Origin of the sequence: Promicromonospora sp. NPDC090134 (genome assembly GCF_044746965.1) — a bacterium.
In the GTDB taxonomy this organism is placed as follows: domain Bacteria; phylum Actinomycetota; class Actinomycetes; order Actinomycetales; family Cellulomonadaceae; genus Promicromonospora.
In genome coordinates, this window is sequence record NZ_JBIVCZ010000001.1 from 455,220 (window position 1) to 833,492 (window position 378,273).

At 73.0% G+C, this 378,273-nt stretch carries 320 protein-coding genes, 5 tRNA genes and 1 riboswitch (1 of these 326 cut by a window edge); of the genes, 188 read left to right on the plus strand and 137 right to left on the minus strand.

Annotation, left to right across the window (positions count from 1 at the left end; translation table 11 throughout):
• Positions 1 to 704: the 3' portion of a sirohydrochlorin chelatase gene (locus ACIPN7_RS01990; protein ID WP_400537460.1), read on the plus strand. The gene continues 58 nt to the left of window position 1, outside the view; the window shows 704 of its 762 coding nt (coding positions 59–762); the start codon falls outside the window, past its left edge; the stop codon is at positions 702 to 704.
• On the opposite strand, the gene ACIPN7_RS01995 is transcribed toward ACIPN7_RS01990, so the two are convergent.
• Complete coding sequence (locus ACIPN7_RS01995) at positions 705 to 1,637, minus strand: 5'-3' exonuclease H3TH domain-containing protein (RefSeq protein ID WP_400537462.1); 933 nt, start codon at positions 1,635 to 1,637, stop codon at positions 705 to 707.
• A gap of 119 nt (positions 1,638 to 1,756) precedes the next feature.
• Between ACIPN7_RS01995 and ACIPN7_RS02000 the strand changes: the two genes are divergently transcribed.
• Positions 1,757 to 2,170 (plus strand): hypothetical protein, encoded by a 414-nt coding sequence (locus ACIPN7_RS02000; RefSeq protein ID WP_400537464.1) that lies wholly within the window; start codon positions 1,757 to 1,759, stop codon positions 2,168 to 2,170.
• Here the strand turns inward: ACIPN7_RS02000 and ACIPN7_RS02005 are convergent.
• The 7 genes from ACIPN7_RS02005 to ACIPN7_RS02035 all read right to left on the minus strand — a co-directional run bounded on the left by ACIPN7_RS02005 (position 2,160) and on the right by ACIPN7_RS02035 (position 10,280).
• Positions 2,160 to 2,558, minus strand: coding sequence for a fluoride efflux transporter FluC (locus ACIPN7_RS02005; protein WP_400537466.1), 399 nt, complete (start codon positions 2,556 to 2,558; stop codon positions 2,160 to 2,162). The genes ACIPN7_RS02000 and ACIPN7_RS02005 overlap by 11 nt on opposite strands.
• A 5-nt stretch (positions 2,559 to 2,563) precedes the next feature.
• Positions 2,564 to 3,031: a fluoride efflux transporter FluC gene (locus tag ACIPN7_RS02010; RefSeq protein WP_400537468.1), complete on the minus strand. Its 468-nt coding sequence runs from the start codon at positions 3,029 to 3,031 to the stop codon at positions 2,564 to 2,566.
• Between the two features lie 50 nt (positions 3,032 to 3,081).
• Positions 3,082 to 3,543, minus strand: a complete 462-nt coding sequence (locus tag ACIPN7_RS02015) for a universal stress protein (RefSeq protein ID WP_377231197.1) — start codon at positions 3,541 to 3,543, stop codon at positions 3,082 to 3,084.
• 24 nt (positions 3,544 to 3,567) lie between these two features.
• Entirely contained in the window at positions 3,568 to 4,593 is a 1,026-nt protein-coding gene (locus ACIPN7_RS02020; protein WP_400537470.1) for a sigma-70 family RNA polymerase sigma factor, read from the minus strand.
• Between the two features lie 72 nt (positions 4,594 to 4,665).
• Complete coding sequence (locus tag ACIPN7_RS02025; protein WP_400537472.1) at positions 4,666 to 6,864, minus strand: SpoIIE family protein phosphatase; 2,199 nt, start codon at positions 6,862 to 6,864, stop codon at positions 4,666 to 4,668.
• Between the two features lie 90 nt (positions 6,865 to 6,954).
• Positions 6,955 to 9,975 carry an AAA family ATPase gene (locus ACIPN7_RS02030; RefSeq protein ID WP_400537474.1) on the minus strand — a complete coding sequence of 1,007 codons (3,021 nt, stop codon included), beginning with the start codon at positions 9,973 to 9,975 and terminating at the stop codon, positions 6,955 to 6,957.
• Between the two features lie 95 nt (positions 9,976 to 10,070).
• Complete coding sequence (locus tag ACIPN7_RS02035) at positions 10,071 to 10,280, minus strand: hypothetical protein (RefSeq protein WP_400537476.1); 210 nt, start codon at positions 10,278 to 10,280, stop codon at positions 10,071 to 10,073.
• Positions 10,281 to 10,626: 346 nt separating this feature from the next.
• On the opposite strand from ACIPN7_RS02035, the gene ACIPN7_RS02040 reads away from it, so the two are divergent.
• The 5 genes from ACIPN7_RS02040 (at position 10,627) to ACIPN7_RS02060 (ending at position 15,690) form a co-directional block, all read left to right on the plus strand.
• Positions 10,627 to 11,334, plus strand: a complete 708-nt coding sequence (locus tag ACIPN7_RS02040; protein WP_400537478.1) for a hypothetical protein — start codon at positions 10,627 to 10,629, stop codon at positions 11,332 to 11,334.
• A gap of 187 nt (positions 11,335 to 11,521) precedes the next feature.
• A complete protein-coding gene (locus ACIPN7_RS02045) occupies positions 11,522 to 11,893 on the plus strand; it encodes a YciI family protein (RefSeq protein ID WP_400537480.1) in 372 nt (123 codons plus the stop codon).
• Positions 11,881 to 13,146, plus strand: a complete 1,266-nt coding sequence (locus ACIPN7_RS02050) for an RNA polymerase sigma factor (RefSeq protein WP_400537482.1) — start codon at positions 11,881 to 11,883, stop codon at positions 13,144 to 13,146. Before ACIPN7_RS02045 ends, ACIPN7_RS02050 begins: the two co-directional genes overlap by 13 nt.
• 133 nt (positions 13,147 to 13,279) lie before the next feature.
• Complete coding sequence (locus tag ACIPN7_RS02055; RefSeq protein ID WP_400537484.1) at positions 13,280 to 13,465, plus strand: hypothetical protein; 186 nt, start codon at positions 13,280 to 13,282, stop codon at positions 13,463 to 13,465.
• A gap of 179 nt (positions 13,466 to 13,644) precedes the next feature.
• Complete coding sequence (locus ACIPN7_RS02060; RefSeq protein WP_400537486.1) at positions 13,645 to 15,690, plus strand: penicillin-binding transpeptidase domain-containing protein; 2,046 nt, start codon at positions 13,645 to 13,647, stop codon at positions 15,688 to 15,690.
• 108 nt (positions 15,691 to 15,798) lie between these two features.
• On the opposite strand, the gene ACIPN7_RS02065 is transcribed toward ACIPN7_RS02060, so the two are convergent.
• From ACIPN7_RS02065 to ACIPN7_RS02085, 5 genes are all read right to left on the minus strand, one after another.
• Positions 15,799 to 16,266, minus strand: coding sequence for a hypothetical protein (locus tag ACIPN7_RS02065; RefSeq protein ID WP_400537488.1), 468 nt, complete (start codon positions 16,264 to 16,266; stop codon positions 15,799 to 15,801).
• Between the two features lie 166 nt (positions 16,267 to 16,432).
• Complete coding sequence (locus ACIPN7_RS02070) at positions 16,433 to 16,831, minus strand: SHOCT domain-containing protein (protein ID WP_400537490.1); 399 nt, start codon at positions 16,829 to 16,831, stop codon at positions 16,433 to 16,435.
• 97 nt (positions 16,832 to 16,928) lie between these two features.
• Positions 16,929 to 17,609, minus strand: coding sequence for a response regulator (locus ACIPN7_RS02075; RefSeq protein ID WP_400537492.1), 681 nt, complete (start codon positions 17,607 to 17,609; stop codon positions 16,929 to 16,931).
• On the minus strand, positions 17,606 to 19,099 hold the full coding sequence (locus tag ACIPN7_RS02080; protein ID WP_400537494.1) for a sensor histidine kinase: 1,494 nt from the start codon (positions 19,097 to 19,099) through the stop codon (positions 17,606 to 17,608). The genes ACIPN7_RS02075 and ACIPN7_RS02080 overlap by 4 nt, the downstream gene beginning before the upstream one ends.
• Positions 19,100 to 19,293: 194 nt before the next feature.
• A complete protein-coding gene (locus ACIPN7_RS02085; RefSeq protein ID WP_400537496.1) occupies positions 19,294 to 20,529 on the minus strand; it encodes an amidohydrolase in 1,236 nt (411 codons plus the stop codon).
• 133 nt (positions 20,530 to 20,662) lie between these two features.
• Here ACIPN7_RS02085 and ACIPN7_RS02090 point away from each other — a divergent pair, with 133 nt between their 5' ends.
• Together ACIPN7_RS02090 and ACIPN7_RS02095 are read left to right on the plus strand one after the other, a co-directional pair.
• The gene (locus ACIPN7_RS02090; RefSeq protein WP_400537498.1) at positions 20,663 to 21,025 is read left to right on the plus strand and encodes a type II toxin-antitoxin system RelE/ParE family toxin; all 363 of its coding nucleotides are present in this window, start codon (positions 20,663 to 20,665) and stop codon (positions 21,023 to 21,025) included.
• Positions 21,022 to 21,339, plus strand: coding sequence for a helix-turn-helix domain-containing protein (locus ACIPN7_RS02095; RefSeq protein WP_182620158.1), 318 nt, complete (start codon positions 21,022 to 21,024; stop codon positions 21,337 to 21,339). Before ACIPN7_RS02090 ends, ACIPN7_RS02095 begins: the two co-directional genes overlap by 4 nt.
• Positions 21,340 to 21,391: 52 nt before the next feature.
• Here the strand turns inward: ACIPN7_RS02095 and ACIPN7_RS02100 are convergent, their stop codons facing one another.
• From ACIPN7_RS02100 to ACIPN7_RS02110, 3 genes are all read right to left on the minus strand, one after another.
• Positions 21,392 to 21,688: a DUF4287 domain-containing protein gene (locus tag ACIPN7_RS02100; RefSeq protein WP_400537501.1), complete on the minus strand. Its 297-nt coding sequence runs from the start codon at positions 21,686 to 21,688 to the stop codon at positions 21,392 to 21,394.
• 108 nt (positions 21,689 to 21,796) lie between these two features.
• Positions 21,797 to 22,228 carry an HIT family protein gene (locus tag ACIPN7_RS02105; RefSeq protein WP_400537503.1) on the minus strand — a complete coding sequence of 144 codons (432 nt, stop codon included), beginning with the start codon at positions 22,226 to 22,228 and terminating at the stop codon, positions 21,797 to 21,799.
• 40 nt (positions 22,229 to 22,268) lie between these two features.
• On the minus strand, positions 22,269 to 22,532 hold the full coding sequence (locus tag ACIPN7_RS02110; RefSeq protein WP_400537505.1) for a hypothetical protein: 264 nt from the start codon (positions 22,530 to 22,532) through the stop codon (positions 22,269 to 22,271).
• A 20-nt stretch (positions 22,533 to 22,552) separates the two neighbouring features.
• On the opposite strand from ACIPN7_RS02110, the gene ACIPN7_RS02115 reads away from it, so the two are divergent.
• Positions 22,553 to 24,625 (plus strand): NAD(+) synthase, encoded by a 2,073-nt coding sequence (locus tag ACIPN7_RS02115; RefSeq protein ID WP_400537507.1) that lies wholly within the window; start codon positions 22,553 to 22,555, stop codon positions 24,623 to 24,625.
• A gap of 68 nt (positions 24,626 to 24,693) precedes the next feature.
• A complete protein-coding gene (locus ACIPN7_RS02120; protein ID WP_400537509.1) occupies positions 24,694 to 25,425 on the plus strand; it encodes a copper resistance protein CopC in 732 nt (243 codons plus the stop codon).
• A 17-nt stretch (positions 25,426 to 25,442) separates the two neighbouring features.
• Here the strand turns inward: ACIPN7_RS02120 and ACIPN7_RS02125 are convergent, their stop codons facing one another.
• Complete coding sequence (locus ACIPN7_RS02125; RefSeq protein WP_400537511.1) at positions 25,443 to 26,816, minus strand: MFS transporter; 1,374 nt, start codon at positions 26,814 to 26,816, stop codon at positions 25,443 to 25,445.
• Positions 26,817 to 27,090: 274 nt separating this feature from the next.
• Between ACIPN7_RS02125 and ACIPN7_RS02130 the strand changes: the two genes are divergently transcribed.
• The gene (locus ACIPN7_RS02130; RefSeq protein WP_020015632.1) at positions 27,091 to 27,372 is read left to right on the plus strand and encodes an HU family DNA-binding protein; all 282 of its coding nucleotides are present in this window, start codon (positions 27,091 to 27,093) and stop codon (positions 27,370 to 27,372) included.
• A 74-nt stretch (positions 27,373 to 27,446) separates the two neighbouring features.
• Here the strand turns inward: ACIPN7_RS02130 and ACIPN7_RS02135 are convergent, their stop codons facing one another.
• From ACIPN7_RS02135 to ACIPN7_RS02145, 3 genes are all read right to left on the minus strand, one after another.
• Complete coding sequence (locus ACIPN7_RS02135) at positions 27,447 to 30,011, minus strand: flippase-like domain-containing protein (RefSeq protein WP_400537514.1); 2,565 nt, start codon at positions 30,009 to 30,011, stop codon at positions 27,447 to 27,449.
• Between the two features lie 106 nt (positions 30,012 to 30,117).
• Complete coding sequence (locus tag ACIPN7_RS02140) at positions 30,118 to 30,915, minus strand: CPBP family intramembrane glutamic endopeptidase (protein ID WP_400537516.1); 798 nt, start codon at positions 30,913 to 30,915, stop codon at positions 30,118 to 30,120.
• A 53-nt stretch (positions 30,916 to 30,968) separates the two neighbouring features.
• Positions 30,969 to 32,471 carry a S10 family peptidase gene (locus ACIPN7_RS02145; protein ID WP_400537518.1) on the minus strand — a complete coding sequence of 501 codons (1,503 nt, stop codon included), beginning with the start codon at positions 32,469 to 32,471 and terminating at the stop codon, positions 30,969 to 30,971.
• A gap of 197 nt (positions 32,472 to 32,668) precedes the next feature.
• Between ACIPN7_RS02145 and ACIPN7_RS02150 the strand changes: the two genes are divergently transcribed.
• From ACIPN7_RS02150 to ACIPN7_RS02165, 4 genes are read left to right on the plus strand one after another with little or no spacing between them, the layout of a single operon-like run.
• Positions 32,669 to 33,394: a hypothetical protein gene (locus tag ACIPN7_RS02150; RefSeq protein WP_400537520.1), complete on the plus strand. Its 726-nt coding sequence runs from the start codon at positions 32,669 to 32,671 to the stop codon at positions 33,392 to 33,394.
• Positions 33,387 to 33,689 (plus strand): transcriptional regulator, encoded by a 303-nt coding sequence (locus ACIPN7_RS02155; RefSeq protein WP_400537522.1) that lies wholly within the window; start codon positions 33,387 to 33,389, stop codon positions 33,687 to 33,689. Before ACIPN7_RS02150 ends, ACIPN7_RS02155 begins: the two co-directional genes overlap by 8 nt.
• Positions 33,686 to 34,567 carry an ABC transporter ATP-binding protein gene (locus tag ACIPN7_RS02160; protein ID WP_400537524.1) on the plus strand — a complete coding sequence of 294 codons (882 nt, stop codon included), beginning with the start codon at positions 33,686 to 33,688 and terminating at the stop codon, positions 34,565 to 34,567. Before ACIPN7_RS02155 ends, ACIPN7_RS02160 begins: the two co-directional genes overlap by 4 nt.
• Positions 34,564 to 35,382, plus strand: coding sequence for an ABC transporter permease (locus ACIPN7_RS02165; RefSeq protein ID WP_400537526.1), 819 nt, complete (start codon positions 34,564 to 34,566; stop codon positions 35,380 to 35,382). The genes ACIPN7_RS02160 and ACIPN7_RS02165 overlap by 4 nt, the downstream gene beginning before the upstream one ends.
• A gap of 20 nt (positions 35,383 to 35,402) precedes the next feature.
• Here the strand turns inward: ACIPN7_RS02165 and ACIPN7_RS02170 are convergent, their stop codons facing one another.
• From ACIPN7_RS02170 to ACIPN7_RS02180, 3 genes are all read right to left on the minus strand, one after another.
• On the minus strand, positions 35,403 to 37,883 hold the full coding sequence (locus ACIPN7_RS02170; protein WP_400537528.1) for a heavy metal translocating P-type ATPase: 2,481 nt from the start codon (positions 37,881 to 37,883) through the stop codon (positions 35,403 to 35,405).
• A 30-nt stretch (positions 37,884 to 37,913) separates the two neighbouring features.
• On the minus strand, positions 37,914 to 38,222 hold the full coding sequence (locus ACIPN7_RS02175) for a heavy-metal-associated domain-containing protein (protein ID WP_400537530.1): 309 nt from the start codon (positions 38,220 to 38,222) through the stop codon (positions 37,914 to 37,916).
• Between the two features lie 68 nt (positions 38,223 to 38,290).
• Positions 38,291 to 38,665, minus strand: coding sequence for a metal-sensitive transcriptional regulator (locus ACIPN7_RS02180; RefSeq protein ID WP_400537532.1), 375 nt, complete (start codon positions 38,663 to 38,665; stop codon positions 38,291 to 38,293).
• Between the two features lie 136 nt (positions 38,666 to 38,801).
• Between ACIPN7_RS02180 and ACIPN7_RS02185 the strand changes: the two genes are divergently transcribed.
• Entirely contained in the window at positions 38,802 to 39,662 is an 861-nt protein-coding gene (locus ACIPN7_RS02185; RefSeq protein ID WP_400537534.1) for a rhamnogalacturonan acetylesterase, read from the plus strand.
• Between the two features lie 4 nt (positions 39,663 to 39,666).
• On the opposite strand, the gene ACIPN7_RS02190 is transcribed toward ACIPN7_RS02185, so the two are convergent.
• On the minus strand, positions 39,667 to 40,008 hold the full coding sequence (locus ACIPN7_RS02190; RefSeq protein ID WP_400537536.1) for a hypothetical protein: 342 nt from the start codon (positions 40,006 to 40,008) through the stop codon (positions 39,667 to 39,669).
• A gap of 195 nt (positions 40,009 to 40,203) precedes the next feature.
• Here ACIPN7_RS02190 and fdhA point away from each other — a divergent pair, with 195 nt between their 5' ends.
• Positions 40,204 to 41,427 carry a formaldehyde dehydrogenase, glutathione-independent gene (fdhA, locus tag ACIPN7_RS02195; protein ID WP_400537538.1) on the plus strand — a complete coding sequence of 408 codons (1,224 nt, stop codon included), beginning with the start codon at positions 40,204 to 40,206 and terminating at the stop codon, positions 41,425 to 41,427.
• A 78-nt stretch (positions 41,428 to 41,505) separates the two neighbouring features.
• Here the strand turns inward: fdhA and hemL are convergent, their stop codons facing one another.
• From hemL to hemE, 6 genes are all read right to left on the minus strand, one after another.
• Entirely contained in the window at positions 41,506 to 42,891 is a 1,386-nt protein-coding gene (gene hemL / locus ACIPN7_RS02200) for a glutamate-1-semialdehyde 2,1-aminomutase (protein ID WP_400537540.1), read from the minus strand.
• 11 nt (positions 42,892 to 42,902) lie between these two features.
• The gene (hemB, locus tag ACIPN7_RS02205) at positions 42,903 to 43,850 is read right to left on the minus strand and encodes a porphobilinogen synthase (protein WP_400539134.1); all 948 of its coding nucleotides are present in this window, start codon (positions 43,848 to 43,850) and stop codon (positions 42,903 to 42,905) included.
• 92 nt (positions 43,851 to 43,942) lie between these two features.
• Positions 43,943 to 44,824 carry a uroporphyrinogen-III synthase gene (locus ACIPN7_RS02210; RefSeq protein ID WP_400537542.1) on the minus strand — a complete coding sequence of 294 codons (882 nt, stop codon included), beginning with the start codon at positions 44,822 to 44,824 and terminating at the stop codon, positions 43,943 to 43,945.
• Complete coding sequence (gene hemC / locus ACIPN7_RS02215; RefSeq protein WP_400537544.1) at positions 44,821 to 45,870, minus strand: hydroxymethylbilane synthase; 1,050 nt, start codon at positions 45,868 to 45,870, stop codon at positions 44,821 to 44,823. Before hemC ends, ACIPN7_RS02210 begins: the two co-directional genes overlap by 4 nt.
• A gap of 123 nt (positions 45,871 to 45,993) precedes the next feature.
• The gene (locus ACIPN7_RS02220) at positions 45,994 to 47,382 is read right to left on the minus strand and encodes a protoporphyrinogen/coproporphyrinogen oxidase (RefSeq protein ID WP_400537546.1); all 1,389 of its coding nucleotides are present in this window, start codon (positions 47,380 to 47,382) and stop codon (positions 45,994 to 45,996) included.
• Positions 47,379 to 48,464 (minus strand): uroporphyrinogen decarboxylase, encoded by a 1,086-nt coding sequence (hemE, locus tag ACIPN7_RS02225; RefSeq protein ID WP_400537548.1) that lies wholly within the window; start codon positions 48,462 to 48,464, stop codon positions 47,379 to 47,381. The genes ACIPN7_RS02220 and hemE overlap by 4 nt, the downstream gene beginning before the upstream one ends.
• A gap of 49 nt (positions 48,465 to 48,513) precedes the next feature.
• Between hemE and ACIPN7_RS02230 the strand changes: the two genes are divergently transcribed.
• From ACIPN7_RS02230 to ACIPN7_RS02240, 3 genes are all read left to right on the plus strand, one after another.
• Entirely contained in the window at positions 48,514 to 50,055 is a 1,542-nt protein-coding gene (locus ACIPN7_RS02230) for a glutamyl-tRNA reductase (RefSeq protein ID WP_400537550.1), read from the plus strand.
• 190 nt (positions 50,056 to 50,245) lie between these two features.
• Positions 50,246 to 51,712 (plus strand): hypothetical protein, encoded by a 1,467-nt coding sequence (locus ACIPN7_RS02235; protein ID WP_400537552.1) that lies wholly within the window; start codon positions 50,246 to 50,248, stop codon positions 51,710 to 51,712.
• A 250-nt stretch (positions 51,713 to 51,962) separates the two neighbouring features.
• Positions 51,963 to 52,778: an LPXTG cell wall anchor domain-containing protein gene (locus tag ACIPN7_RS02240; RefSeq protein ID WP_400537554.1), complete on the plus strand. Its 816-nt coding sequence runs from the start codon at positions 51,963 to 51,965 to the stop codon at positions 52,776 to 52,778.
• A gap of 33 nt (positions 52,779 to 52,811) precedes the next feature.
• Here the strand turns inward: ACIPN7_RS02240 and ACIPN7_RS02245 are convergent, their stop codons facing one another.
• Positions 52,812 to 54,113, minus strand: a complete 1,302-nt coding sequence (locus ACIPN7_RS02245; RefSeq protein ID WP_400537556.1) for a CoA transferase — start codon at positions 54,111 to 54,113, stop codon at positions 52,812 to 52,814.
• A gap of 88 nt (positions 54,114 to 54,201) precedes the next feature.
• Here ACIPN7_RS02245 and ACIPN7_RS02250 point away from each other — a divergent pair, with 88 nt between their 5' ends.
• From ACIPN7_RS02250 to ACIPN7_RS02280, 7 genes are all read left to right on the plus strand, one after another.
• Entirely contained in the window at positions 54,202 to 55,026 is an 825-nt protein-coding gene (locus ACIPN7_RS02250) for a DUF5926 family protein (RefSeq protein ID WP_400537558.1), read from the plus strand.
• A 195-nt stretch (positions 55,027 to 55,221) separates the two neighbouring features.
• Positions 55,222 to 56,019 carry a glycosyltransferase gene (locus ACIPN7_RS02255; RefSeq protein WP_142032120.1) on the plus strand — a complete coding sequence of 266 codons (798 nt, stop codon included), beginning with the start codon at positions 55,222 to 55,224 and terminating at the stop codon, positions 56,017 to 56,019.
• 33 nt (positions 56,020 to 56,052) lie between these two features.
• A complete protein-coding gene (locus tag ACIPN7_RS02260; RefSeq protein ID WP_400537560.1) occupies positions 56,053 to 57,171 on the plus strand; it encodes a diacylglycerol/lipid kinase family protein in 1,119 nt (372 codons plus the stop codon).
• Between the two features lie 26 nt (positions 57,172 to 57,197).
• The gene (locus ACIPN7_RS02265) at positions 57,198 to 61,589 is read left to right on the plus strand and encodes a hypothetical protein (protein WP_400537562.1); all 4,392 of its coding nucleotides are present in this window, start codon (positions 57,198 to 57,200) and stop codon (positions 61,587 to 61,589) included.
• Positions 61,590 to 61,599: 10 nt separating this feature from the next.
• Entirely contained in the window at positions 61,600 to 62,871 is a 1,272-nt protein-coding gene (serS, locus tag ACIPN7_RS02270; protein WP_400537564.1) for a serine--tRNA ligase, read from the plus strand.
• A 116-nt stretch (positions 62,872 to 62,987) separates the two neighbouring features.
• Positions 62,988 to 63,791 (plus strand): HAD family hydrolase, encoded by an 804-nt coding sequence (locus ACIPN7_RS02275; protein WP_400537566.1) that lies wholly within the window; start codon positions 62,988 to 62,990, stop codon positions 63,789 to 63,791.
• 135 nt (positions 63,792 to 63,926) lie between these two features.
• Positions 63,927 to 64,745, plus strand: coding sequence for an HAD family hydrolase (locus ACIPN7_RS02280; RefSeq protein WP_400537568.1), 819 nt, complete (start codon positions 63,927 to 63,929; stop codon positions 64,743 to 64,745).
• Positions 64,746 to 64,814: 69 nt separating this feature from the next.
• Here ACIPN7_RS02280 and map read toward each other — a convergent pair whose 3' ends face one another.
• Positions 64,815 to 65,591: a type I methionyl aminopeptidase gene (gene map, locus ACIPN7_RS02285; RefSeq protein WP_400537570.1), complete on the minus strand. Its 777-nt coding sequence runs from the start codon at positions 65,589 to 65,591 to the stop codon at positions 64,815 to 64,817.
• 287 nt (positions 65,592 to 65,878) lie between these two features.
• On the opposite strand from map, the gene ACIPN7_RS02290 reads away from it, so the two are divergent.
• From ACIPN7_RS02290 to ACIPN7_RS02300, 3 genes are all read left to right on the plus strand, one after another.
• On the plus strand, positions 65,879 to 67,273 hold the full coding sequence (locus ACIPN7_RS02290; protein ID WP_400537572.1) for an ABC transporter substrate-binding protein: 1,395 nt from the start codon (positions 65,879 to 65,881) through the stop codon (positions 67,271 to 67,273).
• Between the two features lie 123 nt (positions 67,274 to 67,396).
• The gene (locus ACIPN7_RS02295) at positions 67,397 to 68,383 is read left to right on the plus strand and encodes a carbohydrate ABC transporter permease (RefSeq protein WP_400537574.1); all 987 of its coding nucleotides are present in this window, start codon (positions 67,397 to 67,399) and stop codon (positions 68,381 to 68,383) included.
• The gene (locus ACIPN7_RS02300) at positions 68,380 to 69,309 is read left to right on the plus strand and encodes a carbohydrate ABC transporter permease (protein ID WP_285101826.1); all 930 of its coding nucleotides are present in this window, start codon (positions 68,380 to 68,382) and stop codon (positions 69,307 to 69,309) included. The genes ACIPN7_RS02295 and ACIPN7_RS02300 overlap by 4 nt, the downstream gene beginning before the upstream one ends.
• A gap of 84 nt (positions 69,310 to 69,393) precedes the next feature.
• On the opposite strand, the gene ACIPN7_RS02305 is transcribed toward ACIPN7_RS02300, so the two are convergent.
• The 9 genes from ACIPN7_RS02305 to ACIPN7_RS02345 all read right to left on the minus strand — a co-directional run bounded on the left by ACIPN7_RS02305 (position 69,394) and on the right by ACIPN7_RS02345 (position 81,333).
• Positions 69,394 to 69,942, minus strand: coding sequence for a methylated-DNA--[protein]-cysteine S-methyltransferase (locus ACIPN7_RS02305; RefSeq protein WP_400537577.1), 549 nt, complete (start codon positions 69,940 to 69,942; stop codon positions 69,394 to 69,396).
• 68 nt (positions 69,943 to 70,010) lie between these two features.
• Positions 70,011 to 71,711: an Ada metal-binding domain-containing protein gene (locus ACIPN7_RS02310; protein ID WP_400537579.1), complete on the minus strand. Its 1,701-nt coding sequence runs from the start codon at positions 71,709 to 71,711 to the stop codon at positions 70,011 to 70,013.
• Between the two features lie 34 nt (positions 71,712 to 71,745).
• Positions 71,746 to 72,339 carry a GNAT family N-acetyltransferase gene (locus tag ACIPN7_RS02315; protein ID WP_400537581.1) on the minus strand — a complete coding sequence of 198 codons (594 nt, stop codon included), beginning with the start codon at positions 72,337 to 72,339 and terminating at the stop codon, positions 71,746 to 71,748.
• Positions 72,340 to 72,412: 73 nt separating this feature from the next.
• Positions 72,413 to 76,789: an SCO7613 C-terminal domain-containing membrane protein gene (locus tag ACIPN7_RS02320; protein WP_400537583.1), complete on the minus strand. Its 4,377-nt coding sequence runs from the start codon at positions 76,787 to 76,789 to the stop codon at positions 72,413 to 72,415.
• 114 nt (positions 76,790 to 76,903) lie between these two features.
• Entirely contained in the window at positions 76,904 to 77,851 is a 948-nt protein-coding gene (locus ACIPN7_RS02325; protein ID WP_400537585.1) for an alpha/beta hydrolase, read from the minus strand.
• A complete protein-coding gene (locus ACIPN7_RS02330; RefSeq protein WP_400537587.1) occupies positions 77,848 to 79,155 on the minus strand; it encodes an MFS transporter in 1,308 nt (435 codons plus the stop codon). The genes ACIPN7_RS02325 and ACIPN7_RS02330 overlap by 4 nt, the downstream gene beginning before the upstream one ends.
• Positions 79,152 to 79,787, minus strand: a complete 636-nt coding sequence (locus tag ACIPN7_RS02335; protein ID WP_400537589.1) for an ArsR/SmtB family transcription factor — start codon at positions 79,785 to 79,787, stop codon at positions 79,152 to 79,154. Before ACIPN7_RS02335 ends, ACIPN7_RS02330 begins: the two co-directional genes overlap by 4 nt.
• Before the next feature lie 71 nt (positions 79,788 to 79,858).
• Positions 79,859 to 80,620 (minus strand): sulfite exporter TauE/SafE family protein, encoded by a 762-nt coding sequence (locus ACIPN7_RS02340; protein ID WP_400537591.1) that lies wholly within the window; start codon positions 80,618 to 80,620, stop codon positions 79,859 to 79,861.
• Positions 80,617 to 81,333, minus strand: a complete 717-nt coding sequence (locus tag ACIPN7_RS02345; RefSeq protein ID WP_400537593.1) for a FadR/GntR family transcriptional regulator — start codon at positions 81,331 to 81,333, stop codon at positions 80,617 to 80,619. Before ACIPN7_RS02345 ends, ACIPN7_RS02340 begins: the two co-directional genes overlap by 4 nt.
• 105 nt (positions 81,334 to 81,438) lie before the next feature.
• On the opposite strand from ACIPN7_RS02345, the gene ACIPN7_RS02350 reads away from it, so the two are divergent.
• The 3 genes from ACIPN7_RS02350 to ACIPN7_RS02360 are packed head-to-tail and all read left to right on the plus strand — an operon-like array spanning position 81,439 to position 85,438.
• A complete protein-coding gene (locus ACIPN7_RS02350) occupies positions 81,439 to 82,761 on the plus strand; it encodes an SLC13 family permease (RefSeq protein ID WP_400537595.1) in 1,323 nt (440 codons plus the stop codon).
• A gap of 5 nt (positions 82,762 to 82,766) precedes the next feature.
• The gene (locus ACIPN7_RS02355) at positions 82,767 to 84,008 is read left to right on the plus strand and encodes a CaiB/BaiF CoA transferase family protein (protein WP_400537597.1); all 1,242 of its coding nucleotides are present in this window, start codon (positions 82,767 to 82,769) and stop codon (positions 84,006 to 84,008) included.
• Positions 84,005 to 85,438 (plus strand): carboxyl transferase domain-containing protein, encoded by a 1,434-nt coding sequence (locus ACIPN7_RS02360; RefSeq protein WP_400537600.1) that lies wholly within the window; start codon positions 84,005 to 84,007, stop codon positions 85,436 to 85,438. Before ACIPN7_RS02355 ends, ACIPN7_RS02360 begins: the two co-directional genes overlap by 4 nt.
• Positions 85,439 to 85,444: 6 nt before the next feature.
• Here ACIPN7_RS02360 and ACIPN7_RS02365 read toward each other — a convergent pair whose 3' ends face one another.
• The gene (locus ACIPN7_RS02365) at positions 85,445 to 85,915 is read right to left on the minus strand and encodes a MarR family winged helix-turn-helix transcriptional regulator (protein WP_400537602.1); all 471 of its coding nucleotides are present in this window, start codon (positions 85,913 to 85,915) and stop codon (positions 85,445 to 85,447) included.
• An 87-nt stretch (positions 85,916 to 86,002) separates the two neighbouring features.
• Between ACIPN7_RS02365 and ACIPN7_RS02370 the strand changes: the two genes are divergently transcribed.
• The gene (locus tag ACIPN7_RS02370; protein WP_400537604.1) at positions 86,003 to 86,827 is read left to right on the plus strand and encodes an SDR family NAD(P)-dependent oxidoreductase; all 825 of its coding nucleotides are present in this window, start codon (positions 86,003 to 86,005) and stop codon (positions 86,825 to 86,827) included.
• On the opposite strand, the gene ACIPN7_RS02375 is transcribed toward ACIPN7_RS02370, so the two are convergent.
• Both ACIPN7_RS02375 and cpt read right to left on the minus strand, forming a co-directional pair.
• The gene (locus ACIPN7_RS02375; RefSeq protein ID WP_400537606.1) at positions 86,824 to 87,624 is read right to left on the minus strand and encodes a sulfite exporter TauE/SafE family protein; all 801 of its coding nucleotides are present in this window, start codon (positions 87,622 to 87,624) and stop codon (positions 86,824 to 86,826) included. The two genes, ACIPN7_RS02370 and ACIPN7_RS02375, sit on opposite strands and share 4 nt — an antisense overlap.
• Positions 87,608 to 88,165 (minus strand): chloramphenicol phosphotransferase CPT, encoded by a 558-nt coding sequence (cpt, locus tag ACIPN7_RS02380; protein WP_400537608.1) that lies wholly within the window; start codon positions 88,163 to 88,165, stop codon positions 87,608 to 87,610. Before cpt ends, ACIPN7_RS02375 begins: the two co-directional genes overlap by 17 nt.
• Positions 88,166 to 88,293: 128 nt before the next feature.
• On the opposite strand from cpt, the gene clpB reads away from it, so the two are divergent.
• Both clpB and ACIPN7_RS02390 read left to right on the plus strand, forming a co-directional pair.
• Positions 88,294 to 90,921, plus strand: a complete 2,628-nt coding sequence (gene clpB, locus ACIPN7_RS02385) for an ATP-dependent chaperone ClpB (protein WP_400537610.1) — start codon at positions 88,294 to 88,296, stop codon at positions 90,919 to 90,921.
• A 200-nt stretch (positions 90,922 to 91,121) separates the two neighbouring features.
• A complete protein-coding gene (locus ACIPN7_RS02390; RefSeq protein WP_400537612.1) occupies positions 91,122 to 92,165 on the plus strand; it encodes an ArsR/SmtB family transcription factor in 1,044 nt (347 codons plus the stop codon).
• Here ACIPN7_RS02390 and ACIPN7_RS02395 read toward each other — a convergent pair.
• Both ACIPN7_RS02395 and ACIPN7_RS02400 read right to left on the minus strand, forming a co-directional pair.
• Positions 92,143 to 93,915 carry a septum formation family protein gene (locus ACIPN7_RS02395; RefSeq protein ID WP_400537614.1) on the minus strand — a complete coding sequence of 591 codons (1,773 nt, stop codon included), beginning with the start codon at positions 93,913 to 93,915 and terminating at the stop codon, positions 92,143 to 92,145. The two genes, ACIPN7_RS02390 and ACIPN7_RS02395, sit on opposite strands and share 23 nt — an antisense overlap.
• Positions 93,916 to 94,059: 144 nt before the next feature.
• Positions 94,060 to 94,884, minus strand: coding sequence for an exodeoxyribonuclease III (locus ACIPN7_RS02400; protein WP_400537616.1), 825 nt, complete (start codon positions 94,882 to 94,884; stop codon positions 94,060 to 94,062).
• Positions 94,885 to 95,043: 159 nt separating this feature from the next.
• On the opposite strand from ACIPN7_RS02400, the gene ACIPN7_RS02405 reads away from it, so the two are divergent.
• The 13 genes from ACIPN7_RS02405 (at position 95,044) to ACIPN7_RS02465 (ending at position 113,699) form a co-directional block, all read left to right on the plus strand.
• The gene (locus ACIPN7_RS02405; RefSeq protein WP_400537618.1) at positions 95,044 to 96,318 is read left to right on the plus strand and encodes an ATP-binding protein; all 1,275 of its coding nucleotides are present in this window, start codon (positions 95,044 to 95,046) and stop codon (positions 96,316 to 96,318) included.
• A 35-nt stretch (positions 96,319 to 96,353) separates the two neighbouring features.
• The gene (locus tag ACIPN7_RS02410) at positions 96,354 to 97,877 is read left to right on the plus strand and encodes an ABC transporter substrate-binding protein (protein WP_400537620.1); all 1,524 of its coding nucleotides are present in this window, start codon (positions 96,354 to 96,356) and stop codon (positions 97,875 to 97,877) included.
• Between the two features lie 24 nt (positions 97,878 to 97,901).
• A complete protein-coding gene (locus ACIPN7_RS02415) occupies positions 97,902 to 98,849 on the plus strand; it encodes an ABC transporter permease (protein ID WP_400537622.1) in 948 nt (315 codons plus the stop codon).
• Positions 98,846 to 101,446: a dipeptide ABC transporter ATP-binding protein gene (locus ACIPN7_RS02420; RefSeq protein WP_400537624.1), complete on the plus strand. Its 2,601-nt coding sequence runs from the start codon at positions 98,846 to 98,848 to the stop codon at positions 101,444 to 101,446. Before ACIPN7_RS02415 ends, ACIPN7_RS02420 begins: the two co-directional genes overlap by 4 nt.
• Before the next feature lie 86 nt (positions 101,447 to 101,532).
• Complete coding sequence (locus tag ACIPN7_RS02425; RefSeq protein ID WP_400537626.1) at positions 101,533 to 104,892, plus strand: S8 family serine peptidase; 3,360 nt, start codon at positions 101,533 to 101,535, stop codon at positions 104,890 to 104,892.
• 160 nt (positions 104,893 to 105,052) lie between these two features.
• Positions 105,053 to 108,481 (plus strand): S8 family serine peptidase, encoded by a 3,429-nt coding sequence (locus tag ACIPN7_RS02430; RefSeq protein ID WP_400537628.1) that lies wholly within the window; start codon positions 105,053 to 105,055, stop codon positions 108,479 to 108,481.
• Between the two features lie 136 nt (positions 108,482 to 108,617).
• Entirely contained in the window at positions 108,618 to 109,232 is a 615-nt protein-coding gene (locus ACIPN7_RS02435) for an RNA polymerase sigma factor (protein ID WP_400537630.1), read from the plus strand.
• Positions 109,229 to 110,386 (plus strand): hypothetical protein, encoded by a 1,158-nt coding sequence (locus ACIPN7_RS02440; RefSeq protein WP_400537632.1) that lies wholly within the window; start codon positions 109,229 to 109,231, stop codon positions 110,384 to 110,386. The genes ACIPN7_RS02435 and ACIPN7_RS02440 overlap by 4 nt, the downstream gene beginning before the upstream one ends.
• Positions 110,387 to 110,484: 98 nt before the next feature.
• A complete protein-coding gene (locus ACIPN7_RS02445) occupies positions 110,485 to 111,165 on the plus strand; it encodes a hypothetical protein (RefSeq protein ID WP_400537634.1) in 681 nt (226 codons plus the stop codon).
• Positions 111,166 to 111,250: 85 nt separating this feature from the next.
• On the plus strand, positions 111,251 to 111,508 hold the full coding sequence (locus ACIPN7_RS02450) for a hypothetical protein (protein ID WP_400537636.1): 258 nt from the start codon (positions 111,251 to 111,253) through the stop codon (positions 111,506 to 111,508).
• Positions 111,509 to 111,511: 3 nt separating this feature from the next.
• The gene (locus ACIPN7_RS02455; RefSeq protein WP_400537638.1) at positions 111,512 to 111,865 is read left to right on the plus strand and encodes a hypothetical protein; all 354 of its coding nucleotides are present in this window, start codon (positions 111,512 to 111,514) and stop codon (positions 111,863 to 111,865) included.
• Positions 111,866 to 112,181: 316 nt separating this feature from the next.
• The gene (locus ACIPN7_RS02460) at positions 112,182 to 113,201 is read left to right on the plus strand and encodes an isopenicillin N synthase family dioxygenase (protein WP_400537640.1); all 1,020 of its coding nucleotides are present in this window, start codon (positions 112,182 to 112,184) and stop codon (positions 113,199 to 113,201) included.
• Positions 113,202 to 113,279: 78 nt separating this feature from the next.
• Positions 113,280 to 113,699, plus strand: coding sequence for a rhodanese-like domain-containing protein (locus ACIPN7_RS02465; RefSeq protein WP_400537642.1), 420 nt, complete (start codon positions 113,280 to 113,282; stop codon positions 113,697 to 113,699).
• 135 nt (positions 113,700 to 113,834) lie between these two features.
• Here the strand turns inward: ACIPN7_RS02465 and ACIPN7_RS02470 are convergent, their stop codons facing one another.
• Positions 113,835 to 114,542, minus strand: coding sequence for a response regulator (locus ACIPN7_RS02470; RefSeq protein WP_400537644.1), 708 nt, complete (start codon positions 114,540 to 114,542; stop codon positions 113,835 to 113,837).
• Positions 114,539 to 115,906 (minus strand): ATP-binding protein, encoded by a 1,368-nt coding sequence (locus ACIPN7_RS02475; protein ID WP_400537646.1) that lies wholly within the window; start codon positions 115,904 to 115,906, stop codon positions 114,539 to 114,541. The genes ACIPN7_RS02470 and ACIPN7_RS02475 overlap by 4 nt, the downstream gene beginning before the upstream one ends.
• Positions 115,907 to 116,097: 191 nt before the next feature.
• Between ACIPN7_RS02475 and ACIPN7_RS02480 the strand changes: the two genes are divergently transcribed.
• The 4 genes from ACIPN7_RS02480 to ACIPN7_RS02495 are packed head-to-tail and all read left to right on the plus strand — an operon-like array spanning position 116,098 to position 119,916.
• Positions 116,098 to 117,099 (plus strand): Bug family tripartite tricarboxylate transporter substrate binding protein, encoded by a 1,002-nt coding sequence (locus ACIPN7_RS02480; RefSeq protein ID WP_400537648.1) that lies wholly within the window; start codon positions 116,098 to 116,100, stop codon positions 117,097 to 117,099.
• Positions 117,096 to 117,632, plus strand: coding sequence for a tripartite tricarboxylate transporter TctB family protein (locus tag ACIPN7_RS02485; protein WP_400537649.1), 537 nt, complete (start codon positions 117,096 to 117,098; stop codon positions 117,630 to 117,632). Before ACIPN7_RS02480 ends, ACIPN7_RS02485 begins: the two co-directional genes overlap by 4 nt.
• Positions 117,625 to 119,127 (plus strand): tripartite tricarboxylate transporter permease, encoded by a 1,503-nt coding sequence (locus ACIPN7_RS02490; RefSeq protein ID WP_400537651.1) that lies wholly within the window; start codon positions 117,625 to 117,627, stop codon positions 119,125 to 119,127. The genes ACIPN7_RS02485 and ACIPN7_RS02490 overlap by 8 nt, the downstream gene beginning before the upstream one ends.
• Before the next feature lie 9 nt (positions 119,128 to 119,136).
• Entirely contained in the window at positions 119,137 to 119,916 is a 780-nt protein-coding gene (locus tag ACIPN7_RS02495; protein ID WP_400537653.1) for an SDR family NAD(P)-dependent oxidoreductase, read from the plus strand.
• 37 nt (positions 119,917 to 119,953) lie between these two features.
• Here ACIPN7_RS02495 and ACIPN7_RS02500 read toward each other — a convergent pair whose 3' ends face one another.
• On the minus strand, positions 119,954 to 121,051 hold the full coding sequence (locus ACIPN7_RS02500) for a magnesium and cobalt transport protein CorA (RefSeq protein ID WP_400537655.1): 1,098 nt from the start codon (positions 121,049 to 121,051) through the stop codon (positions 119,954 to 119,956).
• Positions 121,052 to 121,100: 49 nt separating this feature from the next.
• Here ACIPN7_RS02500 and pyrE point away from each other — a divergent pair, with 49 nt between their 5' ends.
• Positions 121,101 to 121,676, plus strand: a complete 576-nt coding sequence (pyrE, locus tag ACIPN7_RS02505) for an orotate phosphoribosyltransferase (RefSeq protein WP_182620223.1) — start codon at positions 121,101 to 121,103, stop codon at positions 121,674 to 121,676.
• 81 nt (positions 121,677 to 121,757) lie between these two features.
• Positions 121,758 to 122,483: a hypothetical protein gene (locus ACIPN7_RS02510; RefSeq protein ID WP_400537657.1), complete on the plus strand. Its 726-nt coding sequence runs from the start codon at positions 121,758 to 121,760 to the stop codon at positions 122,481 to 122,483.
• A 39-nt stretch (positions 122,484 to 122,522) separates the two neighbouring features.
• Here ACIPN7_RS02510 and ACIPN7_RS02515 read toward each other — a convergent pair whose 3' ends face one another.
• Together ACIPN7_RS02515 and ACIPN7_RS02520 are read right to left on the minus strand one after the other, a co-directional pair.
• Positions 122,523 to 123,299 carry an HAD-IIA family hydrolase gene (locus ACIPN7_RS02515; RefSeq protein WP_400537659.1) on the minus strand — a complete coding sequence of 259 codons (777 nt, stop codon included), beginning with the start codon at positions 123,297 to 123,299 and terminating at the stop codon, positions 122,523 to 122,525.
• 124 nt (positions 123,300 to 123,423) lie between these two features.
• On the minus strand, positions 123,424 to 124,197 hold the full coding sequence (locus ACIPN7_RS02520; RefSeq protein WP_400537661.1) for a VTT domain-containing protein: 774 nt from the start codon (positions 124,195 to 124,197) through the stop codon (positions 123,424 to 123,426).
• A 31-nt stretch (positions 124,198 to 124,228) separates the two neighbouring features.
• Between ACIPN7_RS02520 and ACIPN7_RS02525 the strand changes: the two genes are divergently transcribed.
• The 3 genes from ACIPN7_RS02525 (at position 124,229) to fbaA (ending at position 127,377) form a co-directional block, all read left to right on the plus strand.
• A complete protein-coding gene (locus ACIPN7_RS02525) occupies positions 124,229 to 124,867 on the plus strand; it encodes a TrmH family RNA methyltransferase (protein ID WP_400537663.1) in 639 nt (212 codons plus the stop codon).
• Positions 124,868 to 124,915: 48 nt separating this feature from the next.
• Entirely contained in the window at positions 124,916 to 126,166 is a 1,251-nt protein-coding gene (locus tag ACIPN7_RS02530) for an MFS transporter (RefSeq protein ID WP_400537665.1), read from the plus strand.
• Between the two features lie 191 nt (positions 126,167 to 126,357).
• The gene (fbaA, locus tag ACIPN7_RS02535; RefSeq protein ID WP_377230822.1) at positions 126,358 to 127,377 is read left to right on the plus strand and encodes a class II fructose-bisphosphate aldolase; all 1,020 of its coding nucleotides are present in this window, start codon (positions 126,358 to 126,360) and stop codon (positions 127,375 to 127,377) included.
• Positions 127,378 to 127,464: 87 nt separating this feature from the next.
• On the opposite strand, the gene ACIPN7_RS02540 is transcribed toward fbaA, so the two are convergent.
• On the minus strand, positions 127,465 to 127,935 hold the full coding sequence (locus ACIPN7_RS02540; protein ID WP_400537668.1) for an STAS domain-containing protein: 471 nt from the start codon (positions 127,933 to 127,935) through the stop codon (positions 127,465 to 127,467).
• A gap of 396 nt (positions 127,936 to 128,331) precedes the next feature.
• Between ACIPN7_RS02540 and ACIPN7_RS02545 the strand changes: the two genes are divergently transcribed.
• On the plus strand, positions 128,332 to 130,644 hold the full coding sequence (locus ACIPN7_RS02545) for a SpoIIE family protein phosphatase (RefSeq protein WP_400539136.1): 2,313 nt from the start codon (positions 128,332 to 128,334) through the stop codon (positions 130,642 to 130,644).
• A gap of 94 nt (positions 130,645 to 130,738) precedes the next feature.
• Here ACIPN7_RS02545 and ACIPN7_RS02550 read toward each other — a convergent pair whose 3' ends face one another.
• Positions 130,739 to 131,143 (minus strand): STAS domain-containing protein, encoded by a 405-nt coding sequence (locus tag ACIPN7_RS02550; RefSeq protein WP_285101873.1) that lies wholly within the window; start codon positions 131,141 to 131,143, stop codon positions 130,739 to 130,741.
• A 161-nt stretch (positions 131,144 to 131,304) separates the two neighbouring features.
• On the opposite strand from ACIPN7_RS02550, the gene ACIPN7_RS02555 reads away from it, so the two are divergent.
• The 3 genes from ACIPN7_RS02555 (at position 131,305) to purD (ending at position 134,424) form a co-directional block, all read left to right on the plus strand.
• The gene (locus ACIPN7_RS02555; RefSeq protein WP_400537670.1) at positions 131,305 to 131,748 is read left to right on the plus strand and encodes a DUF3151 domain-containing protein; all 444 of its coding nucleotides are present in this window, start codon (positions 131,305 to 131,307) and stop codon (positions 131,746 to 131,748) included.
• 76 nt (positions 131,749 to 131,824) lie between these two features.
• Complete coding sequence (locus ACIPN7_RS02560) at positions 131,825 to 133,117, plus strand: adenylosuccinate synthase (protein WP_400537672.1); 1,293 nt, start codon at positions 131,825 to 131,827, stop codon at positions 133,115 to 133,117.
• A 17-nt stretch (positions 133,118 to 133,134) separates the two neighbouring features.
• Positions 133,135 to 134,424 carry a phosphoribosylamine--glycine ligase gene (purD, locus tag ACIPN7_RS02565; protein ID WP_400537674.1) on the plus strand — a complete coding sequence of 430 codons (1,290 nt, stop codon included), beginning with the start codon at positions 133,135 to 133,137 and terminating at the stop codon, positions 134,422 to 134,424.
• A 9-nt stretch (positions 134,425 to 134,433) separates the two neighbouring features.
• On the opposite strand, the gene ACIPN7_RS02570 is transcribed toward purD, so the two are convergent.
• Positions 134,434 to 136,746: a substrate-binding domain-containing protein gene (locus ACIPN7_RS02570; protein ID WP_400537676.1), complete on the minus strand. Its 2,313-nt coding sequence runs from the start codon at positions 136,744 to 136,746 to the stop codon at positions 134,434 to 134,436.
• Positions 136,747 to 136,842: 96 nt separating this feature from the next.
• Here ACIPN7_RS02570 and ACIPN7_RS02575 point away from each other — a divergent pair, with 96 nt between their 5' ends.
• The 3 genes from ACIPN7_RS02575 to ACIPN7_RS02585 all read left to right on the plus strand — a co-directional run bounded on the left by ACIPN7_RS02575 (position 136,843) and on the right by ACIPN7_RS02585 (position 140,442).
• On the plus strand, positions 136,843 to 137,934 hold the full coding sequence (locus tag ACIPN7_RS02575; protein ID WP_400537678.1) for a LacI family DNA-binding transcriptional regulator: 1,092 nt from the start codon (positions 136,843 to 136,845) through the stop codon (positions 137,932 to 137,934).
• 198 nt (positions 137,935 to 138,132) lie between these two features.
• Positions 138,133 to 139,485 (plus strand): glycoside hydrolase family 6 protein, encoded by a 1,353-nt coding sequence (locus ACIPN7_RS02580; protein WP_400537680.1) that lies wholly within the window; start codon positions 138,133 to 138,135, stop codon positions 139,483 to 139,485.
• 192 nt (positions 139,486 to 139,677) lie between these two features.
• Positions 139,678 to 140,442, plus strand: a complete 765-nt coding sequence (locus ACIPN7_RS02585; protein WP_400537682.1) for an alpha/beta hydrolase family protein — start codon at positions 139,678 to 139,680, stop codon at positions 140,440 to 140,442.
• A gap of 12 nt (positions 140,443 to 140,454) precedes the next feature.
• Here the strand turns inward: ACIPN7_RS02585 and ACIPN7_RS02590 are convergent, their stop codons facing one another.
• Positions 140,455 to 141,156 (minus strand): hypothetical protein, encoded by a 702-nt coding sequence (locus ACIPN7_RS02590; RefSeq protein WP_400537684.1) that lies wholly within the window; start codon positions 141,154 to 141,156, stop codon positions 140,455 to 140,457.
• A 219-nt stretch (positions 141,157 to 141,375) separates the two neighbouring features.
• Here ACIPN7_RS02590 and purS point away from each other — a divergent pair, with 219 nt between their 5' ends.
• The 3 genes from purS to ACIPN7_RS02605 are packed head-to-tail and all read left to right on the plus strand — an operon-like array spanning position 141,376 to position 143,585.
• Positions 141,376 to 141,663, plus strand: a complete 288-nt coding sequence (purS, locus tag ACIPN7_RS02595; protein WP_377231761.1) for a phosphoribosylformylglycinamidine synthase subunit PurS — start codon at positions 141,376 to 141,378, stop codon at positions 141,661 to 141,663.
• Complete coding sequence (gene purQ / locus ACIPN7_RS02600) at positions 141,663 to 142,412, plus strand: phosphoribosylformylglycinamidine synthase subunit PurQ (RefSeq protein ID WP_400537686.1); 750 nt, start codon at positions 141,663 to 141,665, stop codon at positions 142,410 to 142,412. Before purS ends, purQ begins: the two co-directional genes overlap by 1 nt.
• A 27-nt stretch (positions 142,413 to 142,439) precedes the next feature.
• Entirely contained in the window at positions 142,440 to 143,585 is a 1,146-nt protein-coding gene (locus ACIPN7_RS02605; protein WP_400537688.1) for a GNAT family N-acetyltransferase, read from the plus strand.
• Between the two features lie 124 nt (positions 143,586 to 143,709).
• Here the strand turns inward: ACIPN7_RS02605 and ACIPN7_RS02610 are convergent, their stop codons facing one another.
• On the minus strand, positions 143,710 to 144,516 hold the full coding sequence (locus ACIPN7_RS02610) for an MBL fold metallo-hydrolase (RefSeq protein ID WP_400539138.1): 807 nt from the start codon (positions 144,514 to 144,516) through the stop codon (positions 143,710 to 143,712).
• A gap of 124 nt (positions 144,517 to 144,640) precedes the next feature.
• Here ACIPN7_RS02610 and ACIPN7_RS02615 point away from each other — a divergent pair, with 124 nt between their 5' ends.
• Positions 144,641 to 147,118, plus strand: coding sequence for a glycoside hydrolase family 3 protein (locus ACIPN7_RS02615; RefSeq protein ID WP_400537691.1), 2,478 nt, complete (start codon positions 144,641 to 144,643; stop codon positions 147,116 to 147,118).
• A 43-nt stretch (positions 147,119 to 147,161) separates the two neighbouring features.
• On the opposite strand, the gene ACIPN7_RS02620 is transcribed toward ACIPN7_RS02615, so the two are convergent.
• Both ACIPN7_RS02620 and ACIPN7_RS02625 read right to left on the minus strand, forming a co-directional pair.
• Complete coding sequence (locus tag ACIPN7_RS02620) at positions 147,162 to 148,427, minus strand: O-succinylhomoserine sulfhydrylase (RefSeq protein ID WP_400537697.1); 1,266 nt, start codon at positions 148,425 to 148,427, stop codon at positions 147,162 to 147,164.
• Positions 148,424 to 148,873 carry a rhodanese-like domain-containing protein gene (locus tag ACIPN7_RS02625; RefSeq protein ID WP_400537699.1) on the minus strand — a complete coding sequence of 150 codons (450 nt, stop codon included), beginning with the start codon at positions 148,871 to 148,873 and terminating at the stop codon, positions 148,424 to 148,426. The genes ACIPN7_RS02620 and ACIPN7_RS02625 overlap by 4 nt, the downstream gene beginning before the upstream one ends.
• A 248-nt stretch (positions 148,874 to 149,121) precedes the next feature.
• On the opposite strand from ACIPN7_RS02625, the gene ACIPN7_RS02630 reads away from it, so the two are divergent.
• Both ACIPN7_RS02630 and ACIPN7_RS02635 read left to right on the plus strand, forming a co-directional pair.
• Entirely contained in the window at positions 149,122 to 150,393 is a 1,272-nt protein-coding gene (locus ACIPN7_RS02630) for an ATP-binding protein (protein ID WP_400537701.1), read from the plus strand.
• Positions 150,394 to 150,398: 5 nt separating this feature from the next.
• Entirely contained in the window at positions 150,399 to 151,166 is a 768-nt protein-coding gene (locus ACIPN7_RS02635) for a phosphotransferase enzyme family protein (RefSeq protein WP_400537703.1), read from the plus strand.
• On the opposite strand, the gene ACIPN7_RS02640 is transcribed toward ACIPN7_RS02635, so the two are convergent.
• The 4 genes from ACIPN7_RS02640 to ACIPN7_RS02655 all read right to left on the minus strand — a co-directional run bounded on the left by ACIPN7_RS02640 (position 151,154) and on the right by ACIPN7_RS02655 (position 154,537).
• On the minus strand, positions 151,154 to 151,816 hold the full coding sequence (locus ACIPN7_RS02640) for an OmpA family protein (RefSeq protein ID WP_400537705.1): 663 nt from the start codon (positions 151,814 to 151,816) through the stop codon (positions 151,154 to 151,156). The two genes, ACIPN7_RS02635 and ACIPN7_RS02640, sit on opposite strands and share 13 nt — an antisense overlap.
• A 5-nt stretch (positions 151,817 to 151,821) precedes the next feature.
• Positions 151,822 to 152,448: a hypothetical protein gene (locus ACIPN7_RS02645; RefSeq protein ID WP_400537707.1), complete on the minus strand. Its 627-nt coding sequence runs from the start codon at positions 152,446 to 152,448 to the stop codon at positions 151,822 to 151,824.
• A 128-nt stretch (positions 152,449 to 152,576) separates the two neighbouring features.
• On the minus strand, positions 152,577 to 153,857 hold the full coding sequence (locus ACIPN7_RS02650; RefSeq protein WP_400537709.1) for a serine/threonine-protein kinase: 1,281 nt from the start codon (positions 153,855 to 153,857) through the stop codon (positions 152,577 to 152,579).
• Positions 153,857 to 154,537, minus strand: a complete 681-nt coding sequence (locus ACIPN7_RS02655; RefSeq protein ID WP_400537711.1) for an RNA polymerase sigma factor — start codon at positions 154,535 to 154,537, stop codon at positions 153,857 to 153,859. Before ACIPN7_RS02655 ends, ACIPN7_RS02650 begins: the two co-directional genes overlap by 1 nt.
• Before the next feature lie 241 nt (positions 154,538 to 154,778).
• Positions 154,779 to 154,893: riboswitch (SAM riboswitch) on the plus strand.
• Positions 154,894 to 154,924: 31 nt separating this feature from the next.
• Between ACIPN7_RS02655 and ACIPN7_RS02660 the strand changes: the two genes are divergently transcribed.
• Positions 154,925 to 156,343 (plus strand): aminotransferase class V-fold PLP-dependent enzyme, encoded by a 1,419-nt coding sequence (locus tag ACIPN7_RS02660; RefSeq protein ID WP_400537713.1) that lies wholly within the window; start codon positions 154,925 to 154,927, stop codon positions 156,341 to 156,343.
• 21 nt (positions 156,344 to 156,364) lie between these two features.
• Here the strand turns inward: ACIPN7_RS02660 and ACIPN7_RS02665 are convergent, their stop codons facing one another.
• Positions 156,365 to 156,961, minus strand: a complete 597-nt coding sequence (locus ACIPN7_RS02665) for a hypothetical protein (protein ID WP_400537715.1) — start codon at positions 156,959 to 156,961, stop codon at positions 156,365 to 156,367.
• Positions 156,962 to 157,067: 106 nt separating this feature from the next.
• Positions 157,068 to 158,567 carry an amidase gene (locus ACIPN7_RS02670; protein WP_400537717.1) on the minus strand — a complete coding sequence of 500 codons (1,500 nt, stop codon included), beginning with the start codon at positions 158,565 to 158,567 and terminating at the stop codon, positions 157,068 to 157,070.
• Positions 158,568 to 158,777: 210 nt separating this feature from the next.
• On the opposite strand from ACIPN7_RS02670, the gene ACIPN7_RS02675 reads away from it, so the two are divergent.
• Entirely contained in the window at positions 158,778 to 159,557 is a 780-nt protein-coding gene (locus tag ACIPN7_RS02675) for a hypothetical protein (RefSeq protein ID WP_400537719.1), read from the plus strand.
• Positions 159,558 to 159,629: 72 nt separating this feature from the next.
• Here ACIPN7_RS02675 and ACIPN7_RS02680 read toward each other — a convergent pair whose 3' ends face one another.
• The 3 genes from ACIPN7_RS02680 to ACIPN7_RS02690 form a co-directional block, all read right to left on the minus strand.
• The gene (locus ACIPN7_RS02680; RefSeq protein WP_400537721.1) at positions 159,630 to 159,878 is read right to left on the minus strand and encodes a hypothetical protein; all 249 of its coding nucleotides are present in this window, start codon (positions 159,876 to 159,878) and stop codon (positions 159,630 to 159,632) included.
• A 121-nt stretch (positions 159,879 to 159,999) separates the two neighbouring features.
• Positions 160,000 to 160,893 (minus strand): LLM class flavin-dependent oxidoreductase, encoded by an 894-nt coding sequence (locus ACIPN7_RS02685; RefSeq protein WP_400537723.1) that lies wholly within the window; start codon positions 160,891 to 160,893, stop codon positions 160,000 to 160,002.
• Between the two features lie 26 nt (positions 160,894 to 160,919).
• Positions 160,920 to 161,915: a helix-turn-helix domain-containing protein gene (locus tag ACIPN7_RS02690; RefSeq protein WP_400537725.1), complete on the minus strand. Its 996-nt coding sequence runs from the start codon at positions 161,913 to 161,915 to the stop codon at positions 160,920 to 160,922.
• A gap of 130 nt (positions 161,916 to 162,045) precedes the next feature.
• Here ACIPN7_RS02690 and ACIPN7_RS02695 point away from each other — a divergent pair, with 130 nt between their 5' ends.
• Positions 162,046 to 162,906: a hypothetical protein gene (locus ACIPN7_RS02695; protein WP_400537727.1), complete on the plus strand. Its 861-nt coding sequence runs from the start codon at positions 162,046 to 162,048 to the stop codon at positions 162,904 to 162,906.
• A 186-nt stretch (positions 162,907 to 163,092) separates the two neighbouring features.
• Here ACIPN7_RS02695 and ACIPN7_RS02700 read toward each other — a convergent pair whose 3' ends face one another.
• The 3 genes from ACIPN7_RS02700 to ACIPN7_RS02710 all read right to left on the minus strand — a co-directional run bounded on the left by ACIPN7_RS02700 (position 163,093) and on the right by ACIPN7_RS02710 (position 166,756).
• Positions 163,093 to 164,028, minus strand: coding sequence for a MaoC family dehydratase (locus ACIPN7_RS02700; RefSeq protein WP_400537729.1), 936 nt, complete (start codon positions 164,026 to 164,028; stop codon positions 163,093 to 163,095).
• The gene (locus ACIPN7_RS02705; protein ID WP_400537731.1) at positions 164,025 to 165,368 is read right to left on the minus strand and encodes a 3-oxoacyl-ACP reductase; all 1,344 of its coding nucleotides are present in this window, start codon (positions 165,366 to 165,368) and stop codon (positions 164,025 to 164,027) included. Before ACIPN7_RS02705 ends, ACIPN7_RS02700 begins: the two co-directional genes overlap by 4 nt.
• 65 nt (positions 165,369 to 165,433) lie before the next feature.
• On the minus strand, positions 165,434 to 166,756 hold the full coding sequence (locus tag ACIPN7_RS02710) for an acetyl-CoA C-acetyltransferase (protein ID WP_400537733.1): 1,323 nt from the start codon (positions 166,754 to 166,756) through the stop codon (positions 165,434 to 165,436).
• Between the two features lie 184 nt (positions 166,757 to 166,940).
• Between ACIPN7_RS02710 and ACIPN7_RS02715 the strand changes: the two genes are divergently transcribed.
• Positions 166,941 to 167,672 carry a TetR/AcrR family transcriptional regulator gene (locus ACIPN7_RS02715; protein WP_400537735.1) on the plus strand — a complete coding sequence of 244 codons (732 nt, stop codon included), beginning with the start codon at positions 166,941 to 166,943 and terminating at the stop codon, positions 167,670 to 167,672.
• Positions 167,673 to 167,733: 61 nt separating this feature from the next.
• The gene (locus tag ACIPN7_RS02720; RefSeq protein WP_400537737.1) at positions 167,734 to 169,854 is read left to right on the plus strand and encodes an acyl-CoA dehydrogenase; all 2,121 of its coding nucleotides are present in this window, start codon (positions 167,734 to 167,736) and stop codon (positions 169,852 to 169,854) included.
• Between the two features lie 52 nt (positions 169,855 to 169,906).
• Here ACIPN7_RS02720 and ACIPN7_RS02725 read toward each other — a convergent pair whose 3' ends face one another.
• Together ACIPN7_RS02725 and ACIPN7_RS02730 are read right to left on the minus strand one after the other, a co-directional pair.
• Entirely contained in the window at positions 169,907 to 170,206 is a 300-nt protein-coding gene (locus ACIPN7_RS02725) for a hypothetical protein (RefSeq protein ID WP_400537739.1), read from the minus strand.
• 272 nt (positions 170,207 to 170,478) lie between these two features.
• Complete coding sequence (locus ACIPN7_RS02730; protein ID WP_400537741.1) at positions 170,479 to 171,348, minus strand: DUF2599 domain-containing protein; 870 nt, start codon at positions 171,346 to 171,348, stop codon at positions 170,479 to 170,481.
• A gap of 92 nt (positions 171,349 to 171,440) precedes the next feature.
• On the opposite strand from ACIPN7_RS02730, the gene ACIPN7_RS02735 reads away from it, so the two are divergent.
• On the plus strand, positions 171,441 to 172,097 hold the full coding sequence (locus ACIPN7_RS02735; RefSeq protein ID WP_400537743.1) for a hypothetical protein: 657 nt from the start codon (positions 171,441 to 171,443) through the stop codon (positions 172,095 to 172,097).
• On the opposite strand, the gene ACIPN7_RS02740 is transcribed toward ACIPN7_RS02735, so the two are convergent.
• The 3 genes from ACIPN7_RS02740 to ACIPN7_RS02750 form a co-directional block, all read right to left on the minus strand.
• Entirely contained in the window at positions 172,063 to 173,250 is a 1,188-nt protein-coding gene (locus ACIPN7_RS02740; RefSeq protein ID WP_400537745.1) for a T6SS immunity protein Tdi1 domain-containing protein, read from the minus strand. The genes ACIPN7_RS02735 and ACIPN7_RS02740 overlap by 35 nt on opposite strands.
• A gap of 86 nt (positions 173,251 to 173,336) precedes the next feature.
• Positions 173,337 to 173,987, minus strand: a complete 651-nt coding sequence (locus ACIPN7_RS02745) for a response regulator (RefSeq protein WP_400537747.1) — start codon at positions 173,985 to 173,987, stop codon at positions 173,337 to 173,339.
• Positions 173,984 to 175,087 carry a sensor histidine kinase gene (locus ACIPN7_RS02750; RefSeq protein ID WP_400537749.1) on the minus strand — a complete coding sequence of 368 codons (1,104 nt, stop codon included), beginning with the start codon at positions 175,085 to 175,087 and terminating at the stop codon, positions 173,984 to 173,986. Before ACIPN7_RS02750 ends, ACIPN7_RS02745 begins: the two co-directional genes overlap by 4 nt.
• 217 nt (positions 175,088 to 175,304) lie before the next feature.
• Between ACIPN7_RS02750 and ACIPN7_RS02755 the strand changes: the two genes are divergently transcribed.
• Positions 175,305 to 175,868: a hypothetical protein gene (locus tag ACIPN7_RS02755; protein WP_400537751.1), complete on the plus strand. Its 564-nt coding sequence runs from the start codon at positions 175,305 to 175,307 to the stop codon at positions 175,866 to 175,868.
• Positions 175,865 to 176,368, plus strand: coding sequence for a GNAT family N-acetyltransferase (locus ACIPN7_RS02760; protein WP_400537753.1), 504 nt, complete (start codon positions 175,865 to 175,867; stop codon positions 176,366 to 176,368). The genes ACIPN7_RS02755 and ACIPN7_RS02760 overlap by 4 nt, the downstream gene beginning before the upstream one ends.
• A gap of 3 nt (positions 176,369 to 176,371) precedes the next feature.
• Here ACIPN7_RS02760 and ACIPN7_RS02765 read toward each other — a convergent pair whose 3' ends face one another.
• Positions 176,372 to 177,292, minus strand: a complete 921-nt coding sequence (locus ACIPN7_RS02765; protein WP_400537755.1) for an EamA family transporter — start codon at positions 177,290 to 177,292, stop codon at positions 176,372 to 176,374.
• 177 nt (positions 177,293 to 177,469) lie between these two features.
• On the opposite strand from ACIPN7_RS02765, the gene ACIPN7_RS02770 reads away from it, so the two are divergent.
• From ACIPN7_RS02770 to purM, 9 genes are all read left to right on the plus strand, one after another.
• Entirely contained in the window at positions 177,470 to 178,351 is an 882-nt protein-coding gene (locus tag ACIPN7_RS02770) for a family 16 glycosylhydrolase (RefSeq protein ID WP_400537757.1), read from the plus strand.
• A gap of 131 nt (positions 178,352 to 178,482) precedes the next feature.
• Positions 178,483 to 180,822, plus strand: coding sequence for a phosphoribosylformylglycinamidine synthase subunit PurL (gene purL / locus ACIPN7_RS02775; RefSeq protein ID WP_400537759.1), 2,340 nt, complete (start codon positions 178,483 to 178,485; stop codon positions 180,820 to 180,822).
• A gap of 75 nt (positions 180,823 to 180,897) precedes the next feature.
• Positions 180,898 to 181,860: an endonuclease/exonuclease/phosphatase family protein gene (locus ACIPN7_RS02780; protein ID WP_400537761.1), complete on the plus strand. Its 963-nt coding sequence runs from the start codon at positions 180,898 to 180,900 to the stop codon at positions 181,858 to 181,860.
• 48 nt (positions 181,861 to 181,908) lie between these two features.
• Positions 181,909 to 184,212, plus strand: coding sequence for an RNB domain-containing ribonuclease (locus ACIPN7_RS02785; RefSeq protein WP_400537763.1), 2,304 nt, complete (start codon positions 181,909 to 181,911; stop codon positions 184,210 to 184,212).
• Between the two features lie 132 nt (positions 184,213 to 184,344).
• On the plus strand, positions 184,345 to 184,761 hold the full coding sequence (locus ACIPN7_RS02790; protein ID WP_400537765.1) for a sterol carrier family protein: 417 nt from the start codon (positions 184,345 to 184,347) through the stop codon (positions 184,759 to 184,761).
• 357 nt (positions 184,762 to 185,118) lie between these two features.
• On the plus strand, positions 185,119 to 189,681 hold the full coding sequence (locus ACIPN7_RS02795; protein ID WP_400539140.1) for an ExeM/NucH family extracellular endonuclease: 4,563 nt from the start codon (positions 185,119 to 185,121) through the stop codon (positions 189,679 to 189,681).
• Between the two features lie 118 nt (positions 189,682 to 189,799).
• Positions 189,800 to 190,099 carry a hypothetical protein gene (locus ACIPN7_RS02800; RefSeq protein ID WP_400537767.1) on the plus strand — a complete coding sequence of 100 codons (300 nt, stop codon included), beginning with the start codon at positions 189,800 to 189,802 and terminating at the stop codon, positions 190,097 to 190,099.
• Positions 190,100 to 190,157: 58 nt separating this feature from the next.
• Positions 190,158 to 191,705 (plus strand): amidophosphoribosyltransferase, encoded by a 1,548-nt coding sequence (purF, locus tag ACIPN7_RS02805; RefSeq protein ID WP_285108684.1) that lies wholly within the window; start codon positions 190,158 to 190,160, stop codon positions 191,703 to 191,705.
• 35 nt (positions 191,706 to 191,740) lie between these two features.
• Positions 191,741 to 192,847, plus strand: coding sequence for a phosphoribosylformylglycinamidine cyclo-ligase (gene purM, locus ACIPN7_RS02810; RefSeq protein WP_400537769.1), 1,107 nt, complete (start codon positions 191,741 to 191,743; stop codon positions 192,845 to 192,847).
• A 60-nt stretch (positions 192,848 to 192,907) separates the two neighbouring features.
• Here the strand turns inward: purM and ACIPN7_RS02815 are convergent, their stop codons facing one another.
• A complete protein-coding gene (locus tag ACIPN7_RS02815) occupies positions 192,908 to 193,120 on the minus strand; it encodes a DUF3073 domain-containing protein (protein WP_182620269.1) in 213 nt (70 codons plus the stop codon).
• A 591-nt stretch (positions 193,121 to 193,711) separates the two neighbouring features.
• Here ACIPN7_RS02815 and ACIPN7_RS02820 point away from each other — a divergent pair.
• Entirely contained in the window at positions 193,712 to 193,921 is a 210-nt protein-coding gene (locus tag ACIPN7_RS02820) for a BldC family transcriptional regulator (protein WP_026365760.1), read from the plus strand.
• 64 nt (positions 193,922 to 193,985) lie between these two features.
• Here the strand turns inward: ACIPN7_RS02820 and ACIPN7_RS02825 are convergent, their stop codons facing one another.
• Positions 193,986 to 194,330 (minus strand): DUF3618 domain-containing protein, encoded by a 345-nt coding sequence (locus ACIPN7_RS02825; protein WP_400537772.1) that lies wholly within the window; start codon positions 194,328 to 194,330, stop codon positions 193,986 to 193,988.
• Entirely contained in the window at positions 194,327 to 194,779 is a 453-nt protein-coding gene (locus tag ACIPN7_RS02830; RefSeq protein ID WP_400537774.1) for a phage holin family protein, read from the minus strand. Before ACIPN7_RS02830 ends, ACIPN7_RS02825 begins: the two co-directional genes overlap by 4 nt.
• 249 nt (positions 194,780 to 195,028) lie before the next feature.
• On the opposite strand from ACIPN7_RS02830, the gene xerC reads away from it, so the two are divergent.
• Positions 195,029 to 195,607 carry a tyrosine recombinase XerC gene (xerC, locus tag ACIPN7_RS02835; RefSeq protein ID WP_400537776.1) on the plus strand — a complete coding sequence of 193 codons (579 nt, stop codon included), beginning with the start codon at positions 195,029 to 195,031 and terminating at the stop codon, positions 195,605 to 195,607.
• A gap of 66 nt (positions 195,608 to 195,673) precedes the next feature.
• Here xerC and ACIPN7_RS02840 read toward each other — a convergent pair whose 3' ends face one another.
• From ACIPN7_RS02840 to ACIPN7_RS02855, 4 genes are all read right to left on the minus strand, one after another.
• Positions 195,674 to 195,907 carry a bacteriocin immunity protein gene (locus ACIPN7_RS02840; RefSeq protein ID WP_400537778.1) on the minus strand — a complete coding sequence of 78 codons (234 nt, stop codon included), beginning with the start codon at positions 195,905 to 195,907 and terminating at the stop codon, positions 195,674 to 195,676.
• A 192-nt stretch (positions 195,908 to 196,099) separates the two neighbouring features.
• Positions 196,100 to 196,172 (minus strand) — tRNA-Phe (locus tag ACIPN7_RS02845).
• Positions 196,173 to 196,223: 51 nt separating this feature from the next.
• Positions 196,224 to 196,297 (minus strand) — tRNA-Asp (locus ACIPN7_RS02850).
• 144 nt (positions 196,298 to 196,441) lie between these two features.
• Positions 196,442 to 196,514, minus strand: a tRNA-Glu gene (locus ACIPN7_RS02855).
• A gap of 100 nt (positions 196,515 to 196,614) precedes the next feature.
• Between ACIPN7_RS02855 and ACIPN7_RS02860 the strand changes: the two genes are divergently transcribed.
• Complete coding sequence (locus ACIPN7_RS02860) at positions 196,615 to 196,959, plus strand: metallopeptidase family protein (protein ID WP_377232010.1); 345 nt, start codon at positions 196,615 to 196,617, stop codon at positions 196,957 to 196,959.
• Positions 196,960 to 197,081: 122 nt separating this feature from the next.
• On the opposite strand, the gene ACIPN7_RS02865 is transcribed toward ACIPN7_RS02860, so the two are convergent.
• Positions 197,082 to 198,416: a M15 family metallopeptidase gene (locus tag ACIPN7_RS02865; protein ID WP_400537780.1), complete on the minus strand. Its 1,335-nt coding sequence runs from the start codon at positions 198,414 to 198,416 to the stop codon at positions 197,082 to 197,084.
• Between the two features lie 523 nt (positions 198,417 to 198,939).
• Here ACIPN7_RS02865 and ACIPN7_RS02870 point away from each other — a divergent pair.
• Positions 198,940 to 199,551 (plus strand): antibiotic biosynthesis monooxygenase, encoded by a 612-nt coding sequence (locus ACIPN7_RS02870; RefSeq protein ID WP_400537782.1) that lies wholly within the window; start codon positions 198,940 to 198,942, stop codon positions 199,549 to 199,551.
• Between the two features lie 60 nt (positions 199,552 to 199,611).
• Here ACIPN7_RS02870 and ACIPN7_RS02875 read toward each other — a convergent pair whose 3' ends face one another.
• The gene (locus ACIPN7_RS02875; RefSeq protein ID WP_400537784.1) at positions 199,612 to 200,460 is read right to left on the minus strand and encodes a glycerophosphodiester phosphodiesterase; all 849 of its coding nucleotides are present in this window, start codon (positions 200,458 to 200,460) and stop codon (positions 199,612 to 199,614) included.
• Between the two features lie 189 nt (positions 200,461 to 200,649).
• Between ACIPN7_RS02875 and ACIPN7_RS02880 the strand changes: the two genes are divergently transcribed.
• Positions 200,650 to 201,120, plus strand: coding sequence for a hypothetical protein (locus tag ACIPN7_RS02880; protein WP_400537786.1), 471 nt, complete (start codon positions 200,650 to 200,652; stop codon positions 201,118 to 201,120).
• On the opposite strand, the gene ACIPN7_RS02885 is transcribed toward ACIPN7_RS02880, so the two are convergent.
• The 3 genes from ACIPN7_RS02885 to ACIPN7_RS02895 form a co-directional block, all read right to left on the minus strand.
• The gene (locus ACIPN7_RS02885; RefSeq protein WP_400537788.1) at positions 201,095 to 202,540 is read right to left on the minus strand and encodes an FAD-binding protein; all 1,446 of its coding nucleotides are present in this window, start codon (positions 202,538 to 202,540) and stop codon (positions 201,095 to 201,097) included. The genes ACIPN7_RS02880 and ACIPN7_RS02885 overlap by 26 nt on opposite strands.
• Positions 202,541 to 202,715: 175 nt before the next feature.
• Entirely contained in the window at positions 202,716 to 203,498 is a 783-nt protein-coding gene (locus ACIPN7_RS02890) for a hypothetical protein (RefSeq protein WP_400537790.1), read from the minus strand.
• Between the two features lie 95 nt (positions 203,499 to 203,593).
• Positions 203,594 to 203,666: transfer RNA gene (locus tag ACIPN7_RS02895), tRNA-Lys, on the minus strand.
• A 221-nt stretch (positions 203,667 to 203,887) separates the two neighbouring features.
• On the opposite strand from ACIPN7_RS02895, the gene ACIPN7_RS02900 reads away from it, so the two are divergent.
• Positions 203,888 to 204,172, plus strand: a complete 285-nt coding sequence (locus ACIPN7_RS02900) for an iron-sulfur cluster biosynthesis family protein (protein WP_285108667.1) — start codon at positions 203,888 to 203,890, stop codon at positions 204,170 to 204,172.
• A gap of 120 nt (positions 204,173 to 204,292) precedes the next feature.
• Here ACIPN7_RS02900 and ACIPN7_RS02905 read toward each other — a convergent pair whose 3' ends face one another.
• Positions 204,293 to 205,060 (minus strand): M50 family metallopeptidase, encoded by a 768-nt coding sequence (locus ACIPN7_RS02905; protein WP_400537793.1) that lies wholly within the window; start codon positions 205,058 to 205,060, stop codon positions 204,293 to 204,295.
• A 189-nt stretch (positions 205,061 to 205,249) separates the two neighbouring features.
• Here ACIPN7_RS02905 and ACIPN7_RS02910 point away from each other — a divergent pair, with 189 nt between their 5' ends.
• Positions 205,250 to 206,797: a DEAD/DEAH box helicase gene (locus ACIPN7_RS02910; protein WP_400537795.1), complete on the plus strand. Its 1,548-nt coding sequence runs from the start codon at positions 205,250 to 205,252 to the stop codon at positions 206,795 to 206,797.
• Positions 206,798 to 206,920: 123 nt separating this feature from the next.
• Positions 206,921 to 207,319 carry a peptide-methionine (R)-S-oxide reductase MsrB gene (gene msrB, locus ACIPN7_RS02915; protein ID WP_108495362.1) on the plus strand — a complete coding sequence of 133 codons (399 nt, stop codon included), beginning with the start codon at positions 206,921 to 206,923 and terminating at the stop codon, positions 207,317 to 207,319.
• 51 nt (positions 207,320 to 207,370) lie between these two features.
• On the opposite strand, the gene ACIPN7_RS02920 is transcribed toward msrB, so the two are convergent.
• From ACIPN7_RS02920 to mshD, 10 genes are all read right to left on the minus strand, one after another.
• Positions 207,371 to 207,919, minus strand: a complete 549-nt coding sequence (locus ACIPN7_RS02920) for a MarR family winged helix-turn-helix transcriptional regulator (RefSeq protein ID WP_400537797.1) — start codon at positions 207,917 to 207,919, stop codon at positions 207,371 to 207,373.
• Between the two features lie 68 nt (positions 207,920 to 207,987).
• Complete coding sequence (locus tag ACIPN7_RS02925) at positions 207,988 to 209,604, minus strand: MDR family MFS transporter (RefSeq protein ID WP_400537799.1); 1,617 nt, start codon at positions 209,602 to 209,604, stop codon at positions 207,988 to 207,990.
• Entirely contained in the window at positions 209,601 to 210,104 is a 504-nt protein-coding gene (locus ACIPN7_RS02930) for a MarR family winged helix-turn-helix transcriptional regulator (RefSeq protein WP_400537801.1), read from the minus strand. Before ACIPN7_RS02930 ends, ACIPN7_RS02925 begins: the two co-directional genes overlap by 4 nt.
• Positions 210,105 to 210,330: 226 nt before the next feature.
• A complete protein-coding gene (locus ACIPN7_RS02935) occupies positions 210,331 to 211,773 on the minus strand; it encodes a sugar porter family MFS transporter (RefSeq protein WP_400537803.1) in 1,443 nt (480 codons plus the stop codon).
• 61 nt (positions 211,774 to 211,834) lie between these two features.
• On the minus strand, positions 211,835 to 212,839 hold the full coding sequence (locus ACIPN7_RS02940) for an anion permease (protein WP_400537805.1): 1,005 nt from the start codon (positions 212,837 to 212,839) through the stop codon (positions 211,835 to 211,837).
• A gap of 1 nt (position 212,840) precedes the next feature.
• Positions 212,841 to 213,458: a DUF47 domain-containing protein gene (locus ACIPN7_RS02945; RefSeq protein ID WP_400537807.1), complete on the minus strand. Its 618-nt coding sequence runs from the start codon at positions 213,456 to 213,458 to the stop codon at positions 212,841 to 212,843.
• Between the two features lie 338 nt (positions 213,459 to 213,796).
• The gene (locus ACIPN7_RS02950) at positions 213,797 to 214,396 is read right to left on the minus strand and encodes a hypothetical protein (RefSeq protein WP_400537809.1); all 600 of its coding nucleotides are present in this window, start codon (positions 214,394 to 214,396) and stop codon (positions 213,797 to 213,799) included.
• A gap of 94 nt (positions 214,397 to 214,490) precedes the next feature.
• Positions 214,491 to 215,504: an NUDIX domain-containing protein gene (locus tag ACIPN7_RS02955; protein WP_400537811.1), complete on the minus strand. Its 1,014-nt coding sequence runs from the start codon at positions 215,502 to 215,504 to the stop codon at positions 214,491 to 214,493.
• A gap of 17 nt (positions 215,505 to 215,521) precedes the next feature.
• Positions 215,522 to 218,002, minus strand: a complete 2,481-nt coding sequence (locus ACIPN7_RS02960; RefSeq protein ID WP_400537813.1) for an RNA degradosome polyphosphate kinase — start codon at positions 218,000 to 218,002, stop codon at positions 215,522 to 215,524.
• 114 nt (positions 218,003 to 218,116) lie between these two features.
• Positions 218,117 to 219,127, minus strand: a complete 1,011-nt coding sequence (mshD, locus tag ACIPN7_RS02965; protein WP_400537815.1) for a mycothiol synthase — start codon at positions 219,125 to 219,127, stop codon at positions 218,117 to 218,119.
• 145 nt (positions 219,128 to 219,272) lie between these two features.
• Here mshD and ACIPN7_RS02970 point away from each other — a divergent pair, with 145 nt between their 5' ends.
• The 7 genes from ACIPN7_RS02970 to ACIPN7_RS03000 are packed head-to-tail and all read left to right on the plus strand — an operon-like array spanning position 219,273 to position 227,062.
• A complete protein-coding gene (locus tag ACIPN7_RS02970; protein ID WP_400537817.1) occupies positions 219,273 to 220,625 on the plus strand; it encodes an amidohydrolase family protein in 1,353 nt (450 codons plus the stop codon).
• Positions 220,626 to 220,630: 5 nt separating this feature from the next.
• Positions 220,631 to 221,401 (plus strand): ABC transporter ATP-binding protein, encoded by a 771-nt coding sequence (locus ACIPN7_RS02975; RefSeq protein WP_285107559.1) that lies wholly within the window; start codon positions 220,631 to 220,633, stop codon positions 221,399 to 221,401.
• Complete coding sequence (locus ACIPN7_RS02980) at positions 221,398 to 222,234, plus strand: ABC transporter permease (RefSeq protein WP_400537819.1); 837 nt, start codon at positions 221,398 to 221,400, stop codon at positions 222,232 to 222,234. Before ACIPN7_RS02975 ends, ACIPN7_RS02980 begins: the two co-directional genes overlap by 4 nt.
• Positions 222,235 to 222,279: 45 nt before the next feature.
• The gene (locus ACIPN7_RS02985; RefSeq protein ID WP_400537821.1) at positions 222,280 to 223,485 is read left to right on the plus strand and encodes a hypothetical protein; all 1,206 of its coding nucleotides are present in this window, start codon (positions 222,280 to 222,282) and stop codon (positions 223,483 to 223,485) included.
• A 9-nt stretch (positions 223,486 to 223,494) separates the two neighbouring features.
• The gene (locus ACIPN7_RS02990) at positions 223,495 to 224,853 is read left to right on the plus strand and encodes an FAD-binding oxidoreductase (protein ID WP_400537823.1); all 1,359 of its coding nucleotides are present in this window, start codon (positions 223,495 to 223,497) and stop codon (positions 224,851 to 224,853) included.
• Positions 224,853 to 225,677: a creatininase family protein gene (locus ACIPN7_RS02995; RefSeq protein WP_400537825.1), complete on the plus strand. Its 825-nt coding sequence runs from the start codon at positions 224,853 to 224,855 to the stop codon at positions 225,675 to 225,677. Before ACIPN7_RS02990 ends, ACIPN7_RS02995 begins: the two co-directional genes overlap by 1 nt.
• Positions 225,674 to 227,062 carry an amidohydrolase family protein gene (locus tag ACIPN7_RS03000; RefSeq protein WP_400537827.1) on the plus strand — a complete coding sequence of 463 codons (1,389 nt, stop codon included), beginning with the start codon at positions 225,674 to 225,676 and terminating at the stop codon, positions 227,060 to 227,062. The genes ACIPN7_RS02995 and ACIPN7_RS03000 overlap by 4 nt, the downstream gene beginning before the upstream one ends.
• Here the strand turns inward: ACIPN7_RS03000 and ACIPN7_RS03005 are convergent.
• Positions 227,031 to 227,630 carry an XRE family transcriptional regulator gene (locus tag ACIPN7_RS03005; protein ID WP_285107570.1) on the minus strand — a complete coding sequence of 200 codons (600 nt, stop codon included), beginning with the start codon at positions 227,628 to 227,630 and terminating at the stop codon, positions 227,031 to 227,033. The genes ACIPN7_RS03000 and ACIPN7_RS03005 overlap by 32 nt on opposite strands.
• Before the next feature lie 137 nt (positions 227,631 to 227,767).
• Here ACIPN7_RS03005 and ACIPN7_RS03010 point away from each other — a divergent pair, with 137 nt between their 5' ends.
• Entirely contained in the window at positions 227,768 to 228,295 is a 528-nt protein-coding gene (locus ACIPN7_RS03010) for a flavin reductase family protein (protein ID WP_400537829.1), read from the plus strand.
• A 51-nt stretch (positions 228,296 to 228,346) separates the two neighbouring features.
• Here the strand turns inward: ACIPN7_RS03010 and acs are convergent, their stop codons facing one another.
• Positions 228,347 to 230,377 (minus strand): acetate--CoA ligase, encoded by a 2,031-nt coding sequence (gene acs / locus ACIPN7_RS03015; protein ID WP_400537831.1) that lies wholly within the window; start codon positions 230,375 to 230,377, stop codon positions 228,347 to 228,349.
• Positions 230,378 to 230,557: 180 nt separating this feature from the next.
• On the opposite strand from acs, the gene ACIPN7_RS03020 reads away from it, so the two are divergent.
• Positions 230,558 to 231,649: an NADH:flavin oxidoreductase/NADH oxidase gene (locus tag ACIPN7_RS03020; RefSeq protein WP_400537833.1), complete on the plus strand. Its 1,092-nt coding sequence runs from the start codon at positions 230,558 to 230,560 to the stop codon at positions 231,647 to 231,649.
• A gap of 561 nt (positions 231,650 to 232,210) precedes the next feature.
• Here ACIPN7_RS03020 and ACIPN7_RS03025 read toward each other — a convergent pair.
• Complete coding sequence (locus ACIPN7_RS03025) at positions 232,211 to 232,768, minus strand: GNAT family N-acetyltransferase (protein WP_400537835.1); 558 nt, start codon at positions 232,766 to 232,768, stop codon at positions 232,211 to 232,213.
• A gap of 150 nt (positions 232,769 to 232,918) precedes the next feature.
• Entirely contained in the window at positions 232,919 to 233,749 is an 831-nt protein-coding gene (locus ACIPN7_RS03030) for an HAD family hydrolase (protein ID WP_400537837.1), read from the minus strand.
• A 275-nt stretch (positions 233,750 to 234,024) separates the two neighbouring features.
• Here ACIPN7_RS03030 and ACIPN7_RS03035 point away from each other — a divergent pair, with 275 nt between their 5' ends.
• From ACIPN7_RS03035 to ACIPN7_RS03075, 9 genes are all read left to right on the plus strand, one after another.
• Positions 234,025 to 234,819, plus strand: a complete 795-nt coding sequence (locus ACIPN7_RS03035; RefSeq protein ID WP_400537839.1) for a pilus assembly protein FlpE — start codon at positions 234,025 to 234,027, stop codon at positions 234,817 to 234,819.
• Entirely contained in the window at positions 234,816 to 235,976 is a 1,161-nt protein-coding gene (locus ACIPN7_RS03040; RefSeq protein WP_400537841.1) for a TadA family conjugal transfer-associated ATPase, read from the plus strand. The genes ACIPN7_RS03035 and ACIPN7_RS03040 overlap by 4 nt, the downstream gene beginning before the upstream one ends.
• Positions 235,970 to 237,112 carry a type II secretion system F family protein gene (locus tag ACIPN7_RS03045; RefSeq protein ID WP_400537843.1) on the plus strand — a complete coding sequence of 381 codons (1,143 nt, stop codon included), beginning with the start codon at positions 235,970 to 235,972 and terminating at the stop codon, positions 237,110 to 237,112. The genes ACIPN7_RS03040 and ACIPN7_RS03045 overlap by 7 nt, the downstream gene beginning before the upstream one ends.
• Before the next feature lie 174 nt (positions 237,113 to 237,286).
• Positions 237,287 to 237,505: a DUF4244 domain-containing protein gene (locus tag ACIPN7_RS03050; protein ID WP_285107584.1), complete on the plus strand. Its 219-nt coding sequence runs from the start codon at positions 237,287 to 237,289 to the stop codon at positions 237,503 to 237,505.
• A gap of 3 nt (positions 237,506 to 237,508) precedes the next feature.
• Positions 237,509 to 237,853 carry a TadE family type IV pilus minor pilin gene (locus tag ACIPN7_RS03055; RefSeq protein ID WP_400537845.1) on the plus strand — a complete coding sequence of 115 codons (345 nt, stop codon included), beginning with the start codon at positions 237,509 to 237,511 and terminating at the stop codon, positions 237,851 to 237,853.
• The gene (locus tag ACIPN7_RS03060; RefSeq protein WP_400537847.1) at positions 237,850 to 238,278 is read left to right on the plus strand and encodes an Rv3654c family TadE-like protein; all 429 of its coding nucleotides are present in this window, start codon (positions 237,850 to 237,852) and stop codon (positions 238,276 to 238,278) included. Before ACIPN7_RS03055 ends, ACIPN7_RS03060 begins: the two co-directional genes overlap by 4 nt.
• Before the next feature lie 125 nt (positions 238,279 to 238,403).
• Positions 238,404 to 239,378: an ABC transporter ATP-binding protein gene (locus tag ACIPN7_RS03065; protein ID WP_400537849.1), complete on the plus strand. Its 975-nt coding sequence runs from the start codon at positions 238,404 to 238,406 to the stop codon at positions 239,376 to 239,378.
• Positions 239,375 to 240,247, plus strand: coding sequence for an ABC transporter permease (locus tag ACIPN7_RS03070; protein WP_400537851.1), 873 nt, complete (start codon positions 239,375 to 239,377; stop codon positions 240,245 to 240,247). Before ACIPN7_RS03065 ends, ACIPN7_RS03070 begins: the two co-directional genes overlap by 4 nt.
• 3 nt (positions 240,248 to 240,250) lie before the next feature.
• A complete protein-coding gene (locus ACIPN7_RS03075; protein WP_400537853.1) occupies positions 240,251 to 240,484 on the plus strand; it encodes a helix-turn-helix transcriptional regulator in 234 nt (77 codons plus the stop codon).
• Between the two features lie 73 nt (positions 240,485 to 240,557).
• Here ACIPN7_RS03075 and ACIPN7_RS03080 read toward each other — a convergent pair whose 3' ends face one another.
• Complete coding sequence (locus ACIPN7_RS03080) at positions 240,558 to 242,519, minus strand: CocE/NonD family hydrolase (protein ID WP_400537855.1); 1,962 nt, start codon at positions 242,517 to 242,519, stop codon at positions 240,558 to 240,560.
• Between the two features lie 96 nt (positions 242,520 to 242,615).
• On the minus strand, positions 242,616 to 245,237 hold the full coding sequence (locus ACIPN7_RS03085) for a DEAD/DEAH box helicase (protein WP_400537857.1): 2,622 nt from the start codon (positions 245,235 to 245,237) through the stop codon (positions 242,616 to 242,618).
• Positions 245,238 to 245,585: 348 nt separating this feature from the next.
• On the opposite strand from ACIPN7_RS03085, the gene ACIPN7_RS03090 reads away from it, so the two are divergent.
• On the plus strand, positions 245,586 to 248,609 hold the full coding sequence (locus tag ACIPN7_RS03090) for a hypothetical protein (RefSeq protein WP_400537859.1): 3,024 nt from the start codon (positions 245,586 to 245,588) through the stop codon (positions 248,607 to 248,609).
• 47 nt (positions 248,610 to 248,656) lie between these two features.
• Positions 248,657 to 250,963, plus strand: a complete 2,307-nt coding sequence (locus ACIPN7_RS03095; protein ID WP_400537861.1) for a hypothetical protein — start codon at positions 248,657 to 248,659, stop codon at positions 250,961 to 250,963.
• 16 nt (positions 250,964 to 250,979) lie between these two features.
• On the opposite strand, the gene ACIPN7_RS03100 is transcribed toward ACIPN7_RS03095, so the two are convergent.
• The 4 genes from ACIPN7_RS03100 to glp are packed head-to-tail and all read right to left on the minus strand — an operon-like array spanning position 250,980 to position 253,750.
• Positions 250,980 to 251,528 (minus strand): methylated-DNA--[protein]-cysteine S-methyltransferase, encoded by a 549-nt coding sequence (locus ACIPN7_RS03100; RefSeq protein ID WP_400537863.1) that lies wholly within the window; start codon positions 251,526 to 251,528, stop codon positions 250,980 to 250,982.
• Positions 251,529 to 251,578: 50 nt separating this feature from the next.
• A complete protein-coding gene (locus tag ACIPN7_RS03105; RefSeq protein WP_285107604.1) occupies positions 251,579 to 251,827 on the minus strand; it encodes a DUF6457 domain-containing protein in 249 nt (82 codons plus the stop codon).
• Between the two features lies 1 nt (position 251,828).
• A complete protein-coding gene (locus ACIPN7_RS03110; protein WP_400537865.1) occupies positions 251,829 to 252,449 on the minus strand; it encodes a molybdenum cofactor guanylyltransferase in 621 nt (206 codons plus the stop codon).
• A complete protein-coding gene (gene glp / locus ACIPN7_RS03115) occupies positions 252,446 to 253,750 on the minus strand; it encodes a gephyrin-like molybdotransferase Glp (RefSeq protein WP_400537867.1) in 1,305 nt (434 codons plus the stop codon). The genes ACIPN7_RS03110 and glp overlap by 4 nt, the downstream gene beginning before the upstream one ends.
• A gap of 90 nt (positions 253,751 to 253,840) precedes the next feature.
• On the opposite strand from glp, the gene ACIPN7_RS03120 reads away from it, so the two are divergent.
• The gene (locus ACIPN7_RS03120) at positions 253,841 to 254,230 is read left to right on the plus strand and encodes a VOC family protein (RefSeq protein WP_400537869.1); all 390 of its coding nucleotides are present in this window, start codon (positions 253,841 to 253,843) and stop codon (positions 254,228 to 254,230) included.
• A 28-nt stretch (positions 254,231 to 254,258) separates the two neighbouring features.
• Here the strand turns inward: ACIPN7_RS03120 and ACIPN7_RS03125 are convergent, their stop codons facing one another.
• Genes ACIPN7_RS03125 through ACIPN7_RS03145 form a run of 5 tightly spaced genes read right to left on the minus strand, consistent with a single transcriptional unit; the run spans position 254,259 to position 262,404 of the window.
• Positions 254,259 to 255,476 carry a nitrate/nitrite transporter gene (locus tag ACIPN7_RS03125; RefSeq protein ID WP_400537871.1) on the minus strand — a complete coding sequence of 406 codons (1,218 nt, stop codon included), beginning with the start codon at positions 255,474 to 255,476 and terminating at the stop codon, positions 254,259 to 254,261.
• A 1-nt stretch (position 255,477) separates the two neighbouring features.
• Entirely contained in the window at positions 255,478 to 256,242 is a 765-nt protein-coding gene (gene narI, locus ACIPN7_RS03130; protein ID WP_400537873.1) for a respiratory nitrate reductase subunit gamma, read from the minus strand.
• A complete protein-coding gene (narJ, locus tag ACIPN7_RS03135; RefSeq protein ID WP_400537875.1) occupies positions 256,233 to 256,964 on the minus strand; it encodes a nitrate reductase molybdenum cofactor assembly chaperone in 732 nt (243 codons plus the stop codon). The genes narI and narJ overlap by 10 nt, the downstream gene beginning before the upstream one ends.
• Complete coding sequence (narH, locus tag ACIPN7_RS03140; RefSeq protein ID WP_400537877.1) at positions 256,961 to 258,616, minus strand: nitrate reductase subunit beta; 1,656 nt, start codon at positions 258,614 to 258,616, stop codon at positions 256,961 to 256,963. The genes narJ and narH overlap by 4 nt, the downstream gene beginning before the upstream one ends.
• Positions 258,613 to 262,404 carry a nitrate reductase subunit alpha gene (locus ACIPN7_RS03145; protein ID WP_400537879.1) on the minus strand — a complete coding sequence of 1,264 codons (3,792 nt, stop codon included), beginning with the start codon at positions 262,402 to 262,404 and terminating at the stop codon, positions 258,613 to 258,615. The genes narH and ACIPN7_RS03145 overlap by 4 nt, the downstream gene beginning before the upstream one ends.
• Before the next feature lie 257 nt (positions 262,405 to 262,661).
• Between ACIPN7_RS03145 and ACIPN7_RS03150 the strand changes: the two genes are divergently transcribed.
• From ACIPN7_RS03150 to ACIPN7_RS03160, 3 genes are read left to right on the plus strand one after another with little or no spacing between them, the layout of a single operon-like run.
• Entirely contained in the window at positions 262,662 to 263,990 is a 1,329-nt protein-coding gene (locus tag ACIPN7_RS03150) for an MFS transporter (RefSeq protein WP_400537881.1), read from the plus strand.
• A 2-nt stretch (positions 263,991 to 263,992) separates the two neighbouring features.
• The gene (locus tag ACIPN7_RS03155) at positions 263,993 to 266,431 is read left to right on the plus strand and encodes a molybdopterin oxidoreductase family protein (RefSeq protein ID WP_400537883.1); all 2,439 of its coding nucleotides are present in this window, start codon (positions 263,993 to 263,995) and stop codon (positions 266,429 to 266,431) included.
• The gene (locus ACIPN7_RS03160) at positions 266,428 to 268,122 is read left to right on the plus strand and encodes an FAD-dependent oxidoreductase (protein ID WP_400537885.1); all 1,695 of its coding nucleotides are present in this window, start codon (positions 266,428 to 266,430) and stop codon (positions 268,120 to 268,122) included. The genes ACIPN7_RS03155 and ACIPN7_RS03160 overlap by 4 nt, the downstream gene beginning before the upstream one ends.
• 368 nt (positions 268,123 to 268,490) lie before the next feature.
• Here the strand turns inward: ACIPN7_RS03160 and ACIPN7_RS03165 are convergent, their stop codons facing one another.
• Positions 268,491 to 269,273, minus strand: coding sequence for a class I SAM-dependent methyltransferase (locus ACIPN7_RS03165; protein ID WP_400537887.1), 783 nt, complete (start codon positions 269,271 to 269,273; stop codon positions 268,491 to 268,493).
• A gap of 182 nt (positions 269,274 to 269,455) precedes the next feature.
• Between ACIPN7_RS03165 and nirB the strand changes: the two genes are divergently transcribed.
• From nirB to ACIPN7_RS03185, 4 genes are read left to right on the plus strand one after another with little or no spacing between them, the layout of a single operon-like run.
• On the plus strand, positions 269,456 to 272,083 hold the full coding sequence (gene nirB / locus ACIPN7_RS03170) for a nitrite reductase large subunit NirB (RefSeq protein ID WP_400537889.1): 2,628 nt from the start codon (positions 269,456 to 269,458) through the stop codon (positions 272,081 to 272,083).
• Positions 272,080 to 272,505, plus strand: a complete 426-nt coding sequence (gene nirD, locus ACIPN7_RS03175; RefSeq protein ID WP_400537891.1) for a nitrite reductase small subunit NirD — start codon at positions 272,080 to 272,082, stop codon at positions 272,503 to 272,505. The genes nirB and nirD overlap by 4 nt, the downstream gene beginning before the upstream one ends.
• A complete protein-coding gene (gene cobA, locus ACIPN7_RS03180; RefSeq protein WP_400537893.1) occupies positions 272,502 to 273,290 on the plus strand; it encodes a uroporphyrinogen-III C-methyltransferase in 789 nt (262 codons plus the stop codon). Before nirD ends, cobA begins: the two co-directional genes overlap by 4 nt.
• Before the next feature lie 52 nt (positions 273,291 to 273,342).
• The gene (locus ACIPN7_RS03185; protein ID WP_285107707.1) at positions 273,343 to 274,434 is read left to right on the plus strand and encodes a uroporphyrinogen-III synthase; all 1,092 of its coding nucleotides are present in this window, start codon (positions 273,343 to 273,345) and stop codon (positions 274,432 to 274,434) included.
• Positions 274,435 to 274,539: 105 nt separating this feature from the next.
• On the opposite strand, the gene ACIPN7_RS03190 is transcribed toward ACIPN7_RS03185, so the two are convergent.
• Entirely contained in the window at positions 274,540 to 275,037 is a 498-nt protein-coding gene (locus ACIPN7_RS03190) for a GyrI-like domain-containing protein (protein ID WP_400537895.1), read from the minus strand.
• A gap of 143 nt (positions 275,038 to 275,180) precedes the next feature.
• Here ACIPN7_RS03190 and ACIPN7_RS03195 point away from each other — a divergent pair, with 143 nt between their 5' ends.
• From ACIPN7_RS03195 to ACIPN7_RS03220, 6 genes are all read left to right on the plus strand, one after another.
• Positions 275,181 to 276,452 carry an RNA polymerase sigma factor gene (locus tag ACIPN7_RS03195; protein ID WP_400537897.1) on the plus strand — a complete coding sequence of 424 codons (1,272 nt, stop codon included), beginning with the start codon at positions 275,181 to 275,183 and terminating at the stop codon, positions 276,450 to 276,452.
• A 109-nt stretch (positions 276,453 to 276,561) separates the two neighbouring features.
• Positions 276,562 to 278,310, plus strand: a complete 1,749-nt coding sequence (locus ACIPN7_RS03200) for an RNA polymerase sigma factor (RefSeq protein ID WP_400537898.1) — start codon at positions 276,562 to 276,564, stop codon at positions 278,308 to 278,310.
• A 75-nt stretch (positions 278,311 to 278,385) separates the two neighbouring features.
• Positions 278,386 to 278,961, plus strand: a complete 576-nt coding sequence (locus tag ACIPN7_RS03205; protein ID WP_400537900.1) for a sigma-70 family RNA polymerase sigma factor — start codon at positions 278,386 to 278,388, stop codon at positions 278,959 to 278,961.
• On the plus strand, positions 278,958 to 280,682 hold the full coding sequence (locus tag ACIPN7_RS03210; protein WP_400537902.1) for a hypothetical protein: 1,725 nt from the start codon (positions 278,958 to 278,960) through the stop codon (positions 280,680 to 280,682). Before ACIPN7_RS03205 ends, ACIPN7_RS03210 begins: the two co-directional genes overlap by 4 nt.
• Before the next feature lie 186 nt (positions 280,683 to 280,868).
• Positions 280,869 to 281,420 carry a sigma-70 family RNA polymerase sigma factor gene (locus tag ACIPN7_RS03215; protein ID WP_400537904.1) on the plus strand — a complete coding sequence of 184 codons (552 nt, stop codon included), beginning with the start codon at positions 280,869 to 280,871 and terminating at the stop codon, positions 281,418 to 281,420.
• Positions 281,417 to 282,439: a hypothetical protein gene (locus ACIPN7_RS03220; RefSeq protein WP_400537906.1), complete on the plus strand. Its 1,023-nt coding sequence runs from the start codon at positions 281,417 to 281,419 to the stop codon at positions 282,437 to 282,439. The genes ACIPN7_RS03215 and ACIPN7_RS03220 overlap by 4 nt, the downstream gene beginning before the upstream one ends.
• Here ACIPN7_RS03220 and ACIPN7_RS03225 read toward each other — a convergent pair.
• Positions 282,337 to 283,782 carry an oxygenase MpaB family protein gene (locus ACIPN7_RS03225; RefSeq protein ID WP_400537908.1) on the minus strand — a complete coding sequence of 482 codons (1,446 nt, stop codon included), beginning with the start codon at positions 283,780 to 283,782 and terminating at the stop codon, positions 282,337 to 282,339. The genes ACIPN7_RS03220 and ACIPN7_RS03225 overlap by 103 nt on opposite strands.
• 126 nt (positions 283,783 to 283,908) lie before the next feature.
• Between ACIPN7_RS03225 and ACIPN7_RS03230 the strand changes: the two genes are divergently transcribed.
• The 6 genes from ACIPN7_RS03230 (at position 283,909) to ACIPN7_RS03255 (ending at position 292,407) form a co-directional block, all read left to right on the plus strand.
• On the plus strand, positions 283,909 to 284,496 hold the full coding sequence (locus tag ACIPN7_RS03230) for a sigma-70 family RNA polymerase sigma factor (protein WP_400537910.1): 588 nt from the start codon (positions 283,909 to 283,911) through the stop codon (positions 284,494 to 284,496).
• Positions 284,493 to 285,755: a hypothetical protein gene (locus ACIPN7_RS03235; protein WP_400537912.1), complete on the plus strand. Its 1,263-nt coding sequence runs from the start codon at positions 284,493 to 284,495 to the stop codon at positions 285,753 to 285,755. Before ACIPN7_RS03230 ends, ACIPN7_RS03235 begins: the two co-directional genes overlap by 4 nt.
• Positions 285,756 to 285,847: 92 nt before the next feature.
• Positions 285,848 to 287,227, plus strand: coding sequence for a M18 family aminopeptidase (locus tag ACIPN7_RS03240; protein WP_400537914.1), 1,380 nt, complete (start codon positions 285,848 to 285,850; stop codon positions 287,225 to 287,227).
• A gap of 408 nt (positions 287,228 to 287,635) precedes the next feature.
• Positions 287,636 to 289,150, plus strand: a complete 1,515-nt coding sequence (locus ACIPN7_RS03245; protein ID WP_400537916.1) for a helix-turn-helix domain-containing protein — start codon at positions 287,636 to 287,638, stop codon at positions 289,148 to 289,150.
• Positions 289,147 to 289,914, plus strand: coding sequence for an HAD hydrolase-like protein (locus ACIPN7_RS03250; RefSeq protein ID WP_400537918.1), 768 nt, complete (start codon positions 289,147 to 289,149; stop codon positions 289,912 to 289,914). The genes ACIPN7_RS03245 and ACIPN7_RS03250 overlap by 4 nt, the downstream gene beginning before the upstream one ends.
• A gap of 189 nt (positions 289,915 to 290,103) precedes the next feature.
• Positions 290,104 to 292,407: a sodium-translocating pyrophosphatase gene (locus tag ACIPN7_RS03255; protein ID WP_400537920.1), complete on the plus strand. Its 2,304-nt coding sequence runs from the start codon at positions 290,104 to 290,106 to the stop codon at positions 292,405 to 292,407.
• Between the two features lie 97 nt (positions 292,408 to 292,504).
• Here ACIPN7_RS03255 and ACIPN7_RS03260 read toward each other — a convergent pair whose 3' ends face one another.
• Positions 292,505 to 293,083 carry a DinB family protein gene (locus ACIPN7_RS03260; protein ID WP_400537922.1) on the minus strand — a complete coding sequence of 193 codons (579 nt, stop codon included), beginning with the start codon at positions 293,081 to 293,083 and terminating at the stop codon, positions 292,505 to 292,507.
• Between the two features lie 115 nt (positions 293,084 to 293,198).
• Here ACIPN7_RS03260 and ACIPN7_RS03265 point away from each other — a divergent pair, with 115 nt between their 5' ends.
• From ACIPN7_RS03265 to ACIPN7_RS03300, 8 genes are all read left to right on the plus strand, one after another.
• Positions 293,199 to 295,781, plus strand: coding sequence for a M14 family zinc carboxypeptidase (locus ACIPN7_RS03265; RefSeq protein WP_400537924.1), 2,583 nt, complete (start codon positions 293,199 to 293,201; stop codon positions 295,779 to 295,781).
• Positions 295,782 to 295,966: 185 nt separating this feature from the next.
• Positions 295,967 to 297,553, plus strand: a complete 1,587-nt coding sequence (locus ACIPN7_RS03270; RefSeq protein WP_400537926.1) for a M20/M25/M40 family metallo-hydrolase — start codon at positions 295,967 to 295,969, stop codon at positions 297,551 to 297,553.
• 67 nt (positions 297,554 to 297,620) lie between these two features.
• Positions 297,621 to 297,950: a CD225/dispanin family protein gene (locus ACIPN7_RS03275; RefSeq protein ID WP_400537928.1), complete on the plus strand. Its 330-nt coding sequence runs from the start codon at positions 297,621 to 297,623 to the stop codon at positions 297,948 to 297,950.
• A 78-nt stretch (positions 297,951 to 298,028) separates the two neighbouring features.
• Complete coding sequence (locus ACIPN7_RS03280; RefSeq protein WP_400537930.1) at positions 298,029 to 299,219, plus strand: hypothetical protein; 1,191 nt, start codon at positions 298,029 to 298,031, stop codon at positions 299,217 to 299,219.
• Positions 299,220 to 299,236: 17 nt separating this feature from the next.
• Positions 299,237 to 300,820 (plus strand): methyltransferase, encoded by a 1,584-nt coding sequence (locus ACIPN7_RS03285; protein ID WP_400537932.1) that lies wholly within the window; start codon positions 299,237 to 299,239, stop codon positions 300,818 to 300,820.
• Between the two features lie 138 nt (positions 300,821 to 300,958).
• Positions 300,959 to 301,900: a LysR family transcriptional regulator gene (locus ACIPN7_RS03290; protein WP_400537934.1), complete on the plus strand. Its 942-nt coding sequence runs from the start codon at positions 300,959 to 300,961 to the stop codon at positions 301,898 to 301,900.
• A 149-nt stretch (positions 301,901 to 302,049) separates the two neighbouring features.
• Positions 302,050 to 303,171, plus strand: coding sequence for an alpha-lytic protease prodomain-containing protein (locus ACIPN7_RS03295; RefSeq protein WP_400537936.1), 1,122 nt, complete (start codon positions 302,050 to 302,052; stop codon positions 303,169 to 303,171).
• Between the two features lie 168 nt (positions 303,172 to 303,339).
• Positions 303,340 to 304,794: a S1 family peptidase gene (locus tag ACIPN7_RS03300; protein WP_400537938.1), complete on the plus strand. Its 1,455-nt coding sequence runs from the start codon at positions 303,340 to 303,342 to the stop codon at positions 304,792 to 304,794.
• 69 nt (positions 304,795 to 304,863) lie between these two features.
• Here ACIPN7_RS03300 and ACIPN7_RS03305 read toward each other — a convergent pair whose 3' ends face one another.
• Positions 304,864 to 305,814, minus strand: a complete 951-nt coding sequence (locus ACIPN7_RS03305) for a phosphatase PAP2 family protein (RefSeq protein ID WP_400537940.1) — start codon at positions 305,812 to 305,814, stop codon at positions 304,864 to 304,866.
• A 209-nt stretch (positions 305,815 to 306,023) separates the two neighbouring features.
• Here ACIPN7_RS03305 and topA point away from each other — a divergent pair, with 209 nt between their 5' ends.
• Complete coding sequence (topA, locus tag ACIPN7_RS03310; protein ID WP_400537942.1) at positions 306,024 to 308,840, plus strand: type I DNA topoisomerase; 2,817 nt, start codon at positions 306,024 to 306,026, stop codon at positions 308,838 to 308,840.
• A gap of 12 nt (positions 308,841 to 308,852) precedes the next feature.
• Here topA and ACIPN7_RS03315 read toward each other — a convergent pair whose 3' ends face one another.
• Entirely contained in the window at positions 308,853 to 309,254 is a 402-nt protein-coding gene (locus ACIPN7_RS03315) for a pyridoxamine 5'-phosphate oxidase family protein (protein WP_400537944.1), read from the minus strand.
• A 105-nt stretch (positions 309,255 to 309,359) separates the two neighbouring features.
• Between ACIPN7_RS03315 and tmk the strand changes: the two genes are divergently transcribed.
• From tmk to ACIPN7_RS03355, 8 genes are all read left to right on the plus strand, one after another.
• Positions 309,360 to 310,064 carry a dTMP kinase gene (tmk, locus tag ACIPN7_RS03320; protein WP_400537946.1) on the plus strand — a complete coding sequence of 235 codons (705 nt, stop codon included), beginning with the start codon at positions 309,360 to 309,362 and terminating at the stop codon, positions 310,062 to 310,064.
• Positions 310,061 to 311,197, plus strand: a complete 1,137-nt coding sequence (locus tag ACIPN7_RS03325; RefSeq protein ID WP_400537948.1) for a DNA polymerase III subunit delta' — start codon at positions 310,061 to 310,063, stop codon at positions 311,195 to 311,197. The genes tmk and ACIPN7_RS03325 overlap by 4 nt, the downstream gene beginning before the upstream one ends.
• Positions 311,198 to 311,338: 141 nt before the next feature.
• Positions 311,339 to 313,009 (plus strand): enoyl-CoA hydratase-related protein, encoded by a 1,671-nt coding sequence (locus ACIPN7_RS03330; RefSeq protein WP_400537950.1) that lies wholly within the window; start codon positions 311,339 to 311,341, stop codon positions 313,007 to 313,009.
• A gap of 160 nt (positions 313,010 to 313,169) precedes the next feature.
• Positions 313,170 to 313,823 carry a hypothetical protein gene (locus tag ACIPN7_RS03335; protein ID WP_400537952.1) on the plus strand — a complete coding sequence of 218 codons (654 nt, stop codon included), beginning with the start codon at positions 313,170 to 313,172 and terminating at the stop codon, positions 313,821 to 313,823.
• 63 nt (positions 313,824 to 313,886) lie between these two features.
• Positions 313,887 to 315,428, plus strand: a complete 1,542-nt coding sequence (locus ACIPN7_RS03340; RefSeq protein WP_400537954.1) for an alpha/beta hydrolase — start codon at positions 313,887 to 313,889, stop codon at positions 315,426 to 315,428.
• A 146-nt stretch (positions 315,429 to 315,574) separates the two neighbouring features.
• Positions 315,575 to 315,647 (plus strand) — tRNA-Thr (locus ACIPN7_RS03345).
• 116 nt (positions 315,648 to 315,763) lie between these two features.
• Positions 315,764 to 317,335 carry an MFS transporter gene (locus tag ACIPN7_RS03350; protein WP_400537956.1) on the plus strand — a complete coding sequence of 524 codons (1,572 nt, stop codon included), beginning with the start codon at positions 315,764 to 315,766 and terminating at the stop codon, positions 317,333 to 317,335.
• Complete coding sequence (locus tag ACIPN7_RS03355) at positions 317,332 to 318,468, plus strand: aminopeptidase P family protein (protein ID WP_400537958.1); 1,137 nt, start codon at positions 317,332 to 317,334, stop codon at positions 318,466 to 318,468. The genes ACIPN7_RS03350 and ACIPN7_RS03355 overlap by 4 nt, the downstream gene beginning before the upstream one ends.
• A gap of 22 nt (positions 318,469 to 318,490) precedes the next feature.
• Here the strand turns inward: ACIPN7_RS03355 and ACIPN7_RS03360 are convergent, their stop codons facing one another.
• The 3 genes from ACIPN7_RS03360 to zapE form a co-directional block, all read right to left on the minus strand.
• Positions 318,491 to 318,880 carry a DoxX family protein gene (locus tag ACIPN7_RS03360; protein ID WP_400537960.1) on the minus strand — a complete coding sequence of 130 codons (390 nt, stop codon included), beginning with the start codon at positions 318,878 to 318,880 and terminating at the stop codon, positions 318,491 to 318,493.
• Between the two features lie 94 nt (positions 318,881 to 318,974).
• A complete protein-coding gene (locus tag ACIPN7_RS03365; protein ID WP_400537962.1) occupies positions 318,975 to 319,415 on the minus strand; it encodes a DUF2809 domain-containing protein in 441 nt (146 codons plus the stop codon).
• Positions 319,412 to 320,512, minus strand: coding sequence for a cell division protein ZapE (gene zapE, locus ACIPN7_RS03370; protein ID WP_400537964.1), 1,101 nt, complete (start codon positions 320,510 to 320,512; stop codon positions 319,412 to 319,414). The genes ACIPN7_RS03365 and zapE overlap by 4 nt, the downstream gene beginning before the upstream one ends.
• 23 nt (positions 320,513 to 320,535) lie before the next feature.
• Here zapE and def point away from each other — a divergent pair, with 23 nt between their 5' ends.
• Entirely contained in the window at positions 320,536 to 321,225 is a 690-nt protein-coding gene (gene def / locus ACIPN7_RS03375; RefSeq protein ID WP_400537966.1) for a peptide deformylase, read from the plus strand.
• A 23-nt stretch (positions 321,226 to 321,248) separates the two neighbouring features.
• On the opposite strand, the gene ACIPN7_RS03380 is transcribed toward def, so the two are convergent.
• Genes ACIPN7_RS03380 through ACIPN7_RS03390 form a run of 3 tightly spaced genes read right to left on the minus strand, consistent with a single transcriptional unit; the run spans position 321,249 to position 323,365 of the window.
• Positions 321,249 to 321,854, minus strand: coding sequence for an alpha/beta family hydrolase (locus ACIPN7_RS03380; RefSeq protein ID WP_400537968.1), 606 nt, complete (start codon positions 321,852 to 321,854; stop codon positions 321,249 to 321,251).
• A 31-nt stretch (positions 321,855 to 321,885) separates the two neighbouring features.
• Positions 321,886 to 322,710 carry a hypothetical protein gene (locus ACIPN7_RS03385; protein WP_400537970.1) on the minus strand — a complete coding sequence of 275 codons (825 nt, stop codon included), beginning with the start codon at positions 322,708 to 322,710 and terminating at the stop codon, positions 321,886 to 321,888.
• Positions 322,711 to 322,744: 34 nt separating this feature from the next.
• Positions 322,745 to 323,365, minus strand: a complete 621-nt coding sequence (locus tag ACIPN7_RS03390) for a hypothetical protein (RefSeq protein ID WP_400537972.1) — start codon at positions 323,363 to 323,365, stop codon at positions 322,745 to 322,747.
• Between the two features lie 296 nt (positions 323,366 to 323,661).
• Here ACIPN7_RS03390 and ACIPN7_RS03395 point away from each other — a divergent pair, with 296 nt between their 5' ends.
• Positions 323,662 to 326,223, plus strand: coding sequence for an ATP-dependent Clp protease ATP-binding subunit (locus tag ACIPN7_RS03395; RefSeq protein WP_400537974.1), 2,562 nt, complete (start codon positions 323,662 to 323,664; stop codon positions 326,221 to 326,223).
• A gap of 153 nt (positions 326,224 to 326,376) precedes the next feature.
• Here ACIPN7_RS03395 and ACIPN7_RS03400 read toward each other — a convergent pair whose 3' ends face one another.
• Complete coding sequence (locus ACIPN7_RS03400; protein ID WP_400537976.1) at positions 326,377 to 327,123, minus strand: IclR family transcriptional regulator; 747 nt, start codon at positions 327,121 to 327,123, stop codon at positions 326,377 to 326,379.
• Positions 327,124 to 327,192: 69 nt separating this feature from the next.
• Between ACIPN7_RS03400 and eda the strand changes: the two genes are divergently transcribed.
• The 3 genes from eda (at position 327,193) to ACIPN7_RS03415 (ending at position 330,053) form a co-directional block, all read left to right on the plus strand.
• Positions 327,193 to 327,855, plus strand: a complete 663-nt coding sequence (gene eda, locus ACIPN7_RS03405; protein ID WP_400537978.1) for a bifunctional 4-hydroxy-2-oxoglutarate aldolase/2-dehydro-3-deoxy-phosphogluconate aldolase — start codon at positions 327,193 to 327,195, stop codon at positions 327,853 to 327,855.
• Complete coding sequence (locus ACIPN7_RS03410; protein ID WP_400537980.1) at positions 327,852 to 328,952, plus strand: sugar kinase; 1,101 nt, start codon at positions 327,852 to 327,854, stop codon at positions 328,950 to 328,952. Before eda ends, ACIPN7_RS03410 begins: the two co-directional genes overlap by 4 nt.
• A 108-nt stretch (positions 328,953 to 329,060) precedes the next feature.
• The gene (locus ACIPN7_RS03415; RefSeq protein ID WP_400537982.1) at positions 329,061 to 330,053 is read left to right on the plus strand and encodes an NAD-dependent epimerase/dehydratase family protein; all 993 of its coding nucleotides are present in this window, start codon (positions 329,061 to 329,063) and stop codon (positions 330,051 to 330,053) included.
• A 25-nt stretch (positions 330,054 to 330,078) separates the two neighbouring features.
• On the opposite strand, the gene ACIPN7_RS03420 is transcribed toward ACIPN7_RS03415, so the two are convergent.
• Positions 330,079 to 331,038: an NAD(P)/FAD-dependent oxidoreductase gene (locus ACIPN7_RS03420; RefSeq protein WP_400537984.1), complete on the minus strand. Its 960-nt coding sequence runs from the start codon at positions 331,036 to 331,038 to the stop codon at positions 330,079 to 330,081.
• A gap of 13 nt (positions 331,039 to 331,051) precedes the next feature.
• The gene (locus tag ACIPN7_RS03425; RefSeq protein ID WP_400537985.1) at positions 331,052 to 332,068 is read right to left on the minus strand and encodes a LacI family DNA-binding transcriptional regulator; all 1,017 of its coding nucleotides are present in this window, start codon (positions 332,066 to 332,068) and stop codon (positions 331,052 to 331,054) included.
• Between the two features lie 225 nt (positions 332,069 to 332,293).
• Here ACIPN7_RS03425 and ACIPN7_RS03430 point away from each other — a divergent pair, with 225 nt between their 5' ends.
• The 8 genes from ACIPN7_RS03430 (at position 332,294) to ACIPN7_RS03465 (ending at position 341,825) form a co-directional block, all read left to right on the plus strand.
• Positions 332,294 to 333,217 carry an ABC transporter permease gene (locus tag ACIPN7_RS03430; protein ID WP_400537987.1) on the plus strand — a complete coding sequence of 308 codons (924 nt, stop codon included), beginning with the start codon at positions 332,294 to 332,296 and terminating at the stop codon, positions 333,215 to 333,217.
• Positions 333,211 to 334,161 (plus strand): carbohydrate ABC transporter permease, encoded by a 951-nt coding sequence (locus tag ACIPN7_RS03435; protein WP_400537989.1) that lies wholly within the window; start codon positions 333,211 to 333,213, stop codon positions 334,159 to 334,161. Before ACIPN7_RS03430 ends, ACIPN7_RS03435 begins: the two co-directional genes overlap by 7 nt.
• Positions 334,162 to 334,227: 66 nt before the next feature.
• Positions 334,228 to 335,868: an extracellular solute-binding protein gene (locus tag ACIPN7_RS03440; RefSeq protein ID WP_400537991.1), complete on the plus strand. Its 1,641-nt coding sequence runs from the start codon at positions 334,228 to 334,230 to the stop codon at positions 335,866 to 335,868.
• Positions 335,869 to 335,955: 87 nt separating this feature from the next.
• Positions 335,956 to 337,563, plus strand: coding sequence for a xylan 1,4-beta-xylosidase (locus tag ACIPN7_RS03445; protein WP_400537993.1), 1,608 nt, complete (start codon positions 335,956 to 335,958; stop codon positions 337,561 to 337,563).
• Positions 337,560 to 339,617: a beta-galactosidase gene (locus tag ACIPN7_RS03450; RefSeq protein ID WP_400537995.1), complete on the plus strand. Its 2,058-nt coding sequence runs from the start codon at positions 337,560 to 337,562 to the stop codon at positions 339,615 to 339,617. Before ACIPN7_RS03445 ends, ACIPN7_RS03450 begins: the two co-directional genes overlap by 4 nt.
• Positions 339,614 to 340,339: a DUF624 domain-containing protein gene (locus ACIPN7_RS03455; protein ID WP_400537997.1), complete on the plus strand. Its 726-nt coding sequence runs from the start codon at positions 339,614 to 339,616 to the stop codon at positions 340,337 to 340,339. Before ACIPN7_RS03450 ends, ACIPN7_RS03455 begins: the two co-directional genes overlap by 4 nt.
• A gap of 53 nt (positions 340,340 to 340,392) precedes the next feature.
• Entirely contained in the window at positions 340,393 to 341,310 is a 918-nt protein-coding gene (locus tag ACIPN7_RS03460) for a hypothetical protein (protein WP_400537999.1), read from the plus strand.
• Positions 341,311 to 341,483: 173 nt separating this feature from the next.
• Entirely contained in the window at positions 341,484 to 341,825 is a 342-nt protein-coding gene (locus ACIPN7_RS03465) for a YnfA family protein (RefSeq protein ID WP_020015875.1), read from the plus strand.
• Between the two features lie 18 nt (positions 341,826 to 341,843).
• On the opposite strand, the gene ACIPN7_RS03470 is transcribed toward ACIPN7_RS03465, so the two are convergent.
• From ACIPN7_RS03470 to ACIPN7_RS03480, 3 genes are read right to left on the minus strand one after another with little or no spacing between them, the layout of a single operon-like run.
• On the minus strand, positions 341,844 to 342,773 hold the full coding sequence (locus ACIPN7_RS03470) for a GNAT family N-acetyltransferase (protein WP_400538001.1): 930 nt from the start codon (positions 342,771 to 342,773) through the stop codon (positions 341,844 to 341,846).
• 32 nt (positions 342,774 to 342,805) lie between these two features.
• A complete protein-coding gene (locus ACIPN7_RS03475; RefSeq protein WP_400538003.1) occupies positions 342,806 to 343,189 on the minus strand; it encodes a type II toxin-antitoxin system death-on-curing family toxin in 384 nt (127 codons plus the stop codon).
• Positions 343,186 to 343,332 carry a hypothetical protein gene (locus tag ACIPN7_RS03480; RefSeq protein WP_400538005.1) on the minus strand — a complete coding sequence of 49 codons (147 nt, stop codon included), beginning with the start codon at positions 343,330 to 343,332 and terminating at the stop codon, positions 343,186 to 343,188. Before ACIPN7_RS03480 ends, ACIPN7_RS03475 begins: the two co-directional genes overlap by 4 nt.
• 97 nt (positions 343,333 to 343,429) lie before the next feature.
• Here ACIPN7_RS03480 and ACIPN7_RS03485 point away from each other — a divergent pair, with 97 nt between their 5' ends.
• Together ACIPN7_RS03485 and ACIPN7_RS03490 are read left to right on the plus strand one after the other, a co-directional pair.
• Entirely contained in the window at positions 343,430 to 344,575 is a 1,146-nt protein-coding gene (locus tag ACIPN7_RS03485) for a serine hydrolase domain-containing protein (protein ID WP_400538007.1), read from the plus strand.
• Positions 344,560 to 345,066 (plus strand): pyridoxamine 5'-phosphate oxidase family protein, encoded by a 507-nt coding sequence (locus ACIPN7_RS03490; RefSeq protein ID WP_400538009.1) that lies wholly within the window; start codon positions 344,560 to 344,562, stop codon positions 345,064 to 345,066. The genes ACIPN7_RS03485 and ACIPN7_RS03490 overlap by 16 nt, the downstream gene beginning before the upstream one ends.
• A 37-nt stretch (positions 345,067 to 345,103) precedes the next feature.
• Here ACIPN7_RS03490 and ACIPN7_RS03495 read toward each other — a convergent pair whose 3' ends face one another.
• The 3 genes from ACIPN7_RS03495 to uxaC form a co-directional block, all read right to left on the minus strand.
• Positions 345,104 to 347,215, minus strand: coding sequence for an acyltransferase family protein (locus ACIPN7_RS03495; RefSeq protein ID WP_400538011.1), 2,112 nt, complete (start codon positions 347,213 to 347,215; stop codon positions 345,104 to 345,106).
• A 103-nt stretch (positions 347,216 to 347,318) separates the two neighbouring features.
• Complete coding sequence (locus tag ACIPN7_RS03500) at positions 347,319 to 349,430, minus strand: alpha-glucuronidase (RefSeq protein WP_400538013.1); 2,112 nt, start codon at positions 349,428 to 349,430, stop codon at positions 347,319 to 347,321.
• 220 nt (positions 349,431 to 349,650) lie between these two features.
• Complete coding sequence (uxaC, locus tag ACIPN7_RS03505) at positions 349,651 to 351,087, minus strand: glucuronate isomerase (protein ID WP_400538015.1); 1,437 nt, start codon at positions 351,085 to 351,087, stop codon at positions 349,651 to 349,653.
• A 184-nt stretch (positions 351,088 to 351,271) separates the two neighbouring features.
• Here uxaC and ACIPN7_RS03510 point away from each other — a divergent pair, with 184 nt between their 5' ends.
• The 13 genes from ACIPN7_RS03510 to ACIPN7_RS03570 all read left to right on the plus strand — a co-directional run bounded on the left by ACIPN7_RS03510 (position 351,272) and on the right by ACIPN7_RS03570 (position 367,984).
• The gene (locus ACIPN7_RS03510) at positions 351,272 to 352,315 is read left to right on the plus strand and encodes a LacI family DNA-binding transcriptional regulator (RefSeq protein WP_400538017.1); all 1,044 of its coding nucleotides are present in this window, start codon (positions 351,272 to 351,274) and stop codon (positions 352,313 to 352,315) included.
• A 55-nt stretch (positions 352,316 to 352,370) separates the two neighbouring features.
• Positions 352,371 to 353,603, plus strand: coding sequence for an extracellular solute-binding protein (locus tag ACIPN7_RS03515; RefSeq protein WP_400538019.1), 1,233 nt, complete (start codon positions 352,371 to 352,373; stop codon positions 353,601 to 353,603).
• Positions 353,600 to 354,745 carry an ABC transporter ATP-binding protein gene (locus ACIPN7_RS03520; protein WP_400538021.1) on the plus strand — a complete coding sequence of 382 codons (1,146 nt, stop codon included), beginning with the start codon at positions 353,600 to 353,602 and terminating at the stop codon, positions 354,743 to 354,745. The genes ACIPN7_RS03515 and ACIPN7_RS03520 overlap by 4 nt, the downstream gene beginning before the upstream one ends.
• Before the next feature lie 25 nt (positions 354,746 to 354,770).
• Positions 354,771 to 355,697: an ABC transporter permease gene (locus ACIPN7_RS03525; protein ID WP_400538023.1), complete on the plus strand. Its 927-nt coding sequence runs from the start codon at positions 354,771 to 354,773 to the stop codon at positions 355,695 to 355,697.
• On the plus strand, positions 355,697 to 356,551 hold the full coding sequence (locus tag ACIPN7_RS03530; protein ID WP_400538025.1) for an ABC transporter permease: 855 nt from the start codon (positions 355,697 to 355,699) through the stop codon (positions 356,549 to 356,551). Before ACIPN7_RS03525 ends, ACIPN7_RS03530 begins: the two co-directional genes overlap by 1 nt.
• The gene (locus tag ACIPN7_RS03535) at positions 356,544 to 358,046 is read left to right on the plus strand and encodes a mannitol dehydrogenase family protein (protein ID WP_400538027.1); all 1,503 of its coding nucleotides are present in this window, start codon (positions 356,544 to 356,546) and stop codon (positions 358,044 to 358,046) included. The genes ACIPN7_RS03530 and ACIPN7_RS03535 overlap by 8 nt, the downstream gene beginning before the upstream one ends.
• 330 nt (positions 358,047 to 358,376) lie before the next feature.
• Complete coding sequence (locus ACIPN7_RS03540; protein WP_400538029.1) at positions 358,377 to 359,489, plus strand: Gfo/Idh/MocA family protein; 1,113 nt, start codon at positions 358,377 to 358,379, stop codon at positions 359,487 to 359,489.
• A gap of 669 nt (positions 359,490 to 360,158) precedes the next feature.
• Positions 360,159 to 361,487, plus strand: a complete 1,329-nt coding sequence (locus ACIPN7_RS03545; protein ID WP_400538031.1) for an ABC transporter substrate-binding protein — start codon at positions 360,159 to 360,161, stop codon at positions 361,485 to 361,487.
• A 2-nt stretch (positions 361,488 to 361,489) separates the two neighbouring features.
• Positions 361,490 to 362,476: a carbohydrate ABC transporter permease gene (locus ACIPN7_RS03550; RefSeq protein ID WP_400538033.1), complete on the plus strand. Its 987-nt coding sequence runs from the start codon at positions 361,490 to 361,492 to the stop codon at positions 362,474 to 362,476.
• Positions 362,473 to 363,375, plus strand: a complete 903-nt coding sequence (locus ACIPN7_RS03555) for a carbohydrate ABC transporter permease (RefSeq protein ID WP_400538035.1) — start codon at positions 362,473 to 362,475, stop codon at positions 363,373 to 363,375. The genes ACIPN7_RS03550 and ACIPN7_RS03555 overlap by 4 nt, the downstream gene beginning before the upstream one ends.
• A 5-nt stretch (positions 363,376 to 363,380) precedes the next feature.
• The gene (locus ACIPN7_RS03560) at positions 363,381 to 364,085 is read left to right on the plus strand and encodes a hypothetical protein (protein WP_400538037.1); all 705 of its coding nucleotides are present in this window, start codon (positions 363,381 to 363,383) and stop codon (positions 364,083 to 364,085) included.
• Between the two features lie 48 nt (positions 364,086 to 364,133).
• Entirely contained in the window at positions 364,134 to 366,512 is a 2,379-nt protein-coding gene (locus ACIPN7_RS03565; protein ID WP_400538039.1) for a rhamnogalacturonan lyase, read from the plus strand.
• 158 nt (positions 366,513 to 366,670) lie between these two features.
• Positions 366,671 to 367,984: a serine hydrolase domain-containing protein gene (locus ACIPN7_RS03570; RefSeq protein ID WP_400538041.1), complete on the plus strand. Its 1,314-nt coding sequence runs from the start codon at positions 366,671 to 366,673 to the stop codon at positions 367,982 to 367,984.
• Between the two features lie 29 nt (positions 367,985 to 368,013).
• On the opposite strand, the gene ACIPN7_RS03575 is transcribed toward ACIPN7_RS03570, so the two are convergent.
• Entirely contained in the window at positions 368,014 to 369,042 is a 1,029-nt protein-coding gene (locus ACIPN7_RS03575; protein WP_400538043.1) for a LacI family DNA-binding transcriptional regulator, read from the minus strand.
• A gap of 69 nt (positions 369,043 to 369,111) precedes the next feature.
• On the opposite strand from ACIPN7_RS03575, the gene ACIPN7_RS03580 reads away from it, so the two are divergent.
• Positions 369,112 to 369,474, plus strand: coding sequence for an L-rhamnose mutarotase (locus tag ACIPN7_RS03580; protein ID WP_400538045.1), 363 nt, complete (start codon positions 369,112 to 369,114; stop codon positions 369,472 to 369,474).
• A gap of 86 nt (positions 369,475 to 369,560) precedes the next feature.
• Here ACIPN7_RS03580 and ACIPN7_RS03585 read toward each other — a convergent pair whose 3' ends face one another.
• The gene (locus tag ACIPN7_RS03585; protein ID WP_400538047.1) at positions 369,561 to 371,006 is read right to left on the minus strand and encodes an APC family permease; all 1,446 of its coding nucleotides are present in this window, start codon (positions 371,004 to 371,006) and stop codon (positions 369,561 to 369,563) included.
• Positions 371,007 to 371,237: 231 nt separating this feature from the next.
• Between ACIPN7_RS03585 and ACIPN7_RS03590 the strand changes: the two genes are divergently transcribed.
• The 5 genes from ACIPN7_RS03590 (at position 371,238) to ACIPN7_RS03610 (ending at position 378,153) form a co-directional block, all read left to right on the plus strand.
• Positions 371,238 to 372,758: a sugar ABC transporter ATP-binding protein gene (locus ACIPN7_RS03590; protein ID WP_400538049.1), complete on the plus strand. Its 1,521-nt coding sequence runs from the start codon at positions 371,238 to 371,240 to the stop codon at positions 372,756 to 372,758.
• Complete coding sequence (locus ACIPN7_RS03595) at positions 372,755 to 373,780, plus strand: ABC transporter permease (protein WP_400538051.1); 1,026 nt, start codon at positions 372,755 to 372,757, stop codon at positions 373,778 to 373,780. Before ACIPN7_RS03590 ends, ACIPN7_RS03595 begins: the two co-directional genes overlap by 4 nt.
• Positions 373,777 to 374,772, plus strand: coding sequence for an ABC transporter permease (locus tag ACIPN7_RS03600; protein WP_400538053.1), 996 nt, complete (start codon positions 373,777 to 373,779; stop codon positions 374,770 to 374,772). The genes ACIPN7_RS03595 and ACIPN7_RS03600 overlap by 4 nt, the downstream gene beginning before the upstream one ends.
• An 11-nt stretch (positions 374,773 to 374,783) precedes the next feature.
• Positions 374,784 to 375,809, plus strand: coding sequence for a rhamnose ABC transporter substrate-binding protein (gene rhaS, locus ACIPN7_RS03605; RefSeq protein ID WP_400538055.1), 1,026 nt, complete (start codon positions 374,784 to 374,786; stop codon positions 375,807 to 375,809).
• A 409-nt stretch (positions 375,810 to 376,218) separates the two neighbouring features.
• Positions 376,219 to 378,153 carry an N-acetylmuramoyl-L-alanine amidase gene (locus ACIPN7_RS03610; protein ID WP_400538057.1) on the plus strand — a complete coding sequence of 645 codons (1,935 nt, stop codon included), beginning with the start codon at positions 376,219 to 376,221 and terminating at the stop codon, positions 378,151 to 378,153.
• The last annotated feature ends 120 nt before the right edge of the window (positions 378,154 to 378,273 follow it).

Below are 378,273 nucleotides of genomic sequence, written 5' to 3' on the forward strand. Positions count from 1 at the left end.
CCGTGCGCGCGCTGCTCGACGGCGTCCGCGTCGCCCGGCCCGGGCTCGACGTCCGCGAGGCGTTCGTGGACGTGCAGCAGCCGGAGGTCGGCGACGTGCTCGCCGAGGCGGTGCGCGACGCGGCCGGCGTTCGCGAGGGCTCGGCCGGGCCGTCCGCCGTGGTCGTGCCGGTGCTGCTGTCGACGGGGTATCACGTGCGGCACGACATCGCGCAGGCCGTGTCGGCCGTCAACGCGACCGCCGAGGGCAGTGCCGTGGCGGCCGAGCCCCTCGGCCCGCATCCGTTGCTGGTCGACATCCTGGCCGACCGGTACGCCGCCGCCGAGGCGGCGCACGGCCCGTTCCGGCCGGACGACGCGGTGGTCCTCGCCGCCGCCGGGTCCTCGGTGGCGGCCGCGGCGACGGCGGTCGAGGAGGTGGCCAGCGGGCTGGCCCAGCGCCTGGGCCGCCCGGTCACACCGTCGTACGGCGCGGGCGCCGAGCCGCGCGTCCCGGACGCGGTGGCCGCCGCCCGCGCGGCGACCGCCGGACGCGTGATCGTCGTCTCCTACCTGCTCGCCCCCGGTTACTTCCTGGACCGGGTGCTGGAGGCGGGCGCCGACGTCGTGACCGACCCGGTCGCCGGCCCGGCCGGGGCCGACAAGCCCGACCCGCGACTGGTCCAGGTGGTGCTGGACCGCTACGACGCGGCCGTCAGCGCCTGATCACGCCCAGCCGAATGCCGTCCGGACGCGGTCGACGCTGGAGCGCAGGCCCCACTGCGCGGTGAGTGCCTCCAGCGCCTCCGGGTCGGCGGGCGCCTTCGGGACCGTCGGGTCGAACGCGGGCAGGGGAGCGTCCCGTGCCACCTGTACCACGACGGGCGCGACCTTCAGGTACTCGTCAGCCTCCAGCAGGCGACGGCGCTGCGTGGTGGTGAGTCCCTTGTGGCCGGCGTCCCGCGCCGCGAGGATCCCCGCGAGCGTGCCGTACTGGGCGAGCAGCTTGGCCGCGGTCTTCTCGCCGACCCCGGGCACGCCCGGCAGGCCGTCGCTCGGGTCGCCCCGGAGCGTCGCCATGTCGGCGTAGGCCTGTCCCGAGGCGACGCCGTACTTCCCGGCCAGCCGCTCCTCGTCCACCACGTCGGGGTCCCGGATGCCGCGCGCGGGGTACAGCACGCGCACCCCGGCGGCGTCGTCGACGAGCTGGAACAGGTCGCGGTCGCCCGTGACGATGTCCACCGGCCCGGCGCCCTGCTCGACCGCCCGGGCGGTCAGGGTGCCGATGACGTCGTCGGCCTCGTAGCCGGGTACGCCGACGCGCGCGATGCCGAGTGCCGCCAGCACGTCCTTGATGACCGGAACCTGCGCGAGCAGTGCCTCGGGCACCTCCTCGATGCCCGTGGTGCCCGGCACCTCCCGCGCGACGCGGTGCGCCTTGTAGCTCGGGATCGCCTCGACGCGGAAGGCGGGCCGCCAGTCGTCGTCCCAGCACGCGACCATGCGGTCGGGACCGTGCGTCGTGGCGAGCCACGCGATGGTGTCCAGCAGGCCGCGGACGGCGTTCACGGGCACGCCGCTGGGCGCGCGCAGGGAGTCGGGCACGCCGAAGAACGCGCGGAAGTACAGCGAGGCGGAGTCGAGGAGCAGGAGGCTCATGCTGCGAAGCCTGCCACGCACCACCGACAAGCGGGCTGTCGAGCGAGAACGAGGGACGAATGCGGCTTAAATACGCGCCACAGGTCGGTTCTGGCCCGGTGTGCCCGTAGTGTCCGACCATGGCGAGCAAAGAACAGCAGGTGACCGAGGTCATCGAGGGCCTCGGCCTCGGGATGGCGGCGGTCGGCGCGACGCGGGTGACCTCCACGAAGGCGGACCTCGAGCGTGCCCTGAGCCACGCGTGGTCGGGCTGGGAGCACAGCGGGGACTACCCGTTGATCGAGCGGGTCCAGAAGCCGGAGAACGAGCTCCGGGCCGGGATCAACGGATCGGCCCGGCGGACGAACGCCGCGGTCGTCTGGCGGGAGAGCGGCGACTCGTACGTCGTCGACATCGCGCTGGTGAACCGTACGCCGGTGGAGGCGGCGCGCTTCGTCGGCCGTCGGCCGCTCGAGGAGTGGGTGCTGCTGGCGGAGCTCTTCCTCAGCGCGCTCAACCCCGGCGACGTACCGGTGAGCGACGTCAAGGTGTGAGCACACCGCCGACGGCCACCCCGGCGGTCGCCGCGAGCACCGTCACCAGCAGCGTGCCCAGGGTGTTCGCCAGGGCGAGCCGCAGGCGGCCGGACTGCGCCAGGCGCACGGACTCGACGGTGGCCGTGGAGAACGTCGTGTACCCGCCGCACAGGCCCGTGACCAGGGAGAACTGCACCAGCTGCGCGACGTCGGCGGACGCTCCGTACCAGGTGAGCGTGGAGAACAGGGTCGAGAAGACGCCGATCAGGAACGAGCCGGTCACGTTCACCACGAACGTGCCCCACGGGAACCCGCCGTTGTGCCGGGTCCGGACCTCGCCGTCGACCACGAACCGGGCGGCGGCGCCCAGGCCGCCGCCGACGGCCACGAGGAGCAGCGGGAGCACCGCCGTCACCTGCCCTTCCGGCGCCGGTCGGCGCGTGCCGCCAGCGCGATCCCGCCGAGGCACGTCGCCGTGCCGCCCACAAGGGTGAGCGTCACGTACAGCAGCGCGAGCCACGGCATCCCCTGGCCGACCAGTGTCTGGACCTCCAGGGCGAGCGCGGAGTAGGTGGTGAACCCGCCGAGGATGCCCGTGCCGATCCCGAGGCGGATCTTGCGGCGCCGGACGGTCTCGCGGCCGCGGCGGGTGAGGGCCTCCAGGAGGTAGCCCAGGGCGAACGCGCCCACGAGGTTCACGACGAGGGTCCCGACCGGGAACCAGAGGATCGTGTGGCCCGCGTCCGGGAACAGGATGGTCAGGGGGGTCAGCAGGATCCCGGACCACCTGCCGACGAGATACCGTGCGACCGAACCGCCCGCGCCACCCAGCGCGACCAGGCCGACGTACCGCCAGTCGCGGTGCGGTGCTCGTGTCACGCGGTGTGTTCCCTCGTGGAGGCTCGAAAGGTCTGGGACGAACCTACCGCTCACGGGGCCGACATCGTCTCGGGGAGCACCAGGACGGGGCGCGACTGGTTGTGGATGAGCCGCCCCGCCACGGTGCCGCTCACGAGGCTGGTGGTCCAGCCGCGCAGGCCCGAGCGGTGGGCGCCGACGACGATCATCGCCGCCCCCACCTCGTCGGCCACCCGGCCCAGCTCGGCCGCCGGGTCGCCAGCTCCGCGCCGCGCGCACCAGGGGAGGCCGACGTCGGCCATGGCCCGGTTCAGCCCGGCCAGGACGTCGGCCCCGTACGCGTCGGAGGGCACGGCGATGTCCGGATCCACCGACACGGTGAATCCCCGGGAGTTCGAGACCGCTGTCTCGTCGACCCACACGCACACGAGCTCGATCAGGCTTCCACCCAGCGACTGGACGAGCGACGCTGCCCGCCGAGCCAGGTCCGGGTGCTTGTGGTCAACGCCGACCACCACGGATCGCACAGTCACCCTGACGAGGGTATGGCCAATCTCCTAATCGAGGTGGTCCGGCAGGCCGAATCGGGGGAACCACTTCTCCGTGTCGATGAAGGTGGTGATGCCGGTGATGTGCTTGCCGTCGTTCTCCAGCACCACGATCCCCCACGGGTAGTGGCCGCCCTTCGGGTCCGCCCGGTACTGGGCGAACCCCGGGGTGCCGTTGACGTGGATCGGCATGCAGCGCGAGCCCTCGCACCCGTTGCCGGGCCCGGTCATCCACGCCTGGATGTTCTCGATGCCCTCCAGCCACATCGCGTACGGCGGCATGTTCATCACCGCGTCCTCGCGCAGCAGGTTGGCCAGCGCGGTCATGTCGTAGCGCTCGAACGCCGCGACGTAGCGCTCCAGGAGCTCGGTCTCGTCGGCCGAGGCGGCATGCTCCGGCAGCTCCGAGGTGCCGGACCGGTCGGGGGCCTTGTCGGCGAGCGTGGCCCGCGCCCGCTGGAGCGCGCTGTTCACCGATGCCACCGAGGTGTCGAGCAGTGTGGCCACCTCGGCGGCGGGCCAGCGCAGCACCTCGCGCAGGATCAGCACGGCCCGCTGCTTGGCCGGCAGGTGCTGCAGCGCTGCGACGAACGCGAGCCGCACCGACTCCCGCGCGACGGCGGTGTCCGCGGGGTCGCTCGCGCCGGGGAGCACGTGCTCGGTCGGGACCGGCTCCACCCACGCGTACTCGGGCAGCACCATCGTCAGGCTCTCCTCGACCGGGTCGGCCGCTGCGCCGAGGCCCATCGGACGCTCCCGCTTGGCGCGGCTCGAACCGAGCTGGTCGAAGCAGACGTTGGTGGCGATCCGGTACAGCCACGTGCGGAGCGAGGAACGGCCCTCGAACCGGTCGTACGAACGCCACGCGCGCAGCAGGGTCTCCTGCACGGCGTCGTCGGCGTCGAAGGTGCCGCCCAGCAGGCGGTAGCAGTATCCGGTCAGCTCGCGGCGGTACACCTCGAGCTGAGCGGAGAGCTCGGCCCCGGCCAGGTCCTCACCGGTGCTCTGCGTGGGTCGTGACGCTGTCTGTGCCATAGCTCACACCGTACGCGGAGCCACTGACACGCTCTCGTGGATTCGACCGTGGCCGAAGCCCTGGGCCCAAGTTCACCCGAGGTCGAGCTCGAACCAGACCGTCTTGCCCGTCCGCCGGCCCTCGCGCGGCGGGCCGTGCCGGTGGCTCGGGCGCGGCGCCCCGCCGTGCCGGTCCACGCCCCACCGGGACGCGAGCCGCTCGAGGAACTGCACGCCGCGACCGCCGAACTCGGTGACCGCCGGGTCCCGCAGCTCGGGCTGCACGGTCGACGAGTCGCGCACCCCCACCCGTAGCCGGTCCAGGTCCACCTCGACCGTGGCGGTGAACGGTGCCTGCCCGTGGTCGACGGCGTTGGTCAGGATCTCCGACGTCAGCAGCATCACCGTGCGGCGCAGCGGCATCGGCACGCCGCAGCTCTCCAGCACGTCGTCGACCCAGATGCGCGCCGGGCCGACGTCGAGCAGCGACGGGGCGAGCTTGCGCTCCGCCGTGGCGGGGCGTCCGGGCGACGGCGGGCCCGACGGCGCCGCCGCCCGCACCCGTACGGCGAGCACGGCGACGTCGTCCCGCTGGTCGTCCGACGCGAGGCGGCGCACGAGGGTGACGGGCAGCGCCGCGGTGGCCGTGTCGCCGAGCGCGCCGAGCGTCTTCTGCAGGCGGTTCAGCCACTGGTCGGGGGTGGTGCCGCGCTGCTCGGCAAGGCCGTCCGTGTACAGCAGGAGCGTGTCGCCGGGGCGCAGCGTCGTGACGTGGTCGGTGCGCTTCGACGTGGGCCGCACGCCGAGCATCATGTCCGGGAGCACCGAGAGACGCTCGACCGTGCCGTCCTCGCGGAGCACGAGCGGCGGCGGGTGCCCGGCGGTGGACCAGGTGAGCTGGTACGCGCCGGCGACCCGCTCCAGGCGGGCCACCACGGCGGTCCCGCTGGCGAGCAGCCCCAGCCCGGAGTTGGCCTTGTCCAGCAGCGACAGCAGGGCCGACGGCGACTCGTCGTGGCTCCACGCGAACGCCCGCAGCAGCGACCGGAGCTGGCCCATCTTCGCCGCGGCGCGCATGTCGTGGCCGGTCACGTCGCCGATCATGAACATGGTCGCGTCGTCGTCCACCGCCACGGCGTCGTACCAGTCGCCGCCGATCTGGTCGGAGCGCGTGGCGGGCGAGTAGGTCGCCGCCATGTCGAGGTGCGGCACCTCGGGCAGCCGGCTGAGCATCGCCCGCTGCAGGGTTTTCGCGGACTCACGCCGCTCCTCCAGGAGCCGGGCCCGCTCCAGCGCATGGCCCGTGTAGTGGGCCAGCCCGGTCTGGAGCGCGTAGGAGTCCTGGTCGGGCCCGCGGTCGCGCTCCCAGGCCAGCATGATGACGGCGACCACGGCGCCGGCCGTCACGACGGGCAGGTACGCGCGGGCGCCGACCTCCGGGTCGCAGAGCTCCTCCGAGCCCGGGAACGCCGTGAACATCTCGTCGGCCGAACGGAAGAACAGGGGCCGGGCGGTGCGGGCCGCCTCGGCCAGGGGCCGCTGCTCGTCGAGCTTGGTCTGCCGGAGCCGCTGGGGGAACTGCGGCTCGGCGTGGACGAGGGACCGGTAGGTGATGCCCCGCCCGTCGGCGTCGGCGAGGGCGAACGCGCAGTACCGCGCGCCGATCCCCGCTGTGCCGACCTCCACGATGACCTCCTCGACCTGGTCCATCGTGTTGGCGTTCGCGAAGGCCTCGCTCAGGGAGAGCAGGAACCGGCTCCGCCGGTTCGCCCGCACGGCGGTCTCCTGGATGCGGCGTGCGCGCTCGCGCTCGGCGCGCAGGCGCAGCTCGGCGGTGCAGGCCGCGGCGAGGTCGGCGAGGGAGTCCAGGTCGTCCTGCGACCACTCGCGGGGCTGGTCGTCCACGGCGCACAGCGCGCCGACGGCGCGCCCGCGCAGGTCGAAGACGGGATAGCCGGCGAGGGCGACCAGGCCCATCTCCCGGACCAGGTAGTTGTCGCACAGCAGCGGGTCCGCGCGGGCGTCCACCGTGACGACCGGCTCGCCGCGCGCCGTGATGACATTGGTCAGGGTGCCCGGGTGCTGCAGCAGCCGGTTGGACTGCATCGGCTCCGGAACCCCGGACGCTCCCGCGAGGACCTGGCCCTCCCGGACCACGAAGTAGACGACGGCGGCCGGGACCCGCAGATGCCGCCGCACCAGGCGAGCAAACCGGTCAAAGGCCTCATCCGCTGTGGGAGCAGCGAGACCGACGTGCTCGAGGTCTCGCAACGCCTGGAGGTCCGTCGGCATCCCATCAGTATTGCGAGAGAAGGACGCGTGCGCGACAGATGTACCGGATGTGTCCCTTTTGTGCCGGGCAGGTAGCCTGCCCGTTCACGGTCACACCTCGAGCAGACCGCGCTGGTGAGCGAGGCTCACCGCCTCCGCCCGGCCCGAGGCGCCGAGCTTGGCCAGCAGGTTGGACACGTGCACGCTCACCGTCTTGGTCGAGATGAACAGCCGCTCGCCGATCTGCCGGTTGGACAGCCCTTGCGCGACCAGGCCGAGCACCTCCTCCTCGCGCTCCGTGAGGGTCGAGGCCGTCGCGCGGCGGACCCCCGGCAGGTCGAGCCGCGCCCGCCGGGCGAGCGCCCGGACGGCGTCGACCAGCGGCTGCGCGCACATGTCCTCCGCCTCCGAGAGCGCCTCGGCCGCCTCGACCTCGGCGGCCTGCCGCTCACCGGCGCCGAGCAGGGCCTCGGCCCACCGGTAGCGCGAGCGCGCCACCTCGTAGCGGTATCCGAAGCCGAACGCGTTCACGGTGTCCTGCCAGCTCGCGGCGGCCTCCCGCCACAGGTCCGCGGCCGCCCGCTCACCGCTGTCGGCACCCGCGGTGCTGCCCACGATCGCATGGAGCCGGGCGTTCTCGGCGGCTGCCCGCTGCAGCCAGGCTCGCCCCTCGGGGCCGAGCACGCCGCCGCGCGGACGTCCGCGCTGCGCCGTCTCGCGGGCGATCGCCAGGAGCGAGTCCCCGCTGTCGAGCCGTTCGGCCGCACGCGCCTCCACGGCGGTGGCGGCTGCCGAGCCGGGGGCACCCGCGCGGCCCGCGGACCGGTCGGCCTGCGCGGCGTCGGCCAGGGCTGCGATCGCCAGCGCGGACAACCAGATCCGGCCGAGGAACACCTCGGTCCACACCTCGCCCAGGTGGTCGGTGATCCGCACGGCCAGGGCCGCGGCGTCGTCGTAGCGGCCCGCCCAGGTCAGGGCGTCGACCAGGCTGCCGCCGCCGATCAGGGCGATCTGGCCGTCGCTCTGCCAGTGGTCGAAGAGGGCCTCGCCGCGCGGGATGGCATCGGCGTCGCCGCGCGCCACCGCCGCGTACATCTGGGTGGCCTCCAGCACGTGCTTGTGCGTGGCCGGCACCCCGCCGGCTGGCCGCGGCGACAGGTCGCCACGGAAGTAGAGCATGACCTCCTGCAGGACCCGGAGGTTGACGGTCGGCGTGCTCCAGGCCAGCCCGAGCTCCTCGGCCCGGGCGAGCGCGTGCTCCACCCGCTGCTGGGCGGCCTCGAGCTCCCCCGCGTAGAACCGGTTGGCCGTGGCGTTGTAGAGCGTGCGCATCTCCGTGAGCACGTCGCCGGCCTCGGTCGCCGCCGTACGGGCCTCGTCGAGGAGCGCCGCTGCCCGGTCCGGGTCGGCCACGTCGAGCACGGCGAGGGTGGAGAGCGCCGCGGCGAGCGCCCCGGGCTGTCCGACGGACCGCGCCTCCTCGATGGCGCACTGGGCGTGCCCGCGGGCGTCGTCGTCCAGGTCGATGATCATCGTGACCCGCGCCAGCTGCGCGTTGGTCCAGATTCGCTCCGGGCTGCGCTCCGGCAGCACCTCCAGGGCCGCGCGCAGGTCCTCGATCGCGGCCTCGACCTGGCCGGGTACCTCGTCCCAGGTGGGCAGGTCGAGGTACCGGTGCACGAGCACGTGCCGGAGGCCGGCGCGGCGCAGGGGGTCGGCGACACCCTTGACCGCGCGCTCGGTCAGCTTCACCGCGCGCATCGGGTCGCCGGCGCGCGCCGCGGCCTCGCCCGCAGCGAGTGCGACGTCGACCCGGTCGCGGCCGATCCGCTCCTCGGCGTCCGGCACCGACTCCCAGAGGGCCAGCACCTGTTCCCAGTGTCTGAGCTCCTCCTCGGGGGCGAGCAGCTGGCGCGCCCGCAGGGCGGCGTCGCGCGACGCGGTCAGCGCGGCGGGCAGGTCGTGGCCCTCGTAGGCGTGGTGGGCGCGCTCGGCCGCGCTGCCGATCGGCATGCCGTCGGGCCCGTCCTGCTCGATCACCGCGAGGTAGGCGCGGTGCACCGACGACCGCTCGCCGGGCAGCAGGTCGGCGTACAGGGCCTCGGCGAGCAGCGCGTGCCGGAACTCCAGGTGAACGCCGGAGACCACCAGCACCTGCTGGGTGACGGCCTCGCGCAGCGCGATGTCGACGTCGTGCGCGCCCCAGCGGGCGGCCGCGGCCCGCAGCAGTTCCTCGCGCACGCGGCGTCCGCCGACCGACGCGATGCGCAGCACCTGCTGCACCTCGGGGTCCAGCCGTTCCAGCCGGGTGCGGAGCACCTCGGTGAGCGTCCAGGGCAGGCTGGCCGAGTCCGGCCCGGCGTCCAGGAGCTCCTCCGCGAAGAAGGCGTTGCCCTCGGACCGGTCCAGCACGTCGGCGAAGCCGGCGGCAGGCAGGGGCCGGCCGGCCAGGGCGGTGGTGAACTCGCGCAGCTCGTGCTCGGTGAACGGCTGCAGGTCGATCCGCTCCACGTGCTCCAGCCGGGACAGCTCGGCGAGCAGGGGGCGCAGGGGGTGCCGGCGGTCGACGTCGTCCGCCCGGTAGGTCACCACGAGCAGGACGTTCTCGGTCCGGGCGCGGGCCGCGAGGAACCGCAGCACGTCGCGCGTCGACGCGTCGGCCCAGTGCGCGTCCTCGACGACGAGCACGAGCGGGCGCTCGGGCGCGCCGGCGACCGCCAGGCTGCGTGCGATGCCCTCGAAGAGCTGGAGCCGCTCGTCGTGGTCGGCGTCGGCGCTGCTGCCGGGCTCCAGGAGCCGCCACAGCGCCGGCCGCTCCGCGACGAGCTCGGTGACCCGCGCGGCGGCGTCGGGTCCCGCGGCCCCGGCCTGCAGCTGGGTGAGGGCCTCGGTGAAGGGCAGGTACGGGATGCCGACCTGGCCCAGGTCGACGCAGTGCACGACGACGGCGCTGGCTCCCGCCTGCTCCGCCGCCTGTGCCACATGACCGATCAGACGGGTCTTGCCCACGCCGGCGTCGCCGCCGACGAGCACGAGGCCCGGCCGGCCGGCCGAGGCGCGACCCACTGCCAGCAGGAGAGAGGCAACCTGCTCCTGCCGGGAGACCAGGGGGATCGTCGTGGACCGTCGCACCTGCACATCGTGCCACCGGTCACTGACAATCCCCCTGGCCTGGCCTTTCTCCGGTTCCATCGATCCGGCGCCCACGGCTTCGGCGCCCACCGTGGTCACGCGAACAGGCCGTGCCGCTTGGCGGGTGCGGGGCGCATGCCCGCGATGCCCTCCCTGATCTGCTCCGTGCGGTTCGCACGGGCGGCGCGCCTCTCCAGGCGGGCGGCGCGGTCCGCCGCGGTCGGCCGCTTGCTGCGCCAGGCCTTCTTGGCCTGGGCCTGCCGGTACTCGATCTCCGCGTCCACCGCGGGTCCCCACAACGACATGATTCCTCCTGCGTCCCCGGCGGGCCGTGTGCCCGTCCGGCTGATGAGGAAGACACTCGTCCTGAGCCGGGGGGTCCCGGATCGGGAGGTCGGGCAGTCCTGGACGACGGGGTACCTCAGACCGGCGTCTGAGGTACCCCGGCCCGGGCCTGAGGTGGGTCTGAGGTACCTCAGCACGCCTGGGAACAGGCCTGATGCGTCCCGTCGGACGCCCGAGATGCCCGATCGGCCGCTCGGCGGGACACTAGGAGGGCGAGATTCAGGGAGTTCACAGCCCCACTATTGCGATCTACGTCACAGCAGACGCACACTGGAAGTAGCAGCGGACCCAATTCGGGGGTGGATCGTGACCGGAACCGAAGCTGGAACGTACGACATCTTGCCCATGCTGGGCCGTGGGAAGCACCGCAATCCCAAGAAGGGCGCGTGCTTCATGGAGCTCGCCTCCTTCCTCGCAGGCGAGAAGTGGAGCGACCATCCAGCCTGCACGCACCCGCTCATCGCGATGCTGGCTCGCGCGGTGAACGACCTGACGGCGGACCACGCGCGCCCGCAGCTCGCACCGCTCATCCCGTCGGTCATCGGCCTGACCAGCACCGACCCGCGCTGGGACGTGCGGATCGCGCTGCGCGCCGCGCAGACGGCGCTGCCGGTCTCGCCCGCGGACCGGCAGCAGACGCTCGCCGTCGCAGTCCTCGGCTCGGAGCGCATGCTCGACGTCCTGGAGGACCGTCCGGCAGGCACCCTCGCACCGGAGAGCAAGGACGCGCTCGCGGCCGTACCGAAGACGGCGGCCTGGGCCGAGCGGTTCTGCGCCGGCACCAGCGTGCGGCCCAAGAGGTTCGTCCGTGACGCCGCGCCGAGCGTGGTCTCCACGGCGGTGCAGGGCATCTCGGAGGCGTTCGTACCGGACGTCGACGCACGCCTGAGGGACCTGCTCGCAGCAACTATCGCCGATGCGCGCCGCTGGACCGGGAACGCGGACGACGACGCCCGCACGCTCGACCCGCTGGCGTGGGGCCCGGTGGTCAAGGCGGCTCCGACAACCGCCTGACACACCTGGCCGGACAGGGGGAACCGGGTCGGGGCGCACCAGGGGGCGCCCCGACCTGAGTCATGTCCGGACGGGCTCCCCGCGCAGGTCGAGCAACTCCGCCACGGATCGTGTCGGGATCCTGTCGATCGGGCGGCGGCGAGATCGTCACCACCGTGTCAGACAGACCCGACCGGAGGACAGAACCATGCGATACACGATCCTGCTGCACTACCCGGAGATGACGCCCGAGGAGCTCGGGCCCGGCGGCTGGGAGGAGGGCGAGCGCGAGTTCCAGGCCTACGCCACGGCGCTGGACCAGGCGGGGGTGCTGCTCTCCGCGGAGGTGCTCCAGCCGTCGTCGTCCACGACCACTGTCGCCGTGCGCGACGGTGAGCTGCGCGTCCAGGACGGCCCCTTCGCCGACACGAAGGAGCAGCTCGGCGGCACCTTCGTCGTGGACGTGCCGGACCTCGACGCCGCGCTCGCCTGGGCGCAGAAGGCGCCGTCGGTCCAGTGGGGCACGGTGGAGGTGCGCCCCAGCGCCACCCACTACGAGAACGGCGCGTGGACGCGCTGACCGATCGCGCCGACGCGCGGGCCGTCGCCGAGGCGGCGGCCCGCACGTCGTACGGCCGCCTGCTGGCACTGCTCGCGGCCCGCGACGGCGACATCCAGCGTGCCGAGGACGCCCTCGGCGAGGCCTTCGAGCGCGCCCTGCGGCACTGGCCCGACGACGGCGTGCCGCACAACCCCGACGGCTGGCTCCTCACCGTGGCCCGCAACCGGCTGCGCGACCTGTACCGCTCCGCCGCCCACCGCACCACCGTGCCGCCCGACGCCGGACCCGAGCCCGCCGTGCCGCCCGAGGACGTCGACCCCGACGCGATCGGGGACCGCCGGCTGGAGCTCATGTTCGTCTGCGCCCACCCCGCGGTCGAGGCGGGCATCCGCACCCCACTCATGCTGCAGACCGTGCTCGGCGTGGAGGCCACGGACATCGCGGCGGCGTTCGCCGTCCCCGCACCCACGATGGCGCAGCGCCTGGTCCGGGCCAAGCGCCGGATCCGGGACGCGCGCATCCCGTTCCGCATCCCCGGCCGGGACGAGGCGCCCGACCGCCTGCCGCCCGTGCTGGAGGCGGTGTACGGCGCGTACGCCATCGACTGGCGCGGCGCCGCGCCGCAGGTGCGCGGGTCGCTCACCGGCGACGCGCTCACGCTGGCCCTGCTCCTGGCCGACCTGCTGCCCGAGCCCGAGGTGCTCGGCCTGGCCGCCCTGCTCTGCTTCTCGCTGGCGCGCGCCGGCGCGCGCGGGGCCGACGGCGCCTTCGTACCGCTCGACGAGCAGGACGTCGCCCGCTGGGACACCGGCCTGATCGAGCGCGGCGAGGCGCTGCTCCGGCGGTCGCTCGCCGACCCGGCCTCGCCCGCCGAGCAGCCCGCCGGCCCGCCCGGCCGGTTCCGCCTCGAGGCCGCCATCCAGTCCGTGCACTGCGCCCGGGCGCGCACCGGCCGCACCGACTGGCCCGCGCTCGTCACGCTGCACCGGGCGCTGCTCCGCGTCGCGCCGACGCTGGGTGGGCGGGTGGCGCTCGCGGCCGTCGTCGCGCGGGTCGACGGCGCGCACGCGGGGCTGGCCGCGCTGGACGAGGTCGCGGCGGCGGAGCCGGCGTCGGGCCGGTTCCAGCCGCTGTGGGCGACCCGCGCGCACCTCCTGGCCGAGGCCGGCGACTCCGAGGCCGCCCGGGCCGCCTACGACAAGGCGCGCTCGCTCACGACCGACCCGGACCTGCGGGAGTTCCTGGCGCTGCGGAGCGCCGCCGTCGGCTGAGGCCGCCGGGTGAAGCCAGCCACCCTGGTCCCGAAACCCGGACCCGTGCCTCCCTACCAACGAAGCGAGCTCCTGGTTCGTCCTGTTCCACGAGGGGCGCCCACACGAGGGGGCCTGAGAACGGGGACCGACCATGACGACCAGCACAGCGATGATCACCGGCAAGGATGTCGCGGCGGTCGAGCGCGATCTGCGGCGCATGGAGCTGCTCAACCGGCGCGAGCACAGGATCCGCGCGGCCGCCCGTTCGGCCCCGGTGATGTCCTACCTCACGCTCGCCACGCGCGCACGGGACCGCTGGAGGTACGCGGACGCGTGATGTCGGAGGGCGGGGCCGCAGATCCAGGGGGTTCGGCGGCCCCGCCCCATTTCACCCGGGAATTTACACGGAGCGATCCTGACCTGCCCCTTAGGCTCCTTGGCATGAGTGGACACCCTTCACCCCATCTGCCAGCGGACGGTCATGCGCCCGTCCCGCCCCCGCCAGGTGGGTACGACGTGGTGCCACCCGCCGTCGGGCCTCCGCCGCCGCCCCCCGCCACGCCGCCCGGCATCCCGGTGTCCGGCGGTCAGCCGCCTGCCGCGCCCCGGAAGAACGGGCGGCAGGCGCTGATCATCGCCGTCGTGGTGATCCTGCTGCTCGCGGCCGGTGCGGGGGTCTGGTACCTGCTGCGGCCGCCGCCGATCCCCGACCCGGAGCCCGCCGCGGAGCAGCTCGCGGCCGCGCTCCAGGCGGGCACGCCCGCCGACTTCCCGCTCACCATGGAGACGTCCGCGTCGCCCGACGAGCAGTACGCCTCGGTGTTCGAGCAGCTCGTGGCCGCCGTCGGCGAGGACGCCGGCACCGTGGCGGTCAAGAGCGTCACCCCGCTCGAGGAGGGCGACGGCGGCACCGCGACCGCCACCGCGACGCTCGCCTGGACCTGGCCCGTGGCGACCGAGGAGGCCTGGGAGTACGAGACGGTCGTGCAGCTCACCTACCCGGGCCCGGCCGATGGCGAGGCCGGCGCCTGGGAGGCCGCCTGGAACCTCGGCGTGCTCGTCCCGGGCCTGGAGGCGGGTGAGCGGCTCGCCGTCGAGCGCACCGAGCCGGTGCGCGGCGACATCGTGACCACGAGCGGCGAGACGATCGTGGGGCTCACCCCCGTGCACCGCGTGGGTATCGACAAGACGCGGCCCGGCTGGGACACGGCCGCCGCGCAGCTCGGCGCCGTGCTGGGCTTCGACCAGGCCACGACCGACGACATCGCGGCGCAGGTCCAGTCGGCGGGCGACAAGGCGTTCATCGACGTCATCACCATCCGCGACAACGACCCGGAGTACGACTTCAACGCCGCGATGGCGATCGCCGGCGTCGTCGGGATCCCGGACGAGATCCCGCTCGCGCGGGACCGCGACTTCGCCCGCGGGCTGCTCGGCACGGTCGGCGAGGCGACCCAGGAGATCGTCGACGAGTCGAAGGGCACGATCAAGGCGGGCGACATGGTGGGCCTGTCCGGCGTGCAGGCGGCCTACGACGAGCAGCTGCGCGGTGTGCCCGGCCTGGCGGTGACCATCGAGCCCGTCGAGGACGGGGAGGGCGAGAGCCGCGAGGCGTTCACGATCGAGAAGAAGGACGGCGAGCCGGTCGCCATCTCGCTCGACCCGGCGACGCAGCTCCGCGCCCAGGCCGCCCTCGCCGACTTCGGCGACCTGGCGAGTGCGATCGTCGCCATCAAGCCGTCCACCGGTGAGGTGCTCGCGGCGGCGTCGGGCCCGGGTTCGGAGGGGTTCAACACCGCGACCCTGGGGCAGTACCCGCCGGGTTCGACCTTCAAGATCGCGACGTCGCTGGCGATGCTCCGCGCCGGGACGACGCCCGACTCGACGCTGCCCTGCACCGCCACGATCAACGTGGAGGGCCGCGTGTTCCAGAACGTGCCCGGGTACCCGCAGTCCGCGATGGGCGACTCCGTGCCGTTCCGGACCGTGTTCGCGAACTCGTGCAACACCGCCTTCATCTCGCAGCACCAGGCGATCTCGCAGCAGCAGCTGCACGACGCCGCGGCGTCGCTCGGCCTGGGTGCCGAGCACACGGTGTCCTTCGGCGGTGCGGCGGCGTTCGGCGACGTGCCGACCGAGGCCTCGGGCACGGAGCACGCGGCGTCGATGATCGGGCAGGGTCAGGTGCTGGCCACCCCGCTCGCGATGGCGACCGTCGCGGCGAGCGTCTCCGCCGGCCACACGGTGTCCCCGTGGCTGGTCGAGCCGACGGGCGAGGAGGCGGACGCCGAGCCGGCGGGCGACCTGACCGCGGACGAGGCGGCCACGCTGCGCGACCTCATGGGTGGTGTGGTGCAGGAGGGTTCGGCCGAGCTGCTGCAGGACGTCCCCGGGATCGTCGGCGCCAAGACGGGTACCGCCCAGTTCGGTGACGGCACCAAGGCGCACGTCTGGATGCTCGCGATCGCGAACGACCTTGCGGCGGTCGTGTTCATCGAGGAGGGCGAGCTCGGCTCGACCACCGCCGGCCCGGTGATGCACGAGTTCCTCACGGGGAGCTGATCCCGAGCAGGTGCGACCGAGCACGAACGACGGAGCGCCTGTCCGACCGTCCCCGGCGATGCCGGGGCGGGTCGGGCAGGCGCTCTGTCGTACGGCCGGAGCGGGCGGTCAGCCCTTGAAGCCGGCCTCGGTGCACGTGGCCTTGTAGGACTCGATGGCGCCCATGATGGCGTTCGGGCGGGCGATCGTACCGCCCAGGGCCTGGTCGAACGGCGCGCGCACGGCCTCGAGGTGGGCGATGCTGACCTCGTCCGCCTTGCCGAGGATCAGGCCGATGTTCGTGCTCACCTTCGTGGCGTTACCGGTCTTCGCCTCGTCGAGCGGGGAGGCGACGTCCATCGCCGCGGCCTGGATGCTCGACACGAGCGGACCAGCGAAGAACGCGTTGCACGTCTCGACGAGGTCGTACTCGCCGGTGCTGATGGGGGCCTCGGCCACGGGGGACGGCGCGACCTGCTGCACCTCTCCGCTGGAGGGCGTGAAGTCGTTGGCCATGTCCTCGAGGGCCCCGCATCCGGACAGCAGAAGCGCACTGGCGACCGCTGCCACGATCGCCCAGTTCTTGCTGGTGCTCACGATCTACTTCCCTCACGTCATCGGGTCAGAAAAGTGCGGTTCGGCCGCACTCGCCCGCGAGTCTAGCGCCACGGCCGCCACCGAAGGCCAGCGGCCCCGTGGGCGACGTCGGACGCTCAGGCCACGGGAGGGTCCTGAGCGTCCGACAGGTGGTGCGGGACGGCGGTCAGCGCCCGCCGTCCGCCGGGGGCTGGTCCTGCGGCCCGGGGGCCGCGGGAGGTGCGGGTTCCGCCGGCGGCGTCGGGCCGGAACCCTGGCCGGAACCGGGGACGGGTCCCGCCGAGCGGAGCACGGCGAGCCGGGAGCGGTACTCGGCCTCGTCGATCTCGCCGCGGGCGAAGCGGTGGCCCAGGAGCGTCACCGGGTCGGCTCCGGCCGCCGTGTGCGCGGCCCACGGACCGCCCCACCCGCCGCGTGCGCCCCGGCGGGCCCGGCGCGCGATCAGGAAGACCACGGTCGCGAACAGCAGGAACCACAGCAGCGGGAAGATGAAGAAGAACGGGCCGGGTCCGCCCCAGCCGTACTGCGGCCCATGTGCGAGGACCTCTGTCGTCGCGGTGAGCATGTCGACCTCCAGCAGTCGGTTCGGCCGGTCGTTCCGGCCACACCACCAGGCTGCCGCCGTCCGGCTCCGGGAGCGTCAGCCCGGCGTACCTGCCGGGCTACCCCTCTGGTGCCGCTCCGCTCCAGCCGGGGCGGACGAGGCCCGCCTCGTACGCCAGCACCACGAGCTGCGCGCGGTCGCGCGAACCGGTCTTCATGAGCACCCGGGAGACGTGCGTCTTCACGGTCGACTCCGACAGGTACAGCCGGCCCGCGATCTCGTCGTTGGCGAGGCCGCCCGCCACCTCGACGAGCACTTCCCGCTCGCGCGGGGTGAGCTCTGCGAGCGCCGGCACCGGCCGCACGGTCCGGGTCGCGTCAGCGACCTTGGCCAGCAGGCGCCGCGTCACCGTGGGCGAGAGCAGCGCGTTGCCCGACGCCGCGACCCGCACCGCGCGGACCAGCTCCGCGGGCTCGGTGTCCTTGACCAGGAACCCGGACGCCCCGGCGCGGATCGCCTCCGTGACGTACTCGTCGAGCTCGAACGTCGTCACCACCACCACGTGCACACCGGCCGCGCGGGGTTCCGCGATGATGCGGCGGGTCGCCTCGAGCCCGTCCAGGCCGGGCATGCGGATGTCCATGAGCACCACTTGGGGCAGGTGCTCCAGGGTGAGTGCGACGGCGTCGTCGCCGGTCGCGGCCTGGGCGACGACGCGCATGTCGTCCTCGGAGTCGATCAGGGCGCGGAAGCCGCCGCGCACCAGGGCCTGGTCGTCGGCGAGCAGGACGTCGATCATGCGGTGTCTCCGATCTCGGGTGTCTCGGGTGGTGCGGCGTCGTGCGACGGGGTGGTGCCCGGGCGCGGCGTCCCGGTCCGCCGGGCGACCGGAAGGCAGGCCCGGACCTCCCAGCCGGGTCCGTCCGCGCGCGGGCCGGTGGTCAGGATGCCGCCCGCGCCCTCGACGCGCTCGCGCATCCCGAGCAGCCCGTAGCCGGCAACGACGGGTTCCGCGCCGGCGGGGACGCCGTCGTCGGACACCGTGACCTCGACGGCGTCGCCCCTGGTCACGCGCAGCGTGACCCGGTGGGCCGACGGCGCGTGCCGGCGGACGTTCGTCAGCGACTCCTGGACCACCCGGTGCACGACGCCGGCGACGTGGTCCGGCAGGTCGTCCACGTCGGTGAGCTCGACGGTGACGTCGAGGCCGTCGGCGCGGGCCTGGTCGGCCAGCCGGCGCAGACCGGTGAGGTCCCAGGTGGGGGTGAGGGGCGCGGCGTCGTCCCACTCCGGTTCCGGGGTGGGGGTCGGGGCGTAGGCGGCGGTGCCGGCGTCGGCGCCGGCGCCGGCGCCGGGCGGTGCGATCGGCCGGTTCCCCGAAGTGGACGGGGGCGTCCCTTCGCGGACGATCCCGAGCACCGTGCGCACCTCGGCGAGCGCGTCCTTGCTGGTGTCGCGGATGTTGGTCAGCGCCTCGCGCGCCTGGCCGGGGTTCCGGTCGATCAGGTGCAGGCCCACGCCGGCCTGGACGTTGATCGCGGACAGGGAGTGGGCGAGCACGTCGTGCAGCTCGCGCGCGATGCGCAGGCGTTCCGAGGCGACGGCGGTGCGCTCCCGCTCGGCGGCGGTCTCCAGGGCGGCGGCACGCGCGGCCGCCCGGCGCGCGATCCGGTCACGCGCCCCGCTCGCGATCAGCAGCACGACCGTGAGCCAGGCCGCACCCGCGACGAGCGCCCCCGTGGTGAGGAACCACGAGCCGTCCGCGCTGTCCCAGCCCGGGCCGTGGTATCCCGGGGGACCCCAGGTGCGGTCGGGCTCGACCGGGTTCTCGGTCAGGAACCGTTGGAGGCGTGGGGCGAGCAGCGTGGCGGCGACCCCCACCCCGCCGGCGAGCAGGGCGGCCCCGGACCACGCGACCAGCCGGGCCCGGCGCACCTCGCCGCTGAGCATGACGCCGGCCAGCACCGCGGCCGGGCCGAGGAACCCCGGCCCCCACGGGTATCCGGCCAGCAGGAACACGAGCGTGGCGGCGACGGACAGCACCGTCGCGAGGGCGGGACGGCGCGGCAGCAGGAACACCAGCGCCGCGGGCGACACCAGCAGCAGGAGCACCCCGGCGAGGTCGAGGTCCGTGGCCCACGACTGGCCGCGCGAGGCACCGAACGAGCCCAGGACGGAGGCGACCGCGACGGCGGCGCCCACGAGCATGCGCGGCCGGAGACGGTCGAACGGCGCCGTGACCGGCGGGTCCGCGAGGGCGGCGGGGTTCGGACGGATGGTGCCCAGCATGCTCGCACGCTACGCCGGGCCGGGTACCGCCGCGTCGGACCCCGGTGCCGGTGCGTGTCGTCCTGCGGTACCGCGGGGTGTGGTCGGCAAGATGCGGTGATCGGCAGAACGTCAGGTGATCGGCAGCTCGAGCCGATCACCTGACGTTCTACCGATGATCCGGGTTGACCCCGGCCCCGCCCCGGGCAGGGCCGTCAGGCGAAGCGAGCCGTGCGCTCCACCACGCGGCCGGCGCCGCGGCCGGCGTCGGCGGCCGGGTCCCAGCTGTAGACCTCGGTGCCGGTGATGAAGACGCGCTCGGCACGCTGGTCGGTGTCGAGCGGGTCGCCCGACCAGAGGACGACGTCGCCGTCGAGCCCCTCGGCGATGGCCCCCACGCGGACGTCGAGCCCGAGGAACGACGCGGGGTTGGTGGTGATGGCGGCCAGCGCCGTCTCGCGGGGCAGGCCGTCGCGCGCGGCGAACGACGCCTGGTGCACCAGGAAGTTGATCGGGATGACGGGGTGGTCGGTCGTGATCGCGACGCGCACGCCGGCCGCGGCCATGGCGGCGATGTTGCGGTTCGCCCGGTGCCGCACCTCGACCTTGGAGCGCGAGACGAACATCGGGCCGTAGATGACCGGGATGTCCTTCTCGGCGAGGACGTCGGCGATGAGGTGGCCCTCGGTGCCGTGGTTGATGACGAGCCGGTAGCCGAACTCCTCCGACAGGCGGATCGCCGTGGCGATGTCGTCGGCGCGGTGCGTGTGCTGGTCCCAGGCGAGCTCGCCGGCCAGGACGCGGGCCAGGGTCTCCTTGCCGAGGTCGCGCTCGAAGGGCTTGCCCTCCTCCGCGGCGGCGTCGCGCTTCGCGGCGTAGTTCTGGGCGTCGACGAAGGCCTTGCGGATCACGTTCGCGACACCCAGACGGGTCGAGGGGAGCTGCTTCTTGTCCCCGTACACCCGCTTCGGGTTCTCGCCGAGGGCGCTCTTGACCGACACCGAGTCGCTGATGACCTGCTCGTCGATCGTGCGGCCGCCCCAGGTCTTGATCGCGACGGTCTGGCCGCCGATCGGGTTGCCCGAGCCCGGCTTGATGACCGCCGTCGTCACACCGCCGGCGAGGGCGTCGCGGAAGCCCTCCTCGTCGATCTGGACGGCGTCGATCGCCCGCAGGGCGGACCCGTTCGGGTCCGTCATCTCGTTGGTGTCGTTGCCGGCCCAGCCCTCGCCCTCCTCGTGGATGCCGATGTGGCCGTGCGCCTCGACGAAGCCGGGCAGGAGCCACTTGCCCTGTGCGTCGACGGTCTCGGTGCCCTCGGGCACGGCGACGTCGGTGCCGACGGCGGTGATCACGCCGTCCTGGATGAGGACCGTGCCGTTCTCGATGGGCTCGGCGGCGACGGGGACCACGTAGGCGTTGGTGATGGCGATGCTGGAGCGCGTTGTCATGGGTACATCATTACCCAAGGTAACGAGGTGTCAGGAACCTTGGTCGGTGGGCGCCCGGTGCGGAGACCGCGAGCAGGCGTGACAGATGCTCGTTCGACGTGCCAACATGTATACCGATAACTAAACTCACGGCATGGCGGACGAGGAATGGAGCATCTACGTCGTCGACGAGGTGCGTGACTGGATCGAAGAACTGGACGACGCATCTCACAAGCGCGTCGTCGAGGGGCTGGACGCTCTGGCCGAGCGTGGGCCGAGACTTGGCCGACCGCTGGTGGACCCGCTTCGCGGTTCCGCGTTGGCGAATCTGAAGGAGCTGCGGCCTGGTTCGATCCGGATCTTGTTCGTGTTCGATCCGTGGCGCTCCGCGATCCTGCTGGTTGCTGGTGACAAGAGGAACCGCTGGCAGGAGTGGTACGTCGAGGCGATTCCGTTGGCGGAGGAGCGGTACCAGAAGTATGTAGCCAAGCGTTCGGACGAGGAGGACGTGTCATGACGGGCTATGTGAAGTGGCAGGACATTCGCGCTGAGCACGTGGCGCGGGCAGGCGGCGAGGAAGCTGTCGAACGCGGGAAACAGGAGCTCCTGGCCGAGGTCACGGGCTACCGGCTCGCAGAACTGCGCAAGAAGCGCCGTCTGACCCAACAGCAGGTTGCCGACAGGATGGGCGTGACCAAGGGCAGGGTGTCGCAGATCGAGAAGGGCAAGATCTCCGGCCAGGAGGTGCTCGCGCGATATGCCCACGCCCTGGGCGGCCAGCTCCAGCAGGCGATCCTCTTTGACGACGGCGAGATCGCCGGTATCGCGTAGGAGCCAGGCATCCTGGCGCGACCGTCTCGAGCAGCCGGCCGCGCCCGCCCCGTCAGCCCGACGTTGCCGGGTTCGTCGCCTTGCCGTCGAGCCACAGGGTGTCGGACGCGTCGCTGTGCGTGCCCGACGTGCCGACGTGCTTGGCGCTGATCTTCGGCCCCTTGGTGATGACGTGGACCATCGCCATGCCGTGTCCGCGGCCCAGGCCGTAGTCCTCCTTGAGCCACTCAAGGATCGGGCTCGCCTTGGTGGACGCGTCGAACCCGCGCTCCTGCGCGAGCGCGACGAGCTCGCGCGGGGTATGCCCCGTCTTGTCCTCGACGGCGTCGAGGTACGCCTGAAATGACATCGGTGCTCCTTCGTACGGGAGACGGGGCTGTCGGCACCGCCTGCTACCAGCACAGACGAGTCGGGGCCGCGGAACTCATCGGCCGTCGGCGCTTTCCACGGGCTCCGCTCAGAGGGTCGCGCGCAGGAGCTTCGCCGCCGCGGCGATCCGACCGGGGTCGCCCGGCGTCGGCTCCCACGGGAGGCGCAGCGAGTCGCGGGACGGCTCGCCGCGGAACCGGGGTACCACATGGATGTGGAAGTGGAACACGGTCTGCCAGGCGGCCTCGCCGGCACAGCTCAGGATGTTCACGCCGTCGGCCCCGAGCTGCTTCGTGGCCCGTCCCGCGATGCGCTGGGCGGTCAGGGTGCAGCCCGTCAGGTCCTCGGGCGCGATGTCGTGCAGGTCGCGGGAGTGCGCCTTGGGAATCACGAGCGCGTGGCCGTCGGACGCGGGGTTGATGTCCATGAAGGTGAGCGTGCGTGCGTCCTCGTCGATCCGGGTCGAGGGCAGCTCGCCGCGCACGATGCGACAGAAGAGGCAGTGGGCTTCTGAGGTCATGGAGCGACCGTAGCGGAGGGGCGGCAGGTGGACGCCGGGCTCACGGCGAGGCCCAGCAGTAGACCCCGGCGCCCTCGGCGTCGGCGGTTCGGGCGAGTGCGGCCAGGTCGTGCAGGAACGCGGCGAGCGGGGCCGGATCATCTGTCGCGAGCTCCTCGGTCTGCGACCACCGGTCCGCCGCGTCGAGCAGCCGTTCCTCGCTCGCGCCCCCTTGCGCGCTGAGCAGTCCCGGGCGAACCCGGGCGACGACGGCCCCGGTCTCCATGGAGAAGACCACCTCACCCGTCGGGCCATGCCCGACCACGTCTCCATAGACTCGACGTCGTGGACTTCTACAACGCGTACGCCCACGGGTTCGCCCGGGTCGCGGCCTGCACCATCCCCGTCGCCGTCGCCGACCCCGCGGCGAACGCCGCCGTCGTGCTCGACCAGGCGCGGCGGCTGCACGACGACGGCGTGGCCGTCGCGGTGTTCCCCGAGCTGTGCCTGAGCGGATACGCCATCGACGACCTGCTCATGCAGGACACCCTCCTGGAGTCGGTCCTGGACGCCCTCGCCGACATCAAGGAGGCGAGCGTCGACCTCATGACGATGCTCGTGGTCGGCGCGCCGCTCCTGGTCGGCAGCCGCCTGCTGAACGCCGCCGTCGTCGTGCACCGCGGGCGGATCCTCGGTGTCGCACCCAAGTCCTACCTGCCGAACTACCGCGAGTTCTACGAGAAGCGGCAGTTCGCCTCCGGCGACGAGCACCGCGGCACGCTCACCCTGCTCGGCGAGGAGGTCCCGCTCGGCTCCGACCTCATCTTCCGGGCGGACGACGTGCCCGGGCTCGCGATCCACGTCGAGGTCTGCGAGGACATGTGGGTGCCCGTGCCGCCCAGCGCGCTCGCGGCGCTCGCGGGCGCGAACGTGCTGCTCAACCTGTCCGCCAGCCCGATCACCGTGGCCCGGGCCGAGGACCGTCGCCTGATCGTGCGCAGTGCGAGCTACCGCTGCAACGCCGCCTACGTCTACACGGCGGCGGGCCAGGGTGAGTCCAGCACCGACCTGTCCTGGGACGGCCAGACCATGGTCTACGAGGCCGGCGACCTGCTCGGCGAGACCGAGCGGTTCCCGGACGGCCCGCGGGCCACCGTCGTCGACGTCGACCTCGACCGCCTGCGGCAGGAGCGGCTGCGGCAGGGCACCTTCGACGACAACCGGCGCGGTCTGGGGATGGCGACGACGGGTTCGGCCGGCGACGGCGGAGACTTCCGCGAGGTCGCGTTCAGTGTGCACCCGCCGCAGGGTGACATCGGCCTGCGCCGCAAGGTGGACCGCTTCCCCTTCGTGCCGGACGACGCCGAGCGCCTCGCCCTGGACTGCTACGAGGCGTACAACATCCAGGTCACCGGGCTGGAGCAGCGCCTGCGCGCGATCGGGCAGCCGAAGGTGGTCATCGGCATCAGCGGCGGCCTGGACTCCACGCACGCGCTGATCGTCGCGGCCAAGGCGATGGACCGGCTGGGCCGGCCGCGCACCGACATCCACGCGTTCACCATGCCGGGCTTCGCCACGACCTCGGAGACCAAGGGTCGCGCGGTCCGGCTCGCCGAGGCCCTGGGCGTGACGTTCCAGGAGCTCGACATCCGGCCGGCCGCCGAGCAGATGCTGCGCGACCTGGACCACCCGTACTCCGACGGCACCAAGCAGTACGACGTCACGTTCGAGAACGTCCAGGCCGGGCTGCGCTACGACTACCTCTTCCGGCTCGCGAACCACCGCGGCGGGATCGTGGTCGGCACGGGCGACCTCTCCGAGCTCGCGCTCGGCTGGTGCACCTACGGCGTGGGCGACCAGATGTCGCACTACGCGGTCAACGCGGGCGTGCCCAAGACGCTCATCCAGCACCTCATCCGCTGGACGATCGACAGCGGCCAGTTCGCGGCGGAGGCGAACAGCCCGGTCAACGTGGTCCTCACGGAGATCGTCCAGCAGGAGATCACGCCCGAGCTGATCCCCACCGAGGAGGGCGAGACTCCGCAGTCCACGGAGGCGACGATCGGCCCGTACGCCCTGCAGGACTTTACGTTGTTCCACGTGCTGCGCCGGGGCTACCGCCCCTCCAAGATCGCGTTCCTGGCCTGGCACGCGTGGAGCGTGGCGGACGACGGCGAGTGGCCGCCCGGCTTCCCCGACCAGCGGCGCACCGCCTACGACCTGGCGACGATCCGGGGCTGGCTCGAGGTGTTCGTGCGCCGGTTCTTCGCCTCGCAGTTCAAGCGGTCGGCGCTGCCGAACGGCCCGAAGGTCTCGCCGGGCGGCACGATGTCGCCGCGTGGTGACTGGCGCATGCCGTCGGACGCGTCGGCGGCGGCGTGGCTCGCGGAGCTCGCGAAGAACGTCCCGGAAGCCTGATCCGTGCCCGGTCGTGAGGCCTGACACAAGCCCCGTTCCGCGTGTTCTACGAGGAGTAGGGTTCCGTCATGCCTGCTGTCCCCGTTGCCCTGGCCCGGCCCGGTAGCCGTCGCCTCGTCCGCCTGATCACCGTGTTCGCAGCGGTCCTGACCTTTGTCGCGCTGCTGCTGGTGGCCGGCCCGGCGAGCGCTCACGACCAGCTCCTGTCCTCCGACCCGAAGGACGGCGCCACGCTCGACGAGCAGCCGACGAGCATCGCGCTCACGTTCAGCTCCGCCCCGCTCGACACGGGTATCGAGGTGGCGCTGGTCGGCCCGGACGGCACCAGTGCGAAGGGCACGGACATCACGGTCGACGACGAGGTCGTGACGGCGCAGCTCCCCGAGGACCTGGCCCCGGGCGAGTACGACGTCGCGTGGCACGTGGTCTCCTCCGACGGCCACCCGATCGACGGCGAGTTCACCTACGCGGTCGAGGGCGAGCCGGAGCCGACCGAGGAGCCCACCGCGAGCGACGAGCCCGAGATGTCCACGCAGGAGGCCGCGCCTGCCGACGAGGAGCCGGCCGCGACGGACGAGGCGAGCACGCCCACGGAGCTCGCGGGCGCCGGGGACGGCTCGGGCCCCAGCGGGCTCGCCGTGGCCGGCGGGATCCTCGCCGCGGTGCTGGTCGTGCTGGGTGCCGTGGTGATGATGCGGCGCAAGATCCTCGAGAACGACCGGCTGCGCCAGTCGGGTGAGCCCGGGTCCGAGGACCCGGACGCAGAGAAGCCCAACGAGAACCCCGACACCAAGGGCTGACCGAACCTGTCGGAGGCTCAGGTCACCTGCGTGACCTGTGTGTCCGACACGCGGCCGGAGGCCCGGACCGCCAGGATCACCGTCACCACGGCGGGCGCCAGCAGGACGGCGCCCGCCGTGTTCACGGCCTCGAACCCGCCCCAGGCGAGGAGCGGCCCGGCGAGCGCGGCCGAGGCGGCGCCGAAGTAGTTCATCAGCGCGTCGGTCGCGCCCTGCAGCGGCAGCTTGACGTGCGGCTCCGCGACGGACGCCAGCACCGCCGACGAGGCGATGAGGCACGCCGACCAGCCGAGTCCCAGCAGCACCAGGGCGACCGCCGTGAGCACCTCCGCGTCGAGGGCCGGGGCGGCGGCACCGTGCCCCGCGTGCGCGCCGGCGTCGGGCACCGCGGCTGAGGCCAGGGCGGCTGCCGTGAACCCGAGGGCCACCGCCGCACCCTGCAGCGCCATCCCGCCGACGGCGACGCGGATGGGGCCGAAGCGGTCGGTCAACCAGCCGAACACCGGGCTGAACGCGAACATCCCCAGCACGTGCAGGCTGATGACGATGCCGACGAGCTGCAGCGACATCCCGCCGTGCTGCATGTGCACGGGCGTCATCACCATCACCATGATCATCACGCCGTGCGCCACGGCGGTGGTGACCACGGCGAACCGGGCACGGGGATGGCCCCAGGCCCACCGCAACGCGGTGCGGGCGCCCGTCCGGGGTTCGGCGTCCCTTGCCCTGCCGGTCCGCCCGCCGGCGTCGTCGGCGGGCGCCGCACGGCCTGCCACAGCGCGGTCCGCGCGGTCCACCGCCGCGCTCGGCCGATCCCGGTACAAGCTCAGCAGCAGCAGTCCGGCCAGCAGGTACGCGACGACGGAGAACAGGTAGGGCCCGCCGAGGTCGGGCACGCCGAACCCGCCGCCCACGACGGCGCCGGGCGCCGCGAGGTTGGGCCCGACCACGGAGCCGACGGTCGTGGCCCACAGGACGATCGACATGGTGCGGGCGCGGGTGCCGGACCCGACGTTGTCGGCGGCGGCGTAGCGGGACTGGAGGTTGGTCGCGTTCGCGACGCCGTAGAGCATCAGGCCGACCAGGAGCACCACGAGCTGGCCCAGCACCGCCGCCGTCACGATGAGCAGCGCGCCCACGGTGGACAAGGCGTAGCCGAGCGACAGGGCCCACCGGCGTCCGCGGAGCTGGGCGAGCGTCGCCAGCGGGATGGAGGCCACCGCCGCGGCGAGCACGCTGACGGCCTGGGCGAGACCCGCCACGGAGGTGCCGCCCAGACTCTCCGCGAGCAGGGCGCCGACGGCGGCGCCGGAGGCGACCCCGACCCCGGCCAGGAGGTTGCTGAACACGAGCACGACGAGGTTTCGGCGGGCGTGCGGCGGATTCTCCACGATTTCCTCTCATTGGCCCGGGTGTACCGGAACGGTAGACCGCTCTGGGTTGCGGAAGTCATCGGATAGTGCGGGCTGACGCGGCCGCGGGAGCCGTCACACCGTCGTCGTCCACAGGTTCGTACACAGGTTCGCGTCCTCTGTGAGCAGAAAGTTACGCACGACTCGCCGCGGAAAGGCCTGTTCTCCGCGAATTCCTGCCGATCTGCTGGCAGTATGGGGCCTCGTCGTCGGGCGGGTACCGCCGCACGACGTGACCGAAGAAGGGAAACGCATGTCGCTCAACAAGTCCGAGCTCGTCTCGGCCATCGCCAGCAAGGCCGAGATCAACAAGACCGAGGCCGAGGCCGCGCTCAACGCCTTCCAGGAGGTGCTGATCGAGTCGCTCGCCAAGGGCGAGGCCGTCAAGGTGACCGGCTTCCTCTCGGCCGAGCGCGTCGAGCGTGCCGCCCGCACGGGTCGCAACCCGCGCACCGGCGAGGAGATCTCGATCCCGGCGAACTTCGGTGTCAAGATCAGCGCCGGCTCGCTGCTGAAGAAGGCTGTCGCCAAGTGACGCTTCGCCGCTGAGCTCTTCAGCGACGCGAAGGCCCGGCTCCCCCTGGGGGCCGGGCCTTCGCATGTCCGGGGTCAGAGGTCGCCCTTGCGCTCCAGGTACCGCATCGCCACCCAGCCGATCGGGATCCGGCCCCAGTAGGTGCATAGGCGGTACAGGATCGTCGCGGAGAACGCGATGGTCGCGGGCACCCCCGCGGCCGACAGGCCGGCCGTCAGGGCGCCCTCCACGCCGCCCAGGCCGCCGGGGGTGGGGATGAGCGCCCCCAGGGCGTTGCCGACCAGGTTGACGAGCGCGATGTCGACCAGCGAGAGCGACTCGCCGAAGGCCGCGAGGCAGCACCACAGGGCCACGATGTAACCGAGCGTCATGATCAGGTTCCCGGCCACGCCCAGGGCCAGGCGGCCCGGGTGGCTCAGCATCTGCGCGAGCCGCGGCCACACCTGGCGCAGCCTCGGCCCGATGAAGCCCATGCCCCACCGCCGCACCCGCGGCACCAGCAGCGTCGCGACGACGGCGAGGGCCACGCCCGCCAGCGTGATCAGCACGGCCGGCGACGGCAGCTCCACGAGCGCCCCCGAGCCCGTGAAGACCGACAGCGCCACGAGGAGCAGCACCGTGACCACGAACTGCGACACCTGCACGAGCGCAACGGTGGCGACGGCCATGGACATCGACACGCCGCGCTGGGTCAGGAGCCGCAGGTTCAGCGCGGCCGGGCCGATCCCCGCGGGGGCGGCCAGGGCCACGAACGAGCCGGCGGCGGCCGTGAGCGTGGCGCGCCCGATCGGCACCCGCGCCGGGGAGAACGCGACCAGGGTGAGGCCCGCGCCGAACCAGGTGACGAGGGCGAGCACGAACGCGACCGCGACCCACCACGGGTTGGCCTCGCGCACCGCGGTGGCGATCTCGTCGAAGTTGATGGTCGTCACGATCACGGCCACGGCGACGATCGCCACGGTCGTGGTCAGCACGGTGCGCGCGCTGAACCGGGAGATGCGCTGCGGCTGTACGCTGGCCTCGGGCAGACGCTCCACCAGCGCGTTCCGCAGCTCGCCCATGAGCCCCTTCGCCTTGCGCACCTCGTCGCGAGTCGTCCGGGGCAGCGCGATCGTCTGGATCAGGGGCCCGATGGCGGCGATGTCGGCGTCGGGCAGGGCGCGCACCGCGGAGGCGACTGCGCGCCGCGGGCCCACCCGCAGCCCGATGAGCGCGAGCATCTGCACCAGGTCGAGGCGCCGGGACAGCGGCGACGACGCGATGTCGCCCTGCTCCCAGCCGGTGATCCACACGTGCGCCCGGCCGTCGGCGTCGCGGTGCGTGAGCAGGACGTCCTGGGTCAGCGCGCGGTGCGTGAGGCCCACGGCGTGCGCCCGGCCGAGCTGGTCCCAGGCCTCGGCGAGCACGTCCTCGTGCAGCTCGTCGCCGGGCACGTCGCGCAGCGAGACGGCGTCCGAGGCGTGCTCCAGGACGAGTGCGATCGAGTCGCCGAACTCGCCGATCCCGAGGAGCCGCGGCGTGCGGACACCGGCGGCGCTCGCCGCGTACGACAGCAGGGCCGTGCGCTCGGCCACGGCCTTGAGCGAGATCGCGGCCCGGCCCTCGATGCCGCGCAGGCGCAGGGCCCGCCACAGCCGCGTGATGAGGCCGACCACCTGGCGGTCGCCGTCGAGCACCACGACGTCGCGCCGTACGCCGTCGTCGCTGTACAGGGCGTACACCCGGTTGTCGCCGGCCCGGCCCAGGGCCAGCGCGGCCGGGTCGTCCGGCGGGCCGTGCTCGACGGCGAGGGCGGACGCGACGGCATGCCCGGCGTGCTGCGCGGTGTCCTGACCGGGGGCGCGCTCGGACACGGCGTGCACGCGGGCCAGCGACGTCGGCGCGAACCCGGCACGCCGTACTGCCGTGACCAGGTCGGCCCCGTAGGCGCGCTCGCTGCGGATGCCCGACACGTACTGGACGGTGGAGCCCGCCAGCCGGCCCAGCAGCAGCGCGACGAGGGTGCCCGGCAGCGAGACCTGCCCCGTGATCAGCACGATGAGCAGGGCGAGGAACATCAGGTTCCACGAGATGCGCACGGTGCGCCGCCGGGTCGCGGGCCCGGCGACGGTGAGCATCGCCGTCAGCGCGACCGCGAACTCCGGGATGGTCAGGACGTACCCCGTGCCGCGCTCCCAGACCGACATGCCGCGCACCAGCTCGTCCGAGCCCAGGTGGCGCACCAGGACGGAGGTGAGCACGCCGATCAGCAGCCCGAGCACCCCGGCGACGATGGACTCGACGATCTGCCGGCCCAGCCGGCGCACGCCCAGCTCGATCATCACGGCGACCGGGGCGAACAGGATGACCAGGCCCTGCAGCACGGCGACGGGCACGAACAGGATCGTGGCCAGCAGGTCGTTGAAGCTCCGGACGTCCTCCGTGACGCCCGCGGTGGTGCCGTGCGCCACGACCGACAGGAACATGACGCCCGCGGTGCCGAGGGCGCACGCGATCATCCAGACGAGCGCGCGCGGGTGCCGCACACGCTCCTCCGGGGTGTCGACGACACTGACGAGGCCGCTCTCGAAGGGCACTGCCTCCGGCACGTCGGACACATCGGCACCGGCGTCAGCCCGGCCGGTGCGCGAGTTGGACATGCTCGCGATTCTAGAGCCGTTGAGGCTCGCTTGACCGGGAAGTAGGTGTGACGCCCGGAATATCCGGGTCAGGTCGACGGCGTCCCCGGCGTGGGTCCAGGCATCCTCACCGGATCCCGAGGGCCTCGCGCCATTCGGCCGGGACGAGGGCGTAGCCCACGAACGCCACGATGTCGAGCAGCGTGTGCGCGACGACGAGCGGCAGGATCCGGTGCCGGCCGCCGGGCTGGAACCGGGGCGAGGTGTAGAACCACGAGAACACGACGCCCATCACGACGTTCCCGATGAACGGCCCGATGCCCTGGTACAGGTGGTACGAGCCGCGCAGCAGCGAGCTGGCGACGATGAACCTCACGCGGTTCCAGCCGAGGTCCCGTGTGCGCTCGTACAGGTAGCCGACGGCGATGACCTCCTCCAGCAGGCCGTTCTGGAACGCGCTGAGCAGCAGCACCGGGACCGTCCACCAGTACGCGTCCAGGGCGCTGGCCTGCACCTCCACGGTGATCCCGACCGCGCGTCCGAGGGCGTAGAAGGCGAGGCCCGGGATGCCGATCGCGGCGGCCAGGGCGAAGCCCCACCCGAGGTCGCGGCCCGGCCGGGACGCGTCCAGGCCGAGGCTGCGCACCGCGCTGCGGCCGTTCGCGCTGAGCAGGTACAGCGCCAGGGCCACCGGCACCAGCGCGAACCCGATGCTCAGGAGCTGGTAGACGAGGTCGAGGTACGGACGCTCCGACTGGCTCGCGTTGAGCGTGGCGGTCTGCTCGGCGAGCGGCGTCCCCGCCGTCAGCCGGGCCACGATGTTGACCAGTGCGTACACGCCGGACTGGCCCAGGCTCAGCCCGAGCACGATCCACACCTCCGCGGTGATGCGGCGGCGGGAGAGGGGCTGCTCGGTCACGGTCACGTCCGGAACCTACCCCGCGTGGCCGGCAGTTCGTCGGCCGGCCACGCGGTGGCTCAGCGGTTCGAGGCCCGCCGCACGAAGTCCGCGAGGTCCGCCGACTGCGCGACCCGCGACTCGGGGTGGATGTACATCATGTGGCCCGCCGGGTAGACGCGGGTCTCGATGCGCTCGCGGTAGGACGCCGGGATCGCCATCTGGTCGAGGCTGTACTCGATGGCCTCGACCGGCACCCCGCCGTCGTACCGCCCCATCGCGATGTGCACCTGGAGGTGCGGGTTGAGGATCATCGCGGTCGCGAGCTTGTCGGCGACGTCGACGGCCTTGCCCTCGAACTCCTTGTACGACCAGGGGTGCACGTGCCGGGAGAGCACCTCGTAGATCGCGTCGTGCTCGTACCCGAGCTCGCCGCGCAGGTAGTGGTGCAGCGCCGCGGTGTACGGGCCGGAGGTGGCGGTGAGGAACGGGTCGTACGGCATCTGCTCGTGGATGTAGTGGTCCGCCGGGCCGGTGAACCGGGTGTCGAGGCGCCCCGTGACCAGCCGCCGCGCGCGCAGCAGCTCCGCGTAGACCCGGGTGTGCTCCAGGCGCAGGTTGGCGCGGTCCACATAGTCCTCGCTCAGCCCGGTCAGGGACGCGATCTTGGCGACGGCGGCGGCGCGCTCGTCGTCGGGCACGCGCGCCCCGCGGGCCAGGACGGAGCTGTAGGTCTCGGCCCAGTCCCGGGCCTCGGCCACGACGTCGTCCAGGGCGCGGTCGCCGAGGAGGCCGTGGTAGTGCGCCGTCGCGGCGTAGACCGGCAGGAAGAGCGGGTGCGGCAGGTTGGAGTGCTCGCCGTCGAACAGCGCCTCCATGTTCAGGGCCGGGGCCACCAGCATGACGCCGTTCAGGAACATGCCGAAGCGCTGCTGCAGGTACTCGGCCAGGGCCGCGCCGCGCGTGCCGCCGTAGGACTCGCCGATGAGGAACTTGGGGCTCATCCACCGGTCGTTCCGGCTCGTCCACAGGCGGATGATCTCGCCGACGGACTCCAGGTCGCCCGTGAAGCCGTGGAACGGCTTGGCCTGCTCACCCTCGGTGGCCCGCGAGAAGCCCGTGGAGACGGGGTCGATGAACACGAGGTCGGAGACGCGCAGCAGGGTCTCAGGGTTGTCGATCAGCCCGTACGGCGGCGCGGTCAGGTTGCCGACGTCGCCCGAGTCGACCCGGCGCGGGCCCAGCACCCCCAGGTGCAGCCACACCGACGACGACCCAGGGCCGCCGTTGAACGCGAACGTCACCGGCCGCCGCGTCACGTCGGCGTCGTCCAGCGTGTAGTACGTGATCGAGACCTCGGCCTTGGGCTTGCGGCCGTCGTACTTGTCCTCCTTGACCGCCTCCTGGCGCAGCACGATCCGGCCGGTCGTGGCGGAGTACGCCAGGTCGCCGTCCGGGGTGTGCAGGGTGTGGTGCGTGGTGACGAGGTCGTCGGCGGGCTCGGGCTTCTTCGGCGGTGTCCCCTCCGGCGACGGCTTGGTCGCCTCGGGCTGATCGGTGCTGGTGCTCTTCTCGTCGGTCACTCGGGGAACCTATCGCGCGGCCCTGGGCTGCCTCCTCGAGACCCGGCTTTCTCCGCTTTGGCGCGCCGCAAAGCGGAGAAAGCCGGGCCTCGAAGGGGGGCTGCAGCACCGGGCGCGCACAAAGTGGTTGCGCACCACGGCCCGGTCCGGCAAACTGGTTTGCAGTACAAACCAGTTTGAGAGGCGAGGCGATGACCATGGCAACCGATCCGACGTCGGGAACCCCCGCGGAACCCGGGCGTTCCGCGGAGCCGGCGCAGCCCGGCGACGGCGCGGGTCTCGACCCCGCCGCGACGCTGCGCCTGATCCGGCAGCAGCAGGAGGCGGCGCGCGACGCCACCGAGCCCGACGGCCGCCTGCTGTTCGGCGCGTGGGGGCTGGCGTGGCTGATCGGGTACCTGGCCATGTGGAGCACGGCGCGCGAGACGGGTACGCCCGAGCCGTGGGCGGGCTGGGTGTTCGCCTGCTGCATCGCGGGCGCGACCACGTTCACGATCGTGCACAGCATCACCCGGACCGCGGGCACGCGGGGCGCCAGCGCCCGGATCGGCGCGCTGTACGGCTGGACCTGGTTCCTCGCGTTCACCGCGCTCGGCGTGGTGCTGGGCGCGATGGGCAACGCCGGGGCGTCGCCCGAGATCATGGCCATCGCCGCGAACGGCTTCGCCTGCGTCATCGTGGGCCTGATGTACATCGCCGGCGGGCTGCTCTTCGAGGAGAACCGCATGGCCCTCGTCGGCGGCTGGATGCTGGTCGCCGCGGTGCTCGCGGCCTTCGCGGGGATGCCCGCCACCTACCTGGTGATGGCCGTGGCGGGCGGCGGCGGGTTCCTGGTCATGGCCGTGGTGGAGCAGGTGCTCCGGGCGCGGCGCCGATCACCCGGCTCCGCGGGCAGGACGGAGGGCGGTGTGTTGCGTGCCTGAGGACCTCGACCCGGTCATCCACGCACCCGCCCGGCTGCGCGTCGTGGCCTCCCTCGCGGCCCTGGGCCGCGGCGACGAGGTCGCCTTCCCCAAGCTGCGCAAGCTGCTCGACATGACCGCCGGCAACCTGTCGACCCACCTGCGCAAGCTGGAGGACGCCGGGTACGTCCGGGTCACCAAGACGCACGAGGGCAGGACGCCCGCGACGTACCTCGCGCTCACCGATACCGGCCGCACCGCGTTCGCGGACTATCAGGCGGCACTGATGGATCTTCTGAAGGGAGCACAGTCATGAGTGCGGTAGAGGTCAGCGGGGTGACCCGGCGCTTCGGCGCCGTCGTCGCCCTCGACGACGTCTCGCTGGAGGTGGGGCACGGTGAGCTGGTCGGCCTGCTCGGCCCCAACGGCGCCGGCAAGTCCACGCTGCTGTCGCTGGTCAGCGGCCAGCGCCGCCCCGACGCCGGGGTGGTGCGCCTGAACGGCCACGACCCGCGGGACGCCCGGTCGCGGACCGTGCTGGGCCTGACCCCCCAGGAGACCGGTCTGCCCGCGACGCTGCGGGTGCGCGAGGTGGTCGACTTCGTGGGCGGCCACTACCCCGACCCGGTGCCCACGGGCGAGCTGCTGGAGCAGTTCGGGCTGGCGGACCTGGGCAAGCGGCAGACCGGGTCCCTGTCCGGCGGGCAGAAGCGGCGGCTGGCCGTCGCCCTGTCGCTGGTCGGCAGGCCGCGCGTCGTGCTGCTCGACGAGCCCACCACCGGGCTCGACGTGTCCGGCCGGGGCGCGCTCTGGGACGCGATCCGGGAGTACCACGCGGGCGGCGGCACGGTGCTGCTCACCTCGCACTACCTGGAGGAGGTGCAGGCGCTCGCCGAGCGGGTGGTCGTCATCGACCGCGGGATCGTGCTCGCCGACGACTCCCTCGACACGATCCTCGGCCGGGTGGGCGCGCGTCGTGTGCAGTTCACGGACGCCGAGGGCACGCGGCAGGAGCACCTCGTGGCGGACTCCGACGCGTTCGTGCGCGACCTGGTCCGCGCGGGCACGGAGTTCCGCGACCTGGAGATCCGGGGCGCCTCCCTGGAGGAGGCGTTCGGCCAGCTCGTCGACGGCGCGAGCGACGTCGACACCACCCACGAGGTCGACGCCACGAACGAAGGAGCGGTCCGATGAGCGCCACCACGAGCACCACCGGAGCCGGGGCCCCGGGCCTCGACGCCCCGGCCGGGCAGACCCGGTCGATCTGGGTGCTGTCCTGGCTGCACCTCAAGTACCAGTTCCTGGAGACCGTCCGGGTCCCCATCGCGGTGCTCGGCAACGTGCTGTTCCCGTCGCTGGCGATGTTCTTCTTCGTGGTGCCGCAGGAGTCGGTCGCGGGCAACCCCCTCTACGCCACGATCGCGGTCGCCGGCCTCGGCCTGTTCGCCGTCTGCTCCGCCAGCCTCTTCACCTATGGCCTGGGCGTGGCCGAGGACCGGCAGCTGCCCTTCTACCCGTTCCTGCGGACGCTGCCCGCCGGGCCCGGGCCCCAGATGGTGGCGCGCGTGCTGAACGGCGGCATCTTCTCGCTGTTCGGCCTGCTGCCGCTGATCCTCATCGGCTGGCTGTTCACCGCGGCGACCCTGACCGCCGGCCAGCTCCTCGCGGGTATCGGCACCATCCTCGCGGTCTCCGTGCCGTTCGTGCTGCTCGGCATGGCCATCGGCTACAAGCTGTCCGCCAAGGCGGCCCTGCCCGTGGTGCAGGTCATCCTGTTCCCGCTGGCCTTCGCGGGCGGCCTGTTCATGCCGCCCCAGATGTTCCCCGCCTGGCTGGACGCCATCTCGAAGGCCACGCCCACCCGGGCCGGCCGCGACCTGCTGGTCCAGGCCACCACCGGCATGGACGCCTACGCGCTGGCGCTTCCGGTCCTGGCCGGGTGGACCCTGCTGTTCGCCGTGCTGGCGATCCTGGCCTACCGGAGCGACGAGGGCCGCCGCTTCCGCTGACCCCGCACCCGACGAGGGGGTCAGCCGGCGCGGCGCAGGCGCAGCGAGTTCGCCACCACCAGCACCGAGCTCGCCGCCATCGCCGCGCCCGCGACCATCGGGCTCAGCAGCCCGGCCGCCGCCAGCGGGAGCGCCGCGACGTTGTACGCGAACGCCCAGAACAGGTTCTGCCTGATGATCCGCAGGGTCTTCCGGGACAGGCGTACGGCGCTCGCGGCGGCCCGCAGGTCGCCGCGGACCAGCGTGATGTCGCCGGCCTCGATCGCCACGTCGGTGCCGGTGCCCATCGCGAGGCCCAGGTCCGCCGTGGCCAGGGCGGCGGCGTCGTTCACGCCGTCGCCCACCATCGCCACGGTGCGCCCCTCGGCCTGCAGCCGGGCCACCACCGCGGCCTTCTCGGCGGGCAGCACGCGCGAGATCACGTCCGCGTCGGGGATGCCCACGGCGCGCGCGGCCACGAGCGCCGCGCCCGCCGAGTCGCCGGTCAGCAGGTAGGGGCGCAGGCCCAGCTCCTGGAGCTCCGCGACCGCCTCGGCCGACGTCGGCCTGGCTGGGTCGCGGAGCGCGATCACACCGCCCGCCGCGCCGTTCCAGGCCACGACCACGGCGGTCGCCCCGGCCTCCTCCTGCTGCCCGACGGCGGCGCGTACCTCCGCGGAGACGGTCACCCCCTGCTGGGCGAGCCAGTCGGGGCGGCCCACCAGCACGCGCCGGGTGTTCAGTGCGCCGTCCGGGGCGAGCCCCGCGTGCGCGCGCCGGACCAGGCCCTCGACGCCGCCGCCCGGGTGCGCGACGAAGCCCGTGACCTCGAGCGGGGTCCCGGGGTCCGGCTCCGCCGCGGCCCGGCCCGCCGCCGCGACGGCCCGCGCGATCGGGTGCTCGCTCAGCGCCTCGACGGCGGCCGCGTACCGCAGCGCCTCGGGGGCGTTGGTCAGGTGGTTCGCGTCGTCGGCGGCCTCGGCGTCGTCGGGCCGTGCAGGCCCCTCGTCGTGGCCGGGGGCCGCGCGCCGCACGCCGGCCATGGCCGGGCTCCGGTCGGGGCTCCAGACGTCGACCACCCGCATGCGGCCCTCGGTGACCGTGCCCGTCTTGTCGAGCACCACGGTGTCCACGCGGCGGGTGCTCTCCAGGATCTCCGGGCCACGGATCAGCACGCCGAGCTGCGCGCCGCGGCCCGTGCCGACCAGGATCGCCGTGGGCGTGGCCAGCCCCAGGGCGCAGGGGCACGCGATGATCAGCACCGCGACGGCGGCGGTGAAGGCCGCCTCGACGTCGCCGGTCAGGGCGAGCCAGGCCGCCAGCGTGAGCACGGCCAGGGTCAGCACGACCGGGACGAACACCGCGGAGATGCGGTCGGCGAGCCGGGCCACGGGGGCCTTGCCCGTCTGGGCCCTGGCCACGAGCCGCCCGATGCGGGCGAGCATCGTGTCCTCGCCCACGCGCGTCGCGCGCACCAGCAGGTGCCCCGAGGTGCTCACCGTGCCGCCCACGACGTCGTCGCCCGGGGTCACGTCCACCGGCACCGGCTCCCCGGTGACCAGGGACGTGTCGAGCGCCGAGGCGCCCTCCACCACCGTGCCGTCCGTGGCGACGGTGCCGCCCGGGCGCACGGCGAAGACGTCCCCGACCTGGAGTGCGGCGACCGGGACCGCGGTGGTGCGCCAGCCGCCGTCCGGCAGGCGGAGCGGGGTGCCGTCCGGGCCCAGCGCGATGCGCTCCGCGTCCTTGGCGCCCAGGTCGAGCAGGGCCCGCAGGGCGTCGCCCGCACGCCGTCGCGACCGGTGCTCGGCGTACCGGCCGGCCAGCAGGAACGTGGTGACCACGGCGCCGACCTCGAAGTACAGCGCCGGACCCGTGCCGTGCCCAGCGGGCCGGACGGTGTCGGCGACCAGCACCCAGAGCGACCACAGGGTCGCCGCGACCACGCCGATCGACACCAGCGTGTCCATCGTGGAGCTCCCGTGCCGGGCCGCGCGCACGGCGGCGGCGTGGAACGGCCAGGCGCCCCACACGACGACGGGCAGTGCCAGGGCGGCGACCACCCACTCGGCGCCCGGGAAGGACAGCGCGGGGACCATCGACAGCAGGAGCACCGGGGCGGTGAGCACGGCCGAGACCCGGAGCCGGCGGAGCAGGTCCGCGCCGCGGTACTCGGCGCCGGGGACGGGGGGCGCGTCGTCGGCTCCGGCCGCGTCGTCCGGGCCGGAGGCCGGTACGCCGTCCGCCGCGGCGCCGTCCTGCCCCACTGCGCCGGTCGCGCCCCGACGCCGCGTGACGCGCGCCTCGTACCCGGCGGACTCGACGGCGTCGACCAGGTCCTGGTCGGTCACCTCGGACGACAGCACGACGTGCGCCGACTCCAGCGGCAGGTTCACGGTCGCGGCGACGCCGTCGAGCCGGTTGAGCTTGCGCTCGACCCGGGCGACGCACGAGGCGCAGGTCATCCCGGACACCGCGAGCTCGACCTCGCCGAGGGGGTGCAGGGCCTCAGCGGCAGGCACGGTTCTCCTTACGGGGGTGGGACGTCCGGGTCAGGACGGGACGATCGGCAGCATGCGGGTCGCCTGGCGGCCCGGGGCCTGCGCGGCGGACTCGGCGGCGACGGCGTTCTCGAGCACCTCGACGTCGGCCACGTCGTAGCCGGCCTCGTCCACGGCGTCGCGCAGGGGCGCCTCGGCGAGCGGGAGCTTGGAGATGACGCGGACCAGCGAGGTCTCACCGGCGTGCAGCTCGACGATCACGTCCTGGACGTCCGGCACGCCCCGCAGCTCGTTGGTCACCGCGGACACGCAGTGCCCACAGGTCATGCCGGTCACGGCGAGCTTGGTCACGGTGGTCATGTCGTCTCCTCGGTTCGTGGGCTGCTGGACGTGCGGGTGCTGCCGGCCGTGCACGGGATGCTCGGCGTTCACATGCGGACGAGGCGGGCGATCGCCTCCGAGGCCTCCCGGACCTTGGCGGCGCCCTCGGCGTCGGACGCCTTGGCCGCGTCCACCACACAATGTCCCAGGTGGTCCTCGACGAGCGCCAGGCTCACCGCCTGCAGAGCCTTGGTCACGGCGCTGACCTGGGTGAGCACGTCGATGCAGTACTCGTCCTCGTCGATCATCCGCGCAATGCCGCGTACCTGCCCCTCGATGCGGCGCATCCGCTTGAGGTAGCCGGTCTTGTCGGACGCGTAACCGTGCGGCCCGTCGTGCGCACCGGCCGCGTCGTGGTGCAGGGTGTCGTCGTGCGGGGTGGCGGCCTCGGTCGCCTCGGTGGTCTCCGTCGCCTCGGTCATGCGACCATGAGATACCCCTCCGGGGTAGTGCGTCAAGTGTCCGGGCCACAGTCCGCGGGCGGCGTCCGTCACCTCCCGGATCGGATACCTTTCGTCCTGAATACCCCAGATTCCCCCGAGAGGTCCTCCCGTCGGCATGTCCGCTTCGATGTCTCGCCGCCTCCTGCTCGCCGCGCTCGCCGCGGCCGGACCGCTCGCCCTCACGGCGAGCGCGGCACCCACGAACACCCCCGTGCCGCCGCCCGCGGTGGTACCCGCCGCGACGCGGAAGGCCCAGGCGCAGCAGGCGCCCCGGATCTACCTCGCCGGCGACTCCACCGCGTCCCAGAAGTACGCCCCGGTCTTTCCCGAGACCGGCTGGGGCATGGGCCTGCCCTGGTACGTCGCGCCGCGGATCGAGGTCCTCAACCACGCGATGAACGGGCGCAGCTCCAAGAGCTTCATCGCGGAGGGTCGCCTCGACGCGATCCTGGACGCCGTCCGCTCCGGCGACGTGCTGCTCGTGCAGTTCGGGCACAACGACCAGAAGGCCGACCCGGCGGTCGGCACGGACCCGTGGACCACCTACCCGGCACACCTGCGCCGCTACCTCGACGGCGCCCGGGAGCGGGGCGCGCGCCCGGTGCTGCTGACCCCGGCGGAGCGCCGCCGGTTCGACGCCGCCGGGAACGCCGTCGCGACCCACGGGTTCTACCCGGACGCGATGCGGGCGCTGGCCGCCGCCGAGGGCGTGCCGCTGGTCGACATCGCCGCGCAGACCCTGGCGCTGTGGCAGGAGCTCGGGCCGGACGGCACCCAGGTGTACTTCCTGAACACCTACGAGGGGCGGCAGGACAACACGCACTTCAACACCCCGGGCGCCCGCCTGATCGCGCGGATGGTGGCGCGCGGCCTGCTCGCCGCGGGCGTCCTCGCCGAGAACCAGGTGCGCCGCCTCGACGAGAGCGTCCCGGTCGAGTGGTTCACCTGGCCGGAGGAACCGCCCGCGGCGACCTGAGCCGTCAGCCCATCGCGGCGTCGATGTTGGCGACGACGACGGCGACGACGGCCACGGCGGCCCACAGGAGCAGACCGAACCGCCACCAGAGGTTGAGGCTCAGCCGCTTGGGCGCGTCCAGCGCCATGGCCTCGGCGTCCGACAGCGGGCGCGTCGCCCAGCCCGCCTCGGTGGCGGTCGCCAGGCTGTACTGCAGCCCCCACGAGAACCGCAGCAGCCAGAACAGGTGGACGTACGAGTAGCGCAGCACCAGGGCTCGCCCCGCGTCGAGCGGCGCCGTCTTGCTCTTGCTGCCCCAGCCGAAGAAGACCATGTTCTTTTTTCCCTCGTCTCGAACCGTGCGCACCGTGCGCACGGCGAGCGAAGCGTGGCAGAGCGCGGGCCAGCGGTCAGTGGGGAGAACTCCCCACCCGTGGCCGGCGGACGCCGTCCGTCGACAGCGGATGAGGTTCGCGGTCGCGGATGAGAGTCACCGGGGCCCGGCGTAGCGTGACAAGGGACCGAAGCCAGTTCAAGGATGACCTGGAAGGGGTAACCCAACATGCCTGGAAACAAGGCGGTCGCTTACCGCGAACCCGGCGTGGTTGAGGTGGTCGACATCGACTACCCGACGTTCGAGCTCCGGGACGGACCCGGGGTCAACCCGGCCAACGTGGGCCGCAAGGTGCCGCACGGCGTGATCCTGCGGACCGTGGCCACCAACATCTGCGGCTCCGACCAGCACATGGTCCGTGGTCGCACCACCGCGCCCCCGGGACTGATCCTGGGGCACGAGATCACCGGCGAGATCGTCGAGAAGGGCCCGGACGTCGAGTTCCTCGACGTGGGCGACATCGTCTCGGTGCCCTTCAACATCGCGTGCGGGCGGTGTCGCAACTGCAAGGAGCGCAAGACCGGCATCTGTCTCAACGTGAACCCGGACCGGCCGGGGTCGGCGTACGGGTACGTCGACATGGGTGGCTGGGTCGGCGGCCAGGCGGAGTACGTCCTGGTGCCGTACGCGGACTTCAACGCGCTCAAGTTCCCCGACAAGGACCAGGCGCTGGAGAAGATCCTCGACCTGACGACGCTCAGCGACATCTTCCCCACGGGCTTCCACGGGTGCGTGAGCGCCGGCGTGGGCGTGGGGTCCACGGTGTACGTCGCGGGTGCCGGACCGGTGGGGCTGGCCGCCGCGGCGTCGGCCCACCTGCTCGGCGCGGCCGTCGTGATCGTCGGCGACCTGAACAAGGAGCGGCTGGAGCAGGCGCGGTCGTTCGGCTGCGAGACGGTAGACGTCGCGGCCGGCCCGATCGGCGACCAGATCTCGCAGATCCTGGGCGGCGATCCCGAGGTGGACTGCGGCGTGGACGCCGTGGGCTTCGAGGCCCGCGGGCACGGCGCCGACTCGTCGACCGAGCACCCGGCGGCCGTGCTGAACGGCCTCATGGAGGTCACGCGGGCGGGCGGCTCGCTGGGCATCCCCGGCCTGTACGTCACGGGCGACCCGGGGGCGGCGACCGAGGCCGGCAAGGTCGGCTCGCTGTCCCTGCGGCTGGGGCTCGGCTGGGCCAAGTCGCACGCGTTCACGACCGGTCAGTGCCCGGTGATGAAGTACCACCGCGGCCTGATGCAGGCGATCCTGCACGACAAGGTACAGATCGCGAAGGCGGTCAACGCCCAGGCGATCCCGCTGACGGAGGCGCCGTCCGGGTACCACGCGTTCGACGAGGGCGCGGCGGAGAAGTTCGTGCTCAACCCGAACGGCTACATCAAGGCTGCCTGACCCCCAGTTGAGGCGGCCACCGCCGCTGGTCGAGCTTGTCGGGACCTGGGTCTCGACAAGCTCGACCGGCGAGTGGGCTCAGTGCGGCGTCGCGGCCGCGGCCGCCTGGGCCGCAGCCGGGAGCGCGTCGAGGATCCGCTGCACGGCGGCGTCGTCGTGCGCCGCGGAGACGAACCAGGCCTCGAAGACCGACGGCGGCAGGTTGACCCCGGCCGCCAGCATCGCGTGGAACAGGGCCGTGTACCGGAACGTCTCCTGCGCCTGGGCCTGCGCGTAGTCGCGCACGCCCGACGCCGCGGCGAGCGGCCCGAAGAACACCGAGAACAGCGAGCCCGCGCGCTGCACGCGGTGCTCGACGCCGGCGACGGTCAGTGCCTCGCCGACCGCGGCCGACAGCACGCGTGAGACCTCGTCGACCCGGGCGTACACGGCGTCGTCGGCCAGCCGCAGGGTCGTCAGGCCCGAGGCGACCGCCACGGGGTTACCGGACAGCGTGCCCGCCTGGTACACGGGCCCCAGCGGGGCCAGGTGGTCCATGACCGACGCCGGCCCGCCCAGCGCCGCCACCGGCATGCCGCCGCCGACGACCTTGCCGAACGTGAACAGGTCGGGCGTGTAGCCCTCGCCCCCCGCGGCCCGGATCGCGCCGTTCTCCACGCCCCACCAGCCGGCGGGGCCCACGCGGAACCCGGTGAGCACCTCGTCCATGATGAACAGGGCCCCGTGCGCCGACGTGATGCGGCGCAGACCCTCGTTGAAGCCCTCTGCGGGCGGCACCACGCCCATGTTCGCGGGCGACGCCTCGGTGATGACGGCCGCGATCTCGGAGCCACGCTGCGCGAACGCCGCCTCGACGGCGGCCAGGTCGTTGTAGGGGAGCACCAGGGTCTCGGCGGCGGTCGCCTCGGTCACGCCCGCCGAGCCGGGGAGCGCGAGCGTCGCGACGCCGGAGCCGGCCTCGGCCAGCAGCGCGTCCATGTGCCCGTGGTAGCAGCCGGCGAACTTGATCACGAGCGGCCGGCCCGTGACGCCGCGGGCCAGGCGGATCGCCGTCATCGTCGCCTCGGTGCCCGTCGACACGAGGCGCACGCGCTCGGCCGCGGGGACCCGGCGCCGGACCTCCTCGGCGAGCTCGACCTCGGCCACGGTCGGGGCGCCGAACGACAGGCCGCGCGCGGCGGCGTCCTGCACCGCGGCGACGACGTCGGGGTGCGCGTGCCCCAGCAGCGCGGGGCCCCACGAGCAGACCAGGTCCACGTACTCGCGCCCCGCGACGTCCGTGACGTACGGGCCGCGGGCCGAGGTGAGGAAGCGCGGGTCGCCGCCCACGCTGCCGTAGGCGCGGACCGGCGAGTTCACGCCGCCCGGGATCGCGCCCTGCGCGCGCAGGAACGCCGCGTGGTTGGCCTCGGGCGCCCGGCGCAGCGCCTGGGCCTCGACGGTGTCTCGGTTCTGTCCGGTCACTTGATCCACCCTCACTTGATCCACGAGGCGAGCTCGAGCGCCCAGTAGGTGAGGATGACGTCGGCACCGGCGCGTTTGATGCTCGTCACCGACTCCAGGACGGCTCGGTCCCGGTCGATCCAGCCGTTCGCCCCGGCCGCCTCGATCATCGCGTACTCGCCCGAGACCTGGTACGCGGCCACGGGCACGTCGCTGCGGTCCGCGACGGCACGCAGCACGTCGAGGTACGACCCGGCCGGCTTCACCATCACGAGGTCGGCGCCCTCGGCGAGGTCCAGGTCGGCCTCGCGCAGGCCTTCGCGACCGTTCGCGGGGTCCATCTGGTAGGTCTTGCGGTCGCCCTGGAGCTCCGAGTCCACGGCCTCGCGGAACGGGCCGTAGTACGCGCTCGCGTACTTGGCGCTGTAGGCCAGGATGCTCGTGTCGGCGAAGCCGGCGTCGTCGAGCGCGTCCCGGATCATCGCGACCTGGCCGTCCATCATGCCGGACGGCGAGATCACGTCCGCCCCGGCCTTGGCCTGCGCCACCGCCATGGAGGCGTAGCGGATCAGGGTCGCGTCGTTGTCCACAGCCCCTGTGGACGTGAGCACGCCGCAGTGCCCGTGGTCGGTGAACTCGTCGAGGCAGGTGTCGGCCATGAGCACCGGCGTGGGCGCGCCGGGGGCGAGGCCCTCGTCCAGCGCCGCTCGAGAGGCCCGCAGGGCGCGCTGCAGGATCCCGTCCGGGGCGTCCGCCTGCGAGCCGTTCGCGTCCTTCACCGTGGGGATGCCGAACAGCATGACGCCGCCCAGGCCCGCGTCCCGGGCGGCCCGCACGGCCTCGACCAGGGACTCCTCGGTGTGTTGCACCTGCCCGGGCATGCTCGCCAGCGGCGCCGGCTCGGTCAGGCCCTCCTTGACGAAGAGCGGCAGCACCAGGTCGGCGGGGTGCAAGCGGGTCTCTGCGACCAGACGGCGCATACCCGGCGTGGCACGCAGACGGCGCGGCCGGTACACGATCCCGGAGGAGCTCACGATGTCCTTCTCTCTCGTTGTGGTGTCAGACGCACGGGTCACCAGGTTCTGACGAGGGCTTCGGTCACGGCGTCGGCCAGGGCCGCGTCCGTGGGGGTGGCGGCCACGGCGAGCACCCGGTGCCCGACGGCTCGTGCCGTGCCGGCCGACGGCTCCCCGATCGCGACCACCCGCTGCGGGCCCAGCTGGGCCGCGACCTGGCGGGCGGCCGAGCCCGAGGTGACCACGACCACGTCGTACGGGCCGGGCAGCTCCGCGGGCAGCTCGCGCGCGACCGTCCGGTAGGCCGTCACCATATCGACGGCCCAGCCCTTGGCGACGAGGCCGGCCCGGAGCGTGTCGGACGCGAGGTCGCCGAGCGGGAGCAGGACGCGCGGTGCGGGGGCGGCGTCGGACGCTGCGGGGAACGCGTCGGCGAGCCCGGCCCCGGTCGCGGTCCGCGGCACCAGATCAGCGGCGAGGCCGTACGCGGCCAGCGCCCGTTCGGTCGCCGGGCCGACGGCGGCCCACCGCACCGATGCGGCGTGGACCGACCGTGACCCGGCGGAGGTGGTGTCTTCCCCCGGCGCGGCCGCACCGTCAGCGTCCGCGAGGTTGGCAGCGGCGTCCGTCGCCGGGCCGAGCAGGGCGTCCACGGCGTTCACGCTCGTGATCGCCACCCAGACGTACGCGCCGTCGAGGAGGCGCTCGCGGGCGGCGTCGAGCTCGGCCGGGTCCTCGACCGGCGCCCGCTCGATCACCGGGGCCGCGACCGGGTCCAGCCCGCGCTCGCGGAGCAGGGCGAGGAGCCCGGCGGCGCGCTCCGGGGCGCGCGCGACCAGCACGGCGGGCTGCCCGGCAGCCGGTCCCGGGGAGCCGGAGGGTCCGGCGGACCCGGCCGCTCCCGAGGGAGCGACCGCAGGGGGGACCGGCTCGGTCACGCCTTCTCCGGGACGGTCGCACTCAGCGGTGCGAGCCGCTCGGCGCCGTCGGCCAGCAGGTTCTCGGCGACGGCGACGCCCAGCGTGCGGGCGGCGGCGTCGAGCGCCTCGGGCGCGACGTCCTGGGACAGCGACGCCTCCCCGCCGCGCGACATCTGCTCGGAGCCGTCGACGGCGGCCACGACGGACCGCAGGCGCAGCACCGCACCGGACACCGTCGCGTGCGCACCGACGGGCGCCGCGCAGCCGGCCTCCAGCCGGGCCAGCACGGAGCGCTCGGCGAGCACCGCGAGGCGGGTCGGCCGGTGGTCGAGCAGGTGGATCGCCTCGGCGAGGTCGGGCGCGGGGGCCCGGCCCGTGGCGGGGTCGGACACGATGTCGGCGGTGCGCACCTCCACGGCGAGCGCACCCTGTCCGGGGGCGGGGGCCACGACGTCGACGTCGAGCACCTCGCTGATCACGTCGGTGCGTCCCAGGCGCGACAGCCCGGCGTAGGCGAGCACGACGGCGTCGAGGTCGGCGTCGGGCCCGAGCGCGCGGTCGAGCCGCGTGCCCACGTTGCCGCGGATGTCGACGACGTCCAGGTCGGGCCGGGCCGCGCGGATCTGGGCGGCCCGCCGCGGCGAGCCGGTGCCCACGCGTCCCCCGTGCGGGAGCGTCGCGAGGGTGAGGCCGTCTCGCGCGCACAGGGCGTCGCGCGGGTCCTCGCGCTCGGGCGTCACGAAGGTGAGGCCGGGTTCGGGGGTGGTCGGCAGGTCCTTGAGGGAGTGGACCGCGACGTCGCAGCGGCCGTCCAGCAGCGCCTCGCGCAGAGCGGTCACGAAGACGCCGGTGCCGCCGAGGCTTGCCAGGCTCCCCGTCTTCACGTCGCCCTCGGTCTTGATGTGCACCAGCTCGACGGGCCTGCCGGTCAGCTCCTCCAGGCGCCTGGCCACCAGACCGCTCTGGGTCGTGGCGAGGGCGCTCGCGCGAGTCCCGAGACGGATCGGCGTGGCGTCGCCCGAGGTGCTTTCAGGGGTGCTGACGGACAGGGGGGTCGGGGTCACCAACCCAGTCTCCACCCGAACCCCCGCCGGGAGGAAACCAGAAGGTGCCCGATGGGCGGATTTCACAGGGTTGGTGGCGTGCTGTCAGAACCTTGTGCCGGAACGCGGTGTCCGGTGCGTTCCTCAAGCCCCTTCGCCCAGCCGCTCCGCCGTTCGCCCCGCGTGCGCGACGATCGCCGCCAGGCCCGTGCCGGCGATCCAGCCGCCCGTGGCGTCGAGGCCGGGCTCGGCCAGCACCGCCCCCTCGTACTCGCGGACGGCGGCCCGGTAGGCCGGCGTCGGCGGGGGCAGTGCGCCGTCCCAGCGCTGGTGCAGCACCTCGCGCACCCGGTCGGTCAGGCCCACCCCCAGCAGCGCCGACGCGTCGCGGGCGGCCTCCTCGGCGGTGGGCTGCGGCGTCGGCTCGCCCATCCGGCCGTAGCTGAGGCGCACCACGTGCACCCCCGGTCCGGCGGCGGCACGCACCCGGCGCGCGAGCCACGGCCACTTGGCCGTCGCGTGGGTCAGCGCCTTGGCCCGCACGCCGCCCACCGCCGTGTCGGGGGCCACGAGCATCCCCGAGCCGCGCGGGGCGGTGTCCAGCTCGGGCGCGTCCACGAGCAGCGCCGCCAGCCGGATGTCCGCGCCACGCTCGGGGCTCGCGGGCGGTACCAGCCCGGCGGAGCCGAACCCGGTGCGGGTCGCCAGCACCACGCGGGGCGTGCGCAGCACGCGGCCGTCGGCGGTGCGCACGAGCCAGGCGGCGTCGTCGTCCGCTCGCTCCACGCCCGCGACCCGCGTGCCGAACCGGACGTCCAGGCGGTCCACCAGCGCGTCCACCAGGGCGTGGACGCCGCCGTCGATCCCGCGTACCGCGGACCCGGGGGGCGCCGCGGCCCGCAGCGACGCCACGGCCCGCGACAGGGACCCGGTCCGCGCGTACGCGTCCAGCAGCCCGGGCGCGACGGCGGCGACGTCGAGCCGGTCGAGCGGCGCCGAGTGCACGCCGGCGGCGACCGGGGTGACGAGCCGGTCCGCCACCCGGGAGCCGAGCCGCGACCGCGCGAGGGTGCCGAGGTCGGTCGGGTCGACGAGCCGCGCGGGCAGCACCCGGTCCAGCGAGCCGCGCACCACGCCCGGCCAGCCGATCGCGCGCCGCACGTCGGCGGCCCACGGCCGCGAGGGGATGCCCAGCACGCCGGCCGCCGGCAGCGGGAACGCCCTCCCGGCGGCATAACCCCAGGCGGAGAGCCCGGCGGGTGCCTCGACGCTCAGCCCGAGCTCGGCCACGAGGCGTTCGACGGCCCCGCCCCGCACCGCGAACGACTCCGCCCCGAGGTCCAGCGGCACGTCCGGCAGCGACGCGAACGACCCGCCGCGGATCGGCCCGCCGGCTCGCTCGCCGGCCTCCAGCACGACGACGCGCAGCCCGCGCCCCGCGAGCGTGTGCGCGGCGACGAGCCCGCCGATCCCGGCGCCGACGACGACGGCGTCGGCCCCCGCCGCACCGGACCGACCGGCCGAGCCGGTCACAACGAGTGGACCAGCTCGACCACGCGGGTCAGCACCGTCGGGTCCGTCTCCGGGGGAACGCCGTGGCCCAGGTTGACCACGTGGCCGGGCGCCTTGAGGCCGCGGGACACGACGTCACGCACGTGCGCCTCCAGCACCGGCCACGGCGCGGCCAGCAGTGCGGGGTCGATGTTCCCCTGCAGGGGCACGCCGGGCAGCAGCGCGGCGGCCTCGTCGAGGGGCGTCCGGTAGTCGACGCCGACGGCGTGGTCCGTCAGTCCGGCGTCGACCAGGACCGTGCGCATCGCGGGCAGCAGGTGCCCGGTGCCGGTACCGAAGTGGATGGCCGGCACGCCGGCGTCCGCCACGTAGGACAGCGCGCGGGTCGACGACGCGGCGACGTGCGCCGTGTAGTCCGCGAGCGAGAGCGACCCGGCCCAGGAGTCGAAGAGCTGCACGGCGCTGGCGCCCGCCTCGACCTGGGCCCGCAGGAACGCCCCGGTGAGGTCGGCGGTCCACGTCACGAGCGCGTCCCACGTGGCGGGGTCGGCGTGCATCAGGGTGCGCGCGGCGAGGTGGTCGCGCGACGGCCGGCCCTCGACCAGGTAGGCCGCGAGCGTGAACGGCGCGCCGCCGAAGCCCAGGAGCGGCGTCGACCCGAGCTCGGCGACGGTCAGCGCGACGGCCTCCCGGATCGGCTCGAGGGCCGCGTCGTCGAGGCTGCGCGAGGTGAGCCGGGCGACGTCGTCGGCCGTGCGGTACGGCTGGTCCATGACCGGTCCGACCCCGGCCTGGATGTCCACGCCGACGCCGGCCAGCTTGAGCGGCACCACGATGTCGGAGAAGAAGACGGCGGCGTCCACGCCGTGCCGGCGCACGGGCTGGAGTGTGATCTCGGCCGCGAGGTCGGGCCGCAGGCAGGCCTCCAGCATGCCGGTGCCCTGGCGGACCTCGCGGTACTCGGGCAGGGAGCGGCCCGCCTGCCGCATGAACCAGACGGGCGTGCGACCAGGACGTTCACCCCGGAGCGCCCGGACAAGGGGAGCGGCGGTGGTCCGCCCGTCGGCGAGCGGGTGAGCAGGGCTGATCGTGGTGGACTTCACGCTTCACGATTCTGCCCTGCCCGGCCACGGTGCATAAAGTTGGAGCACTGTGGTTCTCCTCTCCCTCACCGCCAGCCACCGCGAGCTCGATCTCGACGCGCTGGAGCGCCTGTCCACGGGTTCGTCGTCAGTGGGTCGTGTCGTCGTGGGTACGTGCGGCCCCGTCGCCGGTGCCGTGGTCATCTCCACGTGCAACCGCTTCGAGCTCTATCTCGACGTCGACGCGCCGCTGAGCGGCGACAGCGTGCGGCACGCGACGCGCCACGTGGCCGAGCTCGTGGCCCACGCGTCGGGCGTGACCGGCGACGTCGCTGCCCGCAGCTTCACCGTCCGCACCGGGCCGGAGGTCACGGAGCACCTGTTCGCCGTGGCGTCGGGGCTGGACGCGATGGTCGTGGGCGAGCGCGAGATCGCCGGCCAGGTGAAGCGCTCGCTGGCGATCGCCCGCGAGCAGGAGACCACGTCCAAGACCCTGGAGCTCCTGTTCCAGACGGCGTCGCGCACCTCCAAGCGGGTCGGCACGGACACGGAGCTCGGCGCCGCGGGCCGGTCCGTCGTCGCGCTCGCCCTCGACCTCGCCGAGAGCGAGCTGCCGCCGTGGGACGGCGCGCGCGCCGTGCTGATCGGCACCGGCTCGTACGCGGGCGCCTCGGTCGCGGCCCTGCGGGCCCGCGGCTGCGAGGACATCTCCGTCTACTCGCAGTCCGGCCGCGCCGAGGCCTTCGCGGAGTCGCACGGCGTGCGGCCGGTCGACTCGCTCGTCCAGGCCCTCGCCGACGCCGACATCGTGGTGAGCTGCAGCGGCGCCCGGGGCCGGGCGCTCGCGGCGCGGGCCGACGGAGATCTGGCCGGCACCGACCAGGCCGGCACCGACCAGGCCGGCACCGACGAGGCCGGCACCGACGAGGTGGCGCTCGGCGACATGGTCGCCGGGAACTTCGGCGGCCAGACCACGCTCCCGCGCGGCCTGTCGGGCGAGGCCGGCCCCGAGGCGAGCCTCGGCCACGTGCTCGACGCCGCCGCGGTGGTGCGTGCCCGGGAGCGCGCCGCGGACCGGGCCGGCGACGAGCCGGAGCCCCGCCCCCTGGTGATCCTGGACCTCGCCCTGCACCGCGACGTGGACCCGCGGGTCGCCGACGTCGAGGGCGTGCTGCTCTACGACCTCGCCACGCTGAAGGCGCACGCCCCCGCGGTCGCGCACGACGTCGTCGCGCAGGCGCAGGGGATCGTGGACACCGCGGCCCGGCGCTTCGAGGAGACGCGGCTGGGCCGGGAGGCCGACGCCGCGGTGGTCGCGCTGCTCGACGAGGCCGAGGTCCGGGTCGTGGCCGAGGTCGACGCCGCCGTCGCGCGGCTGACCGGCGAGCTCGCCCTGCGCGGCGAGCCGGCCCCCGAGGAGTCCGACGTCGATGTGATCGCCCGCGACGTGCGCAAGCGGGTGCACGCCGAGCTGCACGACAAGATCGTCGCCGTCCGGGCCCGGGCCACCGCCGAGGCGCGGGCCGCGGAGTCCGCACTGGTCCAGGGCGCCGTGGCCCTGACGATGACGGCGTCCACCCAGCGGGACGCCGACCACCGCTCCAGCCGATAACCAGTCCGCGCGCCGATAACCAACCGGCGGCGATTGTCCGGATATGCCGGGCGGACTGGCATCCAGGGTCCAATTCGTCCATCGTTACCGAATCGTGATCAGGGTGATTTTATTCACCCGGGGGTGCGGGCTAAGTTCGGTGGCTCAAGGACCGAACGCGCATTTGCGCATCGAGATGCTGGAGCACCTTTTGAAGCACGCAGCACACAAGAAGAAGACCGCATCGGCGGGCGCGCGGACCATCGCGACCGTCGCCATCGCAACCGCGGCCACGAGCATGGCTGCGCCGGCCATGGCCGCCGAGGCCTCGCCGCTGGACTCCCTCGGGGACCTCGGCACCACCGCCGAGGGCCTCAAGTCGGCGGTCCCCGCCCTCTCGTCGACCTCGATCGACCTCAGCGAGCTGACCGGCTCGCTCCCCGCGACCGACGTGGTCACGGACGTGGCGAAGAAGGCTGAGCTGCCCGCCTCCATCGCCCCCACCACGGCCCTCGCGCCGAACTACGAGCCGGCGCAGTACGTCTCGGGCGCCCTCCAGGGTGCCGCGCCCCAGGTCGTCTCCGAGGTCGTCGGCGGCGTGACCGGCGGCTCGGCCGTGTCCGGCGTGACCGGCACCGCCAAGGCGGCGCTGGCCAACGTGCTCGGCGGCGGGGCCCTGGGCACCGCGACCGGCGTCGTCTCCGGCGTGACCGGCGGCGTGCTGCAGGGTGACGTCGTCAACGGCGTGGCCGGCGGGGTCGTCAACAACGTGGCCGGCGGTGCCGTGTCCGGCGTGACCGGCGGCGTGCTGCAGGGTGACGTCGTGAACGGCGTCGCCGGTGGCGTGCTGCAGGGCGACGTCGTGAACGGCGCCACGGGCACCGTGACGGGCGTCGCGACCGGCGCCGTCGAGGGCGTGCCGGCCACCGTGGCCGACGTGATCCGCAACGTGCCGAACGTCCTGGGCGGCGTGACCGCTCCGGTCGCCGGCCTTACGGCCAACCTGCCGGGCGTGCTCGGTGGCGTGGGCGGCGTCGTGAACAGCGTCGTCTCGAACGTGCCGGGTGTGGTCGCCTCCGTTCCGGGCCTCGTTGCCAAGGTCACCACCCCGGCCGCCGGTGCGGTCGAGACGGTCGTGGGCGACGTCGCCGTGGACGGCGTCGTCAAGCCGGTCGCCACGGGCGTGGTGCCGGGTGCCGTGGGCGCCGTGCAGAACGGCGTGGTCCCGGGCGTGACCTCGACCGTCGGCAACGTGACCGGCTCGGTCGTGCCGGGTGCCGTCGGCACCGTGACCGGCGACGTCGTGCCGGGCGTCGTGGACGGCGTGGCCAAGCCCGTCGTCGGTGACGTGGTGCTCGGCGGTGTCGTCGGCAACGTCGTCAAGGGCGACGTGGTGAGCGGCGTCGTCACGCCGGTCGTGAAGGACACCGTCGTCGACGGCGTCGCGAAGCCGCTGGTGCAGGACGTCGTCGTCGAGGGTGTTGCCAAGCCCGTCGTGAAGGACGTCGTCGTGGACGGCGTGGCCAAGCCCGTCGTGAAGACCGTGACCGGCACGGTCGAGGGCGTCGCCGGCGGCGCCGTCAAGGACACCGTCGGTGGCGTGACCGGCGCCGTGGACGGCCTCACCGGCGGTGCCGTGAGCGGCCTCACCGGCGGTCTGCTGGGAGGTCTTTCCTGAGCTGAATTCCCCGGGAGGACCCCAGCCTCTTCGGTCTTGACGTAGCGGGGTGGAGCGCCATTGGTGCTCCACCCCGTTTGCGTTCTCCGGCGCTTTCAGAAGGTTCCATTCCTGTGTCCGTTGTTATCGAATCGTTACCATCGCTTCAGGTTTTTCCGGTCTACCCCTTTTTCCGGCTATTACCGATCAGGTAGCGTCGTGGCGTCCCGGGTTCCGGGCCGTTGTAGCCGACCATGCTGGAGCAGCTCTCATGAAGCACGCCGCCGTCAAGCCTTCGTCCGTCGCCAGGTCCGCGGCCGCCCGCGTCGTGGCGACGATCGCGCTCGCCACCGCGGCGACCGCCGTCGCCAGCCCGGCGATGGCGCACGAGGGCCACGGGCACGACGGGCCGGACGGGCACTCCGCGGGCTACGACCGCGGGAACGACCGTGGGCACGACCGCGGCCGCGAGGCCCAGGCCCCGCGCTCGTACCAGCCGGCCAGCTACGCGGAGCCCGACTACGACGTGGCGCAGTACGGCGGCTCGAAGGACGGCCGGTCCGAGGACGGCAGCTGCGGCCGCGGCGCGACGACCCAGGGCAACCAGCGCGACTGGACCGACGAGGACCGGGACAAGGTCCGCGAGGCCGTCCGGGAGTACGTGGAGGAGGCCAACGAGGCCGCCGCCGAGGCGCGGCCGCAGGTCGTCACCGAGGTCGAGCAGACCACCACGCCCGCCGAGAAGCCCGCGGCCGCCGAGGCCGAGGCCCCCGCGAAGGTCGTCGCCCCCGTGCAGGTCGAGGCGTCGGAGCCGCCGGTGGCCGTCCAGGCGCCGGGTCAGCAGTGGGAGGGCCCGACCGAGGCCGACACCGCCGGGGCCGAGCTCACCGCCTACGTGCCGAGCGAGGACACCGCCGTCACGACCGAGCAGCAGTCCGGCTCGCTCACCGAGGCCACGCTGGACGCTCCCGTCCGGCTCGCCACGACCGGCGCCGAGGCCACCGCCCTGACGTCGGCCGCCGGCGCCCTGGTCCTCGGCGGTGCCGCCTCGCTCCTGGTCGCCCGCCGCAGCCGCATCCGCGCCTGACCGGACGCCCACGCCCGGTCGGCGAGCCCGCCCCTAGCCGGGGAAGGGCCGCCAGCCCGGCGCGTCCGTGCCCCACGGGTGCGCGGGGTACGGGTAGTCGGCGTACCCCGGAAGCACCGGCCGTGCGGTCGTGACACCCGCGTGCGTCACGGTCCCGCTGCGCTCCGTCCCCGTGCCGGACCCCGTCGCGGCGGCCGGGTGCGCCGGGTCGCGTCCCGGCAGGTCCAGCAGCCAGACCGCGGTGCGCGCGAGCGACACCGCGACGTCGCGGCCGAGGCCGTCGTCGCGCCGGAGCGTGAGGGCGTCCACGACGCCCGCCGCGAGCAGGTACCCCGAGGCGTGGTCGAGCGCCTGGGCGGGCAGCGCGCCCGGCGTCCCGTCGCGGCCCTCCAGCAGCGCGATGCCGCCGGCCGCCTGCACGATCGAGTCGAAGCCGCGGCGGTCGGCCCACGGGCCCGCGTCGCCCCAGGCGGACACCCGCCCGGTCACCGTGCCGGGCGGCACCCGGAGGCCGAACGCCTCGATCGCGCCGGGCCGGTAGCCGGTCACGAGCACGTCGGCGGCGTCGAGCAGGTCCTGGGCCGTGCGGCGGTCGCGGGCGTCCCGGAGGTCCAGGACGGCGCTGCGCTTGCCCTGCCCCGTGTCGAGGTGCTGCCACTCGATCTCGGCGGGTTCCGGCGGGTCCACCCGCAGCACGTCCGCGCCCAGCAGCGCGAGCGTGCGCGTGGCGACCGGTCCTGCGATGACCCGGGTCAGGTCGAGCACCCGGACGCCGGCCAGCGGCGCCCCGCCCGCCGGGCGGGTTCCCGCTCCGGTCGCGGGTCCGCGCACCCGGGTCCGCACCAGCGGGCCCGACGCCGCGGCGCGCCCCGGCGCGGACTCCCGCCACTCCTGCTCGGTCCGGACGCGCGCGACGATCGCGCCTGCCTCGGCGGCCCGGTCCTCCAGGTCCTGTGCCGAGAGCTCGGTGAGCCGCTCGGCGAAGGCGGGCCGGCCGACGTCGTCGGGCAGCCCGGCGAGCGCCGTCAGGCGGGAGCGGTGGTGCGGGTAGTTCGCGTGCGTGCGGACCCAGCCGTCGGCCGTGGCGAAGAAGCCGGAGAGCGGGGCGAAGCCCTGCACCGGCTGCCCGTCGAGCGCGAGGACGCGGTCGGACGCGAAGCCGACGGCGACCCGGGCGGGGTCGGTGCGGGCCGGGTCGAGGACTGCGGGGTCGAGGAGCGCGGAGTCGACGGGGGCCGCCCGCCGGCCCGCACGGGCGGCCGCGCGCTGCACGGCGCGGACGGCGTCCAGCGCGAGATCGAGCACGGGCAGGTGCGCGGCGAGCCAGGGTTCCACGGTTCCATCATGGTCCCGTCCGACGGACTGCCCCGAAACATCACCGGCCGGACAGATCTGCGACCATGCGCGCGGATACACTCGCCGCATGGCCAAGAACCCCTCCTCCGACTTCGTGCTCCGGCCCTTCGAAGGTCTCCCCGGGGAGACCGACTGGGTGGCGATGCGCGAGATCGTCCCGTCGGCGACCGCGACCGCCCGCACCACCGCCGAGTACGGCTCCCGCGACGTCACGGTGGTGACGCTCCTGCCCGGTGCCTGGACCGCGCTGCACCGGGCCGACGGCACGCTCCTGCTCGCCGTGCAGGGCATCGTCGGCTCGGGCGACGTGAGCCGCGACCTCGCCGCCGCCCTGCTGGAGGCGATGGAGCTGGAGCCGGGTACGGCCGTGGAGTCGGGTGAGCTGCCGGGCGAGGGCCCGCGGCTGCAGGACGTGCTTGACCTGAGCGTGCCGTTCGAGGTCACCGTGCACGACACGTTCGACTACTGGCTCGACCCGAGCGCCGACGTGACGCCGGAGCTCAAGCAGAACCTGGAGGACGCGGCCGACGGCGCGATCCCCACCGTCAAGGTCACCTCGGTCGAGTCCGCCTACTGGTGCAGCATGTCGCGCGAGTTCCTCCGCTGGGCACGCCCCGAGCCGGAGGACGACGTCATCGACGCGATCTCCCGCCTGCACGCAAAGCGCGAGTCAGGGCTCGCGGGTGGAAGGTTCGTGGGAGCGTTTCGTGCGTCGGGCCTGGTCGTCCCGGTCTGGGAGCTGCCGAAGGGTACCGAGGCCGCGGACCTGGAGGGTCCCGTGGCCGAGCTCGGCGAGAAGCTCGCGAAAGCACTTTCCATCAAGGAGCCGCTTGATGCGAACGAGCGACGCGCAAGAGCAGGTATCGTCTCTCGCCAGGTCACCCTGCGCTAGTCCGGACGCCCCGGCCGGTCGCGCGCGAGCGGCCCGGAACGCTACGGCAGTCACCGAGGATCGCCACGAGCGGCCCAGGTTTCGGCAACTAGCGGACCAAGGGAGTAGGATTCCAGGGGTAAACCTTTGCACTCACCAAGCAAAGGGCTATCCGAACACTCACCACGGCAAATCGACGCTTCAGGCAGGACAGGTGTGAACGCTCTCCCGGTCGCGAAGACCACGCGTCCCGGCAATGCACAGGCAGGCAAGAACGTCCAGCGGGTGGCGGCCATCATTCCCGCCAAGGACGAGGCCGAGCGCATTGCCGCCACCGTGCGCTCTGCGCGTGCGATCCCCCATGTCGACCTCGTGCTCGTGGTCGACGACGGCTCCGAGGACGACACGCAGCACGTGGCGCGCGCCGCGGGCGCCGTCGTCGTGCGTCACTCCCACAACCGCGGCAAGGCCGCCGCGATGGAGACTGGCGCTGCGGTGGTGGCGATGCGCGACGCCGACGGGCGCCCCCCGCGTCTCCTCATGTTCATCGACGGTGACCTCGGCGACACCGCCGTGAACACCGCACCCCTCGTGCGCCCGGTCCGGGAGGGCGTCGCCGACCTCGCGATCGCGCTGCTGCCCAAGCAGGCCGGCGCCGGTGGCCGGGGTGTCGTCGTCGGCGCGTCCCGCCGGGCCATCGAGGCCATGACGGGGTGGAGCCCGTCGCAGCCGCTGTCCGGCATGCGGTGCCTCACCCGCGAGGCGTTCGAGGCGGCCACGCCGCTCGCCCGCGGCTGGGGCGTCGAGACCGGCATGACCATCGACCTGCTGCGCAAGGGGTACGTCGCCGTCGAGGTGCCGTGCGACCTCAAGCACCGGGCCTCCGCCAACGACCTCAAGGGCCAGATCCACCGGGCGGCCCAGTACCGCGACGTCCTGCTGGCCGTGAACGCGCGCAAGATGCGCGGCGCGGTGGACGCCGTGCGGCACGCGGGGTCGAACGTCCGCAGCTGATCGACCCTCAGGCCCGCCCCGTACCCTGACCTCATGGAGTGGCAGGTCTGGCTTGGCATCATCGCGATCGTCATCGGGGTACTGGCACTCGCCATCGCCGTCGGCGCATGGTCGCAGCAGGCCTGGATGCGTCGTCGGGAGGGCCGGCGCGCGGTGCCGCAGAGCGTGCAGGCGGCCCGGCAGATAGCGGTGGTCGTGAACCCGTCCAAGGTGCACGCGAGCGGCCTGCCCGCCCGGGTGCGGGCGCACTGCGCGGCGAACGGGCTCCCGGAGCCGCTCTGGTACGAGACCACGATCGACGACCCCGGCAAGGGGCAGGCCCGGCAGGCGCTGGACGACGGCGCGGACATCGTGATCGCGGCCGGCGGCGACGGCACGGTGCGCGCCGTCGCCGAGACCATGGTCGACTCGGACAAGCCGATGGGCGTGCTGCCGGTGGGCACGGGCAACCTCCTGGCGCGCAACCTCGAGCTGCCGCTGACCAACATGGACGAGGCGCTCGACGTCATCCTGGCCGGGCGCACGCGGGCCATCGACGTCGGCTGGCTGCGGGTCATGGAGTTCGCGGACACCCCGCGCAACGACGAGCACCCCAACCAGCCCGACCACGAGCCCGACACGGACCGCGAGCACATCTTCCTGGTCATCGCCGGCCTGGGCTTCGACGCCGCGATGGTCGCCACCGCCGACTCCGACCTGAAGAAGAAGGTGGGCTGGGTGGCCTACTTCGTGGCGGGGCTGTCCCACATGCAGGCCCGGCGGATGCGCGCCACCCTGCAGCTCGACGACGACCCGCCGGTGGACGCGCGTGCCCGTTCGATCATGGTCGGCAACTGCGGCATGCTGCCGGGCGGCGTCACCCTGCTGCCCGACGCCGTGCTCGACGACGGGGTGCTCGACGTGGCCGCCGTCGACGTGCGCGGCGGGGTGCTCGGCTGGGCCCAGCTCACCCTCGAGATCGCCATGCAGGGGGTGGGGGTCCGGAACGAGCTGCCGGAGAAGCTCGGCCGCATCGACCACACCAAGGCCCGCCGGGCGCGCATCCGCGTGCCCGCGGGCGAGGAGGCACAGGTCGACGGGGATCCCCTCGGCCGGGCCGTCGAGGTCGACGTGCGCGTCCAGCCGGGCGCGCTCCTGGTCCGGGCCCCGTGACGGCCGCGGCCATCTACCCTGGGCGGGTGAATCCCCGCTCCACCCGGACACTGACCGTGCCCGCGGCCCTCGTCATGCTCGTCGCGGCCCTGCTGGGCCTGATCGGCCCGACGACCGCGTCGGCGGCCCCGCGATCCGTGCCCGCGGCCGTGGCGACGCCCGCGCCCGGGGCCGGGACCACGACCGCCGCGGACGGCGGTTCCGGCGAGGCCGCGGAGCCCGCACCCGCCGCGCCCGTGGTGGTGGTCGGCGTGGCCGGGCTGCGGTGGACGGACGTCTCCCGGAGCACCACCCCGACCCTGTGGCACATGATCGGCGGCGGCTCCGTCGCGTCGATCAACGTGCGGACCGCGGCGCCCGCGACTTGCCCGCTGGACGCGTGGCTCACGCTCTCGGCGGGCAGCCGGACGGTCTCGGCCGGCAGCGCCGAGCGCGCCGACCAGCCGGACCCCGAGGGCCAGGACGGAGAGGAGCGCGAGGCACGCGGGGCGACGTCGTGCACGCCGGTGCCCGAGCCCGCGACGGGTGCCGCGCAGGGCTCCGGCGACGCGGAGCCGACGCGTGCCACGGTGGACGACTGGGCGCAGCTCCCCGAGAAGGACGAGGACGAGGAGGAGGTCGCCGGGACCGCCGAGCGCGAGAAGGCACCCGCCCCCGGCCTCCTCGGCGAGATGCTGGACGAGGCGGACGCGTGCTCGACGGCGGTCGGGCCGGGCGCCGCCGTCATGCTCGCCCGCGCGGACGGGACCGTGGGCCGGTACGTCCCCTCGCTGGACGCCTTGACCTCGGACGGCGCCGAGGGCTCCGCGAGCACCTTCGGTGCACGTGGCCAGGCCTGGGACGACGCCCTCACGGAGTGCCCCGTCACCGTCGTCGACGCCGGCAGCCTGCCCGAGGGGCCGGAGCGGGCCCAGGCACTGGAGACGCTGGACGGCACGCTCAGCAGCCTGACCCGGAGCCTGCCCGCCGGCACGCGCGTGCTCGTGGCGGGCGTCGCGGACACGCCGCTCACCCAGCAGGGCCTCCAGGTCGTCGTGGACTGGGTGGTGGACGTCCCCCGGGTGCGCTGGCTGACGTCGGACGCGTCGCGGAGCACCGGGTTCGTGCAGCTCACCGACCTCACGGCCACCGCCGCCGAGGCCGCCGGCGCTCTCCCGGACCCCGAGGCCGAGGAGCCCGGGCAGGACCAGGCGCTCGAGGAGCCCTCGATCGACGGCTCGCCGATCGAGGTGGGCGAGCCGCGGCGGACCACGGTCGCCCGCACGGTCGAGAACCGGCAGTACATCAACGTCCTGGCCGACACGATCCCCGCGCAGGTGCCCGCCTTCGCCGGCGTGATCGTCCTGTTCCTGCTGATCGCCGTACTGGTCCTGGTGCTGCCGCGGCGCGCCGCGCGTCCGCGGCGGGAGCCCGGGCCGTACCGGCAGCGGCTGGCCCTGAGCGCCGCGCTGCTCGCGGTGTCGGCGCCGGCCGCGGCGAGCCTGGCGACGCTCTCCCGGTGGTGGGTGTGGCCCGCGCCGGAGTTCGGCCTGGCCCTGTCGCTGACGGTGGCCGCGGTCGCCGTCGCGCTCGGTATCCGGGGCGTCTCGCGGCTCCTCCCTGCGGCTCCGTGGCGCAACGCGGTCGCGGCGGCGGGCCTCACCTGGCTGGTCTTCACGATCGACGGGGTCACGGGGTTCACGCTGCTGCAGGCCTCGCTCCTGGGTCCGTCGCTCGCCACCGCGGACCGCTTCTACGGGTTCTCGGACGTGGCCTTCGTGATCTACGCGGTGGCCGGGCTGGTCCTGGCGAGTGGGCTCGCGGCCTACGCGGCGCGCCGCCGCACGGCGACGAGCGCCGGCTCGGTGCTCGGCGACGGCGCCCGCACCCGCGAGACGCAGCGGCCCACCCGGCCGGTGTGGCTCGGGGTGGCGGCCGTGACCGCCGTCGCGCTCGTGACCGTCGCCGTGGACGCCGCGCCGTACTTCGGGGACCGCCTGCGCGGGCTCACGCTGTTCGTGCCGTTCGCCCTGGTCGCGCTGCTCGCGGCGCGTCCGGACCTGGTGACCCGGTTCCTCGGCGCCCGCGGCTGGCTGCCGTCCGGCCGACACACCGAGCCGGTCCGCCGCGTGCCGTCGGCCGTGCTGGGCCTGTCCGGCGCGCTGCTGCTCAGCCTGCTCTTCGCGGCGGCCGTGCTGCCCGTGCCCGGCGCCGAGGCCGCCGGCGAGGAGTCGGGCTCGCTGAGCAGTGCGGAGCCGGTGGTGCCGCCCGGCGAGAACGTGGTCGTGATCGGCACGCAGGGCCTGCGCTGGACCGACGTCCAGCCGTCCCTCGACACCGGTACGGCCCCCGCGCCCACCCTCTACGGCATGCTCACCGACGGCGCGGACGCCGCGGGCCTGACCCTGCCCAACGGGCGCGCGGCGCGGTGCCCGGACAGCGGGTGGCTCAGCCTGTCGGCCGGGCGCCTGGCGGAGGTCGCCGACGAGCGCGACGCCGACCGGCACTGGATCTGCGACGAGATCACCGTGACACCGCAGGCGGATGGCGGAGCGGGCGAGGACGGCGCGGACGTCGCCGGCGAGGACACCACGGACGCCGCCGCGGCCGGTGCCGGGACCGCGGAGGGCGACCGTCCCGCCGTCGTCGACCAGTGGGACCGGCTGACCGCGCTGCAGCGCGGCTCCGGCTACGCCGCCCACCCCGGCACATTCGGGAACGCCCTCGCCGACGAGTGCACGACGGCCGTCGGGCCGGGTGCGGCGGTCGCCCTCGCCGAGGGGGACGGCAGCGTCGGGCGGTACTTCGACCTCGACGCGGCGCTGGCCGCGGACTCGGGTGCCTGGGACTGCCCCGTCACGTTCGTGGACGCGGGCTCCGCGCTGCTGGACGTCGCCGAGCGGGCGGACCTGGAGGAGCAGCCCGACGGCGCCGAGCAGGTCGAGGCGATCCGCGCCGACCTCGTCGCCGCCGTCGACCTCACGGTGTGGCGCGTGCTGGACGCCGCTCCCGCGGACGCGACCGTGCTCGTGATCGACGTGGCCACCACGCCGGAGCACGCGCTCGAGCTGGGGCCGGCGCTGGTGCGCCCGTCGGCGAACTACGACGGGCTGCCGCGCTACCTGGCCAGCACGGCGACCCGCACCGAGGGGGTGGCGCGGCTGATGGACGTCCCGGCGGCGGTGCTCGACGCCGTCGGCGTGGACCTGCCCGCCGACATCGACCCGACGCCGCTGCTGCGGGCCGGGGAGCGACCCGCCTCGGCCTGGCTCACCGCCGACGAGCTCGCGGACATGACGGCGCGCGACCACGTGCGCCGGGACGCGTACATCTGGCTCGTCGACGTGCCGTTCTGGCTGGGCCTCGCCCTGGCGGCGGCCTGCTGGTGGGTGCCGCGGCGGGTCGCGTTCGTGCCGGGCGGGCTGCGGCGCGCCGCCGTCGTCGCCGCCACGGCGCTGACCGCGCTCCCGGCGGGCGGGTTCCTCGTCTCCCTCACCGGCTGGTGGCGGTTCGACCTGCCTGTCCTCGCGATCGTGGGCGCCACCCTGCTCGTGACGGCGGCCGTGACCGGCCTGAGCCTGCTTGCCCCACGGCGACCCCTCTGGGCGGCCCCCGCCGTCGTCGCGGGCATCACGTTCGTCGCGCTCACGGTGGACGCCCTGTTCGGCACGCCGCTGAACCGGGCGGCGCCGCTCGGCTCCGCCCCGACGTTCGGCGCGCGGTTCTACGGCTTCGGCAACCCGACGTTCTCGGTGTACGCCGTGGCGGCGATCGTGCTCGCCGCCGCGCTGGCGCAGCTCCTCGTGTCGCGCGGCAGACGGGTCCTGGCCACCCTGGCCGTCAGCGTCGTGGGCGTGATCGCGATGGCGGTCGACGTCTGGCCCACCCTCGGGGCGGATCTCGGCGGCGGCCTGGTGCTCGTCCCGGCGTTCGTGGTGGTCGCCACCGCCGCGTCCGGGCTGCGCCTCACCCTCTGGCGGTTCACCTGGGTCGCGGCGGCCGGCGTCGGCGTGGTGGCCCTCGTGGGCGTCCTGGACTGGCTGCGCCCGCCCGAGTCGCGCTCGCACCTCGGCCGGTTCGTCGGCCAGGTGGTCGACGGCGAGGCGGTCTCCACCGTGCTGCGCAAGGCGCTCTACGCGCTGAACTCGATCACGGGCGGGCCGGCGGTCTGGGCCACCGTGGTGATCCTGGTGCTGGTCGGCCTCGCGCTCTTCGGCCCGGCGAAGTGGCGGGACCGCCTGACGCCCGCCTGGTTCACGCGCGCGGAGCGGAGCTGGGAGTTCCTGCGCCCGGCGCTGGTCGCGATGTGGGTCATGGCGGTCCTGGGCTCGCTGGTCAACGACTTCGGGCTGCGGATCGCGATGATCGCTCTCATCCCCGCCGTGCCGCTGCTCACGATGGTCGCGCTGCGGACGAATTCAGAGCGACAGCCCCGTTAGGCTCGTCCCCGTGATCGATCTCCGACTTCTGCGCGACAACCCCGACGTCGTCCGCGCGAGCCAGGTGGCCCGCGGTGACGACCCCGACCTCGTGGACGTGGCGCTCGACGCCGACGCGCGCCGCCGCTCCTCTCTGACCGAGTTCGAGAACCTGCGCGCGGAGCAGAAGTCCCTGGGCAAGCAGGTGGCGCAGGCGCAGGGCGACGAGAAGCAGGCGCTGCTGGCCCACACCAAGCAGCTCGCGCAGGACGTCAAGCAGCACCAGGCCGCCGCGGCCGAGGCCGAGCAGGAGCTCGACCGGGTGCTGTACTCGATCGCCAACGTGATCGAGGGCGCGCCCGCGGGCGGCGAGGAGGACTTCATCGAGGTCAAGCAGGTCGGTACCCGCCGCGACTTCGCGGCCGAGGGCTTCGAGCCCAAGGACCACCTGGAGCTCGGCGAGGGCCTGCGCGCGATCGACACCAAGCGCGGCGCCAAGGTCTCCGGGGCGCGGTTCTACTTCCTCACCGGCATCGGTGCCCGGCTGGAGCTGGCGCTGCTCAACATGGCGATGGACCAGGCCGTGGAGCAGGGCTTCACGCCCATGATCACGCCCACCCTCGTCAAGCCCGAGACCATGCAGGGCACGGGGTTCCTGGGCGCGCACGCCGACGAGATCTACCGCCTGGAGAAGGACGACCTCTACCTGGTCGGCACCTCGGAGGTGGCGCTCGCGGGCTACCACAGCGACGAGATCGTGGACCTGTCCGACGGTCCCCTGCGGTACGCCGGCTGGAGCGCGTGCTACCGCCGTGAGGCCGGGTCGGCGGGCCGCGACACGCGCGGCATCATCCGCGTGCACCAGTTCCACAAGGTCGAGATGTTCAGCTACTGCGCCCCCGAGGACGCGGCGGCCGAGCACCAGCGCCTGCTGGGCTGGGAAGAGGCCATGATGGCCAAGGTCGAGCTGCCCTACCGCGTCATCGACACGGCGGCGGGCGACCTGGGCTCCTCGGCGGCCCGCAAGTTCGACTGCGAGGCGTGGCTGCCCACGCAGGAGCGCTGGCTGGAGCTCACCTCGACGTCGAACTGCACCACGTTCCAGGCCCGTCGCCTGGGGGTCCGCGAGCGGACCGAGGACGGCTCGACCCGGAACGTCGCGACCCTGAACGGCACGCTGGGCACCACCCGCTGGATCGTCGCGATCCTGGAGAACCACCAGCAGCCGGACGGCTCGGTGCACGTCCCGGAGGGCCTGCGCCCGTACCTGGGCGGCCTGGAGGTCCTGGAGCCGGTGAAGTAAGGGTGGTCGGCCGAATGTCAGGTGATCGGCAGCTCGAGGCGCCGATCACCTGACATTCTGCCGATCACGACCCATCGGTCCGCTGCCGTTCATCTTCCGGTCGGTAGGCTGCGAGCGTGGCCCGCGACACCGAACGAAAGCTCATCGCCCTCGACATCGACGGCACCCTCGTCACGTACGACGAGGTGCTGTCCGACGCGGCGCGCGAGGCGGTCGCCGCCGTCCGTGCCGCCGGGCACCACGTGGTGCTGGCGTCGGGGCGCTCGCTCATCGCGATGACGCCCGTCGCGGCGGACCTCAAGATCGAGGACGAGTGGATCGTCGCCTCGAACGGTGCCGTCACGGCGCGCATCGACGCGTCCGCGCCGATGGGCTATACCCTGGAACGCGTCGAGACGTTCGATCCCGAACCCGTGCTGCGCATGCTCAAGGTGGAGCTGCCGCACGCACGCTACGCGGTCGAGGATGTCGGCGTAGGCTTCCGGATGACCGAGCTCTTTCCTGAGGGCGAGCTGAACGGGGAGCACCGCGTGGTGGACTTCGAGGAGCTCTGGGCCGGCGACGTCACGCGCGTCGTGGTCCGCAGCCCCGGGGAGACGAGCGCGGAGTTCCACGAGATCGCAGCGCGTCTCGGGTTCGACGACGTCACGTACGCCGTCGGCTGGTCCGCGTGGATGGACATCGCACCGCAGGGCGTGACCAAGGCGTCGGCCCTTGAAGTGGTACGCAAGGAGCTCGGCGTGGCGGCCGAGAACACCGTCGCCGTGGGTGACGGCAGCAACGACATCGACATGCTGCGGTGGGCAGCACGGGGCGTGGCGATGGGGCATGCGTCCGAGCCGGTGCAGGCTGCGGCAAACGCCGTGACCGGCTCGATCGACGACGACGGTGTGGTGGACGTCCTCCGCTCGCTGCTCTGAGTCGGCAAGATCCCGCGGGCGACGACGCGGGTGAAAGTTATCCGTGCAAAGGTATGGATCACAGGGCGAATGCCTGTACATTTGGGCGCGATCCGTCGAAGGGTGACGGCGCTCACGGTGCCATGGGGGTACGTGATGATCCTGGACGACCAATCGGTGTCCATGCGGGTGCGCAACGATGCGCCTCACCTGGTCGCCCTCGACATCGACGGGACCCTGTTGGTCACCGGGCAGCCCGTGCCCGGGCCGACGGTTCTGGCCGTGCAGCTCGTGCGTGGCCGGAAGCATCACGTGGTCCTGGCGTCGGGACGGTCGTTGACGGGGATCCTGCCCGTGGCCAAGGAGCTCGGGATCACCGACGGCTGGGTGGTCGCCTCCAACGGCGCGGTGACGGCGCGGCTCTGCGCCACGTGCACCAACGGCTACATGCTCGAGGACGTCCTGACGTTCGACGTCGGCCCCGTGGCCAGGATGGCGCTGAGCCGGTTCCCCGACGTGCAGATCGGCGTCGAGGAGATCGGCATCGGCTACCGCGTGAACCGGCTGTTCGAGCCGCACGAGGTCAACGGCGCCCAGCGCGTGGTCGGCGTCGACGAGCTGGGCATGATGCCCGCCTCGCGCGCGATCCTGCGGGGGCCCGACGTGCTGGACCTGCTGGAGCCGCTCCGCCGGCACGGCGTGACCGCCACGGAGGCCGGGCCTGACTGGATCGACGTGACCCCGCGGCACCTGAGCAAGGCGACGTCGCTGGAGAACATCCGCTCCACGCTCGGCGTCCCGCGGCACAACACGCTCGCCGTCGGCGACGGCCTGAACGACATCGAGATGCTGAGCTGGGCCGCCCGCGCCGTCGCGATGGGCCACGCTCCTGCCGCCGTGAAGGCGATCGCGAACGAGACCGTGGGCGACATCTCGCAGCACGGCGTGATCCAGGCGCTGAAGACCCTCATCTGACGCCCACCCTGCCGAAGTAGAACCCCAGCGCTTCTACTTCGCCCTGGTTCTACTTCGGCGGGACGAGTGTCAGCGCGCCGTGAGGATCAGCGGGCCGTCCGGCGTGATCGCGATCGTGTGCTCCGAGTGGGCACCGCGTGAGCCGTCCGCCGAGCGGAGCGTCCAGCCGTCGGGGTCGGTGAAGATCTCGTCCGTGGTCTCCAGGAACCACGGCTCGACCGCGATCACCAGGCCCGGCTTGAGCGGGAAGCCACGACCCGCCCGGCCGTTGTTCGGCACGTGCGGGTCGCCGTGCATGGTGCGGCCCACGCCGTGCCCGCCGAAGTCGGTGTTGACCGAGTAGCCGGCGGCGTGCGCCACCTCGGCGATCGCCGAGGAGATGTCGCCGATCTTCTTGCCCGGCTGCGCGGCGGCGATGCCGGCCTCCAGCGCCACCTCGGTGGTGCGGATCAGCTTGACGTCCTGCGCGGCGCGGGCCGGGTCGGGCTCGCCCACCACGATGGACAGCGCGGAGTCGGAGACCCAGCCGTTCACGGACGCCGCGAAGTCGATCGACAGCAGGTCGCCGTCCTCGAGCGCGTAGTCGTAGGGCAGGCCGTGCAGCACGGCGTCGTTCACCGAGGTGCAGATGACCTTGCCGAACGGCATCGCGCCGAACGACGGGTGGTAGTCGATGTAGCACGACTCGGCGCCCTGGTCGCGGATCATCTTGTGCGCGATCTCGTCGAGCTCGAGGAGGTTCACCCCGACGCCCGCGGCCTCGCGGACGGCGAGCAGCACGTCGGCGACGAAGCGTCCCGCCGGGCGCATCTCCTCGATCTCGCGCGGCGTCCTCAGCTCGATCATGTCCGTCCTTCCGTAGGGGCACCAGGGCTCTGGCGGGACAAGCCTACGTCCCGCCGCCGACACGCCGTCCGGCACGCGCGGACGCGTTGCGTGCGTTCTACCCGGGGTTTCACCCCGCATGGGTCACAGGGGTGATTGCAACGATTTCGTAATGCAAGGTGATGCTGTATGGGCTTGCATTGGATCGAGAACCACGGTTGCGTTGAGGTCGGGCAACCCGGCAGTCTGCCGGTCCGTACCCGCAAGTCAGAGGGTTCTGAGCCCACGAAGCAGTGGAGGAGCACGAGATGACTATCCGGATGGCTTCCAAGCGCCGAGTGGTCGCCCTGGCGGCGACCGGCGCGAGCCTGGCCCTGGTCCTGGCGGCCTGTGCCGACACCGACGACGGCGGCGGCGAGGACGGCGGCGGCGAGGCCACCCAGGCCACGATCGACTGCGCCGCCTATGAGGAGTTCGGTGACCTCGAGGGCACCGAGGTCAGCGTCTACACGACGATCGTGGAGCCGGAGGCGGAGACCCAGACGGCGTCGTACAAGCCGTTCGAGGACTGCACCGGCGTGACGATCAACTACGAGGGCTCGCGCGAGATGGAGGCCCAGCTTCCCGTCCGCGTCCAGGCCGGCAACCCGCCGGACATCGCGATCCTGCCGCAGCCGGGTCTGCTCCAGACGCTGGTCAACGACTACGACGCGGTCCTCCCGGCCCCGGAGCAGGTCGAGGCCAACGTCGACGAGGGCTGGGCCCCGGAGTGGAAGGAGTACGGCACCGTCGACGGCACGTTCTACGCCGCGCCGCTGGGCTCCAACGTCAAGTCGTACGTCTGGTACTCGCCCTCGATGTTCGAGGAGGCGGGCTACGAGGTCCCGACGACCTGGGACGAGATGATGGAGCTCACGGCCACCATCGCCGAGGGCAACGAGGGCGCTGTCCGCCCCTGGTGCGCGGGCGTGGAGTCCGGTGACGCCACCGGCTGGCCGGGCACCGACTGGATCGAGGACGTCGTGCTCCGCACCGCGGGCCCGGACGTCTACGACCAGTGGTACACCCACGAGATCCCGTTCAACGACCCGCAGATCGTCGACGCGTTCGACACCGCGGGCGAGATCCTCAAGAACCCGGAGTACGTGAACGGCGGACTCGGCGACGTCAACTCGATCGCCACGTCCACCTGGACCGACGCGGGCTACCCGATCCTGGACGGCAACTGCTGGATGCACCGCGCCGCGAACTTCTACCAGACGCAGTGGCCCGAGGGCACCGAGGTGGCCCCGGACGGCGACGTCTACGCGTTCTACCTGCCGGCGCAGACGGCCGACGAGAAGCCGACGCTGGTCGCCGGTGAGTTCATCGGTGCCTTCGCCGACCGTCCCGAGGTGCAGGCCTTCCAGACCTACCTGTCCAGCGCGGACTGGGCCAACGCCAAGGCGCAGGCCACCCCGGCCGGCGGCTGGGTGAGCGCCAACAGCGGTCTGGACCCGGAGCTGCTCGCGACGGACTTCGACCGGCTCTCCGCCGAGATCCTCGCCGACCCGGCCACCGTGGCCCGGTTCGACGCGTCGGACCTCATGCCGGCCGCGGTCGGTACCGACTCGTTCTGGAACGGCATCACCGAATGGTTCGCCAGCGACCTGAGCAGCCAGCAGGTCACCGACCGGATCGAGGACTCCTGGCCGTCGAACTGACGCCCGGCCCTCGACCATGACGCGCGGAGGCGTGGGACTTGGAGTCCCACGCCTCCGCCGTCCTAGTCTGAGGGGTGGGACCAGTCAAGGACGACCGGACCAGGACAGCGACAGGAGATAGCCATGGACTGGCTGCTGTATGCCGGGGATGACACCGGGCACAAGTTTCTGCTGATGATCATCGCGATCGTGCTGTTCGTCGCGCTGATGGGCATCATCCTCTTCGTGGTCGACCGGCCACGAAATCCCTCCCGCTGGTTCGTCGGCTTCGGGTTCGTGGGCGCGGCGCTGCTGCTCCTCACGATCGGCCTCGTGTACCCGGCGATCCGCACCATCATCAACTCGTTCATGAACCGCAACAGCACGGAGTTCGTGGGCCTGGACAACTACATCGTGGCCTTCACCGAGCCACAGTTCCTCATCGTGCTCGGCAACACGGCGCTCTGGGTGCTGGTCGCGCCGCTGGTCGCCACGTTCCTCGGCCTCGTGTACGCCTACCTGGTCGACAAGAGCCGGTTCGAGGCGCTGGCCAAGGGGCTCGTGTTCCTCCCCATGGCCATCTCCATGGTGGGCGCGTCGATCATCTGGAAGTTCGTCTACGAGTTCAAGCCCGCAGGCGTGAACCAGACCGGCCTGCTCAACCAGTTCATCGTCTGGCTGGGCGGCGAGCCGCAGCAGTTCCTGCTCAGCCGGCCGCTGAACACCTTCCTGATCATGGTGGTGTTCATCTGGATCCAGGCGGGCTTCGCGATGACGCTGCTGTCGGCGTCCATCAAGGCGATCCCCGACGACATCGTCGAGGCCGCGCGGCTGGACGGCGTCTCCGGCGTCGGCATGTTCTGGCGCATCACCATCCCGAGCATCCGGCCCGCCCTGGTCGTCGTGCTCACCACCATCGCGATGACGACGCTCAAGACGTTCGACATCGTCAGAACGATGACGGCAGGCCAGTTCAACACCTCGATCGTGGCCCTGGAGTTCTACGACCAGCGGTTCCGGCAGAACGAGGCGGGCCTGAGCGCGGCGCTGGCCGTGCTGCTGTTCGTCATCGTGATCCCGGTGATCATCTACAACGTGCGCCAGCAGCGCCTCTCGGAGGATGTCCGATGAGCACCGTGAAGACAGCCGACGCGGCACCCGAGGTGCCCCGGTCGAAGGCCGACATCAGCGGCCGTGCCCGCAAGGCACGCAAGGCGCTGTCCAACCCGTGGGCGAGCACCCTCGCCGTCGTCATCGCCATCCTCTGGACCATCCCGACGGTCGGCCTGCTCATCACGTCGTTCCGGCCGGAGCTGGACATCCGGCAGAGCGGCTGGTGGACGGTGTTCGGCTCGGCGTTCGCCGGCGAGGGCGTGTTCTCGCTGCAGAACTACGAGACCGCGCTGTTCGACGGGTCGACCAACCTGATCGTGTTCTTCGTGAACTCGTTCGTGGTCACGCTGCCCGCGGTGTTCATCCCGATCACCCTGGCGCTCCTGGCCGCGTACGGGTTCGCCTGGGTCGACTTCAAGGGCGCGGACTTCCTGTTCATCGCGGTGTTCGCCCTGCAGATCGTGCCGATCCAGATCACGCTCGTGCCGCTGCTGTCGGCCTACGTGGACCTGGGCATCAACGGCTCGTTCTGGACCATCTGGTTGTCGCACTCGATCTTCGCGCTGCCGCTGGCGATCTTCCTGCTGCACAACTTCATGAAGGAGATCCCGAGGTCCCTGGTCGAGGCGGCGCGCATGGACGGCGCCGGCCACGTGCAGGTCTTCTTCCGGGTGGTGCTGCCGCTGCTCACCCCGGCGCTTGCCGCGTTCGCCATCTTCCAGTTCCTGTGGGTGTGGAACGACCTGCTGGTCGCGCTGGTCATGGGTGACCTGAACACGTTCCCGCTCACGGTCCGGGTGGCCGAGCTCGCGGGTTCGCGCGGTGGTGACTGGCACGTGCTGTCGGCCGGTGCGTTCATCTCGATGATCGTGCCGCTGATCGTGTTCCTGTCGCTGCAGCGCTACTTCGTGCGCGGCCTGCTGGCGGGTTCGGTCAAGGGCTGACCCCATCCCGCCGAAGTTCCCTTCGAGGCCCGGGTTTTCTCCGCTTTGAGCGATGCCAAAGCGGAGAAACCCGGGCCTCGAACTTCACGCCGAAGGGGCCTCGCGGGCCAGCAGGCTCTCCTTGATCGGCAGCCCGTAGCGGAACCCGCCGAGCGTGCCGTCCGTGCGCAGGATGCGGTGGCACGGCACGAACAGCGCGGCCGCGTTCATGGCGCACGCCCCGGCCGCCGCGCGGACGGCCGCCGGCCGTCCGGTCCGCGCCGCGTACTCGCTGTACGTCAGCCGCTCGCCGGCCTTCACCTCGCGCAGCACGTCCCACGCGTGCGTCCGGTACGGTCCGCTCGCCTGGAGCACCGGGACGCGCCCGGGCGCCCCGTGGTCGCCGTCGTAGTAGGCGCGGACGGCGTCCGCGGCCTCGGCGAGCAGCCCCGTCGGGTGCGTGTCCCGGACGTCGCCCGACGGGCGCAGCGTCGGGTGGACCAGGGCGAGGAGCGCGCCGACGTCGTCCGTCCAGCCGGCGGCCAGCACCTGCTCCCGCGTCTCGGCGGCGGCCCGGCCGCCGTCGACGGCGGGGACCGCCGCGACGACGACGCTGAAGGGGCCGTCCGGGGTGATGAGGGTCGTGGTCTTCATGTTCTTCCTTCCGGGAGTTCGAGCTGTCGGACGCACAGGTCACTCGGGTGACCTGGAGGCCTGACACGTCAGGCGGAGCGCCAGAGGTGCATCGCGGCGTACGAGCGCCAGGGCGCCCAGGCCGCGCCGCGCAGGGCGAGCTCCTTGAACTGGTGGGGCCGGGACTCCTCGGCGGAGACCAGCCCGAGGTTGCGGGCCCCGGCGAGCAGCGCGACGTCCCCGTCCATGAGCACGTCCGGGTCGCCGAGCACGCGCAGCGCCACGTACCCGGCCGTCCACGGGCCGATGCCCGGCCGGGCCACGAGGCGACGCCGCAGGTCGTCGGGGTCGTCGCCGACGCTCAGGGTGAGGGTCCCGTCCGCGAGGTCCCGGGCCGCGCCGAGCACGGTCGCGAGCGTCCGGGCGGGCAGCCGGAGGTAGGCGGCGCCGTCCTGAGCGGACGGGACGTCGCCGGAGCCCGGTTCAGGGGGACCGGCGATCTGCCTCGGGGTCGGGAACAGCCTGGTCAGGCCCTCGAACGCCGAGACGTACGGGGTGCCCACGCCGTGCGCGAGCCGCGTCAGGTGCGTCCGAGCGGCGGCGACGCTGATCTGCTGCCCCACGATCGCGCGGACGAGCAGCTCGGCCGGGTCCAGCGTGCCGGGCACCCGGATTCCCGGGACCGCAGCGACCGACGGCCCGAGCACCGGGTCGGCCGCGAGCGAGGAGTCGACGGCGACCGGGTCGGCGTCGAGATCCAGCAGCCGACGCACGCGCGCGACGGCGACCGGCGCGTCCGCGAGGTCGGCGAGCTCGAGGTCCAGGTCGACGCGTCCGCTGCCCGGGCGGGGCACGCGCACCTCGAACGCGCCGGGGCCGTGCGGCAGGACGACGGTCCGGGCGTACCGGAGCACGGGGGCGGTGGTTCGTGCGGGGCTCGGTGGGGTGGACGAGCCGGTGGTGCCCCCGGCGCCTTCCGCGCTGTCCGTCCCCAGGTCCGCGGACTCCACGCCCTCGATCGCGCGCACGGCCAGGAACTCCAGCACGCCGCGCGCGTCGAACGGCTCACGCACGGGCAGCGTGAGCGAGATGCGCACAGGCTCGCCAGCCGTGGCACCGAGATCGGTCGGATGACCTGAGCTCGGTCCGTCAACCGACCGAGCTCGCGACGTCCGACCGATCTCACCGTGAGTACCCGACCGCGCCGGGCGCCGGGTGCGGGCGCGCAGCTCCGACGGCGTCGCGCCGAAGACCTCGGCCACGGTGTCGTTGAACTGCCGGATCGAGCCGAACCCGGCGGCGAACGCGACGTCGGCCAGGCGTAGCGAGGTGCCGACCAGGAGGGTGCGCGCCGTCTGCGCGCGCTGCGCCCGGGCGAGGGCCAGCGGCCCGGCGCCCAGCTCGCCGACCAGCAGCCGGTGGAGCTGCCGCTCGGAGTAGCCCAGGCGCTGCGCCAGGCCGGAGACGCCCTCGCGGTCGACCACGCCGTCGGCGACCAGGCGCATGGCGCGGCCCGTGAGGTCACGGCGCAGGTCCCACGCGGGCGTGCCCGGGGCGGCCTCGGGCAGGCACCGCTTGCACGCGCGGAAGCCGGCCTCGTGCGCGGCGGCGGACGTCAGGTAGAACGAGACGTTCTCGGCCTTCGGCGTGCGTGCCGGGCACGAGGGTCGGCAGTAGATTCCGGTGGTACGGACCGCGGTGTAGAACTGCCCGTCGAAGCGGGAGTCGCGCGCGGCGATGGCGCGGTAGCGCTCGGTGAACGCGGGATCGCGGAGCTCGACGTCGGTCATGTCCACCATCCTGCGCCCCGTCCGGGCGCGGCGGCTAGCGGGATTCAGACACGGCAGTGAGTGCCGTCAGGCGTGCCTCCAGGCCGCCGCGGACGCCGGGCCACTCGTCCGACAGGATCGAGAAGTACAGGGTGTCGCCCTCCGAGCCGTCCGGTGCGATGCGGTGCGCGCGCAGCCGGCCCTCCTCGCGGGCACCCAGCTTGAGGATCGCCGCGCGGGACCTCGTGTTCCGCGCGTCGCAGCGCAGCGCTACCCGGCGCAGCCCCAGCTCCTCGAAGGCGTGCCGCAGCAGCATCAGCTTGCACGCCGGGTTGGTGGCGCCCGCCCACCAGTCCCGGCCGTAGAACGTCGAGCCGATCTCGACGCGGCGCTGCCCGGTGTTGAGCTCGTAGAACCGGGTCGAGCCGCGCACCGCGCCGTCGGACCCGAGCACCGCGAACGCGAGGTGGTCGGGCGCCGCGACCGCGGCGTCCACGTACGCCTCCATCGCGGGGACGGTGTCGGGGAGGGCGCTGGTCATGCCGGCCCAGAGCTGGTTGTCGACCAGTGCGGACAGGGCCGGCGCGTGGTCGCGTGTCAGCGGTTCGAGGCGGACGCCGTGGGCGGCCAGGCGGAGATCGTGCTGCATGGCGCCATCCCACCACGCGCGCGGTGCCCCGGGCCGACGTGTCCAGCGCCAGGGGTTGCGTCCACGCCTGCGCTCACCGCAGGTCCCGGAGGTACGCCGCCGCACCCCCGTAGCCCTCGGTCCGCCGCTCGTCCAGGGTGGCGATGATGAGCAGCACCCCGCCGGCCGCCGCGAGCGTGAGCATCCACGGCACCGCCGAGATCTCGGTCCCGAGCTGGCTGACGAACACGATCAGCACCTCGACGGGCAGCACCCAGACCCCCAGCAGGAACGGCGCCGCGAGCCCGCGGCGGGACCCGACCAGCACCCCGGTCAGGGCCACGGCGACGACGAGCACGGCCCGCCACGTCTGCGGGTCCGTGAACGTCGCGAGCACCGAGGGCCCGAGCAGCGCCAGGATCCCGGGCCCCAGCAGGGCCCACGAGCCCGTCCAGCCCACGGGCCAGCCCACCAGGGTGCGCGCCGGGACCCGGGCGGAGTCGGGTCCGCCCACCTTGGTGTGCGCCTCCCACTCGCCGAGCGCGAAGCACCCGGCCACGACAAGCCCCACACCGAGCGGCACGGAGAACACCTCGACCCGCAGCTCCCGCGGCACCCAGGCCGCGATGCCCGCCGCCAGGGCAGCCATCCAGACGGCCCAGGACGGGACACCCGTGGTGTGCCCGCGCAGCAGCCGCCGTGCGACCACCACGAGGAGCACGAGCAGCGCGACCTCCAGCACCCAGAGCGTGACGATGGCGCCCCAGTGCGGCTCGGTGTTCGCCACGGCCCCCACGGTGAGGAAGAGCAGCGCCGGGACGCGGCCCGCGGTGTCGGTCGCGCGCCGCAGGCGGGCCGACGGCGCACCCGGCCGGGCACCGCCGACGGCCACGAGGGCGAGCGCACCCGCCGCGAGTGCCCAGCCCAGACCTGTCGCGAACCGGACGCCCGCATCACCGACCGTGGACCCCGCCACCTGCAGGGACTCGACGGTCAGACCCGCACCCGCGAGCAGCACGGCGCCCGCCAGCAGCGTCCGGGCCCGTGCAGCCCACCCGGCCGACACGATCGGCCACCTCCGGAGCACGAGGATCGCGAGCGTCAGGACCAGGCCGGTCACCAGCAGGACCCAGGCGCGCGGGTCCCCCGGGGTCGTGCCGAGGGCGAGCGTCAGGTCGCTCGGCACCAGCGCGAGCACGAGGCCCGCGGCGACGAGCCGCCAGCCGTGGGTCCCGACCCGCCGGGCGAGCAGCGCCCCGACGAGCACCGCGCCGACGGCGGGCGGGAGGGTGTAGGCCTCGACGAGCCGCACGCCGCCGTCGGCCAGCGCGGTCCAGGCCGCCGCGGTCGCGAGGGCGCCGGCGGCCCACCAGACGCGGGTGCGGTCGGGCTCGCGCGCCACGACCCCGGCGCCGACGGCGAGGAGCAGCAGCACGGCCACCGCGACGTCGGGCCCGGCGGCCGGGCGACCGTAGGCCAGGCCGATCGTGATCGCGCCGGTGACCACCACGCTCAGCTCGAGCATGCCGCGCACCAGCGCGCCGACGCCGCCGGCGTCCGGCACCCGGCGGGCGAGGAAGCCGGCCACGCGCGGCGCCCCGCCCGCGACGACGGCGACCGCCGCCGCGATCACGGGCAGCAGCACGGGCGAACCGCTGAGCGGGAGCAGCATGGCGCCCGCGCTCACGATCGCCACCGCGGTGGTGGGCAGCACCAGGCCCGCGGCCAGCACCCGGACGGCCGGCGCGAGCCCGGCCCGCCGGGTGAGCAGCAGCACGAGCTCCAGGAGCAGCATCGCGGCGGCCGCCCCGGCGGACCACCAGGTGCGGTCGAGCACCACGGTGTACACCCCGAGCGCGAACGGCACGGCCGTCACGCCGAGCACGGCGAACCACTCGGCGCGGGCCACGCGCGTGCCGACGGTTACCGCGACCGCCGTCAGCGAGGCCGCAGCCGACACGGTGCACACGGCGGCGACCCAGCCGAACCCGAGCCAGTCCAGCCAGACACCGCCCACGACCAGCGCGTACGCGTACGCGCCACCGACGAGGGCGGGGTGCGAGACGCGCGGCAGGGCCGCGCGCGCGGCCAGCGCGAGCGGCACGGCGACGGCGGCGGCGAGCAGCACCGTGGGCCGGCTCTGCCACGAGCCGACCGTCAGCAGGACGAGGGCGGCGCAGGCACCGGTCAGTGCGGCCGGACGCCAGGCCGCGCCCTCCCGCGGGTCCATCGCGGAGCCGCCGGGCCGCACGGTGAGCCGCATCGCCCGGCGCAGGCCGTCTGCCCCGGCCCGCGCGGCGGTGACGACGGCGCGCAGCCCGCGCCAGGAGCGCGCCGGCTCGGCAGTCGCCGCCAGCAGCACGGCGGCGAGGACCGCCAGCAGCGCGAGCGACGTCGTCGCGGCCAACCGGGCGTGCAGGGCGGCGGTGACGCCGAGGCCCACCGTCGCCCACGGCGCGAGGCCCCGCGCGGCCAGCACCAGGGGCGCGGGCGGCCGCCCCGCCGGACCTGCCGCGACACCGAGCCGGGACGCGGCCAGCACCAGGGCGGCCAGCACGAGCGTGCCGAGAACGCTCAGCCCGCGGACGTCCGCCGGCAGGAACGGGCCGCCGAGCGGAGCCTCGCCCGGCGCCCGCGCGGGGGCGACGCCGAGGGGACCCGCCAGCACCTCCAGCACGCGCAGCGCGGACAGCCACACGGCCGGGACGGCCGAGAGCACCGCGACGAGCCACGCCGCGAGCAGCAGGTCGGCACGCGTGCGGGCGGCGGGCACGAGTCCTCGCCCGCGCCCGGCGACCAGCGCGGTCAGCGTCACGGCGAGCACCGCCCACGCGACGCCCGCCGCCGCGGGCAGCACCCACAGGAACTCGATGCCGTCCCACTCCGTGAGGAACAGGGCGGCGACCGCGCCGAGCGCCCCGGCGGCGAAGGTCCACCAGCGGCGGTGCGTGCCGCGCCGCAGCACGGCGGCGACGACGGCGGTTCCCGCCAGCACGGCCGCCGCCTCGGCGTACCCCGGGAGGCCGGCGAGGAACCCTGCCGGCGGCACCAGGAACGCGGTGCAGACGGCCAGCCCGACCCCCAGCGCCTGGGCCACCTCCAGCAGCCGGAGCTCCACCCGCAGCTCCGAGCCGACGCGCGGGCCCGTGACCCGGGCGACCGGCGGCCCCGCCAGCGTGGCCAGCGCGACGAGCAGCGCGCCCGCGCAGACGGCCCACGGCAGCATGCCGTCGTCGTCCGAGAGGGCGAGCGCCGCCGGGAACGCCGCGAACGGTGCCGCGACCAGGCCGGTCGTGACCCAGGCCCGCACCCGCAGGGCGTGCCCGACGGCGACGGCGCCGACCGCGACGGCCGCCCACCAGACGGCGAAGGGCAGCGGGGCGACGTCGGGCAGCGTGAACGTCGTGAGGAGGGCCGCGGGCAGCGCCACGGTGCGGACCACGCCCAGCACCCGCGACTCCCACCGGAGGGCGCCGCCGAGCCGTTCGCCGGCCCGGAGCAGCACGCCGGTCGCGGCGTGCGCCACGAGGCTCGCCGCGACCAGGGCGAGGATCCAGACCCACCGGGGCAGGCCGACGTCGGAGAGGCCCGCCGCGAGCAGCAGCGGGACCAGCGGCGCCGCGACGGCTCCGGCGGCGACCCAGGACCGTACCCGCAGCCGGCTGCCGAGGAGCACGAGCGCTGGAGCGAGCAGCGCGAGCAGGGCCGCGCGCGCGAGGAAGGGCGCGACGCCGCCGAGCAGCCCGGCCTCCAGACCGAGCTCCGCGCACACCCAGCCCAGCGCGACGGCCAGGGTCGCCACGGCCTCCGCCGACGATCGCAGCCCGGCCCGGCGCATCAGCGCCGCCGCCACCACGGAGGCGACCGTGACCGCGAGCGTCGCGACGGTGCGCAGCACGAGCTGGTCGGCGAGGGTGAAGAACACGAACACCACCGCGGAGACGGCGACCAGTGCGGCGCCGACCCCGGCGAGGATCGGCTGGAGGGCCACGGTGCTGCGCAGGCGCGCAGGACCGGCCGCGGGACGGGCGACGGCGCCGGACGACGAGGCGGCGCCGGCCGCGGCGCCCGATCCGGCTGCCGCGAGCCCGCCGGCGGACGTCGTGCGCTGCGCGCCGGACGAGCCCGCCGTTCCGGCCGGAGCCGGGGCGGTCGTGGCCGTCGTCGTCGGGCGCGTGGCGCCTGAGCCGACCTGGCCGGCGGCGCCGGCCGGGGCCGAGCCGGCGGCTTCCCGCCGGGCGTACTCGGCCGCCGCGGGCTGCTCGGCGCGCATCTCGTCGAGGATCCGCTGTCGTTCCTGGATGGCCCGCTCCACGGCGAGCGAGGCCTCGTGCACCTCGATCCCGCGCCGGCCGCCCAGGTCGAGCGCGCAGGTCCCGCAGACGGTGTCGCGGAGGGCCGCGCCGCAGGCCGGGCAGGACACGGTGTCGGGCAGACGCCGCAGCGCATCACGTACCCACGTCTCTTCCATGGGCGGAAGCCTGGCGGAGCCGGACCCTACGAGGACAGCCCGGCACGCCAGGGATCGGTCACAGTTTCATGCCGAATGTGTGTTTCGCCCGTCAGGACGTGACGTCCCGAGGCGTCAGACCTTGGCGTCCAGCCAGTCCAGCACCGTGCTCAGGTACTTCTCCCGGGCCGGCTTCGGGGACAGCGCCAGGTCGTGGGCACCGCCCTCGATGACGGCGATCTCCACGGTCTGCCCCAGCCGCGGCGCGCGGGCGTGCATGTGGGCCACGTCGAGCACCACGTCGGTGCCGAGCTGCTCCGCGACCTCCCCGGCGTCGGACCCCGAGCGGCCGCTGGTGCACACGAGCACCGGGCACCGCACGGACAGCCCGCGCCCGACCGCGCGGTGCCCGCGGCGGATCGCCGCCAGCCACCCGGCCCGCACCGGGAACCCCGCGTACGGCTTCCACCGCAGGTCGTACTCCCACTCGCCGCCGTTGGCGACGTGGAGGGCCCGGCCGTAGCCCTCGCCGAGCCGGGACACGACCAGCCGGGGCGAGACCCGGCCGAGCACGTAGACGGCCTGGGTCACCAGGGTGCGGTCGGACCAGCTGCCCTGGAGGTCGAACCAGGGGCTGTTCAGCACCAGGGCCGTCACCCGGTCGGGGCGCGCGTTCGCGTACATCGAGGTGATGAGGCCGCCCGTCGAGTGCCCCAGGAGCACCAGCCCGGTGTGGCCGTCCGCGGCGATCACGGCGGCGGCCGCGTCGAGGTCCTGCGCGTAGAGCTCCAGGCGGTTGATCATGTTGGCGTCGCGGCCCGCCGTGGTCCACGCGTCCATGGACCGGCCGTGGCCGCGCAGGTCGACGGCATAGAACGGGTAGCCGCGCCCGGCCGCCGCCTCGGCCAGGTGCCGCTGGAAGAAGTAGTCGGTGAACCCGTGGACGTAGAGCACGGGCGGGCGCCCGACCCCCGGCCCGTCGTCGGGCGCGTAGCGGATCAGGGTGGCCTCGGCGCCGCCAGGGAGGTGGAGCGTCCGCGCGTCGAAGCCCGCGCCCAGCACGTCCTCGGTCCAGTCGTTCACCTGGCCAGTGTGCCCGACATGCGCGGCACGCGGCCAGACAACATGCGCTCCCGGCGCAGCGCGGGCAGGAAGCACAGGGCGCCCAGCGTGCTGAACACCCCGCCGATGACCATGGCCGCCTGGGTGGAGAGCAGACCCGCCGTCCAGCCGAGGGCGGGCGCGGCCAGCGAGTAGGCGGCGAACGAGAGCATCGACGCCATCGAGAGCACCGTGGTGCGGTTCCGGGACTCGGCCTCGCGGTGCAGCAGCGCCTGGTAGGCGGGCCCGCACGCGCCGTGCAGCCCGTAGGTCACGAGGTACGCGGCGATCAGACCGACCGGACCGAGCGCGAGCCCCATCCAGACCGTCCCCAGCCCGTTGAGCACACGCGCGACGATCGCCGTCCGGGCCACGCCGAGCCGGGGTGTGGCGAGGCCCGTCAGGGCCGCCCCGCCCGCGAAGACCGCCCAGCCGGCGGCCGCGGCCGGCCCGGAGACCGCGGCCCCGGCCTGCGTGCCGCCCAGGAGCTCGGAGAGCCGGATCGGCTGGAACGTCTCGAAGATCACCATCCCCACGCTCCAGAACACCTCGACGATCAGCAGCCAGCGCAGCACCCGGTTGTCCCGCGCCAGGCGCAGGCCGTCGCGGACCACCCCGGGCGCCTGCCGCGCGGAGTCCAGCACCCGCGCGGCCGCCTTCCGCTCGCCCGACGGCGGGGTCGCCGCCGGTCCGCGCGGCGCCTCGCGGACCAGCAGGACCACGGCGACCAGGTGCACGATCGACAGCGCCCCGTACACCGCGTAGGGCAGCACGAGCGCGGACCACGCGCTCAGCGGGTGCCACCAGACGAGGGCGCCGGAGACCAGCGCGCCCGCAGCGATGGCTACCCCCATCACCGTGCCCTGCGCGGCGAGCGGGCGGTCGACGTCGGATCCGGGCTCGGTGGCGTGCACCGTGTCGACGAACCAGGCCTCCAGCGGGCCGGAGTCGACCGCCCGGAAGACGCCGGTGACCGCGGCGGCGAGGGCGAAGGCCCAGAAGGACTGCGCGGTGAGGAACAGGGCGGCGGCCGCCACCTGCAGCACGGCGGCGGCGACCAGCATCGGGCGCCGGCCGAGCGAGTCGGCGAGGCCACTGGTGGGCAGCTCCAGCGCGAACACGACGAAGCCGCCGACGGACAGCGCCGTGAGCGCCTGCGGCACCGACAGCCCGCGCTCGATCGGCAGCAGCGTGGTGACCGTGACGACCAGCCCGACGGGGAACCAGCGGGTCAGGGTCAGCAGCAGGAAGACCTGCCGGGCGCGGTGCGGGGTCAGGGGGGTCATGGCCGGTCCGTCCCCGAGGTCGTGTCGGCGTCGGCGGTGGAGGTGTCGGCATCGTCCGTGCCCGGCACGTCGTCCGCCTCCAGCGGGAAGGCGGCCTGCCACAGCGTGACGCGGCGGGAGCCGGGGCCGCCCCCGGCCTCCCGGTACCGCTCGAACAGCAGGTCGACGTCCGCGCGGAGCGCCGTGAGCTGCTCGGCGTTCAGGTCGAGCCAGGTGTCGCCCTGGCCCGCGGCGTCCTGCCACTCGCTGGGCCAGGCCTCGGCGACGTCGAGCCAGTGGCCGAACTCGGTGCTGAAGAGCCGCAGGTAGTCGCGCTGCAGCCAGCTCAGGGCCGTCGCGGCGTCCTCGTCGGTGGACAGCTCCGAGGGCGCCCAGCTGTGGGAGCTCGTGGCGGCGCGCCAGAGGCGCTGCTTGCCGGCGCCGTCGCCGGTGTCCGCCACCAGGCCGACGGACTCCAGCTTGCGCAGGTGGTAGCTGGTGGCGCCCGTGTTGGTGCTGAGCGCCGTCGCGAGCGTGGTGGCCGTCGCGGGCCCGCCGCGCCGCAGGGCGCCGAGCAGGCGCGAGCGCAGCGGGTGGGCGAGCACCTTGACGGCCTCAGGGGTGAGGCGGAAGTCGTCCTGGGGAGCGGTCATACGTGCACCGTACACGTGCACAATCTCTGTGCACAAGAGTCGTGCACAAAAATTGTGCACGTGGAGTCTCGTCAGGAGAGCATGACGACGGCGGTCACCACGCCGGCGATCACCACGAGCACCCGGAACACGCTCGGCGGCATCTTGCGGCCGATGCGCGCGCCCACGTACCCGCCCACCACGGATCCCGCGGCGAGCAGCCCGATCGCGAGCCAGTCGAGGTCGGCCACCACCACGAAGATGATCGTGGCGATCAGGTTCGCGGCGAGCAGCGCCACCGTGCGCAGCGCGTTGATGTTCCGCACCGCCAGGTCGGTCCCGAGCCCCAGCACCGCGGCCATCATGACGCCGGCGCCCGCGCCGAAGTAGCCGCCGTACACGCCGGTCAGCACCGAGAACACGACCGTCGCCGGCGACATGCCGTGCCGCAGTCGGGTCGGCTCGTCGCGGGTGCGTCGCAGCCACCTGCTGATCCACGGCTGCACGCCCACCAGCAGGCAGGAGGTCAGGATCAGCCACGGCACGATCGCCTCGAACACGCCGGGCGGGAGCGCGAGCAGCAGCACGGCCCCGCCCACCGACCCGACGGCGCAGGTCACGAGCACGATCAGCGCGACGCGCGGGTGCTCGCGCAGCTCCTGGCGGTAGCCGAACGACCCGCTCAGCCCGGCGGGCACCAGGCCCACGGTGTTCGACGCGTTCGCGACCACGGGCGGCAGGCCCACGGCCAGCAGCACGGGGAAGCTCAGGAGCGAGGCGACGCCGACGGTGGTGGACAGCACGCCCGCGCCGAACCCGGCACCCAGCACGGCGAGGTGCTCCCAGCCGGTCACCGCTCGTCCTCCCGCAGCAGGGCCACGTCGCTGACCATCTCGACGTGCGCGTGCATGGCGGCGGCGGCGGCCTCCGGGTCGCGCGCGCGGATGGCGTCCGTGATGGCGCGGTGCCCGGTCAGGGAGTTGCGGGGCCGGCCGGGCTGCGAGAGCGACTCGATGCGGCTCTCGCGGATCAGGCTGGCGATCTCCCGCATCGTCCGGGCCAGCAGGTCGGAGTGCGCCGCGGCGGTCACTGCCGCGTGGAACTGCTCGTCGGCGTCCACGCCGCGGTCCCCGTGCTCGATCGAGGCCGCCATCGCGTCCAGGGAGGCGTCGATGGCGACGAGGTCGTCCTCGGTGCGGCGCTGCGCGGCCAGGGCGGCGATCTTGGTCTCCAGCGCGTCCCGGATGTCGATGATCTCGGGCATCCGGTCGGCGTGCGCGCGGATGGCCTCGACGATGCGGCTCTCGCCGTGCTTGCCGGTCAGCACGGTGCCGTCGCCGTGCCGCACCACCACCACGCCCACCACCTCGAGCGCCACGAGCGCCTGGCTGAGGGTCGCGCGGCTGACGCCGAGCCGGGCGGCGAGCTCCCGCTCCGGGGGCAGCCGGTCGCCGGCTTTCAGCCCGTTCTGGCTGATCCACGTGGTGATCTGCTCCGCGACCTGCTCGTAGAGGCGGGTGCGGGCCAGCGGGGTCGGCAGTTCGGCGGAAGCCTTCGGGGTCACCACCTGAGGATACTTGACAGAACGGACACTGGCCTATTGGCTAGGCCACTGATCCATCGTGCCTCGTCGGTCAACGGTGACCGCCGCGATGGAGACAGAGGAGTTCTCATGGGTCCTGAGTGGATCGCGATCATCGCGCTCGTCGCGTTGTTCGTCGCCGGGACAGTCCTGCCGATCAACATGGGTGCGCTCGCCTATGTCGCGGCGTGGTTTGTCGGCGTCTTCGCCCTGAACATGGACGAGAAGGAGGTGCTGGGCGGGATCAGCGCCGATCTCGTCCTGACGCTCATCGGCGTCACGTACCTGTTCTCGATCGCCAAGAACAACGGGACCGTCGATCTCATCGTCTCCCAGGCCGTCCGCGCCGTCGGCGGCCGGGTGGCGCTCATCCCCTGGGTCATGTTCGCCGTGACCGCGCTGCTGACCGCCATCGGCGCCGCCAGCCCCGCGGCCTGCGCCATCATCGGTCCGGTCGCGCTCGGGTTCGCCCGCCGCTACAAGATCAACCCGCTCATGATGGGCATGTTCGTGGTGCACGGCGCCCAGGGCGGCGGGTTCTCCCCGATCAGCATCTACGGCACCATCACCAACTCGGTCATGGCCGACGTCGGCTACGAGGGCACCGAGATGGGCGTGTTCGTCGCGTCGCTCGCGATCAACACCGCGATGGCCGTGGTCCTGTTCCTCGCGCTCGGCGGCCGCCAGCTCATGCACGAGCGGGTCGACCCGGCCGAGGCGTCCGACCACCTCGTCGACGACCTGCACCGCGGCGGCACCTCGGTGCTCGCCAGCGGCCAGGGCGCCGGCGTCTCGATGGTCACGCGCGGCCTCGGCGTGCGCCGCGACCACGTGCTCACCCTCGTGGCGTTCGCCGCGGTCGCGACCACGGCGCTCGCGTTCGACCAGAACATCGGCTTCGTCTCGATCACCGCGGCCGTCGCGCTGGCCATGCTCTCCCCGCACCAGCACAAGGACGCCGTCAAGCAGATCGCCTGGCCCACCGTGCTGCTCGTCGCGGGCGTGAGCACCTACGCCGCGATCCTCACCGCGGCGGGCGCACCCGAGTACATCGGCACCTGGGCCGCCGGCCTCGGCATCGCGGCCGTCGGCGCGCTCGTCCTGTGCTACGTGGGCGGGATCGCCTCGGCCTTCGCGTCGTCGACGGCGCTGCTGCCGGTCATCATCCCCATCGCCGTGCCGCTCATCGCCGGAGGCGGCGTGAGCCCCTGGGCCATGGCCGCCGCCCTGGCTGTCTCCTCGACCATCGTCGATGTCAGCCCCTTCTCCACGAACGGAGCCCTGATGCTCGCCAACCGCCCGGACACGGTCTCCGAGCAGGCCTACTACAAGCAGATCCTCAACTACGCCATCATCGTCACCCTCGCGGGGCCGCTGCTGGTCTGGGCCATCCTCGTCCTGCCGGGCTGGTGAGCACCATGACCGGACCCCTGACCGACGTCGTCGTCGTCGACCTCTCCCGGGCACTGGCCGGGCCGCACGCCACCATGATGCTCGGCGACCTGGGTGCGCGCGTCGTCAAGGTGGAGGTGCCCGAGCGGGGCGACGACACACGTGGCTGGGGCCCGCCGTTCGTCGGCGAGGAGGGTGCCCGCGAGTCGACGTACTTCCTCTCCGCGAACCGCAACAAGGAGTCGATCGCGCTCGACCTCAAGGCCGACGCCGACCGGACGACCCTGCTCGACCTCGTCGACCGCGCCGACGTGCTCGTGGAGAACTTCCGGCCCGGTGTCCTGGACCGGCTCGGCCTGGGCGTCGAGACGCTGCTGGAGCGCAACCCGCGCCTGGTGGTGCTCTCGATCACCGGGTTCGGGCACGACGGGCCGGAGGGCGGCCGTGCCGGGTACGACCAGATTGCCCAGGGCGAGGCCGGCCTGATGTCCCTGACGGGCTCCGGCCCGGACGACCCGCAGCGCGTGGGCGTGCCGATCGGCGACCTGCTCGCCGGGATCTACGGCGCGTACGGCGTGCTGGCCGCGCTGCACGAGCGGCACCGGACCGGCGTCGGCCAGGTGGTGCGGACGTCCCTGCTGGCGGCCGTCACCGGCGTGCACGCCTTCCAGGGCACGCGGTGGACGGTCGCCGGGGAGGTGGGGCGCGCGCAGGGCAACCACCACCCTTCCATCGCGCCGTACGGCCTGTTCCGCTGCCGTGACGGCGCCGTCCAGATCGCCGTCGGGTCGGAGGCCCTGTGGCAGCGGTTCTGCCTCGCGTTCGAGCTCGACGCCGACGCGGCGGGCCTGCGGGACAACTCCGGGCGGGTGGCCCGCCGCGACCACGTGATCAAGCTCGTCGAGGACGCCTTCGACGCCTACGACGCCGACGCGCTGCTGACGAAGCTGTCCGACGCCGGGATCCCGGCGGGCCGGGTGCGTACGCTCGACGAGGTGTACGCATGGGAGCAGACCGCGAGCCAGGGGCTGCTCGTGGACGTGGAGCACACGAGCCTCGGCACGCTGACCCTGCCCGGGCCGCCGCTGCGGTTCTTCGACGCCGACGGCGCCGAGGTCACGCGGCGCGAGCACCGCGCGCCGCCGGTGCTGGACGAGCACGCTGCCCGGATCCGGGCCTGGCTCGACGCGGCGGCGCGGGCGGGTGCGCCCGGGCCCGACCCGGCCGGGCCGGTGGCGTCCGCCCCGGGAACGGAGGCCGGCCCGTGACCCGCCGCTGGACGGCGCGCGAGCTGCTCGACCTGGTGCTCGACGCCGACAGCTTCGAGTCCTGGGACGAGCCGGTCGACACCTCCGGGTACCCGGCGGATTACCGCGCCGTGCTGGCGGCCGCCGCGGAGAAGGCCGGCACCGACGAGTCCGTGCTCACCGGGCGCGGGCAGGTCCGCGGCCGGCCCGTGGTGGTGGTCGTCAACGAGTTCCGGTTTCTCGGCGGCTCCATCGGCCGGGCCGCCGCGCAACGCATCACCGCCGCCGTCCGGCGCGCGACGGCGGAGCGCCTGCCCGTCCTGGCCACGACGGCGTCGGGCGGGACCCGGATGCAGGAGGGCACCCCCGCCTTCCTCCGGATGGTCGAGATCTCGCGCGCCGTCATGGCGCACCGCGACGCCGGCCTGCCCTACCTGGTCTACCTGCGGCACCCCACGACCGGCGGCGTCTACGCGTCCTGGGGCTCGCTCGCGCACCTCACGGTCGCCGAGCCGGGTGCCCTCATCGGGTTCCTGGGCCCGCGCGTGGTCGAGGCCCTGACGGGCCAGGCGCTGCCCGACGGCGTGCAGTCCGCCGAGAACCTCGCCGCCAAGGGTGTGCTCGACGGCGTCGTCACGCCCGAGAGCCTGCCCGCGCTGGTCGAACGGGCGCTCGGGGTGCTGGTCGACCCGCCGTCGTCGCCCACGCTGCCGCGCCGGACGGGCGAGCCCTCCGGGACGACGTCCGCCTGGGACTCCGTGCTGCGCACCCGCGCCGCGGGCCGGGTGGGCGTGCGGGACCTGCTGCGCCACGGCGCGTCGGGGACCGTGCGGCTGTCCGGCACGGACGAGGGCGAGCGGGACGAGTCGATGCTGGTGGCGCTCACGCGGCTGGACGGCCGGCCGTGCCTGGTCGTCGGCCAGGACCGGAGCCGGCAGACCGAGAGCACCCCGATGGGACCTGCCGCGCTGCGCGTGGCCCGCCGCGCGATGGGGCTGGCCGAGGAGCTGCGGCTGCCCCTGGTCGCGGTGATCGACACCCCCGGGGCCGAGCTCTCGCAGGCCGCCGAGGAGGGTGCGCTCGCCGGCGAGATCGCGCGCTGCATGGCCGCGCTGACCCGGATGACCGTGCCGACGCTGTCGGTCATCCTCGGCCAGGGCTGCGGCGGCGGGGCGCTCGCGCTGCTGCCCGCGCAGGCGGTGATCGCGGCGGAGCACGCCTGGCTGTCGCCGCTGCCGCCCGAGGGCGCGAGCGTCATCGTGCACGGGGACACGGCGCACGCGGCCGAGCTGGCGGAGGCCCAGCACGTGCGTGCCGTCGACCTCCTCGCCGAGGGTGCGGTGCAGCGCGTGGTCCCGGAGCACGACGACGACACGGTCCGCGACGTCGCCGTGGCGGTCGCGGCGGAGTGCGCGGCGATGCTGGCGAGCATGGACCCGGCTGGGCGGTAGCCGGTCTCAGATCGGCTCGGGTCGCCGGGTCGCGCCCTTCGGCTGCGGCACGGCCTTGCTCAGCAGCCGGAGCAGCTCTTGACGGTCCTCCGTCGTCAGGGGTCCCAGCGGGGCGCCGGTGACGATCTCGACCAGACGGCTCCGGACACGCGCGCCTTCCGCGGTGAGGTGTACCACCCGGGCACGTCGGTCGTGCTCGGCCGACCGTCGCTCGACCAGCCCGCGACGTTCCAGCCGGTCCACCAGGGTGGTCACCGTCGAGGGGTCGTTGTACAACCGCCCCGCCAGCTCGCGCATCAGCGGCGGTTCCCGGTCCGGGTCGAGCTGCCAGAGCAGGTTGGCCTGCGCCTCGTTGAGCTCCAGCGCGCGGACGGCGTCGGCGATGCTGGCCTGCAACGCGGCGGTCAGTCCGAACAGGCGATCGATCAGCCGGTAGGCCAGTTCGTCGTCGAGTCCGGATGCGCTCTTCTGCTGCACACCCGGATCGTAACGTGGCCGCACTTACTTGGATTATCCAAGTTCTTCTGCGATGCTTGGGTCATCCAAGTATCGAGAGGGGCAGTCATGTCAGAGCTGGCCGGAGCAACAGTGGTGGTCACCGGGGGAAGCTCGGGAGTCGGGGCCGAGGCGGCCCGGATGTTCGCCGACCTCGGTGCGCGGGTGACCGTGGTCGGCAGCTCGGCGGCCAGGGTCGCCGCGGTGGCCGACGCGATCGGCGGCACCGGTCGGACCGTCGACTTCACGCGCCTTGCCGACGTCGTCCGCCTCGCCGCCGAGCTGCGCGACGACCTGGGCCGGATCGACGTGCTGGCTGCGAACGCCGGCCGGATCGATCCGGCCGGGTCCACCACCGCCGACGGGATCGAGGCGAACGCTCAGGTCAACGCCATCGCGCCGTGGCTGCTGCTCCGAGAGCTCGCGCCCGTGCTTGCCGGCGGTCGCGTGGTCGGGACCTCGTCCAGCGCTCATCTCCGTGCGACGGTCGAGCCGCAGCACTACGGCGAGGCCGACGGAACCGGCTGGATGGGTGCGTACGGGCGGGCCAAGCTCGTCTCAGGCGTCCTGCTCCGGGAGTTCGGGCGGCGTCATCCCGGTACCACCGTGGTCGACTTCCATCCGGGCGCCATCAGCTCCGGCTTCGACCGCAGCCTGACGGGGTTCGCGAAGCTGGCCGCGCGGGTCGCCCAGCCGTTCCTGGACAAGCCGACAGACGGTGCCCGGCGACTTGTCGCCCTCGCCTGCGCGGACCAGGGTGTCGACGGCCGCTACTACGACCGCGCCAAACCTGCCGCAGGGTCGCCGCTGCTGGCCGACCGCGCCTTGGCCGCCGCGCTCTGGCGGCGCGCGCAAGAACTGACGCGCGGGCTTCCCACCCGGGACCTGGCCTAGCGACCCTGCTTCTCCACGGCCTTGCGGACCTGCTGGATCAGCGCGAACACGAGCAGCGCGGCGAAGGCGATCGAGGCGACGTTGTCGGGCAGCACCACCGACAGGCTTGCGCCGCCGAACGAGAAGACGGACGCGACCAGGCCGATGATCGCCGCGGTCTTCAGGTGGACCAGCCCGTTGCGGGCGTTGACCCAGGTGCCCGAGACGGCCGTGGGGATCATCGCGACCAGCGACGTGCCCTTGGCGAGCGCGGGGGCGAAGTCGAACAGCGCGGACAGCCCCGGCACGGCGATCTGGCCGCCGCCGATGCCGAGCAGGCCCGACGCGATGCCCATCACGAGGCCGAGCCCCACCATGCCGGCGCCGTCGAGCAGGCTGGGGATGCCCTGCGCGGTATCGACCTGCGGCGGGTCGGCGAACGCGTCGAGCAGGGAGCGCACGATGCCCGCCACGAGCACCCCGACGAACAGCCAGCGCAGGAGGGTCTCGGGCACACGTGCGAGCAGCCGGGCCCCGTACGCGGCGCCGGCCACGGAACCCACCACGAGCAGCGCGGCCGAGATCAGGTCGACCGCCTGGTGGGTCAGGTACGGGATGGAGCCGACGATCGCCGCCGGCAGGATCGCCGCGAGCGAATAGGCGCTGGCCCGGCGCTGCGTGAGGCCGCCGAGCGAGGTCAGGAGAGGCACCATCACGATGCCGCCGCCCAGACCGAACAGCCCCGAGAAGGACCCGCCGACGATCCCCACGAGGACGGCGCGGGGTGGGGTCAGGGAGTCGTCAGTCTGCTCGGTCACCCCGTGATGATCTCAGGTGTGCGGCGATGGTCCGCGCGCAGTCCAGCGATCCGGCGCTCGTGGTGTCGATCTCCAGGTCGTACCGGACGCCCCGGTGGACGACGTCGGCCTGCTGCGCGGCCATGCCCGCGACCCGGTCGCCGCGGGCGGCCTCGCGCCGTGCGGCGACCACCGGGTCGCACCACACACCCACCCAGAGCGTCGGCACGTCGCCCAGTGCGTCGAGCCAGCGGCGCTGTGAACCGGCACCGCCGAGGAACACGTCGTCGACCACGAGGTGCGCGCCCGCGCGCGCCATGGCGACCAGCCCGGTGATCCAGGCGTCCTGGAGCGCCATGAAGTCCTGCCCGACGGCGACGCCGCCGTCGTCGGCGAACTCGATCCCGTCGCCGCCGGCCGTGAGGCGGGCGGGCATCGCGTCGACCAGGGTGTCGATGCTGAGCGAGAGCCAGGACTCGGGCAGCACGGCCTGGAGGTCGCGGGCGATCGCCGACTTTCCCGAGCTGGATCCGCCGTTGAGAACGATGACCTGGGTGCTCATGCGGCCACCGTACGAGCGTGGGTGAGGCGCGCTACAGTGATTATCAAGTTGAGCGGAATAGACTCAACTTTGGGACGGTTTCCTCGAGGTAGAACTGAGCCCATTTTCACCAGCCCCCGGGAGGCCTCATGGACACCAAGTTCACGACCATGTCGCAGCAGGCGATCGGCGACGCCATCCAGTCGGCGTCGGCCGCCGGCAACCCGCAGCTCGAGCCGGTCCACCTGCTCGCCTCGCTGCTCACGCAGGAGCGCGGCGTGGCCGTCGGCCTGCTCGACGCGGTCGGCGCGAACGCGCAGGCCATCGGCCAGCAGGTGCGCGCGGCCCTCGTCGCGCTGCCCCAGGCCAGCGGCAGCAGCACGGCCCAGCCGGGCGCGAGCCGCGCCCTGGCGACGGTGCTCGACCTGGCGGGCAAGGAGGCCCAGGGGCTGGGCGACGAGTACGTCTCCACCGAGCACCTGCTCATCGCGCTCGCCGCCGGGCAGTCGTCCGCGGCGCAGATCCTGTCTGGCGCCGGGGCGACCGCCGACGCACTGCGCGCGGCCCTGCCCGCCGTCCGCGGTTCCGGCCGTGTCACGAGCCCCAACCCGGAGGGCACGTACAAGGCGCTGGAGCAGTACGGCACCGACCTCACGCAGCAGGCGCGCGACGGCAAGCTGGACCCGGTGATCGGCCGCGACTCGGAGATCCGCCGCGTGATCCAGGTGCTGAGCCGCCGCACCAAGAACAACCCCGTGCTCATCGGCGAGCCCGGCGTCGGCAAGACCGCCGTCGTCGAGGGGCTGGCCCAGCGCGTGGTGGCGGGCGACGTGCCCGAGTCCCTCAAGGGCAAGCGGCTGATCGCCCTCGACCTGGCCTCGATGGTGGCCGGCGCCAAGTACCGCGGCGAGTTCGAGGAGCGGCTCAAGGCGGTCCTGGAGGAGATCACGGCGTCGGACGGCGAGGTGGTCACCTTCATCGACGAGCTGCACACGGTCGTCGGCGCGGGTGCGGGCGGCGACGGCGCGATGGACGCGGGCAACATGCTCAAGCCCATGCTGGCGCGCGGCGAGCTCCGCATGGTCGGCGCCACCACGCTCGACGAGTACCGCGAGCACATCGAGAAGGACCCCGCGCTGGAGCGCCGGTTCCAGCAGGTGTTCGTGGGCGAGCCGTCGGTCGAGGACACCGTGGCGATCCTGCGCGGGCTTAAGGAGCGCTACGAGGCACACCACAAGGTGACGATCGCCGACTCGGCGCTCGTGGCCGCCGCGTCGCTCTCCGACCGGTACATCTCCGGCCGCCAGCTCCCCGACAAGGCGATCGACCTGGTCGACGAGGCCGCGTCCCGCCTGCGCATGGAGCTCGACTCGTCGCCGATCGAGATCGACGAGCTGCAGCGCGCCGTCACGCGCCTCGAGATGGAGGAGGTCGTGCTGTCCGAGTCGGCCGACGCCGCGTCCAAGGACCGGCTCGAACGGCTCCGCGCCGACCTGGCCGACCGCCGGGAGGCGCTGGCCGCGCTCACCGCGCGCTGGGAGTCCGAGAAGGCCGGGCACAACCGCGTCGGTGACCTGCGCGCCCACCTCGACGAGCTGCGCACGGACGCCGAGCGCAAGCTCCGCGAGGGCGACCTGGAGGGTGCGGCGCGCATCCGGTACGGCGAGATCCCCGTCGTCGAGAAGGAGCTCGCGGCCGCCGAGGAGGCCGAGGCCGGCGCGGAGGACGAGCCCGAAGGCCTCGGCCCGGAGACCGCCGAGCCGCCGATGATCGCCGACAAGGTGGGCGCCGACGAGATCGCCGAGGTGGTCGCCGCCTGGACCGGCATCCCCGCCGGGCGGCTGCTCCAGGGCGAGTCCGAGAAGCTCCTGCACATGGAGGACGTGCTCGGCGAGCGCCTCATCGGGCAGCGGGCCGCGGTGGCCGCGGTGTCCGACGCCGTGCGGCGCACGCGGGCCGGCGTCTCCGACCCCGACCGGCCCACGGGCTCGTTCCTGTTCCTCGGCCCCACGGGCGTGGGCAAGACCGAGCTCGCCAAGTCGCTGGCGGACTTCCTGTTCGACGACGAGCGCGCCATGGTGCGCATCGACATGTCCGAGTACGGGGAGAAGCACTCCGTGTCGCGGCTCGTCGGCGCCCCTCCGGGCTACGTCGGGTACGAGGAGGGCGGCCAGCTCACCGAGGCAGTCCGGCGTCGGCCCTACTCGGTGGTGCTGCTGGACGAGGTGGAGAAGGCGCACCCCGAGGTCTTCGACATCCTGCTCCAGGTGCTCGACGACGGCCGCCTCACCGACGGACAGGGCCGCACCGTGGACTTCCGCAACACGATCCTGGTGCTGACCTCGAACCTCGGCTCGCAGTTCCTCGTGGAACCGATGCTGTCGGACGAGGAGCGGCGGGAGTCCGTGATGACCGCCGTCCGCGCCGCGTTCAAGCCGGAGTTCCTCAACCGGCTCGACGACGTGGTGATCTTCGACGCGCTGTCGCTCGACGAGCTCGGCCGCATCGTCGACCTGCAGGTCGGGGCCTTCGCGAAGCGGCTCGGCGACCGGCGCATCACGCTGGAGGTGACCGCGGCGGCCCGCGAGTGGCTCGCGCTGGAGGGCTTCGACCCGGCCTACGGCGCCCGGCCGCTGCGCCGCCTCGTGCAGCGCGAGATCGGCGACCGCCTGGCGCGGCTGCTGCTCGCGGGCGAGGTGTCCGACGGCGACACGGTGGTCGTGGACCGCGGTGCCGGGGAGGGGCTCACCCTCGAACGGCGGGTGCTCACCGCGTAGCCGGCGTCGGGCCCGGTCGGATGTGACGGTGTTGTGAAGGTGGCCCCCCGTTCGCCCAGAACCGGAAATCCCGCACGTCCCTCTGTATGTGCGGGGTGAATCCGTGCGCGGCCGGCCGCGCACGGCCCGGCACGGTCCAGGGCGCGCGGGGGGCGAGCCGGCGGGAGCCATCAGGAGAGGCAGACGGTCGAGGAGGCCCGGTGCTGCGGTTCCACTTCACTTCGGATGACCTGGCCCGGGTCCGGATCGCACCGGGCCCGGACCCCATGTGGGAGACGCTGCTCAGCGCCCACGTGGTGAACCAGCGCGGGGGGACGACGCTGTTCGACCCCTGGCGTGGGCGCGTGCTGTCCGGCCTGCCGCCCGCGGCGCGGATGCTGCTGCGCCTCGCGCCGCCGCGCGGGTACTCGCCGGACTTCCTCACGCCTGCCACCGGCGCGGACCTGCTCCCGCCCGGCGCCGACGCGTTCGAGACCGGCCTCGACGCGGTGCTGTCCACGCCGCGCGACCAGCTCCGGCGCGACATCTCCCGGCTCGCGCACGGGCACAGGCCACACCTGTGGATGCGGGACCTCGCCGACGGTTCGGCTCCCGCCGTGCGCGGGCTCGGCGTGGCGATGCGCTCGTACCACGAGCAGGCGGTCGCGCCGTACTGGAGCGGCCTCCTCTCCGCGGTCGACGTCGACCGCGCGGCGCGCACCCGGGCCTGGGTGGAGGGCGGCACGGAGCACGCGCTGCGCACCCTGCACCCCGCGATCCGCTGGGAGCACCCCGTGCTCTCCGTGACGACCGCGGCCGAGCGGGACGTGCACCTGACGGGCCGCGGCCTGCTCATCGTCCCGTCGTACTTCTGCCACCGGGCCCCGATCTCGCTGGCCGACCCGGAGCTCCCGCCCCTGCTGATCTACCCCATCACCCACGAGCAGGTCTGGACCGGCACGCGGCCCGAGGCGCAGGCCGACGGCGGCCGGCGGCTCACCGCGCTGCTCGGCCGCACCCGGGCCGCGGTGCTCCGCGCCCTCGGCACGGGGGCGACGACGAGCGAGCTCGCGCAGCGCCTGGCGATCTCCCCGGCGTCGGCCTCGGAGCATGCCACCGTGCTGCGCAACGCCGGGCTCGTCTCCAGCGGGCGCGACCGCAACACGGTGCTCCACGCGCTGACCCCGCTGGGCCGCACCCTGCTGGACGGCGGCGACGGCCGGGTGCCGACGGCGTCGACCGCTACTGCAGCAGATCCTGCGTGATCGGCTCCGCGGTGGTCGCCAGGCACAGGCCGACCCGGTCGCCGTCGGCCCACGAGTCCTCACTGGGGCCCCAGACCACGTAGCTCACCGAGTCCGCGACCGGGCTCGTGCGCGCGTTCGGGCCGAGCTGCTTGGTGCCGCAGACCTGCGCGATGCGCGTGTCGACGGCGTCCCGGCCCGGCCAGACGGCGGCGTCGGCGAAGTCGGTGCGGCCCACCACCTGGGCGGTGTGCGAGGCGTCGCACGGGACCGCGAGCACCTCCGAGATCTCGCCGTCCGGCGGGACGCTCTCCACGCAGGAGCCGAGCACGAGCTGCAACGGGTGCACCTCCTGGGGCTCCGCGATCATCGCCTCGATGGGCTCCCACTGCTGCCGGCCGACCATGTTCACGATCAGGGCGATCACCGCGACGACCGCCACCACGGCCAGCGTCGCCCCGGCGATCAGGGCGTACCGCCGCCGCTTCGCGGACTCGTCGGCCTCGGTGGGCGGGCGCCAGCCCGCGTAGGAGGCCTCGGGCGCGTAGTCGTGGACGCCCGGGAACGAGTGCGGCGAACCCCCGGGTGCCACCGGGAACGGCGACGGCGGCTGCTGCGGTGCCGACGGGGCCTGCGGCGACCCGCCCTGCGGGTGCTGCTGCGGCGCCGCGGGGGTCGGGAACGGGCTCGGCGGCGTGGTGGCCGGCGGGGTGCGGGTCGCGGGGGAGGCGAAGAGCTCCGAGGCGGCGGCGAAGTCGTCCTCCGTCGCCGGGGTGCTCGTCCCGGTGTCCTCCGCGTCCGTGTCGTCGTCCGCCGGGGTGTCCCCGGCCGCCTCGGCCGGGGGAGTGCTCGCGGCCGGCGCGTCCGCGGGGGAACCGGCCGACGCCTGCGCGTCGGGGCTCTGGCTGCCGGAAGCGTCGTCCCCGGACGTCTCGTCCCCGGACGTCTCGTCCTCGGCCGCGACGGTGCGGGGTCCCAGCGCCTTCTTGTGTGCTGCGGCGATCGCCGCGAAGGAGAGGGCCTTGAAGTCGAACGTCTCGTCGACCGCCGGGGCGGCGCCCGACGGCTTCTCGGCCTCTGCGGCCCTGTCGGTGTCCTTGGTGCCGGCCTCGTCGGCGGCCGTGTCATCGGTCGTCGTGGCGGTGGTCTCGGCCGGGGTTCCCGCGGGGTCGGCGGTTGCCTCGGGCTCCGCTTCCTCAGGCTCCGGCCTCGCCTCCGGCACCGCTGCGGCGGCTGGGACGACCCGGATCTCCTCGGTGGGGGCCTCGTACCGTCGCGCACGGTCCGCCGCTGCGGGGGACGGCTCAGGTGCGGGCTCCGCGGGCTGCACATCCTCGGGCTCCGGCACACCGTCCGGCGCGGGCGTGGCGGCGGCCTCCGGCTCGTCCGGGCTCGCGGGGGCGGGGGCGTCGTCCGCGTCAGCGGCGTCGTCCGCATCGGCATCGGCATCGGCGTCCTCGTCCGCCCGCTCGTCGCCCGCCGGCTCGGGCTCCTCGTCCGTGCCCTTCGCGGCCTCGGGCGCCGCGGTCTCGGGCGCCGCGGGCTCTGGCTCCGTGGCCTCTGGCTCCGTGGCCTCTGGCTCCGTGGCCTCTGGAACGTCGCCGGACGGTTCCGCGGCCTCCGCGTCGCCCTCGCCGTCGTCCTTGCCGCCGAGGCCGTCGGGCGCGCGATCCGGCTCCGACCCGACCGGGGACGCCTTCGCAACAGGATCCGAGACGGGGATCTCGGCGACTTCAGTGGCGGCCGGGGTCTGGTCGGGCGTCGACGTCATGCAGGTTAACTTACCGACATTCTGTAACGACCCCGCTACCGGAACGGCAACCGTTTCGACCGCCCTCGATTTAGGGACAACTTCACCCGAGAATTTCCCCATCGGGAGTGGAACCTGCCCACATCACAGCCGTCGCAGGCCGGATCAATCGGTCAGGTCGACAATCACCGGGACGTGGTCCGACGCGCCCTTCCCCTTGCGCTCGTCGCGGTCGATCACGGCACCGGCCGCACGTCCCGCGAGCGCGGGCGAGGCCCAGCAGAAGTCGATCCGCAGCCCCTTGTTCCGCGGGAACGCGAGCTGCTGGTAGTCCCAGTAGGTGTAGGTGTGCTCCTCCGGGTGGAACTTGCGGGTCAGCTCCGTGTACCCGGCGTCGCCGAAGGCCTCGAACGCGGCCCGCTCCGGCGGGGACACGTGGGTCTTCCCGGCGAAGTCGGCGGCGTCGTAGACGTCGGTGTCCAGCGGGATCACGTTCCAGTCCCCCGTGAGCGCGACGGCGTCGCCGGCGTCCGCCCAGGTTCTCGCCGCGACCTGGAGCGACTCCAGCCAGGCCAGCTTGTAGGCGTAGTGCGAGTCGTCGAGCGCCCGGCCGTGCGGCACGTACAGGCTCCACACGCGGACGCCGCCGCAGGTCGCGCCGATCGCCCGCGCCTCGATCGGCGGGTCGACGTCGAGCAGCGCGTCGGGGCCGTCGTCGGCGATCACCTTCGCGAAGCCGGGCTGCCCCGGGAACTGGGTGGCGACGTCGTCCAGGCCGACGCGCGACACGATGGCCACGCCGTTCCACTGCGACAGCCCGAAGTGCGCCACCTCGTACCCGGCGGCCTCGAACGCCGCGGTGGGGAACTGGTCGTCCCGGCACTTGGTCTCCTGGATCGCCAGGACGTCGGTCTGCGACCGGTCGAGAAAGGCGAGCACACGGTCGAGCCGCGTGCGGATCGAGTTGACGTTCCAGGTGACGAGGCGCACGAGGTCAGCATATTGGTGGTCGTCCCCGGCGCAACGTACGAGCTGACCGATGGAACGTGGAGTGGACGACCGATAGACAGTGGATTCAATGACCGGTAGCAGGCGGAGTGTAAGCGTGATAAGAGTTGGAGTCGGCGACTGTTAGCGAACGGAGCGGGTGTGACCGACTACGAACGGCGGGTGATGGACGACCGTCTCGATGAGCTCCAACCGCACTTGCGCGCGACCTCGATCTACGGGCCGAAGGGCGTCGGCAAGACGGAGACGGCACGCCGCCGCGCGACGACGGTTCTGCGCCTTGACCAGGAGAATGAACGCCAGCGCCTCATGGCCGATCCAGACCTGCTCCGGACCTTGCCTGGTCCAGTCCTGGTCGACGAGTGGCAGCGGTGGCCGGAGTCATGGGACAGGGTTCGTCGAGCCGTGGATGACGATGCCGAACGAGGTCGGTTCCTGATCACGGGAAGCTCCGCGCCTCGGGGCGCGACAGTGCACTCTGGCGCGGGGCGCATCATCGGCATGCGCATGCGACCGATGAGCCTGCTCGAACGTGGCGTTGCTTCGCCGGTCGTGAGTTTGACCGAGCTTCTGCGCGGCGACGCAGTGGGCATCCGAGGTGAGACGGGCGTCGTGCTGGGCGACTACGTCGAGGAAATCGTCGCGTCAGGCTTTCCGGGGATCCGTGCGGAACCGACCCCAGGGCTCCGCCGGGAAGCGATCGAGGGGTACATCGCACACATCGTGGATCGGGAGTTCGCCGAGCAGGGATACCCGGTCCGCCGTCCCGAGAACCTGCGCGCGTGGCTTGCTGCCTACGGCGCAGCGTCATCCTCGACTGCGAAGTACGTCGAGATCCTCGACGCAGCGACACCGAACCAAGGTGAGAAGCCTGGAAAGTCCGCCACGATGGTCTACCGGGACGCGCTGTCCGGCCTTTGGTTGCTCGACCCGACCCCGGCGTGGATGCCGGTCGTCAACCCCTTGTCCCAGCTTGGGCAGGCGAGCAAGCACCAGCTGGCAGACCCTGCGATCGCCGCGCACCTGCTCAAGCTGGACGTCGATGCGCTCATGACTGGGCGAGGCGACTTCGCGGCGCTGGGGGGTGGTTCGATGCTGGGAGCGTTGTTCGAATCGCTGGTCACCCTGGACGTTCAGGTCTATGCACAGGCTGCTGAGGCGTCGGTGTCGCATTTTCGCGACGCAAAGGGGCGGCACGAGATTGACCTGATCGTCGAGGGCCAGGGCCGACGGCTGGTCGCGCTCGAAGTGAAGCTCACGGCGTCTCCGGGGGACAAGGACGTCAGGCACCTTCTCTGGTTGAAGGAGAAGCTGGGCGACGCGTTGACCGACATGGCCGTCATCACCACCGGCAAGTACGCCTACCGCCGCCAGGACGGCGTCGCTGTGATTCCGGCCGCACTTCTCGGACCCTGATTATCGAGCCGTTTCACCCCGACTACGCTGGTCGTGTGCAGATCCTCACCGGGCGTCGTGCCCTCGGCGCCGTCGTCGTCCTCACGTCAGCGGCCCTGGTCACGGCATGCTCCGCCGGGAGCTCGTCCGGCGAGGCCTCGGGAGAGGGCCGCACCGACGTCGTCGTCGGACTGACCGGGGAGCCGACCAACCTCGACTTCACCACGACGTCCGGCTCCGCGATCCCCCAGCTGCTGATGAACAACGTGTACGAGGGCCTGGTGACCATCGACCAGGAGGGCGAGGTGCAGCCGCAGCTCGCCGAGTCCTGGGAGATCAACGGCGACCGCACGGAGTACACCTTCACGCTGCACGACGGCGTGACGTTCTCCGACGGCTCCGCCTTCACCGCGGACGACGTCGTCTCGTCGATCGGGCGGGTCCAGGACGACTGGACGCTGAGCCTCAAGTCGAAGATGGACGTGGTCAAGAGCGTCGAGGCGGTCAGCGACACCGAGGTCGCCGTGACGCTGGCGCACCCCAGCAACGCCTGGCTGTTCGACATGGGCACGTCCGTCGGCGCCATGTTCCCCGACGACCTGTCCGTCGACCTGGCCACCGAGGCCGTCGGCACCGGGCCCTACACGGTCGAGGAGGTCGCGACCGGCGAGCACGTCACGCTCGCCGCCCGTGACGACTACTGGGGCGAGGCGCCCGCGCTCACCGAGGTCACCGTGCGGTACTTCGCCGACGCGAACGCGCAGGCCAACGCGGTCCGCGCCGGCGACGTCGACATGGCGTACAACATGCAGGCCCCGGACCTGATCTCCGGTCTGGAGCAGGACGAGGACCTCCAGGTGATCGACGGCACCTCGACGGGCGAGGTGCTGCTCTCGCTGAACAACGCCCGGCCACCGTTCGACGACCTGAACGTGCGCCGCGCGGTCATGTACGCGATCGACCGCAAGGCCGTCCTCGACACGGCGTGGGCCGGGCACGGCCAGCTCATCGGCTCGATGGTGCCGCCCACCGACCCCTACTACCAGGACCTCACGGACTCCTACCCGTACGACCCGGACCGGGCGCGGGAGCTGCTGGCCGAGGCCGGCGCCGAGAACCTGAGCATCACCTTCGACGTCCCGACCCGCCCCTACGCGGAGGCTGTCGCCCAGGTGGTCGTCTCGCAGCTCAAGGATGTCGGCATCGACGCGAAGATCGTCCCGGCCGAGTTCCCCGCCGTCTGGCTCGACAAGGTGTTCACCGAGCACGACTACGAGATGTCCGTGATCCTGCACACCGAGGCCCGGGACATGCTCACGATCTTCGGCGACCCCGACTACTACATCGGCTACGACAACCCGCGGCTCTCCCAGGTGGCCGAGCAGGCGGACGAGGGCAGCCCCGACCAGTACGTCGCGGGCATGCAGGAGGTTGCCCGGATGATCGTGGACGACGCCGCGAGCGACCCCCTGTTCCTCTTCCCCAACACGGTCGTGGCCGACGCCGCCCTCACGGGCATCGCCGCGAACGCCACCACGGAGTCCATGGACCTGACCGGCCTGCGCTGGTCGGACAGCTGATCCGGCCCGCCGCCGGACAACGCCGTGGCCAGACACCTCGCCTCGCACGTCGCCCAGCTCGCCGCCACGCTCCTCGTGGCGACGGCGGCGATCTTCGTGCTGCTGCGGGTGCTGCCCGGCGACCCCGCAGTCGTCGCGCTCGGGATCGAGGCGTCCCCGGAGGCGCTCGCGGCCTGGCGCGCCGAGCACGGCACGGACGGCCCCCTGGTCGTCCAGTACCTGAGCTGGGTGGGCGGGCTGCTCACCGGTGATCTCGGCACGAGCTACGTCACGTCGCAGGACCTGACGCCGCTGGTCGCGGACCGGGTGCAGGTCACGGGCATCCTGGTGCTGCTCGGCATGCTGATCGCCCTGGTGGTGGCGGTGCCGCTGGGCACGCTGGCCGCCGTCTGGCACCGGAACGCGGGCGGCGTGACGCTGTCCGCGGTGAGCCAGGTCGGGGTGGCCGTGCCGAACTTCCTGGTGGGCGTGCTGCTGGTGTCCGTGTTCGCGGTGCGCCTGGGCTGGCTGCCCTCGGGCGGGTGGACGGCGCCCGTCGACGGGCTCGGCGAGTTCTGGCGGCACGTGCTGCTGCCCGCGGTCGCGCTGGGCTCCGTGCAGGCCGCGATCATCACGCGGTACGTGCGCAGCGCCGTGCTGGAGATCATGCGCGAGGACTTCCTGCGCACCGCCCGCGCGAAGGGGCTCACCTTCACCGGCGCCCTGGTGCGGCACGGGCTGCGGAACGCGGGCGTGCCGATCGTGACGGTCGTCGGGGTGCAGATCGCGTCCATGCTCATCGGCGCCGTGGTGATCGAGCGGGTCTTCGCCGTGCCCGGGCTCGGCAGCCTCCTGCTGGACTCCGTGGGCAACCGCGACCTGCTGGCCGTGCAGTCCATCGTGGCGGTGCTCGTGGTGCTGGTGGTGCTGCTGAACTTCCTGGTCGACCTGGCCTACACCCTGCTGGACCCCCGGCTGAGGAGGGCGGCATGAGCGGCGCGGCCCGGCTCGGTACCGCCCGCCGGCCCGGTCCGGCCCGACGCCGGCGCCGGGTGCACCCGCAGCTCGTCATCGGCGCGGTGCTGGTCGGGCTCGTGCTGGTCACGGGGCTCGTGTCCCTGGTCTGGACCCCGTACGACCCCGAGCACGCCGGCGCGGAGCGGCTGCTGCCGCCGGGCGCCGAGCACTGGTTCGGCACCGACCGGTTCGGCCGCGACGTGTTCTCGCAGGTCATGGCGGGCGCGCAGATCACGCTGCTGGTCGGGCTCGTGGCGGTCGGGATCGCCGCCGTGGTTGGCGTGCCGCTCGGCGTGCTCGCGGGGATGCTCCAGGGGTCGGGCCGCGGGCGGCCCGCCGCGGTGCTCATGCGGGGCAGCGACATCCTGCTCGCGTTCCCGGGCCTGCTGCTCGCGATCGTGCTGGGCGCGGTCTACGGCGCGAGCACGGTGACGGCGATGGTCGCGCTCGGTATCGGCTCGATCCCCGCGTTCGCGCGCGTGGCCCGCAGCGGCACCCTGCAGGTGACGCGCTCCGACTACGTGCTCGCCGCCCGCGCGGCGAACCGGGGGAACCTTGCGATCGCGGCGCGGCACGTGCTGCCCAACATCGCCGGCACGGTGCTGGTGCAGTGCTCCGTGAACTTCGCGATCGCCGTGCTCGCCGAGGCAGGGCTGTCGTTCCTGGGCCTGGGCACGCCCCCGCCCACGCCGTCGTGGGGCCGCATGCTGCAGGAGTCGCAGCAGTTCCTGGGCGTGGCCGACCACCTGGCGATCGTGCCGGGGGTGGCGATCGCCGTGGCGGTGCTCGGCTTCAACCTCCTGGGCGACGGCCTGCGCGACGTCCTGGACCCCAGGCTGGCGAACACCGGTCCCCCGGCCGAGCACGTCGCCGTGGACGCCGGGCCCGGCGCCGCTCCCGGCGTCCGCCCCGAGCCGGACGACGCCGCGGCGCAGCCCTCCCTGGACCTGCGCGGGCTGACCGTCCGGACCGGGAGCGGGCGCGCGCTCCTGTCCGACCTCTCGCTGCGGGTCGCCGCGGGCGAGCGCGTCGGGCTGATCGGCGAGTCCGGGTCAGGCAAGACCATGACGGCGCTCGCAGCCCTGGGCCTGCTGCCCGACGGCGTCTCGGCGACCGGGCACGTCGGTCTCGCCGGCGTGGACGGGAACCTCCTGGACCGCGGCGAGCGCGCGCTGGCGCGGCTGCGCGGGCGGGAGATCTCGATGGTCTTCCAGGAGCCGATGACGGCCCTCAACCCGCTGATGCGCGTGGGCCGCCAGGTCGCGGAGGCGATGACGGTGCACGGGGTCCCGCACGGGACGGCGTCGCGGAGGGCGGCGGACCTGCTGGCCGAGGTGGGCCTGCCCGACGGCGCCGCCCGGCGGTACCCGCACGAGCTGTCCGGCGGGCAGCGGCAGCGGGTGGTGCTGGCGATGGCGCTGGCGAACGACCCGGCGGTGCTCGTGGCGGACGAGCCGACCACGGCCCTTGATGTCACCGTGCAGCGGCAGGTGCTGGACCTCATGGTGCGGCTGGTCCGCGACCGGGGCGCCGGGCTGCTGTTCATCACGCACGACCTGGCCGTGGTGTCCCAGGTGTGCGAGCGGGTGGTGGTGCTGCTCGACGGTGTCGTGGTGGAGGAGGGACCGGTCGCCGAGGTGTTCGCGCACCCCCGGCACGAGTACACGCGGCGGCTGCTCGCGGCGTCCGCCCTCGAACCGCAGGCGGCGGAGACGGCCGAGGCGGCGAGGGCGGCCGAGGGTGAGGTGGCCGTGCCGCCGCCGTCGGACCTCGGGCCTCTGATCCGCGTCGAGGACGTGACCCGTACCTACGCGAGCCGCAGTGAGACCGTGCACGCCCTGCGGGGAGTCTCCCTGGAGGTCCGCGAGGGGCAGCGGTTCGGCATCGTGGGCGAGTCCGGGTCGGGCAAGTCGACGCTGCTGCGCATCGTCTCCGGTCTGGACCGGGCGACGTCGGGCCGCGTGACCAGCGCGGGCGTCGACCTGAGCCCGGCGGGCAGCGGGCCGACGGCGGCGCACGACCTCGGCGACCTGCGCGCCGCCCTGCAGCTCGTGTTCCAGGACCCGTACGGCTCGCTGGACCCCCGCATGACCGTGGGCGACATCGTGGCGGAGCCGCTGCTCAACCCGGCGAACGTCCGGGACGGCGGCCCCCGGACCGCGGCCGCCCGGCGGGACGCGGTGCGCGAGATGCTGGACGCCGTCGGTCTGCCGCTCGACGCGGCCGAGCGGTACCCGCACCAGTTCTCGGGCGGGCAGCGGCAGCGCATCGCGATCGCGCGGGCCCTGGTGTGCCGGCCGCGCATCCTCGTGGCGGACGAGCCGGTCAGCGCGCTCGACGTCTCCGTCCGGCGGCAGGTGCTGGACCTGCTCGCGCGGCTCACCGACGAGTACGCGCTGACGCTGCTGCTGGTGTCGCACGACCTGGGCGTCGTGCGGCACGTCTGCGACCACGTCGCGGTGATGCACGACGGCCTGATCGTGGAGCAGGGGCCGACCGCCCAGGTCTATGACGACCCGGCGCACGAGTACACGCGCCGCCTGCGCGCGGCCACCCCGCAGCTCGCCCGCTGAGCTTGTCCACAACCTCCTGACCTCTCTGTTCGTCTGCCCTGCTGCGGGCGGCACATGCCGCCCATTCCTGGCGAAGGAGACAGCAGATGCGTGTCAGAGCAGGTGCGGCGGCGGCAGTCGCCGCAGTCCTGGTGGTCGGGGGTGCGGCGGCTTCCGTCGCGGTCCCGGCGAGCCCACCGGGAGCCTCGACGTCCGCCACGAGCGGGTCCACCCCGGCGACCGTCACGCTGATCACGGGTGACCGGGTCACCCTGGCCCGGTCCTCCGGGCACCCCCGGCTGGTCGGCATCGAGCACGGGCCGGGGCGCGACGGCATCGGCTTCCACCAGCAGGTGGTGGACGACCGGCTGTACGTCATCCCGACGGACGTGGCCGGCCTGGTCCCGGACCGTCTCGATCGAGAGCTGTTCGACGTCGCCCGCCTGGCCGACGACGAGCGGCACCGGTCCCGGGGCACCGTCCCCGTCATCGTCCAGGCGGCGCCCGGGGCCGGAGGGGCGGCGAGGGGCGCGCGGGCGGCGTCGACCGAACCCGACTGGGCGGACCTGGGCATCAGGCCCGAGCGCGAGCTGGAGTCCGTCGGCGCCGTGGCGGCGGACCTCGACCGGGCCGCGGCCGCCGACCTGCTGGCTGCCCTCCAGGAGCCGACGGCAGACGCCCGGACGACGCCGTCACCGGCGTCCGACCTGAAGGTCTGGCTCGACGCGCCGGTCGAGGCGCTCGACGCGGACTCGACGCCCCAGATCGGCGCGCCCGAGGCCTGGGACGCCGGGTACACGGGCGAGGGCGTGACCGTGGCGGTCCTCGACACGGGAGTGGACACCACCCATCCCGACCTGGACGACGTGCAGGTCGGCTCGCGCGACTTCACCGGATCGGGCAGCACCGCCGACCGTGTCGGGCACGGCACGCACGTCGCCTCCATCGCCCTCGGCTCCGGAGACGCGTCCGGGGGCGTGAACCGCGGGGTGGCGTCCGGCGCCGACCTGCTGGTCGGCAAGGTCCTGGACGACGACGGCTACGGCCAGACGTCCTGGATGATCGACGGGATGGAGTGGGCTGCCGGTGAGGGGGCCGACGTCGTCAACCTCAGCCTCGGCCAGCCCGGGAACTACAGCGACGGGACGGACCCCGGGTCCCTGGCCGTGAACGCGCTGAGCGCCGAGCACGGCACCCTCTTCGTCGTCGCCGCGGGTAACGAGGGGGAGTACGGCAACGGGACGGTGACCGCACCCGGGTCCGCCGCTTCCGCCCTCACGGTGGGGGCTGTCGACGACTCGGACGAGGTCACCTGGTTCTCCAGCCGCGGTCCGCGCGCAGGGGACGACGGCCTCAAGCCGGATGTGACCGCTCCCGGCGCCGCCGTCGTTGCGGCCCGGGCGGCCGGGACGGCGATGGGCGCGGTCGTGGACGACGACCACGTCTCCGCCTCGGGGACGTCGATGGCGGCCCCGCACGTCACGGGCGCCGCCGCGGTGCTCAAGCAGGCCCGGCCGGAGCTCACGGGCCCGGAGATCAAGGCGATCCTCATGGGCTCGGCCGAGCACACCTCCGGGACGGTCTGGGACGAGGGAGCCGGCCGGATCTACCTGCCGACCGCCTTGGCCCAGCGGGTCGAGGCCGCGCCGGCGTCGCTCTCCTTCGGCACCCTCAGGTTCCCGCAGACGGGGTTCGAGACGCGGGCCCTCACGTACGAGAACCCGACGGACGCCGAGGTCACCCTCGATCTCGAGGCGGACGCGACCGACCCGGACGGCGAGCCCGTGCCGGCCGGCGCGCTCACCCTCTCGGCGGCCTCGTTGACCGTTCCCGCGCAGGGCACCGCCACCGTGGACGTCACCGTGGACCGCACCACCGGCGGGGCCGGGCGTTCCTCCGGGGTGGTCGTCGCTGCCGCCGCCGACGGCGGTGAGATCCGCACCGCCCTCGGCTGGTCCAAGGAGTCCGAGCGCTACGACCTGACGATCGAGGCGGTCGGCAGGGACGGCGAGGCGCACGACGGCGAGGTGGGCGTGCTGAACGTCGACGACGGCACCGTGCTCAACCGCTCCGTCCAGCTCGACGGCGGCCGGGAGACCCTGCGGGTCCCGACCGGGACGTACTCGGTCGTCGGCGACCTGTACGAGGTAGACGCGGACGGCGAGATCACCGGGCTGACGACGGCCGTCGAGCCTGAGATCGAGGTGACCGCGGACACCACCGTGGTCCTCGACGCACGCCGGGCCGAGCCGGTCACCGTCACCACCGAGCGGCCGGCGGAGCGGCAGTCGGTCACCGTTGGCGCCTTCCGGACCGACGTGCCCGACGGCCACCTCAACGGACGCAGCAACACCGTTCCCGGTGACACCGACGTCTACCTGACGCCGACCGGTCCGGCCTCCGAGGGCGGCCTGGACGTCAGCGTGGGGTTCGCCCTGGCCGCACCGACCACCGGCGAGCAGGCTCCCGCGTACGTGTACGACCTGATGTACGTCCAGGACTCCCTGGGGACGCCCGCGTTCGCGGCGACGTCGGAGAACACCGCGGCGGTCCAGGTCGGGCACGCCGATCTCGGCCCCGGCGCCCAGGTGCGGGGCGCACGGTTCGCCGAGGTCCCCGGGAGGTGGTGGATCAATCGTCCCGAGTACCGCCGGGCGGTCGACCCGGGCAGCGTCCGCACCGAGTACCTCAGCCCGGACGTGAACTGGTTCGGCGGCTCCAGCATCGTGCCGGACGACGGCTCGGAGGCAGTGTTCTTCTACGGCGAGGGCCGCACGTACGCACCGGGCGAGGAGGACACGGAGACCATCGGCGGCGCGGTGATCAACGCCCGGCTCCGTGTGGACGGCCTGTTCCAGACCCAGGGCGACACGCTCGCCCTGGACGTCCCGGGCTGGACCGACGCCGACGGGCACCCGTCCTCGGGGTACGAGCTGTCCGATCACCTGGCGGTGTGGCAGGACGGCGCCCAGGTGGTCGACGTCGACGGCTACCGGGCGGACGTCCCCGTCCCCGCCGGGGGAGCTGACTACCGCGTCGTCCTGGACAGTGAGCGGGACCTGAGCTGGTGGAACCGGTCCACGAGCGTGCGCACCGAGTGGGCCTTCCACGCCGGGCCCGCGGGTCTCGGCGCCGATCCGGTCGACCTGCCCGTGCTGGACGTCGCGCTCGACGTCGACGGCATGGACCTGGCGAACACGGCACCCGCGCGGACCAGGGCCACCGTGTCCGTCGGGCACCAGGCCGGGAGCGCGGGCGGCAAAGTCACCGGGGCGCGGCTGTGGTGGTCGCCGGACGACGGCGCCACCTGGCGCAAGGCGGCGCTGCACCGGACCGGCGCGGGCGTCTACGCCGCTGACCTACGGGTCCCGGCGGGTACGGCGCACGTCTCGCTCCGCGTCGAGGCCGAGGACAGGGCGGGAACGACGTTCAAGCAGACGGTGGTCCGCGCCTACGGCGTCCGCTGACCCACCACCGCACCGCACCGCGCGTGTCGGATCCACAGGCCACCCGGTGACCTGTGGATCCGACACGTCTTCTTCTATCCCAACGATCTCGGCGCACCCGGCGTCTGCCCTGGTGAAGGCGGTATCCGGCCGCCGGCATCCTCATGAGGGAGACGGGTAGATGCGCGCCAGAACGGGTGCAGCGGCAGCCGCGATCGCGGTGGCGGTCGCGCTGGGTACTGGGGTACCGGCGTGGTCGTCCGGGACGACGGGTTCCGGTGGGGAGCAAGCCGGGGCGACGGGCGGGACGGCGGCCGCGGGCGCGTCGTCCGCGACGGTCACCCTGATCACGGGCGACCAGGTCGACGTCGGGCGGTACCCCGACGGGCGCCGGTCCGTCACGATCCGCCCTGCGGCGGGCCGCGAGGGGATCGCCTTCCAGAAGCTCGTCGAGGGCGACAGCGTGCGGGTGATCCCCGGCGACGTCGCGCGCCTCGTGCCCGACCGCCTGGACCCGGCGCTGTTCGAGGTGACGGGGCTCGTCGCCGCCGGGTACGACGACGAGCACCGGGACACCGTCCCGGTCATCGTGCAGGACGCGGCGGTGGCGGACGCCGCCGCGACCGCGGGCAAGCCCGGTGCGGCGGGCGGGCCGGCCGCGGCCGGCCGGGCGCAGCCCGACGAGCTGGACTGGGCAGCCCTCGGCCTCGAGCCCGAGCGGAGCCTGCCCTCGGTCGGCGCGGTCTCGGCAGACCTGGACCAGGCCGCGGCCGCCGACCTGCTCGCGACGCTGGACCGGGCCCCGGCGACCCGCTCGGCGGCACCGGGCGCGGACGACGCGCCGGCCGTGAAGGTCTGGCTGGACGGGCACGTCGAGGCGCTCGACGCGGGCTCGATGCCGCAGATCGGCGCGCCGACCGCCTGGGACGCCGGGCTCACCGGCGACGGCGTGACCGTCGGGGTGCTCGACTCCGGCCTCGACGCGACCCACCCCGACCTCGACGACGTGCTGGTCGGGGCACGCGACTTCACCGGCTCCGGCGACACCGAGGACCGGTACGGCCACGGCACGCACGTGGCCTCGATCGCCCTGGGTTCGGGCGCGGCGTCGGACGGCGAGAACCGCGGCGTGGCCCCCGACGCCGACCTCCTGGTCGGCAAGGTGCTCGACGACTTCGGCGGCGGTGAGTCGTCGTCGATCATCGACGGCATGGAGTGGATCGCGGAGGCGGGCGCCGACGTGGTGAACATGAGCCTCGGCGAGTCCGAGCGCTACACCGACGGCACGGACCCGTTCTCGATGGCCGTGGACACGCTGAGCGCCCGGTTCGGGACGCTCTTCGTCGTGGCCGTGGGCAACGAGGGCCTGTACGGCGCCGTGGTCCCGCCGGGAGCGGCGAACTCGGCCCTGACGGTGGGCGCCGTCGACGACGACGACCAGGTCGCCTACTTCTCCAGCCGTGGCCCGCGCGTGGGGGACTCCGCGATCAAGCCGGACATCACGGCGCCGGGCGTCGAGATCGTCGCGGCGCGTGCCGTCGGCACCAACGAGGGGGAGAGCGACGGCCCCTACACGGCCTGGAGCGGCACCTCCATGGCCGCGCCGCACGTGGCCGGCGCGGCCGCAGTGCTCAAGCAGGCCCGCCCCGAGCTGACGGGGCCGCAGCTCAAGGCCGTGCTCATGGGCTCGGCCCGGCACACCAGCGGGGGCGCGTTCGACGAGGGCGCCGGCCGCGTCTTCGTGCCCGCCGCGCTCGACCTGCCCGTCACGCCGACGCCCGCGTCGCTGTCGTTCGGCGCCTTCGAGTACCCGCAGGAGGGCACCTCGACGCAGACCCTCACCTACGAGAACCCGGGCGACGCCGCGGTCACGCTCGACCTCGCGGTCGAGGCGTCCGACCAGGACGGCGAGCCGCTGCCCGACGGCACCGTCACGCTCGACGCCACGTCCCTGACGGTGCCCGCCGGGGGGACGGCGGCCGTCGAGGTCGGCGTCGACCGTACGGTCGGCGACGTCGAGCGCCGCTACTCGGGTGCGGTCATCGCCACGGACGCCGAGGGCCGCGAGGTCCGCACGCCGCTCGGCTACTACAAGGAGCCGGACCTCGCCGACCTGAACGTCCGGACCCTCGGGCGCGACGGCGAGCCGCACACCGGGTCCTCCAGCGTGCGCGTCGTGAATGTGGACGACCCGACGCTGTTCGACAAGCACGGGGAGATCGGCCCCGAGGGCCTGGATCTGCGGGTCCCGCCGGGCCGGTACTCGGTCACGGGCTTCCTGTGGACCACCGACGAGGAGTACGTCGTCTCCGAGGTCTCCGCGGTGCTCCGGCCCGAGGTGACGGTCGCCGACGACACCACGGTCGTGCTCGACGCCCGCGAGGCGCGCGAGCTCACCGTGTCCGCCCACCGGCCGGCCGCGGTCCGCTGGATCGCGCTGGACGACACCCGGACGACGGCGGCGGGCGACGACCCGTACGGGTTCGGCACCGTGGTCGGGGGCGAGGCGAGGGCGTACGCGACGCCGACGGACGCGCCCGTCACGGTCGGCACGTACGACCTGCAGACCCACTTCGTTCTGGAGCAGCCGGTGTCGCCGGGCCGGGCGCCGTCGTACACCTACGACCTGCTGTACACGCAGGACGTGGTGGACACGTTCCGCTTCAGGGCGACGGCCCGCGACACGGCGGCGGTCACGACCACGTACGCGTCCCTCGGTACCGACCACACCGCCGAGAGCGCCCGGGTCGGCACCGCGCCGGGGCACCTGTGGGGCTCGGCCGTGGGGAGCCCGGTCGCGATACCGGGCAAGCGCACCGAGTACCTGAGCGCGAACGGCGTCGACTGGGGCCACCAGGTGTACACGGGCTCGGTGGACGACCCGCAGCAGGGTTGGTTCGACTCCGTGGCGCGCACCTACGTGCCACGGGAGAAGGCCCGGACCACGGTGGGTGGCGCTGTCCTGAGCACGCGGCCGGGAGCCGGCGCGTTCACGGTCGCGGACGGCACGCTCGGCGTCCGCCTCGTGCCGTGGAGCGACGCGGAGGGGCACCCGTTCGCAGGCTCCGGCGGGCAGAGCACGCGCCTCCGCGTCTGGCAGGACGGCGAGGCCGTGCTCGACCAGACGCGGGCCTCGGCCGAGGTGGCACTCCCCGCGGGCGGCGCCGCTCATCGCGTGGTCCTCGACGCCCGCCGGGAGGCGTCCTGGTGGGAGCGGTCCACGCGGACGAGCACCGAGTGGAGGTTCCGCGCGGCGCCGGGTGACGCCACCGGTCCGGCCGTGCTCGACGTCGGCTACGCCGTCAAGGGGGTCGACGTGCGCAACGAGGCACCCCGCGGCACCCGGGTCACGCTCACGGTCGGGCACCAGACCGCCGCCCAGGACGGCCGGTCCGCGAGGAACCGGGTCACGTCCGCCCGCCTGTGGTGGTCCGCGGACGACGGCGCCACCTGGCACGCCGCGTCCCTCACCGACCAGCGGCCGGGGAGGTTCACCGGGACGGTGCGGGTGCCGCAGGGCACCGAGCACGTCTCGCTCCGCGTCGAGGCGCGGGACGCGTCGGGCGGCACGGTGAAGCAGACGGTGATCCGCGCGTACGCCGTCCGCTGACCTGCGGCCCGAGCCACGCGCACGTGTCAGACGTACAGGTCCCTGGGGTGACCTGTACGTCTGACACGTGCGCTTCGGTGGAGCCGTGAGATCGTCGGGGCCCGTTACCCCGGCGCGCGAGCGGACATCTCAAGACGTGACGACCTTACGAAGCCTGCCCGACGGTGATCCCCCGTCGGACGAGGACCGGATCACCGAGCTCTGGCGCGCGTACGCCTGGCGCGTCCAGGCCTACGCCCTGCGCCACGTGGAACCGCACGACGCGCAGGAGGTGGTCTCCGAGACCTTCCTCGTCGCGTGGCGGCGCCTGGCGAGCCTGCCCGGCGACCCGCTGCCCTGGTTGCTGGTGGTGGCACGGAATGTGGTGCGCAACCAGCGCCGCGCCGCCCGACGCCGCAGCGCGGTCGAGGGGGAGCTCGTCCGCCTGGCGCGCGTCGCGCGGACGGCGGAGGACACCGTGGTGACCGTGAGCCGCCGCGACTCGATGATCGCGGCGTTGCTCCGGCTCGCGCCGAAGGAGCGGGAGGCCCTGCTGCTCACCGGGTGGGACGGGCTCGCGCCGGCCGACGCCGCGCGGGTGGCCGGATGCTCGGTCGCGGCGTTCAAGATGCGGCTGTCGCGTGCGCGCCGCCGGCTCGAGTCCGAGAGCGCGGAGCTGCCGACGTCGTCCGCGACCGGCGAGCGCCGCCCGACCCCTGGGGCCGGTCCCGCCGGCACCGTGACCGACCCGGCCGTGAGGAGGGCACGATGAACCGCACGAGGTACGAAGACCTGCAGGAGCTCGCACCGGACGGCGCCGTGGACGACACCGGCCTGGAGGTCGCGCGCGCGGCCTTCGAGCGAGGCCTCCGCGGCGAGCGCGCCGAGGCCACGTTCACCGTGGGCACTCACGGGCACCTCGTCGCGCAAGGTTCGCGGCGCGCCGGGGGACCGGGCCGGGCACTCGTCGCACTGACCGCGGGCGTGCTGCTGCTCGGGGTCGGAACGTTCGGAGCGGTGCTGATCAGAGACATCGCCCAGCCGGCGAACTTCGGTACCCCGGCCGGTGTACCGAACCCCACAACCGGCTCGACGGTTGCGCCGCCATCGGCTACGCCGGGGAACGGGACAACCATGCAGTGCGACGATCTCAACTCGAGCGTCGAGATGGCCCCGGAAATCCCGCCGTCGGAATGGTCCGGCGTGCTGGACCACGGCTGGACGCTGCCGGACGTCCCGGTGACGGCCTCGCCGACGCTGCGCGGTGCGCCGCTGGAGTGCGCGGGGCAGACTGCCGCGGTGGTGTTCGCCGACGCGGCAGAGGGGCGGGCCGTGGCCGTGTACCCGGGACGGCGGTCGGTGGACCTCCCGATTCCGCGTGCCTCGTTGAACGAGGCGGAGGTAGGGACAGTCGGGTCGGGAGACCACTACGTGGAGTGGATCGACGAGTCCGGTCATCCCTGGTACGCCCAGGGCGGTGGCATCTCGGCCGAGGAGTTCCGGGTAATCCTGGAGTCCCTCACCTACGGCCCGGACGGTTCCGCGACAGGTCCAGTGCCTGACGGGCTCGAGCAGGTCGAGGTACCGGAGGTGGCGCCTGGCACGACGCTGTACCTCTGGCAGATGTGGCACGACGACGTCAACTCGTACCTCTGGGTGACATGGCCGGTCACGACGCCGATCGAGGCGGGTCTCGCCGACGGGCGTGACTACGAGGCGGTCGAGTTCGACGGTGGCGTCGCCCTCTACAGTGGGGGCCTGCCAGGTGTGGGGGCCAACCCGCCGAGCCTCAGGTGGGACAGGAACGGTGCCCGCTTCTGGCTCCTGGACTCCGACGCGGACCTGGAGACGCTCAAGGCACGCGCGCGTTCCGTCCGTCCTCTCGAGCTCGACGACCCACGGCTGGTGCCCTTCTTGCGCCGCTGACCCGACGTGCCGGCGCACGTGTCAGACGTACAGGTCTCCCGGGTGACCTGTACGTCTGACACGTGCCGGCGGTTGGCCGGTGTAGCCTCCTGCGCGAGATGAGCGAGCACGTGACCAGCGGCGACGGTGACCTTCCCACGCCCGACGACGGCACCCCGGCCGCCCGGACAGCACACGCCGGCAAGCCGCCGATCCGCCTGATCTACGTCCCCGGGCTCGGCGACCGGATGCCGCCGCTGGTACACCTCCAGCGCGAGGCGCTGCGCACCTGGCGCGCTCTCGGCGTGCGCACCACGATGTTCCGTGTGCGCTGGTCGTCCGACGCGTCGTTCGAGGAGCGGCTGGACCGGCTCGACGCCCTGGTCGACCAGTTCGAGCAGCGGGGCGAGCGCGTGGCCCTCATGGGCGCGTCCGCCGGCGCGGGCGCGGTGCTCGCGGAGTACGCCCGACGCCGTTCGATCGTCGCCGTCGTGATCATCGCCGGGAAGTTCCTCGAACCCGAGGACATCATCAAGCCCGTGCTCGAACACAACGCGCCGTTCGCCCAGTCGCTGTCCGCGGTACCGAAGCTTCTGGAGGAACTGGGACCGGAGGACCGGGCCAGGATCCTGAGCCTGCGCTCGGCGCGGGACGGCGTGGTCGACGACGAGGACACCCTGCTCGAGGGTGCCGTCAACGAGACGATGCGCGTGGTGGGCCACGTGATCGCGATCGGGTACGCGCTGATGTTCCGGGCGCGGCGGGTCGTCCGGTTCCTGCGCGAGGTCGTGACGGACTGACGGTCGGTTCCTGATACGCGACGCGCCGCCGCCACTATCGCAAGTTCAGCTTGGCATATTGACCTTGCCAAACTACGTTTGTAAAGTGAGAACCGACCTGGTCATAGTCGACAGCGCGCGCAAGCGCGGCTACGCCGATGAGGACCTTCTTCATGCGATCGCCAGGGCCATTCGCATGATCGTGCAGTCCGCCGGCATGACGATGTACATCGGCCCGGACCGGGCAGGGCGAATCATGGAGGTGGGCACCATCCAGCGCTCGGGGCGAGAGATCGTCGCCCATGCGATGCGCCCGGCGCGAGGCAAGTACCTCCCGGAGACACCACGACGACGTAGGCGGTGAATCATGACTGAACTGACGCCCGAGGAGCTCGCCGAGATCGAGCGCCGCTTCGAGAACTTCGACATAGGCACTGCTGACGTCTACGACGTCGACGTCGACGAGTTGCCGCCGCAGGTGGTGCTCACCCGTGCGATGGCGGAGCGAGAGCTGTTGCTGCGGCAAGCCGATGAGGTGATGCACGACGCGATCGGTACGGCCCGTGCGGCGAACCTCTCGTGGCACAAGATCGGCATCGTCCTGGGGACCACTGGCGAGGCCGCACGACAGCGCTACACCAAGCGCACCAGCAGCTCAGGCATCACTCGTGTGAAGAACGGCGAGAGTACCCGTGGCGCGAAGGGGCGCCTCAGCGCCTGACCCTGCCGTGCCAGGTCGTGCCGGACTGAGCCGGACCCGCGCCGTTCCGCGGCCCGAAGTGCTACCGTGTCTCACATCGTGAGCACCTTCCTCTGTACCTGCTGTCGCCGCTGAGCGGTCGCCCACCGGGCGACCCCCTGGCGCGACTCCTCGCGCCGCCGACAGCAGCTCCTGCTCACATCGCATCCCCGTGCACGCGCACCGGGCTCCCGCACTCCTCCGTCCGGAGGCGTCGGAGCACCCGGGCGAGGTCTCGGCGATGCCGGGGCGGCCGCCGTCGGCGCACCCACCCGGCATCCTCGAAAGGACCCTCACCATGCCCGGCATCCCCGTACTGGACCTCTCGCTGCTCGACGGCGGCCCCGGCGACCAGGCCCGTTTCCGCGACGAGCTGCGGCGCGCGACCCACGAGGTCGGCTTCTTCTCCCTGGTCGGCCACGGCGTCCCGCGGGAGCTGATCGACCGCGCGTACGCCACCGCCCGCGAGTTCTTCGCGCTCCCCGAGGAGCAGAAGCGCGCGATCGAGAACGTGCACAGCCGCCACTTCCGCGGCTGGACGCGGATGGGCGGCGAACGCACGCTCGGCCGCGTGGACCAGCGCGAGCAGATCGACATCGGCGCCGAGCGGCCGGCGGTGCCCGCCGGACCCGGCGTCCCCGAGTACTGGGCCCTGGAGGGCCCGAACCTCTGGCCCGAGTCCCTGCCGGCCCTGCGGGAGGTCGCCGAGGAGTGGCTGGGCCGGCTCGACAGCGTCGCGACCCGGCTGCTGCGGGCGTGGGCCGAGTCGCTCGGCGCGCCGTCGGACACGTTCGACGCGGTATTCGAGCGGCCCTCGCCCCACCTGAAGATCGCCCGCTACCCGGGGGTCGAGGTGGCGGCGCCCGCGCAGGGCGTCGGCGCGCACAAGGACCTCGGCGTGCTCACGCTCCTCTCGGTCGAGGACGGCAAGGCGGGCCTCCAGGTCGAGAAGGACGGCGAGTGGCTTGACGTCGTCCCGCCCGCCGGGGCGTTCGTCGTGAACATCGGTGAGCTGCTGGAGATCGCGACGGACGGCTACCTCAAGGCGACGCTGCACCGTGTCGTGTCCCCGCCGGCCGGCACACAGCGCATCTCGATCCCGTACTTCCACGGGCCCGCGTTGGACGCGACCATCCCGGACGTCGAGCTGCCGGAGTCGCTCCGCGCCGCCGCGCCGGGCGTGACGGCGGACCCGGCGAACCCGCTGCACGCCGTGTTCGGCGACAACTGGCTCAAGAGCCGCGTGCGGGCCCACCCGAACGTGGTGGAGGCCCAGCACCCGCACCTGCTCCAGGCGGCAGCCGGGCGCTCGGAGTAGCCGGCCTTACGGGCGCTTCAGAAACAGTGCGCATCCGGACTCTTGTCTCCGGTATCGCGGCGTCCGCAGACTCTGGCCATGACGATCTCCCAGGACACCTCCGCCGCCGTCGCCCACTTCGCGGGGCGCCTCGCCTTCGAGACCGACGTCAGCGACGTCCACGCGGCGCTCGCCGCGAACAGCCCGTTCACGCTGGTCGACGTCCGCTCCCCGGCGTGCTGGGACCAGGGCCACATCCCCGGCGCCGTGCACCTGCCCGGCGGCAAGGTGCGCCTGCGGGCCGGGCAGACCGTCGACCGGGACAAGCCCGTGGTCGTGTACTGCTGGGGTCCGGCCTGCAACGGTGCGACCAAGGCGGCCCTGGAGTTCGCGAGGCTCGGCTACGAGGTCAAGGAGATGATCGGCGGGTTCGAGTACTGGGTCCGGGAGGGCTTCGCCTACGAGACGGCGACCGGCCCGGTCCAGCCGGAGGCGGACCCGCTGACGGCACCGGTCTGACGGGCTGCGGCGTGGTGGCCGGGCCGCTGGTTCGGCAGTTTGGCAACGACGTCGGCAGCTGGCATCGAGATCGGCACAGGCCTGTGCCGACCTCGATGCCAGCTGCCGACCTCACGCGGCCCGGCGGCGCCAGGGTCACGCCGGGCGGTAGCGGTTCTCCGGGCGGCCCGTCGCGCCGTAGCGGGGTGCGACCTGGGCGTACCCCTCCGTGACCAGGTGCTCCAGGTAACGGCGGGCGCTGACGCGCGACATCCCGACCGCCTCGGCGACCTCGGCCGCCGAGGCGTCGGCGCCGGCCGCGTCGCCGTCCGCGGTGCCGGCGCACAGTCGCGCCAGTGCCGCCCGGACCAGGTCGCGGCTGCGGCCGGAGAGCCCCTTGGGCAGCCGGTCGGCGGAGCGCGGCCCGGCCAGGAGCTGGTCCACCTCGTCCTGGTCGAGGGTGTCCTGGGCCCGGCGCACGTCCTCGCGCCGCTGCCACACCTCGTCGAGCCGCTCCCGCAGCGCGGCCGACGTGAAGGGTTTGACCAGGTAGGCGACCACCCCGCCCGCCATGGCCTGGCGCACGCTGTCCAGCTCGCGCGCGGCCGTCGTGGCGACGACGTCGACCGGCGGCCCCGGCAGCATCCGCAGCCGCTGCAGCACGTCGAGCCCGCCGATGTCCGGCAGGTGCAGGTCGAGCAGCACCAGGTCGGGGCGCAGCGCGGACACGAGGCGCAGCGCGTCCGCGCCGGTCCGGGCCTCGCCCACGACGACGAACCGGGGGTGGCTCTCCACGAAGCCCCGGTGGACGGTCGCGACGGCCGGGTCGTCCTCGACGACGAGCGTCCGTGCCAGCTCGGTCACGACCGGACCTCCGGAGCCTCGGCACCCGCACGAACGCCGGCGCCCGTACCGGCCCCCACGCCTGCCCGGGCCCGCCCGGCGGCGATCGCCGCCGGCACCGGCAGCTCGACCCGCACGCGTGCCCCGCCGAGGTCCCCGGTCCCGAGCACCACCTCGCCGTCGCGCCGGTCCACCACGCGTCGCACGAGGGCCAGGCCGATGCCCCGGCTGTGCTCCCGGTCGCCGGGCACCTTCGTCGAGAACCCCGCCTTGAACACCTGGTGGTGCAGCGCCGCGGGGATGCCCGGGCCGTCGTCGTCCACCTGGAGGCGCAGCCGCGCCCCGTCGGTCCCGAGCAGCACGCGGACCCGGCCGTCCGGCCCCGCGGCGTCCACCGCGTTGTCGATCAGGTTGCCCAGCACGATGAGGGCGTCGGTGTGCAGTGCCGAGCTGTCCGGCGTCGTCGGCGCGTCGAGCGCGGACTCGTCCGCGACGTCGAGCGTCACGCCCCGCTCCCGCGCGGTGATCGCCTTGACCAGCAGCAGCGCGGCGATCTCGGGGGACCGGACGCCCGGCGCGACGGCGGACGCGGTGAGCAGCCCGCCGTGGCCGGAGCGCTCGATGAACGCGACCGCCTCCTCCGTGCGACCCAGCTCCAGCAGCCCCGAGATGACGTGCACGGTGTTGGCGAACTCGTGCGACTGGGAGCGCAGGGCGTCCGTGAGCCCGCGGGTCTCCAGCAGGGTCGCGATGTCCTCGGGTTCGAGCAGGTAGATCCTGCGGCGCACCAGGCGCGTCACCCAGGCCGCGCAGAGCACCCCGACGACGGCGGCCGCGGCGAGCGCGGCGAGCAGCCGGCCCCGGTCGTCGGTCAGGTCGGCGCGCAGCTCGGACTCCAGGATGCCGACGCTCGCGGTGCCGATCACGGGGGCGGGCGTGGAGTCGTCGGCCGCGTCGCCGAAGACGGGCACCTTGACGCGCCACGACGTGCCCAGGGTGCCGGTCTGGGTGCCCGTCCACACCTTGCCCGACAGCGGCACGGACGGGTCCGTCGACACCCGCTGTCCGATCTGCTCCGGGTCCGGGTGGGAGTAGCGCACGCCGTGCTCGTCGGTGACGACCACGTAGGTGACCTCGGAGGCCTCGCGGATCACCTCGGCGATCGGCTGGATCGTCGCGGCCGGGTCCTCGTCGTCGAACGCGTCGTGGATCGCGGGCAGGCGCGCGACCGACTGGGCCACGCCGGACATGCGGTCGACGTAGGCCTCGCGGAGCTGTCGTTCCTGCAGGGTGGAGGCCACGAGCCCGGTCGTGCACACGAGCACGAGCACGATGACGACCTGCAGCGCCAGGAGCTGCACCCGGAGCGTCATCGCTCTTCTCACGGGGGCCAGTGTGCACCGGTTGCCGGTCGGCGCGGTAGCCGCACGGCGTGACCGAAACGACCACAACCTTCGTTGCGACCAGAACCGGGCCGGCACGGCCGCCGCTCCCTACGCTCTCGCCCGGACGGACAGAGGACCGGCGGTGTAGCCGGCCCCGACCGTCCGCACACGCATCCGCTCGAGGAGGAGACATGCGCATCATCCGGTCCGGGGCTGCCCCCGTCGGAATCGTCCTGGCACTGGCGCTCGCCGGCTGTTCGGCCCTGGAGTCGAACGGCGGTGGCGGCGACACCGCGATCGACGAGCTCAGCATCGTCGTGCCCGCCGGGCCCGGCGGCGGCTGGGACCAGACCGGCCGCGCCATGCAGGCCGACCTGCAGGAGGAGGGCCTGGTCGGCTCGGCCACGGTCACCAACGTGGACGGCGCGGGCGGCACGGTGGGCCTGGCGAACATCGCCAACGCCACTGACCCGAACACTCTGCTCGTGATGGGCCTGGTCATGGTGGGGGCCGTCGAGACCAACCAGTCGCAGGCCCGGATCGAGCACACCACCCCGATCGCGCGCCTCACCGAGGAGCAGGAGGTCATCGTGGTGCCGAAGGAGTCGCCATACCAGAACGTCGACGACCTCGTCGCCGACATCAAGGAGAACGGCAAGAAGGTCTCGATCACGGGCGGTTCGGCGGGCGGTACCGACCACATCCTCGCCGGGATGCTGCTCCAGGCCGGCGGCATCCCGTCGGAGAACATCGGGACCAAGCTCAACTACATCGCCTACTCCGGGGGCGGCGAGTCGCTGGCGGCCCTGCTGGGCAACAACGTGAGCGCGGGCATCTCGGGGGTCAGCGAGTACGCGGAGCAGGTAGCCGCGGGCGAGCTGCGGGCGCTCGCGGTCTCTGGCGAGGAGCGCGTCGAGGCCCTGCCCGACACGCCGACCCTCACCGAGGCCGGGTACGACGTCGTGCTCACCAACTGGCGCGGCGTGGTCGCCCCGGGCACGATCGACGACGCCGAGCGGGAGGCGCTGACCACCACGGTCACCGAGCTCGCCGAGTCCGAGTCGTGGCAGGCCACCCTGGAGGAGAAGGGCTGGGACGACGCCTTCCTCGCCGGCGACGAGTTCGACACGTACCTCGAGGGCAACATCGCGGAGTCCCTGACCGTGCTCAAGGACATCGGGCTCGTCCGGTGACGTCGGACGGCACGGCGCCCGAGGTGGCCGAACGGCCGCGCCGCAGGTGGGGCGAGCTCGTCCTGGCCCTGGCCATGACCGCCCTCGGGGCCTACGTGCTGGTGGCCGCCGGGAGCATCACGGTCCCGGGCTCGACCAACACGCTCGGCCCGCGGGCCTTCCCGTACCTGGTGGGCGGCATGCTCGTCGCCGCGGGCGTCGTGCTGACCGTCCTGATCCTGAGCGGCCGGGCCGGCGAGGAGGAGGGCGGCGAGGACGTCGACCCCACCGTCCGGACCGACTGGCTCACGGTGGTGCTGCTCGTGGTGGCCCTGGTGGTCCACGTGTTCGCGATCAACGTCGTGGGCTGGCCGTTCGCCGCCGCGCTCCTGTTCGCGGGCGCGGCGGTCATCCTGGGCGCCCGCCCCTGGTGGCGCGCCGCACTGGTCGGGCTCGTGCTGGGCCTGGTCATCCAAGTGATCTTCGGCGGGCTGCTGGGGCTGTCGCTCCCGGCCGGGCCGCTGCTGGAAGGGGTGCCGTTCCTCCGTGGATAATTTCTCGGCCCTGATCGACGGGTTCGCCACCGTGCTGCACCCGATGTACCTGCTGTACGCGCTGTTCGGCGTGTTCATCGGTACGGCGGTGGGCGTGCTGCCGGGCATCGGCCCGGCCATGGCCATCGCCCTGCTCCTGCCCCTGACGTACACGCTGGAGCCGACGGCGGCGATCATCCTCTTCGCCGGCATCTACTACGGCGGCATGTACGGCGGGTCGACCACGTCGATCCTGCTCAACACCCCCGGTGAGTCCTCCTCGATCGTCACGGCGATCGAGGGCAACAGGATGGCGCGCGCCGGGCGCGGTGCCGCCGCGCTCGCCACCGCCGCCATCGGCTCGTTCGTGGCGGGCTCGCTCGCCACCGTGGCGCTGACGTTCCTGGCGCCCGTGATCGCGCGCTGGGCGGTGCAGCTCGGCGAGCCCGACTACTTCGCCCTGATGGTGGTCGCCTTCGTCACCGTGGGCGCGCTGCTCGGGTCCTCGGTGCCGCGCGGGCTCGCCGCGCTCGCCCTCGGCCTGTTCCTCGGGCTGGTCGGCACGGACACGCTGACCGGCCAGCAGCGCTTCACGTTCGGCGTGCTCAACCTGGCCGACGGGATCGACGTCGTGATCGTCGCCGTCGGGCTGTTCGCCGTGGGAGAGGCCCTGTACGTGGGCTCGCGGATGCGGCACGGCCCGGTCCGGATCATCCCGGTCGAGAAGGGCTGGCGCACCTGGATGAAGCGCGACGACTGGCGTCGGTCCTGGAAGCCGTGGTTGCGCGGCGCCGTCATCGGCTTCCCCGTCGGCACCATCCCCGCGGGCGGGGCCGACGTCGCGACCTTCCTGTCCTACGCCGCCGAACGCCGGCTCGCCGGCCCGCGGCGCAAGCAGTTCGGCAGGGGCGCGATCGAGGGTGTGGCCGGGCCCGAGGCCGCCAACAACGCGGCGGCGTCGGGCGTGCTCGTGCCGCTGCTCACCCTGGGCCTGCCCACCACGGCGACGGCGGCGATCATCATCGTCGCGTTCCAGTCCTACGGCATCCAGCCCGGGCCGCTGCTGCTGCAGAGCGAGTCCGCCCTGGTGTGGGCGCTGATCGCCAGCCTGTACATCGGCAACCTCATGCTGGTGGTGCTCAACCTGCCGCTGGTGGGCATGTGGGTCAAGGTGCTGCGCATCCCGCGGCACTACCTGTACGCGGGCATCCTCCTGTTCGGCGCGCTGGGCTCGTACGCGCTGAACTTCTCGCCCGTGGACGTGCTGCTCCTGGTGCTCATCGGGCTGGCCGGGTTCTTCATGCGCCGGTACGGGTACCCCGTGGCGCCCCTGGTGGTCGGCATGATCCTCGGCCCGATGGCGGAGGACCGGCTGCGCCGCTCCCTCGCGATCAGCCAGGGCGACCTGACCTACCTCGTGAGCAGCCCGTTCGCGGCGACCGCGTACGTCGCGATCGTGGTGCTCCTGGTCGTGGGCCTGTGGCTCAAGCGTCGCGAGCGGGCCGAGGAGGCCTAGGGTGCCCCCATGGGTACAGCACTGATCACGGGCGGGTCCGCCGGCCTGGGCCTGGAGTTCGCACGGCAGCTCGCGGCGGGCGGGCACGACCTGGTGCTGGTGGCGCGCGACGACCGGCGGCTGGCCGACGTCGCCGCCCAGCTCCGCGCCGCCACGGGCGTGGCCGTCGAGGTCCTGCCGGCCGACCTCTCGGTACCCGACGACGTCGCGCGGGTCGCGCGTCGGCTCGCCGTCGTCGGCGGCCGGCCCGAGGACGGCGACCTGCGGCCCGTCGGGCTGCTCGTCAACAACGCGGGGTTCGCCACGAGCTCGCCGTTCTCGACGGGCCGGATCACCACCGAGCGCCGGGGCATCGACGTCATGGTCAAGGCCGTCGTCGAGCTCAGCCACGCCGCCGTCGGGCAGATGCTCGAACGGGAGCGCGGCGCGATCCTGAACGTCGGCTCCGTCGCCGCCCTCACCGCGGGCGGCTCCTACGCCGCCGCGAAGGCGTACGTGCGCACGTTCACCGAGTCGCTGGCGGCCGAGCTCCGCGGCACCGGCGTCACCGCGACGCTGCTCTCCCCGGGGTTCACGCACACCGAGTTCCACGCGCGGGCCGGCATCGGCGAGTCCTCCATCGTTCCCGAGTGGGGGTGGCTGGAGGCCGAGGACGTGGTCCGGACGGCGCTCGCGGACGTGCGCCGCGGCATCGTCCTCTCCACGCCCTCGGTGCGCTACAAGGTCGCCTCCGCCGCCCTGCGGATCATGCCGCGCTGGGCCGTCCGGGCGGTCGGCAGCTACCGCTGACCAGGCGCCCGGCGGGGCGCGGCCGGGCGGGGCGCCGTCAGAGCCAGCCGACCCGCTTGAAGATCCCGTAGAAGATCCCGCCCAGGCCGATCATCCCGCCGATCGCGAGCGGGTACCCGAAGGTCCAGTGCAGCTCGGGCATGTGGTCGAAGTTCATGCCGTAGATGGTGCCGATCAGCGTGGGTGCGAAGAGGATGGCCGCCCACGCGGAGATCTTCTTCATCTGCTCGTCCTGCTTGAGGCTGATCTCCGTCATGCGGCGCGACTCCTCGTTCTGCTCCTGCGTCACCAGCGTCGAGTGCACGTTGAGGGCGTTGGTCAGCAGCGACCGGAACGTCTCCGAGGTCTCCGAGTGCCTGATCGCGTGGTCGAGCACGTTGCGCAGGCTCCGCAGCAGCTCGACCCAGCGGTGGTCCTGTGCGTCGCCGTCGGGGTGCGGGGCGTCGTCCGGGTGCGCGGCGGCGGACTGCTCGTCGGCGTACTCCCGCTTGGCGTCGTACAGGTCCTGGAGCATCTCGACCAGCGGGCCGGTGGCGCGCTGCAGGCCGATCACCTCGCGGGTCGCCTCGTAGATGCGGAACGACACCTCCGGGTCCCGGGAGAAGAGCTGGTCCTCGATCTGGTCGATGTCGCCGCGCAGCCGCTTGACCACGGGCCGGTAGGTGTCCACGACCTCGTCCAGCAGCGCCGCGAGGATCGCGACCGGCCCGAGACGCAGCAGGTCCGGGTCCTGCTCCAGCCGGCCACGCATCGCGCCGAGGTCGGGCGTGACGGACCGCCGGACCGTGACGACGAAGTCCGGGCCCACCCACGCGTGCACCTCGCCGAACTCGACGCGGTCGACGTGCCCGTCGCCGTCGTCGTCCACGCTGCGCGCGGGGTGCAGCACCACGAACAGCACGTCGTCGTAGTGCTCGACCTTGGGGCGCTGGTGCGCGTGGATCGCGTCCTCGACCGCCAGCGGGTGCAGGTCGAACTCCGCCGCGACGGCCTCGATCTCCTTCGGCGCCGGCCAGGCCAGGTCCACCCAGGCGATCCCGCCACGCTCGCGGGTCGTCTCGCAGGTCTCCTCGATGCTGGTTGGGTTGGCCGTGCGCCTGCCGTCCACGTACACCGCGTTGTCCATGATGCTCACAGCAGAACCTTCCCAGAGTCGGACGGCAACCTGGACGTACTCTTGCACCGTGAACGCTGACTTCTCCCCGACCCCGCGCGAGCAGCTCGCCGAGCTCATCAAGGAGCTCGCCGTGGTGCACGGCAAGGTGACCCTGTCCTCCGGCAAGGAGGCCGACTACTACGTCGACCTGCGTCGTATCACGCTGCACCACCGGGCCGCCCCGCTCGTGGGGCACGTGCTCCTGGACCACCTCGAGGAGGTCGGGCTCGGCACGGCCGAGATCGACGCCGTCGGCGGGCTCACGCTGGGTGCCGACCCGATCGCGGACGCGCTGCTGCACGCGGCGGCCTCGCGCGGGCAGGACCTCGACGCGTTCGTGGTGCGCAAGGCGGCGAAGGCGCACGGCATGCAGCGCCAGATCGAGGGCCCGGACATCGCGGGCCGCAAGGTGGTCGTCGTCGAGGACACGACCACGACGGGCGGCTCGCCGATCGCGGCGATCGAGGCTGCCCGGGCCGCCGGCGCCGAGGTGCTGGGGGTAGCCACGATCGTCGACCGGGCCACCGGCGCAGGCGAGAAGATCGAGGCGCTCGGGGTGCCGTACCACTACCTCTACGGTCTCGAGGACCTCGGGCTCGCCTGAGCCGCTCCTAGCGCAAACTGGCCGTCCCCATATCACTCCCTCGTGGAGACTTTTGCCTAGCCCTACTGTATCTTTAAGTTCATGGGGCCATTTGTCGCATTAGTCCTGCTCGTGGTCGGCGTCGTCGTCTTCACCATCGCTGCGGTCCGCATCATGGGGCGCGGGCGCGCGCAGGACGTCGAGCGGTGGGCCGAGGCGAACGGCTGGGAGTATGTCGGCACCGACCCGGTGCTCGCCCAGCGGTGGAGCGGGCGGCCCTTCGGCGTCGGCCTGGACCGGACGGCGCGCGACGTGGTCCGCGGGAACGTCGACGGCTTCGACATGGTCTCGTTCACCTACACGTGGCGTTCCGGCACGGAGGGTGACACGCGCCGCCTCGGGCTGCGCCGCACGGCGCACGTGGTGGCGCTCGACGCGCTGCCGGGTGAGCCCGTGGTCGACCTGTCGCCCGAGGGGCTCCGCGAGAAGTGGCAGAAGCTCTTCGGGGCGCAGGACGTCCAGATCGACAACCCGGCGTTCGACGGCCAGTGGCTCGTGCGCACCTCCGACGAGTTCTTCGCGCGCCGGGCTCTCGACGCGCGCCTCGCGAACATCGTGATGCTGCCCGACTTCCACGGCTCCCGGCTGCGCATCGAGGGGCCGTCGGTGCTGCTGTGGCGTCCGGGCCGCACGGACGTGACGTCGCTGACCGAGCGGGCCAAGCGGGTCGCCGACGTCGCGCGCATCGTGCTGCCCATGGAGAAGGGCGGCCCGCGCTTCGAGTCGGGCGGGACGATCGACGGGTTCGGGATCCCCAGCCTGACCTGACGACTCCCGCCGGGCCGGGCCGGCTCGGCCCGGGTCGACTCAGACCAGGTCGACGATGTCCGCGATCGACTTCATCACGTGGCTCGGCCGGAACGGGTACTTCTCGACCTCCTCGGCCGACGTCGACCCGGTGAGCACCAGGAACGTCTCCAGCCCGGCCTCCATGCCGCCCAGGATGTCCGTGTCCATGCGGTCGCCCACCATCGCGGTCGACTCGGAGTGCGCCCCGATCAGGTTGAGCGCCGACCGGAACAGCACCGGGTTGGGCTTGCCGACGTAGTAGGGCTGGCGTCCCGTCGCCGCCGTGATCATGGCCGCCACGGAGCCCGCCGCGGGCAGCAGGCCCTCCTGCGAGGGGCCCGTGACGTCGGGGTTGGTGCAGATGAACCGGGCGCCGTCGACGATCAGCCGGATGGCCTTGGTGATCGCCTCGAACGAGTAGGTGCGGGTCTCACCGAGCACCACGTAGTCGGGGTCGGCGTCGGTGAGCGTGTAGCCCGCCTGGTGCAGCGCCGTCGTCAGGCCGGCCTCGCCGATGGCGTACGCGCTGCCGTTCGGGATCTGGTCCGCGACGAACTGCGCCGTGGCCAGCGCCGACGTCCAGATGTTCTCCTCCGGCACGTCGATCCCGCTGTAGGCGAGCCGGGCGCGCAGGTCGCGTGGCGTGAAGATCGAGTTGTTGGTCAGGACCAGGAACGGCAGCTCCTTGTCCCGCAGCGCCTTGATGAACTCGGGGCCGCCGGGGAGGGCCGTGCCCTCGTGCACCAGCACGCCGTCCATGTCCGTGAGCCAGGCTTCGGTGGTCCGCTCGATCATGGGCGCCAGCCTAGTGTCTCGGCGGGGCAACGGTTGCTGCCCGGGGAGGGTTACGGAGACGTAGCAGTGCTACCGCTCCGTAACCCTCCCCGGGCAGTTGTGCTTGCCCGGCCGGTCCTGCGGGCTACGCGCGCGGGTCGCGCGGTGCGCCCGTCAGGGCGTCGTCGTCCGACGGCGCGGGCTCGTCGTGGGCCGCCGCAGCGGCGGCCTTCTCCGCACGCCGAGCCCGCCAGATCTCGACGACCATCGGGATCACGGAGACCAGCACGATGAGGACGAGCAGCGCCTCGATGTTCTCCTTGACGAACGTGAAGTTGCCGAGCACGTAGCCCAGCAGCGTCACGCCGACCGCCCACAGGAGCGCACCGATCGCGTTGTACGTGGCGAAGTGCCGGTAGGACATCTTGCCGACGCCGGCCGCGACCGGGGCGTACGTGCGCACGATCGGCACGAACCGCGCGACGATGATGGTGCGGCCGCCGTACTTGTCGAAGTAGGCGTTGGTCTGGTCGATGTACGACCGCTTGAAGAGCTTCGAGTCCGGCTTGTCGAAGATCTTCGGGCCGGCCTTGCGGCCGATCAGATAGCCGGTCTGGTCGCCGAGGAACGCGGCGGCGAACAGCATGAGGCAGAGCACCGCGAGGTTGATCTGCAGCGTGCCCTGGGCCACGAGCGCACCTGCCGTGAACAGCAGCGAGTCGCCGGGCAGGATCGGGAACAGCAGCCCGGTCTCGACGAAGATGACGAGCGCGATGCCCACGAGCGCGGCGTCCCCGAACCGCTCGATGAGGTAGTTCGGGTCCATCCAGTCGATGCCCAGGAGCTGCGGCACGGGCGCTGCGTGGACAGAGGTGGCGGCCAGTCCGGACACGACTTCCGGGAGTGCGGTCGTCAGCATGCATCGAGCCTAGCGGGGCAGAATGACCGGCATGACCAGCGAGCCTGCCGAGACCTCGCCCGGGGCGGAGCCGCAGGTCGGCGTCGGTCCCTGGCCGGGCATCCGGCCCGACGACCCCCGCTACGACCCGGAGCTGCTCGCCGAGGGCGACCGTCGCAACGTGGCCGACCAGTACCGGTACTGGTCCGTGGAGGCGATCGTCGCCGACCTGGACACGCGTCGGCACCCGTTCCACGTGGCGATCGAGAACTGGGCGCACGATCTCAACATCGGCTCGGTGGTCCGCACCGCCAACGCGTTCAACGCGGCGGGCGTGCACATCGTGGGCCGACGCCGTTGGAACCGCCGGGGCGCGATGGTCACCGACCGGTACCTGCACGTGACCCACCACCCGGACGCCGCCGCGCTGGCCGCGTGGGCCGGCGGCATGCCGATCGTCGGCATCGACAACGTGCCCGGGTCGGTGCCGATCGAGGGGCACGCGCTGCCCCGCGAGTGCGTGCTGCTGTTCGGCCAGGAGTCGACCGGCCTGACGGCGGAGGCGCAGGCCGCGTGCGACGTCGTGCTGCACATCACCCAGTACGGCTCGACCCGCTCGATCAACGCGGGCGCGGCGGCGGCTATCGCCATGCACACCTGGATGCAGCAGCATGCGGACGGCGTGGCGTAGCGGCGGAAACCCGTTGCCCGCCGCAAGCGACTCCGACAGGATCGGCGGGTGAACCGGCGATCCCTCACACGCGACCGGAACTTCCTCGTCTTCTGGGGTACCCAGACGTTCTCGGTGCTGGGGGACTCGTTCTCGGTCATCGCGTTCCCGCTGCTCATGCTGGAGGCGACCGGCTCGCTGGTGCAGATGGGCCTGCTGACCAGCGTCATGGCGGCCGGGTCACTCCTGATGGGGCTTGTCGGCGGGGCGATCGTCGACCGGTTCGACCGCCGTCGGCTCCTCATCGCGTGCGATGTGGCACGTCTGCTCCTGTTCGCGGCCGTGCCCGTGTGCTGGGCGATCGAGCCGCAGGTGTGGCTGCTCTTCGCCGTCGCGGGCGTGGCGTCCGTGTTCGGGCAGCTCTTCCAGATCACGTACATCACGGCCGTGCCGACCATCGTGGGCCGGGACCGGGTCGCCGAGGCCAACAGCAGGCTCCAGGCCACGGCCGCGCTGGCCAGCATCGGCGGGCCGGCGCTCGCCGGGCTGGTCGCGGCGGCGGTCGGGGTCACGGCGGCCATCGCCATCGACGCGGCGACCTTCGGCATCTCTGCGCTCGGGCTCCTCGCCGTCCGGCTCTCGAGGGTGGCGCCCGGCGCGACCCCGGCGGACCGGCCGGGCCTCGGCCGCGACCTGCGGACCGGGTTCGTGACCGGCGCCCGGTTCCTGTGGAGGCACCCGGTGCTCCGGGTACTGACCGTCTTCCTGACGATCACCACGTTCTTCACCTACGGCATGACCGACGTGATCATCTACCAGGTGCGCCACGGCCTGGGACAGGGCGAGACCGTGGTCGGGTACGTGATGGCCGCGGCGGGCGTCGGCACGTGCGTGGCGGCGGCCCTGTCCGCCTGGCTGCGCCGGACGCTCGGGTTCGGCGCCCTGTGGCTCGGCGCCATGACGCTGTGCGGGGCGGCCGCGGCGGTCCTGGCCCTGAGCCAGGACGTGCTGGTCCTGGGTGCCGCCGTGCTCGGCTTCTGGTTCGGGCTCATGCTCGCGGCCGTCTCCTCGATGTCGCTGCGCCAGCTGGTCACGCCCGATGCGCTGCTCGGGCGCGTCACCGCCGCGTTCTGGACCATCCACTACAGCCTCGCGCCCCTGGGCGCCGCGGCGCTCACCGCCGCGGCGGACCGGTTCGGCGCCTCGGGTCCGCTGCTCGCCGTCGCGGTCGTCTACCTCGGTGTGGTGGGCGTCGGCTTCTTCACCCCGATCCGCAGCCGCAACCCCGAGGACCGGCCCGTCGACGAGGCGTCGGGCTGACCTCGTCCGGAGCCCGCACGCGGCCCGTCCGGAGCCCTTCGAAAGTCGGAAACCACAGTGTTTCGGCCGTTCGACTGTCGAACGACCGCACACGACTGCCGGTGGATCATGGCAAGATCGATGGTGCATCCCCGGGCGGCCCTGGACACTCTTGCGACCGCCCACCTCACCATTCGTTTGGAGTTTCGCAGATGCCCATCGCAACCCCTGAGGTCTACGCCGAGATGATCGACCGGGCGAAGGCCGGCAAGTTCGCCTACCCCGCGGTCAACATCACCTCGTCGCAGACCGTTACTGCCGCACTTCAGGGCTTTGCCGAGGCGGAGTCGGACGGCATCATCCAGGTCTCCGTGGGCGGCGCGGAGTACGCGTCGGGCTCGACGGTGAAGGACCGGGTCTCGGGTTCCCTCGCGCTGGCGGCGTACGCCACCGAGGTCGCCAAGGGCTACGGCGTCAACATCGCCATCCACACGGACCACTGCACGGCCGACAAGCTCGACTCCTGGGTCAAGCCCCTGCTGGCCATCGAGGCGGAGCAGGTCAAGAACGGCGGCCTGCCGACGTTCCAGTCGCACATGTTCGACGGCTCCACCGTGCCGATCGAGGAGAACCTCGTGATCGCCGCCGAGCTGCTCGAGCTGTCGCAGGCCGCGCGCACGATCCTCGAGATCGAGATCGGCGTCGTAGGTGGCGAGGAGGACGGCCACACCGCCGAGATCAACGACAAGTTGTACACGACCCCCGAGGACGGCCTGGCCACGATCAAGGCCCTCGGCGCCGGCGAGAAGGGCCGCTACCTGACGGCCCTCACCTTCGGCAACGTGCACGGCGTGTACAAGCCGGGCGCCGTGAAGCTCCGCCCGGAGATCCTGCTCGACATCCAGAAGGCCGTCGGCGCCGAGATCGGCAAGGAGATGCCGTTCGACCTGGTGTTCCACGGTGGTTCGGGCTCGACGGCGGAGGAGATCGCCGCCGCTGTCGACAACGGCGTCATCAAGATGAACATCGACACCGACACCCAGTACGCGTTCTCGCGTCCGGTGGCCGACCACTTCTTCAAGAACTACGACGGCGTGCTCAAGGTGGACGGCGAGGTCGGCAACAAGAAGGCCTACGACCCGCGCGCCTGGGGCAAGACGGCAGAGGCCGGCATGGCCGCCCGCATCGTCGAGGCCTGCCAGCAGCTCCGCTCGGCCGGCCACAAGATGTGAGCACTCCGCTCAGGTGATCTGTAAAAGGTCAGGTGATCGGCAGCCCGGGCTGCCGATCACCTGACCTTTTACCGATCACGTGTGTTCTCAGGAGGTGGGCGGGCCGCTTACGCCTGCCGGGGTTGGGGTCGTGCCCGACGGCGGGCCCTCGTCGTCGAGCTCGAAGCCCGGGTCCTCGTCCACGATGTCGAGGAGGTCGCCGATCCGCGTGACCTCCAGCAGGAAGCGCACCGTCGGGGGCGCTCGCAGCACGCGCACGCGGTGCGGGCTGCGGCTCGCGAGGCGGGCGAGGAACGCGACACCGGACGAGTCCATGAAGGTCACGTGGTGCGCGTCGATCTCGACGGGAAGGCGGGACTCCTCGGCCGCGGCCGTCGCCTCGTGCAGGTCGCCGCCGATGTCGGCGTCGATCTCTCCGGAGAGGACGATCCGTGCGCGCGAGCGACCCACGATGACGTGGATGCTCGCAGGATCGCCGATCTCGGGGGTCTGATGTCCGGGGTCCTGGGGGCTCCCGCCCTGCGGACCGCGCGGCGGGTCATAGGTTCCGTCCTGCACGGTTCTCCTTCCGGGAGCAGTGGTCGTGACGCTGTATCGGTCCGATGATAGAGGTTGAGGTTCAGATCTCGGACTGTCCCAATCTACGGTTGAATGTCCTGCTGGAACAGCACCTCGAGCATTAGATACCGTAGGGAGGGCATTTTGACCGATTCATCCGGTCTGACACCGTCCTCTCCGCCGCCACGGCACCCCGGCCTTTCCACTTTCGGCCTCGGTCCGACCCAGGACGGAATGTCGAACGGCATCACCGGCGGAACATCCGGCGACACGCCGAGCGCATCATCGAACGCAACCCCGAACGCATCATCGAACGCACGATCCGACGCACCCGTGAACGCGTCGTCGGACGACTCGGCGAACCGGAACGGGAGCGGGCACGCCAACGGCCGTGCGGTGCCGCCGCCGGCCGCCAGCGTGCCGCCGAGCATCCCGTCCGGCACGCCGCCGGGCGGCGGTGCCTACCGGGCGCCGGGCACGGGCCCGCGCTCGCGGGTCTCGGGGACGGGCATCCCGCGTACCCTTCCGCCGTCGGTCGGTGACGTGGTGCTGCGCGCCGCCGTGTCCGTCGGCCTCCCCGTGTTCCTGACCGGTCCCACCGAGGACGGCATGCCCATGCTCTGGGCCAACCAGGCGTTCGAGCGTTACGCCGGCGTGCGCTTCAGCGACTTCGCCGGCTACACCGTGCGCCGGCTCGGCGAGATGCTCGTCGAGCCGCAGGACCTGGAGCGGATGACCGAGCTGGTGAACGCGGGCCAGGAGGTGCACGCGACGGTGCGGTCGCACCTGCGGGGCGGCACGCACGGCTGGGCGCAGCTCACGCTCACCCCGGCCCGGGCCGGGCACGACGACCGCATCACCCACTGGGTCGGGTTCAGCGTGGACGTCTCCGAGCACATGGAGCGGCACGCCGCCCAGCTCGCGAGCCTGGAGATCGAGCGGCAGCAGCGCGAGGACCTCGACCTCATCGCGCAGACCACCGAGATCTTGACCGACCTCGAGTACCCGTACGCGCTGCGCGACATCGCGGAGCTGCTCCAGTCCATGGTGCGCTGGGCGGGCTTCTACGTGAACGACGACGGCCTCAAGCACGCCGCCGGCGTCGACGTCGCGGCGCCGCCGAGCGGCCGGGGCCGCCGTCATGCGCGGTACATCGAGGGCGACAACATCGCGGACAAGACGCAGCGTCGCCGTCCGCAGACCGACGCCCTCGGCGACTCCGTGACCACCGGGCCGATGCCGATCCTCGAGGTCGTGGACTCGGTCCAGGACGTGCTCGACGGCGTGCTCGACGGCCCCGTCACGCTGCACCTCGACATCCCGCACGCTCCGCACTCGGCGTCGGGCTGGCTGCAGCGCGACCTCACGCTGCGGCTCGCGGACGAGCTGGGCAAGGCTCCGGACTCCGTGGTGGTGCACCCCGTCGCCGGCCGGCGGGACGTGCTCGGCCTCGTGGTGATCGTGCCGGACGAGGACGAGCCGGGCGAGTACGTCGAGGCCGACGAGCCCGACACCCTGCGGACCGTGATCGAGGTCGTGGCGCGTCGCGCGGGCAGCGCCATCGACAACGCGCGGATGTACGCGCGCGAGCACCGCCTCGCCGAGACCCTGCAGCGCGCCATGCTCCCGGAGCAGGCCGACGTCGCGGGCCTCGACGTGTGGACCTACTACGCCCCGAACGCCGAGCACGCCCAGGTGGGCGGCGACTGGTACGACGTGCTGCAGATCTCGCCGGAGCTGGTCGGGCTGGTGATCGGCGACGTCGTCGGGCACGACGTCGAGGCCGCCGCGACCATGGGTCAGCTGCGCTCGGTGGTGCGCTCCTACGCGTTCGAGCTGTCCACGCCGAGCCGGGTGCTCGAACGCGTGGACCAGCTCGTGGCCGGCATGGGCATCCCGCGCTCGGCGAGCATGGTGTACGCCTCCCTGCAGCGCGAGGAGGAGCCGGACTCCTGGACGGTCGGCTACTCGCGCGCGGGCCACCTGCCGCCGCTCCTGCTGCGCGCCGGCGAGGTGATCAAGCTGGACGACGGCGGCGGCGCGCTCGTCGGGTTCGGCTCCCGGGAACGGACCACGGGCGAGGCCAAGCTGCAGGCCGGCGACACGCTCCTCTTCTACACCGACGGCCTCATCGAACGCCGCGACCGGTCCCTGCGGCTGGGCCTGGAGGCCCTGCTGGAGACGGCGTCGGCGATCACGGCCCGCGACGCGGCGGGCGTGGGCGAGGAGCTGCTCTCCCGCCTGGCGGACGCACCGGAGGACGACGTGGCGATCGTCGTCGTCCGGATCCCCGACCCGGCGGGCGACGCCGCGGAGACGGCCCTGTCGCCGCGCTGGCGGCGCTGGATGCTGCCGAGCGAGCCGTCCTCGATCGGCCGGGCCCGGCACGCCGTGCTGCGCACCTGCCAGGCGTGGGGTATCGAGGAGTCCGCCCAGGCAGAGCTGGTGGTCTCCGAGCTGGTGGCGAACGGTGTGCTGCACGGCTGGGGGCACATCGCGCTGCGCCTGTACGACACGGGCGACGGGCTGCGCATCGAGGTCGAGGACAACAACCCGGCGCCGCCGGTCGCGACCGACGGGCACCCGAACCGCCTGGGCGGGTTCGGCATGCAGATCGTGGACCGTCTGGCCGAGTGGGGCTGGCGTCCGTCGGGCTCGGGCAAGCTGGTCTGGGCCAAGCTGCGCCGTCAGCCGACGCCGCCGAAGTAGCGGACCGGCGGGGTGGACCTTTGGTCACCCCGCCAGGGTCTCCCGAGACCTTCGGGCGCCGCGCGCCGCGTGGGCGAGACGCTTGGGAAACGTTTTACGCAGTGGACGCGTCGCGGTGGGACAACGGCGAGGTGTCGTCGTCCCGCGACGTCATCACGGCGAACCCCGAGTCGGGGGCGGCCGGCTCGCACGAGTGCTCGTCGTCCACGCGGAAGAGCTCCATGGCCCCGCACACCTCGAGCACGAACAGGTCGCGCTCGTCCGCCCCGCGGATGACGGTGGCGCCGCCGCGCTTGCGGCCGGCGTCGGCCAGCGAGATCAGGAACGCGGCCCCGGTGGAGTCCATGAAGGTGACCCGGCACATGTCGATGACGAGCAGCTGCCGGCGCAGGCCGACGACGCGCGCCGCGATCTCCGGGAACTGGTCTCGTTCGGCGAGGTCGAGGTCGCCGGCGATCACGAGCGTCGTCGTCGTGGGAGACGTCGCGATCTCGATCATGTGTCGAGCGTAACGACTGTTGCTCGATCGCACCGGATGAAAGGCAAAATTCACCGTTGTGGTTGGCGTCAAGGGCAATCCTGTGCGACCTCTTTGTCCTGTGTTGTCCCTACTGTGCGCCAGGTCGACCCGAGGTGTCGTCGAGGTGTGAGAATTCGAGCATGAGCTCCCACGAGAACCTGCTCCAGGGTCCCGCCCCCACGCTGCTGTCCGACGACCACCCGACCGCGCGCGAGCGGCTGGCCGACGGCGGCGACCCGGTCGCGGTGGCGGCCCAGGCCCCGGCGTCGTCCCTCGTGTGGGCGGTCCTGGCCGAGCGCGCGCTGACGGCGGGCACCGCCGCGGGCGACGTGGAGGCGTACGCCTACGCGCGCACCGGCTACCACCGCGGGCTCGACGCGCTGCGCCGGTCGGGCTGGCGCGGGCAGGGCCCGATCCCGGCCGGCCACGTGCCCAACCAGGGTTTCCTCCGCGCGCTGCTGGCCCTCTCGGAGGCGGCGCACCGCATCGGCGAGGAGGCCGAGGCCGAGCGCTGCGCCACGTTCCTGGTGGACTCCGGCACGTCGGTGGACGAGGTTCGCGCCCTGGTGCCCACCACGAAGTAGACTCGGGCGCGGCCCGCGGGCGCCAACGGAGCGCACTCGGCGGGGCAACCCTAGGAATTCGAGAAGGTGGAGATCCATGCCAGGCGTCGTGCTCGTCGGGGCCCAGTGGGGCGATGAGGGCAAGGGAAAGGCGACGGACCTCCTGGGCTCCCGCGTCGACTACGTGGTCAAGTTCAACGGTGGTAACAACGCGGGGCACACGGTCGTCATCGACGACGAGAAGTACGCCCTGCACCTGCTGCCGTCGGGCATCCTGTCGCCCGGCGTGGTGCCGGTCATCGCCAACGGCGTGGTGGTCGACATCGAGGTCCTGTTCGAGGAGCTGGACGCGCTGATCGCGCGCGGCGTGGACGTGTCCCGCCTGCTCGTCTCGGGCAGCGCCCACATCATCGCCCCGTACCACCGCACCATCGACAAGGTGACGGAGCGGTTCCTCGGCAAGCGCCGGATCGGCACCACGGGCCGCGGCATCGGCCCGGCGTACGCCGACAAGACCAACCGCGTCGGCATCCGCATGTGGGACCTGTTCGACGAGAAGATCCTGCGCGCCAAGATCGAGGGCTCGCTGGACCAGAAGAACCACCTGCTGGTGAAGGTCTACAACCGGCGCGCCATCACGGTCGACGAGACGCTCGACGAGCTGCTCCAGTACGCCGACCGCCTGCGGCCCATGGTCACGGACACCGCCGTCGAGCTGAACAGGGCGCTCGACGCGGGCAAGAACGTGCTGTTCGAGGCCGGCCAGGCCACGATGCTCGACATCGACCACGGCACCTACCCGTTCGTCACGTCGTCCAGCGCGACGGCGGGCGGCGCGGTCACCGGGTCCGGCGTCGGGCCCACCCGGATCGACTCCGTGATCGGCGTCATCAAGGCGTACACGACGCGCGTGGGCGAGGGGCCGTTCCCCACGGAGCTGTTCGACGACAAGGGCGAGTTCCTCCGCAAGACCGGCGGTGAGTACGGCGTCACCACGGGCCGCGCCCGCCGCACCGGGTGGTACGACGCCGTGATCGCCCGCTACGCGACGCGCATCAACGGCCTCACCGACATCGTGCTCACCAAGCTCGACGTGCTGACCGGCATGGACAAGGTCCCGGTCTGCGTGGCCTACGACGTCGACGGCGTCCGCCACGACGAGATGCCCACCGACCAGACGGCGTTCCACCACGCGAAGCCGATCTACGAGGAGCTCGACGGGTGGTGGGAGGACATCTCGCAGGCGCGGTCCTTCGACGACCTGCCGAAGAACGCCCAGGCCTACGTGAAGGCGCTCGAGGAGATGTCGGGCACCCGGATCTCCGCCATCGGCGTGGGGCCCAAGCGCGACGAGATCATCCCCGTCCACGACCTCATCCACCAGCGCTGAGAAGGACCTCTGCCACCGTGAAGATCCTCGTCATCGGGACAGGTGCCCGCGAGCACGCCATCGTCCACTCGCTCGACCGGGAGAACGTCTCCGGCACCGCCTCCCACGAGCTGCACGCCGCGCCGGGCAACCCGGGCATCGCCGGGGTCGCCACGCTGCACGAGGTCGACCCGCTCGACGGTGCCGCCGTCGCGGCCCTCGCCGAGCGGCTCGGCGCGGAGCTGGTCGTCGTCGGCCCGGAGGCGCCCCTCGTGGCGGGCGTCGCGGACGCCGTCCGCGCGGCCGGGATCCCGGTCTTCGGCCCGTCCGGCGAGGCGGCCCGGCTGGAGGGCTCCAAGTCGTTCGCCAAGGAGGTCATGGCGGCCGCCGGCGTGCCGACCGCGATGGCGCACGTGTGCACCGACGTCACCGAGCTGGAGGCCGCGCTCGACGCCTTCGGTGCCCCGTACGTGGTGAAGGACGACGGCCTCGCGGCCGGCAAGGGCGTGGTCGTCACCGACGACCGCGCGGCGGCGCTCGCCCACGGCACGGCCTGCCTGTCCCACGAGAACGGCCGGGTGGTGGTCGAGGAGTACCTCGACGGCCCCGAGGTCTCCCTGTTCTGCGTGTGCGACGGCACCACGGTGGTCCCCCTGGTCCCCGCGCAGGACTTCAAGCGCGTCGGGAACGACGACGGGGGCCCCAACACGGGCGGCATGGGCGCGTACACCCCGCTCGACTGGGCGCCGTCCGGCCTCGTGGACGAGGTGCTGAGCCGCGTGGCCCAGCCCACGGTCGACGAGATGGCCCGCCGCGGCACGCCGTTCTCCGGCGTGCTCTACGTGGGGCTCGCCCTCACCAGCCGCGGCACCCGCGTGGTGGAGTTCAACGCGCGCTTCGGCGACCCGGAGACCCAGTCCGTGCTGGCCCGGCTCGCGACGCCGCTGTCCGAGGTGCTGCTCGCGGCGGCCCGCGGCGGGCTCGCCGACCTGGAGCCCCTGCGCTGGCGCTCCGAGGCATCCGTGACCGTGGTCGTCGCGTCCGAGGGCTACCCGGCGTCGGCCCGGTCGGGCGACCCGATCACCGGCATCGAGGACGCGGAGTCGCTCCCCGGGGTGCACGTGCTGCACGCGGGCACCGGGCTCTCCGAGACCGGCGAGCTGGTCAGTGCGGGCGGCCGCGTGCTGTCCGTCGTGGCGCTGGGCACCGACCTGGCGGACGCCCGCCGTCGGGCCTACGAGGGTGTGGCACGGATCGAGCTCAAGGGTTCGCACCACCGCACGGACATCGCGCTGAAGGCGGAGCGCGGCGAGGTCACCGTCCCGTAGGACGGCGCCTCACCGCGCCACGCCCCGCCGTTCCCGGGCCGGCATGCCGGTGACGTCGATCAGCACGCCGATCATCCGGGCGCGCACGCCGGCGTCGTCGGTCACGGTGGTGGCGCGGCAGCGCACCCACATCTCGCGGCCGTCCGCGGCGAGCAGGCGGTGCTCCAGGTCGAGCGGCTCCTCCGCGCCCGCGAGCTGCCGGGCGATCGCGATCTGCACGGTCCGCACGTCCTCGGGGTGCACGCGCCCGGTCCACTCCTCGATGCCGGTGCACGCGGCGTCGTCGGGCAGGCCGACCAGGGCGCGCCAGGTGCGCGAGTAGAAGACCTGCCCGGTCGCGATGTCCCAGTCCCAGGTGCCCTCCAGGGCGACGTCCTGGACCAGTGCGTTGCGCTCCACCTCCGTACGCAGGTCGAGCACGAGCGCCCGCTCCCGGTCCGCGGCCTCCGCGAGCGCGGCCCGCTGCCGCTGCAGCGACGTCAGCCGGTCCTCCCGGTCCAGCGCGACGGCCACCATGGCCGCCCAGTGGTCGTACTTGTCGCGCGAGCTCGTGGCGCGCGTGTCCACGCCGCCGCCGATCGCCAGCATGCCCCAGTCGCTCTGCCCGAACGTCACCGGGACCACGAACACGACCCCCTCGCCCGAGAGCGCGGGCGGCGGGAACGTGCCCACCGGCATGCGCTTGCCCACCAGCGCCGTCGCCTGGCGGGACGTGGCGGTGGTGCCCACGATCTCCAGGGTCCGCGCCGCGTCCACCGGGCCGGACGGCGGGCCGGCCGCCGCGCCGGCTGCCACGGCCGACCCGGGCGCTCCCTCGGTGTCCGTCCACAGGGCGAGCGTGGCCGGGCTGCGGTGCCCGCGCGGGAGCCAGGTCAGCGCCCGGATCGCGCGCCCGTCGGCGTGCAGCAGGTCGAGGTCGAGCTCGTACTGGTCGGTGATCGTCCGTTCGAGCTGTCCCGACCGGGCCAGGAGGGTCTGGGTGCACCCGGCGCTGAGGGCGACCAGCACGTCGGTCGCGGTCCGGGTGACGGCGCGGGCGCGGGCGGCCCGGCTCGGGACGCGGGCCGCGCCGACCGGGCCGGCCCCGGCTGCACCCTTGGCCGACGGCGCCGGCTCCCCGACGGCGCCGGCCACCACCTGGCCGGTGCGCACCTCCTCCCGGAACTCCTCCTCGACCGACCGCAGTGCGGGGATGAGCTGCTCCAGCGCCTCGGGGTGGGGCCGCAGCACGCGCGTGCTCTCGGCGAGGCTGGTGAGCGTCGCCTGGGTGGGCGGCTGGCCCAGCGCCGCCGCGCCGCGGAACAGCCGCTGCACGCCGCGCATCCACGAGTCCAGGTCGGCGCCCGGTCCGAGGCGCGCCTCGGCGCCGTCGAACGTCGCCCGCGCCACCTCGCCGAACCGGCGCCACGCCGTCGAGCCCTCCTGCGCGGGCAGGCCCTCGAGGAGCGTGCCCGCCCGGGCGTCGAGGCAGCCGCAGGACTCTCGGGTCACCAGCGTGGAGCGCGACAGGTGCTGGCCCGCCACGCGTTCGCCCCGGATCCGGGCGAGGAGCAGCGAGACGGCCAGCTCGCCCACCTGGTCGTGGTGCGGGTCCACGGACGCGAGCCGGGGGCGCACGCGGGCGCCCGCCTCGGAGTGGTCGAAGCCCACGATCGCCTGGTCACCGGGCAGGGACAGCCCCTGGGCCCGCAGCACGCGGGAGAACCCGATCGCGTTGCGGTCGGTGGCGGCGACGGTCGCCGTCGTCGGCAGGCCCGGGCCGCCCACGACGGCCTGCGCCACGGCCGCCGCGCTCGCCTCCTGGTTGTCGGCCGTGCGGTAGAGCCACTCGGGCCGGGGTGTGATGCCGTGGGCGGCGAGCGTCGCGACGTACGCCGCATGTCGTTCGACGATGTCGGCCTGGCGCAGGCTGCCGAGGAACCCGATCTCCCGGTGCCCGTGCGCGATGAGGTGTTCCACCGCGGCCCGCGTGCCGCCCTCGTTGTCGGGCGTCACCACGGGGGCGTCAATGCTGGTGGTGCGCTCGCTGACCAGCACCAGAGGGGTGCCGTCCGCCTCGATCCGGAGCAGCGTCGCCTCGTTGACGGCCGACGTGATGACGATGACGCCGTCGAGCTGGCCGAGGCTCACGGCCGCGGTGCCGGGCGGGCGGTCCGGGAACTGCTCGCGCTCCAGGTCTGCCGGGTAGGTCTGCACCGCGACCACGCGGTGCCCCTCCGGCCGGACGGTGCGCGCGATCCCGGCGAGCACCCGTCCGAAGTAGTAGCCACCGACCACCGGGGACAGCACCCCGATGACATACCTGCGCTTTCCACTAAGCATGCTTATACACCCGTCTTCGTTGACGCTGTGCAAAATTCACCCAAGGGTGCATGCTACGTGGTTATGGTCCCAACGTCGCGACCGAACCATCCTGAAGTGTCCGATTACTCGACCCCTGCGCGACGGCCGACCATCGTCGACGTCGCACGGGTCGCCGGCGTCTCGACCGCCGTCGTGTCGTACACGCTCAACGGCCGCCGCGGGGTCTCCGCCGCGACCCGGGAGCGGGTGCTCCGCGCGGCGGACGAGCTCGGCTGGCGGCCCGCTACCGCGGCCCGTTCGCTGCGCAGCGGTCCGGCCGCCGCGGCCCTGGTCGTGGTGCACGACCAGCCGTTCGGCACCCGGGCGGCGTTCCCGCTCGACCTCGTGACCGGCGCGCTCCAGACCATCGGCCCGGACACCCTCACGCTCGCCGTGCACGTGGCCGGCTCCACGGTCGAGGCCGCGCAGCTCATGGACCGCTGGTGGACCGAGCGGCGCTACGCCGCGTTCGTGGTCACGGGCGTCCGGGCGGACGACGAGCGCCTCGCCACCCTGCGCTCCCTGCCCGCGCCGGCCGTCGTGGTGGGCACTGCGCCGGACGGCGCCCCCGCCACCTGGCAGCACGTGGTGCTCGACGACGGCGACGCGTTCGAGCAGGTGGGCGGCTTCCTGGCCGAGCTGGGGCACCGGCGGGTCGCGATGGTCGCGGGGTCGGAGCGCCTCGTCTCGCCCGCCCGCCGGGCCGCCGCCCTGGAGGTGGCGCTGGCCCGGCGCGGCATCGACCTGCGCACCGTCGCGGGCGACGGACCCGAGCGCGCGGCGGCGGCGCTGCGCCCGCTGCTCGCCGCCGCGGACCGCCCCACGGCGGTGGTGACCGACGACGACGCCACGGCCGGGCTCGTGCTCGACGTCGCCCGGCGGCTGGGCCTCGGCGTGCCGTGGGACCTGTCGGTGGTCGCCGGGACCGACTCGCCGGCGTGCTACCTGACCACGCCGTCGCTCACCGCCGTGCCGTACCCCGTGGAGGAGCTCGGCCGGGCCACCGGCCGGGCGCTGCGCACCGTGCTCGGTACCGGTCCCGGTCGGCGTGGCACGGGGTCCGGGCCGGGTGCGGACCCGGCCCCGGGTGCTGCGCCGCCGTCGGGCACCGTGGCGGTGGGGCGGCTCGTGGTGCGCGGCTCGACGGCGCCGCCGCCCGGCGGCTAATCGTTTAAGACGGTTCTGCCGCAGCCAAACGGTAGGCAAAGTTGCGCCATGCCGCGGCGGAACGAGCCGCCGTGGTGCGCGGACCGTCGTCAGGCCCCCCGGGGCCGACGCGGCGCGCGCTCGGTCCGGCCAACGGAGGTCACCGTGTCATCAGCACCTCGCCGCACACGCGGCACGTCCCCACGCAGGTCCCGCACCGTGGCGGCAGCGGCAGCGGGCGTCCTGCTCGCGGTTCCCGCGCTCGTCGCCGTCTCGAGCGCTCCCGCCGTCGCGCTCGAGGACAACCCGTTCGTCGGGGCCGCGCAGTACGTCAACCCGGACTGGTCGGCCCTGGTCGAGACGGCCGCCGACGAGGTCGGCGACGCCGCGCTCGCGGCGGACATGCGCGCTATCGCTGACGAGCCGACGTCGGTCTGGATGGACCGCATCGCCGCGATCGAGGGCACCGAGCGGCAGCACGGCCTCGAGTGGCACCTCGACCAGGCCGTGTCGCAGGCCGGCGGCTCGCCCCTGGTGTTCAACGTGGTCATCTACGACCTGCCCGGCCGCGACTGCCATGCCCTCGCCTCGAACGGCGAGCTGCCCGCGAGCGCGGCGGGGATGACCCGGTACAAGACCGAGTACATCGACCCGATCGTCGCGCTGCTGGACCGGCCCGAGTACGAGAACCTGCGGATCGTCGCGACGATCGAGCCGGACTCGCTGCCCAACCTCGTGACCAACCAGTCCGACGCCGACTGCGTCGCAGCGGCCCCGTACTACCGCGAGGGCGTGCAGTACGCGATCTCGGAGCTGTACGAGGTCGGCAACGTGTACTCCTACATCGACGCGGCCCATTCGGGCTGGCTCGGCTGGCCGAACAACTCCAGCGGCGCGGCGCAGGAGTTCGCCACCGTCATCGAGGGCGGCACCTACGGGTGGAACGCCGTGTCCGGGTTCGTCACCAACACGGCGAACACCACGCCGCTGGAGGAGACGTACCTGACCAACCCCGACCTCCAGGTCGGCGGCGGCCAGGTGAGGTCCGCCGGCTGGTTCGAGTGGAACCCCGACTTCGACGAGATCGACTGGACCGCGAACCTCTACGACCTGATGGTCGCGCAGGGCGCCCCGTCGAGCATCGGCATGCTCGTCGACACCGGTCGCAACGGCTGGGGCGGGTCCGCCCGCCCGACGGCGGTCAGCACCTCCACCGACCTCAACACCTACGTCAACGAGTCCAAGGTGGACCGCCGTAACCACCGCGGTGCCTGGTGCAACCCGTCCGGCGCCGGCATCGGTGAGCGGCCGACGGTCGCGCCGTCGGGCCACGCCGAGTCGCACCTCGACGCCTACGTGTGGGTCAAGCCCCCGGGCGAGTCGGACGGCTCGTCCACCGAGATCCCGAACGACGAGGGCAAGCGCCTGGACCGGATGTGCGACCCGACGTACCAGTCCAGCGAGCTGGGCGGCCGGTTCACGGGCGCCCTCGCGGACGCCCCGCTGTCGGGCCACTGGTTCCAGGCCCAGTTCGAGATGCTCGTCGCCAACGCGTACCCCGCGATCGGCTAGGCGGCCGCTCCATCCCCTTCGAGACCCGGGTTTCTCCGCTTTCGGCCCCTCGAGAGCGGAGAAACCCGGGTCTCGAAGAGGAAGAAACGGAGGCCTCGAAGGGAAGGAGCCTCCCGCCCCGTCTCGCTGCGCGTCGGCGTCATCTCCGCGAAACTCGGGTGGCGTTAACATCGCCGCTTCGTCGAGAGGGGAGTGTCCGTGGCTGAGCGCGTCACGTTCGAGAGCACCACGGGGCCGCGCCTCGCGGGCATCATCGACCGGCCGGACGGCGAGGTGCGGGGCTGGGGGGTCTTCTCCCACGGGTTCACGCTGGGCAAGGACTCGCCGGCCGCGGCGCGGATCTGCAAGCAGCTCGCCGGCGAGGGCATCGGGATGCTGCGCTTCGACAACCTGGGCCTGGGCGACTCCGAGGGCGACTGGGGCGACGGCTCGTTCACGCACAAGGTGGCCGACACCGTGCGGGCCGCCGAGTTCATGGCCGACCAGGACATGCCCGTGCACCTCCTGGTGGGGCACTCCTTCGGCGGCGCCGCGGTGATCGCGGCCGGTGCCGACGTCCCGGGCGTGCAGGCGGTCGCGACCATCGGCGCCCCCGTGCAGCCGCGGCACGCGGAGCACAACTACGACGCCGTCCTGGGCCGGGTGTTCGACGACGGCCACGCCCAGTGGATGGTGGGCGGCCGCGCGCTCACGCTGAAGCGGCACTTCGTCGAGGACGTCCGGCGGGCCGAGCTGCGCTCGAAGATCCGCGAGCTGGGCTCGCCGCTGCTGGTGATGCACTCGCCGACGGACAGCACGGTGGACATCTCGAACGCGGGGGAGATCTTCCGGGAGGCCCGGCACCCCCGGTCGTTCGTGTCCCTGGAGGGTGCCGACCACCTGCTCACGGCGCCGGGCCAGGCCAAGCGCGCCGCCCGCATCATCAGCGCCTGGGCGGACCAGTACCTGACGGCGTGAGCCCCCTGCGGCTCACGGCCGCAGTGCCGCCCGGCGCCGGGTCAGCGTGTCCGGCGTCGAGCGGTGGCCGCAGAACGCGAGCGCGTAGAGGAACGTGACCGCGGCGGCGAGCAGGAGCACCTCGCCGCCGTCCTCCAGGGAGCTGAGCACGACGTGCCAGACGCCGCGGTTCGTCGTGAACCCGTGCACGGCGTCGATCCCCACCCCGCACACCACCAGCAGCGCGAGGAGCACGGTGAGCACCCGCGACGACGCGCGCCACTCGGGTCCCGCCCAGCGGTAGGAGACGGCGACGGCGGTCAGCAGCAGGCACCCGACGAACGCGAGCCAGACGATCTCGCCGACCGGCTGCCCGTACGGGTACGGCACGGTGACGTTCGCCGAGACCACCTTGGCCATCCGCTCGTGCAGCATGAGGTAGTCGTCGGCGAGGAGCACGACGAACACAACGGCCCACGCGGCGAGGACCGCCTGCCGGTGCGCCACGGCGAGATACAGGGCGAGCCCGGCCGCCCAGGCGGTGAAGACGTACCCGACCACCTCGGGCACGCTGCGCTCCATCGCGAACCGGAAGCCGGGCCACTCGGGGATGCCCAGGAACGAGTGCGAAAGGAAGATCACGTTGAGGCCGAGGGCCACCGTGACCAGCATGCCGAACAGGCCGGCGACAGGACGGTGCTCCAGCCCGAGGGCGGCGGCGGCTCGCGTGTGCACCTGTGGTTCTCCTCGACCGTGGTTTCGCGGACGCGCACACGCTCTCGTGGCCGGATGAGGCGGTGAGGAGAGCGCGATGAGAGTTCTCTCATCAGGCGTTCTCCGGTCCGGACCCGGCGCACCGGGGCGGCGCGGCGCAGGTCACTGTCCACGGACGGCGAGGCACCCCGCCGCGCAAGTAGACTCGTCCCGGAATTCCCTCACCTTCAAGGAGCCTTCGTGGGACGCGTCGTCGTCGAGGTCATGCCCAAGCCCGAGATCCTGGACCCCCAGGGCAAGGCTGTCGTCGGAGCGCTGCCGCGCCTCGGCTTCACCCAGTTCTCCGGTGTGCGTCAGGGCAAGCGGTTCGAGCTCGAGGTGGAGGGTGAGGTCACGCCGGAGATCCTCGCCGCCGCTCGGGAGGCCGCGGCCACCCTGCTGTCCAACCCGGTGATCGAGGACGTGGTCTCGGTCTCGGACGCCGCCGCGGTCCCGGGTGAGGCGACCGGCACCCCGGTGAGCGCCTGATGTCGGCCACCGAGCCGACGCCGGCCGCCGTGGCCGCCCCCGGGATCGCCGGCGCCCGGATCGGCGTCATCACGTTCCCCGGGACGCTCGACGACCGTGACGCGGTGCGCGCCGTGCGCCTGGCCGGCGCCGAGGCGGTCTCGCTCTGGCACGCCGACGAGTCGCTGCAGGACGTCGACGCCGTGGTGCTGCCCGGCGGCTTCTCCTACGGTGACTACCTGCGCGCGGGCGCGATCAGCCGGTTCGCGCCGGCGATGTCCGCCGTGGTCGACGCCGCCAAGGGCGGCATGCCGGTGCTCGGCATCTGCAACGGCTTCCAGGTCCTCACCGAGGCACACCTGCTGCCGGGTTCGATGGTCAAGAACGACCACCTGCACTTCGTGTGCCGGGAGCAGTCGCTGATCGTCGAGAACGCGCGCACTGCCTGGACCAACGAGTTCCGCCGCGGGCAGCAGATCACGATCCCGCTGAAGAACCAGGACGGCCAGTTCGTCGCCGACGAGCGCACCCTCGACGAGCTCGAGGGCGAGGGCCGCGTCGTCTTCCGCTACGACGGCTGGAACCCGAACGGGTCGCGCCGCGACATCGCGGGCATCACCAACGACCGCGGCAACGTCGTGGGGCTCATGCCCCACCCGGAGCACGCGGTCGAGGCCGGCTTCGGCCCGGCGTCGGCCGAGGGGCCGCGCGCCGGTGTGGACGGGCTGACGTTCTTCACGTCGGTGCTGTCCTCCCTGGTCCACGCGTGACCACCGGACAGTTCCGGGCAGGCGGGCATGGTCGCTGAGGTTCTCGCGGGTCTCACGATCGAGACGGTCGGCTGGGACCACGCGGACGCCGTCAGCCTGCGCGCCGAGCAGCAGCACGAGATCGACCTGCGGTACACGCAGCCCGGCCGGCCGTCGACGACGGACGCTGACGGCGCTCCGGTGCCTGACGCGCGCGACCAGGTGGATCCGTCGAACGTGTTCGCGACCCTGCTGCTGCGGGTCGACGGCGCACCGGCCGGCCACGCCGCGCTGCGCGACCTGTCGGGCCGCGACGACTACCAGGGCGGCCTGCACCCGGACGGCACGGCCGAGGTCAAGCGCGTGTACGTGGCGCCGGGCTTCCGCGGGCGCGGGCTCTCCCGCACGCTGATGAACGCCGCGGAGGACGTCGCCCGCGACGCCGGCGTGCGACACCTGGTCCTGGAGACCGGGCTCATGCAGCCCGAGTCGCTCGGGCTGTACCTGCGGCTGGGGTACGACCCCGTCGAGTCGTTCGGTGTGTTCTCGGACGAGCCGGGCTCGCGGTGCTTCGGCAAGTGGCTGGTGCCCGACGCCGGTCCGCAGGCCACGGCTGCCGCGCCCGCCGGGACCCCTGCACCGGCCCTGGTGCTGCGCGAGGTGCCCTGGGACGACCCCGACGCCGCCGCCCTGCGGCGTGCCATGTGGACCTTCCTCCAGCCGCTCTACCCGCAGCTGGCACGGGACATCGAGGCGCGCGGCGGCCACGACGTCGCCGACGCCGAGCGGGGGCGCACCGCGCTGGTGACGGTCCTGGCCACGCTCGACGGCCGGCCCGTCGGCTGCGCCACCCTCGCACCGTCGCCGGTGGGCCCGGAGCACCTCACGGCCGACCCGCTGCGCGGCGTCGGCGGTCTCACGGCCGCCCCGGAGGCGGGCGAGTCTCGTGGGTTCGAGCTGCAGAGCGTGTTCGTGGACCCGTCGGTGCGCCGCGCGGGTGTCGCCTCGGCGCTGGTCGAGCACATCGAGGAGGCGGCCCGACGGCGCGGCGGCCTGGCGTTCTACCTCAACACCGGCATCCGGCAGCCCACGGCGTTGCGCCTGTACGTGAAGCTCGGCTACCGGCCGGTGCTGCCGTACCCGCCCCACGACGCGGACGACGCCCAGCTCCTGTTCCTCGGCAAGGCGCTCTGACCGTAGGTCCGGGACGGCGCCGGGGAAGACGGTACCCAGCCGAAGGGGTGACGCAGACGTAGCACTGCTGGCTCAGTGTTACCCCCTCGGCTGCGCAACCCTTTCCCCGAGCCCTGGGCTCGCGCTACGACCGCCCGCGCAGGTACTCCAGCTGCGCCCGCACCGACGACCGGGCCGCGGGCAGCACCGACGTGTCGACGTCGGCGTACACCGCGCCGGTCACGGCGTCCAGGAGCGGGTCCGGGAGCGGGACGACGGCGTCCGGCAGTGTCACCCCGAGGGCGGTGAGCGCGGAGCGCACCTGGTCCAGCCGCTCCGTGCGGTGCTCGCGGTACGCGTGCACCACGGCGCGCAGGTCCGGGATCACCGGTCCGTGCCCGGGCAGCCCCGGCACCGGGCCGGGCAGGTCCAGCGCGCTCAGCCGGTCCAGCGACGCCAGGTAGTCCCGCAGCGAACCGTCCGGCTCGGCGAGCACGGTGGTGCCGCGGCCCAGCACCGTGTCCCCGGTGAGCACCACGGTGGACGTGCCGTCCGAGACGACGAGGCACACCGAGTCCGCCGTGTGGCCCGGCGTGGCCAGCACCTCGATGCGCAGGCCCGCCACCTCCAGGACCTCGCCGTCGGCCAGCGGACCCGTGCTCGCGCCGGCGTCCCGCCCGTCGCCCGTGCCGGCGGCGCAGAACTCCGGCAGCACGCCGCGCGACGGCGCGCCGGTGAGCGCCCGAAACGGTGCCAGCCCGCCGGTGTGGTCGGCGTGCCGGTGGGTGACGAGCACCAGGTCGACGCGGCCGGCGTCGGCCAGCGCGGCGAGGTGGGGCGGGAGGTCCGGGCCGGGGTCCACGACCACGCAGCCCGGCGCCCCGGGGGCACCCAGCACGTACGACCGGGTGCCGTCGAGCGTCATCGGCCCGGGGTTGTCGGCCCGGAGCATCCTCGCAAAGGGGGTAATGGGGTCCACCGAATCACCCTATCCAGAGGTCAGCAGCGCTTGTGCCTCGCCGGAGGGCGGTGTGTGATCGGTAAATCACCTCCCAATGAAGAGAGGAATATCTCAGATGTCCGCCATCTCAGGCGCGGCGCAGCACTACCGCGTCCGCAGAACACCGGCACTCATCTCCGTGGCGGCTCTTGCCACCACGACACTGTTCGTACCCCCTCTGGCCACCCGCGCCGCCCCGGCCGCCGAGGCCGTCGTGAGCGCGGACTCCGTCACCTTCGTCGACGACGGCGCCACCGCGACGGTCACCGTCACGGTCGAGGCCGCCGACGGCGCCGTGCTCGACGCCCCTGTCACCGTCGGCTGGCGCACCGGCTCCGGCACGGCCACCGCCGACGCCGACTACGCCGCCACCTCCGGCACGCTCGAGTTCCCCGCCGGCACGCAGTCTGGCACCGAGCGGACCGTCCGGATCACCACCCGCGCCTCGAACTCCGGCGAGACGGCGGAGACCGTGCCCGTGACCCTGGAGTCACGGGACGCGCAGGTCTCCCGCCAGCCCGCCGTCGTCGTGCGGGCGCACGGCCTGCCCTACCTGGACCCGCGCCTGTCCACCAAGAAGCGTGTCGCCGACCTCCTGAAGCGCATGACGTACGCGGAGAAGGTCGGGCAGATGACCCAGGCGGAGCGCGCGAACGTCACCAGCGACCCGGCGGCCATCACCGAGCTCGGCCTCGGCTCGGTGCTCAGCGGCGGCGGTTCGACGCCCGCCGAGAACACACCCGAGGCCTGGGCGGACGCGATCGACGGCTTCCAGACGCAGGCCCTCGCGACGCGGCTGCAGATCCCGCTGATCTACGGCGTCGACTCCGTGCACGGGCACGGCAACCTGAACGGCGCGACGATCCTGCCGCACAACATCGGGCTCGGCGCCACGCGCGACCCCCTGCTGGTCGCGCGGGCCGAGCGCATGGTCGCGTCCGAGACGCGGGCGACCGGCATCCCGTGGACGTTCGCGCCGTGCGTGTGCGTGGTGCGCGACGACCGCTGGGGCCGTACCTACGAGTCCTTCGGGGAGCACCCCGCGCTCGCGAGCGTGCTCGGTGCGGCTGCCGTGACCGGCTTCCAGGGCAAGGACCTGGACAGCAGCACGTCCGTGCTCGCGACCGCCAAGCACTTCGCGGGCGACGGCGACACCACCTTCGGCACCGGCGAGGGCGACTACACGATCGACCAGGGCATCACCGAGCAGAGCCGGCGGCACGTCGAGCAGGTGGACCTGCCGCCGTACGTCGCGGCGCTCAAGGCCGGCGTCGGCTCCGTCATGCCGAGCTTCTCCAGCATCGACTGGACCGACGACGGCCTCGGCAACCCCGTGAAGATGCACGCGAACCGCGAGCTGGTCACGGGGTGGCTCAAGCAGAAGCAGGGTTTCGACGGGTTCGTGATCAGCGACTGGCAGGGGATCCACCAGATCCCGCCGCTCGCGGACGACTCCCCGACCACCGACCAGATCGTCACCGGCGTGAACGCGGGCATCGACATGTTCATGGAGCCGTCGCAGTTCGAGCGCTTCCACACGCGGCTGCTCGCGGCGGTCCAGGACGGGCGCGTCGGCGAGCGGCGCATCGACGACGCCGTGTCCCGGATCCTCGCCGCCAAGTTCGAGCTGGGGCTGTTCGAGGAGCCGTTCGCGGACCGGTCGAACGCCGGCGACATCGGTTCGGCGGAGCACCGGGCGATCGCCCGCAAGGCTGTCGCCGAGTCGCAGGTGCTGCTCAAGAACAGCCGGCGCGCCCTGCCCCTGGACGACGACGAGAGCTTCTACGTGGCGGGCCGCAACGCCGACGACCTGGGCAACCAGGCCGGCGGCTGGACCGGCACGTGGCAGGGGTTCTCGGGCGACGTCACCGCGGGCACCACGATCCTGGAGGGCATCGAGGCCGCGGCCGACGACGTCACGTTCAGCGAGGACGCCTCCGCGCCGACGGACGGTGCCGACGTCGGCATCGTCGTCGTCGGCGAGACGCCGTACGCCGAGGGGTTCGGTGACGTCGGCGGGCCCGAGTGGGCCTGGGACCCGGCCGACGGCGGGGTACCCCGTGAGGAGAAGTCGATGTCGCTGCAGCCCGGCGACGCCGAGGTCGTGGAGAAGGTCTGCGCCGAGATCCGGACCTGCGTGGTCCTGGTGGTCTCGGGGCGGCCGCAGGTGCTCACCGACCAGCTCCGGTCGATCGACGCGCTGGTCGCGTCGTGGCTGCCGGGCACGGAGGGCGCCGGCGTCGCCGACGTGCTGTTCGGCGAGCGGCGGTTCACGGGCAAGCTGCCGGTCTCGTGGCCGCGGTCGGCCGACGACCCGGTGGTGAACGTCGGGGACAAGCACTACGACCCGCTGTTCCCGTTCGGCTGGGGCCTGTCCACGGGCGGGCGCACGTCGCACCACGACGAGCAGCGGCTCGCGCTGCAGAACGAGGTGCTCGACCCGGCCACCGGCGTCCCGCCGGTGGCGTCCAGGGCGATCGCGACGTCGGACGTTGCGCTCCTGGAGGGCCACGAGACCCAGGCGACCCGGATCCTCACCCGGGCCGGGAGCTGACGAGGCGTCGAGGTCTGGTGGCGCACCACCAGACCTCGACGGCCTACCCTGCCGAGTCCAGCGCCTGCTGGACGTCCTCGATGATGTCCTGGACGTCCTCCAGGCCCACCGAGAGGCGGACCGTCATCTCCGCGATGCCGACGGCGGCCCGGCCCGGCGCCCCCAGCTTGCGGTGCGTGGTCGTCGCGGGGTGGGTGATCAGGGACTTCGCGTCGCCGAGGTTGTTCGAGATGTCGACCAGCCGCAGGGCGTCGAGGAACGCGAACGTGTGCCGCTTCGCGGCGTCGTCGTCCGTGCCTGCGGGGACCGCCAGGTCGAACGTCACGACGGTGCCGCCCCCGCTCATCTGCGACCGCGCCAGCTCCGCCTGCGGGTGGGAGTCGAGGAACGGGTAGCGCACGGTGCCCACGGCGGGCAGGTCCTCCAGGGCCTGCGCGACGGCGAGGGCGCTCGCGCTCTGGGCCGCGACGCGCACCGGCAGCGTCTCCAGGCCCTTGAGCAGGGTCCACGCGTTGAACGGCGAGAGCGACGGACCGGTGTTGCGGATGAACGTCTGCACGGGCCCGGTGATGTAGTCCGTGGAGCCGAGGATCGCGCCGCCCAGCACGCGACCCTGCCCGTCGATGTGCTTGGTCGCTGAGTAGACGACCACGTCGGCGCCCAGCTCCAGCGGCTTCTGCAGCAGCGGGGTGGCGAACACGTTGTCGAGCACCACCGTCGCCCCGGCGGCGTGCGCCAGGTCCACGACGGCGCGGACGTCCACGATGTCCTGCATCGGGTTCGAGGGCGTCTCGAAGAACACCACGTCCGCGGGCGTCGAGAGTGCGTCCTCCCACTGGGACAGCACGTGCCCGTCCACGTAGTCGGTGCGCACGCCCCACTTCTTGAAGATCTCCTCGAAGATCACCACGCTGGACCCGAACAGCGCCCGGGCGGCCACGATCCGGGAGCCCGAGCTCACGAGCGCGGCCAGCGACGTGAACACCGCGGACATGCCGGTCGCGGTCGCGTAGCAGGCGTCGGCGCCCTCGAGCTGGCGCAGGCGCTCCTCGAAGGTGTGCACCGTCGGGTTGCCGTAGCGCGAGTAGACGAACCGGTCGACGTCGCCCTTGAACGCGGCCTCGGCCTCGGCGGCGTTGTCGTAGACGTAGCCCTGCGTGAGGAACAGCGCCTCGCTCGTCTCCTGGAACTCGCTGCGCTGGTGGCCGCCGCGCACGGCGAGCGTCGCCGGGCGGACGCCGTCGGGGAGCGGCTTGCGGCCGGAGCCGCCGGGGTTCGCGTCCGGCGGGAACGCGCCGGTGACGGTCACGCGGGGCCCGCCGTCCACGGCAGCCCGGCGACCTTCCAGCCCTGCTGGTCCCGGACGCCGTCGGCACCGGGCGCGCCCTCGAAGCCCTCCAGCACGTTGTACGACGGCGCGATGCCCGACGCCGTGGCGAGCCGCGCCGCCGCGATCGAGCGCTGGCCGGAGCGGCACAGGAAGACGACGGGCCCGCCGGAGACGCCGGCCGCCTTGAGCTCCTCCAGGAACGCGGGGTTGGGCCGGCCGCCGGCCTGCACCCACTCGCTGAACACGGGCTGCTTCTCCAGCGACGCCGTGTCCGGGATGCCGATCGTGCGCCACTCGCCCTCGGTACGGACGTCCACGAGCGTGGCGTCCGGGTCGCCGGCGAGCAGGTCCCAGGCCTGCTGGGGCGTGATGTCGCCGGCGTAGCCGTCGGCCGGTCGTGCTTCGACGCGCGCGGGGTCGCTCATGATGCTCCTCCATCGGTCGTGGCGGTAGCACCCTCGTCCGTTCTCCGCGGCTGCGGGGAACGCTGGGTTGCTGCGGCGTCGTCGTGCCACGTCACTCGGCCGCTCGGGATGGTCGATGGCAACCCTACGACATGTGTCCGGTAGGTGGAACAGTGTCTCGACAGGCAATCCGGTGGCTCCGGCTGTAAAGTTTGATCCCGACAGTTTGTAAGGTTTAAGTCCGACGATCTGTAAAGTATGAGGCCGCGATGACCTACGCACCCAGGGCGATCGACCCCCATCTCGTCGAGATGCTCGCGGGGCTGCCGGCCGTAGCCGTCGAGGGGCCGAAGGCGGTCGGCAAGACGGCGACTGCCGCCCGGCTCGCCCGGACGATCATCCGGCTGGACCGCGAGGACGAGGTGGAGCTCCTGGCGGTCGATCCGGGCAGGCTGAGCCGGGGGCCGGCGCCGGTCCTCGTCGACGAGTGGCAGCTGATGCCGCAGTCGTGGGACCTCGTCCGCCGGGCGGTCGACGACGGGGCGGGTGCCGGCGCGTTCCTCCTGACCGGCTCCGCCACACCGCGGGCCAGGACCCATTCGGGCGCCGGTCGTATCGTCCGGGTCCGCATGCGGCCGATGTCGTTCGCCGAGCGGCAGATCGAGTCGCCCACGGTCTCGTTCGCCGGCCTGCTGGCCGACGGCCCTGCCGAGATCGGCGGCCGGACCGAGGTGGCGCTGGAGGACTACGCCGAAGAGATCGTCCGTTCCGGATTTCCCGCCATCCGGGGCCTGGAGGGTGTGCATCGCCGCGACGCGCTCGAGAGCTACCTGACGCGGATCGTCGATCACGACTTCAGCGAGCTCGGTCACGTGGTCCGTCGCCCCAGGGTGCTCGAGGCCTGGCTGACCGCCTACGCGGCGGTGACGGGAACCACGGCCACGTACGAGTCGATCCTCGACGCGGCGACCCAGGGGATCGGCGACAAGCCGACCCGCCCGACGACGGCGGCCTACCGTGACACGCTGGAACGGCTGTGGATCCTGGACGAGGTGCCTGCCTGGGTCGGGAGCCGGAACCGCCTGGCGTCGCTCACCCAGGCCTCGAAGCACTTCCTGGCGGATCCCGCGCTCGCGGCGCGGCTCCTGGGCGTGGGGGCCGGTGCGCTGATCGACACGCCGCAGCCCGGAAAGATCGTGGCCCGGGACGGCACTCTGCTCGGGGCACTGTTCGAACACCTCGTGGCCCTGAGCGTACGCGTGCACGCGGAGGTCGAGCGTGCGCGCGTCCTGCACCTGCGGACCAAGGGTGGCGAGCACGAGGTCGATCTCATCGTGGAGCGCGACGATGGGAAGGTCCTGGCGATCGAGATCAAGCTGAACCGGCTGCCGACCGACAAGGACGTGCGGCACCTGCGCTGGCTGAAGGAGAAGCTGGGCGACGACCTGGTCGACGCCGTCGTGGTCACCACCGGGCCGCTCGCGTACCGCCGGCCGCAGGACGGCATCGCGGTGGTCCCGCTGGCCCTCCTGGGACCATGACGACCATGACGACGATGCCCGGGAACGAGGAACCGCTGACCGGCGGGAACATGTCCGAGGTCGTACGCGTGGGCGACACCGTGCGGCGTTCCGCCGGACCATGGTCGCCCACGGTCCACGCGTACCTGCGCCACGTCCGGGACCGTGGCGTCACGGAGGTGCCGGAAGCCTTCGGGCTCGACGAGCGGGGACGCGAGATCGTCTCGTTCCTCCCGGGCGACGTCCCGGGCTGGCCGGCCCCGGAGTGGCTCTGGTCCGCGGAGAACCTGCGCGCCGCCGGGCGTCTCCTGCGCCGGCTCCACGACGCATCCCTCGGCCTCGACCCGCCGGGCGCCGTCTGGCAGCTGCCCGCCCGCGAGCCGGCCGAGGTGATCTGCCACAACGACGCCGCGCCGTACAACATGGTGTTCCGCGCGGGCCGGCTCGTCGGACTCATCGACGTGGACACGGCGTCGCCCGGGCCTCGCTCGTGGGACGTGGCATACACCGCGTACCGCATGGCCCCGTTCGCGGGCGACGCGTTCGCCGGGGTCACCTACGACGTCGGGCACCTGGACCCGCCGGCCCGGCTGGACGCGCTGGTCGCCGCGTACGGCGCCGAGTGGTCGCGCGCCGACGTGCTCGGCACGATGGCAGAGCGCCTGACGGAGCTCGCCGCGTTCAGCGAGGCCAGGGCCGACGACGGCGGGCCCGCCGCGCTGCGCGACCACGCCGCGATGTACCGCTCGGACGCGGCTCGCGTCGCCGGCCTCGGGGCCGGTCAGCCGCCGTAGCGGAGCTCGACGCGGCGGTTCTCCGCGCGGGCTCGGGCCACGGCCTCCTCGCTCCCGGTCTCGGCCTCCTTGAGCTGCGTCTCGCCGAAGCCCTGGACGTCGAGCTTCAGGTCAGCCCGAGCGGCGCGGACGGCAGCCGCCACGGCCTTGGCCCGGCGTTCCGAAAGGTCCTGGTTGAAGGCGTCGGTGTCGACCGAGTCGGTATGACCGTAGACCCTCACGGCCGCTCCCTTCGGCACGTCCGCGACGAGCGTGGCGATCTTCGCCGTGGCGCTCTTCGGCAGGGTGGCGTCGTTGGTGTCGAAGAGGATGTCGGAGGAGAGGGTCACGACGGTCTCGCCGGACTCCTGCGCGGTGTCGTCGACCGACTCGACCGAGCCCTCGACGACGTATCGCGTGACCGAACCGACCACGTACTCCGTGACGGAGGCGACGAGCTGCTCCTGGGCCGGCTCACCGAGCCCCAGCGCTTCGATGCCGGGCCACGGGTAGCCGCCGGTCGTCGAGCCGTACGTGCCGATCGACCCGCCTGCCGGCGCCGCGGCGGCGGGCGGCACGGAGAGCCCGAGAAGTGTCACGGACACGACTGCGGCGGTGAGTGCGTTCGTGGGTCGCGGCCGGTGGGCGCGACGGGTGCGGTTGCGCTGCATGCGGCTCAGTCCTCGACCGTCAGCGGGACGTCCTTGAACACCGGCCACGACTCGGTCAGCCGGACGTCGATGGTCGAGATCTCGTCCTCGGGCGCGGCGAAGAACACCTGGTAGCCCACGGACTGTCCGGGCAGTGCCTCCGTGTAGACCGGATCGGTGCGGAACCAGCGTCCGCCCCCGTCGGCCTCCAGCACCCGGTACTCCTTGAGGTTCTCCCGGTCGATCAGGGTGATGTTCACGTTCTCGCCCAGGGCGTCATAGACCGAGGCCGCACCGCCGCCGTCGTCGAACTCCGGGGTCATCACGAGCCGCAGCTCCATGGTGCGCCCCGAGACCACGATCGACTCGATGCCGAACCGGACCTCGTCCGACTCCGTGCCCGGCACGGTGAAGGTCGCGTCCGCGACCACGTCCTCCGGGTCGGGGAAGTCGACGCCGGCGGTCCCGGCCGGCTGGTCACCGGCGTCGTCACCGGGGGCCGCGCCGTCCTCGGCGGGGTTGCCCGTCGCGGACGGCGGGGTGGAAGCGCCGGTGTCGTCGAACTCGGCGCCGGGGCTGCCGGACGAGCAGGCGCTCAGGGCGAGCAGGCTCACGACGGCGATCGGTGCCAGTCGGCGGGGCAGGTATCGCATCTTTTACTCCTGACCAGATGGTCTCGGTTACGTTGCTGACAGGGGTGAGTCGGGCGGGGCGGCGAAAAGGTTGCATCGCTCCCGGAACTTCTTCCGGGGCCGACGGCGAACTGGTCCGGCGGCTCCGGTCAGCCCGGCTCTGCCACCTCGAGCCGGTGCACCGCGGTGATCCGCGTCCCGTCCGGCGCGCGGGCCTCGAGCACCACCTCGGCGCTCCCTGGGCTGCGGGCCGTGAGCTCGACGGAGCCGTCGTCGGCGACGTACGTCCCGGTGGGCAGGGTCCACACCCAGTGCTCGGCGCCGCTGACCTGGGCCGTGAACGTCACCGGGGTGCCGACCGTCGCGGTCTCGGGCCCGGAGATCGCGACGCGCGCGGCGCCGGAGCTCGCGTCGGGGCGGGCGTCGAGCCATGCGACCGAGCCCCACGCGCCGCCGAACCCGATCCCGGCACCCAGCAGGAGGGCGACGGCGACCGCGATCACCGGCCGACGCCGCCGGCCGGTCGGGCGGGCCGGCGTCGCGGCGGCCGCGGGCGCCCCTGCCCTGTCTCCTCCCGCGGGGACGTCTCCTCGCGCGGGGACGAGCGCGTCCTCCACGTCCGAGAGCCACGCCGCGACGTCGGGGTGTCGCCGGGACGGGGAGTCCGCGAGGCTACGCCGCACCGCCCGGGTCAGGGCGCGCGGCAGGTCGGCGCCGTCGGTGAGCCACTCCAGCAGTGCGGACATCGCCCACAGGTCCGCGCGCGTGTCGACCGTGCCGGGACCGTGCTGCTCGGGCGGGCGGAACCCGTCCGTGCCGCCCGCGACCGTGAGCCCGGAGCTGCGCGCCAGGTCCTTGCACATGCCCAGGTCGGCGACCACGAGCCGCTCGTCGCGCCCCACGACGGTGGACGCCGTGCCTGCGAGGAGCGAGCCCGGCGCGCCGGCCGCACCTGCCGCACCGGTGTCGGCGGGCGCGTCGGGCCCGGTGCGCAGCAGCACGTTGCCGGGGCTGAGGTCGCGGTGCACCAGGCGCGCGGCGTGCACGGCCCGCACGGCTGCGGCCAGCCCACGGGCGACGGCGAGCACGTCCGCGCGGCTCGCCGTCCATCCGCCCGCACGCAGGGCGCGGACACGCTCGGCGAGGGTGCCCCGGTCGGCGTGCTCGAGCACGAGGTACGGCTGCTGCCGATCGTTCTCGCCGATGTCGTAGACCGTGATCACGTGCGGGCTCGCGACCCGGCGCAACGCCCGGCCCTCGGCGATGAAGCGTTCCCGGATCTCCGGGTTGAGGCTGTGGTTCTCGGCCAGGACCTTCACGACCACGGTGGTGTCCAGCCGCTCGTCGACCGCGCGGTGCACGGTGGCGAACGACCCGACACCGAGCACGTCCTCGACCTGGTATCGCCCCATCCTGTCCCGGGCGGCCATCAGACGGCGTCCCCGAGCAGAGCCGCGACGAGCGCCCGGCCTCGGGAGACCTGGGACTTGACGGTGCCCACGCTGCGACCCAGCCGGTCGGCGACCGCGCTGTACGGCAGTCCCTCGATGTCGCGCAGCGTCACCGGCTCGCGGTAGAGGGCGGGCAGCGCGTCGAGCGCGTCGCGCACCGTGGCCCGGGTGGCGATGAGCGAGCTCATCCGCGCGCCGGGCGCGACGTCGTCGTCGGGGAGCGTGGTGGTGGCGCGCTGCCGGCGCAGGTGGTCCACCACCCGGTTCCGGACGATGCGATGCACCCAGGTGGTGACCTTGGACGCGCCGGCGAACGAGTGGATCGACGTCGCCACGCTGATGAGGGTGTCCTGGCAGACGTCGTCGACGGCCGACTCGTCGAGGAGCGCACCACGCACGAACCGGCGGACCACACCCGACTCGTCCAACAGCTCGACCAGCAGCTCGGTCGCGAGCGGGGAACCGGCCGCGGCCCGTGCCCCGAGCAGGTCGAGCACGTCCTCCAGGCCGCCGGACCCCCTGGGGGTGCCGCTCCCGCCCGGCGCGTGGCCGGCATCCCTGGCTTCCCGACCGTCCACCGCGTCGGACACGGCGCGGCGCGCGGCGTGCGCGTCGCCCTGGTCGAGGGCGCGGACGAGCGGGGGTGTCTGGTGAGGCATGAGGTCGGGGTTTCCTCTCGCGGTCCGTCGTGCGTCCTGGCGCGCGATAGCCGCTGTGGTCTCTGCGCGCCTGACATCATGCCGGTCACCGTGGCACGAGGACACCAAATTCGTGCCCCGAGCACGAGGGCGAGCATCCGACCCGCACCGGGGTGCGGGGACGGTGTCATGACCGGATCGTGGGACCAGTATCTGAGACGTGCGTTGACAGGTGTTTTGCCCGCAGCACAGGATGGCCGCAGGTCATGAGCGCCAGCGTCAAGCCCCGGCTCGCTGGCCGGCAACCCTCCCTCCGCGGTGGGGTGCCCCGGGTGACGACCAGGCCGCGCGCAGCCCGCGTGCGGCAAGCGCGGGGGAACCTCCCCCAGGACTGTGCTGGAGGACGCCATGTCTGCTCCCACTCTCAGCCGTGCCATCGCGGTGACCGACCTCGCCCCGCTGCGCCCCGTCGTCGGCGGCGGGACGCTCGTCCCGCTCGTGGACGGCACGCAGGTCTCGTACGCGAACCTCGACGTCGCCGCGTCGGCCCCGGCCCTCCAGGCCGTCGCCGACCGCGTCACCCAGGTGCTGCCGCTGTACGCCAGCGTGCACCGCGGCGCGGGCTACCTCTCCCAGGTGAGCACGGCGCTCTACGAGACCGCGCGCCGCACCATCGGCGCGTTCGTCGGCGCCCGCGAGGACGACCTGACGATCGTCACCCGGAACACCACCGACTCTCTCAACCTCCTCGCCGGCTGCGTCCCCGCGCAGCCCGACGGCGAGCCCGGCCGCGTGCTGGTGCTCGACGTCGAGCACCACGCGAACCTGCTGCCCTGGCAGCGCACCACCGGCGCGACCGTGCTGACCGGCGGCGCCACCGTGGCCGAGACGGTCGCCCAGATCCGGGAGGAGCTGGCCGACGCCGCCGCGGACCGCCCGTACGCCCTCCTGGCCCTGACCGGGGCCTCGAACGTGACCGGCGAGTCCCTCCCGATCGCCGAGATCGTCGCCGTCGCCCACGAGTTCGGCGCGCGCGTGGTGCTCGACGGCGCCCAGCTCGTGCCGCACCGCCGCATCTCGCTGGAGTCCACGGGCGTGGACTACCTCGCCTTCTCCGGGCACAAGACCTACGCCCCGTTCGGCGCCGGCGTGCTGGTGGGCCGCCGCGACTGGCTCGACCAGGGCACGCCCTACCTCGCGGGCGGCGGCGCCGTCCGGCGTGTGCGCGTGAGCGGCACCGACTGGCACGAGGGTCCCGCCCGCCACGAGGCCGGCTCGCCCAACGTGATCGGCGCGGTGGCGCTCGCGGCGGCCTGCGAGGAGCTGGCCGCGCTCGACCCTGCCGAGGTCGTGGCGCACGAGAACGCCCTGCGCCGCCGGCTGGTGTCAGGGCTGGAGGCCATCGATCGCGTCGAGGTCGTGCGGGTCTGGGCCGACGCCGTGGACCCCGTGGGCGTGGTGACCTTCACCGTGACCGGGTACGACCCGGGCCTCGTCGCCGCCTACCTGTCCGCGGAGCACGGCATCGGCGTCCGGGACGGCCGCTTCTGCGCGCACCCGCTGCTCGGCCGGCTCGGGTTCGACGCCGGCGCCGTGCGCGCCTCGGTGGGCGTCGGCACCGCGGGCGAGGAGATCGAGCGGCTGATCGCAGCCGTCGGCCGCCTGGTCGAGGAGGGTCCGCAGGCCGGGTACGACGTCGTCGACGGGCTGTGGGTCGTGACCGACGACCCGCGCCCCGTGCCCGAGGGCTCCGGCCTCGCGGGCCTGCTGGCGACGGCCGCCCTGGGCTTCGACGAGGCCTTCGGCTGCCTCCCGGACGAGGACTGACGGCCGCCGCGCGTCCGGCGGCTACAGCGCGAGGGCCACGCAGATGCCGCCCATCGTGAGGTCGAGGCCGATGCACCACAGCGCGAGCGAACGGTTCACCACCCTGTCGCGGCGGTAGTGCACCACGTCCCACCCGGCGTGCGCGGCAAGGGCGAGGCCCGCGAGGGCCAGCCCGAGCCTCGGCTCCAGGAACAGGGCCGTCGTCGCTACCCCGAAGAAGCCGGCCATCGCGGCGGCCTGCGGCCACGTCGCGCGGCGTCCGCGGGCCAGCCCGATGCCGGTCAGGACCAGCCCCACCAGGACGAATCCGATCCAGCGCGGCGTGTCCAGCAGCTCGGACGCGACAGGGACCACCGACGCCAGGAGCGCGACGAGCCAGGCCGTCCAGCGGACGCCGGTCACGGCGGCGGCCAGGTAGCACAGCGTCGCGACGCCGATCGTGGTCGTCGGGTCCTCCGCGACCGCGTCCCGCCAGGTGCCGCCGACGATCGCCGTCCCGCCCACCAGCAGGCCGAAGCCCGTCAGCATGCCCAGCACGATCCAGGCGGTGTTGGTGGGCCAGGTCCCGGTCCAGCGGCTCGGCCGCGTTGGTGCGGCCGTCTCGAACGTCTCGGTCATGGTCCCGTGCTCCTCGTGCGATCGCGACTGAATACCCTCCAGGGGTAACAAAGCACGGGACGGCCACGGCGAGGAAGGTCTTTCGGCCACCACCGAATACCGCGTGTCAGACGGGGAAGGTGCGCGGGCGGGGGAGCGCCGCCTCGATCTGGGCCGCCAGCGCCAGCAGCGTGAGCTCGCCGCCCGGCCGGCCGATGATCTGCACCCCCATCGGCAGCCCGGCCGGCGCCTCGGCGGTGGGCTCGGTCCAGTGGGTCGGCACGGTGATCGCGGGCAGCCCGGCGACGTTGAGCATCGACGTGAAGGGCGTGTACTGGCACTGCTGCTCGAAGTTCCGCTCCGGGTCCTCGGCGTCGTACCACCCGATCGGCCGCGGCGTGAGCGCGAGCGCGGGGGTCACGACGGCGTCGTAGGCGCTGACCTGCGCCACGAGCGAGCGTTCGAAGCCGGTGAGCGTGCGCACCGCCTCGGCGAGCCGGCGGGCGGGCACCTCGCGGCCCGACCGGATGAGCCACTGCGTCAGGGGCTCCAGCTTGCCGAGCGTCTCCGGGTCGTCGATCGGCACCGCCGACGCGCCGCCCATCCACAGGGTCCGGAACGCCGGGGCGTACTCGGGCGCCTCGGCCAGCACCGTCTGCTCGACCTCGTGCCCGGCCCCGGCCAGGGCGCGCACCCCCGCGTCCAGCCCGGCGTGCGCCTCGGGGGACACCGCGATGTCGTAGAAGCCGTCCCAGGCCGACGAGGTCGTCACGCCGATGCGGGCGGCCCGCCGGCCGGCGACGCCCTCCGGCAGCTCGGCCCGCTGCGCGGCCGCGAGGTACGCGCCCGCGGCGTACGACGGCGCCCGCAGCGTGTACGGGTGCGCGACGCCGCCCCCGGCGCGCCGCGGGAGCATCGCCTCCAGCAGCAGGGCGGTGTCGGCGACGGTGCGCGCGATCGGCCCGTTCACGACGAGCCCGCCCAGCGAGTCGACGCCGCTGCCCGCGGGCAGCAGCCCGCGCGTGGGCTTGAGGCCGACCACGCCGCAGGCCGCCGCGGGGATGCGGATCGACCCGCCGCCGTCGGACCCGGGCGCGAACGGCAGCATGCCCGCCGCCACCGCGGCCGCCGCCCCACCGCTGGAGCCGCCGGCCCCGCGGCCGAGGTCCCAGGGTGTGCGCGCCGGGGCGGCGCCGACCGGCTCGGTGTAGGCGGGGAAGCCCAGCTCGGGCGCGGCGGTCTTGCCGAGGCTGACGATCCCGGCGTCGTCGAGCACCTGAACGATCTCGTCGCTCTCCTCGGCCGGCGGCAGCCCCGCGAAGGCGCGCGACCCGAAGCCGGTGGGCACGCCCGCCCGGTTCCACAGGTCCTTGTCCCCGGTGGGCAGGCCCCACAGGCTGCCCGACGGCGGCGGCGTGCCCTCGCCGGAACCCGCTCCGCGCGTCTCCTGGAGCTCGGCCGCCCGTTTCCGGGCCCGCTCGGGAGTGACGGTGGCGAAGGCGCCGACCGCGGGGTTCAGCCGCTCGATCCGGTCGAGGAAGTGCTCGGTGGCCTCGGTGGGGGTGAGCTCTCCGGCGGCGAGAAGGTCGCGGAGCTCGACGGCGGTCCGCTCGTGCAGGGCATCCATCCCGCCAGGCTAGACGCTGTCTGACGAAACGCATTCACGATGTGACCTGCACTGATGTCCCGCGGTGCGGACAAATGGCACTCCGCACCGTTCCATTCTGCCGCGCAGAATGCGCTTCTCCGGCATATGTTCGTGCCGACTGTCACCTTTGTGCCACGCCGTCACGGCACGTCCGAGGTGCACAGAAATATCTCGTAGGGGGAGAGCACTATGACATTCTTCGATACGGCACTCGTGGTGCCGAACCAGGTCGACTGGCTGGCGCCGCTCACGAACGCGCTCGGTGCGGTCGCGAGCTTCATCCCGAAGCTCCTCGTGTTCCTGGTGGTATTCCTCATCGGGTACTTCATCGCCAAGGCGATCGCCCGGTTCGTGGGCATGATCCTCACGCGGATCGGCTTCAACAAGGTGCTCGAGCGCGCGGGGGCGAACCGCCTCCTCGCCGGGTCGGGCATCGAGCCGATCGCGCTGCTCACCAAGATCATCTACTACTTCATCCTGCTCATCACGCTCCAGCTCGCGCTGAGCGCCTTCGGGCCCACCAACCCGGTGAGCGCGATCGTCAACCAGATCGTGGCATGGCTCCCGAGCCTCGTCGTCGCGATCATCATCGTGGTGATCGCGGGCGCCATCGCGAATGCGGTGAAGGACCTTCTCATGAACACCATGAGCCGCGTTTCCTACGGCCCGCTGGTGGCGAAGACGGTGTCCTTTTTCATCATCGCGCTGGGTGTTATCGCGGCCGTGAACCAGATCGGCATCGGCACGACCGTCACAATGCCCGTGCTCGTGGCATTCCTGGCCACGGTCGCCGGCATTCTCATCGTCGGTGTCGGCGGTGCCCTGATCGGCCCCATGCGGTCGCGCGTCGAGGGTTTCCTGGGCAATCTGTCGGCCGGCGCCGCTGCCGCCGCGCCCGTCGCGGAACCGAACAACAGGCCCACCGTCGCACCCGGCACGGGCTCGTTCGCCCCGCCGCGCGACATCTGATCGCCTGACCCGCACGACGCCGGGGTCGCACCGCCACGTGACGGTGCGACCCCGGCGTCGTGCCGTGCGGACTCAGTACTCGCGGTCGGCGGGGACGCCGTCGTTCCAGTCGTGCCCGGCCGACCAGTCCTTGTTGTCGGACGTCACGCGGGTGCCGTCCGTGCCGAAGTCCCGGTCGTCCTGCCCGACAGACGTGACCCGCGTCCCGTCGGTCCCGTACTCCCGGTCGGCGGCCGCGGCCGCCCCGGCGCCGAGCACGCCCGCGGCCGTCGTGAGGAGGGCCGCGGTACCAGCGGCGGCCACCCGTACGAGCTTGTTCATCGTGAACCTCCTTCGTGGCCGGAGGGACCGTCCCGCCCGGCCCGGTCCACGCTGCGGTACGGGCGGGCGGGGCTCAATGTCCTTTGGGTGAGGCCGAATGTCCGGCCGTCGGCTCGCGCCGTCAGTCCCGGCTCAACAGCTCGCGCGCCTCGCCCAGCACCTCGGCGAGCCGCACCAGGTCCGGGTCGTCCGCGGTCGGCTGGATCGCCACGGTGTCCGCGCCGGCCGCGCCGAACCGGCGCACGCCGTCGGCCAGTGCCAGGGCGTCGCCCCAGACGGCGTAACCCGCGAGCCGTTCGTCGTCCGCCACGTCCTGGCCCCAGTCGGTGAGCTCGGCGCGCAGCCGCTCGGCGGAGCCGGGACCGGTGCCGCCCGAGACGAACTGGACCACCGAGAAGTCCTCGGCCTGGCGTCCTGCCGCGGCCCGGCCCTCGGCCACCCGCTCCAGCGCGGCCGGGAGCCCGACCAGGCCCACGGAACCCTCCAGCACCACGCCGTCGCCCACCTCGCCCGCGAGGCGCAGCGACTTGGGCCCCGTCGCGGCGACCGGCACCCGAACGGGCCGGGCGGGCGGCCAGTCGAGCCTCACGTCGTCCAGGGTCACGTAGCGGCCCGACGTCGTCACCCGCTCCCCCGCGAGCAGGGCGCGCAGCGTCGTCGCGTACTCCCGCATCAGGGTCAGGGGCGATCCCGCCTTCGCCCCCACCTGCGCCATCCAGGACTGCACGCCGTGCCCGATCCCGGGGATGAGCCGGCCCGGGAACATCCCGTCGACCGTGGCGACCTCCATCGCGGTGAGGGCGACGTTCCGCAGGGGCGTCGGCATCACGCCGATCCCCACGCGGACGTGGTCGGTCGCGGCCAGGATCGCGCTCGCGGCGGAGATCCCGCCGGTCTGGAAGCAGTCCTCCCAGAGCCAGATCTCCTCGATCCCCGCGGCTTCGACGGCGCGGGAGAGCGGGATGACGCGGGACGGCGGGGTCGAGGGGCGGATGATGCACGCCAGTGTGGTCATGGCCACACGCTGTCACGGGGGTGCCGTCAGATCCAGCCCTTGCGCGCGGCGTGCCAGCCGAGCTGGATGCGCGTCGAGACGCCGGCGATGTCCATGAGCACCTTGACGCGGCGCTGCACCGTCCGCAGCGAGAGGCCGAGCTGGTTGGCCACGGACTGGTCCGTGAGGCCCACGAGCATGAGCCCGAGGATGCGGGCGTCCTGGTACTCGAGCTCGCCGCCGCCGTCCGGCTCGCCGGGCCGCGCGAACGGCGTGGCGTCGCGCCACACGGCCTCGAACAGGGCGATGAGGGCGTCGAGCAGCCCGGAGGGGTGGATGATCAGTGCGCCCACCAGGTCGGGCGTGAGGTCGGAGTCCTCGGCGTCGACCACGGTCTGGATCGGCACGAACGCGAGCCGGCGGTCGATGATGAACAGCTTGATCGGCACCCGCTCGGAGAACCGCACCTCCTCGCCGTTGTCGATGGCCGCGGCGACGTCGTCCACGCGCATCATGCCCGTGTCCAGGAACACGCGGTCCACCACCACCCGGTACCGGACGCCGCGGGCCACGGCCTGGTCCTCGGCCGTGTTGTCCTCGGCGGACAACACGAAGACCGGCGGCTTGGTGAACGACTCGACCGTCTCGCGCGCGCCGAGCTGGAGCTGCATGATGCGGTGCTTCACGGCGTCCGCCCCGCGCACGACGTCGACCACGTCGGTCGCAGGCCGCAGCGCCGACGAGCGCCGGAAGTCCTCCTCCAGCTCGATCAGCTCGACCTGCGCCGCGCGGATCTCGTCCTTGCGCCGGGCGAGCAGCGCGCCCAGCGCGATCTCGGGGGGAGCGGCCTGGAACCGGGAGTCGTCCGCGCTCTGCCGGGCCGCGAGGCCGTGGTTCTCCAGCGTGCGGAGCACGTCCAGGGCGTCGCCCGGGTCGCACCCGAGCCGGTGCGCCAGCTCCGCGGAGTCGAGCGATGGTGAGGCCACGAGCTCGCGATACGCGAGCGACTGCGACTTGGTCAGGCCGAGCACGTCACTGAGCATGTCATCCTCCCGCCGGATGAATATCACCGTGCCGTGGCGAGGATACGCCAGGGGTGCGCTTCGACGCTTTTGTCCCGTCTGCGGCCGTGCGCGAGCCGTGTGGGCCGGGCCGGTTGGTAGCCTCCCGGACGTGAGTACCGAAGACGTGAGCTTCCTCGCCGACGGCGGCGAGCGGGTCGCGGGCCGCTGGTTCCTGCCGGACGGCGCCCCCGTCGGCGTCGTGGCGATCGCACCGGCCATGGCCATGCCGATGCGGTTCTACCGGCACACCGCCGCGTGGCTCGCCGAGCGCGGGTTCGCGGTGCTCACGTTCTCCTACCGCGGCTCGGAGCCTGAGCTCTACGGCCCCCTGCGGGACTCCACGGTCACTGCCCTCGACTGGTACCACGACGCCGAGGCCGCCGCGCTCCACGCGCGCTCCCGCGCCGACGTCGACGGCGTCCCGCTCACCTGGGTCGGCCACTCGTTCGGCGGCCAGAGCCTCGGCTTCCTGGCCGATGTCGGCGTCGACCGCTGCGTGATGGTGACCTCGGGTACCGGCTGGCGGGGCAAGGCCGCACCGGCCATCCGGACCTGGTCGCCCCTGCTCTGGCGCGTCATCGCGCCGACCGCGACGGCGCTGGTGGGCTACTACCCGGGCCGGCGGCTGCGGATCCTGGACGACCTGCCCGGCGGCGTCATGCGGCAGTGGGGCCGCTGGTGCCTGCAGCCGGACTACCTGTTCAGCGAGCTCCCCGAGCTGCGGGACCGCTTCGCGAAGGTCGAGACGCCGGTCGCCGCCCTGTGGACCGCCGACGACGAGCTGATCTCCCCGGAGTCGATCCGGTATTGGAGCCGCGAGTTCCCGGGCACCGAGGTGGAGCTCGTCGAGATGCGTGCCGCCGACCACGGCCTGACCCGTATCGGGCACTCGGGCTTCTTCCGCCCGAAGCGGGCGGTCCTCTGGGAACAGGTCCTGCTCCCGCGCCTGGCCCTCCGCGCACCGGCCTGACCGCTCCGGCCGCTGCGGGTAGGCCGGCCCGTGGTCTCCCCTTCGAGGCCCGGGTTTCTTCGTTTTGGACGGCGCCAAAGCGAAGGAACCCGGGCCTCGAAGGGGAGTTCCGCACCGGGCACGACGTCGGACCGAAGGCGCGCTCCGGGTCAGCCGGACCGCTCAGTCGGACCGGCCGGGCGCACGTCAGAGGGGCCGGATCGTGCCCCGGAAGTGGCGGGTGCCCTTGCCCGACCGCCAGCCGTCGTACACGAAGCCGTCCGCCGGGCCTGCGGGGACCACGTCGGCCGCGTTCCGGATCGCGACGTCGACCGTGCTCGGCAGCAGCACCGGCCGGAAGAACTCGACCGTCCACTCGTACGTCTCGCCGCGCCGGGCGGGCCCGACCTCGGCCAGCGCCCGTGCCGCGGTGTACATCCCGTGCGCGATGGCCCGCGGGAACCCGAACGCCTTGGCGCCCAGGCTCGACGTGTGGATCGGGTTCTGGTCGCCCGACACCGCGCCGTAGGCCCGTCCGGTCCCGGAGCCGAGCTTCCAGCGCGCCGTCGGCAGGGGCGCCGTCCACTCCTCGCGCGGGGACTCGTCGGCCGGGGCCGCGCCGTCCGGCGCCGTGAAGCCCTTGGCGAGGTAGGTCGAGACGCCCTGGTAGGCGAGGACGCCGTCCACCAGCACCTCCGCGACCAGGTCCACCTGGACGCCCCGGCGGTGCGCCCGGGCGTCCTGCGCCCACGCCCGCACCTCGACCGTCTCGCCCAGCCGCACGGGGCGGAGCACCCGGGCCACGTTCCGCAGGTGCACCATGCCGAGCAGCGGCAGCGGGAAGTCGCCGCGCACCATCACGGCCGTGGCCAGCGGGAACGCCAGCACGTGCAGGAACCCGGCGGGCAGCACGTCGGACGACGGCTCGCCCAGCAGCTCCTGGTACGCGGCCAGGTGCGCCGCCTCGCCCGTGGTGTCCACCCGCGCCACGCGGTACGACACCTCCGGCAGCCGGACCTCCCCCTGGGGGCGCTTGCCGGCCGACCCGGCGACGCCCTTCGTGAAGAGCCCGCCCAGCTTGGGCAGCACGGGCAGCTCGGTCACGCCGTACGACGCCGGTGCCTCCGCGGTTGGTGCGCTCACTTGCCCACCATGTGCTGGCCGCACACTCGCAGGGTCTGCCCGTTGATGCCGGACGCCGGTTCGGACGCGAGGAAGGAGATCGCCTCGGCGATGTCGACCGGCAGGCCGCCCTGACCCAGTGACGGCATCCGGCGCGCCACGGTGCGGGTGAGGGCGGGCACCTTCGCGGTCATCTCGGTCTCGATCCAGCCGGGCGCCACGGCGTTCGTGGTGCCACCGGTGGCCGCGAGCACCGGGGCGCCCGCGGCGGCGTTGGCGATGACGCCGGCCTTCGTGTAGCCGTAGTTGGTCTGCCCACGGTTGCCGGCCAGGCCGGTGGTCGAGGCCAGCGAGACGATCCGCAGGCCCTCGACGCCGGCCGCGAGCAGGCGCTCGTTGATCTGGAGCTGCGCCGTGAGGTTCACGGCGATGACCGGGTCCCACTTGTCCGCCGTCATGTTGGCGAGCAGCTTGTCGCGGGTGATGCCGGCGTTGTGGACCAGGATGTCCAGGCCGCCGAGCGACTTGGTGGCGGCCAGGATCTTGTCGGCCGCGTCGTCGGCGGTGATGTCGAGCTGGAGCGCGACGCCGCCGATCTCGTTCGCGACGGCCGCGAGCGACTCCCCGGCGGGCGGCACGTCGATCACGACCACCTTGGCACCGTCCCGGGCCATCGTCCGGGCGATCGCCGCGCCGATGCCGCGCGCAGCGCCGGTGACGACGGCCACCTTGCCGGCCAGCGGGGCCTCCCAGTCGACCGGGCCGGCGGCGTCGGACGGCCCCACGGGCAGGAGCTGGCCGTCCACGTACGCCGACCTGGCGGACAGGAAGAAGCGCAGCGTGGCCACGGCCGACGCGGAGTCGACGCCCGCGCCGCCCGTGAGCTGGATGCCGTTGGCCGTGGACCCGCCGCGCAGCTCCTTGCCGAGCGAACGGACCAGGCCCTCCACGCCGCCGCGGGTCGCGGCCAGCACCGGGGCGTCGCCCTCGGCCACGGCGCGGGAGACGGTGACGACCCGGCCGTTGCCCGCCAGGCGCCGCAGCGTGCCGGCGACGGTGAGCACGGGGGCCGACACGGCCGCCGGGGTCTCGGCGCCGGTCAGCACCAGCACGACGGCGCCGAACCGCTCGCCGTCGGCGGTCTCCGGGCTGCGGCGCACGTCGACGTCCCAGCCGGACAGGACCTTGGCCACGGCGTCGGCGTCGGCTGCCGAGGCGTCGTCGGACACCACGAGGACCGGGCCCACGGTGAGCGGGCTGCCGGGGCGGTAGCGCCGGAGGATGGCCGGCTGGGGCAGGCCCAGCTTCTTGAAGACGGGCTTGAGCGTCCCGTTGGCCAGGTTGAGATAGCTGTCGGTCACGATGTCCTCTTCGTTGCGGGGCGGTACGGGCGGGCTCGGGCGGACTCAGCCGGTCGCGGCCCGGTTCAGACGGACTCGACCAGGGCGACCGCGCCCAGACCGCCGGCGGCGCAGACCGAGATCAGCGCCCGTGCGGGCTGTCCGGTCTCCGCGGCCTTCGCGGCGACCAGCTTGGCGGCGGTCGCGATGATGCGGCCACCGGTCGCGGCGAACGGGTGACCCGCCGCGAGCGAGGAGCCGTTCACGTTGAGCCTGCTGCGGTCCACCTTGCCGAACGCGCCGTCGAGCCCGAGCTCCGTACGGCAGTATTCCTCGTCCTCCCACGCGGCCAGCGTGGTCAGCACCGTGGACGCGAACGCCTCGTGGATCTCGAAGAAGTCGATGTCGTCCAGGGTGACGCCATTGCGGGCCAGCAGGCGCGGGACCGCCGCGACCGGCGCCATGAGCAGGCCCTCGTGGCCGTGCACGAAGTCGACGGCCGCCGTCTCGGCGTCCACGAACTTGGCGAGGATCGGCAGCTCCCGCTCCTCGGCCCAGGCGCGGGACGCGAAGAGGACGGCGGAGGCGCCGTCGGTCAGCGGCGTCGAGTTGCCCGCCGTCATGGTGGCCGCGTCCTCGAGCTTGGCGCCGAACACCGGCTTGAGCTTGGCGAGCTTCTCGAGCGACGTGTCGGGGCGCAGGTTGTCGTCCCGGGTCAGGCCCTTGAACGGCGTGACCAGGTCGTCGAAGAAGCCGGCCTCCCAGGCGCGGGCGAGGTTCTGGTGCGAGTTGTACGCGATCTCGTCCTGCGCCTCGCGGCTGATGCCCCACTTGGCCGTCGTGATGGCCTGGTGCTCGCCCATCGAGAGGTGGGTGCGCGGCTCGCCCGTGCTGGGGGTGGCGGGGGCCAGGTCCTTGGGGCGGATCTGGAGCAGCGCCTTGATCTTGGCCCCGGTGGTCTTGGCGTGGTTCGCGTCCAGGAGCGCGGCGCGCAGGCGGTCGCTGACCACGATCGGCGCATCCGAGACGGTGTCGGTGCCGCCCGCGATCGCGGACTCGATCTGGCCGAGCTTGATCTTGTTCGTCACCGCGATGGCGGCCTCGAGGCCGGTGGCGCACGCCTGCTGCACGTCGTAGGCGGGCGTGGTGGGCGACAGGGAGGAGCCCAGCACGCTCTCGCGGATGAGGTTGAAGTTCTTGCTGTGCTTCAGCACGGCGCCGCCGACGACCTCGCCCAGGCGCTCGCCCTGCAGGCCGAAGCGGGCGACGAGCCCCTCCAGTGCCGCGGTGAACATGTCCTGGTTGCTGGTCCGCACGTACTTCTTGCCGGCGCGGGAGAACGGGATGCGGTTGCCGCCGATGATCACGGCTTCGCGCGTGGACGGGACGGGGGCGGGGGTAGTGGACACGTCGCTGTTCCTTCTCGGTTCGTCGTCGGGCAGAGGGCTTCGTTGGGTCGAGCCTTGTCGAGACCAGGCCGGGCCGCGACCCGGTTCGCCCCGGGTGGTGCCCAGGACTCACAGTACCTGATACTCTCAGTCTCGTGAGACGAATCACAAGACCTCTAGCGAGTCAAGGTGGGGAGGCGGACCGATGAGCATCGGAGTCGACGGTCGTTCGACCCGCTGGGACGACCACCGCACGGCCCGTCGGGCAGAGCTCGTCCGCGCCGCGCGCAAGGCCGTGCACCGCCTGGGGCCCGCGGTCTCGATGGACGAGATCGCCGCCGCCGCGGGTACGTCCAAGTCGATCGTCTACCGGTACTTCGACGACAAGGCGGGCCTGCGGCTCGCCGTCGCCGAGACGGTGGTCATGCAGATGCACGACGCGCTGCGCGCCGCCGCGCAGCAGGCCGACAACCCGGAGATGGCGCTGCGCGAGATGGTGCGCGTCTACCTCGAGATGATCGAGAGCTCCCCCAACGTCTACTGGTTCGTCACCCGGACCGCGATCGGCGGCAACGAGCCCGCGCCTGTCGAGAGCGGCCGCCGCGGTCGGCGCGCCCCGGCACCCGCCGACGACGAGGGCGTGCCGAGCACCCCTGCCGACCTGCACCCGCTCGGTGCCTACCTCGACTCGGTGATCGAGCTCGTCGCGGAGCCGTTCGCGCGGGCCACCGACGTACCCCCGGCGGACGCCGCGGCCTGGGCCGCGGGCGCCGTCGGTTTCGTGCGCGGCTCCGGTGAGTGGTGGCTCGGCCACCGCACCGTCGAGTCGACGCCGCTGACCCGTGAGCAGCTCACCGAACGCGTGACCCTCTGGCTCTGGACCGGGCCCGTGGGCGTGCTGCACAACCGCCCCGGCGCCGCACCGGCGACCGCCTGATCCTGACCCACCCTCCCGACACCCAGTACCTGGCCCCCTGGCCGAAGACCGAGGAGAACCGATGACGACCACCTCCGAGCCCGTGACCACCACCGCGGCGGCCCCACAGGCCGTGGCGCCCCAGCCCGAGGCGGCGCGTCCGACGTCGGGCACCCGCGTGGACGTGCCGGCCCTGCAGCAGATGCTGCTGGGCCGCTGGCCCGAGGAACGGTCCGAGGCCCGGCGGATGGTGGCCGCGCACCCCGAGCTCTGGAAGCAGGAGGGGATCACCAAGGAGGAGCACCGGGAGATCACGCTCGCCCAGATGAAGCAGATGGTGCCGTACGGCCAGGTGCTGCGGGCCTTCCCGGAGCGCCTCGGCGGCCGGGAGCAGGCCGGCGGCAACCTCGTGGGCTTCGAGGAGCTCGTCGCGGCCGACCCGTCGCTGCAGATCAAGGCGGGCGTGCAGTGGGGCCTCTTCGCGTCCGCGATCAACCACCTCGGCACCGAGGAGCAGAAGGACCGCCTGCTCCCCGGGGCGATGGACCTGAGCGTCCCGGGTGCGTTCGCGATGACCGAGACGGGTCACGGTTCCGACGTCGCCGCCATCGGCACCACCGCGACGTACGACCCGGAGACCGAGGAGTTCGTGATCAACACCCCGTTCCGCGGGGCGTGGAAGCAGTACCTCGGCAACGCGGCGAAGCACGGCGTGGCCGCGACGGTGTTCGCGCAGCTGATCACCAACGGCGTGGACCACGGCGTGCACTGCTTCTACGTGCCGATCCGGGACCCGCAGACCCTGGAGTTCCTGCCCGGCGTCGGCGGCGAGGACGACGGCCAGAAGGGTGGCCTCAACGGCATCGACAACGGCAAGCTGCACTTCACGGACGTGCGGGTGCCGCGCCGCGACCTCCTGGCCCGGTACGGCCAGGTCGCCGCGGACGGCACCTACACCTCCTCGATCGACAGCCCCGGCCGCCGCTTCTTCACCATGCTCGGCGCTCTCGTCCAGGGCCGCGTGTCCCTCGACGGCGCGGCGATCACCGCGGCGAAGATCGGCCTCGCGATCGCCACGAAGTACGCCGAGCAGCGCCGCCAGTTCTCGCCCGCGACCGGCGCCGACGAGCTGACGCTGCTGGACTACGCGACGCACCGTCGCCGGCTCTTCCCCCGCATCGCCGAGGCGTACGCGATGCACTTCGCGCACGACGAGCTCCTGGACCTGTTCGACGACGTGTTCTCGGGCCGCGAGGACACGCCCGCCAAGCGCGAGGACCTGGAGACGACGGCGGCGGCGCTCAAGGCGACGTCCACCTGGTACTCCCTCGACACCCTGCAGGAGTGCCGCGAGGCCTGCGGCGGTGCCGGCTTCCTCTCCGAGAACCGGTTCACCGGGCTGCGCGCGGACCTCGACATCTACGCCACGTTCGAGGGCGACAACCACGTGCTCCTGCAGCTCGCGGCCAAGCGCCTGGTGGGGGACTACGGCAAGAAGATGGCGCGGGCCGCGAAGTCCCCGGCGGGCATGGCGGGCATCGTGGCCGGGCAGGCCAGGGACGCGGTGCTGCACAAGACCCCGCTGCGCAGGCTGGGCCAGTCGGTGGCCGACGGCGGCGGCGCGCGCTCCGCGGGCCGCCTGCTCGACGCCGAGGTGCAGCGCGGCCTGATCGCCGGCCGCTACGAGGGCATGGTCGCGGCCACCGCGATGGGCATGCGCCCGGCGCTCAAGGCCGACCCGGTCAAGGCGCAGGAGATCTTCGACGACAACCAGGTCAGCCTCATCGGGTCCGCCGCCGCGTGGGCCGAGCTCGTCCGCTGGGACGCGTTCACGAAGGCCGTCGCCACGGTGTCCGACCCCGGCACCCGCAAGGTGCTCACCCTGCTGCGCGACATCTACGGGCTCACCACGATCGAGCGGCACCTCGACTGGCACCTGACCAACGGCCGCATCTCGACGGGGCGTGCCAAGGCCGTCACGGCGACGATCGACCGCCTGCTCAAGGCGCTGCGCCCGCACGTGCTCGACGTCATCGACGCCTGGGGCTTCTCGCAGGAGCACCTGCGCGCGCCGATCGCCGACGGCTCCGAGAAGGTGCGCCAGGACGAGGCGCGCGCGTACTACCGCGAGCTGCGCGCGAGCGGCACGGCGCCGATCAGCGAGAAGGAGCTGCGCAAGCAGCAGGCCAAGCAGGCGCGCTAGGGTCGGGACCGCCTCGCCGCGCTACGCCGGCGAGGCGGTCACGACCAGCGGGTCATGCGGCGTCCGGCACCGCGGCCACGACCGGCACCGGGAGCTGCTGCACCGGGACCGGCTCGGCCTCGGCGTCGGGCTCCTCGTTGTCGGCGGGACGCGCGAGCGGACCGCTGAGGGTGATCGGGGCGTCCTCTGCGGGCGCCGGTTCCGGTATTGCGCGGACCACGACGAAAGTGCCCGCCAGCCCCAGGAGGGCGGCGAGCACCGCGAGCGGTACGAGCTGGTAGGCGAGCGTCATTCCGAGCAGCGCGCCGACGCCTACCGCGACGGACGATCCGAGAACGAGTACGCGAGTCATCTGGAGCCTCCCTGCCAAGGTGTCTCCGAGGAGAAATTGCCTGACCCCAGGGGGGAACTCTGTGGTGCCGCACTCCGGAAGATGCCCCTCGGGCGTCTGGGGGGCGCACGAAGAGCATGTACTGGGGCCCGGCTGAGCTGGGGCTCATCAGATTGTTTGTGGCGAGCCTGCCTCGCCGCTTTTCCAGGAAACCCCAACCTGCGCGGCTCCGCACCCCGAACAGCACCGGTCCTGGTCACGACTGGGTCACGGCTGCGTACGGGCCGCTCCGCTCACACCGGGTTGCAGTGCGCGGTGGCGGTGAGGATGAGCCCGACGTCGGGCCGCCACGGCTCCAGGTTCCACGTCTCCTTGTCCATGGCGCCCACGGCGTGGCAGACGAGCTGGTGCTCCATCGTGTCGCTGTCCGCCTCGGGCTCTGCGGCCACGAGCTGGGTGCGGATCAGGTCCAGGCCGGCCTCTCCCGCGCGCCGGGCCCAGTCCGCCGGGTCGACGGCGAGGGACCGCCCGCCCTCGTTCTCGCCCCAGGTGGTGCTCTCGATCGCCTCGGTGCCGACCACGAACGTGACCGTCACCGGCTCGGTGCGCGCCGCCTGCCCGCCGCTCCCGGAGGTCGCCGCGGGGTCGTCGATCCTCAGCCTGGCCTGGGTCGCGTCGATCTCGGTGACCTCGATGCGCGGCGCGTCCCGGGCGTCGGACGGCGGTTCCGGCGGGGCGACCGCCGCGACGGGCGTGCCGTTGCCGTCGAGCACGGAGATGCTCCCGTCGGTGTCGACGTCGAGCGCGCCGGGCGAGGTCAGGGAGAGCCGGGCGGAGCCCTCGGGGCCGAGGGAGAGCGTGACCGTCCGCGTGCCCGGCCCGAGCTCGTCCTCCCGCACGTCGGCTGCCTTCCGCGAGCTGACGTCCAGGACGACGCCGCCGACGGTGACGGTGCTGGTCTGCGCCTTCGGCCCGGTGCCGCCCTGCTCGGACGACGGTGTCGACGTCGATGTCGGTGTCGGCCGGGATGCTGTCGCCGTCGGGCCATCGGCTCCGTCCGAACCCTGGGCGCGCTCGATCAGGCTGCAGCCGCCCACGGTGAGGACGGCCGCGAGTGCGGCGCACGCGGCAAGGGGAGAGGCGACGGCCCGTCGGATCTGCACGTGCCCATTGTGCGGGGTGGCGGCCGTGCGGAGGTGGGCTCGGGTCGGCGTGCCGGGTGGCGCGTCTCGACCTCACCCTCTACAGTTAGAACATGCGTTCGAACAATGTGCTGGTGACTCGCGGTCCGGCCGACGTGCCGGACCAGTCTCCGCGTGGTGCGTCCGCGCCGCGCGAGTCGGGGTTCGCGAGCGGTTTCGCGAACCTTTCCGAGGCGGTCGACGCCGTGGCGGCGATCGACTCCCTGCTCTCCTCGCTCGCGGCCTCCCGCGCCGTGCTGATGGAGTCGGTCCGGGAGTGGGTGGCCGACCAGCCCGACCTGTTCGACGCCCCCGAGGTCGAGGCCGACGATCTCGCGGGCCTGGCGCCCGAGCTCGTCGAGCGGCTCGCCACGGCGCTCCGGGTGCCGGAGAGCTCGGCGGTCGCGCTCATCGAGGAGTCCCGGGCGCTGGTGCACGAGCACCCGCGGACGCTGGCCGCGCTGCGCGGAGGGCACATCACGCACGCGCACGCGCAGACGATCCTCGGGTACACGGACGGGCTGCGGCGGGGCAACCGGGTGGCCCTGGAGACCCGCCTCCTCAAGCACGCGCGCACCACGACGCCCGGTGAGCTGAGCCTGGTGGCGCGAGCCGAGCGTGAGCGGCGGCTGCGTCCCGTGCGGGCCGAGCCGCAGGTCGCGGCGCCCGCCGAGCACCGGTCCCGGCGTCAGCGGGTCAGTGCCTTCCCCACAGGTCGTCCCACGCCGTGAAGGCCTCGTCGGTGTGCCGGTTCTGCTGCTGGCCACCGGCGGGTGCCTGGCCGCCCCAGGCCGGGGCGTCCCACACCGGCGCGGCCTGCCCCGGCTGCTCCTGACCGCCGCCCTGGGCAGTGCCCTGACCGGTGTCCTGCGCGGTGTCGTACGGGGCCCAGTGCTGCTGGCCGTACGTAGCGCCCGGCTGCTCGCCGGACGTGCCCGTGCCGTACCCGGGAGCGGCCGGGTAGTCCTGGTCGTACGGGGCGTCGTAGCCCCCGGGCGGCGTCGCCGGCTGCGCGGGCTGGTGCGGTTCCAGCCAGGGCTGCGCGGACTCCGTCTGTCCTGTCCAGAGGGGCGCGGCCGGGGACTCCGGCGTCCACGGCCGGTCCAGGGCACCGGGCGTCTGGTACGGCTGGGCGCCGTCGTCCCGGGTGTCGCCGTGCCGGCCGCCGTAGGCGGGTTCGGCACGGTTCGGGGAGTCGTAGGCCTGGTCGCCGAAGTGGCTCTGCGCGGCGTAAGGGGCCTGGCCGAACGCGTCCTCCCGGCCGGGCGTCGGCGGGAGCGACGGATGGTCGTCGTTCCGCCGCGGCGCCGAGACCGCCGCGAACGTGGTGGTGGCCAGGTACTGCTCGAACGGGACGTCGAAGGTCTCGTCGTGCGACCACGACGAGTCCCACGGTTCGGCGGCCGGAGCCGGAGCGGCCCGCCGGCCGTCGTCGGGCATCGGGGGCAGGCGGATCTCGCCTGAGCTGTGCCGTACGCGGTCGTGCATCTGCCCCACCCAGTTCAGGGCGAGCTCGAAGCGCATGGTGCCGAGGCCGTCCACGCCCAGCTCGCCGCCGAGCGCGGGGTGCGGGTTGAACGTGTACACGTCCTCCTCACCCAGCCGGATGCCGCGGCTGCGGGCGTCACGGACCAGGTCGTCCATGAGGTACGTGGCACGCCCGTCGGCCGACTCCAGCTCCGCGTACATGGTCACGGCGGAGTTCCAGCGCAGCTCGAGCGTGCCCTCGACCGTGTCCAGGAACCACCACCCGTCCAGCGACTCCAGGAAGATGTCGCCGAAGCAGGTGGCGAAGCGCGGGGTCTGTTCGCGGATCCCCATCCAGTGCCACGAGGCCAGCCCGAACTCGAAGGCAACCTTCGGGAAAGTCCGGAGCAGCTTCATGTCCGAATGAAACCACTATCGGGTAAACGTCGGGAACCCCCACGTGACATCTTTGTTTCACCCTTAACACGCGGCGCCGGAGACACTCAGGCCAGGCCCGACTGATAGGCGAACACCACGAGCTGGGCCCGGTCGCGCGCCGCGAGCTTGATCATCGCGCGCGACACGTGCGTGCGGGCGGTGGCCGGGCTGAGCACCAGCTCCTCGGCGATCTCGTGGTTGCTCATCCCCTGCGCGACGAGGCCCACCACCTCGCGCTCGCGTCCCGTGAGGTCGCCGATCCGCGGGTGCGGTTCCAGTGCGCGCGGCGACGCCGCGGTGAACTCCCGGATGAGGGTCCGGGTGGCCGACGGCGCGAGCAGCGCCCCGCCGTCGTGCACCGTGCGGATCGCGGTGACGAGCTCCGCCGGCGGCGTGTTCTTGAGCAGGAACCCGCTCGCCCCGGCGCGCAGCCCGTCGACGACGTACTGGTCGTGCTCGAACGTCGTCAGCACCACCACGCGCGTCGCGGCCAGGTCGGGGTCCTCGGCGATGCGCCGCGTCGCCTCGATGCCGTCGATGCCGGGCATCCGGATGTCCATCAGCACCACGTCCGGCCGCAGGCGCCGGGCCTCGGCCACGGCGGCGATGCCGTCGGCGGCCTCGCCCGCGACCGTCGTGTCCGCCTCGCCCGCGATGAGCGCGCGCAGGCCCATGCGGACCAGGTCCTGGTCGTCCACCAGCAGCACCGAGATCATGCGACACCTCCCGCGGGCAGCGCCGCCCGCACCTCGAACGACTCGTCGACGGGACCGGCGTCGAGCCGCCCGCCCAGGGTCTCGACACGGTGCCGCATCCCGGTGATGCCGAACCCCGCGACGAACGCGGTACCGGACGGGCGCGGGTTGCACACCGCCAGCCGGACGGCGTCCGGCTCGTACGCCACCTCGACGCGCGCGGCCGCGCCGGCCCCGTGCTTGACCACGTTGGTCAGCGACTCCTGGAGCACCCGGTAGGCGGCGAGGTCGACGGCGTCGGGCAGGGTCCTGGGCGTGCCGATGACCGCGAGGTCCACCGCGACCCCCGCGGACCGGACGCGCTGCGCGAGCACCTCCAGGTTGGCGAGCCCCGCGGTCGGCGCGCGCTCGGGGCCGGCGCCGGAGTCGGGCCGGACGTCCGCCAGCGTGGTGCGCAGCTCGGTCAGTGCCTCGTTCGCGGCCCGGGAGATCGCCCCGAGGGCGGCGGTCGCGTCGTCGGGCCGGCCCAGGTGGAGCGCGATGTCGGCCTGCATCTGGATGGCGGCGAGCCCGTGCCCCACCACGTCGTGCACCTCGTGCGCGAGCCGCAGCCGCTCGTCGTCGCGGGCCTGCTGCTCCGCGGCGGCGTGCCGCGCCGACCGTGCCTCGTCCCACGTGCGCCGGGCCACGCCGATGCTGAAGGGCACCGCCACGAAGGCGCTCGCGGGCACGAGGCCGGCGGGGACGCCCAGCCCCGCCGGGTGTGTGAACACCGGGATCACGAGGAGGACGAGGGTCGCCGCCGCCCAGACCAGGGCGGGGCGGAGCGGGCGGCGTCGGGCAAGGGAGTAGACCGCGACCGCCAGGCACAGCATCACCGGGCCGTACGGGAAGGCGAGCAGCAGGTAGCCGACGGTGACGGCCGTGACCACGCCCAGCGTGGGCACCGGCCAACGCGTCCGGAACAGCGTCCCGGCCGCCGCGGCGACCGCCAGGGTGTAGCCGAGCGCGTCGACGGGCCGGTCCACCGCGGACGAGCCGTCCAGGAACGGCAGGCTCACGAGCACGAGCGCCGTCAGCGCCGCGCTCACGCCCACGTCGACCAGGCGCAGCTTTCCCATGTCTCCTCACCTCCAGCCCCACTGTGTCCGACGCCGGACGCCGCGTCACCCCCTACGGGTCGTAGCCCGGCGTACGTCGTGGGGCGTAGGCCGGGCCGTCCGTCGACGCCGGAGAGCGCAGCGCGGATGCCGCCCCACGGCCGATCCGGGACCGGGGCTCGGCCGGGACGCTGGGCAGGTGGGCGCCGACCGGGCGCCCAGGGAGAGGGACGGGATCATGAGTCGCAGGGGATCGGCCACAATGTCGCTGCCGCCGCGCGTACGGAAGGCCGTGCTCACCGTGCACATCGTGTCGGCGGGTGCGTGGATCGGCGTCGACGTGCTCGTCGCGGTGCTCGCCGGGACCGGGCTCGGCGGCGGTTCGGACGCCGTCCGCGGGCTCGCCCTGCGCGCCCTCGCCGAGTTCGTGGTGACCCCCATGCTGGTCTCGGCGCTGGTCTGCCTCGCCTCCGGCGTGCTCCTCGGCCTCGCGACCAAGTGGGGGCTGGTGCGCTACTGGTGGGTGGCCGTCAAGCTCGTGACGAACCTGGTGCTGTGCACCCTGATCCTCGTGGCCCTGCGGCCCGGCATGCCCGACGTCGGCGCGGCCGGCGGCGCGATCGAGGCCGGCCAGGTCCCGGCCACGGACCTCTCGTTCCTCGTCTTCCCGCCCGCGGTGTCGCTCACGGCGCTCGCGGTGGCCACCGTGCTGTCCGTGTACAAGCCCTGGGGTCGGGTGCGGGGGCAGGCGCGGCGCGTGCCCACCGGAGTGTCAGAGGCGCGGCCTACCGTTTCCGCATGAGCATCGAGGTACGCAACGCGGATCCCGCGGAGTACGAGGTTGTCGGGAAGATAGTCGCGGCGGCGTTCGCCGCGGACGGGCAGCTCGAGGCCCCGGACTCCGTCTTCTACCGGAACGTCCTGCACGACGTCGCCGGCCGGGCGGCGGCGTCCGACGTCATCGTCGCGCTCGACGACGGCGTGGTGGTCGGCGCGGTGACGTACGTGCCGCGTGGTGGCCCCATGGCCGACATCGCGCGGGACGGCGAAGCGGAGATCCGCATGCTCGGCGTCTCCCCGGACGCGCAGGGCCGGGGCGCCGGGACCGCGCTGATGCGGGAGTGCCTCGCCCGGGCCGCGGGCGGCCGCGACGCCGGGACGCGACGCGTCGTGCTCTCCACCAACACCGTCGCGCACGGCTCGCACCGCCTCTACGAGCGGCTCGGCTTCACGCGCGACCCCGCCCGGGACTGGACCCCCGTGCCCGGCGTGGACCTGCTCTGCTACACGCTCGACCTGTAGCGGCTAGGCGCCCGCGCCAGACCGCGGCCTGCCCGGCCACCGCAGCAGCCCCGACGTGATCGCCACCCCGAGCAGGAGCAGCACCCCGCCGCCGACCTCGGCCGTGTTCGGCACCTCGCCCTGCGCCAGCCAGGCCGCCGTCATGCCGAACACCGGCACCAACATGGTGAACGGCACCACCGCGCTCGCCCGGTGCCGCGCCAGCAGCGTGTTCCAGATGCCGTAGCCCACGAGGCTCGCGAGCCACGCCGTGTAGAGGGTGGACAGCACGGCGGCCCAGGTCGGGTGCGTCAGCGAGTACCCGACGGCGGCGGGCCCGTCCAGCACGAGCGCGAGCGCGAGCATCGGCACGGGGACCACGAGCGCCGACCACACCGTCATGGACAGGCCGGCCAGCGGCGTCGGCCGGGCGCCGGTCGCCTGCGTCGCCGCACCCAGGCGCCGGACGATCACGTTGCCCGTGGCCCACGACGCCGCGGCCCCGAGCGTGAGCAGGAACGCGAGGCCCGGCGTCGCGGCCGACCTGCCCAGCCCGACGATCACGAGCCCCACCGCGCCGAGCAGCACGCCCACGAGCTGCGGCGGCGTCGGGCGCTCGCGGAGCGCGACGCTCGCGAACAGGACCGTGAGGACCACCTGCGCCTGGAGCACGAGCGAGGCGAGGCCGGGCGGCATGTCGAGCCAGATCGCGGTGTACATGAGCGCGAACTGGCCGAGGCTGAGGAACAGCCCGACCACCAGCACGTCCTTCATCGGCACCGCCGGACGGGGGACCAGGAAGATCGCGGGGACCAGCACCACCACGAAACGGATCGCGAGGAAGAGCACGGGCGGCACGTCGTCGACGCCGATGTCGATCGCGAGGAAGTTGGTGCCCCAGATGATCATGACGAGCACGGCGAGGAGCGAGTGGCGCAGGGGCATGGCGTCATCGTCGGCCGCGCCGACCCGGTGCGTCCATCGCGTATCGCTGGCTGATTGTTCAGCGGCGCTGAACGGTGGCCGGGCCGTGACTACGTACTTTCCCGATCTTGTTCCACCGAGCGGGTGAAAAGTAGCGTCGCGGGCAACGGGAGACACATGTTCGCGAAGGAGCGACCGATGCGTACCACCAGACACCGCACCATCCGCAGCACTGTCACGGCGACCGCCGCCCTGACCCTGGTCCTGTCCACCTCGCTCGTCGCCTCCGCGGCGACGCAGAAGGTGCCCGACGGCGGTTCCGCCCCGTCCGCGCAGGACGTCGCGCCCGCCGCCGTCGGCGCCCTGACCTGGTCGGACGAGTTCGACGGCGCCGCGGGCAGCGCCCCCAACCCGGCCAGCTGGAACCAGGAGACGGGTGCGGGCGGCTGGGGCAACAACGAGCTGCAGAACTACACGAGCTCGCGCGACAACTCGGCCCTGGACGGGAACGGGAACCTCGTCATCACGGCCCGCCAGGACGGGAACGGCGGGTACACGTCGGCACGCCTGACCACCGCCGGCAAGGTGGAGCCCACCTACGGCCGCGTCGAGGCCCGGATCAAGATCCCCCGGGGCCAGGGCATCTGGCCCGCCTTCTGGATGCTCGGCGGCCAGATCGACTCCGGCGTCCCGTGGCCCGACTCGGGCGAGATCGACATCATGGAGAACGTGGGCTTCGAGCCGCACATGGTGCACGGCACGATCCACGGCCCCGGCTACTCCGGCGGTAGCGGGATCGGCGCGGCGTACACCCACCCGCAGGGCTGGTCCTTCGCCGACGACTTCCACACCTTCGCGGTGGACCGGGCGCCCGGCCGCATCACCTGGTCGGTCGACGGGAACGTCTACCAGACCCGCACCACGGCGGACACCGGCGGCAACCCGTGGGTCTTCGACCAGCCGTTCTTCATGCTGCTGAACGTCGCGGTGGGCGGCAACTGGCCCGGCTACCCCGACGGCACCACGCAGTTCCCGCAGCAGATGGTCGTCGACTACGTGCGCGTCTACGACCAGGGCTGACCCGCTCATCAGGTGTCAGACGTACAGGTCACAGGAGGGACCTGTGCGTCTGACACGTGGTGGTGGGCCCACGTCGTAGACTGGCGGGGCGCTCCGGCGCCCAGAAACCTACCCCGCACGCGAGGAACTACATGACCGCGCCCGCGTCCCAGGCACCCTCCCGCCCGACTCCCGCCGTTCCGAGACTGGACACGGTCGAGGCCGCCGCAGCCACCCCTGACGAGGTGCAGCCGTACGGCGAGCTCGGACTCAAGGAGGACGAGTACCAGCGCATCAAGGACATCCTGGGCCGCCGCCCCACCGCGGCCGAGCTCGCGATGTACTCCGTGATGTGGAGCGAGCACTGCTCGTACAAGTCGTCGAAGGTGCACCTGAGCAAGTTCGGCGAGAAGGTGACCGACGAGATGAAGGAGCACCTCCTCGTCGGCATCGGTGAGAACGCCGGCGTCGTCGACATCGGCGACGGCTGGGCCGTCACCTTCAAGGTCGAGTCGCACAACCACCCGTCGTTCGTCGAGCCCTACCAGGGCGCTGCGACCGGTGTGGGCGGCATCGTCCGCGACATCATCTCGATGGGCGCACGCCCCGTCGCCGTTATGGACCAGCTGCGCTTCGGCGCCGTCGACCACCCCGACACCGCGCGCGTCGTGCACGGCGTCGTCTCGGGTGTGGGCGGCTACGGCAACTCCCTCGGCCTGCCGAACATCGGCGGCGAGCTCGTCTTCGACGGCTCCTACCAGGGCAACCCGCTGGTCAACGCCCTCTGCCTGGGCGTGCTGCGGCACGAGGACATCCACCTCGCCAACGCGACCGGCCTCGGCAACAAGGTCGTGCTGTTCGGCGCCCGCACGGGCGGCGACGGCATCGGCGGCGCCTCGATCCTCGCGTCCGAGACGTTCGAGGACGGCGTCCCCGCCAAGCGCCCTAGCGTCCAGGTGGGCGACCCCTTCATGGAGAAGGTGCTCATCGAGTGCTGCCTCGAGCTGTTCTCGGCCAAGGTCGTCGAGGGCATCCAGGACCTCGGCGCCGCCGGCATCTCCTGCGCCACCTCGGAGCTCGCCTCCAACGGTGACGGCGGCATGCACGTGGACCTCGACGACGTGCTGCTGCGCGACCCCACGCTGAACGCCGGCGAGATCCTCATGTCGGAGTCGCAGGAGCGCATGATGGCCGTCGTGCGGCCCGACCAGCTCGACGCGTTCCTCGCGATCACGGGCAAGTGGGAGGTCGAGACCGCCGTCATCGGCGAGGTCAACGGCTCCGGCCGTCTCACGATCGACCACCACGGCCAGCGGATCGTGGACGTCGACCCCAAGACCGTGGCGCACGAGGGGCCCGTGTACCACCGGCCCTACGCCCGTCCGGCCTGGCAGGACGGCCTCCAGGCCGACACGACGACCGCCGCGGGCCTCGCCCGGCCGGCGTCCGGCCCCGAGCTGCGGGAGACCGCGCTGGCGCTGCTCGCCTCGCCCAACCTCGCCTCCAAGGCGTGGGTCACCAACCAGTACGACCGCTTCGTCCAGGGCAACACGGCGCTCGCCCAGCCCGACGACGGCGGCGTCGTGCGCGTCGACGAGACCACGGGCCTCGGCGTCGCGCTCGCGACCGACGCGAACGGCCGGTACGGCAAGCTCGACCCGCGCGCGGGTGCGGCGCTGGCGCTCGCCGAGGCCTACCGGAACGTCGCCACGGCCGGCGCCGAGCCGCTGGCCGTGACGGACTGCCTGAACTTCGGCTCGCCGGAGCACCCGGACTCGATGTGGCAGCTCGTCGAGGCGATCGAGGGTCTCGCGGACGCCTGCCAGGAGCTCGGGGTCCCGGTCACCGGCGGCAACGTCTCCCTCTACAACGGCACGGGCGAGCCGGGCCAGATCGACTCGTCGATCCACCCGACCCCCGTGGTCGGCGTGCTCGGCGTGCTCGACGACGTGAGCACCGCGCTCTCGTCCGGCTGGCAGACCGAGGGGCTGTCCCTCCTCCTGCTCGGCACCACGCGCGACGAGCTCGACGGCTCGGCGTGGGCCGACGTCGTGCACTCGCACCTCGGTGGCGTGCCCCCGCAGGTGGACCTGGCCGCCGAGAAGGCGCTGGCCTCGGCGCTCGTCGAGGCGCGGCGCGGCGGCCTCGCCGCCGCCGCGCACGACCTGTCCGAGGGCGGCCTCGTCCAGACGCTGATCGAGGCCTCGCTGCGGTTCGGCGTGGGCGCGTCGGTGGCGCTCGAGGGCGTGACGGGCCGCGACAAGGTGGACCCGTTCGTGGCGCTGTTCTCGGAGTCGACGGGCCGCGTGGTCGTCGCCGTCGACCCGGAGCACGAGGGCGAGCTGACCCACCTGGCCGAGGACGCCGGCGTGCCGGTGCTCCGCCTGGGCACCACCGGCGGCGACGCCGTGGTGGTCGAGGGCCACTTCGAGCTCCCGCTCGACGAGGCCCGCACGGCCCACGAGGGAACCCTCCCGCGCATCTTCGGCTGATCCGAGGAGCCTTGACCAGCCGCTGAGATCTGTCGGCTGGTCAAGGCTCTTCCGGGCAGCCGATAGGGTCCGGGGGTGCGATTTGTCCGTGGCCTCATCTCCCTCGTGCTCTGGATCATCGCGATCCCCCTGCTCCTCGTGGCGCTCGCCAGGGTGCTCCCGTTCGACAACGTGGTGCCCCTGCCCCAGCTCGTCGCGTTCACGCCGTGGGCCACGCTCGCGACGCTGCCGCTGCTGATCGTCGCGCTGTTCTCGCGGCGCTGGGTGCTGACCTCGCTGCTCGGGCTCTCGTTCGCGGGCTTCCTGTTCTGGATGGTGCCCTTCTTCATGCCGCCGGAGACGTCCACGGCGGCCGACCCGGACGACGCGGGCACGCTGCGGGTCATGACGGTGAACGCCCTGTACGGGCGGGCCGACGCGGAGACCGTGGTGGGGCTCGTGGAGTCCCAGAACGTCGAGGTGCTCGCGGTCCAGGAGCTCACGCCCGACTTCGAGCGGGCCCTCGCGGACGCCGGCCTCGACGAGCTGCTGTCGCACAGCTTCACCGTCCCCGCCGAGGACACCCCTGCGGGCAGCGGGCTCTGGTCGACCACCGAGCTGACCGACGTGGAGCAGATGAGCGGCACCACCTTCGCGATGCCGTCGGCCCTGGTCGACGTGGGCGGCACCGACGTCCGCGTCACCGTGGTGCACCCGTACCCGCCCATGCCGGAGGACGTCACCACCTGGCGCACCGAGCTCGTCGAGCTCACGGAGAAGGTCCACGGGGACGAGACGCCGCAGATCCTGGCCGGCGACTTCAACGCCGGCTACGACCACGCGACGTTCCGCGACCTGCTCGGCTCGCGCTTCGTGGACGCGACCCGCGAGTGGGGTGCGGGTCCGACCGTGACCTGGCCGGAGGGCAGCCGGGTGCCGGCGCTCTTCGCCCTGGACCACGTGGTGGTGGAGAAGGACATGCCCGTCTCCGACGTCGTGTCCATGCAGGTCCCCGGGACCGACCACCGCGCGCTGGTGGCGACCGTCGTCGTCGAATAGCACAGCGACACCGCGCGGGGAGCGCGGAACCGGCTTATGTTCGCAGTTGTGCCCACCCGTCAGATGCGCCTCGCGCCCGCTGCTCCCGACGACGTGAGTGGTGCCCTCGCGGCTCTTCGCGCCGAGGTCGGCCTGCCCGCGATGTTCCCGCAGGACGTGCTCGAGGAGGCCCTCGCGGTCGCCGGGCACGACGTCTCCGCCGGCCGGACCGACCGCCGCGACATCGCGTTCGTCACCATCGACCCGCCCGGTTCCAAGGACCTGGACCAGGCGGTCCACGTGGAGCAGTCCGGCGAGGGCTACGTGGTGCACTACGCCATCGCGGACCTGGGCGCGTTCGTGGTCCCGGGCGGTGCGATCGACGGGGAGGTGCACCGGCGCGGCATGACCGTCTACGGGCCGGACGCCCGCACGCCGCTCCACCCGAAGGTCCTGTCCGAGGGCGCGGCGAGCCTGCTGCCCGAGGAGGACCGTCCGGCCGTGCTGTGGACGGTGACCCTCGACGCGCGCGGCATCATCAAGGGCGCCGCGCTGGAGCGCGCCTACGTGCGCAGCCGGGAGCGGCTCACCTACGCCGAGGTGCAGTCGACCCTCGACGCGGGCACGGCGAGCGAGTCGTTGCAGCTCCTGGCCGACGTCGGCCGCCTCCGCCAGTCGCTGGAGCTCGCACGCGGCGGCGTCTCGCTGTCGGTTCCCGAGCAGGAGGTGGAGCGGCGCGAGGACGGCACCTACACGCTGTCGTTCCGGCGCAACCTCCCGGTCGAGGAGTGGAACGCGCAGATCTCGCTGCTCACGGGCATCGCAGCCGCGCACCTCATGCGCGAGGCGGGCGTGGGCATCCTGCGCACCCTCCCGGAGGCCGACCCGCGCGACCTGGCCCGGCTGCACCGCACCGCCCGCGCGCTCGGCATCGACTGGCCGGACGACCTCCCGTACGCGCGACTCGTCCCCACGCTCGTCTCGCGCATCCCCGAGCACGCGGCGTTCCTCAACGAGGCGACCACGCTCTTCCGCGGGGCCGGCTACGTCGCCTTCGGCATGCCGGGGCCCGACGGCGCCGTCGTGCCGACGCCCGAGAACACCCGGCACGCCGCCATCGCCGCCGACTACGCCCACGTCACGGCGCCGCTGCGCCGGCTCGTGGACCGGTACGCGACCGAGGTCTGTCTTGCCGTCTCCGCCGGCACCCCCGTGCCCCCGTGGGTGCTGGAGGCGCTGCCCGCCCTGCCCGGCGTCATGGCCGAGACCGGCCGCCGCGCCTCGTCGTTCGAGCGCGAGTGCGTGGACATCGTCGAGGCGTCGCTCCTCGCGGACCGCCTGGGCGAGGAGTTCGACGGCGTGGTGGTCGACGTCGACGAGCAGGACAAGGAGCTGCAGCGTGGTGAGGTCGTGCTGCGCGACCCGGCGGTGCGGGCGCGCGTGGTGGGTCCCGCTCTGCCCCTGGGCGACGAGGTGCGGGTCCAGCTCGCCGAGGCCGACGTGGCCGAGCGGCGCGTGACGTTCACGCTCGGCGGTCCGCTGGCCGGCCGGGCGGCGAACACCGCCGGCCGTGGGGAGCACCGCGCCGGAACGGCCGGAGCTGCCGGAGCGGCCGGCGCGCCCGAGCGGGGCGGACGGCGTGCAGCCCGGCGCGCCTCGGCGGGCACGAGCGGCCCGGCCGCCGCCCCGACGCCGTTCGCGGCGCCGGGCGACGGGGCGGCCCCCGTGCCCGAGGCGGCCGTGGAGCCGCGGCAGGCGCGGCGCTCGCAGGCGGAGCCGCGCCCGGAGCGCCTGGTCTCGCCCGAACCCCTGCTCTCGCCCGGGCCCCTGCTCTCGCCTGGGCCACTGCCCCAACCGCAGCCGCTGTCCGAACCGCAGCCCCGCCCCGCGCCGCAGCTCCGGTCGCGGGCGGAGCGCCGGCGCTGGTCGGAGCCTGAGCCGGAGCGGGTGGTGGGCACCGACCCGTGGCAGCGGCCGGAGCCGAGCCCCAGCCCGCAGCCCCGCCCGGTCCCACGGCCGCGTCCGACACCGCAGCCTCGTCCCGAGCCCGCACCGCCGCAGCCGCAGCCGCCCGCTTTCCGGCCGACGGTGTCCGAGGTCCCCCGCCGCGTGCGGCGTGCGGACTACCCGCCGATCAGCCGCCCGGTCCGGCCCCAGGTCCGCGACGAGATGCCGCTGTCGGAACCCTGGCCGCGGCACTCGCCGGCCGCCGGGCCGCGGTCGCAGCCCGTGCCGGCGGTGCGGACGGGCGGCCTGCCGCGCGTCGTGCAGGTCGCGAGGTTCCCGTCCGTGTCCTCGCGCGAGCTGCCGATGGTGGTGGCGGCGGACCTGCTCGCGGTCGAGGGCCCGACGCCCGACGTGTACCGGTACTGAGGCGACGGTCGGCCATACTGACCCCATGACCAACGCTGTTCCTGGTGTCGCCTGGCGCGCGGGCGCTGTCCTCGACGACGTGGCGGGCGAGGACGTCCGGACCCGGCCCGGCGACCTCCCGGTGGTGCGGTAGTGCCCCCGCGGCGCCGGACCGACCCGGTGGCCGGGCGCGCCGCCGTCGCCGTCTGGGCCCGGGGCGAGGCAGAGCGCAAGGACGTGACGACGGCCGTGCGGTTCACGCTGGAGGAGCTGGCCGAGGTCGCACCGGGGAACTCCGTCGAGGTGCGCGTGCCGCCCGCCGGCGCGGTGCAGGTCGTGGCCGGGCCCCGGCACACGCGCGGCACCCCGCCGAACGTCGTCGAGACCGACCCGGAGACCTGGCTCGGCCTGGCCACGGGCACCGTCACCTGGGCGGACGTCGTCGCGGACGGACGGGTGCGCGCCTCGGGCGACCGCTCCGACATCTCGCACCTGCTGCCGCTGACCGCCGGACGCCGGGCGGCGTCCGGGTCGGGCGGCGAGCCGGGGTCTCCGGCCGTATCCGGGTGAACCGTGCGCCGGCGGCGTGTACCGGGCAGCGATGTCGGTGACACCCGCTAGCCTCGCGTCGATCTCGTGGCTCGGCCGCGGGCAGGTTCACCCGGTGCCGGGACCTCAGTTTTCCCGGCGGGTGCCCGACCGTAACCGCCGGTTCACGAGGCAGTGATTGGTTGGTGCCGCTCGTGCCGGACCGCCTGCGCAACTGACGCGCGCCCGGCCGCGGCGATGCCGCCGAGCACGTCGTCCAGCAGCAGTGCACTCCAGCCCGGCCCTCGGTCGGCTATTGCAGAAGGAGTCAGCGTGAGACCCAGCACGCTCCGGTCCCCGCGACCGCACCCCCGAACCCGTGGGCGAGCCGCCGTCGCCGTGGCACTCTCCGCGGCGCTCACCGTGCCCGCGACGGCGGCCGTCGCCGCGCCCACGGCCACCGCGGACGGCCCGGACTCCGGGCACGTCGTCATCAGCGAGGCCTACCTCGTGGGCGGCAGCTCCGGCCAGCCGTACCGCAACAAGTTCGTGGAGCTGTACAACCCGACGGACGAGCCGGTCAGCGTCGACGGCTGGTCGGTCCAGTACAAGTCCGCGACGGGCGCGTCGTTCTCCGGCGTCACCGCGCTGAGCGGCACCATCGCCGCCGGCGGCCACTACCTGGTGCAGGGCGCCTCGAACGCGGCCAACGGAGAGCCCCTCCCCACGCCCGACGCCGTCGGCAGCCTCAACCTGAGCGGCACGGCGGGCGTCATCGCGCTCGCATCGCAGGCCACCGCCGTCACGCCCGCCAAGGGCGCCGTGCCGGCCGAGGGTGCCGCGGGCGTCGTCGACCTGCTCGGCTACGGCACCGCCGACACGTTCGAGACCGCCCAGGGCCCGGCCGGCCAGGGCACCGGCGTGGTCGGGTCGCTGGAGCGCACGGGCGACGCGGGCGACAACTCGGCGGACTTCGTGTTCGGCGCCGAGGTGACCCCCACCAACGGCGAGGGCTCCGAGCCCGAGCCCAGCCCCAGCCCGTCCGTGCCGACCGAACCCGGCGAGGTCACCCCGATCGCCGAGATCCAGGGCACCGGTGACACCAGCCCGCTGGTCGGCGACACGGTCACGACGCAGGGCGTCGTCACCGCCGTCTACCCGACGGGTGGCTTCAACGGCCTCTACCTGCAGACCGCCGGTACCGGCGGCGGTGCGGACCCGGCGCCCGGCGCGTCGGACGCCGTCTTCGTGTTCTCGGCGGCGGCCGCAGCCGACCTCTCGGCGGGCGACCACGTGGAGGTCACCGGCGTCGTGTCGGAGTTCAACGGCCTCACGGAGCTCACGCCGTCGTCGGGCGGCTGGAGCGTCCTGGACGAGCCCGCGACGGTCGAGCCGACCGTGACCGCCTGGCCCGCCACCGCGGCCGGCCGCGAGGCGCTCGAGGGCATGCTGCTCGCGCCGCAGGGCGAGTTCACGGTGACGGACAACTACGACACCAACTACTACGGCACGGTCGGGCTGGCGGCCGGCGACAGCCCGCTGGTGCAGCCCACCACGGCGGGGCGCCCCGGCTCGGCGGAGTACGACGCGCAGGTCGCGGACAACGCGGCGCGCGCCGTGCTGCTCGACGACGGCTCGTCCACGAACTACAACTCGACCGCGAACAAGTCGAAGCCGCTGCCCTACCTGACCGGCGGCGCGCCGCTGCGGGTGGGCGCGGCCGTCACGTTCACGCGTCCGGTCGTGCTGGACTACCGGTTCGACGCGTGGAGCTTCCAGCCGACGTCGCACCTGACGCCGGACGTCGCCGACGCCGTGCAGCCCGCGACCTTCGAGAACACCCGCGAGGGCGCGCCTGCCGAGGTGGGCGGCGACCTGGAGGTCGCGACGTTCAACGTGCTGAACTACTTCAGCACCACGGGCGACGAGCTCACGGGCTGCACCTACTACACGGACCGCGCGGGTGATCCGGTCACCGTCTCGGGCGGCTGCGACGCCCGCGGCGCGGCCGAGGAGGAGGACCTGCAGCGGCAGCAGACCAAGATCGTCGCGGCGATCTCGGCGCTCGGCGCGGACGTCGTCGCGCTGCTGGAGATCGAGAACACCGCCTCCCTGGGTGGTCCCCGTGACCAGGCCCTGGGCGACCTGGTGGACGCGCTGAACGCCGCAGAGGGCGCCGGCACGTGGGCCTACGTGGCCTCCCCGGCCGAGGTGCCCGACGCCGAGGACGTCATCCGCAACGCCTTCATCTACCGGACCGCCACCGCGGAGCCGGTCGGTGACTCGACGATCCTCGTCGGCGACGAGGCGTTCCAGAACGCCCGTCAGCCGCTGGCCCAGACGTTCCAGCCCGCGGACGGCGCCGCCGGCGCCGGTGACGACGTCGTGGTGATCGCCAACCACTTCAAGTCGAAGGGCTCCGCCGGACCGTGGCCCGGCGACGCCGACCAGGGCGACGGGCAGGGCGCCTCGAACGAGTCCCGCACCCGCCAGGCGACGTCCCTCGTGGCGTTCGCCGAGAACCAGGCCGCCGCGGCCGGGACCGACAAGGTCCTGCTGGTCGGTGACTTCAACTCGTACGAGCAGGAGGACCCGATCGAGGTCCTCACCGAGGCCGGGTACACCGACCTCGGCCCCACCACGGGCGAGTACTCGTACAACTTCGACGGCATGGTCGGCTCGCTCGACCACGTGCTGGCCTCCCCGGCCGCGGCCGAGGCCGTGTCCGGTACGGACATCTGGAACATCAACGCGTACGAGCCGGTGGCGAACGAGTACAGCCGCTACAACTACAACGCGACGATCCTCTACGACGAGACGCCCTTCCGGTCGTCCGACCACGACCCCGTCCTGGTCGGTCTTGACCTGGGCGACACCACGACCGAGCCCGGCTCGGTGGACCTGGACCTCGTGGCCATCAACGACTTCCACGGCCGCATCGACACCAACACGGTGAACTTCGCGGGCACCGTGGAGGAGCTGCGGGCGCAGAACCCCGAGGGCACCGCGTTCGTCTCGGCGGGCGACAACATCGGCGCCTCGTTGTTCGCGTCCGCGCTGCAGCAGGACCAGCCCACGATCGACGTGCTGAACGCGCTCGGCCTGAAGACCTCGGCCGTGGGCAACCACGAGTTCGACCAGGGCATGTCCGACCTCACCGGCCGCGTCACCGACGCCGCCGACTGGGACTACCTCGGCGCCAACGTCTACGACGAGGCGACGGGGGAGCCCGCCCTGCCCGAGTACCAGGTGGTCCCGGTGAACGGTGTCGACGTCGGCTTCGTCGGCGTGGTCACCGAGGAGACCCCCACGCTGGTCACGCCCTCGGGCATCGAGGGCCTGGAGTTCGGCGACCCGGTCGAGGCGCTGAACCGCGTCACCGACGAGCTGCTCGACGGCGACGCCGCGAACGGCGAGGCGGACGTGGTCGTGGCTCTCGCGCACGACGGCGCGAGCGCGGGCACGCCCGACGGCGCCACGCTGGAGGAGGAGATCGCCGCCGGCGGTCCGTTCGCCGACCTGGTGCAGCAGACCGACCCGCGCGTCGCGGCCATCTTCACCGGCCACACGCACAAGCAGTACGCGTGGGACGCCCCGGTCCCGGGTGCGGAGGGGGAGACCCGGCCGATCATCCAGACCGGCAACTACGGCGAGTTCCTGGGGCACGTCTCCCTCACCGTGGACACGGAGACGTTCGACGTCACCGACTACGCGGTCGAGAACGTGGCGCGCACGGCCACCCCGGCCGCCGAGCTGATCGCGACGTACCCGGCGGTCGCCGAGGTCGACTCGATCGTGGACGCCGCGCTGGCCGAGGCCGAGGAGATCGGCGCGCAGCCGGTCGGCAAGGTGACGGCTGACGTGACCACGGCGTTCGCGGGCGGCTCGTACACCGACGGCGGCTACGCCGGCGGCAACCGGGACGACCGTGCGTCGGAGTCGGCGCTCGGCAACCTCGTGGCGAACTCGCTGCGTGACTCGCTCTCCGCCGACGAGCGGGGCGGCGCCGACATCGGCGTCGTGAACCCCGGCGGCCTGCGCAACGAGCTCTACTTCGGCGAGGACGGGATCATCACCTACGCCGAGGCCAACGCGGTGCTGCCGTTCGTCAACAACCTGTGGACGATCACGCTCACGGGTGCGCAGCTCGACACCCTGCTCGAGGAGCAGTGGCAGACGGACGCCAACGGCAACCGGCCGTCGCGCCCGTACCTGGCGCTGGGGCTGTCCGACAACGTGTCGTACACCACGACCACGGCCGACCCGAACGCGACGCCGGGCGACAACGTCTCGTCGATCACGATCGACGGCGTGCCGGTGGACCCCGCGGCGGAGTACCGCATCGCGACGTTCTCGTTCCTGATCTCGGGCGGGGACAACTTCCGGGCCTTCACCGGGGGCACGGACGGTCGCGACTCGGGTCTGGTGGACCGTGACGCCTGGATCACGTACCTGAAGGACTCGTCCCCGGTCACGCCGAGCTTCGCCCGCACCCGCACGGTGGCCTCGGCCCTGCCGGGCACGGTCCAGGCGGGCGCGGCGACGACGGTCGGCCTGTCCGGCCTGAACCTGACCTCGCTCGGCGCGCCGCAGAACACGGGTGTCGAGACGTTCCTGGTCCCGTCGGGCGGCGCGCCCGCGGACGGCGTCTCCCTCGGCGCCGGCACGGTGACGAACGGCGCGACATCGACGTCGGTCACCATCCCGGCGAACACGGCGGCGGGGCAGTACCAGCTCGTGGTGCAGGCGTCGCCGTCGGGCACCACGGCCCGGCTGCCGATCACCGTCGAGGCCGCGGAGCCCGAGGAGCCCGAGGCTCCCGCGTGGGTGCCGTGGAAGCTCTACTGGTGGGGTGACACCGTCTCCTACAAGGGCAAGGTCTACGAGGCGACCCGGCCGACGATCCTCCAGATCCCGGGCTTCGGGAAGCACAGCCCCTGGAAGCTGATCTCGCCGAAGTAGAACCAGGGCGAGGTAGAACTGCAGCGAGGTAGAACGGCAGCGCACCCTTCACCGGGTGCGCTGCCGTTCTGCTTCGCCCTGGTTCTACTTCGACGAAAGGGGTGCGTACCCTGGTCGGGTGAGTGAAACCCAGGCATCGCGCGAGTCCTCCGACGACGTGGAGGTGCGCGACGTCGTCGACCCGGCGACCGTGCGCCGCGCCCCGCGGTACAAGGCGTTCTTCCTGACCGGCGCGCTGGTCGGCGTCGTGCTCGGCCTGCTCCTGTCATTCTACCTGGTCAGCTCGCCCTCGGGCTCCGGGCTGATGAAGCCCGGCGTCTACGTCACGGTGCTGACCGCCTTCGTCACGATGGTGACCACCCTGCTGGCCGGCCTGTTCGCGGTGATCGCGGACCGCCGGAGCCTGCGCGGCCGCTGACGCGGAGGTCACATGCGAGGCCGGTCACGGAGATCCGGCCGCATGGGATACTCGGAACATGCCTCTGCGCGGAGATGGCCGACTCAACCACGACCTCATGCCCGGCGAGAAGGGCCCCCAGGACGCATGCGGCGTCTTCGGGGTCTGGGCACCCGGTGAGGAGGTCGCCAAGCTCGCGTACTTCGGTCTGTACGCCCTGCAGCACCGCGGACAGGAGTCCGCGGGCATCGCCACCAGCAACGGTGAGCAGATCCTCGTCTACAAGGACATGGGACTCGTCTCCCAGGTCTTCGACGAGACAGCCCTGAACGCACTGACCGGCCACATCGCAGTCGGGCACTGCCGGTACTCCACCACCGGTGGCGTGACCTGGGAGAACGCCCAGCCGACGCTCGGCGCCACGGCGTCGGGCACGGTGGCCCTCGGCCACAACGGCAACCTGACCAACTCGGCCGAGCTCGTCAACCTCGTGGCCGAGCGCTACGGCGCCCAGCGCCGCGGCGAGCTCGCCCGCGGCAACACCACGGACACGGCCCTGATCACCGCGCTCTTCGCGGGCGACGCCGACCACACGCTGGAGGCCACGGCCCTCGAGGTGCTGCCGCGGCTCCGCGGGGCCTTCTCCCTGGTCTTCATGGACGAGAACACCCTGTACGCGGCGCGCGACCCGCAGGGCGTGCGCCCGCTGGTGCTCGGCCGCCTCGACCGCGGCTGGGTGGTGGCCAGCGAGACCCCTGCCCTCGACATCGTGGGCGCCTCCTACGTGCGCGACGTCGAACCCGGCGAGCTCATCTGCATCGACGCCGACGGCATGCGCTCCGTGCGCTTCGCCCAGGCCGAGCGTGCGGCCTGCGTCTTCGAGTACGTGTACTTGGCCCGCCCGGACAACACGATCAACGGGCGCTCGGTGCACGCCGCGCGCGTCGAGATGGGCCGCACCCTGGCGCGCGAGCACCCGGTCGACGCCGACCTCGTGATCCCGACGCCGGAGTCCGGCACGCCGGCGGCCGTCGGCTACGCCGCGGAGTCCGGCATCCCGTTCGGGCAGGGCCTCACCAAGAACGCCTACGTGGGCCGCACGTTCATCCAGCCGTCCGACACGCTGCGGCAGCTCGGCATCCGCCTCAAGCTCAACCCGCTGCGCGAGGTCATCAAGGGCAAGCGCCTCGTGGTCGTGGACGACTCGATCGTGCGCGGCAACACCCAGCGCGCCCTGATCCGCATGCTGCGGGAGGCGGGCGCGGCCGAGGTGCACGTGCGCATCTCGTCGCCGCCGGTCAAGTGGCCCTGCTTCTACGGCATCGACTTTGCGTCGCGCGCGGAGCTCATCGCGAACGGCCTCGCGGTCGAGGAGATCGGCCAGTCGCTCGGCGCCGACAGCCTCGGCTACATCACCACCGAGGGCATGATCGCCGCGACCGAGCAGCCGAGCTCGCAGCTCTGTGCCGCCTGCTTCACGGGCAAGTACCCGATCGAGCTGCCCCCGGACGACCAGCTCGGCAAGCACCTCCTGGAGCAGGCGGAGCTTCCGCTCGGCCAGCCCGAGGACGGGCTCAAGCAGCTCACCGTGAGCACCGGCGGCTCGACCGCGCTCGACCACCCGTGACCCACGTACACCACCCGAACGACGCAGGAGCACCCGTGACTTCCGAAGGCCTGACGTACGCCGCCGCAGGCGTGGACACCGAGGCGGGCGACAAGGCCGTCGAGCTCATGAAGGACGCCGTACGGCGCACGCAGGGCCCGGCCGTGCTCGGTGGGGTGGGCGGCTTCGCCGGCCTGTACGACCTGTCGGCCTTCAAGAGCTACCGTGCGCCGCTGCTGGCGACGTCCACCGACGGCGTCGGTACCAAGGTTGCGATCGCGCAGGCCATGGACAAGCACGACACCATCGGGTTCGACCTGGTGGGCATGGTCGTGGACGACATCGTCGTGATGGGGGCCAAGCCGCTCTTCATGACCGACTACATCGCCACGGGCAAGGTCGTGCCGGAGCGCATCGCGGACATCGTGCGCGGCATCGCCCAGGCGTGCGAGGTGGCCGACACGGCCCTGGTGGGCGGTGAGACGGCCGAGCACCCGGGTCTCCTGGACCCGGACGAGTACGACGTCGCCGGCGCCGCCACTGGCATCGTGGAGGCCGACAAGGTGCTGGGCCCGGACCGGGTGCAGCCCGGTGACGTGCTCATCGCCCTCGCCTCGAGCGGCCTGCACTCCAACGGGTACTCCCTGGTGCGCGCCGTGATCAAGCACGCGGGCTGGGCGTTGGACCGGCACGTGGACGACCTGGGGCGTGCCCTGGGCGAGGAGCTCCTGGAGCCCACGCGCGTCTACGCCTCGGACTGCCTGGCGCTGGCCGCGGACGAGGCGGCGCAGGTTCACGCGTTCACGCACGTGACGGGCGGCGGGCTCGCGGCCAACCTGGCGCGCGTGCTGCCCGCCGGGCTCGTTGCGACGGTCGACCGCGCGTCCTGGGACGTGCCCGCCGTGTTCCAGATGGTGCGCAGCCTCGGGGGCGTGCCCCGGCGCGACCTGGAGAACACGCTGAACCTGGGTGTCGGCATGGTGGCCGTGGTGGGCGCCGACGGCGCCGACGCGGCACTCTCGCGACTGTCCGCGCTGGGCGTGCCGGCATGGACGCTGGGCAGCGTGGACACCCTGGATGCCTCAACGGCGCAGGAAGACCTGGTCGCGGGGACGAAGGGTGTGTCCGGCGGCGCGGTCAGGCTGGTGAACGACTACCGCTGAGGCAGTGGGCGGACCTGACCGAGGACCGGGCCTGGGGCCGGCGCAAACGCGCCGGCACCCTCAGCGCGTGTTGCCGTCCTGGTCTGCCCAGTCGGAGTACCTGTTGTCGTACTCCTCGTCCTCCGAGGATTCCCACCGCGACTGTGTCGCAACATCCGTGCGGGAGTCTCCGCTGAGCTCCTGCTCGAGGGCGTGATAATTGGTGTCCGGGCTGTAGTACTTCAGCTCGCGAGCAACCTTGGTCTGCTTAGCCTTCTGACGGCCGCGGCCCATGGCTCCGACCCCCCTCAACGTAGGAGCGGGGCGGCACCGTGCATGGACGTGCGGCCCCGTAGCGTTTCGTCTGTCCAGGTTCCAACGTTACATGCTGGTACGGCGTTTCTTCCAGTCCGTGGACGTGATTCGTCCCATCCGCCGATGTGACATTGGAGTCGTTCTGGCCCCCTACCGGCTCGTCGCGGCTGGCCCTTCGACCACTTCTTGACCGTTACATGGCATTTCTGGGGTCGACGGCGCTCTGGGTGAGGCTTCGGGCCGCCCCTCCCGGGCTATGCCGGCCGGGTGCTCCGAAGGTCCGGTCCGGCACTTTGCCGACTCGTGGCGGGCGTCCGGGCCCCGTTCGCACATGCGCTCGGGGTGGCCCCCGTGTCGCCCTGAGGGGCGGCGAAATGTCGGCGTCGGCGTGTCGCACGTGTCCGAGACTCGCCCGAAACGGGCGCGCGTGGCGAGCGGGGGAGAAAGTGAGGGAATAAACCCCGTCCCCAAGTCGCCTAAATCCCGTTTGCTGCTAACAATGGTGCAAGAGCGGGTGTCGTCAACCGCCTGGTACGGCCAGGCCGGCACCGTTCCGGAGGAGGTGCGGGGATGTCCATCCACGGAGAATCCGAGGTCCTGCTCACGCCTGCCGAGGTAGCGAGCTTGTTCCGTGTTGACCCCAAGACAGTAACGCGTTGGGCAAAAGCGGGAAAGCTCTCGTCGATCCGGACACTTGGCGGTCACCGCCGCTACAAGGAGTCCGAGGTTCGGGCGCTGCTCGGTGCGGCAGCGGACAGCTCGGGCGACACCGACAACTAGTCGGGCGTCGTTGACGGATTGGTCGGCAGGTAGGACGAAGGCGCGCCGGGTGCTGCCCCCCAGCTCAGCCCCGCGCGCGCCTGAGCACAGCGGTCACGACCACAGCGGTGCCGATGGCCACGAGCCCGATCGCGGCACCGAGCACAACCTTGGCGTTGCGGGCCCGGCGCGGATCTTGCGCCGGGCCGTTCTTGTTCCCGCCGTTCTTGTGCCCGAACGCCCCGGCCGCCATGGCCCCGGCGTCGCTCGCGGCCTGCTTGGCATCGTGTGCGATCCGTGACGCCTGGTATCCCGGGCTGAGGCGGGTGGTCAGCTCGTCGATGGACGCGGCGAGGTCGGCGCGGGTGCGGAGCACCTCGGCCTCGAGCTCGCGGCTGTTGGGCGTCGGCGGCGGTGTCGGAGTGCTCATCGCTGCATCCCCTCCTTGATCGACGTGATGTCGTCCTTGACGCGCTGGACGCTCTCGGGTGGGTTCGTGGCCTTCTTCAGCAGCTGGGCGCCCACGAGCGCCAGGATGATCACGACGAGCACCATGAAGCCGCCGATGGCGAGTGCCGACAGCCAGAGCGGCCACACGGTGCCCAGGCCGTACACGGCCGCCAGGAGCAGCACGCCGGCGGCGTACGCGAGGATCAGGAGCGCCACGACGAGCAGCCCGATACCGATGCCGGACTTCTTGGCCTTCTCGGCGAGCTCGGCCTTGGCCAGCTCGATCTCGGCACGGACGAGGCGTGAGGCCTGCTCGGAGACCTGCTCGACCAGCTTGCCCAGGGAGACCGGCTTCTCAGGTCCTGGCGTGCCCTCCGGGCCGCTACCTGCCGTTCCCGCCTGGCCGTCGATCTTCACGTCGTCGATCATCTGCCCTCCCGTGCCGCCGGTTTCGGCCTGCGCCGCTGAAGACAACTCAACAGGCCAAGAGCTCATGGGGCAATTCCTGGCGCGGCGTGGCTTCCAGTAAAAGGCATGAAGGGGATCACTCGCCAATGCGCAATTGCTGGAAGGAATTGCCTCAGGATGGTTCGCGAACGAAGTTCGAGGCGGTTACCGGGAGCCTCCCTCGATCCTCCTGATTCCCGGATGCCTGCCGAGCACCTCGAACGAGTTGGCGTGGCGCGCTCGGAGTCCGTGTTCGGCTTCGATGGTCAGGACGACCTGGACGGGGACCCAGAGAAGGGCCGTCCAGCGAGCGTTATGGTGTGGCGATCCGCTCGCCGGAAGGGCGACACCAAGACCAAGAAGTCTCGCCGCACGCTCGCTCTGCCGGCCGTTGTGGTGGCGTCGCTGCGGCTCCACCGGACTCGGCAGGTCGAGCGCGACATGAAGCTCGGGAGGGAGTGGGACCCGAACGGGTTCGTGTTCGGCACCCGCAACGGAACCATGATGAGTTCCCGGAACGTCGCCCGCGACGTTCGTCGAGCGCTCGCCAAGGTGCCGGGAATCGTCCCCGACGAGTGGACGCCGCGCGACTGGCGACACACCTGCACGTCGGTGATGTCGGCCGGAGAGGTGCCGCTGGAAGAGGTGTCCCGGACCCTCGGGCACAGCAGCACCGTCGTCACCGAACAGGTCTATCGGCACGAGCTGCGACCCATAATCCAGACAGCGGGGGCAAAGATGGACCGACCTTTTCCCGGTGAACGAGGTAGGCGTGGGCTGGCACATGGAACCTCTGTTCGGTCCAACTGAGGCAGAAGGTCGAAAGGTGCCTGATCAGTAGTACGGGTGTGCTCCGAGGGTGCGGCGGTTCGAGCGTCACATCCGGAACGGTCGGTAACTCAAGGCGCGGTCCACGATCTCCTCCGCAGTCGGCTCGTGATCGAATGCGTGGCCTGGGTAGAAGATGAGGTCTGCGCCGTGCGGATCCGGTACCGCCGCCTCGAATTGCGCCACTGCCCGGGTGGCTTCTGGCTCGCTCGCTCCTGGCGTGCCCGCCATGATGTAGCGCACGAGCGCAACCAGTTCGTCGCGAGACGTCTCGTGGCTCATCGCGATCCGCCTACTGTGCGTGACATTGGCCAAGTGTCCCGCGGCTTACTGCCCTTCGGCACCGAGCCTGCGTCGGCCTGGCCTAGGTCGAATGTCATGCAATCTGTCATGCAAGGTCAAAACGAAGCGGCCCGCACTCTCTGAGAGAGTGCGGGCCGCTTCGTAACCGCAGGTCACACGGTGTTTTTTGTGTGGCTCCGACCGGCGTCGATCCGGTGACCTTTCGATTTTCAGTCGAACGCTCTACCAACTGAGCTACAGAGCCCTAGCGCGAACGCCCGGATAGTCGAGACCGACAATCCGGGCGCCTCTCGCGCGACCCTGACGGGACTTGAACCCGCGACCTCCGCCGTGACAGGGCGGCGCGCTAACCAACTGCGCTACAGGGCCATGATCGCTACCCGCGATCGGGGGGCTTGTTTCGAGCCGTGAGTACCCTAACCCACCGCGGGCCAGAACCTGAAATCAGATCCCGGCGCCAGGTGGATGACCTGCCTCACAGCAGACGAAACCTGGCTCTTGCGAGCCGCTCCGTACCCCCAACGGGATTCGAACCCGTGCTACCGCCGTGAAAGGGCGGGGTCCTAGGCCGCTAGACGATGGGGGCCAAGACCGGGCAAGTCTACAGGCGGCCAGCTGCTCCGCCGCACGTCGGGAGTCGCGTCCGGGACGTGTCGAACGTCGGGGATGATGGGTCCGTGGTGGAGATGACGCGGGAGGACTTCGAGACGGCCGTCAGCGAGGGGCTGGACCTCGTGCCGCCCGACCTCGCGGCGCAGATGGACAACGTGGTGGTGCTCGTCGAGGACGACGCGCCCGCGGACGATCCCGAGCTCCTGGGGCTCTACGAGGGCGTGCCGCTCACGGAGCGCGACCACATGTGGGCCGCGGGGGCGCTGCCGGACCGCATCACCATCTTCCGGAACCCGACCCTCGCGATCTGCGACACGCGCGAGGACGTCGTCGAGGAGGTGGCGGTGACCGTGGTCCACGAGATCGCCCACCACTTCGGGATCGACGACGACCGCCTCCACGAGCTCGGCTGGGACTGAGCCAGGACCGACAGGCCCGGACGGACCCAGAGCCGACAAAGCCCCGGGTCGCGAAGCGAGGCTTCGCGACCCGGGGCTCGTGGTCCGGCTACCCGGTGCGGGACCGGGCGTCGGCGTACGGCTCAGTACTTCGTGCCGTACTCCCAGTGCCAGGCCTCCGGCTTGCTGCCGCCGGCCTGAGCCCAGCCCGGGTGCTTCCAGCCGAACTTCCCGGCGTTGGCGACCATCCAGGCGTGCTCGGCGCTGCCGAACGACTCGATGCCGCCCGACAGGTCCACGGCCTGGCCCAGGCCGTGGTTCGACGTGCCGGGCACGGCGGCCAGGGCGCCGCGGGAGGCGGCGACCGCCACCTGCTCCCCGTAGGAGCGGTAGCCGTCCGTCAGGTCCAGGCTCCGGCCGAACGTGCTGCGGAACGCGCGGTTCAGGTCCTCGAGCGCCACCGCGGCGTCGCACCGCAGCTGCTCGCCCGAGGCAAAGCTCAGCCCGCAGAGCACGCTCGACGGGATCTGCCCGTTGCCGTAGCTCTTCGCGGCCTTGGCCATCTCCTTGGCGTGCGCCGCAGCCTTCTCGCGGGCCACCTCGGCCTTGCGCTCGGCCTTGCGCTCGGCGCGGGCCTCGCGCCGCTCCTCGGCGGCCTTCTTCGCGGCGGCGATCTCCTCGGGCGTGGGGCCCGGCTTGACCGACACGACGGCGTCGCCGTCGGTCTTGGTGATGAGCCGCTGGAGCGACGTCGTCACCTTCTCGATCCGGTCGGCCGACGGCGCTGCCGCCGCGCTCTCCGCGGCAGCCTTGGCGTCCTCGGTGTCGGCGGACTTCTCCGCCTGCTCCGACTCCTCCGCCGACTCCTCCGCCGACTCTTGCGCCGCCGCGGTGCTCACGACCGAGTCGGCGAGCGGGGTGTCGAGGAGGGGAAGGCTCTCGGTCTGCTGCCCGCCGAGCGGGGTGACGCCCGCGGCCGCGACGGCCAGGTTCGTCGGGTTGGTGGCGTCGGCCGCGGTGTCCCGGGGGGCGGTGTCGGTGGTCCCGCTCCCGGCCGTGGTCGAGGCGGCGGCCGCGCGGTCGGCGAGCGACGCGCGCTCGGTGCTCCGGGAGGCGGCGGCGTTCTGCCGCAGCCCCGTGGCGGTGACGGCGGCGTCGCGGGCCCGGTCGAGCATGGTCCGCAGCTCCTTGGTGGCTGCCTGGAGCTTCTTGCGGTCCTTGACGGTGAGGTCGCCCTCGCGGGTCACGTAGTCGGCGTCCGTCAGGACGGCGTCCGCCTTCTCGGAGGCGGACCGCACCTTGGGGTCGGTCACGACGGCGCTGGTGATGGCGACCGCCGCGGGCTGCACGGCCGGCTCTGCGGCCGTCGTGGAGCCGTTCGCGGTGCCGTCGCTCCCGGTGAAGCTGACCGCCGCGGTGGTGGTCAGGGCGACCGTGGTGAGCGCGGCCGCGACCGCGAAGGACGAGCGGCGCAGCATCCGGCCGGATCGTGCGCTGTGTCCGGCTGCGGGGACGGCCGCGTGGGCACCCTGGGCGCCAGGCCGCCGCGTACGACGGGGGACGAGGGTGTGGTCTCCGGGCCTCAAGGGCGCTCCAGGCACTCGGGGGCTAGGGCAAGGCACACGGTGCGGTGCGCGACGGGGTTCGGCGTCTGGGGCACGCTGGCTTCCGTTCTGCGGCTGGGCACGGGCGACACCGTGAGGGGAGTTCCCCTCGGGGGGACGGCGAAGAATGCTCCGGCTGCTGACAGGCCACGGCGCGCAAGGGGGTCGCGCAGGCCATGGCGATCGCCGCGAAGAACGATGGCCCGAAGGCCCAGGGGGTGCGTTCCTCGCGACGACGTTTAATGTTGAACGACCGTCCAGGAGTTGCGTAACCCCCCTTTCGGAGGTATGGCTCACAAAAACCGGGCAGAGAGCGTGTCCCAGCCGTGAAGGCTGGACAACCCGGGGTGTGCGCGCTCACATTGAGGCGTTCGAGGCCATGTATCAGACTTCGGGCATGGCCCATCACGATCAGGCCGCGAACGGATCCGTGCCCACCCCCGCCGGACAACCCGTGACCGTGTCCATCCACCGCATCGTCCACCCCGACCACGTCCCGGAGGTCACCCGCTGGGTGCAGTCGGGAGTCAACCTCGCCAACCGCTGGGACGGGTTCCTCGGTTCGGGCTGGATCCGCGCCGCGGAGGGGTCCCGCGACTGGCACATGCTCTACCGCTTCGCCGACGCCGAGCGGCTCGCCGCCTGGGAGCAGTCCGCCGAGCGCCGGGACTGGCTCGCGCAGGGCACCGGTCTCGTCGAGGAGCTGCGCTACCAGCAGCGGACGGGCATCGAGGGCTGGTTCGAGGACCCGACGCGGGTGGACGAGCCGGCCGACGTCGCCGCCGTCGTCGTGCCGCCCCGGTGGAAGCAGGCCACGAGCATCTGGCTCGGGTTCTTTCCCGTGAACCTGGTGTTCACGGCACTGTTCACCTATCTCGTGCCCGGGTGGGGCGACGCGCACCTCGTGCTGAAGGTGTTGATCTCGACCCTGATCCTGACGCCGATCATGGCGTACTGGGTGCTGCCGTGGGTGACCCGCCGGCTCCACGGCTGGCTGCACAGCGCCTAGCCGCCCGACATGTCAGACGTACAGGTCACCGAGTGACCCGTACGTCTGACATGGGAGGCGCTACGCGTGGCCCAGCGCCAGTCGCTGTGCCGGGGCGTGCCCGCGGCGGCGCAGCCGGATCCCGCCCCGGCCCGGCACGGGCAGGACGGCCGCCTGGTCGGCCCGGCCGGCGAGCCAGCCCGTGAGCCGCTCGGGCCGGTCGGTGATCACGCCGTCCACGCCGATCCCGGAGTCGGCGGTCACGAGAGTGGTCCACGCCTCCGGGTCGTTCGCCGTCCAGGACATGACCCGCAGGCCCGCCGCGTGGAGGCGGGACACCAGCCGCGGGCTGCCCGCGATCGTGGCGACGGACGGGTTGCAGGCGACGACGTTGAGGCGCTCGCACAGGCGCAGCAGTCCGGGCGGGTCGAACGAGACGAGCAGGCCGCCGGGCAGGTGCGGCGCGACGTCGCGCACCGTCGCCACCGTGCCCGGCCAGAAGCTCTGCACCAGCACGCGGCGGTCGAACCCTGCGGCGTCGATGGTCGCCACGACCCGCTCGACCTGTTTCGCGTTCCAGGCGCCCTTGAGCTCCAGCAGCAGGTCCGTGCGGGGGTGGCGGGCGAGCACGGCGAGCACGTCGTCGAGCGTGGGGACACGCTGCCCCGAGAACGCGGGAGAGAAGTACGCCCCGGCGTCGAGCGCGAGCACCTCCCGCGCGGTGAGTGCGGCGACCTTGCCGGTGCCGTTGGTGGTGGCGTCGACCGTCTCGTCGTGGATCACCGCGCCCACGCCGTCGGCGGTCGGCTGAAGATCGATCTCGACGTAGTCGACGCCCGCGTGGCAGGCGGCCTCGATGGCGGCGAGGGTGTTCTGCGGGGCCACCGCGGAGTACCCACGGTGGGCGATGACTGCGGGACGAGCGGCCATGCTGACCTCCGGATCTGCGGCTCTGCTCGCCACGGTAGCCGCTGGCGGAGGCCCGTCCGGCGCCGTCGGGCGAATTCGAGGAGAGTTCCAGGAGCGTTCACCGTCCGGCCCCGGGGGCGCCGCGTCGGTCACCCCGGCGAAACCCGCCGGATGCGCGGATTCCCAGGGCCGGGTGGTTTCATGTGCGCCATGGTCCGTCCCGCACCGCTCGCCGTCGCCACCGTGACGCTGCTCCTTCTTCTTGCCGGCTGCTCCGCGGGTGGCGCGGGCCCGGAGGGCGACGGCGGGGCGAGCGCGACGCCGTCGGGCAGCGCGAGCGCCGCCACGAGCTCCGACCCGGACGCTCCCCTGGACGCGAACGAGGCCTGTTCCGCCATGTACGTCAAGGGTGACAAGACGCTCGAGGAGCGCATCGGCATCGCGCTCGTCGGCGCGAGCGACGGGCTCGACGCCGCCTCGGCGGACCAGATGCACGCGATGGCGCTGGAGCTCGGGCGGCTCGAGCAGCGCGTGCCCGAGGAGTTCCAGGGTCCGGTCGAGAAGATGCGGGTCCCGTTCCTCCAGCTCCAGAAGGCGCTCGACGACGGCACGGAGGAGCAGACCGAGCTCGACGTCGCCTCGACCGTCGAGGGGCTCAAGGAGTACGAGAAGCTCTGCTGACCGGCTCGAAGATGCCCTGGCCGGGCGTGAGCACGCCGCGCGGGTCGTAGCGGTCCTTGGCGCGCAGGACCGTGGGCCAGCTGTCGCCGTAGTGGGTGCGCCAGTCGGCCGGCGTCAGGCGCAGTGCGTTGACCGGGTACTGGGTGCCGCCGGCGGCGAGGACGCGGGCGTACAGCGCGGCGTTGTCGGCGATCAGGCGCTCGGCCTCGGCGTCGTCCGGCGGGCTCACCGCGCGCAGGAGCGCGAGCAGGAAGAAGACCTCGCCGTCGGGGACCCTCACCTGCGGCCGGGTGATCAGCGATCGCCGGGCCGGGTAGAGCAGGGCCACACCGCCGGCGTCGGCCGGGGTCAGCGTGGTGAGGAGCTCGGTGACGATCTCGTCGGTGGCGGCGTCCGGGAGGAAGACGTTGAGCCAGGGCCCGGGCAGGCGGAGCGCCTCGATCTGCTCCACGGTCTCGTAGACCCGGTTGAGCCACTCGAAGTACGGGAAGTCCATGACGTCGACGCCGGTCGGGTCCAGGCCGGCCAGCACGGACTCGTCGTCGGGCGGCTCGGCGGTGTACCAGGCACCGCTCTCCAGGATGAAGGCGAAGCCGTCGTCGTCCGTGGGGACGAGCTGGCCCTCCAGGTAGTCGAAGCGGCCGTCGGCCAGGGCGGTCCGCTGGGCCGCCGTCAGGTCGGTGATCCGGGGGTAGGTCAGCGTGTAGACGCGCGCCATGGCGGGCGCGGGCTCCAGGCGCACCGTGGCGCGCACGATGACGGCGAACTGGCCCAGCCCGCCGAGCACGGCCTCGAAGAGCTCGGGCTCGTGGTCCGCGGAGCAGGTGACCAGGCGGCCGTCGCCCGTGACCACCTGGAGCTCGACCGTGTTGTCCACGAGCATCCCGAAGTGCTGCGAGGCGCCGCCGATCCCGCCGACGCAGAGCGTCCCGCCCACCGAGAGGCCCAGGTAGTCGGTGCTCACCGGGGGCGCGATGCCGACGGCGAGCGTGGCGCGGACCAGGTCGAGCCACTGGACCCCGGCGTCGACGACCGCGTGGTCGGGCGTGATCTCGTGGATCGTGGCCAGGGTGCGCGAGTCGATCACGACGCCGGAGTCGGCCTGCGCCTGACCGAACGTCGAGTGGCCCTGGCCGCGCACGGCGACGACGAGCCCGTGCTCGTCGGCGAACCGGACCAGGGTCACGACGTCGTCCACCGAACCGGGGCGCAGCACGGCCCGGGGGCGATGGTGCGTCAGGTGCCCGTAGTCGGTGGCGGCCTCGGTGAGCGCCTCGTCGTCGGTGACGAGCTCGCCGTCGAGGTGGGGCACCTGAATCGCGGTGGAGTTGTCCGGAAGGCTGGTCAGCCAGCGGGAGTCGGCCGGGTCGAAAGCAACGACGGAGCCTGCCAGAAAGGTGCGACGGTCTAGCTGTGCCATGTGAGCCCCTTGGCTTTCAGGTGGGCGACTACGGTACAGGCCAGGGTAGGCGTGGCGTAAGGGCGTTCGACGGAAGCGCGAGGGTGGCAGTTTTCGCGTGGCGGAGGCGTATCACCGGAAACACCTTGCGCGCGACGGCGTCCGGTGCTGTCGTGGGCTGCCGGGCGCGGTGGCCTCAGGAGCAGCGGCCGGCGTGGATCGCCCTCGCCCGCGGGACGTCCCAGGTGGTCGAGTAGCCGTAGCCGCCGGGGCTGCGCGTGGTCGCCCCCAGGTACAGGTGGGCGTACGCCTCGGTGACGTGCTCGTGCACGGGCTTTCCGGTGGAGTCGCGGACGGCGCCCGGAGCTCCGGCGACCGGTGGCCTGGTGGTGCCGCAGCGCTGCTCGATCTCCGCGTGCGCGATCTCGTGGCGGGCCTGGTTCAGCAGGTACCTGCGAAACCAGTTGTTCCCGCTGCCGGCCACGGACATGTCGTCGGCGCCGTTGCCCAGCCGGATCAACCCTTTGCCGGGCGCCAGCACACCGCCCGGGGTGTAGCTCCCGGTGAGCAGCGCCCTGGACGCGGTGACGTAGCCGCGCCTGCCGCCCTCGTCCGCGGCCGCGAGCTGGAGGGTGACCCCGTACCTGGTGGCGAGCTGCCGGGCGGCGTCCGCGTGCGCGCGCCCGGCGGAGCCGGCGGGACCGCCGGCCACGGGTGCGCGCCGGGTGGCCAGGATCAGTCCCGTGGCGCCCTCGACGTAGACGACCTGCGCGTCGGAGGTGACGCTCCGGCACAGCCGGGTTCCCGCGGGTCTGGTCCGGCCGGCGGCTGAGCCGTCGGGTGCGCGCGTGGTCGGGGACTTGATCCAGACGTGGACGCCACGGCCGCCGTCGGGCAGCGGGCACCCTGCGGCCGCTGCTGCCGGCGTCGGTGCGACGCCCACCAGCAGGAGGGCCAGCGCGGTGAGAATGCGGGCCACGTTGCGCATGATGCCGTCCGCCTCGATGCTACGTATCCGCTGGGCGGACCGCAGGGCGGGAGTCCTGAGGAAGGCGAGTGCGCAGGTGAGAGGAGTGGGCCCCCCGGGGATCGAACCCGGAACCCGCGGATTAAAAGTCCGCTGCTCTGCCAGTTGAGCTAGAGGCCCGCGTGCCCGGCGACCGGGCGGCGCGAGTAGAAAGCCTACCGGTCAGCTTGAGGATGGTGGTGCGGCCCTCCGAGCGGGGCACCATACGTCTTCCGTCGGCGGCTGTCACGCGCTGTCCCACCCAGTGGGAGATATCGGGTTAAATGCGTCTCACGCTTGCGGAGAGGGGGAGGGCTTGGTTCGGTGGTCGGGACCACGAGAACCAATGTGAGGAGCTCATCGTGCTCACCGTGACTGACAACGCTCGTACCGCCGTCCAGGACCTTGCTCAGCAGGCCGGAGTGCCGGTCGAGGGCGGTCTGCGCATCGCGCAGGCCTCCGACCAGCCGGGGAACTTCGAGCTCGCGCTGGTTCCGGCCCCGCAGCCCGACGACCAGGTCGTCGACGCCTCGGGTTCCACCAACGTGTTCGTCGAGGCGCAGGCCGCACCTGCCCTGGACACGCTGACCCTGGACGCGGACCCGCGCGCCGAGGGTCCGGGATTCGTGCTCACGCCCACGGCGTGACCTTCCGACGCCCCCCGGGGCGTCGAACGGCCAAGGCCCCCGGGACGACCACCTGCCAGGTGGTTGCCGGGGGCCCTCGTCGTGCGGCGGACGGCGCCCTGGCGCCGGCGCGGGGACGGGTCAGAGCGCCACGCCGAGGATCCACGAACCGCCGAGCACCAGCGCGCCCAGGGTGACGAGCAGGAACAGCGCCACCCAGAAGAGGCCGCCGACGCCGGTCAGGCGGGCGAGCATGTCGGCGTCGGACGTCCGGGCCTGCCCGCGGGAGCGCTGCACCTGGAGCTCGAACACCGGACGCACCGCGCCGAGCAGCAGGAACCACGTCACGGCGTAGGCCACGGCGCTCTGCACCTCGGGTGCGAGGAACCACGTGACGAACACGAGGGCGGTACCGCTCACGAGGATGGACCACAGGCCGAACCAGTTGCGGATCTGCAGGAGCAGCAGCGCGAGCAGCGCCACGAGCAGCCACAGCAGGCCCACGGCGTAGCCGAGTTTCAGCAGCCAGGCCGCTCCGAGGCCGATGAGGCCCGGGCCCACGTAGCCGGCGAACGCCGTGATGACCATGCCCGGTCCGCGGGGCTTGCCGCGGGACACGGTGAGGCCAGACGTGTCGGAGTGCAGCCGGATGCCCTCGAGCTTGCGGCCCGTCAGCAGGGCGCCCAGGCCGTGCGACGCCTCGTGCGCGATGGTGATCACGTGCCGCGCGAGGTGCCACAGGGGCCGGAGGAAGACGACGACCAGCGCGATCGCCGCCATGGCCAGGACCATCAGGTCGGCCGGCGGGTCGACCGGGGTGACCGCGTTCGTCCAGATGGTGCCGAGCACGTCGCCGATGGTGGCGAACGGTCCGGCGGAGCTGGTCGTTGCGGAATACATGCGCCACATAGAACCACACCGAACGTGACGTGCGCCGCAGTCAGGGGCCGGCGAACGTGCGAGAATGTTCGGTCGTGGGCGGCATCGGCCGCCCGACGTCGTGGCCCCGGCCCGGGTGAGCAACCCGCCCGCCGGTGTGAGCACGGCGGACCACCGGCGCGGTACGCGCCGCCACCGAGCCCGAGAGGCCCAACTCCTTTGACTACCTTTGCCGACCTCGGTCTGCCCGCACCCGTGGTGCAGGTTCTGACGGACCGCGGCATCACCTCGCCGTTCCCCATCCAGACGGCGTCCCTGCCGGACTCCCTCGCCGGTCGCGACGTGCTCGGCCGCGGCCGCACCGGTTCCGGCAAGACCCTCGCGTTCGCGCTGCCGGTCGTGACGCGCCTGGCGACGTCCGGTGCCCGCTCCGCCGCGTCGGGCCAGCCGCGCCGTGTGGCCGGCCGCCCGCGTGCGCTGATCCTGGCCCCGACGCGTGAGCTCGCCAACCAGATCGACGAGTCGGTCGCGCCGCTGGCGCAGGCCCTCGGTCTGAAGACCACCACGATCTTCGGCGGCGTGGCGCAGTCGCGCCAGGTCACCGCGCTGAACGCAGGCGTCGACATCGTCATCGCCTGCCCCGGCCGCCTCGAGGACCTCCTCGGCCAGCGCCACCTCACGCTCGACGACGTCGAGATCACCGTGCTCGACGAGGCCGACCACATGGCCGACCTCGGCTTCCTGCCCGGCGTGAAGCGGATCCTCGACAAGACGGCCGCGCGCACGCAGCGCCTGCTGTTCTCGGCCACGCTCGACAACGGCGTGGACGTGCTGGTCAAGCGCTACCTGCACCAGCCGGTCACGCACTCCGTGGACGACGCCGCGGCGCCGCCGCCCCAGATGACGCACCACATCCTCGCCGTGGCCGACAAGGACGCGAAGAAGAACGTGGTGCAGCAGCTCGCGCAGGGCACCGGCCGCCGGGTCCTGTTCACGCGCACCAAGCACCAGGCCAAGAAGCTCGCCAAGCAGCTCACGGCCGCCGGCGTGCCCGCCGTCGACCTGCACGGCAACCTCGGCCAGGGCGCACGCGAGCGCAACCTCGCCGCGTTCTCGTCCGGCGAGGTCAGGGTGCTGGTCGCGACCGACATCGCCGCCCGCGGCATCCACGTCGACGACGTCGAGCTCGTGGTGCACGTGGACCCGCCCGCCGAGCACAAGGCGTACCTGCACCGCTCCGGCCGTACGGCGCGCGCCGGGTCCGGCGGCGACGTCGTGACCCTGATGCTCCCCGAGGAGCGCGGCGACGTGCGTGACCTGACCCGCAAGGCGAAGATCACCGCACGCCCGCAGGACGTCGCCCCCGGCGACGCCACCGTGACCCGCCTGGTCGGCGAGGTCGCGCCGTACGTCGAGTACGTGCCGCCGGCCCCGCAGCAGCAGCCGGCCCGTCAGGGCCAGCCCCGGCGGCAGGGCGGGCGTTCGCGGTCCGGTCAGGGCGGTTCCGGCCAGGGCGGCGCCCAGGGCGGGCGCCAGGGCTCCGGCCAGGGCGCGCAGGGCGGCGGCCGCCAGGGCCAGGCGCGCGGTCAGGGCACCGGCGGTTCCGGCCAGGCGGCGGGACAGCGCGGGGCCGCGCGTCCGGCGTCGGGCGGCGGGCGTACTGCCGCCGACCACTTCCCGCGGCCGGACGGCGCCGCCCCGCGGCGACGTCGGCGCGGTGGCCGGGGTCGCGGCGCGGGCAACGCGAACGCGTCCGCCGCGAGCTGACGTCCGGCCCTGGTACGAACGTGTGAGGCCTGCAGATCACTCCGATGGTCTGCAGGCCTTACGCGTTCGTAAGGTGGGAACAGCGTGTCCCGGCCCGGAGTTGCACTGCGCGGAGGTGTCGAGATGACCTACAAGATTTCGAAGTCCGACCAGGAGTGGCGCGAGCAGCTCTCGTCCCAGGAGTACGCGGTGCTGCGCCAGGCGGGCACGGAGCGGGCCTGGACGGGCGAGCTCCTCGACGAGAAGCGCACCGGCGTCTACCGGTGTCGGGCGTGCGACGCCGAGCTGTTCCGCTCGGACACCAAGTTCGACTCGCACTGCGGCTGGCCGTCGTTCTACAGCCCGCTCGCCGGCGACTCCGTCGAGCTGATCGAGGACCGCTCGCTGGGCATGGTGCGCACCGAGGTGCGCTGCGCCACCTGCGGCTCCCACCTGGGGCACGTGTTCGACGACGCGCCGCAGACCCCGACGGGCGACCGGTTCTGCATGAACTCGGTGAGCCTCACGTTCGAGGAGAGCTGACGCCGAGCGCGTCGTGCTGCCGGGCGCCCCGCTGACGGCGGGCGCACCGGTTCAGCGCAGGTTCTGCTTCCACGCCACGATGTCCGCCGAGTAACGGTTGAGGAGCCGGGCGAGCTGGGCCACGTCGTCGGTCTCCCAGGTCGTGAGCGCACCCTCCAGCATGGCGACCCGGCTGGTACGCGCCTGCTCGAAGCGGGTGCTGCCGTCCGGGGTCAGGGTGATGCGCTGCCCGCGGCTGTCGTCGGGGTCGACGGTGCGTTCCACGAGGCCGAGCTCGACCAGGCGGCTGAGCTGCCGCGAGACGGTGGCCCGCCCGACGCCGAAGTAGGCGGCCAGGTCCGAGCCCCGGGTGCCGGGCCGCTCGGCGATGTGCGCCAGGAGCGGGTACGCGCTGGCGTCGAGCTCGGGGTGCACCCGCTGGGCGATGGACGCCCCGTTGGACTGCGCCCGGCGGATCAGCAGCCGGATCTCGCGTTCCAGGCTCTCGTACGGCCCCGGGCCGTTCCCCGTCTCGTCGACGGTGTCGCCGCCGGCCCCCTTGCCGGTGGCGGCACCGTCGTCGGACGTGTCCGTGCTGGACCTGCCGTTACTCGAGAGCATGCGCCCATGATGACGGGTCAAGCGCCCGGATCACAGCCCGGGGGCACGAATTCCCCCGCTTGATCGCCCTATACCTCGACGGGGTCGAGGTCCTGGAGCTGGTCGATACCCGACCGGTGACCCAGCGGCACCTCCTTGATGAGGGAGACGCAGAGCAGCGCGATCAGGGCGAGCGGGACGGCGGCGAGGAAGATGTCCGCGATGCCGTTCGCGTAGGACTTCTCGACGACCTCGACCAGCAGGGCAGGGAGCGTCGAGAGATCGGGTAGCGTGCCGCCGCCGGAGGACAGCGCCGCAGGGTCGATCCCCTGCTTGACGAGCTCCGGTGCGATCGCGGTGACACCCTCCTTCAGGTTCTCCTTCACGCTGTGCCCCAGGATCGCGCCGAGGGCGGAGACGCCGATCGCGCCGCCGAGCGAGCGGAAGAACGTCACGGTGGACGTGCCCGAGCCCGAGTCCTTGATGTGCAGCGTGTTCTGCGTGGCGAGCACCATGTTCTGCATGAGCATGCCGACGCCCGCGCCGAGCACGAACAGGTAGATCGACACCAGCACGAACGAGGTGTGGTAGTCGAGCGTCGACAGGAGCAGCAGGCCGCCCGTCAGCAGCACGCCACCGACGACCATGAACGGCTTGTACCGGCCGGTCTTGGAGATGAGCTGCCCGCTGATCGTGGACGACAGGAACAGGCCGACCACCATCGGGATGGTGTACAGGCCGGACTCGGTGGGCGTCTTGCCGCGCGAGAGCTGCATGTACTGGCTCAGGAACACCGAGGAGCCGAACATCGCGACGCCCACGGCGACCGAGCCGATCACGGCGAGCACGAGCGTGCGGTTCTTGAACAGGTACATGGGGATGAGCGGGTTCTTGACCCGCAGCTCCACGAGTACCGCGATGGCCAGGATCGCCAGGGAGCCGCCGACCATCGCGGCCGTCTGCCAGGAGATCCAGTCGAACTTGCTGCCCGCGAAGGTGATCCACAGCAGCAGGGTGGCGATGCCGACCGAGATCAGCGTGGCGCCGATGACGTCGATCCGGGCCGAGCCGCGGGGGCGCTTGGGGAGCTTGAGCGTCATCTGCAGCACGATGATCGAGGCGATCGCGAACGGCAGGCCCACGAAGAAGTTCCAGCGCCAGCTGATGGCGTCGGTGAGGAAGCCACCGAGGATCGGGCCGCCGACCATGCCGATACCCATGATCGAGCCCATGAGGCCCATGTACCGGCCGCGCTGGCGCGGGCTGATGATGTCCGCGATGAGCACGGCGGCCAGGGACTGCAGGCCGCCCGCACCAATGCCCTGGAAGGCGCGGAACGTGATGAGCTGGCCGACGTCCTGCGAGAAGCCCGCGGCGGCCGCGGACAGCACCGAGATGACCAGTGCGATCTGGATCAGGGTCTTGCGGTTGGTGAGGTCGGCGAGCTTGCCCCAGATCGGGGTCGAGATCGTCGAGGTCAGCAGGGTCGCCGTCACAACCCAGGTGAAGGCCGACTGACCGCCCTCGAGGTCGGTGATGATCTTCGGCAGGGACGACGAGACGACGGACATCGCGAGGACCGACACGAACATGCCGAGGAGAATCCCGGACAGTGCCCGGAGAACCTCGGTGTGCGTCATGGCGGGCGGTTCGCCCTGGAGGTGGTCGGGCTCGGCCACCGTGGTCGTGGTGTTGGGGCTGGTCATGCACACTCCTGCTGGTTCTGGGGCGTTCTCCGGTGCGTGGTGTTCGCACTGATGGTGTCGACGAGGCGGTCCAGCGTGCGGGTCGCCTGGTCGAGGTCTTCGGGCGACCAGGCGGCGAACGCCTGGTCGATCAGCTTCTTGTACTGCTCGGTGGCCTCGGCAGCGAGGGCCCGGCCGGCGTCGGTCAGCTCGACGGTGCGGACCCGGCGGTCCTCGTCGTCGACGGTCCGGACGACGTACCCGGCGTCGGCCAGCGTGCTGACCTGGCGGCTCGCGACCGACAGGTCGACGCGCTGGCGCGCGGCGATGTCGGACAGGGAGACCGGGCCGCACTTGGCGAGCAGGTGCAGCACGGCGACGCCGGCCCTGGGCCAGTCGAGCTCGTGGGCGATACGTGCCGCCGCCTCCCGCTGGGCGCGGGACAGACTCTGGAGCGCGGTGATCAGGGCGACGGCGGGTGCTTCGGTGCCGGACGACGTCCGGCTGCTGTGGGAAGTCATGGGTGCCTCGCGGTGGAGTCCCGCACGGTTGATTGCCCCGCACGGTTGATTGCTTAGAGCAACTATATCCGGATGGTTGCCGGATGCAAGGGTTTTCCGGTCGCAGGGTCGACGGCGGCGGTGTGACCTGCGCGACACGCCTCGTCCACCGGAGGCGCGCACGGAGACGGCGCCGCTCCCCGGGTGGGGAGCGGCGCCGTGGGCGCTGCCGGTGCGTGTGCCGGGGTCAGGCCCCGGCGCGGGACGCGTCGCCCATGTCCTCGAGCTCCATGCCCTTGGTCTCGGGCACCTTGCTGAACACGAAGAAGAAGCTCAGCGCGGCGAAGGTCGCGTACATCAGGTACGGCACGCTGGCGCCGAACGCGGACAGCAGCGGCGGGAACGTCAGGGTGATGGCGAAGTTGGCGATCCACTGCATGGCCGCGGCGACGCCGAGGGCGGCGGCGCGGATGCGGTTCGGGAACATCTCGCCGAGCAGCACCCACACGAGCGGGCCCCACGAGGCCCCGAAGAAGACGACGAACGCGTTGGCGCAGATCAACGCTATGACGCCCCACGAGCCGCTCAGCGAGATGTCCTCGCCCGAGCCGGTCGCCTGCGTGAACGCGAGGGCCATCAGGCCGAGCGACACGGTCATGCCGGCCGAGCCGATGAGCAGCAGCGGACGGCGGCCCACCTTGTCGATGAGCGCGATGGCGATGAACGTGACGGCGACGTTCGTGATCGAGGTGATCGTGGAGACCAGGAACGCCTGGCTCTCGTCGAAGCCGACGGCCTGCCACAGCGTGCTCGAGTAGTAGAAGATCACGTTGATGCCGACGAACTGCTGGAACACCGACAGCAGGATGCCCACCCAGACGATCGGCTTGAGGCCCAGCGAGCTGCCCCGGAGCGAGCCCTCGGAGGCGTTGGCCTCGTCGATCACGATGCTCCGGTGGATCTGGGCGAGGCGGTCGTCGACGTCCTCGTCGGGCCCGAGGACGCTGGCCAGGACGGCCCGCGCCTCGCCGTCGCGCCCCTTCGCGGCGAGGTAGCGTGGCGACTCGGGGATGCGCAGGGCGAGGATGCCGTAGACGGCGGCCGGGATCACGGCGACGAGGAACATCCAGCGCCAGGCCTCCCAGCCGAGCCACAGGACGTTGGCGGCGCCGCCGGCGGACTCCGCGAGGATCTGGTCGGAGAGCAGGGCCGCGAAGATACCGACGGTGATCGCGAGCTGCTGCAGCGAGCCGAGGCGGCCCCGCATCGCGGCGGGTGCGATCTCCGCGATGTACGCGGGCGCGATCACCGACGCGATGCCGATGCCGACGCCGGCCATGAACCGCCAGACGGCGAGGTCCCAGGCGGAGAACGCGATGGCGGAGAGGATCGACGACACGAAGAACAGCACGGCGCCGAGCACCATGACGTGGGTGCGGCCCCAGCGGTCGGCCAGGCGGCCGCCGGCCCAGGCGCCGAGCGCGCAGCCGAGCAGCGCGATGGCCACCACGAGCCCGGTGACGGACGGGTCGAGGGAGAACTGACCCTCGATCGCGTTCACGGCACCGTTGATCACGGAGCTGTCGAAGCCGAACAAGAAGCCACCCACCGCTGCGGCGAAGGCGAGAGCCGTCGCTTTGCGGTGGGCCGATCGTGCGGAAGCGCTCGGGACCGTGTGACCAGTGCTCATGCTGCGATGCTAAGTCGCCCCCCGGGGCAGTCGCGCGCGGAGAGCTCCTCCGGGGGTCAGGTCAGGTGAGGAACGGCCAGAGCGCCCACGTCGCCAGCGCGGCCACGAGAGCGGCGGCGGGGATGGTGAGGACCCAGGCGATGGCGATGTTCTTGGCCACGCCCCAGCGCACGGCGGAGAGCCTGCGGGTGGCGCCCACGCCCATGATCGCCGAGGTGATCGTGTGCGTGGTGGAGACCGGGGCGTGCAGCACGAACGCGTTGACGTACAGCACGAGCGCCGAGACCGACTCGGCCACGAAGCCGCGCGCCGGGTCGAGCTCGATGATCTTGCGGCCGAGCGTACGCATGATGCGCCAGCCGCCGGAGTACGTGCCCGCCGAGATGGCCGCCGCCGCGCACAGCTTGACCCACAGCGGGATACCGGTGTCCGGGTTGGCCCAGCCCACGGTCAGCAGCGCCAGGTAGATGACGCCCATGGTCTTCTGCGCGTCCTGCAGGCCGTGGCCCAGCGCCATCGCGGCGGCCGAGGCGGTCTGCGCGATCCGGAAGCGACGGTACGTCTTGGCCGGCGCCGCGCTGCGGAAGATCCACAGCACCGCGATCATCACGGCGAAGGCCAGGCCGAAGCCCACCAGCGGCGAGATGACCATGGGCAGCACGACCTTGTCCACGATCGCGGACCAGTAGACGCTCATGCCGCCCGCGAGCCCGGCCCCGACCAGCCCGCCGATGAGGGCGTGGGTGGACGACGACGGCAGCCCGAACCACCAGGTGATGAGGTTCCAGGTGATCGCGCCGAGCAGCGCGCACAGCACCACGGCGAGCTCCGCGTGCGTGCTCGCGCCCGTGAGGTCGACGATCGAGGTGGCGATGGTCTCCGCGACCTCCGTGCCCAGCAGTGCGCCCGCGAAGTTCATGGTCGCCGCCATGAGGAGCGCGACGCGCGGCGTCAGCGCCCGGGTCGAGACCGACGTGGCGATCGCGTTCGCGGCGTCGTGGAAGCCGTTCGTGTAGTCGAAGCTCAGCGCGAGCGCGACCACGAGGACGACGAGGGCGACCTCCAACTCAGGACTCCTTGAGGGCGATGGTCTCGACCATGTTCGCCACCTTCTCGAAGCTGTCCGCGGCGTTCTCCAGGACCTCCACGATCTCCTTCAGCTTCATGAGCTGGACCGGGTCGCCGGCGAGGTCGTCGAAGAGCTGGGCGATGAGCTTGCGGTGCAGCTTGTCCGCCTGGTTCTCCAGGCGGTTCACCTCGACCCAGTAGTCGGCGAGCTTGTCCATCGAGCGCAGGCGGGGCATGGCGTCGGCCGTGAGCTCCGCGCACCGCTGCAGCACCTGGACCTGGTCGGACACGCGGTCCGGCAGGCCCTCGACCTTGTACAGGACGATGAGGTCGGCGGCCTCGTCCATCTCGTCCATGCAGTCGTCCAGGGCCGAGGCAAGACTGGAGATGTCCTCGCGGTCGAACGGCGTCACGAAGGTCTGGTTGAGCCGCCGCATGATCGAGTGCGTGGCATCGTCGGCGAGGTGCTCGACGTCGTGCATCTCGTCGGCCAGCTTTTCGCGGCCCGCCTTGTCCGCACCGAGCAGCTCCGCCAGCAGGGACGAGCCCCGGACGAGGTGCTGGGCCAGGGCGGCGAGTAGGTCGAAGTACGTGGTGTCGCGCGGAGTAAGGCGCACGAGGGCTCCCGTTCTGAGGGCTCTGGAACCTGCTCAGCGTAGGGCCGTTGCCGACTATCGCCAATTTGCAAGGTCATGCTTTGGCGACTCGTGACACACGGCACAGCGTCGGTACCCAGGCGCCACGGCGGGTGCCGTGAGCCGGGAGGCGGGGAGAGTTGGGCGACGCCGAACCGGGAGCGCCTCTCGGCGCGGGGCCGCTCGTAGCGGCTTGAGGTGGAGCCCGGGGCTACCGCAGCCCGGCGTCGCATGGACCATCGTAGTCCCGTATGCGGATCTGCCAAGGGGGTCGGACGTCACAGGGCGCGCCCGCGTGGAGGGCTTGACAGCGTGCTGGCCTACTCCAGGGAGCCGGCTCTCCACAGGTCACCGGCCCGTTCCAGCTCTTCCGCGGTGCGCAGCAGCGAGCTGGCGCCCCGGGTCATCCGGGTGGCGCCGGTGGGGTCGGCGACCTCGCGGGAGTCCGCGTCGAAGGCCGCGCCGGTCGAGAGGATCCGGCAGAACGCGCCCGCCCGTTCGAGCGCGACGGCGAGGTCTCCGGTGAACACGCCGGACAGCACGGCGTCGGCGAGTATCTGCAGGTCACCGGGTTCCGGCGGGCTCGGCACGCCCGCGACGGCCTCCTGGACCGGGGCGGCGTCCACACCGAGTCGATACCTGAGCATGACGGTAGGCATGTCCCGCCGCACCCACTCCCGCAGCACGTAGAGGCGCCAGAGGGCGCCGGGCAGGGAGACGGGTGCGGCGTCGGCCCACAGGCCCGCAACGGTGTCCAGGCCCTCGTTCTCGACGAGGTGGATGAGCCGCTCCACCACGGCAGGGTCCTCGGTGGTGCGGGCGCGGTCCACGAGGGCTCTGGCCGTCGCGTGGGCGATCTCGTCGCGCAGGGCAGGGTCCACCTCGCCGGGGAGCGCGTCGGCGTCCTTGGGGTCCAGCATGGCCGGCCGTCTCGGCGGTCGTTGGTCGCTGCTCATGGTGACCGATAGTGCGCCGAAATGAAACGTGTGTCCACCACGATCCTGGTCGATCTGGTCACCAGACCTGGGGACCAACCTTCTCGGTGGCCACGACGCGCGGTCCCGAGGGCGTGTCGGCGACGTGTGCGACGAGCACCTCGCCGGGTTCGAGGAACGGGTCCTGACGGGGCAGGCCGTCCGCCACGGCGCCCTCCGCGTGCTGGGCGAGCACGTCCAGCACGGTGGGCAGCACCGGCCGGTGGGTGCAGATCACGGACGACTCGGCGGTCTCCTCGAGCAGCTCGCCGACGGTGGCCGCGACGCGGGACGGCGACCGCTCGTGCTGCGCCTCCGTGAGGTATTCGCTGTAGCTCGGGCGCAGCGCCGCGGCCCGCACGTACGGGTCGATGGTCGTGGCGCAGCGCTCCCAGCGGGAGCTGATGACATGCTCGACGCCGTAGGCGGCCAGCACCGGGACCAGCGCGACGGCCTGCCCGTGCCCGAGCGGGGTGAGCGGGCGGTCGCGCTCCGCGCCGTGCCAGGAGGTGCGCGACACCGCCCGGCCGTGCCGCGCGATGACGAGCGCGCGGGTGTCCAGCACGCCCTCGGCCTCGGCGGCCAGCAGGGCGTTCAGCGGTCCGCGGTCGGAGGCGCGGGTGAGGCGGCCCACCGCGTCGGCGACGTCCAGCCACTCCACCGTGTCGACCTCCTCGCGGTCGATCGGGGCCACCGGCACACGGGCCGCGAGTCCCGCGGTGTCCCGGCCCCGGCGGGCCCGGCGGGACGCCCAGTAGTGCACCCGCTTCACGCGACCCTCCGGCGTCAGGTACTGCAGGCCGGGCAGGGGGCGGCCGAGCACGATCTCCTTGCCCGTCTCCTCGGCGACCTCGCGGATCGCCGCGCCCTGGAAGGTCTCGCCGGTCTCCAGCTTGCCCTTGGGCCACGACCAGTCGTCGTAGCGGGGGCGGTGCACCAGCTGCACCTGCACGTTGCCTGCCCGACGGCGCCAGACGATCCCGCCCGCGGTCATCACCACGGGGGTGTGCATCCCCGCCGGCGGCGAGGTCGCCGTCGCCGGCTCGGTACCCACCACCGACCTCCGGCCCGTCACCGGACGGGCTCGAGCCGACGCCGCTGCCGCTGGATCAGGACCGCCTGCAGGTCGCGGAGGCCGTTCCCCTCCGAACCCGAGGACGGGCGCTCCCAGGTGCCGTCCGGCAGCAGGTGCCAGGACGCCGTCGTGTCCGCCATGGACTCGTCCAGCAGCCCCAGGAGCTCACCGATGTGGGTCGGGTCGGAGATCCGGATCAGGGTCTCGACCCGGCGGTCGAGGTTGCGGTGCATCAGGTCGGCCGACCCGATGAACACCTCGGGACCGGCCTGGGGCCCCTCGGCGATGGCCGGGCCCACCGAGTTGGCGAACGCGAAGAGGCGCGAGTGCTCCAGGAACCGGCCCAGGATGGACCGCACCCGGATGTTCTCGCTCAGCCCCGGCACGCCCACACGGACGGCGCAGATGCCGCGCACCACCAGATCGACCTTCACGCCGGCCTGGGAGGCGCGGTACAGGGCGTCGATCACGGTCTCGTCGACCACCGAGTTGATCTTCATCTTGACCCACGCCTCGTGGCCCGCCCGGGCGGCGGCCGCCTCGCGCTCGATGCGCTCGACCAGGCCGGAGCGGACGGCGCGGGGCGCCACGAGGAGCCGGTGGAACGTCGACTTCGGCGCGTACCCGGAGAGCTGGTTGAACAGGCGCGTCAGGTCCTGGCCGACGTCGGGGTCGCAGGTCAGCAGCCCGTGGTCCGTGTACAGGCGTGCCGTCTTGGGGTGGTAGTTGCCCGTGCCGACGTGGCAGTAGCGCAGGAGGGAACCGTCGGGCTCCTGACGCACCACGAGCGACAGCTTGCAGTGCGTCTTGAGGCCCACGATCCCGTAGACCACGTGCACGCCCGCCTCCTCGAGCTTGCGCGCCCAGGAGATGTTGGCCTCCTCGTCGAACCGGGCCTTGATCTCGACCAGCGCGAGCACCTGCTTGCCGGCCTCGGCGGCGTCGATCAGCGCGTCCACGATGGGCGAGTCGCCCGACGTGCGGTACAGGGTCTGCTTGATCGCCAGCACGTTCGGGTCGGCCGCGGCCTGCTCCAGGAACGTCTGCACGCTCGTGGAGAAGCTGTCGTACGGGTGGTGCAGCAGGATGTCCCGGCGCCGGATCGCGGCGAAGACGTCGGTCGGCTTGGAGCTCTCCACCTCCGCGAGGTGCCGGTGCGTGGACGGCACGAAGGGCGGGTAGTGCAGGGAGGTCAGGTCGAGGTCCGCGATGAGGTTGAGGCCCGTGAGGTCCAGGAGCGCGGGCAGCTCGTAGACCTCCTCGTCCTTCACGCCCAGCTCGCGGACGATCAGGTCGCGGATGCGCGGGCTGATGTCCTTCGCGATCTCCAGCCGGACCGGCGGGCCGAACCGGCGCCGCAGGAGCTCCTTCTCCATCGCCTGGAGCAGGTTCTCGGCGTCGTCCTCCTCGACGTCCACGTCCTCGTTGCGGGTGACGCGGAACGTGTGGCTGTCCCGCACCTCCATCCCGGGGAACAGGTAGTCGAGGTGCTGGGCGATGACCTCCTCCAGCGGCACGAACGAGAGCGGGCCGCGCTGCGGGTCGGCCTTCTTGGTGCCGGGGCGGCGCGGCTTGCCCGACGCGTCGACCGCGATGAAGCGCGGCAGCAGCGGTGGCACCTTGACGCGGGCGAAGTGCTCCTTGCCGGTGGCCGGGTTGGCTACCACGACGGCCAGGTTGAGCGAGAGCCCCGAGATGTAGGGGAACGGGTGCGCCGGGTCCACCGCCAGCGGGGTGAGCACCGGGAAGATCTGCTTGCGGAAGAACTTGTGCAGCCGCTCCTGCTCCTTGGTGTCCAGCTCCTCCCAGTGCACGAGCGTGATGCCCTCGGCGGCCAGCGCCGGCTGCACCTCGTCCTCGAACACCTGCGCGTGCCGGGCCATCAGGGTGTGCGCACCCTCGGAGATCGCCGACAGCGCCTGGCGGGGGCTGAGCCCCGAGGCGCTCGTGACCGCGATGCCCGTGGCGATGCGGCGTTGCAGGCCCGCCACGCGCACCATGAAGAACTCGTCCAGGTTGGACGCGAAGATCGCCAGGAACCGCACGCGCTCCAGCAGCGGGATGCGCGGGTCCTCCGCGAGCTCCAGCACCCGCTGGTTGAACGCGAGCCAGCTCAGCTCCCGGTCGGCGAACCGGTCGACCGGCAGGGGCTCGCCCAGCAGCGGGTCGAGCAGGCTCGTCCCGCCGGGGTTCTCCGCGATGTGCTCCGCGATGTGCGCGGCGAGGCTCGGGTCGAGGGAGTGCGGCGCCAGGATGTCCTCCGGCTCGCCCGGCTTCGGCGGGGTCGGCCTCGGCGCGGACGGCTTCTGCGGCGTGGGCTTCTGCGTGGGCTTCTCGGCGGCCACGGTCTTGTGCGCGGCCGGCCGCGCGGACCCGTCGCCGCCGGCGTGCACGCCGTCGGTCGCCTTGGCAGCCGGCACCTGAGCGGCCTCGCCGTCGGTCGGCTCCGCGCTTGCCGTACGGGGGCTCTGCTTCATGAATCGGCCATTCTTGTCCCGGGTCCTGGCGGAGCTGCTCGCGACGCTGTCCTTCATGTCGTTCATGGTGTCACCGTTCGGTACACAGTGGGTGACGCTCCCGGAGAGCGTCCGTCACGGGCGGGCATACTGCACGTGTACAGCGGCCCGTGCGAAGCCCGCGCGCTCGTACGTGGCCAGGGCAGGCGTGTTGTCGCCCTCCACGTACAGCACGGCGCGCGTGGCCCCGGATCGCGCGAGGTGCACCAGACCCACCTCGGTCATCAGCCGGCCGAACCCCTTGCCCTGGTGGTCCGGGTCGACACCCAGCGCGTAGATCTCGCCGTCGCGCGCCTCGTCCGGCTGGCCCGGCTCCGTCTTGGTCCACTGGAATGCGACCGGGTCGGCGCCGTCCGTCCCGGGCGCCTCGTCGAAGGCTGGCTCGTCGGCGACTGGCTCGTCGGCGACCGGCTCGTCGGGGACCAGGAGGAAGAAGCCCTCCGGGTCGAACCACGGCTCGGCCTGCCGGGCGCGCAGGTCGTCGAGAGACATCCGGCCCTGCTCCGGGTGGGTGGCGAAGGCGCGTGCGTTGACGCGGAGCCAGGCGGTGTCGTCGGCCCCGGGTCGGAAGGTGCGCAGGCGGTAGCCCGCGGGGGCGGCGGGCGCCTCCGGGACGCCGTCCGCCCCGGCGAGCGGGCGGGCCAGGAAGAGCAGCTCGCGCACCGGCCGCAGCCCCGCCGCCCGCGCGAACTCACGGGCAGGCTCCAGGTCGCCGTGGGCCCACACCCGCAGCTGCTTGCCGTGCTGGCCGGGCTCGCCCGAGCGCGACGGCAGCGTGGCGTCGCGCTCCGCGGTGCGCAGCAGCACCCGGCCGTGACCGTTCCTCCGGTGCTCCGGATGGATCACCAGCTCGGCGCTCGCGGTCTCGCCCGAGCGGTCGATCTGCACGTAGCCGACGGTGCTGCCCGACGTGGTGTGCGCCACGACGTGCGTGATCCACTCGGCGTCCGTGCCGAGGTTGAGCAGGGGTTGTTCGGACAGCGGCGCGACGCCGTCGTGCGCCTCCGCGGCCGCGGCCAGGTCTCGGACGGCCTGCTGGGCGTCGGTGTCGAGCGGGCCGATCTCGATGGGGGCGGCGATTCGCATGGACCCATCTTGCTCCACGGGGCGGGGCGACGTTTCACACGGCCGCGCCGCACCGGACACGCGGCGGAAACAGGCCGCCTCTAGCGTTCCGAATGTTCCTCTGATCAACATTCTCGCCCGGCCGGGCCGGCGGAGAGGAGATGCCGTGCACGACGGCACCACGAGGTCGGCGCCTCTCCCCGTCGGCGGTCCCGACGGTGCCGCGCTGCTCGCCGGCGTCCACGTCACCGCCCTGCGGGGCGTGCGCACCGTCGACGGCGAGATCGTCGACGTCGAGATCGACGCCGGCCGGGTCACCTCCGTGGCGCCCGCCGGACGGCAGCCGTTCCTCGGCGACGACCCGGGGCGGCTGGACGCGACCGGCTGGCTCGCGCTGCCCGCGGCGTGCGAGCCGCACGCGCACCTCGACAAGGCGCTGACCGCCGCGCGCATCCCCGCCGGGACGGGGGAGGACCTGGTGGGCGCGATCGAGCGCTGGCGGGAGATCGCCCCGCACATCGACGGTGCCGACGTGCTCGACCGGGCCCGGACCGCCGTGGGGCGCTACGTCAGCCGCGGCATCACGACGGTCCGGACCCATGTGGACGCCCCCGCGGAGGGCGACCCGCTGCGCATGCTGGACGCGCTGCTCGCCCTCCGCGAGGAGCTCGCGGGGTCCGTGACGCTCCAGGTCTGCCTCCTCGGCGGGTGGCACACCCCCACCGAGGTCTTCGCGGAGGCCGCCGCCCGCGGCGTGGACGTGCTCGGCGGGTGCCCGCACCTGGCCCCCGACCCGCGCGCCGAGATCACCCGGGTGCTCGACCTGGCCGAGCGCACGGGCCTGCCCGTGGACCTGCACGCCGACGAGCAGACGGCGCTGCCGGCCGACGGTGTGCTCGACGTCGAGTCGCTCGCCCGCGAGGTGGTCGCGCGCGGCCTGACCCAGCGCGTGACCGCGAGCCACGCCGTGCGGCTCGGGTCGCTGCCCCCGGACCGCCTCGGCCCCGTCGTCGACCTCGTCGCCCGGGCCGGCCTGGGCGTGGTGACGCTCCCGATCACCAACCTCTACCTCCAGGGCCGCGACAGCACGCACCTCGCGCCCCGGGGGCTGACCGCCGTGCGCGCCCTCCTGGACGCGGGGGTCCCCCTCGCCGCGGGCGCGGACAACCTGCGCGACCCCTTCAATCCCGCGGGCAGTGCCGATCCCTTCGAGACGACGTCGCTGCTCATGACCGCGGCGCACCTGTCCGCGCGGGAGGCGCTCGACGCCGTGACCTCGGGCGCCCGTACCGTGCTCGGCCTCCCCGCCGCGGGTCTGTCGGTCGGCGACCGCGCCGACCTCGTGCTGGTGCCCGACGTGCCGCTCGGCGACGTGCTGGCCGGCGCGAGCCTCGCGCGCGTGGTCGTCGCCGGCGGCCGCGTCGTGGCCGACACCCGCGTGCAGACCGCCCTCGCCCTCGGACCGGCCGCCGTCCCGGCCGCCGCCGGGGCCCCGCAACCCGACCAGCTCGTGAGGTGACCCCAGTGAGCACAGTGAGCACGACGACCCCGCGACCCCGGTCCATGACGCGCACCCTCGTGCTCGACGACGTGGCCAAGGCGTTCCCGACCGGCACCGTGGCGCTCGAGGGGGTGAGCCTGACGGTCGCCGCCGGCGAGTTCGTCTCCGTCGTCGGGCCCTCCGGCTGCGGAAAGTCCACCCTGCTGCGCCTCGCCTCGGGGCTCGACGAGGTGACCGGCGGCGACATCGAGGTGAACGCGACCTCGACGTCGTACGTGTTCCAGGAGCCCACGCTCCTGGAGTGGCGCAGCGCGCTGCGCAACGTCGAGCTCGCGGGGGAGCTGCGGGGCGCCGCGAAGGCGGACCGCCGCAAGCGGGCACAGGAGGCGCTCGACCTCGTCGGCCTGACCGGCTTCGAGAAGCAGCACCCCCGGCAGCTGTCCGGCGGCATGCGGATGCGCGTGTCGATCGCCCGGGCGCTCGTCGCCGAACCCGACCTCGCGCTGTTCGACGAGCCGTTCGGGGCCCTCGACGAGATCACCCGGCTGCGGATGCAGACCGAGCTGCAGAGCCTGTTCGCGCTCAAGGGCTTCGCCGGGCTGTTCATCACGCACTCCGTCTCGGAGGCGGTCTACCTCTCCACCCGGGTGGTCGTGATGAGCGGCCGCCCCGGCCGGGTGGTAGCCGACATCCCCGTCCCCTGGTCCTACCCGCGCCCGCCCCGGCTCCGGTACGAGCCCGAGTTCGCGGCGCTCACCGGCGAGGTCTCGGCGGCCCTCGAGGAGCACTCATGAGCACCGCCCGACCGATCGCCACCCGGCCGACCACCGCCCGCCGCAGGCTGCTGTCCGCCGGCGCCGCCGCCGGGCCGCTGCTCGCGGCCGTGCTCGGCATCGTCGCCGTCTGGTACGGGGTCACCTACCTCGTGCTCACACCCGAGCGGCGCTTCCTGCTGCCCCCGCTGCACGAGGTGCTCGGCACCACGCTCGGCAACCCGAACGTCATGAACCCCATGTTCGACGCGCTCTGGCAGACCGTCGGGGTGGCGCTGTGCGGGCTGGCGATCGCCGTGGTGCTCGGCATCGGGTACGCCGTGGTCATGGCGCAGGCCGGCTGGGCGGAGAAGATCCTCTACCCGTACGCCGTGATCCTGCAGACCATCCCGATCCTGGCCCTCACGCCGCTCATCGGGATCTGGATGGGCTACGGCTTCAGCGCCCGCATCGTCGTGTGCGTGATCATCGCCCTGTTCCCGATGATCGCGAACACGCTGTTCGGGCTCCAGTCCGCCGGTCCCGCCGCGCACGACCTGTTCACGCTGAACCGCGTCACCCGGGTGCAGCGGCTCCTCAAGCTCCAGTTCCCCGCGGCGCTCCCGTCGATCTTCACCGGCCTGCGCAACGCGGCGGGCCTGAGCGTCATCGGCGCCATCGTCGGCGACTTCTTCTTCCAGCAGGGCTCGCCGGGGATCGGCGGCCTGCTGCGCACCTACACGCTGCGCCTGAACATGGACGCCCTGTTCCTGGCCATCATCCTCACCGCGCTGTTCGGGGTCGCGATGTTCTCCGTCTTCGCAGCCCTGGACCGGGCCGTCATCGGCCGCTGGTACGGCCGCGGCGCCGCCTGAGCGCCGCGCCCCCTCGCTCCCACCCTCCACCCCTCAGGAGTCCGCATGCCCCTGTCCCGAATGCCCTTGTCCCGACCGCGACGTCTCGCCGTCGCCGCCCTGTCCGTCCTCCCGCTCCTCGCCCTGACCGCCTGCGGCACCGGCACCGCCGACGCGCAGGCGGGCGGCACCGGCCAGGTCGACGCGCCGGCGGCGGAGGCGGGCGGGCCCCTCGACCTCGCCGACGTGTGCCCCGCGACCGTCGTCATGCAGCAGGACTGGCAGCCCGAGGCGGAGCACGGGGCGATGTACTCGCTCGTCGGCTCGGACCTCACGGTGGACACCGACGCCAAGTCGGTCACGGGCTCCCTGGTGGCCCAGGGCGTCGACACGGGGGTGGACATCGAGGTGCGCCCCGGCGGGCCGAACGTGAACTTCCAGCCCGTCCCGTCGCTCATGTACCTCGACGACTCGATCCTGCTCGGCGCGGTGACCACCGACGCCCAGATCACCGCGCTCGCCGACAACCCGGTGGTCACCGTCGCCTCCATGCTCACCACCAGCCCGCAGATCGTGATGTGGGACCCGGAGAGCCACGACGGCGCCGAGACGATCGAGGAGGCCGCCGCGGACGGCGACCCCCTGGTGTCCTCCGGCGACGTCTTCCCCCGCCTGCTCGCCGCCCAGGGCATCATCGACGACGCGCAGATCGACCTCAGCTACGAGGGCACGCCGCAGCGCTTCGTCTCCGACCCGGCTGTGTTGCAGCAGGGGTTCGCCACGGCCGAGCCGTACATCTACGAGAACGAGATCCCGCAGTGGGGCAAGCCGGTCGGGTACCAGCTGCTCGCCGACGTGGGCTACTCGGTCTACCCGGAGGCGCTCGCCGTGCGGGCCGACAAGGTCGAGGAGAACGCCGACTGCCTGGCCAAGCTCGTGCCGATCATGCAGCAGGCCCAGATCGACTACCTCGACGACCCGCAGGCCACCAACGAGCTGATCGTCGACCTCGTCGACCAGTACCAGACCGGGTGGACCTACTCGCTCGGCGTGGCCGACTTCTCCGTGAAGGCCCAGAAGGACCTCGACCTCGTGGTGGACGACCCGGCGTCCGGGGTGTTCGGCAGGATCGACCCCGACCGCATGACCGAGATCGTCGACACCTTCGCGCCGATCCTCGTGGACGCCGGCCAGATCGAGTCCCCGGACATCGAGCCCGAGTCGCTGTACACCAACGAGTTCACCGACGACACCATCTCGATGGGGAGCTGACGAGCACCGATGACCGACGAGACTCCGAACACCGCAGAGCGGTCCGCGCTGGCCGCGGCCGAGATCGCCCGCACCCTCGGGCCCGAGCTGGTCTCCGTCGAGGCCGAGCTGCTGCTCAAGGCGTCGTCCGACTGGTCGCGCATGTCGCCGATCCTGCGGGAGAAGGTCCCCGCGGGCCGGTACCTGCCGGACGCCGTGGTGCGCCCGACCACCGCGGACGAGGTGGCGCAGGTGCTGCGCATCGCCTTCGAGCACGACGTCCCGGTGACCCCGCGCGGGTCGGGGACGGGCAACTACGGGCAGGCCACGCCGTTCGACGGCGGGCTCGTGCTCGACCTGCGCGGCCTCGACACGATCCGGGTCAACGACTCGGGCACGGTGACGGCGGGCGCGGGCGCGAAGATCAGCGCGATCGACGTGGCGGCCCGGGCCGCCGGACGGGACATCTGGATCTACCCGTCCACCAAGGGGACGACCATCGGCGGGTTCGTGGGCGGCGGGTCGGCCGGCACGGGCACGATCGAGCACGGGTCCACCTCCGACGGGTTCGTGCTCTCGCTCACCGTCGCCCCGATGGACGGCAGCGGCACCACCTTCACCGTGACCGGCCCCGACGTCATGCCGTACGTGCACGTCTACGGCGTCACCGGGGTCATCGTGGAGCTGGAGATCGCCACCGACCCCGCCCGTGACTGGGTGGCCGTCTACGCGGCCTTCGCCGACTGGGTGTCGCTCACGGGCGTGCACCGCTCGCTGCTCGACCTGCCGGTGCTGCCGCGGCTCGCGTCCGCGGACCCGCCCGCGCTGGTGCCGAGCCTGCCCGCCACCGTGCCGCTCGACCCCGAGCGGTACAGCCTGCGCGTCATCGCCGAGGCCTCGACCGCGGCCGAGGTCGAGGCACGGATCGTGGCGGCGGGCGGCGAGGTGGTCGCGAGCCTCGCGGACTACGCGGAGACCGACAAGCTGTCCTCGATGTCGTACAACCACCCGGTCTACCACCTGCAGCAGGCGCACCCCGAGCGCACGTGGTTCCACATGGAGACCGGCGGGCGGGCGCACTGGGACCGCGAGGACGAGGTCCGGGCGGTCTACGACGGCGACGTCCACCTGCACCTGGAGCTCATGGGCACCGCCCCGCTCGCCATGGTGGTCGCCGACTACGTCTCCGAGGCCGAGGCGCTCGCCGGGATCGGGCGCCTGGAGGCGCTCGGCCTCGGCGTGCACTCGCCGCACCAGTGGTACGTGGACCGGCACGTCGACCTCGCCCGCGAGGTCGCTCGCACCACCGACCCGAAGGGCCTGCTCAACCCGGGCAAGCTCGTGGACGCGCCGCCGGTCGACACCCGAGTCAACATCGGGGTGCGCTGATGGGCGCGGCCCGGGCCCCGCGGTTCGCCGACCTGACGTGGCCGGAGATCGAGGCGCTGCCCGACGACACGGTGGCGGTTCTGCCCCTCGGCGCGATCGAGCAGCACGGCCCGCACCTCCCGGTGTCCACGGACCTGGTCACGGCGACGGAGGCCGCGGCGGCGGCCGCTGGCGCGGTGACGGCGTCCGGCGCGGCGTCCGTCGTGCTGCTCGAACCGCTCGCCTACACCAAGTCGGACGAGCACGCGGGGTTCCCCGGCACGATCTGGCTGTCCTGGGACACGCTCATGCGGGTGCTGGTCGACGTCGGGCGGTCCGTGGCGGCCTCGGGCATCACCCGGCTGCTGTTCGTCAACGGGCACGGCGGCAACTCCGCGCTCGGCCAGGTCGCCAACCGTGAGCTGCGCCGCCGGTTCGGGCTGCGCACCTTCTTCGCGCACGTCGCGACGCCGCGCGACCAGGGCGGAACCCCGGCGTCCGGCGCGGAGCACGGGCTCGGCGTGCACGGCGGCCACGGCGAGACCTCGCTCATGCTGCACCTGCGCCCGGAGCTGGTCCGGATGGAGCGCGCCGAGCGGCGCGTGCCGGAGGACCTGCTCGCGTACGAGCAGATCGGGTTCGGCCGGCCGACGTCGTTCGGCTGGCTCTCCAGCGACTTCGGCCCCGACGGACACATCGGCGACCCGACCACGGCCACCGCCGAGGCGGGCAAGGAGCTGTTCGAGCACGCGGTCGAGCACCTCGTGCGCACCTTCGTCGAGGCGTCCCGGTTCACCACGCCGGCCGACGGGGCCGCGGGGCTGATACCGCGGGACCGCGGGTGAGCGCTGCGGGGCCGGCCACGGGGCTGGTCGTGCGGGGTGCGCTCGCGGTGCGTACCGGGCCGGGCGCGGCCGGGGGCGAGCCGGGCGGTGACGTCGTGGTGGGCGCCGACGGGCGGGTGGTGAGCGTCGGGCCGGCGGCCTCGTCCGCGGCCGTCGGGCCGGTGGACGGCGGACGCGCGGGCGGCGTCGAGGAGCTCGACGCCACCGGGTGCGTCGTCACGCCGGGGCTGGTGAACGCGCACCACCACCTGCTCCAGACGGCCTTCCGGACGCTGCCCGGCACCCGCGGCGTCCCGATGCGCGAGTGGCTCGGCCTGATGGCCGCCGCCTACGCGCGCGCCCGGGTGGACGCGGAGCTGGTGGGTCTCGCCGCACGTGCGGGGCTCGCCGAGGCGCTGCTCAGCGGCGTCACGACCGTCGCCGACCATCATCTGACCTGGCCCGCGGCGCTCTCCACCGCCGAGACGGTGGACCTCGCCCGGGCCGCCGCCGGGGCGGCCGACGAGCTCGGGGCGCGCCTCGTGCTGGTCCGCGGCTCCGCGGGCGACGACGCCGAGGCGGCGGCGTCGAGCGCCGACGCGATCGCCGCGGCGCTGGTGGGCGACGCGCCCGGCGGGGTGCGCGCCGACGGCCGCGTGCAGGTGGCCGTCGGCCCGGCCGGGGTGCACAGCGACGGCGAGCCGACGTTCCGGCTGCTGGGCGAGGTGGCGGCGCGCCGCGGGCTGCGCCGTCGTACCCAGGCCAACGAGCAGGTCGACGTGGTCGCGGCGCTGGAGCGCCACGGCCGCCGCCCGCTGGACCTGCTGGACGAGTGGGGCTGGCTGGCCCCCGACGTCACGGTCGCGCACCTGTGCGACGTCACCGACAGCGAGATCGCCCGCCTCGCCGCCTCGGGCGCGTCCGCGACGCACGCGCCGGGGTGTGACGTGCCGATGGGCTGGGGCGTCGCGCCGGTGGCGCGGCTGCTCACCGCCGGCATCACCGTGGGCCTCGGCACCAGCGGCGGCGGGTCCAACGACGCCGGGCACCTGCTCGCGGACGCGCGGCTGGCCATGCAGGTCTCCGCCCTGGTCGGACGCCAGCTCACGGCGCGCGAGCTGCTGGACGCCGCCGGCGCGGGGTCGGCGGACGGGCTCGGCAGGCCCGAGCTCGGTCGGCTGGAACCTGGTTCGGCCGGGGACCTGTGCGTCTGGGACGTCAGCGGCGTCGCCGACGCCGGGGTGGCCGACCCGGTCGCCGGCCTGCTCTGGGCCGCTCCGGGCCGCAGGCCACGCCACGTCGTGGTCGGCGGGCGGGTGGTCGTCCGCGACGGGCGTCTGGTGACGGCGGACGAGCGCGAGGTCGCGCGGGGGCTCAGCCGGCGTCTCGCGGGAGTCGCTGCTTGACGACCAGCAGGCGGTAGGGCTCGCCGTCGGCGCTGGCCCAGCGGTGGCGGGTGCCGCCGCGGTAGAAGGCGGAGTCGCCGGGTCCGGCGCTCTCCAGCGTCCCGTCGAGGTCGAGCAGCACGTGCCCCTCCACGACGTAGGCGAACTCGTCCTCGTCGTGCGCCCAGTACGGACCCGGCTCGCGGGACGTCCCGGTGTACTCCATCGGGTCGAACGGGCGGTCGCCGGCCGGTGCGAGAGCTCGAACGGTGCCGCCGCCCGCCGAGGCGGCCGACGCGTCGTCGGTCCGGCGCACCACGGGGGTGCCGCCCGCGGCGGGCGCCGTGCCCTCGGTGAGCAGGAGCTGCTGGGTGGTGCCCAGCCGGTCCGCGACGCGGAACAGCGACGACATGCTCAGCCGTGCCCGGCCGCGCTCGACCTGGCTGAGGAACGAGTGCGAGAGGCCCGTCGCCTCGGCGAGCTGGACGAGGGTCAGGCCCTGGGCGTGGCGCAGCCCGCGGATCTTCTGACCCAGTCGGGTGACCGATCGATCGAGAGGATCGGTGGCCTCGTCGATACGCACGTCCATGCCTCGAATGCTAGGGGAACCGGGCCCTCGGACGGTGGCGTTGCGGCGCGTTTCGGGGCGCGTCCGCAGCCGTAACAGAACCCGCTCGCCGGAGTGATCCCGGCGAAACATCGGGCGCGGAGGATGGAGATATGTTGATGTCATCAACATCGCCGCTCGATCCCGTCGCCGACGGTTTCCGGGACGCGATGGCCGGGCTCGCGAGCGGTGTGTGCGTGGTGACGACGGCGGCGGGCGGAGTGCCCGCGGGCCTGACGACCACCGCGGTGATGAGCGTGAGCCTGGATCCGCCGCTGGTCGCCGTCGGGGTCGCGCACTCCAGCCGCACGCTCGGGCCGCTGCGGGCGGCGCGACGGTTCGCCGTCCACGTGCTGGCGCACGACGCGCGGGAGGTGGCGGCGGTCTTCGCCTCCAAGGCGCCGGACAAGTTCGCCGGCCTCGCCGCCCGCCCCGGTGAGGGCGGTGTGCCCGTACTCACCGAGGACGCGCGGCACGTGCTGGAGTGCGAGACCTGGACCGAGGTCGAGGCCGGCGACCACCTGCTGCTCCTGGGGCGGGTGGTCCGGGTGCATGCCGCCCGGTCCGCCGAGGGGCGCGCGCTGGTGCACTTCGACCGGACATTCCACGAGGTCGGCGCGAACGGCACGCCGCCCGACGAGCGATAGCACCCCCGCGCCGAGGTAGAACTGTGGCAGTTCTACCTCGGCAGGAGGAGGTCAGTCCTCCGAGGAGGCCGACGGCGCCGCCAGGCCCGCCGTGATCAGGTCCATCACGGAGGAGTCGGCCAGCGTCGTCGCGTCGCCGACGGTACGGTCCTCGGCGACGTCGCGCAGCAGGCGGCGCATGATCTTGCCGGACCGGGTCTTGGGCAGCTCCGGCACCACGAGGATCTTCTTCGGCTTGGCGATCGGGCCGATCTCCTTGCCGACGTGGTCGCGCAGCTCCCTCTGCACCTCGGCGGCGCCCTCCGGCGTGGCGGCCCGGTCGGCGTGGCTGCCGCGCAGGATCACGAACGCGACCACGGCCTGGCCGGTGGTGTCGTCCGCGGCGCCGACGACGGCGGCCTCCGCCACGATCTCGTTCGACACGAGCGCCGACTCGATCTCGGTGGTGGACAGCCGGTGCCCGGACACGTTCATCACGTCGTCCACGCGGCCGAGCAGCCAGATGTCGCCGTCCTCGTCCTTTTTGGCGCCGTCACCGGCGAAGTAGAGGCCGTCGAACCGCGACCAGTACGTCTCCTTGTAGCGCTCCAGGTCACCCCAGATGCCGCGGAGCATGGACGGCCAGGGCTCGGACAGCACGAGGTAGCCGCCACCACCGTCGGGCACGGGCTGTGCCTCGTCGTCGACCACGGTCGCGTCGATGCCGGGCAGCGCGACCTGCGCCGAGCCGGGCTTGGTGGCGGTGACGCCCGGGAGCGGGCTGATCATGATGGCGCCGGTCTCGGTCTGCCACCAGGTGTCGACGATCGGGGCCTTGTCGCCGCCGATGACGCGGCGGTACCACATCCACGCCTCGGGGTTGATGGGCTCGCCCACCGAGCCGAGGACGCGCAGGGACGAGAGGTCGAACCCGGCCGGGATGTCGTCGCCCCACTTCATGCAGGTGCGGATCGCCGTCGGTGCCGTGTAGAGGATCGAGACCTTGTACTTCTCGATGAGCTCCCACCAGCGGCCGCGGTGCGGGGTGTCGGGCGTGCCCTCGTACAGGACCTGCGTCGCGCCGTTCACGAGCGGCCCGTAGACCACGTAGGAGTGGCCGGTGACCCAGCCGACGTCGGCGGTGCACCAGTAGACGTCGGTCTCCGGCTTGAGGTCGAACACGTTCTTGTGCGTGTACGCGGCCTGCGTGAGGTAGCCGCCGGTGGTGTGCAGGATGCCCTTTGGCTTCCCGGTGGTGCCGCTCGTGTACAGGATGAACAGGGGGTGCTCCGCCTCGACGGCGACCGGCTCGTGCTGGTCGGAGGCCTCGGCCAGCGCCTCGTGCCACCACACGTCCCGGCCCTCGACCCAGTCCACGTCCTGCTCGGTGCGCCGCACGACGAGCACCTTCCGGACCGTGGTCGGGTCGGCGCCCTCCTTGGGGGCGAGGGCCTCGTCGACGGCCGGCTTGAGGGCCGACGGCGCTCCGCGGCGGTAGCCGCCGTCCGCCGTGATGACCAGCGTGGCCGCGGCGTCGGCGATCCGGCTGCGCAGGGCGTCCGCGGAGAAGCCGCCGAAGACCACGGAGTGCGGGGCGCCGATGCGGGCGCAGGCCAGCATCGCGACGACCGACTCGACGAGCATCGGCAGGTAGATGACGACCCGGTCGCCGGTCGCGACCCCGAGCGCGGTCAGCGCGTTCGCCGCGCGGGACACCTCTTGCTGCAGGTCGGCGTACGTGACGGTGCGGGTGTCGCCCGGCTCGCCCTCGAAGTGGATGGCGACGCGGTCACCGTTGCCGGCCTCGACGTGGCGGTCCACCGCGTTGTACGCGGCGTTCAGCGTCCCGTCGGCGAACCAGCGCGCGACGGGGGCTCCGCTCCAGTCCAGCGTCTCGGTGAACGGCGTCTTCCAGGTCACGAGCTCCCGGGCCTGGCCGGCCCAGAACTCCAGGCGGTCGGCCGACGCCTTCTCGTACAGGTCGGCCTGTGCGTTCGCCTGAGCCGCGAACTCCGCGCTGGGCGGGAAGCTCCGGGTCTCGTGCAGAAGGTTCTCGAGGCTGGGGCTGGATGCCGGGCCCGACGTCGGGTTGGTGTCTGTCACGGTGACCTCCGGTGCGCGTCTTCGCGTTCGTTCGGGCAGGTGCTTGGGGCTGCCTTGACGTTGTCTCTGGTCGGTGAGTGTAGTCCCGGACGGTGACACCCCTCACAAACCCGTGTCACTTCCTGAGACGTCGTTCCGTTGCCCCGGAATTGACCCGGGACCGGCCACGTTACGGGCTGAGTGAGCCTCCTCTTCGAACCGATCGCCCTGCGCGACCTCTCCCTGCCGAACCGCGCCTGGCTGGCGCCGATGTGTGAATACTCGGCGGACGCGGGGCTCCCGAACGACTGGCATCTCGTGCACCTCGGCGCCCGGGCCGCCGGCGGCTTCGGCCTCGTCATGACCGAGGCCACCGCCGTCGTGCCGGAGGGGCGCATCTCGCCGCAGGACACGGGCATCTGGAACGACGAGCAGACCGCAGGATGGAAGCGGATCGTCGACTTCGTGCACGCGCGCGGGGCGCGGATCGGCATCCAGCTCGCGCACGCGGGGCGCAAGGCGTCGACCTTCCGTCCGTGGGCACCGGAGCAGGGCAGCGTCCCGGTGGCCGACGGCGGCTGGCCGACCGTCGGGCCGTCGACCCTCCCTTACCCAGGCTTTGCCACCCCCGCGGAGATGACCGCTGAGCAGGTCGCAGACGTTCCCGAGCACTTCGCGGCCGCCGCGCGCCGGGCCCGCGAGGCCGGTTTCGACACCGTCGAGGTGCACGCCGCGCACGGCTACCTGATGCACCAGTTCCTGTCGCCCCTGGCGAACCTCCGCGCGGACGGGTACGGCGGGTCGGCCGAGGCGCGCTCGCGGCTTGTCGAGGAGACGGTGGGCGCGGTGCGGTCGGTGTGGCCCGACGAGCTGCCGGTGCTCGTGCGGCTGTCGGCGACGGACTGGCTGGTCGGCGGGCTCGAGGTGGACGACGTCGCTGCCGTCGCGGGCCGGCTCGGCGCGCTCGGTGCCGACCTCGTGGACGTCTCGACCGGGGGCGTCGCGCCGGCGCAGATCACCGTCGGGCCGGGCTACCAGGTGCCGCACGCCCGCCGCGTGCGCGAGGTGTCGGGCCTGCCGGTCAGCGCGGTCGGGCTGATCAGCGACCCGGTCCAGGCCGAGCAGATCCTCGTCGAGGGCTCGGCGGACGCCGTCATGCTCGGCCGCGAGGCGCTGCGTGACCCGCACTGGCCGCTGCGGGCGGCGCACGCGCTGGGCGACAAGACCGGGACGGTTCCCGTGGACGCCGGCGTGGGGGTGCAGCCGCAGTACGCGCGGGCGCGGTGGCGATGATCGGTGCCGCCGTGGGAGCCGGCCGCGCAGGGAAGGCGCTGCGGCAAGGGTGCCGCGCAAAGCGCGGTAATCACGGCTGACGGCGTTTGAACGCCAAGAGAATTCTGGGTGTGGTGATTCTTTTCCGGCCGGCGTGTATTCCGCGAAACGATTCGCCGTGCGGCCGGGCTCCTCGCAATTTCCGTTCGCGATCCGGAAGTGCGAGGGCCCGGCCACTGCGGTGGCGAGATCTCGGCCTATCGAGTACGGAATCCGGGAGCATCCTCAAGCCGGATTCCGCTCTCACCAGCTGGACGGGGTTGACCGTGCACGTCGCTCGCCGTCGATCAGGCTCACGCCCTTTCGACCCCCAGGGCACGGTCCCTGCCGCCCTGAATACTTGCTGTGAACACAATCACACTGCCTGTCGGTTACAAAAGCAACCTGAGCGCGGTGATCTTCACAATTGCCAATTCCTGTCATCTGCGCAATTGCCTGGGAAAATCTTCGGCCTTACCGATCCTTGACCTTTTGCGACCGCCGGGTTGAGGCGGCGCGCGCTCACGTCCGCGGCCGGCGATCTCAGAGGCGGCGCAGGTACTGGCGGCAGACGTGGACGCGGGCGAACCGCGCACGCAGCTCCGCCTCGCGCGAGATGTCGGCGTGCATGAACGCGATCACCGGTGTCGAGAGCCCGTCCGGTGCGGCGAATCCGGCCGCGGGCTCGTCGCCGCCCTTGTAGACGTGCAGGTAGCGGTGGTTCTCGGCGAAACCTGAGCGCAGGTACCAGGCGTTGGCGACCTCGTCCTCGCGCGTCCAGGCGTCGAGCGTGGTTGCTCCGGCCGCTCTGACCTGCGGTATCGCCTCGTCGAGGAGCGCCGTGGCGATGCCCCGGCGGCCGTGGTCGGGGTGGACGGCGACGGTGTCGATCGTTGCCGCGGTGCCGTCGACCTCGACGTCGAGGATCCCGCGGATCGTGCCGTCGTCGGCGACCGCCACCAGGCAGACCGCCGGGAGGTCGAACGACGTGCGGTGCGGTGTGACGTCGTCGTAGTACTGGGTGTCCAGGAAGGCGAGGACCCGGCAGCGGAGCCAGCCGGGCTCGTCGTCGGGCAGGTAGGGGCGCACGGTGAAGCTCATGGGACTCCGGTCGTCGAAGGGCAGGCGAGTGCGGTGCGCTCGGCGGCGCACGACAGGCGAATCGCTCAGTTCGACGACATGGGTCGGAGTCTGCCCGACAGCTTCCTTGTCGGTCGACCTCTTACTCGGCTTACTCGGCGTGAGTCCGGCTCAGCGGCGGCGCGCGCGGCGTCGGGCAGCACGCCAGACCAGCCAGACGGTGACCCCGACCGCCACGGTGCCCACGACCGCGAGGAGCGGGAGGGGCTCGATGCGCGGACGGAGCGCGATCGGCCGGGTGAACGCCAGCACGCCCCAGCCGGACTGCGCCGCCCGGCGCCTGAGGACCCGGTCCGGGTTGACCACGAAGGCGTTGCCGACCGCGGCCAGCATCGGGGCGTCCGTGATGGAGTCGGAGTAGGCGAAGCTCCGCGCGAGGTCGTAGTCCTCGCTCGCGGCGAGCCGGCGGACGCCCACGGCCTTGTTGTCGCCGTAGTTGTAGAAGTCGATCTCGCCGGTGAAGCGGCCGTCCTGCACCGTCATCTGCGTCGAGAGCACGTGGTCCGCGCCGAGCACCGCCGCGATGGGCTCCACGAGCACTGCGGCCGACGCCGACACCACCACCACGTCCCGGCCCGCCGCGTGGTGCTCCTCGATCAGCTCGACAGCCTCGGCGTAGACGTAGGGGTCGATGAGCTCGTGCACCGTCTCGGTGACGATCTGCCGGACCTTCTCCACGTCCCAGCCGGTGACGAGCGACGAGAGGTGCGCGCGCATCCGCTCGGTCTGGTCGGCGTCGGCGTTGCCGATCATGAAGATGAAGTGGGCATAGGCGCTCCGCAGCACGTCGGCGTGCGACAGCAGTCCGCCCGCGAGGAACGGCCTGGAGAACGCCGCCGACGAGCTGGTGGCGATGATCGTCTTGTCGAGATCGAAGAACGCGGCGGTGCGCTGAGCGCGCGACTGCGGTCGAGAAGCGATCTGGGGCACCTGCTCGGTCACGCGACGAGCCTAGCGGGGCCGCCCGCCGGAGCAGGTCTCCGCGCCGTGATTTCTTCCACCTGGATGAAACTCGCCCGCCCGGACCACAGACCGTCTGCACGGCGGGACGGGCGTCCGAGCCCGACCACAGGCACCACTTCCCGTCATCCGTGCACAGTCGCGCCGGTGCGGGCCGCACGGGGTGCGGCCTGGCGGCCAACCTGGTCGAGGAGCCCGGGCGGAGTGCCCGGGACGGCGGCCGGACGGGCTGCCGGTCCTGTGTCGGAGGGGGCGTGATGATCAGCACGACGGGTGGTGCCCGGCCGGAGCCGGGTCGCGTGATCGGGGTGGTCGGGGCGTGCGGTGGCGCGGGCACGTCGGTGGTGGCCGCGTGCGTCGCCCACGGCCTGCGCCGCGGTGGTGAGCGAGCCACGCTCGTCGACCTGGACGCGCACGCGCCGGGCACGGACCTGCTGCTCGGGGCCGACGGCGGCCGCGGCGCGCGCTGGCCCGACCTCGTCGAGGCCCGTGGCGAGGTCGACGGGCTCGGCGTGGTCGCGGCCCTGCCGCGCTGGGGCGCGGTACCCGTGCTGAGCAGCACGCCGTCAGGAGCCCCGTCGGACGACGACGTGGTGCTCGGCGTGTGCCGCGGGCTCGTACGCGCCGGCGAGACGCTCGTGCTCGACCTGCCGCGGCCCGGTGCCTGGGACAGCGTCACCCGGCGGGGCGGCGGTGGCGGACTCCCGGCCGAGGCACCGCACAACGGTGCCCGGGCGGTGCGGGCGCTCCTCGCGGCCTGCGAGACGGTGCTGCTCGTCGTCCCGCTGACCCTGCCCGCGGCCGTCGGCGCACAGCGCGTGCGTGACGAGCTCCGCGCGGCGGACGTGTCCGACGTGCGCGTGGTGGCGCGCGGCCCCGCGCCCGGCACGGTCGACCCCGACGACGTCGCCGCCGCGCTCGGGCTGCCCACCCTCGCGGTCCTGGGCCGGGACGCTGGGCTCGCGCGGGCGATCGAGCGCGGCGAGGGTCCCGTCGTGGCGCACCGGACCGTGCTCGGCCGCTTCGCGGCCGACGTGGCGGCTGCGCTGTGACCGGGCCCTCGGTCGCGCCGTCCCTGCTCGACGACGTCCGCGCGCGGCTCGCGACGGGCCGTGCCGGCGCGGACGCCGCAGTGCGTGCCGCGGTACGGGACTCCGGGCGCGTGCTCGGGTCCGACGCACTGCGGGACCTGGAGCGGGCGGCCCGGGCCGAGCTCACGGGCGCCGGCCCGCTGCAGCCGTTCCTCGACGCGCCCGACGTCACCGACGTGCTGGTCAACGGCCCGCGCGACGTGTGGGTCGAGCGGGGCGCCGGTCTCGAGCGGGCCACGGTCGACCTGGGGTCGGCCGCGGAGGTGCGGGCGCTCGCCGTCCGCCTGGCGGCGCTCGGCGGTCAGCGCCTCGACGACGCGTGCCCCACCGTGGACGCGCGCCTGCCCGACGGCACCCGGCTGCACGCCGTGCTCGAACCCCTGGCGGAGACGGGCGCCCTGATCTCCCTGCGCGTGCTGCGCACCCGCGCGTTCACGCTCGACGAGCTCGTGGCCGGCCGCGCCCTGCCGCGGCAGTGGGCGGGCCTGCTGCGATCCCTCGTGCAGAGCCGGGCGAACGTGCTGATCAGCGGGGGCACGGGCACCGGCAAGACAACACTGCTCTCCGCGCTCCTCTCCCTGGTGCCGGACGGGGAACGCGTGGTGACCGTCGAGGAGGCGCGCGAGCTGCGACCCGTCCACGCGCACGTCGTGCACCTCGCCGCGCGGCGCGCCAACGTCGAGGGCGCCGGCGCCGTGGACCTGGCCGACCTGGTGCGGAACGCCCTGCGCATGCGGCCCGACCGGATAGTGCTCGGCGAGTGCCGCGGCGCCGAGGTGCGCGAGGTCCTCATGGCGATGAACACCGGCCACGACGGCGGCTTCGCGACGCTGCACGCCAACGCCGTCGGCGTGGTTCCGGCCCGGCTGGAGGCGCTCGCGAGCCTGGCCGGGATGACCCGGGAGGCGGTGGCCGCGCAGGCGGTGGGTGCGCTGGACGTGGTCCTGCACCTGCGGCGCGGGCAGGGGACGCGGTACCTGGCGGAGATCGGGCTCGTGGGACGCGGCCCGAACGGCGAGCTGGAGGTGCGCACGGCCGGGCGCTGGGACGGCAGTGGCGGGTGGACGACGGATCCGAGCACGTGGAGCGAGCTGGTGGGGAGGTACGGGCCGTGCTGAGAGCCGTGGAGTCGCTCGGTGTGGGCCTGCTCGTGGCGGTCGGCGCGTGGCTGGTCCTGGCGCGCGGTGGTCGGCGGCTGCGCGAGGTGCTCGCCGGATCGGGCGTGGGTGTCGTCCCGGGTCCTGCGGCGAGCGTCGCCGTCGCCTCCGGAGCGGAGGCAGCCGGCCCGGTGACCACCCGGTCGGGCCGCGGGGGTGCGGGCGGGCGAGGAGCGGGCGGCGACGTCCGGGTGGTCGTGCTGCAGGTCGTCGCGCTGCTCAAGGCAGGTTCGCCGCCCGGTGCGGCGTGGTCGCGCGCCGTGGGCGTGGGCGTCGACCTCGCGGGGGTGCCCGACGTCGACGCGCTGGGCAGGGTGCTCGGCTCCCGGCACGCGGAGGCGGTGGTCGCGGCGACCAGGCTCGCGCTCGACGTCGGGGCACCGCTCGGCCGGGTCCTGGAGCAGGTCGCGGCAACGCTTGTCGCGGAGGCCGAGGCGCAGGCCGAACGCGACGCGGCGCTCGCCGGGCCGCGGACCACGGGTCGGCTGCTCATGTGGTTGCCGGTCGCGGGCGGGTTCCTCGGGTGGGTGCTCGGCGCCGACCCGGTGGGTACGGCCACGGACGGCGGCATCGGAACGGCGGCCCTGGTGGCCGGGGCGGTGCTGCTCGTGGCCGGACGGGTGTGGTCGGGCCGGCTGGTGGCCACGGCGGGTGGAGCGGAGCGGTCCGGTGTGGACGTCCAGGTGGTGCTGGAGCTGTTGGCGGCCGCGATGCGGTCCGGGGCGGGGGTGCCGCGCGCACTGCAGGCGGTGGGCGCCGCCGTGGACGGTCCCGACGGTCAGGTGCTCGTCCGCGCGGCGCACGCGCTCGTGCTCGGCGCTCCTTGGGAGCGGGCGTGGCCCCACACGCCGATGGCGCTCGGCCCGGTGGTGCACGCGCTGCGGGGCGCGTGGCTGGACGGCGCCGCACCGAGCGAGGCGTTGCATGCCGCCGGGGCGGAGGTGCGGCACGTGCGGAGCGCGGCGAGCCGGACCGCCGCGGCACGGCTCGGGGTGCGACTCGTGCTGCCGCTGGGCGTCTGCTACCTGCCGGCGTTCGTGCTGGTGGGCCTGGTCCCGGTGCTGCTGGCCCTCGGGATCGACCTGCTCACGGGCTGAGGCCGGACACGGGCATCGGGTGGCCGACACCCGACGAGAGCTGAGGACTTCGGCGCGCTCAGGTGCGCCGGTGCCGCCCGCCGCACGGCGGACGGGGCCCGTCACGACGGGCCGTACAGGGTGCCCGCGCGCAGGCCGGGAGGCGTGCGCGCGGGCGGAGCAGGAGGAGAAGACATGACGATCACGACAGCGGTTGCCTGTCCCGAGCCGGACGACCGGTCGCGGACGGATGCCGACGGGCGCGAGTCGGAGCGCGGGCTGGCCACGGCCGAGTACGCGATCGCGACGCTCGCCGCGGCCGCCTTCGCGGGTGCGCTGATGGCAGTCCTCAAGGGCGGTGACGTGAAGTCGATGCTCACGTCGCTCATCCAGTCGGCACTGACGGCCGGCTGATCCATGGCGGAGAGTGAGTCGGAACGCGGCACGGTCACGGCCGAGCTGGCCATCGGGCTGCCGGTCGTCGTCCTCGTGCTCGTCGCCGTGCTCACCCTCGTGGCCGCGTCCACGGCGCAGATGCGCGCCCTGGACGCGGCCCGCGCGGGGGCGCGGGCGGTGGCGATCGGGGAGCAGGGCGCCGCCGTCGCGGCGGTCGTCGCGCGGGTGGGCGGGCCCGAGGCCGAGATGTCGCTCGCGCGGGAGGGCGAGTGGGTACGGGTGACGGTCACGCGGCCGGTCTCGGGCGGCTGGGTGTCCGGTCCGCTGCGGGCCACCGGGACGGCGGCGGCCTGGGTGGAGCCGTGAGGTCCGTCGGCGGCCCTGGGCAGGGCGCCGTGGGGCACGGTCCCGAGCGCGGCGGCCTCGGGTTCGACCCCGAGCGCGGCGCCGGCACCGTCCTGGTCCTCGGGATCGTCGCCGCGGTGCTGCTTCTCGCGGTCGGGATCGTGGCGCTCGGCGCGGCCCAGAACGCGCGCGGCACCGCGCAGGCGGCGGCCGACCTCGGGGCGATCGCGGGCGCGACCGCACTGCGCGACGGGTTCGATCCGTGCGGGACGGCGGGCGCCGCCGTCGTGCGCAACGGCGCGGAGATCGGATCGTGCGAGGTGCTCGGGGGAGGAGTCGTGCAGGTCGCCGCGACGCGCGCGGCTGTCGGGCCGGCCGGGGAGCTCGGCGGCGCGCTCGGGTCGGCACGGGCGACGGCGCGGGCCGGCCCCCGGGGTGGTGGGTAAGGGGCCGTGTGCCGCACGGCGGTTGGCCGCACGACCGTGGGTCGCCTGCTCCGGGACGGAAAAGGGGATGACGTGGTACCCCGACGGATCGTAGTATCACTGCTATGGATGGTATGGAGAGTGCGATGACTGCGCAGGACCGACCTCCGCCGTCGAGTGACGTGGCGCTCGACGTGCGTGACCTACGGATGAGGTACGCGACCAAGGACGTGCTCGAGGGCGTGTCCTTCACGGCGCAGCGCGGCGAGGTGGTCGCCCTGCTCGGGCCCAACGGCGCCGGAAAGACCACCACGATCGAGATCCTCGAGGGCTTCCGCATGCGGTCGGCCGGCGAGGTCTCGGTGCTCGGGCAGGACCCGGCGCACGGCGACGAGGCATGGCGCGCACGGCTCGGTGTCGTGCTCCAGTCGTGGCGGGACCACAGCCGGTGGCGCGTACGTGAGCTGCTCGGATACCTCGCCCGGTTCTACGCCCCGTACGCGACCGCCGACGTCGCGCGGCCGTGGGACGTCGACGAGCTGATGGACGTGGTGGGGCTCACGGAGCACGCGAGAGCCAAGGTGCAGACGCTCTCGGGCGGGCAGCGGCGCCGGCTCGACGTGGCCATCGGGATCGTCGGGCGTCCGGAGCTGGTGTTCCTCGACGAGCCGACGGCGGGCTTCGACCCGCACGCCCGGCGCGAGTTCCACGACCTGGTGCACCGCCTGGCCGACTTCGAGAACACGACGGTCCTGCTCACGACGCACGACCTCGACGAGGCCGAGAAGCTCGCCGACCGCATCCTGGTGCTCGACGGAGGCGTGGTCGTCGCCAACGGGTCGGCGGAACAGCTGGCACGCGAGCTGACCACGCAGGCGGAGGTCCGCTGGACCTCGGGCGGGCACCGGAACATCCACGCCGTGACCGAGGGCGATCCCACCGGGTTCGTCCGCCGGCTGCTCGCGGGCGATCCTGACGTCACCGAGCTCGAGGTCAAGCGGGCCAGCCTCGAGGACACCTACATGTCCCTTGTCCACCGGGCCGAGTCCGACCAGCCACCGTCAGGCGCCGGGCCTGTGGTGACGAGCCCGTCCGAGCAGGCCGAGGAGGTGCAGTCATGACTGCGACCACGACCACCCGCACCGATGCGCGATGGGCGGCCGCGCGCGCCGGACTCTCCCGGGGCTGGCTGGAGACCAAGTACTCCGTCCAGGAGCCGGGCGATGTCATCTGGATCGTCGCGTTCCCCGTCATCTACGCCGTGGTCCTGCTGTTCATGCGGGGCAGCACCGTCCCGGGAACCGACTTCGCGCTGGGTGCGATGGTGCTGCCGAGCCTGGTCGGCATGTCGATCGCGTTCGGCGGGCTGACCGGGCCCGCCAGCACCATCGCCGTCGACCGTGAGGACGGGACCCTGCTGCGGGCCAAGGCGACGCCCAACGGGATGGTCGGGTACCTCGTCGGCAAGATCCTGATGTTCGCGCTGACCACCCTGGTGAGTCTCGTCGCGCTGGTGATCCCTGCCATCACCGTCGCGGGTGAGCTGCGACTGGACGCCCGTACGGCGATCCTGCTCGTGCTGATCTTCCTGATCGGGATGCTCGCCACGGTCCCCATCAGCGTCGCGCTCGGGTCGTTGTTCAAGTCGGCGTCGCAGACCGGGCTGTTGTTCCTCGGGTCGATGCTGCTGATCGTCCCCTCCGGGATCTTCTACCCGATCACGGCGCTGCCCGAGTGGCTGCAGTGGGTGGGGCAGGCGTTCCCGTACTACTGGCTCGGGCTCGGCGCCCGGTCGGCGATGCTGCCGGAGAGCATGGTCACGGCGGAGATCGGGGAGTCGTGGCGCACGGCCGAGATGTTCGCGGTGCTCGGTGTCTGGGCAGTCGTGGGTATGGTGCTCGCGCCCATCGTGCTCCGCAGGATGGCCCGGCGGGAGTCGGGCTCCACGGTCGCGGCGGCGCGGGACCGCTATATGAGCAAGGGGTACTGAGTGGTGGCAGAGCAGTCCGACGTCGTCCACAACCGCATCGCGATGCTGCGTGCCGAACGAGGCATCTCGCGGCGCGAGCTGGCGGAGGCGCTCGGGGTGCACTACCAGACGGTCGGTTACCTCGAACGGGGCGAGTACAGCCCGTCGCTGTTCCTCGCGCTGCGGATCGCGGAGTACTTCGGCGTGGCGGTCGAGGTCGTGTTCTCGACGAACCCGTTCAAACGGCTGGGCGAGTAGTCCTCGCCGCGGGGAGGCGCCGTCGCGCCGGCGCCTCCCCGCGGCTAGTGCGCCTCCCCGCGGTACGCGCGTCTCACCGCGGCACGACCACCCGGGTCTCGGGCAGGAGCGCCGAGCGGGTGACGTCGCCGGCGTCCGGCACCAGGCTGTGGCCGGGCGTGAAGCTCGTCATCGGACCGGACACGGGCAGGTTCAGCGTCGTGGCGCCGAGGTCGATCGAGTACTGCGTCGTCGCGCGGTCCACGGTCACGGTGGCGCCTCGGTCGGTGCCCATGACCACGAGGCCGAGCTGGTGCCCGGCGGGGACGACCAGGTCGTTCGTCTGCATCTCGACGGTCACGGTGTGCGTGCCGGCGCCGTCGAGCCGGGCCCAGCCGCGGCCCAGCACCTGGAGCTCCGTGGACCCGATGTTCCGGACCACGTCGCGGTAGCAGGCGTCGTCGACCCCGGCGGACTCCCCGTAGCAGGACTCGGTGCCGAGGGTCGTCGCGCCCTCGCCCCCGGTGAGCACCCGGTCCATCACGCCGTAGTCGACGAGCCCCACCGTGATCTGGCCGGTCGATGCGCCATGGGTGACGGTCGTCGTCACCGATGCCGCGCCGGACAGCCGCAGGTCGTCCGTCAGCGTCCCGGTGCGGAACAGCAGGCGGTTCGGGTTGGTGCCGGCCGTCAGGGCGGTGTTGAAGGTCTGGTTCGGGGCGTTCACCCAGCCGGCGTCGGCCGCGCGGCCACGCGCGCCGAGCGCGAGGCTGCCGTCCACACGGGGTCGAAGCCGGGCGGTGCGGTCCCTGACCGGCCAGGTGTCCGAGGTGACCACCTCGTTCGGGGCGACCTCGACCCGGACCGCGGGCTCGGCGGTGATCCCGTTGTCCACGCCGAGCAGCTCGTGGTCGAACCAGCGGTGCAGGGTGTCGACCCACTCGGCCCGGTCCGAGTCGAACGGGTCGACATGCCCCAGACGCGTGAGCCACAGCTTGCGCTCGACGCCCTGCTCACCGAGCGCCGTCCACCAGCGGGAGAAGTTGGGGGTGTCCACGTTGGTGTCCTGCGCGCCGTGCACCACGAAGACGCTGGCGGTGACCTGCGAGGCGTCGAACAGGGAGCCGGAACGGTAGTCGCGCTCGTCCCAGAACGCGTTGTGGGCGCCGGACGCGTCGTCGCCCGCTGTGTTCAGGGCCTCGGTGATCGCCGAGCAGTCCGTCGCGACGTGCCGGCCGCCGGCCACGTAGCCCATGAGGAACCGCGGGTAGTTGGTCGAGAACGGGAGGCCCTGCGCCCGGTCGTAGTCGTACCAGGAGCTGATCGCGCCGATCGGCACGATCGTCTCCAGCCCCTCGACGCCGGTCGCGGCGACGCCGTTGGCGAGCGTGCCGTCGTAGGACTTGCCGATCATGCCGGTCTTTCCCGTGGTCCAGTCGGCGACCACGGGATCCCCGGTGTCCGGGTCCACCGCTGTCGCGTTCCCGTTCAGCCAGTCCACCACGGCCTTCACCGAGAGCACGTCGGAGGGCCCGCCGTGGTCCGTGCAGCCTGTGGACCAGCCGGTCCCGGCCATGTCGACCGCCACGTACGCGTACCCGCGCGGCACGAACCAGTTGTCGTAGTACAGCGGGAACAGCGCCGGATCCCCGGCCGCGTCGTACTCCTTGAGCTCGCTCTCGTTGCCACGGCCGCAGCACGCGTAGTACGGGCTGGCGTCCATCACGACGGGCACCTCGGCGACGCCATCGAGCTCGGCCGGGCGGATGATGTCGGCGCGGATCTCCTCGGGGTCGCCGTCGCCGTCCAGGTCCGGCGCGATCACGTTCACCGACTCGCGGATCGCGCCCGCGTAGTCGTAGACGGCCGCCGTGACGCCGTCGTCGAGGACGTACGGGGCCTCGGCCGGAACCTCGCCGGCGGGAACCGCTGCCGCGGGAACCGTACCCAGGGGGACTGCTGCCGCGGGAACCGTGCCGGCGGCCAGTGCCAGTCCCGTGAGCGCGGCGACGGCGGCTGCGGCGACCTGCTTCGCCCGGACGTGGTGGACTCGCATCGGCGTGCTCCCTCGCGACGAACGGCCTGGTCCGGGGAACATATCGGGTGAATGTCGCATACGGAAGACTGCCCGGTTACGCCGGGGTAAGCGCCCCTACGGCACCGGCACGTCGCCCGCCGACGTCGTCGCCCGTGGGTCGTGGGAGAGCACGGCGTCCAGGAGTCGCACCGCGGCGTCCTTGTCGAGCGGCGCGTTGTAGTTCCCGCACTTGGGCGACTGCACGCAGGCCGGGCAGCCGTCCGCGCAGGGACAGGCCGCGATGGCGTCGCGGGTCGCCCGCAGCCACGTCGCGCCCAGGTCGTAGGCCCGTTCCGCGAAGCCCGCGCCGCCCGGGTAGGCGTCGTAGACGAACACCGTGGCCTCGCCGGTGTCGGGGTGCAGCTCGGTCGAGACCCCGCCGAGGTCCCAGCGGTCGCACGTCGCCAGCAGGGGCAGCAGCCCGATCGACGCGTGCTCCGCCGCGTGCAGCGCGCCCGGCGCCTGCTCGGGCGAGATGTCCGCGGCGCGCAGCACGAACTCCGGCACCGACCACCACACCGCGACCGTCCCGAGGGTGTGCTCGGGCAGCTCGAGCTGCTCCGTGCCCAGCACCTGCATGTCCGGGACTCGACGGCGCTGGAAGCTCACCACCTGCGACGTCACCTCCACCGGACCGAGGCCCCACGTGATCGGTCCCCACTCGCGGGTGACCAGGTCGTGTCCTGGCCCGTCGTCGTCCGGGGCACCGCCGTCGGTCGCCTCCGCGTCGCCGTCCCACCCCTCGATCGCCACCGACATCACCGAGCGCGACCACGTCCCGTAGTCGAGCCGCCGCCGCTGCACGACGGCGGTGTGGTCGGTCAGGTCGAGGTGCGCCACCACGTAGGTGGTGCCCTGGTGCACGTAGACGGCGCCGTCGTGCACCTGACCGTCCGCCGAGGCCGCGTCCACCGTGCCGAGCATCCGGCCCGTGCCCTGTTCGACCACGCGCACGGGCGTGCCGCCCGCGCCGCGCAGGTCGGTCAGGCCCGCGGCGGGCTGGTGGTGGGTCCAGTACCACCCGGAGGTCCGACGCCGGAGCGCGCCCCGGGCGACCAGCACGTCGAGGATGCCGCGCACGTGGCCGGCGTCGCCGAACGCCGCGAGGTCCTCGGACCGCAACGGGGCCTCCTGGGCCGCCGCGCACAGGTGCGGCGCCAGGACGTGCGGGTTCGCCGGGTCGAACACCGTGGCCTCCAGCGGGGCGTCGAACACGGCCTCCGGGTGGGTCACGAGGTAGGTGTCGAGCGGGTCCTCGCGCGCGACGAAGGCGACCAGGCCGTCCGCCCCGGCCCGTCCCGCGCGGCCCGCCTGCTGCCAGAGCGACATGCGGGTGCCGGGCCAGCCCGCGATGAGCACCGCGTCGAGGCCGGAGATGTCCACGCCCAGCTCCAGCGCGTTGGTGGTCGCGAGGCCGAGCAGCTCGCCCGTGCGGAGGGCTCGCTCCAGCTCGCGGCGCTCCTCGGGGAGGTAGCCGCCGCGGTAGGCGGCGATCCGGCGGGCGGCCTCGGGTGCGGCATGCCGCAGGTGGTCGCGGGCCTGCTGGGCCACGGACTCCGCCCCGCGCCGCGACCGGGTGAACGCGAGGCTGCGGGCGCCGGCCTCGGCGAGGTCGGCCAGCAGGTCGGCGACCTCCGCGGTGGCCGACCGGCGCGGGTGCTCCGGCGGCGCGGTGGTCGCGACGGGATCGGCCTCCGGGTCGGCGCTGGGCAGCGCCCAGGGGTCGGGCTCCTTGGGGTCGGCACGTCGCATCGAGCTCGGCTCGTCCCTGGACCGATCCGGGAGCTCGCCGGAGGCCTCCGTCGCGTCGCCGTCGACGGGTGGGCGCCAGCCCGCGATCTCCGGCGGTTGCCACAGCACCACGGTCCGGCGTCCCGACGGCGAGGCGTCCTCGGTGACGGCCGCGACGTCGTCGGGCGACACGCCGATGAGGCGGGCCGCGCTGACGGCGGGCTCCGCCGTCGTCGCCGAGGCGACCACGAACGTGGGCGAGCCCTCCCCGTACCGCGCCGCGAGGCGCGCGAGCCGGCGCAGCACCAGCGAGACGTGTGCGCCGAAAACGCCGCGGTAGGCATGCCCCTCGTCGACGACGACGTACCGCAACCCCTTGAGCAGCCGGGACCAGCGACGATGGTTCGGCAGCAGGGCGTAGTGGAGGAAGTCGGGGTTCGTGAGGACGACGTCGGCGTGGTCCTGGACCCAGGAGCGTTCCTCGCGCGAGGTGTCGCCGTCGCACGTGGCGACACGGACGTCGCGCGTGCCCGCCGCGTCGAGCACGCGTTCGAGCGCGCTGAGCTGGTCGGCGGCCAGTGCCTTGGTGGGGCTGAGGTAGATGGTCGTGGGCCGCACCTGCGCCGACGCGATGTTCCCCGGGTCGAGGATCGCGGCGGCCGCGGCGGTCCGCACCGCTGACAGCGCGGGCAGCCAGAACGCGAGCGACTTGCCCGACCCCGTCGACGTCGCCAGGGCGGTGTGCCGACCCCGGTGCACCAGGTCGGCGGCCACGGCCTGGTGCGTCCACGGCCGGTCCACGCCGAGCTTCCGGTACCCCTGCACCACGGTCGCGTCCGCCCAGCCGGGCCAGTCCACGTGCTCGGCCGCGCGCTCCGGGAAGGTGCGCGACGCCGTCAGCCGCTCGGCGCGCGCGCCACCGGCGAGGAGCACGTCGAGCAGGGGGTGAGTGGGGACGTCGGGCACGCAGGACAGTGTCGCACCCGGGGGTGGGGCGGCGAGGAGACCGGTCTTGGTTCCTTGCTGTCCAAGGAATGTGTGCGCTCTGGTCATGCATCGGTGCTGTTCTTTGCGTGGGACCCATTTCACCCGGGGATTTACCTGGTGAATGACGGTTTTGTGGCTTCTCAGGCGATACATTCCGAACGCCATCCTCCTCACTCCACCCGGAGCGCAGCCATGTCACGGTCGTTCGGAGATCGCTCCCAGTTGCGACGAGCGTTCTCATCACTTTTTGCTTTCGGCGCTGCGGGTGCCCTCGTCGTCGGGCTGGCAGTAGAGCCTGCCGCCGCAACAGCTGTCGCAGATGCATCTGTGGAGACGCCCCGGTTCATTCAGGAGGGCACCCGCGCCGACTACGGCGGCCAGGCGGTGCCATGGGGCGCCGGTCTAGGCCTCAGGGCCGACGACGACACTACTTACGCATGGGAACTGCCTCCCGGTGTGATGCACACAGCGGTCTCGACCGGCAGCACGGGAAGCGCTGGGATCACAATGTTCTTGCGCAGCGACGGCCGAGTCGTCGGGTTGGTGGACGACGATCAACAGTCGCAACCCGTGGTTCCCGAGCTTCCCGACGGCCTTGAGTACACGGCGGTGTCCGCAGGACAGAACGGGGCGAGCTTCCTCCTTCGCTCAGACGGTGTGCTCGTCACGGTGCTCCGGCCAAACGTGCCGACGCCGCAGGTGCCGGCTCTGCCTGCCGGAATGTCCTACAGTGCGGTCGACGTCGGGCTGGCTGGTGCCTATGCAGTCAGGTCGGACGGGCAGATTGTCGGCATCAAAGCCGGGTGGTCCAGTTCACTCCCCTTGACGTGCACCGATGCGTTTGTTCCGCCGGCGGGGCTCAAGTACACGGCTGTCAATGCCGACCATCTCAGCTGGGCCGCGGTTCGTTCAGACGGCGCTGTCGTGTACTGCCGCTACGGCAACAGCAGCGCCCAGGTGGTCACGCCGGCCGCGGGCACTCGTTTCGTGGGCGTTGACGTTGCGCGCGGCCCGGACGGCAACGCTCAGGGGTTCGGGTACGCCCTGCGCGACGACAACGTCATCGTTGGCTTCGGGTCCGCTCCCGAGCCCGCTGCTGCCCCGGTCGGACGAGCTGTGGTCGGCCTTTCCGCAGACGTCACGTACCCCAGCGCGGAGCACGGTTCTGGCGGCGCCGCGGTTCTCGACGACGGAACGCTCCTGACGTGGGGCGGAGCCGAGGCCGCTCCGCCGCCCGACCTTCCCGGCCCGCTCGGTGCGGTCGCTGTCTCCGAGTACGGATCGGCGAAGTGGCTCATCCGAGCTGGCAACGCGGCAGCGGTCGAGCTGGAGGTCACGTCACCCACCACCGTCGACTACAACCAGCTGACCGACGTCGAGGTGGCTGTCAGGACAGCGGGCGGGACTTCGCCATCCGGCTGGGTACGTCTCGGAGACGTGCGCGATGACGGCACCACGTGGTGGGGAGCTCCCAAGAAGGTCGTGGATGGTCGCGTGGCGTTCACATTTCGAGCTTCCCCGGCGGGCACCTACCACCGCGCGCTGAGGTTTGACGGCCCGCCCTTCACGACCGCCGTGCTTCCGGTCGACTTCGTCGTGCGGTCGCAGAGGCCCTCGACGCTGACTGTCGACATGCCCGAGTCCTGGAGCGTGGGTGAGTCCGGCGTTTACGTGCAGACCCACGTGACGGCCGAAGGCGGGGCCTCGACCGAGGGCGGCTCGCTCAGGGTGATCGCTGAGGCCACCGGCGAGGCACTGAACACAAGCTCCTATCAGGGGCGCCTGAAGATCGATACGAGCGTGCTCCCCGTCGGTGGCAGGCAGCGGGTCCGTGTCGACTATCGGTCCGAGGGACCGGCTGCTTCGACATCATGGGTGGGCACGGTGACGGTCCTGCCCACGCCAGAGACAGTGACGACCGCAGAGTCCGAACTGGTCGTCGACTATGCGGACTACAGCGCACTGCTCGGCGTCGACGTGTCGGTCAGGACCCGCGACGGCTCACGTCTGGGGGTTGGCAGCTTTGAGATCCTTGCTGCGGACGACACGGTGCTGGGTTCGTCCGGCCAGCTCTGGGACGACGACTCCGGTGTTCTGACCGACTTGGTGTACGTGCATCTCGACGAGATGCCGCCTGGCGAGCACCCGGTCACGGTTCGTTGGGTTCCGACGCCCGACTGGGATCTCGCTCATCCCACAGGTGAGACGCTGCCTTCCCAGTGGTCCGGGACACTGACCATCCGCAAGGCCCCTACCTCGACACGTGTCGCCACCTCCAACAGGTTCGAGTACGGCCGGGACACCTCCGTCGGCGTCACGGTCGTTCCCAGCACCATCACGGATGTCGAAGGCGAGCTCGTGGCCAAGATCGATGGTGTGGAGGTCGGTCGCGCCGACCGTACTCGTACCTCCGGCGCCAGCGTGTCCGTTCCGGTGCTGCTGAGTGGCGTGTCGGCAGGTACTCATCAACTTGAGATCTCATACCTCGGATCGGATCGTCTGATGCCGTCCGCTGCTTCCCAGCAGATCGAGGTGGTTCGAGCAGCTTTCTCGGCTCCTGCCGTCACGATCGTCGGGACAGCCCAGGTCGGTGCAACGCTCACCGCGAACCGAGGAACGTGGACACCGGTCCCTTCCTCGACGACTTATCTGTGGATGGCCGATGGTGTACCGATCGCCGGTGCCACGACGTCGAATCTCACTGTGCCTGAGTCAGCGCTGGGCAAGCGAATCAACGTGGCCGTGACCGGGGCTCGTGCGAACTACACGAACCTGACGCGAACGAGCACCCAGACAGAGCCGGTCCTTGGGGTGTTCGCCCCGTCGAGGTTGCCGTCCGTCTCCGGCACCGTCCAGGTCGGCAAGACCCTCACGGCCAACCGGTGGACCTGGACCCCGACGCCGACGACTGTGAAGTACCAGTGGCGTCTGGACGGCAAGGCGGTTTCCGGTGCGACGTCGAAGACGTGGACGGTCCCGGCGTCGGCCAAGGGCAAGAAGGTCTCGGTCGCGATCACGGGCTCGAAGACGGGCTACACCACCAAGACCCTCGCGAGCCCCGCGACGGCCGCGGTCAAGGCTGGAGTGTTCGTTGCGCCGGCGACCAAGATCACGGGCACCGTCAAGGTCGGTTCCACGCTCAAGGCCGTGCGCGGCACGTGGACGCCGCAGCCGTCGACGGTGAAGTACCAGTGGAAGGTCGGCGGCGTCGCGGTCAAGGGCGCGACGAACTACTTCTTCAAGGTGCCCGCCTCGGCCAAGGGCAAGCGGGTCGCCGTCGTGGTCACCGGTTCGCGGACGGGCTACGTGACCAAGACCGTCACCAGCGCACTGACGAGTGTGATCCGCTGATGCGATTCGCAAGGACTCCAGGTAACCCCACGAGCGAGGAGACATCCATGCGCCAAACGGACAAGGGCGCGTCACATCGCGCGCCGATGCCCGCATTCATCGCAGGAGCGGTAACCACCGCGCTGATCGCTGCGGCGTTCCCGGCCACGGCGTCGGCGCAGGAAGCGCCTCGCACCGAGCCCGCCGGGACCCAGGAGGCCGAGAGCACCTACATCGACGGTTTCGTGCAGGAGGGAACGCCCGCGCCGGTCGGCGGGCGCTTCATCCAGCTCGATCCGTTCTCCATCGAAGGCCCGTCGTACTCGATGACCAAGGGCGGCGGATATCCGTTCTCCGGCGAGATGAGCGTCGAGGACGGCGTACTGGACACGGCGTTCGTCTCGTCGGCCCGGTACGCGGCGGTCTACCGGAGCGATGGCTCGATCGAACAGTTCGACGAGTCCGGCTACTGGATGCCGGACGTGCCGGCGGAGAGCGGCGTCCTCAGCATGGCGGGTAGCTCGAGCTTCGGGTCCGCCTTCGTCGTGACGGGTGACGGCGAGCTCACGACCAACTACTGGGAGTGGCAGCAGATCCTTCCGGAGGATCCGCAGGGTCTCGGCTACTCCGCCGTCGCCGCGGGCGACGACCTGTTCTATGCGCTTCGCGGCAACGGCGAGGTCATCGGATTCGCCAAGCCTGTCGACGAGTCGCGACTCAGGTGTCAGGACCACTGGGTCCCGGCCCAGGGGACGCACTACACGGCGATCAGCGCGGCGGGCGGGAGCTGGATGGCGCTGCGGTCCGACGGCGCCGTCGTGACCTGTGGTTATGCGGAGGGGGCAGATCCCTACGTCGGCGAGGTCCACGCGGCGACGGTCGGTTCCACGTACGTGGGAGTTGACGCCGGCCGGATCTACGGACTGGCGACGTCCAGCGCCGGCGCTGTTTCTGCGATCGGCACCACCGACCTGGTCCCACCGCAGCCGCCGGCCGGGTCCCAGGTGGTGGGGCTGTCCGCGGGAGCTAGGACCGGGGCATACATCCTGAGTGACGGCTCCCTCACGACGTGGGGCGAGCCACTACGACTGCCGGACTTTCCCACCGGCACCGATCGGTTCATCGCCATCAGCGAGACCGCGACCGGTGACACGTACGCGATCTGGGCGCACGAGGTTCTGGACCTGGACATCGAGGTGACGGTCCCCGCCAGCGTGCGGATCGGCCAGCGGGTCGATGCCGAGGTCGAGGTCACATACGACGGCACCTACCGCCCGGAAGGGCGGCTCTGCCTGGTGGACCTCGGTGAGTCGACCGATGCGCAGTGCGCCTTTCCGCTGACTGACGGGACGGCCACCGTCCCGATCGAGACCGACGTGAGCATGTCGAGCACGGTGCAGCAGCCGGGCACCAGGGAGTTCGGCTTCGGCTTCATCAATCCGCTCGGACGGTTCACGTACACGACCGCCACCTTCGAGGTGCTCCCGCCCGCGGCCACGCAGCTGACGGCTACGGTGCCTTCGACCTACCGGCCGGGCTCTGCGGTCACGGCCACCTTCGAGCTCGACGTCGAGGACGGCACGGTCCCCGCCGGGTCGGTAGTTCTTCGGGCGATCATCGGCGAGGACGACGACGACCTGGGATACACCGACGACGACGTGAACCTTGGTTACACGCGCATCGAGTCGACCGATCCAGCAGTGATGACGATCGACTCGAATGCCTTGCCGGACGGCCAGTACGCGCTCAAGGCGAAGTACGGGCCTGACATGGGTTCGGGCTGGTACGCCCCGACCGCCCCGGCGCAGTGGCGAGGAACGCTGACCGTCGGGTCGAACTTCCTGGCTTCCCGGTCCCCCTCCGTCGCCGGCACCGTCCAGGTCGGCAAGACCCTCACGGCCAACCGGTGGACCTGGACCCCCACGCCCACGACGGTGAAGTACCAGTGGCGTCTGGACGGCAAGGCGGTCTCGGGTGCGACGTCGAAGACCTGGACGGTCCCGGCATCGGCCAAGGGCAAGAAGGTCTCGGTCGCGATCACGGGCTCGAAGACGGGCTACACGACCAAGACCTTGGCGAGCCCCGCGACGGCCGCGGTCAAGGCCGGCGTGTTCGTTGCGCCGGCGACCACGATCACGGGCACCGTCAAGGTCGGTTCCACGCTCAAGGCGGTGCGGGGCACGTGGACGCCACAGCCGTCGACGGTGAAGTACCAGTGGAAGGTAGGCGGCGTCGCGGTCAAGGGCGCGACCAACTACTACTTCAAGGTGCCTGCCTCCGCCAAGGGCAAGAGGGTCGCCGTCGTGGTCACCGGCTCACGCACCGGCTACACGACGAAGACAGTCACCAGCGCACTGACCAGCGTGGTCCGCTGAGCGCACCTGGGGCAGCTCACAGATCGAAGAGCGTGGGCTGCTCCAGGTAGACGCCCTCCTTCTCCAACATGCGCAGCTTGGTGCGTGGGCCGCCGCGGGCCGAGAACCCGCCGATGCGGCGGCCCGCTGCCAGCACGCGGTGGCACGGCACGATGGGTGGGAACGGGTTGCGGCCCATCGCCTGGCCCACGGCCTGGGCGGCGCCCGGCGCGCCGAGCTCCGTCGCCACCTCGCCGTACGTGCGGGTCTCGCCCGGCGGGATGGCGCGCACGATCTCGTAGACACGCCGGTCGAAGTCGGGCACGGCGCTCATGTTCAGGGGGACCTCCGCGAGGTCTCCCTCGCCGTCCTCCAGCAGGTGCTTCAGCGCCTCGACGGCAGCCGCGACCGGGGCGGGCGAGGCCTCGACGACGCCCGGGTACCAGCCGCGCACTGCGCCCCGTACCTGGTCGGCGCTGCCGTGGGGCAGCGTCGAGCCCACGATCTCCGCGTCCTCGTTCCAGACGAGCGCGCACTCGCCGATCGCGGTGGGGACCACCGCGAACTCGAGCCTGTTCCGGTCCATGCGTCACACGATAGGCCGGACCACTGACACTGCCGCGACTGCTTCAAAGGTCAGTCGGTGGTCCACCGGGCCGCCAGGTCGGTCGCCTTCTGCGTCGGGTCCGGCTCGGCGACGAGCGCTCCGGCCGCGGCCAGGCCGTCGGCGTAGCCGACGGCGTACGTGGTCAGCGGGGCTGCCGGACGCTCGACGGCGTGGGCGGCGTCCCGGGCGAGGTCAAGGACCTTCTTCATGTCGATGGTGCCGGTGGGGAGGCCCAGCTCCGACTCCAGGTCGGAGATCCACTGCTTGAGGTCTGTCATCTCATGTCTTCCGGTAGCGGGCCACGTCGGCGGGGGTGTCGATGTCGTCGCTCCAGCCTGCCGGGTCCGGCACCTCGGTGCACCGGAGCGCGCCGACCAGCCGCTTCATCGGTGCCCCGTCCGTCTCGATCCCGTCCAGCGCACCGTCGAGTGCCGCGCGGCGGTAGAGGCCGACCAACCACTGGGCCCGACCCCCGCGCGTCAGATAGGCACCGTCCGCCGGTTCACGTGAAACGGCCTCTTCGAGGTGCGCGATCGCCCGCGCGGCGCGCGGCACGTCCACGGCGAGGAGCAGGACCCACGGCGCGCCCGGGGCCGGCAGGGCGCGCAGCCCGGCGGCGAGGCCGGCCACGGGCCCGCCGAACGGTGGATCCTCCCTGGTCAGGAGGGGTGTGGGCCCTGCATAGCCCGACGCCGGGTCGCGGGCCGGCAGCGCGCGCGCCAGCTCCGGCGGTCCCACGACCACGACCCGGCGAGCCCGTGCGCTCGCCGCGAGCGCACGGTCGAGCAGCCGCGTCCCGCCCACGACGAGGCCCGCCTTGGAGGTGCCGTCCAGCCGGGAGGCCCGGCCCCCGGCCAGCACCACGGCGTCGTACCCGACCCGGGGCGCGGTCCTGGTCATTGCAGCATCAGCACCTGGACGACGTCCCCGGCCCGCACCTTCTCGACGTCCGGCGGCACGAGGGCGAGGCCGTCCGCGGCGGCCAGCGCGGACAGGGAGTGGTGCGATCCGGCGGGTTCGACGCCGCCGTCGACCCACCGGACGGGCAGCGCCTGGAGCCGGCCGGCGGGGCTGGACCAGCCGGCGGCGGCGCGGAGGGAACGGTGTGCGTGGCCGAGGGGGTAACGGAGAGGTAGCAATGCTCGCTCGGCGTTACGTCCCTGGCTGGGCAAGCCTTCCGCCGCGATCCCGAGGCCCCGGAGCCGGTCGATCGCGGGCCGCGCGAACAGCTCGAAAGACGCGTACGCGCCCACGGGGTTGCCGGGCAGGGCCAGCCAGGGGACGCCGCCCCAGCGTGCCAGCGCCTGCGGCTTGCCGGGCGACATCGCGACGCTCGTGACGTCGGCGTCCGTCACGCCGCCCGCCGCCGGACCCGACGCCGCCAGCACCTCGCGCACCACGTCCGCCGCGCCCGCTGATACGCCGCCCGCGGTCACGATCAGGTCTGCGCCACCGACGCGCGCCGCGTCGAGCGCGGCGCGCAGGGCCGCGGGATCGTCCGTCACCGGCCCCAGCCGGACGACGTCGGCCCCACCTGCCTGGGCCGCCGCCGCGAGCATGGGGCCGTTGGAGTCCGTGATCTGACCCGGGCCGAGCGCCCCGCCGACCGGCACCAGCTCTGAACCCGTGGAGATCACGGCGACCAGCGGCCGCCGTCGGACCCGGATGCGCACCGCGCCCGACGCGGCCAGCGCGCCGACCAGCGGCGCCGTCAGCTCCGTGCCTGCGCGCGCCAGCAGGTCTCCCTGCCGGACGTCCTCGCCGGCGCCCCGGACGTGCGCCCGCGGACGCCGGGCGAGCACGACGGAGTCCTCCGACCGGGGCGCACCTGCGACGAACCGCCCGGTCGACGTGTGTTCCACGGGCACCACGGCATCCGCGCCCGGCGGCAGCGGCGCGCCCGTCATGATGCGCACGGCCTGGCCCGGCCCGACACCGGCTGGATCGCCCGGACCAGCGGTGACGTCCCCGGTGACCCGGAGGGTCACCGAAGAACCGTCGGGCGGCAGGTCCGTCAGGCGCACGGCGTACCCGTCCATCGCAGCGCTGTCGAAGGGCGGCACGGACGCCGACGCGTACAGGTCCTCGGCCACCACCTCGCCCAGCGCCCCGGTCAGGTCGCAGTGCCCGGCCGGCAGGGGCGCGACCAGGGCGAGCACCCGCTCGAGATGCTCGGTGACGCCCCGTACCTGCGGCTCCATGGTCCGACCCTAGGACAGTGCTGCGCTGCACGGGTTTCACCGGACGCACAGTTTGTCGGCTGCCGCTGTGAGCGTGCCATGATCGCGGGTATGCGCCTCCACCACATCCAGGTCGCCTGCCCGGCGGGCGGCGAGGACGCCGTCCGCCGTTTCTACGGCGATGGCCTCGGCCTGACCGAGGTTCCGAAGCCTCCGGCGCTGGCCGTCCGGGGCGGCTGCTGGTTCCGCGACTACGACGAGGACGGGCGCACGGTCGCCGAGATCCACGTCGGCGTCGAGGAACCGTTCGTCCCGGCACGCAAGGCGCACCCCGCCCTCGTCGTCGACGACGTGGCGCAGCTCGAGTCGGTCGGCGCCCGCCTGGAAGAGCTCGGCCACGAGGTGACGTGGGCCGACCGCCACACCTTCGACGGTTACGAGCGCTTCCACGCCTTCGACGGCGCCGGCAACCGCGTCGAGATCCTGACGCCTGCGCCGTGACGCCGCGTGGGCCGCTCGGTGCGAGGGCTCAGGCCCGCGCGCCCCGCCGTACCGGCCCCAGCGTGAACAGCAGCGTCGCCAGGCCCGTCGCCGCGAGCAGCGCGAACCCGATGCCGTAGTCGCCGTTGAGCTGGTAGACCGCGCCCATGATCAGGGGCGGCACGAACCCGCCGAGCCCGCCGGCCGCGCCGACGATGCCGGTCACCGCGCCGACCTTGTCGGCGGGTGCCACCTTGGCGACCAGGGCGAACGTGGCGCCCGACGACGCACCGAGGGCCGCGGCGAGGCCGAGGAACGCGATGGTGCCCACAGGGACCAGTCCTGGCTGGAACGCCACGACGGCGGCCAGCGCGGTCACGGCGGCGAAGCACCAGACCGACACGTTCACGGGTCCGAGCCGGTCGGACAGCATCCCGCCGACCGGGCGCATCACCACGGCGAGCACGACGAACCCGGCGGTGCGGGTCGCGGCGTCGGTGGCGGTGAGGTCGTAGGCGTTGGCGAGGAACGTCGGCAGGTACACGCTGAACGCGACGAACCCGCCGAACCCGACCGCGTACAGCCAGGCGAGCTCCAGCGTGGCGGGCAGCTTGAGCAGGGACCAGGTGCGCGCCAGTATGCCGCCCGTGGCGCCGGCGGTGCGTCCCGGGGCGTCGCGCAGCAGGAACCACGAGGCGATCGCGAAGACCGCCAGGATCGCCGCGACCAGCACGAACGGCGCCCAGCGCCCGTAGGCGTCGGCCAGCGGCACGGTGGTGAACGACGAGACCGCCGTACCGCCCATCCCGACACCGAAGATCCCCAGGGCGGTGCCCCGCCGCTCGGGCGCGAACCACGCGTTGACGAACGGGACGCCGATCGCGAAGGTCGTGCCGCCCAGGCCCAGCAGGAACCCGCCGATGATCAGCGCGGCGTACGAGTCGGCGACCAGCCCGACGAACAACACCGGGACGATCGTCAGCGCGCTCACGAGCGGGAACATCGTCCGCGCCCCGAAGCGGTCGGTCAGGGCACCCACGGGGATCCGGCCCACGGACCCGACCAGCACGGGCACCGCGACGAGCACCGACTGCTGGATCTCCGACAGGCTGTACTCGACCCCGTACGCCTTGCCGAGCGGGCTGATCAGCGCCCACGCCCAGAAGTTGACCGCGAAGCCGACAGTGGCCAGCGCCAGCTGCACGCTCGACGACGTCCCGCTCGTCTCGGCCCGGCGGCTCGCCCGGGTGGGTGGTGCCTGCGCCATGTCAGCTCCTCCCGCGGGGTCCGGTGGGCGGCTCCCAGCCGGGACGGGGGCGGTGCGTGCCGGACCCGCCGGGGGCGGCGCCGGTGCCGGCGGCGTCGCGCGACCGGTACACGACGTACGGCCGGAACAGGTACGGCACCGGGGCGGAGAACGCGTGCACGAGGCGCGTGAACGGCCACAGCGCGAACAGCAGGAACGCGGCCACGACGTGCACCTGGAACGCGACAGGAACGCCTGCCATCAGCTCGGGCTGTGGCTGGAGGTACCAGAGCGAGCGGAACCAGGGCGAGATGGTCTGCCGGTAGTCGTAGCCGTGCTCGGTCACGAGCTGCGTGGTGGCGGTCGCCCACGCCCCGGACAGCACCGACAGCGCGAGCATCGCGTACATGACCTTGTCCATCACGGTCGTCGCGAGGAACACGGCGCCGGTGGTCCGGCGGCGGTAGATCAGGATGAGCAGCCCCAGCACGAGCACCGCGGACGCCGCCGACCCCGCCAGCGCCGCCACCAGGTGGTAGACGTCCTCCGGGATGCCGACCGCCTCGGTCCACGACGCCGGGACCACGAGCCCTGCGACGTGCCCGAGGATCACCACGAGCAGGCCGAGGTGGAACAGCGGCGACCCGATGCGCAGCAGCCGCTTCTCGTACAGCTCGGACGACCGGGTGGTCCAGCCGAACCGGTCGTACCGGTAGCGCCACACCGACCCGACGACCAGCACGGCGAAGGTCACGTACGGCAGCACCACCCAGAGCATCACGTCCACGGCGGAGGACCCCCTTCGTCGTCCGCCCCGAAGCCCGGGAGGCCGGACAGGCCGACCAGCTCCGCGGGCGGGCCCTCCGCCACGAGCGACGCCACGCGGTCCAGCGTCCGCGCGTCGACGGGCGGGAGCGTGAGGCAGACCGCCTCGACCGCAGCGACCCACGGCGAGCCCTCGGCGGCGAGCGCCTGCCGGAGCACCTCGATGCCGTCGCGGTGGGCGGCAAGGAGTGCCCCGACGATGCGGGCGCCGTCGTCGTCGGCCCGGGCGGAGAGCTCGAGGACGCTGCCGAGGTGGTCGGGCAGCTCGCCCCGGGTGACCTCCCAGCCGACGGCGCGGTACGCCTCGGCGAACCGGAGCAGGGCGGCTCCGCGCCGCCGCGTGTCGCCGGCGGCGAAGTAGGAGAGGTAGAGCGTGCAGCGGCGCTTGAGGTCGAACGTGGCGACGTAGGCGGACTGGAGCGTGCCGAGGTCGCCGTCGACCACGGCGGTGGCCAGGCCGGTCAGCCGTTCGGCCACGGGCGGCGGCAGGTGCCCGACGGCGGCGCGCACCTCGTGCGCGGCCCGCACCGCGTGCTCGTCGGGGTAGGCGAGCAGGAGGGAGGCGGCCATGTGGGCGAGCCGGCGGTCGCCGTCGGACAGGGGGACCGGGGCGAGGGGCTCGCCTGCCGTGGAGGAGCGAGCTCCGCGGCGGAGCCTGGGGCGGGGCAGGAACGACAGGCTCACGGCGCCCGCCCCTCGTCGTCCGGCGGGAAGAGGCCGTCCGGCCGTCCGTTGCCGTCCCAGTTCAGGAGGTTGACCCGGCCGGGGGTGGACGGGCCGTTCGGCGAGTCGGCGGTCTGCCGGGAGGAGAGCGCGTGGAAGTTCTCCACGGCGACCGGGACGGGCGGGCCCGACGACTCCCCGAGGGGTCCGGCACCGCCCATGCCCGGGCCGCCCTCGTAGTCCAGGGAGCACGCGATCTCCTCCAGGTCGCGGGCCTGCTCGGCGTGCGCCGTGGGGATCACGTACCGGTCCTGGTACTTGGCGATCGCCAGCAGCCGGTACATCTCCTCGACCTGCGCGCCCGTCATGCCGACGGCGCTCGCGGTCTCCTCGTTCGGGGGATTGCCCAGGTTCACGTCGCGCATGTAGGAGCGCATGGCGGCGAGCCGGCGCAGCACCCGCTCGACGGGCCGCGTGTCGCCCGCGGTGAACAGGCCCGCGAGGTACTCCAGCGGGATGCGCAGCTTCGAGATGGCCGCGAAGAGCGTGCGCGGGTCCTCGCCGTCGTTCCCGGAGCTGGCGACGACGTCGACCACGGGCGACAGCGGCGGGATGTACCAGACCATGGGCAGCGTGCGGTACTCGGGGTGCAGCGGGAGCGCCACCTCGTAGTCGTTGATGAGCTTCCAGATCGGGGAGGCCTGTGCGGCCTCGATCCAGTCCTCGGGGATGCCCTCGCGGCGCGCGGCGGCGACCACCTCGGGGTCGTCCGGGTCCAGGAACACCGACCGCTGGGCGGCCAGGAGCTCGTGCTCGTCCTCGACGGACGCGGCCTCGGTGACCCGGTCGGCGTCGTACAGCACGAGGCCCAGGTAGCGCAGGCGGCCCACGCACGTCTCCGAGCAGACCGTGGGCAGGCCCACCTCGATGCGCGGGTAGCAGAGCGTGCACTTCTCGGCCTTGCCGGTCTTGTGGTTGAAGTAGACCTTCTTGTACGGGCAGCCGGTGACGCACTGCCGCCAGCCGCGGCAGGCCTCCTGGTCCACGAGCACGATGCCGTCCTCGGCCCGCTTGTACATGGCGCCCGACGGGCAGGACGCGACGCACGCCGGGTTGAGGCAGTGCTCGCAGATGCGGGGCAGGTAGAACATGAACGTCTGCTCGAGCTCCTCGGCCACGTGCTCGCTCATGTGCTTGAGCACCGGGTCGTCGCGCATCGTCGCGGTGGAGCCGGCGAGGTCGTCGTCCCAGTTGGCCGACCACTCGATCTTCATGTCCTTGCCCGTGAGCAGGGACGTGGGCCGCGCCACCGGGGTGTGGGCGCCCTGCGGGGCGGACAGCAGCATGTCGTACTCGTAGGTCCAGGGCTCGTAGTAGTCCTGGATGGACGGCATCTTGGGGCTGGCGAAGATGGTCGCGAGCTTCTTCAGCCGGCCGCCCGCCCGGAGCTTGAGGCGCCCCCGTTTGGTCCGGACCCAGCCGCCGTGCCACTCGTCCTGGTCCTGGTACGTGCGCGGGTAACCCAGCCCGGGCCGGGTCTCCACGTTGTTGAACCAGACGTACTCCATGCCGGACCGGTTGGTCCAGGCCTGCTTGCACGTCACCGAGCACGTGTGGCAGCCGATGCACTTGTCGAGGTTCATCACCATCGACATCTGGGCCATGACCTTCATGAATAGCGCACCTCCTGGCTGCGACGGCGGACCACGGTCACCTCGTCGCGCTGGTTGCCCGTGGGCCCCAGGTAGTTGAAGGCGTAGGAGAGCTGGGCGTACCCGCCGGCCAGGTGGGACGGCTTGAGCAGGATCCGCGTCAGCGAGTTGTGGATGCCGCCGCGCAGGCCCGACGCCTCCGCGATCGGCACGTCGACCGTGCGGTCGGTGGCGTGGTGCATGTAGACGGTGCCCTCCGGCATGCGGTGGCTCACCACGGCCCGCGCGACCACCACGCCGTTGCGGTTCACGGCCTCGACCCACTCGTTGTCCGCGACGCCGATCCGCTCGGCGTCGCCCGGCGACATCCAGATGTTCGGCCCGCCGCGCGAGAGCGACAGCATGAACAGGTTGTCCTGGTACTCGGAGTGGATGGACCACTTCGAGTGGGGCGTGAGGTAGCGGACGACGACCTCGGCCTCGCCGCCCGCCAAGCCACCCCGCGCCGTGTCGCCCCGGGGCCCCGACAGCTCGGGGGAGTCCGGGAACAGCCGGTGCATGTCCAGCGGCGGGCGGAACACCGGGAGCTGTTCGCCCAGCTCCACCAGCCAGTCGTGGTCCAGGTAGAAGTGCTGCCGGCCGGTCAGGGTGTGCCACGGCTTGAGCCGTTCGACGTTCACCACGAACGCGCTGTACCGGCGTCCGCCGTGCTCGCTGCCCGACCACTCGGGCGACGTGATCACGGGGGTGGGCCGGGCCTGGACGTCGGCGAACGTGATCCGCCGGCCCTCGTCCTCGCGGGCGAGGTCGGCCAGCGGGCGGCCGGTGCGGCGCTCCACGCGTTCGAACCCCTGGACCGCCAGGCGGCCGTTCGTGGTGCCGCTCAGCGCCAGGATCGCCTCGCAGGCGTGCGTGTCGCGGTCCAGCCGCGGCCGCCCGGCAACGGGCCCGTCGGGGACCAGCCCGTTGACCTCGCCGAGCCGCCGCACCTCGGCGTCCGGCGAGAACGACACGCCCTTGGTGACCATGCCGACGCCGTCCGTCAGCGGACCCAGCGCCGCTATCCGCGCCGCGAAGGCCGGGTAGTCCCGCTCGACCTCGACGATCTTGGGCATGTTCACGCCCGGCACCAGGTGGCGCTCGCGGAACGGGACGTCGGCGTCGGTCACCGTGCCGTGCGCCACCGCCATCTCGTCGGGGGTGTCGTGCGCCAGGGGCGAGGCGACGACGTCGTGCCGCACGCCCAGGTGGTGCACCGCCATCGCCGAGACCTTGCGCGCGATCGCGTGGAACGCGGCGAAGTCGGTCTTGGTCTGCCAGGGCGGGTCGATGGCGGGGCTGAACGCGTGCACGAAGGGGTGCATGTCCGTGGAGGACAGGTCGTGCTTCTCGTACCAGGTCGCGGCGGGCAGCACGACGTCGGAGAACAGCGTGGTGCTCGTCATCCGGAAGTCCAGCGTCACCAGCAGGTCGAGCTTGCCGCGCGGGGCCTCGTCCCGCCAGGTCATGGTGGCCGGACGCCGGTCCGGCGCGGACTCCTCCGCGAACACCGCCGAGTCGGTGCCCAGCAGGTGCTTGAGGAAGTACTCGTTCCCCTTGCCGCTCGACCCCAGGATGTTGGCCCGCCACACGGTCAGCACGCGCGGGAAGTTGGCCGGGTCGTCCGGGTCCTCGACGGCGAACCGCAGCCGCCCCGCCTTCAGCTCCTCGACCACGTGCTCGGCCACGGGCCGGCCCGCGACGCGGGCCTCGTCGGCCAGGTCCAGCGGGTTGCGGTCGAACGTGGGGTAGCTCGGCATCCAGCCGCGCTGCGCCGAGTCCACGAGCGTGTCCGCCGTCGTCCGCCCCGCGAACGTGCCCGGGGCCAGGGGCGAGGCCAGGGTGTCGGCGGGGAGGCCGTCGTACCGCCACTGGTCGGTCGCGAGGTACCAGAAGGCCGTGCCGATCATCTGCCGCGGCGGACGCACCCAGTCCAGCCCGCCCGCGTACTGGGCCCAGCCCGTCACGGGGCGGCACTTCTCCTGACCCACGTAGTGCGCCCAGCCGCCCCCGTTCACGCCCTGGCAGCCGGTCATCGTGGTCAGTGCCAGGAAGGCCCGGTAGATCGTGTCCGAGTGGAACCAGTGGTTGGTGCCGGCGCCCATGATGATCATCGACCGGCCGTCGGAGTCGACGGCGTTCTGCGCGAACTCCCGCCCGATCCGCGCCGCCGCGGCCGCCGGGACGCCCGTGATCTCCTCCTGCCACGCCGGGGTGCCGGGCGCGGGGTCGTCGTAGTCCACGGGCCAGTCGCCCGGCAGGCCGGGCCGGCCCACGCCGTACTGGGCGAGCATCAGGTCGAACACCGTGGTCACGAGGTGCCCGCCGACGCGGCGCGCCGGCACGCCGCGCACGACCACGCCCTTGCCGCCGGTGTGGGCGTCGTCGTCCGGGCCGGGGACGATGTCGAACCGCGGGAGCGCGACGGCGACCGGCTCGGCCGGGCCGCCCGCCGGGAGGTCAGCGATGCTGAGCGCAGGGTCGACGTCGCCCAGGTCCAGGTTCCAGCGCCCCTCGTCGGCCTCGCCGTAGCGGTGGCCCAGGGTGCCGTTCGGCACCACGGGCCGGCCGTCGGCGTCGAGCAGCACGGGCTTGAAGTGCGAGTTCGCCTCCGTGGTGACGCCGGGCAGGACGTCGTCCGACAGGTCGGCCGCCGTGAGGAACTTGCCCGGGACGTACGCGATCTCGGGGTCGCCCGCCGCGTGCTGCCCCGCGCCGGACGACGGCACGGGGTCCAGCCGCACCAGGAACGGCGAGTCGCTGTACTGCTTGAGGTACCGCTCGAAGCGCTCCGTGCGCCGGTCCACGAGGTACTCGCGCAGGATCACGTGCCCCATCGCCAGGGCGAGCGCGCCGTCCGTCCCCGGGTGCGGGGCGAGCCACGCGTCGGCGAACTTCGTGTTGTCCGCGTAGTCGGGGGAGACCGCCACGACCTTCTGGCCCCGGTACCGGGCCTCGGTCATGAAGTGCGCGTCCGGCGTGCGCGTCACGGGGATGTTCGAGCCCCACATGATCAGGTAGGCGGCGTTCCACCAGTCCGCCGACTCCGGCACGTCGGTCTGGTCGCCGAACACCTGCGGGGAGGCCACGGGCAGGTCCGCGTACCAGTCGTAGAAGCTGAGCATCGTGCCGCCGAGCATCTGCACGAACCGGGCGCCGACCCCGTGGGAGACCATCGACATCGCGGGGATCGGCGAGAACCCGGCGATGCGGTCCGGCCCGTGCTCCTTGATGGTGTGCACGTGGGCCGCCGCGACGATCTCCGCGGCCTCCTCCCACGTCGCCCGGACCAGCCCGCCCTTGCCGCGCGCCCGCTTGTACGCGCTCGCGACGGCGGGGTCGCCCGTGACCTCGGCCCAGGCGCGGACCGGGTCCTCGGTGCGGGCCCGCGCCGCCCGGTAGGCCTCCAGCAGCACGCCCCGCACGTACGGGTAGCGCACGCGCGTGGGCGAGTAGGTGTACCAGGAGAACGCGGCGCCGCGCGGGCAGCCGCGCGGCTCGTACTCGGGGGAGTCCGGACCCACCGACGGATAGTCGGTCTGCTGGGTCTCCCACGTGATGATGCCGTCCTTGACGTACACCTTCCACGAGCACGACCCGGTGCAGTTCACGCCGTGCGTCGAGCGGACCACCTTGTCGTGCGACCACCGGTCCCGGTAGAAGGAGTCGCCGCCCCGGCCGCCCTCCAGGTAGAGCCTGCGCAGGTCCTCGGACACCTCCCCGCGGCGGAGGTGTCGACCCAGCCTGACGAGCGCGTCCTCGGTGGCCATCCTGGTCAGTTTCACCTGAGGCTCAGGAATGCGCGACCTGACCTGCGCGCGGATGCCGCGGGCAACCCCTCACACCCCGGGCCGGCCGCCTGTGCGTTCTTCCTTACGGTCGATTAACTGCTCTTGGACGGGCGATGAAACACCGCCTCCCTAGTTTCATAGCCGTCGGTCCGACGTCGGGCCGGCCCCGGAACCGGCACCTGTCGGTCCGGGCGCGCCCGGCGTCGTCGGGCATACGCCCATGCAGGGAGGACGACGTGTCCACTCCGATCACACGCGACCAGGCACCCACGCCGAGCGAGTCCGCCGTCCAGCGCCGCACCGGACGCTGGATCGAGCACTGGGACCCCGAGGACAAGACGCTCTGGGAGGACGGCGGACGCCGCACCGCCCGGCGCAACCTCGTCCTGTCGATCTTCGCCGAGTTCCTCGGGTTCGGGATCTGGGCCGTCTGGTCGATCGTCGTGCCCCAGCTTCCCGCCGCGGGCTTCGACCTCACGGTCGACCAGATGTTCTGGCTCATCTCGGTCCCCAGCCTCGTCGGCGCCACCCTGCGCATCCCCTACACCTTCGCCGTCCCCGTGTTCGGCGGCCGCAACTGGACCATCGTCTCGGCGCTGCTCCTCCTGCTGCCCACGACCGCGCTCATCCTCACGGTCGGCGACCCGACCACGCCGTTCCCCGTGCTGCTCGGCGCCGCGGCGCTCGCGGGCCTGGGCGGCGGCAACTTCGCGTCGTCGATGGCGAACATCTCGTTCTTCTTCCCCGAGAAGGAGAAGGGCGCCGCGCTCGGCTGGAACGCCGCCGGCGGCAACATCGGCACGGCCGCCGTGCAGCTCGCCGTGCCGCTCGTGATCGTCGCCGGGGCGGGCGTGGCGCTCGACCGGGCCGGGCTGATCTTCATCCCGTTCATCCTGCTGGCCGCGTTCCTCGCCTGGCGCTGGATGGACAACCTCTCCTCGGCCAAGGCGGACCCGCGCTCGTTCGCCGTGGCGGTGCACCACAAGCACACGTGGGTCATCAGCTTCATCTACATCGGCACGTTCGGGTCGTTCATCGGCTACGCGGGCGCCTTCCCGACGCTCCTGGCCGCGCAGTTCCCGGAGGTCGCCATCCCGCTCGCGTTCCTGGGGGCGCTCGTCGGGTCGGTCGCGCGCCCGCTCGGTGGCATCCTCGCCGACCGCGTCGGCGGCGCTGTCGTGACCATCGGCGCCTTCGCCGTGATGGCGCTCGGGGCCGTGGGTGCGATCCTGGCCCTCGGGTCGGGGAGCTTCCCGCTCTTCTTCGGCTCGTTCCTCGGCCTGTTCGTGGCCACCGGCGTGGGCAACGGCTCCGTCTACCGGATGATCCCGGCGGTGTTCCGGGCCGGCGGCGGCACGGCGAAGGCCGCGGCCGGCTGCATCGGCATCGCCGGGGCGATCGGGGCGTTCGGCGGGTTCCTCATCCCGCGCGGGTTCGCCCTGTCCACCACGGTGGCCGGGTCGATCGTGCCCGCGCTGTGGCTGTTCATCGGCGTGTACGTCGTGATGGCCACGGTCTGCTGGCTGGTCTACGGGCGCGGCGCCATGGCCGCGGCACGGGTCTGAGCATGCTCGCCTCCCCCGGAACCGCGGTCGAGTCGCACTGCCCCTACTGCGCGCTGCAGTGCGGGATGTCGCTGACGCCGCGCGCGGCGGCGCCGGACGCCGACGAGCGGGGCGCCGGTGTGCGGGGCGCCGGTGTGCCCGGCGTGCCCGAGGTGCAGCCGCGCGACTTTCCCACCAACCGGGGCGGGCTGTGCCAGAAGGGGTGGACGTCGGCGGCCGTGCTCGGGGCGGCCGACCGGATCACGATGCCGCTGGTCCGCCAGTCCCTGCTGATGGGTGCGGACCAGCCGGCTGACTCGGCCGAACGGCGTGGCGAGTCAGCGGGTTGGTCCGACCAGCCGGCTGACTCGGCCGACGAGGGCCGGCGAGTCAGTCCGCTGGTCCCCGTCTCCTGGGACGTGGCACTCGATCTGGTGGCCGGCCGGCTGGCGCGCATCCGGGCGGAGCACGGCCCGCAGGCCGTGGCCGTGTTCGGCGGCGGCGGGCTGACCAACGAGAAGGCGTACATGCTCGGCAAGTTCGCGCGCACCGTGCTGCACACGCCGAACATCGACTACAACGGGCGCTTCTGCATGGCGTCCGCGGCGGCCGGGATGAACCGGTCGTTCGGCGTCGACCGCGGCCTGCCCTTCCCGCTGTCCGACCTCGGCGGCGCCCAGGCCGTGCTGCTCCTCGGCTCGAACGTTGCCGAGACCATGCCGCCCGCCGTCCAGCACCTCGCCGGGGCGCGTGCGACGGGTGGGCTCGTGGTCGTGGACCCGCGGCGGTCCGCGACGGCCCGGCTCACGGAGGACCCGGCGTCGGGCGGGCAGGGGAGCGCGGGCGCCGCAGCGCAGGGAGCCGGGGCGGCTCAGGGCGTGCACCTCGCCCCCGTGCCCGGCACGGACCTCGCGGTGCTGCTCGGGCTGCTGCACGTGCTGCTCGCCGAGGGGCTCGCCGACCGGGTATACCTGGCGGAGCGCACCACGGGATTCGACGACGTCGCCCGCTCGGTCGCGGGCTGGTGGCCCGAGCGGGTCGAGACGGTCTCGGGCGTGCCCGCCGACGAGCTGCGCCGTGTGGCCCGCCTGCTGGCCGCCGCCGCCCCGGTACACGGCGGCACGGGCGCGTACGTGCTGACCGGGCGCGGCGTCGAGCAGTCCACGCAGGGCACCGCCACGGTGACCGCCGCGATCAACCTGGCACTGGCGCTCGGCCTGCCGGGGCGCGTCGGCTCGGGCTACGGCGCGATCACGGGGCAGGGCAACGGGCAGGGCGGCCGCGAGCACGGCCAGAAGGCCGACCAGCTCCCGGGCTACCGCAAGATCGACGACCCCGCCGCGCGCGAGCACGTCGCCGCCGTCTGGGGCGTGGACCCCGCGTCGCTGCCGGGTCCCGGCCTGCCGGCGGTGCAGCTCCTCCGGTCCCTCGGGGCCGTGGACCCCGACGGCGCGACCACCCCCGGCCGCCCGCGGGCGCTGCTGGTGCACGGGTCCAACCTCGTGGTCAGCGCCCCGAACGCGGGCAGCGTGATCGACCGGCTGCGCAGCCTCGACCTCCTCGTGGTCTGCGACTTCGTCCCGAGCGAGACGGCGCTGCTGGCCGACGTGGTGCTCCCCGTGACCCAGTGGGCCGAGGAGGAGGGCACCATGACGTCGCTCGAGGGGCGCGTCATCCGCCGTCGGGCCGCCGTACGGGCGCCGGGCGAGGCGCGCTCCGAGCTGTGGATCCTCGCGGAGCTCGCGCGCCGGCTCGGCGCGGACGATGCGCTCGCCTTCCCGACGGACCCCGCCGTGGTCTTCGACGAGCTCGCCCGCGCCTCCGCGGGCGGCCCCGCCGACTACTCCGGGCTGTCCCACGCGCGGCTCGACGCCGACGAGGCGGCCGGCGGCCCGGGCCTGTTCTGGCCGGTCCCGGCGGTCGCGGCGCACCCCGGGACTCCGCGGCTCTTCCTCGACCGGTTCGGGACGCCCGACGGGCGGGCGCGCATGGTCGCCGTCGACCACGTGGGCCCGAGCGACGAGGTGCGCCCCGACGCCCCGGTCTACCTGGTCACGGGCCGCGTGCTGCAGCACTACCAGTCGGGTGCGCAGACGCACCGGGTCGCGGAGCTGGAGCGCCTCGTGGCCGAGCCGTACGTGGAGCTGCACCCGGTGCTGGGCTTCCGCATCGGCGTGCCCGACGGCGCCCGCGTGCGCCTCACCAGCGCCCGTGGCCGGGTCGAGGCGACGGCGCGCTGGACCGATGCCGTGCGTCCCGACACCGTCTTCATGCCGTTCCACTGGAGCGGCGTCGGGTCGGTCAACCAGGTGACGACGGACGCCACCGACCCGATCTCCGGGATGCCGGAGTTCAAGGTGTGCGCGGTGGACGTCTCGGTGGTGGACGCCGCGGTGGTGGACGCTCCGGCGGTCGACACGCTCGACCGGCCGGGCACCCGACAGAAGGAGCTCTCGACATGAACCTGCGTGTCCCTGTGAAGGTCGTCGTGGTGGGTTTCGGGATGGTCGGCTCGCGGCTCGTCGACGAGCTGCTGCGCCGTGAGCCCGAGGCCTTCGACATCACGGTGCTCGGCAGCGAGCCGTACGAGCCGTACAACCGCGTGCTGCTGAGCGACGTGGTGGCCGGCCGCACCGACGTCGCGGCCATCACGATGCCCCTGCCCGACGGCGCCCGCGTCAGCGTGCGCCGGGGGGTCACCGCGACGTCGATCGACCGGGAGTCGCGCGTGGTGCACGCCGACGACGGCACCGTGCACCCTTACGACCACGTGGTGCTGGCGACCGGCGCGGCAGCCCGCATCCCGCCGATCCCGGGCCTGCGCACGCCCGACGGCGACCTGCCCGCCGGGGTGCACGCACTGCGCAACCTCGACGACGCCCGCGAGATCGTGGCCGCCACCGTCAACTCGCCGCGCGCCGTGGTGGTCGGCGGCGGCGTGCTGGGCCTCGAGGCCGCCGTCGGCCTCGCCGGCCGCGGCCTGAACGTGACGCTCGTCCACAACGTCCAGGCCATCATGGAGCGCCAGCTCGTCCCGGAGGCGGCCGACGTCGTCCGGGCCGGCCTGGAGGGCCAGGGCGTGACCGTGCGGCCGAACAGCATCTCCAGCGAGGTGCTCGTGGCGGGCGGCCGCGCCGTCGGCATCCGGGTCCGGGACAACGCGGCCGGGACCTCGGCGGGCGCTGTGTCGGCGGGCGGCTCGTCGGCGGGCGCTGCCGTGCGCGACGAGGTGGTCGCGGCGCGCCTGATCGTGTTCTCGGTCGGCACCATCCCCGAGACCGGCCTCGCCGCCGCCGCGGGGCTGACGACGGACCGCGGCGTCGTCGTCGGGTACGACCTCGCCAGCCCGGACGACCCGCGCGTGCACGCGATCGGCGACTGCGCGCAGCCCCCGAGCGGTTCGAGGGGGCTCGTCGCGGAGGGCTGGGACCAGGCGCGCCGCCTGGCGGAGCAGCTGGTCTCGCTGGTGGAGCCGGTCACGCCGGCCGGCGCGACGTCGGCTGCCTCGCGGGTCGGTGCGCCGGCGCACCTGCGGCTGCCCCACGACGGCGCCCAGCCCAGCATGGCGGTACGTCTCGGAGCCCTGCTGACCAGCGGCGCGACGACGAGCCGCGCGCAGACGGACCGGGGGATCGACACGCGCGGGACCGACGTCGTGAAGGTCAAGGCCGGCCCGCTCAGCGTCACCACGATGGGGGTCTGCGGCCCGTCGCGCCCGGACGAGCTGACGCAGCGGGCGATCCGCCTCGCCGACCCGAGGGCGGGCCGGTACATCGAGGTCGTGGTGTCCGACGGCATCCTCGTGGGCGCCACGTGCGTGGGCGACCCGCGCGTGGCCGCCGACCTCACCGCCGCCTACACGCGTCGCACCCCCGCGCCGCTGGACCCGGCGTTCCTGCTGCTCACCCCGGTGATGGCGGCGGCGGCCCCGGCGTCGTCCCCCGAGCACATGCCCGAGGACGCCGTGGTGTGCCGCTGCAACGGCGTGACCAAGGGCGACATCGCGGGCGCGTGCCCGCCGGGTGCGCACTCGGTCGAGGAGGTCGTGCGCGAGACCCGCGCGACGACGGGCTGCGGCTCCTGCAAGGACGCCGTCTGCGGCCTGGTCGACTGGCTCCGCGCGTCGGAGGAGGCGGTCCCGGAACCGGCGTGAGCCAGGTCGGGGAAGTGCGCTTCTACCTAGTCATTGCGCCCGGAATCACGCGGTTTTCAGGCCCAATGACTGGGTAGAAACGCACTTCAGCCCAGCGGCCGGGGAGTGCCGTTATGGGGGCGGCCGTGGGGTGGACAGCACTGTTGCGAAGGGTGCCGGGTGGGCCGAATTTCGTTCGACCATGACCCGCGGAAGCTTGCTCAGACTGATTGTCCGGCTGAGGTAAATCAGCAGGGGCCAGGCTGGCCGAAATCACGCCCACGCGGCCACCTTCCGATCGACTGCACTCTCTGCGGCGGTGAACCCGCACGAACCGGACACGGCGGTCTGGTGTTCGCCGCGCGTGGCCTATCTCGTGCCGCGGCACCTCACCGCGGCCGGGTCCACTCCAGCGTGTAGCGGAAGAACAGCCGACGGCGGAGCCGCGCGCCGGGCAGCACGGCGCGAGCGGTCCGGGAGATCTCCGCGAACGTCTCGGCGGGGTCGCGCACGGGCATGACAGGTTCGGTGTCGCCTCCGCCACCGTCCGCTCCGCCACCGTCCGCTCCGGGACCGCCGTCGTCCACAGGGGTCCGGATCGGCTGTGGATGCTTCATCAGCCCCACCAGCGGGTTGAGCAGGGACGACGGGAGGTCCCAGGCGAGGTCGGTCAGCGAGTTCGCCCGCGCGAGGCCGACGACGAGCAGCCGGCCACCGGGAGCGAGCAGCTCGGCCGCGTGCCGGAGGGCCGGTTCGAGCGGCAGGTGATGCAGCACCGCGATCATCGTGACGGCGTCGAACGTGCCGTCGACCTCCTCGAACCGAGTCTGGCGCACGGTCACCGAGGGGTCGCCCGCGAACCGTTCGGCGGCGACCGAGGCCATGGCGGCGTCCACGTCCACGCCCAGCACCTCGTCGAACCGCCCGCGCAGCCGACTCAGAAGGAGCCCTCTGCCGCAGCCGACGTCGAGCACGCGGAGCGGCCGGCGGAGCGGCCGGAGCGGAAGCGGCCGGACCAGTTTCAGCCGGACCGGGAGCGGCCGTGCCGGGAGCCGCCGCAGGACCCAGCCGTGGAAGTGGTCGTCGTGGCTCCACGGATGCCTGTCGTTGACCCGGCGCAACCAGCGGCCGCCAGCCCGCACGATCGGGATGTCCATGGTCCGGATGTCCATGCGCCATCACGGTAGCGGCAGTGAACGCGGACCTGGTGGCGTTTCCGGGCCTGGACATCGCCACCAGGCCCGCGCTCATCGGCCCGCGCTCACCAGGACATGCGGGGCCCTGTGAGGAAGATGTTCGGCTCGGGTAACCGAGGGCGCACCAGCGCGAAAAACCCGCGACCTACGGTCAAGACATGGTCAATTCCGGCAATCCTCAGCACCTTGTGGTGATCGGCGGTGGCATGGTCGCGCAGCGGCTCGTCGAGGCGCTGCGCGCCCGGGACGACGCCGGTCGCTACCACGTCACCGTCTTCGCCGAAGAGCCCCGCGCGCCCTACGACCGCGTGGGCCTGACCCGCTGGTTCGACGAGGGCCCCGAGGGCATCGCCCTGGGCGACCCGGCCCTGTGGGCGGACCCGCTCGTCACCCTGCACACCGACCGCAAGATCGAGTCGATCGACCGCGCGGCGAAGACCGTCACGGACCGCCTCGGCCACGTGCACCCCTACGACGAGCTGGTGCTCGCCACGGGCTCCAGCGCCGCGATGCCGCCCATCCCCGGGAACGACCTCCCCGGCGTCTTCGTCTACCGCACCATCGACGACGTCGCGGCCCTGCGCGGCTGGGTCGAGGAGAAGCGCCGGAGCTACCCGGAGGGCAAGCCGGTCCGCGGCGCCGTCATCGGCGGTGGCCTGCTCGGCCTGGAGGCTGCCGGAGCCTTGACCGCGCTGGACGCGCAGGCCACCGTGATCGAGTTCGGCACGCACCTCATGGGCGTGCAGGTCGACCTCGGCGGCGGCCACGCGCTGAAGCGCCTGATCAACGGCAAGGGCATCGGCGTCCGCGCCGAGACCGCGACGAGCCAGATGAAGCCGCACCGCCGCACGGGCCACGTCGGCCGGCTCGACTTCGCGGACGGCGGGCGGCTCGACGTCGACGTCGTCGTGGTCGCCACGGGCGTGCGTCCCCGGGACGAGCTCGGCCGGGCGGCCGGGCTGCCGGTCGGCGAGCGCGGCGGCGTCGTCGTCGACCTGACCTGCCGTACCGAGGACCCGCACGTCTGGGCCGTCGGCGAGGTCGCCTGCATCGAGGGCCGCTGCCTGGGCCTGGTGGCGCCCGGCAACACGATGGCCGAGGTGGTCGTGGACCGGCTGCTCGGCGGTCTGGCCGAGTTCCCCGGGGCCGACACCGCGACCAAGCTCAAGCTCTCCGGCGTCGACGTGGCCTCCTTCGGCGACGCGCACGCCCGGACCGAGGACGCCGTCGAGGTGGTCTGGGCCGACCCGGTGGCCGGCGTCTACAAGAAGCTTGTCCTGTCCGACGACGCCCGCACCCTCCTGGGCGGCGTCTTCGTGGGCGACGCCGCGCCGTACGCGAGCCTGCGCCCCATGCTCGGCGCGGAGCTCCCGGGCGACGACCCCAGCGCGTTCCTGCTCCCGGAGGGCGGCGGGGCCGCCCCCGGTCTGGAGCTCCCGGACGGCGCCAACGTCTGCTCCTGCAACAGCGTCTCGGCGGGCACCATCCGGGGCGCCGTCACCGAGCACCAGTGCACCGACGTGCCGGGCGTGAAGGCGTGCACCCGCGCCGGCACCACCTGCGGCGCCTGCCTGCCGCTGGTCAAGAAGCTCGTGGACACCGAGCTGGAGCGCGCGGGCATCGAGGTCAGCACGGCCCTGTGCGAGCACTTCGAGATGTCCCGCGCCCAGCTCTTCGACGCCGTCCGGGTCGCCGACCTGCACTCGTTCAGCGACATCGTGGCCAGGTTCGGGAGCGGCCCGACGGCGGACGGCGGCGCGGTCACCACCGGGAAGGGCCGCGGCTGCGACATCTGCAAGCCGGTCGTCGCGTCCATCCTGGCGAGCCTCGGCAACGGGCACATCCTGGCCGGCGAGCAGTCCACGCTCCAGGACACCAACGACCACATGCTCGCCAACCTGCAGAAGGACGGCACCTACTCGGTGGTGCCCCGGATGCCCGGCGGCGAGGTCACGCCCGAGGGACTGATCGTGGTCGGCGAGGTCGCGCGCGACTTCGGGCTGTACACGAAGATCACGGGCGGCCAGCGCATCGACATGTTCGGCGCCCGGGTGGAGCAGCTCCCGGACATCTGGCGCCGCCTGGTCGACGCCGGCTTCGAGTCCGGGCACGCCTACGGCAAGTCGTTGCGCACCGTGAAGTCGTGCGTCGGGTCCACCTGGTGCCGCTACGGCGTGCAGGACTCCGTGGGCATGGCCGTCGAGCTGGAGCTGCGGTACCGCGGCCTGCGCTCGCCCCACAAGCTCAAGATGGGTGTGTCCGGCTGCGCCCGCGAGTGCGCGGAGGCGCGCGGCAAGGACGTGGGCGTCATCGCGACGGACAAGGGCTGGAACATCTACGTGGGTGGCAACGGCGGGCAGACGCCGCGGCACGCGAGGCTGCTCGCCGAGGACCTGACCTCCGAGGAGCTCCTGCGCACCATCGACCGCTTCCTCATGTACTACGTGCGCACGGCCGACCGGCTGCAGCGCACCGCGCCGTGGATCGAGGAGGTCGACGGCGGCCTGGAGGGCGTGCGCGAGGTGATCATGGACGACTCCCTCGGCATCTGCGCCGACCTGGACGCCGCCATGGCCCGGCACGTCGAGAACTACGAGGACGAGTGGAAGGCCGTGCTGGAGGACCCGGAGAAGCTGCGCCGGTTCTCCTCCTTCGTCAACGCCCCCAAGGACGCCGACCCGTCGCTGGCCTACGTGACCGAGCGAGGCCAGCGCCGTCCGGCGACGTCGGCCGAGCGCGCGTCCGGCGTCGTCATCGCAGGCCCCAAGCTGGAGGTACGAGCATGACCGTCAACGACGTCGCGGACCCCCGGGTCGCCGGGGAACCCGCGCCTCCGGGCCGCTGGGAGCGCGCCTGCCTGCTCGCCGACCTGTTCCCCGAGCGCGGCGCGGCCGCGCTCTTCGGGGACGTCCAGATCGCCCTCTTCCGCCTGCCCGACGACGCCGCCTACGGCGTCCACGCCGGGCGGGTGTACGCCGTGCAGAACCTTGACCCGTTCTCGGCGGCGCACGTCATGTCGCGCGGGATCGTCGGCACCCGGGCCGGTGAGCCCACCGTGGCGGCGCCGGTCTACAAGCAGGTGTTCTCCCTGGCCACGGGCACGTGCCTGGCGATGGCGGACAAGTCTCCGAAGGACGACCTCCCGGCAGACCTCGTGACCTACCCGGTCGAGGTCCGCGAGGACGTGGTCTACGTGGGTCTGCCGTGACGACGGGGCGGGTGACGCTCGTCGGGGGTGGGCCCGGTGCCGTCGACCTGCTGACCGTGCGGGCCTGGCGGGCGCTGCAGGCGGCCGACGTCGTGGTGGCCGACCGGCTCGGCCCCGTCGAGATCCTCGCCGAGCTCCCGCCGCACGTCCGCGTGGTCGACGTCGGCAAGGAGCCCGGCCGGCACCCCGTGCCTCAGGAGCGCATCAACGAGCTGATCGTGGAGCACGCGCTGGCGGGCGCCCACGTGGTGCGGCTCAAGGGCGGGGACCCGTTCGTGCTCGGCCGGGGCGGCGAGGAGGTGCTCGCGTGCGTCGCGGCCGGCGTGCCGGTCGAGGTGGTTCCCGGCATCACGTCCGCCGTCGCCGTGCCGGGGCTGGCCGGCATCCCGCTCACCCACCGCGGGGTCACCACGGGCTTCCACGTGGTCTCGGGCCACTGCGCCGCGGGGCCCACCGCGGGCACGTCCGGGCCGCTCGACGAGGCCGCGCTCTCCTGCGTGCGGTTCGGCACGGCTACGCTTGTCGTACTGATGGGGGTGCGGTCCCTCGGCGCGATCGTGGCGCAGTGCCTGGCCGCAGGCGCCGATCCCGGAACTCCCGTGGCGATGGTGGAGAACGGTTCCACGCCGGAGCAGCGTGTCACGCGGGCCCGTCTCGACGAGGCGGCCGGTGTGGCGGCGGCCCGTGGTGTGCGGTCGCCCGCGGTCGTCGTCATCGGCCACGTGGCCGCGGCTGGGCTTCTGGAGGGTACGAGTGAGCGACGTCTGGCAGGTGCCGGTGTCTGACGTCGCAGCGCCCGCCCGCGCCGAGGCCGCCCACCCGACGCTGGGCCAGGTCATGGCCGGCGCGACCGTGCTCGTCACGGCGGAGCGCCGGGCCTCCGAGCTCGCCGCAGCCCTGGAGCGGCGCGGCGCCACGATCCGGCACGCGCCCGCCCTCAGCATGATCCCGCACGTCGACGACGAGACGCTGATCGCCGCGACGCGCGCCATCGTCGCCGCGCCGCCGGACGTCCTGGTGGTGACGACCGGGATCGGGTTCCGCGCCTGGATCGAGGCCGCCGACGCGCACGGGCTCGCCGAGCCGCTGCTCGGCATGCTCACCGGGATCCGGCTTGTCGCGCGGGGCCCCAAGGCCCGCGGGGCGATCCAGGCCGCCGGCCTGCAGGCCGACTGGGTGGCCGAGTCCGAGACGTCCGCCGAGGTGGCGGAGGTGCTGCTCAGCGAGGGTGTGCAGGGGCTGCGCATCGCGATCCAGCACCACGGCGCGGGCGCCGACGGGCTGGACGACGTGTTCGAGAAGGCCGGCGCCCAGGTCGCGAGCCTCGTCGTCTACCGCTGGGGCCCCGCGCCGGACCCGACGGCGGTCCGCGACTCCGCGCACGCGGTGGCCGACGGCGAGATCGACGCCGTGGTCTTCACGTCCGCGCCGGGCGCCGAGGCCTGGCTGCAGGCCGTCGAGGCCGAGGGCCTGGTCGACCGGGTCCGCGCGCGGTTCGCCGACGGCGGCACGGTCGCCGCCGCCGTCGGGCCCGTGACGGCCAAGCCGCTGGAGCATCGCGGGATCGTGCCGCTGCAGCCCGAACGCGGGCGGCTCGGCGCGCTCGTGCGCGCGCTGGTGGGGCACTACGAGCACATCGAGTCCGTGGCGCTCAGCACGGTCGCCGGGTCGCTGGTGATCCGGGCGCGCGTCGCGGTGCTGGACGGCAAGGTGCTGCCGCTGTCCCCGACCGGCGTCGCGGTGCTGCGGCTGCTCGCGGCGGCGGAGGGCGACGTCGTACCGCGCGAGGAGGTGCTCGCCGCGCTGCCGGGCGACTCGCAGGACACGCACGCCGCGGAGGTCGCGATCGCCCGGCTGCGCGAGGCGGCGGGCCGCCGCGACCTGATCCGCACCGTGGTCAAGCGGGGCTACCGCATCGAGCTGGCCTGACTCCCAGGTCCGGGTTCATTCCCTTCGAGGCCCGAGTTTCTCCGCTTTGAAGCCGCTCAAAGCGGAGAAAGTCGGGCCTCGAAGCGGATCGGCGGCGAACGGGAGTCAGCCGGCCAGCCTGAACGCGAGCTCCGTGTCCCATTCGCCCATGTCCGGCTGCTCGGCGGGGTCCGTCAGGTAGAACTCGAACCGGCCCGCCCACGCGTCGCCGGCGTCGGTGTCGTGCCGGTCGAACGTGAGCCCCTCCGCGGCGGCCCACTCCAGGAGCGCGCCGGTGGCGTCGACCAGCCCGTCGGGGTGGCCGTGGTGCACGGTCGTCACGTAGCGCCCGGCCGGGATGCTGCCCACGGCGACGTCGCCCGCGGAGGTGAGCGCGGCGCCGTCAGGCACCGGGAAGCCGACCTCGACGACGAGGCCGTTCGCCATGTCGATCACGTGGTAGCGAAAGTACGGGGCGCCGGCGGGGTGCGAGCCGCGCTCGGCGAGCCAGCCGGCGATCTCGGGGATGCGGTCCGCGATCCTCGCGATCTCCCTCATCGTGACGGTGTCCGTGATGCCGGCGGTGGGGGTCTCGGGTCGGGTCTCGACGCGGTAGGTGCTCATGGGGTGCGGACCACCCGGGCCGGCGGAACTCATCGGTGCCGTACCGTCCCGACTCGACGGTTCCGCTCTCCGTGCCCGACGGACCGCATCGTTTTCGGTGCGCCGTCCGTCAGGAAGCACGAACGGGGAGAGGAGGCGCTTCGATGGCGCAGTGGGAGGCCGAGCTCGCGGAGCTCGCGACGCGACGTGGCGGGGCGCTGGTGGGCTACGCGTACTCGTTGTGCCGCAACAAGGCGCAGGCCGAGGACCTGGTGCAGGACGCGCTGGTCAAGGTGTTCTCACGGCTGCGCCGTCGCTCCGGGACGGCCGACGGCGGGCAGCAGGTCGTGGACCTGGAGGAGCCCCGCCTCACCAACTCCGAGGCGTACGTGCGCCAGGCGATCCTGACGATCTACCTCGACGGCTACCGACGGAACAACCACTGGACCGGCCTCAAGCACCTCCTGGCCGCCGACGAGAGCGCGCCCGGGGCGGACCGGGTCGCGACCGCGCGGGTCGACGTGGGCGTGGCCCTCGCCCGGCTCTCCCCGCGGCAGCGCGAGGCGGTGGTGCTGCGGTTCTTCGACGACCTGACGGTGCCGCAGATCGCGGAGGCGCTGGGCACCCGGCCGGGCACGATCAAGCGGTACCTGTCGGAGGCGATCGAGGTGCTGCGTGGGTCGCTCGCCGAGATCGCGGCGCCCGCGATGGACAGCGCGCTCGACGGGCGGCTGGACGTGGTGGCCGGTGCGGTGCGCCGCCGTCGGACGGCGAAGGTGGGTGCCGTGGCCGGTGTGTCGATGGTGCTGGCCGTGGTGCTCGCGTGGGGCGCGTTCGCGGTCAAGCCGTGGATCCGCTCGGAGCCGCTGCCCGCCGACGACAAGATCGAGTACACGCCGGGGTACGTGCCGGCGAGCTGGCCAGAGGACGTCGGGGTGTACTGCGGCATGCCGGTCGAGGAGCTGGAGGCGATGGACACGGGCACGTTCGACCTCGAGATCAGCGGTGACCTGGCGGCCGAGACGGATGGGCACACCTCGTTCTGGAGCCTGCCGGTGACGATCTCCGGCGAGGTACCGGACGGCATCTTCGACGAGGACTTCGCCTACATGACCTCGCCGCTGATCGTCTGGGCGCACGACGGTCGGATCGTCGACCTCCCAACCCACTGGAGCGATCTGAACAACGACGAGGCACCTCAGGCGCTCGTTGAGCAGGGGACCTGGACCGGGCCGGCCGGCGCCGGGAACGCGTCGTCCTGCCGAGCGGACACGCTGGTCGAAGACACCCGTAGATACGACAACGAACGTGCTGGCGGGCGGTACGAGCTGCTCGCGATCGTCGCCGACCCTGCCGATTTCCAGGACGCCTTTCTGGTCAGCGACCCGATCACCGTGGACCTGGACAGCGGCGTGGCGCCAATGCCGACGCCCTAGGCACGCCCGGCCGCGTCCACGAGCTCCTCGCAGATTGCCTCGACCTCGCCATCATCGTTCTGCCGTTCCCACCCGTCAGGGAGGATGAAAGCGAGAGGGGGCGTCACAGATGGCGCAGTGGGAGAGCGAGCTCGAGGAGCTCATGGCGCGGCGGGGCCGCGCGCTGGTCGGATACGGGTACACGCTGTGCCGGGACCGGACGCAGGCCGAGGACCTGGTGCAGGACGCACTCGTGAAGGTGTTCTCGCGCCTGCGCCGCCCGCGCGGCATGGCGGACGACGGCGGGCAGGTCGTGGACCTGGACCAGCCCCGGCTGACGAACGCGGAGGCGTACGTGCGCCGGGCGATGCTGACCATCTACCTGGACGGCTACCGGCGGCAGACGAGCTGGACGGGCATCAAGCACCTGCTGGCCGACGAGGACCGCGCGCCCGCGGCGGAGCGCGTCGCGACGGCGCGGGTCGACGTCGGGGTGGCGCTGGCCAAGCTCTCGCCGCGGCAGCGCGAGTCGGTGGTGCTGCGGTTCTTCGAGGACATGACGGTGCCGCAGATCGCGCAGACCCTCGGCACGAGCCAGGGCACGATCAAGCGGCACCTGTCCAACGCGATGGAGGTGCTGCGCGGCTCGCTCGCGGAGATCACGGTGCCCGAGATGGACACGGCGCTGGACGAGCGGCTCGACGTGGTCTCGGGCCTGGTGCGCCGCCGTCGTGCGGTGAAGGTGGGCGCGCTGGGCGGCGCCTCGCTGGTGCTCGCCGGCGTGCTGGCGATGGCGGCGCTGTGGGGGCCGGCGCGGCTCCTGTCCGAGCCGGTGGTCCCGGCCACGCAGAGCCCGGAGGTGTCGAACGCGGCCGCCGGCGGCTGGGTACCGATGCAGTGGACCGACCAGGGCCCCCAGTACCGGTGCGGCATGGAGGTCACGGAGCTGACGTCGACGGCCGACACCGTGGAGCTGGAGCTGACCGGCGACCTGACGGTCGACGGGTACGGACTCACCGCCCCGGTGCGCATCACCCGCACCGACGCCGAGGGCCCCGCGCTCAGCGGCGGTTACCCCATGCTGGTCTTCGCCCAGGACGGCCAGGTGGTCGACCTCGGGGCGGGCTGGCACGAGGGCGGTTACCCGCTGCCTGACGCCGGGAAGTCCCAGGACGACGTCGCCGAGGCCGCCGCGGCCACGGCGTGCGGCGACTGGACGGTGGGCATGATCGCCGAGACCTTCCTGGAGCCGCGCCCGGCCGGCACCTACGACGTCTACGCCGTCATGCCCTGGAACGACGGCGAAGGGACGAGCGGGATGGCCGTCAGCGAGCCCGTCACCCTGGAGGTGCCGGAGGTCGACGTACCCGCCGAGGAGCCCCTGACCGTCGACATCCGCGACGGCTACCAGCCCGAGTGGCTGGAGGGCACCCGCCTGGCCTGCGGCGCCCACGCGTCGGACATCCCGCAGGGCACCCATGTGCCCGCGGAGCGCGGGGACCTGCGGCTCTCGGCAGATACCAACGGTGCGTCCCTCACGCCCACCGAGGTGACGGTCACGTTCACCGAGACCGCAGGGAAGGCCGTCGACACCACCCGCACTCCGGTCACCCTGGTCTGGCTCAGTGCGGGACGCGTGGTCGGGGTGGGCCGGGACGTCTGGTCCGAGCCGGAGGAGGCCCTCCAGGTCGACGCCAAGGGTGACACGTCCGTCGTCGTACCGGTCGAGCCGGACCTCACCTGCCTCACCGATCCCGACGCCGGGCTGCCGGACGGCGGCTACACCCTCTACGCCTTCACCGAGATCGACCCGGCGTCGGACGGCGAACCGCAGTACCTGGCCACGGCAGCGTTCGCCGACTACTACATCGGCGAGTGACCAACGAAACCTCCGGACGGCGCGTCATGTGGGTTGTGGAGACGATGACAGCACACACGCACCGGGGAGGTGGCCATGGCGGTATGGGAGAACGAGCTCGATGAGCTCATGCGGACGCGCGGCAGCGCGCTGGTCCGCTATGCCTACATGCTCTCCGGCGACCGCGCGCTCGCCGAGGACCTGGTCCAGGACGCACTGGTGAAGGTCTACTCGCGGCTCCGCCGCCCCGGCCGGGGCGGCGGGGTGGGCGTGGCGGCGGGCAGCCGGGCGCACGACCTCGACTCGCCGTTCACCAACGTGGAGGGCTACGTGCGGCGGGCGGTCCTGACCATCTACCTGGACGGCTACCGCAAGCGGCAGCGCTGGTCCGGGATCAAGCACCTGATGGCGGACGACCCCAGCACCCGCGGCGCCGACCAGGCGGCGTCGGCACGGGTCGACGTGATGACGGCGCTCGCGAAGCTCGGCGCCCGGGAGCGCGCCTGCGTGGTGCTGCGCTACTTCGAGGACATGACGGTGCCGCAGATCGCGGACGCCCTGGGCACCGCCCAGGGCACGGTCAAGCGGTACCTGTCCGACGCGACCAAGAACCTGCAGGAGATCCTGCGCCCCGACGACTTCCGACCCGCCGAAGGGAGGGCCGCCCGATGAGCCTCGACGACCTGAACGACCGTTCCGACCAGAACGACTTCCTGAGCGGCGCACTCCATGGCGCCGCCGACGCGATGCCCGGAGGGGAGGTGGACGACTTGCACGTCTCGTTCTCGGTGGTGCGCGACCGCGTGCGACGGCGCCGTGCCGCGAAGGTCGGCAGCCTCGCCGGCGCCAGCCTGGTGGTGGCGGGTGTGCTCGCCTTCGGCGTCACGCAGACGCCGTTGTGGGACAACGCCGACCCGGTGGTGCCCGGGACGCCGAGCGAGATCGTGGCCCCCAACCGGTCCGCGGACCCGACCGGCGAGCCGTCCCCGTCGGGACCGCCCGCGACGAGCGTGATCCAGGAGGGGTACGTGCCCTCCTGGTTGGACTGGAGCGACCTGGCCTGCGGTATGCCGGTGGCGGACCTGGAGACGACGGCGGCGGGCTGGTCCGCGGCGTCGATCGGCGACATCTACTCCGTGACCTCGGAGCAGGGCGGCGAGCCCTCGACTACGTGGGGCATGGCGGCGGCGGTCGCGGGGACCGACGGGTCGCTCGACGTCCCGCCGGTCCTGGTCTGGAGCCAGGACGGGGTGGTGGTGGACCTGGGGACGAACGTCTTCGAGGCGCCGGTGCTCCGCGAGCCCCTGGTGGGTTCCGCGGGGGACGCGACCGAGGCCCAGGGGGGTGCGTTCACCACGTGCGCGCCCGTCGAGACCGAGACCGTCGACACCTTCGGGACACCCCTGCCCGCGGGCGACTACGAGGTCCGGGTGGTCGCCTTCCCGCAGACCGCTTCGGGGGCATTCGCGACGGCGGTGAGCGAGCCGGTCGAGGTGCGCCTCGACGCCGACGGCGCGCACACCCCCATCGGTGAGCGCGGCGGCGACGCGACCATCGAGCCGCCGGAGCCCGTCGAGGGCGAGCTCACCCGCATGGTCCTGGACCGCAGCACGAGCTGGGTCTCTGCGGAGCAGACGCAGTTCCGGTACATCACGACCGGCACTCCGGTGATCACCGCCGAGTGCGAGAGCGCCGACCCCGGGGACGTGGTGTCGATCGAGGTGGTGCTGCACTCCGGCGAAGCGTTCATGTCCGTCGACGTCCCCTGTGACGGCGAGCGGTTCGTGTCTGAGCCCGTGGTGGGCGGCGGCGAGGAGGTCGTGGACATCCGGCTGGCGAGTGTGCCCGACGGCGTCGCGCGGTTCTGGGCGACCCTCGCCCCGAACGCCGACGGCAGCGGCGGCGAAGCCGCCGGCGACTGCTCCGCGGACGGTCTCGACCTGGCCTACGACCCGGCGAACTCGCCGAGCGACGGGGCCGGGACGAAGGCGGCGGCCATCGTGGACGCGGTGCTGGCCTGCGACTCCGACCAGCTCATGGGGCTGGCGAACCAGGACGGCACGGAGCTCATGTTCGGAACCGAGACGGCGGAGCAGACCTTCGCCCTGCCCGACACGGACACGCAGCAGTACCGGACGCTGGTCAGGCTGCTGGCCGGCACCGGGGGCGCCGTCGCCGGAGAGAGCGGGGGCGTCCCCACGGTCGTCTGGCCGCGTGTCTCCACCGAGGAGTTCCGCGACTCGGACGAGGCGTGGCAGGAGGTGGTGGACGCGGGCCTGCTCACGCAGGAGCAGGCCGACTCGCAGCGAGCCGACACGACCTTCGGGTACACGGGCATGGTGATCGGCATCGGCGAGGACGGCACCTGGCGGTACTACTCCGCCACTGACTGACCCCGCCGTCGTCGGGCCCGGACCCGCCCGGCCTGATAATCAGCTCGGCCGAAAAAGTTCGGCCAGCGTCCCAACGGTTCCTGCGCCCTGCTCGTATGTGGGTAAGAGCGGGGCGCAGGGCCCGCAGGCGAGGGGACGAGAACGTGATCGGGCAGACGACGGGGCCGGGACCGGACAGGCTGTGTGATGAGCGCCCGCTGGGACGATGAGCTCACGGAGCTCGTGACCCGCCGGGGCCGCGCGCTCGTGGGGTACGGGTACGCGCTGACGGGCGACGTGCGCCGCGCGGAGGACCTGGTGCAGGACGCGCTGGTGCGCGTCTTCCGGCGGTTCCGCCGCCCGGAGGCCGCGGGTGCCGAGGGCTACACGGCGTTCCCGCTGAACGACGGCGGGAACCACGCGGGCATCGAGGCGTACGTGCGCCGGACGATGCTCAACCTCTACGTCGACGAGACCCGGCGGTTCACGCTGTGGCGCAAGGCCCAGCCCAAGGTGGCCGTCGAGGACCGGGTGCGGGCGCCGGCGTCGGACATCACCGCCCGTGCCGACGTGACCGCCGCGCTGCGCGGCCTGAGCCCGCGCCAGCGTGCCTGCGTCGTGCTGCGTTTCTACGACGACCTCACCGTGCCCCAGATCGCCGAGACGCTCGGCATCTCGCAGGGCACGGTCAAGAGATACCTGGCCGACGGGATCAGCGCCCTGCGCGGGGTCCTTGTGCCGGAAGGAGAGCTTCGATGAGCGGGCACGACGACCACGGCGCCGAGGACCTGGGCATCGGCCGCGACGTGCTGCGGCAGACCATCGACGCGCTGGTCTCGGGAGCCACGCCCTCCGACGTGCCCAGCGCGCCGGAGGAGAACCTCGGGCTGCTGCGGCGCAGGGTGCGCACCTGGCGGGTCGCGAAGGCCGGCGCGATGGGGCTGGGCACGGCCGCCGTCGTGGGCGCGCTCGCGTTCAGCGCCGCGCAGGCCTCGACCTTCACGCGGTCCGAGCCGCTGCCCGGGCGCCCCACGATCGAGGCCACCGAGACGGGTCCGGTGCCGTCGGAGATCCCGACGACCCGCCCCTCGCCGGGCCCGACGGCGTCGGTGAGCCCGTCGCCGTCGCCGTCGGCCACCCCGGATCCGATGCCGTCGGGCGCCGCGGCCGTCGAACCGAGCGCTGACCCGAGTGCCTCCTCGGTGGCCACGAACGAGCCCGACCCGATCACCGCGACCTACGTCGACGGGTACGTGCCGCAGGGCTGGCTCGACAGCTTCGGGATCGAGGGGCTCGACGCACACTGCGGTATGGCTGTCGAAGACCTGCTGAGCGCACCGGACGGGGGCTTCGACCTCGAGACGACGAGCAGTCTGAGCGCGCGACAGGACGGGGGCTGGCGAGCGCGGACACGGCTCACCGGTGACGCCGCCGCCCTCAGCGGCTATCTGGACCCGATGCTGGTCTGGGTGCAGGACGGCGTGGTGGTCGACCTCCCGTCCAACACTGCCTCCAACCTGAGCTACTACGCACCCGAGGAGGGCGCTGCGGAGGGGCCGTGGGACCTGGAGGCACTGACGCAGACCACCAACGCGTGCGCCGCCGAGATCGAGGGTTCGGAGGAGGACTTCCCGCCGGTGTACACGCACCTGCGCGAAGGCGGCACGTACGACGTCTACGCCGTGATGCCGGTGTTCGGTGAGGACGACGACGTCTGGCTTCCTGCCTCCGAGCCGGTGCGCGTGACGCTGGAGGACGGTTCGGGCCGGGCGCAGTAGCTCGCGAGGACGGCGGTGCTACGGCGGCGGCCCCAGCGCTCCAGGCGCTCGGGGCCGCCGGGCAGCCGGCCGAGCACGCGGTACCGCCACGTGTTGAGCGGCAGCAGGTAGGCGTGCGCCCACGGCGGGCGCAGCGGGAGGCCGAGCTCGCGCATGCTGCGCACCCCGAGGAACGCCGTGAGCATCGACAGCAGCCGCTCCCGCTCGAACCGTGCCCGGGCCGGCTGCCACCACGACGGTCCGCGGTAGGTCCGCTCGGCCTGCGCGGCGACGACGGCCCGGGCGAGCCGCGGCCCGGCGCCCGACACCCCGGCCTGGGCGAGCAGCACGTGGTGGTTGAGCCGGTGCCGCGTCCACTCGTCGTCGACCAGGAAGTCCGGGTGCACGCCCATCAGGTGCCCCACCCACTTCCACAGGTGCATCAGGGCCCGGCTGTCCGACGGCGGGATCCGCACCCCCAGCGCCCGGCAGCCCAGGATCAGCGTGCCGTCGAACAGCCCGAGCGTCGCCGCCTGGTCGGCCTGGTTGATCGGCAGGCCCCAGCGGGCGGTGTCCCAGGCGTCCTGCCCGGTGCGGCCGGCGAACGATGCGCCGACCAGGGCGTGCATGACCCGGACGTGCAGGGTCGCGCGCCACGCGGGGGCGAAGGGCCGCAGCGCGCCCGGTTCGGTCAGCCCGACCGTCCACTCCTGGGTCTCCGCGAGCCGGCGCAGCGTCCCGCCGGTCAGGGCGCCGGTCGCCACGAGCAGGTCCGTGGGCCCGCCGAACCGGTACCCGCCGACGAGCGAGAGCTGGAGCAGCACGTCGGCCGCGTTCTGCCCGAGCCGCCGCTGCACTTCGGCCCCCTGCTCGACCAGGTCCCAGTCCACCCAGCCGGGCACGTCGGTGACCTCGGCGAGGAACCGCCGCAGCGCCCGGGGCTGCCCCTGATTGCTGGCCCCCTCCTGCCCCTCGGAAGTGAGATCGGTCGGCTGCGTCGAGATCGGTCCATCAACCGACCGGTCTCGATGCAGCCGACCGATCTCATTACCCGGCCGGGGCAAGGAAGCGGTCGGCGGGTCCGCCGGGCCCGCGAGCGCCGCCCGCAGCATCGCCTGCGTGACCCGCCCCGGCGTCCCGGCCGGCAGGCGCATGGCCGCGGCGAGCGCCGCCCCGGCATCATCCGCCTCGTAGAACGCGCGGCCGATGCGGTCGAGCAGGGCCTCGTCGACCCCGCGCACCCGTCCGAGCACGCGCAGCGGCCGGCCGATCCGCGCCCCGCGGGCCTCGGCGGAGCGGAACCGGCGCGGGTACGCGGCGGCGCGTGCGACGTCGTCCACAGGGTTGTCCACCGGTTCGGCCATGTCCTCATCCTGACCCGGACGGCTCCGGTGGACCAGGACCCGACCCGCAGAATGGGCCCGTACGCGCCACAACCTCCTGGCGGCCTGGTTCGTCGACACGGTCAGGACGGCAGGAAGGAGCCGGTGATGGGCTGGCACGAAGACCTGGAGCAGCTCGCCACGCATCGTGGCGGCGCGCTCGTGGGGTACGCCTACACGCTGTGCGGCGACGTGCGGCAGGCGGAGGACCTGGTGCAGGAGGCGCTGGTCAGGTACTGCTCGCGCCTGGTCGGGCGAGGCGGGCGGCGCGGCCGCGCGTCGGGCATGCGCGCCGTGCCCCTGGATGGGGACGGGGACGACGGCGAGGGCCGGGGCCGGGCGGTGCAGCACCCCGAGGCGTACGTGCGCCGGATGGTGCTGAACCTGTACCTCGACGGCTGGCGGCGGACCAAGCGGTGGGCGGACATCGCCCCGCGCGTCGCCGTGGACGACGCCCCGTTCCCCGACTCCGGGATCACGGCGCGGGCGGACGTCGTGCACGCGCTGGCCCGGCTCACGCCCCGGCAACGCGCGGCCGTGGTGCTGCGCTACTTCGAGGACATGACGATCGCGCAGGTCGCGCAGGCGATGGGCACCGCGCCGGGCACGGTCAAGCGCTACCTGCACGACGCCCTGCGCACGCTGCGCGACGTGCTCGAACCGGTGGAAGCGACGACGGAAGGGAACCAGCGATGAACCGGCACGACGACTCCAGGGACCAGGACCACGGCTGGGTGGACCCCGCCGGTTCGGGCCTGCTGGCGCAGACCCTCGGCGCGATGGCGGACGGCGTGGACCCGGCGTCGCCCACCGGCCCCGCGGCGGCGATACCGGCCATGAGCAAGCGGGTGCGCCGGCGGCGCGGGGCCAAGCTGGGCGGGCTCGGCGGGGGTGCGCTCGCGGTGGCGGGCGCCCTGGTGCTCGGGGCCGTACAGCTCGTGCCCTCGGACCAGCCCGAGGTGCTGCTGCCGGGGGCGACGGTGCCCTCGCCCTCGCCCTCGCCCACGCAGTCCTCCCTGTCGTCGTCCGGGCCGGACCTCCCGATCCAGGACGGTTACCAGCCTCCCTGGCTCGAATGGAGCGACCTGACGTGCGGTATGCCGGTTGCCGACCTGGAGTCCACAGCACAGGGCTGGTCGGTCGAGGCGGCCGGCGACATCTACGAACGGCCGGCAGATCTCGGCGGCGGCGATTCCCGGACGGTGCGGGGCATGGCGGCGACGGTCCAGCAGGGGGGCGGGGTGCTCCAAGGCGCCCCCGTGCTGGTGTGGAGCCAGGACGGCATGGTGGTGGACCTGGGAGACGACGTCTTCGAGGGGTCGGACCTGCGCGCTCCGCTGGTCGGTTCCGGCGCGGATGCGATCGAGGCCAAAGGGAGTGCGTTCACGACGTGCGCGCCCAGCGGATCCGGTGAGAGCACTGCCATGGAGACGCCGCTGCCCGAGGGCGACTACGAGGTACGGGTGGTCGCCTTCCCGCAGGTCGAGTCCGGTTGGAAGACGGCGGTGAGCGAGCCGGTGCCGGTCCGGATCGACTCCGGCGGTGCACACAGCCCGACCGGGGAGCGTGGTGGCGAGTCGGCGATCGAGTTCCCGGAGCCGGTCGGCGGCCAGGTCGCGCGGTTCGAGCTGGATCGCACCACCGACTGGGTCACCGCGGAGCTGATCCAGCCCGGCTACTCGTCCGACACGCCGATGCGGGTCATGGGCCAGTGCGATGGAGGGGACCCGGAGGCCACGCTGCCGATCGAGGTCGTGCTGTGGCCCACGGGCGACGTGCTCGCGTCCACCCAGATCAGTTGCGACGGAGCCGAGGCCGGGAGCGAGGTCGACGTCCAGGCCGGCGAAGGGGCGATCCTCGACATCCGGCTGCCGAGCATCCCGGACGGGGTCGGGCGGGCCTGGGTCTCCCTCGAACCGGCCACGCCCCAGGGTGGAGACGCCGCGGGCCAGTAACCGCTCGACGTGTCAGGCGCTCAGGTCACCCCGGTGACCTGAGCGTCTGACACGTGGGCCGGGGGACCGGCACGGGCGGAGATAATGGCCGGATGACGGACCAGACACTGACCCACGCACAGTCCGCAGCAGACCAGCCCGCAGCAGACCGGATCGACCCGGTCCAGCCCGCGGTCGTCCCCCAGGAGGCCCGCGCCCACGCGGCCGACCTGGGCGAGTTCGTCGCGGCGTCGCCGTCGTCCTACCACGCGGCCGCCGAGGTGGCCCGGCGCGCGCAGGCGGCCGGCTTCACGCTGCTGGCCGAGGACGCCACCTGGGGCGTCACCCCGGGCGGGCGCTACGTCGTGGTCCGCGACGGCTCGGTCATCGCCTTCACCGTGCCCGACGCCGCGGGCCCCACCACGCCGTTCACCATCGTGGGCGCCCACACCGACTCCACGGGCTTCAAGCTCAAGCCCAAGCCGACCACGCACGGCGCGGGCGGCTGGTGGCAGGTCGGGGTCGAGGTCTACGGCGGCCCGCTGCTCAACTCCTGGCTCGACCGCGAGCTGGAGCTGGCCGGGCGGATCGTCACGCACGACGGCACCGAGCACCTGGTGCGCACCGGCCCCATGCTGCGCATCCCGCAGCTCGCGATCCACCTGGACCGGGGCGTCAACGACAACGGGCTCGCCCTCGACAAGCAGCGTCACACCCAGCCCGTCTGGGGCCTCGGCGACGCGCAGAGCGCGGACGTCCTGGCTGCGCTCGCGGGGGACGCAGGCGTCGACCCCGCGGACATCGGTGGCTACGACGTGGTGCTGGCGGAGACGCAGCCGGCCCGGGCCTTCGGCGCGGGGCAGGTCCTGTTCGCGTCCGCGCGGCTCGACAACCTGCTCTCCACGCACGCGGGCCTGACGGCGCTGCTCGGCCGGGCCGCTGGCCCGGAGGGCGGGAAGGGCACGAGCGTCGAGATGTTCGCGGCCTTCGACCACGAGGAGATCGGCAGCGCCTCCCGCTCCGGCGCGGCGGGCTCGTTCCTGGAGGAGGTGCTGGTCCGCGTCTCCACGGCGCTGGGCGCCACGCCCGAGGAGCGCTCGCGCGCGTTCGCGGCATCGCTGCACGTGTCGTCCGACGTCGGGCACGCGGTGCACCCGAACTACCCCGAGCGGCACGACCCGGCCAACCACCCCGTCGCCGGGGGCGGCCCGATCCTCAAGATCAACGCCAACCAGCGCTACGCCACGGACGCGCACGGCGCGGCCGCCTGGAACGCGGCGTGCCGCGACGCGGGGGTGCCCACCCAGGAGTTCGTCTCCAGCAACGTGGTGCCGTGCGGGTCCACGATCGGACCCATCTCGGCGACCCGGCTGGGCATTCGCACTGTGGATGTCGGAGTGCCAATTTTGTCGATGCACTCCGCCCGTGAGCTCACCGCGGTGGTCGATCCCTGGTACCTCTCGCGCGCGATGAGGGCCGTCCTCGGCGGGTGAAAAGTCGAATCGTCCCGCTACGAGGCGAGAAGGACGGTTGATCGGGGCGACCTGCGCTTTTGCATGTTTCCGTTGGTTCTGTCCGGGTATACATTTGGCGCAATGCGGACAGGAGTTGGACGTTTGTCCAAGAAAGAATCGGCCTGACCTGCGAAAACGTCCAGTCCTCGTACTTCATCGGTTTGGAAGAAAATACCTAGTACCGTCCAGATGCATGGACCTCGTGGGGGTGATACCACTGTGGTCATCCAGAGCCGTGAACTCGGCAAAAGAGAAATGCCGGACCATCAGGAGCCCCCTGTGCCTCGTGCAACCGTACGCACCTGCGCCCGATGCGGCTGTGTCCTCAGCCGCTACAACTCCGAAGCCCGTTGTGCCGCGTGCCGGCGCACCGAGTCAGTTCCCGTGGTGTCGCTGCCCAGCGTGCCGTCACGGGTCTGGCAGGACGAAGCCGTCCGCTCGGCGCTCGCCGACTGGGACTTCGGTCAGGTCAGCCGCATGGTGCGGCAGCTCGTCCCGCTGCGGCAGGAGGACGTGGCAGCCCTGACGGGGCTGAGCCAGTCCTACCTGTCGATGCTGGAGTGCGGTGACCGCCGTCTGACCGACGTCTCGCGCGTCGTCCAGTTCCTCACGGGGCTGGGCACGCCGCCGGACCTGGTGCGGCTCCCGCTCCCGGGGATCAGCCCGCTGCCCGCCGCCGTCGAGCCCGCGCGGGCCACGACGTCCGGCCAGGTCGGCAGCGCTCCGGTGGTCGTGACGCCGACGGCGCCGGACCCCACGCTGCCGTGGACGGCCGACCGCATGCTCACCGCGCTCCGCCTGGCGCACGTCGCCGACAGCACGGCGGACTGGCTGCCCTCGGACGCGAACGGCCCCGTGTCGGCCACCGCGATGAGCGACGCCGCCGGGACGGACACGCCGCGGCCGGCGTCGGGCATCGCGCTGAACTCGATGATCCAGCGCTGGGACGCCGAGCAGGCCGAGCCGCTGCGCCGGGCCACGGTCGGCACCCGGGTGTCGCTGGAGCTCTGCGGGCACCTCCAGGGCACGCTCGACGAGCTGCGGGTCATGGACAAGGGCTCGGGCAGCGGCGCCGTCGCCGACCTGGCCCGCGCCCACCTCGCCCTGGTGGTCCGGATCCTGGAGCGCAGCACGTACGACGAGGTCACGGGCCGGCTGCTCGCCGCCGTCGCCGCGGACACCGCCACGCAGGCGGGCTGGTTCGCGTTCGACGCGGGGCGCACGGACTCGGCGCGCGCCTACATGCTCGCCGGCCTGCGGGCCGCGCACGCGGCCGCCGACGACCGGCTCGGCGCGGGCGCGCTGTCCTACCTCGCGATCCACGGCTACTCCAGCGGCGACCCGCGGGACGCGGTGCGCGCGGCGGAGGCCGGGCGGCGTCGGATCGCCCGCCTGGACGCGCCGCACCTCTCCGCGACCCTCCTGACCCGGCAGGCCCGCGGCCACGCGGCCGCCGGCGAGGGCGAGGCCGCGCGCCGGGCCCTCGGCGAGGCCTCCGAGCTGTGCGCCCGCGGCCGGGGCGAGGACGACCCGCACTGGCTGTACTGGATGAACGAGGGCGAGATCCACGGGCAGTCCGGTTCGGCCCACCTCGCGCTCGGCAACACGGCGCGCGCCGTGGAGAGCTTCGGGCACGCGATCCGGGCCGAGCGCGCGGGTGAGCGCCGCACGCACGGCCTGTTCCTCAGCCGGGCGGCCCAGGCGCACGCCCGGGCCGGCGACCTCGACGCGGCCTGCGCCACGGGCGAGGAGGCGGTGAGCATCGCGGAGACCGTGCAGTCGGCGCGGCTGCGGGAGCACCTGCGGGACCTGTCCGCCGACCTGCGGCGCGGCGGTTCCACGCGGCGCTCCGGTGTGGGAGCGCGGGTGCTGACCGAGCGGATCGCGGCGCTGGCGTCGTGACGGCCCCGCCCACCTCCGGTGGCGACGTCCGGACCGGCGATGCCAGGGCCCTGGTGCTCTGGGACATCGACCGGACCCTCGTCTACGTCGGGGAGGTGGACCGGACGGCATACCGGGAGGCGTTCGCCGAGGTCGTGGGACGACCCGCCGAACGCCTCCCGGCCAAGGGGACCGGCGTGACGATGCCGCTGGCCATCCGTGGCCTGCTCGCCGACAACGGGGTGCCCGGGCACGAGGCCGAGCAGCTGCTCCCGCGCATGCTCGCGGCGGTGCCGGTGCGCTTCGCGGCCCACACCGACGACGTGCGCCGCCTCGGGACCGTGCTTCCCGGGGCGATGGGCGCCCTCGAGGCGGTCGCGGCCGAGCCCGACCTGGTGACCACGGTCCTGACGGGCAACCTCGAGGAGAACGCCCGGATCAAGCTCGGCGTCTTCGGCATGGACCAGTACGTCGACGCGGCGGTGGGCGGCTACTCGTCCGACGACGCGCACCGCCCCGCGCTGGTGGCGGTCGCCCAGCGGCGCGCCGGCGACAAGTACGCGAGCACGTTCCACAAGGGCAACACCGTGATCGTCGGGGACTCGCTGGAGGACGTGCGCACCGGGCTCGAGGGCGGCGCGCGCGTCGTGGCCGTGGCCTCGGGGACCACGCCGGCGGACCGGCTCGCCGAGGCGGGGGCCGACGTGGTGCTGCCCGACCTGACCGACTCGGGCCGGCTGATCCAGGAGATCCGCGTGCTCACCGACACCGCGGGACCCGCGTAGGAGCAGCCGGATCCCTGGTCCGGCGCCCTTGAGGTTTCCACATAGTGACTGTCGTCACATGTGGGTAGACTCTGGTCTCTTCCCGCCATCGACGTTGCTGGTGGGGATGCATCGGCCTTGCACGGGTCAAGCCCGTGCAGGGCATTACATATCTGGGGGAACAGCCCCGGAGCTCGTCGAGGAGGACGGATGCTCGAAGACGGCATTGTTTTCGGCGCAGGGAGCTACACCACGGTGGCGGTGATCGCCGTCATCGCGGTCGCTGCCCTCGGGTGCGCCTTCGTGCTGCGCCGCCAGGTGCTCGCCGCGCCTGATGGAACCGCCAAGATGCAGGACATCGGCCAGGCCGTGCAGGAGGGCGCGTCCGCTTACCTCAAGCGGCAGTTCCGCACCCTCGTGCTGTTCGCCGCGGTGGTGTTCGCTCTGCTCTTCCTGCTGCCGGGCGACGGCGGCGTGCGGGTCGGACGCTCGATCGCGTTCCTGTTCGGCGCCGGGTTCTCCGCCGCGATCGGCTACCTGGGCATGTGGCTCGCGGTCCGGGCGAACGTCCGCGTCGCCTCGGCCGCGACCCGTCCGGGCGGCCGGGCCGAGGGCGCCCGCATCGCCTTCCGCACCGGCGGTGTCGTCGGCATGTCCGTGGTGGGCCTGGGCCTGCTCGGCGCCGCGCTCGTGGTGCTCGTGTACGACGTCAACGCGCCCGCCGTCCTGGAGGGCTTCGGCTTCGGTGCCGCGCTGCTCGCCATGTTCATGCGCGTCGGCGGCGGCATCTTCACCAAGGCGGCCGACGTCGGCGCCGACCTGGTCGGCAAGGTCGAGCAGGGCATCCCCGAGGACGACCCCCGCAACGCCGCCACCATCGCCGACAACGTGGGCGACAACGTCGGCGACTGCGCCGGCATGGCGGCCGACCTCTTCGAGTCCTACGCCGTGACCCTCGTGGCCGCCCTCATCCTGGGCAAGGCCGCGATGGGCGAGCAGGGCCTCGTGTTCCCGCTGATCGTCACCGCCGTCGGCGCGTTCGTCGCGCTGCTGGGCGTGTTCATCACGCGCGTGCGCGGGTCCGAGAGCGGGCTCGCAGCGATCAACCGCGGCTTCTACATCTCCGCCGTCGTCGGCGCCGTGCTGGCCGGGATCGCGGCGTTCGTCTACCTGCCGTCCTCGTTCAGCCAGATGACCGGCACCGCGGACCTCTCCGGCGTGACCGCCGACCCGCGGATCGTCTCCGCCCTCGCCGTGCTCATCGGTGTGGTGCTCGCGGGCGTCATCCTCTGGGTCACGGGCTACTTCACGGGCACCGACAAGAAGCCGACGCTGCACGTGGCCGAGACGTCCCGGACCGGCGCTGCCACCGTGGTGCTCTCCGGCATCGGCGTGGGCTTCGAGTCCGCCGTCTACACGGCCGGCATCATCGCCGCCGCGATCTGCGGCGTGTTCCTGCTGGCCGGCGGCTCGGTGCCGCTCGCCCTGTTCCTCGTGGCCCTCGCCGGCTGCGGCCTGCTCACCACGGTCGGCGTCATCGTCGCGATGGACACGTTCGGCCCGGTCAGCGACAACGCGCAGGGCATCGCCGAGATGTCCGGCGACGTCGACGAGGAGGGCGCGCAGATCCTCACCGACCTCGACGCCGTGGGCAACACCACCAAGGCCATCACCAAGGGCATCGCGATCGCCACGGCCGTGCTGGCCGCGACCGCGCTGTTCGGCTCGTACGCCGACGCCGTGTCGCACGCAGTCGCCCAGGTCGAGAACGTCGGCGCCGGCCTCGTGACGTCGATGCTCACCTACGAGATCATCTCGCCGGTCACCCTCGTGGGCGTGATCCTCGGTGGGGCCACCGTGTTCCTGTTCTCCGGGCTGGCGATCGACGCCGTGACCCGCGCCGCGGGCGCCATCGTGTTCGAGGTGCGCCGCCAGTTCCGCGAGCACCCGGGCATCATGACGTTCGAGGAGCGCCCCGAGTACGGCAAGGTCGTGGACATCTGCACCCGGGACTCGCTGCGTGAGCTCGTCACCCCGGGCCTGCTGGCCGCGTTCGCCCCCATCGCGGTGGGCTTCGGGCTCGGCGTCGGGCCGCTGGCCGGGTTCCTGGCCGGAGCCATCGGGTCCGGCGTGCTCATGGCCATCTTCCTGGCCAACTCGGGCGGCGCCTGGGACAACGCCAAGAAGATCGTCGAGGACGGCAAGTACGGCGGCAAGGGGTCCGACGCGCACGCGGCCACCGTCATCGGTGACACCGTGGGCGACCCGTTCAAGGACACCGCCGGCCCGGCGATCAACCCGCTGATCAAGGTGATGAACCTGGTCGCGCTGCTCATCGCCCCGGCTGTGGTGGCGATCAGCGTCCCGGCGGACGCCAACCACGCGCTCCGCATCGGCATCGCGCTGGTGGCGGCGGCCGTGGCGTTCGGCGCGGTGATCTGGTCCCGCGTGCGGGCCACCCGCGTCGACGCGGCCCAGCAGGCGGAGCAGGACCGGACCGAGGCCACGGTCTAGCGCACCCGGCGGGAGCCCGTCTCCGGACGCCGGTCAGGCCTGGGATCCTCGGTGATCCCAGGCCTGATCGCATGCCCGGGGCGGAGTTCCCGGTCCGTCACTGGCCCACGCGGCCGTCCACGCACTCGCGCAGCAGGTCGGCGTGGCCCACGTGCCGGGAGTACTCCTCGATCATGTGCACCAGGACGTCCCGCACCGGGACCTGGTCGCCCTGGTGCGCGACGGTCGCGCCCAGCCCGTCCTCGGGCAGGGTCTCCATCCAGGCGTCGGCGTCCCGGACCTCGCGCCGCCAGTTCTCCCACGCGTCCTCGACGACGGCGGGGTCGGCCACGGCGCCGTCGAAGTCCGCGTCGGGGTTCTCCGGCGACTTGCCGAACAGCTTGGGCAGCTCCGGCTGCTCCCGCAGCACCCGCTGGAACCAGGTCCGCTCCACGTGTGCCAGGTGCCGCACCAGTCCCAGCAGCGACATGGTCGACGGCGGCACGGACCGGCGGGCGAGCTGCTCGGCGTCGAGCCCGTCGCACTTCATCTCCAGCGTGAGCCGGTAGTGCTTGAGGTAGTTCCAGAGGGTCTCCTTCTCGCCGACCGGGCTGGACAGCGCCTCACGGGGATCGTCGTCCGGGTCCGCCCACATGTCGGGGTAGACCGTCGCTGAGGTCCATCGTTCTGTCGTCATGGGACCAGTGCACCCCGAGGCCTCAGGCCGGTCAACGGGATACTCGGCCGGCGTCCGCTCCCACTTCCCCCGCGTCATGGTCCAGACTGGGCCGGGTTGTCGCTGGGAGGCACCGTTGCTCGTTCGTACTCGCCTGCTCGCCGCGCTGACGGGCGCGACGCTCGCCGTCGGCGCACTCGGTGCGCCCGCCGTGGCGCGGACCGGCCCGGCGGACGGCCCCACCGACCCGGGCGCCTTCGTCGCCTCGTACGTCCCGCCCGAGCCGGTGCCGAGCGGCCAGGCCGGGCTGCGCCTGCCGACGTCGTACCCGTACCAGCCCGACCTGCGGGTCTATCCGCCGAACGAGCGGGACGCCACTGAGCGCAACGGCACGGTCAGCCACGCGGACCTCGCGCCGCGCCTGACGCGGCTGATGGACCGGAGCGACCGGGTCTCGACGCAGGTGGTGGGGCAGTCGACCGAGGGCCGCGACCTCTACCTGGTCACCGTGACGGCGCCGGAGCGCCGGTCGGAGACCGCGCGGCAGGCCGCGTGGCGCACGGAGATCCGGGAGCGGCCGGACCGCGCCGCGCGCGACGCCGCCCTGCGCGCGGGCTACAAGACCCCGGTCTGGATGAGCGCCAACATCCACGGCGACGAGTGGGAGGGCACGGACGCCGCGCTGCGCGTCATCGAGCGCCTGGCCACGGCGGACGACCGCGCGACCCGGGAGACCCTGGCGCACCACCGGCTCGTGTTCAGCCTGACGCTCAACCCGGACGGGCGCACCCACGCGACCCGGGAGACGTCCTTGGGCCTGGACGCGAACCGCGACATGATCACGCTCGCCACCCCGGAGGCGCGCTCCTACGTGCGCACCGTGCAGGCGGTGCAGCCGCTGTTCGCGGCGGACTTCCACGGCTACACCGACGTGCTCCAGGTCGAGCCGGCGGGCCCGCCGCACGGCGAGAGCTACGAGTACGACCTGCTCGTGCCGCACGCCTACGCGATCGCGCGCCAGGTGGAGGACGACGTCGTCGCGGCCGACATCGACGGCAACCCCTCGTACGACCCGGACACGGGCGACGCGGTCGAGGAGGACACGGGGTTCGTCAAGATCCCGTACCGGGACACGCCGTCGGGCTGGGACGACTACCCGCCGGTCTTCACCGCGCAGTACGCGTCCCTGCAGGGCGCGGTGACCAGCACGGTCGAGCTGCCGCTGGGCCGCACGGGCCCCACCACGACGCGGGCCGACTCGGCGGTGGACACCGAGGTGGCCGTCACGACGATGACGTCGATGATCGACTACGTCCGGACCCATTCGGACGCCATGCTGGCGAACCAGGTCGAGATGTTCCGCCGCGGGGTGGCGGGCGCGCCGAAGGTCGCGCTGACGACTCGGAACATCGACGGTGTGCCCGGTCCGGACGAGTGGAAGCGGCTCTGGGACCGGGCGGACGACCAGGAGACGGTGCGGCTGCCGCGCGCGTACGTGATCCCGGTGGGCCCGGGCCAGCGGTCGGCGAGCGACGCCGAGGACCTCGTGGACACGCTGCTGTTCCACGGCATCGAGGTGGGGCGGCTGGCCGGCCCCGCGCACCTCGTGGGCACGGGCACCACCTATCCCGCCGGCTCGTACGTGGTGGACCTGCACCAGCCACTGCGCGGCCTGGCGAGCTCGCTGCTCGGCCCCGGCTCGGACATCTCCGCCAAGGTCCCCGCCATGTATGACATCTCGGCGTGGTCGCTGGCCGCCCTCTGGGGCGCGACGGTGGACCGGGTGGGTGCCACCACGGACGGCCCGGTCGGCCGGACCGTCCCCGTCCACGCGGGGCGCGAGCGCGGCGGCGTGCCGGACGGGCAGCCCTACGTCGGCTTCGACCTGGCCGGCGTCGCGGACCAGCGCGCCCTGAACGACCTGCTGGGCCAGGGCGTCGCGGCGCGGCTCACGGCGGACGGACGCGCCGTCGTCGGGCCGCGCGGGCACGGGGCGGCCCACGACGTGGCCGACCGGTTCGGCATCGACTTCACGGCGGCGTCCCGCGCCGACTGGGCGGCGGGGGAGCCGGCCGAGGACCTGAGGATCGCGTACGTGGGCGACCCGGACGACCGGCTGTCGCTCCTGGCGCTCGGGTTCGACGACCTGGTCGCGGTCTCGGCGCGCGGGATCGGCACGAGCGCGACGGCGGGCCGGCCGACCGGGCTCGAGGGCGCCGACGTCCTGTGGGTGGGCTCGTCACTGGACCTGCCCGCGGGGTCGGCCGGCCACGCTTACGTCCGGTCCTGGTTGCGCGACGGCGGCGCGATCGTCGGGCGCGGGGCCGGCGCGTTCGCGGCCGCGGAGTCGTACGGGCTGGTCAGCGGCACCGCCGTGACGGGCGAGCCGGCCGGCAACGGCATCATCGAGACCGACGCCCCGGGCGACGTGCTGGACGACCACCCGCAGGAGCAGGGGTTCGTCTACCCGGCGGTGTGGTTCACGGACCTCGGTCCCGGCACCACGGCGGAGCTGACCTACGGCAGCTTTCTTGCCGGCCACTGGTCGGCCTCGGAGGACGGCGGCGGGCCCGAGGCGGCCGATGGGCAGATTGCTGCCGTATCCGGCAAAATGGGACACGGCCGGGCGTTCGTGTTCGGCACCTCGGTCTTCTTCCGCACCCATCCCCGGGGCGGCCTGAGCCAGGCGGGGACGGCGATCCACTGGGCCGCGTCGTGACCACCGCGGACGTCTGATCCGCGCGGTCCGCGGCGCGTCCGGGATCACCAGGGGTATGTGGAAAACCGGGTGCTAGCGCTATCGTCTGCCGTGTTGTGCTCCCGAACGCCCCGTGGTCCGCGGGCGTGGACGGGAGCCCCGACGCAGGGGGCCCCGACGTGGGACCCGGAGCAGGAGAAGGTCCCGTGAGTGCCGACATCGACCCGACCGAGGCCATTCCTCAGGTCACGGCCGAACTGATCGCGAAGGCGGCAGCCCGGCAGGCTCCGCCGCCCGAGGTGACCAGCGCCCCGGCCAGGAAGGCGCCGGACGCCGAGCGGCGCGCGCCGGTCGCCGAGCAGCCCGCCGCGCCGGACGCCGTGCTGTCCAAGCGCCCGGGCTCGCCGTTCGTCCCGTCGGAGCCGTACGCCGAGCGGCACACGTCGGCCGGCCACATCGCCGCCGGGCACCTGTCGTCGCTCGTGCAGATCCCTACCGTCTCGGTGTGGGACCCGCAGTACCTGGACCACGAGTCGTTCGCGCGGCACCGGGCCGCGCTGGCTACGTTCTACCCCCGCGTGCACGCCCTGCAGAGCGAGCCGGCGGGCGACCACGGCCTGCTCTACCGCTGGCCCGGCAAGGGGCGGCAGGACGTGCTGCACCCCTACCCGGTGGTCCTCATGGCGCACCAGGACGTCGCGCCGGTGGGTGCCGACTGGCCCGGGAACCCGTTCTCGGGCGAGATCCGCGACGGGGTGGTGCACGGCCGCGGCACGCTCGACGACAAGGGCGGGCTGGTCGCGGTGCTCGACGCCGTCGAGACGCTGCTCACCGAGGGTTTCGTGCCCGAGCGCGACATCTGGCTGTTCTTCGGCGCGGACGAGGAGACCGTCGGCGAGTCCGCCCAGATCGCCGTCCGCCGCCTGTACGAGCTCGGCGTGCGGCCGTGGCTCGTGATCGACGAGGGCGGGTCTGTCGCGACCGACGTGCTGCCCGGCGTCGACCGGCAGACGGCCCTCGTGGGCGTCGCGGAGAAGGGCCTGGTCGGGATCAACCTGTACACCACCGACGTCGGGGGCCACGCCGCCACGCCCGGGCGGTGGTCCGCGACCACGCGGCTCGCCCGTGCGGTGACGCGCGCGGGCCGGCACCGGTTCGCGGCGCGGGTCGACGCGCCGACGGTGGAGCTCCTCGGCAGGGTCGCTCCTGGCGCGAAGGGTCTCCGGGGCGCCACGCTCCGGCTCGCGGCCAGGACTGCCGCCGGTCCGCTGCGCAAGCTGGCCGCCTGGGCGCTGGCGGGCGGCGGCCCCGAGGCTGTCGCGACGGTCCGCACCACCGTGGCGGTCACCGAGCTGGAGGGCAGCCCCGGCGCGAACCTGGCCGCCACGACGGCCCGGGCCCGCCTCGACGTGCGGGTGGCGCTCGGCGACTCCGTGGACCGGACCGTGGCGCGGCTGCGCCGCGTCATCCGGGACAAGCGGGTCGAGATCGAGGTCGTCGAGAGCAGCGAGCCCAGCGAGGTCTCGCCCACCGACAGCCAGCAGTTCGCGCTCCTGACCGAGTCGATCGGGGCCGCCTACCCGGACGCCGTCGTGGCGCCCTACGTGACGGTCGCCGCCACCGACGCGCGCCGGTTCACGCCGATCAGCGACCACGTCTACCGGTTCAGCCCGTTCGTCATGACGCGTGAGCAGCGGCAGTCGACGCACGGCACCGGAGAGCACCTGACGGTTGATTCCCTGAGCCGCGGAGTGCATTTCTATCGTGAGGTGCTGCGCAAGATCCCGGGCTGACCTGGGCATTCAACAAATCACCGAAATTGGACTAAGTTCTCCCTCTACATCGGCGAGGGAGACTTTCATGAGCAGCTCCGCAGCACCGTCCGGCACGCCCGGCGGGTCGCGCTCGCCCGTGAACGTCAACGTCCACACGTACCCCGCGCAGCTGCAGTACCCGCCGCGGTCGTACCTCGTGTTCGGCATTCTGATGACCATCTGCTTCTGGCCCACGGGAATCGTGGCGCTCGTGAATGCGTCGCGCGTGAACGCGCACTGGAAGACGGGTCAGCACGACAAGGCGCGCAAGGCGTCCCGCCGGGCGCGCAACTGGGGCCTGTGGTCGCTCGCCATCTGGGTGGTCGTGCTGGTGGTGGTCGTGTTCTGGTCGAGCATCGCCTACCTGAACGGGTAGCACTTCACCCACAGTTCGTCAGCTATCACACGATTGCCCCTCCTGTCCTCCCGGGTTCTGCGGGTAAAGTGCGCGGCTATGAGTGCGACACGGCGCAAGGGCTCGCGGGGTGGTCGTGCTGCTTCCCGCGCCGGTGGTCCCCCCGCGAGCAACGCCCTCACCTGGGCGGAGAGCCTCGGGGCGGGTGAGGCCGCCCCCGGTGCCAGCGCCCTCGAGTGGGCCGAGGGGCTCGCGCAGAACGACACCGCCACACCCAGCCCGTGGGGCAGCGCGGGTGCGGCCGACGACGCCGTCGCCCCCGCACCGGCCGAGGAGAGTGGCACCGGCTCCCCGTGGGGCCCCGTGCCGGCTCCCGTCGTCGTCGACGGCGAGGACGCCGCCGCTGCCGGCGAGCCCGAGGGCGACGCGAACCCGTGGGGCTCCGTGGCGGCGGCGGAACCCGCCGCGGCCCGGGGCCGGAGCAAGAACGCCGGTGGCAAGAGTGCCGGCGGCAAGAGCGGCAAGGCCGGCAAGTCCCGCTCCAAGGGCAAGGGCACCACGTCGGGTGCCAAGGGCGCGCCGAAGGACGACACCGCCCCCACTCCCGCGGGCGGCTTCCCGCTGAACGTGGGCCCGGTGGCCGACGAGGCCCCCGACGAGCCGCAGCCGGAGGGCGACGCCCCGCTCGCGCCGAGCGCGTCCGCGCCGAGCGCACCCGCGACCCGCGGGCCGGGGTCGAAGAACGCCGGCAAGGGCCCCCGGGGCCGTATCCCCACCCCCAGCACGGCCCAGCAGCGCAAGATCAAGCGGACCCTGCGCCGCGGCCTGCCCCCGTTCCTCGACCGGCCGCAGGTGCTGGTGCTGGCCGGCGTCCTCGCCGCGGTGCTGGGCCTCGGCACGGGCTGGGGCATGGACACCCTCCCGTCGTCGGGCGGCGCGATGTCGTCGGCGGACGCCGCGTCGTGCGCGCAGACCCAGATGGCGTGGACACAGGCCGCCAACGCCCAGTCGGCGATGGTCGAGGACCAGCCCGAGACCCTGCGCAAGGGCTTCATCAACGCGCGCAACGCGCTGGACGGCGTGACGCCGCCGGAGGCGATCTCCGCGGACTGGGCGGTGGCGTTCACCTACTACTCGACCGTGGCGAACAACATCGAGAAGGTGAAGGCCAACGACGGCCCCGCCGTGCTCTCGGCGGTCGGCGGCGCGCAGGAGGAGCTCGACACCGAGGCGATGATCGAGGCGACCAAGGCCATCGGGCTCTACGTCAACTCGAACTGCCAGCAGTAGCCCGTCAGGATGGGGCCGTGCAGCCTCCTGTGACCGACCCCGCCCTCGTCGCCTCCCTCCGCGACGACCTGCTCTCCTCCGCCTACGACGTCGACGGCGTCGAAGCCGTCCTCGGGCCGCTCGCCGCGGCCGCGCTGCACCGGGAGCAGTCCCTGCCGGCCCGCCGGGCGATCGCCGCCGCGACGGCCGGCAGCCCGCCGTCGGACCGCGACCCGCGCGCCACCCTCGCCGGCCTCTTCCTGCTGGGCGCGGCCGTGCCGCGCGCCGCGCTGGACCGTGCGCTGCCCGCGACCGGGACGGCCGGCGCGGAGCGGCTGGGCCTGGTCACCACGCAGGGTTCCGGGGACGACGACGAGGTGCGCGCCGTCGTGGACCTGCACCCCTACTCCTCGGTCGACGCCGTCGGCGACGCGCGCTGGTGGCTGGCGTCCGACCTGGGCGAGCTCGCGACCGGCGGCCGCCTGGCGACCGACCACGTGCTCGGCGCGGGCGGCGCGTCCCTGACGCTCGCGCAGGTGACCGTGCGCAACCCGACCGGCCGGGTGCTCGACCTGGGCACCGGCTGCGGCATCCAGGCCCTGCACGCGACGCGGCACGCCCGGCAGGTGGTGGCGACCGACATCTCGCGGCGCGCGCTGGCGTTCGCGCGCTTCAACGCGGCGCTGAACCAGCCGGACGGCGCCGAGCTGGAGCTGCGGCACGGGTCCCTGCTGGAGCCGGTCGCGGGGGAGCGGTTCGACCTCGTGGTCTCCAACCCGCCGTTCGTCATCACGCCGCACGCCGGGGCGGCGGGCCGCGCCGTGGCCGACGCGATCGGCGACTACGAGTACCGGGACGGCGGCCGGGCGGGCGACGACCTGGTGCGTGACCTCGTGCTCGGCGTCGGCGACGTGCTCGCCCCGGGCGGCACGGCCCAGCTCCTCGCCAACTGGGAGCACCGCAGGGGAGAGCCCTGGGCCGAGCGGGTGGGCCGCTGGCTCGACGAGGCGGGCCTGGACGGCTGGATCATCCAGCGCGAGGTGCTCGACCCTGCCGAGTACGCCGAGACCTGGATCCGCGACGGCGGGACCACGCCCGACCGTGAGCCGGACGCATGGGCTGCCGCGTACGGCGCGTGGCTCGACGACTTCGCGTCCCGGGACGTCGAGGCCGTCGGCTTCGGGATCGTGACCCTGCGGCGGCCCGCCTCGGGCGCCGTGACGCTGCGCCGCCTGGAGGAGCACACCGGGTCGGTGCGCCAGCCGCTCGGGGCGCACATCGCCCGCAGCCTCGCCGGCCACGACTGGCTGGCGGCCCGGGACGACGCCGCGCTCGCCGCGGCCCACCTCGTGACGGCCGCGGACATCACGGAGGAGCGCTACCTCACGCCGGGCGCGGCCGACCCGAACGTCGTCGTGCTGCGGCAGGGCGACGGGCTGGGGCGGGGCGTGCACGCGTCGAGCCCGCTCGCGGCGCTCGTGGGCGCGTGCGACGGCGAGCTGTCCGTCGGGCAGATCGTCGGCGCCCTCGCGTCCTTGTTCGAGGTGCCCGTGGACGCGCTGGCGGCGGAGCTGCTCCCGGCCGTCCGGGGGCTGGTCAGGGACGGGTTCCTGGAGGGGTGAGCGCGGGCGCCTCGGTCGGCGCGGCGGTGCGGCGCGCCGTTACCGGGACGTAACGGTCTTGTCGAAGACCGATAAATTTTGTCGATGCCCGAGACATATCCGGCTATGACAGATATTTTCCACCGTGTGGAACTCGACATGCGGCACTTGAGGATGGTTGTCGCTGTTGCCGAGTCGGGCAGCGTCACGAAGGCGGCCGCTGCCCTCGGCATCGCGCAGCCGGCGTTGACTGCGCAGCTCAACCGCATCGACCGGTCCCTGGGCGGGAACGTCTTCGTCCGCGACCGGTTCGGTGCGCGACCGACAGAGCTCGGTGAGCTGGTACTCAGGCACGCCCGCGTGCTTCTCCCCGCCATGGCGGCCCTCGCGGACGACGCCGAGCGCCTCGTCAACGGCGACGTCGCCCACGGCGAGACCGTGCGGGTCGGCATCACCGGGACCGGGCTGGGCGGGCTGTTCGTCAACCAGCTGCACATCGGGATGCCCGGTGCGCAGGTCACGACGGCGATGCCCCCGCTGCCCGACGACGTCGCGTCCCGGCTCGCCCGCGGCACCATCGACGTCGGGCTGGTCGGGATGTGCTCCGACGTCTCGCCGCCGGCGGCCGTCGAGGTGTCGTGGACGCGGGTGTGCACCGACCCGATGTTCGTGCTCATCGACGAGCACCACCCGTACGCGGGCAAGCCCGAGGTGTCCCTCGCCGAGCTGGCCGAGGAGCAGTGGCTCTGCGTGCCGTCGCACGGCTGCCTCCAGGAGTGCTTCGTGTCGGCGTGCGTGCGCGCGGGGTTCACGCCGCGCGGCATGGGCGAGGCCGAGTGGACCACCGCCGTCGACCAGGTGCGGGCGGGCCGCGCCGTCGCGCTCGTGGAGCCCGGGCAGCCGGACCCGCCGGGGGTGGTGACCGTCCCCCTGTCGGGGGCGCCTCTGCGCCGGACCCACTACCTGGGCTGGCGGCACGACGCCGACCTGCGCGTGGACCTGGAGGCCGTCGAGGGCGCCGCCCACCGGGCCCACCGCGACGCCGTGCGCCGCAGCCCGCAGTACGAGCAGTGGCTGGCGATGTACGGGATGCTCGGCTGAGGCACGTACGTGGTTTGCCCTCCATAGGAAATATGTATGACCTGAGTGTGATCTGGGCGTGAAGTCCATCTCCTCCTACGGTGGCAGGGCGGGTGAAAAATCACCTGCGGGTGGAACTTCACCCCCTCCGACCCAAGGAGTCGCTGGAGATGAGTCGCACTTCCTTCCGGGGCGTCGCCGTGGCAACCGCCACCGTGGGCCTCTTTGCCGGCACCATCAGCGCCGTCGCAGCCGCACCGTCCGACGTCGAGGCGGCGACCGCCGGCTACACGCCGGGTCTCGTCTCCGCCATGGAGCGCGACCTGAACCTGACCACTGCGGACGCCGTGGCCCAGCTCCAGGTGCAGGAGCTCCTGGCCGACACGCAGCAGGGCCTGGAGAAGTCGCTCGGCGCCTCCTACGCCGGGGCCTGGGTCGAGGGCGCGGACGCCCTGCACGTCGCCGTGACCGACGCCGCCGAGGCGGCTGACGTCCGCGCGGCCGGGGCCACCCCCGTGACCGTGGACCACTCGCTCCAGGCGCTCGACGCCTGGACCGCGGACCTGGACGGGGCGCTGTCCCCGGCCGACGTGACCTCGTACCACGTCGACGTGGAGACCAACGAGATCGTCGTCGACGTGGTCGACGGTGCCCAGGCCGACGTCCGGGCCGCCGTGGCCGAGGCGGGCGTGCCCGCCGGCGTCGTCTCGCTGACGCCGGCCGCGGAGCGCCCCCGCACGTTCGCCGACGTGATCGGCGGCGAGGCGTACTTCATCGACGACAGCGCGCGCTGCTCGGTCGGCTTCGCGGTCACCGGCGGCTTCGTCTCCGCCGGGCACTGCGGTTCGGTGGGCTCCTCGGCGAGCGAGCCGAGCGGCACCTTCGAGGTCTCGGAGTTCCCGGGCAGCGACTACAGCTACGTCTCGGTGGACTCGGACACCCCGGTCGGCGTGGTCGACGACTGGGCCGGCGGCACCGTGGCCGTCGAGGGCTCGACGCCGGCCGCCGTGGGCGCCAGCGTCTGCCGCTCGGGCTCCACGACCGGCTGGCACTGCGGCACCATCCAGGCGCTCAACGCCACGGTGAACTACGCCGAGGGCAGCGTCTCCGGTCTCATCCAGACCAACGTCTGCGCCGAGCCGGGCGACTCGGGCGGCTCGCTGCTCGCGGGCTCGCAGGCGCAGGGCATGACCTCCGGCGGCAGCGGCAACTGCTCCTCCGGCGGCCAGACCTTCTTCCAGCCGGTGGGCGAGGCGCTGAGCGCGGCAGGGGTGTCGCTCCTGACGAACTGACGTCCTGAGGAACCGCAGGGCAGGTAGGGGAAGCCCCTACCTGCTCTGCGGCATGTCCGCATATTGCTCCGATATGTCCTAACCGGTATCTGGGAGTTACCTGAAAGCGACCATACGCTGTGCCGCACTGGGTGAATCCATTGCCCCGACGACAAGGAGTCGCTGGACATGAGACGCACATCCTTCAAGGCGATCACCGTGGCCACAGCCGCGGCGACGCTTCTCGCCGGCAGCATCACCGCTGCTACCGCAAGCGCAGCTGCCGGAGCGGACAAGCCCGAGGTGACGACCTACGCCCCGGGCATGGTCGCGGCCCTGGAGCGGGATCTCGGCCTGACCACCTCCCAGGCCGTGGACCGCCTCAAGACGGACGAGGCTCTGTCCGACAAGCAGCACTCCATCGTCAAGGCCCTCGACAAGGGCTACGCGGGCTCGTGGGTGGACGGCTCCGAGCTGTTCGTCGCGGTCACCGACAAGGCCGGGGCGGCCGAGGTCCGCGCCGCCGGCGCCACGGCGGTCACCGTCGACAGGTCGCTGGCGCAGCTCGACCGGCTGGCCACGAAGGCGTACCGGGCGGCCCCGCGGGCCGACGTCGCCGGCGCCTACGTGGACGTCGAGTCCAACGCCGTGGTCCTCGAGGTGGCCAAGGGGGCGAAGGCCGCCGTGGCCGCCGCCGTCGCGGACGCCGGGGTCGCGGCCGGCTCGGTCTCCCTCGTCGAGGTTGCGGAGATGCCCCGCACCTTCATCAACGTGATCGGCGGCAACGCCTACTACATCGGCGGCTCGCGCTGCTCGGTCGGCTTCTCGGCCACCGGCGGCTTCGTCACCGCGGGTCACTGCGGCGACGTGGGCAACGCCACCACCAGCCCCAGCGGCACCTTCCGTACCTCCTCGTTCCCGGGCAACGACTACGCCTACGTGAACGTCGGCACGGACGACACCCCGGTCGGCGCGGTGAACAACTACAGCGGCGGCACCGTGAACGTCGCGGGCTCGACGGCGGCCGCCGTCGGCGCCACCGTCTGCCGCTCCGGTTCCACCACCGGCTGGCACTGCGGCACCATCCAGGCCCTGAACGCCTCGGTCACCTACGCCGAGGGCACCGTCTCGGGCCTGATCCGGACCAACGTCTGCGCCGAGCCCGGCGACTCCGGCGGCTCGCTGCTCGCCGGCACCCAGGCCCAGGGCATGACCTCCGGTGGTTCCGGCAACTGCTCCTCGGGCGGCACCACCTACTTCCAGCCGGTGAACGAGGCGCTCAGCGCCGCGGGCGTCACGCTGATCACGGGTGGCGGCGGCACGACGCCGCCCACCGGGTGCGCCAGCCAGGAGACGGCGTTCAGCGGCTCGCTGAGCAGCGGTGCCTACACCTACAAGCCGAGCAGCAGCGGGTTCTCGGCGTCGTCCGGCACCATCACGGGCTGCCTCGACGGCCCCAGCGGCGCCGACTTCGACCTGTTCCTGCAGAAGGTGAGCGGCAGCAGCTGGGTCACCGTGGCCCAGGGCATCACGTCGTCGCCCGACGAGAGCGTGAGCTACTCGGGCACGGCCGGCACCTACCGCTGGATCGTGGAGTCGTACTCGGGCTCGGGCTCGTACACGGGCGGCTACTCCACCCCGTGATCCCCGCGATCTGACGGGTCGGGCGCTCAGGTCACCTCCGGTGGCCTGGGCGTCCGACCCGTTCCGGGCTCAGGGGCGGGCCGTGGCCTGGCGGACCAGGAGCATCAGCGCGAACGAGCCGAGGGTCACGGCCACGACCCCGAGCGCCCCGCCCATGTAGGCCGTGAGGTCGCCGCCGATCGGCAGCGCCCAGCCGTAGCCGCGCACGCTGCCCAGCGCGCCCAGGCCGAGGGCACCGCAGACCACGGCGCCGAGCAGCAGCAGCCCGGCCGCGCCCGACGTCCCGGGCTCCGCGCCGGTGCGCGGCTCGTCCAGGGACGACGACGAGCTCAGCGCGCACACGCCGGCGCTCCAGGCGAGCACGACGAGGATCGCGGCGACGACGTCGGACGGCCGGTGCCACTGCCCGATCAGCGTGGACACCCCGGTCGCCGCCGTGTAGCCCGCGCCGGCCAGCGCGACGAGCGGCCGCCAGCGCCGCGGCACCGCGATGAGCAGCCCGGCGGCGACGGACGCCGCGACGGTCGTGTGCCCGCTGGGGAGGGTGTTGATGTCGGCCCGCGCGATGTCGAGCAGCGCCGGGCGGTCGAGCACCACGTGCTTGAGCACCTGCGTGGTGAGGTTCGCGCCGGCCACCAGGATCACCACCTGCGCCGCGAGCCACCAGCGCCCGCGGGCCAGGGCGAGCACCACGGCGACCGCCAGGCCCAGGCCGACGAACGAGTTGGACACCACGCCCAGCACCGGCTCGGCGAGCTCCCAGAGCACGCCCTGCCCGCGGGCGGCGCCCTCGAGCGCGAGCTGGTCGGCGTGCTGGCCGCGGCCCGAGCGGACGAAGACGTCCCAGGTGGCCCACACGCCCCACAGCGCGAGCGCCGCGACCACGGCGGCGACGACGCGCGGCCCCACCCGGGGCCGGAGGCCCGCCGTCCGGCCGGGCATCGCGCTGCCGACGCTGCTGACACCGCCGCCGTGCGGGGGTCGCGGCAGGTCGCGCGGCGGGAGGGTGCGGTCGGTCATGGGCCCCACCGTAGAGGAGCCTCCTGAAGAGACCGTGTCGTCCCTGTGTCGTTGACGCCACGAGTGAAAATCACCACGGTCATGTGAAACCACCGGGCAGCCCGCTGTGAGCCCGGATAGGGTGCGATCCGTCGTGCCTGGCGTACCGTGAACTCTCCAACGCCACCCGGCGCACGTCCCCAGACCCCGCAGGAAGCAGGCAGGACCGGATGTCCCAGGCACGCAAGCTCGTGATCGTCGAGTCGCCCACGAAGGCTCGCAAGATCCAGAGCTATCTCGGTGACGGCTACGAGGTCGAAGCCAGCGTGGGGCACATTCGCGACCTCCCGCAGCCCAAGGACCTGCCCGCGGAGATGAAGAAGGGCCCGTACGGCAAGTTCTCCGTGGACGTCGACAACGGGTTCGACCCGTACTACGTGGTCCACGCGGACAAGAAGAAGAAGGTCTCCGAGCTCAAGAAGGCGCTCAAGGACGCCGACGAGCTCTTCCTCGCGACCGATGAGGACCGCGAGGGCGAGGCCATCGCCTGGCACCTGATCCAGGAGCTCAAGCCCAAGGTCCCCGTCAAGCGCATGGTGTTCCACGAGATCACCCGCGACGCGATCCTCCGCGCGCTGGAGAACACGCGCGAGCTGGACCAGGACCTGGTGGACGCCCAGGAGACGCGGCGCATCCTCGACCGCCTGTACGGCTACGAGGTCTCGCCGGTCCTGTGGCGCAAGGTGCGCCAGGGCCTGTCGGCCGGCCGGGTGCAGTCGGTGGCGACGCGCCTGGTGGTCGAGCGCGAGCGCGAGCGCATGGCGTTCGTGTCCGCGGACTACTGGGACGTCGCGGGTACCTTCGCCGTGGCGGACGACGACGGCGCGGCCGCCTCCGGCCAGCCCTCCTTCCGCGCCCGGCTCACGCAGCTCGCCGGCCAGAAGGTCGCGTCGGGCCGCGACTTCGACGACCGGGGCCGGCTCAAGGTCCGCACCGGTGTGGTGCAGCTCGACGAGGCGGCCGCCCGCGCCGTCGTCGCCGGGCTGGACGCCGCCGACTTCGCCGTCCGCAGCCTGGAGACCAAGCCGTACACGCGCCGTCCGGCGGCGCCGTTCACCACCTCCACCATGCAGCAGGAGGCGGGCCGCAAGCTGCGGATGTCGTCGCGCCAGGCGATGCGCACCGCGCAGGGCCTGTACGAGAACGGCTACATCACCTACATGCGTACCGACAGCCCCTCGCTGTCGAAGGAGGCGACGGACGCCGCACGGCGGCAGGCCGCCGAGCTGTACGGCGCCGAGTACGTGCCAGGCGCACCCCGTCTCTACACCAGCAAGGCGAAGGGCGCCCAGGAGGCGCACGAGGCGATCCGCCCCGCCGGCGACTCGTTCCGTACCCCGGCGCAGGTCGCCGGCGAGCTCAGCGGCGACCAGTTCCGGCTGTACGAGCTGATCTGGAAGCGCACCGTGGCCTCGCAGATGGCCGACGCGAAGGGGTCGACGGCGTCCGTCCGGCTCGGCGCGACCATCACCGGCGGCGCGCAGGACGGCAACGAGGCGGTGTTCTCGGCGTCGGGCACGGTGATCTCGTTCCGCGGCTTCCTGGCCGCGTACGAGGAGGGCGCGGACGCCGAGACCGACGCGCCGGAGGGCGCGGCGGCGGCGAAGGAGACGCGCCTGCCGACGATGGCCGAGGGCGACGCGCTGACCGGCACCGACCTCGCCGCGGACGGCCACTCGACCACGCCGCCCGCCCGGTACACGGAGGCCTCGCTGGTCAAGGCGCTGGAGGAGCGCGGCATCGGCCGCCCGTCCACGTACGCCGCGACCATCTCGACCATCCAGGACCGCGGCTACGTCATCACGCGCGGCCAGGCCCTGGTGCCGACGTGGCTCGCGTTCGCGGTGATCCGCCTGCTGGAGGAGCACTTCGACCGGCTCGTCGACTACGACTTCACCGCCACGATGGAGGAGGACCTCGACCAGATCGCGGCCGGCTCCCGTGAGCGCGTGGCGTGGCTGCGCGAGTTCTACTTCGGCGAGGTGCCCGGCAACATCGGCACGTCCGACGAGCTCGGGGTGGACAGCGAGGGCGGCGGTCTGCGCGCGCTCGTGGAGAACCTCGGCGAGATCGACGCGGCGGCGATCAACTCCGTGGACATCGGCGAGGGCATCCGGGTGCGCGTGGGCCGCTACGGCCCGTACCTGGAGGACCTCGCGGCCGAGGTCGAGGAGGGCAAGACCCCGCCCCGCGCCTCGGTGCCGGACGACGTCGCGCCCGACGAGCTCACGGTCGCCAAGGCACGCGAGCTGCTCGCGGCGGGCGCCGACGACGGCCGCGTGCTCGGCACGCACCCCGAGTCGGGCAACCCGATCGTGGCGAAGAACGGCCGCTACGGCCCGTACGTGACGGAGCAGCTGCCCGAGCCCGACCTCGACCCGGACCTGTCGGCCGCGGCGAAGAAGCGGGCGCTGGCCGCCCTGCCCAAGCCGCGCACGGCGTCGCTGCTCAAGACGCAGGCCCTCGACTCGGTGACCCTGGAGGACGCGCTGCAGCTCATGTCGCTGCCGCGGGTCGTGGGCACCGACCCGGAGTCGGGCGACGAGATCACCGCGCAGAACGGCCGCTACGGCCCGTACCTGAAGAAGGGCACGGACTCGCGCACCCTGCCGTCCGAGGAGGCCATGTTCACGGTCACCCTCGACGAGGCGCTGGAGATCTACAAGCAGCCCAAGCGCGGCCGCGGGCGAACCGCCACGCCGCCGCTGCGCGAGCTCGGCGACGACCCGAACAGCGGCAAGCCGATCACGGTCAAGGACGGCCGGTTCGGCGCGTACGTGACCGACGGCGAGACCAACCGCACCCTGCCGCGCGACGTCACCCCGGAGTCGATCACCGCCGAGCGGGCCATCGAGCTGCTCGCCGAGAAGCGCGCCCAGGGCCCGGCCAAGAAGCGCACCACGACGCGGACGGCGACCAAGAAGGCGCCCGCGAAGAAGGCACCGGCCAAGAAGGCCCCGGCGAAGAGCACGACGACCAAGAAGTAGCCCGGAGCCGCGTCAGCGGCGCAGGCGGCGGCCGGTCACCTGGGTGGGTGTGATGCGCACCCAGGTGTCCCGGGTGTCCTCCAGGTAGCTGATCAGGTTGGTCGACTCGGCCGCCGCGATGTCGGCGTCGGTCTCCAGGATCTCCGCGGTGCCCTTCACGACGACGCTGTAGGCGATCTCGGGTCCCCACTGGTCCACCTCGAACGCGACCTTCTCGTTGATCGCCACCTCCGCGACCTTCGTCCCGGGGATGGTGTGGAAGTAGATGGTCCGGTCCGCGACCGCGAAGTTCAGCGGGAAGATCTCGGGCTCGCCCCCGACGGCGGTGCCGAGGCGCCCGATGGGCTGCATCGAGAGGAACTCCCAGCACTCGTCCACGGTCATCGGCGTGATGCTCTGCTCGTTGTCGTCCATGTCCCCATCGTGCGCCGACCGCGCGGGCGTCGCCCGGCGGGGCGACGCCCCGCCGGGCGGGCCGGACCGGGGGTCGATGTCAGCGGTCCCGGTTAAAGTGGCGGCGTGAACGCACCGGGCTACTTCATCTCCTTCGAGGGCGGCGAGGGCGTGGGCAAGTCGACCCAGTCACGCCTCCTCGGCGACTGGCTGGCGGACCTGACGGGCCGCGAGGTCCTGCTCACGTTCGAGCCGGGCGCCACCGCGCTCGGCAAGGAGCTGCGGGCCGCGGTCATGCACGGTCAGGACATGGGCCCGCGGGCCGAGGCGCTCATCTACGCGGCGGACCGCGCCCACCACGTCGAGACCGTGGTGCGGCCCGCGCTGGAGCGCGGCGCCGTGGTGGTCACCGACCGCTACGTCGACTCCTCGATCGCCTACCAGGCGGGCGGGCGCGACCTGCCCCCGGGCGAGGTGGAGCACCTCTCCCTCTGGGCCACCAAGGGCCTGCGGACGGACATCACCATCCTGCTCGACCTCGACCCCGAGGCGGCCGCCGCCCGCCGCGCGGCGGCCGAGGGCAAGGGCGAGCTCGACCGGCTGGAGCGGGCCGGCGTCGAGTTCCACACCCGGGTCCGGGACACGTTCCTCCAGCGCGCGGCGGCCGACCCGGAACGCTGGGTGGTCATCGACGCCGCGGCTCCCGTCGACGACATCCAGGCGCAGATCCGGGTGGACGTCGCGGCCCGGCTGGGCCTGACGCCTGTGGTCACCGAGGCCGCGAGCGTCACCGGGTCCGACCCGGCCGCCGACGGCGAGGACCGCTCGTGACGGTGTGGGACGACGTCGTCGGGCAGGAGTCCGCCGTCGCCGCACTGCAGAGCGCCGTGGCCAACCCGGCCGCCATGACGCACGCGTGGCTCGTCACCGGCCCGCCCGGCTCGGGCCGGTCGGTCGCCGCACGGGCCTTCGCCGCGGCGCTGCAGTGCCCGCAGGGCGGCTGCGGCGTCTGCCGGTCGTGCACCACGACCCTGGCGGGCACCCACCCGGACGTGACGCTGCTGGCCACGGAGAAGGTGGTCATCGCGATCGACGAGGTGCGCGACCTGATCATGACGGCGTCGCGCTCGCCCTCGGGCGGCCGGTGGCGCGTGATCGTGATCGAGGACGCCGACCGCATGGCGGAGCGCACCACCAACGTGCTGCTCAAGGCCATCGAGGAACCGCCGCCGCACACGGTGTGGGTGCTGTGCGCGCCCTCGGTCCAGGACGTGCTCCCGACCATCCGGTCGCGGTGCCGGGCCGTGGTGCTCCGGGTGCCGCCGCCGGAGGCCGTCGCCGACCTGCTGGTGCGGCGCGACGGCGCGGACCCCGCTGTCGCCCTGAGCGCGGCGCGCGCGGCGCAGAGCCACGTCGGCCTGGCCAAGCGCCTGGCGCGGGACGCCGGCGCGCGCGAACGGCGCACCGCGGTGCTGAGCATCGCGCGGCGCATCCGCGGCGTCGGCGACGCCGTGCTCGCCGCGGGCGAGCTCGTGGACGTCGCCAAGGCGGAGGCCGTGTCGGCCACCCAGGAGCGCGACGCCGCCGAGAAGGCCGAGCTGCTGCGCGCGCTCGGCGTGGCCGACGGCGAGACGCTGCCGCCGCGCCTGCGCTCCCAGCTCAAGCAGCTCGAGGACGACCAGAAGCGCCGTGCCACGCGGCACCAGCGCGACGTGCTCGACCGCGCGATGGTGGACCTGCTGTCGCTCTACCGGGACGTGCTCGTGGTGCAGGTCGGGGCGGAGGTCGACCTGGTCAACGCCGAGCTCGCCGAGACCGTGCGCGCGCTGGCCGCCGACTCGACCCCCGAGCAGACGGTGCGGCGCATGGACTCGATCGGCGTGGCCCGCACCCGGCTGGACGGCAACGTGGCGCCGCTACTCGCGCTGGAGGCGATGGCGATAGCCCTACGCCCTCAGGGCTGAACACCTTCCGCCGTGGTTCACGTGTGAAGATTTCGCACGGGTGAATGTGAACCACCGCGGCACATTGTCCCGAATGCCGTCCCTGGTTAGGCTGCGGGGCGCCCCCAGAGCTCTTCCGTGCGATTAGGAGTCCACCGTCCGATGAGGATCCTCCTGCTGGTTTCTGCCTTCAACGGTCTTACCCAGCGGGTCTGGTGCTCCCTGCGGGAGCAGGGGCACGACGTCGGAGTCGAGCTCGCCCCGACCTTCGAGTCGGGCGCCGCCATGACCCGTGCCGTCGAGCGGGCGGACCCGGACCTGATCCTGTGCCCGTTCCTCAAGCACCGCGTGCCGGACACGATCTACGACCGCTGGCCGACCGTCATCGTGCACCCGGGCCCCGTGGGCGACCGCGGGCCCTCGTCGCTGGACCACGCGATCCGCGACGGTCGCGACCGGTGGGGTGTCACGGCCCTGTCCGCCGTCGAGGAGCTGGACGCCGGCCCGGTGTGGGCCACCGCCGTCTTCGACATGCCGGACCAGCCGATCTCCAAGAGCGCGCTGTACAACAGCCGGGTCGCGGACGCCGCGATGGCCTGCATCGGCGAGGTGGTCCGCAAGGTCGCCGACGGCGAGCGGCCCATCCCGGCCGAGGCCTGCCTGCGGATCGTGCCGGTCAGCGGCGAGCTGCCGCTGCTGCGCCGCGAGGACTTCCGGGTCGACTGGAGCCGCCCCGCCGCCGAGCTGGAGCGGCTCGTCGCCGCGGCCGACGGCGCCCCCGGCGCCCCGGCGGGCGTGAACGGCCGGTCGGTCTGCATCTTCGACGCCGTCGCGTCGCCGGAGCACACCGGCGCGCAGCCCGGCACCGTCGTGGGCCGCAACCTCGACGCCGTGGCGATCGCCTGCGGCGTCGGCACGCTCTGGGTCGGCTACGCCGCCGAGCTGAGCGGGCGCCGCGGCACCAAGCTGCCCGCCGCCCAGGTCATCGACGCGAGCAACGCCCCGTTCCGCCGCGTCCCGGACGCCCTGGCCGAGACCACCTACGTGCGCGACGGCGCCGTCGGCTACCTGACGTTCCGGTCCTACAGCGGCGCGATGTACACCGAGCAGTGCCGCCGCATGACCAGCGCCGTCGAGAAGGCCCTCACCGAGGACACCCGGGTGCTCGTCATCAAGGGCACCGAGCACGCGTTCTCCAACGGCATCCACCTGGGCACCGTCGACGCGTCGCCGGACCCCGCCGCCGAGGCCTGGGAGAACATCTGCGCCATCGACGAGCTGTGCCTCGCCATCGCCACGGCGGAGCAGCTCACGGTCGCCGCGTTCACCGCGAACGCCGGCGCCGGCGGCGTCATGGCCGGGCTGTGCGCGGACGTCACGCTCGCCCGCGAGGGCGTCGTCCTCAACCCGTACTACGACATGGGGATCTACGGCTCCGAGCTGCACTCGTGGAGCATGCCGGCGCGCGTCGGGGACCACCGCGCGTCGCTGCTGCTGTCGCGCAAGCTGCCGATCTCGGTGGCCGAGGCGGCCCGCATCGGGCTGATCAGCGCCGTCGGGCCGCGCGAGTGGGGCGAGTTCACCACCTGGCTGTCGTCGGCGGCGCAGGGGTACGAGGAGCCCGCCACGCTCGGCTGGATGCTCGCCGCGCGCGCGGAGCGCCGCGCGACGGACCGGCCGCTGTCGTACTACCAGACCATCGAGCTGGCCGAGATGGCCCGCGACTTCTTCGACGACCGCAACGCCTTCTCGGTGCACCGCCGGGCGTTCCTGCGCAAGACGGCGGCGGACGCCACCCCGGACAAGCTGCGCTTCTCCACCGCCCGGGTCTGACGTCCCGCCACGGCTCGACGTGCCGATCACCTGACCTTTTGCCAATGTTGGCCGGAGTGTCGTGCAAGATCCACGCCGCTCGCCACATGACAGGGGTGGAGGCGTCGCAGTCCTGCGGCACACACCTGGTGGTGTCAGAGGCGAGTGGAAGGAACTGGGCATGAAGATCGAGCGGACGAACCGGTCGGGCAAGACGGCACGGACTCTGGCGCGCACGGGTGTGTCGGCCCTGAGCATCGGGGTGGTTGCGGTCCTCGCGCTGACGGGCTGCGCGCAGTCCGACGTCGGCGGCTCCGAGGTGGCCGGGTCCTCGACCACCTCGTCCCCGGAGGAGAGCGACGTGACCAGCCCCAGCCCCAGCGCGTCGGACGGCGCCCTGGACGGCAAGCTGCCGGAGGCCGCCGAGATGGAGATCGTCGCCGGAGCGAAGGGCCGCGGCCTGCCGCCGGGCCTGGAGGGCAGCACCGAGTCGACGGCGGGCGTCGCGTGGGCGCCCGAGCCCGGTCTGCTCTACGTCGTGACCAACGGGTCCAGCTCGTGCCCCACCTTCGCGGAGCCCGAGGCGACCATCGGGTCGGGCGGCAAGTCGGACGGTGTCGCCGCGCCGGACGGCGTGCTCACGGTGACGTTCGTGCCTGCCGACAACGGCATCTGCACCATGGACTTCGTGCCCACGACCACGGTGGTCGAGGCTCCGGCGGAGTCGGACACGGGCCGTCCGGTGCCGGTTCAGCTGGGCGACAAGGGCAAGGTCGAGCTCGAGCCGCGCGACGCCGACGGCGAGCCCGGTCCGGTCGCCTGGCTCGACTCGTGAGGGTCGCGTGTCGGTTCGCCAGCAGGTAGGAAATCCACCGAGCACAACCGGTAGGTTGTCCGGGTGATTCGCCCCGCCCGCCGTCGTCAGCCTGCGGCCGTCGTCGCCACGCTGCTCACCTCAGTTCTGCTCCTCGCCGCCTGCGGAGCACCTCCCAAGGTGCAGACGGCGCTGGAAGACGTGGGCAAGTCGGACGGCTCGGCGACGGAGGGCGCGCCCAAGGGCTACGAGGACTACTACGGCCAGTCGCTGGAGTGGACCGAGTGCGGCGGGGAGTTCCAGTGCGCCACGGCGTCGGCTCCGCTCTCGTGGCACGACCCGGGCGAGGGGAGCATCGAGATCGCGCTCAAGCGGCTCCCCGCCTCCGGGCAGAAGATCGGGTCCCTGCTGGTCAACCCGGGCGGGCCGGGTGGGTCGGGCGTGGAGTTCGTGAGCGACCCGGCGCGGTTCGGCCAGTCGCTGCGCTCGTCGTTCGACATCGTCGGGTTCGACCCGCGCGGGGTGGGGCAGTCGACCCCGGTCACGTGCCTCGACGACGCGGGCAAGGACGAGTTCCTCAGCACGGACTACCCCTACACGCCCGAGGGCCTGGCCGAGCGTCAGGACGCGGTCCGCGCCTGGGGCGAGGCCTGCGCCGAGAACACGGGGCCGCTGCTGGGGAACGTGGACACGCAGTCCGCCGCGCGCGACATGGACATGCTCCGCGGCGCGCTCGGCGACGACGAGCTCAACTACCTGGGCTACTCCTACGGCACCCAGCTCGGGGCCACCTACGCCGGCCTGTTCCCGGACCGGGCCGGCCGCCTGGTGCTCGACGGCGCGCTGGACACCACGCTCAGCTCCGACGAGGTGGCACTGCAGCAGGCGGAGGGCTTCGAGAGCGCGCTGCGCGCCTACGTCACCGACTGCCAGGTGGGCAGCGACTGCCCGCTCGGCGACGACGTGACCACCGGCCTGCAGCAGATCCAGGCCATGGTCGAGGACGCCGAGCCCAACCCCATCCCGACGTCGTCGGGCCGCGACGTGACCAAGAAGCTCGCGTTCTACGGCGTGGCCGTCACGATGTACGACGAGGCCTCGTGGTCCTTCCTGACGCAGGCGCTGCAGCAGGTGTTCTGGGAGGGCAAGGGCGATGACCTGCTCTACCTCGCGGACGTCTACAACGACCGCAACGACGACGGCACCTTCAAGTCCAACAGCGAGGAGGCGTTCCGCGCGATCAACTGCGCCGACGCCCGCGCCGAGGAGGACATGACGAAGATGCGCGACCTCGCCGAGGACATCCAGGAGGCGGCGCCCACGCTCGGCGAGTCCTTCGGCTACTCCGGCATCGAGTGCACCGACTGGCCGTACCCGGCGGCCGAGCAGGAGTTCGACCCCGCGGCGAAGGGCGCGCCGCCGATCCTCGTCGTCGGCACCACGAACGACCCGGCCACGCCGTACCGCTGGGCCGAGTCGCTCGCCGACACGCTCGACTCGGGCGTGCTGGTCACGTACGAGGGCGAGGGGCACACGGCGTACGGCCGGTCCAACACCTGCGTCAGCAACGCCGTCGAGGCCTACCTCGTGGAGGGCAAGGTGCCGGAGGACGGCCTCACCTGCTGACCGGTGCGCCGGCCCGACCGGGCCGGCGAACGGCCTGGTTCGGCGGGTCGACGACGTCACACGGTTTCGCTTTGGAACCTGGCACGTGCATTGGGTACAGTTAGGCCCGCTCACCCATCCGGCTCCGGCCGGCGTGCGGTGCGTACGCCGCCTTAGCTCAGTCGGCAGAGCGTCTCACTCGTAATGAGAAGGTCGTGGGTTCGATTCCCACAGGCGGCTCAGACAGGCCAGGTCAGAAGCTAGTTTCTGACCTGGCCTTCCTGCGTCTCTCACCCAGTTCGGGTGACGACCACCTGCTTGCCGGCGCCTACCCTCACGCGCATGGGGGGCCTCGGATGAGCGCGACGAGCACGGCGGTCGGCGCCGGCGGGGTGCTCGCGGCGACCTGCATCTCCACCCTGGTCGTCAACGCCAACACCTCGGCCGTCAGCATCCTGCTGCCGGCGATCAGCGAGGACACGGGGATGTCGGTCGACACCCTCCAGTGGGCCGTCACCGGCTACTCGCTCGTCGGGGCCGCCGTGATCATCACGTCCGGGTCCCTGGGCGACGTCTTCGGGCGCAAGCGGGTCTTCCAGCTCGGCCTGGCGCTGTTCGTCGTCTCCTGCGTGCTGATCGCGCTGGCGCAGTCGGGCGGCATGGTCATCGCGGGCCGGGTGATCCAGGGCGCGGCCGGCGCGACCATCCTGGCCTGTGGTCTGAGCCTCCTCTCGGTGGCCACCAAGGGGGACGAGAACCTCCGCGCGGTCTCGCTGTGGGGCGCCGCGGCGGCGGTGGGCGCGGCCGCGGGGCCGCTGGTCGGCGGCGTGCTCGTCGACGTCACGGGCTGGCAGGGACTCTTCTGGATCGACGCCGGCGTCGCGGTGCTGTGCATGGCGCTCACCTTCTTCACCGTCTCGGAGTCCAGGGATCCCGAGGCGCCACGGTCGGTCGACTACCTCGGCACCGTCCTGATCGCGGCCACGCTGGTGCCGCTGATCCTCGGTGTGAGCAAGAGCGGCGACTGGGGGTGGATCTCGGTGCCCACGCTCACCTGCTTCGCGATCACCCTGGTCGCGGGCTACGGCTTCGTGCAGACGGAGCGGCGCGTCAAGGCCCCGCTCCTGGACATGGCCCTGCTGCGCAACCGGACGCTGGTCGGCGCGACCATCGCCATCCTGATCGGCGCGGGCACGATCAACGGCCTGATGTACCTGCTCAGCCTCTACTTCCAGGACCCGTCGACCCTCGACCTCTCGCCTCTGCAGGCGGGCCTCGCCACGCTGCCCGCGACGGTGGGTCTCGTGGTCATCGCTCCGCTGGTGCCTCGGCTCGCAAAACGGTTCGGTGCCCGGCAGGCCATCGGGGCCGGGTTCGCGATCACGACCGCCGGGTTCGTGCTGATCGGCCTCGCCGACGCGTCGTGGCAGTACGCGGCGTTCCTGCTGCCGCTCATCGCGATCGCCGTCGGCATGGGGCTGTCGAACGGGCCGTCGTCGGCGGGGGCCACGGCGGCCGTGTCGCCCGAGCAGGTGGGGGAGGCCTCGGGCTTCTCCAACATGGCCCGGTACGTCGGGGCCGCCGTCGCGACCGCCCTGGCGGCCACGATCTACGCCACCGTCACCGCCAGCCAGGTGGCGGACGGCGCGGGGGACGCCGACGCCCTCGCGTCGGGCCTCGCCGCGGCGTCCTGGGTGATGGCGGTGTTCAGCGCGCTGGGCCTGCTGCTCGCTATCGTCGTCATTGCGCGGCACCCGGCGGGCCGGGGCACCCTGTCCGACTCGGCCGCGGCGGCCGCCGCGCACCTGCACACGCTGCCCACGACCGCGGCTGCGACCACGACCGGTGCAGCCGCCGCCGGTCCGGCCGCTCCGGCCGCGGGCGAGGACACCGCGTCCGTCGACCACCCCTCGGGAGAGACGCCATGAGCAACGAAGCACCGCTGACCGCCGTCCCGTTCACCACCCGGGACTACGCCGCCCGGATGGCACGGGTGGTCGACGACGCCCGGGTCGCCGGCCTCGACGGCGTGCTGGTCGCGCCCGGCCCCGACCTGGTCTGGCTCACCGGGTACCAGCCCACGGCGATCACCGAGCGGCTCACGATGCTGCTCCTCACCCCGGACCGGGAGCCTACGCTGCTGGTGCCGACCCTGGAGCGGCCGGACGCCGAACGTGCCGAGGGCGCCCCGGCGACCACGCTCGTGGGCTGGCTGGACGGCGCCGACCCGTACGACGTGGTGCGCGACCAGCTGCGCCCGGACGGGACGTACGGCGTGTCCGACAACATGTGGGCCATGCACCTGCTGGGGCTGCAGACCGTGCTGCCGGCGTCGGGCTACCGGTCGCTGACCCAGCGGCTCCCGATGCTGCGCGCCGTCAAGGACGAGAACGAGCTGGCGCGCCTGGCCGCCGCGGGGGCGGCCGCCGACGCGACCTACGAGGAGATCCTGCGTGTGCGTTTCGCCGGCCGTCAGGAGACCGACGTCGCCGCCGACCTCGCGGACCTGCTGCGCGCCCACGGCCACGAGCAGGTCGACTTCACCGTGGTGGGGTCCGGGCCCAACGGGGCCAACCCCCACCACGAGGCGGGGGTGCGCAAGATCCAGGACGGCGACTGCGTGGTGCTCGACTTCGGCGGCCTGATGTTCGGCTACGGCTCCGACACCAGCCGCACGGTGTGCGTCGGTGAGCCCACCGCGCAGATCCGCGAGGTGCACGAGATCGTGCGGCAGGCCCAGCAGGCAGGCGTCGACGCGGTCCGGCCGGGGGTGGCCTGCCAGGAGGTCGACCGCGCGGCCCGGCGGCTGATCACCGAGGCCGGGTACGGCGAGCGGTTCATCCACCGCACCGGCCACGGCATCGGCGTCACCACCCACGAGCCGCCGTACATGATCGAGGGCGAGGAGCTGCCGATGGTCCCCGGCATGTGCTTCTCGGTCGAGCCGGGCATCTACCTGCCCGGCAGCTTCGGCGTGCGGATCGAGGACATCGTCACGGTCACCGCGGACGGCGCGCGCCGCCTGAACACCAGCGACCACGCCCTGCGCAGCGTCGAGTGAGCCCGTGCCCGGCCAGGCCGGGTCAGGCGACGAACGCCTCAGGCCCCAGCCTGCCCCACAGCACGAAGGCGATCAGCGCCAGATAGGTCAGGTCCACCGCCATGAGCTTCCACTCACGGCGCGAGATCCGGGTGATCGCGGCGCCCACCATGATCATCGCCAGGCCCAGTGCCGCCAGGGGCACCAGCTCGGGCGCGACACCGACCAGCGCGGGCAGCACCAGGCCGAGGCCGCCCAGCACCTCGAGCGCGCCGATGGCCTTGATGGCGCCGGGGCTGAAGTCCTCGGTCCAGCCGGCGGAGTGCCCGCCCGCGGCACGGATCCGCTCCTTGCTCAGGATGACCTTGCCCCCGCCGCCGGCCACATAGGCGACGGCGAGCAGTCCGGCCACTGTCCACAGGGCGATGTTCATCGGGTTCCTCCCGTACCGACGGTCGCTGTCGCCCCGCCGACGAGACGGGCGCCCCGTCCGTGACAGGAGGCCGTCAGGTGTGCGCCGTGCGGGATCATCGCCCGACGAACCGCCCGGCCAGGTCGTGCAGCACCCACCCCGCGGCGGCCCCAACGGCGTAGAAGGGCAGGTCCGGGGCGTTGAAGGTGGTGCCGAGCACCAGGCGGGCGAGCGTGCTGTGCGCGCCCAGCTCGGCGGGGACCCCGGTGAGCTGGAAGAGCTCGACCGCGACGCTCACCCCGCACGCCACCGCGGCGGCCACCCACCCGCGGGTGCGCGGCGCGACCACCAGCACGAGCCAGAAGATCAGCAGCGCGTAGAGCGCGTCGCCCGCGTACTTCGCGAGGTCGCCGCCGAGCACCGCCCGCACGGACAGGCCCACGACCACGGTCACCACGGCGGCGGCGGCAGGCGCGGCCCGACGGCGGAGCGCGGCCAGGGCGGACCGGTCGCCGCCCGCGGGGGTGGCCGCGTACCCGCGACGTGCCCGCCTCATCGGACACCCTCGCGTGCGACCTCCGCGGCCTGCCCGAGCTGCCGCAGCCGGCTCGTCGCGCGGGCCAGGTCCGGGGGCGCGGGGCGCCCGGCGGGCACCGCGAGCACCTCGTCCAGCGGGCCCGGCGCGGTCAGCACCAGCGGCAGGTCCCGGTCGTAGAGCACGTCCACGAGGTTCACGAACCGCTGCTGCGTGCTGATCCGGCAGTCGGCGAACGGCACGACGTCGGACACCACCCACCGGTCGAACCGCTCCGCCAGCGACAGCAGGTCCAGCGCGGAGACGGGCGCCGCGCAGAGACCGGCGAAGTCGAACCACACCAGCCCGTCCGACGCCCGCAGGGCGCGCACGCTCCGCCCGCCGCCCAGGGGCACGTCCGCCGCCTCGTCCGCCGTCGGCCGGGTCAGCCCGGCGCCGGCGAGGCCGGCCGGACCCGGCGGCAGCGCGGAACCGGCCCGCCAGCCGCCGGCGTCCGCACGCGTCGCGGCGTCCGCACCCGCCGCGGCGTCCGGCCTGACGGCCGGCGCGCGGAGCTCGCGGTAGTCCACCGGGCCGTCCACCCGCAGCACGTCGAGCGACGACCCCAGGAGCGCGATGAGGGGCTCCGCGAGCTCGTGGAACAGCGGGTCGGGCAGCAGGCCCTGCGGCGGGTAGTTCGACGTCGCGACGAGCGTGACCCCGCGGCCGAGCAGGGTGCGCAGGGCGCGGGAGAGCAGCATGGTGTCGCCGGCGTCGTGCAGGTGGAGCTCGTCGAAGCAGAGGACGCGGGAGTCGCCGAGCAGGGCGTCCAGGGCACGGTCCATCGCGTCGGGCGTGCCCGTACGGGCCCACACCTCGGCGTGCAGCGCCCGGTAGAACTCGTGGAAGTGGAACCGCGGACCGCCGGCGCGGGCGTGGAACCGGTCCAGGAGCCACGTCTTGCCCCGGCCCACCGGCCCCCAGAGATAGGCGCCGTGCACCACGTCGCGGCGGGCGTGCCCGGGCCTGGCGTCCAGGGTGTGCAGCAGGTCCTCGAGGTGCTCCGCGGCGGCGAGCTGCGCCGCGTCGAGCACGTACCCCGCGGCGCCTGCGGCGTCGCGGATCGGCGTGGGCGGCATGCGTCGAAGGTACCCTCTGTGCCATGGCATGGACCCGCCCCCGACGACGTAAGCCCGTCACGTACCTGCTCGGCGAGCCGGTCGAGGAGTACCCCGCGACCGCCCCTGAGGTGGACCGAGGCCGGGTGCTGCGCATCACCGAGATCGGCGAGCCGGTGCTGCACAACCCCGCGCGGACGGTCGAGGAGTTCTCGACGCCGGAGCTCGCGCGGCTGATCGACGACCTGTTCGCCACCATGGAGTCGGCGCAGGGCGTGGGTCTCGCGGCGCCCCAGGTGGGCGTGGACCTGCGGGTCTTCGTGTACGACCTCACCGACGCGTCCGGGGACCGGCACGTGGGCCACGTGGTGAACCCGGTGCTGACCATGGACCTGGAGGCCGAGCCCGAGACCGAGGAGGAGGGCTGCCTCTCCGTGCCCGGCGCGTACGAGCCGCTGGAGCGGCCCGGCGCGGCCACGGTGCGGGGCGTGGACCAGCACGGTGCCCCGGTGCAGCTCTCGGGCACCGGCTACCTCGCCCGCTGCTTCATCCACGAGTCGCAGCACCTCGACGGCACCCTGTACTGGGACCACCTCAGCGCCGAGCTGCAGGCGGACGCGCTGGAGCAGCGGGACGAGGAGCGGCCGCACATCGTGGCCGAGCGCCGCGAGATCGCGATCGAGCTGGAGAAGACGCCGCCGGAGTACCCGGAGAAGCCGGCCGGCGGCCGCTGACCGCCTCTGAACGTGTCAGACCCTCAGGTCCCCCGGGTGACCTGAGGGTCTGACACGTTTCGCACCCAGGCCGCCACGGCGTCCGCCATGGCCTGCTCGCGCGCGACGCCGCGCATGTCGTGCGCGCCGGAGAGCGTCACGGTGGTGACCGGCCCGGGGATCGCGGCGACGTGCTCCGCGAGCTCCTCGGGCGTGCCGAACGGGTCCTTGTCACCGGACACGAAGAGGGTGGGCACCTCGATCCGCCCGAAGTGCTCCACCCGGAGCTTCTCCGGCCGCCCCGGCGGGTGCAGCGGGTAGCTGAGCAGCACGAGGCCGGCGGCGGGCAGCCCCTCGGCGACCGCCATGGAGCACATCCGCCCGCCGTACGACCGCCCGCCCAGGAGCAGCCGGTCCGTGCCGACGCCGAGCTCGTCCGCCCAGGCGCCGGCCACGGTCCGCAGGTGCTCGACGGCGACCGGCGCCCGGTCCGGCATCCGGCGGCCCTCCAGGCGGTACGGGAAGTCGGCGCGGCGTACCGGCAGCGGCGGTTCGGCGTCCGCAAGGGTGCGCTCGACCGTGACGAGCGCCGGACTGTCGCGGTTCGCGCCCGCGCCGGGGGTCAGCAGGAGGCCTGCGGGAGTGGTCACCGCCTCAGTCTGCCCCGGGCGGCGCGGCGCGTCAGGTGAGCCGGCGCCAGAGCATCAGCAGGCCGCCCAGGGCCAGCAGCGTCCCGCCGCCGAGCACCGCGACCCAGCCGAGCGGCGTGATCACCTCGTCCTCGTCCGCGACGGGGGTCTGCACGGTGGCCGCCGCGGGCTGGCCGAGGTCGTGCAGCAGCGCCGGGGTCGACGTCGTGGACGGCGAGGGGCTGGGTGTCGCCGAGACGGTCGCCGACGGCGTCGGGCTGGGCGTGGCCGAGGCGGTCGGGCCGGTGGTCGGCGTGGGCGTCGGGGCCGCCGACGGCGCCGCGGGCTCGGCCGCGACGGGCGGGGCCGTGGCGGTCGGCGTGGGCGTGGCCTCGGTCGTCTCCTCGGCCGCGGGCGTGGGGGTCGGCGTGGAGGTGGGGGCCGGGGCCTGCTCGGCGGCGGTGCACACGCTGCTGTCGCCCGACTCGTGCCAGCTGCTCGCGTCCTCGACCTCGACCCACACCACGCAGTAGCCGTCCGGGTAGGCCTGCTGGGCCTCCCGGAACGACGTCCAGCCGTGGTTCTGCTCGGACCGGGTCAGGTCGCGTGAGTACGACCGGGCGCTCTTCGACGTCGGCGACCGGACCACGTACGTGACCTCGTCGCTCTCACGGCCGCGCTCGAACGCGACGCCGTCGGCGCTCACCCAGATGTCGTCGCCGCTGCGCTCGGCGGCGGTGGCCTGCTGCCCGACGACGGCGGTGCCCACCAGCGCGAGCACGAACAGGAGGAACAGGGTCAGGGAGAGCCGGCGACGTGCCGTGGCGTGACGTGCCGTCGGCCGCAGCGCTGCGGCGGAGGCGATGGTGCGGATCACGGCGGCGATCCTACCGCCGCGGCCGCGGAGCCGTTCAGAACCGTGGCCCCTCCTCGCCGTGGAGCAGGTTGCGGATCGGCCGCGTGATGACGTCGATCCGGTCCACCAGGTCGGCGGGTCCCGTGACCACCACCGCACGGTCGGCGGCGGGGGAGTAGACGGCGGTCACGTTGCGCACGGTGACCCGCATGCAGCGCTTGGCCGTGCCGTCGACGTGGAACTGGCGGGTCTCGCACGGGACGTCGTCCACCTCGGCGACGATGGCCCGCATCGCGCTCCGGTAGTCCTGGTAGGACTCGGCGAGGTCGGCCACGTCGGCCACCTCGGGCGAGGCGCCCGGGTCGACGTCGGCGTGCAACGGGGCGACGAGCGCGCCGCTGCAGGCGGCCCGGACGATGTCCTCGACCTGTGCCGGGGTGGCCGGGACGCGGAGGGTCTCGACCTCCACCGTCTCGCCGGCGAACGTGCGGTAGGAGCGCAGGAAGCGTTCCTCCGTGGGGTCCGTGCTGTCGGACACCCCGGTGACTTCCTCCTCGACGAGGTCGAGGCCCCAGGTCAGCGGGTCGTCGACCTCGCCGACGACGCCGGAGAAGCGCGCGAAGCGCGCGACGATCTGTTCCCAGGACTCGGGGGTCGGGCTCGGTTCGTCCGCCATGTGGCCTCCCGGCGCGGGTGCGGGTCTGACAACGAGACTGCCGGGTGCGCGGGGAGGCGTCAACGACCTTCGTCGGAATCAGCCGGGAATCCGCCCGGACTCGCCGTGGATTCCGCTTGTCCGGGCGTGTCGCCGCGCGCCGGGCCGGACTTTGCCGTGCGCGGGTGGTACATCGTCACGCCCCTGGCGAACATGGGCATCAACCGGTAGGTGGGCGCGTTGGGAGCGCATAGAGTCATTGCGGTCAGGCCTGGTACCGCCGGTGCAGGTGTACGCCGCTCGTGAGGGAGCAGCACATGTTCGAGAGATTTACGGATCGCGCCCGTCGGGTCGTCGTCCTCGCCCAGGAAGAGGCGCGGATGCTGAACCACAACTACATCGGCACGGAGCACATCCTGCTCGGCCTCATCCACGAGGGTGAGGGCGTCGCCGCCAAGGCGCTGGAGTCGCTCGGGATCTCGCTCGACGGCGTCCGCACCCAGGTCACCGAGATCATCGGTGAGGGGCAGCAGGCGCCGAGCGGGCACATCCCGTTCACGCCGCGTGCCAAGAAGGTCCTTGAGCTGTCGCTCCGCGAGGCGCTGCAGCTCGGCCACAACTACATCGGCACGGAGCACATCCTGCTCGGTCTCATCCGCGAGGGTGAGGGCGTGGCAGCACAGGTGCTCACCAAGATGGGTGCCGACCTGAACAAGGTTCGCCAGCAGGTCATCCAGCTGCTGAGTGGCTACCAGGGCAAGGAGCCCGTCTCCGCCGGTGGTCCTCAGGAGGGTCAGCCCGCGGGCTCGGCCGTGCTCGACCAGTTCGGCCGCAACCTCACCCAGGCCGCGCGCGAGGGCAAGCTCGACCCGGTCATCGGGCGCACGCAGGAGATCGAGCGGGTCATGCAGGTGCTGTCCCGCCGCACCAAGAACAACCCGGTGCTGATCGGCGAGCCCGGCGTCGGCAAGACGGCCGTCGTCGAGGGCCTCGCCCAGGACATCGTCAAGGGCGACGTCCCCGAGACGCTCAAGGACAAGCAGCTCTACACGCTGGACCTGGGCGCCCTGGTGGCCGGCTCGCGCTACCGCGGTGACTTCGAGGAGCGCCTCAAGAAGGTGCTCAAGGAGATCCGCACCCGCGGCGACATCATCCTGTTCATCGACGAGATCCACACCCTGGTGGGTGCGGGTGCCGCCGAGGGCGCGATCGACGCCGCCTCCATCCTGAAGCCCATGCTGGCTCGCGGTGAGCTGCAGACGATCGGTGCCACCACCCTCGACGAGTACCGCAAGTACGTCGAGAAGGACCCGGCCCTGGAGCGCCGCTTCCAGCCGATCCAGGTGGCCGAGCCGTCGCTCGAGCACGCCATCGAGATCCTCAAGGGTCTGCGCGACCGCTACGAGGCGCACCACCGCGTGTCCATCACGGACTCCGCGCTGGTCTCGGCCGCCACGCTCGCGGACCGGTACATCAACGACCGGTTCCTCCCGGACAAGGCGATCGACCTGATCGACGAGGCTGGGGCCCGGCTCCGCATCCGTCGGATGACGGCGCCGCCGGAGCTCAAGGAGCTCGACGAGTCCATCGCCGAGGCGCGCCGCGAGAAGGAGTCGGCGATCGACGAGCAGGACTTCGAGAAGGCCGCCGGGCTGCGTGACAAGGAGAAGCAGCTCACGCAGGTCCGCGCGGACAAGGAGAAGGCCTGGAAGTCGGGCGACCTGGACACGGTCGCGGAGGTCGACGACGAGCTGATCGCCGAGGTCCTCGCGATGTCCACGGGCATCCCGGTCGTCAAGCTCACCGAGGAGGAGTCCAGCCGGCTGCTCCACATGGAGGACGAGCTGCACAAGCGGGTCGTCGGCCAGGAGGCCGCGATCAAGGCCCTGTCGCAGGCGATCCGCCGTACGCGGGCCGGCCTCAAGGACCCGAAGCGTCCCGGTGGCTCGTTCATCTTCGCCGGCCCCACGGGTGTCGGTAAGACCGAGCTCGCCAAGGCGCTCGCAGAGTTCCTGTTCGGTGACGAGGACGCCCTCATCCAGCTCGACATGTCCGAGTTCTCGGAGAAGCACACGGTCTCGCGACTGTTCGGCTCCCCGCCCGGATACGTCGGCTACGACGAGGGTGGTCAGCTCACCGAGAAGGTGCGGCGCAAGCCGTTCTCCGTGGTCCTGTTCGACGAGGTGGAGAAGGCGCACGCCGACATCTTCAACTCGCTGCTGCAGGTGCTCGAGGACGGTCGCCTCACGGACTCGCAGGGTCGCGTGGTCGACTTCAAGAACACCGTGATCATCATGACCACCAACCTGGGCACGCGGGACATCGCCAAGGGCGTCCAGACCGGCTTCAACGCCGGCGGCGACCTGGTGACCTCCTACGAGCGCATGAAGGCCAAGGTCAACGAGGAGCTCAAGCAGCACTTCCGGCCGGAGTTCCTCAACCGCGTCGACGACGTGGTCGTGTTCCCGCAGCTCTCCCAGGACGAGATCATCGAGATCGTCGACCTGGAGATCGCGAAGCTCGACCGTCGCCTGCGCGACCGGGACATGGGCATCGAGCTCACCCCCGCAGCGAAGCACCTGCTGGCGGAGAAGGGCTACGACCCGGTGCTCGGCGCCCGTCCGCTCAAGAGGGCGATCCAGCGGGAGATCGAGGACACGCTGTCCGAGAAGATCCTGTTCGGCGAGCTCACGGCGGGTCAGCTCGTGATCGTCGACGGCGAGGGCGAGGGCATCCTCGGCGAGTTCACGTTCGAGGGCGTGCAGCGCGACGAGCGTCGTCGGCCGACCCCGGCCGAGCCCCAGTCGGTGCCCGCGGGCGCCGGTCTGGTGCCGCGCGACCTGCCGCCGTCGGGCCAGATGGCGGCCGGCGGGGCGTGATCGCCCGGTAGGACCCGGTCCTGACACAAGGCCCGGTCATCCCGTCAGGGATGGCCGGGCCTTTGTCGTGCCCCGTTGAGCTGAGTCAGTGGGTCGGACCAGGCGACTGACTCGGGGGAGTCGGGATGGCGAGTCAGCGACCCGGTATCGCCGTCAGTCGGACGCCGGCAGCGACAGGCCCGCCGGGAGGAGGGTCGGCAGCACCGTGCGCAGTGCGCCGACCCGCTCGGCCCGCGCCGCGCCGCGCAGCCGCTCCACGGGCGCCGTGATGCTGACGGCCGCGACGGCCCGACCCGCGCGCAGCAGCGGGACGGCGATGCACGCGATGCCCCGCTCGTTCTCCTCGGTCTCCCCGGCGATCCCGCTCCGCCGCGCCTCGGTCAGCACGTCGCGCAGGTGCCCCGGTCCCGTGTCCGTGCCGGCGAACCGCTCCAGGGCGCCGTCGTCGAGGTCCTGGACCGACAGGAGCGCCCGGCCCAGCGCGGTGGTCGCGGCGGCGCGCCGCCGTCCGACGGCGGACCAGACGCGGACCGCGCGCTGCGGTTCGACCTTGTCGAGGTAGACCACCTCGCGACCGGCGAGCACGCCCAGGTGCACCAGCTCGTCGACCTCCGCGCTGAGCGCGGTCAGGACCGGGTGCAGCAGCGCGGGCAGGTTCTCCTCGGCCAGGTAGGAGCTGCCGAGCGCCAGCGCCGAGGGGCCGAGGCGGTAGGCGCCGTCTGCGGTCTGCTCGGCGTAGCCGCGGTGCCGCAGCGCGGCGAGCGTGCGGTGCAGGGTCGGCTTGCTGACCCCGACGGCCTGGGCCAGCGTGGCCAGGGGCGCGCCCGCGGCGCCGAAGCCCGCGAGGGTGTCGAGGGCCAGCAGCGCCTTGTCCACGCCGCCGAGCGGGCTGGCTTCCATGGGACTCCCTCACGTAGCATGCGTTTCGCAGTGAACAACAAGCGTTCACCATAGCGAAACGGAGCACGCATGTCATCCCCCGACACCCCGGTCCTCGAGGCGCTCGCCGCGCACCGGCTCGTGCCGGTCGTCGTGGTCGACGGCGCCGACGAGGGCGCCCGGCTCGCGGACGCGCTCGTGGCCGGCGGGCTGCCCGTCGCCGAGATCACGCTGCGGCTCGCGGGCGGCCTCGACGCCATCCGCGCGGTCGCGAAGAACCAGCCCGACGTCGTGGTCGGCGCGGGCACCGTCACCACGGTGGCCCAGGTCGACGACGTCGTCGCCGCGGGCGCCCGCTACATCGTGTCCCCGGGGCTGTCGGCCGCCGTCGTGCGCCGCGCGCAGGAGCACGGCATCCCTGTGCTGCCCGGCGTCGCCACGCCGTCGGAGATCATGGCGGCGCTCGACCTCGGCGTCGACGTGGTCAAGCTGTTCCCCGCCTCCGTGGTGGGCGGACCCGCCGCCATCAAGGCGTTCTCGGCGCCGTTCCCCGGCCTGCGGTTCGTGCCGACCGGCGGCGTCAGTGCCGCCAACCTCGGCGACTACCTCGGTCTGAAGCCGGTGATGGCCGTCGGCGGCTCCTGGATGGTCGACCGCTCGCTCGTCACCGCGGGGGACTGGGCCGAGATCACCCGCCGCACCCGCGACGCCGTGGACCTCGCGGCCACGATCGACCAGGAGAAGAACTCATGACCTCGCTCAACGTCCGCCCCGCCGAGGAGAGTGCCTACGACGTCGTCGCCCTCGGCGAGGTCATGCTCCGTCTCGACCCGGGCGACCGCCGCGTGCGCACCGCCCGCAGCTTCGACGTGTGGGAGGGCGGCGGCGAGTACAACGTGGCGCGCGGCCTGCGCCGCTGCTTCGGCCTGCGCGGCGCGATCGTCACGGCGCTGGCCGACAACGAGATCGGCCGGCTCGTCGAGGACTTCATGCTCACGGGCGGCCTCGACACCCAGTACGTGCGGTGGGTGCCCTACGACGGCATCGGCCGCGAGGTGCGCAACGGCCTGAACTTCACCGAGCGCGGCTTCGGCGCGCGCGGCGCGGTGGGCGTCAGCGACCGCGGCCACACCGCCATCGCGCAGATGCAGCCGGACGACGTCGACTGGGACGCGCTGTTCTCCCGCGGCGTGCGCTGGCTGCACACGGGCGGCATCTTCGCGGCGCTCTCCGAGAGCAGCGCGGACGTGGCCGAGGCCGCCATGTCCGCGGCCCGCCGGCACGGCACCATCGTCTCGTACGACCTGAACTACCGGCCCTCGCTGTGGAAGGGCATCGGCGGCGAGGAGCGGGCGCGCGAGGTCAACCGGCGCCTGGCGCAGCACGTGGACGTGATGATCGGCAACGAGGAGGACTTCACGGCCTCGCTCGGCTTCGAGGTCGAGGGCGTCGACGAGAACCTGACCGACCTCGACACCGGCGCGTTCCGGGCCATGATCGAGACGGCGTCGGAGGCCTACCCGAACTTCCAGGTGATCGCCACGACGCTGCGCGGGGTGCGTTCGGCGTCGCGCAACGACTGGGGCGCCATCGCCTGGTCGCGCAAGGAGGGCTTCGCCGAGGCGACGCACCGGGCGGACCTGGAGATCTTCGACCGCGTGGGCGGCGGTGACTCGTTCGCCTCCGGCCTGGCCTACGGGCTGATGGAGCTCGGCTCGCTCCAGGAGGCCGTCGAGTACGGTGCGGCGCACGGTGCGCTGGCCATGACCACCCCGGGCGACACCACCATGGCGACGCTCGCCGAGGTGGCCAAGCTGGCCGGCGGGGGCAGCGCGCGCGTGCAGCGCTGACGGGGATCGCGGGGGCGAGGTCGGGGAGCGGTCGGCGGGTGTCCGCGGACCGGACCGATCTCGCCTCCGACCAGCGCAGACAGGGTGCACGGTGCAAGGATTGGTGCCATGTCCAAGAGCATCCTGTTCATCGGTGGAAGCGGAATCATCAGTCATGCCTCGGTGGCCAGAGCCGCTCGGCTCGGGCACCGGGTGACGGTGCTCAACCGGGGTAGGTCCTCGACCCGGACGGTGCCGTCCGAGGTGGAGACGCTCGTCGCGGACGCGAACGACGCCGAGGCGGTGGCGGCCGCCCTGCGGGGCCGGGAGTTCGACGTCGTCGCCCAGTTCCGGACGTTCGGGCCGGAGCACGTGGCGCGCGACGTCGCGCAGTTCGCGGGCCGCACCGGCCAGTACGTGTTCATCTCGTCGGCGTCCGCGTACCAGACGCCGCCGTCGCGGCTGCCCGTGCGGGAGTCGACGCCGCTGCGCAACCCGTTCTGGCAGTACTCCCGCGACAAGATCGCGTGCGAGGACCTTCTGGTGCACGAGTACCGGGAGAACGGGTTCCCCGCCACGATCGTGCGGCCGTCGCACACCTACGACCGCACCGTGCTGCCGACGTCGGGCGGCTGGACGGACGTCGCCCGCATGCGCGCGGGCAAGCCGGTGATCGTGCACGGCGACGGCACCTCGCTGTGGACCATCACGCACACCGAGGACTTCGCGGTCGGGTTCGTGGGCCTGCTCGGGCACCCGCTCGCCGTGGGTGACACCTTCCACATCACCGGCACGCACGCGCCGACCTGGGACCAGATCTACACGTGGCTGGCCGAGGCCGCGGGCGTGCCCGGCCCCGACCTGGTGCACGTCGCGTCCGAGACGATCGCCCGGGCGCTGCCCGACCTGGGCCCCGGCCTGGTGGGCGACAAGGCGCACTCGATGGTCTTCGACAACTCGAAGGTGCGCACGCTCGTCCCCGAGTTCGGCACCACCATCACCTACGACATCGGCGCCGAGGAGCAGATCTCCTGGTTCGACGACCACCCCGAGGCGCAGGTGGTCGACGCCGGGCTGGACGCGGCCTTCGACCGGCTCGCGGCGCACGCCCGGTCGGTCTGAGGGCGCGCGCCGCGGCGACGGCGTCTCAGACGAACCGGTCGGGGCGGCAGCCCGCGAGCTCGGGCGCCGCGGCCCCCGTCGTGATCTCCTCGGCGGCGAGACGGCCGGCCGCGGCGGCCAGCGTGATGCCCGAGTGCATCGCGGCAAGGTACAGGCCGGCCGTGCCCGGTGCGGCTCCGACGATCGGTTCGCCGTCCGCCGGCATCGGCCGCCAGCCGACCTCCGCGGAGACGATCTCGACGTCCGACGCCCCGGGAAAGAACCGGAGCAGGGATCGCCGGGCGGCCTCGGCGGTGTCCTGGAGGGCCGCCCGGTTCGTCTGCCCCTCGTAGGCCAGCGGAAGCAGCAGGGTCCCGTCCGGACACTGCCGTACCTCCAGCTCCGGGCGGGCGACGATCGTCCGCACCAGGCCCGGTGCGGCGCGCAGGCGCACCAGGACGGCGGGCGACGACTCCACCGGCACCTCGACACCGATGCCGGCGGCCAGGGCTGTGGTCCCGGTCCCGGCGGCCAGGACCACGGTCGATGCCGGGAGCACCTCGGCGCCCGTCCGGACGCCCGTCACGGCCGAGCCGTCCCGCACGAGCCCGGTCGCCGGGGTGCCGACCCGGAGCTCGGCGCCACGCTCGACGGCCGCCGCGACGAGCAGCTCCGTGACCTCGACGGGGTCGAGGGCGCCGTCGTCCGGGGCGTGGTGCGGGGCGCCGGAGTCGTCGTCCCAGGTGAGGGACCCGGTCCACGAGACCTGGAGGTCGGGCAGCTCGCGCTGCAGCCGCCGGTACTCGTCCAGGGCGAGAAACCGTAGCGGTGCCGACGGAAGGTCGCAGGTCTCCGGCCGTCCGATCCACGCGAACGAGGAGCCGGTGGCGCCGGAGGCGGGCAGGCCCGCGTCCAGCAGGGTCACCGCCTGCCCGAGCGCGGCGAGGTGGTAGGTGACGGAGGCACCGACGATGCCGGCGCCCACCACGATGACTCGGTTCGACATGAACCCCACCCTCTCAGGCCAGGGGCGCCGTCGACTCCCGGACCACCAGCTCCGTCGAGAGGTTGAGCCGGCGGACCTTGGGTGACCTGCCCCGGGCGATGTCGAGCAGGATCTCGGTGGCGGCCGCACCCATCTCGCGGAGCGGCTGCCGCACCGTGGTGAGCGGCGGGCCCACCCAGGACGCCAGCGGCAGGTCGTCGTAGCCGACCACCGACAGGTCCTCCGGGACCCGCAGGCCGAGCTGGTGCGCGGCCCGGAGCACGCCGAGGGCCTGCATGTCGGACCCAGCGAACACCGCCGTGGGCCGGTCCGGCCGGGACAGCAGGTCCAGCCCCAGCTCGAAGCCCGCCTCGACGTAGAAGTTCCCCTCGCGCACGAGCGCGGGGTCCACGGCCGCGCCCGCCTCCTCGTGCGCCGACCGGAACCCGTCGACGCGGGCGCGGCTGCACAGCATGTTCCACGGCCCGGTGATCATCCCGATCCGGCGGTGGCCCAGCGCGAGCAGGTGCCGCGTGGCCTGCAGCCCGCCGTTCCAGTTGTCGGAGCCCACGGAGGCGACGTCGGCCGGCGGCTCGCCGTCGGTGTCGATCACCACGTACGGGATGCCGCGCCGGTCGAGCTGCTGGTGCTGCGCCTCCGAGAGGTTCGCGGCGACGAGCAGCACGCCCAGCGGCGGCCGCGCGATGGTGGTGTCGAGCCACCGGGCGGGCGGCCGGTGCTCGCCGCCCAGCTCGGACAGGATCACGCTGGTCCGCAGCTCGGCGGCGGCGTCCTCCACGCCCCGGATGATCTCCATGGACCAGGCCGAGCCCAGGCGGTGGAAGACCAGGTCGATCAGCCCGCTGCCCGCGGGCGCCGTGGCCGGACGCCGCCGCCGGTACTGGTGCTTCTCCAGCGCGGCCTCGACGCGGTCACGCGTCGCGGGGGCGACGTCGGCCCGGCCGTTGAGCACCTTGGACACGGTGGGCACCGAGAGACCGAGCTCGCGCGCGATCGACGCGATGGTCGGCCCGGGGCTCACGCCGGTCATCGCACCCACCTTTCGGTCATGTCTGCGGAACTTTCGACCCGAAGGTACACCGTCTCACGCCAGCATCGGGTCTCACTCGCGGCATGGAATGCCGTGTCTGGATCGTAATCACCACGTTCTGGGCATGTCTTGACGTGTCGCCGGATCTCACCCTACTGTCCCTCACGACAAGCACTATCGGCATCGACGTCGATAGTTTCGAAAACGTTCCACAAAGAGGTGGGGATGGCTACAGAGCTACGCGGCAAGGAAACGTGGGGCCTGGCTCTGCGCAAGCACTGGCGCCTCTACAGCCTCGCGCTCCTGCCGATCATCTGGTTCCTGGTCTTCCGCTACCTGCCCATGGCCGGCAACGTCATCGCCTTCCGCCGGTTCCGGCCGGGCGGGTCGATCTTCGGCGAGGAATGGGTCGGCTTCTACTACATCGAGCGGTTCATCCAGGACCAGGCGTTCTGGCAGGCGTTCCAGAACACGGTGATCATCGGCGCGCTGACGCTCGTGATCGTGTTCCCGCTGCCGATCATCCTGGCGCTCCTGCTCAACGAGCTCCGCTCGCGGGTGTTCAAGCGGTTCGTGCAGACGGTCAGCTACCTGCCGCACTTCATGTCCGTCGTGATCGTCGCGGGCTTCGTGTTCGAGCTGACGTCGCTGGACGGCACGGTCAACCGCCTGGTCAAGCTGTTCGGCGGCGACCCGGTCTCGTTCATGCAGCAGGCCGACTGGTTCCGCACCATCTACGTGTCGTCCGAGGTCTGGCAGACGGTGGGCTGGGGCACGATCCTCTACCTGGCCACGCTGACCACCATCGACGCGCAGCTCTACGAGGCGGCCCGCATCGACGGCGCCAACCGCTGGCAGCAGACGTGGCACGTCACGCTGCCCGGCATCCGGCCCACGATGATGGTGCTGCTCATCCTGAACATCGGCCAGTTCATGCAGGTGGGCTTCGAGAAGATCTTCCTGCTCTATAACACGCTGACCCAGCCGACGGCGGACGTGATCTCCACGTACATCTACCGCGTCGGCCTCACCTCGGGGCAGCTGAGCTACGCCACGGCGATCGGCCTGTTCGAGGCCGTGATCGGCCTGGTCCTCGTCTTCTCCGCCAACGCCATCTCGCGCCGAGTCACCGGGAGCTCCCTGTGGTGAACACCGCCCCCGCCCCGACCACCGACCCGGTGAGCACCGGCGTCCCCGACCTGGCCCGGCCCCGGCCGGAGACGACCACGGTCAAGGACACGCCCGGCTACACGGTGTTCCGCTGGGTCAACACGACCGTCCTGGTGCTGGTCGCCGCCGTCACGCTCTACCCGTTCCTCAACCTGGCGGCGCGGGCGTTCAGCTCCGAGGCCGCGATCCGCAGCGGCGACGTGACCGTGTGGCCCATCGGGTTCAACACGACCACCCTCATGTCCGTGCTGGAGCAGGACCTGTTCTGGCGCAACTACCTCAACACCGTGGTCTACACGGTGGTGGGCACCGCGATCGCCATGGCGCTGACCACGACGTTCGCCTACGTGCTGTCGAAGAAGTACCTCAAGGGCCGCATGATCCTGGTCGGCTTCGCGGTCTTCACGATGTTCTTCACCGGCGGCCTCATCCCGAACTACATCCTGGTCAGCGAGCTCGGCTTCAAGAACACGATCTGGGCCGTCGTCGTACCGCAGGCCATCAACGTCTTCAACCTGCTCGTCATGAAGTCGTTCTTCGAGAACTTCCCCGTGGAGCTCGAGGAGGCGGCCGCGATCGACGGGCTGACCACCTACGGGATCTTCTTCCGCGTGGTGCTGCCGCTCAGCAAGGCGGTGCTCGCGACGATGGTCCTCTTCTACGCGGTCTGGTTCTGGAACTCCTGGTTCCCCGCGTTCCTCTACATGGACGACCCGGAGATGTACCCGGTCACGGTGTTCCTGCGGAACATCATCGCCGGCGCCACCGGCACCGGCGAGGGGCTGAGCGACGTCGCCGTCCAGATCGGGGCCAACGTCAAGGCAGTGACGATGCTGCTCACGGCGCTGCCCATCGTCTGCCTCTACCCGTTCGTCCAGAAGTACTTCGTGTCCGGCGTGATGCTCGGCTCCGTCAAGGGCTGAGCACGCCGGACCACCGCACCGATCCGCCGTCGGACGACGACGTTCACACCCCGGAGGAAGTCAATGATGATCACCCCTAGAAAGGCTGCCGCGGCGACCGCCGCGGTCGCCCTCGGACTCACGCTCACGGCGTGCTCGTCCGGCGACGACGACGGCGCCGCCGTCGACATGGCCGACAAGATGGTCGGCGCCATGGAGGACTACGGCGTCGGCACCACCTTCAAGGCGACCGAGCCGCTGGAGTTCGGGCTCATGTACCGCGACCACCCGAACTACCCGCTCCAGAAGGACTGGTCGATCCTCAAGGCGTTCGAGGAGGAGCACAACGTCACCTTCGACATCCAGTCGGTGCCCCTGGCCGACTGGCAGCAGAAGCGGGCGCTCCTGATCAGCTCCGGCGACGCCGCCGACCTGATCCCGTCCACCTACGCGGCCGACGTCGAGACGCTCACCTCGGGCGGCGCCGTCCTGCCGATCTCGGACTACCTCGACTACCTGCCGAACTTCCAGGACAAGGTCGAGAAGTGGGGCCTGCAGGACGAGCTGGACCGGCTGCGGCAGGCCGACGGCAAGTTCTACGTGCTGCCCGGCCTGCACGAGAACCCCAAGCCGTCCTACTCGATCGCGATCCGCGAGGACTGGTGGGAGGACGCCGGCCTGGAGGACCCGAAGACCTGGGACGAGTTCGCCGACCAGCTCGAGGTCATCAAGGAGGAGCACCCCGAGCTCGACTACCCGTACACCGAGCGCTGGTCCATCAACGGCCCGATGGAGGCCACCATGCAGGCCGCGGCCGGCAACTTCGGCACCGAGGCGGGCTGGGGCTACGGCGACGGCGTGACCTGGACCGGCTCCGAGTACGAGTACACGGGCGCGTCCGAGGGCTACAAGGAGCTCGTCTCCTACTTCGCCGACCTGGTGGACCGCGGCCTGCTCGACCCCGAGGGGCTCACGCAGGAGGACGACCCGGCCATCGCCAAGCTGACCACCGGCAAGGTCGCCGCCCTCGGCGTCAACGACCAGGAGATGACGCGGTACCGCACCGGCTTCGAGGAGGCCGGCGACAAGGACGCGAAGCTCAAGGAGATCGTGGTCCCGGCCGGGCCGGCCGGCAACATCATGGACGCCACGACCGGCGGCCAGTTCGAGTCCGGCATCGCGCTGTCCTCCAGCGCCGCCGAGCGCGACGACTTCGTGGCCATGCTGCAGTTCGTCGACTGGCTGTACTACTCCGACGAGGGCCTCGAGTTCGCCAAGTGGGGCATCGAGGGCGAGACCTACACCAAGGACGCCGACGGCACCCGCACCCTGGCCGACGACGTCGACTGGAGCGGCCTCAACCCGGGCGCCCCGAAGCTGCTGAACACCGACTTCGGCTACTACAACGGCGTCTGGTCGCTGGCCCACGGCTCCACCTCGGACCTGGTCAGGTCGACGCTCACGCCCGAGGTGCAGGACTTCCTCGACCAGATGAACCAGAAGGACGTCGCGGAGAACGGCCCCGCCATCGCGATGGACGAGATGCAGCGCGAGGAGTCCTCCCTGCTGCAGACCAACCTGCAGGACCTGGTCATGACGGCGACGTCCCAGTTCATCCTGGGCGACCGCTCGCTCGACGAGTGGGACGCGTACGTCGCTGAGCTGGAGGCCGCAGGCATGCCGACGTACGTCGACACGGTCAACCAGGCGGCAGGCGTCACCGAGTAACCCCTCCGTCGAGTGCTGGGTAGGTGCTGGTCTCGGCTGTCCGAGCCAACACCTACCCAGCACTCGACGAGGCTGGAGAGGAGAGTTGTGGAGCGGGTTCTCGTATCGGGTTCCGGGGGCGGGGTGCTCGGGGACGCCTGGCGTACCTGTGTGGGCACGGGGCGGTTCAACCTGGCGCTGCGCCATGACTACCAGGAGTCGCTGGCCCTGGTGCAGCGGGAGATCGGCTTCCGGTACATCCGGGGCCACGGCATCCTGCACGACGACGTCGCGGTGCACCGCACGTACGACGCCGCCGGCCACCGGGGTACCGCCTACGTGTTCACCTACGTGGACCAGGTGGTCGACGCCTACCTCAGGCTCGGGATCAAGCCGTTCCTGGAGCTCGGGTTCATGCCCAAGGCCCTCGCCTCCGGCGACCAGACGGTGTTCTGGTGGCTGGGCAACGTGACCCCGCCCCGCGACCACGCCGAGTGGGCGAGCCTCGTGCGCGCCCTGCTGCGGCACCTCGTGGACCGGTACGGCCTCGACGAGGTGCGGACCTGGCCCGTCGAGGTGTGGAACGAGCCCAACCTGACGCACTTCTGGGCCGGCGCCGACCAGGAGGCGTACTTCCGCCTCTACGAGACCTCCGTGCACGCGGTGCAGGACGTCGACGCGTCGCTCCAGGTGGGCGGCCCCGCCATCTCTCCCGGGGCGGACGACTGGTGGGAGCCGTTCGCCGAGTTCGTCACCCGGCGGGACCTGCCCGCCGACTTCCTCTCCGTGCACGCCTACAGCTCCGGCCCGGCGCAGCACGTGCCGTTCGGCGTCTACCAGACGTTCCGAGGGCCGCAGCACCTGCTCGACCAGTTCGCCCGGCCCGGCAAGATCCTCGCCGGGACGGCGCTCGCGGGCCGGCCGCTGCACGTCACGGAGTTCAACACGAGCTACCGGCCCGACAACCCCGTGCACGACACGGCCTGGAACGCGGCCTACCTCGCACCCGTGCTCGCGGGCGGCGGCGAGCACGCCGACTCCTTCTCCTACTGGACGTTCTGCGACGTCTTCGAGGAGGAGGGCGTGCCGGCGTCGTTCTTCCACGGCGGGTTCGGCATGCTGGGCCATCGCCAGGTGCGCAAGCCGACCTACCACCTGTACGCGTTCATGGCGCGGATGGGTCAGGAGGTGCTGGCGCGCGGCGCCGACCACCTGGTCACGCGTCATGCCGCCACGGGCCGGGTGACGGTACTCGCCTGGCAGCCCGTGGGCGGCACCGACGACCCGGCCGAGCCGGACCGCCACGAGATCCGCCTGAGCCTCCCCGTCGGGTCAGCCGCACAGGTCACCGGAGGGACCCACGGGTCTGACACGTCGCGGGTGTTCGTGATGCGGTACGACGTGGACGAGACCGCCGGCAACGCGTGGGCGGCGTGGCGCGAGATGGGCCGGCCCGCGTCGCCGTCGGGCAGGCAGCTCGACGCGCTGCACGAGGCGAGCGAGCCCGCCCGGCGCGCCTTCTCCCTCCCCGTCGTCCCGGCGGCGGACGGCGGCCGGGTCGAGCTCGACCTGACGCTCGGCCGGCACGGCATCACCCTGGTGACCCTGGACCCGGTCCGCGACGAGACCCCGTCCTGGCTGGACGACGCGCGGATCCTGGGCCGGACCCTGAACTCGAACGACAGCCGGACCTCGAACGACAAGGACGACGCGTGACCGACTCGAAGATCCTGTACGGCGGCGACTACAACCCGGAGCAGTGGCCGCGGGCCGTCTGGGAGGACGACTACGCCGCGTTCGACAAGGCGTCGATCGACACGGTCACGCTCAACGTGTTCGCCTGGGCCACGCTCCAGCCGGACGAGGACACCTACGACTTCGCACGGCTCGACGAGATCGTGGCCCGCGCGGTGGAGGGCGGGCGCGGCATCGTGCTGGCGACGTCCACCGGCGCGCTGCCGCCGTGGCTGGCGCACCGGCACCCCGGGGTGGAGCGCACCGACTTCCAGGGCCGGCGCCACGTGTTCGGGCAGCGCCACAACGCGTGCCCCAGCTCGCCGGTCTACCGGCGGCTGTCGGCGGAGCTGGCCGGCCGGATCGCCGAGCGGTACGCCGGCACGCCCGGCCTGATCGCGTGGCACGTCGGCAACGAGTACGGCGGGTTCGACGGCGGCTGCTGGTGCGACCTGTGCGCCGCCGGGTTCCGGGACTGGCTGCGCGCGCGGTACGGCACGGTGGAGCGCCTGAACGAGGCGTGGAACGCGACGTTCTGGTCGCACACGTTCTCCGACTGGGCGCAGATCGTGCCGCCGAACATGCTCAGCGAGCACTGGCGCGGACCGGACCACACGGCGTTCCAGGGCATCACGCTGGACTACCGGCGGTTCATGTCGGACGCGATGCTCGCCAACTACCGCGACGAGAAGGCGCGCATCCGCGAGCACGACGCGACCACGCCTGTGACGACCAACTTCATGGGCATGTTCCGGCCGATCGACTACCACCGGTGGGCCGACGACCTCGACTTCGCCTCCTGGGACAACTACCCGCCGGGGCCGCGCGAGCACGCGCGCATGGCCCTGGCCCACGACGTCATGCGCGGGATCAAGGACGGCGCGCCCTTCTGGGTCATGGAGCAGACGCCGACCATCACCGCCTCGCGCGACGTGAACCCGGTGAAGCGGCCGGGGGTGCTGCGGCTGTGGTCGTGGCAGGCCGTGGCGCACGGCGCCGACGCCGTCCTCTACTTCCAGATGCGGCAGTCGAAGGGGGCGAGCGAGAAGTACCACGGCGCCGTCCTGGACCACGCCGGGCGCACGGACACGCGGTCGTTCCGCGAGGTCGCGGCCCTGGGCGGCGAGCTGGCCGGGCTGGGGGACGCCGTGGTCGGCGCCCGGACGCCCGCCCGCGTCGCGCTGCTCTTCGACTGGGACTCCTGGTGGGTCGCCGAGATGACGGACGGCTTCAACCGGCACGCACGCTACGTGGACACGGTGCTGGCGTACTACCGCGCGCTGTGGCAGGCGGGCGCCCAGGTCGACGTCGTGCCCACCACGGCGGACCTGACGCGGTACGACGTGGTGCTCGCCCCCATGCTGCACGTGCTGAAGGGTGACGTCGCCGCGCGGCTGGCGGCCGTCACGGAACGCGGGGGCTCGGTGCTCGCGTCGTTCTGGTCGGGACGCGCGGACGAGGACGCCAACGCCTACCTCATGGACGCGCCCGGGCCGCTGGCCCCGCTGTTCGGCATCCGGGTCGAGGAGACCGACTCGGCCGAGCCGGGCGTCGCCAACCCCGTGACGCTGACCGACGGGGCCGACGAGGTGGTGTCCGCGGCGCAGCTCGTGTTCGAGGTGCTCGTGCCGGAGGGCGCCGACGTGGTCGGCACCTACGGCACCGAGTTCTACGCGGGCACGCCCGCGGTGACACGGCACCGGCCCGGCGGGGCCGACGACGGCGGCGAGGCCTGGTACGTCGCGACCGGCCTGGACGACGCCGGCGTGGAGTGGGTCGTGCGCCGGGTGCTCGACCGGCACGGTCTCGTGGGCCCGTACGCCGACGTGCCCGACGTCGAGCTCGCCGTGCGGGCCAAGGACGGCGTGCGGTTCGCCTTCGTGCTGTCGCACGCGACCGGGCCCGTCGAGGTCACGGCGCACGCGTCCGGCGTCGACCTGCTGACCGGCCGGACCGTGCGGCAGGGGGAGACGCTCCGGCTCGACCCGACCGACGTCGTGCTGCTGCGCGAGGACCCGCCCGGGGAGCCGGCGTGAGCTACGGCGGCGCGGGCGGCCCGGGCGCCGGGCGCCGGGGGGACGGCGAGCGGCGCGAGTTCGGCGAGGGCGTGCTCGGCCGCGCCACCGCGGTCGTGTACTGGCACCTGATCGTCGAGCTGCTGCTCGTCGTCGCCGTCCTCCCGGGCGCGCTGGCGTCGCTCCTCCTGGAGCGGACGCCGGGCTATGCGCTCCTGTTCGCGCTGTGCCTGCTGCCGGTGGGCCCGGCGGTGGCGGCGGGGCTGTTCGCCCTCCGGGACCGCACGCGGGCCGAGGGGCTCACCCCGGCGGCGTCGTTCTGGCGCGGGTACCGCCTGAACTGGAAGGACGCCCTGCGGGTGTGGGTGCCCGCGCTCGTCGTGGGTGTGGTGGTCGTGCTGGGACTGGCGAACGTGGGCGCGGGCGGCGTGCCCGGCTGGTACGCGGGGGTGCTCGTCGTGGTGGGCGCGGGCCTGGCCCTGTGGGCCGTGAACGCGCTGGTGATCGTGTCGTTCTTCGGCTTCCGCACCCGGGACTCGGTGCGGCTCGCGGCGCACTACCTGGGCGCCCGGCCGCTCGTGACGCTGGGCACGCTCTCGCTGCTGGTGCTGGCCGCCGGGATCGTGGTGCTGACCACGGAGGCCGTGTTCGGCCTGCTCGCGGTGGTCTGGCTCGCCCTCGTGCTGCGCAACGCGGCGCCCCTTCTGGCCGACGTCGAGCAGCGGTTCACGCCTGCGGGCTGAGTAGTGGTCAGGAGAGCATTGTCCGATCTGCGGCCTTGCGCCAAGGTGAGCGCATGGCTATCAAGCAGGGGGACCCGGGACGGCTGACGTACCGCTATCTACGCGTGGCGATCGTGGCCGTGGTGCTGGTGCTGTTCGTGTCGCTGACCATGCAGATCGTCGCCGACCACGGGCGGCTGGACTCCGGCGAGGAGTGGTGGCACGCGTCGATCAGCGCGTACTTCTACTCGCCGGTGCAGAGCGTCTTCGTGGGCACGCTCGTGGCCATCGGCACCTGCCTCATCGCGATCAAGGGCCGGCACGGCGCCGAGGAGGTGCTGCTCAACTTCGCGGGCATGTTCGCCGTCGTCGTCGCGCTCGTGCCCACGCCGCTCGACGCCGCGATGTGCACCGGCGAGCCGTACTGCGTGGACGTGCCCGAGCGGGTCGGCAACAACATCGGCACGCTGCTGCTGGTCGGCGGCCTGGTGCTGGTGCTCGCCACCTGGCCGCGACGTCGCGACCTGGGCGGCTTCCACGGCTGGGACCTGTGGCTCACCTGGCTGACGTGGGCCGCGACCGGCGTCTGGCTGCTGGTGTGGCCCGGCAGCTTCCTCACGACGGCGCACTACGCCGCGGCCGTGCTGCTGTTCGGCTGCCTGGTGGCCGTCGCCTGGATCAACGGCTCGGACCAGGCCGTGACTGCCCAGGCGCTCGAACGGCTGCGCGGCCTGTCGCCCGCGGCCTACCGGATCTGGTACCGCTGGATCGCGGTGGTGATGGCCGTGGTGCTCGTGGTGGGCCTGGCGACCATGGTCGTGCTCGACCGGTTCCTCCCCGACCTGTTCCCGCAGACGCTGTTCGTGGTCGAGACCGTGCTGATGCTGGTCTTCGCGCTCTTCTGGGCGCTGCAGACCATCCAGTTCTGGGACATCGGCCTGCCCGCCCGCGCCCGCGTCGAGAGCAGCAAGGTACCGGGCGACACGCCGTAGCGGTCGGCCGCCGGGCGTGTCGCCAGGGGGGGAACGTCACTGCGCCAGGTGTGTTGCTGTGAGTGGACAGTGTCTACTCACAGCAACACACCCCGGAGACGTAACGTCTTCCCCGACGCGCGGCCCCGCCGGGATCGCGTGGACCTGCTGCCGAACCCGGAGAGTGCCGCCCGATGAACGTGACCCGATCGATCGTCCTGTTTGTGGCAGCCGCCCTCTTCGAGATCGGCGGCGCCTGGCTCGTGTGGCAGGGCATCCGCGAGCACAAGGGCTGGCTCTGGATCGGCGCCGGCGTGATCGCCCTGGGCCTGTACGGGTTCTTCGCGACGCTGCAGCCGGACGCCAACTTCGGCCGCATCCTGGCCGCCTACGGGGGCATCTTCGTGGCCGGCTCCCTGGTCTGGGGCATGGCCGTGGACGGCTTCCGCCCCGACCGCTGGGACGTGACCGGCGCGCTGATCTGCCTGGTCGGGGTAGCGGTGATCATGTACGCCCCGCGCCCGGACGCTGGCTAGGCGTCCGCTCGCGAGGCGCTACAGCGGGCGGCTGAACATCCTGCGGTTGGCGAAGCTGCGGTAGCCGGCACGCTGGAACGCCCTGAACATGGCGACGTTGCCGCCGTCGCAGTCGCCACGGACCTCCGTCGCGCCCGCTGTGACCAGGACATGCGTCCCGCGTGCGACGGCGGCGGTGGCGTAGCCGTGACCGCGTCCGGCCGGTGCGACGGCGATCAGGCCGATCACGGCGGAGCTCGCGGTCCGGGCGGGCAGGCTGACCGCGACCGGCCGGTCCTGCTCGTCGTAGCCGATCTCGAACCAGCCCGGTTCGTGGTCCAGCTCGCGCATCTCGGCGAGGTTGCGCTCGGCGGCGCCCCGCACGCCGTGCTCGGCGACCTCGGCGAGGAAGATCGAGTCCTTCGTGTCCGTGAAGGTGTCGGCGAGCAGGTCGACGAACGGCTCCTCGCCCAGCTCCGCGAGCGACCGCCAGCGCAGCCGGTCGTCCTGGGCGGGCAGCGGGTCGCCGTCCGACCGGATGAACCGGTGCCCGTCGCGGTCGAGGGAGAAGCCCTGGGCGGTGAGCAGCCGCACCCGCCGCTCTGGGTCGTGCTGGAACTGCGGGGCCTGGCTCGGCGCGTCCAGGACGTGCCCCTGCGTCTCCGCGCCGAGCGAGCGGGCCAGCTCGGCAGCGTGCGTCAGCAGGGCGGCGGCCGTCTCGTCGTCGCCCGGCTCGAAGAGCACGACGTCCATCGGCACCGAGCGGCCCGGGATGGTCCAGAGCACGACGTTCCCGACGAGCTCACCGCCCCGCTCTGCGACCAGGCACCAGTCCGCGCGGGTGCAGCCGCTATCGAGCAGGCCCGCGAGGTAGGCCGCGGTCGCGCCGTTGCGCGCGTCGTCGTCCGCGTACGTGGTCAGCGCGGGGAACTCGTCGGGCCGAGCGGGCCGGATCGTCAGCACAGTCACGTTCCTTCGTCGGTGTTCGTCAGCAGCGCATGCTAACCGCGGGCGCCGAACATCGACGCCAGCTCGCCCGCGACCAGGTCCAGGTCCGGGTGGCCGGAGGCAACCCTCATCACGAGGGCCTCGTGGTCGTCGACCGTGCGGGCCAGGTCCGGGTGGCCGTTGACCCGGTACGTCGCCGCGACGACGATCCAGGCGAGCCGCTTGTTGCCGTCGACGAGCGGGTGGTTGCGGTTCACCGAGTCGAGCGTGGCCGCCATCTTGAGGTGGATGCCCGGGTAGAGCTCCTGACCGTACGAGCTCATGCTCGCCCGGCTCAGGGCCGACTCCAGCAGGCCGTGATCGCGGACGACCGGCTTGATCCGCTCGGCCACGTCGAACATCTGCAGGGCGACGTGCGCCGGGACGAGGTGCGTCACTGGCCGAGCCGGTTCAGGAGCTCCCGGTCACGGGTGCCGACGTGCTCGGCCGCCGCCAGCCAGTCCTCCTCGGTGGGCCGGTCCTGCGAGCCGGCGGCGTCCTCGGTCGGCTGGTTCTCGGGGCGGGGCGTCGGGTTCGTCATGGCGGCCTTCCTGGTGAGAGGTTCCTGCGGCCTGACCATCGCACGCCCGGGCGCCCGGCGCCGATGACTTTTCCCGGCCCGGCCGGTCGGAACTGGCATGGGTGATGGCACCGCGCGCGACCTGCAGGGCCGCGTCCAGGAGGCGGTCGACCGCCTCGTGGCCGACGGCGGGGAGGTCGGCCTCCAGGTGGCGGTCGTCCACCGGGGCGAGCTCGTCGCGGACGTCGTGGGCGGCCAGGCCGACGCCCGACGGGGAGCGGCCGTCACCCCCGACACCCTGTTCTTCGCGGCGTCGACGGCCAAGGGGATCGCCTCCGCCGTCGCACACGTGCTGGTGGAGCGCGGTGAGCTGGACTACGACCTGCGGATCGCCGACGTCTGGCCCGAGTTCGCGGCGCACGGCAAGGGCGGCGCGACGCTGCGGCACGTGCTGATGCACTCGGTGGGCGTGCCCGCCCCGCCGTACACGACGACGGTCGGGGACCTGTGCGACTGGGACCGGATGTGCCGGCTGCTCGCCGACGAGGAGCCCTGGTGGGAGCCGGGCACCGGGTTCGGGTACCACGCCCAGACCTTCGGCTTCCTGCTCGGCGAGACGGTGCGCCGGGCCACCGGGCGCAGGCTGTCGTGGTGGCTCCACGAGGCCGTCACACGACCGCTCGGCGTCGAGGACGACGTGCACTTCGGCGTGCCCCCGGCACTGCTGGGGCGCGTCGCGCGGCAGGAGCCGGCGCCCGGGCCGCCGTCCTGGCCGGAACCCGGCTCGCCCGCCGACCGCGCGCTCCCGCCCGGCATGCGGCCCGACGCCGCGTTCGCGAACCGGCGCGACGTGCTCACGAGCGACATCCCCTCCGGGGGCACCATGTCGGCCCGCGGCGCGGCCCGCGTGTTCGCGGGTCTGCTCGGGTACGGCGACGCCGCCCTCGTGTCGCCGGCCCGGTTGACGGAGCTGGCGCGGCCCGCGTTCGAGGGGCGCGACGCCGTGATGGACGTGCCCTCGACGTGGGCGTTCGGGTTCGCCCCGTCGCGCCCGGGCGGCGTCCCCTCCCGCCCGGGCTCGGCCTTCGGTATGTTCGGCGCGAACGGCTCCGGGGTCTGGGCCGACATCGACACCGGCGTCGCGGCCGCCGTGATGCGGAACCGGTTCAGCCCGGGCTGGAGCACCGCCGGCGAGATCGACCGGCTCGTCGCAGAGCACTTTCCGACGTCGTCAGAAGGAGAAGCCTCATGGACAACCCCGTGACCGAGCTCGACGCACGGTTCAGCGACCCCGGCGTGCAGCCGACCGCGTGGGAGGAGACGCAGGGGGTGCTCGAGAACGCCCAGCTCACCTGGCTGACCACCGTGCGCGCCGACGGCCGCCCGCACGTCACGCCGCTCGTCGCCGTCTGGCTGGAGGGCGCGCTGCACTTCTGCACCGGCCCCGAGGAGCAGAAGGCCGTCAACCTGGAGGCCAACCCGAACGTGGTGCTGACCACCGGCGACAGCACCTGGAACAAGGGGCTGGACGTCATGGTCGAGGGCCCGGCGCGGCGCGTCACCGACCAGCGGACGCTGGAGAAGCTCGCCGAGGCGTGGCGCACCAAGTGGACCGGGCAGTGGCAGTACGAGGTGGGCGACGAGGCCTTCACCAACGACATCGGCGGGACCGCCCTCGTGTTCGCGGTCCAGCCGACCAAGGTGCTGGCCTTCGGCAAGGGAACGTACAGCCACACCCGCTACACGCCGCGCTAGCCCCCGGCACGCCCGGCCTCCGCCGGGCCGCCCCGGCTCAGTACAACCACGGCGCCTCCCGCCGCACCGCGTCGTCGAGCGCCGCCGTGAGCGTGCCTACGTACGTGGCCGACAGGTGGGAGCCGTCCCGGTAGACCAGCACGTTCCCGATCACGGGCGGGCACTTCTCGGGCTCGCAGATCAGGTCCGACAGGTCGACGTGCGCGGCGCTCGCGGGCATGCCGGGGTACGTCGGCACCGGGTTGCGCTCCGCGAACACCTCGGACCGGTCCAGCACGCACCGCGCGGCGTCGCGGCCGTGCGACGACACGCAGTTCGGCGGGCTCCACTCGAACCGCGGGTTGTCGCGGATCGTGACCACGGGGATGCTCGCGGCGTCGAGCTGCTGCCAGGCCGCCACCTCGGCGGGGAGCACCACCTCGGGCGCGTCCTCGTACGTGTGCGTGCCGGTCACGAACACCGCGTCCGGGTCCAGCTCGACGGCCTCGGCCAGCAGGTTGGCGCTCCAGCGCGCGCAGTCGTCGGTGGGCGCCGCCTCCAGCCGCACGCGGCACTGTCCCTTGCCCGCCAGCAGCACGCGCCACCCGTTCTGCTCGCCGAGCTCGGTGAGGGCCGGCGCCCACTGGTACGTGTGCGAGCCGCCCGCCACGAGCACCGTCCGGGCGGGGTGGTCCGGGTCGTGGAGGGTGCACACCCGCACCTCGTCGAACCCCGGCCCGTCGCCGTGCTCCTGGATGCAACGCGGGTCGTGGTCGGTCGAGGGCAGGTCGTGCTTCGCGACCTCGGGGGCGGGCTGCACGGGCGCCCGGTCGGGCGCCGCACCGGTCGTCGTGCCGGACGGCGCCGTGGGGTCGGCAGGCGCGGCGAGCCTGCCCGACGTCCCCTGCGGGCGCAGCGCCCCGGCCCCCGCGTACTCGGTGCCGAGGTGTTCGAGCTGCTCCAGCTCGGCCGCCTCCCGCGTCTCGACGCCGATGCTCGCGGCCGCCGTCGGCACGACGACGAGCGCGGTGGCGGCGCCGGCGGCCACCAGGGCGGCGACGGACCGGCGCAGCGTCAGCGCGCGCGGCACCACGAGGCCCACGGGCCGGGCGACCACCTGCCGCGTGGCCCAGGCCAGCACCACGGACACGGCCAGCACCAGCGTGGCCCCCCGCCAGCCGACGGCCGGGAAGCCCCGGACGGCCAGGTAGAAGATGAGCACCGGCCAGTGCCACAGGTACAGCTCGTACGAGATGCCCGCCAGGAACCGGAGCGGCGCCAGGTCGAGGACCCGCCGCGGGCCCCACGAGGCCGGCGTGCCCGCGCCCGCGAGCACCAGCAGCGCCCCCGTCACCGGCCAGAGCGTCCAGACGCCGGGAAAGAGCGTGCCGCCGTCGAGCAGGAAGCCGGACGAGAGCACGAGGCCGAGGCCGACCCACGCGCCCGCGGTGCGCAGCCGCGCGGCGCCGTGCAGCGGGACGAGCGCGAGCAGCGCGCCCAGGCCGAGCTCCCAGAACCGGGTGGCGGTGTGGAAGTAGGCCACCGGCTGCAGCACCTCGGTGAGGTAGAGGGCGCCCGCGAACGACGCGGCCGACCCGACGGCGACGGCGATGGCGAGCCGCCGTCGGACCAGGACGCCCGCGCGCCGGCACAGCCAGGCCGCCGCGAGCACGACCACCGGCCAGGCCAGCAGGAACTGTCCCTGCACGGAGAGCGACCAGAAGTGCTGGAGCGGGCTGGCCGCCGGGCCCGCGGCGCCGTAGGCCAGCTCGTTCGAGATCAGGTCCCAGTTCTCCACGTACAGTGCCGACGCGACCACCTGGCGCCACACGTCGAGCCAGCGCGCGGCGGGCAGCAGCGTCCACGCGGCGAGCGCGACGGCCCCCAGCACCACGAGGGCCGACGGCGCCAGGCGCGCCGCGTTCCGCGCGTACACCGCCCCGAGCCGGAGGGTGCGCGACTCGGCACGCCGCACGAGCGAGCCGGTCACCAGGAACCCGGAGATCACCAGGAAGACGTCCACGCCCCCGGAGACCCGGCCGGCGCCGAAGAGGTGGAACAGCACCACGAGCAGGAGCGCGAGCCCGCGCAGGCCGTGGACCTCGGTGAGGTGCTGCCGGGTCGTCGTGGGGGCGGGTGCGGGCGGGGCCGGCGGGGCGGCGTCGGACATGGGTGACCACCAGGTGTGAAGGGGTTCGATCTACACACCTGGGGACGAAGTCCCCGGTCCTACCGTTGTCCCTGTTACCGAAGCGCGGCCAGAGATCACCCGCTCAGAAGATGGTGCGTCCTCTTTCGTCTGGAATGCCGGACTTCCGGAGGAAGTAGGTGTTCACCTGGTCCCGCCACTCGGTGGCGCTGCGGAGCTGCTCGGCGAGCCGTTCGGAGACCCGCTCCGAGACGCGCGGCTCCACGTGCCCCGACACCGCGGACCACGCCTCGATCATCGCCTCCACCCGGGCCACGCCCTCGAAGTGGGTGTCGTAGACGTGCTGCACCACGGTCTTGCCGCTGTGCAGCACGTGCGTGTACGGCACGTGGTGGAAGAACAGCAGCAGCTCGTCGGGGCAGGTCGACGGCGACTCGAAGGCTGCCGACCACGGCCCCGGGTACTGGCCCGCGTAGCCCGTGCCGGTCCGGACCGTGCGGTCCACGCCGATGCCGTCCCGGTCCGCGAAGTGGTACGTGCCCCACGGGGTGTACTCGTAGCCGTCGACGTCGGGCCCGTAGTGGTGGCCGGGGCGCACCATGAAGCCCACCCCGAGCGGCGCGGTGTACTGCTCGTACGTCTCCCACGACCGGTCCAGCACGGCGTGCAGGGCCTGCCGGACGGCGTCCGGCGCACCCGGGAACGTGAGGCCCGCCCACTCGTCGAGCACGGCGGCCGGGTCGAGCGTCGGGTCCCAGCACAGCCGCCCGTACGCATAGAGGTTGGCCTGCGCGAACGGGTGGCCCGTCCAGAACTCGTCGTCGCCCACGTTGGAGACGGCGGCGAACCCGCCCGCCGGCTTGCGCCAGGTGCCCGTGCCCGGGTCCTCGACGGCCTTGGCCCGGCCCGTGGCGAGGTCCGCCACGGTGGGCGAGCCGCCCTCGCGGCCGGCCGGGTCCCAGAACCGGAACCCGAGGATCTGGCTCCACTGCGGGCCGAGGTACACGGCGTGCCGCTGCTGGCCGGTGTACTCCTGGGTGATCTGCAGCTCCAGCGCCACCCGTGTGTGCGGCATCGCGGCCAGCACGGGGGACAGGGGCTCGCGCACCTGGAAGTCCAGCGGCCCGTACTTGACCTGCAGCACCACGTTGTCCGAGAACGCCCCGTCCAGCGGGTGGAAGTGGTCGTAGGCGGCGCGGGCGCGGTCGGTCGACCGGTCGCGCCAGTCCTGCCGGTGGTCGTAGACGAACGCGCGCCAGTGGATCAGTCCGTCGTACGGCTCGACCGCCGCGGCGAGCATGTTCGCGCCGTCGGCGTGCGTGCGCCCGTAGGCGAACGGCCCGGGCTGACCCTCGGAGTCCGCCTTGACCACGAAGCCGCCGAAGTCCGGGATCGCGTCCCAGACCCGTGCGGCCGCGCGCACCCACCAGTGGGCGACGCCCTGGTCGAGCGGGTCCGAGGTGGGCAGGCCGCCGAGCGTGATGGGCGACGCGAACGACACCGACAGGTGCACCCGGATGCCCCACCGCCGGAACACGGCGGCCACCCGGACGACGTCGCCCAGGTCCTCCGTGAGCAGGCGCGCCTCGCGCGCGTGCACGTTGACGTTGTTGATCGCCACACGGTTGATCCCGACGGCGGCCAGCAGCCGCGCGTATCGCTCGACCCGAGACAGGTCGGCGTGCACGAAACCGTTGTCGTAGAAGATCGAGCCGCCCGAGTAGCCCCGTTCGACCTGCCCCATCACGGGGTGCACGTCCACGTTGTCCCAGTGGTCGAGCATCCGGAGGTCGGTGGCGGGGGCATGGGTCTCGTCGACGTCCGGCCCGTCGAACGCGGCCTCGCCCAGGCGCACCACGTGGAACAGCCCGTGCAGCAGCCCGGCGTCGCACGCGGCCTGCACGACGACGGCGCCCGCCTCCCGCGTGAGCCGGAAGCTCTCGTCCGTGCCCGGGGCGTCCACGGCGGCGACCGCGCTCGCGCCGCCGCCCGCGTCCGGGGGCGTCAGCGTGAGCACCAGCTCGGCGTCGGCCACGCCGTCTCCCACCTCGAGGCGGGAGAACGCGCCGCCGAACCGGGAGGTCGCCGCGGCGACCTCCTCGGCGACGGTGCCGGCGAGCGCGCCGTCGCCGGCCACCACCACCCGGCGGCTGCCGATCGCGGCGAACGCGTCGTCGGGCAGCCAAGCCGGGTGGGAGGTGTGGTCGGTGATCGGGCGCGGGGAGTCAGCGGTCACGGGGTGTCCCATCCGTCTTAGAGGTTGATGTGCGGATATATGGGGGTCTACTGGAACTCTGCCTCAGCGACGGCGCCCGGGTCCACCCGAGGCGGCCGTTCTGTCCGGTCCGTGAAAACGCCGCGACCGGGCCTCCTCCTCGAAGCCTAGGTTTCTCCGCTTTGAGGCGCCTCAAAGCGGAGAAACCCGGGTCTCGAGGAGGATCGTCGGCGCGCCCGGCTCAGCGGGCCGCGTACGCCGCCTTCGGCAGGTGATAGGCCAGGTCGGCGGCGGTGTCCACGGCCTCGTCCAGGTCGAGGCGGTGCTCCGCCACCAGCCGGGCGAGGTAGCCGGCGTCGACCCGGCGGGCCAGGTCGTGCCGCGCGGGGATCGAGCAGAACGCGCGGGTGTCGTCCACGAAGCCCGACATGTTCGAGAACCCGGCCGTCTCCGTCGCGGCCTCGCGGAACCGGCGCATCGCGTCGGGCGCGTCGAGGAACCACCAGGGCGCACCGAGCCGCAGGGCCGGGTACACGCCCGCCAGCGGCGCGAGCTCGCGCGAGTACACGTCCTCGTCGATGGTGAACGCGATCATCCGGAAGCTCTGCGAGTTGCCGAACGCCTCCAGCACCGGCCGCAGGCCGTGCGCGAACTCGGTGGCCACGGGGATGTCGTACCCCTTGTCGGGCCCGAAGGCCGCGGCGACGGCGGGGTCGTGGTCGCGCAGCACGCCCGGGTGGAACTGCATGACCAGCCCGTCCTCGGCCGACATCGCGGCCATCTGGAACAGCATGTGCGCGGAGAACGCCGCCTCCTCGGCGGTGGAGAGCGCCGTGCCCTGCGCGGCCGGCTCGGCCGCGAGGGCCTTCTCGAAGAGGGTGCGCGCCACGTCGTCGGGCAGCGGGGTGGTGTCCGCGCTGAAGTGGCCGTGGTCCGTGGCCAGGCCGCCCGCCGCGACGAACGCGGCGCGGCGCTCACGGAGCGCGGCCAGGTACCCGGCGTACGTGTCGGTGGCGATGCCGGTCGCCGTCGCCAGCCGCTCCAGGTCGCCCCGCCACGTCGAGCGGGCGGGGTGCAGCAGCGGGTCGGGCCGGAAGGTCGGCAGCACGCGGCCGGGCAGCTCGGCGGCGAGGCGGGCGTGCTCGTCGAGCGTGCTCCAGGCCGGGTCCGTGGTGGCGATGACCTCGATGCCGAACCGGTCCAGGAGCGCGCGGGGGCGGAAGCCGGGGTCGGCGAGCCGCTCCGCGATCTGGTCGTAGACCTGGTCGGCCGTCTCCGCCGAGGGCCGCACCGTCACGCCGAAGATCTCGACGAGCTCGTGCTCTGTCCAGTACCGCGTGGGCGTGCCGCGGAAGTGCTTCCAGCCCGCGCAGAACCGGCGGAAGATCTCGCGCGGGTCGGCCTCGAACCCGGGCGCCCCGGCGGGGCCGACGCCCAGCTCGGGGAGCGTGGCGCCCTGCGACACGAGCATGCGCGTCAGGTAATGGTCCGGCACCACGAGGAGCTGGGCGGGGTCGGGGAACGGCTCGTCGTCCGCGAAGGCGGCGACGTCGACGTGGCCGTGCATCGACACGATCGGGAGGTCCCGGACCGCCGCGTAGATCTCGCGGGCGATCGGCCGCGTCACGGGGTCGGCGGGCAGGGCCCGATCGGGGTGCAGCGTCCAGGTGTCGGTCACAGTGTCCTCCTGCGGGCATCGTTGCCGGTTCGGGTAAGCGCTTCCACATCGTAGGCACTGCCCTGCCTCGAGACGAACGTGAGGCGCTGTCCGAAGGTAATGAATAGGGCGTTGCGAACGTTTGCAGTCAAACCCTACGATAGGTGCAAACGTTCGCAGTGTCGCGAATCCCCCAGGAGGTGGCATGGTCACGGTGCACGACGTCGCGCGCGCCGCCGGGGTCTCGATCTCCACCGTGTCGCGCGCCCTGACCGCCCCCGAGCGGGTGGCACCCGCGACCCGCGACCGCGTGACCCGGGCCGCCGCCGAGCTCGGCTATCGGCCCAACGTCGCGGCGAGCGGTCTGCGGATGGGCCGCACGCACGCCGTCGGCCTGCTGGTCCCCGACCTGGAGAACCCGTACTTCGCGTCCGTGACCAAGAGCGTCCAGGCCCGTGCCCGCGCCGAGGGCTACGAGGTCTTCGTCGCCGACTCGGACGAGGACCCCGACGTCGAGCCCGAGCTCATCGGGGCGCTCGCCGCCCGGACCGACGGGCTGCTCGTGGCCTCGCCGCGGTCGGGCGAGGCGGAGCTGCGTGCCGCGCTCGTGGGGGTGACCGCGGTGCTGGCCAGCCGGGAGCTGCCGGCGGTCGCCGGTTCCGAGGGCGCGGGCGCGGGCGAGGGCGACGGCGAGGCGCAGGGGATCCCGTTCGTGGCGGTGGACGACGCCGACGGCGTCGCCCAGATCCTCGGGCACCTGCACGCGCTCGGGCACCGGTCCGTGGGCGTGGCCGCGGGCCCGCCGTCGTCCTGGTCCGGGAGACGCCGGCTCGCCGGGCTGGTCGACGCCGCCGCCCGCTGGGACCTCGACCTGGTGCGGCTGGGCACCTTCCAGCCGTACTTCGCGGGCGGCACCCGGGCGGCCGACCACGCGGTGGCGAGCGGCGTCACGGCCGTCGTCGCGTTCAACGACCTGATGGCGCTCGGCATCCTGAGCCGGCTGCGCGAGCGCGGGATCGACGTGCCGGGCCGGATGTCCGTGGTGGGGTTCGACGACGTCCAGCTCGCCACGCTGGTCTCGCCCGCGCTGACCACCGTGCACGCCCCGCTGGCCCGCCTGGGCCGGCGCGCCGTCGACCTGCTGCTCGCGCGCCTGCGCGGCGGCAGCACGCCGGCGAGCGTCCAGCTCCCCGTGGAGCTCACGATCCGCGGGTCCTCCGGACCCGCTCCCGCCGGGACGGTCAACTGACGCCCGTCCCGGCAGACGAACCCTGGGCGAAGGAGCCCGAGAGAGAGGAAGCACCATGCGCACCTCGAAGAAGGCGGCGGCGCTCGTCGGCGTCGCCGCACTGACCCTGCTGACCGCCTGTGCCCCGCCCGCCCCGCCCGGAGGCGAGAGCGGGGGCGCCGTCACCGACGCGGCCGACGTCCCCGAGACGCCGTCGGAGCCGGTCACCCTGAACATCCTCGACGTCGCGGGCAACCAGCGGCTCACGGAGGGCATGGTCGACGAGTTCGTCGAGAACAACCCGGACGTCATCGAGTCGGTGACCTGGGAGACGGGCGGCGCGCCCGACGTCACGGGCATCGTCAAGCCGCAGGTGGACAGCGGCAACCTGTCCATCGACGTCGTGTTCACCGGGAACGACGGGCTCGCGGCCGGCATCAGCCAGGACCTGTGGATCCCGGTCGTGGACGACTACGGCGACCGGCTGACCAACCAGGAGAACTACCTGGAGCCCGCCGCGAACATGCAGGAGCTCGCCGAGGGCTACGGCGTGGTCACGACGTACTACCCGTCCGGTCCGCTGCTCCAGTACGACCCCGAGGTGGTCGGCACCCCGCCCGCCACGCCCGAGGAGCTGCTGGAGTGGGCCAAGGCCAACCCCGGCAAGTTCGGGTACGCGCGCCCCGCGAACTCCGGCCCGGGCCGCACGTTCCTTATGGGTCTGCCGTACATCCTGGGCGACAAGGACCCGAAGGACCCCGAGAACGGCTGGGACAAGACCTGGGCGTACCTCGAGGAGCTGGGCCAGTACGTCGACACCTACCCCACGGGCACCGGCCAGGTCGTGACCAACATGGCCGACGGCACCTGGTCGATGATCCCGACCACCACCGGCTGGGACATCGCGCCGCGCGCCGAGGGACAGCTCCCGAACACGCTGGAGGCCGCCGCGTTCGACGACTTCACGTGGGTCACCGACGCGCACTACGCCGCGATCCCGAAGGGGCAGAGCGCCGACAAGATCAGCGCGATCCTGCTCCTGCTGCAGGACATGCTCACCCCCGAGCAGAACGCCAAGGCGTACGACGCCGGCTACTTCTACCCGGGCCCCGCGATCGAGGGCGCGACGCTCGACCTCGCGCCGCAGGAGTCGCAGGACGTGATCGAGGAGTTCGGCCGGCCCCTGTTCGACGAGCTCATCGAGTCGCAGGACGCCGTGACCCCGCTCGACGCCGACTCCATGGTCACGGCGTTCGACATCTGGGACCGCGAGGTCGGCGGCGGCAAGGTGGAGGAAGAGGAAGGGTGAGCGACTTCGAGTCCCTGGAGCTGCGGGGCGTCGGCCGCCGCTTCGGCGGGGTGGACGCGCTGGCCGGGCTGGACCTGACGATCAGGGCGGGCGAGTTCGTCGCCCTGCTCGGGCCGTCGGGCTGCGGCAAGTCGACGGCGCTGAACTGCCTGGCCGGCCTGCTGCCGCTCACGCACGGCGAGATCCGGCTGGACGGCAGGCGCATCGACACCCTGCCGCCGGAGCGGCGCGGGTTCGGCATGGTCTTCCAGTCGTACGCGCTGTTCCCGCACCTCAGCGTGGAGAAGAACGTCGCGTTCGGGCTGCAGATGCAGGGCGTGCCGCGGGCCGAGATCGGCTCGCGGGTACGCGCGGCGATCGACCTGGTCAAGCTCGGGGAGCACGCCCGCAAGCTGCCCGGCCAGCTCTCGGGCGGGCAGCAGCAGCGGGTCGCCATCGCGCGCGCCGTGGTGCTCGAACCGTCGCTCGTGCTCATGGACGAGCCGCTGTCGAACCTCGACGCCAAGCTCCGGCTCGACATGCGCACCGAGATCCGGCGCCTGCACCAGTCCCTCGGGCTCACGACGATCTACGTGACGCACGACCAGGAGGAGGCGCTGTCGCTGGCCGACCGCCTGGTCGTCATGCGCGAGGGCCGAGTGCAGCAGGTGGGCACGCCCGACGAGCTCTACGAGAGCCCGACGAGCTGGTACGTCGCCGACTTCATGGGGTACCGGAACATCCTGCCCGCGACCGTCGTCTCGGCGTCCGGGGGCGAGGTGGTGGTGGAGCTGCCGGGCGCGGGTGGATCGGCGGGTCCGGCAGGTTCAGCGGGCCCGGCCGGCGGCGGCGTCCGGCTCACGGGCCGCGCGGTCGGCGCCCTGGCCGCGGGGGACCGCGTGCGGGTGGCGGTGCGCCCGGAGGACTTCTCCGTGGCCGGGTCGGGCACGGCGGGGTCGATCCCCGGCTCCGTCTCGGTGGTCGAGTACCACGGGCGGGAGTTCGCCGTCGGGGTGCAGGCCGGCGAGACCATGCTGCACGCCCGCGCGACGACGGCGCCCGACGTCGGCGGGGCCGTCACGCTGACCGCCCCCGTCGAGCGCATGCTGGTGTTCCCGGAGTCGCTGGACGCCGCCGTCGTGCGGCAGGAGGTGGCGGCGTGAGCGCCGCACGGGACGGAGGCGCGCCATGAGCGGCGTCGGGCAGCGTCCCGGGCGTGCGACCGCGAGCCTGCGGCACCGCCTGGCCGAACGGGGCGTGGACCCGGCGCTGCTCCTGCTCCTGCCGGGGCTCGTGATCGCCGTCGCGCTGTTCGTGTACCCGTTCTCGTACGGGATCGGGCTCACGATCCAGCCCACGGCGGCGATGCAGGAGCAGTGGGGCGGCGGCATCCTCGCCAACTACGTCGCCTTCTTCCGCGACCCGTTCGTGTTCGACTCCGTGTGGCTCACGATGCGCCTCGCCCTGCCCGCCGCCCTGTTCAACGTGCTGGCGTCGGTCCCGGTGGCGATGGTGCTGCGGCACCGGTTCCGCGGCAAGCGGCTGCTGACGTCGCTGCTGGTGCTGCCGATCACCCTGGGCACGGTGCTCACCGCGCAGGGGCTGCTGATCTTCGCGGGGCGGCAGGGCTGGATCAACCGGACGCTGCTGGAGATCGGCCTGATCGACGAGCCGCTCAAGCTGGTGAACAACTACCTGGGCGTCATGTTCTCCCTGGTCATCACCGGCTTCCCGTTCGCGTTCCTGCTCATCTCGTCGTACCTGTCGGGCATCGACCCGTCGCTGGAGCAGGCCGCGAAGACCCTCGGCGCCGGCTGGTGGCAGCGGTTCCGGCGGATCGTCCTGCCGCTGCTCGCACCAGGGCTGGCCACGACGTTCATCCTGACGTTCGTGCTCGCCTTCTCGGTGTTCCCGTCGGCCCGGCTGGTCGGTGACGCCATGGGCGAGACCCGGGTCATGTCCCTCATGGCGTTCCGGGCATTCGGCGAGCAGAACGACTACGCCATGGCGTCCACCATCGCGCTGATGATGGGCGCCGTCGAGCTGCTCGTCGTCGTCGCCGTGCTGGGCCTGCGCTCGCTGCTGTACCGCGGGACCACGGGAGGGAAGGGCTGATGGCCACGTCCACGCTGGAGCGGCCGCTCGCCGCGCGACCGTCCACCTGGTTCGTCTGGGCGGGCATGACGGCGTTCGGGGTGTTCCTGCTCGGGATCCTCGTCGCCGTCGTGGTCGACTCGTTCGGCAAGCAGTGGTTCGACACCTGGCTGCCCGACGGCCTGACCACCGAGCGCTACGTCGAGGCCTGGGACCGGTTCGCCCTGGGCGAGGTGGTCGGCGTGACCGTCGGCGTCGCCGTGCTCGTCGTCGTCATCTCGGTGCTGGTGGGCGTGCCCGCCGCCTACGCGCTGGCCCGCCGCGACTTCCCGGGCAAGCGCGCCGTCATGCTGCTGTTCCTGCTGCCGGTGCTCATGCCGCCCATCACCTACGGCATCCCGCTCGCCACCGTCATGTACTCGTTCGGGCTGGGCCGCACGCTGACCGCCGTCGTGCTGGTCAACCTCGTGCCGTCCGTGCCGTTCGTGATCCTGACGATGACGCCGTTCATCGAGCAGATCAACCCCGCCATCGAGTCGGCCGCCCGGATGTGCGGGGCCCGGACCTGGCAGGTGTTCACGCGGATCCTGGCCCCGCTGCTCGTGCCGGGTATCCTCGCGGCGGCCATCCTGGTGCTCGTGCGGACCGTCGGCCTCTTCGAGCTGACCTTCCTCGTGTCGGGCCCTGGTTCGGACACACTCGTCGTCGCCATCTACCGTGGCATGACGGCAGCCGGCGGTGGTGAGGCGAGACAGCTCATCTCGGCCCTGTCGGTGATCTACACCGCGACGATGCTCGTCATGCTCGTGGTGGCGCTGCGGTTCGTGAACCCGACGCAGCTCGTGGCACAGGTTAAGGAGACACGCGATGACTGAGGACCGCCTGCACCGGGACCACCTCCCGGGCGGCATCGACGCACCCGTGATGCCGACGGCGGTGGGGATCGTCCACCTCGGCATCGGCGCGTTCCACCGGGCGCACCAGGCCGTGTACACGGAGCGCGCCGCGATCGCGACGGGCGACACCACGTGGGGCATCCTGGGCGTCACCCAGCGGTCCGCGACCGTGCGCGACCAGCTCCGCCCCCAGGGCGGCGTGTACTCGGTGCTCACCGCGGGGGAGCAGGAGTCCTCGGTCGAGCTCGTCGGGTCGGTGGTCGACGTCGCCTACCCCGCCGAGGAGACCGAGCGCGTGCTGGCGGCGCTCGCGGCGCCGTCGACCCACGTGGTCACGCTGACGATCACGGAGAAGGGCTACGCCCGGCGGCCTGACGGGTCGCTGGACACCGAGGCGGTGGCCGGGGACCTCGCGGCACTGGCCGCGGTGGTCGCGGCCGGGGCGGCGGGCGCGGCGGTGCGGCCGGCGGCGTCGGCCATCGGGCTGCTGGTGCGCGGGCTCGCCCAGCGCGCCGCCTCCGGCGCACCCATTACCGTGCTGACCTGCGACAACATGGTCGACAACGGCCGGGTGCTCGAACGTCTGGTGCGGGAGGCCGCGGACGCGGCCCTGCCCGGGCCCGAGGGCGACACCCTGCGTGCGTTCCTCGACGCGAGCGTCACGTTCCCGTGCTCCATGGTCGACCGGATCGTGCCGGCGACCACCCCGGAGCAGCGCGACCAGGTGGAGCGGACGCTCGGCGTGCGGGACGAGGGCCTCGTGGTGGGCGAGCCGTTCGCGCAGTGGGTGATCGAGGACCGGTTCGCCGGGCCGCGCCCCGCCTGGGAGGCGGCCGGCGCCACGCTGACCAAGGACGTCGCGCCGTTCGAGCAGGCCAAGCTGCGGCTGCTCAACGGGACGCACTCGCTGGTCGCGTATTCGGGCTGGCTCGCGGGGCACTCGACGATCGCGGGCGGCGTGACCGACCCGGTGATCGCCGAGCGGGCGCGGCAGTACCTCTTCGAGGACGCGCTGCCGACCCTCACCGCACCCGAGGGACTGGACCTGCGGCAGTACGGCGAGCAGATCCTGTCCCGCTTCGCGAACCCGCACACGGGGCACACCACGGCCCAGGTGGCGATGGACGGCACCCAGAAGATCCCGTTCCGCTGGGGCGGTGTGCTCGGGGACTCGCTCGCCGCGGGGCGGGAGCCGCACGGGGTGGCGTTCGGCCTGGCGGCGTGGGCCGAGTTCGTCCGACGCCGGACGAACTCCGGCGAGGGCGTCGACGACCCGCGGGCCGCGGAGCTCGAGGCGCTGGTCGGGGCCGCCGAGGTGCCGGGCGGCTCGGACGGGCTGGGTGACGTCGCGGGGCTGGCCGGCGCCGAGGAGGACCTCCGGGCGCTGCTCGCGCTGCCGGGGCTGCTGCCCGCGGGGACGCCGGAGAGCTACGTCGACACGGTGGCCGCCGAGCTCGAGGCCGTGGTGGGCTGACGCGGTACCGGGCCGCGGCGTCGCGGCGTCGCGGCGCTGATGTCGTCGATGCCGTCGATGCCGCGGCGTCGGCCGAAGGTGCGCTTCTACCCAGCGATTCGGCCCGGATCGAGCCTGGTTCTGGGCCCGATCGCTGGGTAGAAGCGCACTCTCCTCGGGGGATCGGGGCCGACCTTCGCTATCGCCTCGCTTGAGCAGCTCGGCCATCGCGGGTGGGAAAGCCCTTTCCATCCGTGGTCGTCGCGGGTAGGGTTCCTGCGGATCGACGCGGCGGTGTCGCGTCGACCCGATAGAGTGATCGATCACACGCGTCGACGAGGACGGAGCACGATGAGAGTCACGATCCTGGGCACAGGTGCCATCGCCGGAGCCCACGCACGAGCGATCGCGGCCCTGCCGGCGCACGGCGTGGACGCGACCCTGGTGCACGCCGTCGACATCGACGCGGCGCGGGCGGAGGAGTTCGCCCGCGAGCACGACGTCGCCGGGTACGGGACCTCGCTGGAGGGCGTACTGGGCGAGACGGACGTGCTGCACGTGTGCACGCCGCCGGGTGTGCACGCCGACGTCGCGGTGGCGGCGCTCGAGGCGGGCGTGCACGTGGTGGTCGAGAAGCCCGCCACGCTGTCCCTCGCGGAGATCGACCGCATCGCGGCGGCCGAGGCTGCCTCGACGGCGTCGTTCACGCAGGTCGTGCAGCACCGGTTCGGGCACGGTGCGCAGCAGCTGCGCCGCCTGCTGGACGACGGCGCCCTCGGCCGACCGCTGGTCGCCACGTGCGACACCCTGTGGTTCCGGGCGCCGGCGTACTTCGAGGTGCCGTGGCGCGGCCGGTGGGACACCGAGGGCGGCGGGCCGACGATGGGCCACGGCATCCACCAGTTCGACCTGCTGCTGGCGACGCTCGGGCCGTGGTCCGAGGTAACGGCCATGGCCGGCCGCCTCGCCCGGCACGTCGACGCCGAGGATGTCTCGATGGCGATCGTCCGCTTCGCGAGCGGCGCGATGGCGACGATCACCAACTCCCTGCTGTCCCCGCGGGAGACCTCTGACCTGCGGTTCGACACCGAGGCGGCGACGATCGAGCTGTCGCACCTGTACGGCTACACCGACGCGGACTGGACGTTCACGCCCGCCGTGGGCCGGGACGACGTCGCCCAGCTGTGGCAACCGGACCCCGAGGCGCTGCCGTCGGGGCACCTCGCCCAGTTCGTGCCGACGTACCGCGCGTTCGCCGCGGGCGAGGCGCCGCCGGTCACCGCGGCCGACGCGCGCGGCACGTTGGAGCTCGTCGCCGCGATCTACCGGTCGGCGTTCACGGGCAGCATCGTGCGGGCGGGCGAGATCGGCCCGGGCGACCCGTTCCACGAGTCCATGCGCGGCACGGGCCCGAGCTGGGCCCCGCTGAAGGACACGGCGGCACCGATACCCGCCGCGAGCTGACCGGCCTTGCGGCGCGGCGCCGGGCGCCCTGCTGCCCGACGCCGCCTGGCTGGCAGCCGCCCGTCCGCCCGGCGTCGGCTGCCCGGCTGCTGGCCGCCCGGCGTCGAACGTAGGCAGGGTCGCGCTATGAGCTCTCATGAGCCGACTGCTCCTACGTTCGACCGGCCCGATGTGGCCCCGGCCGGCGGCAGGGGGGCGGCAGGGTGGCGGCAACGGCGTGTCGACCCGTGGCCGCGGGGTTGGTTGCGGAATCCGCGCTGAGAACGCCACCAACTCTGCGCTCGCCGCAGGGCAGCGGTTGGCGCTGACCACCGCACGCGGCCAGTGTCGTGCTGCCCGACGTCGGCTGGGTGCGCGCCGTCGAACGTAGGCCTGGTCGGCTCATGGGAGCTCATGCGCCGACAACTCCTACGTTCGGCTGCCCGGCGGTGCCCTCGGCGAACGCCCGTGCCCTGTGGGACCGCAGTCCCGCCCCCTCGGCACTCAGCAACCCGGCCCCGGGGAGGGCGCCCACCGCTCCGGTAGCGGCCCGCCCTCCAACGATGCAGTTCGTTACGAATTCCTGACCTGGGGCTCTGGACAACGCTTCCCGGAGCGGTATTGTATCGATTCAGTCGGCGGTCGAGGATGCAGCCGGCCACCAGCAGCACACAGAGCAAGGAGGCTCACGTGGTCCGCACACGCACCACCACAAGGACGGCGGCCGTCCAGGTCACGGCCCTCGCAGCGGCTTCGGCCCTGGCCCTCTCGGCCTGCGGCGGCGGTACGACCGCCTCGGCCGAGGCAGCGCCGGTAGCCACCGACCGGGACATCGAGCTGTCCCTCGTCTGGTGGGGGGACGACGACCGCGCGGCCCGGTACGAGGAGGCGGTGGCGCTCTTCGAGGAGGAGCACCCCAACATCGACGTCCAGACGCAGTTCCAGGCCTGGGACGACTACTGGACCGCTCGCAGCACCGAGGCCGCTGGCCAGACCCTGCCGGACGTGTTCCAGATGGACCTCGCGTACATCCACCAGTACGCGTCGAACAACCAGCTGCTGGACCTGTCGAACCAGCTCGGCGTGAACCTGCAGACCGACGACTTCGACGAGACGGTGCTCGCCTCCGGCTCGGTCAACGACGGCCAGTACGGCATCCCGACCAGCACCAACACCCTCGGCATGTTCCACCACGACGACCTCCTGGAAGAGCTCGGCATCGAGCCGCCCGAGGAGGGCCTGACCTGGGACGAGTACGACGCCTGGCTCCGTGAGGTCAGCGCCGCGGGCGCGGACCACGACCCGCAGATCTACGGCGGTACCGACTACACCGGCACGCTGTGGCTGTTCATCCAGTGGCTGGTCCAGCAGGGCAAGACGGCGTTCGGCGACGACGGCATGCCGGCCTTCGACAAGGCCGACCTCGTCGCGTGGGCCGAGCGTACCCAGCCGTTGCGCGACGACGGCGTGTTCTTCCCCGTCGAGCGGGCCAAGCAGGTCGAGCCCCTGACGGGCATGCAGGTGGGCCAGGCCGCTACCGAGATGACCTGGGACAACATGCTGGCCGGCTACTCGGCCGGCGCGGGCAGCGAGAACCTCGACCTGCTCCCGGTGCCGACCGGCGCCGACGGCTCGGCGCAGTTCTGGAAGCCGTCGATGCTGCTCTCGTCGTCGGCGACGACACAGGAGCCGGACGCCGCTGCCGCGCTCATCGACTTCCTCGTGAACGACCCCGAGGTGGGCAAGATCTTCGGCACCTCGAAGGGCGTGCCCGCCGTGGCGGCCCAGCGCGACGCCATGGAGGTCGAGGAGGGCTCGATCGACAGCAAGATCGTCGGCTACGAGGAGCACGTCGCCGAGCGCGTCACGGAGGACACCCCGCTGCCCGTCGAGGGCTACGGCGTGGTCGAGGCCGAGTTCAAGCGGCTGGGCGAGGAGCTGTCCTACGGCAACATCACGCCGGAGGAGTTCGCCGACCAGTGGTTCCAGAGCGCCGAATCGAACCTCGGCGGGTCCTGACCATGTCCGCGACCACCACCGAGCGCGGGCGCTCGGCCGGGCGCGGCGGCGTGCGGGGGACGGCGACGTCGTCGTCCCCCGCGCGGGGCGGCGGCAAGCCGCGGCGCGACCGGTCCGACGTGAAGGCCGGGTACGCGTTCCTGTCCCCGTGGCTCCTCGGGTTCGTGCTGCTGACGGCCGGCCCCATGCTGATGTCGCTGTACCTCGCGTTCACCGACTACAACCTCTTCCGGGCCCCGACGTTCGTCGGCATCGACAACTTCACCGCCCTGTTCGCCGACCCGCGGTTCCTCAAGTCCGCTCAGGTGACGGCGGTCTACGTGCTCGTGGGCGTGCCGGTCAAGCTCGCGGCGGCCCTCGCCGTCGCCCTGCTGCTCAATGCCAAGCACCGCGGCCAGGGCGCCTACCGCTCGATGTTCTACGCGCCGTCGCTCATCGGGGCCAGCGTGTCCGTGGCGATCGTCTGGCGCGCCATGTTCATCGACGACGGCATCGCCGACCAGGTCCAGCAGTTCTTCGGCCTGCCGGCCGGCGGCTGGGTGGGCGACCCGAGCATGACCATGCCGATGATGATCCTGCTGGCCGTGTGGCAGTTCGGCGCACCTATGGTGATCTTCCTGGCGGGGCTCAAGCAGATCCCGGCCGAGCTGCACGAGGCGGCCGCCGTCGACGGCGCCGGGCCGATCCGCCGGTTCGTCTCCGTGACCCTGCCGATGCTCTCGCCCGTGCTGTTCTTCAACCTGCTGCTCGAGACGATCGGTGCGTTCCAGGTGTTCAGCTCCGCGTTCATCATCTCGGGCGGCACGGGCGGTCCCGCCGACTCGACGCTCTTCTACACGTTCTACCTCTACCTCAAGGGCTTCACGGAGTTCCGGATGGGGTACGCCTCGGCCATGGCCTGGGTGCTCGTGCTCGTGGTCGGCATCATCACCGCCGTCCTGTTCCGCACCTCGCGTGCCTGGGTCCACTACACGGGAGACGTGCGATGACGACAGCGACGACAACCGCCCCGAGCGCCGCCCCGACGCGCTCGCCGAGTACGACGGCGACCCGGCGCAAGCGCCTGCGGTCCGCCGTGTTCCACGTGCTCGTGATCGCCGTCGCCGTGGTGATCCTGTACCCCGGCGTGTGGATGGTGATGAGCTCGTTCAAGCCGAGCGGCGACATCGTCGGCAACGTGAACGTGTGGCCCGAGACGTGGACGCTGGAGAACTACACGTCGGCGCTGAGCGGTATCGGCGGCGTCTCGTTCTGGACGTTCGTGCTCAACTCGCTGATCCTCGCGGTCGGGTCGGTCGTGGGCATCGTCCTGTCGGCCACCGTGTCCGCCTACGCGTTCGCGCGGATCAGCTTTCCCGGCCGCGGCGTGTACTTCGCGGTGATGATCGGCACGATGCTCCTGCCGTTCCACGTGGTGATCATCCCGCAGTACATCCTGTTCAACTCCATGGGCCTGGTGAACACGTTCGTGCCGCTGCTGGCACCCAAGTTCCTGGCCACGGAGGCGTTCTTCGTCTTTCTCATGGTGCAGTTCCTGCGGGGGCTGCCGCGCGAGCTCGACGAGGCGGCGCGGATCGACGGCTGCGGGCACTGGGGCATCTTCCGGCTCGTGCTGCTCCCGCTGATGCGGCCGGCGGTGATCACCAGCTCGATCTTCGCCTTCATCTGGTCGTGGAACGACTTCCTCGGCCCGCTGCTCTACCTCAAGCGGCCCGACACGTACCCGCTGCCCATCGCGCTGCGGCTCTACGTGGACCAGACGTCGGTCTCCGACTACGGCGCGCAGATGGCCATGGCCGTGCTCGCTCTGGTGCCCGTGCTGCTGTTCTTCGTGGTCTTCCAGCGGTACCTGGTGGACGGCGTCGCGACGCAGGGCCTCAAGGGCTGACCACCGTGAACGCACAGGAGCAGGCCGACGGGTCCGCCGCGCCGCCGGCCCGCGGACGCCGCGCGGCCGGTGAGGGCTGGTTCCCCCTGCTGGGGGAGACCCTGCTGACCGGGCTGCTCGTGCTCGCCGGCAGCCTGCCCGTCGTGACCGCCCCGGCGGCGCTCGCCGCCGGGGCCGCGCACCTGCGGCGACACCTCGGCGGGTACGACACCTCCGTCCGGTCCTTCTGGCGGGACTGGCTGGCAGCCGTGCGCGGGCTGTGGGTGCTGGGCGTCCTGGTGCTCGTCGCCGCGGTCGCGGTGACGGTCAACACCGGGCTGACGGCGTCGGCCGCGCTGCCGGGCGCGTCGGCCGTCCGGTGGGTCACGTGGGCCGCCGCGGCCTGCGCCTCGGTGGTGCTCGTGCGCACCGCGGCGGCGTGGTCGGACGGCGAGCCCGGGCCGGGTCCCGGGGCCGACGTCGGGGCGGGTGCGGAGACCGGAACCGGGCCGGGCACCGTCGGCAGCAGGACCGTGTGGCGGCTGCTGGCGCGCGGGGCGGCCCGCTCCCGCGACGATCTGGTGGGTTCGGCGCTGCTGCTGGCGGCGCTGGTGATGTGCGTGGTGCTCGTGTGGATGTTGACGCCGCTCGTCGTGGTGACGGGTGGCCTGCTCAGCCTGGCGGCGGTCGCCGTCGAGACCCGGCGCGCGCTGCCGCGCCCGGTCGACTGAAAGTGCGCACGTCTTCGTGAGATCGAGAATTCAGAGAGGAATTCGACAATGATCCCGAGAACCATCCGGACCGGAGCCGTGCTGGCGACGGCACTCAGCCTCGGCATGAGCGGGGTGGGCGCCGTGGCGTTCGCGGCCACCGCCTCGACCGCCGTCCCGGCCAGCACCCTGACCACGGTCCCGGCCGCCGAGGCGACCACCGCCCAGGGCGACCCGGCCGCGAAGGGCGGGCGTCCGACGTCGGGCACCACGGGCACCGAGAAGCTGGGCCGCGGGCTCGTGGCCGCCGCGACCAGCGAGGGCGTGTTCCTGAGCTGGCGCCTGCTCGCGCCCGAGGTCACCGGCCACACCGACGCCGGGCTGAAGGGTCCGGGCTTCGCGGTGTACCGCGACGGGCGTCGCGTCGCGACGGTCACGGGCGCGACCAACTACCTCGACGCCGCGGGCACGGTGGACGCCCGGTACCGGGTGGTGCCGCTGAGCGGGCCGAACGCGGGCCGGGCGGCGTCGGCCGACGTGTGGGGCGACGGCCACCTGGACATCCCCCTGAACAAGCCCGCCGACGGCGTCACGCCCGCCGGCGAGGCCTACACCTACCGCGCGAACGACGCCTCCGTGGCGGACCTCGACGGTGACGGCGACTACGAGGTCGTCGTGAAGTGGGACCCGTCCAACTCCAAGGACGTGTCCCAGGTGGGCTATACGGGCAACGTCTACCTCGACGCCTACGAGCTGGACGGCACGCAGCTCTGGCGCATCGACCTGGGCGTGAACATCCGCGCGGGCGCGCACTACACGCAGTTCCCTGTCTACGACTACGACGGCGACGGCCGCGCCGAGCTCATGGTCAAGACCGCCCCCGGCACCCGGGTGACCACGTACCGGGACGGGAAGCCGGCCGGTCAGCGCTACGTGCCGATCGCCAAGGACGACCGCGCCGCCGGAGTACGCGACACGGACGACTACCGGATGTCCGCCGGGGACTACTACGAGCACCTCGTGGACACGTTCCGTGGCTGGTCCACGCGCCCGGAGGTCGTCTCCGGTCAGTGGCCGGCCACGCTGGAGGAGGCGTGGGGCATCGACACGCGGTGGACCTACCCGCTGTCCGACGCCGACGCCCGCGCCGCCGTCGACCACTTCGTCGACGTCTACGCGCCGTCCCGCTCGACGCGCAACCAGCTCCGGCTGTTCGAGGGCTTCGTGATCAGCGGTCCGGAGTACCTCACCGTCTTCGACGGGCTCAGCGGGCGCGCGCTGGAGACCGTCGACTACGAGCCCGGGCGCACCGACGACGGGCTCCGCTGGGGCGACTACGCGATGGCGCGCATCGAGCCCGGCAACCGGGTGGACCGCTTCCTGTCGGGGGTCGCGTACCTGTCCGAGGGCAAGGCCAGCGCGATCTTCGCGCGCGGCTACTACACGCGCTCGACCATCGCTGCGTACGACTGGGACGGCAGGCACCTGACGCGGCGCTGGCTCGCCGACTCGGGCTGGACGCCCATGTCCAACCCGTTCAACGACAGCCCGCACGGCGTGCCCGGCACCTCGCCCGAGTGGGGGAGCATCACCACGCAGGGCTTCCACTCGCTGTCGGCGGCCGACGTCGACGGTGACGGCCGGCAGGAGATCGTCTACGGGTCCGCGACGCTCGACGACGACGGCTCGCTCCTGTACTCGTCGTTCGAAACGCTGCCCGAGGGCTCCGCGAACCCGGGGGCGCGCGCCGGGCTGGGCCACGGCGACGCCATGCACGTGACCGACATCGACCCGGAGCGGCCGGGGCTGGAGATCTGGACCGCGCACGAGGGCGCCACGTGGGCGCCGTACGGCTCCGCGATGCGTTCGGCCGAGGACGGCGAGGTGCTGTTCGGGCAGTACTCCGGGCGGGACACCGGCCGTTCGATGATCGGCGACGTGCTGCCGGACGTGCCGGGCATCGAGGTGTGGGCGTCCATGCCGGACGGCACCCTCGGGTCGGGCACGCTGAGCGCCACGGGTGAGCAGGTGGCGACGTCGACCATGGGGACCAACCAGTCCGTGCGGTGGGCCGGCGACGGGACCACGCAGGTCGTGGACGGCGCGGACCCGGCGACGCCGACGATCCGCGACTGGTCGCGCGGCGTGGTCGCGACCCTGGACGGCACGCTGACCAACAACGGCACCAAGGGCAACCCGTCGCTCGTGGCCGACGTGCTCGGCGACTGGCGCGAGGAGGTGCTGGTGCGCACCACGGACTCGACCGCGCTGCGGCTGTTCACCACCACCGAGCCCAGCGACATCGCGCTGTACACGCTCATGCAGGACCCGCAGTACCGCGTCGAGGTGGCGCGGCAGCAGACGACGTACAACCAGCCCTCGTACCCGAGCTTCTACCTGGCCTCGGACACGGACTGGTCGACGGTGCCGATCCCGGGCCGGGGCTGAGATCGGCTGAGGAGGGCGGGCCGGCCGGTCGGCCCGCCCTCCTCAGGGAGGTCCCACCCTGGGCGGAGGCGATGTCCAGGATGTCCTTCGTGCGGGGGATCCGTCCGCCGTCCGGCCCCCAGCAGACTGACGGGGTGCCGAGACGAAGGAGCATCCCCATGAGTGCACACCGCCGAGTCAGGGCAGCCCTGAGCGTGGTGGTCGCCGGAGCCCTGCCGCTCACCGGCGCGGGCATGGCGACGACGGCGTCCGCCACCGCGGTGCCCGCGACGCCCGCGGTGACCGCGGAACCCGACGAGAGCGCGGCGCCGTCCGCCGCGGCCGCGATCGACGACCCGCTGGCGCTGACCCGCCAGGTCCGGGACGCGGCCGACCAGGCCGCGTCCGCCCCCGCCGCCCGTGCGCTGACCACCGACGCGGGCATCCGCCGCGAGCTCGACCGGGCCGTCGCCGGCCTGGTGGACGACGGCGCCGTCGCCGTCACCGCGCGCGTCGAGACGCCGGACATCACCTGGTCGGGCGCGGACGGCGTCCGCGAGCTGGACGGGCACGCCCGCGCCCGCACGAGCGACCCGTTCCGCGTGGCGAGCAACACCAAGCCCATGATCGCGACGCTGGTGATGCAGGAGATCGAGAAGGGCACCTGGACGCTGGACACGAGCGTCGAGGACGTGCTGCCCGGCGCCCTGCCGCGGGACGTGACGATCGAGCAGCTGCTCAGCCACACCTCGGGCGCCCCGACGGCGTCGGAATACCTGATTCTCGACAAGATGCAGGACCCGACGGACATCGACGAGTACTTCGCGGTGCTGGGCGAGCACTACTCGGACGGCGACCACGTCCGGGCGGCACACACCGCGCCCTGGATGCTGGAGCCGGGCACCGGCTTCTCCTACTCCAACGCCGGGTTCGTGACGCTCGGCATGATGCTGGAGAAGGTGAACCGGACCGACCTCGACGAGCTCCTGGAGGAGCGCGTGTTCGAGCCGGCCGGCATGCGCCGCAGCGACTACCCCGAGAGCCCGCAGAAGCGCGGGCCGTTCCTGCACGACGCCGCGTACACGGGCGCCGACGGCGCGGGCTGGTACTCGGTCGAGCACTTCGACCCGACGCTGTTCCGCGCGGCGGGCGCCGTGACCAGCACGACGAAGGACCTCGCGGCCTTCAACGAGGCCCTGGTCACCGGCAAGCTGGTCGAGCCGGAGACCGTGACCGACATGCTGACCCCGCGCAGCGCCGAGGGGATCGAGTACGGCCTGGGCACCTACCGCCTGCCCGACCCGTGCGTGCCCGGCGAGTACCTGTACGGGCACGACGGCGCGAGCTTCGGCGCGCTGAGCGTCAACTTCACCTCGCTCGACGGGGAGCGGCAGCTCTCGTTCGGCGTGACCGGGCGCAACGTCACGGCGGACCCGGAGGCGCTGTACGACCTGAGCGACCTGCTGGTCCCGATGTTCGAGGCGACCTGCTGAGACTCACCCCGCCCTATCTCGCTGCGGTTCTACTTCGGCGGGGTGGGGGAGCTGGAGCCGCGGACCACCAGCGTGGGCTGGAACATCACGTGCTCGGCCGCGGCGTCGGGCCCGTCGAGCAGGAGGTCGGCGGCGCGGACCCCGATCTCGTGGGTCGGCTGCCGCACGGACGTCAGCGGCGTGGACAGCTCGGCGGCGAAGGCGACGTCGTCGTACCCCACGACCGCGACGTCGGCGGGGACGGCGATGTTCTCCGTGCGCAGCGTGCGCAGTACGCCGAGCGCGACGAGGTCGTTGACGCAGAAGACGGCGGTGGGCCGGTCGCCCGACGCCAGCAGCCCGCGGATCGCGGCCTCCCCGCCCTCGGCGTTGAGGCTGGACACCGTGATCTCCACGAGCGCGGTCGCGGGGTCGAGCCCCGCGGCGACCAGCTCCTTGACCACGCCCTCGTGCCGGTCGGCGCACTGCCGGATCGTGTGCGGGCCGTTGAGGAACGCGATGCGTGTGTGTCCCTGGTCGAGCAGGTGCCGCGCGGCGAGCTCGCCGCCGCGCACGTCGTCGACGGCCACGGACGAGATGCTCGGGTCGGACGACGGGCGGTCGAGCAGCACCACGCCGGTGCCACGCCGGCGCACCGCCAGGAGGTGCTCGATGTCGTCGGTGGCCGGCACCACCATGACGCCCTGCACGCCGTGCTCCTCGAACAGGCGCAGGTAGCGCTGCTCACGCTCGGGGTCGTCGTCCGACGACGCGACCATGAGCGTGAAGTCGTCCTGGTCCAGGCGCTGCTCGATACCCCGTGCGACGTCGGTGAAGAACGGGTTGGCGATGTCCAGCACGATGGCGCCGACCGTGGTGATGGTGCCCGCGCGCAGCTGCCGGGCCGAGCCGTTGCGCACGAAGCTCAGCTCGTCGATCGCGGCCTCGACCCGCTCGCGGGTGCCGGGCAGCACCCGCTCGGGACGGTTGAGCACGTTGGACACCGTGCCGACGGAGACGCCGGCGGCGCGGGCGACGTCGGCGATGGATGCTCGGCGGTGAGCGGCCGGCTGGGTCATGGAGCGCCTCCTTGCTTCGGGCTACATTATGAACCGTTTCAGGCCGCAGGTGGTCGAGGAGGACCAGACATGTCGAGCAACACGGCGGGCGCACGCGTCTGCTTCACGTCGCGGGTGCGGGCGGACCGGTTGGCCGAGTACCGGGCGGCCCACGCCGCCGTCTGGCCGGAGATGCTCCGCGCCCTGCGCGACACGGGCTGGCGGGACTACCACCTGTTCCTGCGCGACGACGGTCTGCTGGTCGGCATCCTGGTGACCGACGACTACGCGGCGGCGCAGCGCGGGATGGCCGCGACCGAGGTCAACGCGCGCTGGCAGGCGGCGATGTCGGGCTTCTTCGTCGACGAGGGCAACCCGGACGACAGCTTCGTGCTGCTGGACGAGGTGTTCCACCTGGAGGCCCAGCTCGCCGCGCTGCCGGACGGCTCGTAGCGGGTCCGCGTGATCTTCGAGGCCTGAGTTTCTCCGCTCTGACGGCCGTCAGAGCGGAGAAACTCAGGCCTCGAAGGTGACGTCGGCTAGTTGACGCCGCCCTCCGGCTCGTTGAGGGCCTCGATGTCGGTGATCGCGGTGCGCTGGCCGACCAAGCGGTTCGTGATCCACGTCAGCAGCCACAGCACGAGGCCGATCCCGAGGAGCCAGCCCGCGATCGTGTAGGTGAGCGGGTCGCGCCCGGTCCACGGGCCCACGAAGAACGCGCAGGCGATCGCGCCGATGACCGGCAGGACCGTCGGCGCCACGAAGTGCCTGCGGTCGATCGGGTCGCGCCGCAGCACCAGCACGCAGACGTTGACGATGGCGAACACGCCCAGGAGCAGCAGCGCCGTGGTGTCGCCGAGCGCGGCGACCACGTCGTTGTCCGGGTCCCGGCTGACGAAGTAGATCAGGCCGAAGGAGATCGCCGTGGTGACCAGGATGGCCACCCACGGCGTCTGCCGCCGGGCACCCACCCGCCCGAGCACGCCGGGCAGCACGTTCTGCTTGGCCATGCCGTACAGCAGGCGGCTGGCCATCAGCATGTTGATGAGCGCCGAGTTGGCCACGGCGAACATCGAGATGAACGGCAGGATGTCGCCCGCCGGGATGCCCGGCGCCGCGGTCTCGACCACGGTCACGAGCGGGGTCTCGCTGTCCGCCAGCACGCCGACCGGGACGATCGCGACGGCGAACAGGGAGACGAGCACGTAGATGACGCCGGTGATGCCGATGCCGGTGATCATCATCTTGGGGAAGTTCTTGACCGGGTCGTGCGTCTCCTCGGCCATGTTCACGGAGTCCTCGAAGCCGACCATCGCGAAGAAGGCGAGCGCGGTCGCGGCCGTCACGGCGAAGAAGGCGCCCTTGTCGTTCGGGTCCTCGAACACGATGGTCCGGGAGAAGTCGACCTCACCGGCGAACGCGGCGTAGAAGCCGATGAGGATCACGAGCAGCAGGCCGGACAGCTCGACGAGCGTCAGGAAGATGTTCGCCTTGACGCTCTCGCCCACGCCCCGCAGGTTCACGGCCGCGACCACACCCATGAAGACCAGGGCGACGGTGATGACGAGCGTCGAGTTCTCGGCGTCGAGCCCGAAGCCCACCGCGAGGTTCGAGGCGAACGCCCGGGACGCCGTCGACGCGGACGTGATGCCGGAGCACATGACGGTGTAACAGACCATGAAGGTGAGGATGTGGACCCCGAACGCCTTGTGCGTGTAGAGCGCCGCGCCGGCAGCCCGGGGGTACTTGGTCACCAGCTCCAGGTACGAGAAGGCGGTGATCAGCGCGATGGCGAAGGCGACGATGAAGGGCGCCCACGCCGCACCGCCCACCTGCGCGGCCACCTTGCCGGTGAGCGCATAGATGCCGGTACCGAGGATGTCGCCCACGATGAAGAGCAGGAGGAGCTTGGGCCCCATGACCCGCTTGAGCTCGGTCGGTTCCTCGCCGAGGGCTGCGTGCTCCTCGGCCGTTGGCTGGCTCATTCCGTCGCCTCCGTTCTGAGGCGGCACGTCGTCGGGCCACCTCCGTACGCTGCGGGCAGTGATCACCCCTGATCGGCCAAGGGTTCCGCAACGGGCACGACTCGGCAACGGACGCGCCGCAAGTTCTTGACGCTCTGACCTGGCAGGTCTATCTTCCGAAGTATCTGTTTGAACGATTCAAACGCCAGATAGCGGTCAATGCAGACCGCCCGCACATCTCGACGGAGAGACATGCAGAACGCCGCACCGACGCTGCGCCTGGAGGGGGTCGCCAAGTCCTTCGGGCCCGTGGCCGCGCTCCGCTCGGGCACCCTGGTGGTGCAGCCCGGCAGCATCCACGCCCTGGTCGGCGAGAACGGCGCGGGCAAGTCCACGCTGGTCAAGGTCGTGGGCGGCGTGCACCGCCGGGACGCGGGCGTGGTCGAGCTCGACGGCGAGCCCGTGGACTTCACGGGTCCCGCCGAGGCCAAGGCGGCCGGCGTCGCCGTCATCCACCAGGAGCCCGCGAGCTTCCCCGACCTGACGGTCGCCGAGAACATCTACCTCGGCCGCGAGCCCCTGGGCCGGTTCCGCCGCATCGACCGGCGCGCCATGCGCGCCGGCGCGCGCGAGCTGTTCCGGGACCTCGGCGTGGACCTCGACCCGGACCGCCCCGCGGAGGGCCTGTCCATCGCGGACCAGCAGATCGTCGAGATCGCCAAGGCGATCTCCCTGGACGCCCGGCTCCTGGTCATGGACGAGCCGACGGCGGCGCTCAGTGCCGTCGAGGTGCGCCGCCTGTTCGCCGTCGCCCGCGGGCTGCGCGACGCAGGCCGCGCCGTCGTCTTCATCTCGCACCGCCTCGACGAGGTCGCCGACCTCTGCGACACCGTCACCGTGATGCGCGACGGCGAGCACGTCTCGACCGACCCGGTGGCCGACGTGACGGCCGACGAGCTGGTGCGGCGCATGGTCGGGCGTGCCGTCTCCGACCTCTACCCCAAGGTCCCGAGCACGCCCGGCGAGGTGGTGCTCCGCGTCGAGGGGCTGCAGTCCACCGGCACCTTCCACGACGTGTCCTTCGAGGTCCGGGCGGGCGAGATCGTGGGCCTCGCGGGTCTGGTCGGGGCCGGGCGCAGCGAGATCGCCCGCGCCGTCTTCGGCGTCGACCGGTACGACGCCGGGCGCGTCACCCTGGGCGGGCGGGCACTGCGTCCGGGCGACCCGACCGCGGCCATCGCCGCGGGCCTCGCCCTCGTCCCCGAGGACCGGCGGCTGGAGGGCCTGGTCACCGAGTCCTCCGTGGCCCGCAACGTCTCCGCGGTCTCCCGACGCCGCCTGGCCCGCCTGGGCATCCTGCTGCCCGACGCCGAGGCGCGCCTCGCGCGCGACTGGTCCGGCCGGCTGGCGGTGAAGGCCGGGGCGCTCGACGCCGTGGCCACGACCATGAGCGGCGGCAACCAGCAGAAGGTGGTGCTGGCCAAGTGGCTGGCCACCGGCCCCAAGGTGCTCATCGTCGACGAGCCCACCCGCGGCATCGACGTGGGCACCAAGGCCGAGGTGCACCGGCTGCTGTCCACGCTGGCCGCCGAGGGGTTGGCGGTCCTGATGATCTCGTCCGAGCTGCCCGAGGTGCTGGGCATGGCCGACCGCGTGCTCGTGGTCCGCGAGGGGCGCATCGTCGCGGCGCTCGACCGGGCCGAGGCCACGCCGGAGGCCGTGATGCGCGCCGCGACGCCGGGTGCGTCGTCCGAGCGGGGTGACGCCGCATGAGCGCCCTGCTGCGCCGGCGCGAGGCCGGCATCGCCCTGGCCCTCCTGGTCGTGATCGGCGTGACCACCGCGATCCAGCCCGGCTTCCTGCTCAGCTCGGGCGGCTGGCGGGACCTGCTGCTCACGCCCGCGATCCTCGTGGTGCTCGCCGTGGGCCAGGCGGTGGTGGTCATCACGCGCAACGTCGACCTCTCGGTGGGGTCGATGCTCGGCCTCACCGCGTACCTGACGGGCCGGCTGTTCATCGAGGCGCCCGACCTGCCGGTCGTCGTGGTGGCCCTGGTCGCCGTCGCGGCCGGGGCGGCGCTGGGCCTGGTCAACGGCTCGATCGTGGCGTTCGCCCGCGTGCCGGCCCTCGTGATCACGCTCGGCACGCTGTACGTGTACCGCGGCGTGGCCTTGACCTGGGCGGGCAGCGACCGGATCGACGCCGGCGACATGCCGCGCGCGTTCCTCGCCCTGGGCACGCGGCAGGTGCTGGGCATCCCGGTGCTGACGCTGGTCGCCGCCGTCGTGCTGGCCGTCGTCGGCTACTACATGTACACCGCGCGCGGTGGGCGGCAGCTCTACGCGATCGGGTCCGACCCCGACGCCGCCGAGCTGCAGGGCCTGCCCGTCCGGCGTCGGCTGCTCGGGGCGTTCGCCCTGAACGGGGCGCTCGCCGGGCTGGCCGGCGTGATGTTCGCCGCCCGGTACGGCACCGTGTCGTCCGGCGCGGGGGTGGGCCTGGAGCTGCAGGTCGTGGGCGCGGTCGTGGTGGGCGGCGTCGCGATCTTCGGCGGCAGCGGCACCGTCGTCGGGGCGGCCCTCGGCGCGATGCTGCTGCTCACGATCAACCGGGCCCTGCCCGTCGTGGGCATCCCCGACTTCTGGCAGCGCGCGGTGGTGGGCGCGCTCATCATCGGCGCCATCGCGCTGGACCGGCTGCTGGCCCGGCGGCGGTCGCACCGCCTCGCGGCCGAACGAGATACCGACCAACCCGGCGACGCCGGCCCGGCCGACCGCGAGGAGGCGAACCGATGAGGACCCACGCCCGCCCGTGGTGGCAGCGCGCGCTGCTCACCCGCGAGATGCTGACGATCCTGATCCTGGTCGCGGCCTGGGTGGTCGCGTCCGCGACCGTGCAGGGCTTCGACGGCCCGCTCACCATCACCTACCTCGTGCTCGACGTCGCCCCCGTGCTGCTCATCGCCCTGCCCATGACGCTGATCATCGCCACGGGCGAGATCGACCTGTCGGTCGCGTCCGTCGTGGGCCTGTCCAGCGTGACCTTCGGGCTGCTGCACCAGGCGGGGTTCGGCCTGGGGGTCGCCCTGCCGGTGTCCGTGCTGCTGGGCGCGGTGTGCGGCGCCGTCAACGGGGCGCTGGTCGCGTACGGCGGCCTGCCGTCGCTGGCCGTCACCATCGGCTCGCTCGCCCTCTACCGCGGGCTCGCCGTGGGCCTCCTGGGCACCACGGCGATCACCGACTTCCCCGAGTCCTGGACCGACGGCGCCACCGAGAACCTCGGGGAGTCGCCCTGGCCCGTGATCACCCTCGGCCTGGTCCTGATGATCGCCGTCTTCGCGGTGCTGCTGCACGCCACGCCGTTCGGCCGGAACGTGCTGGACATCGGCCGCAGCAGCGAGGCCGCCCGGTTCTCCGGCGTCGACGTCAAGCGGACCCTCCTGATCCTGTTCGTGCTGTCCGGGGCGGTCTCGGCGCTCGCGGGCGTCTACTACACGCTCCGTTACGGCAGTGCCCGCGGCGACAACGCGACCGGCCTGGAGCTACAGGTCGTGGCGGCGGTGCTCCTGGGCGGGGTGTCCATCTTCGGCGGACGCGGCGCGATCCACGGCGTGGTCGCGGGCGTGCTGCTCATCGGCGTGCTCAGCAGTGCCCTCCGGCTGGAGGGGGTCACCGTCAACGTCATCAACATCGTGATCGGCACGGCGCTCGTCGTGTCGGTGGTCGCGCCGCGCATCGCGGGCGGCCTCAGGGTCCGACGGCGGAGCGCTGTCGGGCACGGAAGCTAGGGAGACGAACGATGAGGTTCACATCTGTGCTCGCGGCCGGCACGGCCGCTGTGCTCGCACTGGGGCTGACCGCCTGCGGCGGCGGAGACGACGAGGGCGGTGACGGCGCCGGCGGCGAGACCGAGGGCGCCACCATCACCATGCTGCCCAAGAACTTGGGCAACCCGTACTTCGAGGCGTCCACCGCGGGCGCGGAGGAGGCGGCCGCCGAGCTGGGGGCCACCGTCGACGAGGTGGGGCCGGACACACCGACGCCCGACTCGCAGGTGCCGTTCATCAACACCGCCGCCCAGCAGGGTGTGAGCGCGCTGGTGATCTCGGCGAACGACCCGACGGCCATCGGCGACGCGCTCGACGAGGCGCGGTCGGCGGGCACCAAGGTGGTCACGTTCGACTCGGACACCGAGCCGCAGTACCGCGACCTGTTCGTCAACCAGGCCTCGGCCGAGGGCATCGCGGACAAGCAGCTCGAGCTCATCTCCGACCAGATCGGCGGCGAGGGCGAGATCGCGATCCTCTCGGCGTCGGCCAACGCGACCAACCAGAACGCGTGGATCGCGATCATGGAGGAGAAGCTGGCCTCCGACTACCCGGACATCGAGCTCGTCGAGACCGCGTACGGCGACGACGACGACCAGACGTCGTTCGACAAGACGGCGGCGCTGCTCCAGTCGCACCCGGACCTCAAGGGGATCGTGTCGCCCACGACCGTGGGTATCGCCGCGGCGGCGCGCTACGTGTCGACGTCGGAGTACAAGGGCAAGGTCGCGGTCACCGGCCTCGGCACACCCAACCAGATGCGCGAGTACGTCGACGACGGCACCGTCGAGGCGTTCGCGCTGTGGAACCCGACCGACCTGGGCTACCTGGCGACGGAGGCCGCCGCGGCCCTGGTGGCGGGCGACATCACGGGCGAGGAGGGCGACACCTTCGAGGCCGGCCGGCTCGGCGAGTACACCGTGGGGGCCGACGGCGAGGTGCTGCTCGGCGAGCCGTTCGTGTACGACAAGAGCAACATCGACGACTTCGACTTCTGACCGCCGGAGCCGGCCGTGGCGCCGGGCTGCGCCGGGCCGGATCTTGGTGTCCGGGCTGCTCCTCTTTGAGGCCGGGGTTGCTTCGCTTTCAGACCGTTCAAAGCGGAGCCACCCCGGTCTCAAAGGGGAGTTCGTGCTGCCCACGGCGACTACCACGCCCGCCCGGGGCCACCGGGTGATCCAGGCGGTATCCAGGGAAAGATCACCCGCTCCACAGGGGTGAAAAGGGGCACCGTCCTGCCTGGTCAGCACTAACGTCTCCCTGTTCTTCGCGTCAGCCGCGCACCGCGCGGCCGGCGCGTTTCGATGCGAGGAGGACACAGTGGTTCGGCACGCGGCAGCACCGACATCCCGGACGAAGCAAGGCCCCCGGCACGGCGCCGGCAGGACGACGCTCGCCGGGACCGCGGTGGGCAGGACGCTCATCCTCGGCGTGGCGCCGGCGATGGTGCTCGGTGGCGCGCTCGCCCCGGCGGCGACGGCGCTGACGGCGCAGCCGTCCCTGGAGCCCGAGGGCATCTCGGCCCCCGCGGACTCCGCGCTGCCCGACGCGGGCACCACGGAGGCGCAGGTCGAGACCGTCGAGGTCGCCGCGGCCCCGGTCGAGGAGACCGCCGTGGTCGAGGACGTCACCGGCGCCGACCCCGAGGCGGCCGCCGGGACCGCCACGGCGGCGGACGGCGCCGTGGTGCTCGACACCGCCGACACCGACGGGCGGATCGCCGGCGCCATCGAGGTGCCGGACGGGTTCCAGACGGTCGGGCTGTCCTGGCCGGCCGAGATCGACCACGTCGTCCCCGAGATGCAGGTGCGCACCCGGGCCGCCGACGGGACCTGGAGCGACTGGAGCCACCTGGAGAAGTCCACGGACGACGCCGACGGCGGCTCCGCCGTCGTGACCTCCGCCCCGGTGTACGTGGGCGAGGCCGACGCCGTGCAGCTCGCGACGGTGGACCAGGCCGCCGAGTTCCCGGAGGGCGTGGAGCTCAGCCTGGTCTCGTCGGCCCAGGTCACCACCGCGGCGGCGACCACGTCGGGCACGGTCGCGCCGTCGGCCGCGACGGCCGGCCCCACGATCATCACGCGCGAGGAGTGGGGCGCCGCGCCGCGCTGCCTCGAGCCGGGCACCGGTCCCACCTGGTTCCCCGCCGAGGGCGGCCTCAAGGCCGCGGCCGTGCACCACACCGTGAACCCGAACGACTACGCCACGGTGGCCGAGGCCATGCAGGCCATCCGCAACGACCAGGCGTACCACCAGCGGACGCACGGCTGGTGCGACATCGGCTACAACTTCCTGGTCGACAAGTGGGGCAACATCTACGAGGGCGCCGACGGCAGCATCGAGGAGCCGATCATCGGCGCCCACACCGGCGGCTTCAACACCGGCACGGTCGGCGTCGCGATGATCGGCACCTACACGACGGCGGCGGGCGTCACGCCCACGACGGCCCAGCGGGACGGCGTGGCCAAGATCATCGGCAGCCGGCTCGCGGAGTACGGCATCAACCCGGACGAGTCGACGGTCCTCACGGCCGCCGGCCACACGGACGGCGGCCGCTACTACGCGGGCGACCAGGTGACGCTGCCGCGGGTCTTCGGCCACCGCGACACGCACCAGACCGAGTGCCCGGGCGAGCTCGCCTACCCCCTGCTGTCGGGGATCCAGGACCAGGCGGCGGTGTACGCGAAGCAGTACGCCGAGGTGGGGGAGCAGTCGAAGAACTTCGTGCAGGCGATGTACCAGGACTACCTCGGCCGGCCGGCCACCGCGACCGACATCGAGAGCTGGGCCTACCGCGTGTCGGTGGACGGTCCGGGCGTGCTGGCCGACGGCATGGCGAAGTCGGACAACTACCGCAAGGTCCGCATCGCCCAGGCGTTCCAGGCGACCCTCGGCTACACGCCGTCGGCCACCCAGACGGCCAACTACCTCGCCATGGTGAAGCAGAAGACGCGGACGATCGACGAGATCGAGCCGTACCTGATGGGCACCTCGACCTACTACAAGCACGTGGGCGGCACCGACGCGAAGTACGTGACCGCGCTGTACCAGCACATCCTGCACCGCCCGCCGACGTCGGACCAGCTCAAGCACTGGATGCCGCGGCTGAACACGCTCGGGCGCGCGGGCGTGGTCCAGGCGCTCTGGGACAACCCGCAGGCCGTGCGGTTCCGCGTGGTCGCCACGTACGAGCACTACCTGGGCGCGCCGCCCACCACCGCGCAGGCCGACACCTGGGTGAAGCGGCTGACGGTGGCCGGCACCACCGAGGACGAGGCCACGCTGCGCCGCGCGATCGTGGTGACCACGAAGTACCTGGCCGCGGCGGACGCGAGGTACTGACGACAGGTGGCCCGGGTGGGCGGTAGTTGGGGGGGGGGGGGGGGGGGGGCGGCGGCCGCCGGGGCCCGCGGACCCGACGCACCCCCCCCCGCCGGGGGGGGGGGGGGGTGTGGGGTGGGG

Coding starts and splice junctions, on each gene's coding strand:
- ACIPN7_RS01995 (WP_400537462.1), bottom strand. CDS start 1,637: ATGAGCCTCCTGCTCCTCGACTCCGCCTCGCTGTACTTCCGCGCGTTC.
- ACIPN7_RS02000 (WP_400537464.1), top strand. CDS start 1,757: ATGGCGAGCAAAGAACAGCAGGTGACCGAGGTCATCGAGGGCCTCGGC.
- ACIPN7_RS02020 (WP_400537470.1), bottom strand. CDS start 4,593: ATGGCACAGACAGCGTCACGACCCACGCAGAGCACCGGTGAGGACCTG.
- ACIPN7_RS02025 (WP_400537472.1), bottom strand. CDS start 6,864: ATGCCGACGGACCTCCAGGCGTTGCGAGACCTCGAGCACGTCGGTCTC.
- ACIPN7_RS02035 (WP_400537476.1), bottom strand. CDS start 10,280: ATGTCGTTGTGGGGACCCGCGGTGGACGCGGAGATCGAGTACCGGCAG.
- ACIPN7_RS02045 (WP_400537480.1), top strand. CDS start 11,522: ATGCGATACACGATCCTGCTGCACTACCCGGAGATGACGCCCGAGGAG.
- ACIPN7_RS02055 (WP_400537484.1), top strand. CDS start 13,280: ATGACGACCAGCACAGCGATGATCACCGGCAAGGATGTCGCGGCGGTC.
- ACIPN7_RS02070 (WP_400537490.1), bottom strand. CDS start 16,831: ATGCTCACCGCGACGACAGAGGTCCTCGCACATGGGCCGCAGTACGGC.
- ACIPN7_RS02075 (WP_400537492.1), bottom strand. CDS start 17,609: ATGATCGACGTCCTGCTCGCCGACGACCAGGCCCTGGTGCGCGGCGGC.
- ACIPN7_RS02080 (WP_400537494.1), bottom strand. CDS start 19,099: ATGCTGGGCACCATCCGTCCGAACCCCGCCGCCCTCGCGGACCCGCCG.
- ACIPN7_RS02085 (WP_400537496.1), bottom strand. CDS start 20,529: ATGACAACGCGCTCCAGCATCGCCATCACCAACGCCTACGTGGTCCCC.
- ACIPN7_RS02090 (WP_400537498.1), top strand. CDS start 20,663: ATGGCGGACGAGGAATGGAGCATCTACGTCGTCGACGAGGTGCGTGAC.
- ACIPN7_RS02095 (WP_182620158.1), top strand. CDS start 21,022: ATGACGGGCTATGTGAAGTGGCAGGACATTCGCGCTGAGCACGTGGCG.
- ACIPN7_RS02100 (WP_400537501.1), bottom strand. CDS start 21,688: ATGTCATTTCAGGCGTACCTCGACGCCGTCGAGGACAAGACGGGGCAT.
- ACIPN7_RS02105 (WP_400537503.1), bottom strand. CDS start 22,228: ATGACCTCAGAAGCCCACTGCCTCTTCTGTCGCATCGTGCGCGGCGAG.
- ACIPN7_RS02120 (WP_400537509.1), top strand. CDS start 24,694: ATGCCTGCTGTCCCCGTTGCCCTGGCCCGGCCCGGTAGCCGTCGCCTC.
- ACIPN7_RS02130 (WP_020015632.1), top strand. CDS start 27,091: ATGTCGCTCAACAAGTCCGAGCTCGTCTCGGCCATCGCCAGCAAGGCC.
- ACIPN7_RS02135 (WP_400537514.1), bottom strand. CDS start 30,011: ATGTCCAACTCGCGCACCGGCCGGGCTGACGCCGGTGCCGATGTGTCC.
- ACIPN7_RS02150 (WP_400537520.1), top strand. CDS start 32,669: ATGGCAACCGATCCGACGTCGGGAACCCCCGCGGAACCCGGGCGTTCC.
- ACIPN7_RS02160 (WP_400537524.1), top strand. CDS start 33,686: ATGAGTGCGGTAGAGGTCAGCGGGGTGACCCGGCGCTTCGGCGCCGTC.
- ACIPN7_RS02165 (WP_400537526.1), top strand. CDS start 34,564: ATGAGCGCCACCACGAGCACCACCGGAGCCGGGGCCCCGGGCCTCGAC.
- ACIPN7_RS02175 (WP_400537530.1), bottom strand. CDS start 38,222: ATGACCACCGTGACCAAGCTCGCCGTGACCGGCATGACCTGTGGGCAC.
- ACIPN7_RS02180 (WP_400537532.1), bottom strand. CDS start 38,665: ATGACCGAGGCGACGGAGACCACCGAGGCGACCGAGGCCGCCACCCCG.
- ACIPN7_RS02185 (WP_400537534.1), top strand. CDS start 38,802: ATGTCCGCTTCGATGTCTCGCCGCCTCCTGCTCGCCGCGCTCGCCGCG.
- fdhA (WP_400537538.1), top strand. CDS start 40,204: ATGCCTGGAAACAAGGCGGTCGCTTACCGCGAACCCGGCGTGGTTGAG.
- hemB (WP_400539134.1), bottom strand. CDS start 43,850: ATGCGCCGTCTGGTCGCAGAGACCCGCTTGCACCCCGCCGACCTGGTG.
- ACIPN7_RS02240 (WP_400537554.1), top strand. CDS start 51,963: ATGAAGCACGCCGCCGTCAAGCCTTCGTCCGTCGCCAGGTCCGCGGCC.
- ACIPN7_RS02250 (WP_400537558.1), top strand. CDS start 54,202: ATGGCCAAGAACCCCTCCTCCGACTTCGTGCTCCGGCCCTTCGAAGGT.
- ACIPN7_RS02260 (WP_400537560.1), top strand. CDS start 56,053: ATGGAGTGGCAGGTCTGGCTTGGCATCATCGCGATCGTCATCGGGGTA.
- ACIPN7_RS02280 (WP_400537568.1), top strand. CDS start 63,927: ATGATCCTGGACGACCAATCGGTGTCCATGCGGGTGCGCAACGATGCG.
- map (WP_400537570.1), bottom strand. CDS start 65,591: ATGATCGAGCTGAGGACGCCGCGCGAGATCGAGGAGATGCGCCCGGCG.
- ACIPN7_RS02290 (WP_400537572.1), top strand. CDS start 65,879: ATGACTATCCGGATGGCTTCCAAGCGCCGAGTGGTCGCCCTGGCGGCG.
- ACIPN7_RS02295 (WP_400537574.1), top strand. CDS start 67,397: ATGGACTGGCTGCTGTATGCCGGGGATGACACCGGGCACAAGTTTCTG.
- ACIPN7_RS02300 (WP_285101826.1), top strand. CDS start 68,380: ATGAGCACCGTGAAGACAGCCGACGCGGCACCCGAGGTGCCCCGGTCG.
- ACIPN7_RS02305 (WP_400537577.1), bottom strand. CDS start 69,942: ATGAAGACCACGACCCTCATCACCCCGGACGGCCCCTTCAGCGTCGTC.
- ACIPN7_RS02310 (WP_400537579.1), bottom strand. CDS start 71,711: ATGACCGACGTCGAGCTCCGCGATCCCGCGTTCACCGAGCGCTACCGC.
- ACIPN7_RS02315 (WP_400537581.1), bottom strand. CDS start 72,339: ATGCAGCACGATCTCCGCCTGGCCGCCCACGGCGTCCGCCTCGAACCG.
- ACIPN7_RS02320 (WP_400537583.1), bottom strand. CDS start 76,789: ATGGAAGAGACGTGGGTACGTGATGCGCTGCGGCGTCTGCCCGACACC.
- ACIPN7_RS02330 (WP_400537587.1), bottom strand. CDS start 79,155: ATGACCCCCCTGACCCCGCACCGCGCCCGGCAGGTCTTCCTGCTGCTG.
- ACIPN7_RS02335 (WP_400537589.1), bottom strand. CDS start 79,787: ATGACCGCTCCCCAGGACGACTTCCGCCTCACCCCTGAGGCCGTCAAG.
- ACIPN7_RS02350 (WP_400537595.1), top strand. CDS start 81,439: ATGGGTCCTGAGTGGATCGCGATCATCGCGCTCGTCGCGTTGTTCGTC.
- ACIPN7_RS02355 (WP_400537597.1), top strand. CDS start 82,767: ATGACCGGACCCCTGACCGACGTCGTCGTCGTCGACCTCTCCCGGGCA.
- ACIPN7_RS02370 (WP_400537604.1), top strand. CDS start 86,003: ATGTCAGAGCTGGCCGGAGCAACAGTGGTGGTCACCGGGGGAAGCTCG.
- cpt (WP_400537608.1), bottom strand. CDS start 88,165: ATGAGCACCCAGGTCATCGTTCTCAACGGCGGATCCAGCTCGGGAAAG.
- clpB (WP_400537610.1), top strand. CDS start 88,294: ATGGACACCAAGTTCACGACCATGTCGCAGCAGGCGATCGGCGACGCC.
- ACIPN7_RS02395 (WP_400537614.1), bottom strand. CDS start 93,915: ATGACGTCGACGCCCGACCAGACCCCGGCCGCCACTGAAGTCGCCGAG.
- ACIPN7_RS02420 (WP_400537624.1), top strand. CDS start 98,846: ATGAGCGGCGCGGCCCGGCTCGGTACCGCCCGCCGGCCCGGTCCGGCC.
- ACIPN7_RS02425 (WP_400537626.1), top strand. CDS start 101,533: ATGCGTGTCAGAGCAGGTGCGGCGGCGGCAGTCGCCGCAGTCCTGGTG.
- ACIPN7_RS02430 (WP_400537628.1), top strand. CDS start 105,053: ATGCGCGCCAGAACGGGTGCAGCGGCAGCCGCGATCGCGGTGGCGGTC.
- ACIPN7_RS02440 (WP_400537632.1), top strand. CDS start 109,229: ATGAACCGCACGAGGTACGAAGACCTGCAGGAGCTCGCACCGGACGGC.
- ACIPN7_RS02445 (WP_400537634.1), top strand. CDS start 110,485: ATGAGCGAGCACGTGACCAGCGGCGACGGTGACCTTCCCACGCCCGAC.
- ACIPN7_RS02455 (WP_400537638.1), top strand. CDS start 111,512: ATGACTGAACTGACGCCCGAGGAGCTCGCCGAGATCGAGCGCCGCTTC.
- ACIPN7_RS02460 (WP_400537640.1), top strand. CDS start 112,182: ATGCCCGGCATCCCCGTACTGGACCTCTCGCTGCTCGACGGCGGCCCC.
- ACIPN7_RS02465 (WP_400537642.1), top strand. CDS start 113,280: ATGACGATCTCCCAGGACACCTCCGCCGCCGTCGCCCACTTCGCGGGG.
- ACIPN7_RS02480 (WP_400537648.1), top strand. CDS start 116,098: ATGCGCATCATCCGGTCCGGGGCTGCCCCCGTCGGAATCGTCCTGGCA.
- ACIPN7_RS02495 (WP_400537653.1), top strand. CDS start 119,137: ATGGGTACAGCACTGATCACGGGCGGGTCCGCCGGCCTGGGCCTGGAG.
- ACIPN7_RS02510 (WP_400537657.1), top strand. CDS start 121,758: ATGGGGCCATTTGTCGCATTAGTCCTGCTCGTGGTCGGCGTCGTCGTC.
- ACIPN7_RS02515 (WP_400537659.1), bottom strand. CDS start 123,299: ATGATCGAGCGGACCACCGAAGCCTGGCTCACGGACATGGACGGCGTG.
- ACIPN7_RS02520 (WP_400537661.1), bottom strand. CDS start 124,197: ATGCTGACGACCGCACTCCCGGAAGTCGTGTCCGGACTGGCCGCCACC.
- ACIPN7_RS02525 (WP_400537663.1), top strand. CDS start 124,229: ATGACCAGCGAGCCTGCCGAGACCTCGCCCGGGGCGGAGCCGCAGGTC.
- fbaA (WP_377230822.1), top strand. CDS start 126,358: ATGCCCATCGCAACCCCTGAGGTCTACGCCGAGATGATCGACCGGGCG.
- ACIPN7_RS02550 (WP_285101873.1), bottom strand. CDS start 131,143: ATGATCGAGATCGCGACGTCTCCCACGACGACGACGCTCGTGATCGCC.
- ACIPN7_RS02555 (WP_400537670.1), top strand. CDS start 131,305: ATGAGCTCCCACGAGAACCTGCTCCAGGGTCCCGCCCCCACGCTGCTG.
- ACIPN7_RS02560 (WP_400537672.1), top strand. CDS start 131,825: ATGCCAGGCGTCGTGCTCGTCGGGGCCCAGTGGGGCGATGAGGGCAAG.
- ACIPN7_RS02570 (WP_400537676.1), bottom strand. CDS start 136,746: ATGCTTAGTGGAAAGCGCAGGTATGTCATCGGGGTGCTGTCCCCGGTG.
- purQ (WP_400537686.1), top strand. CDS start 141,663: ATGTCGGCCACCGAGCCGACGCCGGCCGCCGTGGCCGCCCCCGGGATC.
- ACIPN7_RS02605 (WP_400537688.1), top strand. CDS start 142,440: ATGGTCGCTGAGGTTCTCGCGGGTCTCACGATCGAGACGGTCGGCTGG.
- ACIPN7_RS02610 (WP_400539138.1), bottom strand. CDS start 144,516: ATGCTCCGGGCCGACAACCCCGGGCCGATGACGCTCGACGGCACCCGG.
- ACIPN7_RS02615 (WP_400537691.1), top strand. CDS start 144,641: ATGTCCGCCATCTCAGGCGCGGCGCAGCACTACCGCGTCCGCAGAACA.
- ACIPN7_RS02625 (WP_400537699.1), bottom strand. CDS start 148,873: ATGAGCGACCCCGCGCGCGTCGAAGCACGACCGGCCGACGGCTACGCC.
- ACIPN7_RS02630 (WP_400537701.1), top strand. CDS start 149,122: ATGACCTACGCACCCAGGGCGATCGACCCCCATCTCGTCGAGATGCTC.
- ACIPN7_RS02635 (WP_400537703.1), top strand. CDS start 150,399: ATGACGACGATGCCCGGGAACGAGGAACCGCTGACCGGCGGGAACATG.
- ACIPN7_RS02640 (WP_400537705.1), bottom strand. CDS start 151,816: ATGCAGCGCAACCGCACCCGTCGCGCCCACCGGCCGCGACCCACGAAC.
- ACIPN7_RS02645 (WP_400537707.1), bottom strand. CDS start 152,448: ATGCGATACCTGCCCCGCCGACTGGCACCGATCGCCGTCGTGAGCCTG.
- ACIPN7_RS02650 (WP_400537709.1), bottom strand. CDS start 153,857: ATGGCCGCCCGGGACAGGATGGGGCGATACCAGGTCGAGGACGTGCTC.
- ACIPN7_RS02655 (WP_400537711.1), bottom strand. CDS start 154,537: ATGCCTCACCAGACACCCCCGCTCGTCCGCGCCCTCGACCAGGGCGAC.
- ACIPN7_RS02660 (WP_400537713.1), top strand. CDS start 154,925: ATGTCTGCTCCCACTCTCAGCCGTGCCATCGCGGTGACCGACCTCGCC.
- ACIPN7_RS02665 (WP_400537715.1), bottom strand. CDS start 156,961: ATGACCGAGACGTTCGAGACGGCCGCACCAACGCGGCCGAGCCGCTGG.
- ACIPN7_RS02670 (WP_400537717.1), bottom strand. CDS start 158,567: ATGGATGCCCTGCACGAGCGGACCGCCGTCGAGCTCCGCGACCTTCTC.
- ACIPN7_RS02675 (WP_400537719.1), top strand. CDS start 158,778: ATGACATTCTTCGATACGGCACTCGTGGTGCCGAACCAGGTCGACTGG.
- ACIPN7_RS02680 (WP_400537721.1), bottom strand. CDS start 159,878: ATGAACAAGCTCGTACGGGTGGCCGCCGCTGGTACCGCGGCCCTCCTC.
- ACIPN7_RS02685 (WP_400537723.1), bottom strand. CDS start 160,893: ATGACCACACTGGCGTGCATCATCCGCCCCTCGACCCCGCCGTCCCGC.
- ACIPN7_RS02690 (WP_400537725.1), bottom strand. CDS start 161,915: ATGCTCAGTGACGTGCTCGGCCTGACCAAGTCGCAGTCGCTCGCGTAT.
- ACIPN7_RS02715 (WP_400537735.1), top strand. CDS start 166,941: ATGAGCATCGGAGTCGACGGTCGTTCGACCCGCTGGGACGACCACCGC.
- ACIPN7_RS02720 (WP_400537737.1), top strand. CDS start 167,734: ATGACGACCACCTCCGAGCCCGTGACCACCACCGCGGCGGCCCCACAG.
- ACIPN7_RS02725 (WP_400537739.1), bottom strand. CDS start 170,206: ATGACTCGCGTACTCGTTCTCGGATCGTCCGTCGCGGTAGGCGTCGGC.
- ACIPN7_RS02735 (WP_400537743.1), top strand. CDS start 171,441: ATGCGTTCGAACAATGTGCTGGTGACTCGCGGTCCGGCCGACGTGCCG.
- ACIPN7_RS02740 (WP_400537745.1), bottom strand. CDS start 173,250: ATGAAGCTGCTCCGGACTTTCCCGAAGGTTGCCTTCGAGTTCGGGCTG.
- ACIPN7_RS02745 (WP_400537747.1), bottom strand. CDS start 173,987: ATGATCTCGGTGCTGCTGGTGGACGACCAGGACCTGGTCCGCATGGGC.
- ACIPN7_RS02750 (WP_400537749.1), bottom strand. CDS start 175,087: ATGGGAAAGCTGCGCCTGGTCGACGTGGGCGTGAGCGCGGCGCTGACG.
- ACIPN7_RS02755 (WP_400537751.1), top strand. CDS start 175,305: ATGAGTCGCAGGGGATCGGCCACAATGTCGCTGCCGCCGCGCGTACGG.
- ACIPN7_RS02760 (WP_400537753.1), top strand. CDS start 175,865: ATGAGCATCGAGGTACGCAACGCGGATCCCGCGGAGTACGAGGTTGTC.
- ACIPN7_RS02765 (WP_400537755.1), bottom strand. CDS start 177,292: ATGCCCCTGCGCCACTCGCTCCTCGCCGTGCTCGTCATGATCATCTGG.
- ACIPN7_RS02770 (WP_400537757.1), top strand. CDS start 177,470: ATGCGTACCACCAGACACCGCACCATCCGCAGCACTGTCACGGCGACC.
- purL (WP_400537759.1), top strand. CDS start 178,483: ATGACCGCGCCCGCGTCCCAGGCACCCTCCCGCCCGACTCCCGCCGTT.
- purF (WP_285108684.1), top strand. CDS start 190,158: ATGCCTCTGCGCGGAGATGGCCGACTCAACCACGACCTCATGCCCGGC.
- ACIPN7_RS02815 (WP_182620269.1), bottom strand. CDS start 193,120: ATGGGCCGCGGCCGTCAGAAGGCTAAGCAGACCAAGGTTGCTCGCGAG.
- ACIPN7_RS02820 (WP_026365760.1), top strand. CDS start 193,712: ATGTCCATCCACGGAGAATCCGAGGTCCTGCTCACGCCTGCCGAGGTA.
- ACIPN7_RS02825 (WP_400537772.1), bottom strand. CDS start 194,330: ATGAGCACTCCGACACCGCCGCCGACGCCCAACAGCCGCGAGCTCGAG.
- ACIPN7_RS02830 (WP_400537774.1), bottom strand. CDS start 194,779: ATGATCGACGACGTGAAGATCGACGGCCAGGCGGGAACGGCAGGTAGC.
- ACIPN7_RS02840 (WP_400537778.1), bottom strand. CDS start 195,907: ATGAGCCACGAGACGTCTCGCGACGAACTGGTTGCGCTCGTGCGCTAC.
- ACIPN7_RS02860 (WP_377232010.1), top strand. CDS start 196,615: ATGACGCGGGAGGACTTCGAGACGGCCGTCAGCGAGGGGCTGGACCTC.
- ACIPN7_RS02865 (WP_400537780.1), bottom strand. CDS start 198,416: ATGCTGCGCCGCTCGTCCTTCGCGGTCGCGGCCGCGCTCACCACGGTC.
- ACIPN7_RS02870 (WP_400537782.1), top strand. CDS start 198,940: ATGGCCCATCACGATCAGGCCGCGAACGGATCCGTGCCCACCCCCGCC.
- ACIPN7_RS02875 (WP_400537784.1), bottom strand. CDS start 200,460: ATGGCCGCTCGTCCCGCAGTCATCGCCCACCGTGGGTACTCCGCGGTG.
- ACIPN7_RS02880 (WP_400537786.1), top strand. CDS start 200,650: ATGGTCCGTCCCGCACCGCTCGCCGTCGCCACCGTGACGCTGCTCCTT.
- ACIPN7_RS02885 (WP_400537788.1), bottom strand. CDS start 202,540: ATGGCACAGCTAGACCGTCGCACCTTTCTGGCAGGCTCCGTCGTTGCT.
- ACIPN7_RS02905 (WP_400537793.1), bottom strand. CDS start 205,060: ATGTGGCGCATGTATTCCGCAACGACCAGCTCCGCCGGACCGTTCGCC.
- msrB (WP_108495362.1), top strand. CDS start 206,921: ATGACCTACAAGATTTCGAAGTCCGACCAGGAGTGGCGCGAGCAGCTC.
- ACIPN7_RS02920 (WP_400537797.1), bottom strand. CDS start 207,919: ATGCTCTCGAGTAACGGCAGGTCCAGCACGGACACGTCCGACGACGGT.
- ACIPN7_RS02925 (WP_400537799.1), bottom strand. CDS start 209,604: ATGACCAGCCCCAACACCACGACCACGGTGGCCGAGCCCGACCACCTC.
- ACIPN7_RS02930 (WP_400537801.1), bottom strand. CDS start 210,104: ATGACTTCCCACAGCAGCCGGACGTCGTCCGGCACCGAAGCACCCGCC.
- ACIPN7_RS02935 (WP_400537803.1), bottom strand. CDS start 211,773: ATGAGCACTGGTCACACGGTCCCGAGCGCTTCCGCACGATCGGCCCAC.
- ACIPN7_RS02950 (WP_400537809.1), bottom strand. CDS start 214,396: ATGCTGGACCCCAAGGACGCCGACGCGCTCCCCGGCGAGGTGGACCCT.
- ACIPN7_RS02960 (WP_400537813.1), bottom strand. CDS start 218,002: ATGAAGCAGAGCCCCCGTACGGCAAGCGCGGAGCCGACCGACGGCGAG.
- mshD (WP_400537815.1), bottom strand. CDS start 219,127: ATGCGAATCGCCGCCCCCATCGAGATCGGCCCGCTCGACACCGACGCC.
- ACIPN7_RS02980 (WP_400537819.1), top strand. CDS start 221,398: ATGAGCACCGCCCGACCGATCGCCACCCGGCCGACCACCGCCCGCCGC.
- ACIPN7_RS02985 (WP_400537821.1), top strand. CDS start 222,280: ATGCCCCTGTCCCGAATGCCCTTGTCCCGACCGCGACGTCTCGCCGTC.
- ACIPN7_RS02990 (WP_400537823.1), top strand. CDS start 223,495: ATGACCGACGAGACTCCGAACACCGCAGAGCGGTCCGCGCTGGCCGCG.
- ACIPN7_RS02995 (WP_400537825.1), top strand. CDS start 224,853: ATGGGCGCGGCCCGGGCCCCGCGGTTCGCCGACCTGACGTGGCCGGAG.
- ACIPN7_RS03005 (WP_285107570.1), bottom strand. CDS start 227,630: ATGGACGTGCGTATCGACGAGGCCACCGATCCTCTCGATCGATCGGTC.
- ACIPN7_RS03010 (WP_400537829.1), top strand. CDS start 227,768: ATGTCATCAACATCGCCGCTCGATCCCGTCGCCGACGGTTTCCGGGAC.
- ACIPN7_RS03025 (WP_400537835.1), bottom strand. CDS start 232,768: ATGAGCTTCACCGTGCGCCCCTACCTGCCCGACGACGAGCCCGGCTGG.
- ACIPN7_RS03035 (WP_400537839.1), top strand. CDS start 234,025: ATGATCAGCACGACGGGTGGTGCCCGGCCGGAGCCGGGTCGCGTGATC.
- ACIPN7_RS03050 (WP_285107584.1), top strand. CDS start 237,287: ATGACGATCACGACAGCGGTTGCCTGTCCCGAGCCGGACGACCGGTCG.
- ACIPN7_RS03055 (WP_400537845.1), top strand. CDS start 237,509: ATGGCGGAGAGTGAGTCGGAACGCGGCACGGTCACGGCCGAGCTGGCC.
- ACIPN7_RS03065 (WP_400537849.1), top strand. CDS start 238,404: ATGACTGCGCAGGACCGACCTCCGCCGTCGAGTGACGTGGCGCTCGAC.
- ACIPN7_RS03070 (WP_400537851.1), top strand. CDS start 239,375: ATGACTGCGACCACGACCACCCGCACCGATGCGCGATGGGCGGCCGCG.
- ACIPN7_RS03080 (WP_400537855.1), bottom strand. CDS start 242,519: ATGCGAGTCCACCACGTCCGGGCGAAGCAGGTCGCCGCAGCCGCCGTC.
- ACIPN7_RS03095 (WP_400537861.1), top strand. CDS start 248,657: ATGCGCCAAACGGACAAGGGCGCGTCACATCGCGCGCCGATGCCCGCA.
- ACIPN7_RS03100 (WP_400537863.1), bottom strand. CDS start 251,528: ATGGACCGGAACAGGCTCGAGTTCGCGGTGGTCCCCACCGCGATCGGC.
- ACIPN7_RS03105 (WP_285107604.1), bottom strand. CDS start 251,827: ATGACAGACCTCAAGCAGTGGATCTCCGACCTGGAGTCGGAGCTGGGC.
- ACIPN7_RS03110 (WP_400537865.1), bottom strand. CDS start 252,449: ATGACCAGGACCGCGCCCCGGGTCGGGTACGACGCCGTGGTGCTGGCC.
- glp (WP_400537867.1), bottom strand. CDS start 253,750: ATGGAGCCGCAGGTACGGGGCGTCACCGAGCATCTCGAGCGGGTGCTC.
- ACIPN7_RS03120 (WP_400537869.1), top strand. CDS start 253,841: ATGCGCCTCCACCACATCCAGGTCGCCTGCCCGGCGGGCGGCGAGGAC.
- ACIPN7_RS03125 (WP_400537871.1), bottom strand. CDS start 255,476: ATGGCGCAGGCACCACCCACCCGGGCGAGCCGCCGGGCCGAGACGAGC.
- narH (WP_400537877.1), bottom strand. CDS start 258,616: ATGAAGGTCATGGCCCAGATGTCGATGGTGATGAACCTCGACAAGTGC.
- ACIPN7_RS03145 (WP_400537879.1), bottom strand. CDS start 262,404: ATGGCCACCGAGGACGCGCTCGTCAGGCTGGGTCGACACCTCCGCCGC.
- ACIPN7_RS03155 (WP_400537883.1), top strand. CDS start 263,993: ATGCTCGCCTCCCCCGGAACCGCGGTCGAGTCGCACTGCCCCTACTGC.
- ACIPN7_RS03160 (WP_400537885.1), top strand. CDS start 266,428: ATGAACCTGCGTGTCCCTGTGAAGGTCGTCGTGGTGGGTTTCGGGATG.
- ACIPN7_RS03165 (WP_400537887.1), bottom strand. CDS start 269,273: ATGGACATCCGGACCATGGACATCCCGATCGTGCGGGCTGGCGGCCGC.
- nirB (WP_400537889.1), top strand. CDS start 269,456: ATGGTCAATTCCGGCAATCCTCAGCACCTTGTGGTGATCGGCGGTGGC.
- nirD (WP_400537891.1), top strand. CDS start 272,080: ATGACCGTCAACGACGTCGCGGACCCCCGGGTCGCCGGGGAACCCGCG.
- ACIPN7_RS03185 (WP_285107707.1), top strand. CDS start 273,343: ATGGCCGGCGCGACCGTGCTCGTCACGGCGGAGCGCCGGGCCTCCGAG.
- ACIPN7_RS03190 (WP_400537895.1), bottom strand. CDS start 275,037: ATGAGCACCTACCGCGTCGAGACCCGACCCGAGACCCCCACCGCCGGC.
- ACIPN7_RS03195 (WP_400537897.1), top strand. CDS start 275,181: ATGGCGCAGTGGGAGGCCGAGCTCGCGGAGCTCGCGACGCGACGTGGC.
- ACIPN7_RS03200 (WP_400537898.1), top strand. CDS start 276,562: ATGGCGCAGTGGGAGAGCGAGCTCGAGGAGCTCATGGCGCGGCGGGGC.
- ACIPN7_RS03205 (WP_400537900.1), top strand. CDS start 278,386: ATGGCGGTATGGGAGAACGAGCTCGATGAGCTCATGCGGACGCGCGGC.
- ACIPN7_RS03210 (WP_400537902.1), top strand. CDS start 278,958: ATGAGCCTCGACGACCTGAACGACCGTTCCGACCAGAACGACTTCCTG.
- ACIPN7_RS03215 (WP_400537904.1), top strand. CDS start 280,869: ATGAGCGCCCGCTGGGACGATGAGCTCACGGAGCTCGTGACCCGCCGG.
- ACIPN7_RS03220 (WP_400537906.1), top strand. CDS start 281,417: ATGAGCGGGCACGACGACCACGGCGCCGAGGACCTGGGCATCGGCCGC.
- ACIPN7_RS03225 (WP_400537908.1), bottom strand. CDS start 283,782: ATGGCCGAACCGGTGGACAACCCTGTGGACGACGTCGCACGCGCCGCC.
- ACIPN7_RS03230 (WP_400537910.1), top strand. CDS start 283,909: ATGGGCTGGCACGAAGACCTGGAGCAGCTCGCCACGCATCGTGGCGGC.
- ACIPN7_RS03235 (WP_400537912.1), top strand. CDS start 284,493: ATGAACCGGCACGACGACTCCAGGGACCAGGACCACGGCTGGGTGGAC.
- ACIPN7_RS03240 (WP_400537914.1), top strand. CDS start 285,848: ATGACGGACCAGACACTGACCCACGCACAGTCCGCAGCAGACCAGCCC.
- ACIPN7_RS03255 (WP_400537920.1), top strand. CDS start 290,104: ATGCTCGAAGACGGCATTGTTTTCGGCGCAGGGAGCTACACCACGGTG.
- ACIPN7_RS03260 (WP_400537922.1), bottom strand. CDS start 293,083: ATGACGACAGAACGATGGACCTCAGCGACGGTCTACCCCGACATGTGG.
- ACIPN7_RS03275 (WP_400537928.1), top strand. CDS start 297,621: ATGAGCAGCTCCGCAGCACCGTCCGGCACGCCCGGCGGGTCGCGCTCG.
- ACIPN7_RS03280 (WP_400537930.1), top strand. CDS start 298,029: ATGAGTGCGACACGGCGCAAGGGCTCGCGGGGTGGTCGTGCTGCTTCC.
- ACIPN7_RS03290 (WP_400537934.1), top strand. CDS start 300,959: ATGCGGCACTTGAGGATGGTTGTCGCTGTTGCCGAGTCGGGCAGCGTC.
- ACIPN7_RS03295 (WP_400537936.1), top strand. CDS start 302,050: ATGAGTCGCACTTCCTTCCGGGGCGTCGCCGTGGCAACCGCCACCGTG.
- ACIPN7_RS03300 (WP_400537938.1), top strand. CDS start 303,340: ATGAGACGCACATCCTTCAAGGCGATCACCGTGGCCACAGCCGCGGCG.
- ACIPN7_RS03305 (WP_400537940.1), bottom strand. CDS start 305,814: ATGACCGACCGCACCCTCCCGCCGCGCGACCTGCCGCGACCCCCGCAC.
- topA (WP_400537942.1), top strand. CDS start 306,024: ATGTCCCAGGCACGCAAGCTCGTGATCGTCGAGTCGCCCACGAAGGCT.
- ACIPN7_RS03315 (WP_400537944.1), bottom strand. CDS start 309,254: ATGGACGACAACGAGCAGAGCATCACGCCGATGACCGTGGACGAGTGC.
- ACIPN7_RS03330 (WP_400537950.1), top strand. CDS start 311,339: ATGAGGATCCTCCTGCTGGTTTCTGCCTTCAACGGTCTTACCCAGCGG.
- ACIPN7_RS03335 (WP_400537952.1), top strand. CDS start 313,170: ATGAAGATCGAGCGGACGAACCGGTCGGGCAAGACGGCACGGACTCTG.
- ACIPN7_RS03350 (WP_400537956.1), top strand. CDS start 315,764: ATGAGCGCGACGAGCACGGCGGTCGGCGCCGGCGGGGTGCTCGCGGCG.
- ACIPN7_RS03355 (WP_400537958.1), top strand. CDS start 317,332: ATGAGCAACGAAGCACCGCTGACCGCCGTCCCGTTCACCACCCGGGAC.
- ACIPN7_RS03360 (WP_400537960.1), bottom strand. CDS start 318,880: ATGAACATCGCCCTGTGGACAGTGGCCGGACTGCTCGCCGTCGCCTAT.
- ACIPN7_RS03365 (WP_400537962.1), bottom strand. CDS start 319,415: ATGAGGCGGGCACGTCGCGGGTACGCGGCCACCCCCGCGGGCGGCGAC.
- zapE (WP_400537964.1), bottom strand. CDS start 320,512: ATGCCGCCCACGCCGATCCGCGACGCCGCAGGCGCCGCGGGGTACGTG.
- def (WP_400537966.1), top strand. CDS start 320,536: ATGGCATGGACCCGCCCCCGACGACGTAAGCCCGTCACGTACCTGCTC.
- ACIPN7_RS03390 (WP_400537972.1), bottom strand. CDS start 323,365: ATGGCGGACGAACCGAGCCCGACCCCCGAGTCCTGGGAACAGATCGTC.
- ACIPN7_RS03395 (WP_400537974.1), top strand. CDS start 323,662: ATGTTCGAGAGATTTACGGATCGCGCCCGTCGGGTCGTCGTCCTCGCC.
- ACIPN7_RS03400 (WP_400537976.1), bottom strand. CDS start 327,123: ATGGAAGCCAGCCCGCTCGGCGGCGTGGACAAGGCGCTGCTGGCCCTC.
- eda (WP_400537978.1), top strand. CDS start 327,193: ATGTCATCCCCCGACACCCCGGTCCTCGAGGCGCTCGCCGCGCACCGG.
- ACIPN7_RS03410 (WP_400537980.1), top strand. CDS start 327,852: ATGACCTCGCTCAACGTCCGCCCCGCCGAGGAGAGTGCCTACGACGTC.
- ACIPN7_RS03415 (WP_400537982.1), top strand. CDS start 329,061: ATGTCCAAGAGCATCCTGTTCATCGGTGGAAGCGGAATCATCAGTCAT.
- ACIPN7_RS03420 (WP_400537984.1), bottom strand. CDS start 331,038: ATGTCGAACCGAGTCATCGTGGTGGGCGCCGGCATCGTCGGTGCCTCC.
- ACIPN7_RS03425 (WP_400537985.1), bottom strand. CDS start 332,068: ATGACCGGCGTGAGCCCCGGGCCGACCATCGCGTCGATCGCGCGCGAG.
- ACIPN7_RS03430 (WP_400537987.1), top strand. CDS start 332,294: ATGGCTACAGAGCTACGCGGCAAGGAAACGTGGGGCCTGGCTCTGCGC.
- ACIPN7_RS03440 (WP_400537991.1), top strand. CDS start 334,228: ATGATCACCCCTAGAAAGGCTGCCGCGGCGACCGCCGCGGTCGCCCTC.
- ACIPN7_RS03460 (WP_400537999.1), top strand. CDS start 340,393: ATGGCTATCAAGCAGGGGGACCCGGGACGGCTGACGTACCGCTATCTA.
- ACIPN7_RS03465 (WP_020015875.1), top strand. CDS start 341,484: ATGAACGTGACCCGATCGATCGTCCTGTTTGTGGCAGCCGCCCTCTTC.
- ACIPN7_RS03480 (WP_400538005.1), bottom strand. CDS start 343,332: ATGACGAACCCGACGCCCCGCCCCGAGAACCAGCCGACCGAGGACGCC.
- ACIPN7_RS03485 (WP_400538007.1), top strand. CDS start 343,430: ATGGGTGATGGCACCGCGCGCGACCTGCAGGGCCGCGTCCAGGAGGCG.
- ACIPN7_RS03490 (WP_400538009.1), top strand. CDS start 344,560: ATGGACAACCCCGTGACCGAGCTCGACGCACGGTTCAGCGACCCCGGC.
- ACIPN7_RS03495 (WP_400538011.1), bottom strand. CDS start 347,215: ATGTCCGACGCCGCCCCGCCGGCCCCGCCCGCACCCGCCCCCACGACG.
- ACIPN7_RS03510 (WP_400538017.1), top strand. CDS start 351,272: ATGGTCACGGTGCACGACGTCGCGCGCGCCGCCGGGGTCTCGATCTCC.
- ACIPN7_RS03515 (WP_400538019.1), top strand. CDS start 352,371: ATGCGCACCTCGAAGAAGGCGGCGGCGCTCGTCGGCGTCGCCGCACTG.
- ACIPN7_RS03525 (WP_400538023.1), top strand. CDS start 354,771: ATGAGCGGCGTCGGGCAGCGTCCCGGGCGTGCGACCGCGAGCCTGCGG.
- ACIPN7_RS03530 (WP_400538025.1), top strand. CDS start 355,697: ATGGCCACGTCCACGCTGGAGCGGCCGCTCGCCGCGCGACCGTCCACC.
- ACIPN7_RS03535 (WP_400538027.1), top strand. CDS start 356,544: ATGACTGAGGACCGCCTGCACCGGGACCACCTCCCGGGCGGCATCGAC.
- ACIPN7_RS03540 (WP_400538029.1), top strand. CDS start 358,377: ATGAGAGTCACGATCCTGGGCACAGGTGCCATCGCCGGAGCCCACGCA.
- ACIPN7_RS03550 (WP_400538033.1), top strand. CDS start 361,490: ATGTCCGCGACCACCACCGAGCGCGGGCGCTCGGCCGGGCGCGGCGGC.
- ACIPN7_RS03555 (WP_400538035.1), top strand. CDS start 362,473: ATGACGACAGCGACGACAACCGCCCCGAGCGCCGCCCCGACGCGCTCG.
- ACIPN7_RS03565 (WP_400538039.1), top strand. CDS start 364,134: ATGATCCCGAGAACCATCCGGACCGGAGCCGTGCTGGCGACGGCACTC.
- ACIPN7_RS03570 (WP_400538041.1), top strand. CDS start 366,671: ATGAGTGCACACCGCCGAGTCAGGGCAGCCCTGAGCGTGGTGGTCGCC.
- ACIPN7_RS03575 (WP_400538043.1), bottom strand. CDS start 369,042: ATGACCCAGCCGGCCGCTCACCGCCGAGCATCCATCGCCGACGTCGCC.
- ACIPN7_RS03580 (WP_400538045.1), top strand. CDS start 369,112: ATGTCGAGCAACACGGCGGGCGCACGCGTCTGCTTCACGTCGCGGGTG.
- ACIPN7_RS03585 (WP_400538047.1), bottom strand. CDS start 371,006: ATGAGCCAGCCAACGGCCGAGGAGCACGCAGCCCTCGGCGAGGAACCG.
- ACIPN7_RS03590 (WP_400538049.1), top strand. CDS start 371,238: ATGCAGAACGCCGCACCGACGCTGCGCCTGGAGGGGGTCGCCAAGTCC.
- ACIPN7_RS03595 (WP_400538051.1), top strand. CDS start 372,755: ATGAGCGCCCTGCTGCGCCGGCGCGAGGCCGGCATCGCCCTGGCCCTC.
- ACIPN7_RS03600 (WP_400538053.1), top strand. CDS start 373,777: ATGAGGACCCACGCCCGCCCGTGGTGGCAGCGCGCGCTGCTCACCCGC.
- rhaS (WP_400538055.1), top strand. CDS start 374,784: ATGAGGTTCACATCTGTGCTCGCGGCCGGCACGGCCGCTGTGCTCGCA.